This is a genomic window from Paenibacillus sp. NPDC058898, from assembly GCF_049316025.1.
GTDB lineage: Bacteria > Bacillota > Bacilli > Paenibacillales > Paenibacillaceae > Paenibacillus_AQ.
On record NZ_JBMOSM010000005.1, the window covers coordinates 115,343 to 546,316 of the forward strand.

At 50.1% G+C, this 430,974-nt stretch carries 378 protein-coding genes, 1 pseudogene, 3 riboswitches and 1 other annotated feature; of the genes and pseudogenes, 115 read left to right on the plus strand and 264 right to left on the minus strand.

Annotation, left to right across the window (positions count from 1 at the left end):
• Window positions 1–131: 131 nt before the first annotated feature.
• From ACOZB4_RS15430 to spoIIR, 46 genes and pseudogenes are all read right to left on the minus strand, one after another.
• Window positions 132–2,012: pseudogene (locus ACOZB4_RS15430) on the minus strand (helicase-related protein).
• A 431-nt stretch (window positions 2,013–2,443) separates the two neighbouring features.
• The gene (locus ACOZB4_RS15435; RefSeq protein WP_339268481.1) at window positions 2,444–2,866 is read right to left on the minus strand and encodes a hypothetical protein; all 423 of its coding nucleotides are present in this window, start codon (window positions 2,864–2,866) and stop codon (window positions 2,444–2,446) included.
• A gap of 290 nt (window positions 2,867–3,156) precedes the next feature.
• A complete protein-coding gene (locus tag ACOZB4_RS15440) occupies window positions 3,157–3,879 on the minus strand; it encodes a response regulator (protein WP_076324006.1) in 723 nt (240 codons plus the stop codon).
• A 4-nt stretch (window positions 3,880–3,883) separates the two neighbouring features.
• Window positions 3,884–5,038 (minus strand): sensor histidine kinase, encoded by a 1,155-nt coding sequence (locus ACOZB4_RS15445; protein ID WP_076324005.1) that lies wholly within the window; start codon window positions 5,036–5,038, stop codon window positions 3,884–3,886.
• Window positions 5,039–5,083: 45 nt separating this feature from the next.
• Window positions 5,084–7,786: a stalk domain-containing protein gene (locus ACOZB4_RS15450; protein WP_379409609.1), complete on the minus strand. Its 2,703-nt coding sequence runs from the start codon at window positions 7,784–7,786 to the stop codon at window positions 5,084–5,086.
• Window positions 7,787–8,235: 449 nt separating this feature from the next.
• Window positions 8,236–9,441 carry a methionine adenosyltransferase gene (gene metK, locus ACOZB4_RS15455; RefSeq protein ID WP_098749208.1) on the minus strand — a complete coding sequence of 402 codons (1,206 nt, stop codon included), beginning with the start codon at window positions 9,439–9,441 and terminating at the stop codon, window positions 8,236–8,238.
• A gap of 226 nt (window positions 9,442–9,667) precedes the next feature.
• Complete coding sequence (locus tag ACOZB4_RS15460) at window positions 9,668–9,955, minus strand: small, acid-soluble spore protein, alpha/beta type (RefSeq protein ID WP_379409613.1); 288 nt, start codon at window positions 9,953–9,955, stop codon at window positions 9,668–9,670.
• A 184-nt stretch (window positions 9,956–10,139) separates the two neighbouring features.
• Window positions 10,140–10,649, minus strand: a complete 510-nt coding sequence (locus ACOZB4_RS15465) for a hypothetical protein (protein ID WP_379410281.1) — start codon at window positions 10,647–10,649, stop codon at window positions 10,140–10,142.
• Window positions 10,650–10,829: 180 nt separating this feature from the next.
• Window positions 10,830–14,348, minus strand: a complete 3,519-nt coding sequence (locus ACOZB4_RS15470) for an S-layer protein (protein WP_379409615.1) — start codon at window positions 14,346–14,348, stop codon at window positions 10,830–10,832.
• Window positions 14,349–14,715: 367 nt separating this feature from the next.
• Window positions 14,716–15,060 (minus strand): hypothetical protein, encoded by a 345-nt coding sequence (locus tag ACOZB4_RS15475; RefSeq protein WP_071219815.1) that lies wholly within the window; start codon window positions 15,058–15,060, stop codon window positions 14,716–14,718.
• A 249-nt stretch (window positions 15,061–15,309) separates the two neighbouring features.
• Window positions 15,310–18,948 carry an S-layer homology domain-containing protein gene (locus ACOZB4_RS15480; RefSeq protein WP_379409619.1) on the minus strand — a complete coding sequence of 1,213 codons (3,639 nt, stop codon included), beginning with the start codon at window positions 18,946–18,948 and terminating at the stop codon, window positions 15,310–15,312.
• A gap of 217 nt (window positions 18,949–19,165) precedes the next feature.
• A complete protein-coding gene (locus tag ACOZB4_RS15485; RefSeq protein ID WP_213647029.1) occupies window positions 19,166–20,290 on the minus strand; it encodes a glycosyltransferase family 4 protein in 1,125 nt (374 codons plus the stop codon).
• A 113-nt stretch (window positions 20,291–20,403) separates the two neighbouring features.
• The gene (locus ACOZB4_RS15490) at window positions 20,404–21,162 is read right to left on the minus strand and encodes a WecB/TagA/CpsF family glycosyltransferase (RefSeq protein ID WP_379409624.1); all 759 of its coding nucleotides are present in this window, start codon (window positions 21,160–21,162) and stop codon (window positions 20,404–20,406) included.
• Window positions 21,163–21,167: 5 nt separating this feature from the next.
• A complete protein-coding gene (csaB, locus tag ACOZB4_RS15495; RefSeq protein ID WP_379410285.1) occupies window positions 21,168–22,412 on the minus strand; it encodes a polysaccharide pyruvyl transferase CsaB in 1,245 nt (414 codons plus the stop codon).
• On the minus strand, window positions 22,388–24,406 hold the full coding sequence (locus ACOZB4_RS15500) for a DUF5693 family protein (RefSeq protein ID WP_379409626.1): 2,019 nt from the start codon (window positions 24,404–24,406) through the stop codon (window positions 22,388–22,390). Before ACOZB4_RS15500 ends, csaB begins: the two co-directional genes overlap by 25 nt.
• Window positions 24,407–24,525: 119 nt before the next feature.
• A complete protein-coding gene (locus ACOZB4_RS15505; protein ID WP_379409629.1) occupies window positions 24,526–26,244 on the minus strand; it encodes a phospho-sugar mutase in 1,719 nt (572 codons plus the stop codon).
• A gap of 45 nt (window positions 26,245–26,289) precedes the next feature.
• On the minus strand, window positions 26,290–26,721 hold the full coding sequence (gene fabZ, locus ACOZB4_RS15510; protein ID WP_098749219.1) for a 3-hydroxyacyl-ACP dehydratase FabZ: 432 nt from the start codon (window positions 26,719–26,721) through the stop codon (window positions 26,290–26,292).
• A 505-nt stretch (window positions 26,722–27,226) separates the two neighbouring features.
• Complete coding sequence (locus ACOZB4_RS15515; protein WP_379409633.1) at window positions 27,227–27,427, minus strand: DNA-directed RNA polymerase subunit beta; 201 nt, start codon at window positions 27,425–27,427, stop codon at window positions 27,227–27,229.
• A 9-nt stretch (window positions 27,428–27,436) separates the two neighbouring features.
• The gene (locus ACOZB4_RS15520; protein WP_379409636.1) at window positions 27,437–28,261 is read right to left on the minus strand and encodes a flagellar hook-basal body protein; all 825 of its coding nucleotides are present in this window, start codon (window positions 28,259–28,261) and stop codon (window positions 27,437–27,439) included.
• Between the two features lie 65 nt (window positions 28,262–28,326).
• On the minus strand, window positions 28,327–29,208 hold the full coding sequence (locus ACOZB4_RS15525; RefSeq protein WP_076323990.1) for a flagellar hook-basal body protein: 882 nt from the start codon (window positions 29,206–29,208) through the stop codon (window positions 28,327–28,329).
• 19 nt (window positions 29,209–29,227) lie between these two features.
• On the minus strand, window positions 29,228–29,470 hold the full coding sequence (locus tag ACOZB4_RS15530; protein WP_379409640.1) for a hypothetical protein: 243 nt from the start codon (window positions 29,468–29,470) through the stop codon (window positions 29,228–29,230).
• Between the two features lie 27 nt (window positions 29,471–29,497).
• Complete coding sequence (locus ACOZB4_RS15535; RefSeq protein WP_076324088.1) at window positions 29,498–30,496, minus strand: rod shape-determining protein; 999 nt, start codon at window positions 30,494–30,496, stop codon at window positions 29,498–29,500.
• 196 nt (window positions 30,497–30,692) lie between these two features.
• On the minus strand, window positions 30,693–30,977 hold the full coding sequence (gene spoIIID / locus ACOZB4_RS15540; RefSeq protein WP_009594246.1) for a sporulation transcriptional regulator SpoIIID: 285 nt from the start codon (window positions 30,975–30,977) through the stop codon (window positions 30,693–30,695).
• 261 nt (window positions 30,978–31,238) lie between these two features.
• Entirely contained in the window at window positions 31,239–31,979 is a 741-nt protein-coding gene (locus tag ACOZB4_RS15545; RefSeq protein WP_379409644.1) for a peptidoglycan DD-metalloendopeptidase family protein, read from the minus strand.
• A 204-nt stretch (window positions 31,980–32,183) separates the two neighbouring features.
• Window positions 32,184–33,416 carry a stage II sporulation protein D gene (gene spoIID / locus ACOZB4_RS15550; RefSeq protein WP_379409647.1) on the minus strand — a complete coding sequence of 411 codons (1,233 nt, stop codon included), beginning with the start codon at window positions 33,414–33,416 and terminating at the stop codon, window positions 32,184–32,186.
• A gap of 706 nt (window positions 33,417–34,122) precedes the next feature.
• On the minus strand, window positions 34,123–35,469 hold the full coding sequence (gene murA, locus ACOZB4_RS15555) for a UDP-N-acetylglucosamine 1-carboxyvinyltransferase (RefSeq protein ID WP_379410290.1): 1,347 nt from the start codon (window positions 35,467–35,469) through the stop codon (window positions 34,123–34,125).
• Window positions 35,470–35,966: 497 nt separating this feature from the next.
• Complete coding sequence (locus ACOZB4_RS15560; RefSeq protein WP_076323985.1) at window positions 35,967–36,221, minus strand: DUF1146 family protein; 255 nt, start codon at window positions 36,219–36,221, stop codon at window positions 35,967–35,969.
• A 662-nt stretch (window positions 36,222–36,883) separates the two neighbouring features.
• Window positions 36,884–37,288, minus strand: coding sequence for a F0F1 ATP synthase subunit epsilon (locus ACOZB4_RS15565; RefSeq protein WP_076323984.1), 405 nt, complete (start codon window positions 37,286–37,288; stop codon window positions 36,884–36,886).
• A gap of 99 nt (window positions 37,289–37,387) precedes the next feature.
• Complete coding sequence (gene atpD, locus ACOZB4_RS15570; RefSeq protein WP_076323983.1) at window positions 37,388–38,788, minus strand: F0F1 ATP synthase subunit beta; 1,401 nt, start codon at window positions 38,786–38,788, stop codon at window positions 37,388–37,390.
• Between the two features lie 119 nt (window positions 38,789–38,907).
• Window positions 38,908–39,768, minus strand: coding sequence for an ATP synthase F1 subunit gamma (gene atpG / locus ACOZB4_RS15575; protein ID WP_076323982.1), 861 nt, complete (start codon window positions 39,766–39,768; stop codon window positions 38,908–38,910).
• 186 nt (window positions 39,769–39,954) lie between these two features.
• Window positions 39,955–41,469, minus strand: a complete 1,515-nt coding sequence (gene atpA, locus ACOZB4_RS15580) for a F0F1 ATP synthase subunit alpha (RefSeq protein WP_076323981.1) — start codon at window positions 41,467–41,469, stop codon at window positions 39,955–39,957.
• Window positions 41,470–41,487: 18 nt separating this feature from the next.
• A complete protein-coding gene (locus tag ACOZB4_RS15585; protein WP_076323980.1) occupies window positions 41,488–42,033 on the minus strand; it encodes a F0F1 ATP synthase subunit delta in 546 nt (181 codons plus the stop codon).
• Entirely contained in the window at window positions 42,030–42,518 is a 489-nt protein-coding gene (gene atpF / locus ACOZB4_RS15590; RefSeq protein WP_076323979.1) for a F0F1 ATP synthase subunit B, read from the minus strand. Before atpF ends, ACOZB4_RS15585 begins: the two co-directional genes overlap by 4 nt.
• A gap of 95 nt (window positions 42,519–42,613) precedes the next feature.
• A complete protein-coding gene (gene atpE, locus ACOZB4_RS15595) occupies window positions 42,614–42,826 on the minus strand; it encodes a F0F1 ATP synthase subunit C (protein WP_007128780.1) in 213 nt (70 codons plus the stop codon).
• A gap of 106 nt (window positions 42,827–42,932) precedes the next feature.
• Window positions 42,933–43,694: a F0F1 ATP synthase subunit A gene (atpB, locus tag ACOZB4_RS15600; RefSeq protein WP_098749232.1), complete on the minus strand. Its 762-nt coding sequence runs from the start codon at window positions 43,692–43,694 to the stop codon at window positions 42,933–42,935.
• Window positions 43,695–43,729: 35 nt separating this feature from the next.
• Window positions 43,730–44,107, minus strand: a complete 378-nt coding sequence (locus ACOZB4_RS15605; protein ID WP_076323977.1) for an ATP synthase subunit I — start codon at window positions 44,105–44,107, stop codon at window positions 43,730–43,732.
• A complete protein-coding gene (locus ACOZB4_RS15610; RefSeq protein WP_076323976.1) occupies window positions 44,104–44,334 on the minus strand; it encodes an AtpZ/AtpI family protein in 231 nt (76 codons plus the stop codon). Before ACOZB4_RS15610 ends, ACOZB4_RS15605 begins: the two co-directional genes overlap by 4 nt.
• Before the next feature lie 175 nt (window positions 44,335–44,509).
• Window positions 44,510–45,667, minus strand: a complete 1,158-nt coding sequence (gene wecB, locus ACOZB4_RS15615; protein ID WP_076323975.1) for a non-hydrolyzing UDP-N-acetylglucosamine 2-epimerase — start codon at window positions 45,665–45,667, stop codon at window positions 44,510–44,512.
• A gap of 59 nt (window positions 45,668–45,726) precedes the next feature.
• Window positions 45,727–46,356 (minus strand): uracil phosphoribosyltransferase, encoded by a 630-nt coding sequence (gene upp, locus ACOZB4_RS15620; protein ID WP_076323974.1) that lies wholly within the window; start codon window positions 46,354–46,356, stop codon window positions 45,727–45,729.
• A gap of 344 nt (window positions 46,357–46,700) precedes the next feature.
• Entirely contained in the window at window positions 46,701–47,951 is a 1,251-nt protein-coding gene (gene glyA / locus ACOZB4_RS15625; protein ID WP_076323973.1) for a serine hydroxymethyltransferase, read from the minus strand.
• A gap of 90 nt (window positions 47,952–48,041) precedes the next feature.
• Window positions 48,042–48,626: a TIGR01440 family protein gene (locus ACOZB4_RS15630; RefSeq protein ID WP_379409670.1), complete on the minus strand. Its 585-nt coding sequence runs from the start codon at window positions 48,624–48,626 to the stop codon at window positions 48,042–48,044.
• A gap of 85 nt (window positions 48,627–48,711) precedes the next feature.
• A complete protein-coding gene (gene rpiB / locus ACOZB4_RS15635; RefSeq protein WP_339268509.1) occupies window positions 48,712–49,176 on the minus strand; it encodes a ribose 5-phosphate isomerase B in 465 nt (154 codons plus the stop codon).
• A gap of 114 nt (window positions 49,177–49,290) precedes the next feature.
• Window positions 49,291–49,372: riboswitch (ZMP/ZTP riboswitch) on the minus strand.
• 90 nt (window positions 49,373–49,462) lie between these two features.
• Complete coding sequence (locus ACOZB4_RS15640; protein ID WP_379409675.1) at window positions 49,463–50,050, minus strand: low molecular weight protein arginine phosphatase; 588 nt, start codon at window positions 50,048–50,050, stop codon at window positions 49,463–49,465.
• Window positions 50,051–50,104: 54 nt separating this feature from the next.
• Window positions 50,105–50,668: a manganese efflux pump MntP family protein gene (locus ACOZB4_RS15645; RefSeq protein ID WP_379410293.1), complete on the minus strand. Its 564-nt coding sequence runs from the start codon at window positions 50,666–50,668 to the stop codon at window positions 50,105–50,107.
• A gap of 81 nt (window positions 50,669–50,749) precedes the next feature.
• Window positions 50,750–51,895 (minus strand): L-threonylcarbamoyladenylate synthase, encoded by a 1,146-nt coding sequence (locus ACOZB4_RS15650; RefSeq protein ID WP_379409683.1) that lies wholly within the window; start codon window positions 51,893–51,895, stop codon window positions 50,750–50,752.
• A gap of 219 nt (window positions 51,896–52,114) precedes the next feature.
• The gene (spoIIR, locus tag ACOZB4_RS15655; protein WP_379409687.1) at window positions 52,115–52,810 is read right to left on the minus strand and encodes a stage II sporulation protein R; all 696 of its coding nucleotides are present in this window, start codon (window positions 52,808–52,810) and stop codon (window positions 52,115–52,117) included.
• Between the two features lie 270 nt (window positions 52,811–53,080).
• Here spoIIR and ACOZB4_RS15660 point away from each other — a divergent pair, with 270 nt between their 5' ends.
• A complete protein-coding gene (locus tag ACOZB4_RS15660) occupies window positions 53,081–53,608 on the plus strand; it encodes a hypothetical protein (RefSeq protein ID WP_379409689.1) in 528 nt (175 codons plus the stop codon).
• Window positions 53,609–53,731: 123 nt separating this feature from the next.
• Here the strand turns inward: ACOZB4_RS15660 and ACOZB4_RS15665 are convergent, their stop codons facing one another.
• The 5 genes from ACOZB4_RS15665 to fni form a co-directional block, all read right to left on the minus strand.
• On the minus strand, window positions 53,732–54,892 hold the full coding sequence (locus ACOZB4_RS15665; RefSeq protein WP_379410296.1) for an FtsW/RodA/SpoVE family cell cycle protein: 1,161 nt from the start codon (window positions 54,890–54,892) through the stop codon (window positions 53,732–53,734).
• A gap of 142 nt (window positions 54,893–55,034) precedes the next feature.
• On the minus strand, window positions 55,035–55,925 hold the full coding sequence (prmC, locus tag ACOZB4_RS15670; protein ID WP_379409693.1) for a peptide chain release factor N(5)-glutamine methyltransferase: 891 nt from the start codon (window positions 55,923–55,925) through the stop codon (window positions 55,035–55,037).
• 4 nt (window positions 55,926–55,929) lie between these two features.
• Complete coding sequence (gene prfA, locus ACOZB4_RS15675; protein ID WP_076323964.1) at window positions 55,930–56,997, minus strand: peptide chain release factor 1; 1,068 nt, start codon at window positions 56,995–56,997, stop codon at window positions 55,930–55,932.
• A 296-nt stretch (window positions 56,998–57,293) separates the two neighbouring features.
• Complete coding sequence (ychF, locus tag ACOZB4_RS15680; RefSeq protein ID WP_076323963.1) at window positions 57,294–58,394, minus strand: redox-regulated ATPase YchF; 1,101 nt, start codon at window positions 58,392–58,394, stop codon at window positions 57,294–57,296.
• Window positions 58,395–58,578: 184 nt separating this feature from the next.
• Window positions 58,579–59,694 carry a type 2 isopentenyl-diphosphate Delta-isomerase gene (gene fni, locus ACOZB4_RS15685; protein WP_379409702.1) on the minus strand — a complete coding sequence of 372 codons (1,116 nt, stop codon included), beginning with the start codon at window positions 59,692–59,694 and terminating at the stop codon, window positions 58,579–58,581.
• Window positions 59,695–59,998: 304 nt separating this feature from the next.
• Here fni and ACOZB4_RS15690 point away from each other — a divergent pair, with 304 nt between their 5' ends.
• A complete protein-coding gene (locus ACOZB4_RS15690) occupies window positions 59,999–61,540 on the plus strand; it encodes a phospholipase D family protein (RefSeq protein ID WP_379409705.1) in 1,542 nt (513 codons plus the stop codon).
• A 72-nt stretch (window positions 61,541–61,612) separates the two neighbouring features.
• Here the strand turns inward: ACOZB4_RS15690 and cls are convergent, their stop codons facing one another.
• Window positions 61,613–63,115 carry a cardiolipin synthase gene (gene cls / locus ACOZB4_RS15695; RefSeq protein ID WP_339268520.1) on the minus strand — a complete coding sequence of 501 codons (1,503 nt, stop codon included), beginning with the start codon at window positions 63,113–63,115 and terminating at the stop codon, window positions 61,613–61,615.
• Window positions 63,116–63,317: 202 nt separating this feature from the next.
• Between cls and ACOZB4_RS15700 the strand changes: the two genes are divergently transcribed.
• The 5 genes from ACOZB4_RS15700 to ACOZB4_RS15720 all read left to right on the plus strand — a co-directional run bounded on the left by ACOZB4_RS15700 (window position 63,318) and on the right by ACOZB4_RS15720 (window position 69,017).
• Entirely contained in the window at window positions 63,318–63,914 is a 597-nt protein-coding gene (locus ACOZB4_RS15700; protein ID WP_379409710.1) for a TetR/AcrR family transcriptional regulator, read from the plus strand.
• Between the two features lie 95 nt (window positions 63,915–64,009).
• Window positions 64,010–64,351, plus strand: a complete 342-nt coding sequence (locus ACOZB4_RS15705) for a DMT family transporter (RefSeq protein ID WP_379409713.1) — start codon at window positions 64,010–64,012, stop codon at window positions 64,349–64,351.
• A complete protein-coding gene (locus tag ACOZB4_RS15710; RefSeq protein WP_076323958.1) occupies window positions 64,351–64,665 on the plus strand; it encodes a DMT family transporter in 315 nt (104 codons plus the stop codon). The genes ACOZB4_RS15705 and ACOZB4_RS15710 overlap by 1 nt, the downstream gene beginning before the upstream one ends.
• A gap of 151 nt (window positions 64,666–64,816) precedes the next feature.
• Window positions 64,817–65,755: a TetR/AcrR family transcriptional regulator gene (locus ACOZB4_RS15715; protein ID WP_379409718.1), complete on the plus strand. Its 939-nt coding sequence runs from the start codon at window positions 64,817–64,819 to the stop codon at window positions 65,753–65,755.
• A gap of 46 nt (window positions 65,756–65,801) precedes the next feature.
• The gene (locus ACOZB4_RS15720) at window positions 65,802–69,017 is read left to right on the plus strand and encodes an efflux RND transporter permease subunit (RefSeq protein WP_379409722.1); all 3,216 of its coding nucleotides are present in this window, start codon (window positions 65,802–65,804) and stop codon (window positions 69,015–69,017) included.
• Window positions 69,018–69,108: 91 nt separating this feature from the next.
• Here the strand turns inward: ACOZB4_RS15720 and ACOZB4_RS15725 are convergent, their stop codons facing one another.
• Window positions 69,109–69,786, minus strand: coding sequence for a TorD/DmsD family molecular chaperone (locus tag ACOZB4_RS15725; protein WP_076323955.1), 678 nt, complete (start codon window positions 69,784–69,786; stop codon window positions 69,109–69,111).
• 341 nt (window positions 69,787–70,127) lie between these two features.
• On the opposite strand from ACOZB4_RS15725, the gene moaA reads away from it, so the two are divergent.
• Window positions 70,128–71,132, plus strand: a complete 1,005-nt coding sequence (gene moaA / locus ACOZB4_RS15730; RefSeq protein WP_379409727.1) for a GTP 3',8-cyclase MoaA — start codon at window positions 70,128–70,130, stop codon at window positions 71,130–71,132.
• 161 nt (window positions 71,133–71,293) lie between these two features.
• On the opposite strand, the gene mobA is transcribed toward moaA, so the two are convergent.
• Window positions 71,294–71,950 (minus strand): molybdenum cofactor guanylyltransferase, encoded by a 657-nt coding sequence (gene mobA, locus ACOZB4_RS15735; RefSeq protein ID WP_379409729.1) that lies wholly within the window; start codon window positions 71,948–71,950, stop codon window positions 71,294–71,296.
• A gap of 140 nt (window positions 71,951–72,090) precedes the next feature.
• Between mobA and ACOZB4_RS15740 the strand changes: the two genes are divergently transcribed.
• Window positions 72,091–73,374, plus strand: a complete 1,284-nt coding sequence (locus ACOZB4_RS15740; protein ID WP_379409732.1) for an MFS transporter — start codon at window positions 72,091–72,093, stop codon at window positions 73,372–73,374.
• 167 nt (window positions 73,375–73,541) lie between these two features.
• Here ACOZB4_RS15740 and ACOZB4_RS15745 read toward each other — a convergent pair whose 3' ends face one another.
• Together ACOZB4_RS15745 and ACOZB4_RS15750 are read right to left on the minus strand one after the other, a co-directional pair.
• The gene (locus ACOZB4_RS15745) at window positions 73,542–75,260 is read right to left on the minus strand and encodes a glutamine--tRNA ligase/YqeY domain fusion protein (protein ID WP_076323952.1); all 1,719 of its coding nucleotides are present in this window, start codon (window positions 75,258–75,260) and stop codon (window positions 73,542–73,544) included.
• Window positions 75,257–75,424 (minus strand): hypothetical protein, encoded by a 168-nt coding sequence (locus ACOZB4_RS15750; protein WP_379409737.1) that lies wholly within the window; start codon window positions 75,422–75,424, stop codon window positions 75,257–75,259. The genes ACOZB4_RS15745 and ACOZB4_RS15750 overlap by 4 nt, the downstream gene beginning before the upstream one ends.
• 113 nt (window positions 75,425–75,537) lie before the next feature.
• On the opposite strand from ACOZB4_RS15750, the gene ACOZB4_RS15755 reads away from it, so the two are divergent.
• Window positions 75,538–75,792 carry a DUF2164 domain-containing protein gene (locus ACOZB4_RS15755; RefSeq protein ID WP_076323951.1) on the plus strand — a complete coding sequence of 85 codons (255 nt, stop codon included), beginning with the start codon at window positions 75,538–75,540 and terminating at the stop codon, window positions 75,790–75,792.
• 41 nt (window positions 75,793–75,833) lie between these two features.
• Window positions 75,834–76,382: a GNAT family N-acetyltransferase gene (locus ACOZB4_RS15760; RefSeq protein WP_076323950.1), complete on the plus strand. Its 549-nt coding sequence runs from the start codon at window positions 75,834–75,836 to the stop codon at window positions 76,380–76,382.
• A gap of 108 nt (window positions 76,383–76,490) precedes the next feature.
• Here the strand turns inward: ACOZB4_RS15760 and ACOZB4_RS15765 are convergent, their stop codons facing one another.
• The 16 genes from ACOZB4_RS15765 to ACOZB4_RS15840 all read right to left on the minus strand — a co-directional run bounded on the left by ACOZB4_RS15765 (window position 76,491) and on the right by ACOZB4_RS15840 (window position 100,344).
• A complete protein-coding gene (locus ACOZB4_RS15765) occupies window positions 76,491–77,150 on the minus strand; it encodes an MOSC domain-containing protein (RefSeq protein ID WP_379409744.1) in 660 nt (219 codons plus the stop codon).
• A gap of 223 nt (window positions 77,151–77,373) precedes the next feature.
• The gene (locus ACOZB4_RS15770; protein ID WP_379409748.1) at window positions 77,374–77,871 is read right to left on the minus strand and encodes a GNAT family N-acetyltransferase; all 498 of its coding nucleotides are present in this window, start codon (window positions 77,869–77,871) and stop codon (window positions 77,374–77,376) included.
• Window positions 77,872–77,954: 83 nt separating this feature from the next.
• Window positions 77,955–81,332 carry a GH36-type glycosyl hydrolase domain-containing protein gene (locus tag ACOZB4_RS15775; RefSeq protein WP_379409758.1) on the minus strand — a complete coding sequence of 1,126 codons (3,378 nt, stop codon included), beginning with the start codon at window positions 81,330–81,332 and terminating at the stop codon, window positions 77,955–77,957.
• A 40-nt stretch (window positions 81,333–81,372) separates the two neighbouring features.
• Window positions 81,373–83,538: a beta-glucosidase BglX gene (gene bglX, locus ACOZB4_RS15780; RefSeq protein ID WP_379409761.1), complete on the minus strand. Its 2,166-nt coding sequence runs from the start codon at window positions 83,536–83,538 to the stop codon at window positions 81,373–81,375.
• 202 nt (window positions 83,539–83,740) lie between these two features.
• Window positions 83,741–84,502, minus strand: coding sequence for an alpha/beta hydrolase (locus tag ACOZB4_RS15785; RefSeq protein WP_379409764.1), 762 nt, complete (start codon window positions 84,500–84,502; stop codon window positions 83,741–83,743).
• A 24-nt stretch (window positions 84,503–84,526) separates the two neighbouring features.
• On the minus strand, window positions 84,527–85,528 hold the full coding sequence (locus tag ACOZB4_RS15790; protein WP_076323945.1) for a LacI family DNA-binding transcriptional regulator: 1,002 nt from the start codon (window positions 85,526–85,528) through the stop codon (window positions 84,527–84,529).
• Between the two features lie 41 nt (window positions 85,529–85,569).
• Window positions 85,570–86,388: a carbohydrate ABC transporter permease gene (locus ACOZB4_RS15795; RefSeq protein WP_379409770.1), complete on the minus strand. Its 819-nt coding sequence runs from the start codon at window positions 86,386–86,388 to the stop codon at window positions 85,570–85,572.
• Between the two features lie 50 nt (window positions 86,389–86,438).
• Window positions 86,439–87,344, minus strand: a complete 906-nt coding sequence (locus ACOZB4_RS15800) for a carbohydrate ABC transporter permease (RefSeq protein WP_379409776.1) — start codon at window positions 87,342–87,344, stop codon at window positions 86,439–86,441.
• 109 nt (window positions 87,345–87,453) lie between these two features.
• Window positions 87,454–88,707 carry a sugar ABC transporter substrate-binding protein gene (locus ACOZB4_RS15805; RefSeq protein ID WP_076323942.1) on the minus strand — a complete coding sequence of 418 codons (1,254 nt, stop codon included), beginning with the start codon at window positions 88,705–88,707 and terminating at the stop codon, window positions 87,454–87,456.
• A 448-nt stretch (window positions 88,708–89,155) separates the two neighbouring features.
• Window positions 89,156–90,409, minus strand: a complete 1,254-nt coding sequence (locus ACOZB4_RS15810; protein ID WP_379409783.1) for an MFS transporter — start codon at window positions 90,407–90,409, stop codon at window positions 89,156–89,158.
• 295 nt (window positions 90,410–90,704) lie between these two features.
• Complete coding sequence (locus ACOZB4_RS15815) at window positions 90,705–92,537, minus strand: cache domain-containing sensor histidine kinase (RefSeq protein WP_379409787.1); 1,833 nt, start codon at window positions 92,535–92,537, stop codon at window positions 90,705–90,707.
• Window positions 92,534–94,117: a response regulator gene (locus ACOZB4_RS15820; protein WP_379409789.1), complete on the minus strand. Its 1,584-nt coding sequence runs from the start codon at window positions 94,115–94,117 to the stop codon at window positions 92,534–92,536. Before ACOZB4_RS15820 ends, ACOZB4_RS15815 begins: the two co-directional genes overlap by 4 nt.
• A 164-nt stretch (window positions 94,118–94,281) precedes the next feature.
• Window positions 94,282–95,964 carry an extracellular solute-binding protein gene (locus tag ACOZB4_RS15825; RefSeq protein WP_213647061.1) on the minus strand — a complete coding sequence of 561 codons (1,683 nt, stop codon included), beginning with the start codon at window positions 95,962–95,964 and terminating at the stop codon, window positions 94,282–94,284.
• Window positions 95,965–96,031: 67 nt separating this feature from the next.
• On the minus strand, window positions 96,032–96,931 hold the full coding sequence (locus ACOZB4_RS15830; RefSeq protein ID WP_076323937.1) for a carbohydrate ABC transporter permease: 900 nt from the start codon (window positions 96,929–96,931) through the stop codon (window positions 96,032–96,034).
• Window positions 96,932–96,958: 27 nt separating this feature from the next.
• Entirely contained in the window at window positions 96,959–97,936 is a 978-nt protein-coding gene (locus ACOZB4_RS15835) for an ABC transporter permease (protein WP_379409798.1), read from the minus strand.
• Between the two features lie 320 nt (window positions 97,937–98,256).
• Window positions 98,257–100,344 (minus strand): molybdopterin-containing oxidoreductase family protein, encoded by a 2,088-nt coding sequence (locus tag ACOZB4_RS15840; RefSeq protein ID WP_379409800.1) that lies wholly within the window; start codon window positions 100,342–100,344, stop codon window positions 98,257–98,259.
• Window positions 100,345–100,827: 483 nt separating this feature from the next.
• A riboswitch (cyclic di-AMP (ydaO/yuaA leader) is annotated at window positions 100,828–101,023 on the plus strand.
• Between the two features lie 162 nt (window positions 101,024–101,185).
• On the opposite strand from ACOZB4_RS15840, the gene ACOZB4_RS15845 reads away from it, so the two are divergent.
• Entirely contained in the window at window positions 101,186–103,012 is a 1,827-nt protein-coding gene (locus ACOZB4_RS15845; protein ID WP_379409806.1) for an APC family permease, read from the plus strand.
• Window positions 103,013–103,157: 145 nt separating this feature from the next.
• On the opposite strand, the gene ACOZB4_RS15850 is transcribed toward ACOZB4_RS15845, so the two are convergent.
• The 6 genes from ACOZB4_RS15850 to ACOZB4_RS15875 form a co-directional block, all read right to left on the minus strand.
• Window positions 103,158–104,030: a formate/nitrite transporter family protein gene (locus ACOZB4_RS15850; RefSeq protein WP_379409829.1), complete on the minus strand. Its 873-nt coding sequence runs from the start codon at window positions 104,028–104,030 to the stop codon at window positions 103,158–103,160.
• 333 nt (window positions 104,031–104,363) lie between these two features.
• The gene (locus ACOZB4_RS15855) at window positions 104,364–105,611 is read right to left on the minus strand and encodes an MFS transporter (protein ID WP_379409832.1); all 1,248 of its coding nucleotides are present in this window, start codon (window positions 105,609–105,611) and stop codon (window positions 104,364–104,366) included.
• Window positions 105,612–105,716: 105 nt separating this feature from the next.
• A complete protein-coding gene (locus ACOZB4_RS15860) occupies window positions 105,717–106,310 on the minus strand; it encodes a TetR/AcrR family transcriptional regulator (RefSeq protein WP_379409838.1) in 594 nt (197 codons plus the stop codon).
• A gap of 246 nt (window positions 106,311–106,556) precedes the next feature.
• The gene (locus ACOZB4_RS15865) at window positions 106,557–107,153 is read right to left on the minus strand and encodes a DUF4352 domain-containing protein (RefSeq protein ID WP_379409840.1); all 597 of its coding nucleotides are present in this window, start codon (window positions 107,151–107,153) and stop codon (window positions 106,557–106,559) included.
• A 138-nt stretch (window positions 107,154–107,291) separates the two neighbouring features.
• Complete coding sequence (locus ACOZB4_RS15870; protein ID WP_379409854.1) at window positions 107,292–108,653, minus strand: FAD-dependent oxidoreductase; 1,362 nt, start codon at window positions 108,651–108,653, stop codon at window positions 107,292–107,294.
• A 542-nt stretch (window positions 108,654–109,195) separates the two neighbouring features.
• The gene (locus ACOZB4_RS15875) at window positions 109,196–109,675 is read right to left on the minus strand and encodes a glutathione peroxidase (RefSeq protein ID WP_076323929.1); all 480 of its coding nucleotides are present in this window, start codon (window positions 109,673–109,675) and stop codon (window positions 109,196–109,198) included.
• 290 nt (window positions 109,676–109,965) lie between these two features.
• On the opposite strand from ACOZB4_RS15875, the gene ACOZB4_RS15880 reads away from it, so the two are divergent.
• The gene (locus tag ACOZB4_RS15880) at window positions 109,966–110,502 is read left to right on the plus strand and encodes a hypothetical protein (RefSeq protein WP_083659735.1); all 537 of its coding nucleotides are present in this window, start codon (window positions 109,966–109,968) and stop codon (window positions 110,500–110,502) included.
• A gap of 25 nt (window positions 110,503–110,527) precedes the next feature.
• Here the strand turns inward: ACOZB4_RS15880 and ACOZB4_RS15885 are convergent, their stop codons facing one another.
• The 3 genes from ACOZB4_RS15885 to ACOZB4_RS15895 all read right to left on the minus strand — a co-directional run bounded on the left by ACOZB4_RS15885 (window position 110,528) and on the right by ACOZB4_RS15895 (window position 114,581).
• The gene (locus tag ACOZB4_RS15885) at window positions 110,528–111,781 is read right to left on the minus strand and encodes a hypothetical protein (protein WP_379409867.1); all 1,254 of its coding nucleotides are present in this window, start codon (window positions 111,779–111,781) and stop codon (window positions 110,528–110,530) included.
• A gap of 722 nt (window positions 111,782–112,503) precedes the next feature.
• Window positions 112,504–112,854 (minus strand): DUF3243 domain-containing protein, encoded by a 351-nt coding sequence (locus tag ACOZB4_RS15890; protein ID WP_076323927.1) that lies wholly within the window; start codon window positions 112,852–112,854, stop codon window positions 112,504–112,506.
• 95 nt (window positions 112,855–112,949) lie between these two features.
• Window positions 112,950–114,581, minus strand: coding sequence for a DEAD/DEAH box helicase (locus ACOZB4_RS15895; RefSeq protein WP_379409880.1), 1,632 nt, complete (start codon window positions 114,579–114,581; stop codon window positions 112,950–112,952).
• A 195-nt stretch (window positions 114,582–114,776) separates the two neighbouring features.
• Here ACOZB4_RS15895 and ACOZB4_RS15900 point away from each other — a divergent pair, with 195 nt between their 5' ends.
• On the plus strand, window positions 114,777–115,346 hold the full coding sequence (locus tag ACOZB4_RS15900) for a hypothetical protein (protein ID WP_379409883.1): 570 nt from the start codon (window positions 114,777–114,779) through the stop codon (window positions 115,344–115,346).
• Here the strand turns inward: ACOZB4_RS15900 and ACOZB4_RS15905 are convergent.
• The 12 genes from ACOZB4_RS15905 to ACOZB4_RS15960 form a co-directional block, all read right to left on the minus strand.
• Window positions 115,343–117,013: an ABC1 kinase family protein gene (locus ACOZB4_RS15905; protein WP_379409886.1), complete on the minus strand. Its 1,671-nt coding sequence runs from the start codon at window positions 117,011–117,013 to the stop codon at window positions 115,343–115,345. The genes ACOZB4_RS15900 and ACOZB4_RS15905 overlap by 4 nt on opposite strands.
• Window positions 117,014–117,331: a phasin family protein gene (locus ACOZB4_RS15910; protein ID WP_076323924.1), complete on the minus strand. Its 318-nt coding sequence runs from the start codon at window positions 117,329–117,331 to the stop codon at window positions 117,014–117,016.
• 275 nt (window positions 117,332–117,606) lie between these two features.
• Window positions 117,607–118,245, minus strand: coding sequence for a PepSY domain-containing protein (locus tag ACOZB4_RS15915; RefSeq protein ID WP_422759568.1), 639 nt, complete (start codon window positions 118,243–118,245; stop codon window positions 117,607–117,609).
• A 131-nt stretch (window positions 118,246–118,376) separates the two neighbouring features.
• A complete protein-coding gene (locus ACOZB4_RS15920; RefSeq protein ID WP_379409894.1) occupies window positions 118,377–119,015 on the minus strand; it encodes a PepSY domain-containing protein in 639 nt (212 codons plus the stop codon).
• Between the two features lie 88 nt (window positions 119,016–119,103).
• The gene (locus ACOZB4_RS15925; RefSeq protein ID WP_379409897.1) at window positions 119,104–120,456 is read right to left on the minus strand and encodes a sensor histidine kinase; all 1,353 of its coding nucleotides are present in this window, start codon (window positions 120,454–120,456) and stop codon (window positions 119,104–119,106) included.
• On the minus strand, window positions 120,453–121,151 hold the full coding sequence (locus tag ACOZB4_RS15930; protein WP_379409901.1) for a response regulator transcription factor: 699 nt from the start codon (window positions 121,149–121,151) through the stop codon (window positions 120,453–120,455). Before ACOZB4_RS15930 ends, ACOZB4_RS15925 begins: the two co-directional genes overlap by 4 nt.
• Before the next feature lie 36 nt (window positions 121,152–121,187).
• Window positions 121,188–121,826 (minus strand): ThuA domain-containing protein, encoded by a 639-nt coding sequence (locus ACOZB4_RS15935; RefSeq protein ID WP_076323920.1) that lies wholly within the window; start codon window positions 121,824–121,826, stop codon window positions 121,188–121,190.
• Between the two features lie 109 nt (window positions 121,827–121,935).
• On the minus strand, window positions 121,936–122,751 hold the full coding sequence (locus tag ACOZB4_RS15940) for a uroporphyrinogen-III synthase (protein ID WP_379409907.1): 816 nt from the start codon (window positions 122,749–122,751) through the stop codon (window positions 121,936–121,938).
• Window positions 122,752–122,981: 230 nt separating this feature from the next.
• The gene (locus tag ACOZB4_RS15945) at window positions 122,982–124,964 is read right to left on the minus strand and encodes a methyl-accepting chemotaxis protein (protein ID WP_379409910.1); all 1,983 of its coding nucleotides are present in this window, start codon (window positions 124,962–124,964) and stop codon (window positions 122,982–122,984) included.
• Window positions 124,965–125,215: 251 nt separating this feature from the next.
• Entirely contained in the window at window positions 125,216–126,676 is a 1,461-nt protein-coding gene (locus ACOZB4_RS15950; RefSeq protein ID WP_379409912.1) for a catalase, read from the minus strand.
• 190 nt (window positions 126,677–126,866) lie between these two features.
• A complete protein-coding gene (locus tag ACOZB4_RS15955) occupies window positions 126,867–127,691 on the minus strand; it encodes a winged helix family transcriptional regulator (RefSeq protein WP_339268592.1) in 825 nt (274 codons plus the stop codon).
• On the minus strand, window positions 127,667–128,062 hold the full coding sequence (locus ACOZB4_RS15960; protein ID WP_076323915.1) for a Fur family transcriptional regulator: 396 nt from the start codon (window positions 128,060–128,062) through the stop codon (window positions 127,667–127,669). Before ACOZB4_RS15960 ends, ACOZB4_RS15955 begins: the two co-directional genes overlap by 25 nt.
• Before the next feature lie 204 nt (window positions 128,063–128,266).
• On the opposite strand from ACOZB4_RS15960, the gene ACOZB4_RS15965 reads away from it, so the two are divergent.
• The 4 genes from ACOZB4_RS15965 (at window position 128,267) to ACOZB4_RS15980 (ending at window position 132,408) form a co-directional block, all read left to right on the plus strand.
• On the plus strand, window positions 128,267–129,274 hold the full coding sequence (locus tag ACOZB4_RS15965; protein ID WP_379409925.1) for a D-alanyl-D-alanine carboxypeptidase family protein: 1,008 nt from the start codon (window positions 128,267–128,269) through the stop codon (window positions 129,272–129,274).
• Between the two features lie 122 nt (window positions 129,275–129,396).
• The gene (locus tag ACOZB4_RS15970; RefSeq protein ID WP_379409928.1) at window positions 129,397–130,092 is read left to right on the plus strand and encodes a response regulator transcription factor; all 696 of its coding nucleotides are present in this window, start codon (window positions 129,397–129,399) and stop codon (window positions 130,090–130,092) included.
• Window positions 130,085–131,182 (plus strand): sensor histidine kinase, encoded by a 1,098-nt coding sequence (locus ACOZB4_RS15975; protein WP_379409931.1) that lies wholly within the window; start codon window positions 130,085–130,087, stop codon window positions 131,180–131,182. The genes ACOZB4_RS15970 and ACOZB4_RS15975 overlap by 8 nt, the downstream gene beginning before the upstream one ends.
• A 113-nt stretch (window positions 131,183–131,295) precedes the next feature.
• Window positions 131,296–132,408: a GGDEF domain-containing protein gene (locus ACOZB4_RS15980; protein WP_379409933.1), complete on the plus strand. Its 1,113-nt coding sequence runs from the start codon at window positions 131,296–131,298 to the stop codon at window positions 132,406–132,408.
• Here ACOZB4_RS15980 and ACOZB4_RS15985 read toward each other — a convergent pair.
• The 4 genes from ACOZB4_RS15985 to ACOZB4_RS16000 all read right to left on the minus strand — a co-directional run bounded on the left by ACOZB4_RS15985 (window position 132,405) and on the right by ACOZB4_RS16000 (window position 137,005).
• Window positions 132,405–133,355 (minus strand): aldo/keto reductase family protein, encoded by a 951-nt coding sequence (locus tag ACOZB4_RS15985; protein ID WP_379409936.1) that lies wholly within the window; start codon window positions 133,353–133,355, stop codon window positions 132,405–132,407. The genes ACOZB4_RS15980 and ACOZB4_RS15985 overlap by 4 nt on opposite strands.
• A gap of 80 nt (window positions 133,356–133,435) precedes the next feature.
• On the minus strand, window positions 133,436–134,545 hold the full coding sequence (locus tag ACOZB4_RS15990) for a Ger(x)C family spore germination protein (RefSeq protein ID WP_379409940.1): 1,110 nt from the start codon (window positions 134,543–134,545) through the stop codon (window positions 133,436–133,438).
• The gene (locus ACOZB4_RS15995; protein WP_379409943.1) at window positions 134,542–135,651 is read right to left on the minus strand and encodes a GerAB/ArcD/ProY family transporter; all 1,110 of its coding nucleotides are present in this window, start codon (window positions 135,649–135,651) and stop codon (window positions 134,542–134,544) included. The genes ACOZB4_RS15990 and ACOZB4_RS15995 overlap by 4 nt, the downstream gene beginning before the upstream one ends.
• Window positions 135,644–137,005: a spore germination protein gene (locus ACOZB4_RS16000; protein WP_379409947.1), complete on the minus strand. Its 1,362-nt coding sequence runs from the start codon at window positions 137,003–137,005 to the stop codon at window positions 135,644–135,646. Before ACOZB4_RS16000 ends, ACOZB4_RS15995 begins: the two co-directional genes overlap by 8 nt.
• Window positions 137,006–137,213: 208 nt before the next feature.
• Here ACOZB4_RS16000 and ACOZB4_RS16005 point away from each other — a divergent pair, with 208 nt between their 5' ends.
• Both ACOZB4_RS16005 and ACOZB4_RS16010 read left to right on the plus strand, forming a co-directional pair.
• Window positions 137,214–138,767, plus strand: a complete 1,554-nt coding sequence (locus ACOZB4_RS16005; protein ID WP_379409950.1) for an FAD-dependent oxidoreductase — start codon at window positions 137,214–137,216, stop codon at window positions 138,765–138,767.
• A gap of 167 nt (window positions 138,768–138,934) precedes the next feature.
• Window positions 138,935–139,123: a hypothetical protein gene (locus tag ACOZB4_RS16010; protein ID WP_379409953.1), complete on the plus strand. Its 189-nt coding sequence runs from the start codon at window positions 138,935–138,937 to the stop codon at window positions 139,121–139,123.
• Between the two features lie 119 nt (window positions 139,124–139,242).
• On the opposite strand, the gene ACOZB4_RS16015 is transcribed toward ACOZB4_RS16010, so the two are convergent.
• The 10 genes from ACOZB4_RS16015 to cidR all read right to left on the minus strand — a co-directional run bounded on the left by ACOZB4_RS16015 (window position 139,243) and on the right by cidR (window position 152,923).
• Window positions 139,243–139,695, minus strand: coding sequence for a hypothetical protein (locus ACOZB4_RS16015; RefSeq protein ID WP_076323904.1), 453 nt, complete (start codon window positions 139,693–139,695; stop codon window positions 139,243–139,245).
• Window positions 139,696–139,878: 183 nt separating this feature from the next.
• Window positions 139,879–141,753, minus strand: a complete 1,875-nt coding sequence (locus tag ACOZB4_RS16020; protein ID WP_379409959.1) for an ABC transporter ATP-binding protein — start codon at window positions 141,751–141,753, stop codon at window positions 139,879–139,881.
• Window positions 141,750–143,477: an ABC transporter ATP-binding protein gene (locus tag ACOZB4_RS16025; protein WP_379409963.1), complete on the minus strand. Its 1,728-nt coding sequence runs from the start codon at window positions 143,475–143,477 to the stop codon at window positions 141,750–141,752. The genes ACOZB4_RS16020 and ACOZB4_RS16025 overlap by 4 nt, the downstream gene beginning before the upstream one ends.
• 11 nt (window positions 143,478–143,488) lie before the next feature.
• Entirely contained in the window at window positions 143,489–144,049 is a 561-nt protein-coding gene (locus tag ACOZB4_RS16030; RefSeq protein WP_379409980.1) for a MarR family winged helix-turn-helix transcriptional regulator, read from the minus strand.
• A gap of 122 nt (window positions 144,050–144,171) precedes the next feature.
• Window positions 144,172–145,284, minus strand: coding sequence for a ribosome small subunit-dependent GTPase A (rsgA, locus tag ACOZB4_RS16035; protein WP_379409991.1), 1,113 nt, complete (start codon window positions 145,282–145,284; stop codon window positions 144,172–144,174).
• 405 nt (window positions 145,285–145,689) lie between these two features.
• Window positions 145,690–147,978, minus strand: a complete 2,289-nt coding sequence (locus ACOZB4_RS16040) for an ATP-dependent DNA helicase (protein WP_379410004.1) — start codon at window positions 147,976–147,978, stop codon at window positions 145,690–145,692.
• Between the two features lie 147 nt (window positions 147,979–148,125).
• Window positions 148,126–148,920, minus strand: coding sequence for a delta-lactam-biosynthetic de-N-acetylase (gene pdaA / locus ACOZB4_RS16045; protein WP_379410020.1), 795 nt, complete (start codon window positions 148,918–148,920; stop codon window positions 148,126–148,128).
• A 142-nt stretch (window positions 148,921–149,062) separates the two neighbouring features.
• Window positions 149,063–150,106 (minus strand): oxidoreductase, encoded by a 1,044-nt coding sequence (locus ACOZB4_RS16050; protein WP_379410022.1) that lies wholly within the window; start codon window positions 150,104–150,106, stop codon window positions 149,063–149,065.
• Between the two features lie 195 nt (window positions 150,107–150,301).
• Entirely contained in the window at window positions 150,302–151,924 is a 1,623-nt protein-coding gene (locus ACOZB4_RS16055) for a catalase (protein ID WP_379410024.1), read from the minus strand.
• Window positions 151,925–152,032: 108 nt separating this feature from the next.
• Window positions 152,033–152,923, minus strand: a complete 891-nt coding sequence (cidR, locus tag ACOZB4_RS16060; protein WP_339268625.1) for a cidABC operon transcriptional activator CidR — start codon at window positions 152,921–152,923, stop codon at window positions 152,033–152,035.
• Between the two features lie 126 nt (window positions 152,924–153,049).
• On the opposite strand from cidR, the gene ACOZB4_RS16065 reads away from it, so the two are divergent.
• The 7 genes from ACOZB4_RS16065 to ACOZB4_RS16095 all read left to right on the plus strand — a co-directional run bounded on the left by ACOZB4_RS16065 (window position 153,050) and on the right by ACOZB4_RS16095 (window position 160,702).
• Window positions 153,050–153,421, plus strand: a complete 372-nt coding sequence (locus ACOZB4_RS16065) for a CidA/LrgA family protein (RefSeq protein WP_076323894.1) — start codon at window positions 153,050–153,052, stop codon at window positions 153,419–153,421.
• A complete protein-coding gene (locus ACOZB4_RS16070) occupies window positions 153,418–154,107 on the plus strand; it encodes a CidB/LrgB family autolysis modulator (RefSeq protein ID WP_076323893.1) in 690 nt (229 codons plus the stop codon). Before ACOZB4_RS16065 ends, ACOZB4_RS16070 begins: the two co-directional genes overlap by 4 nt.
• 270 nt (window positions 154,108–154,377) lie before the next feature.
• Window positions 154,378–156,237 (plus strand): LTA synthase family protein, encoded by a 1,860-nt coding sequence (locus tag ACOZB4_RS16075; RefSeq protein WP_379410048.1) that lies wholly within the window; start codon window positions 154,378–154,380, stop codon window positions 156,235–156,237.
• A gap of 294 nt (window positions 156,238–156,531) precedes the next feature.
• A complete protein-coding gene (locus ACOZB4_RS16080; RefSeq protein ID WP_076323891.1) occupies window positions 156,532–156,867 on the plus strand; it encodes a hypothetical protein in 336 nt (111 codons plus the stop codon).
• 56 nt (window positions 156,868–156,923) lie between these two features.
• Window positions 156,924–158,276, plus strand: coding sequence for a hemolysin family protein (locus ACOZB4_RS16085; RefSeq protein ID WP_339268629.1), 1,353 nt, complete (start codon window positions 156,924–156,926; stop codon window positions 158,274–158,276).
• A 150-nt stretch (window positions 158,277–158,426) separates the two neighbouring features.
• Complete coding sequence (locus tag ACOZB4_RS16090; protein WP_379410062.1) at window positions 158,427–160,016, plus strand: PTS sugar transporter; 1,590 nt, start codon at window positions 158,427–158,429, stop codon at window positions 160,014–160,016.
• 137 nt (window positions 160,017–160,153) lie between these two features.
• Window positions 160,154–160,702, plus strand: a complete 549-nt coding sequence (locus ACOZB4_RS16095; RefSeq protein ID WP_339268632.1) for a hypothetical protein — start codon at window positions 160,154–160,156, stop codon at window positions 160,700–160,702.
• A 110-nt stretch (window positions 160,703–160,812) separates the two neighbouring features.
• Here ACOZB4_RS16095 and ACOZB4_RS16100 read toward each other — a convergent pair whose 3' ends face one another.
• The 13 genes from ACOZB4_RS16100 to ACOZB4_RS16160 all read right to left on the minus strand — a co-directional run bounded on the left by ACOZB4_RS16100 (window position 160,813) and on the right by ACOZB4_RS16160 (window position 178,897).
• Window positions 160,813–161,847, minus strand: a complete 1,035-nt coding sequence (locus ACOZB4_RS16100) for a hypothetical protein (RefSeq protein WP_379410069.1) — start codon at window positions 161,845–161,847, stop codon at window positions 160,813–160,815.
• Window positions 161,848–162,016: 169 nt separating this feature from the next.
• Window positions 162,017–163,405 (minus strand): class II fumarate hydratase, encoded by a 1,389-nt coding sequence (gene fumC, locus ACOZB4_RS16105; RefSeq protein WP_076323886.1) that lies wholly within the window; start codon window positions 163,403–163,405, stop codon window positions 162,017–162,019.
• A gap of 240 nt (window positions 163,406–163,645) precedes the next feature.
• Complete coding sequence (locus ACOZB4_RS16110) at window positions 163,646–164,656, minus strand: DUF2332 domain-containing protein (RefSeq protein WP_379410299.1); 1,011 nt, start codon at window positions 164,654–164,656, stop codon at window positions 163,646–163,648.
• 247 nt (window positions 164,657–164,903) lie between these two features.
• Window positions 164,904–166,700, minus strand: coding sequence for a thiol reductant ABC exporter subunit CydC (gene cydC, locus ACOZB4_RS16115; RefSeq protein ID WP_379410091.1), 1,797 nt, complete (start codon window positions 166,698–166,700; stop codon window positions 164,904–164,906).
• A complete protein-coding gene (gene cydD, locus ACOZB4_RS16120; RefSeq protein WP_379410104.1) occupies window positions 166,697–168,463 on the minus strand; it encodes a thiol reductant ABC exporter subunit CydD in 1,767 nt (588 codons plus the stop codon). Before cydD ends, cydC begins: the two co-directional genes overlap by 4 nt.
• The gene (gene cydB, locus ACOZB4_RS16125) at window positions 168,463–169,479 is read right to left on the minus strand and encodes a cytochrome d ubiquinol oxidase subunit II (protein ID WP_379410109.1); all 1,017 of its coding nucleotides are present in this window, start codon (window positions 169,477–169,479) and stop codon (window positions 168,463–168,465) included. The genes cydD and cydB overlap by 1 nt, the downstream gene beginning before the upstream one ends.
• Window positions 169,466–170,869 carry a cytochrome ubiquinol oxidase subunit I gene (locus ACOZB4_RS16130; RefSeq protein WP_379410113.1) on the minus strand — a complete coding sequence of 468 codons (1,404 nt, stop codon included), beginning with the start codon at window positions 170,867–170,869 and terminating at the stop codon, window positions 169,466–169,468. The genes cydB and ACOZB4_RS16130 overlap by 14 nt, the downstream gene beginning before the upstream one ends.
• A 288-nt stretch (window positions 170,870–171,157) precedes the next feature.
• Complete coding sequence (gene ade, locus ACOZB4_RS16135; RefSeq protein ID WP_379410118.1) at window positions 171,158–172,960, minus strand: adenine deaminase; 1,803 nt, start codon at window positions 172,958–172,960, stop codon at window positions 171,158–171,160.
• A 483-nt stretch (window positions 172,961–173,443) separates the two neighbouring features.
• A riboswitch (purine riboswitch) is annotated at window positions 173,444–173,545 on the minus strand.
• Window positions 173,546–173,652: 107 nt separating this feature from the next.
• Complete coding sequence (locus tag ACOZB4_RS16140) at window positions 173,653–174,231, minus strand: NAD(P)H-dependent oxidoreductase (protein ID WP_379410131.1); 579 nt, start codon at window positions 174,229–174,231, stop codon at window positions 173,653–173,655.
• Between the two features lie 60 nt (window positions 174,232–174,291).
• On the minus strand, window positions 174,292–174,882 hold the full coding sequence (locus tag ACOZB4_RS16145; RefSeq protein WP_379410139.1) for a TetR/AcrR family transcriptional regulator: 591 nt from the start codon (window positions 174,880–174,882) through the stop codon (window positions 174,292–174,294).
• A 159-nt stretch (window positions 174,883–175,041) separates the two neighbouring features.
• Window positions 175,042–176,286 (minus strand): MFS transporter, encoded by a 1,245-nt coding sequence (locus ACOZB4_RS16150; RefSeq protein ID WP_379410144.1) that lies wholly within the window; start codon window positions 176,284–176,286, stop codon window positions 175,042–175,044.
• Between the two features lie 122 nt (window positions 176,287–176,408).
• Window positions 176,409–178,181, minus strand: a complete 1,773-nt coding sequence (locus ACOZB4_RS16155; RefSeq protein WP_379410148.1) for a sensor histidine kinase — start codon at window positions 178,179–178,181, stop codon at window positions 176,409–176,411.
• Window positions 178,178–178,897 carry a response regulator transcription factor gene (locus ACOZB4_RS16160; protein ID WP_098749325.1) on the minus strand — a complete coding sequence of 240 codons (720 nt, stop codon included), beginning with the start codon at window positions 178,895–178,897 and terminating at the stop codon, window positions 178,178–178,180. The genes ACOZB4_RS16155 and ACOZB4_RS16160 overlap by 4 nt, the downstream gene beginning before the upstream one ends.
• 140 nt (window positions 178,898–179,037) lie before the next feature.
• On the opposite strand from ACOZB4_RS16160, the gene ACOZB4_RS16165 reads away from it, so the two are divergent.
• Window positions 179,038–180,267 carry a DUF418 domain-containing protein gene (locus ACOZB4_RS16165; RefSeq protein WP_379410162.1) on the plus strand — a complete coding sequence of 410 codons (1,230 nt, stop codon included), beginning with the start codon at window positions 179,038–179,040 and terminating at the stop codon, window positions 180,265–180,267.
• A gap of 140 nt (window positions 180,268–180,407) precedes the next feature.
• Entirely contained in the window at window positions 180,408–180,713 is a 306-nt protein-coding gene (locus ACOZB4_RS16170) for an antibiotic biosynthesis monooxygenase (protein ID WP_379410178.1), read from the plus strand.
• A 211-nt stretch (window positions 180,714–180,924) separates the two neighbouring features.
• Here ACOZB4_RS16170 and ACOZB4_RS16175 read toward each other — a convergent pair whose 3' ends face one another.
• Window positions 180,925–181,395 carry a hypothetical protein gene (locus tag ACOZB4_RS16175; protein ID WP_379410181.1) on the minus strand — a complete coding sequence of 157 codons (471 nt, stop codon included), beginning with the start codon at window positions 181,393–181,395 and terminating at the stop codon, window positions 180,925–180,927.
• A 130-nt stretch (window positions 181,396–181,525) separates the two neighbouring features.
• Here ACOZB4_RS16175 and ACOZB4_RS16180 point away from each other — a divergent pair, with 130 nt between their 5' ends.
• Window positions 181,526–181,657 (plus strand): DUF4023 domain-containing protein, encoded by a 132-nt coding sequence (locus ACOZB4_RS16180; RefSeq protein WP_379410184.1) that lies wholly within the window; start codon window positions 181,526–181,528, stop codon window positions 181,655–181,657.
• A gap of 90 nt (window positions 181,658–181,747) precedes the next feature.
• Here the strand turns inward: ACOZB4_RS16180 and ACOZB4_RS16185 are convergent, their stop codons facing one another.
• From ACOZB4_RS16185 to ACOZB4_RS16205, 5 genes are all read right to left on the minus strand, one after another.
• The gene (locus tag ACOZB4_RS16185) at window positions 181,748–182,089 is read right to left on the minus strand and encodes a DUF1801 domain-containing protein (RefSeq protein ID WP_379410197.1); all 342 of its coding nucleotides are present in this window, start codon (window positions 182,087–182,089) and stop codon (window positions 181,748–181,750) included.
• 41 nt (window positions 182,090–182,130) lie between these two features.
• On the minus strand, window positions 182,131–182,529 hold the full coding sequence (locus ACOZB4_RS16190; protein WP_213647115.1) for a VOC family protein: 399 nt from the start codon (window positions 182,527–182,529) through the stop codon (window positions 182,131–182,133).
• A 122-nt stretch (window positions 182,530–182,651) separates the two neighbouring features.
• A complete protein-coding gene (locus ACOZB4_RS16195) occupies window positions 182,652–183,914 on the minus strand; it encodes an RNA polymerase sigma factor (RefSeq protein WP_379410229.1) in 1,263 nt (420 codons plus the stop codon).
• On the minus strand, window positions 183,914–184,345 hold the full coding sequence (locus ACOZB4_RS16200) for a YciI family protein (RefSeq protein WP_076323869.1): 432 nt from the start codon (window positions 184,343–184,345) through the stop codon (window positions 183,914–183,916). The genes ACOZB4_RS16195 and ACOZB4_RS16200 overlap by 1 nt, the downstream gene beginning before the upstream one ends.
• A gap of 248 nt (window positions 184,346–184,593) precedes the next feature.
• Entirely contained in the window at window positions 184,594–185,151 is a 558-nt protein-coding gene (locus ACOZB4_RS16205; protein ID WP_379410241.1) for a CGNR zinc finger domain-containing protein, read from the minus strand.
• A 191-nt stretch (window positions 185,152–185,342) separates the two neighbouring features.
• On the opposite strand from ACOZB4_RS16205, the gene ACOZB4_RS16210 reads away from it, so the two are divergent.
• Window positions 185,343–186,512 carry an epoxide hydrolase family protein gene (locus tag ACOZB4_RS16210; RefSeq protein ID WP_098749332.1) on the plus strand — a complete coding sequence of 390 codons (1,170 nt, stop codon included), beginning with the start codon at window positions 185,343–185,345 and terminating at the stop codon, window positions 186,510–186,512.
• 82 nt (window positions 186,513–186,594) lie between these two features.
• A complete protein-coding gene (locus ACOZB4_RS16215; protein ID WP_098749333.1) occupies window positions 186,595–187,149 on the plus strand; it encodes a DNA topology modulation protein FlaR in 555 nt (184 codons plus the stop codon).
• Between the two features lie 17 nt (window positions 187,150–187,166).
• Here the strand turns inward: ACOZB4_RS16215 and cysK are convergent, their stop codons facing one another.
• Entirely contained in the window at window positions 187,167–188,081 is a 915-nt protein-coding gene (gene cysK / locus ACOZB4_RS16220; protein ID WP_379410256.1) for a cysteine synthase A, read from the minus strand.
• A 475-nt stretch (window positions 188,082–188,556) separates the two neighbouring features.
• Here cysK and ACOZB4_RS16225 point away from each other — a divergent pair, with 475 nt between their 5' ends.
• From ACOZB4_RS16225 to ACOZB4_RS16245, 5 genes are all read left to right on the plus strand, one after another.
• Window positions 188,557–189,414, plus strand: coding sequence for a lipoate--protein ligase family protein (locus ACOZB4_RS16225; RefSeq protein WP_379410259.1), 858 nt, complete (start codon window positions 188,557–188,559; stop codon window positions 189,412–189,414).
• A gap of 176 nt (window positions 189,415–189,590) precedes the next feature.
• Window positions 189,591–191,216: a PhoX family protein gene (locus tag ACOZB4_RS16230; RefSeq protein WP_379410302.1), complete on the plus strand. Its 1,626-nt coding sequence runs from the start codon at window positions 189,591–189,593 to the stop codon at window positions 191,214–191,216.
• 24 nt (window positions 191,217–191,240) lie between these two features.
• Entirely contained in the window at window positions 191,241–191,462 is a 222-nt protein-coding gene (gene tatA, locus ACOZB4_RS16235) for a twin-arginine translocase TatA/TatE family subunit (RefSeq protein WP_015737862.1), read from the plus strand.
• On the plus strand, window positions 191,419–192,192 hold the full coding sequence (gene tatC / locus ACOZB4_RS16240; RefSeq protein WP_076323863.1) for a twin-arginine translocase subunit TatC: 774 nt from the start codon (window positions 191,419–191,421) through the stop codon (window positions 192,190–192,192). Before tatA ends, tatC begins: the two co-directional genes overlap by 44 nt.
• A gap of 564 nt (window positions 192,193–192,756) precedes the next feature.
• Complete coding sequence (locus ACOZB4_RS16245) at window positions 192,757–195,057, plus strand: helix-turn-helix domain-containing protein (RefSeq protein ID WP_379410264.1); 2,301 nt, start codon at window positions 192,757–192,759, stop codon at window positions 195,055–195,057.
• A gap of 147 nt (window positions 195,058–195,204) precedes the next feature.
• On the opposite strand, the gene ACOZB4_RS16250 is transcribed toward ACOZB4_RS16245, so the two are convergent.
• The 8 genes from ACOZB4_RS16250 to ACOZB4_RS16285 form a co-directional block, all read right to left on the minus strand.
• Window positions 195,205–196,251: a glycoside hydrolase family 18 protein gene (locus ACOZB4_RS16250; RefSeq protein ID WP_379410267.1), complete on the minus strand. Its 1,047-nt coding sequence runs from the start codon at window positions 196,249–196,251 to the stop codon at window positions 195,205–195,207.
• The gene (locus ACOZB4_RS16255) at window positions 196,251–198,890 is read right to left on the minus strand and encodes a transglutaminase domain-containing protein (protein WP_379410271.1); all 2,640 of its coding nucleotides are present in this window, start codon (window positions 198,888–198,890) and stop codon (window positions 196,251–196,253) included. Before ACOZB4_RS16255 ends, ACOZB4_RS16250 begins: the two co-directional genes overlap by 1 nt.
• An 8-nt stretch (window positions 198,891–198,898) precedes the next feature.
• Complete coding sequence (locus ACOZB4_RS16260; RefSeq protein ID WP_379410276.1) at window positions 198,899–199,921, minus strand: sugar-binding protein; 1,023 nt, start codon at window positions 199,919–199,921, stop codon at window positions 198,899–198,901.
• Between the two features lie 63 nt (window positions 199,922–199,984).
• Window positions 199,985–201,271: an alpha-L-fucosidase gene (locus ACOZB4_RS16265; protein ID WP_379410278.1), complete on the minus strand. Its 1,287-nt coding sequence runs from the start codon at window positions 201,269–201,271 to the stop codon at window positions 199,985–199,987.
• A gap of 435 nt (window positions 201,272–201,706) precedes the next feature.
• A complete protein-coding gene (locus tag ACOZB4_RS16270) occupies window positions 201,707–203,092 on the minus strand; it encodes an alpha-L-fucosidase (protein ID WP_379414607.1) in 1,386 nt (461 codons plus the stop codon).
• A gap of 146 nt (window positions 203,093–203,238) precedes the next feature.
• Window positions 203,239–204,849, minus strand: coding sequence for an extracellular solute-binding protein (locus tag ACOZB4_RS16275; RefSeq protein WP_379414608.1), 1,611 nt, complete (start codon window positions 204,847–204,849; stop codon window positions 203,239–203,241).
• 43 nt (window positions 204,850–204,892) lie between these two features.
• On the minus strand, window positions 204,893–205,801 hold the full coding sequence (locus ACOZB4_RS16280; protein ID WP_098749345.1) for a carbohydrate ABC transporter permease: 909 nt from the start codon (window positions 205,799–205,801) through the stop codon (window positions 204,893–204,895).
• A 15-nt stretch (window positions 205,802–205,816) separates the two neighbouring features.
• Entirely contained in the window at window positions 205,817–206,788 is a 972-nt protein-coding gene (locus ACOZB4_RS16285; protein WP_076323853.1) for an ABC transporter permease, read from the minus strand.
• A gap of 422 nt (window positions 206,789–207,210) precedes the next feature.
• Between ACOZB4_RS16285 and ACOZB4_RS16290 the strand changes: the two genes are divergently transcribed.
• Window positions 207,211–208,245: a glycoside hydrolase family 18 protein gene (locus ACOZB4_RS16290; RefSeq protein ID WP_379414609.1), complete on the plus strand. Its 1,035-nt coding sequence runs from the start codon at window positions 207,211–207,213 to the stop codon at window positions 208,243–208,245.
• Window positions 208,246–208,704: 459 nt separating this feature from the next.
• On the opposite strand, the gene ACOZB4_RS16295 is transcribed toward ACOZB4_RS16290, so the two are convergent.
• Window positions 208,705–208,923 (minus strand): DUF378 domain-containing protein, encoded by a 219-nt coding sequence (locus ACOZB4_RS16295; protein WP_339268677.1) that lies wholly within the window; start codon window positions 208,921–208,923, stop codon window positions 208,705–208,707.
• 167 nt (window positions 208,924–209,090) lie between these two features.
• Window positions 209,091–209,987, minus strand: coding sequence for a LysR family transcriptional regulator (locus ACOZB4_RS16300; RefSeq protein WP_379414610.1), 897 nt, complete (start codon window positions 209,985–209,987; stop codon window positions 209,091–209,093).
• Between the two features lie 159 nt (window positions 209,988–210,146).
• Here ACOZB4_RS16300 and ACOZB4_RS16305 point away from each other — a divergent pair, with 159 nt between their 5' ends.
• Window positions 210,147–211,190: a YeiH family protein gene (locus ACOZB4_RS16305; protein WP_215161362.1), complete on the plus strand. Its 1,044-nt coding sequence runs from the start codon at window positions 210,147–210,149 to the stop codon at window positions 211,188–211,190.
• A 506-nt stretch (window positions 211,191–211,696) separates the two neighbouring features.
• Window positions 211,697–213,166 carry an alpha-amylase gene (locus ACOZB4_RS16310; RefSeq protein WP_379414611.1) on the plus strand — a complete coding sequence of 490 codons (1,470 nt, stop codon included), beginning with the start codon at window positions 211,697–211,699 and terminating at the stop codon, window positions 213,164–213,166.
• A gap of 124 nt (window positions 213,167–213,290) precedes the next feature.
• On the opposite strand, the gene ACOZB4_RS16315 is transcribed toward ACOZB4_RS16310, so the two are convergent.
• Entirely contained in the window at window positions 213,291–214,190 is a 900-nt protein-coding gene (locus ACOZB4_RS16315; protein ID WP_339268685.1) for an ABC transporter permease subunit, read from the minus strand.
• A gap of 18 nt (window positions 214,191–214,208) precedes the next feature.
• Window positions 214,209–215,117, minus strand: coding sequence for an ABC transporter permease subunit (locus ACOZB4_RS16320; RefSeq protein ID WP_379414612.1), 909 nt, complete (start codon window positions 215,115–215,117; stop codon window positions 214,209–214,211).
• Between the two features lie 262 nt (window positions 215,118–215,379).
• On the opposite strand from ACOZB4_RS16320, the gene ACOZB4_RS16325 reads away from it, so the two are divergent.
• A complete protein-coding gene (locus ACOZB4_RS16325) occupies window positions 215,380–215,856 on the plus strand; it encodes a glutathione peroxidase (RefSeq protein WP_339268689.1) in 477 nt (158 codons plus the stop codon).
• A 182-nt stretch (window positions 215,857–216,038) separates the two neighbouring features.
• Here the strand turns inward: ACOZB4_RS16325 and ACOZB4_RS16330 are convergent, their stop codons facing one another.
• Window positions 216,039–218,012 carry a glycoside hydrolase family 127 protein gene (locus ACOZB4_RS16330; protein ID WP_379414613.1) on the minus strand — a complete coding sequence of 658 codons (1,974 nt, stop codon included), beginning with the start codon at window positions 218,010–218,012 and terminating at the stop codon, window positions 216,039–216,041.
• A gap of 137 nt (window positions 218,013–218,149) precedes the next feature.
• On the opposite strand from ACOZB4_RS16330, the gene ACOZB4_RS16335 reads away from it, so the two are divergent.
• Window positions 218,150–218,974 carry a helix-turn-helix domain-containing protein gene (locus ACOZB4_RS16335; RefSeq protein ID WP_379414614.1) on the plus strand — a complete coding sequence of 275 codons (825 nt, stop codon included), beginning with the start codon at window positions 218,150–218,152 and terminating at the stop codon, window positions 218,972–218,974.
• A gap of 172 nt (window positions 218,975–219,146) precedes the next feature.
• On the opposite strand, the gene ACOZB4_RS16340 is transcribed toward ACOZB4_RS16335, so the two are convergent.
• The 4 genes from ACOZB4_RS16340 to ACOZB4_RS16355 form a co-directional block, all read right to left on the minus strand.
• Window positions 219,147–219,548 (minus strand): VOC family protein, encoded by a 402-nt coding sequence (locus tag ACOZB4_RS16340; RefSeq protein WP_076323841.1) that lies wholly within the window; start codon window positions 219,546–219,548, stop codon window positions 219,147–219,149.
• 28 nt (window positions 219,549–219,576) lie between these two features.
• Window positions 219,577–220,074 (minus strand): SRPBCC family protein, encoded by a 498-nt coding sequence (locus ACOZB4_RS16345; RefSeq protein ID WP_379414615.1) that lies wholly within the window; start codon window positions 220,072–220,074, stop codon window positions 219,577–219,579.
• Between the two features lie 87 nt (window positions 220,075–220,161).
• Window positions 220,162–220,506 carry an ArsR/SmtB family transcription factor gene (locus ACOZB4_RS16350; protein ID WP_098749621.1) on the minus strand — a complete coding sequence of 115 codons (345 nt, stop codon included), beginning with the start codon at window positions 220,504–220,506 and terminating at the stop codon, window positions 220,162–220,164.
• Window positions 220,507–220,662: 156 nt separating this feature from the next.
• Window positions 220,663–221,403 carry an HAD family hydrolase gene (locus ACOZB4_RS16355; RefSeq protein ID WP_379414616.1) on the minus strand — a complete coding sequence of 247 codons (741 nt, stop codon included), beginning with the start codon at window positions 221,401–221,403 and terminating at the stop codon, window positions 220,663–220,665.
• A gap of 205 nt (window positions 221,404–221,608) precedes the next feature.
• On the opposite strand from ACOZB4_RS16355, the gene ACOZB4_RS16360 reads away from it, so the two are divergent.
• Complete coding sequence (locus ACOZB4_RS16360; RefSeq protein WP_379414657.1) at window positions 221,609–222,493, plus strand: class I SAM-dependent methyltransferase; 885 nt, start codon at window positions 221,609–221,611, stop codon at window positions 222,491–222,493.
• Between the two features lie 104 nt (window positions 222,494–222,597).
• Here ACOZB4_RS16360 and ACOZB4_RS16365 read toward each other — a convergent pair whose 3' ends face one another.
• The 3 genes from ACOZB4_RS16365 to ACOZB4_RS16375 form a co-directional block, all read right to left on the minus strand.
• Window positions 222,598–223,419, minus strand: coding sequence for a carbohydrate ABC transporter permease (locus tag ACOZB4_RS16365; RefSeq protein ID WP_098749358.1), 822 nt, complete (start codon window positions 223,417–223,419; stop codon window positions 222,598–222,600).
• Window positions 223,416–224,327, minus strand: coding sequence for a carbohydrate ABC transporter permease (locus ACOZB4_RS16370; protein WP_076324074.1), 912 nt, complete (start codon window positions 224,325–224,327; stop codon window positions 223,416–223,418). The genes ACOZB4_RS16365 and ACOZB4_RS16370 overlap by 4 nt, the downstream gene beginning before the upstream one ends.
• An 89-nt stretch (window positions 224,328–224,416) precedes the next feature.
• On the minus strand, window positions 224,417–225,721 hold the full coding sequence (locus ACOZB4_RS16375) for an ABC transporter substrate-binding protein (RefSeq protein ID WP_213647137.1): 1,305 nt from the start codon (window positions 225,719–225,721) through the stop codon (window positions 224,417–224,419).
• Window positions 225,722–225,915: 194 nt separating this feature from the next.
• Here ACOZB4_RS16375 and ACOZB4_RS16380 point away from each other — a divergent pair, with 194 nt between their 5' ends.
• Window positions 225,916–227,661, plus strand: a complete 1,746-nt coding sequence (locus ACOZB4_RS16380) for a cache domain-containing sensor histidine kinase (protein WP_379414617.1) — start codon at window positions 225,916–225,918, stop codon at window positions 227,659–227,661.
• Window positions 227,658–229,166: a response regulator gene (locus tag ACOZB4_RS16385; RefSeq protein ID WP_379414618.1), complete on the plus strand. Its 1,509-nt coding sequence runs from the start codon at window positions 227,658–227,660 to the stop codon at window positions 229,164–229,166. The genes ACOZB4_RS16380 and ACOZB4_RS16385 overlap by 4 nt, the downstream gene beginning before the upstream one ends.
• Window positions 229,167–229,346: 180 nt before the next feature.
• Here the strand turns inward: ACOZB4_RS16385 and ACOZB4_RS16390 are convergent, their stop codons facing one another.
• The 8 genes from ACOZB4_RS16390 to ACOZB4_RS16425 form a co-directional block, all read right to left on the minus strand.
• A complete protein-coding gene (locus ACOZB4_RS16390; protein WP_379414619.1) occupies window positions 229,347–230,885 on the minus strand; it encodes a solute symporter family protein in 1,539 nt (512 codons plus the stop codon).
• 140 nt (window positions 230,886–231,025) lie between these two features.
• Window positions 231,026–232,537, minus strand: a complete 1,512-nt coding sequence (locus tag ACOZB4_RS16395; protein ID WP_422759570.1) for a solute symporter family protein — start codon at window positions 232,535–232,537, stop codon at window positions 231,026–231,028.
• 6 nt (window positions 232,538–232,543) lie between these two features.
• The gene (locus tag ACOZB4_RS16400; protein WP_071218738.1) at window positions 232,544–232,843 is read right to left on the minus strand and encodes a DUF485 domain-containing protein; all 300 of its coding nucleotides are present in this window, start codon (window positions 232,841–232,843) and stop codon (window positions 232,544–232,546) included.
• Window positions 232,844–233,030: 187 nt separating this feature from the next.
• Window positions 233,031–233,828, minus strand: a complete 798-nt coding sequence (locus tag ACOZB4_RS16405; RefSeq protein WP_379414621.1) for a LytR/AlgR family response regulator transcription factor — start codon at window positions 233,826–233,828, stop codon at window positions 233,031–233,033.
• Complete coding sequence (locus ACOZB4_RS16410; RefSeq protein ID WP_379414622.1) at window positions 233,815–235,581, minus strand: LytS/YhcK type 5TM receptor domain-containing protein; 1,767 nt, start codon at window positions 235,579–235,581, stop codon at window positions 233,815–233,817. Before ACOZB4_RS16410 ends, ACOZB4_RS16405 begins: the two co-directional genes overlap by 14 nt.
• A gap of 318 nt (window positions 235,582–235,899) precedes the next feature.
• The gene (locus ACOZB4_RS16415; protein ID WP_076323830.1) at window positions 235,900–236,379 is read right to left on the minus strand and encodes a threonine/serine exporter family protein; all 480 of its coding nucleotides are present in this window, start codon (window positions 236,377–236,379) and stop codon (window positions 235,900–235,902) included.
• Between the two features lie 23 nt (window positions 236,380–236,402).
• The gene (locus ACOZB4_RS16420) at window positions 236,403–237,158 is read right to left on the minus strand and encodes a threonine/serine exporter family protein (RefSeq protein WP_379414623.1); all 756 of its coding nucleotides are present in this window, start codon (window positions 237,156–237,158) and stop codon (window positions 236,403–236,405) included.
• A gap of 198 nt (window positions 237,159–237,356) precedes the next feature.
• Window positions 237,357–238,340 (minus strand): aldo/keto reductase, encoded by a 984-nt coding sequence (locus tag ACOZB4_RS16425; RefSeq protein WP_379414624.1) that lies wholly within the window; start codon window positions 238,338–238,340, stop codon window positions 237,357–237,359.
• Window positions 238,341–238,560: 220 nt separating this feature from the next.
• Here ACOZB4_RS16425 and ACOZB4_RS16430 point away from each other — a divergent pair, with 220 nt between their 5' ends.
• Both ACOZB4_RS16430 and ACOZB4_RS16435 read left to right on the plus strand, forming a co-directional pair.
• On the plus strand, window positions 238,561–239,085 hold the full coding sequence (locus ACOZB4_RS16430) for a PadR family transcriptional regulator (RefSeq protein ID WP_379414625.1): 525 nt from the start codon (window positions 238,561–238,563) through the stop codon (window positions 239,083–239,085).
• Between the two features lie 59 nt (window positions 239,086–239,144).
• Complete coding sequence (locus ACOZB4_RS16435) at window positions 239,145–239,321, plus strand: hypothetical protein (protein WP_422759572.1); 177 nt, start codon at window positions 239,145–239,147, stop codon at window positions 239,319–239,321.
• Between the two features lie 54 nt (window positions 239,322–239,375).
• Here the strand turns inward: ACOZB4_RS16435 and ACOZB4_RS16440 are convergent, their stop codons facing one another.
• Entirely contained in the window at window positions 239,376–239,516 is a 141-nt protein-coding gene (locus ACOZB4_RS16440; protein WP_379414627.1) for a hypothetical protein, read from the minus strand.
• A gap of 285 nt (window positions 239,517–239,801) precedes the next feature.
• Between ACOZB4_RS16440 and serS the strand changes: the two genes are divergently transcribed.
• A complete protein-coding gene (serS, locus tag ACOZB4_RS16445; protein ID WP_379414628.1) occupies window positions 239,802–241,103 on the plus strand; it encodes a serine--tRNA ligase in 1,302 nt (433 codons plus the stop codon).
• A 383-nt stretch (window positions 241,104–241,486) separates the two neighbouring features.
• Window positions 241,487–242,524, plus strand: coding sequence for an LLM class flavin-dependent oxidoreductase (locus ACOZB4_RS16450; protein ID WP_379414629.1), 1,038 nt, complete (start codon window positions 241,487–241,489; stop codon window positions 242,522–242,524).
• A gap of 68 nt (window positions 242,525–242,592) precedes the next feature.
• Here the strand turns inward: ACOZB4_RS16450 and ACOZB4_RS16455 are convergent, their stop codons facing one another.
• The 8 genes from ACOZB4_RS16455 to ACOZB4_RS16490 all read right to left on the minus strand — a co-directional run bounded on the left by ACOZB4_RS16455 (window position 242,593) and on the right by ACOZB4_RS16490 (window position 249,217).
• Window positions 242,593–243,351: an SDR family NAD(P)-dependent oxidoreductase gene (locus tag ACOZB4_RS16455; protein ID WP_379414630.1), complete on the minus strand. Its 759-nt coding sequence runs from the start codon at window positions 243,349–243,351 to the stop codon at window positions 242,593–242,595.
• Between the two features lie 104 nt (window positions 243,352–243,455).
• Window positions 243,456–244,208 (minus strand): SDR family NAD(P)-dependent oxidoreductase, encoded by a 753-nt coding sequence (locus ACOZB4_RS16460; protein ID WP_379414631.1) that lies wholly within the window; start codon window positions 244,206–244,208, stop codon window positions 243,456–243,458.
• Between the two features lie 19 nt (window positions 244,209–244,227).
• Complete coding sequence (locus tag ACOZB4_RS16465) at window positions 244,228–244,659, minus strand: MarR family winged helix-turn-helix transcriptional regulator (RefSeq protein WP_076323821.1); 432 nt, start codon at window positions 244,657–244,659, stop codon at window positions 244,228–244,230.
• Window positions 244,660–244,912: 253 nt separating this feature from the next.
• Window positions 244,913–245,173 carry a hypothetical protein gene (locus ACOZB4_RS16470; RefSeq protein WP_379414633.1) on the minus strand — a complete coding sequence of 87 codons (261 nt, stop codon included), beginning with the start codon at window positions 245,171–245,173 and terminating at the stop codon, window positions 244,913–244,915.
• 31 nt (window positions 245,174–245,204) lie between these two features.
• Complete coding sequence (locus ACOZB4_RS16475; RefSeq protein ID WP_379414634.1) at window positions 245,205–245,846, minus strand: nitrite reductase; 642 nt, start codon at window positions 245,844–245,846, stop codon at window positions 245,205–245,207.
• An 87-nt stretch (window positions 245,847–245,933) separates the two neighbouring features.
• A complete protein-coding gene (locus ACOZB4_RS16480; RefSeq protein WP_379414635.1) occupies window positions 245,934–248,366 on the minus strand; it encodes a heavy metal translocating P-type ATPase in 2,433 nt (810 codons plus the stop codon).
• Between the two features lie 36 nt (window positions 248,367–248,402).
• Window positions 248,403–248,603 (minus strand): cation transporter, encoded by a 201-nt coding sequence (locus tag ACOZB4_RS16485; RefSeq protein WP_071218723.1) that lies wholly within the window; start codon window positions 248,601–248,603, stop codon window positions 248,403–248,405.
• A gap of 290 nt (window positions 248,604–248,893) precedes the next feature.
• A complete protein-coding gene (locus ACOZB4_RS16490; protein ID WP_339291946.1) occupies window positions 248,894–249,217 on the minus strand; it encodes a metal-sensitive transcriptional regulator in 324 nt (107 codons plus the stop codon).
• 210 nt (window positions 249,218–249,427) lie between these two features.
• Here ACOZB4_RS16490 and ACOZB4_RS16495 point away from each other — a divergent pair, with 210 nt between their 5' ends.
• Entirely contained in the window at window positions 249,428–250,126 is a 699-nt protein-coding gene (locus ACOZB4_RS16495; protein WP_339268730.1) for a response regulator transcription factor, read from the plus strand.
• Window positions 250,119–251,225, plus strand: coding sequence for a HAMP domain-containing sensor histidine kinase (locus ACOZB4_RS16500; RefSeq protein ID WP_379414636.1), 1,107 nt, complete (start codon window positions 250,119–250,121; stop codon window positions 251,223–251,225). Before ACOZB4_RS16495 ends, ACOZB4_RS16500 begins: the two co-directional genes overlap by 8 nt.
• Here ACOZB4_RS16500 and ACOZB4_RS16505 read toward each other — a convergent pair.
• The 9 genes from ACOZB4_RS16505 to uxaC form a co-directional block, all read right to left on the minus strand.
• Window positions 251,222–251,365, minus strand: coding sequence for a hypothetical protein (locus tag ACOZB4_RS16505; protein ID WP_379414637.1), 144 nt, complete (start codon window positions 251,363–251,365; stop codon window positions 251,222–251,224). The two genes, ACOZB4_RS16500 and ACOZB4_RS16505, sit on opposite strands and share 4 nt — an antisense overlap.
• 42 nt (window positions 251,366–251,407) lie before the next feature.
• The gene (locus ACOZB4_RS16510) at window positions 251,408–253,510 is read right to left on the minus strand and encodes an alpha-glucuronidase family glycosyl hydrolase (protein WP_379414638.1); all 2,103 of its coding nucleotides are present in this window, start codon (window positions 253,508–253,510) and stop codon (window positions 251,408–251,410) included.
• A gap of 191 nt (window positions 253,511–253,701) precedes the next feature.
• A complete protein-coding gene (locus tag ACOZB4_RS16515; protein ID WP_379414639.1) occupies window positions 253,702–254,718 on the minus strand; it encodes an endo-1,4-beta-xylanase in 1,017 nt (338 codons plus the stop codon).
• A 163-nt stretch (window positions 254,719–254,881) separates the two neighbouring features.
• Window positions 254,882–255,817: a carbohydrate ABC transporter permease gene (locus ACOZB4_RS16520; protein ID WP_379414640.1), complete on the minus strand. Its 936-nt coding sequence runs from the start codon at window positions 255,815–255,817 to the stop codon at window positions 254,882–254,884.
• A gap of 52 nt (window positions 255,818–255,869) precedes the next feature.
• Complete coding sequence (locus tag ACOZB4_RS16525; RefSeq protein ID WP_256720668.1) at window positions 255,870–256,733, minus strand: ABC transporter permease; 864 nt, start codon at window positions 256,731–256,733, stop codon at window positions 255,870–255,872.
• Between the two features lie 284 nt (window positions 256,734–257,017).
• On the minus strand, window positions 257,018–258,703 hold the full coding sequence (locus ACOZB4_RS16530; protein ID WP_379414641.1) for an ABC transporter substrate-binding protein: 1,686 nt from the start codon (window positions 258,701–258,703) through the stop codon (window positions 257,018–257,020).
• Window positions 258,704–258,938: 235 nt separating this feature from the next.
• Window positions 258,939–260,681 (minus strand): sensor histidine kinase, encoded by a 1,743-nt coding sequence (locus ACOZB4_RS16535; protein WP_379414642.1) that lies wholly within the window; start codon window positions 260,679–260,681, stop codon window positions 258,939–258,941.
• The gene (locus tag ACOZB4_RS16540; protein ID WP_379414643.1) at window positions 260,678–262,288 is read right to left on the minus strand and encodes a response regulator; all 1,611 of its coding nucleotides are present in this window, start codon (window positions 262,286–262,288) and stop codon (window positions 260,678–260,680) included. Before ACOZB4_RS16540 ends, ACOZB4_RS16535 begins: the two co-directional genes overlap by 4 nt.
• Before the next feature lie 114 nt (window positions 262,289–262,402).
• A complete protein-coding gene (gene uxaC, locus ACOZB4_RS16545) occupies window positions 262,403–263,806 on the minus strand; it encodes a glucuronate isomerase (protein WP_379414644.1) in 1,404 nt (467 codons plus the stop codon).
• Between the two features lie 86 nt (window positions 263,807–263,892).
• Here uxaC and ACOZB4_RS16550 point away from each other — a divergent pair, with 86 nt between their 5' ends.
• From ACOZB4_RS16550 to ACOZB4_RS16560, 3 genes are all read left to right on the plus strand, one after another.
• Window positions 263,893–264,570, plus strand: coding sequence for a GntR family transcriptional regulator (locus ACOZB4_RS16550; RefSeq protein WP_379414645.1), 678 nt, complete (start codon window positions 263,893–263,895; stop codon window positions 264,568–264,570).
• 123 nt (window positions 264,571–264,693) lie between these two features.
• The gene (gene uxuA / locus ACOZB4_RS16555) at window positions 264,694–265,791 is read left to right on the plus strand and encodes a mannonate dehydratase (protein ID WP_215161290.1); all 1,098 of its coding nucleotides are present in this window, start codon (window positions 264,694–264,696) and stop codon (window positions 265,789–265,791) included.
• Window positions 265,788–266,723, plus strand: a complete 936-nt coding sequence (locus tag ACOZB4_RS16560; RefSeq protein WP_379414646.1) for an SDR family oxidoreductase — start codon at window positions 265,788–265,790, stop codon at window positions 266,721–266,723. The genes uxuA and ACOZB4_RS16560 overlap by 4 nt, the downstream gene beginning before the upstream one ends.
• Window positions 266,724–266,802: 79 nt before the next feature.
• Here the strand turns inward: ACOZB4_RS16560 and sigJ are convergent, their stop codons facing one another.
• The 6 genes from sigJ to ACOZB4_RS16590 all read right to left on the minus strand — a co-directional run bounded on the left by sigJ (window position 266,803) and on the right by ACOZB4_RS16590 (window position 273,819).
• Entirely contained in the window at window positions 266,803–267,675 is an 873-nt protein-coding gene (gene sigJ, locus ACOZB4_RS16565; protein ID WP_422759574.1) for an RNA polymerase sigma factor SigJ, read from the minus strand.
• Window positions 267,653–268,954, minus strand: coding sequence for a phytoene desaturase family protein (locus ACOZB4_RS16570; RefSeq protein ID WP_379414648.1), 1,302 nt, complete (start codon window positions 268,952–268,954; stop codon window positions 267,653–267,655). Before ACOZB4_RS16570 ends, sigJ begins: the two co-directional genes overlap by 23 nt.
• A gap of 190 nt (window positions 268,955–269,144) precedes the next feature.
• The gene (locus tag ACOZB4_RS16575) at window positions 269,145–270,461 is read right to left on the minus strand and encodes a 6-phospho-beta-glucosidase (protein ID WP_213647163.1); all 1,317 of its coding nucleotides are present in this window, start codon (window positions 270,459–270,461) and stop codon (window positions 269,145–269,147) included.
• 66 nt (window positions 270,462–270,527) lie between these two features.
• Window positions 270,528–271,511, minus strand: a complete 984-nt coding sequence (locus tag ACOZB4_RS16580; protein WP_379414649.1) for an N-acetylglucosamine kinase — start codon at window positions 271,509–271,511, stop codon at window positions 270,528–270,530.
• 109 nt (window positions 271,512–271,620) lie between these two features.
• The gene (locus tag ACOZB4_RS16585) at window positions 271,621–272,517 is read right to left on the minus strand and encodes an AraC family transcriptional regulator (RefSeq protein ID WP_339268760.1); all 897 of its coding nucleotides are present in this window, start codon (window positions 272,515–272,517) and stop codon (window positions 271,621–271,623) included.
• Window positions 272,518–272,742: 225 nt separating this feature from the next.
• Window positions 272,743–273,819 carry a branched-chain amino acid aminotransferase gene (locus ACOZB4_RS16590; protein WP_379414650.1) on the minus strand — a complete coding sequence of 359 codons (1,077 nt, stop codon included), beginning with the start codon at window positions 273,817–273,819 and terminating at the stop codon, window positions 272,743–272,745.
• A 122-nt stretch (window positions 273,820–273,941) separates the two neighbouring features.
• Here ACOZB4_RS16590 and ACOZB4_RS16595 point away from each other — a divergent pair, with 122 nt between their 5' ends.
• Window positions 273,942–274,832 carry a LysR family transcriptional regulator gene (locus tag ACOZB4_RS16595; protein WP_076323798.1) on the plus strand — a complete coding sequence of 297 codons (891 nt, stop codon included), beginning with the start codon at window positions 273,942–273,944 and terminating at the stop codon, window positions 274,830–274,832.
• Between the two features lie 61 nt (window positions 274,833–274,893).
• Here the strand turns inward: ACOZB4_RS16595 and ACOZB4_RS16600 are convergent, their stop codons facing one another.
• The 7 genes from ACOZB4_RS16600 to ACOZB4_RS16630 all read right to left on the minus strand — a co-directional run bounded on the left by ACOZB4_RS16600 (window position 274,894) and on the right by ACOZB4_RS16630 (window position 281,709).
• Window positions 274,894–275,712, minus strand: a complete 819-nt coding sequence (locus tag ACOZB4_RS16600; protein ID WP_379414651.1) for a GNAT family N-acetyltransferase — start codon at window positions 275,710–275,712, stop codon at window positions 274,894–274,896.
• Between the two features lie 379 nt (window positions 275,713–276,091).
• Window positions 276,092–276,628 (minus strand): GNAT family N-acetyltransferase, encoded by a 537-nt coding sequence (locus ACOZB4_RS16605; RefSeq protein WP_076323796.1) that lies wholly within the window; start codon window positions 276,626–276,628, stop codon window positions 276,092–276,094.
• 317 nt (window positions 276,629–276,945) lie between these two features.
• On the minus strand, window positions 276,946–277,887 hold the full coding sequence (gene mphI, locus ACOZB4_RS16610) for a macrolide 2'-phosphotransferase MphI (protein WP_379414652.1): 942 nt from the start codon (window positions 277,885–277,887) through the stop codon (window positions 276,946–276,948).
• Between the two features lie 510 nt (window positions 277,888–278,397).
• Window positions 278,398–278,688 carry a DUF6509 family protein gene (locus tag ACOZB4_RS16615; RefSeq protein WP_100541128.1) on the minus strand — a complete coding sequence of 97 codons (291 nt, stop codon included), beginning with the start codon at window positions 278,686–278,688 and terminating at the stop codon, window positions 278,398–278,400.
• Between the two features lie 102 nt (window positions 278,689–278,790).
• Complete coding sequence (locus tag ACOZB4_RS16620) at window positions 278,791–279,261, minus strand: DUF3052 domain-containing protein (protein ID WP_379414653.1); 471 nt, start codon at window positions 279,259–279,261, stop codon at window positions 278,791–278,793.
• Between the two features lie 148 nt (window positions 279,262–279,409).
• Window positions 279,410–280,471 carry a 23S rRNA (adenine(2503)-C(2))-methyltransferase RlmN gene (rlmN, locus tag ACOZB4_RS16625; protein WP_379414654.1) on the minus strand — a complete coding sequence of 354 codons (1,062 nt, stop codon included), beginning with the start codon at window positions 280,469–280,471 and terminating at the stop codon, window positions 279,410–279,412.
• A gap of 278 nt (window positions 280,472–280,749) precedes the next feature.
• Window positions 280,750–281,709 carry a metallophosphoesterase family protein gene (locus ACOZB4_RS16630; RefSeq protein ID WP_379414658.1) on the minus strand — a complete coding sequence of 320 codons (960 nt, stop codon included), beginning with the start codon at window positions 281,707–281,709 and terminating at the stop codon, window positions 280,750–280,752.
• A 191-nt stretch (window positions 281,710–281,900) separates the two neighbouring features.
• On the opposite strand from ACOZB4_RS16630, the gene ACOZB4_RS16635 reads away from it, so the two are divergent.
• From ACOZB4_RS16635 to ACOZB4_RS16645, 3 genes are all read left to right on the plus strand, one after another.
• Window positions 281,901–282,674 (plus strand): DeoR/GlpR family DNA-binding transcription regulator, encoded by a 774-nt coding sequence (locus tag ACOZB4_RS16635; RefSeq protein ID WP_339268776.1) that lies wholly within the window; start codon window positions 281,901–281,903, stop codon window positions 282,672–282,674.
• A complete protein-coding gene (locus ACOZB4_RS16640; RefSeq protein WP_379414655.1) occupies window positions 282,674–283,525 on the plus strand; it encodes an SMR family transporter in 852 nt (283 codons plus the stop codon). Before ACOZB4_RS16635 ends, ACOZB4_RS16640 begins: the two co-directional genes overlap by 1 nt.
• Window positions 283,526–283,629: 104 nt before the next feature.
• On the plus strand, window positions 283,630–284,433 hold the full coding sequence (locus ACOZB4_RS16645; RefSeq protein ID WP_379414656.1) for an alkaline phosphatase family protein: 804 nt from the start codon (window positions 283,630–283,632) through the stop codon (window positions 284,431–284,433).
• A gap of 83 nt (window positions 284,434–284,516) precedes the next feature.
• Here ACOZB4_RS16645 and ACOZB4_RS16650 read toward each other — a convergent pair whose 3' ends face one another.
• The 4 genes from ACOZB4_RS16650 to ACOZB4_RS16665 form a co-directional block, all read right to left on the minus strand.
• Window positions 284,517–285,047, minus strand: a complete 531-nt coding sequence (locus tag ACOZB4_RS16650; protein ID WP_076323786.1) for a cysteine hydrolase family protein — start codon at window positions 285,045–285,047, stop codon at window positions 284,517–284,519.
• 200 nt (window positions 285,048–285,247) lie between these two features.
• Window positions 285,248–286,201 carry an L-lactate dehydrogenase gene (locus ACOZB4_RS16655; RefSeq protein WP_379413316.1) on the minus strand — a complete coding sequence of 318 codons (954 nt, stop codon included), beginning with the start codon at window positions 286,199–286,201 and terminating at the stop codon, window positions 285,248–285,250.
• An 8-nt stretch (window positions 286,202–286,209) separates the two neighbouring features.
• Complete coding sequence (locus ACOZB4_RS16660; RefSeq protein ID WP_379413313.1) at window positions 286,210–287,754, minus strand: L-lactate permease; 1,545 nt, start codon at window positions 287,752–287,754, stop codon at window positions 286,210–286,212.
• A gap of 231 nt (window positions 287,755–287,985) precedes the next feature.
• Window positions 287,986–288,465 carry a MarR family winged helix-turn-helix transcriptional regulator gene (locus ACOZB4_RS16665; RefSeq protein ID WP_379413311.1) on the minus strand — a complete coding sequence of 160 codons (480 nt, stop codon included), beginning with the start codon at window positions 288,463–288,465 and terminating at the stop codon, window positions 287,986–287,988.
• Window positions 288,466–288,820: 355 nt separating this feature from the next.
• Here ACOZB4_RS16665 and ACOZB4_RS16670 point away from each other — a divergent pair, with 355 nt between their 5' ends.
• Window positions 288,821–289,915, plus strand: a complete 1,095-nt coding sequence (locus ACOZB4_RS16670) for a GntR family transcriptional regulator (protein WP_379413307.1) — start codon at window positions 288,821–288,823, stop codon at window positions 289,913–289,915.
• A 34-nt stretch (window positions 289,916–289,949) separates the two neighbouring features.
• Window positions 289,950–292,142, plus strand: coding sequence for a GH92 family glycosyl hydrolase (locus ACOZB4_RS16675; protein ID WP_379413305.1), 2,193 nt, complete (start codon window positions 289,950–289,952; stop codon window positions 292,140–292,142).
• Between the two features lie 165 nt (window positions 292,143–292,307).
• Here ACOZB4_RS16675 and ACOZB4_RS16680 read toward each other — a convergent pair whose 3' ends face one another.
• Window positions 292,308–293,723, minus strand: coding sequence for a hypothetical protein (locus ACOZB4_RS16680; protein ID WP_379413302.1), 1,416 nt, complete (start codon window positions 293,721–293,723; stop codon window positions 292,308–292,310).
• A 189-nt stretch (window positions 293,724–293,912) separates the two neighbouring features.
• Between ACOZB4_RS16680 and ACOZB4_RS16685 the strand changes: the two genes are divergently transcribed.
• The 6 genes from ACOZB4_RS16685 (at window position 293,913) to ACOZB4_RS16710 (ending at window position 300,164) form a co-directional block, all read left to right on the plus strand.
• Window positions 293,913–294,455 (plus strand): hypothetical protein, encoded by a 543-nt coding sequence (locus ACOZB4_RS16685; protein ID WP_379413300.1) that lies wholly within the window; start codon window positions 293,913–293,915, stop codon window positions 294,453–294,455.
• Window positions 294,456–294,499: 44 nt separating this feature from the next.
• Window positions 294,500–295,201: a response regulator transcription factor gene (locus ACOZB4_RS16690; RefSeq protein WP_379413345.1), complete on the plus strand. Its 702-nt coding sequence runs from the start codon at window positions 294,500–294,502 to the stop codon at window positions 295,199–295,201.
• Window positions 295,198–296,208, plus strand: a complete 1,011-nt coding sequence (locus ACOZB4_RS16695) for a sensor histidine kinase (protein ID WP_379413298.1) — start codon at window positions 295,198–295,200, stop codon at window positions 296,206–296,208. Before ACOZB4_RS16690 ends, ACOZB4_RS16695 begins: the two co-directional genes overlap by 4 nt.
• Window positions 296,209–296,396: 188 nt before the next feature.
• The gene (locus ACOZB4_RS16700) at window positions 296,397–297,167 is read left to right on the plus strand and encodes an ABC transporter ATP-binding protein (RefSeq protein WP_076323776.1); all 771 of its coding nucleotides are present in this window, start codon (window positions 296,397–296,399) and stop codon (window positions 297,165–297,167) included.
• The gene (locus ACOZB4_RS16705) at window positions 297,142–299,073 is read left to right on the plus strand and encodes an FtsX-like permease family protein (RefSeq protein WP_379413294.1); all 1,932 of its coding nucleotides are present in this window, start codon (window positions 297,142–297,144) and stop codon (window positions 299,071–299,073) included. Before ACOZB4_RS16700 ends, ACOZB4_RS16705 begins: the two co-directional genes overlap by 26 nt.
• Window positions 299,070–300,164 (plus strand): DUF418 domain-containing protein, encoded by a 1,095-nt coding sequence (locus ACOZB4_RS16710; protein WP_379413292.1) that lies wholly within the window; start codon window positions 299,070–299,072, stop codon window positions 300,162–300,164. Before ACOZB4_RS16705 ends, ACOZB4_RS16710 begins: the two co-directional genes overlap by 4 nt.
• A 69-nt stretch (window positions 300,165–300,233) precedes the next feature.
• On the opposite strand, the gene ACOZB4_RS16715 is transcribed toward ACOZB4_RS16710, so the two are convergent.
• Window positions 300,234–301,586 (minus strand): PLP-dependent aminotransferase family protein, encoded by a 1,353-nt coding sequence (locus ACOZB4_RS16715; RefSeq protein WP_379413289.1) that lies wholly within the window; start codon window positions 301,584–301,586, stop codon window positions 300,234–300,236.
• 130 nt (window positions 301,587–301,716) lie between these two features.
• Between ACOZB4_RS16715 and ACOZB4_RS16720 the strand changes: the two genes are divergently transcribed.
• Complete coding sequence (locus ACOZB4_RS16720; RefSeq protein WP_076323772.1) at window positions 301,717–302,958, plus strand: MFS transporter; 1,242 nt, start codon at window positions 301,717–301,719, stop codon at window positions 302,956–302,958.
• 25 nt (window positions 302,959–302,983) lie between these two features.
• Complete coding sequence (locus tag ACOZB4_RS16725; RefSeq protein ID WP_379413285.1) at window positions 302,984–303,589, plus strand: DJ-1/PfpI family protein; 606 nt, start codon at window positions 302,984–302,986, stop codon at window positions 303,587–303,589.
• A gap of 80 nt (window positions 303,590–303,669) precedes the next feature.
• Here ACOZB4_RS16725 and ACOZB4_RS16730 read toward each other — a convergent pair whose 3' ends face one another.
• From ACOZB4_RS16730 to ACOZB4_RS16740, 3 genes are read right to left on the minus strand one after another with little or no spacing between them, the layout of a single operon-like run.
• Window positions 303,670–304,476 carry a phosphotransferase family protein gene (locus tag ACOZB4_RS16730; RefSeq protein ID WP_076323770.1) on the minus strand — a complete coding sequence of 269 codons (807 nt, stop codon included), beginning with the start codon at window positions 304,474–304,476 and terminating at the stop codon, window positions 303,670–303,672.
• A 22-nt stretch (window positions 304,477–304,498) separates the two neighbouring features.
• The gene (locus ACOZB4_RS16735; RefSeq protein WP_379413280.1) at window positions 304,499–304,813 is read right to left on the minus strand and encodes a DUF4440 domain-containing protein; all 315 of its coding nucleotides are present in this window, start codon (window positions 304,811–304,813) and stop codon (window positions 304,499–304,501) included.
• Window positions 304,814–304,816: 3 nt separating this feature from the next.
• Window positions 304,817–304,954, minus strand: a complete 138-nt coding sequence (locus ACOZB4_RS16740; RefSeq protein ID WP_379413278.1) for a hypothetical protein — start codon at window positions 304,952–304,954, stop codon at window positions 304,817–304,819.
• Between the two features lie 47 nt (window positions 304,955–305,001).
• Here ACOZB4_RS16740 and ACOZB4_RS16745 point away from each other — a divergent pair, with 47 nt between their 5' ends.
• The 4 genes from ACOZB4_RS16745 (at window position 305,002) to ACOZB4_RS16760 (ending at window position 306,964) form a co-directional block, all read left to right on the plus strand.
• Window positions 305,002–305,166, plus strand: a complete 165-nt coding sequence (locus ACOZB4_RS16745) for a hypothetical protein (RefSeq protein ID WP_422759576.1) — start codon at window positions 305,002–305,004, stop codon at window positions 305,164–305,166.
• A gap of 17 nt (window positions 305,167–305,183) precedes the next feature.
• Window positions 305,184–305,333, plus strand: coding sequence for a MerR family DNA-binding transcriptional regulator (locus tag ACOZB4_RS16750; protein WP_379413276.1), 150 nt, complete (start codon window positions 305,184–305,186; stop codon window positions 305,331–305,333).
• Between the two features lie 33 nt (window positions 305,334–305,366).
• On the plus strand, window positions 305,367–306,005 hold the full coding sequence (locus ACOZB4_RS16755; RefSeq protein ID WP_379413274.1) for a MerR family transcriptional regulator: 639 nt from the start codon (window positions 305,367–305,369) through the stop codon (window positions 306,003–306,005).
• A gap of 194 nt (window positions 306,006–306,199) precedes the next feature.
• Window positions 306,200–306,964 (plus strand): SDR family oxidoreductase, encoded by a 765-nt coding sequence (locus ACOZB4_RS16760; RefSeq protein ID WP_379413272.1) that lies wholly within the window; start codon window positions 306,200–306,202, stop codon window positions 306,962–306,964.
• A 230-nt stretch (window positions 306,965–307,194) separates the two neighbouring features.
• Here ACOZB4_RS16760 and ACOZB4_RS16765 read toward each other — a convergent pair whose 3' ends face one another.
• Window positions 307,195–308,778 (minus strand): sigma-70 family RNA polymerase sigma factor, encoded by a 1,584-nt coding sequence (locus ACOZB4_RS16765; protein ID WP_379413269.1) that lies wholly within the window; start codon window positions 308,776–308,778, stop codon window positions 307,195–307,197.
• 81 nt (window positions 308,779–308,859) lie between these two features.
• A complete protein-coding gene (locus tag ACOZB4_RS16770; RefSeq protein ID WP_379413342.1) occupies window positions 308,860–309,816 on the minus strand; it encodes a hypothetical protein in 957 nt (318 codons plus the stop codon).
• Between the two features lie 121 nt (window positions 309,817–309,937).
• Window positions 309,938–310,214: a binding site (T-box leader), on the plus strand.
• A gap of 51 nt (window positions 310,215–310,265) precedes the next feature.
• Here ACOZB4_RS16770 and trpS point away from each other — a divergent pair.
• A complete protein-coding gene (gene trpS / locus ACOZB4_RS16775; protein WP_379413266.1) occupies window positions 310,266–311,249 on the plus strand; it encodes a tryptophan--tRNA ligase in 984 nt (327 codons plus the stop codon).
• 210 nt (window positions 311,250–311,459) lie between these two features.
• On the opposite strand, the gene ACOZB4_RS16780 is transcribed toward trpS, so the two are convergent.
• The 9 genes from ACOZB4_RS16780 to ACOZB4_RS16820 form a co-directional block, all read right to left on the minus strand.
• Window positions 311,460–312,941, minus strand: a complete 1,482-nt coding sequence (locus ACOZB4_RS16780; RefSeq protein WP_379413263.1) for a cellulase family glycosylhydrolase — start codon at window positions 312,939–312,941, stop codon at window positions 311,460–311,462.
• Between the two features lie 12 nt (window positions 312,942–312,953).
• Window positions 312,954–313,778, minus strand: a complete 825-nt coding sequence (locus ACOZB4_RS16785) for a MerR family transcriptional regulator (protein WP_379413259.1) — start codon at window positions 313,776–313,778, stop codon at window positions 312,954–312,956.
• Window positions 313,775–315,184 carry an MFS transporter gene (locus ACOZB4_RS16790; RefSeq protein ID WP_379413257.1) on the minus strand — a complete coding sequence of 470 codons (1,410 nt, stop codon included), beginning with the start codon at window positions 315,182–315,184 and terminating at the stop codon, window positions 313,775–313,777. Before ACOZB4_RS16790 ends, ACOZB4_RS16785 begins: the two co-directional genes overlap by 4 nt.
• 231 nt (window positions 315,185–315,415) lie before the next feature.
• A complete protein-coding gene (locus tag ACOZB4_RS16795; protein ID WP_379413254.1) occupies window positions 315,416–316,567 on the minus strand; it encodes an ABC transporter permease in 1,152 nt (383 codons plus the stop codon).
• On the minus strand, window positions 316,567–317,685 hold the full coding sequence (locus ACOZB4_RS16800; protein WP_379413250.1) for an ABC transporter permease: 1,119 nt from the start codon (window positions 317,683–317,685) through the stop codon (window positions 316,567–316,569). The genes ACOZB4_RS16795 and ACOZB4_RS16800 overlap by 1 nt, the downstream gene beginning before the upstream one ends.
• A 28-nt stretch (window positions 317,686–317,713) precedes the next feature.
• A complete protein-coding gene (locus ACOZB4_RS16805) occupies window positions 317,714–318,649 on the minus strand; it encodes an ABC transporter ATP-binding protein (RefSeq protein ID WP_379413339.1) in 936 nt (311 codons plus the stop codon).
• A gap of 213 nt (window positions 318,650–318,862) precedes the next feature.
• Window positions 318,863–319,987: a sensor histidine kinase gene (locus ACOZB4_RS16810; RefSeq protein WP_379413247.1), complete on the minus strand. Its 1,125-nt coding sequence runs from the start codon at window positions 319,985–319,987 to the stop codon at window positions 318,863–318,865.
• Window positions 319,984–320,628 carry a response regulator transcription factor gene (locus tag ACOZB4_RS16815; RefSeq protein WP_339291991.1) on the minus strand — a complete coding sequence of 215 codons (645 nt, stop codon included), beginning with the start codon at window positions 320,626–320,628 and terminating at the stop codon, window positions 319,984–319,986. Before ACOZB4_RS16815 ends, ACOZB4_RS16810 begins: the two co-directional genes overlap by 4 nt.
• A gap of 267 nt (window positions 320,629–320,895) precedes the next feature.
• On the minus strand, window positions 320,896–321,945 hold the full coding sequence (locus tag ACOZB4_RS16820) for an NAD(P)/FAD-dependent oxidoreductase (RefSeq protein WP_379413242.1): 1,050 nt from the start codon (window positions 321,943–321,945) through the stop codon (window positions 320,896–320,898).
• Window positions 321,946–322,269: 324 nt separating this feature from the next.
• On the opposite strand from ACOZB4_RS16820, the gene ACOZB4_RS16825 reads away from it, so the two are divergent.
• From ACOZB4_RS16825 to ACOZB4_RS16845, 5 genes are all read left to right on the plus strand, one after another.
• Window positions 322,270–323,142 (plus strand): ABC transporter ATP-binding protein, encoded by an 873-nt coding sequence (locus ACOZB4_RS16825; RefSeq protein WP_379413335.1) that lies wholly within the window; start codon window positions 322,270–322,272, stop codon window positions 323,140–323,142.
• A complete protein-coding gene (locus tag ACOZB4_RS16830) occupies window positions 323,066–324,043 on the plus strand; it encodes an iron-hydroxamate ABC transporter substrate-binding protein (protein WP_379413240.1) in 978 nt (325 codons plus the stop codon). The genes ACOZB4_RS16825 and ACOZB4_RS16830 overlap by 77 nt, the downstream gene beginning before the upstream one ends.
• 68 nt (window positions 324,044–324,111) lie before the next feature.
• Window positions 324,112–325,122: a FecCD family ABC transporter permease gene (locus ACOZB4_RS16835; RefSeq protein ID WP_379413237.1), complete on the plus strand. Its 1,011-nt coding sequence runs from the start codon at window positions 324,112–324,114 to the stop codon at window positions 325,120–325,122.
• Window positions 325,119–326,129, plus strand: coding sequence for a FecCD family ABC transporter permease (locus tag ACOZB4_RS16840; protein ID WP_379413235.1), 1,011 nt, complete (start codon window positions 325,119–325,121; stop codon window positions 326,127–326,129). Before ACOZB4_RS16835 ends, ACOZB4_RS16840 begins: the two co-directional genes overlap by 4 nt.
• A gap of 162 nt (window positions 326,130–326,291) precedes the next feature.
• Window positions 326,292–326,774: a hypothetical protein gene (locus ACOZB4_RS16845; protein WP_379413232.1), complete on the plus strand. Its 483-nt coding sequence runs from the start codon at window positions 326,292–326,294 to the stop codon at window positions 326,772–326,774.
• A 74-nt stretch (window positions 326,775–326,848) separates the two neighbouring features.
• Here ACOZB4_RS16845 and ACOZB4_RS16850 read toward each other — a convergent pair whose 3' ends face one another.
• Window positions 326,849–328,399 carry a BCCT family transporter gene (locus ACOZB4_RS16850; protein ID WP_379413230.1) on the minus strand — a complete coding sequence of 517 codons (1,551 nt, stop codon included), beginning with the start codon at window positions 328,397–328,399 and terminating at the stop codon, window positions 326,849–326,851.
• Between the two features lie 129 nt (window positions 328,400–328,528).
• Window positions 328,529–328,867 (minus strand): winged helix-turn-helix transcriptional regulator, encoded by a 339-nt coding sequence (locus ACOZB4_RS16855; RefSeq protein ID WP_379413228.1) that lies wholly within the window; start codon window positions 328,865–328,867, stop codon window positions 328,529–328,531.
• A 127-nt stretch (window positions 328,868–328,994) separates the two neighbouring features.
• On the opposite strand from ACOZB4_RS16855, the gene ACOZB4_RS16860 reads away from it, so the two are divergent.
• The gene (locus tag ACOZB4_RS16860) at window positions 328,995–329,399 is read left to right on the plus strand and encodes a YybH family protein (RefSeq protein WP_379413223.1); all 405 of its coding nucleotides are present in this window, start codon (window positions 328,995–328,997) and stop codon (window positions 329,397–329,399) included.
• 89 nt (window positions 329,400–329,488) lie between these two features.
• On the opposite strand, the gene ACOZB4_RS16865 is transcribed toward ACOZB4_RS16860, so the two are convergent.
• The 5 genes from ACOZB4_RS16865 to ACOZB4_RS16885 form a co-directional block, all read right to left on the minus strand.
• A complete protein-coding gene (locus tag ACOZB4_RS16865; RefSeq protein WP_379413221.1) occupies window positions 329,489–330,466 on the minus strand; it encodes a ring-cleaving dioxygenase in 978 nt (325 codons plus the stop codon).
• A gap of 234 nt (window positions 330,467–330,700) precedes the next feature.
• Window positions 330,701–331,219 (minus strand): peptide deformylase, encoded by a 519-nt coding sequence (def, locus tag ACOZB4_RS16870; RefSeq protein WP_379413218.1) that lies wholly within the window; start codon window positions 331,217–331,219, stop codon window positions 330,701–330,703.
• A 4-nt stretch (window positions 331,220–331,223) separates the two neighbouring features.
• Complete coding sequence (locus ACOZB4_RS16875) at window positions 331,224–331,466, minus strand: helix-turn-helix domain-containing protein (RefSeq protein ID WP_071220536.1); 243 nt, start codon at window positions 331,464–331,466, stop codon at window positions 331,224–331,226.
• Between the two features lie 118 nt (window positions 331,467–331,584).
• Window positions 331,585–332,538 carry a DMT family transporter gene (locus tag ACOZB4_RS16880; protein WP_379413213.1) on the minus strand — a complete coding sequence of 318 codons (954 nt, stop codon included), beginning with the start codon at window positions 332,536–332,538 and terminating at the stop codon, window positions 331,585–331,587.
• 263 nt (window positions 332,539–332,801) lie between these two features.
• The gene (locus ACOZB4_RS16885; protein ID WP_379413210.1) at window positions 332,802–334,313 is read right to left on the minus strand and encodes a copper amine oxidase N-terminal domain-containing protein; all 1,512 of its coding nucleotides are present in this window, start codon (window positions 334,311–334,313) and stop codon (window positions 332,802–332,804) included.
• Window positions 334,314–334,571: 258 nt separating this feature from the next.
• Here ACOZB4_RS16885 and ACOZB4_RS16890 point away from each other — a divergent pair, with 258 nt between their 5' ends.
• The 4 genes from ACOZB4_RS16890 to ACOZB4_RS16905 all read left to right on the plus strand — a co-directional run bounded on the left by ACOZB4_RS16890 (window position 334,572) and on the right by ACOZB4_RS16905 (window position 339,056).
• Complete coding sequence (locus ACOZB4_RS16890) at window positions 334,572–335,261, plus strand: response regulator transcription factor (RefSeq protein ID WP_379413208.1); 690 nt, start codon at window positions 334,572–334,574, stop codon at window positions 335,259–335,261.
• Window positions 335,258–336,262 (plus strand): sensor histidine kinase, encoded by a 1,005-nt coding sequence (locus ACOZB4_RS16895; RefSeq protein WP_379413205.1) that lies wholly within the window; start codon window positions 335,258–335,260, stop codon window positions 336,260–336,262. The genes ACOZB4_RS16890 and ACOZB4_RS16895 overlap by 4 nt, the downstream gene beginning before the upstream one ends.
• A 99-nt stretch (window positions 336,263–336,361) precedes the next feature.
• Window positions 336,362–337,123 carry an ABC transporter ATP-binding protein gene (locus ACOZB4_RS16900; RefSeq protein WP_009591195.1) on the plus strand — a complete coding sequence of 254 codons (762 nt, stop codon included), beginning with the start codon at window positions 336,362–336,364 and terminating at the stop codon, window positions 337,121–337,123.
• Window positions 337,113–339,056: an FtsX-like permease family protein gene (locus ACOZB4_RS16905; RefSeq protein ID WP_379413200.1), complete on the plus strand. Its 1,944-nt coding sequence runs from the start codon at window positions 337,113–337,115 to the stop codon at window positions 339,054–339,056. The genes ACOZB4_RS16900 and ACOZB4_RS16905 overlap by 11 nt, the downstream gene beginning before the upstream one ends.
• 147 nt (window positions 339,057–339,203) lie before the next feature.
• Here the strand turns inward: ACOZB4_RS16905 and ACOZB4_RS16910 are convergent, their stop codons facing one another.
• From ACOZB4_RS16910 to ACOZB4_RS16935, 6 genes are all read right to left on the minus strand, one after another.
• Window positions 339,204–339,689 carry a DinB family protein gene (locus ACOZB4_RS16910; RefSeq protein WP_379413197.1) on the minus strand — a complete coding sequence of 162 codons (486 nt, stop codon included), beginning with the start codon at window positions 339,687–339,689 and terminating at the stop codon, window positions 339,204–339,206.
• Window positions 339,690–339,907: 218 nt separating this feature from the next.
• A complete protein-coding gene (locus ACOZB4_RS16915) occupies window positions 339,908–340,999 on the minus strand; it encodes an MFS transporter (RefSeq protein WP_379413194.1) in 1,092 nt (363 codons plus the stop codon).
• Between the two features lie 134 nt (window positions 341,000–341,133).
• A complete protein-coding gene (locus ACOZB4_RS16920) occupies window positions 341,134–341,562 on the minus strand; it encodes a MarR family winged helix-turn-helix transcriptional regulator (protein ID WP_379413191.1) in 429 nt (142 codons plus the stop codon).
• A 271-nt stretch (window positions 341,563–341,833) separates the two neighbouring features.
• Window positions 341,834–343,168, minus strand: a complete 1,335-nt coding sequence (locus ACOZB4_RS16925) for a D-arabinono-1,4-lactone oxidase (protein WP_379413188.1) — start codon at window positions 343,166–343,168, stop codon at window positions 341,834–341,836.
• Window positions 343,165–344,352 (minus strand): amino acid deaminase/aldolase, encoded by a 1,188-nt coding sequence (locus ACOZB4_RS16930; protein WP_379413185.1) that lies wholly within the window; start codon window positions 344,350–344,352, stop codon window positions 343,165–343,167. The genes ACOZB4_RS16925 and ACOZB4_RS16930 overlap by 4 nt, the downstream gene beginning before the upstream one ends.
• A gap of 219 nt (window positions 344,353–344,571) precedes the next feature.
• On the minus strand, window positions 344,572–345,345 hold the full coding sequence (locus ACOZB4_RS16935) for an HAD-IIB family hydrolase (RefSeq protein ID WP_379413183.1): 774 nt from the start codon (window positions 345,343–345,345) through the stop codon (window positions 344,572–344,574).
• A 102-nt stretch (window positions 345,346–345,447) separates the two neighbouring features.
• Here ACOZB4_RS16935 and ACOZB4_RS16940 point away from each other — a divergent pair, with 102 nt between their 5' ends.
• Window positions 345,448–346,146 carry a Crp/Fnr family transcriptional regulator gene (locus ACOZB4_RS16940; protein WP_379413180.1) on the plus strand — a complete coding sequence of 233 codons (699 nt, stop codon included), beginning with the start codon at window positions 345,448–345,450 and terminating at the stop codon, window positions 346,144–346,146.
• Here the strand turns inward: ACOZB4_RS16940 and ACOZB4_RS16945 are convergent.
• From ACOZB4_RS16945 to ACOZB4_RS16965, 5 genes are all read right to left on the minus strand, one after another.
• Window positions 346,123–346,479, minus strand: coding sequence for a hypothetical protein (locus ACOZB4_RS16945; protein ID WP_379413176.1), 357 nt, complete (start codon window positions 346,477–346,479; stop codon window positions 346,123–346,125). The genes ACOZB4_RS16940 and ACOZB4_RS16945 overlap by 24 nt on opposite strands.
• A gap of 96 nt (window positions 346,480–346,575) precedes the next feature.
• Window positions 346,576–347,637: an LLM class flavin-dependent oxidoreductase gene (locus ACOZB4_RS16950; protein ID WP_379413332.1), complete on the minus strand. Its 1,062-nt coding sequence runs from the start codon at window positions 347,635–347,637 to the stop codon at window positions 346,576–346,578.
• 262 nt (window positions 347,638–347,899) lie between these two features.
• Window positions 347,900–348,409: an SRPBCC domain-containing protein gene (locus ACOZB4_RS16955; RefSeq protein ID WP_379413173.1), complete on the minus strand. Its 510-nt coding sequence runs from the start codon at window positions 348,407–348,409 to the stop codon at window positions 347,900–347,902.
• A gap of 13 nt (window positions 348,410–348,422) precedes the next feature.
• Complete coding sequence (locus tag ACOZB4_RS16960; protein WP_379413171.1) at window positions 348,423–348,770, minus strand: ArsR/SmtB family transcription factor; 348 nt, start codon at window positions 348,768–348,770, stop codon at window positions 348,423–348,425.
• Between the two features lie 272 nt (window positions 348,771–349,042).
• A complete protein-coding gene (locus tag ACOZB4_RS16965) occupies window positions 349,043–349,399 on the minus strand; it encodes a nucleotide excision repair endonuclease (protein ID WP_379413168.1) in 357 nt (118 codons plus the stop codon).
• Between the two features lie 154 nt (window positions 349,400–349,553).
• Here ACOZB4_RS16965 and ACOZB4_RS16970 point away from each other — a divergent pair, with 154 nt between their 5' ends.
• The 3 genes from ACOZB4_RS16970 to ACOZB4_RS16980 all read left to right on the plus strand — a co-directional run bounded on the left by ACOZB4_RS16970 (window position 349,554) and on the right by ACOZB4_RS16980 (window position 351,725).
• Entirely contained in the window at window positions 349,554–349,865 is a 312-nt protein-coding gene (locus ACOZB4_RS16970) for a hypothetical protein (protein ID WP_339292012.1), read from the plus strand.
• Between the two features lie 78 nt (window positions 349,866–349,943).
• The gene (locus tag ACOZB4_RS16975) at window positions 349,944–350,234 is read left to right on the plus strand and encodes a transporter (RefSeq protein WP_379413164.1); all 291 of its coding nucleotides are present in this window, start codon (window positions 349,944–349,946) and stop codon (window positions 350,232–350,234) included.
• A gap of 285 nt (window positions 350,235–350,519) precedes the next feature.
• A complete protein-coding gene (locus ACOZB4_RS16980) occupies window positions 350,520–351,725 on the plus strand; it encodes an MFS transporter (protein ID WP_379413162.1) in 1,206 nt (401 codons plus the stop codon).
• A 121-nt stretch (window positions 351,726–351,846) separates the two neighbouring features.
• Here the strand turns inward: ACOZB4_RS16980 and greA are convergent, their stop codons facing one another.
• The gene (greA, locus tag ACOZB4_RS16985; protein WP_076323724.1) at window positions 351,847–352,323 is read right to left on the minus strand and encodes a transcription elongation factor GreA; all 477 of its coding nucleotides are present in this window, start codon (window positions 352,321–352,323) and stop codon (window positions 351,847–351,849) included.
• Between the two features lie 84 nt (window positions 352,324–352,407).
• On the opposite strand from greA, the gene ACOZB4_RS16990 reads away from it, so the two are divergent.
• On the plus strand, window positions 352,408–352,611 hold the full coding sequence (locus ACOZB4_RS16990) for a hypothetical protein (protein ID WP_379413157.1): 204 nt from the start codon (window positions 352,408–352,410) through the stop codon (window positions 352,609–352,611).
• Window positions 352,612–352,745: 134 nt separating this feature from the next.
• Here ACOZB4_RS16990 and ACOZB4_RS16995 read toward each other — a convergent pair whose 3' ends face one another.
• From ACOZB4_RS16995 to ACOZB4_RS17015, 5 genes are all read right to left on the minus strand, one after another.
• Entirely contained in the window at window positions 352,746–353,915 is a 1,170-nt protein-coding gene (locus ACOZB4_RS16995) for a mannitol-1-phosphate 5-dehydrogenase (protein WP_379413155.1), read from the minus strand.
• Window positions 353,912–354,352: a PTS sugar transporter subunit IIA gene (locus tag ACOZB4_RS17000; RefSeq protein ID WP_071220559.1), complete on the minus strand. Its 441-nt coding sequence runs from the start codon at window positions 354,350–354,352 to the stop codon at window positions 353,912–353,914. Before ACOZB4_RS17000 ends, ACOZB4_RS16995 begins: the two co-directional genes overlap by 4 nt.
• Window positions 354,353–354,368: 16 nt before the next feature.
• The gene (locus tag ACOZB4_RS17005) at window positions 354,369–356,438 is read right to left on the minus strand and encodes a BglG family transcription antiterminator (RefSeq protein ID WP_379413328.1); all 2,070 of its coding nucleotides are present in this window, start codon (window positions 356,436–356,438) and stop codon (window positions 354,369–354,371) included.
• 74 nt (window positions 356,439–356,512) lie between these two features.
• The gene (locus tag ACOZB4_RS17010) at window positions 356,513–357,946 is read right to left on the minus strand and encodes a PTS mannitol transporter subunit IICB (protein WP_379413150.1); all 1,434 of its coding nucleotides are present in this window, start codon (window positions 357,944–357,946) and stop codon (window positions 356,513–356,515) included.
• A 363-nt stretch (window positions 357,947–358,309) separates the two neighbouring features.
• Complete coding sequence (locus tag ACOZB4_RS17015; protein WP_076323719.1) at window positions 358,310–358,999, minus strand: FHA domain-containing protein; 690 nt, start codon at window positions 358,997–358,999, stop codon at window positions 358,310–358,312.
• A 203-nt stretch (window positions 359,000–359,202) separates the two neighbouring features.
• On the opposite strand from ACOZB4_RS17015, the gene ACOZB4_RS17020 reads away from it, so the two are divergent.
• The 4 genes from ACOZB4_RS17020 to ACOZB4_RS17035 all read left to right on the plus strand — a co-directional run bounded on the left by ACOZB4_RS17020 (window position 359,203) and on the right by ACOZB4_RS17035 (window position 363,859).
• Entirely contained in the window at window positions 359,203–360,189 is a 987-nt protein-coding gene (locus tag ACOZB4_RS17020; protein ID WP_379413146.1) for a glycerophosphodiester phosphodiesterase family protein, read from the plus strand.
• 225 nt (window positions 360,190–360,414) lie between these two features.
• Window positions 360,415–361,155 (plus strand): hypothetical protein, encoded by a 741-nt coding sequence (locus ACOZB4_RS17025; RefSeq protein WP_076323717.1) that lies wholly within the window; start codon window positions 360,415–360,417, stop codon window positions 361,153–361,155.
• Window positions 361,156–361,194: 39 nt separating this feature from the next.
• On the plus strand, window positions 361,195–362,472 hold the full coding sequence (locus tag ACOZB4_RS17030; protein WP_379413143.1) for a polysaccharide deacetylase family protein: 1,278 nt from the start codon (window positions 361,195–361,197) through the stop codon (window positions 362,470–362,472).
• Window positions 362,473–362,746: 274 nt separating this feature from the next.
• Window positions 362,747–363,859 (plus strand): glycosyl hydrolase family 8, encoded by a 1,113-nt coding sequence (locus ACOZB4_RS17035; RefSeq protein WP_379413140.1) that lies wholly within the window; start codon window positions 362,747–362,749, stop codon window positions 363,857–363,859.
• Window positions 363,860–363,889: 30 nt separating this feature from the next.
• On the opposite strand, the gene ACOZB4_RS17040 is transcribed toward ACOZB4_RS17035, so the two are convergent.
• The 3 genes from ACOZB4_RS17040 to ACOZB4_RS17050 all read right to left on the minus strand — a co-directional run bounded on the left by ACOZB4_RS17040 (window position 363,890) and on the right by ACOZB4_RS17050 (window position 365,850).
• A complete protein-coding gene (locus ACOZB4_RS17040; RefSeq protein WP_379413138.1) occupies window positions 363,890–364,603 on the minus strand; it encodes a sulfite exporter TauE/SafE family protein in 714 nt (237 codons plus the stop codon).
• Window positions 364,604–364,826: 223 nt separating this feature from the next.
• Window positions 364,827–365,168 (minus strand): zinc ribbon domain-containing protein YjdM, encoded by a 342-nt coding sequence (locus ACOZB4_RS17045; protein WP_379413135.1) that lies wholly within the window; start codon window positions 365,166–365,168, stop codon window positions 364,827–364,829.
• 88 nt (window positions 365,169–365,256) lie between these two features.
• Window positions 365,257–365,850 (minus strand): TetR/AcrR family transcriptional regulator, encoded by a 594-nt coding sequence (locus ACOZB4_RS17050; RefSeq protein ID WP_379413132.1) that lies wholly within the window; start codon window positions 365,848–365,850, stop codon window positions 365,257–365,259.
• Window positions 365,851–366,012: 162 nt separating this feature from the next.
• Here ACOZB4_RS17050 and ACOZB4_RS17055 point away from each other — a divergent pair, with 162 nt between their 5' ends.
• A complete protein-coding gene (locus ACOZB4_RS17055) occupies window positions 366,013–366,900 on the plus strand; it encodes an ABC transporter ATP-binding protein (protein WP_339268905.1) in 888 nt (295 codons plus the stop codon).
• Window positions 366,897–367,706, plus strand: coding sequence for an ABC transporter permease subunit (locus ACOZB4_RS17060; RefSeq protein ID WP_379413128.1), 810 nt, complete (start codon window positions 366,897–366,899; stop codon window positions 367,704–367,706). Before ACOZB4_RS17055 ends, ACOZB4_RS17060 begins: the two co-directional genes overlap by 4 nt.
• A gap of 112 nt (window positions 367,707–367,818) precedes the next feature.
• Here ACOZB4_RS17060 and ACOZB4_RS17065 read toward each other — a convergent pair whose 3' ends face one another.
• The 6 genes from ACOZB4_RS17065 to ACOZB4_RS17090 all read right to left on the minus strand — a co-directional run bounded on the left by ACOZB4_RS17065 (window position 367,819) and on the right by ACOZB4_RS17090 (window position 372,184).
• Window positions 367,819–368,319: a cupin domain-containing protein gene (locus tag ACOZB4_RS17065; protein WP_083397623.1), complete on the minus strand. Its 501-nt coding sequence runs from the start codon at window positions 368,317–368,319 to the stop codon at window positions 367,819–367,821.
• A 103-nt stretch (window positions 368,320–368,422) separates the two neighbouring features.
• Window positions 368,423–368,929 (minus strand): EVE domain-containing protein, encoded by a 507-nt coding sequence (locus ACOZB4_RS17070; protein ID WP_379413325.1) that lies wholly within the window; start codon window positions 368,927–368,929, stop codon window positions 368,423–368,425.
• Window positions 368,929–369,471: a DinB family protein gene (locus ACOZB4_RS17075; RefSeq protein WP_379413124.1), complete on the minus strand. Its 543-nt coding sequence runs from the start codon at window positions 369,469–369,471 to the stop codon at window positions 368,929–368,931. Before ACOZB4_RS17075 ends, ACOZB4_RS17070 begins: the two co-directional genes overlap by 1 nt.
• Before the next feature lie 63 nt (window positions 369,472–369,534).
• Window positions 369,535–370,482 carry a helix-turn-helix transcriptional regulator gene (locus tag ACOZB4_RS17080; RefSeq protein WP_379413120.1) on the minus strand — a complete coding sequence of 316 codons (948 nt, stop codon included), beginning with the start codon at window positions 370,480–370,482 and terminating at the stop codon, window positions 369,535–369,537.
• Window positions 370,483–370,562: 80 nt separating this feature from the next.
• Complete coding sequence (locus tag ACOZB4_RS17085; RefSeq protein WP_379413118.1) at window positions 370,563–371,312, minus strand: class I SAM-dependent methyltransferase; 750 nt, start codon at window positions 371,310–371,312, stop codon at window positions 370,563–370,565.
• 335 nt (window positions 371,313–371,647) lie between these two features.
• Window positions 371,648–372,184, minus strand: a complete 537-nt coding sequence (locus ACOZB4_RS17090; RefSeq protein WP_339268913.1) for a hypothetical protein — start codon at window positions 372,182–372,184, stop codon at window positions 371,648–371,650.
• 106 nt (window positions 372,185–372,290) lie between these two features.
• Between ACOZB4_RS17090 and ACOZB4_RS17095 the strand changes: the two genes are divergently transcribed.
• From ACOZB4_RS17095 to ACOZB4_RS17110, 4 genes are all read left to right on the plus strand, one after another.
• Window positions 372,291–373,205: a phosphatidate cytidylyltransferase gene (locus ACOZB4_RS17095; protein ID WP_379413112.1), complete on the plus strand. Its 915-nt coding sequence runs from the start codon at window positions 372,291–372,293 to the stop codon at window positions 373,203–373,205.
• Window positions 373,206–373,618: 413 nt separating this feature from the next.
• Window positions 373,619–374,971 carry a glycosyltransferase family 2 protein gene (locus tag ACOZB4_RS17100; RefSeq protein WP_379413109.1) on the plus strand — a complete coding sequence of 451 codons (1,353 nt, stop codon included), beginning with the start codon at window positions 373,619–373,621 and terminating at the stop codon, window positions 374,969–374,971.
• 30 nt (window positions 374,972–375,001) lie between these two features.
• Window positions 375,002–376,093, plus strand: coding sequence for an acyltransferase (locus ACOZB4_RS17105; protein WP_076323702.1), 1,092 nt, complete (start codon window positions 375,002–375,004; stop codon window positions 376,091–376,093).
• Window positions 376,094–376,099: 6 nt separating this feature from the next.
• The gene (locus ACOZB4_RS17110) at window positions 376,100–377,263 is read left to right on the plus strand and encodes a glycoside hydrolase family 18 protein (protein ID WP_379413104.1); all 1,164 of its coding nucleotides are present in this window, start codon (window positions 376,100–376,102) and stop codon (window positions 377,261–377,263) included.
• A gap of 138 nt (window positions 377,264–377,401) precedes the next feature.
• Here the strand turns inward: ACOZB4_RS17110 and ACOZB4_RS17115 are convergent, their stop codons facing one another.
• Together ACOZB4_RS17115 and ACOZB4_RS17120 are read right to left on the minus strand one after the other, a co-directional pair.
• Window positions 377,402–378,709: a VanZ family protein gene (locus tag ACOZB4_RS17115; protein ID WP_379413102.1), complete on the minus strand. Its 1,308-nt coding sequence runs from the start codon at window positions 378,707–378,709 to the stop codon at window positions 377,402–377,404.
• A gap of 137 nt (window positions 378,710–378,846) precedes the next feature.
• Complete coding sequence (locus ACOZB4_RS17120) at window positions 378,847–379,710, minus strand: LysR family transcriptional regulator (RefSeq protein ID WP_379413099.1); 864 nt, start codon at window positions 379,708–379,710, stop codon at window positions 378,847–378,849.
• A 153-nt stretch (window positions 379,711–379,863) separates the two neighbouring features.
• On the opposite strand from ACOZB4_RS17120, the gene ACOZB4_RS17125 reads away from it, so the two are divergent.
• From ACOZB4_RS17125 to ACOZB4_RS17135, 3 genes are all read left to right on the plus strand, one after another.
• A complete protein-coding gene (locus ACOZB4_RS17125) occupies window positions 379,864–380,853 on the plus strand; it encodes a DMT family transporter (protein WP_083659728.1) in 990 nt (329 codons plus the stop codon).
• A 342-nt stretch (window positions 380,854–381,195) separates the two neighbouring features.
• Window positions 381,196–381,591, plus strand: coding sequence for a MerR family transcriptional regulator (locus ACOZB4_RS17130; RefSeq protein WP_379413096.1), 396 nt, complete (start codon window positions 381,196–381,198; stop codon window positions 381,589–381,591).
• 17 nt (window positions 381,592–381,608) lie between these two features.
• Complete coding sequence (locus ACOZB4_RS17135) at window positions 381,609–382,457, plus strand: SDR family NAD(P)-dependent oxidoreductase (RefSeq protein ID WP_379413093.1); 849 nt, start codon at window positions 381,609–381,611, stop codon at window positions 382,455–382,457.
• 50 nt (window positions 382,458–382,507) lie between these two features.
• On the opposite strand, the gene ACOZB4_RS17140 is transcribed toward ACOZB4_RS17135, so the two are convergent.
• From ACOZB4_RS17140 to ACOZB4_RS17155, 4 genes are all read right to left on the minus strand, one after another.
• A complete protein-coding gene (locus tag ACOZB4_RS17140; protein WP_422759579.1) occupies window positions 382,508–383,497 on the minus strand; it encodes a phosphotransferase family protein in 990 nt (329 codons plus the stop codon).
• Window positions 383,498–383,750: 253 nt separating this feature from the next.
• Complete coding sequence (locus ACOZB4_RS17145; protein WP_379413087.1) at window positions 383,751–385,229, minus strand: protein adenylyltransferase SelO; 1,479 nt, start codon at window positions 385,227–385,229, stop codon at window positions 383,751–383,753.
• Between the two features lie 400 nt (window positions 385,230–385,629).
• Window positions 385,630–386,370 (minus strand): Bax inhibitor-1/YccA family protein, encoded by a 741-nt coding sequence (locus tag ACOZB4_RS17150; RefSeq protein ID WP_379413084.1) that lies wholly within the window; start codon window positions 386,368–386,370, stop codon window positions 385,630–385,632.
• Window positions 386,371–386,489: 119 nt separating this feature from the next.
• A complete protein-coding gene (locus tag ACOZB4_RS17155; protein WP_379413081.1) occupies window positions 386,490–386,852 on the minus strand; it encodes a hypothetical protein in 363 nt (120 codons plus the stop codon).
• A 160-nt stretch (window positions 386,853–387,012) separates the two neighbouring features.
• Here ACOZB4_RS17155 and ACOZB4_RS17160 point away from each other — a divergent pair, with 160 nt between their 5' ends.
• On the plus strand, window positions 387,013–387,366 hold the full coding sequence (locus ACOZB4_RS17160) for a helix-turn-helix domain-containing protein (RefSeq protein ID WP_379413079.1): 354 nt from the start codon (window positions 387,013–387,015) through the stop codon (window positions 387,364–387,366).
• Between the two features lie 76 nt (window positions 387,367–387,442).
• Here ACOZB4_RS17160 and ACOZB4_RS17165 read toward each other — a convergent pair whose 3' ends face one another.
• The gene (locus ACOZB4_RS17165) at window positions 387,443–388,315 is read right to left on the minus strand and encodes an SMI1/KNR4 family protein (protein WP_379413076.1); all 873 of its coding nucleotides are present in this window, start codon (window positions 388,313–388,315) and stop codon (window positions 387,443–387,445) included.
• A gap of 202 nt (window positions 388,316–388,517) precedes the next feature.
• Entirely contained in the window at window positions 388,518–388,871 is a 354-nt protein-coding gene (locus ACOZB4_RS17170; RefSeq protein WP_127592702.1) for a helix-turn-helix domain-containing protein, read from the minus strand.
• A gap of 338 nt (window positions 388,872–389,209) precedes the next feature.
• On the opposite strand from ACOZB4_RS17170, the gene ACOZB4_RS17175 reads away from it, so the two are divergent.
• From ACOZB4_RS17175 to ACOZB4_RS17185, 3 genes are all read left to right on the plus strand, one after another.
• Window positions 389,210–389,644 carry a VOC family protein gene (locus tag ACOZB4_RS17175; protein ID WP_379413322.1) on the plus strand — a complete coding sequence of 145 codons (435 nt, stop codon included), beginning with the start codon at window positions 389,210–389,212 and terminating at the stop codon, window positions 389,642–389,644.
• Window positions 389,645–389,916: 272 nt separating this feature from the next.
• Entirely contained in the window at window positions 389,917–391,362 is a 1,446-nt protein-coding gene (locus ACOZB4_RS17180) for a DEAD/DEAH box helicase (protein WP_379413072.1), read from the plus strand.
• A 111-nt stretch (window positions 391,363–391,473) separates the two neighbouring features.
• Complete coding sequence (locus tag ACOZB4_RS17185; protein ID WP_379413068.1) at window positions 391,474–391,761, plus strand: hypothetical protein; 288 nt, start codon at window positions 391,474–391,476, stop codon at window positions 391,759–391,761.
• An 8-nt stretch (window positions 391,762–391,769) separates the two neighbouring features.
• Here ACOZB4_RS17185 and ACOZB4_RS17190 read toward each other — a convergent pair whose 3' ends face one another.
• Complete coding sequence (locus ACOZB4_RS17190; protein ID WP_379413066.1) at window positions 391,770–392,849, minus strand: ankyrin repeat domain-containing protein; 1,080 nt, start codon at window positions 392,847–392,849, stop codon at window positions 391,770–391,772.
• 73 nt (window positions 392,850–392,922) lie between these two features.
• On the opposite strand from ACOZB4_RS17190, the gene ACOZB4_RS17195 reads away from it, so the two are divergent.
• Window positions 392,923–393,165: a hypothetical protein gene (locus ACOZB4_RS17195; protein ID WP_379413063.1), complete on the plus strand. Its 243-nt coding sequence runs from the start codon at window positions 392,923–392,925 to the stop codon at window positions 393,163–393,165.
• A 46-nt stretch (window positions 393,166–393,211) separates the two neighbouring features.
• Here ACOZB4_RS17195 and ACOZB4_RS17200 read toward each other — a convergent pair whose 3' ends face one another.
• Window positions 393,212–393,778 carry a hypothetical protein gene (locus ACOZB4_RS17200; RefSeq protein ID WP_379413060.1) on the minus strand — a complete coding sequence of 189 codons (567 nt, stop codon included), beginning with the start codon at window positions 393,776–393,778 and terminating at the stop codon, window positions 393,212–393,214.
• Between the two features lie 105 nt (window positions 393,779–393,883).
• Window positions 393,884–394,621, minus strand: coding sequence for a hypothetical protein (locus ACOZB4_RS17205; protein ID WP_379413058.1), 738 nt, complete (start codon window positions 394,619–394,621; stop codon window positions 393,884–393,886).
• Window positions 394,622–394,866: 245 nt separating this feature from the next.
• On the opposite strand from ACOZB4_RS17205, the gene ACOZB4_RS17210 reads away from it, so the two are divergent.
• From ACOZB4_RS17210 to ACOZB4_RS17235, 6 genes are all read left to right on the plus strand, one after another.
• Window positions 394,867–396,003 (plus strand): DUF418 domain-containing protein, encoded by a 1,137-nt coding sequence (locus ACOZB4_RS17210; protein ID WP_379413055.1) that lies wholly within the window; start codon window positions 394,867–394,869, stop codon window positions 396,001–396,003.
• A gap of 19 nt (window positions 396,004–396,022) precedes the next feature.
• Window positions 396,023–397,144, plus strand: a complete 1,122-nt coding sequence (locus tag ACOZB4_RS17215; RefSeq protein ID WP_379413052.1) for a sensor histidine kinase — start codon at window positions 396,023–396,025, stop codon at window positions 397,142–397,144.
• On the plus strand, window positions 397,141–397,746 hold the full coding sequence (locus ACOZB4_RS17220) for a response regulator transcription factor (protein WP_379413047.1): 606 nt from the start codon (window positions 397,141–397,143) through the stop codon (window positions 397,744–397,746). Before ACOZB4_RS17215 ends, ACOZB4_RS17220 begins: the two co-directional genes overlap by 4 nt.
• A 51-nt stretch (window positions 397,747–397,797) precedes the next feature.
• Entirely contained in the window at window positions 397,798–398,343 is a 546-nt protein-coding gene (locus ACOZB4_RS17225) for a hypothetical protein (protein WP_379413045.1), read from the plus strand.
• A gap of 158 nt (window positions 398,344–398,501) precedes the next feature.
• Complete coding sequence (locus ACOZB4_RS17230) at window positions 398,502–400,007, plus strand: alpha/beta hydrolase family protein (RefSeq protein ID WP_379413043.1); 1,506 nt, start codon at window positions 398,502–398,504, stop codon at window positions 400,005–400,007.
• 270 nt (window positions 400,008–400,277) lie between these two features.
• Entirely contained in the window at window positions 400,278–403,715 is a 3,438-nt protein-coding gene (locus tag ACOZB4_RS17235; protein ID WP_379413040.1) for an S-layer homology domain-containing protein, read from the plus strand.
• A gap of 139 nt (window positions 403,716–403,854) precedes the next feature.
• Here the strand turns inward: ACOZB4_RS17235 and ACOZB4_RS17240 are convergent, their stop codons facing one another.
• The 8 genes from ACOZB4_RS17240 to ACOZB4_RS17275 form a co-directional block, all read right to left on the minus strand.
• Entirely contained in the window at window positions 403,855–404,469 is a 615-nt protein-coding gene (locus ACOZB4_RS17240; RefSeq protein WP_379413038.1) for a hypothetical protein, read from the minus strand.
• A gap of 195 nt (window positions 404,470–404,664) precedes the next feature.
• The gene (locus ACOZB4_RS17245; RefSeq protein ID WP_379413319.1) at window positions 404,665–407,778 is read right to left on the minus strand and encodes a hybrid sensor histidine kinase/response regulator; all 3,114 of its coding nucleotides are present in this window, start codon (window positions 407,776–407,778) and stop codon (window positions 404,665–404,667) included.
• Window positions 407,779–408,167: 389 nt separating this feature from the next.
• Window positions 408,168–410,948 (minus strand): endo-beta-N-acetylglucosaminidase, encoded by a 2,781-nt coding sequence (locus ACOZB4_RS17250; protein WP_379413036.1) that lies wholly within the window; start codon window positions 410,946–410,948, stop codon window positions 408,168–408,170.
• 94 nt (window positions 410,949–411,042) lie between these two features.
• The gene (locus tag ACOZB4_RS17255) at window positions 411,043–412,563 is read right to left on the minus strand and encodes an ABC transporter substrate-binding protein (protein ID WP_339268983.1); all 1,521 of its coding nucleotides are present in this window, start codon (window positions 412,561–412,563) and stop codon (window positions 411,043–411,045) included.
• Between the two features lie 128 nt (window positions 412,564–412,691).
• On the minus strand, window positions 412,692–413,639 hold the full coding sequence (locus ACOZB4_RS17260; protein ID WP_076323682.1) for a carbohydrate ABC transporter permease: 948 nt from the start codon (window positions 413,637–413,639) through the stop codon (window positions 412,692–412,694).
• A 21-nt stretch (window positions 413,640–413,660) separates the two neighbouring features.
• A complete protein-coding gene (locus ACOZB4_RS17265; RefSeq protein ID WP_076323681.1) occupies window positions 413,661–414,590 on the minus strand; it encodes an ABC transporter permease in 930 nt (309 codons plus the stop codon).
• Window positions 414,591–414,840: 250 nt separating this feature from the next.
• Complete coding sequence (locus tag ACOZB4_RS17270; RefSeq protein WP_379413029.1) at window positions 414,841–416,391, minus strand: response regulator; 1,551 nt, start codon at window positions 416,389–416,391, stop codon at window positions 414,841–414,843.
• On the minus strand, window positions 416,388–418,250 hold the full coding sequence (locus ACOZB4_RS17275; protein WP_379413026.1) for a sensor histidine kinase: 1,863 nt from the start codon (window positions 418,248–418,250) through the stop codon (window positions 416,388–416,390). Before ACOZB4_RS17275 ends, ACOZB4_RS17270 begins: the two co-directional genes overlap by 4 nt.
• Before the next feature lie 356 nt (window positions 418,251–418,606).
• Between ACOZB4_RS17275 and ACOZB4_RS17280 the strand changes: the two genes are divergently transcribed.
• On the plus strand, window positions 418,607–419,680 hold the full coding sequence (locus ACOZB4_RS17280; RefSeq protein WP_379413024.1) for a hypothetical protein: 1,074 nt from the start codon (window positions 418,607–418,609) through the stop codon (window positions 419,678–419,680).
• Between the two features lie 233 nt (window positions 419,681–419,913).
• Window positions 419,914–422,547, plus strand: a complete 2,634-nt coding sequence (locus ACOZB4_RS17285) for a family 16 glycosylhydrolase (protein WP_379413022.1) — start codon at window positions 419,914–419,916, stop codon at window positions 422,545–422,547.
• 411 nt (window positions 422,548–422,958) lie between these two features.
• On the opposite strand, the gene ACOZB4_RS17290 is transcribed toward ACOZB4_RS17285, so the two are convergent.
• Both ACOZB4_RS17290 and ACOZB4_RS17295 read right to left on the minus strand, forming a co-directional pair.
• Window positions 422,959–424,701, minus strand: coding sequence for a S8 family serine peptidase (locus tag ACOZB4_RS17290; protein ID WP_379413019.1), 1,743 nt, complete (start codon window positions 424,699–424,701; stop codon window positions 422,959–422,961).
• Window positions 424,702–425,203: 502 nt separating this feature from the next.
• Window positions 425,204–425,980, minus strand: a complete 777-nt coding sequence (locus ACOZB4_RS17295) for an AAC(3) family N-acetyltransferase (RefSeq protein WP_379413017.1) — start codon at window positions 425,978–425,980, stop codon at window positions 425,204–425,206.
• A gap of 195 nt (window positions 425,981–426,175) precedes the next feature.
• Between ACOZB4_RS17295 and ACOZB4_RS17300 the strand changes: the two genes are divergently transcribed.
• A complete protein-coding gene (locus ACOZB4_RS17300) occupies window positions 426,176–427,177 on the plus strand; it encodes a phosphotransferase (protein ID WP_379413014.1) in 1,002 nt (333 codons plus the stop codon).
• Window positions 427,178–427,263: 86 nt separating this feature from the next.
• Here ACOZB4_RS17300 and ACOZB4_RS17305 read toward each other — a convergent pair whose 3' ends face one another.
• From ACOZB4_RS17305 to ACOZB4_RS17320, 4 genes are read right to left on the minus strand one after another with little or no spacing between them, the layout of a single operon-like run.
• A complete protein-coding gene (locus ACOZB4_RS17305; protein ID WP_379413012.1) occupies window positions 427,264–428,565 on the minus strand; it encodes a glycosyltransferase family 2 protein in 1,302 nt (433 codons plus the stop codon).
• Window positions 428,558–428,701: a hypothetical protein gene (locus tag ACOZB4_RS17310; RefSeq protein WP_179090659.1), complete on the minus strand. Its 144-nt coding sequence runs from the start codon at window positions 428,699–428,701 to the stop codon at window positions 428,558–428,560. The genes ACOZB4_RS17305 and ACOZB4_RS17310 overlap by 8 nt, the downstream gene beginning before the upstream one ends.
• Before the next feature lie 42 nt (window positions 428,702–428,743).
• Window positions 428,744–429,619 carry a GGDEF domain-containing protein gene (locus tag ACOZB4_RS17315; RefSeq protein ID WP_379413008.1) on the minus strand — a complete coding sequence of 292 codons (876 nt, stop codon included), beginning with the start codon at window positions 429,617–429,619 and terminating at the stop codon, window positions 428,744–428,746.
• Window positions 429,609–430,712, minus strand: coding sequence for a glycosyl hydrolase (locus ACOZB4_RS17320; RefSeq protein WP_379413006.1), 1,104 nt, complete (start codon window positions 430,710–430,712; stop codon window positions 429,609–429,611). Before ACOZB4_RS17320 ends, ACOZB4_RS17315 begins: the two co-directional genes overlap by 11 nt.
• Between the last annotated feature and the right edge of the window lie 262 nt (window positions 430,713–430,974).

Consider the following 430,974-nt stretch of genomic DNA (forward strand, 5'->3'; position numbering starts at 1 on the left):
AGCAAACGATGCATATGCCCGAGCAGATGACTAAAGACGTTTGATATCAAATACGATCCTTCCTTTCTAAGAGAGGTAAAATAAAAAGAATGATGAACATCACTGGGAATCCCCTAGTCATTCGATAATTCCTAAACTGACCGTAAATACCCGCCTTTACGTGCGATTCGGTTCATCGCCTTGATTTGCCGGACTGCCGAGCTTTGGCTCCGAGTCCATTGGGACGCAGCAAATACCACCCGTCCTGCCGGATCATCCTTGGATCGGCCCGCGCGGCCGGCCATTTGAACCAATGCAGCTTCGTCAAAAAGCTCACTGTCCGCATCTAAAATAAACACGTCACTCTTCGGAACCGTTACCCCGCGTTCAAGAATGGTCGTTGTCACAAGTAAGCGAATCTCACGGTTACGAAAGGACATCACTTTGCTTGCCCGTTCCGGATCGATGGATGAAGTTCCTTCAATCGGCATATTGGCAATAGCCTTGCGAAGCAGCTCCAGCATCGGATCAATATGCTTAATGCGGGAAACGAACAGGAACACTTGAGCACCACGGGAAAGAGATGTACTCAGACTACGAACCAAGGGTGGGGGAAGCTTTTTTTCCTGTAGACAGCGGTTCACCGTCATGATTTTCAGCTTTTGTGGCACGGGTAACGGATGACCGTGGAAGCGTGCGGGGACTTTGGCATGCGGCAATCGTCCTGCAGCTGCCTCACGCTGTAAAGGCGTTGGTGGAGTGGCTGACAGATAAATATACTTCCCCCCTGATTTGCAAGCTCCTTTGGCCGCGTGATCCAGCATCGGATCATTATGATAAGGGAACGCATCAATCTCATCGATCACGACCAGGTCAAAAGCTCCCCTGAAGCGCAGCAGTTGATGCGTCGTTGCCAGAGTGATACTCCCTTGCTTCCATCTGTCCGGACTTCCCCCGTATAACGTGACCACCGTCTGTTCCGGAAAAGCCTTGGATAAACGTGGCGCCAGCTCCAGCACCACGTCCCGTCTTGGCGCAGCAACCAGCACGTGCCCACCCGCTTCCAGAATAGACTGCAGCAGCGGAAAGATCATTTCAGTCTTTCCGGCGCCGGTCACCGCCCAAATGAGAAACCGGGCGGGCCCCGCGGAGCCCCCTGCGGGCGGCTCCGCCAAAAACCGCAGCGCAGCGCCAGCGGCGGCGCTTTGCGCTGCGCTAAGCCCCCACCGGCCCAAGGCCGCGGTGGGGGAACCCCCGGCCGTGCCCCGCACGGCCGACCCTGCTGCGCCATGCAGCAGCAGGGCACAGGCGCGGCTGCGCCCCATCGCGAGGCAGGCCTCGCAATAGGCGCAAGCCGCCGAGCCGCACGCGGCGCATGCCGTGCGGCTTCGGGCCTCGCTGCCGCATCGCCGGCAGCGGAGGGCCACGACCCGGCGGCGCAGTCAGCCGGGCGCACCCAGCGGGGCGGGCTGTGCCAGCCCCGCTTCCAAACGCAGGCGGCCCAGCAGGACGCCGAGTTGGGCCGCGGAGCGCCAGTCGCTGGTGTCCCCGGCGACCTCCGCCAACAAAGCCTCGACCTCGCCGGCAAGCAAGGCTCGTCCTGCCATGCACTGAATCAACAGCTCCGCATGCTGCATCAACAAAACCCAATCCTCAGCCACGTTCCTCATTTCGATAAAGGAATTTACATACGATCCGTCCAACTGCTGAATCTCCGTAAACAAAACACTCCATTGCGATCTGTTTCCTTCAGGCTCCTGTAGTAAGAACGAACTTAAGCTCTGGTACAAATATTTCTTCCATTCCGACTTCCCCCATTGATCCATGTCTTGGTTGGATCGAAATCTCTCTTGAATGACAACGGCCCACCCTAATGGAACTTGTGTTGATAACAGCACCAATGAGCGTACGCTGGCTTTCTCATCCGTCCATCGTTTCACTCCATACCACCATTGAAAATCCACCCGCATATCCAGCGAGAGACAACACTCCCATTTATCTGATGTTCGAATGGCATATACGACAATCTTCATCACATCAACTCCAATATCGAGACATATAAGCTGGTAAAAGGCCAAGTGCTGGTACGTTATTAAGAAGCACATGTTTCAAGATTTCATATCTACGGCTTACCAGTTCCATGCTGAGACCATTACATTATGAAATAGATCCTACTCACGATGCCCTATGTCGAAATCTGTCCCCCCCTTAGCTGCCCCTTATTCCTACTTCTCCTAGTCGGGTACAAGTATCGCTACGAGGGACAGAGAATCACATGGAAACAAAATCGAGTTGAATGCAGGAGATTCAGCTATAGACGAAGCAAGAACAAACACGTTTTGATATTGGATAGGCTCTTCTCCCCAGAAACGCAAAAAACACACCCTTCGCTTACGCTAGGAGTGTGCTTCACGCCTTTAACAATATGAATACCAACCTGGTAACCAAAACAACTTGCTGATGTTTAACCCTGTACATATGGAATCCGAACAGCCTCCATCGGGTTTCTTAGATCGATCCGTATCACTTCTTCTTCATTCGGACCGGCACCCATTTCCCGTGATGCCGAGTCATCGGACTTCCAAGTCCCATATACCAGTTCAATTCCGGACAAATGAGTCAATCTCTGGACAATCTTCAGCGTATCATCGTACGACTGATCATCAAGGACGGTGACACGCACGCGCGTCCCGCTCAGCAGGGCATACCATGAAAGGGCTCTCAAATACCATTCCACCTGCCGCTCATGGTTGGACGTGATCAGCACATAATGCCTGCGCCGCCCCGTGCCTTCACCGGCTCTTCTAAGATGACGGGCATGCACGATATGAATCAGAGCAACAGCAATCCCGTACACCGCGAGTATCCACAGCAATTGGGCAACCATGAGACTCACCTCCTTCTCTTATCAACAATATATGCTGGTCAGGAGGGTACGGTGACAGCTATGTAATCAGAGCCCACACAGAACTTAATGGGAACGGCTCAAACACCATAAGAACAACATCTTTTGGTGCGAACCTTCACGGAAGACAGACCGCCTTTTGAAGGATGTCTTCTTGTGATTATCGAATTTGTTCAGCTTCGCTGAAAACCTATAAATCATCATAACAAAAAGGAACCGCCCTTGGCAGTTCCCTCCCTATGTAAGACGCGTCCGTGCATTCGGATCGGCGATTACAACGTCACCCAGCCATATTTGATCGAGTTGATAACCGCTTGTGTACGGTCGTCCACTTCCATCTTCTGCAAAATGCTGCTGACGTGGTTTTTTACAGTTTTTTCACTAATGAACAGGTATTCCCCTATCATCTTGTTGCTCTTGCCTTCGGCCATTAGTCTAAGCACTTCCGCTTCGCGCCTTGTCAATGGGTTATTCTCGCCTGCCACAAACTTGACTCCAGCCTCACGCGAACCGCCCTCAGCCATAGCACCTGCTTCGTTTACATAAGTCATTCGGCGGAGCTGTTGAATGAGCTTACCCGTAACTTTCGGATGGATAAATGCATATCCCTCATGTACCGAACGAATTGCATTAATCAGTGACTCGGCTTCCATATCCTTCAGGAGGTAACCGTTTGCTCCCTTACGGAGCGTTTCAAAAACATAACTTTCATCGTCATGAATCGACAGAATGATAACTTTGATCTCAGGAAACATTTCACGCAGTTTCTCAGTTGCTTGAACGCCATTTTCGGTGGGCATGTTGATATCCATCAGCACGATATCCGGCTTCACTTCGTTACAGAACTCAAGCACTTGAATTCCATCGCCGCATTCTCCGATAACGTCAATGTCGTCCTCCATATTCAGTATACGCTTCAGACCCTCCCTAAACAGCTGGTGGTCATCCGCTAATAATACTTTAATAATCGCGTTCTCTTTCTCCAAATGTTCCATCCGATTACTCCTTTCTCTTTTCTACGTTCGTCGGGATATGAATCACGATCTTCGTTCCTTGATTCTCAGCTGAATCGATCTCCATTCTCCCTTCGAGCAGCTCAACCCTCTCCCGCATGCCAATTAACCCAAAGTGGTCCTTGCTTTTCTGCTCCAGCAAATCGACATTGAATCCCAGGCCATTGTCCTGTACAACGATTTTGACCAATTGCGCCTGGTACGTGATTTCAACAAGCACATAAGTCGGGTAAGCATGTTTTGCAGCATTCGAAAGTGCTTCCTGCACCAACCGGTAGATGGCCGCCTCCATCGCAGAAGAGAGACGATGCTCTTTTCCCCGTGTCTCGAAGATCGTGCGGATTTTCGATTTCTCTTCATAATCATGCACGTATTTACGCAATGTGGGGATTAATCCTAGATCATCGAGTGCCATTGGACGCAGATTGAAAATGACTTTTCGCATTTCCTCCAAGCTCGATCGAACCTGGCCCTTCAAATCTACTATTTCGTCCTGCACCATCTTAAATTCCTGCTTTGCGAGCATTCTTTCTACAATTTCCGTCCTAAGAACCAGATTCGCCAGCAATTGTGCAGGTCCATCATGAATCTCCCTGGATATGCGCTTCCGTTCTTCTTCCTGCGCCAAAATAATTTTGAGCCCAATGACCTGTCTGTTTTTGGCAGATTCGATGATTCGGGATACCTGACCCAGCTCTCCGGACAAGTATTCCAATACCACGCCCATCTGAGATCCGATCGATTCTGCACGCTCCACGGAGTTCTCGACATTACGAACCCGCTTCTGCAGCTCATCTCGTCTTGCCTTCAGATACATTTCCTTCTCCCGGTAGATCATGAGGTCAAGCTGTAGCTGGGTTGCTTTCTCATATGCCTGCTTGATGTCCTCTTCCTTGTACCGGACAAAATCCCGGCTGACCTCGGTCAGCCGGATCCGGGAACGGCGGTAGTTCAGCTCCAACTGATCTACCTTCTCTAAGGTTTCCGTCGTTTCTTTTAATGTCCGCTGCAGTTCATGATTGAGAGACGTGAGCTCTTGCCGCGACGCCTCCAATATTTCGAACATTTGGTATTTGCTGTCCTCCATCACTTTGATGGCATTTTTTATGACACGGTCGATGGCATCGGCTTGATAATCCACGCACTCTACTCCATTTCTAACGTTTCATATACATATCATACCATATCACGATTCGATCGTAACGGTCTTCGTGTTCTTGTCCCATTTTACTTTAAGGCCTAATTGCTCGGAAACGAGACGAAGAGGGACCAAAGTCCTACCACCTTGAACCATGGGTGCTACAGCCGCCGAACTGCGCTTACCGTTTAGAATAAATTCCTTCTTGCCGACCGTTAATTCCATGAACATGCCGCCCCTTAGGACACCTACCCGTTGAGCGGATTGGTTCCAGGTTGCTTGCCCGCCGAACGCGTCGAGCACGTGTTTAATCGGAACGTAGGTCGTTCCATTTTTCAGAATTGGCGCCGAATCGATTGCCACTTTCGAACCATTCAGCATAAGCGATTTTTGCCCAATTGTCATGACCGCTTTGCCGGTTGGAAGTCCTTCATTCCCTGATAGAGACGGCATTGTGAAGCGGATATCGTCAAAAGATACAGCTCCTGTCAATGCACGCTCGTCCTGGCCTTCTTCCACGTTAACCACATACAACCGCTTCATCTGTGCCGGGAATGCAATGTTGTATCCGCTAAGATCGAGGCTCAGTGTCTTCCAACCGCTCCAATCAATTGCTTTTGCCATGTCGACGTATACGGTTTTTCCATTATTGTCTTGGAGTTCAGCGCGCAGCCAGTTCAGGCTGTTATCTCCCTCCACATCAATGGTCATGGCCGTAGCCTGTGCAGGAATCACTTTGCCAGTTGTGCCATTCAACTCGGCGTAAGCGTACATTTTTTGCCCTAATCCGCCTGTCATATCATAGGTCAAGTTCAAGACTTTGGACGATGCCTTTGCTCCGCTGCCATTTTTGATCGCTGCAGTCCCGGTAACTGTCGGCACATTGGTCGTGAACTTCACCGGGTAATTCACATTCTCGAAGTTCTCCCACGTGCTTTCGCCCGCTGCCGACAAAATAACGACCGTGCTAAAGCCGTCATAGCGTGCGATGGCATAACCGACTTTTGTATTGCTGTTCACGGAGGATACGGTCAGGCGGCCGTCTTTGACGCTGCCTTTAAATCCGATAAACTCCCATTTCAGCGCGCTGCTTGGAACCTCCAAGCTCTGGCCGTTGCTTGTTACGGCCGTCACCGGCACGGAAACACTCGTTCCAGCCTGCAGCGGTGCGCTTGATACGCCTGTAGTCAACGCAACAAGATCATCAGCGCCCAGCACCTTGACTTGCATCGTAGCTTTCGTGCTGCCGCTTACTGCTGTCAGTGTCGATGTACCCGGCTTCGTCGCTTTAATGCTTTGTCCGTTGACCGCTAGATTGCCGTTGCTGGACTTCCAAGTTGGTTTAATCGAACCTGCTTCAATTGGATTATAGTAGGTATCATAGCCTTTTAGTTCATACGTGCCCATTTGACCGATCAGGAGCGTGTTGCTGCCACTTACTTTTAAGCCCTTCAAGCTGCCCTGAGGTGCTGTGGAGAACACGCCAAGTGAGTTAACAATGCTGCGCTGCGTGGTGCCGTATTCCGTGTTAAAGGTCAACTGGGTATTCATCTCAGCTAGTGGACGGTTTACCATCGTTGTCGATCCGCCGCCGTCGAGGTTCATCCCCTTCCATACGCCAACCTTTGTCATGAAATCCTGAAGCTGCTGCAGCGTCATGCCTTTACTGTTATCGTTGCTCTCCGTAGCAATCAGGTAGGCGTATCGTCCGTCTTTGGAGTAACCTACGGCTGTACGTGCCCTGCTCCCTCCAATCGAATTCACGTTTCGAGAGAATGATGTTGCCTTGCCGTTATCCACCAGAATCGTATGGCCGCCAATCATCATTTGGAGTGTAGACGGGTCCAGTTCTTTACCTGATTTTTTGGACACCAGAGCATAATTCGCTTCCAGCTTTTGACCGACAGCCAGATTTTTTTTCACGAACTCTGCCGCAGCCCCATGGGTTCGCAAAATGTAGCTTCCCTCCGGTATCGCTGTTGGCAATCCTGCCATTACTGAAATATCGGTTATGACCCCATCCGTTACCATAACCTCCGTTGGCGTTGTCGAGCTGTTCTTAGGACGCTCAACAGCCTTCCATGCGCTTGTGTAGATATAAGCTGTATTGGCATGGCTATACGTTGATCCGGTGCCTTCTGGCGCATAGGATGTTTTGTTCATACCCGCGAGCGGGAATGAGGCTCCATTCTCAGCTGTAATACTCCCCGAGAATGCAAACTCATCCAGAATTGGCGTTCCATTGTTCGTTACTCCAAAAGCATACATGCCTTTCAGATCCGAAGGTGTTGACATCAACAGACCATTCGATACTTGAGCACCCATCGGAGCCCCTTCGCTGCCGGTATTAAAAAAGTCACCGTTAATAGCAGCTACCGCGCCGTTCTCCTTAGCCATTCCGCCCGTGCTTTGTCTCGTTGTAAATTTATTCCCTTGGCCTGTCATGACATCCAGCTTCACATATTTGTTGTTCAGATCCACCCGAACGACATTCGCCAGCGATTTTGCGCCTGTACTGTTGATATACTGATACTTCATCAAAACCGCACCGGAAGTAATGATTTCCTCGCCAAGCTTCTTAGCCGATGTTGATGCCGCATAAGCTACCGAGGATGTTGATATATTCCCTATCACTGGTATTCCGCTGCTCAACACAGGACCCACCCAGATGACTCCTGCCAATGTAATAATCAACCATTTCTTGCCTACACCTGATGTTGTAGACTTCAGTGTTTTCCCCTGACTAACCATGTAATCGTAACTCTCCCATCTATCGTTCAACACGGATGCCGAACATATAAAGTCTCTAATTAATAGACTTCATTTTTGCGGAAAAGTTACGAATTTGTTATAAAAAAACACTTTTGCGTATCGTACAACAAGTCTTGTAAAATTTATAGCGGGATTTTTTAGGAGTCTATGTAAATCAATCCTATGTTACTATATTTTCATGTAAAAGTAACTAGTTTGTCATAAAATTTATTCCTCGTTTTCCATTTATTCATTAAAAAAAGCTGATAACCATAGTGGGTATCAACTTTTTAATTATTTCATTTTTGTCATATTTTCATATCCAACTGAATTGAATCTCTGCTCACTATGAGAATTAAGAAGCAGAAAAAAGGCATGTGCCGATTTTTCTCAGAGGAAAAATCAGCACCTGCCTAAACTTTATATCTGGAACATATCTTAAGATTACCTTAGTTTACACCAGCTTGTTCTTTCAGTGCTTCCGCTTTGTCTACGCGTTCCCAAGGCAAATCCAGATCTGTACGTCCAAAGTGTCCGTAAGCAGCGGTTTGCTTGTAGATCGGACGACGAAGATCCAGCATGCGGATGATTCCAGCCGGACGCAGGTCGAAGTTGTTACGCACAAGCTCAACCAGCTTCTCTTCGCTCACTTTACCAGTTCCGTAAGTATCAACACTAATCGACACTGGGTTAGCGACACCGATAGCGTAAGCCAATTGAATTTCACACTTGTCCGCAAGTCCTGCGGCAACCAGGTTTTTAGCCACGTAGCGAGCCGCGTAAGCAGCGGAACGGTCAACCTTTGTAGGATCCTTACCGGAAAATGCACCGCCACCATGACGAGCGTAGCCGCCATAGGTGTCCACGATAATTTTGCGGCCTGTCAGGCCAGCATCTCCTTGAGGACCGCCGATAACAAAACGTCCGGTAGGGTTAATGAAATATTTAGTTTCTGCGTCCAGCAATTCAGCTGGCACGACAGGAAGAATGACTTGTTCTTTAATATCTTTCTGGATTTGCTCCAGCGTTGCTTCTTCGGCATGTTGAGTCGATACCACGATCGTATCCACACGGACCGGTGTATTCCCGTCATACTCAACCGTTACCTGGGTTTTACCGTCCGGACGCAGGTAGTCCAGCGTACCGTCTTTACGAACCTCGGACAAACGACGAGCGATACGGTGAGACAATGCAATCGGAAGAGGCATCAATTCTGGCGTCTCGTTGGTTGCAAAACCAAACATCAGACCTTGGTCACCAGCACCGATGTTCTCGGTTTCCTTGTCCATTTGGGAAGGATCACGATTCTCCAGTGCAGCGTTTACCCCCTGTGCAATATCGGCAGATTGCTCATTCAGCGATGTTAACACCGCGCATGTATTGTAATCAAAACCGTATTTTGCACGGGTATACCCGATTTCCTTCACAGTATTGCGTACAATGGATGGAATATCCACGTATTCAGATTTAGTGCTAATTTCACCAATGACCAAAACAAGACCAGTCGCAACGGAAACTTCACAAGCTACGCGTGCGTTCGGATCGTTAGCCAAAAAAGCATCGAGTACCGCATCAGAAATCTGGTCACAGATTTTATCCGGATGTCCTTCAGTTACGGACTCAGATGTAAATAAACGTCGCCCTGTTAAAGACATGAGATCAACCTCCCATATGAATAGTATGTGATATATCAAAAGGTCCTACACAAAAAATGAACCTTTTCCGACAGGAAAAGGTTTGAAATGTACAATCCTCAACATGCATATTAACTTATTTGTTACTAGGTGTCAATCCAGTAAGTAAGCTGCTTTCCAAGGATTTTCTTGGGTTTTTCAATCAGATGTTAGTCAAGGATAAGTTCCGCTTTTAACTGAAAAACAACTACAATTTACCGAAGAGACTTTGTTCAGCGTTTCGAACCAAACGTTTAGTGATCTCTCCACCAACGGATCCGTTCTCACGGGATGTTAAATGTCCCCATCCAGGACGACGGCTGGAGGATCCACCTCCGATGGTTCCTAACTCGGAACCAAATTCCGTATCGGCTCCATTGGAACCGCTACCATACCCCACGGGTAATCCAAACTCTGCTGCAATTTCGTATTTCATTTGCTTCAGCATTTCACGACTCTCCGGTACCACTTGACGATTACGACTGCTGCGTGCCATGAAAATACACCTCCTGTATTGGTTTTTACAGAAGTATTATTTGTTGATTTCTAAGCACTCACACGTATAAAACGTTGTCACAACTGGCAATAATTATAAGAGGATTATACCGGAATAAAGTTGCCATACCTCTAAGCAGGTTGGAGCAAGTATTAACAGGAGTCAAACGTATCCTAGTGGATTCCTACTTAACGGTGTACCCGCCGCGTACCATGACAATCAAATTGCTTGTCTGTCCTTCTTTTACCTGGATACCCCGACCTTCACGCGGGAAAGAAAGCAGATGGTTCTTAGGCGCAGTTTCTCCATTTAACAGGTCTTTACCATCGGTAAGGTCTGCAACGCCGCTAGAAACCTCTGTGTAGATCACAGCATTACCTGAACGAACGATAAATTCTGTTCCTGCATCGGCAAGCAGAATCTTTCCTGGTTTCAACGCTACGTTCTTAACTTCGTCGGTACCTTGTGATGGCTGAGTTGGATTTGTAGGATTTGTTGGGTTCGTAGACCCTCCACCACCGCCATTCAGCGCTTGCTGAATTTGTTGGTCAACGTAGCTTTTAGTGACGACCGGGTCGTCAGTGGTACCTGGGGCGGTGCCAGCGCCGGTTGCTGTATTACTGTATACTGCGCCGATCCATATGCCGGCGCCAATGGTAAGTGCAGCCAAGGATACTTTTATGTATGACTTCATCATTTATGGCTCCTCCTCTGGAATCTTCTACTATCTATTAATACTATAGAAATTTAATAGGAAGAGCAAGCTGATGCAGCGGATAGATTATCTCCGTAACGTGAGATAACAATACAAAAACACACCGGAGAACATTTAGTTCTCCGGTGTGAGTTGGTTAGTTATTTAAAGTAGTCCGAATTATTTTTGAAGAACAAGTCCGTGAATGGATACTTCTTTACCATTGAAAAGGACTTTACCGGAATACTCTGTTCCATAAACTTGAGCTTTGCCAGTTTGAACAGTAATTACTTTACCGTCCACTGTAGCAGGATATTCTGCATTGCCAACTTTAATCTTACCATCGACAACCTTAACATTCGATTGGCTCAGAGTAATAGTCAGTTTGCCTTGCTCTGCTACTGCACCATTATCAAATGTGAAGGTTTCAGGACCAGCTGGGATGTTTCCAACGTTTTGGCCTACTTTAGCTGTGTAGAACAAATCAGTCTTGGTGCTAACAGCTTCAGCAATATCTTTAACTACTGCTTTGCTGTTAACTGTGATATTACCAGCAGCATCAATTTCAACCAATTCAACTTGATCTGCTACTTTACTTACGGTAATTGACTTATTGTTGTCAGCAGGACCTTCAGTTTTAGAAACAAAACTCAAGCCGAATTTCTCTACTGTTTGAGCAGACACTGCATCTTTAGCAGCATATACATCAGTAGTTACCACTTGAACAGAATCAACGATTGTAGTTGGTGCTTCAACACGATACTTATCAGATTCTCCAACATAAACCCGTGGGTTAGAATCTTTCAAGTACAGGTAGTTAGCTCCCTTCCGCACTTGGAACTCAACAGGTTTGTCTGCAGCAGCCGGATCATTAATAGTAACTTTCAGTTGAGTGTCATTAATACGCTCTACTTTGATGTCGTTTCTGTTAATTTCTGGTGTATTTTTTCCTCCAAGGTTATAAATGATGAAATCATTTTTAACTTGGTCAATGTTTGCATCGCCGTTAACAGAAGCAACCGCTTTTGAGAACGTTACAACAAACGAATTGGTTTCATTTCTGCGTGTTTGAACATCAGTCACTCTTGGAGATGCAACGTTGTTGACTGGAATATCAACATTTGCAGACAATTGAAGTCTGTTGCCGGAATAAGTTTGAATGGAGTTGTTTGCAAACACTGTGATATTTTGTCCATCTACATTATCACTTGTTTTCAAAGTCACAACATTCTCATCAATGGTTACATTGGATGGATACTTACCATTTACCAAGAAGTCACTTATAGTTGCCGATGCAATTACATGGTTGAAGATAACTTCAAATGTTTTTGCATCCTTTTGTTTAGCTTCGAGCAGACTCAGTGTCGCTCCACTTTCTTCCAGCTGACGGCTATCCAGGGATACATACTGACCAGTTTTCGATTTCAGACCGGTAGTCCAGATGCCTTGAACCGAAGCGTTTTTGCCAAATACTACACGCGTTCCATCAATATATTCTGGGAACGTAAGCACTACAGATTTGGAATTGTTCACTGGATCAACGTTCACTTCGCTTGGCAGAGCGATGTTTTGAACTCCAACAGAACCATTCTTTTGGAATGCAATGTAGTAGTTGCCTTTGCTTTGCAGAGTAGCCAGATCCATTTCTCTACCGAAGTTCAAAGTGAGCTTACGGTTCGAGTTATTGTAGTCAATAGTTGAGATTTTAGGGTTCGTAGTATCACTAGCTACAAATGTACCTTTGTACTCCACCATTGTGTTACCCAGAGCAGTAAGGTCTTTAATATCCTTAATTGTCAGGTCATAAGTTCCGTAAGAAAGTGGTGTAAAGAAGTTCACATAGAATACTTTGTTAGTCGAATCAGCAGCAGCAACATCTTTCACAGGAATTGTGTCGCTACCTTTTTTAACAGTGTAGTATTTAACATCATCCGCTTTGACAGCTTTGTCAAAACGAACAGTCAATGTGTTAGCTCTGTCAGAACCATAGTAAGCTTCGATTACTTTTGGTTGAGTCAAATCAACACTTGCTGTGATTTTGTGTTCTTTAACAGCGTTTGCGTTGCCGGAATAGTCTTTAACCTCGATGAAGAGATTTGTTTCGTATCCTGGCAGACGGTTCCCTGTAAAGTCAATCTCATATACGTTACTGGAAATTTGGGTTGGTTTACCCGTTTTCTTGCTGTCACCAGACTTCCAGTAGAAGCTGTCGTTAGTTACTGTATCCGGATCGATTTCTTCATCAAAGGTTACTGTCACTTTCTCCAGTGTTGCAGAGATATCAGTTACTTTTGGTCCTTCAGTGTCTACTGCTACTGTGAATTCTTTAGTATCAGCAGGTGATTTCAGACCAGCGTAGTCTTCGATCAAAGAAGTTGTCAATTTGTGAGCACCTACAGAGATGTTGCCAGTGTAGTCTTTCAAAATCACTTCTCTTTGGTCTGGGCCAAGCTTCACACTGCCGACAAATCCTTTGTCGTCCAGTTGGAAGTTGCTGCTTGAAGGCGCAACGATTGGCTCAGAGAAAGTAACTTTAATTACTTTCGTGCCCAGTGATTTAACTTCAGTTACAGTAGGCAACGTGTTGTCGGAAGAAGTAAAGGATACTTCGCCTTGTGGCAGAACGGAACCGTTCTCGCCTTTCACGTTCTTAACAACTACTTTGTAAGTTGTTCCTTGCGTGAATTTGCTGGATTCGTTCAGCAACAGACGAGCTGTTTTGCCATCTTCCAACAAAGTAATGGATTTGATTCCTTTGGAGTTGCTGTCCACAACATAGTTGTTTTTGTCAGTAGCAGTCACTTTATCTACTTTACCGTCAAATGCAACTTCAACCTCTTTCAAGTTGGTTGATTTAGCCGATTCAACTTTAGTTGCAGATGTTACAACCCAAGTCACGTTTTCAGTGTACTCGTAGTTGTTATGTTTGAACTTCACTTCAGTAGCTGTGTTAGCTTTCAGTGGAGTTTCCAGTTCAACTTTCACTTCTTCGTTGTTAGCAAGTTTGAAAGTTACAACTTTACCACTCTCAGTTACATCATAAGAAACCACTTTTGGTTTTTGTTGGGACAGGTAGATTGTGTAAGCAACTTCAACCAATTGGGAACGGGAAGCGTTAGCTTTAGGGTTTGTTTTAGCATCTACCAAACCAGCGTTGATTGCTGCTTGAACATAACCTTTAGCCCAGTCAGAAGCATTGTTGTTCGTTTCTGTTGGAACATCAAGCTTTTGAGCAATAACGAGAACCTTCGCCATTTCTTGAACGGTGATTTTACCGTTGAAGTCGAAGATCATTTTCGTTGTGTTTTTACCTTCCATGATGCCTGCAGCGTATACTGCTTCTACATAAGGAGCTGGCCATTTGTCAGCTTTGTAGTTTTTGTCTTTGAAAGACGCTTTGCCTTGGATTGGCTCAAGACCCATGATGCCTACCAAAACTTTCGCGAACTCAGCGCGAGTCATTTCTTTGTCAAGACCAGCAGTTCCATCTGGATAGCCAGTGAAGATACCTTTTTCTTTCAATACATCAAATTTCTGTTGTGTGTTAAGCGCATCGTCACCGAATGCAACAGAAGCAAACATCGAGAATGCCATTGCTGTAGACAGTGCTACGGATAAAATTTTCTTCATAACCTTTTTTTCTCCTCCTTGAATCATCACTTGATTGTTTTCTTTAATTTGGTAGCTCTTATCACTCATTGTCCTGCACCTCCTTTCCCGAGTTGAGCATAAATCATAAATGATGTCTGTGACGATATCACAGAATCTTGTTAACGAGAGAACACTACAAACTAGAATAGATTCCTAATCCTACCTAGGTATTATACAACGAGTCCAATACTCCGTAAAGAACATTTTTCTAATTAATAGACAATCTTCTTGCATCGGATAATCTTGGGTTCCTCATTGCGTTCTACATTATAAACGTTTGATTTCTCAAAAAGTTGCGGTCGTTGCAAAGTTTTTTTAAAAATATTTTCGAAATCATGCTTAATTCGCATAACATTGAGTCAATTACATAATACGACAACAAAAAAGACGCCCTCTGGGCGCCCCTTGTAGAATCCTAGCGAATCTTCATAGCAAGCTGAATAATTCGTGCACGCATCTCTGGATTGCTATGCAGCGTTTCGTACATCAGATCAATTTCCGCTTTATTCGTACGATATGTTTTGTCATGTTTTATTGTTGTATGAGACCACTGGATCAAGGCATTCTCTGCCGCTGTCATTTCGTTAAATGAATCATGAAAGCCTGTCTCAACAACGAGTCCCTCCATGACTTCCTGAGTTATCTCATCATGAGCGGCACGAGCCAGCTCAATCTTCTTCTCCATCACTTTGGCTTTTTCCTCGAACTTGGTCTTCGCCTTCATGTAGTCGAGCTGCGCTTTTGATAATATCGGCTTCATAAATTCATCTTCACCCTCTAAAAATAGTATGTGCTTCCGCTATTGTAGCGTATTCTACATGAAATTACAAAACATTAGATATTGGTAAACGGTTTCTTGGCCCATCATACCATCCTTAAGATCTTGTTAATTATGTTATATATAACCTTATTCACATAATTTGCACATAAGAAAACGAGAGCACTGCCATCAGAAATCAGGCCTCTGCTCTCGTTCCTTTTGTCCTACAGTTTCTTCTTATTATATAACCTACATCATTTTAAGTTTGTTCATCATGCGTTTCACGATCGTCGCCGTATCTGCACGATTCAGCACAGCATCCGGGTTGAAGTTATAAGTCGGTTTCTTCTCGCCTTCTTTCAAGCTGTTGGCAACACCCGTGATGATGCCCGCCTTACTTACTGCAAGAATGGCTGGATAAGAGTAATTCGATTTGATTTTGCCGACATCTTCGAACTGCTTCTGAAGTGCTGCTTTATCTTTTTCAATCTCACCCATCTTCAGGTTGAGCGCACGTGCAATCATGTTGGCCGCTTCTTCACGAGTCAGTTCCATATTAGGAGCAAAGCTTCGTGGCGCAATGCCGCGAATGATTCCTTTTCTGGCAGCTGTCTCAATATAACGGTAATCCCACTGCATGCTGTTGACAACACTTTCCTGATAAATGTCATCAAAAGTGAGCTTGTTCTTATCGGTATCATAATCCAACGGAATGTCCAGCAGCTTCACGATAATAGTAGCTAATTCACCGCGAGTCATTGGATCATACACGCCGAATGCATCCGTCTTGGACGCCTTCATGTATCCTCTGGCCAGCATCAATTCAATATCGTTACGGGCCGTCTTATGCGAGATCGCATCGGAGTAGCTATAACGCAAGGATTTAACTGCGTAATAACCAAATCCCTTAAATGGAGCCGTAACAGTTTTCTTCTTGGCATCTACTTTTCCGCCGATGTTGATCCAAGTACCTTGCGACGGGTTATACCACCAAATGCCCAAGTTGCTGGAAGCCGAGTTCACCAGTGCAGAATCATATTTCAAGGTAATTGTACCTTTTTGGGACAACTCCATCCAGTTCTGCGGAATCAAGCGTTGATGGAATTCATTTCCTTTTGCGTACGGATGCGATGCTGCTTTTACATTAAAATCCTCTACGTTGCTGCTGTATGCATTAAGCGAACCCGCATCCAGCCAGTACAGAGGTGATGAATAGCCGTAATGGGCTGCCGGAGTGAAACGGAACGCATTGTTATTATCCCCTGGAATGAGGGACAGACGTCCATCCATTTCTACACCGTTCTCGATTTCACCAATTCGATTGTAAGCTTTAACGGTCCGCCCATCGATTTGGTTGGCAATACCAAACAGGATGTCATGCTCACCAAGCAGATTGATCGTAGGCACTTCTGCATTCGGACTTGATTTTGCCTGTTGAAGCACCGTCCCTTTCGGCAAGGACAGAGACAAATCACCCTTAAATACTTTAACCTTACCTGACTTCGAAATATTTGTTTTAAACTGAGATCCTTCTGTTGCATCATCGGTGTACGTTACAACGAATTGCCCGCTTGTCTTTTTGGTACCTTGCTCGATCGTGAACTTAATCGTATTTTTACCGTTTTTCAGGTTCTTGACCTCAAGACGGAAAATGTCGCTGATTTCGGATTTCACCATTGGCGTTTTGCCAATCAGAATGGAATTAGCTCCTTCAGCCTTGATGCTTACCTCTACAAAGTTCTGTTTCAATACTCCTTCGTTAGGGAGCCTAGGAGAAAGAACTTCATAAGGTGCACGCTCACGAGTAATTTCAATGGTATCTGTGGTTGTAACCGACTGATAACGCGAACCGATGCTGATTGCCTGCAATCCAACCTCTGGAAGCGCGAGTTCTTTAAATACAACGCGGGCAGAGCTGGAGTTTGATCCATTGACAATGGAATAGTACAGGCTGTGATCCGCTTGATTAATGGCATCCAATTGCGTCTTCAGTGCCCCGCCAGAAAGTGTCCAGGTTCCTGTGTTGTCTTTGGTAAAGACTGCAAAGATGGTTGGCGTAGGATGGCTTAGGTTCACCGTGATCTCATCGGTGTATTCCACTTCAAAGCGAAGCCCCAGAGCCTTTTCGTATGTGTTATAAGCATTCTCAGCCGTTTCTCTGAACAATCCATCTGGATCCGATTCTGTTCCGGAACCAACCGGGAAAGGAATCATGTTCTTGATAACCGAACGGGTGTCGCTAAAATACAGCAGTGTAAGCTTTGTCGAGATTTTCCCACTCTTGTCAGCGACCACCAAAGTATTTGGGCCTGGAATCAGCTGCAGGAACGCCGGATCTGTAAAGCTGAACTCACCATTTCCGTTCACTGTCAAATCGCGAGTGTTACCATTCAAGGAAATCGTAAGTCCTGATGTTCCCGTGTAGTTCACAATCCGACCCGTTACTTGATTGAAATCTGTACTATTCTTAAAGACCTGATTGTTATACAAATGATAAATATCAATATAAGTGGAGGACAGGAACGTTACCGGGATCACCTTGGTATCGGAGACGCCCGATCCATTGCTGACCTTGATGATCAGGTTTTGTTGTCCTGAAGGCAGATTCGTGATTTTAAAAACCGTGTGGCCATTATAGGTAAGTTTCTGGGCAATCGTGCCGCCGCCCTTGCTGGATTCAATCTCGACATTGCCTGCGTTCACTTGTTCCACCATTAAGTAGATCGGCAATTCGTTAAGGACGGTATTGTTACCGCTTGGAAAAATGGACTGGGAGGTAGCTGTTACCGTTCCGCCACTCTCAGTTACACCGTATAGCTGATACACCTGCTTGATTGTAGGTGCATTGACATCACGATAAGTAAAGGGATTTTTCACATCGAAACCAGTGGCATTGTCCTTAGTGTAAACAAAGTACTCCCCGCTCTGTGTGATGCTAACTGAGCCAGTGGATGTAAAAGGATACATCAAGCTGTTTCCCAGGAGGCTTGCTGGACCTACGGTTGCATTTGAGCTCATCATTGGCACCGTGGATCCTGTCGGAAATACGGATACATCAAGAGTTGGCGGTACCGCAGGCGTACCAGCCGGAGGAGCATCCATGATAACATAACCGGAGATGACGCCGTTAACCGTACCGGTTACAACGGCTTGCCCATCGATCTTGGTGTTACCAATTTGCAGTTGATTGACCGTCAAGGAGCCTGTCGGATGATATACGACCTGTCTATTAATGGTCTGTGTTTTCGATTCCGAGTTAACGACGATCACCAGATCGTTAACACCCTTCTGCAATTGGATCCCTGCGGAGTAATACGTATCGCCACCGCCCGGATACATGGCCATCCCGTTAACGGTCACGCCTTTGGAGCCATTGGTCGCTTTTACCGAGATGCTAACGGTCTGCGTAGTAACGACAACCGGCTTGGAAGCATTCTCTTCCAGGACACGTCCATCACTTAGCGCTACTTCGTACACAGCCGGTACGTCGGAAAATTTCACATAAGCCGTCGCACTCATCTGCTGGCCTTGCGTACTCATACCGGATACGATGATTTTGTTCACGCCCTGATTCAACTGCACATTCAGGAACTCGAACGTATTCGCTGCTTCGTCCAGAATCGGCTTAACACCTGTTCCGCCTGTGGTTGTGTCATCGAAGCGTTTAATCTCATACGAGATGGTATTCGGGTTAATGCCGTTATAGGTACCCGAAACCGAAATAGAATTCCGGTTCTCCGGTGTTGGAGAATTCGGATCCGTACTTAGATTTGAAAAGTGAAAATACAAGGCTCCATTTGCTGCTGAAGCCGGTAATGCAGGAATTAGGGAAAAGAACATAGCAATGGCCAATAACAGGCTTGCTATTGTACGGAAATTTTTCTTCAACGGTTGTGCCTCCTTGATCATTCGGACGTTGGCGTCCGTTTTGGGTGTTACGTCGTTCACTGGGTCCCCTCGCTTTCACTGACAGATTGGTTCTATCGCATAGTTCATATATCGGAAACGAGTGTCCTATTATTTAGCAAAAATCACAAAAAAGCCTCACCCTTTTTGGGTGAGGCTGGCATGTCCGATCCGGACGCATCATGAAAAAGAATAAGTTCTACTTGGAGCGACTTTCGGGATTTGCCTTCATTCGCATACGGTTGATCAATCCAAGAATCGGCCGTTTGGTCTTGCCGACCAGTCCGATAATTTCAGCACCGATCTGCATGAAACACATCATAACGCAGATAACGACGAAGGTTACCCAGTTTGCTTCATACATGGCAGCCGAAGATTGAATGACAGCCAGTACGCCGAAAAATGCGGCAATTACATAAATGATCAACACCGTCTGACGGTGACTGAATCCTAGCTCGCGCAGACAGTGGTGCAAATGTCCTTTGTCTGGAGCGAAGATCGGTTTCTTCTGGATTTTACGACGGATGATAGCGAAAAACGTATCAGACAACGGAACACCGATAATAATCAGCGGCGTAATGAAGGATACAATGGCAATCTGTTTGAATCCAAGCAGGGATAGCATGGCCAAACAAAATCCAAGGAATAATGAGCCCGTATCCCCCATGAAAATCTTGGCCGGATGAAAGTTGAAGAATAGAAACCCGATAATGCTGCCGAGAAGCAGCAGACAGAGCAAGGCAACAGTGGTATTGCCCATCAGGACCGCCATGACCAGAATCGTACCGATCGCAATGCCCGATACACCGGCTGCAAGTCCATCCAGTCCGTCAATGAGATTAATCGCGTTGGTTACGCCGACAATCCAGAAGATTGTCAGTGGAATCGATACCCAGCTCTCCAGCATAGAGTACCGGTCCTGGAACGGTATATTTACAAAGTCCACGGTAATATTAAATCCGAATACAACTACGCAAGCAGCTGCAATTTGAGCCAAAAACTTCACTTTGGCCGAAAGTTCAAATCGATCATCCAAGGCTCCGATCAATACGATCATGGAACCGCCGATTAGAAATGCCTTCATAAAGTTGGCATCGCGAGGGGACAGGCTATCTGGAAGAAAAGGAAGAACTGCAATCAGTCCAATAATAAAAGCCAGATAGATGCCGAGTCCCCCGAGTCGGGGCATGATCCGGGTATGAACCTTGCGGGCATTAGGAACGTCAACGGCACCAATCTTAACGGCAAACTTCTTCACAAGCGGCGTTAAGAGCAGAGCGAGCGTCAGCGATATGATAAACCCGATGATGTATATCATTAACATGTAATCATTCGACCCCCAATATTGTCTACCGGTTGAATTATACTCCCTTCGGGTCCGAAAACCAATACCAATTTCCGGTGAATTCCCGGATTTTACCCACAGAAATGAGCCATTTAGCTCGTTTTCGTTACTTTTTCTTTCTCGCGCAGCACTTTCACTACGAATTTCGGCAGCGCAAGCATTCTTTTGTAACGTGTAGGCTCCTTCAGAAGACGGTAAAACCATTCGAGACGCAGCTTTTGGAATACCTTCGGTGCCCGCTTCAGTTTGCCGGAGATAATATCAAACGATCCTCCGACCCCCATAACAACCGGAACTTGAAGCGCTTGTTTATGCTGGGCAATCCAAGGCTCTTGGTTGTCCGCACCACGGGCAACAAACAAAATATCCGGTGAAGCTGCCCGAATCTGTTCAATGACGGCAGCATCTTCATCTGGTCCAAAAAAACCGTCCCGATAGCCGCATATAATGGCAGCCGGATATTGCATTTGTAACCTTTCGGCCGCTTCCTGAATCACTTCGGCGGTGGTTCCCAGCAGAAAGAACTTCCATCTATAGGTTTCCCCGACCTTCAACAATTCATGTAACAGCTCGAAGCCGGTCACGCGCCCCTCCAGCGGTTCGCCCCCTACACTGGCAGCCCAAACAATCCCCGTGCCATCCGGAACGATGATTTCAGCACTTTGCATCATCTGTTTATATTCCGGATGGTTGACGGCGGTCATCACCATGATCGGATTCGCCGTGATCACATGGTGGGGCTGCCTCGACTGTACTGCTTCGGTCAGGTATTTCACCGTATCTTTCATACTGAGTTTAGAAAAAGGAATCTCGAACACCGATACGGTAGCAAATGGATAGGTCTGTTTCATGTTTATCATCCTCTATGGCGTAAATATTGGGCAATGTGGCCTGCAGGCAGAGCAGCCTGTTGTTTCAATACGGTAATCTGCTCGCCGTGCTCCGCCTTCCATGCCGCTGCATCGTCCAGCAGCCTCAGCATCTGATCCTTTAACGTATCCGCGTCAAGGGACTCGCTGCTTCCCACAGGCTCGCTGCCCAGCCGCTTCAAAAAGTGGTTGATCTTCGGATCATAAGAAATTCCGAGCAGCGGCACGCTCTGATTCGCGGCATAGATCAGGCTATGCAGGCGCATGCCCAATATCATATCACAACGGCTAACCTCTCGCAGCATGTCCTGCGGCTGCTTCTCATCACGATAGAAACTGATTTTCGAACCATTCTTGGAAATATCGCCAATGCCGCTAGCAATAAACTGCGAAGCCTCATGATCATCCGGCTGATGAAAAGGGAGAAAACGAAGATGGACCGGACGTTGTGCAGCTAATCCCTTTAAACCTTCCGCAACAGCCTTCAGCTCTTTGCGTTCCGGGTGCCAATATCGAACCGAAATACCGATAACCGGCAGAGAACCTTCCCCTCCCGTCTCGCGATTTGATAACGAGGGCTTCGCTAAAGATTCACGATGTTCCTCTATAGATTCTTCTATAGAAGAAACTGATGCAGCACCGTTCTCTTCCAGAGTCGACCCCGGGTTGGAATCACGCTGAACACCCTCGCCCTCTGGCAGCGGCAAGCCCATCACCGGATCGGGCACAACGTGAATGGCTTCCCCTGATATTCCCATAGACTGAAGCAGTTCACCTGACTGCATGTCACGCACCGAAATGTAGGTGCATTTGCGGAAGATCGAGCGAATCATCGGATAAAACAACTTACGGTTGACCGGACCTACGCCCTGGGCATAAATAAACGTCGGTTTACCAAGCCACTGCGCGATCTTGAGGACGCCCAGGTAATACGGGATCGTTTTCGGACTGGTAGCATCCTGCAGCAGACTTCCTCCGCCGCTGATCAAGCCGTCACTTTCCTTGATTGCCTGTCGAACTTCACCCAGCTTCATCCGGTGTACAGACTTCACCCCATAAACCGCTGAGGTCCATTCCGGGTCAATGGAAAGTACAACGGGATTGATATCAACCCCCGCCGCCTTTCCTTCCTGCTCCAATGCGGTCAGGATGGATTTCAGGACCGCTTCGTCACCGCTATTTTTGAATCCGTAGTATCCGGAAATAACTATTGTCTTAGAAGTGGAGACCATCGTTTCCAGATCCTTTCTGCCACTTGCCATACCAATATCGCGATCAATCCGATAATTAAGCCGAGTCCAAGACCCAGTACAACGCGAATGGCCGAAATATAGAGTGGCGTGTGAATATGCGTAAATGTACCGACCATCGACAACTGCCCCATCACACCGATAATGAGCAGGTAAACGGCGTGACGGTATTTAAATGACAGGAAGACGCCAAGCACCATCATTGGATGGGCCAGCAAGAACTCCTTGTTACGCGGACGTACGCCAAACGTATTTTCCAGGAATGTACGGAATGTCATTTCGATCGAGGACACATTGCCTGCATTACCTGTACGTGTGAGATAGTACCAACCAACGATAGCTACAATACCGGCTGCGATGACCCATGTTAGTGAGATCGGTGTTTTAAGCAATTTCAGGATTGAGTTATAAGTCGATCCACCGCGGTACAGTACTACGTAGATTGCAATGAGCCCAATCGGTGCCGCAGCCAGCAAGTTCACGCCGCGGAACTGGTCCAGAACGAGCATATAGGTCACATTATTCAATAACGCTACAACGATCGGTACAGCTGCGAGTGACAAGATCGTAGTCTTTACCAATAATACGATCGAATGGGTCACTCTTCTGCCAGAACTCATGTCCGGTATGCTCTGCTGCGTTTCATTGACTTTGCGAATGGCCAGAATGACGGCAACCGTTGGAGCACTGATTGCAGCTAATAGAGCTAAGGCCTGTTCAAGTAATGTCGGTTTCAGAACATACAATCCCGCACTCCCCACAAGCCCGATCAGGAAAGCGGCAATCGTAAGGAATGGAATGTAATAGGAAATCATGAGCGCAATCAGAGCTACAGCTCCGGCGACAGCTCCAAGCTTGAAGTAACGCTGCAAGGAAGAGTCGGTTACCTTAAACGGCTCTGCTGGACCCATGGTGAAACCATTGTCCTCTATCTGCTTAATGGCCTGACCCGAACCTGTCAAACTGTCAATCAGATTATCCAGCGGGTGGGTAACAGACGCTTTGGTCATATCCCGGCTTGGCTCTGCGTTTAAATAGAACATTCGAATGTTACGGTCTTTGGAAGCCAGAGCAAAACGGTCTCCAATAACCTCAGGCTCCAGATTAGCATCCCGCTCACTTAAGGAATAAATACGGGTTACATTGTAATCTGTTAAATAGGCTAGCTTCGTAAATCCTTTTTGCGGACGCTTGATATTCTCAATCGCCACGAGGCCGATACCATGTTGGTTCAAAAGTTCACCAAAGGAATCCAAGCTTTTCATGTCGGCATTATCGTTGAAGCCTTTGGCGGAATCGCCTTCAAACAAAATTCGTTTTACGCCGTTTTCCGCGAAGTAGGCCATCAGCTTCTCCATATAGGCCTGGTCATACGGAAGACTGTCCGACAGACGCGGCACAATGTTAAAGCCCTTCTCTCGCAGCATGCCAATGGTAATCGGGTCTGGAGACAACGGTTTGATGACCGCATTGGATCGCGGAGTTTCCAACACCAATCCATCCACTCCACGCTCGAACTGCCAAGATCTTACCGGAATGCCCAACCTTGTGTAGGCTTCTTCGATAATGGGTTTAATTAAAGTCGCGCTTTCCTCGTTCAGGAACGAAACGTACGTAAAATTCTCGTTCGGCGAGACCGTCGTACCTGTCAGATCGGCGACCTGCTGCCCGTCATATACCGATATTCGCCGCGATTTCACCAGCTCGTCCAGCGTGCTTTCATATAGCGCCATACTGATTACGCCAGCGTCTTTCAGGCGATCCAGCTGCTCGGATACAAAATCCTGCGGCTTAGATTGATATACCGCGACATCCAACAAATCCCGATAATCAAACACCAACTCGACGTTCTTTGATGTTGATTCTGTTTGCAGTCGGTCATAACCTACCGGCAGGGCCGCTGCAACGCCAAGAACAACCAGAATCCACAGCCACTTGCGGGCTGCTGTGTTCCAGCGTTTCCAATTCTGAACCACGAAAGTACCTCCTCATCGAACCTATGGAAATTTACGATGGAGGGCAACAGTCCTCTTGGGCCTTGCAGCAACCATCGTAAATTCCCTTCGTTCTCTTCTCTCATTAAATGTATCTATGTTTAAGCGTCTACCCGGGCCATGACTTGATCCGAGAGCGATTGAATTTTGCGCTTCGCATCGGCGAGGGATTCGCCGCGCACGGCAAAATACACTTTGATCTTCGGCTCGGTACCGGAAGGTCTCAGGCAGAACCAAGATCCGTCTTCAAGCAAATACTTCAACACATTTTCCTTTGGCAATCCGTCCAGGCCTTCCGCATAATCAAGCACCTGCTTAACCGACACGTCTCCGACTTCCCCAGGTGGATTGTCGCGCCAATCAGACATCTTCGCTTGAATCTGGGCGACGCCATCCTTACCCTTGAGCGTCCGGGATTCCAGTGCCTCGAGGAAATAACCGAATTGCTCATACAGCTCCTGCAGCACATCGTACAAGGTCTTGCCTTGTGCTTTATAATAGGCGGCTGCTTCGCATATCAGCATCGAGGCCAATACCGCATCCTTGTCGCGGGCATAATTGCCAGCCAAATAGCCGTAACTCTCCTCATAACCAAACAGATACGTATGACTGCCGGACTCCTCGAACTGGGTCATTTTCTCACCAATGTATTTGAAGCCCGTCAATGTATTCAAGACGGTGGCACCATAATGCTCGGCAATCGCCGCTCCCATCTCACTCGTTACGATCGTCTTGATAACCGCACCATTATTAGGCAGCTTACCCGCTTCCTTCAATTGACCCAGCAAATAGTGGATCATAATTGCGCCGGATTGATTGCCTGTCAGCACGACGTATTCGCCCTGGCTATTCTTCACGACAGCCCCCATGCGATCCGCATCCGGATCCGTCCCGATCAAAATGTCAGCTCCGACTTCCTCGCCAAGCTTCATCGCCAGTGTGAAAGCTTCCCGCTCCTCAGGATTTGGAGATTTAACGGTGGAGAAGTTTCCATCCGACTCGGCTTGCTCCGGAACAACATGAATATGCTTAAAGCCGATGCTTTTAAGCACACGCTCTACGGGTGCTTGCCCTGTTCCATGGAGCGGCGTAAATACGATTTTGAAATCCTCGCCAAGCTTGGATGCGATAAGTTCCCGATTCACGCTGACATTCGTCACCGTATCCACAAAAGCCTGGTCCTCCGCTTCGCCCAGCCAAACCAGCAGACCTTGAGCCTCTGCATCAGCCTGAGACAGCCTCTTGACCGCGGAGAAGGAATCGACCTCCTGTATCCGGGCAATCACGTTCTCTGCTTCGTGCGGTACCAACTGGCCGCCTTCACGGTTGTACACCTTATAACCATTGTATTCCGGCGGATTATGGCTTGCCGTGATAACAATCCCTCCGGTAGCACCCAAGTGACGCACGCTGAATGACAATTGCGGCGTTGAACGCAAGGAAGGATACAGCTTCGCTACAATCCCGTTTCCGGCCAGAACCAAAGCAGCCTCTAACGCGAATTCCGGTGAGAAATGCCGGGAATCATGGGCAATGACAACAGAAGGCTTTCCCTCCGCTGTGCCATGAGCCTCCAAAATATATTGGGCAAAGCCTTGTGTTGCGCGACCTACCGTATATTTATTAATCCGGTTGCTGCCTGCACCAATGACGCCGCGCAGACCACCCGTTCCAAATTCCAGATCACGATAAAACCGTTCCTCCAGCTCTTTGGTATCGTGCTCGAGTGAACGCAGTTCCTGTTTCGTCTCCTCATCTACATAAGGATCATTCAGCCAACGTTGCAGCGTATCGATTGTTCTCTGACTCATCTCTGACATGAAAAAAAGTCTCCCTTCCTCATCCAAACAAGAATAGTCTGAAAATTACTCCTTATCCGCGAGAGCAAACATAATCTCTCCCTCGGCAACTACACGTCCATCCACCGTCGCGGTTGCTTTTCCTTTACCAATCATGCCCTTCAAGCGAGTGATCTCGACTTCCAGCCGCAGCGTATCTCCCGGTACTACTTGCCCACGGAAACGGAAACCGTCAATGCCCGCCAAGAAGCCAAGCTTTCCCCGGTTGCTCTCTACATTGAGAATCGCGACAGCGCCGACTTGCGCCAAAGCTTCTACAATCAGGACTCCCGGCATAACAGCATATTCAGGGAAATGCCCGACAAAAAAAGGTTCATTGATCGTCACGTTCTTAATGCCAACCGCTCGTTTGCCGTCCTCAATCTCCACAATCTTATCGACTAGCAAAAATGGGGGGCGATGGGGAATAATTTCTTGAATCTGTTTGATGTTTAACATAGTATTAAAATCCTCCTTATGTACGTACCCGCCAAGGCATAGCGTTTGAAAAGGGGTGTTCGTTCCATTTGCTGCCGCTGTGCCGCTTTCTCAAGCCGCGGGAGGTATTATTTACGGTTGTATCATGCTTTCTCTTGAGGTTTTCTTAACGAATTTCAGATCATATGCATAAAAAGAAGGATCTGCGGAAAAAATGATGGATATCCTTCACCGCTGCAGAAGTGAAGGTTTTAGATAAGGGGCTTTCTCCAATCGGACACTTTGTGTACGAGGAGAGGGCCCTTTTATAAGTTTTTTGGGGTCCCCGCAAAGTATTTGGAATAAGCATCGCAGCATAGGCTCCACTTTGTGGGGTTATTTTATATACATCCGTCCATTGTCATGAAATGACAAAGTTAATACGCAAGTCCCATCCCATTATACCGTTTAACCCCAAAAAAAGAAAACTCCCTTAAAGGGAGTTTGGCATCTAATCTCAAGACATGGTGTTCACCCTGACCTCTCGTCACGGTGCGAAAATCAAATCAAAAACATGCTTCCATGTGCCCCATTCAAACACTTCACTGAGCTCCTGATCGCCGAGGACAACATATCCGAAGACCATGCCTCCGAATAATGCCAATACGAGCAATACAGGAATCATGATACGGACAGCGATTTTCCATCCGGATGTCTTGGAACGTTTATTGGTGTTTGCTTCACTCATGATGCCCACCTACCCTCGCATTGTGTTGGCAAGGTTCATCATGGTATCGCTTGAACTAAGCGCACGTGCTGTCAGCTGGTAGGCCCGCTGAACTTCCATCATCTTGGTCATCTCGTCGGTCAAATTGACATTCGATTGTTCCATAAATCCGGACAGTACCTTCGATTTAAGAGGCTCGCCTGGAGCCGCCGGTGTCAAATCGAACACATCGCCTTCCGCCAAACCGTTTCCTACGACAAACAGGTTATCGCCGACAGCGACCAAACCTTCCGGACGCTCAAGCTCGACCAGCTTCAAGGTTGCATAAGGAGCCGTACGACCTGTGGGGGTCTCCACGATAATCTGCCCTTTCTCGTTAATGGCAACTTTCCCTTTGGCTGGAAGCGAGATTGGCTTATTGTTCACGTCAAGTACAGGATAGCCTTGTGAATTGACCAGCAGCAGGTTGTTAGGGTTACGGGCATCCGGAGATACATGGAATCCGCCTTCGCGGGTATATCCAATCGCGCCATCTCCCTGAACGGCAAACATGGCTTGTCCATCAATCATCAGATCAAACGGACTTCCGGTTTCCTTCATGGCTCCCTGCTCCATGTTCTGCACAACGGAAGATAGTCTCATGCCATACCCGAGTGTATAGCCAAGCGGTGTCGCACGGCCTGTCCGGTCGAAATCCTTGTGATGCCGCTGAACCTGTGTCAGCACATCTTCAAAGGAAGCCTCCTTTTTTTTATAACCAGCGGTATTGACGTTTGCTATATTGTCCGCAATGACATCTAACCGCTGCTGAAGGGCATTCATCGACACCATGGCGCTAATCATCGAGTTGTTCATCACTTACCTCCCGTGGGCTCACATTTTCATACAGCAGCGTGCTGCCTGCTTACTTACAGACAAGCTTAGACTCGGCCGATCTCATTGACCGCCTTCTCCAGCGTTCTGTCGTAATACTGAACAATTTTTTGGTTCGTTTCATACGCGCGCAGCGCAGCTGTCAATTCTACCATCGATTGCGTTGGATCCACGTTGGACCCCTCAATAAATCCCTGACGGATGACTCCGTTATCACCGCGTGCCATAAAACGCACTTCCCCGTCCGGATCGGCCATACGGAACACGCCGTGACCTTCACGAATCAGTCCATGAGGCTCGCTCACGATGCTGACTCCGAGAATGATGCCTGTCCCATTGCCTTCTGCGTCCATGATTTCTCCTTGCTCATTCACTGTAAAGTTACTCGCCGAGCCTGTCAATACAATCGGTCTGTTATTGTTATCCAGAACCTGATAGCCACCATCGCTCAAGAGGCTGCCATTCGGGCTAACCCGGAAGCTGCCGTTACGGGTGTAACGGATATCTCCGCTCTCATTCTGAACAGTGAAAAAACCTTCCGGCCGGTAAATCACCTCGCCGTTCTCATCCACGTATCTGCCGGAAGCATCAAACGGATAAGCTTGGCCTGTTGCCGGATTCTGTACCGTAAAAGAGGAAACCAGCGCAAAGTCTGTTGTCTTGCCCGTTTCCCGGAGCGCGCCTTCGGTATAAAGCGATATGCTCTCCTCAGCGTAAACACCAGTGTTGAACTTGCCCAGCTTCCGTCCCGCATTCGCCGAATCATTGCCGCCGATCATGGAGACAAGCACTTCGGGGAATGAACGCTGTACGCTGTTCGTTGCCTTGTAACCTGTCGTGTTGACGTTGGCAATATTCTGCGTCACCGTATTATGTCGCTGCTCCTGGGTCATCATCCCTGAAGCTGCTGTATATAGACCTCTTAACAATGAAGGCACTTCCCTTCCATTAACGAATCATAACAACCTTAGCAATATAACGACCGCTGCGCTGACGGATTGTACTTCCAATCGCTGTTGTTTTTGGATTTCTTGTAGCCATGTTGGATAAGGTTGAAATCCAAAAACAAAGGCGACCGCTTCGCTTTTCCACTACAATTCCGTCCTCTCCGCTGCTGTTCAGCGTGTATGTAATGCGGAGCAGATCGCTAATTTCATCGTGGTGATTATACCGATTCAAATCCATGCTCATGTTGTTCCTATCATCTATATCGGAAGGTTAGAACTTTTTCTTTACGACCTTGTCCAAATTATCCAGCATAATTCCCGTTCCCTTAACCACACAGTGCATCGGATCCTCCGCAACAAGCACCGGTACCCGCAGCTCGTCGGTCAACAGCTCGTCCAAACCATGAAGCAGTGCGCCACCGCCGGTCAATATGACGCCGCGATCGATAATGTCCGCCGACAGCTCCGGCGGCGTCCGCTCCAATACGGATTTGGCTGCGAGTACGATCGATGACACCGGATCCCACAGAGCTTCCTGCACTTCGGCTGAGGACACCGTTACGGTAAACGGAAGTCCCGATACCATATCGCGTCCGCGAATATCCATCTCAGCTTGTCTACCGCCTGGACGAACTGTTCCGATTGCCATCTTCAAATCTTCTGCCGTCCGTTCCCCGATCAGTAATTTATATTTTTGCTTCACGTACTTTATAATCGCCTCGTCGAACTTGTCCCCTGCCATTTTAATCGAAGAAGCGGTGACGACATCGCCCATGGACAGGACGGCCACATCCGTGGTGCCGCCCCCGATGTCCACAACCATGTTACCGCTCGGTTGGAAAATATCCATCCCTGCGCCAATTGCCGCTGCCTTCGGTTCTTCTTCCAGGAACACATCCCTTGCGCCGCTGCGCTCAGCCGCTTCCCGGATCGCCTTCTGCTCTACCGAAGTAATGTTCGTCGGAGCACAGATGAGGATTCGGGGCCGGCTGTGCCAACTGCGCGCGCCCACGCGATCAATAAAGTACTTCAGCATTGCTTCCGTTATTTCGAAGTCGGCGATGACCCCGTCCCTCAGCGGGCGGATCGCAATAATGTTGCCGGGAGTGCGCCCGATCATGCGCCGTGCTTCCTCACCGACGGCAAGGACTCGTTTGGCGTCGGTCTCAATAGTGACAACGGAAGGTTCGTCTAACACTACCCCCTTCCCCTTTACGTGAATGAGCACGTTCGCCGTTCCGAGATCGATTCCAATATCCTTGCTCAACATCATGAAAAGCCCCCAAAGTGTTATTTTATGGTAAAAGAGTCTGTTCTCTGTACCGAACCATCCTTCGACATAATCTAGCAAGCGATGATGATCTTCGGCAAAACAGGTCCCATATTTCGATCCTATACCAGCTTTTAACATATCATACTTTAGGGGAGGGATTCAACGCCAATCTAGCGACCAAAGCCCTAAAAAATCAGGATTTCGCCGTGGCCACCGGTTCACGGTTGCTGCCGGTTTTTTTGTACTTGATCTTGGTAGCTTCTCCGCCTCTCAAATGGCGGATGGATTTGTGGTATTCGAGAATGTGCTTCACCTGATCCGCCAGGTCCGGGTTGATCTCCGGCAGACGTTCGGTTAAGTCCTTATGCACCGTGCTCTTCGACACGCCAAATTCTTTGGCTATAGTTCGAACCGTATGCCTCGTTTCCACGATACAGCGTCCGATCTTAATGGTCCGCTCTTTGATGTAATCGTGCACGCTCCCGCCTCCCTACTGTGTGGATAGTTTGGTACATTATATGAGGGGCATGACGGGATATTCGCGGTTTCAAGGGCTGACAAGCTTACTTGGACTCATTTATTTTCTGGACATGCCCGTGATGGACAAGTCTAAAATGTCCACAAAACAAGGCGCAGCAAGGGTTGGACTTGCCGTCCAAACCCGCAACAAAAAAGACAGGATCACAAGATCCTGCCCTCTTCAAGTGCGCGGTGGGCGCATGGCTACAAAGAAATGAAATTATTTTTGCGGAAGCACGCTCACAGGGTTGACCAGTTTCCCGCCCTCGTACACTTCGAAGTGCACATGGTTGCCGAGATCCTTCTCAAGCTCACTGCGTCCTGCAGTCGCGATGGAATCGCCCTGCTTCACTTCAGCGCCTTCCTTCACTTTCACTTCGCTCAAGCTTTGGTACACGGTTTTCGTATCACCCGACGTAATTTCCACGACGTTGCCGTTAACTGGATGATTCTCGACCCGGGTCACTTTACCTGTCAGTGCGGCACGAACTTCAAACATCGTGTCATCTGCAGCGGCCAAGTCGATTCCCAGATTCGGCGTGAAGGTGTCATTGTATTGCACCATCGCCTCTTGATGCGTTTCCGGGTTCGTCTCATCAAAGTAAGGCTTGACGATGCTGACTGCCACGTCATCGGCTACCGGCCAGATCATTGATTGCGCATTGGCTGTCACTTCTACAGCTTCTCCATCATTGCCTTCCGTTGCAGCAGGTTTCTCTGAACCTTGTACCGATCCCGATACACTTGTTTCTTCCCCTTGTGGCTTCAGCGTTTTTTGGCTGGCGTCCTGGTAGACCCACACGAGGGTTAGTATAATTGCCGCTGCTGCTAAGTATGCTGCCGGGAACACCCACCGTTTGGATAATGCTTTCTTCCACGAAGATGACGGTACCGCCGAATCTCCCTGCACAGTTTTAGGAGTTTCTTCGTGGGGTTTACTATTTTTGTTCTGTTCATTCATTTGCAATCACCTCAGTAACCATTGTTACCGGGGTCAACTCTTTTATACGTTATCTCACTATTATTTTTTTGAGAGGTTGTTCCAAAAGTCGTCTTTTGATCACGGAGTGAATCAAGGGGCAACTCGGCATCGAATCTTGAATTCAGCCGGTCCTTCCAATGCTCACGTACCTAAAACGTACGCTCCGCTTCTCAGTCCCTAGCTTTATTCAACCTTCTCGGTGCTGAAAAACCGATTTTTTGAACTTGTATTAAAAGAGAGAAGATTTGAAGTTTTGTCAAAAGAAATATTCGTATAATAGTGCTCCAGAATCTCTTTCGCTTCATATCCTTCGCGGGCCATGCCCTCTGCTCCGTATTGGCTCATGCCCACGCCGTGGCCATTGCCGTAGGTCGTTATCTCCATCTCGCCGTCTTTCATATGAAGGGTGAATTGGCTGGACCGAAGCCCCAGCTTCTCTCTCACCTCGCGACCGGTGAACTTCTTGCCGCCAACCCGTACGCTCTCAATTCGATGACCTTGCGTATACGAGAGTACTTTCAAAAAAGAAGCCCCCCCATCCCCGCCTGTCGATACCGGTACGGCTCCATCCGTCAGGCCGAGCTTTCCTATGAATTCCGAACGGGGCATCGTGATTGTTGTCTTGTACTTCGGTGAAATCTGTTTATCCCATGGACTCTCCACACTTCGCAGATAGGGAATCTCGTTCTTCCAATAATCCTCTGAATTTTCGGTATACCCGTTACTGGTAGAGAAAAAAGAAGCCGTAATCGGTTGACCCTCATACGTCATCACCACTCCTGCGGTTTCCTTCACCGCTTGCTGGAGCTTCGCCAGCTCTGCTTCCTTCCCCAGCCGCTGCCATTCCTTCGTAAGTTCGTCTTGGGCAATATAAGCCTGGTGACTGACCGTGTCGGTCACCACGGCCTTGCCGTCCGGCACGCCGCTGCGGTCCCCGGACGCAAGCCGCTGCACGATATAGGTCCGTGCCGCGATGGCCTGGGCCTTGAGTGCCTCAAGCTGGAACTCGGCCGGCATCTCGGCTGCCAGGACGCCGACGAGATATTGTTCCAGCGGCAGTTCCTCCACGGTATCCGTCTTGGTTACATAGACGGATACCGTGGGCTCTTCCGCCGCCTGCGGCTCGGCGGAAGGCAGCGGCGCCGGCCCGGGCGGCAGCGGCTCTTGTGCGTTGTTGCCGGGGGCAACCACCAGCAGAGGCAGCGCCAGCGCCAAGGCCAGCAGCACCGCCACGGCCCAGACGGCGGGGTGCACCCGCACCCGCCGCCTTCCGGTGGCCGGGCGCCGCGCGGCAAAGCCGCTGCGCCCCCAGCGCGCAGGCCGCACACGGAACGTGCGGCCGCCGCGCGGCACGCGGCCCGTTGCCGCCTGCGCGAAGCGCTGCGGCTCGGCCGCGGGATGCGGGCCCTGCGGCATCGCCGCTGGCCCGCCGGGGGCTGGCGCGGCGCCATGCGCAGGCGCGCCAGCGGGGCGGCCGGGCGGCGGCGTATGGGCCGCCCGCGGGCTGTGGCCGGACTCGCCGAAGGCGTCCGGCGCTCTCCCCGGGCCGCGGTGCCCGAGCGGCCCTTCCTCTATATCCTTTTTATCCTGTTTCGATTCATAACTATGTTTTTCAGTTGATCCGGCTTTCTTCTCAAGTTCACCGGGAAAATCCCACTTCAATACGGGAGCAGCCGATCCTTCGGATGGCACCTGGTATGATTGAGGATTCTCTTCTTTCAGAACATCTTTTGGATCGATCGCTCGTTTTTTTCCTGCCGTGCTCAGATTTACCCGAACCTTCGAATCTTTCATTGCATTTCCCTCCTGTGCCTTTTCCCCTGGAATATACCTCTGGCTTATGCTCCATCAGGCTCTACTTATACTTATGAGATACGGGCATTTGATAGAACTATTCTAAGAGAAAGGAAAAAGTCACATGGATGAAGAAACGCTGACACTGACTGCAAGCAAGCTAGCAAAGAGAGAGTCTCCTACTCATCCGGTATCAACGTAAGAGAATCAATGATAGCCGGAATTATGTTTACATACAAAAAAGAAGGAGCTTCGCCCTTATCGGCAAAGCCCCTTCTTCTACACTCTATTGTGGTCTATCCTGGATCATCAAGGTCAATCTTGATTGTTACACCCAGGTAGGTTGAACTTTGAAAACTTTTGCGTCTTCTGTTTCACTTGCCACTTTTTTCGAAACCTTCTCCGAGCTCTGGTCCTCCGTCGAAATACGCCAGATATCCGCGCCAAGTCCAGACAGCTTCTCCGCTAAATGAACATAGCCGCGATCGATATGCTGTACGCCGCCAACTTCGGTAGTCCCCTCCGATACAAGCCCGGCTAATATCAAGGCAGCCCCTGCACGCAGATCCGTTGCCGTTACTTTGGCACCTTTAAGCTTAGCGCCGCCCGTAACGATGGCAGAACGTCCTTCAACTTTGATCTCCGCATTCATCAGCTGAAATTCGTCCACATGCATAAAGCGGTTTTCAAATACCGTTTCCGTAACAACACTTGTACCTTCGGAAACCAGCAAAAGCGCCATCATCTGGGACTGCATATCGGTTGGGAACCCAGGATAAGGCAAGGTTTTCACATCAACCGACTTTAATGGTTTGTCAGCGATAACGCGAATTCCATTCTCGTCCGGTTCAATGGTAATCCCCATCTCTTCCATCTTGGAAATAACCGGTCCAAGGTGGTCTGCAATGGCTCCTTCGACATACACATCACCGCCCGTGATTGCAGCCGCAGCCATAAAGGTGCCTGCTTCAATTCGGTCAGGAATTACGTTATGCTTAACGCCATGCATCTTCTCAACGCCCTCGATACGAATCACACCCGTGCCCGCACCGCGAACTTTGGCGCCCATTGCATTCAGGTAATTCGCTAAATCGACAATTTCCGGCTCTTTCGCCGCATTTTCGATTACCGTAATCCCTTCAGCCAATGTAGCAGCCATCATAATATTTTCAGTAGCACCCACGCTGGCTACGTCCAAATAGACCTTCGCCCCACGCAATCTGCCATTGCTTTTAGCTTCAATATATCCTTGTCCGAGGCTAATCTCAGCCCCGAGAGCTTCAAATCCTTTTAGGTGTTGATCAATGGGTCTTGTGCCGATAGCACACCCCCCGGGAAGCGAAATCCGGGTTCGTCCACAACGTGCCAATAAAGGTCCCATGACCAGAAAAGACGCCCGCATCTTCCGCACCCATTCATAAGGCGCTTCATATGTCGTTATGTGCTCTGCATTTACACGTATCACTTCATCCTGATATGTAATGCCCGCACCAAGCGACTCCAAAACTTTACTGATTGTAATTACATCGTCAAGAGGAGGCGCGTCAATAATAACACTTTCCCCAACTTCCCCTAGTAGAGAGGCAGCGATGATCGGAAGAACTGAATTTTTTGCTCCGCTGACTTTGACGCTTCCGGTCAGTCTTTTGCCACCGCGGACGATAAATTTGCTCATCATGGTTTCCCTCCGCGTCCATAATTTTCCTGATTGCGTGTGTTAGTGATTAGTTGTTGCTGATTCCCTAACTTTCATCTTAACATTAGTGATTTCCGCTAAACAAGCGATTTTCGAACTATTTATGACATCTGTTTCGGTGTCTACATCAGGTATCAGAAATCCATGATGCCGCCTTATGAAGCATCTGTTATCCGCAGTATGGACCTTCGAAAGGTACCATGACCGACCAGCACTTGTCAATGCATAACAATTACCGGGTGAACTCTATAGTCCGGAAGTCATACCGTCCGCCCGATCAAATTCTTATTTTAAGTGTTAACATAATAAAATGCGTTTATTCGACATCTTCTCCCCTAGCAACCTAACAGAGATATAACCATTCATGCCGCAATTAAAACAGACAAGTAAAATATTGGCAAGCCCATAACCTCGTGCAACAAATGTTTCATTACTAACTGCAGCACCTTGTGTTATGTATGACGCTCATTTCCGTTCTAAAACATATATCGGATCATTTGACTCCATGTAATATAGTCAATTAGGAATTCAGCCACGAATCGTCCAAGCACCACTGCCAGCAGCAAATGCAACAGCTTTCCCTGCGGCCCTTTTGGATGACGGACAACCAAATCCAGCTTTACTTGTTGTAATGCCCACCAAGCCAGTGCGATACAGATCAGCGAAACGACAATAGACAAGAATCCGTTAACACCAACAGCACTGATTGAATTAGATAAATCCTGGTTCATACTCCCTCCTCCTTCATAAATTATCCTGCCCTGTTCAGGACCGACTCTTCTATAATACTTGGCTGGAGCCTAAGAATCCAGCACTTTCTATACGACATTTCCTCGGAAATAATAAAGTTTCTCGACAACCTCCCAAAACGATCATTTATACGCTATTAGGAGAAGTTAGAATTCCCATTAATTTCACTTCAAAAAACATCCAACAGCCAATCATATAGTGTAGTTTTATATCTCGAACTTCTATTTATACCGATGGTTTAACAAAAAAATACCCATCTATGAAATTAATGATATTCACAGACCCGTGTATAGCCGAGATGACGTTATCACGAAAGAAGAATATTTATGTATCAAAACAATCCATGTCTCAGGTCCTTTCTAAGAGTAATTGATGGCTATGGACCCATTTACGTCATCCACCAAATTGTATATGCAATGGCTCCATGAGCCAACTAGATCCCACCAGATATGCGGTTCAGACAATGAGATAACCATAAAAGATTACCTCTCTCTCCCTTTCATGCTAGGTTATACCTGCAATCTATGAATGCTCAACACCTTAAACGAGCACTTTTATAACCAGTATCATTGGCTACTAATAGAAATAGAACACAAAAAGACAGCTTGGCTGAAAATTGCAGCAAGCTGTCTTCATTACCTTATCAGTTCCGCGTCACTTTAATCCGGTTCATCGCTCTTTGCAGAGCCATTTCCGCGCGACGATGGTCAACTTCATCTTGTCTTCCCTTCGCATGCAGACGGGTCTCAGCTCTTTCCTTCGCGGCTTCCGCACGCTCCAGATCGATTTCTTCCGCTTTCTCTGCGCTTTCCGCCAGGATGACAATCTTATCTTTACGGACTTCGACGAAACCGCCTTGTACCGCAAACGGGGTTCTCTGGTTGCCAATCTTCACATAAACTGGCGCTATCTGAAGCGGCGTAACGAAGGAAATATGACCTGGCAAAATGCCCAGCTCTCCCTCGACCCCACGCACCGTAACACTGTTCACCTGCTCAGAGTAGACCAGGCGGTCCGGCGTTACGATTTCCAACAAAATGGTGCTCACTTCCATCCCTCCTCACCGTTTTCCGCAGAAAACTCGCGCAGCAGACCTCACAGTCTCGCAAGAAGCACTGTTCCGGTCTGCCGATCACGGAGCGTCAGCTTACAATGTTTTTGCTTTTTCAACTGCCTCTTCAATCGTACCTACGAACAGGAAAGCCGCTTCCGGAAGGTGGTCGTGCTTGCCTTCCAAGATCTCTTTAAAGCTGCGTACGGTTTCTTTAACCGGTACATATTTACCCGGGATGCCGTTAAACTGCTCGGCAACGTGGAAAGCTTGGGAAAGGAAACGTTGAACACGACGAGCACGTCCAACAATCGCTTTATCTTCCTCGCTCAGCTCATCCATACCGAGAATCGCGATGATATCTTGAAGCTCGTTATAGCGAGCCAAAATTTTCTTAACGCCTTGAGCAACATTATAGTGCTCTTCGCCCACGATTTCCGGAGCCAAGATACGGGAACTGGATGCAAGCGGATCTACCGCAGGATAGATACCCATCTCGGAAATTTTACGCTCCAGGTTTGTCGTTGCATCCAAGTGAGCAAACGTTGTAGCCGGAGCCGGATCCGTATAGTCATCCGCAGGTACATAGATAGCCTGGATGGATGTAACGGAACCTTTTTTGGTAGAGGTAATCCGCTCCTGCAAGCGTCCCATTTCGGATGCCAGCGTTGGCTGGTAACCTACCGCGGAAGGCATACGACCCAGGAGGGCGGATACTTCGGAACCCGCTTGAGTAAAGCGGAAGATGTTATCGATAAAGAGAAGTACGTCTTTACCTTCTTGATCACGGAAATATTCCGCCATCGTCAAACCAGTCAATGCTACGCGAAGACGGGCACCCGGAGGCTCGTTCATTTGACCGAATACCATCGCGGTTTTGTTGATAACACCGGAATCACTCATCTCGTGGTAAAGGTCATTACCTTCACGAGTACGCTCACCTACGCCGGCAAATACGGAAATACCGCCGTGTTCTTGGGCGATGTTGTTGATCAATTCCTGGATGGCAACGGTTTTACCTACGCCGGCACCACCAAAGAGACCGATCTTACCGCCTTTTTGGTATGGAGCAAGCAAGTCGATGACTTTAATTCCCGTTTCAAGCATTTCTGCTTGCGTGGAAAGCTCATCATAAGCAGGAGCCTCACGGTGGATCGGGTTATTAATTTCGGATACTACGGCACCTGCATTATCGATCGGCTCACCCAATACGTTAAATACACGGCCAAGTGTAGCGGAACCTACAGGAACCGTAATCGGTCTGCCCAAATCCACGGCTTCGATACCGCGAACGAGACCATCCGTGGATGACATCGCGATACAACGAACCAGATTATCACCCAAATGATTGGATACTTCCAAAGTCAAATCAACCGAGCGGCCGCCTTCCAGCGTTGCTTCAATCTTGACAGCATTAAAAATCTCGGGAAGATGACCGCGCTCAAATTCAATGTCAACTACAGCACCTGTAATGCTGACAACGCGTCCTTTTTTCATTGATTCGTTTTCCCTCCTACCCGCTCACCTCTAGCGGTGAACGATGATCGTAAAAGCGGCTTATTCATGACATGGCCGCATATCCGTTAAATACTAAGTTAAGAATTCGGAGCCGTGCATTATTGCTGAGCGTTTGCTCCGCCCACAATCTCGGAAATTTCCTGCGTAATGGCAGCCTGACGAGCACGGTTGTAAGTAAGGTTCAACTCGTTGATCATCTTGCTTGCATTCTTCGTCGCAGCTCCCATAGCAGTCATCTTCGCACCCAACTCACTTGCCTTCGCATTCAGCATCGCACTGAAAATCAATGTTTCCGCATATTTCGGAAGCAGAACCTCAAGCACGCCTTCAGGAGACGGTTCATACTCATAACCCGTCAGGTTCTCGGCGCTACCAATGTTCTCCATCGGCAGAAGCTTAGAGATCTCCTGAAGCTGAGTCAAAGCATTCACGAATTGGTTATAGCACACGTATAACTCATCAATCTGACCCAGCTCATATTGATGAACCGCCGCGTTAGCGATGGCCTTAATATCTGCGTAGGTCGGACTATCGGATAAATCGGTGAGCTCCTCAACAACCGGAAGTCCACGACGGCGGAAATAATCCCGCCCTTTACGTCCGATCACAAACAGGCAATACTCGTCCTTGGACTGATGGCGTTCTGCGATAAAGTTCGATACTTTTCGCAAAATGTTGGAGTTCGATGCACCAGCAAGACCGCGGTCTGAAGTGATCACCAGATAACCGGTTTTCTTCACTTCACGCTTTTCCAGCATCGGATGGCTGATTCCCTTGGTTCCAGCAGCAATGCTGCCAACCACTTCTTTCAGCTTCTCAGAGTATGGAAGCGCGGAGGTTGCTTTCTCTTGAGCTCTTCTCAGCTTCGCGGCAGCAACCATTTCCATCGCCTTGGTGATCTGCCTTGTGTTCTGAACACTCTTGATCTGCCGCTTAATATCACGTAATCCTCTTGCCATGTTTTCACCACCTTAAAGCTTTGGCGAAGCCAAAGCTAACTTCGTACGCGTAGACTAAGCTTTGGCTAGGACCAAAGCCGTACCTTTTGTAAAAATCACTTTGGTCACAGCCAAAGCTACATTCCATATGATGAAAGAGGATGCCGGGCTTACCCCGGCTCCCCTCCTATTGCTTACCTGAGGAGCTTAAACCGAAGCGGCAAAGCCCTTCTTAAATTGATCGATTGCCGCTTTCAATGCGTTTTCGTTGTCGGACGTCAGATCCTTCGTATCCGTAATGGATTGAAGAATTTCCGGTTTATTGCTTTCAATAAACGTAAGGAACTCGCTCTCGAAACGACGCACGTCAGCAACCTCGATATCATCGATATATCCTTTAACTGCTGCGTACAAGCTAACCACCTGTTGTTCAACGGACAACGGCTGGTTTACACCCTGCTTCAGGATTTCCATCAATCTTGCACCACGGTTCAAACGAGCCAAGGTTGATTTGTCCAGATCAGATCCGAACTGGGAGAACGCCTGGAGCTCACGATATTGCGCAAGATCCAGCTTCATGCCGCCCGCAACCTTTTTCATCGCTTTGATCTGCGCGGAACCACCGACACGGGATACCGAAATACCGACGTTAATCGCTGGACGTTGACCGGAGTAGAACAACTCAGACTCCAGGAAGATCTGTCCATCCGTAATCGAAATTACGTTGGTTGGAATGTAAGCAGATACGTCAGAAGCCTGTGTTTCAATAAATGGCAGTGCGGTTAATGAACCACCACCAAGCTCATCGTTGAGCTTCGCTGCACGTTCCAGCAAACGGGAGTGCAAGTAGAAAACGTCACCCGGATAAGCTTCCCGACCCGGAGGACGACGGAGGAGCAAGGACAACTCACGATATGCTGCCGCTTGTTTCGACAAGTCATCATAAATGATGAGTGCATGCTCGCCCTTGTACATGAAGTACTCACCCATAGCGCAGCCTGCGTATGGAGCGATGTACTGCAATGGAGCAGGCTCAGAAGCCGAAGCCGTAACAACAATCGTGTACTCCAGTGCGCCATGACGGCGAAGTGTTTCAACAACCTGTGCTACAGTGGATTGCTTTTGGCCAATGGCTACATAGATACATTTAACGCCGCTGCCCTTTTGGTTCAGAATGGTATCGATCGCAACGGTGGTTTTACCCGTTTGGCGGTCACCGATGATCAGCTCGCGCTGTCCGCGGCCGATAGGTACCATCGCGTCGATCGCTTTAATACCTGTCTGCATAGGCTCATGAACGGATTTACGTTCGATAACGCCTGGTGCGCTGCTCTCAACCGGACGATAAGCTGTCGCTTCGATCGGGCCTTTGCCGTCAAGCGGTTGACCCAGCGGATTGACAACGCGTCCCAGCAGAGCTTCACCTACAGGAACCTCCATGATACGTCCTGTACGCTTAACCTGATCGCCTTCCTTGATTTCGGAGTAAGGTCCCAGGATAACGACACCGACATTGCTCTCCTCAAGGTTCAGCGCCAGACCGAACACGCCGTTCTGGAACTCCAAAAGTTCCCCGGACATCGCGTTCTCCAGGCCGTACACGCGAGCAATACCGTCACTTACTTGAATTACCGTACCTACTTCAGAGACAGTGATATCGGATTTATATTCTTCAATTTGACTTTTGATTAAAGTACTGATTTCTTCAGGTCTGATACTCAACGTTTTCACCCCTATCTACTATGCTCGTCTATTAAAAGACTTTTCAAGACGTTCCAGCTTCCCGGCAAGGCTTCCGTCATAAAGCTTGTCGCCAATGGCAACTTTCAGGCCGCCGAGCAAACTCTCGTCCACAACATTGGTTACCCGGATATTCTGATGGGCTAACTGTCCGAATTCCGAAGCTACCTGTTCTTTTTCCTGATCGCTAAGCGGGTAGGTGGAGTACACAGTGGCGTCCGCCAATCCTAAGCTCGCACCTTGTATCTTCACATAACTGTTCAGCAGTTCAGCGAACATTTCTGTACGCCCTCTGTCGAGAAGCAATTCGATCGTGTTCAATACAGGCTGCGATACCTTCCCTGCCAACGCCTGGCTGATTACGTTCATCTTCACGGACTGGGGAACATTCGGCGTGGAGATGAATTTCTGGATGTCGGCATCGCCTTCGATGGCTTGCACAACAGCGCGTAATTCCTCTTCCACTTCCAGACCCTTCTGCTGCTGAGCCGCCACTTCGAACAGCGCCCGCGCATACCGCTTGGCTGCTACTGTATTTTGGCTCATGGTCTGCCTCCTACCTCTTTAAGGTATTGATCCACCAGTTCTTCTTGAGCTTTGTCATTCTTCACTTCCCGTTCAATCAGCTTGGTAGCGATTTTCACGGAAACACTGCCGATTTCATTGCGAAGCTCTTCGACAGCTTTCTTCTTCTCATTGTCGATATCACGAACAGCCTCGGATTTCAGGCGAACCGCCTCTTCCTTAGCTTGCTCCATAATTTGCTCTGCTTGTTTGTTGCTAGTTTGTCTGGAACGCTCGATGATTTCGTGAGCATCTTGACGCGCTTGCTCCAGTGCCTTCTTCTGCTCTTCTACATAAGCAGTTGCCTGCTGACGGGTCTGTGCTGCTTCGTTCATCTGGCTCATTACCAGTTCACGACGCTGCTCCATGATGCCGAACAATTTGCTGAACGCAAACTTTTGAAGCAAAAGGTAAAGAATAATAAACGCGATAATAGTGATTACCATATTTTCCCATAGAATATTCATTGAGGTCACTCCTTTCCATCAACACGAAGTGCGGTGCCTAACAAAACGAAGGCGCGGATGGCATCGGCCCTCCCCGCCAAACCGTTGTATTGTTATTAAGAGAACATGATCAAGAACGCGATAACAGTAGCTGCCAAAGGAATAACCTCTACGATACCAACACCGATAAACATCGTTGTTTGCAATTGACCACGTGCTTCTGGTTGACGAGCGATAGACTCAACTGTTCTGCTTACGATCATACCGTTACCCAAACCTGCGCCAAGAGCGCCCAGACCTACTGCAATAGCTGCTGCCAAAAATTCCATTGTTAAATATCCTCCTTAAAATTGTTTCAAAATTGAAATTTGGTGAAACTATAGAAAATATCTCTTTCGAAAAACACCGCTGTTACGGCGGATTCGTCCGAGTTGATCAATGCTCTTCGTGAATCGTTGTTTGCGAGATGTATACCATGGTCAAAATCGTAAAGATAAACGCCTGCAATGCACCAATGAAGATACTGAAACCTTGCCATGCGGCCATAAACGGAATGCCCCAGAAGCCCGTTTTCAGAATCACCGTGATCAGTACCTCGCCGGCAAAAATGTTGGCATAAAGCCGGATTGCCAGAGCGATAGGTTTTGCCAGGTTCTCAATGATATTGAGTGGCAAGAAGATCGGGAACGGTTCGATGTAATGCTTCAGGTAATGCTTGCGATTCTGCTTCAAGCCCAGGTAGTTCATGAGCACGAACACAACGATCGCAAGACCGGCCGTAACGGAAATATCCGCTGTTGGCGACTTCCACCACAATACGTGGGCGTAGTGGCCATGTTCAAGTCCGAGCGTAGCCAGGATTGGCTGGCCAAAGACTTCGAAGTCCTCCGGCAAGTCGGTGATAATTGAGAACGGCAGGCCCAGCAAGTTGGCTACAAAGATGAACAGGATCAGAGTAAGCCCCAATGATATGTAAGCTTTCCCTTTCTTCAGATCCATCGCACTCGCTACGACGCCTTGCACAAATTCCACTACCCATTCCATGAAGTTTTGCAGTTTGGAAGGGTTTTCGACGGATAGATTACGTACAGCCAGTCGACATAATACGAACACCACCAAGCAGGTGACGAACAGCATAAGTACCGCTGAAAGATCAATATTCAATCCGCCAAGTTTGATAATCGGTGAATCATGCATAAAATTGTTTTCACCCCTTTCCAAGTTAGCGCTGATCAATGATTGTTTCTCAAACTGAACACAATGCTGACAGGAATGGTCAACAATTGGGGTATGAACAGACCGGCAATTGCACCGCCGAGTGATACCTGCTCGAGTTTAGCGGCGAAGATAACAATCAGAAATCCGATACACAATCTCGTAATAAAGCCGAAGTTGTACTTTTTCGGTTCCGGATCGACAGCCAATTGCGCCAGCTGCTGCACTTTCATGGAGAGGAAGCGTACATTAAACAATCCCGCCGCCATGCCCATGATCAACCCCATAAAAATCGGGCGAAATTCCGGATAGAGAGCCCATCCGAGAAACAAGGCAGACAATAAGAGTAATGATACTCTAAATACAGCGTTCACAATGGAAGTCAAATCATTCACGCCTGCGCCCCCAAAAACTTTTTAATGAGAAGAGCGATATTCAAAATCCCTACAAAGAGCCCCGAAAGCGTACCAATGGCAAGCCACACTCTGGGCCCGTCCAAATGATTCATGAGCCATCGCCCGGTAAAAAAACCGATGAGAATGTAAGCGGCAAGCAAACCGCCAGCCCCGCTAATGTATAGCGCTATCAACCAAGGGTTATCTTGACTTTTCGGATTTTTCATATGAACCTCTAATCCCAACTCATTTTACTGAATATTACAAGAGTTTGTCAATGAATCGATTTGATGGATTTACCGTGTAAAATCGGCGTTTTGAGCAGTCTAAATTGCACAAAACGCCGCGGTAACCGTACAGTTCAACTGTATGCTGTCTCCTTGCCCATCAGAATACGGTAAACTATACCTTTGTGAACATTCTGTGAAATTCTTCAGGACGCTCTTTTCGGATGCCGAAATGGTGCAGAATCGCATTGACAATTCGCTGTGAAGCTTGTCCATCACCATACGGATTAGCCGCTTTGCTCATCTTGTCGTAGAGCTCCTGATCAGTCAGAAGAACCTTAATCCGTTCATACACATTCTCCTCCTGGGTGCCTACCAGCTCCAGGGTACCGGCCTCAATGCCCTCCGGACGTTCGGTCGTATCCCGAAGCACCAGGGTCGGCACGCCGAATGACGGAGCTTCCTCTTGCATGCCGCCGGAATCCGTAATAATGAAATGCGTATGGGTGTAGATATTGTTCATATCCACAACATCCAGCGGATCAATCAGCTTGATGCGCGGGTGATCTCCCAGAATGCGATGAGCCGGCTCTTTAACGGCAGGGCTCGGATGTACAGGATATACGATGGCGATATCCTCAAATTCATCGGCAATGCGCTTTACCGCTTCAAATATTTGACGATGCGGCTCCCCTTGGGATTCACGGCGATGTGCCGTCATCAGGATCAAGCGTTTGCCCTTCGCCCAGTCCAGAACCGGATGGGTATAACCTTCACGCACCGTGTACTGGAACACGTCCGTAGCCGTGTTACCCGTAACATAAATGCGGGATTCCGGCTTGTTCTCCTTGCGGAGATTCTCGGCGGACCAGTTCGTCGGCGCAAAGTGAAGATCAGCAAGCACACCGGTCAACTGACGGTTCATCTCCTCCGGATAAGGATTCAGCTTGTTCCATGTCCGCAGACCCGCCTCTACATGGCCAACCTGAATCTGCTGCAGAAAGGCTGCATAGCTGGCCAGGAACGTTGTCAGCGTATCGCCGTGCACCAGCACGATATCAGGTTTAGCCTCACGAAGAACAGGCTCAAGACCCTCCAGAACGCGCACGGTGATCTCGTTGAGCGTCTGACGGTCCTTCATGACATCCAAATCATAGTCGGGAACAATCTTGAACACATCCAGCACCTGATCCAGCATTTGCCGATGCTGCGCAGTAACACAAACGACCGATTCAATATGCTCGGGGTGACGTTGAAGCTCCAGAATAAGCGGCGCCATCTTGATTGCTTCGGGGCGGACCCCAAATATCGTCATCACTTTCACTTTTGACATGTTTGAAATACCCCTCTTTGCTTGTTTTCAAATATTCAAGACGTACGAATGACTGGCACTTATTTCGTGCCGTACAGCCGATCCCCTGCATCCCCAAGGCCCGGTACGATGTAGCCATGGTCGTTAAGGCCCTCATCGAGAGCAGCAACATAAATATCCACGTCCGGATGGGCATCATGGACAGCCTTCACACCTTCCGGTGCAGCCACGAGGTTCATCATCTTGATCTGGGTACAGCCGCGTTTCTTCAGCACGTCGATAGCAGCGATGGCGGATCCGCCCGTCGCGAGCATCGGATCAATGACGATCAATTCCCGTTCCGTAACGTCCGTTGGAAGCTTCGTATAATATTCAACAGGCTGAAGCGTTTCGGGGTCACGGAACAATCCGACATGCCCTACCTTTGCTGCAGGAAGCAGCTTGACAACTCCATCCAGCATGCCTAGACCGGCGCGCAGGATCGGAATCAAGCCGAGCATGCGGCCGGAAATGACTTTGCCTTGGGTTTCAGCTACCGGCGTCTGCACGGATATGGATTCAAGAGAAACCTCCCGCGTAATTTCATAAGCCATCAAAGTCGCGACTTCGTCTACCAATTCGCGAAAGTCTTTTGTGTTAGTCCGCATATCGCGGATAAATGTAAGTTTGTGTTGAATCAACGGGTGATCACAAATCACCAATTTTCCCATGTCTGGTCCCTCCGGTTTGAGTACAAATGTTATTTCAATATGGGCGTAAAATATTTGTGAGCTCCATAAATCCTGTCTATTATATCATTCCCTCTAGTCAATTGACACCTGCACGGGTCATGTTTTATTCCATGAGTTTTTGACCTTATAACTAAACCGGATCTCCTTCTGCCCTGAACCTAGGTTTTCCATTCTCGCCTATATTGATGCTAACCGCGAAGCTACCTGACTGGGAAAATGAGAGCATAGCAATCTGGCCAGAATGTTTATAGCTCCTAAAAGGACCCCACCTGCATCAGGCGGGGTCCTCTTATAATAGGCCTCTTACGCGGAGGAAACTGTGATTAATATTTCATTTCAGCATAGAGAGGGTATTGATCTGTAAGCTCAGCCACCAAACGACCTGCGTTTTCAAGCGTTGCCTCGTCTTTCGGCTGCTTCAATGTCATCGCAATAATTTTCGCGATTTTCACCATCGCCTGCTCATCCATACCGCGGGAAGTAACCGCAGGGGTACCGATACGGATACCGCTCGTTACGAACGGGCTGGTTGGATCAAACGGGATGGCATTCTTGTTCACGGTAATCCCGATGGAGTCCAGAACTTTCTCCGCGTCTTTACCGGTGATGTCCAGATTGCGGGTATCCACCAGCATCAGGTGGTTATCGGTTCCCCCGGATACGATATTCAAGCCTTCCTCGATCAGAGTATCTGCCAGCACTTTCGCGTTCTTCACGACATTCTCTGCATACGTCTTGAAGGACGGATCCAATGCTTCGCCAAGCGCAACGGCCTTGGAAGCAATAACATGCATGAGCGGGCCGCCTTGGGAGCCGGGGAATACCGCTTTATCGATCGCTTGCGCCCAAGCTTTTTTGCACAGAATCATACCGCCGCGAGGTCCGCGAAGCGTCTTATGCGTCGTTGTCGTTACAAAATGGGCATGCGGAACCGGATTCGGATGAAGACCTGCCGCAACAAGACCGGCAATATGAGCCATATCAACCATGAACAATGCGCCAACGTCGTTCGCGATGGCAGCAAGCCGTTCAAAATCAATGATGCGAGGATAGGCACTTGCACCCGCTACGATCAGACGAGGGCGATGCTTGAATGCCGCTTTGCGAACTTCGTCGTAATCGATCAGGAACGTATCTTCTTGCACGCCGTAGGCAACAAAGTTGTACAGAAGTCCGGAAGCGTTAACCGGGCTGCCGTGAGTCAAATGGCCGCCATGGGCCAGGTTCATGCCGAGCACGGTATCTCCAGGCTTCAGGGCTGCCAAATATACCGCCATGTTCGCTTGGGCACCGGAGTGCGGCTGAACGTTGGCATGCTCGGCTCCAAACAGTTCTTTGGCACGGTCACGGGCGATATCTTCCACGATATCCACACGCTCACAGCCACCGTAATAGCGTTTGCCAGGGTAGCCTTCCGCATATTTATTCGTCAGCACCGTCCCCATTGCTTCCATAACCGCTTCGCTAACAATATTCTCAGAGGCAATCAGCTCAATGTTGCTGCGCTGACGCTTTAGCTCCAAATCCATCGCTTCCAATACAGCCGGGTCACTCTTCCGCAAATGTTCCATCATGTTCATATCCTCCCATAATCAATCGTTATTTTTTCTTGCAAAGTCAATACTACAAGTTCTCATAATTAAAAAAGCGAGTTCTCATTTGAATCAATCGCATAGTGTGGAATCATCCCTCTGCTCGAGCCGGTACACCGCGCGTTCTCCGCCAATCAGCTTCGGACGGGTATAAGCCGCGGTTACGCGCGCCTTGCCGATATAACGCTCGGTCGGTCTGAACGGAACCGCTACTCGCCGCAAATGCATGCCGATCAGCGTCTCGCCGATATCAACTCCCGCATGTGCTTCAATCGATTCCGCAAGACAAGGCTCCTTCATGCTGCGGTAAGCCGCGGAGGCCATCGACCCTCCCGCTCCCGGAATGGGAACAGCCGCCACTTCCGTCAAACCCAGCCGCTCGAGCAGCTCGCGTTCCATGACAAGCGCACGGTTCAGATGCTCACAGCATTGATAAGCCACCGCGAAACCGAATTCCGCTTGGACCTCGGCAATGCCCTGAAGGAGCTGCTGCGCCGTTTCAAGAGCGCCGCCTGTGCCGATCCGGCGTCCGACCACTTCACTGGTGCTGGATCCGATGACCAGCACTTTACTAGGTCCTAACACGGCCGCTTCGGCCAGTTCGCGGACCATACGCGCTGTCTGTTCGTTCAAGGAAACCTTGGAGATATCCGTCATGTCACAGTCCTCCCGATGATTTTTTTCACAGAAGATGCTTCAATCCCATATCACGATAGCCGCAGCCGTAAATTTACGCGTTCACTTATCGCGACTCATTCTTCAGGTAACGCTCCTCGATGGCCTTGATCTTGTTCACACGGCCGATATGGCGCTCGCCATGACTGAAATCCGTTGTCAGCCATGCGCTGACGATTTCAGCAGCAAGTCCGGGACCGACAACACGCTCACCCAACGCAATCACGTTGCTGTCGTTATGCTCGCGCGTCGCTTTGGCCGAGAACACATCATGTGTCAGCGCGCAGCGAATGCCCGGCACCTTGTTGGCTGCAATGCTCATGCCGATCCCCGTACCGCAGATCAGAATGCCGCGATCCGCTTCACCCGAGACTACCTTCTCGCACACAGGAAGGGCATAATCGGGATAATCCACGGAATCGGAACAGCCGCAGCCCAGATCCTCCACCTCGTGTCCAAGACCCCGAATGACTTCCACGATCTCCTCTTTCAGACGAATGCCGGCATGATCCGTACCCAATGCAATTTTCATCTATGAAAAACCCCCTCGTATGTTCGCTTTTGCGTTTTAGCTTGTTTCATTATAACCCAAATCGGGCGCAAAAGACGAAAAAAGAGCAGTCGGCGCACGTATGGTGCTCCAAATGCTCTTTGCCCAGGCGACCGGCCGTATATTCCGATGCTCCATCGTGGTTTCATCCACTTCGTCGCCAGTTACACCGGATCATTGTTTTTCAACTTCATCTTAAAGCAATACCATGTGAAAGGCAAGTGGCTTTTTAGCCCAATGCTAGGCTTCATATCGTTCAAAGCAAGACTTAGTTATGCCGATCCTTCTCCAGCTTGTCCAGGAGACGGAACAACGCCGTCCGAATCTCTGCAGCCGTCGCTTCATATTCCTCCCGCGAGCCTCCAAAAGGATCGGAGATATCGAAGCTCGGAATGCGCTGGCGCAGCTCGATCAGACGCTCCCGGTCACGGTCGCTGACGTCGCGGCCCAGCGATCTGGCCAGCTCAAGCGCCGCATACAGACTATCCTGCTCCCGCAGATCATCCAGCACCCGCCTGTCATCCTCAACAAACTCTTTCAGCGTATGCATCTTGTCTGCGGCGTGCGGGAACTGCCTTATAGCATACTGCTTATGCGACTGGGTCAACGTCAGGATCAAGTCTGACCACTCCACCAGATTCGCAGTCAACGGTTTGGACACCAAGCGTTCCTGGATATCCTGGTCTCGTAGTATGGACTCCGCATGATGGGACACCGGCATTCCATCCACGGCCGAGACACCGGCGGACTTCGTTTCCAGCGGGATGCCCCGTTGTTTGGCAAGCTTGCGCAGCATGCCTTCAGCCATTGGACTGCGGCAGGTATTTCCTGTGCAGACAAACAGTATATTTTTCACGGTCCCGTTCCTCCCGTTAGTAGGTTCTTTGGGGTTATTGTAACAAATATAACGTCAAAAGATAAACATGACACCAAATATAACCAAAATGAGCCCACCCAGCATTTCACCGTACTCCCCCAGTCTATTGCTTACCTGACGGCCAAGCAGCAAACCGAGAATGGACAGCAAACCGCCCACGATCCCGAAGGAGATCACGATCAACAGTACATCATCCACAAACATCCCGAGTGAAACGCCTACCGAGAAGGAATCGATGCTGACGCTAAGCGAAAACAGCAGCATGCCTAAAAATGCGGTAGGATGTATTCGCTGTCCTTCTCCACCCCGCCAGGCGTTATACATCATATGTCCGCCTAACAGAAGCAGCAGCCCGCCGGCCGCAAGCCCTGTGACGTGACCCAGTAACATGCCTACATAGCGGCCGGCAAATAAGCCCAGCAGCGGCATCAGCATGTGAAACAACGCGATCATGAAGCTGATGCCCAGCATATGGCCTAAGCGCATGCCGCTTCTCATTCCGACTCCGATTCCAAGCGAAAATGCGTCTAGACCGAGTGCAACCGCCATCAGCAGAATCGCCGCAAGCTGTCCCGATTGGACAGACGCCTCCAGCATGCCCATTCCCCCAAGTCCCATGGTCTTGTACAACATATGCGGACAAGGGGTAAATGATGCCAAAAGCGTTCACTCGGCGGGTCAATTCACATCGATGATGTGGTGTCCCGCGGCCTTCAACAGCCGGTTCATGACGGCTGCCCCGAGGCCTTGCTCCGGGCACGCTTCGGCCAGAATGAAGGTCGCGCCTTCGTCATCGAATCGGCGCAGGCCGGCGTACAGCCGGCGGGCCGCTTCCTCCGGCGCGGCCAGGCTGCCGAGCGAGACGGCAACGTCCGCGTGGTAGTGACCGATGTGCTCGTCGAATGACAGCACGCCGGTCACCTCCCCGCGCCGGCCGGCCGCCTCAAGCTCGGCCGCGATGCGTGCCGACACCGCGTCGGCACGCGGGCCCTGCACCACGCACATCGCACCCTTCGGTGCGTAGTGCGTGTACTTCATGCCCGGCGAGCGCGGCGCCGGGCTCCCCGCCTCCCCGGCGGCGCGATGCAGCGCCGGGTCCATGCGCACGCTTGCCGCAACTGCGGCAAGCTGCTCCGCCGTGACGCCGCCCGGGCGAAGCACCGTGACGGCCCCGTCTTCGCCGACTTGCACGACCGTCGACTCGACGCCCACCCCGGCCGGGCCGCCGTCGAGGACGCCGTCGATCGCCCCCGCCAGATCCTCCAGGACATGGCTGGCCAGCGTCGGGCTTGGCCGACCGGAACGGTTCGCGCTCGGCGCAGCCAGCGGACGCCCGGCGGCGCTGATCAAAGCCAGCGCCACATTGTGATCCGGCATCCGTACGGCAACGGTATCGAGACCTGCCGTCACGCGAGGGGAAACAGCACCCGGTTTAACGGGCAGTACCAGCGATAGCGGCCCAGGCCAGAACCTTGCCATCAGCGCCCGTTCCGTCTCATTTACATGAAGGACCAAACCGTCAAGCTGAGCTAGCTCCGAAATATGCACAATCAACGGATTGTCCGACGGCCGGCCTTTCGCGGCAAAGACGCGCTCGACCGCTTCTGTATTGCCGGCGTCCGCGCCAAGCCCGTAGACCGTTTCCGTCGGAAAGGCCACCGTTCCGCCGAGCTCAAGCACCTGCCCCGCTTCCCCAAGCGCTTGCTTTGCCTCATTCTCCAAACTTAAGCTCTCCCTAGAGAGCGAGTTCGAGACGTGCCACACTTGGGTTGATTTTGCACCAACCTGGCGGAAGCCGTTATCCCGCTGCTGGTTAGGTTCCATGCCGTTCCCGTTCTGTTCCATTCCTATCCCAAACTTTCTGTATATGAAATATATAAACTCCAGTGCGAGTTTTACCTATGTCCCAAAAATAAAAAGCGCTTTTCGTTCTTCAGTCCCGTGCCGGTTCTCATTCAAACCAGTCGCGCCAAAGAGAAAGCACTCTTCTACTTCAAAGTTTATCATACCCGATCAGGATTGAAAATCAACTCGCTCATAATCTTAGAACAAGCTTACCACCCAGTTCCAAATGCCACGAAACATATCCCACAAGAAGAAGCGGACCTCCGGTTCGCTATCGCCTGCGTTCTTCGGAGCTTCCTCTTGGGAAGTTTCGCCAGCCTCAGCAGAAACCGTTTGGATACCTGTGTCAAGAGGCTGCGCCGCCGCATCCCCGCTGCCGCCATCGATGAAACAAAGCGGCGGGAACAGGACACACCACCAGTTCTGCCCTTGACCTTCTCCTAAAGAAATACGCAGCGCATCGTAATCGCCGGCCGGATACACCGTGCCCCCGTATAACTTCGTCGGGAACGGCACGACGCCAAGCTCTACGGTGTAACTGTACGTAATCCCTCTTTTCTTCAGCTCTTCACCCACCAATTGGCGGATTTCCGGAAGATGCTGCCGGGTTAATGCTTTGGCGTCTTCCAGGCTTTGCGGGTTCTCCAGCTGCAGGACCCAAAGCTGCATCTGCTCAACGACCGCGTCACGAATCTCTCTTTTGACGAGCTGATCGGACGGGGTATCTGAATTCGCGAGAATGCGAAGCCGTATCGATTCTTGAGGGATCGGACCTCCAACAACGGAAGCATCAATCTGCTGTCCTTCCCAAGCCATGATGACCATAAACATGCAGGATAAGAGCACAACCATTTTTTTCACGATAATACGGAGGGTTTCACTATAATTTGTCATCTCGGACAACCGCCTCTCTATGAACGAAACTCTATGATGCTATCAGTATGTCCGGTATTGAGAGATTCAAACGTAGATAACATTAATTTTCAATTTTGAACTTATACACGCAATAAATAATAGCATTATAAACAATATATAGAATTAAGATATAAAATTTGACAACAGTAATATTAGTTGTTACTATTTTTATATAAAGTAAATATGTTCCAAATAAGGAGGATAGTTCTTTATAATTAAAAATAAATTAGAAGAAAGAGGTAGATTTGTATGAATACAAAAAAAATTATAGTTGCTACTATGATGGCTCTTTCAGTGACGTCCATCTCTACTACTTTTGCCGCTGAGGTTGAGTTAGTTAACCCCCAGAATACTCCTGTATCAACAGAAACTACTATAAGTCAATCTATTACTGATATTGTTCCTTACGGAACTAGTGCCCCAACTTCCCACTGGAATTTGGGCAACGGCCCTTATGATGCACAGTTCTCTTCTTTGTATAATATTTTATATACTAATTACTATTTTACTCCTAATTCAAATGGCGAATTGTTTATGAGAGGACGCATTTGGGAAGAAACGGGTAATCCAAGTGGTAGCTACAAATACAAAATTATATGTTTTGACGCTTCGACCAAAAAAGCTGTTACTGAAACAAGTGGAACAACCAACGGAAACGGTTCAGATGTAAATATCCGTTTCTATAACCTCGACAAATCTAAGAATTACTACTTTGGGTATCAAAACCTTGATGGTTCCTGGTCAACTCTTGGGGGCTATACAACAATTTCACGATAGTAAAGAAATCGTTTAACTTACATCAACTAAATTAAACAAAGACCCGAAAACAGGACTAAGTAAACTGTTTTCGGGTCTTTTTATTTGTAATATATTGTTAGCTTATATAACTCGCTTTCACCTTTATTTAGCTTTTTTAGTCTCTGGTAATTCTTCATCAATTTCTTGTCCATGTAGCCTCACACTCATGGCAACTCCAAGACTTGCCATATTGATTATAAGCGAGGTTCCCCCATAGCTGATAAATGGCAAAGTTATCCCTGTCAATGGCATTAATCCAATAAACATACCAATGTTCTCAAATATCTGATACATAAACATGGAGATAATACCAACTAGCAAGAACGGCCCTGCCCTATCTTTACATTCAAGAGCGATAAGAATCATTCTGTGAATTAGAACAAAATATAGCAAAAGTAGTATAGAAGAGCCGATAAAACCGTACTCCTCAGCTATCTGGGCAAAGATAGAGTCTGAATAGGCGTAAGGTACAAACCCCTTCTGGACATAACCACCTTCCATAAAGCCCATTCCCTTCATCCCGCCAGAGGCTATCGCAAGCTTCGCATTACGTGTATGATAACTAGAATCGGAAGGTGCACTATCAGGTAGAAGCCATGAATCAATTCGCCCTATCCAGTGGGGCTTTAATAAGTTCGCTTCAATAATTTCATCGTGAAAATGGATATACGCTTGTGTACTACCGAAAATTATACCGCCCATAAGAGTCAAACCGATCAGAGCATGAGTGTATTTAATGTTACCAATCCAAAGAAGACCAACCAAAATCACAAAATAACTGAGAGCATTACCGAGGTCATTCTGAAGCATAACAAGCGTAAACGGTAAAAACGCAAGCATCCCAACCGGGACAACATCCTTCCAAAAGGAAAGAAGAGGTTTATTTTTCTTGCGATAAAGTACATAGGACAGAAAAATAATAAGAACCAACTTAAATAACTCCGCAGGCTGAATGCTTAATGAACCAATATAAATCCATCCCTGAGCACCGTTAATATCTTTCCCAATAAATATTACCAATATGAGGGTCACCAGTCCGCCTAGATAAATATACCATGCATATTTAATAAGAAGACGATAGTCTATTAAACTTATCCCTACAAAAGCAACGAAACCTACGATATAGTATCTAATCATCATAAAATGTGAACCATCTAGCTTGGTCTCTTTTGTCACACTGTAAATAGATGTAATGCTGATTATCATCAACATTAACAAAACAAATACAATCAGATAGTCCATTTTTTTTAATTTTCTCAATATATCAACTAACATATTCTTCCCCCTGCATAGGAGCCTTCTTCCCTATTTGCCTGTTCTCAGGTAATATAACGATCTAAACGGAACAAAAGTTTATTTTGCTCAGCCCATCATCTATTTTAAAAGAAATCCACCCAGAACACAATTAACGGAAAATTCCCAGAACATGCCTGTCAATCCCCGCCAAATCCGGCACCGTGACGATTTCCTTCCAGTGCCCTGCACTCCGCAGAAGCTCTGCCACATCCTCGGCTTGGCCCATACCCAGCTCAAAGGCGATCAGCCGCGGCGGCGCTGACAGCAAGGGCAGCTGCGCCATCATGATCCGGTACGGATTCAATCCGTCCGGCCCGCCATCCAGTGCCGTTCGCGGCTCATAATCGCGGACTTCGGGCTGAAGTCCCTCAATATCCTCCGCCGGAATGTACGGCGGGTTGGAGACAAGGATGTCCGGGGCCATGCCGGCGAATGGCTCCAACAGGTTCCCCTGCCGAAACTCGACACAGGCGTTCAGCTGCTTCGCATTACGAGCAGCTACCTCCAGCGCATCCGGCGAAATATCGCTCGCCAGCAAACCCCATGCCGGCTCCTGCAATGCCAACGTAATGGCAATGGCCCCGCTACCCGTGCCGATATCAATGGCCTGTAGCCTTTCATACGATCGCGGAGTAAGCTCCCGTCCATACTTCAGCACCGCTTCCACGAGCAGCTCCGTTTCCGGACGCGGAATGAGAACCGCCGGCGTAACTTCAAACGGCCTGCCGTAAAATTCCTGTTCGCCGATAATATACTGCGCAGGAACGCCTTGGGCTTTGCGATTGATCGCTTCTTCCAGGGCGTAGCGGCGGTCCGCCGGAAACGGATCCGCGAGTGCCATATAATATGAGGTTCCCGACAATCCCAGCACATGCTCCAGCAGCAGCTGCGCATTCCGCTGCGGTTCCATTACCCGCAAGCCGTCTAAAAAAGAAGAAGCCTCCACAAAGGCTTCTCTTATGCTGCGCTGCGGCGTCAATTCAAATATCGTCCGCTTCAAAGCGTTATACTCCTTTTTCCATCAGTTCAGCCTGTTCCGCAAGGGTCAGCGCCGAAACGATCTCTTCAATCTCCCCGTTCATCACTTGATCCAGCTTGTGAACGGTAAGTCCGATCCGGTGATCGGTTACACGGCTTTGCGGGAAGTTGTACGTACGGATCCGCTCACTGCGGTCGCCTGTACCTACTTTGCTCTTCCGCTCACCGGCATACTTCGCTTCTTCCTCTTGGCGCATCATATCAAAGATACGGGCACGAAGCACCTGCAGCGCCTTATCCTTATTGGAGTTCTGCGATTTGCCATCTTGGCACGTAGCCACAATCCCCGTCGGGATATGTGTTACGCGTACCGCCGACTTGGTGGTGTTAACGGACTGACCGCCTGCACCACTGGAGCAGAAGGTATCCACGCGGATATCCTTGTCATGGATTTCGATATCCACTTCTTCCGCCTCTGGCATGACCGCCACCGTAGAGGTGGATGTATGGATACGACCTCCGGATTCCGTAGCCGGAATACGCTGCACACGGTGCGCGCCGCTCTCAAATTTCATTTTGCTGTAGGCGCCGCGACCATTAATCATGAAGATGACTTCCTTGAAGCCACCCAGATCGTTCGTGTTGACGTCCATCAGTTCAACCTTCCAGCCCTGGGTATCCGCATAACGGGTATACATCCGGTACAGGTCGGAAGCAAACAGTGCCGCCTCGTCGCCGCCGGCTGCGCCACGAATCTCGATGATGACGTTCTTATCATCATTCGGGTCCTTCGGCAGCAGCAAGATCCGAATCTTCTCCGCCAGCTCGCGCTCACGCTGGGTAAGCTCTTCGATCTCCATTTTCACCATTTCGCGCATGTCGTCATCCAACTTTTCGCCCTGCATGGTTTTGGCAGCTTCGAGCTCTTCAATTACATTTTTATATTCAACATAAGCCTCATAAGCAGGCTGTAAATCGGATTGTTCTTTGGAATAATCCCTGAGCTTCTTGGAGTCATTAGCGACATCGGGGTCGCACAACAGCTCACTTAACTTCTCGTAACGGTCCGCAAGGGATTGTAATCGGTCCAACAAAGGAATTCACCTCTCTAAGATATATTCCTGAAGATATGCCTTTTTGCACTCCATTTCGCATCAACAATGAAGTGTAAACGACTTTTTATTTTACCATGAAACGACGTATTTGACTAGCAGGCAGTTGACCGGAAAGAAAGGATCTCTCCCTTCGTGTTTGGCTCCCATTCAGAGGGGGATCCACCTGTCGCAGGGAAAGTCCAGCACTCCTCAGCTCATCACTATGATATCTTCAAAAAAACCACGGTCCCATGCACAAAGTGACATGGAGCCATGGCCTTTGAATACTTCAATTCCTACACATTGAAACGGAAGTGCATAACATCGCCGTCATTCACAACGTACTCTTTGCCTTCCAGGCGAAGCTGTCCGCGTTCCTTCGCGCCGTTCATCGATCCGGCCGCAACCAGATCATCGTAAGCTACGACCTCAGCACGGATAAAGCCGCGTTCGAAGTCGGTATGAATCACGCCAGCCGCTTGCGGAGCCTTCGTTCCTTTGCGGATCGTCCAGGCACGTACTTCCTGCACGCCTGCCGTAAAGTAGGTGTACAATCCCAGAAGACTGTAAGCCGCCTTGATCAGACGGTTCAAACCGGATTCCTCCAGCCCCAGCTCCTCAAGGAACATCGCTTTGTCCTCGCCCTCAAGCTCGGCAATCTCGGCTTCAACCTTCGCGCTGATCGGAACCACGAGTGCGTTCTCCGCAGCCGCGAAATCACGAACCTGCTGCACGAAAGGATTGCTGTCAGCTTCCGTAACGCCGTCTTCGCTCAGGTTAGCCGCGTACAGCACCGGCTTCAATGTCAGCAGGTGCAAATCACGAACAATCAGCTTCTCATCGTCGCTCAGTTCCACGCTGCGTGCCGGTTGATCGTTGTAAAGGGCTTCCTTCAGGCGCTCCAGCAGTTCTACTTCCTGAGCATACTGCTTATTGCCGCCCTTCATGTTCTTCTTCGCGCGATCGATCCGCTTCTCCACGCTGTCGAGATCCGCTAGGATCAGCTCCAGATTAATCGTCTGGATATCGCTGACCGGGTTCACTTTACCGTCAACGTGGGTAATGTTCTCGTCCTCAAAGCAGCGAACAACATGAACGATGGCATCCACTTCACGAATATGGGCAAGAAACTTGTTCCCAAGACCTTCCCCTTTGCTCGCCCCGCGAACCAAGCCCGCGATGTCCACGAATTCAAAAGCGGTCGGTACCGTTTTGTTCGGCTGAACCAGTTCGGTCAGTTTGTTGAGGCGCTCATCCGGCACTTCCACGACACCGACGTTAGGATCAATCGTACAGAACGGATAGTTGGCCGATTCGGCGCCCGCTTGCGTGATCGCATTAAATAATGTTGATTTGCCGACGTTTGGCAAACCGACGATTCCTGCTTTTAAAGCCATTTATGTGACAACTCCTTATTAGGTTTACTTCTTTATTTATAAGTATTACACAGCTTTGGTTCTTATCGCCGAAGCTACGAATCGCCAGCTAAACAATCTTATTAATTATAGCAGATACCCGATAGACTTCAACACGAATATACTGCCATCGTTGAATGTGATCCGGGCCCATCGCTCCGGCCATTTATGCACGAATCAGCCGGTTGGTAGACTTCAGCGCATCGATATTCCCTGCGCCGATTCCGAACATCGCCGTCCGCAGCTCCAACTCCACCTGGGCAAGCCGCTGATCCAGCGCTTCCACGGATTCGACTGCCGAGCCCAGGAGTCCACGCCCGTAGCCTGCCAGATCGGCGCCAAGCGAGAGCGCTTTAGCCGCATCAACGCCGCTCTGCAGCCCACCGCTGCCAATAAGCGCACAGGTTGGCGCAGCTTCGCGCACCTCCACGATACATTCCGCGGTAGGATTGCCCCAACCGGCGAAAGCCTCAGCCGCAGCGCGGCGAACCGGATCCGGGCTGCGAAATTTTTCAACCTGACTCCATGAAGTACCGCCCGCACCTGCCACGTCGATAAAGGCCGCCCCGATATTCAGCAGGCTCCGCGCCGTTTCACCATCGATTCCCCAGCCAACTTCTTTAATGCCAACCGGTACCGAAAGCGTACGGCACAGATCCTCAATTCGCCCAAGCAAACAGCCAAACCGGGTATTCCCTTCCGGCTGAAACACCTCTTGAAGTCCGTTTAAATGGAGAACCAGCATGTCCGCACCCGCGATATCCACCGCCCGCTGACAATCGTTAAGGCCAAAGCCATAGTTCAGCTGCACCGCTCCAAGGTTAGCGATAACCGGCACGCTCGGCGCACTCTCCCGGACACGGAAAGTAGAAGCAAGCTCTTCCTTCTCCACCGCGGCCCGAACGGAGCCTACCCCAAGTGCCCAGCCGCGCCGCTGCGCTGCTTCAGCTAAACGTCTGTTGATCTCTCCGGTAGCCTTGCTTCCGCCAGTCATGGAGCTGATTAGAAATGGTGTGCGTACGGAAAAATCAAGAAATGTTGTGTCCAGCTTAATATCTTCAAAGTCAATTTCCGGCAGTGCGGAGTGACGGAAGCGGTAACGTTCAAAACCGGTGGTTACTCCCACAGAGCCTACTTCCTCATTCAAGCATAAGCGTACATGCTCTATTTTCCGCTCGCCCGTGGGCACTTCCGGCATCAGCCTGCCCTCAAGTTTTTCCGATCCTCTGCCTGAAATGGTTTCAGCAGGTTTATCCGCAGTTTCTTTATATTCTGAATTCATCCCGTGCCTCCTTATCCACTTCACTCATCCCTTAAATAACTATATATAAGCATATCATTGGCACCACAGATTGTCTCAGCTCTGCATGATACGTACCTCTACAAGCTAAAATATAAACTCGGTGTTCACCCATTCTTACGCATGTATTGAAACTAACAAACCTCTCGACTATCATTCTACCCTGAGATCTTAGGAACAACCCGAAATCGAATACGATCCGAACTGCAGAAAATGGAGTGCGTCAGGACAGGTCATTCATGTTAATTAACGTTATACAACAGTAGCGATAGGAGGATGGGCTATCTTGGGTTTCCGCCAATTATTTCATACGCGCACTTCAGAAAATCAAAATACACCTCGTGAAGGAACAAAGCTTATACCAGGGAAACCTTCCAAAGGCTTCTGCATACGAAACACGATTTTAATTGGCCTGGCCCTTCTCATTCTCTGGCTTATCGGCGTGATGATTTATCAGACGCATAAGCCGCTGCCGAAGGGGATCTCTTATGAAAGCCCACTCTACCAGAGCGACGTTAAAATGTGGATCGACCTGACCTATCCCGGACCGGACGGTCAACCGATACATGATCGCGAAATCGGACCACGCATCGGTCAAATTATCGATGAATCCCGGAAGTTCCTGGTGATCGATATGTTTCTGTTCAATGGCTACACCCATAAAGGTCAGATATTCCCTGAAGTCAGCGAAGAACTCACTCATCTTCTGGTTGCCCATAAGAAGAAATATCCCGACATGGATATCTTCTTTATTTCCGATGAAGTCAATACCGGATATGGCTCCTATTCGCTGCCGGAATTCGAGGCCATGAAAGCAGCCGGGATTCATGTAATTATAACCGATGTCAACCGGCTTCGAGATTCCACGCCCATCTATTCCGCTGTATGGCGAACGTTCTTCCAGTGGTTTGGCCAGTCGGGCAGAGGGACACTCCCCAATCTGATGGCAAGCGAAGCACCCGATATTACGATCCGCTCCTATCTGAAGCTGCTGAATGTGAAGGCCAATCACCGTAAAATCGTCATCAGCGAGAACACTGCGCTGGTCACTTCGGCCAACATCCATGACGCCAGCGCGTTCCATTCGAACATTGCCTTCGAAACGAGTGGGGACATCATCGGGGATATGCTTGCAGCCGAACAAGCCGCCGTTAACCTTACAAGCCGAATCAAACTGCCGGAATATGAGCCAGACTCCAAGCCACACATGCAACCTTCTGGTCAAGCAAACGATGTTGATGTTCGTTATTTGACGGAAGGGAAAATTTATAAATATGTTCTGAAGGCCATTGAGCAATCACAGCCCGGGGACACGCTCTGGATGGGGATGTTCTATCTGGCCGACAGCAAAGTCATGGACCAGCTTCTTAAGGCCTCGGGCCGCGGCGTTGATATCCGCCTCATCCTGGATCCGAACCAGAATGCCTTCGGCCGGGACAAGATCGGCATCCCTAACCGTCCGGCTGCCGCTGAGCTCATCCAAAAATCCAAAGGCAACATCTCTGTTCGCTGGTACAACACCGGTACAGAGCAGTATCATACCAAGCTCATGTACATTGCCAAACCGACAGGCAAGTCTGTGATTACCGGTGGGTCAACCAACTTCACCCAGCGGAATCTGGCTGATCTCAATTTGGAAAACAACTTGTGGATAGACGCACCTAAGGATCACCCGCTTACCCGGGATCTGGACCGTTACTTTCATCGAATATGGTTCAACGAAGGCGCAGCCTTTAGTCTCGAAGTCGAGGCTTACCAAGGAAAAACGACATGGATGAAGGACATCCTGTTCAAACTGCAAAAATGGCTCGGTTTCACTACCTTTTAGAATTCTTTCAATATGATGTATGTATGCACATGAAGTGCCCGTATGTACCACGAGTTCCCCACCTCCACCGCATTACAGCAGAGGTGACATTAGCCGGGCGGCCGACTCCAGCAGCCGGGTCATGATTCTTTTTTTACGGGTATGATTGCGGTCGTACAGGATAGCGGATTCCTGGTCCTGCTCGAAGTCGGATACCAGCCTGCCTACGCTTTCCGTATGAACGAGTAAAGCATTAACCTCAAAATTAAGGTGGAAGCTCCGCATGTCCATGTTAGCCGTACCAATGGTTGCAACCTCGCCGTCAACGATTAGCAGCTTCGAGTGCATAAACCCTTTTTCATATTCATACACCCTTACCCCGGCATCCAGCAGAGCCGGAAAATAGGAATGAGAAGCCAGGAAGGGAAGCCATTTGTCCGGTTTTGACGGAAACAGAATCCGTACATCAAGACCGGACAAGGCAGCAACCCTGAGCGCGGTGAATATGTCTTCATCCGGTATAAAATATGGCGTAGCCAGCCATACCGACTTACGAGCCGACACAATCATGGAGAAGAAGATGTTCTTCAGGGCTCTTCGCTCATTGTCCGGTCCGCTTGCAATAATCTGGACGGCACCGGCACGGTTCTCCAGCAAGTCCGGTGAATAATAGATGGGTTCACTCGGCTGCTCACCTGTCATGTACTGCCAATCCTGGAGAAAGATAACTTGGAGCGTTCTGACAGCCTCTCCGCGAACAAGCATGTGGGTATCGCGCCAGAAACCGAATGCCTTGCTGCGGCTTAAATACTCATCCCCTACATTCAATCCGCCAACGAATCCGACACTCCCGTCAATAACAACGATTTTGCGATGATTGCGGTAATTCACGCGGCTCGTGAAAAATATCGTTTTGGGACTGCCGAATACGGCGACCTGTACACCAGCATCTCGCATCTCTTGCAAAAAGGAAGGCGGCAGCTGCAAACTGCCAACGGCGTCCACCATAAACCGAACGGCCACCCCCTCTTTTGCCTTCCGTATCAAAATTTCCTGGATCTGCGTTCCGATCGCATCCGGACGGTAAATGTAATATTCCATATGAATGTGATGCGCCGCTTGTTCCAGCTCCGCAATCAAGGCCGCAAAAGTCTCTTCCCCGTCGGTCAGCACCTTGGTATCGCTCGAGAAGGAAATCGGCGTGCGTGCAAGGCGGGTAGACAGTTGAAGGAGCTGCTGCACTTCGGGCTTAAAGCAGGAGATGTCTGGGGTGTTCTTCCGGAGCACTTCACTGGTATATACCAGCACGTCCTTCCGCGCCTTTTTATCGTATTTTCTCCGCTTGAAATAGTTCTGTCCGAACAAAAAATAAAAAACAAGCCCTACGATAGGGACAAGCGCCAAGAGCAGAATCCAGGCCAACGTGCTGGTGGGATGACGATTCTCCATAAAAATCATGAATCCGATGGATACTACGGTTAGCGTAGAGAATATCCCGATAATGGTCCCCGTCGTCTTCCCGAAATAATCCATGCCAAAATAATAAAACGCGAACAAAAGCGCGGTAATCAGTACAGCCTCTATTCCCTTTCTCATATCGTTTACCCCTTGTTCTTCATCGTTTCTGTCTCTATGTATGTACGATGCTGGTCACACCATATTCTACATGATCTCCCCCAGGAACTAAAGACTGTTCTCCTTCCAGCCGACAAGGCCTGATGCCCAAAAATAAAATATTGACAATGCAAACGCCATTTGTTAAAAATGTAACTAACGATCGTTAGTTAGGGGGAGTCTTATGAGTGCCGTCGACATTAAACAATCCGCCCTTGCCCAATTTGCCAAAAACGGTTACGAAGGGGCATCGCTAAAACATATTGCTGACGACTGCGGAATCAAAAAACCATCGATTTATGCCCATTTTTCCAGCAAAAAAGATTTGTTTCTGCAGGTGCTTCAGGACGTATTCCAGCGCCAAGAGGACTTAATGGTAGGCTATTTTCTCGACCATGCGGATTGGCCGCTGGAGCAGCAGCTGCACGGATTTCTTGAAAGCCGTCTCCAAGCTTATCGTATGGATGATGAAGTCCGGTTCTTCTTGCGGATGGCCTTCTTCCCGCCAAGCACGCTGTACGACGAAGTGATGGGGATGGTATATCCATTGCTGGACCAGCAGGAGGAGAACCTGTCCAAACTGCTTGCCGCAGGCTGCCCGGTTCACGGACGCATTATTCGTTATCCGCGTAAAGCCGCCATTGCCTACATGACCTTGCTGGACGGAATTCATCTGGAAACCGTATACGGCGGAGAAGAACGGGCCCTAAGACGGCTTGTGGCCGCTTGGCCCGTGTATTGGTTAGGGGTAACGAAACAGCGATATAACCACGAGAGTTAATGTCTCCTATTCTACGCATGCTAAAGGGGCTTAAGGAGAATAAGAATCGGTAAGTGAGGGGTTACTGTTATTTTCATAAAGGAGTGACAATCATAATGAATCGCAACTGGCTTTATGTACTGCTTGCTGGATTGGTTGAAATCATATGGGTGATGGGTTTGAAGCATTCCTCTAACACATGGGAATGGCTTGGAACCGTGGCCGCCATTACAGCGAGCTTTTATCTTATTATCGAGGCGGCCAAACGGCTGCCGGTCGGAACGGTATATGCCGTCTTCACGGGAATCGGCACAGCCGGAACAGTGGCTTCCGAAATGCTGTTCTTCGGAGAACCGTTTAAAGTGCTCAAGGTGCTTCTGATCTGCGTGCTGCTGGCAGGTGTGGTCGGACTTAAACTGATTACCAGCGATCATGCAGAAACGGAGGTGAGCAAGTAATGGCCTGGGTTGCTCTTGTATTTGCCGGATTATTTGAAATCGGCGGCGTTATCGGTATCAAAGGCGTGTCGGAACGTAAGGGATGGCGCTATGTACTGATTTTGGCATTATCTTTTGCCGCCAGTTTCTCCCTCCTCTCCTACGCCATGACCGTACTGCCTATGGGTACCGCTTATGCCATCTGGACGGGAATCGGAACGGCGGGCGGCGCGATCACCGGGATGTTCCTGTTCGGGGAACCCAAGGAGTGGCGGCGGGTGCTGTTTATTGCCATGATTCTGTGTTCGGCTGTCGGTCTGAAATTGATCAGTTAAATAATTTCAACAAATTTCATAGGTTTTCAGAACCCATGAAAAGGGACGACCGTAGTAAAGTTGAAACGGTCGTTCTTTTTCATATATAATAATTCTTGACCTCATGGTCAATCCAAGAACCGTAAAGTTCTCAAGCGAGGTGAGCTATTGATTGGCTGATAAAACGGCAGAAAAACGACAGCAAATACTCATCACTGCGATGCAGCTGTTTTCCGTGAAGGGCTCTTCGGTTACCTCCATGCAGGAAATCGCCGAAGTATGCGGGATGTCGAAAGGCAGCCTCTATCTTCATTTCAAATCCAAAGAGGAACTGGAAAAGAGCATTTACGAGCTTATCGCAAGCCGCATTAAAGATGAGATTCTCCGGGTCGACCACGATCCGCTGCTTGCACCTAAGGAGCAGCTGCGCAAGCAGACGGAAGTGCTTCTGGTCCATTTTCTGGAGATCCGGGAATTTCTCCTGAAGCAATTCCATGATCAGATGCCGCCGGGGAAACTGCCTTTTGACAAGGGAAACATGCGGCAGGAAATGCTCGCTGCATTGCAGTGGTTTAACAATAAGCTTAAAACCATTTATGGACCGGACGTAGAGCCGTATACGATGGAGATCGGCATGTTTATGGGCAGTATGCTCGGTTCTTATATCCGTTTCCTGTTCATGCCGGGATTTCATTTGAATGCAGGAATCATCGCTGATCATCAGATCCAGCTGCTGGATGATATTGTAGCCAGTATTCTGCGCAGACGGCCCGAACCCCTGATCCCGATGGAGGCGATTGGGCAATTGGGTCAATTATGCCAAACCGACATGCGCACGCAGCGTCACCCTCTCATTGTTATTAAGACGATGAAAAATGAGCTTAAGAGGATCCCGGTGGAGCCGGATGTCCGGGAAGATGCGATGGAGTCGCTCAATATTATGGAGAAGGAGCTGCTTGCCCTTCAGCCCAGCCGGGCCGTTCTGAAAGGAATGCTTGCCAACTTGGAGGGGATCGAGGACCTTGAAGCATTGTTTACGGAGCTCAAGAGCACCATTGTGACTGTACTCGAAAGCTATCTTACACCCGGTGGAATGATGAAGGGGAATTAGTCCAAGTTACAGACATAGAGTTTTGGAGAGGAGAGAGAATCGCCTAATGAAAGGAATTATCAATTTCTCGCTGCGCAACAAGTTTGCGATCTGGCTGCTGACCATCATCGTCAGCTTCGGAGGATTATACAGCGGACTGACGATGAAGCAAGAAACCATTCCGGATATTAACGTCCCGTTCTTAAGTGTTACCGCGATCTATCCGGGTGCAGCTCCTGAAGGTGTTGTGGAGGATGTTACCAAACCGCTCGAGACGAGACTCCGCAATATTGACGGCGTCAAAACCGTAACCTCCACTTCCATGGAGAATGCAGCCAATGTCATGGTTGAGTTTGATTATGGTAGTGATCTGGACAACGCTACGGCTGCTGTTCGTGAAGCCATTAACGAGGTAAAGCTGCCTGATGACGCCCAGAAACCTACCATATCCAAATTCAGCATGAGCTCCATGCCGGTTGTCTCCCTAAGTATTGCGAACAAAGACAATATGGCATTGGATGAATTGACACGCATCACAGAAAACGACATCGTTCCGGAGCTGGAGGATTTGGACGGAGTTGCTTCCATCCAGGTAGCCGGACAATTCGTGAACGAGGTACAGCTAAAGTTTAATCAGGACAAATTGAACGAGCTTGGCCTGACGGAGGATACCGTCAAAGGAATCGTGCAGGGTTCAGCGCTGTACGTTCCGCTCGGCATGTTCGAAATGGAAAAATCGCAGAAGGCCGTTGCTATTGATGGCGGCATCATCGGCATTGACGATCTGAAGAATATCGCTATTCCGGTTATTCCGGGTGGCGGCGGTGCAGATGCATCTGCCGGAGCTGGTGCTCCGAATGCCGGGACAGGTCAACAACCATCGCAGCAGCCTTCCGGTAATACAGCTGGGGCAGGCCAACAAGGCGCTCCTGGAACCGGTGCGGCTGCTGGCGGACCAAGCGGTGCTCCTGCCGTTCCGACCGGCATTCCAACAGTGAAACTCAGCGAGATTGCCAAGATTGAAGTTATCGGAACCTCGGAATCCATCTCCCGCACCAACGGGAAGGAATCGATCGGTATCCAAATCGTGAAAGCCAACGACGCCAATACGGTTGATGTTGTCAATCAGGTGAAAGACAAGGCCGAAGAATTGAGAGGTCTTTATCCTGGCATGGATCTGACAATCATGCTGGACCAAGGCAAGCCGATTGAAGATTCTGTTCATACGATGCTTTCCAAGGCATTATTCGGCGCACTGTTCGCCGTTCTGATCATTATGATCTTTCTGCGCAACATCCGTTCGACGATTATATCGATCATTTCGATCCCATTGTCCTTGCTGATTGCGGTTCTGTGCCTGAGACAAATGGATATCACCTTGAATATGATGTCGCTCGGTGCCATGACCGTTGCTATCGGCCGGGTTGTCGATGATTCGATCGTCGTTATCGAGAATATCTACCGGCGCATGTCCCTCTCGACCGAGAAGCTGACAGGCCGAGAGCTCATTAGTGCCGCTACACGTGAAATGTTTGTACCGATCATGTCTTCCACCATCGTAACCATCGCGGTATTCCTGCCGCTTACCCTGGTCAGCGGTATGGTCGGAGAGCTGTTCATGCCATTTGCATTGACGATGGTCTTTGCACTGCTCGCTTCCCTGGTCGTGGCGGTCACACTCGTACCCGCTATGGCGCACAGCCTGTTCCGCAAAGGCTTAAAGAACAAACAGGATCATGCAGAGAAACCGGGCGCAATGGCCCGCGGGTATCGTTCCATTCTGAAATGGACGCTAAATCACAAAGCCATCACATTCCTGGCAGCCATCGTGTTATTGGCAGGAAGCTTGTTCCTGACGAAGTACCTTGGAGTTAGCTTTATTCCTGAACAGGAAGACAAATATGCCATGGTCACTTATTCTCCTGAACCTGGCGTCATGCTGGAGGATGTAGAGGAACGCGCATTAAAAGCGGAGAAATTGATCCTCGATCAGCCTGGAGTTCAAACGATGCAGTACTCCATCGGCGGAAGCAACCCGCTTGGTATGGGATCAGCCAATTCCGGATTGTTCTATATTATGTATGACCCGGACACAAAAAACTTTGAAGATGTCAAAAAAGCGCTTGTCGAGGATCTTGCCAAGGAAGTACCGGATGGCACTTGGTCCAATATGGACATGGCGGCCGGCGGCTTTGGCGGCAGCCAGTTAACGGTTAACGTCTTTGGCGACTCTCTGGAGCAGATCAAGCCGGTGGCTGATCAAATCGCAGAACTCGCAAACAAGGATACTGCTACCTTCGACAATGCAAAGACCAGCTTGTCCGAAGCGTTCGAGCAGTATACGCTGGTTGCCGACCAAGAGAAGCTTAGCTCCCTTGGCCTGACAGCCGGACAATTGGCAATGAAGCTGTCTCCGGTACGGGAACGTCCAGTCTTGACCGAAGTCAAAATTGAGGACAAGACCTACAATGTTTACATTGAGACGGACAGCAAAACCTATAAGAGTATAAAGGAAATCGAGAACGAAACCGTCACCTCCCCACTCGGTATCGAAGTACCGATCAAGGATGTGGCCAAGGTGGAAAAAGGAACGACTCCAGACTCCATTATGCGCATCGACGGGAAAATGGTTGTGACCGTCACAGCCGACATCCTGTCCAGCGATGTAGGATCGGCCTCCACCAACCTGGAGACTGAAGTGAATAAGCTTGAGCTTCCAGACGGCGTATCCGTCCAATTCGGAGGCGTCACCGAGCAAATCAACGAAACCTTCGGACAGCTTGGACTCGCCATGCTGGCAGCCATCGCGATTGTATACTTTGTGCTTGTGGTTACATTCGGTGGCGGTCTCGCACCGTTCGCCATCCTGTTCTCGCTGCCGTTCATTGTCATCGGAGCCATTATCGGCTTGCTCGTCACAGGCGAGACACTGAATGTGTCTGCACTCATGGGCGTACTCATGCTGATCGGTATCGTCGTGACCAATGCGATTGTATTGATCGACCGCGTAATCCATATGGAGCGCGAAGGAATGAGCACACGCGAAGCCCTGCTTGAAGCCGGCGCTACCCGTCTTCGTCCAATCCTGATGACGGCACTCGCAACGATCGGCGCTCTTCTGCCTCTCGTATTCGGTTGGGAGAGCAGTGCAGGCATCATCTCGAAAGGTCTCGGCATTACGGTTATCGGCGGTCTGATCAGTTCGACGCTGCTCACGCTCGTGGTGGTACCTATCGTGTACGAGTTCCTGATGAAGTTCAGCAAGAAAAGAATCGAAGATTAAGTAGAACAGCAAAGCCCCGGTTTCCTATAATAGGAGATCGGGGCTTTTTTTGATGACTATGATGTTGACGACTATGATGTTGTCTTGCTCGCTAATGTACCAGCACAGCCTCCCTGGAATGCTTCCACGTCTTCAGCATGCTCAGATCCTGTGCGAGGAATTCCTCCAGCAGACTGAATAACGACTGATAAAGCGGACTTTCCGTGGATCCTTTCAGATCCTTGCAGAGGGACGGCACCCATGACAACAGATGCTCCTCCAGAAACTTCTCTTGAACCTCCATCAATTGCAGCATGCTATGTTCACAATACGTATTGTTCAGCATACGGTCATGAAGCAGTGTCATAAATTCCAGTTCAATGGCTATATGATCGTCCGCTTCCCCGTGCAGTTTATTAAAGGCAATACCGACGGATGCATAACAATCGGCTAAATCCTGAGCGCATCCATCCTTCGTATAATGAGACTCTGCTGCCTGACGCTGTTTGGACTGCTGAAGCAATCGGCGGTATTCCGCCCCTTCATATTCGCAAATCCGAACCAATTCCTCAGGTGAGCGTCCACATAAATATGTCATCAGTTCCGTACCAGCCTTCGAACACTCCGCAGCTTTGCTAATTCCACTTCCGCGGCTCCATTCCGCAATCATAGACAAGCTGGGCCAATTGCCCAAAAAATCAATCAGCAGCTCGTAGACCGTCCCCCGGTTTTCAAGCCATCTGTGACAGACGTCAGGCACCTCCAAAGTTTGAACAGGTGATATCGCCATATCGAACCTCCTATTGGTAACCTTTCTTGTTGGATGTGATATCCTTGACAGTATATCTTAGATGAACGCCTAATGAAAGCAGCTAGAAGTGATTTCCGAAAATTTCGGAAAAATCAGGAAACTTTCGGAAATCTAGAATGTCACTACTCGCTTTCAAGGGGAGAAAGCTTTTGTTCACAGCTTCAATATAATGGATCCCGAAAGCGTTTACTGTGATTCTTCTCACAAAAGAATGGCCATTTTGCCGCTGCTTGTCCTGCCGTCATGACCCAAACGGCGCATTGACTCCCGTTCGGGGAATGGCTACAATGTGACCATGCATGCTATAAAGGGGGATTTCCATGATCGAACCGCTTAAAGATTCTTTCGGTCGGGTCCATGATTATATTCGCATCTCGGTGACGGATCGATGCAATCTTCGTTGTGTCTATTGTATGCCGGAAGAAGGAATGGAATTCCAGCCTCATGATCAGATTATGAGCTATGAAGAGATCGCAGCGATCGTGCGCGTCCTTGCCCCTATGGGCGTCTCCAAAGTACGCCTTACCGGCGGGGAACCGCTGGTGCGCAAGGATCTGGAATCCTTGGTCCATATGATTGCTTCCATTGAAGGAATTCAAGATATATCGCTTACCACCAACGGGATCATGCTCCCATCCAAAGCTCGTCTGCTTAAGGAAGCGGGACTCACTCGTATCAACATCAGCCTGGATTCGCTTCATGAGGAGCGTTACGCGCGCATTACGCGCGGCGGACGGGTGCATAAAGTGCTGGAAGGCATTGAAGCCGCTTATGAAGCCGGCCTGGATCCGATCAAACTGAACATGGTGTTAATGAAGGGCTTCAACGAAGACGAAATTCGCGACTTTATCGCTCTAACGCTCGATCGTCCCCTCCATGTCCGCTTTATTGAATATATGCCGATCGGCCAAGCATCCGATGCCTGGCGAGATTCGTATCTGCCGCTGAGCCGGGTATCCGAAGTATGCCAGGAGGCGGGGTGGACCATTCAAGAAGAGCAGGGACCATCCGGCAATGGGCCTTCACGCAACATGAAAGTGGTTGGAGCTACAGGAACCTTCGGTCTGATCCATCCGGTCAGCGATCATTTCTGCGATTCCTGCAACCGCCTCAGGCTGACGGCGGACGGCCACATCAAGGCTTGTCTATACTGGTCCGACGAATTTAACGTGCGCCGTGTCGTCGATGATCCTTCCGCGGTGGCGAACCTGTTCCGCAAAGCGCTGGGCGATAAACCGCTGAATCATGAAATGGCGCTCGCGCTCGAGAAAAAGGCACAAAACCATACTCCCACCGTCCGGCGCATGTCGCAGATCGGCGGATAAACCCGTCTGCTGCGCGTATACTGCCGATGGCAGATTTATTATCGCTAGCCCGCAGTTATATATTAAAATTCCCCGCCAAGCATTTAGTTGGCGGGGTTATTTTTTTAGGATGAGTACCGGTTTCAACGGGCTTTGCACCTTGATGCCGCTATAAAACTCTACTATCCATCCTCAGACAAGTCGGAATTCAGCAGGCCGCCTGCTGCCTCATATTCCCCAGGTGTGTTCATATTAAATAAAATCCTGCGCGGATCAAGGCCCGTCATTGCCTCTAATTGCTCCTCGTGCACAAAGACGGCATTCAGCTCCTGCACCCAGTCCACCATGCGCAGTTGTCCCTTGATCAACCTGTGCTCAAGGCCTTCTACGGTTTCTTTGCGATAAGCCGCCAGCAGCGGATGCATCCTACCCTCTACCACGGGGATTACAGCGTCGGCTGCGTACTGCTTGTTCGCCAGATCCAGCAGTCCCCGAAGGAAACGCTCATGGATATAAGGCATGTCACACGCAGCAACCATATTCCATGTGCTTTGGGATGACTTGAGCGCTGCATGAAGTCCCGCCATCGGTCCTTGCCCGACATAGAGATCGGGAATGCACTCCAATTCAAGAAATTGATAAGCGGCCGGGACATTCGTGGATAGGATTACCCGTCCGCTAACTTTGTCAAGCACCTGGACCGTTCGCTCGATTAAACTCATTCCCTCCATAGGCAACAGCGCCTTGTTTCTCCCCATTCTCCGGGAGGCTCCACCTGCAAGCACGATACCCGTCACCTGATCCGGCGAAAGGCCAACATCTAGGGAGTGATCGCTCATATGTTCTTCCCGCCTTTCTTACACGTTGTAAAAAAGTTGATTCAGTTTACAGATTAATAACCAGAATAATGGAAAATCATTTAAAAGATGGTTTGTATCCCTTTTCAATGCATGATACATTGAAAGGAAAGCGGCTTCCTATGTCGCCGCGATTTTGGATTGTATTCGGTTTGAAAGGAATGACCTACTTGCGGAATATGGACAATGCTCAACCTTCGCTGACATCGCTCAAGCTGTTCAACTTCTTCATTTACGGAACCATGGTCATCTTCACCGGTTTTTTCCAGTTATATTTGCAAGACATCGGCATGAGCAAAATCGAAATCGGCAGCCTGATGGCAATCGCGCCATTTGTGTCCATCTTCGCAAATCCGTTCTGGGGATTCTGGGGTGACCGGGCGGCCAACATCAAACGCGTGCTGCTGATCATGATGACCGGTACGCTGCTGCTGGTCCAGCTTGTATTTCAGGCGAATACCTATGCAATGATATACATGACGATGATTTTCTTTTATTTCTTCCAGACTCCGATGTTCTCGCAGACAAATTCGCTGATTCTAACCTATATTGAGGGGACGCAGCAAAAATTCGGCTCGTTCCGGCTATGGGGATCGCTGGGATGGGCGCTGACGGCAATTGCTGCAGGACCTGTCATCGACCGGCTCGGATCGGGACGCATCTCTATCGTGTTCTCGGTCATGCTCCTGGTGGCAGCGTTGTTCATGTTCACACTGCCCTCCATCCAGAAAACAACTACCTCGGCATCGGTTAACCTTAAAGGACTCAGCAGGCTGTTCCTGAATCCCTATTTTGTCTGGTTCATTCTGTTAGGCATCATGGTATCCATCCCGAACACAGCCAATAACACCTTTATGTCCCTATACATTCTGGAGCTTGGCGGTACCAAGCAGATGGTGGGCCTTGCCATCTTCTTCTCGTCGATATTTGAAGTGGTGATCTTCATTCTGTTTGACCGCTTCCTGAAACGGAAAATCAATGTCCTGGTCGGCTGCCTGACGATTGTCAGCCTGCTCTTCGCCCTCCGCTGGCTGCTGATGGCGGAAGCCAACAGCGCGCTGGAGGTGGCCTTCATCCAGCTGCTGCACTGCATAACCTTCGGCGGCTATTTCTATGTTGGCGTTCAGCTGACGATGCTATTTGTGCCCACGCCGTATCGCGCTTCCGGACAAGCGCTCTATACCTTGAGCTGGAGCGGCATATCCGGTGTCATCGGCGGTCTCGCCGGCGGCTGGATGTTCCAGAACTTCGGGGCGCAGATCATGTACCGGACCGGTACGATGCTTGCCATTGTGGGTGCTATCGGCTTTGGCTGGATGTGGTACAACCTTCGCAAGCACGGGTACCAGCCGCTGCATCCGGACGATCCCGAAGGCGACGAGATCGAGGAGTATGCTGCGAGTTAGAACGTGGTCCGTATGAGAAGTCGTTCAAATGACAAGATGGTATCACCGTAAATATAACAAGACTCGAATGAATCCTGTAACGGAATCTTCGAGTCTTGTTTACGTTATAGGGAGGCACGGGAGACTCTTCTCCCCTTCAATGCCTCCATTTCTATTTGCAATCTTGATTAGCTCTTCGGAAGCTGGAACGAGCTCTTCAGGGAGACTACGCGGTTAAATACCGGACGCCCTGGCTGCGAATACTTCGAGTCGACGTTGAAATATCCGTGGCGGAAGAACTGGAACTTGTCCTGCGGTGCAGCATCCTTCATATTCGGTTCCACGAATCCTTGCACGATTTGCAGCGAGTTCGGATTGATGTCGTCCAGGAAGGACTTCTCGGCAGCTGCTTCTTCCGCTTCGCCTGCAACCTCTGGTACCAATTCGGCTTCTTCCTCTTCGTCCTTGAACAGTGGTTCGAACAGGCGGAATTCGGCAGGTACGGCCTGCGTGGCCTCCACCCAGTGAATCGTTCCCTTCACCTTGCGTCCGGTAAAGCCGCTACCGCTCTTCGTCTCCGGATCATACGTGCAGTGGATCTCGACGACCTTGCCGTTCTCGTCTTTGATCACATCATTGCACTTAATGAAATACGCATGCTTCAAACGCACCTCATTGCCAGGGAACAAGCGGAAATATTTGCTCGGCGGATCTTCCATGAAATCCTCTTGTTCGATATAGATCTCGCGCGAGAACGGAATCTGGCGGACGCCCATCTCCGGATTCTCCGTATTGTTCTCGGCATCCAGCCACTCCGTCTGGCCTTCAGGATAGTTCGTAATGACCACCTTCAGCGGGTCCAGCACAGCCATCGTGCGCGGCGCCTTCAGCTTCAGGTCCTCACGGATAAAGTGTTCCATCACTTGGCGGTCCACCGTGCCGTACGCCTTCGAAATTCCCGTCTCAAACACGAAGTTGCGAATGGCTTCAGGCGTGTATCCCAGACGGCGAAGTCCGGAGATCGTCGGCATGCGCGGATCATCCCAGCCGTCCACCACATTCTCGTCTACGAGCTGCTTCAGTTTCCGTTTGCTCGTAACCGTCTGCGCCACGTTCAGACGCCCGAATTCGTACTGATGCGGTGTGCTGTCCATCTCGCATTCCGCCACAACCCAATCATAGAAGGGGCGCTGATCTTCAAACTCAAGAGAACACAGGGAATGCGTAACCCCTTCAATGGCATCCTCCAGCGGATGGGCAAAAGCGTACATCGGATAGATGCACCACTTGTCGCCTGTATTATGATGATGCGCGTGGGAGATACGGTAGATGACCGGATCCCGCAAATTGATGTTCGGCGAAGCCATATCGATCTTGGCGCGCAGCACGCGCTCGCCGTTGGCAAATTCCCCTTTGCGCATCCGCTCGAACAGATCCAGATTTTCTTCCACGCTGCGATCCCGGTACGGGCTATTTTGCCCAGGCTCGGTCAGGGTTCCGCGCTTTTCGCGAATTTGGTCAGCGGATTGGTCATCCACGTAAGCTTTCCCTTTCTTAATCAGCAGCACTGCGCGATTGTACATCTCTTCAAAATAATCGGACGCATACCGAAGCTCTTCCCAATCGAATCCGAGCCACTTCACGTCCTCCTTGATGGAGTTAACATACTCAATGTCTTCCTTCACCGGGTTCGTATCATCGAACCGCAAATGCGTCCGTCCGCCGAATTCATCGGCCAGCGTGAAATTGATCCATATGGCCTTGGCATGTCCAATATGCAAGTAGCCGTTCGGCTCCGGCGGAAAGCGGGTAACGATTTCCTTGACTTTACCGGACTTCAGGTCTTCGGTAATAACATTTTTTATGAAATTGGAGGGGGTGCCCCGATGGTTCTCCACGTTGATCAACCTTTCGTCCTGTAATTTCTGTCTATCTCCTGTATAAACGTGTTTCCCTTAAATATACCTGTAATGCCGTGATTGTTCAAGGAATTCGGCACTTCCGTGCCGCAAGTTGCCGACTTGGGATCAGGATTCCAGCGAGCAGCCTGCTCCCAGCATCTAACCTGCATACAGAGGATCCTCCCACAGCCGAAAATGCCGGTGAGAATCGTTTTGACGGGGGCTTTTCAATAGGGTAGCATGGAGAGAAAAACAACGATGGAAGGAGGCCTGCAATCATCTTATGAAACCTAGCAAATTCCCCAAAGAACAACGCGAACAGCTGGTTGAACGGGTTCAGGAATACTTTGAAACGGAGCGCGGCGAAACCCTCGGCCATCTGGCTGCGGAAGGGATTCTTGATTTTTTCATGGAGACCTTAGGGCCGCATCTATACAATCAAGCGCTAAGCGACTGCAGAACGGTGGTCAATCAGCGTATGATTTCCCTTGAAGAAGATATTTACGCATTAGAGCAAAAAGTGAAGCGGACTCGTTAAAGCTACATACACTTCACGATGGAGAACAAAGGAGATACCGTATGTTTGGATACACATTAGATGACCATGTTGAATTACGCCCCCTTGCCATAGAGCATGCACGGGCGATGTTCGAGATTACCGACCGGTCTCGGGACCGTCTCCGCAAGTGGCTCCCATGGGTGGATGCCGTCACCGAGGTCAACGATACCGTCAATTATATCAAAGGCGCCATGAAGCAAGCGGCTGAGAATGGCGGCTTCTCGGCCGGCATCTGGGTCCGCGAGGAGCTGGCGGGCACCATCTCGTTCCATGAGATTGATTGGAGCAACCGCTCCGTCAGCATCGGATACTGGCTGGATCAGCATTTTACGGGGCAAGGCCTGATGACAAGCGCATGCCGGGCGTTCACGGATCACGCGCTGATGCGCATGGGCCTGAACCGAGTGGAGATCCGCTGTGCAACGGCGAACCATCGCAGCCGGGCCATTCCGGAACGGCTGGGATTTGTGCTGGAGGGAGTCATAAGGGAAGCCGAGAAGCTGCCTCAAGGGTATGTCAACCATGCGGTCTACGGCATGATTCAGAGCGAATGGAAGCGGATGAGGTAACCCTTAATCCGAAATAAAACCGGCTTGTATCCTACGATAAGGACACAAGCCGGTTTTTGCTGTCTATGTGTTCAAGGCAAGGGCCTGGCTTGGCTGGGAGCACACGTCTCACTCCTGGTTGTCCCGCAGGGTCTCCAGCCATTTGCCGAATTGCTCCTTCAGGCTGGCTGACAGCACATCGATCTCCAGCATGCGGGACAACCCGTGTTCATCCTTCCGTCCATCCTTCATCATCTGGAGCACGTCCAGCACCGTTATGCCGGAAGCATGAGACTCAAGCTGAGCGACCACGGAATCGGCGCGGACATTCCCTTCCTCCAGGACCCGAAAGTAAAACCCGCTGTAGCCCGCATTCAATACTCTTGCCGGCATATCTTTAACGCCATGCTTTTGCGACAGCTTAAAGCATGGATACCGGGGCTGGCTGACCTGCACCACCGCGTTGCCTATCCGGTATACATCCCCAATGCAGACCCGATCCTCCAGCATCCCCCGCAGCGTCAGGTTTTCGCCAAATGCAGCATACTCCATCTGTTTGCCCAAAGAGCGTTCCCAATAAGGATAATGCTCAGAGGGGTACGCACACACCGCCTTATCCACGCCGCCGTGATTGACGAGATCGGCCTGGCCATCCCCTTCGAAATTCAATGTACTTAGGAACAAGGGGCCTTCCGCAGGCTGCTTATAAATCCCCGTAGACAGGTCCTTTCCCAGGTAATCAACCGTTACAGGCTTTCCCACATTCAGCGATACAATGCCCATGGTCATGGAAAATAACCTCCGCCTTCTTTTCTTTTCATCTACTATATGCAATAGCCTGTGCCCTTGTCCAGAAGCCATTTAAGCGGCGGGCCAAATAACATAAGGCCAACCAGAAATCCCTGATTGACCTTAACATACGAAACAGCCCGGCAAGCTGCCGGACTGTTCAAACCTATAACTCCATCTCTCTGCTGCCCGTTAACCGGCCTAGAGGGATATCATGATGTGATCATGATAAGAAGCAACACATTAAGATATCATCGACGTAACGTCCATCCACGTAGAACTCCTGAGTCAGTCTGCCCTCTTCCTGAAACCCGCAGTTCCTGTAAAAAGAGAGTGCGCCCGGATTGCTGGACAGCACCCGCAGCCTCAGCTTCGAAATGCCTTCCACGCGCGCCATATCCTTCACGGCATCGATCAGCCGCTGTCCGATGCCCTGCCGTTGATAAGCAGGGTGAACCGCTATGTTCAGCTCCAGTACATGACGATTACTGTGAAGACTTGTGGGCGACCGGAATCCGATGTAACCGCACAGTTCTTCCTCATGCAGCGCCACGAGCTGTGTGCCTGGCGGACAATGCAGAAGATAATGTTCTCTTGAGGTCCACTCCAATGGGGCAGGGGCCGTGTTGCGATCCCATACCAGTTCGTCGAGTTCCATGAGTGCAGCAGCATCTTTCATCTCGGAGAACCGGATGGTCAATGTCTCTTGCCGGGTCTTCATCGCCATCCCTCGCTTTGATAACCATTCCCTCTATTATATCAGACCAGTTAGCCTTCTTGCAGACGAGTTTCACGGGTCAAGATTTATTGTTCATGAATAGAGGCGTAAATATCCACGACACAGCCGGTGTCGCCCTCTCCGGCCAATCGTTTGAAATCCGCACCTGCAATACGAACGCCGCCTGTACGGTATCGGTTCCGGATGGCATCCGCTACCACATCCTGCCCGTTAATCGTGATACGGGTCCGCTCGGCGCGATCCACGTGATAAATGAACGTTACCGCCTTCCCCGCATAATTGAATTGGAACTCCAGGCCATCCAGCGTCTTCGGCAGGACCGGATCAATCACCAGGTCTCCTCCCGCTTCGCGAATGCCAAGCGCATTGGAAATCAGCTGGTTCATGTAGATCCCCGGGCCGCTGGAATAAATCCGCCATCCGCCTTTGACAGGCACGCGTCCGCTCCGCAGCGCATCAAACGATTCCTGCGCTTCATAGCGCGTGTTGAACTTCCCGTCCGAGCTGCTGAAATACGCATTGCTCTGACGCAGCTCCGCATTTGGCACAACCTCTGTAATGCCGATCGGGTTAATACACTCAAGCCCGCTCCAAACCTCACTGCTCTTGCCGAGCTTGGCCATCGCCTCTACATAACGGATGTGCGCATGCACATATTGAAGACCAACCTCCCGGCCAAAATTCGCCGCCTGCTCCGCCCGCTTAAAGTGCGTGCTAACGCCCCCGGCATATACGGCTGGACGGTTCATCAATCTCACGCCGTCCGGACAGAACAGCTGCTCACGGATGATCTCATAATGGCTTGCTGCCTGCTCCGGCGTCAGCAGCTCGCTAATCATGCTGCGCGTCATCGGAAGAAGGCGGTACTGGATTCCCGTTTCCTGATCGGACGGATGCAGCAGGAATTTGCTCTGCTCTTTGCTCTCCATATAGACAAAACCGGGAATCACTTCAGAATTCAGAATATACGTATTGAAATCCTGCTGGATTCCTTCCGCGAGGTCCCCTATCGCATCGGACATCGCTTGGTCCACACGCTCCATAACGCGGGAGAACTGGTTCAAGGTCTGATAGGTCAAAGCTACCGTCCAACTGCTGACCATGAACTGCTTCAGCTGCGCGTTCGCCGGCTGAAGCGTATCATCCCAGTCCCCGTCTCCATAAGAAGACAGATAAGTGTCATGAAGGAAATGATTTTGAATATAGGCCATTTGCTTCTTCACATGCTCAAGCACGGTGTACGTCTGCTCCGTAAAATCGAAGCTGTGCTTTCTGGTGTAAGGAACAACCGAATCCAATATGTCGTAATCATGTGTGACGGCCAAGTAATCGCCCAGCACCTTAAGCGGCCATACGATAATATCGCCGTGGCTCTCTTCCTGCTGAATATGGGCATATTGATCAAACATGAACCACTGCGGCCAATTTCCGTCATCCTCATACTGGTGGGAATACACCTCTAGCAGGATATCGCGTACCTGCTCATATTTATGCGTAGCCATGAAATATTCAACAGGCCCTTGGCACACATCGCGCGTTCCCCACGCAGCGCCGCCGTATTGTTCCAGACCGTGCGGTACCGAATAGTGAACGAGCATGTTATGCGTATACCACCAGGCGAGCGCATTCACCTTGAACAAGCCATCTTCCTGTCCATTCTGCAGACTCAGATGGAACCCGTTCATGACGGACGCATAGAATGAGCGGTAGCTTGCAATCTCTTCATCAGCTTCCCGCGCCGCAAGAGGAACGTTCGCTGCATCAAGGCTGCCTTGTACGGTCATGGTCCATTCCGCACTCTCGCCAAGCTCAAGCACTGTTAAGGAAGCACTGCCAGACGCGGTGTTGCTTGCCAGACAAGTTTCATCCTTAACCTGCATATCGGCTCCCGTCACGCCAAGACGATAATGCAAATCTGTGTACACAGAAGCACTGAGTGAAGACGAATCGGCACGGAACGTCAGATTACCGTCTTCCTGAACCATATGATAAGGCACTTCGTATTCGTTGACATCCATCGTGATCTGCATAGTGACCAGATAACGATAAGCCCTTCTGCTCTCGGAACGGACTTGAAGCGTAACCTCCGATGCCGCAGCAGACGTGAAGTTGGTGATGATCAGCATGTCGCTTTCGGTCTTATAGTACCACCGCACATAGTTAAAGCCGATCTCGAACACGGATGGCATCGTCAGAAGACGATACTCGCCGTCCATTTCCACATAAATCCGCTGACCGGATGTCTTAGGCACGTTCAGTGCATTCCGCGCATGACTCATCATTTTGTTGAAGTTCGTGTTCCCCGTCACCAGCTGGGAATTAAACACACCATACATGTAAGAGGTTGTCGTAATGACAGGACTGCCCAGCTTCACATTGTTGCCGCTCATCAAGATATGGCCATGTGGACGCTCTACGCGAAGCTCCTTCTCCTTCATGACGATATGTTCATAAGTATCCGTGAAGAACGAGAGCAGTTCTTCCCCGTCACGCTCCTCTTGGCGGCGTACAGGGTACAAATTGTTCAGCTCGTCTTCCGTCAGCGGCAATGTGCGCAGAGGCTCCCCGAAACGCTCGGATCGCTCGATCCGAGGCAGCGGATTGCCCGTCTCCGTCAAGCGGGACGCTTCAACCTGCTGCCATGCAGCCTGAAGCTCATCCTGGAATTCCAGTGTCGTGACTGCATCCGGATGATTCTCTTTAAACAAGCCGTAAAATACGAACCGGGTTGTGCCACTAAGCGGTACGCGAGGGGACTGCAGGGCCGTATAGGCAAACTCGTATTGATATACCTCATTCGGCAGGCTCTCCTTGGATAAAGCCTCCGCCTGATTCGTCTCTTTATAGGAAAGGCCAAAAAACTGAAAGCCATCCGTTGCATACCCGACCGCAGAAGTCAGCGCTCCCTGTTGGAGATAGGGGAATACGCCTCCCTGCGGCTGATTTTGACGGGAGCACACGACATACCCCAGACCTTCCTGCTCGAATACAGCATGGTCGATGTATTGGGACAAATATGCTTCATTGGTTCGAACGGCGCCCGGATGGGCGATGCCGATATCCTGTCCATACACGACGTCGGCTAGAATTCCTTCCCCCTGGAGCTGAATGTCCCAGAACCACGCGCCGGTATCCGTTGGGGTAAACAGAACCTTATAATCTACTCCCTTGACGCTGCCTTCCCACATCATCCGGTTATCCGCATGAGTGACCACGCTGTTGGAGTGTACTCCGAGCATAGGAACGGCCTCAATACCGCTTTCAGTATGGATTCTCAGAAACAAATTATTGAGGGCGCCATCAATCGAATTGGAGAGCAGCTGATTAATCATCGTCGTGCCGTAAGTGGCTTGATAAAGATCACCGCTAGGCAAAAAGGAAAACGTCAATTCTCCTGCCTGGAGTACAACTTTTGCATCGTGCATTACTTGATTGGCTGTCACAAGTTTCACTTCCTATTCTGCATAAATGATGTTAGTCGTGTTATTTCCGAAGCTGAAAACGTCTTGTCTCCGTATCCCTGCTGTTCTTTCCGACCATGACGTCGAACTCACCCGCATCGCTGGTAAAGGACAGATCCGAATGATGATACCGCAGCTGTTCTTCGGTCAGCGTAAAGGTGATTTCCTGGCGTTCGCCCGGCTGCAGCAGCACCTTGCGGAAGGCTTTCAGCTCCTTGACGGGTCTAACGACCTCACCGGATCGGTCCCGGACGTACAGCTGGACAACTTCTTCACCGGCCATATCGCCGGCATTCGTTACCGAAACCGTAACTTCAAGAGGTTGATCCGGGGACATTTCTTCCGCCGACAAGTTCATGCTCCCATAGAGGAAATCCGTATAACTGAGGCCGAATCCAAACGGAAGCAGCGGCTCATTTGGAATGTCCAAATATTGCGATACATAGCGTACCTGCGCATCGGGCGCATCCTTCGGACGGCCGGTATTAAAATGGTTATAGTATACCGGCACCTGCCCAACGGAATAAGGGAACGACATGCTGAGCCGGCCGGAAGGATTCGCTTCGCCCATAAGCAGGGCAGCTACGGCCGCTCCGCCTTCACTTCCCGGGAACCAGGCTTCCAGTACGGCATCGACCTCATCCAGCACGCCGTGCAGATCCAGCGGACGACCGTTGAACAATACGGCAACCATCGGCTTCTCCAGCGTTTTCAAATGCCGAATCAGCTCGAGCTGCGGCTCCGGCAGAGTTATGAACGCACGGCTGCCGGCTTCGCCACTCATCTCGGAATCCTCGCCCAGCGCAAGCACGATCACGTCGGCTTCCTTCGCCGCCATCATCGCCTCATCCAGCTGCTGCCCGGTCATGACGTTCACGTTACAGCCCTCGGCTACCGTGAGGGCACCGGAAGATAGCTTGGAGCGCAGTCCCTGTTCCAGGGTCACCGCATCTTCCTTCGAGCCCGTCCAGGACCATGGCCCAAGAATATCGCCGCTGGCACCGAACGGGCCGATCAAAGCCACACGCTGCTCACCGCGCAGCGGCAGCAAGGAATCGTTCTTCAGGAGCACGCAGGATTTAGCCGCAGCCTCCCGGGCCGCCTGACGGTGCACTTCGCAGAACACAATCTCCCGTTCCGCCTGCGGATCGGCTCCCCGCACAGGGCGCTCGAACAGACCGAGACGCTTTTTCAATGACAGAATACGCAGCACCGCTTCATCGATCAGACTCTCGTCTACCAGGCCTTCGCGTACCATGTCCGGTAAGTGATGAACATAGCTGGAAGTCATCATCTCGATGTCCACGCCCGCTTCGATCGCTCTTAACGCGGCCTCTGCCTCGTCCTCCGCTACCCCGTGAGGAATCAGCTCTTTGACCGCACCCCAGTCGGAGATCAGCACGCCGTCAAAACCCCATTCGCGGCGCAGCACATCGCGCATCAACCGTTTATTGCCCGTAGCCGGCATGCCATCCACGGTATTAAAGGCGGTCATGACCATCTCAACACCCTCATCCAGCGCAGCCTTGTACGCAGGCAGGTAATATTCCCGCAGTTGACGCTCGGACATGTCCACCGTGTTGTAATCGCGGCCGCCTTCGCCTGCTCCATATGCGGCAAAGTGCTTCACGCAAGCGGCCAGCCGATTGAGATCGCCGCTCAGATCATCCCCTTGGAAACCTCTGACAAAGGCTCTGGCAAATTCACTGTTTAAATAAGGGTCTTCACCAGTCGACTCCATCACGCGTCCCCAGCGGGGATCGCGCACCAGGTCTACCATCGGCGCAAATGTCACATGCAGGCCGGATACCGACGCTTCACGGGCGGCGATTTCCGCACTCCGCTCCGCTAGGCTAGGGTCCCAAGAGCTCCCCATGGCAAGCGGCACCGGGAAGATTGTTTTAAAGCCGTGCACGATATCGGCCATGATGAGCAGCGGAATTTTCAATCGATTCTTGCGCAAATGCGCTTCTTGGACAGCTATCACTTCCTCCGCACCCGCCAAACCCAGCACGGAGCCGGCATTGCTTACGATCTCATCGGTGATACCAAGCGACTCCATCGGTCCTGTAATCTGCCCTGATTCTTGAGCGCCTTCGAAAAAAGGGACGGCCAGTTGTATAAGCTGCGCAATTTTTTCCTCCAGCGTCATCTGCTCTACCAGAGAAAGTAGTTGTTGGTCTGCCATTTCCCATCCTCCTTTGTTGTTGCCGTTCACTTCATAGTTAATTCGAAACGTTTTGATTTCTCCCGAAGCGGTCCATGTTTTCCTAAAAATCATATATTTTATAAGCATTTTTACTTAAAAATTAACTTTCTAAAAAACTAGGGAATCAGCGCTCATCTGCGCATATAATCGAAACGTTTCTATACATGCGGACGAAAAAAAATCAGGGCAGGGGCAGCCAATCCAGCACACGCTGAATTTTACGGTCCCAATATCCCCATTCATGACCACCGGGTTCTTCCTCATAGGTGATGTGAAGCCCCAGGCTGTCCGCATATTGTCTAAAGGTTTGGTTATCGTTGTACAAAAAGTCTTCGGTCCCACAACACTGATACAACAACGGTTTATCGCCTGTATATGCCGCGAATTCCGTGGCCAAAAACAACAAATCGTCCCGGCTCCCCCGTAATCTATCGACACGGCCAAAGAGGGTTCGAATTTCTTGCTCCTGAAAGCCCAGCCCTGCAGCACGACTGACAAGATCCAGCCCACCCGACAGGCTTGCGCCCGCCGCATATCGATCCGGATAACTCATGGCCAGCTTGAACGCTCCGTAACCCCCCATCGAAATTCCGGCGACAAAGGTATCTTCCCTTCGTCCGGACACCGGAAAAAACGATGGAACGAGCTCTGGAAGCTCCTCGCTCAGGAAGGTAAAGTAAGGCAAGCCGTTTGCCATGTCCATATAATAGCTTCGTCCGACGCCCGGCATCACGAGCGCGATGCCTTTATTCTCGGCGTATCGTTCGATGGACGATCTGCGCATCCATTCGGTCTGATCCGCTCCTCGGCCGTGAAGCAAATAAAGCACCGGCAGTTTCGAAGAAGAACCGTACGGCATCAAAGCGGCTTGCGGTATAAAAACCTCGATGCCGGTAGACAGTTTCAGTGTTTCGGAATAAAAATCACACGTGATCCATGCCAAGTTCCTCATCTCCAATCCGGTCTATTAATTCTCTACTTTGCTCTTCCCTGCAGATGCCCGTTCCATCATTTCAGTCGTCAGCATATAAGACTGCTTCACGGATTCGCCGCCCAATATCTGAAACAGCAAATGGGCTGCAAGCGATCCCGCCTCGCTCTTGGGCTGCTTGATGGTGGTTAGAGGCGGATTCACGTATTCAGCTAATTGAATATCGTCATATCCGATGACGGATACATCATCAGGCACCGATATGCCACTCTCCTCAAAAGCCTTCAATCCTCCGATGGCCATCTCGTCGTTGCCGTAGAATATGGCCGACGGGAGCGACCCCTGCATGATCATCATCTTGGTCGCATTGTAACCACCCTCGCGCACGAAGTTGCCACTGAGACGCCATTTCGACTGTTCCTCCAGCCCCGCCTCGGCAAGTGCCCGTAAATACCCTTGATAACGCAAATGATTATCGTACGAATCCGATGAACCGCTGATGTACGCCACATGCCGATGACCGTTCTCAAGCAGATAACGGGTAGCCGTATACCCTCCTTGCTCTCCATCAACCAGCACATTCACCAGGTATTCACTGCATAATGGACGATCCATCACGACGATCGGAAATTGGGGACCGGAGGTCTCGATCAGAACTTCATCCCGAATATTAGGTGCAAGTATGATGGCACCATCCGCCCTTTTCTCTCTCAAAAATTTAACCGCCGTTGAATCTCTGCCCCCTATCGAGCTGCAGGCGATCAGATCATATCCATTGGTTAAAGCGACTTCCTGCACACTTCGGATCAGCTCGGAATAATAAGGGCCGGATAGATCCGTCAGAATAAGAGCGATTGTCTTGGTGCGGCTCCGCTTTAAATCCATGGCAAATCCGTTCTTCCGATAATTCAACTGCCTTGCTGCATCGAGCACCTTTGATCTTGTCTTGGAACTCACTCTGCTGTCGCCGCTTAACGCGTATGAAGCCGTTGACAAGGCGACTCCAGCGAGCTTTGCCACATCCTTTATCGTTGCCATTTCCTTACGCCCCTTCTACTACTTAAGAAACTCTATCTATTTTATTTCATGCCAGAGATCGTATATCCTTCAATAATATGTTTTTGGAAGAAAGAAAATACGATAATAATCGGAACAACCATAAATGCAGCGCCTGCCATCTGGAGGCCGAAATCAGATCCATGCTGTCCTTTCAGAAGCTGCAGACCCACCGAAAGCGTATAAAGCTTTTGATCGTTTGCCATAATGAGAGGCCACAAGAAGCTGTTCCAGGCGCCAATGAACGCTAAGATTCCCTGTACAGCAAATACGGGCTTCGTGATCGGAACAATCAACTGGAAGAAAATCCGCAGCTCTCCCGCTCCATCCAGCCTTGATGCTTCAATCAAATCCGACGGGATTGTGGACATAAACTGACGGAAGAGGAAAATACCGAATGCTCCGACCAGGCCAGGCAGCACAATACCCGCCATCGTGTTAGTCAATCCCATGGCATTAATCAGCAGGTAGACTGGAATCATAGTAACCTGTCCCGGAATCATCATCGTTGCCAGCACGAGATAGAAAAGCTTCTTATTGCCAGGGAACTCGTATTTAGCGAATGCATATCCTGCAAGCGCATTGAGGAACAGACCGACAAAAGACCAGAATACAATGATAAGCGTATTTTTCAGGTATACAATAAAGTCCAGCTTCGTAAATAAATCCACATAATTTTTAACCGTAAATTCTTTCGGTAATAACGTTGGCGGAACCGCCGTAAATTCATTTTCCGGCTTGAATGAGGACGTGATCATCCAGATAAATGGAATCATCATCAGCAGTCCCCCTGCAATGAGCAGCACCGTCATGATTGTTTTCTCAATTCTTTTAGCTGCCATACCCTGAGCCTCCTTCAGTTACGATAAGGAACATCGCTTGAACCTGAACCTTAATATTCGACATCTTTTCTCTTGACTGCGAATTGTACGACCGTTACAGCGATAATGATAATGAAGAGCACAAACGATCCTGCAGCCGCATAACCAAAATTGCTAAGCTGGAAGCCATTGTTATAAATAAAGAGAGCCATCGACATCGTTGAATTGAGCGGGCCGCCCTTGGTCATAACCAGCGGCTCTTCGAAGAACTGAATCCAGCCGATCAATGTCGTTATGGTGACAAAGAAGGTCGCAAAGCTAAGCAGCGGTACTGTAACATATAGAAGCTTCTTCCATTTGCTCGCTCCATCAATTTCCGCAGCTTCATAATAGGAGCGTGGAATGCCCTGCAGCGCAGCCAGGAAAATGATCATGTTGAGTCCGATGGATTTCCATACGGCCAGCAGAATCAGCGATAGCTTGGCTAGTGCCGGATCTGTCAGCCACTGCTGAGCCGGAACTCCGAACCAGGACAATATATGGTTAAAGAGGCCGTAATGGCTGTTATACAAGTAACCCCAAACAACCGCGACCGCCACAATATTCGTAATGGAAGGCATATAATACACGACGCGGAATGTTTTAAACAACAATCCCGTGCCGTAGTTAAGCAGCAATGCAGCGCCCATGGCAAGCATTACGACAAGCGGAACTCCGATAATAACATAGAACATGGTGTTAAACATGGATTTCAGAAAGACCGGATCTTTAAATACATTCATAAAATTATCGAAGCCAACGCCTTCAATGTTTGAATAATTAGCGAGACCAGCAAGGTCAATATCTGTGAAGCTGATGACAAGCGCAATGATGATCGGAATGATTGAGAACGTCAGAAGCAGCACCAGTGCGGGCGCAATAAACATATAAGGATACTTATATTGGTTAAAGCGCTTGATAAAGTTCTGCAATGTCATTCACCTCCTGCAAGTGTGGGTTTCTCAATGAAAGAATAACGCCCTTTGGAAGCAGTCAGGCTTGTTTCATCCTTCGAAGAAACAAGCCGGGCTGCGTGAAGACGCACTCTTATTTTTTGTTTAGAATTTCAGTAGCTTTCTGATTCAGAAGATCCATTTCTGCTTTGATGTCAGCTCCGCCAAGGGTAATTTTCTCAAAAGCGGCAATGGCTTCTTGGGAGACAGCATCCCACTCCTTAATGAACGGAACAGGTTTAGCGCTTTCGAGCTGTTTACCAAAGGTAGCAAAAATCGGATCTTCAAAGCGTTGGTCTTCCCATGCACTCTTAACAGCAGGCAGGTTTTTGGCCACATCATAATTGGTCAGCTGTGATTCTTTTTCACTCATGAAGGAGATGAATTTAACGGCTTCATCTGCATTTTCGGTTGTATTGAATACCGACATGTTCGCTCCGCCTAGGAACGATGCATTGTTTTCTTTAGCTGGAAGTGTTGTCGTAGCCCATTTACCTTCAATTTCAGGCGCTTTGTCTTTAACGCCTTGAATCATCCAAGGACCACTGATAAACATCGGGAATTGTCCGTCTTTAAATGCGGCAAACAGATCCAAATCACTGGTAAGCGGCGTCATACCCGTGTCGTAGAAGCTCTTTAGGTATTCCATGGCTCCCATGAATTCCGGCTCGTTAAAATGAGGTGCCCGGTTCGCATCGATCATATCGCTTCCATTCTGCCAAGCAAACATGGACAGATAGTTCATATCTTTCGCATCAATGGTGATTGCGTAATTGCCGTCCCCTCTAGCTGCCAGTTTCTTACCGGCATCCTTCATTTCATCCCAAGTCTTAGGACCTTCCGGATAGCCTACCTCAGCCAGAATGTCCGTACGGTAGAACAGTACGCGCGTTTCCACATACCATGGGATACTGACAACCTTGTCATCATAACTCATGGTTTGCACAGCACCGTCAAAATAGTTTTCTTGCTTCAAGTTTGGATACTGCTCCAGATAAGGCGTCAGATCGAGCAAAGCTCCAGCCTGAGCAAATTCCGGAATCCAGGTTGTTCCCATTTGCACAACGTCAGGGCCGCTTTTGGATGCAACGGCTGTTAGCAGCTTATCATGCGCGCTGCCCCAAGGAATCAATTGAACGCTTACTTTAACGCCTGGGTTCTTCTCTTCATATGCCTTAATCAGAGTTTCATCTGTTGTGTCACCCATCAACCAAACTTTCAGCTCTTTCTTGCCCTCGCCGCCTTTGCTACCTCCGTCTGCTTTCTCAGACCCGCCCGAGCATCCGGCTAATACGACGGAGAACATCAGCAATGCTGCCAACGTCCACAATATTGATTTTTTTCTCATTCTACATTCACCCCGTTTTTAATGTTTACCACCATGCGAAACGTAATACAAAATCCAATTGAAAGCACTTACTTCGAAACGTTTCGATTTTATTCGAAAAAATAAAGACGCCGGATAAAGGTTATTTCTATAATCCTACTGTCTCTTCATTCCCCCTATAAAGCACCTTTTCATGGTTATCATTGGGATAATCATGCTCTTGCGTATTCATAATAAATAGATTGCTTGCTTGATAACTTCAAAAAACGCATTTCCTTTTGAAACGTTTCGACAAGTTCATTATAGCTCCCCCTGAGAGCGATTTCAATATCCTTTTTATTTTTTTTGTAAGGCGTTTCTTTGACAAGTGGTGTAAGCCTTGAACCGTAGACAAAAAAGCAGCAAGCTCCGAAGTAGGCCTGCTGCTAAATCCTATATCTTGCAATTATTTCAACTTTTAAAACCTGGGCTAGGCGTTAAGGTGACCTGCATTCTTGTCATGACCGTCATGATGCAGCGGGATGCCCTTACTAAGCCGGCCATGTACCGCAAATGACAGGATTGACAGCACGGCAACACCTGCTGCCAACCATGCCACCGGCGTCAGCCCGCCGCCGTCATACATCGTTCCCATCGCATAAGGCCCAATCACCCGGCCTGCAGCACCCATGCCGCCTGTCACGCCGATATAGAACGGTGCGGCTTGTCCTGCACGCTCCGAGATAAAAGCCGGAATCGCAGGCGAAATCAGCATTTCACCCAATGTAGCCAGCACCATCGCGAAGATCATGCCCGGATAACTGTGCACCGTCACGATAACGACATAAGCTGCCAGATAGAACAACGCGCTTGCCGTCATCTGACTGCTCTCCGTACGGGCCGCCCAGCGCTTGATGGCATTCGTGAGCGGCTGTGCGGCAAAAATCAGGATCCCGTTCAGCGTCCATAAATAGCCGTAAGCTGTCTTGGACATTCCCTCCGAGATGATGAATGGAGACACCCCTGTATTCCAGATGGAATTCCCGAACCACAAGAACAGGGAACCCATTCCCATAAAGAGATAGATTCGGGTGTTCCCGAGCAATGCCCAAGCCCCGGGACCCGCTGGCAGCGGACTCTTAGGCTGCGGATGATGGGCCCCTTGCGATACGTCCGTTCCACCCAGCTTCGTCAGGTAGGACAGGAAGAAAATCGCAAATCCTAAGGATGTGACCCCGTTTAAGACAAAGCTTAAATGATAGGAAATCTCAGCCAGGAAACCGCTCATGGCCGTTCCCAAGGCTACGCCTATATTATTCGCGACATAAATGACATTAAACAATTCTCCCCGCCGATCGGCAAACCGAAAGCCGATAAATGCCTGAATAGCCGGCATCGACACCGCGTTACAGAATCCGATGAAACCCATCATAGCGATGAACAAGCCCCATAATCCATTAATGAACGGAAGGGTGAACAACCCGAGGGCATTCAGCAGCAGCGAGCCCACAATGAGCTTTTTCACCCCGACCCGGTGGTACAGCGCGCCGCCAAGGAGTTGACCGACGATTCCCCCCATGGACTGAATCAGAATGACAAAGCCTGCATCCTTCATGCTGCGTCCCAGTTCATCAAAGACATACATCGTTGTCAGCGGCCACATCAAGGACCCGCCTGCAGAGGCAACGAGACTTGCAACAAGAAAACCTTTTACTTCCCTAGGGTACTGCTCCAACCATTTCATGTTTATTATCTCCCAGCAGCCTCGCAGCAGTATAATTACGTATTTAACCTAAAAAAAAGCCCATGCGGGCTTTTATAATTCTTCTTGAAGAAAGAGGCGAACGCCATCTTTATGATGCTCCTATAATCCTGTAAGAATGAACATTGCTTGTCATTTCTTATCGCCCAAATCCTAGTATCGCTTGAGAGATCCATTTTTAGCAAGCACACTCATTGACGCTTTACCATAACAGCGAACAGGACGCTAAATAGCGGATCCCCAATTCTCAAATAACCCCTTGATTCACACCCCCCATCTATCCCGACGCCTTCTTATCAGGGTTTGAATTTCTTGATCTTGCAGGAATGCGTATTTGAACCGAAGTGCCGATTCCAACTTTGCTGAAGATGGACACGCCATATTCGCTCCCGTAATGCAGCTTCACTCGCTGGTCAATGTTTCGAATCCCGCAGCCCATATGGCTGTTATCCCGGGGATCGAATATTTCATCGATTCTCCCCTGCTTCATGCCAAGGCCGTCATCGATGATCCGGTACAGGATATCATCGCCTTCCTTCTTAACTGAAACACGAATATGAATTCGATCTCCACTCCAAGCATGCTTCAGTACATTCTCAATGAAGGGCTGCAAAATCAGTTTAATAGTCTCGTAAGGCCATATATTCGTATCGATATCAAAAGTGACTTCCATACGCTGACCATATTTTACCTTTTGAATATCCAAATACGCATTGGCCTGCTCAATCTCTAATGCTATGGGTATCAATATTCTTCCTGAATTTAATGTGAGTCGATAAAATTGGGCCAACTGCACAACCATATTCTGAAGCTTCTCCGTCTCGCCAAATTTCGCAAGTTGGTTAATGGATGATAGCGTATTGTATAAGAAGTGAGGATTGATCTGCGATTGTAGCATTTCAAGCTCGGCTTCCTTCTTTTGAAGTTGGGTTAAATACACTTCTTTTATTAACGCTTCGATATCCTCCCCCATCGCATTCAAGGCATTCGCAATTTGAGGGAACTCCCCTTTGCCCCGATAAGTGATCCGTTTATGCAGATCCCCTTCCCGAAATGCATTGAGTACCCCTACAATCTTCAGGATTCGCTTAGAGAAAGACTGGGAAATAACATACCCCGTGTATGTAAACAACACTACGCAGATGATGCAAATCGCAATCAAAACGGTTCGTACCCTCTTCGCTTCCTGTTCAATAATGTTCAGCGGAACCTGGGCAACAATCTTCCAATTCTTCTGCGGCAAATCTTCTTCGATGATCAAATAATTCTTCATATCGTTTGCTGCCAAAGCAGCATACTGCTCTGCCTTGATGCGGGTTGTGTTATGTTCAACGAATGGGCCGGAAGTAAACACCACATTCCCGTAGGGATCCAGTACCGATAACATACTTCCTTCGCCAAGCTTCGTGTAATCCACACTATCGAACAGTTGCGACAAGCGAACACTGAAGCGCATGATTCCCATTTCTTTAATCTCGAGTGGATTATTCATATCCACCAAACGTCGAATCATCGAGATCCGCCCATCCCGTTCATCCTCTCCTACCTGCCTCCATATCATCGTTGAATTATATTTCTCTTCCGGTAGTGTAAAATACCAAAACTCACTGGAAATTCGAGTCATATGGTAAATATCATACGTTTGTTCGTTGAAATCTTGATTTTTCTCGTTGTCCCAATTTTTATATCTCTCGTACACCGTTTGATTATGAAAATAGACAGATAGCCTTAAATTAAGACCTATCGCCCTTGCAGCGCTCTCCAGCTTCGGAAGAATGATATTGCTCATGCGGATATGATTATCCGTGCCCGATAAATTCCTGCGGACGCTCTGAATCAATGTAGGATCATCGTACAATGTCGCCGATGTTTGAACGATATCGTCCACTTTATAGGCTACGTTATCTCGAATCTGCTTGAGCGTCCCCTGGATATTAACCCGGGTTTGTTTGCGCATCGTCTCATCATACATAGAATGTAAAATATAAAAGTTCACGAAAACCAACAGCAATATAAATATTGTAAAGGTCAACATGAGCTTGTAGCCGATAGGTATATATCCCAACTTCTTGCCATTTGTTCTGGATGATAGAATCCAGTGATTGTTCATCCCAATTCTCTCTTTCGATATTCCATCGGTGTCATTGCGAATTTTTCTTTAAATTGGCGGCTGAAATAAGGAAGATAGCGGTATCCTACCTGATTGGCGACCTCGTATATTTTGATACCGGGCTCCTTCAGCAATTCGCACGCTTTTTCCATGCGCATCTGCACAAGTAGCTCATTAAACGTATTTCCTGACTTTTCTTTAATTAGAAATCCGATATGACTAGGCGAAAAAGAAAAATGTTGTGCGATATCCTTTATCGTTATATTCTCGCTCATACGTTCCCGCATGGTTTGGATTACACTTCGGATAAACTTGCTATCCTTCGAATTGGATTTCTCGTACAATCTTTCAGAAATTTCGAATATATGCTGTATAAACCAGGAGCGAATATCGCTAACGGTTTCCAATTGCATCAGAATATCCAGATGATGAATTTCCATGCCCAGCAGCTCAAACAAATCTTCGTTTCTACTGCTTAAATATTGCTCGAGCTTCCAAATAATATAATTTGACATATTATGTACGGTAAATCGTGAGCGCAGACTTCCAATGGAACCGAATAATTTCTCCAGCTCATCACAAATCTGAACGAGCTCATATTTCTCCATCGCATTCAGGAGAACAGTCATACGCTCATCTAGAATCTTGGCGTCGATCATTCCCGGCTCGGCACTGACGTCTTCGTACTTAATCACGCTTCCCTTGCCTAAAAACATTTTGCCTTCCACAGCTTCAACCGCTTGCCGGTATGAAATCTGGAGTTGGTTCAAGGTATGGACAGGTTCGCCCAGCCCTGTCGTGATCGAGATTGTCAAATGCTGCCGAAGCTTATCTATCAATGCGTCTACCGTTTGAATGACATCGGAATCCTCAAGCAATATCGCTACCCGTTGAGTTGACAGCTTGCAATATAGCAGCTTGCCCATTTCCGCGATAGCCTCCTGAATTTGCTGCAAGAATATCCTCGCCATTTCCCTTTGTGAAGAAAGACTACCCGCTTGGCGCCATGATACGTTATCGAGCTCCATAACAGCGATGCGGATTGGCCACTTCAACTGGTCGAATTCATATGAAAAGCTCATCATTGTCAACGATTCTTCTGACTCTTCTGATTCTTCCCGTTCAAGCAAACGTATGAGAAAATCACTTTTGACAATGGGAATCATCTCATGGTATGCCATCTCTACTTCGCGATGCTTCAACTCATCATCAAGATCCCGTTTCACTTTGAGCAATGACGAGATCAGTTCTTTGTCGTTCATTGGCTTCAGCACATAGCTATAAGCTTTCAGAGACAACGCTTCCTGAACATAACTAAATTCCTGATATCCACTGACAAATATAATTCGTATATTCGGTTTATGTTCTAATGCAATACGTGCAAGCTCAAGACCGGACATATAGGGCATGTTAACGTCGCTGACTAGAATATCAATGTCCTTATTCTTAATGATCTCACATGCCGATAATGCATTATTAATACCATCTACTACTTCCATGCCCAGATCAACCCAGGGAATGAACCTTTTCATACCTTCCAAATCTAGTTCCTCATCATCTACGAGCAGCACCTTGTACATGGTAATCCCCCTAGCCAATTGTAAAAATTTGCCTTATTTTCATATCATACTATACATAATGAACTAACGGATACAAAACAAGGGTAATCGATACTAAAACAGAATCATCCCACAGAGTCCGAGGGACTCATTGGGATGATTCATTACGATTGTTCGATTAAAGATTATTTATTCTGTTTCTCAAGATTTGCCTGCCACTTAGCTGTACGGTAATCAAGAAGCTGCTGGTAACCCAGATCCATCAAACTCTTGTTTCCTTGATCAAGAATTTGATCTACTTCTTCATCACTCTTCGCCATAACGGAGTTAGCATAAATTTCGAGGAACAATTCATCCACAGATTTGGCAATAATATCTTCATCTGAGTTTGGAGGAGCATCAAGACCAACAAATTCAGTAACGTTTAATTGTGTCGGCCAAGTAACCGTTTGTTGGTAACGCACTTCCCACTGCTGTTCTTCAGCAGGAAGGGTCGACATATACTTCCACTTAGCAGGGTCAATATAACTCGTATTACCTACGAGCTGCCACGGGCTATTCTCAGCTGAGATTTTTGTTACTTCTTCTCTATCATAATTTTCTGTGAAATTTGGTTGACCATTCTCATCGAATCCCTTCCAGTTCTTACCTTCTGGACCGAAGAATTGAACGTTCATACCTTCTGGACCTGTCATCCAGTCAAGGAATGCGAAGATTGCCTCTGGATCTTCGGCTGCTGTAGTAATATGTGCAGCGTTCCATCCAAAGCTCGTGTAAGTACCTGCAGTAATCTTGTTCTTATCCAATCCTGGCTTATGAATAGGCCAAATCATGAAATAACCGCCATTTGGATCGTCCTTCGTTAATTCAATCTGTGCTTTTGCTGCGATATCTGTCGGGCTTGAACCTGCAAATACAGCCACTCGACCCGTCATTACTTTCTCTTTAACCATATCCTCGGTTTGGCTAAATGCATCTTGAGAAATAAGTTTCTCTCTGTAGAGCTTAGCGATATATTTCTGAGCTTCACGGAATGTTGGATCTGTAAGTAACGGAGTCAGTTTTCCATCCTTTGGAACAGCAAGCAAGTTTGCTTTTAAGTTCGAATAGCTTAATTGCTCTCCAAATGCCGTATATAATACCCCAAGTCCTTGTCTATCCTGCGCCCGGTGCGGTTCGAATGGAACAATTGTATCACCATACTTGTCTTTAACCATCTTCAAGTAGTTATACAAATCGTCAGTTGTTTCAAGTGGTGGCTGACCTAACTCATCATAAATTTTCTTGTTAACAACATAACCTGCAGTACCATAAGGATTAGATGAGTACCAATTAGGGAATCTGTAAATCTTTCCATCGTCAGCACGAAGCAGATCCAGATCGCCCATCCATGTTTTCAGGTTAGGATATTTATCTAACCAAGGATCGAATGCAACGAGCTTACCTTCTTTTTGAAGGCTTAAAATCATTGGTTCGTCACGGTCTGTCCAGATCAAATCAGGGAGATCGTCAGATGCAATCATTGCACTCAGCTTTTGCTTATGTGCTCCATTAGCCGCAATTACATCGATTTTCACTTGCTTCTCTTCACTTAAATACTTACCAAGCGGAACGCTTTCCCACTTAGGGAAGTCTGTTCCTTCATAGTGAGCATAAGCTGAAAACTGAAGCGGCTTCTCGCCAAGTACCCACTTGCCTTCATCACTGCCTTCTGCTGGCGGGTCCGTTTTCTCGCCGCTATCGCCGTTAGCTGCAGGCGGTGCTGCTGGAGCTGGCTCAGCTGATTTGCCGCCGCATCCTGCCAGAGCTGTGACCAGTACGAAAATCAAAGATACCATCAACAGCAAAGACTTTCTTGTCTTTCTCATGTACTAAACCCCTCTCAATCTAAAAATATATATGTTCAAAGCTGTTCGCCTTAAACCGTTCTTAAAACTACTCTTTCAGCGAGCCTACAAGAACACCTTTAACAAAGTACTTTTGCACAAAAGGATATACAAGAACGATTGGCAGTGTCACTACAATCATCATCGCCATTGTGAGTGATTTGGAGGTGATCTGTTTTGACCGTTCCATTAACATAACAGAAGCGCTATCAAGTACTGAGTTTGAATTCGTTACAATATTGGCATTCAGCGTCTGCCGCAATATCGTCTGTATTGGAAGCAAATTATCACTAGTAATGTAAATACTAGGATAGAACCAATCATTCCAGTGACCTACGGCTGTGAACAATGATAGGGTTGCAATTACCGGACCGGACAGCGGAAGTATAATCCGGAAGAACATTCCCCAGTTGCTGCAGCCATCAATACTAGCAGACTCTTCCAAACCAACAGGGAGACCTTTAAAGAAGGTTCGGAATATAATCATGTTCCACACGCTAATTAAGGTTGGAATAATAAACACCCAGAAAGAGTTCATCATACCAAGCGAACGGATCAGGAGATAAGACGGAATCAATCCTCCAGAAAAATACATCGTAAATACCAAGAACACCATATAAAAGTTCCGACCGATCAAATAGGTACGAGTCATTCCGAATGCCAAAAGGGCGGTCATAAATATTGACGTTGCGGTTCCGACTATGGTCCGGCTAACGGATATAAAGAATCCATTAGCCAATCGGTCATCATCTAATATAATTTTGTAATTCTCCAGTGTGAATTCCCGAGGCCAGAAGGTAATCCCGCCTTTAGCGGTGTCTACACCCTGGTTAAAGGATACGGCCACAGCATTCCAGAATGGATAAAGCGCTGAAAAGGCCAATAAAGTAAGAAATGTATAGATCAAGACAAGCACGATCTTGTCACCAGTGCTAATTCTTTTTAGCATGCTGTACCTCCTGATTGCTACTGATTATTACCATAGACTGTTACCGGATCTTCGGGCCGCATAGTTAGCGATCGTAAGCAGGATGACAGCGATGACCGATTTGAAGAGTCCGATGGCAATCCCGTAAGAATAGCGATTTCCTCCTAGGCCGACGCGATAAACATAGGTATCTACAACGTCGGCTACCGGCCTTAATACAGGGTTAGAGGCCAACAGCAAGATATCCTCGAATCCTGCATCGAGCAGTCTACCGATTGCAAGTATCATAAAGATGATAACGACTGGCATAATCGAAGGAACCGTAATTAGATAGATCTGCTTTGTCTTGCTAGCCCCGTCGATGTCTGCAGCTTCATACAGAGCCGGATCAATACTGGCTATGGCGGCGAGATATACAATCGAGTTAAAACCAATCTCTTTCCATACGTTAGCCGAAATCAGAATTGTCCAGAAATATTGTTTTAGAGAAAGGAAGTTGATCGGTTCATCAATGGCCCCCACACTCTGCAGCAGCATATTAACACTACCATTCTCTGTGGAGAGCATTGCAATTACAAATCCCGCGACAATAACCCAGGACAAGAAGTGAGGCAAGTAGGTAATAGTCTGGATAAATCTTTTGAAAAACATATGTCGAACTTCATTCAACATCAGTGCGAGAATAATCGGTGCCGGAAAACCAATAAAGAATTTAAGTAAACTGATTACAATCGTATTCCGAATAATCCTCTCAAACTCTGGGGCATTAAAAAAAGCCTCAAAATGTTTAAAGCCCACCCATGGATTTTCAAAAATCCGTGAACCAGTAAAAATGCTGTAATCCATAAATCCGGTGATTACACCGTACATCGGCAGGTAGGCAAAAATGAAAATCAGAATAACTCCTGGAATAACCATCAGCTGAACATCCCATTGCTTCATTAAGCGCCTAAATAAGCTATTATTATGGACCTTTGGCTGCCGGGAAATGGGTGATGGTTGCTGTTCTGTAGTAGCTTGCGGCATATTTATCCTCCTGTTACAAATTGATGTAAATACATGCCGGTTCTCTGAAATCTGCGACTTCGAAACCGCTTGCAATTGACTTAGTACCATTCTACCCATGGAAATATATTGAAGCTATATAATAAAAGCCCGATTTTTTATACTTCTACCTGAATGTTTCATCCGTTCCAGCCAATTAAAATAACCGTCTATCGACGTACTTTCTCAGTAAACAGACCTTATTTGGCAGAGGTATTTCTTGCGCGACAAGGATGCTAACCCTTGAAAAAAAGACTGCCTTCAGGTCATATAGACCTTCAAGACAGTCTTTGTATTCATCTTTAAGCACCGATTATTGTAGTCCTGACCTCTACCACCGTTGAGAAGAAGGTAGCTCCTTCGCCCATATCCGACAACCTGTCGGGTGTAAGGGCATTGGCGCGCTGCTTCCTGCCTTCGCCTTCCCACCACAAGCCTTGGCTGACTACGGTGCCCGGCAGCATTTTATCCGTCACCTTGGCTCGGACTTCGTAGGTTCCACGGTCGTTGTACACCGTAACCATGTCTCCGTCCACTATACCGCGTTCCTCTGCATCCGCCGGATGAATCTGCAGGGCAGGCTCCTTCTCCAACTTCTGATGCTTCTCCACATTCGCAAAGGTCGAATTCAGGAAGTTGTGGTTCGGCGGCGAAATGAACATAAGCGGGTATCTGTTCCCGCGGCCGCGCCTTACACCGTCATATCCTTCCTTCAAGGGCACGTAAGTCGGAAGAGGCGGAAGACCTGCTTCCTCCAACTTCGCGGAGTAAAGCTCGATCCGGCCCGAAGGCGTCGGCAAACGATCCAGATATGTTTCAAGCGGCGTCATGTCAAGCTTCACATAGCGGTGTTCCTTTAGCTTGTCCAGCGTGACGCCGTTCAGATAAGGGTTGTCCGGGAAGTCGAGCGCTCTTGCCATCATCTCCTCTTCGGTCTCATGGAAGGCCGGGTCGGTGAACCCCATGGCCCGGCCCAGCAAGGAGAACAGCTCCACGTTGCTCTTGCTCTCCCCGAGCGCCGGAATGACCGGCTCCTGCAGCTGGATATACTGATGCCAGTAGGATGCGAACAGGTCCGTATTCTCAAATGAGGAGGTTGCCGGAAGCACGATGTCCGCATACTTGGCTGTATCCGTCATGAACAAATCGTGTACGACGGTAAACAGATCCTCCCTTGCAAACCCTTCGCGCACCCGCCCGCTGTCAGGAGCGACAACCAGCGGGTTGCTGCAATAGACAAAGACCGACTTAATCGGCTGTTCGGTCATGGCAAGCACCTCGCCGATCCGGTTCATGTTAATGGTCCTGGCATCCGGATTCGGCCGGAGATCCGGACGCTCCAGTGCATCGCTGTCCATGCTGTTGTAGCCACCATTCGACTTGGCAGCCCCTCCGCCCCGCTTCAGCCATTGTCCGGTCAAGGCCGGAAGCGCCGCAATGCTGCGCACCGTCAAGCCGCCATTGTCGTGATGCTGAAGACCGTTACCAATATGAATATAAGAAGTACCGGCCCGGCCATACAGCTCGGCCAGCTTCTCGATATCCTCTACCGGAATGCCGGTAATGGAGGATACATGCTCCGGCGTATAGTCTTTGACATGCTCACGCAAGGCTTCATGCCCGAGCGTATACTGCCGGAGGAATTCCTCATTCACCATGCCATCTCGGAACATGATGTGCATGAGGCCGACCGCCAGTGCCGCATCCGTGCCCGGAAACAGCGGAATGAACCAATCCGACCATTGCCCGGTCTGGTTCTTATGAACATCAATCACAATGACCTTGGCACCGGCCTTGCGTGCTTTCTCTGCCAGCACTACTTGGTGCATATTGGTGCTGACGATATTACCGCCCCAGACAATGATGACATCGGCATGAACGGTTTCCTCCGGGACGGTGCCTCCATTAAACCCCATTACGGATTTCCAGCCCGCAGTGCCTGCGGAATTACAGATCGACTGCTTCAGGCGGCTGGCGCCCAGCCTGTTGAAGAATCTCCGATCCATACCGTCCACGCTCAATATCCCCATATTGCCGTAAAAGCTGTATGGTAGAATGCTCTCGGAGCCATATTCCTTGATCAGCTTCTTGTAGCGCCCGGTAATCTCCTGAATCGCTTCATCCCAGCTGATCCGCTCGAAAGCCCCCTCACCCTTGGGCCCTACCCTCCGCAGCGGATAAAGCACGCGCTCGGGATGATACACCCGATGTGCCATATTGCGGACTTTATTACAGATGGCTCCCTGCGTCATCGGATGATCCGGATTGCCGGTAACCTTCACGATTTTTCCATTCTCTTTATGCAGCAGCAGACCGCAAGTATCGGGACAATCCAACGGACATACCGCCGGAAACACACCATTCTCCTGATGAATCATCGCTTGAGTCATTTCGTCCATTCCCCCTTGTACACGCTGAATCATATCCCCTTATCTTAAAAGAAAATCAGGGCTCCAGTAAAGTCTTACATTTTTTTCTGAGCGGGTGTTTCACTCTACTTCCTTCCGGGTATATTCCTATCAAGAGCAACGAAGAGGAACCCAGACCCTTTCTCTTCCTTGCCAAATCATGGACCACTCCCAAAAAATTCGCCATGCCCATGTCTCCTCCCCCGAGACCGGCATGGCGAATTTGTTTGTATCCAGCGTCTATCGCATCATATCTGGGCTACTTGCCACTTACGCATCATAGAAAGTCATGCTTTCTGTAGCAAACATGCAAAAAACAAAGCCTCTCAAAGCTACATATTTATGTAAGCGCTTATCTGTCATTTTTTATATATAATTCTGCTTTATTCTTCGTTGGAGGGTGTTTTACAAAAGATTTGAGCAGGCGTAATATACTATTCAGCTTCGAAATCATTCTTCATATTCACATGACATTCGCTTAATTTCCAATTGGGAAAGCGGGGGAACCACACGTATGGATGGATACCTATAGGATCTGTCAACCATACTATGGGGTGAATCCTGATGCAGCGCGTACTTACGCCGCGACTATTATCAGGTAGGGCGACTCTCACCGCCCGAATCCGACAGCTAACCTCGTCAGCGTTGATGGAGAGGGTTGTGAACTTGTGATCAAACACAGGGTTCTAACCTGTGTTTTTTGTTTGCCAAAAATCAATATTGGAATGGAGATAGCCCATATGTCCAGCACATGAGGCACACCGATTGAACTCACTTCAAGCAGCTCCCATCATGTACCTATTCTTAATCGGCGGTGAAAAACATGTTCTCTTCTATCAAACGATTCCTCATCGGAAGACCCCTTAAATCAGCGGAATTGGGCGAGCAAAAGCTGAACAAAACCAAAGCGCTGGCCATCCTTTCATCCGACGCCTTGTCGTCCGTGGCCTATGGACCTGAACAAATTCTGATCGTCTTGATGACCGTTGGCGCGGCTGCCTATTGGTATTCCATACCGATTGCCGTCGGGGTCCTCATCTTATTGCTGGCACTTATCCTATCATATAGACAAATTATTTTCTCATATCCGCATGGCGGCGGAGCCTACGTGGTTTCCAAACAGAATTTAGGCATGTATCCAGGATTGGTCGCTGGCGGCTCCCTGCTGGTCGACTACATCCTGACGGTTGCGGTCAGCGTATCGGCGGGGACGGACGCGATCACGTCGGCTTTTCCGGAACTGCATGCCTACAATCTGCCCATCTCCATCGTGTTCGTTCTATGTTTGACCGTACTCAATTTAAGAGGGGTTACGGAGTCGGCCACCATATTGGCTTATCCGGTTTACTTGTTTGTACTGGCGCTGTTTATCCTGATTGGCGTCGGAATATTCAACATAGCTACAGGCCATGCATCACCAGAGCTTCATACGCCGATCGGCACGCCTGTCGCCGGTCTCAGCTTGTTCCTGCTCCTGCGGGCATTTGCCTCGGGCAGCTCTGCCCTGACCGGCGTTGAAGCCATTTCTAACGCCATCCCGAATTTCAAGGATCCCGCTCCGAATAATGCGGCCAAAACCTTGGTCGCGATGGGATCCTTGCTGGCAATGTTATTTTCGGGCATCGTATTCCTGGCCTATTACTATGGGGTTAGCCCCAGCGAGCAAGTCACTGTCGTTTCCCAGATTGCCGAGCATACCTTTGGACGAAACGTTTTTTATTACTTTATCCAAGGAACAACGGCTCTCATTCTGATCCTGGCCGCCAACACGGGATATTCCGCCTTCCCGCTGCTTGCCGTTAATCTGGCGAAGGATAAATTTATTCCCCGAATGTTCACCGTCCGGGGGGACCGTCTGGGATATTCAAACGGGATTATCATGCTTGGGTTCTTCTCCATTCTGTTGCTGCTGACTTTCGAAGGCAAAACCGAGCATCTGATTCCTCTGTATGCCGTCGGCGTGTTTATCCCTTTTACCCTCTCCCAAACAGGGATGATGGTGAAGTGGATTCGCGAAAAGCCTGAAGGATGGATCGTCAAGCTGATCATTAATACCACCGGCGCATGCATTAGCTTTATCGTGACGATGATCTTCTTTTTCACGAAATTCGCCCAAGTGTGGACCGTCTTGATTTTCCTGCCGCTGATCATTTGGATCTTCACACGAATCCACAAACATTATGAGGCCGTAGCAGACCAGCTGCGAATTACGACCTGTGAGCCGGTTAAGCCGATTGAGGGAAATGTTATTATTCTGCCTGTGGCGGGAATCACGCATGTGGTGGAGAACTCGCTGAATTATGCCAAATCACTGGGAGCAGGACAAATTATCGCGGTGTACGTGCCGTTCGAGCGGGAGGACGAGGCGGCCTTCCAGGAAAAATGGAAGAAGTGGCAGCCGGACATCCGGCTGGTGACGCTGCACTCGCCTTATCGGAGCATCATTCAGCCGCTGACCAAATTCATCGATACCGTGCAGCGGAAGGCCAGCGAATCCCACTACCAGGTTACCGTTGTCATACCGCAGTTCATCCCCAAGAAGGGCTGGCATAACTTCCTGCACAATCAGTCCAGCTTGCTCATTCGCGCACATTTACTTTATCGGAGAGATGTGATTATCACCACAGTACCTTACCATTTAAAAAAATAGCGGGCTTGTTCCGCTGCGACTTATACAAGGAATCCACTCCGCCAACAACGTTAAAAAAGCTGCGATCATCCGATCCCTATTCTTAAGGGAGCGGTCAATCGCAGCTTTTTCCCCTCCGCCTAGACGCTTACCAGGCTTCGGGATATTAAGAAACATTCTGCGCAGAATGAACCTGTTGAGCAGTGCCGGTAGTTGGCGCAGACGGCAGTGCGGCGTCTTGTTCGCCGCGAAGCATGACCTCAACCTTATCATCCTTCTTCAAATATACGGTCCCGTAGGCAGCTCCCACAAACAACGCGCCTCCGACGAAATTGCCAAGCCATACCGGAATGAAGTTCATCAGATACTCGCCCCAGCTGTAATATCCTTCAAATATCGCTGCCGGAATGAGGAACATATTGGCCACCACGTGCTGAAAGCCAATGGCTACAAACGCCATCGTCGGAAACCAGATCCCGAGAATTTTGCCACTCATCTGATCCGATCCGTAGGACAGCCACACGGCGAGCGCCACGAGCCAGTTGCACCCAATGCCCGACAAGAAGGCCTGCAGGAAGCTGTCGTCGATCTTATGACCTGCCATGTCCACCAGCTTCTCCAGATAAACGCCGCTGCCTGTCAGACCCGTCACATGACCAAAGAAATAAGCGACGAACAACGCCCCTGCCATATTGCTTACCGTGACAAGAGCTAAATTTCGTACCATTTCTTTCGTGGAAATCCGCTTCTTGAATCTGGCCAGGGACACGGCCATCATGTTGCCTGTCAGAAGCTCTCCGCCCGCTAGCAATACAAGAATCAGTCCGACAGGGAATATCGCCGCGCCTATAAAACCGGCAATGCCTCCCCAAGCCTCCGATGCTCCGGCAATTACGCGAATATCCAGCAAAAAGCCGAGCGCAATAAAAGCACCCGCCAAAAATCCTAATATCATCACGTTCATGGCGGAGTTATGTGCTTTTTTCACCCCGTTCTCCAAGGTGATCTCCGCAATGCGATCAGGTTTGTAATAGGCCATGGCCGCTCCCCCATTTCTCCCGCATTCCGTCCTGAAATCTCTCGGATGCAGCGTCTGATGTTTCTGTTACAGTTACCCATATTGTACCGCAGCCTCCATAGCAAGAACGTGAATTATATCACGATCGTGTGCGACAGAGGGGACAAGACAGCCTCTGTCCTGGCTGCTCTTGATTTGCCCTGACTCATTCGCTCGATCCGAGCTGAGCGGTACATGTAAAATAGCGGTGTCGGAGAGGATCCGACACCGCTTGGTTGATGCAATTACCAACCATCATGTTCTAACCCGGCAAGCCTATGCCTTTATACCACCATCATGTTCGAAACCAGCAGCCTATGCCTCGGCGGCAGTCTCTACCCTAACAGGTGTTTCCTTTTCCTGAACCGGAACGTTCGAGATCGGAAGCTTCATGCTAATGAAGGACGACAGCAGGAAGAGCGCACCTGCCGTGAAATACACGACCACAATGGAGGTCGCCGACATATACCATCCCGTAAACCCCGAGCCGATAAGCAGCATGCCGGTAAAAATCGGCGTCATCACGCCATTAAGCCGACCAATGAATTTCTCTTCCACCTGCTGCATCATCACGGCCATCAATACCGTCTGCGCCATCGCCATCAGCACCCCGGTTACGAAGCGCATCGTGCCTGTCAGGATCGGCCATTGGGACAGCACCTCGACAAAGGTCGAGAATCCAAGAAAGGCAAGCCCGGCGAACAGCAAGTAGTTGCCTTTTACTCTCCCCGCAATCACCGCGGCCAGCACGCCGCCAATCAACATGCCAAGACCCTCTAGCGCGGTGAACCACTGAACGCTGGACATTGCCAGCTGTAGACGCTCCGTGATGACAAAAATATCGAGCGGCTGAACAAGTCCGCTGCCGAGCGCCAATAAAACGTAGACCACCAACAGCACCTTCAGCAGCCGACTGGAACCGATGTAAGTGAAGCCTGCCTTCAAGTCCTTCATAAAAGAACCGGTCGATTCTGAATTTTTAGATGGTTCATCCACACTGGAAGGGAGAAACGCCAGCACGATCCCCGAAGCGCCGAATAGAACCAACAAGCTGATTAAAGAAGCCTGCAATCCAAAAGCTTGATAGATCGTCGTGCCGACCATCGGTCCCAAAATGATGAACAGCGACATCGAGGTCTGGGACAAAGCCGTGGCCGCGGGCACATGCTCATCCGGTAAGCAGCGCTTGATGATCTTCATGGACGAAGGCTGCGAGAATTGGGATACAACGGCCGAGACCAGGGTCACCGCAAACACGGCCTGCCAATATCCCGCATACACAACAAACAGGATAAGCAGTATGGATAAAAAGCTTAAAATGTCTCCCCAGATCATCGTTCGCTTGGGACGCCAACGGTCAGCCAGCACGCCGCCAATCATAGAGATCACAAAGATGGGCGCGTATTCAATCACGGTAAGCAGCGATACGGCGACCGGGTCATGGTTGCTCTTCTCCATAATAAAGAACAACAGCGCCATGTTGCGGATCCAGATCCCGATATTTTGCATAAAATCCGAAACCATCAGCAGCACAAACGCGTGGTTGCCAAACAAATGCCTCATATTCCATCCCCCAGTAAAACCGACTATTCGGTTTAATAATATGTGCGAAAACGCCCACCCTGCGTTCAAACCGACAGAAGCGTTTCCGATAAATCTTCCAATACATTACGAACCTTGACTCGATAACACACCGTTTAAAAAGTAAGTTACTCCCTTATGGTACAGCAGTCTCAATTCCTTCTGAGAACGTTCATAGTACGAAATCGACATTCCATCCAGAAGTGCGCCAAAAATGACGGATATCTCCTCGACATCTTCTGCCGGTATCCGTCCCTCATCCGCTCCCTCCGCCAAAATCTCGCGGTAGAGCGTACGCGGTCCTTGCAGAATCGCCAGCATCTCACCCACAATCGTCTTATTCTCCGGCTGATTGATATAGAACTCCTCCGCGATCTTGGTAAGCGGATTCTGGAAGTCATCGACCATATGATCGGCAATGCCGTACAGCTTCTCCTCGAAGCTGGCGTAACGGACTTTTTTATCGTTCCACGCCTCCATCCATTCCTGATTCTGCTTAGCCAGCAGCTTGACGAACAAATCTTCCTTGCTCTCAAAGTGATAGTAGATACTTCCCTTACTGGCACCCGTATACTTGACCAGTTCATCCATGGATGTTGCCGCATACCCGCGCTGGATGAACAGCTCCTTCGCTTTATCCAGAATCATGTCCCGCTTTCGCTGCGCTTTTTCTGAAGACATCGGTGTAAGCACTCCTTGCTTGGAAATAATAGTCCGCAATCAGTAAGCAGAAATCTGTTTCCTATAATCAAAATGAATTTAAAATCAATAAACGCCATTCCAAATAAAAAACCGACTGTACGGTTTAATCATACTGAAAACATTCCCCCATGTAAAGCGACGGCTTGACAATGACATAGAAAAAAGGACATTGCCTAAGCAAAATCCTCTCATCACTCGTACATCCCGAAACAAATATAATATTTTTTATTCCACTGCCCAAATGGCTCTTCCTTCTTTCATCGGATCGCCATAACTCAGCTGCAGCCCCGTAACCCCCTGTTTCACTTCGTACGGAATTTCTCCTGTCAGTTCACCGCCTGGGGCAATGGTGCCGTCCAGCATCTTCACATCATCCGTAATGGGAACCGTATAGTTAAGATCGCTCGAATCCGTCAGGGAAAAAGATAACGCGGAAGAGATGACCAGCGGCGCCTGGCCATTGTTCTTCACGGTAATGTCAACCACTTTAAACGTATGACCCGGCTGGGGCTTTAAGTACTCGTCCCCTTCGGATTCGCGTACGCTGTTCAGCGTAATGACCGTGCCGTGATAATCCACCGTATCGCCCACCGCGGCAGATTCGCCGATCGGCTTCACCTCTGCGTTGTTGGACGGTTGGTCCTCCTCTTGGGTTGGTTCTGCAGGCGGCTGCTCTTCAGATGTGTCCGTCTGACCTGTCCCCTCGCTATCCACAACAGCCGGCGGAGTTTCTGCGGGAGGATCAGCCTGATCATTGGAACAAGCAGCCGTCAGCAGCATGGAGAACAACACAGCCGAAGCCAGCATTACTTTTTTATTCATACTTTATCCTACCTCCTGAAAGTCGATATCTACATGTCCGGATATTTTCCAATTCGCTGTCAAAATCCATATTCCTTCAAAAACACGAAAAAGACCCCCAAATTAGGGAGTCTTCTTCGTGAATGGATTACGAATGGCTTACGAATGCACCGGTGTTTTCGTCTCGATCGCCGGCAATGCCTGCAATCCAGCCGTGTTAAGGAAATTCCACGGTTTGTTGTAATGCGGCTGGAAGAAGAAGTCGATGAAGGCCAATTGATCAATCGTCATCCGATTCTGTATGCATACCGACAGCGTGTTAATGGATTGCGTCATATCCACTTTGGAAATGACCTGTGCACCAAGCATCCGGCGGCTGTCTTGCTCATATACCACCTTCAGCGTAACCTCTTCGAAGGTAGGCATGAATTCCGGACGGTAATGATCCGTAATGGTGACCGTCTCCACTTTCAAGCCTTCGTCCTTGGCGGCTCCTTCGGTCAATCCCGTCGAGGCAATGTTGTGTTCGTATATTTTCAATCCCGACGTACCTTGCGTTCCCATATATGGGGTTGTCGGCTGCACAAGATTGCGTGCAACGAGTGTTCCCATGCGGACAGCGTTGGTTGCCAGCGGAATGTACATCATTTTACCCGTCGGGTTGTAGAGCACGGAGCAGCAATCGCCTGCTGCATATACATCCTGCTTGCTGCTTTGCATATATTGATCCACGACGATGGCACCGTTTTTCAGCATATCCACTTGCCCCTTCAGCAGCTCTGTATTTGGACGGAAGCCGATGCAGAGGATCACCAGATCCGTGTCGATCTCACCTTTATCGGTGATGACCTTGTTCACCTTGCCATTCTCGCCTTGGAAAGAAGTCACGGTCTGACCGAGAGCCATCTCAATCCCTTTTTCACGGAAGGATTCCTCGATCTTGCCGCTAAATTCAGGGTCCAGATATTTGTTTAGAATGCGGTCGGCACTATCAATCAGCGTAACCTGCTTGCCGTTCTGCTGGAAGGCTTCAACAAGCTCCACGCCGATATAACCGGCTCCGACAACCGTAATGTGTTTCGCTTCCTGCGCTTTTTCAATGATCGCATTGGAATGATTGTAGTTTTTGCAGAGCAGAATATTATTGAGATCGATGCCTTCAAGTTTCGGCACGATAGGCCATGATCCGGTTGTAATAATCAATTTGTCATAGGTATCATCAAAAATTTCTTCTGTAACCAGGTTCCGAACTTTCAAGCTTTTCTTATCCGTATCCACCGAGATAATCTCATGCTTCATCTTGGTTTCAACACCCAGCTCGTCGAGCTTCTGAGGTGAAGAGTAGAACAAACCGTCAGGGTCTTTTACAATGCCTCCAACGTAAAGCGCGATGCCGCAAGACAGGAATGAGATGTTATCATTGCGTTCATAAACGGTGATCTGGGCTTCTGGGTAAAGTTTGGCGGTATTCACGATGGCGGCCGTTCCTGCATGGGTACAACCGATAACTGCTACTTTCATGGTTTTTCCTCCTCCAAGTATGAAGCTTTATATTTGATTAAGATGAGCTCTTTTGCCTGGATTCATGCTTGGTAACGCTTGTTGAGCATGAATGTGGTGACTGGACATATTATTTGTGAATGTTTTCACTTCATGCTCTTATTATAATGTGATTAATTTCACAGTTCAATAGGCAATCGCGTTATTCACACATTGTTCATAATTTCACTTAGTTATAATGATAAAAGAAGTTGACCTAAACAGTATGATGACCCCAGCGCCAATGCCCTAGGTTAAACCAAGAATACGGGTTCGGTATCAGGGTAAGCTATAAGTGCCCGCCTCATGAAGTTGATTCAAGAATCATCTATCCTATACGTGCTGCCTTGAAGGATCTTGCTTCTCCTGATCTAACGGAATGATACTGACGCTCAGTGTTTTCTATGATACTGTCAATTAATCCGGTTAACCGAAGTGGTGTCCAAGAAAAACAGGACTGTTCTCCTCAGAGGGAAATCCCCCCAAAGAAAACAGCCCTGTTATGTAATCGTTACTTCCTGCTACTAACCAAGCAGAGATTCAATGGCACTCTTCATCGATTCCGGCGTATCCCTCGGTTCGAACCGCTGAACCACCTTACCCTCGCGGTCTACCAGAAACTTGGTGAAATTCCAAGCGATCTCTCCGCCTTCATTCGGTCCTGGTTGCTCGGATTTCAAATATTGAAATAACGGATGCGTTTCTTCCCCATTGACGTCAATCTTCGCAAAGATTGGGAAATTCACACCATAATTCAATTGACAGAACGATTCGGCCTCTTCACTTGTACCCGGTTCCTGTCCGCCAAACTGATTGCACGGGAAGCCAAGAACCTGCAGCCCTTGCTGGCTGTATTGGTCATACAGCTGCTGAAGCTCTCCGTATTGCGGCGTAAGTCCGCACTGGCTTGCCGTATTTGCAATAATCAGAACCTTGCCTGAATACTGATCGAGCGAGACTTCCTGACCTTTGGTATTGGTTGCATGATATTCATAAACTGACATCTTCGAATCTCCTCCCGGCTTGTTTTGAATCGATGGCATGCTTTTCAAGCGTAACAGCCTAGCCAATCTCCCTCCATCATATCGAATAAATGGCCCTAAACCAAATTTCAGTTCCAAGACCTCTACCCCGTCGCCCGCAAATCCATTATGATGAATGTATAACCTCTTTAAACAAGATTTACATAGACTAATAACAGCTGTTTAATCAGCAAGTAAGCAGGGTAATGATTCAAGGTTTGGAAAAATATTGCACGATTCCGTATTTCAACAACAGTAAGCGAGGAAAAGAAATGAAACTGTATCCCGAAATGTTTATATCCCCATGGCATCTCATTGTCATTGTCCTGGCCCTGATTGCCTTCATCGGCTTAATCAAAGGGGGGTATGACCGGAAGACCGTGCTGCGCAGCACTGGGCTATCGACGCTGGCCTTTTATTTTATACTGACGATCCCCATTGGCCTGATCACCCAGGAATCCCTTTACAAAGAAGAAACGATGCTGACCGATTTGGATCAGAATTTTGAGGACAAGAAGATTAGTTCCGAGCTGCAAAGCTTTAAAGACTACATCTTGGTCCACGCTGGAGCCTATAAAAATGAGGATGATGCGGACATTGTGATCTATGCCGGCAACTACCACGAGAGCCAAACATTTCGTGGTCACATTACCTTGTTCGTATATGATCAGAACGATGAGGAAGTTTTCACCGAGATGTACAAGAACGTAACCCTTGCCCCCGGCGAGAAGAAGAAGCTCGACACCACCTTTACCAGCCAGCCTATGGAAACCTACAGGTACCGATACGAAACGCACCCTCAAATGTGAAGGGCGCGTTTTTCTCGCTTTTGTATTAAGTTGACAGATGGTCTCCGGACTGGATCCCCACCTTATCTTTATCAGGAAGAGGCTGATACGGCCCCGGCATCGGCGGCAGATTCTTTGCATCCCTTCCTTTGCGGATATACCGGATACCCAAATAGAAAAGACCGACCACAGGCAGTGACAGCATAGCTATAGCAAGGAGCATGCTGGACATTTGGTACGAGGGATCTGTTTCGATCTCGGAAAAGTCCAAGAACATAAACGATATAAAGGTAACCAATGAGAACATGATGATCTGGAGCCAGCGCATCCATTTCACCAGGAAGAAGAACAGGATCGCGGAGAGTGCAACAAGCAGAATAGGGTATAGCCGCTGTTCCGGGTCCGCGTTCCCCAGCTCTGCCTGACGCGTCAGCCAAAAACCGATGGCGAACTGAACCGGAAAAATCAGCCACGCAAGCAAACCGGTTCCACGGAAAGCCGATCTTCGCTTTTGCAGCGCCTCTTCGTATTCGAGGAGCTTCATCTCGTATTCCAGCTGATTAAGCTCCTCCTCTGTCAATTCCCGGTCTTCCTCCTCGTTCTCCTGCACCAGACGGTCCAGGTAAGGCCGGAATTGCCGCTCCATATTGCCATCAAATTCGGAACGCTCTAAATCCTCATCCTCGCGAAGCAAAGACGCAACCGATTCATCCCCCAGATCTTGAATGATGATGGACGTCAGATATAAGGGAACGTCCCTTCTGCAAATAACCTCCAGCCAACGATTCGCCTCCATCGGATCCGTGAATGGAATGGCAACCGCCCGTTCCGTCTGACCTTCTCCCGCGACGAGGTACATAATGGGCATTAACTCCGCACTAGGCACGGATTCGGTCATTTTGCTTTTCTTATAAGCATAGCTGAATTGAAAGATGTATCGCCCATAGTATATTTCCTTGATGTCACCGATCCTAAGGCTCCCCTTCAGGGAGTCTTTCGTTTCCGGGTCCCATCTCTCGTACTCAATATGATCTTCGAATAACAAGTACTCGTCCAGATGCGTATTGTTCCAGATATGCCCTTTCAGGCTTCTGGACAGACGAATCATCATGAAGATACCGGCGGGTATAGCCGCCAGACTCATCCAGGTCCAGACATTGGTCCAGAGGTACAGTAACATCAAAGGACCCAGTATCAGGGCCAGGCCAAGCAGTATGCCCAGCACGTGCATTTCAAATGTAATCACCCAATAAAAAGGCTGCATTTTGGGCTTTCTCTGCTCATGAATCACCAGAGACATTCAAGCAACTCCCCCTCATATTCTTCGTTGTTTCTAAAGCTCACATGAAATGAAGACATTGTAGATCATATAGGCAGCAGTTCGCACGATGTACCAAATAGTTTGTTAGGCCGACGGTAGAGCGTGCGCCGGCAGTGCGACAGAAGAGCGGTAATTGTAAGTCTTGCCGAGCGATGGAGCTGCGTCCTGCGTTCACTTAAAGTCTAGCGGACTCAGGAGACTTTATTTCGTAGAAAATGGGGTTTTTAGCGAAACAAACGGACAGGAGATCCGTTATTCATCTAAAAAGATGATATTTTGGCTGTTTCCACGCTAAATAACGGCTGTGGTGTCCGTAATTACGATAAATTGACCTCATAACAGGGAAATAACGTATCTGATGTCCGTTAGCCTCAGCGTTCGGCGGGGTTCTGGCCATCGTTACTGCGATTTCGTTGCACTTAGTTGCACCTGGGTTTTTTCGTTGCACTTAGATACCTCTTCGTTGCACCTGGTTTTTTTTCGTTGCACCTAGATACCATACCTCTTCGTTGCACCTCACCCGGATACCGAAGCCAGGGGGCGGACAAGCAGCTCTAGCTTGCATGCATCATATTATGTATAGAAATTAATATACATCCCTACATCCCTACATCCCTATAAGTATGTTAATTACTACTCTTGAACCCAAAAATCCTTCCACGGCAAGTTGGCCGGGAAGGATCTCCATCTCATACTTTGCCTTATGGAGCCGTACGTTTCTGAGCCAGCTTCACAAGCAGATGAGCCAGTTGATGCTGCTCCGCTTGGGTTCCAACCTTCCATAACTCCTGAAGTAGCTTCTCTTCGGAATTCCGGGGCTCCTCATTTGCAGCCAGATAGCCAGCTACCTTCTCTGCTGCCTGCGCCAGCTGCTCTTCATTCAACCCAATACTCTCGGCAAGCTGAATTCGCTTGTTCAAATAGGATTGGAAGGCATCAAAATCGGCCAGGATCCTCTCCTTCTCCCCATCATCAATCCGGTCCATCGCGTCACTGACCTTACTCACATCCAGTTCACCGTTCTTGTTCACTACATGATTATGTTCAGACATGGTAACGCCTCCTTGTCATTGACTGGGTAACGCTCTCTACTTAAACGGGATTTTCTGGCTTGAAACAGATGCCTTCCAAAAATCTCCTGTACCTGCTAGCGGCTGCGGCCACCGCGCCGTCCACCACTCTGGCCTCTTGCACCGCGGCCTTCGGAAGATCGTGTACCGCCTTGTCCACCGCGATTGCCTTGATTTCCCCGACCCTCGGTTCTGGACTGTCCACGGCTGCTGCTGCCACGTGTTCCGGCCTGTGACTGTCCACGGCCTTCGCCTGCACGCCCGCCGTCACGACTGCCGCTGCTGCGACCTCCAGCCGACGATGGTCCGCGTCCCTCGCCTGGACGACCGTCGCGGCTTCCAGCCCGTCCGGAGCCACGCTCATCTCTGCGTGACGATCCGGCTCTTCCTCTACCCGGCTCGCTACCGCGGCTCCGCCTGGAACCCGTACCGCGATCTGCCCGGCTTCTGCCTTGACCACGTTCTTGATCAGATTCAAGCGAAGAGATGTTTCTTGCTTTTCCCGGTCTGCCCGTATCCCTGCCTGAGCCGCCGGTGCTTTCCCGAAGGCCTCCTGCACTGGAATCATAGCGCACGCGCTTCAAGCGAAGGGAGATCCCTTCCTCGATGCGCTGTAGATCGTTAAGATCCTTACCGGCAGCAAACGTGATAGCCATCCCGTTCCCCCCAGCCCGTCCGGTCCGTCCGATACGATGGATGTAACTATCAACATCATGAGGCATATCGTAGTTATAGACATGAGTCACGCCCTCAACGTCAAGCCCCCTTGCGGCAACGTCCGTTGCTACCAGCAGCTGGAGTTTGGCATCCCGGAATCGCTTCATCACCGCTTCCCGTTTCGCCTGTGACAGGTCCCCATGAAGCTCGTCCGATTGATACCCATGGGCCAGCAGCGCCTCATTCAATATAGTAGCTCTGCGCTTCGTCCGGCAGAAGATAATCGCGAGAAAAGGGTTATGCTCCTCGAGCATGGCACGCAGCGCATCCTGCTTGGAGCGGTCCGTACACTCGACCACAACCTGCTGGATCTGCTCCAGCGGGATCGGGGAAGCCCCCTTAATGACGATATCGACAGGTTCCTTCATATAGCTGCCGGCAAGCTGCTTCACGCCGGCAGGCATCGTGGCCGAGAAGAGCATCGTCTGGCGCCGATACGGGAGTGCATGGATCAGTGTCTCGACCTCATCCAGAAAACCCATGTGCAGCATCTGGTCGGCTTCGTCCAGCACCAGCTGCTTCACGCCGCCCAGCTCAAGCGTGCCCCGACGTAAATGATCCAGCAATCGGCCCGGTGTTCCGATGATCAAATGTCGTCCGCCTTCGAGCTTTCGGAGTTGCTTCTCCACGTCCTGACCACCATAGACCGCCAGGATTTTGATCCCGTCCGGCTCGCCGGCTGTCAGCTTCTTGGCTTCTTCCGTAATCTGCAATGCCAATTCCCGTGTCGGCGCAATAATGAGCGCCTGCGGGTACGCCCGCTTGGGATCGATATGCTGCAGAATCGGCAGCATGAAAGCCAGCGTTTTGCCAGTGCCAGTCTTCGCCCGGGCGATAACGTCCTTTCCTTGCAGCAGCGGCGGGATACTCTCTTGCTGTACCGGAGTCGGCACCGCAATTCCCTGCTCCTTCAGTTTCCGTACTCTTTGTTCGTCAATGCCCAGCTGTTGAAAGTTCGGCAAACGTTCCACCTCATTTAAATTATTTAGCATCTGCTTGCGTCAGGTCGATTGGATATAGCAAACAAACATACTTACATATAAGTCCCAACAAAATGCCGATCGAATTCGTTCTAAGTAGACCGGAACGTTTTCGTTGTATTTCTTTTCAACTGACAAAAGACCCTGACTTTGGTAATGTCAATGATATAGATATCCAGTTTGCACCAGCGAGGAGGTGTCCCCGATATGCATACCCTACAGATCATCCTGTCAGCACTCATCCTGATGGTCCTGTTCGGCCTTATCAATCTGATGATGAATTATATTTCACGACGCGACGGGGAGCCTGTCGTCCCCTTCCGGAAGAAGCTGTGGCTTATCCCGCTGTTGTCTGCCTTTATCATTATACCGTTAGAACTCTTCGCGTTGTTATATGCCCGGTGGTTCCCCATGTCGGAGCCATCGGGGCCAGGTGAAATCCTGGCTTACGACGGTCAGGGCGTATGGCTCAGCTTCTCGCTTACCATCCTGATTGGATTCCTGATCTTCGAAGGCATCCTTCATCCTTTGATCATCACCCTGCTAAGGCTGCTGCTTCGCAAGGATACCTCCATCTATATTAAACAGGCGGTTACAGTCGTGACCGACACGGTTCTGCTGTACATAGCGTCCCTGATCGTGCCTGGCATTCCTGTCGACGGTTGGCTGCAAGCGTTTCTCATTGCCGTATTCTTTCACCTCATAGAGTGGATCCTCATCGGAGTCCAAACTTGGGTGCAGCAGCGCAAGCGGGCAAGAACGGAGTCTGCCGGTTAGAACCTGCCGGATTTGAAAATGGCATACAGCAGCCATGCAACCATGAGCAAGGCTACAATGAATCCAACTTCAATCACGGGGAAATTCCACAGCATCATCGGCTCCCGGCTCAGCGATGAACCAATAATCAGACCCACCATGATGATGCTGAAAGCCAGAAGCACAATGCTGAAGGAGAGCCGATTACTGACCTGATCCAGCTTGCGCATCAGGGTTTGCAGTTCCGGAACACTGATCTCTACCCGCAGCTTCCCCTTGCTGATCAGAGACGACAGCTGCCTGGCCTGTCCGGGCAGCTCAAGCAAACTCTCGGCAAGTCCGCTCACCCCATCCAGCACCTTCCTGCCGATCCGGCGGGTATTATACCGCTTCTTCAATAGCTTTCGGCCAAAAGGCTCCGCCATGTCGATAATGCTCAGGTTCGGGTCCAGCATCTCGATGACGCCTTCCAGCGTCAGCAATGACTTGCCAAGCAGCGTCAAATCGGGCGGCAGCATAATCCCGTGCCGCTGGGCAACGGCAAACAGATCCGTCAACGCCTTGCCGATCCGCACTTGTGCGAACGGCACATCATAATACTCTCCCCGCAGCCGGTCCATATCCGACCGGAGCGAATCCATATCGCAATCGTCCGGGATCAATCCCATTTTGGAAATCGCCCGGATCATCCCTTCCGAATTCCGCCGCATCAAGGCAATAATGAGTCCGGACAGATGGTCCTTCATATCTTCGCTGAGGTGACCCACCAGCCCAAAATCCAGAAAGACCAGCTTGCCGTCCTCCCTGACAAGCAAATTCCCCGGATGAGGGTCGGCATGAAAAAATCCCTCAATAAAGATCTGCTGCAGCATGCCATCGATCAAATGTTCAGCGATCGCCTTCAGATCATGTCCCTTGTCCACGATCTCCTGCCTCCGGCTTAACGTGAGGCCATCGACATACTCCATCATCAGCACTTTGGAAGACGTATACTCCCAATAAATCCGCGGAATGCGGATGAATTCGTGCTCCGACATCTGGGAGGCTATCTTCTCTGCGTTTCGGGCTTCATGGCTGTAATCCAGCTCTGCCATCATCGCTCTGGCAAATTCGTCAACAATCCGGTCCACACGGTACTGCTTCACCCATTCCCAGTGGCGCTCGGCAATCGAGATTAAATCCCGCAATATCTCCAAGTCACGCCCGATCATTCGCGCTACCCCGGGCCGCTGAACCTTAATCGCTACATGCTCTCCGGACTTCAGCTTCCCCGCATGGACCTGCCCAATCGAGGCCGCGGCCAGCGGTTTGTCTTCAAACTCACTCAACACTTCATCGATCGGCATACCCCACTCTTGCTCAATCAGCTCCCGTGCGCTCGCGGAAGAAAAAGGAGGCACCCGCTCCTGCAGCTTCACCAATTCCTGGATAATATGGTCTGGCAGCAGATCCGATCTTGTACTCGCCAACTGTCCGAGCTTTACGAAGGCGGGGCCAAGATCCTCAAGCACTCGCCGTATGCGTTCCCCGAGCGTAATCGTCTCCGGCTGTTCCCTTGAACTCCAGCGAACAGGCAGCGACAGAACATGAAACAGTCCCATCTCTTCCACCATATAGCCAAAGCCATGACGCATGAGCGCCATGGCGATTTCCCGGTAACGTCCGGCATGTCGGATTCGGACCGCCATCTATTCCTGCCGCGATCCTTCCAGTTCTACAACCTTCTTCTCCAGAGTAGCAATGCGCTGTTCCAGGCTGGCGACATCACTCTCTTTGGGAACATCCAGATCGGACAATACACGCTGCACCTGTTCATAAATATAGGTCTTGATCTGCGACTGCTCCTCTTCGCCGCGTTCGACGAGACGATTTACAAGCGCTTTGGACTCCGCAGGAGCAAGCTCCCCGCGTTTGACCAGATCATCCACGATTTTCTCAACTTTTTCCTTGCTGACCACGGTAAGGCCCAATCCTAACGAGATTGCTTTCTTAAAAAGATCACTCACGGTATATCCCTCCCGGTCGTTGTCTGGTTCCATTATAACCTTTAACGCTGGTAAAAACATCTATCCTTGGACTTGCTTTCATAAGTATAGAGAAGCTGCCTTATCAATTTCCCCTGAATTCACATGAAATATGAGGGCAATCCGCATTCGGATAACAAGAACTTGCATTCCAGCCATGCTTATTATGTAAAATACAATGGAAAAAGCGAACAGGCTGGAAGAAAATGATCCGCCTGTTCGCTTATAAATGCTATCCCATATAGATAGAGAATGACTTAGTCGTCATCCCCATCATGATCGTCGTGATGACCATGATCCCAATCGTGATGGTCATCATGGGCATCGTCGTCGTCATGGTCGTCGTATTTCTCATACTCTGCCTTGATCACTTTACCGCTGACCGCATGGACTTCTACGTCGGATGATCCGTTTGCTGTCTTCACTTCGACATCATACACCCATCTGCCGTCATCTTGGTCCAGATCCACTTCCACAGCCGTCCCGCCCTTAACGTGTTTAACGGCGATAGCGGATGCCTTGCCGGCACCGATCAGATTGCCTGGAAGGTTGTCAAGATCATCATCGTCATCCCGGTCCACTCTTACGCCAAGGGATTTGCCGGTATAGGCATCAATCCATACATCCACATCCCGGTTATTCTGCTGGATCTCCACATCGTACACCAGTTTGCCCTTTTTCCGGTCTATATCCATGCTCTCCACTTTGCCATTGGCAGCAGCCAGTGCCAATTGTTCTGCTTTCTCCATTCCGATTAGCTGCTGCTTCGCTGCTGCCTGAGTTCCCACTGCAGTCGTCTGTCCGGATCCTGCCGCCTGTACAGCGTTATAGCCGTAAACTCCACTTGCCGCGATGGCTATGGACAGTGCGCCTGCCCACCATATTTTCTTCTTCATCATCTTACGCCTCCTCATGATTCTCTCCTGTTGATCTCTACAAACCCAATATACTCTCTCAACATGAGAGCTTTCAGAGAGAAAGATTAGAAAACGATGAGAAAACACGGACAAGACCTCTCGTCTATTCATCAATCGTCCTCATCATCCCAAGTCACCGTCATGATCTTGCCGGTAATCGCATGGACTTGAATGGTCGCTTCACGTCCGTCTTCCCGCTCGATCTCCACCAGGTAGTAACGACTGCTCTTGTTCTCGCGATATTCCACGTCTTCCACCGTTCCCGGTACCTTCTCTAAAGAAAGCTTGATCGCATATTCTTTGGTAATCATCGTTGCAGGCGGTTCCGAAGTGCCGCTTCCATTTCCACTTTCCCCGCCCGTCGTTCCCCCTGTTGCTTCCTTGTCACCGTGATCCGCTGGCTCGGAAGGAGGAGTATCTGGATCCGGCTCCGTGGGCTCAACCGGTTCGGTGGGCGGCTGCGATGCCCTCTCATTCAGCTGCTGGATGGACACGATGTCGCCCTGGCGGGAATCCACCGTCATTTCATACGTTCCGGTAGCCGACTGTAGCTCCAATCGATACACCCCGCCATCCAGCGTGGTCTTCGTTATTTCGCCGCCAGGATATTGGGAGAGCACCTCCTCCACCACTTCATCCGTTGACATGGCGGAAGTTGAAGGGCTAAAAGGACTCCATACCGCATTCACAATAATCAAAACCGCTACCAGCATCACGACACCCAGCAGCAGACTGACTTTTTTACGCATCGAATCACCTCGGATACAATCTGTCTTTACCGTCAGTATAGCGCAGCATGGTTAGAATACGATGAGAAAAAGGGAAGTGGGCAGCCTTTTATTTCGTTGCTTGAAGCCGAATCGTGGCGGTTGTACCCACACCTGGCAGGCTATCTAGCTCTATCGAAGCCGAGATGGCCTCTGCGATATCCTTTGCCAAGGAAAGACCAAGGCCGGCGCCCCCACCCCGGCGGGTACGAGCCTCGTCCACCCGGTAGAAACGGTCGAAGACGTGCTCCAGCTCATCTTTGGCAATGCCGATTCCGCGGTCGATGACCCGGATATAAACTTCCGCTGGCTTCCTGCCAACCTGGATGACGATATGCTCATCGCTGTATTTGCGCGCATTATCCAGTAGAATGAACAAGAGCTGCTTCAGCCTGCGGCTGTCCGTCCAGCCCAGAACCCCGCCATCGGCTTCAACCTCCACCGTGCGGTTATAGGCATCGCGAAATGCGCGCGCGGAAGACTCCGATAATGTCACCAGATCCACCTGCTCCATTTCGACCTGCCATTGATCCTGATTGCGGGCAAGCAGCAGCAGCTGCTCCGTCAGCTCCTTCATCCGGATCGCTTCCGAATGGATCGCTTCAACGGATTCCATGAATAGCTCGGGCCGGTCCAGACCTCGCCGCTTCAACAAACTGGCGTAACTCTCGATGATGGTAAGCGGTGTCTTTAACTCATGGGAAGCATTGGACACGAATTGCTCCTGCCTTGCATGATTGCTCTCCAGCAGCGTAATCATATCGTTGAATGCAGCCCCCATCTCCACCAATTCATCCTTCGACTTCTCCTTCAGCTCGATTCGCCGAAACCGCCCGCTTTGCCGGATCTCCCGCATCGTTTGGATCAAAGCCGTAATCGGCTGCACGATTAAACGCCCCAATATCCGCGTCGAGATGATGACCGGAACTAAGGCAATTGCGGTTACGGCGACCAGCACGATTCGCAGCACTTGGAGCGTCTCCATCGTAGCGGCAAGACTGCGGGCGACCTGGATATTGACCACGACCCCGTCTCTCCAGATGAGGGGCAGGGAAACCATCGTGTACCGGATATTTTCATACTCGACAACCTTCATCTGCCTCTTCGTATCGTAAGGCAGCTTGAGCTCATCCATATCCTCCCCGGAGGAAGTCACCCAAGTAGATGGATACCGTTCATTGGGTCCGAGCAATTGGATCTTCCCGTCCAGCGGCACATAGCTCCGAAGCAATTCGCCCACCGGAATCGTATCCGCAGCCTTGGCCATTTCCCTCGATATTCTGGAGTCCTCGGCTTCCGCTTGCTCCAGCTGGCTGTCCACCGTCATTTTGCTGAACACATAGTATACGGATAAGTTCATGACAATCAGAATGGCCGCCATCAGCACCGATGAATAGAGGTGGATTTTACTGCTCAGCTTCATGGGGTCTCTTTCAACACATAGCCGACACCGCGGACGGTGTGAATGAGCTCGGATGTGCTGTCATGATCGATTTTCTTGCGGACATAACGTATATATACATCGACGACGTTGGTGTCGCCGTAATAATCGTATCCCCATACGGCAGTGAGAATCTGCTCGCGGTTCAGCACCTGCCGTTTGTTCTTCAGTAAGTATACGAGCAAGTCAAATTCACGCGGCGTCAGACCGATCCTTCTGCCATCGCGAATGACTTCCCGTGTACCTTCGTTCAATTTCAAATCCGCCGCTGTAAGCCACTCTCCTGCCACCTGCTCTTCCGGCTCCTGCTTGCCTTGGAGCCGCAGCGCAGCACGAATCCGCGCCAGCAGCTCTTCGATCTGAAACGGCTTCGTAATATAATCATTGGCTCCAAGATCAAGCCCCGATACTTTATCCTCCACGGAACTTTTGGCTGTCAGCAGCAGTACGGCTGTGTGGGAATCATGGGCACGAATCCGCCGCAGCAGCTCAATCCCGCTCAAACCGGGGAGCATAACGTCCAGCAGAATTAAATCGACGTCCTGACTTCGGTATGCCTCCAGCGCATCCAGCCCGTTATCTGCCTTGGTGACCTGATATCCTTCACTCTCCAGCTCGATTTCAAGCAAACGGGATATTTTCGCTTCGTCCTCAACAATTAGTATCTTCCCGCTCAAGCGCGTCCCTCCTACCGATCGTATCGAAATGGCTTCTTAACCCGGAACGCGTGCAGCCCACTTGGCCGCTTGCGTAATCATTAAACGCAGCTGAGGTTGGAGAAAGGACGGCTCGTGATGACCCGGCATCAAGAAGACAACGCGTCCGATGCCATACGTATGGCACCAGGCAGCAGGCCACTGCTTGCCTTCAAATTCATAATGCAGCAGCACGGTTTTTTCCGTAAACGGACTGAATATGAATCGATAAGGCTCCTCGTCCAGCACAAAAGGCTCCACGCCTTCCGTAATATCATGATCGGTCTCCCCCGGAACGAAGTACAGCTTCTCCATGGGCGGGTGTCCGTCAAAACGGGCCCCGATCAGCTGCGCCAGCTCATAACGATTGGCCAGCGTAACGCCGTTATGAATCACAAGCAAGCCGCCGCCTCCACTTACATAGGACAGCAGACCTGCGGTCTGCCGGGGCGAAACGCGCTCGTCCCATAGGTCGCTGTAGGCGATGCAGAGCTCGTAAGGGTAGAGATTGCTTTCATGCAGCATTTTATGATTTTCCGTGCACTGCACGGTGAACATGTCGTTCAGTAGGTGTGTCATTTGTTTATCGATGCCTTGCAGCGGATGAAACTTCGGGTGGGTATAGCTGCCAAGCAGCAATGCTTTTCTCTTATCCATCGGTCATCCTCCTATTTACTACTCAATATTTCACATGATCCTTAGGAACATGCATGAAGAAGCTGGCATGGACTGAATCTCCCCAACTTCATTACGTTATATCATGACATTATTCTTGGTTTTGAGCAAAGTAGCGGCCAAGCGCCACCATCATGCTGCCCATTCGCTCTTCCTCGGGAACCACCATGCGTTCAATGCCTTCCTCACGAAGCCCCTGGGCCGTAACCTTGCCGACAGCCGCTGCCACGACCGGTCCGCGGAACGCCTCTAGCACAGCCTCCAGCTTGCCATGGGCACGTGCATAATCCGCAAGAAAACGAAACTGGGGCGCGCTTGTAAAAGCAACCGCGTGAACCTTGCCGCCCACGATTTCGTCAACGAGTTGCGAAACATCCTCCTCCAGCGGCGGAATGTGCTTATAAGGCAGGATCTGCTCTACTGCCGCCTCACGACTTTCCAGCCAATCCACCAGCTTCGGAGCAGACTCGCCATGCAGTTGAAGAATGACACGCTTGTCCGATAGGTCATGCGGCTCCAAAGACCGGATCAGCCCCAACGTACTGCCGTCATCATCTCTGACGACCGGTGCCAGCCCGCGCTTTTTCAGCGCATTGGCCGTTTTGTACCCTCTTGCCGCAATCGAGGTGCTCTGCAGCGTTTCATTCAATGTATCCAAAAGGCCCATCTGTTCTGCTGTATCATAAATGGCCTCCAGGCCGATTCCCGTCGTAAATATCGCCCACGGTGCAGGCGCCTTGAGCCAAGCTTCGATCGAACGGCGCAGTACTTCATCATCCAAAAATACGGTTCCCTGGGCCGGACGAAGCAGCGCGGTGCCACCCATCTTCTCCACCAGCTTGGCCATGTCTGCTGCCTTGCGCGGGCCAGCTAAAGCGACGATCCGATCTTTCATATGCTGTGCCATGTTATATGCCCCACTCTCATCATTTTCTAGCTTGTGCATCCGTCAGTCTTACAGCTTAAGCAGTTGACTCCAGTATAAAGGCCCCGCTCCTAGAGATAAAGCCACTTTGGTCTTATTCTTTCATAAAGCCCCCCTTTCCTGCCACAAACAAAAAAGCAGCAAAGGAATATAAGCTCCTTTACTGCTTCAACACGAAATATTCGGGGCATATTACAGCGCCCTTGAATCTCTTAAATCTTAAAGCGTTTCACCATCTCCTGCAGTTCTTCAGCTAAACGGCTTAAATCCGCAGCAGATGCGCTGACCTCTTCCATGGAAGCAAGCTGTTCCTGAGAGGCTGCCGATATGGTCTGGGTCTGGCTTGACGTTTGCTCCGACACCCCACGGATATCTTCAACGGACTTTTTCGTGGAAGCTGTATCTTGAGCCAATTCCTTAGCCGATTTCGAAGTGGTTCTTACCTGGCCGGACACCGTGTTCACTGCCTTTTTGATACGGGAGAAGGAGCGTCCGGTCAGATCCGCTGCGTCAACGCCGTCCGATACCTTCTGCCTGGCGGCTTCCGTCATTTCCATGGTTCGTTCCACTTCTGCCAGTATTCCTGTAATCAGCCCCGATATGTAATCCGCTGAGCTTTCCGACCTTTGAGCAAGCTTACGGATTTCCGCGGCTACAACCGCAAATCCTTTGCCCTGCTCCCCGGCTCTCGCAGCTTCGATAGAGGCGTTCAGCGATAATAAACTCGTCTCCTTGGCAATGTCGGTAATGGCGGAAGCGATACCGCCGATCTCCTCGGTCCGCTCAGACAGCTGATGGATAACCCCATTCAGATCATTCATCGCATGATCAATATCCTGCATCGTCGCTGCTGCGGTAATCACCGTCTGGTTCCCTTCTTGGGCCAATTCCTCCGTCTGGTTCATGGCTGCAGTAACCTTCTCCAACACATCCGCAATGTCATCAGCATGCCGGGATACTTGAAGAATACCCTTCAGAATCTCCTCCGCGGCGTTCAACTGACGTTCACTGCCGGCGGCAACCTCCTGAATGGAAGACGTAACATGCTCGACGGCGCTTGTATTTTGCAGGGCGCTTGCGGACAATTGCTCTGAAGATGCGGAAACATTCTCCGTCATGGCTTTGACTCCGTGAACCATGTCCCTGAGACTATCCACCATCTGCTGAAAGTGATCGGCCAACTCGCCAATCTCGTCACGCTTGAAACCATGCATGCGAAGCGTCAGATCCCCCTCGCTAATGACTTCCGTCGCTTGGCGCATACGGCGGATCGGTTTGATCACAGAGCTTACATTCCAAGTCACCATGATTAAGGCGGCTAGCAGCGAAACGCTCATAACCACAATCATCGTTTGGCGGATGCCATTAACGGAGTCGTCAACCTCCTTAACAAACATGGTCCCGGCAATTTTCCATCCGGTTCGTTCATTCGTAATGTAGTTCAATTGTTGCTCGATGCCGTCATGATCATAGTGAAAATGACCGGTTGGCTGCTCATACATCTTGGAGACCCAAGCTTCCTTAGCCAACGCGTCCGTCCCTGCGTCATAATCGGGGTGAAACAGATATTTGTGATTTTGATCCAGCACCATCGTATAGCCTTCTTTACCTACCTGCACTTGGACCAGACTCCGGATGCTATGAAGGTTGAGGTCAATGCCCACGACACCTTTGCCGTCAGGCAGCATCTGAGCTAGCGTTACTACAATCAAGGAGCCCGTGTTCGAAGTATAGGGGGCTGTAATAATCGGTTGGCCCGATGCATTCATTGCCTGCTGGAACCATTCCGTTTGTCTAGGATCATAGCCCGGCGGCAGCTTTTCCCCTGATGCCTTGATAATGCCAGCCTGTGCCGTACCGATAAATACGTCCACCGTCTCCGGATGAAGTCCCAGGTACTGATTCAGTGCATTGATAGTTGAACCCGCTTTCGCTTCGAGTTCCTTGTCGATTTCAGTGGACTTCATCGTTGTGCTTAAATAATTCAGGTCATCGAACTTGGATTGCAGCGTGTGATTAATGATCTCATTCGCCGTCTCGACGCTCAGCGATGCACTGCGCAGAATTTCTTCCTCGACAGTTCCCTTGGCGTCACGGTAAGTGATAATACCGATAGCGCAGCTGGGCACAAGAAGCACGAGCAGAAATGTGAGAATCAGGTTTCTTCTAATACGATTAGCTCTTTTTTTCTTCATGGGTTTCTTTCCTTTCTAAACTGCAGTGAATCTCACCTGTCTTCTATAAAAAAATACTCCTTTCAACTTATCGGCATCTCTAAGACCATTCATTATGTAGTATATATAGGTAATTATTTCCACTAAAAGAGGGGTACCCATGTTATACGGGTACCCCTCTTGGCGGCGGTCAAAGACCACCTCTATATAAAGGCCATCCATCCTGCACAGCGAAAAACAAAGATGGCTGGCTCTTATAAGTTCAAACTACGTTACTTCGGCTGATTGGAAGGTATGAAGCCGCTCAGGTCTACGCCAAGTCCGGCAGCGAGTCTTGCACCATATTCGGCGTCCGCACGGTAGAAATTGCATACGGCACGGAGCTGGATATCAGATTTGACCTGACTGAGGTCATCAACCAGATTGCGGATCAAATGATCCTTCTCCTGTTCCGTAAACGAACGGTACAATTCTCCGGCTTGGGTGAAATCATCTGTTTTTTCAATACGCTGGCGAACGACATGCCCGATGAGCGGTGCTTCGCTTTCATTTACAGTAGGGTCTTCCACAGGACCTGTTGTATAGCTGTTCGGCTCATAGTTTACCGGCGACGGATCTTGATTCACGTTCATCAAGCCATCACGTTGATGATTACGCACAGGAGCATACGGGCAGTTAATCGGGATCTGCAAATAATTTGCACCCAGTCGATGACGCTGCGTATCCGGGTAAGAGAATAGCCGGCCTTGCAGCAGTTTATCCTCCGACGGCTCGATGCCAGGCACCAATGCACTTGGGGAGAAAGCGACCTGCTCAACTTCGGCGAAGAAGTTCTGCGGGTTGCGATTCAAGGTCATGGTGCCGACCGTTACGAACGGGAAGCGATCCTCCGGCCAGGTCTTTGTAGCATCCAGCGGATCAAAGGACAATTCATCCATCTCTTCCGGGGACATCAGCTGTACCTGCAGGCGCCATTTCGGGAAATTCCCGTTTGCAATGTGCTCATGAAGATCACGGGTGGCGTGATTGAAGTCCTTGCCCTGCACTTCGACCACTTCGTCTGCATTCAGCGTTTTCACGCCTTGCACGGATTCCCATTTGTATTTAATGTAAGTCACTTTGCCTTCGCTATTCACCCACTTGAAGGCGTGGACACTGAAGCCATCCATTTCGCGATAGCTCGCTGGTGTGCCATGATCCGAGAACACCCAGGTCATCATTTGCGTGGATTCCGGGGACAGCGTCATGAAGTCCCAGTAGCGGCCGGGTTCCTGGATGTTGGTCTCCGGCGAAGGTTTCAAAGAATGCACCATATCAGGGAATTTGATCGCGTCGCGAATAAAGAAGACCGGAATATGATTCCCTACAATGTCATAGTTGCCTTCCTCAGTATAGAACTTCACGGCAAATCCGCGCGGGTCGCGTGCCGTTTCGGGTGACCCTGTTCCATGAATAACCGTGGAGAAGCGAACGAACACAGGAGTTTCCTGACCAATTTCCTGCAGAAATGCCGCTTTTGTATAAGGCTTCATGTCACTCTCCACAACAAATGTGCCGTGTGCTCCTGCCCCGCGGGCATGAACGACGCGCTCCGGAATTCGTTCACGGTCGAAGTGGGCGATTTTTTCGATCAGATGATAATCCTCAAGCAGCGTCGGTCCGCGGCGTCCGGCCGTTTTGGAGTTTTGGTTATCTCCGACTGGAGCCCCTTGATTGGTTGTCATTCTATCCATATATGAACCCTCCATCATTTCTATAATTGATTTTAGACTGAATCTAAATTTATGAATTGATTGTATCACTGGAGAATCCATTGGATCATGATTGTCGCATGAGTGTTATATGACCCTTCTATGATCGTTATATGAAGGTCGGATGAATTCATTTTGAGTACCGCAAAATGAACAAAAAAAGGGAGGGGGATTAGTCCGCCAGGCGGTATCCCACTCCTCTAACCGTTGCAATATAGCGCGGGGCTCCCGCGTTGTCGCTCAGCTTTTTACGCAAGCTTTTGATGTGGACGTCAACCACATTGCTGCCGCCCATAAAATCCGTATCCCAAATTTTGCACATCAGGTCCTCACGCGTGCAGACGGCTCCTTCGCTGTCCAGCAGGAGCATCAGCAAATGATACTCTGTCTTGGTCAAATGGATCGGAGTGCTGCCCCGGTGAATGGTCATTTTATCCCGATCAATGGATAAGTCTTTATAGATGAGGCCGCGCATGACCTCTTCTCCACCCGACAATCCGGCAGCAGGAGAGAATAATCGAATGGTTCGCTGCACCTGATACATCATCGTATCTTTGGAACGGGCAGGCCATACCATAAGCTCTTCGTTTAACAAACTTGAACCTGCTTTGCTCATTAACTCTTCCCCTACTAGGTATAGAATCGGAATAGAGGAATGTTCGGGCAGCAGGAGTTCCTTCTCCTTGTTGAATGCCGCCATATTCCGGCAGCCCGTCATATCGGCAATAATCAGTCCTGTATTCAATGCCGACTGAAGACGCGGTTCCCATTTGCGGAACATCATCACCTCGAAGCAGTTCTCGGTCAAGGTAATAAACATTTCATTCACCCGTCCGGGAGACCGGCTTAATAACGCGGCCCGCAGGGTTGTGGGACAAGCATCCCCTATCGCCATCGCAATCGGCGTCGTCGGACGAACATACAGATTGCCGGACTGGAAATCAGGAAATGAATAGACTGTTCCCAGTTCCGTCATTTCTTCCGTTTGGTTTGACATTCTGGACACACCCCCCCGAATACGACGTGAGCATGATGGATGACGTAATTGGTTTCACCGGCTACCGTAGCAGCCCAATCCTCTGGCACCTCCGTCATGACCTCGTCCACTTTACCGCATACTTCACAAATAATATGTTGATGATCGTCCATACGGGCATCGTACCGGCTCGCGCTCTCGCCCAGCTTCAATTCACGGATCAGCTGCTTATCCGTCAAATAACGCAGGGAATTATAAACCGTTCCGTACGCTAAATTATATCCTTTCTCCACCAGCCGGTTCATGATATCCGCAGCAGTCGGATGATCATGCGATTCCCGAAGGACATCGTACACCGCTTGGCGTTGCGTCGTCAGATTTAAAGATTTCAAGGTATTCACCCTTTTAATTTATTTTTAGATCAAGTATAAATCCTATTCTCTTCAAGGTCAACATCCCGTGCCAGAATTTCCGCTGGTAATCTTTAAGATTTCTTTAGATTCAATTAAAAATTCCTTTAGCTTGTGTGGTTAGAATTAGAACATACATAAAACGATGAAACATATATAGCCCGCCAAAGGAGGCGATCGATCGCCATGGAATCCATAGCCAAGCATCCCCGTCATGTACCGTCATCCCCTGAACGATCCCGGTTGCAAGCCGGCACGATTCGGCATAAACCTGCGAAGCCCCGCAAGGGACGCACAAGATTAAGCTTGCTCCTGCTATTGTTTAGCGTCATTCTGATGGCCGTGTTCATAGCGCGGGTGTTTATTCCTCCTCCCATCAAAGCCAGTTCGGCCATCTTGATTCATGCAGATACCGGCCGTGTGCTCTATGCTATGCATGCCGATCTTCCCCTTCCTCCCGCGAGCATGTCCAAGATGATGACCGAACTGCTGGTGCTGGATGCTGTTCGTTCCGGGCAGCATGCTTGGGACGAGAATGTACAGGTCAGCCGATATGCCGCAGAGGTGCCCGGTTCAGGCATCGGCATGCATGAAGGCGAACGTTATACGTTGAAGCAGCTGTTCGAAGCGCTCATCATCCATTCGGCCAATGATGCGGCCGTAGCTATTGCGGAGCATCTCGGCGGGTCGGAGTCCCGATTCGTGGAGAGCATGAATGCCCGGGCGAAACAAATCGGCCTCTCTGATCGCACCGTCTTTGCCAATGCATCCGGTTTGCCTGCCGCTGACCTCACTCCCTTTGCCGAAGCGGCCACCGAACGCGATACCGTCATGACGGCCAGGGATTCGGCCATGCTGGCCCGATGGCTGCTTAACAAACATCCGGATTTGCTCGAGGTAACCAGCCAGCGCGATTTGCCTGTTCCGCAGAAGAAGCTGTCCCTGCATACCACCAATCTCATGCTCCCTGGGGAGGCACATTCATACGAAGGTAATGACGGATTTAAGACCGGATATACCCGGTCTGCCGGTTATTGCTTTACCGGAACGGCGTCTCGTGGTGGAAACCGGCTGATTTCCGTCGTGATGGGAACCGGGGATGCCGATCAACGCTTTACGGAAACCCGGAAGCTGATGGATTACGGATTCGAACGGCAAGGCATTCTTTCGAATCTCCTATCCGCTCTTTTTTAATAGTTGTCATAGAAGAACTCACGATTTTGAAGGCCAAGCTGCACTCTATAGGGTCAATTTAGGGTACACTGTTCGTAAGGAATCATTGTTTCCAATAGGCGGATTTACTGGAGGATATTTTAATGAGAAGTATATTAATCGTAGATGATGATAAAGAAATTTCCGGGCTGATCTCCATCTACCTGGAGAATGAGGGTTACCGCGTGATCCAGACCCATGACGGGGAGGAAGCGCTTCTGGCCATGACCAGCAATAACGGGGGGGTGGATCTCGTGATTCTGGATGTCATGATGCCTAAGCTGAACGGGATTGATACCTGCCGCAGAATCCGGGAAACCTCGTCCATACCCATCCTGATGCTGAGCGCCAAGAGTGAGGACATGGATAAAATACTGGGGCTGATGACCGGCGCGGATGACTATATGATCAAACCGTTCAATCCGCTGGAGCTGACGACTCGCGTCAAAACACTGCTGCGGCGCTCCACTCTGTACAATGCGGAACTGCATCGGGAGGACAGCGAGCGGATCGAAATTGATGGGCTCGACATTAACCGGAGTACGCATGAAGTAACGGCCAACGGCAAAGCGATCTCTCTGACGGCGAGAGAATTCGAGATTCTGTATTTGCTTGCCCGCCAACCGGGGAGAATCTTTAGCGCCGAGGATATCTTCCAGCAGGTCTGGAAGGAGAAATATTACGTATCCAATAATACGGTCATGGTGCACATCAGCAACCTGCGGGACAAGCTCGAGAGGGAGCTGGGTTATAAGCTCATTCAAACGGTATGGGGCGTCGGGTACAAAATCCATGCGTAAGCTGCAGTGGAAGATCATTACACTGTTCTTTGCCAGCGGAGCCCTGACCTTGGCCATACTGTTCATCGCGCAGCAGATCTTCCGATTGATCGGCCGGGAATACTGGAAGGAGCCCTGGGTAAACACCCTTTTCAGAGTTGATCGTACGTTGGAGGATTTCTTCGGTTTCCCCATCATCCCGACGATCATCGGCATCGTGCTATTTATCTGCATGGTATTGCTGCTGAGTCAGAGCACCATTCGTCAAATCAACCACTTAATGGAGGGTACACAGCGTTTGGCGAAGGGCGAATTGGATGAAGAGATTATCGTTAACTCGAATGACGAACTGGGCCAGATGGCAACGCACATCAATCAAATGGCCAAGCAGCTCAAGCTATCGCTGGAAGAGGAACGAATGGCGGTCCAATCCAAGAACGAGCTAATCAGCAACGTATCGCATGATCTGCGCACCCCCCTCACCTCCATCATCGGGTACTTGCGGCTGGTCAATGAAGACCATTACAAGGATGAAGTCGAGCTCCGGTATTATACCGATATCGCGTATGATAAGTCGCTGCGCCTGGGCGGACTCGTGAACGATTTGTTTGAATATACACGAATGGGGTACTCCCCGATGAACCGTGTTGACATTAATTTGGTGGAGCTGCTCGCACAATTGGCCGTGGACTTTTCACTAACCGGGCAGCAGGAAGGCGTACAGGTCAACTTCACGCCTAAAACTGAGAAAATCATGATCTCCTCGGATGGGGATAAACTGATGCGCACCTTCGAGAATCTGCTGTCCAATGCGGTACGGCACGGACGGGAAGCCGGGGTGGTGGATTTGAAGGTATCAAGTGATTCGAAGTTTGCCGTCGTACAGGTCATCAATTACGGCCCCCCGATCCCTCAATATGCGATCCCCTATCTGTTCGAGCGGTTCTACCGGGCGGACGAATCGCGCACCGATCAAACCGGCGGCTCCGGACTTGGCTTGGCTATCGTAAAGACCATCGTGGATGCCCATCACGGCACGATTCAGGTGACCAGTAATACGGAACGGACGATGTTTGAAGTTCTCCTACCTTTGGAGACTCCTGAAAATTAACAAAATAAAACATTTAATATTCGACATACAATTCCATTTTCCGATAAAATAGGGGGTGAATGTCTTCATCGCCTTGCCGCCCTTGTGCAAGGTACATGAAAGGAATGATCCCCATGACTAATATACTATTTACCAACTTTTGTATATTTGTGACTTTCTTATACTTGTCCGGACTGCTGTCCAAAAAATATGTAGCAGGCGTTGTGACACCGTCCATCAGCGTTAAGATCAACGCTGGACTGCTCTTTGGCATTTACGGGATCATCTTGATGTACTATTCTTTCCCGATTGACCCCCGGTTTTTCGCGGATTTGCGGCATTTGGCCATTGTAGTGATCGCCAGCTACTTGGGTTGGCTGCCATCCCTGATTGCCGGCGTGCTCATTGCGCTCGGGCGATTGATTCTGTTCGGCATGTCCGCTTCCTCTGCCATTGCGGGAGCCGGCATGCTACTGATCGGCATCATATGCGGGACGGTATCTCGTATCCATTGGAATCGTTTAAACAAAATGCTGCTCATGAGCGTATCGAGCATGCTGGTGCTCCTAGGCATTATGTGGATGAATATCCAGGACCACCATAAGGTATATACTGTCTTCACACAGCACCTTATCATATCCGTCCTCGCCACGGTGGTCATCTACATGTTGACGGAGTATATCAACACGTCCAATCAACTATTTCTGCAGATGAAGAAAAATGCGGAAACGGATTACCTGACCAGTCTTCACAATTTGCGCCAGTTCGAGCAGCTGTTGTCGGAACGTTTTCTCGAAGCCCAGCATTTCAGCGAACGGCTGGGTGTTCTTGTCGTGGACATTGATCATTTCAAAAAAATAAACGACACCTACGGCCATGCGGCCGGAGATGCCGTTTTGCAGCAGCTCAGCAAAGTGCTGAGGGAGCATTCCCGTTCTTTTGATGAAGTGTCCCGCAACGGCGGGGAAGAATTCTCGGTGCTGGTCCCGGAAGCGACCATTGATGAGACGGCCGCTATTGCAGAACGAATCCGGGCCGCCGTAGCGGATCATATCTTTGTCCTGGAGAACGGAACCAAGATCCAGATCACCGTGTCGATTGGGGCTGCCGTACATCCCGATACGATCCGGTCGAAAAATGCCAAGGAGCTGCTCCAGCAAGCAGACCGCGAGCTGTACCGCGCCAAGGACAGCGGACGCAACCGCGTATGTTCCGCTCCCGAAATCCATGATCTGATTCTTTCTTAATTCGAATCCGCCTTCAGTATTTCTTCAATGGCAGTCAGCGTATCTGAAGAGAGCTTAATACCGGAAGCCTCCACATTCTCTTCCACCTGCTCCGGACGGCTGGCCCCCACCAGTGCACTAGCTACGTTGTTCTGACGCAGAATCCAGGCCAAGGCCAATTGGCCGACGGTCATACCCAGCTCGCTTGCAACGACTCCCAGGGCCTGCACCTTCTGAATGCGGTCTTCACTCATTTTAAGCGGGTCGGCTCCAATCTTCGATGCGCGGCTGTTCTCCGGCACGGCTTGCTTGGAGGCGTACTTGCCCGTCAGCAGCCCTTGCGCAAGAGGAGAATAGACCACTTGACCAATGCCCTTCTTCTCGCCTAACGGGATGATCTCTTCCTCGATCTTGCGCTCGAACATGTTGTACAGCGGCTGATTCACCACGATGCGATCCAGCAAATAGCGGTCCGCCACGGCCAATGCCGCTTCCATCTGGGCAGCGGTCCACATACTGACTCCTACATAGAGCACCTTGCCTTGCCGGACAAGGTCATCCAGCGCCCGCAGCGTTTCCTCTATCGGTGTTTCTTCATGATAACGATGGCAGTAATAGATGTCGACATAATCGGTACCCAGCCGCTTCAGACTCGCATCGCACTGCTCTCTAATATGTTTGCGGGAAAGCCCCTGATCATTGGGTCCGTCCCCCATCTTGCCGAATACCTTCGTGGCCAGGACATAGGATTCCCTTGGGAATGCTCTCAAGGTTTCCCCGACAACCACTTCAGCCGCTCCCTGGGCATACACATTCGCTGTATCAAAAAAATTAACGCCGAGTCCATATGCGGTCTGAATCGACTTCACCGCATTCTCCCGTTCCACATATCCCCCGTACGTCAGCCAGCTCCCGAGACTGATATCGCTAACCTTCAGTCCGCTTCCGCCCAGTCTTCTAAATTCCATATGTGAAACCTCCTTCATACAAGATAGATGCTTATTCTTTATTGTAACATCTTCCTGTACGATAGACAGATGTGCCCTGTCTAACGTTTATAACCGGTCGACTTTATTTTCACCATGACCGATACATTAAACTTGGCATGGGGATACATGGCGTCCCATTCCTCCATCTCCGTCTTATTGTTCCAGTGCGTCCCTCCATACCGAAGGCCGAAACCCAGCGGGTCCAGGCCCGTTTTCTGAATTTTCTCCAGCAAGTTTTTCACCGCTTGGGATAGTTCCTTGCTAAACTGCTCTTCGATCTTATGCAGACCCTTCTGATTCAGTTGTGTTGGATCCTCTTTCTCTTCCAAAATCGCCGTTATCCGAATATTGAAATCAATCGTTTCTTCCCCTGGTTTATCCGTTACGATCTTGTATCTTGCTCGGGTTCTATCCGTGTTGATTTCAAGCAATTTGCCGTCCATTTTCGTCCCGAAATTCGTGCTTAAATTACGACGATCCAACAGGTTAAACAGCCTGGTTTCATCCGGCGTCAGAATCACCTTCACCTTGTCCTTATCCATCAAGGCTACTCTCTCGATATTCAGGATCTTGTCAGTGGTAGTTTCCACAACGGGCATGACCGGATCTTCCCCTTCCTCTAACATTCGGCGGGACAAATCGAAGGAGTATGTCCTAGTAATGAAGGGAGATTCCGTCCCATCCTCGCTGAGCGCCAGAAATATTGCGTTCCCGGCAATCCGCTCCGTTGGAGGATCCGTCTTTAATACGGCTTCTGCCGAAGGAATGGCGACGGCTGGATACATTAAGAGCTGCATATCCCGCCTCCGAACGGTCCAGTCCTGGATTTTGCTGATATTTTTTCGAGCATAGGCTTCGCCGTACATGACCCCCTTGCAATGACCAAAGTCAAGTTCCTTATCCACTTTGGATTTGACCTCCCTGATCGCTTCCGCAATACTTGTTGATTCTTGTGTAATAAGGAAAGACTTCTTATCCCCAATCTTAGGGTCTCCTGAAGGAATCGCCATTTTGAAGGTAAATCGGTTCATATCGGGGTTTTTCTCAGAGACGTCAATACCAATGGACACGACAAAAAGTCTGAGATCGATATCCCTAAAATCACATCCCGACACAAATAAAAAAGAGCAGCACATGAGCCAGACCAGCCATCGTTTCAGGTCTTTCATGCCTTCTTCCTCCTTTTCCTCCATACCGCATAGAATAATAGGGCAATGAGCAGGAATTCCCCAGCGAACCGGACGTCCAAAAAGACAATCGCCATATCATTTAATATGTATTGATTAACGATAAACGACGTGCCGAAGATAATCAGGGAAAAGAGGAGAAGCACCCACCATTCGAATTTCCTCCTTTTAGACATCGCTTCCCCCTTATCGACCTTTAATCCGAAACCTCCCAGAATCAACTCCTTGCCCACATGCCAATGAACGATGGAATTCACGAGGGAGAGGCACATATACACCACGTAGAAGACATAAATCATCCGTTCTATGATGAAATAACGAATCCGAAGCGAGTCCACCGTCGAGAAGGCAGGATACACGTGTCCTCCGGCGCCCGCGGCTCCCAATATGCCGATGGATGCAAAGATCGATACCAGAAGGGTAAGAATACTAACCACCACAATCGCCCAAATATGCCGCACTCTGAATCGGTGAAAGATCCGATTAAATACCACCATGTTCACGTAGCCCGTAAATATATAGGTAGCCGCGGCCACCGTCTCGTAATTGGGCATGTTCCATGCATAGGTAATGATCTGCCTTACGGCATCCCAACTGAAATATGGATTGCTGAAGATACGCCATGACATATAAGCGATGATGGGTACGGTAATGTACAGAATCATCTCCAGGGCATAAATAATGGACTCGGTATCCAGCCTGGCACTTAGTGCCACAACCACCAGAAATCCCATCAGAACGATATAGGGTGATACATCCGGACTGATGTATCGGGAGGTAATATCAACGAAACTGACCAAGGTAATGACGCTGGAGAAATACCACCCGAGTCCGTATAAAACAAGCAGGATGCCGGATATCCACTTGGGCATAACTGAATGGAAAATCTCCGGCAGCCCTTGTCCCGGAAATTTCTGAATCAGCTTCACGAAGGTAAACAGCAGCAGAGTGCCAATCGGAATGGACACGAGGATCGACATCAGCGCGCCGTCAAAGCGATCCGTAATCAAGACGCGGGGGACATAATTAATCAGGTTGATGGTTGCATTGAGCAGGAAGAGGTAATAAAAATATTTATTTCTAACCACTTCGCTGATCTCCTTTCTTGTTCCAATCCATCGCAAACATCTTCAAGTAGGGTTTGCCAAAGGACCTGAGGCTCGTAAGGTACATGATCATGGCCACGATGCCCAGAACGATGCCAACCAAGCCGAAGAAGGTGGCCAGGACAATGAATAAATACTTCGTGACACGTATGCCGAAGCTCATCATACTAATCGGGATCACGAAATTCGTTATCGCGACGGCGGAAACCAAGATGATCATGATGTTACTGACCAGTCCCGCTTCCGTAGCAGCAGTCCCCAGAATGAGACCCCCTACCGTGGTTGCGGTTTGACCAATCGCTTTTGGCAGCCGGACACTCGCCTCTGTCAGAAATTCCATCGCCAGCAGCATGAAGATCACTTCGAAGAAAGACGGGTATGGCACCGTAGCCCGACTTCCTGCAATAAGCAGCGTAACCTGCATCCTCAATATTTCCGGATTGTAAGAGGTGAAGGCCACGTAAAAACTTGGTATCAGCACGGTGACAAACAATGCGATATACCGGATGACCTTGAGAAACCAGCCCACCGGAGGAAGCTGTATTTTGTCATCCATTGCCGTAAAGAAATCATTGAATATAGCCGGCAGTAAAATGGCATATCCCGTGGAATCCATCAACACAGCGATCTTTCCTTGAGATATATTTAATACGGTCCGGTCAGGGCGTTCGGTCAGCATGAGCGTCGGATACAGACGGAATTTAGGATTCATCGTATGTCTCTCGATTTCAGAGGCCGATTGCACAATATCCGCCTTGATCTCGGACAATCGCTTTCTAAGCTCCTGTAATACCGTTTCTTCCACTTTGCATGCATCATACATAATGATGATTCGAGTCTGCGATATTTTGCCAAGGGTCATGAATTCCGTCTTCAAATTTGTGGTTTGGTAACGGTGGCGAATTAGATTCAGGTTCACCTCGATATTTTCCGTAAACGAATCATCAGGGCCTTGAATGACGTTCTCCGTACTGGCGGGTTGGATGAAGCTTGCATTAACCAATACGGCGTCAAACAGGAGCACGCTGTCCCGAATGAATATGGCTACGCAGCCCCTTAATATATTACGGAGCAATTCCTGTTTATCCTTCGGCTCCACACTTGAGGGAAAGGATCGGATGAATTGGTCGTATAACTCCAAGGAATTCAGCTCATAGAAACGGTTGATCAAATTATCGTTAATCATGATAGGGTCGCACATGCTCTTAAGATAAATCAATAACGCATGCTCACCTTCATTCTTCAGCTCACGCTGCTCGATATCCCCGACATTACGAAGATGTTCTTGCAGACATTGCCTGGCTTCCTCCGCATTTAGATATTGTTCGCTGGTCATGATACCACCCCTCATTCACTAAATTCCGGTTCTCCCGCTGTTCTTTAGGTTCTGCACAAATGTCCCAAATTATTTACAATCATCCAGAAAAACTTAGGAAGACTGTGAATCGAAATCGCCTAGTTTCTAATCATTCCCATGTGGTAATAATGAAGACAAGAGTCGGAGTTTAAGGGCAACGCCCATAGAAACTGAGGAGGAATCGTGAATGAACCCATCCAATTCATCGCATCAAGAACTGTCGCAATTTCCGGAGTCGCTGTGGATAGCGACAACCGAACTGCCCACTTTCCCGCGCTTAGCCGAAGATATTAAGGCGGATGTTGCCATCATTGGAGCCGGCATAACCGGCATTACAACCGCTTATCTGCTTGCCAAGGCAGGCAAGGATGTCGTGCTGATCGAAGCAGGGCAAATCCTGAACGGAACCACCGGTCATACAACAGCTAAGGTTACGGCACAGCATGGGCTGATCTATCATGAATTTATGAATCATTTTGGGGAGGAGAAGACAAGACTCTATTACGAAGGAAATCGGGAAGCGATTGAATTCATCAGGAATATTATTGGCGGAGACGAAGGGAAATTCGGGCTGAAGCTGGAGGATGCCTATATCTACGCTCAACAGGAGGACAAGTATCTCTCGAAGCTGGAGGATGAAATCAAAGCCTATGAAAAGCTCGGCATTCCGGGAGAATGGCAGGATAGCCTTCCTCTGCCTATGCCGATTCGGGGAGCCATTAAGATGCCCGGGCAATATCGATTCCACCCACTGCAATATCTTAAGCATCTGACCGAACAATTCCTGATGCTCGGAGGGCGGATCTATGAGAATACGACCATGGATGAAAAGGCCGAAACCGATGGACCGCTCACGCTGCTGACCAAACGGGGTGGTCACCGAATTACTTGCAATCACGCAGTGTCCGCATCTCATTTTCCGTTCGTTGACGGGAAAGGATTATTCTTCACGCGGCTGCATGTGGGACGCTCCTATGCCATTGCTGTCAAACCCGAAACCGCTTATCCGGGCGGGATGTATTTAAGCGTGGATCAACCGACCCGTTCCCTGCGGTCCGCTTCTTATGGCGGTGAGGATTTGGTTATCGTCGGAGGCGAGAATCATCCGACGGGCCGCAGCATCTGCACCCATCAGCATTACGAAAACCTGGAGCTGTTTGCAGGAAAGCTGCTGGGCGCTTCCGCGATTCCTTATCGCTGGTCGGCCCAGGATCTGATTACTCTGGACAACATGCCTTACATCGGGCCGATCACATCGAATCAGGACCGGATCTTTGTCGCGACAGGCTTCCGGAAATGGGGCATGACAACAGGAACATTGGCCGCGAATATCATCTGTGATCAAATCTTGGAGAAGGATAACCGTTACGCCGACGTCTTCAACCCGTCCCGCTTCATCGCAGATCCAAGCATCAAAACATTTGTTGCACAAAATGCTATGGTTGCGAAAGATTTCGTTTCCGGCAAGTTCGAAATGTCCCATGCTGATATTACCGAGCTGAAGGCAGGCGAAGGCGCCATCGTCCGCCATAACGGTCAGCGCGCCGGGGCTTACAAGGATGATAAGGGGAATCTCCATCTCGTGGATACGACATGTACCCATCTCGGCTGCGAAGTGGAATGGAATGAGGGCGAACGCTCATGGGATTGCCCTTGTCACGGATCACGCTACCGTTATAATGGCGAAGTGATTGAAGGGCCGGCCATTGAGCCGTTGAAGCAGTTGGACCCGGAGAGTTAAGCGGACGCTGCGCTCCCTCAAGGACTCTAACCTAAAAGAAGTGAAGCCCATGCGAGCTTCACTTCTTTTTTATAACAGGGGACTATACACCGGAGCGGCCTAAATTCAACCAAAAATAACATATTTCTGGTATAATAAGCTCACAAATCGTTACGGGAGGGACAGCTATGGTTCTGGGCCCTGAATATTTGGATCGAATTAAAGAGGTCGTCTCGGAGAGAAAGGCAAAGGAGAAACTGCGCGGTATCCGGCAGCAAAGCCTGCTTAGTCATTTTTTAATGACCCTTGCTGCTGCAGGTGCCTTCATTATGGTGGCAGCCATCTTTGGTTTTATCTTGTATAACATACGATATTAGAAGCCCTTCCCCATGCTTCCAAGGTGGTAAGTCTCTGAAGTTTATACTTTCTTGCAAGTCCAAAAAGGCACCCTGACGGGTGCCTGTGTCATGTTATGGCCTGGATTAATCTAGTAAACCTAAGCAATTTCTGGTGCCGGCTCCTCGCGGTAGGCCTCAAGCGATCGGTCCACGATGACCTGTATGAAATCCGGATCCATATCCTGAATCCATGGCATGGCGTTATTCCAAGCATTTTCCTCGATTTGAAGCGCGATCTGATTCTGCTCCCATTCATCCACCGTTCGATCCATCCGGTCACAGAGTTCTGTCAGCATCAGGTCCATCGAATGGCCCAGCTCATGTGCGAATACCACCGCAAAATAGGCATGAAACAGCTCAAGTGTCCCAAACAGCTCCAGACACTGCTGGCGTATGACTTCGGTATACATCGTCACGCTGTGCGAATTCATAACATATTTCCCGCCGATTAACCGGCCCCCTGGGAAATACGCCTCCATCTCCACGGTGACACTGCTGCCCGACCGACGTAGAAGCTCTTGCGTAATTCGGTTCAGTTCGGACTTATTCAATTATGATCATGGCTCCCTTTAAAGATATAAACATAAACATCATTATAAAAGAACCATATGAAATTGCAATAACAAATATGCCTGCTAGCTTACTCTAAACCTACCAAAAACCTTTAATTAAGCCAAAAAAAGAAGACCCACTCGCACTCCAATGGGTCTTCTTATGATGGTATCCTCGCCTCGCTATCCAGCCTCATGCTGGTCGCTGAATTGACTGTTATACAGGTCCGCATAGAAGCCGCCTTGAGACAGCAGCTCTTCATGGGTTCCTTGCTCGATAATGCTGCCCTTGTTCATGACCAGAATCAGATCCGCATCCCGGATCGTGGACAGCCGATGCGCAATGACAAAGCTGGTTCGGTCCTTCATCAGCTCATTCATCGCTTTCTGGATATAGAGCTCTGTCCGCGTATCCACGCTGCTGGTGGCCTCGTCGAGGATCAGAATCGATGGATTGGCCAGAATGGCACGCGCAATGGTAAGAAGCTGCTTCTGCCCTTGCGATATGTTGGAGGCCTCCTCGTTCAGAACGGTATCGTAGCCGTCCGGCAGTGTCCGGATGAAGTGATCCGCGTGAGCCGCTTCCGCCGCTCGGATGATCTCTTGTTCCGTAGCGCCTTCGCGTCCATATCCGATATTGTCCCGGATCGTCCCGTTAAAGAGCCATGTATCCTGCAGCACCATTCCGAACAGGCTGCGGAGTTCACCGCGTCGAAGAGCCGTAATACCTGTGCCGTCTATCGTAATCTTGCCCTTATTCAGCTCATAGAACCGCATCAGCAGATTAATAAGCGTAGTCTTGCCTGCACCGGTCGGACCGACGATGGCGACCGTTTGCCCGTGCCTTACGTCCACATTCATATCCTCGATCAGTAGCTGGTCTGCTTTATAGCCGAAACTCACGTTCTCGAAAGACACGTCGCCAAGTGGCTGCTTGAGTGCTGCCGGAGCTGTATGCTCTGACACTTCTTCTTCCTCATCCAGCACTTCAAATACGCGCTCTGCCGATGCTATGGTAGATTGAATGACGTTCGCGATATTCGCAAGCTGGGTGATCGGCTGCGTGAATTGGCGTGAATATTGGATGAATGCTTGAATATCCCCGATCTCAATCGCTCTGCGGGTAACGAGCACGCCGCCGACAACACTGACGATCACATAACCGATATTGCCGACAAAACCCATCAGCGGCATGATGGTACCCGATATAAACTGGGCTCTCCACCCGGCATCATAGAGCTTGTCGTTGACCTCATCAAATTGTTCCATGGATTGTCGTTCCCGGCCAAAGGCCTTCACCACTTTATGACCTGTGTACATTTCTTCCACATGCCCGTTCAGCTCACCCAAATGCTTCTGCTGAGCCACAAAATGCTTCTGCGAGCGTTTGGCAACCACAATTGTAACCACCACACTAAGCGGTAGGGTCAGAATAACTACTAATGTCAACAGCGGGCTGATCGTGAGCATCATCACGATGACGCCAACCAGCGTGACTATCGAGGTAATCATCTGCGTCAAGCTCTGCTGAAGCGTACTGCTGATATTGTCCATATCGTTGGTCACCCGGCTCAGCGTTTCCCCATGTGTCCGAGCGTCGAAATATTTAAGCGGCAAACGACCGAGTTTGTTGTAAACATCCTTACGCAAATCATACACGGTCCGCTGGGCCACGCCAGCCATAACATATTGCTGGATGTAAGCAAACAGTGAGCTTAAGAGATACAAGCCTGCAAGCCAGAGCATGATCGTCCGAATCGCGTCAAAATCGATCCCGGCCCCCGGCACGCCTTGCATCTTAGCCATGAAGCCTTTGAACAGGATCGTGGTTGCATCCCCCAATATTTTCGGGCTCACGATGCTGAATATCGTACTGAGAATAGCTGCAATCAAGACGATCATCAGCTTGCCGGTATGCGGTTTGAGATATCGCGTTAACCGGCGAAAAGTGCCTTTGAAATCCTTGGCTTTCTCCCCCGCCATTCCAGGTCCGTGTGGGCCGCCGCCAAAGGGACCGCCCGGTCCCCGAGGATGTCCTCCCCGTTTCTTCTCACTCATGCGATCTCCTCCTCTGACAGCTGCGAGGTAACGATTTCGCGGTACACATCGCTGGAAGCCATAAGCTCCTCATGCGTGCCGATTCCGGCTATGCGTCCCTCATCCAGCACAATAATACGGTCAGCGTCCATGACGGTGCTTACCCGCTGAGCAACAATCAGGACGGTAGCTTCCGTCGTTTCCTCGCGGAGCGCTGCGCGAAGATTGGCATCCGTCTTGAAATCCAGCGCCGAGAAGCTGTCGTCAAACACATAAATCTCGGGTCTCCGAACCAGCGCCCTTGCAATCGAGAGCCGCTGCTTCTGACCTCCGGATACGTTGCTGCCGCCTTGCGAAATCTCGGCATCGTACCCGCCTTCCATGGATGAGATGAAATCGGCCGCCTGAGCAACCTTCGCAGCATGCCGGATTTCCTCGTCCGTCGCATCTTCTTTACCATAGCGGATATTCTCCGCGATAGTTCCGGTGAAGAGCAGCGCCTTCTGCGGCACGAATCCGATCCGGTTCCGCAGGTTCTCCTGCATCATGTCCCGGATATCCGTACCATTAACGAGAATCCGTCCCGAGCTCACGTCATAGAAACGAGGGATTAAGCTGATCAGCGTCGATTTACCCGAACCGGTTCCGCCGATAATGGCGGTGATTTCACCCGGCCCGGCATGGAAGGAAATATCGGATATGGCGGGTTCCTCTGCACCCGGATAATAGAAGGTCACATCCTGGAATTCAATCGATCCATGCTGCACGCCGGTATTTCGCGGCTGCTTCGGATCATGGATCTCCGGCATCATGTTCAATACCTCATTGATCCGGACCGCCGATGCCTGTGCACGCGGAATCATGACAAACATGACGGATAACATGATGAGAGAGAACATGATCATCATCGCGTATTGGAGAAATGCCATAAGGTCACCGACCTTCATGTGGCCACTATCGATTCGCAGCCCCCCGAACCAAACAATCGCCAGCGTTGCAAAGTTCATGACCAGCATCATGACAGGCATCATCGCACCCATGATTTTATTCACTTTGATGGAGGTGGCTGTCAAATCCTCATTCGCATCATTAAAACGGACGGTTTCATGATTCATCCGGTTAAATGAACGAATGACCCGGATTCCGGTCAGATTCTCCCTTAGCACGCGGCTCAGTGTATCGATCTTCACCTGGATCGCTTTAAAGAGCGGAATCCCCTTTTTGGCGATGAGGAAAATAGCCAGGGCCAGAATCGGCAGGACGATCAGAAGTACCGTGGTCAATCCCGGGTCTCTCGATACGGCCATTATAATGCCCCCGATACACATCATCGGCGCAAGCGCCATCATGCGAAGGATCATGATCGTAACCTGCTGCACCTGCGTAATGTCGTTCGTTGTACGGGTAATCAGGGATGCCGTACCGATCTTGTCAAATTCCTGCAGCGTGAAATTCTCGACATGGGAGAAGACGCGTCCCCGAACAATTTTCCCGAATCCCGTAGCTGATTTGGATGCCAAATAACTCGCGGCAATGGAGCACAACATGCCCCCAGCTGCTACCAGGAGCATAAAGCCGCCCACACGCCAAATGTAAGGCACATCTCCCTTCACGATGCCGATATCCACGATGTCCGCCATCAAGGTTGGCAGGTAAAGATCAGACAGACACTGGAAAAATGTGAACAGCAGGACAAAAATGACCGCTGTCCGGTACGGTTTCAAATAGTGAAACAGTTTTAACAAATTCCCCACCCCTACTCATTGTCTGAAGTCGTTTCGTTCGTTTTGTGCTTTTGCTCGTGAAATTGATACACCTTCGTTAACAGCTCCGTCAGTTTGACGCTGTCCTCTTCTCCTAGAAATTCCACCAGCTCGTTAAAGTTGTTTCTGACGTTCTGATAGGTTGCCTGGACAACGCGATTCCCTTCCTCCGTAAGCTGCACACGCACCGCACGTCGATCCTGTACATCCATCACCCGCTCCACCAGACCTTTGCTCTCCAGAGCGTTAATAAATTGAGTGATCGTTGGTGACGTAACATTCATCATGCTGCTGATTTCGGACACTTTCATGCCAGGACCGTCAGGCACGATATGATGTTTAAGTCCCATCAGAACGCGAATCTCGCCGGGCGTATAGCCGGAAATCAAGTGCCGATCCCATTCCTGCTTATGGAACATGCGAATGCTGTACAAGAGCCTGCCGGCTACGCTATCTTCTCGCCGGCCAGCCTTCATGCACAGCCCTTCCCGCGAATCTTTTTCCTCTTTCCCGTTGTTCTCTTTAGGTAAATCTGGATGTATATTCTCTTCCATGGTCCACCTCTTTTCTGCAACTACTCAAGCAAATAGATAGTCTGCCAATTTATTTGGTTTCCTAACTATATACCCGAAGAAGACCGAAGTCAAATCGACTCCGGACCTCTCAATAACATCCATTATTCGTCATCGTACAAAAGCTGCTGGTAGTTCCCTTTGCGGTCTCTCTCGCTCTTCCGCGAGGACTTGCCTGAGCTCTTATTCTGGCGGCGGGTGCTGACCCTCTCCTTACTGGCAATATAGGCGAGCTCCCGCTCCGTCTTCTTGTAGTTCGCATATCGTTTCGCATCCAGCGTTCCGGCCTGCAGCGCTTCCTGAACCGCACAGCCGGCCTCCGTCTCATGGCGGCAATCCTGGAACCGACACTGCTGCACCAGCGCCGAAACATCCGCAAAGGTTGCCTCGAACCCTTCTTCCGAATCCCACAGCTGCAGCTCCCGCATGCCTGGCGTATCTACCATAATCGCGCCTCCCGGCAGCACGAAAAGCTCCCGGTGCGTCGTGGTATGCCGTCCCCTTGCGTCCTCCTCGCGTATCCCCTGAACCCGCTGCAGCTCCTGGCCAGACAGCCAGTTCAGGAGGGTGGATTTACCGGCCCCCGAGGTACCCGTAATGGCAATCGTCTTCCCCTGTATCAGATAAGGCTGCAGCTGCTTCTTTCCTTGATCCATCAAGGAGCTCACCGCATGAACCGGCACGCCCGGTGCAACAGCCTCTACCTGTGCGACATAATCTTCCGGCGATTCACACAGATCCGCCTTGGTAAGCAGCACAACCGGTGTGGCCCCGCTCTCCCAGACCGCAATCAGGTAGCGTTCAATCCGGCGAACACTAAAATCCTTGTTGAGTGCGTTAATGATAAACACGGTATCCATGTTCGCGGCAATGATCTGCTCATCCGGCACGTTTCCTGCTTCCTTGCGCGTCACAGCAGATTGGCGGGGGAGCAGCTTATGAATGACGGCACGAGATTCCCCTTGCAGCGGTTCCACCATGACCCAATCGCCAACAGCGGGAAAATCGCTTTTGCTGGCTGCCTCGTATTCGTATTTGCCCGTAACAATCGCGGACTGCTCTCCCTCTTGCGTGATAATGCGGTATTGCTTCGAGAATTGGGCTGTGATACGTGCCGGTGCCAGCGCTTTATCCTGCTGCGGGATCTGCTCAGCCAGCAAAGCCCAATGTTCATTCCATCCATATACTTGTAGCGTAGTCATGTCTTGTTTAGTCAAATTCGTGATATCCCCTTATCGTTATTGGATTGGTTGTTTTCAAACACAAAAAAAACCGCAGATTTGTATCCGCGGCTGATCTGAATCTATGCAAGAAGAAGGCATCAACCCCCATACAGCCTACAGTCAAGCCGTTAAAGGTCATACCAAGCCCTTAAATAGACACAAAAAACCCGCAGGATACCAAGCACGGTCTCCTGCGGGTTCTTGAGTATAGAGTAAAAGACAAGTATGTTTACATGCCTTATACCCCTATACCATTAGAATTTCCCGTCCAAAGAGACCAACGTCAATGCGACCCATCCACTATGCATCATAACCATTTGACATCAGCCTCCTTCAGCTAAATTAATATATCCGTATTATAGGGGTCATATTTCCAGGTGTCAACATCTCATGCAAAAACTAGATTCGCCTGTAGTGCCTCCACTCCTCAGGCAGCAGCATCCCGTACTGGCGATTCAAAAAGCGGTCATCCACCAGCGTCAGTGTCCCGCTGTCCTGCTCTGAGCGGATCAAGCGTCCTCCGGCCTGCAGCACTTTGTTCATGCCCGGGTACACGTAGGCATAGTCGTATCCCCGCTTGCCGGTACGATCGAAATAATCCTTGATGATATCATTCTCGAATGATAGCTGCGGCAATCCTACGCCGATGACCACGACACTCGACAGCCGTTCTCCCTTCAAATCAATGCCCTCGGAGAAAATACCGCCCATTACGGCAAAGCCGATCAGCGGATCCTCCGCATCCGCCTGGAAGGCATCCAGGAATGCCTCCCGCTCCTCCTCACTCATCCCATGCCCCTGAAGCAAGGTACGCGCTCCCGGGTTCATTCTGGCAAACGCCTCATGGATATCCTGCATGTAGGGATAGGACGGCAGGAAGATCAGGGTATTCACCGGCTTTTCCTGAACCAGCGCACTCAGCATCCGGACGATGGCTTCGCTATTTCGCTCCCGATCCTTGAAGCGCGTCGATAACGGCAAAATTCGAACATCCAATTGCTCGGAAGAGAAGGGAGAGGGAATCGAGAGGCTGTAGTCCTCTCCCTCTGCTCCCAGCATATCGCGGTAATACCCGAGCGGCATGAGGGTTGCCGAGAAAAATACGCTGGAGCGGTAGTTTTTTCCTGCTTGCTGGAGCAAATAAGAGGGGTCCAGACAAAACAGCTTGAGAAACACCTCGCTCTGACTCATCTCCGCATACGTGACAAAGCGGTCGTCATACAGCTTGGAGATGCGCAGATACCCCTGCACGGCAAAATAGCACTCCAGGAGCGCATCCGCCTCATCCCCGCTCTTGCCAGTCATCAGTTCGGCCTCTGCCTGAAGCGAAAAATCCTCCAGCAGCTCCACCATCATCTCCGGCTGCTGGGACCCGACAATCCGCTCTTCCTCCCTACTAACCTTGCGCAGCACTTTAAATCGGTTATTCACCCGCTTCGCGGCGTTGTAAAGCGCGGGATTGCTCTCTTTGTAAGCTCGTTGCAGTTCCAGAAAAGCCGATTTATTCAGCTCGGCTGAGAACATTCCCCGCGCCCGGTCTACCAGATTGTGTGCCTCATCAATGAGCAGCACACTGCGCTTCTTCACGTCCTCCGGCATCCGCTTGAAGGATACACGCGGGTCAAACACATAGTTGTAATCGCAGATGACGGCATCAGCTGCATACGCGGCATCCAGCGAGAACTCAAACGGACACACCGTATGCTTCCGGGCGTACTCTTCAATAACGGGCCTCGTGATCAACGTTTCATTCGAGAGCAAATCCAGTATGGCGCCATTAATCCGGTCATAGTAGCCCTCCGAGAACACACAGCCCATCTGCCCGCAGCCCTCAGCTTCACGGAAACAAATCTTGTCCTTCGCCGTCAGCGTGACCGTGTGCATGCAGAGTCCTTGACGCTCCATGCGCGCCATCGCTTCCTCCGCGGTCGTTCGGGTGATCGTCTTGGCTGTCAGATAAAAAATCCGCGACAACAGGCCTTCACCGATCGCTTTAACCGAAGGAAACAGCGTGGATATCGTTTTCCCTATGCCCGTTGGCGCTTTGGCAAACAATTTCCGTCCTTCCCCGATGCTCTTATAAACAGCCCCGGCCAACTTTCGCTGTCCCTCGCGATAGGCGGGAAACGGAAACTTCAATTCGCGGATGCTTCGATCCCTCCGCTCGCCATGCTCCCGCAGCAGGTTGGCATAAGGCGCATAAGCCGCCACGACCTCCAATACGAAGGATTCCAACTGTGCACAGCTCCATTCCTGTACGAACTGCTTACGCTCTCCACTCGGGACTTGGAAGTAGGTTAATCGCACTGCCATCTTCGGAATCTCATGCTGCTTCGCGTACATATAGGCATACATTTGGGCCTGCGCCCAATGAACCGGGTACGTGTGCTCCGTAATCTCGCCTAAATCGCCGGAGGTCGACTTAATCTCGTCAATCATCATCCGCTCTTCCTCTTGAATCAGACCGTCGCAGCGGCCTTCCACCACAAACAGAAAATCCTCGTAAGGAATCTCCACTTCAAGCTGAACTTCCTTCTGATCGTTCTCACCATAGTCGCGCTGTACCTGTTGATGCGCACGGGTCCCCTCGGTAAGGGATGTCGCCGTGCGAAAACCCGAGGTAATGCTGCCGCTGCGAAAGACATATTCCACCAGCGGCCTGACGGATATTTGGATAGTATGAGGCATGATGGTCTCCTTCGTTCATGTTCTATGAAGGGTATTATACCAAACATTCGTTCCTGAAAGCGAAGCATCCATCTTCATTCGCCAACAAAAAGCGTGCAGACGGCATCCTGACAGGATAGCGTTCTGCACGCTGTATGCAACAAATATTTACGGGGCTTTCTTCTGCATCTGATCCAAACTCTTGAACTCGTACCCCCGGTTCCTGGCTTCGTCAATGATCCGCCCAAGCGCCTCGGTGTTGTCCTTGGAGATCGAGTGCAGCAGAATCACAGCGCCCGGGTGGAGCTGTGCGGTTACCTTATCATAAGCATACTGCGCACCGCGCTGGGACTTCACGTCCCAATCCATATACGCGAGCGACCAGAAGACATTGGTATAACCCAGCTGCTTGCTGGTCGCCAGCGACCGCTCATCGAAAATGCCGCGCGGTGTACGCAAATATTTCATATCCGGCTGGCCGGTTATGCGCATAACCTCCTTCTTCACCCGCTCCAGTTCCTCGGTCAGCTTCTCTGCCGAGATCGTGGTCACATCCGGATGGTTCCAGGAATGGTTGCCGATAATGTGTCCCTCAGCCGTCATCCGCTTCAGCAGACCTTCCTGTGTCTTTACGTAATGTCCGGTCACGAAAAAGGTGGCAGGCACCTTTTTCTCTTTGAGCGTATCCAGGATACGGGAGGTATATCCGTTCTCGTATCCGTTATCAAACGTAAGATAAAGCTCCTTCTGCTCGGCATCGCCCATGAAGATCGCGCCGTATTTTTGCAGAAGCTCCTTAAAACCCTCCTCATTGATGGAAGGCAGCTGGCCATTGACGCTTTTTTTGAATCCAAAATGAAACGGACCGCTTCCTACTGCCAAAGCCGCTCCCGATATGGACAGCATCACCGCCAAACTCATCAGAAGCGCAAAGGCCGGCCGAAGGATATCGCGTTTCTTCATATCCGTTCTCTCCTTCTTTGTTGTGATATGGATTGATTCCCCTCATGAAAGACGTACAAGGGTTGCATCACCTAATATCCCACAAATCGGAGCAAACTATGTGCTAGCCAAAGAGGACCCTGTCACCGGATATAGCAGAGTTTCACGTGATCTTGATCAATCGGCCTTTCTGATGACTTTGCAGTGCATACTCAATCATACGGATGACATTACGGGCTTCTTCAGGCTGAACGGGTAACGGGCCATCCTTAAGAATCGCTTCAGCCAAACCCTGATAAAAGGCCTGATAACGTCCCGGCAGCGTCTCAATCTCACCCTGAACCGCCAGTCCGCTCAGCTCAGTAGCAAGCTCCCCGTACTGGTCTGGCTGGTCTTCACCCCAGCCCGCATCCCCCGGGTGCATTCCCTGCTTCAGCTGGCCTTCCTGAGGGTCTGTTCCATATTTCAGGAAGCTTCCTTTATCCCCGTGCAGCTCGAATTTCGGGCCGGCTTGCCGGACCAGCGAGCCGGAATGCAGAATAACGCGAAACGTTTTGTAACCCAGCACCAGATGAAAATAATCATGGGTTTTGGACCCGTTGCGCTCCGTTCTCAAATCCGCCCACAGCGTCTCCGGTAGACCGAACAGGAACAGTGCCTGATCAAGCAGATGCGAACCCAAATCGTACAGGATGCCGGACCCGGGAATCCCCTGTTCCCTCCACCGCTCCGATTGCACTTCCGGACGGTAACGGCTAAACTGCGACTGATAAATGGATAGCTTCCCGAGCGCTCCCGTCTCCAGCAGGTTGCGGACAGTCAGAAAGTCATTGTCCCAGCGGCGGTTGTGATATACCGTCAGAAGAACTCCCTTCTGTTTGGCCAGATCAATCAACTGGTCCGCTTCTGCGGATGTTACGGTAAACGGCTTCTCGACGACCACATGCTTACCGGCCTCGATGGCTAACCGGGTATATTCGTAATGCGTTGCATTCGGACTCGTAATGATGACAACATCAATACCCGGATTAGACAAAAGCTCATCCACACTATCGACAACCGCTGTATCAGGCAAATCCTTGTAAACCTTGTCCGGATCTGATGACACAACCGTGTGGACTATGTAATCCGGCACGCTTCTCAGGATAGGTGCATGAAACACCGACCCGGACAGGCCGTAGCCGATGATTCCCGCTTGTATTGCCATAAAGCACGCCTCCTCTTCCCATGGTTCTATGTTGATTCGATATGTATCGCTTTGATTCCTTGCAACATCTTAACATTCCGCAAATATTTTACAACCTCAAATAATACAGCCGCCTGCACATTTATCACTGTGCAGGCGGCTGCTCAATTGCCATTGCAAAAGATAACCTGAAGACCTCTTCCGGCTTAGCAGATTTTAGTAAGGATCCGCCTCATGGCCCATGCGGTTAGCATCCTCAACCGCCTGCTCCCGGTCGGGCTCGTTCGAGCCCTTTCTGGCCTGCTCGAGTCCTTCTCGTACGCGGCGTCCATATTCCTCATCCGCATTCGTAAAATATTCCACCATCTTGTCTTGAATCCGGATATCACATTGGATGAGCGCACCCACCAGATTGCTAATCAAGTCGTTTCGCTCCCAATCCTCAAAGGCTCTGTACGTATCCCCGGCCTGCTTGAAGTCCAGCATACGGTCCAGCTTCTGCCGGACGAGGTTGGCATCATAATGGGGCTGATGAGGCTTCGCCGTCTGCGAGGCTTCCACCAGACCATCGGTCATGGAAGGCTCGTAATCCACATGCGGGCTTTGCCCTGGTGCCTTATCCACGTAATAAGACATCTGCCCGCCGCGCTGGTTGGTAGCGACCCGCTTCTTCGGCGCATTGATCGGCAGCTGCAGATAGTTGGTGCCCACCCGATGCCGCTGGGTATCCGAGTAAGAAAATGTGCGACCTTGGAGCATCTTGTCGTCCGAGAAATCGAGTCCATCCACCAGCACGCCCGTGCCAAAGGCCGCTTGCTCCACTTCGTTATAGTAGTTCTCCGGATTGCGGTCCAGCACCATTTTGCCCACCTTCAGGAACGGAAATTGATCTGCCGGCCACAGCTTGGTTGCATCAAGCGGATCGAATTCCAGCTCCGGATGCTCATCATCGCTCATAATCTGAACGCATAGCTCCCATTCCGGATAATCCCCGCGTTCAATGGCCTCATATAAATCCTGTGTTGCGTGGCTGTCATTCATGGCCTGGATCTTTTTTGCTTCTTCCTGCGTGAGATTCTTAATGCCTTGCTTGAGCGGCTCCCAATGGTATTTGATCAGCACACTATGGCCATCTGCATTGACCCATTTGTATGTATTCACACCTGAGCCCTGCATTTGGCGGTAGTTAGCCGGAATACCCCATGGGGAGAAGACAAACGTGATCATATGCGTCGCTTCCGGGGAACGGGATACAAAGTCGAACATGCCGACTGGACCCGGAACGTTGGATACTGGATCCGGCTTGAACGCATGAACCATGTCCGGAAACTTGAGCGGATCGCGGATAAAAAATATTTTCAGGTTATTGCCAACCAAATCCCAGTTGCCCTCTTCGGTGTAGAATTTCACGGCAAACCCGCGCGGATCCCGAAGCGTTTCAGGTGAGCCGGAACCATGAATAACGGTTGAGAACCGGACAAACACCGGTGTACGCTTGCCTTCAACCTGAAACAGCTTGGCCCGAGTATACTTCGAAACAGGCTCATCGCCTACTTTCCCGTATGCTTCGAAGTAACCGTGAGCTCCAGCACCCCGTGCATGCACGACGCGCTCCGGAATGCGTTCCCGGTCAAAGTGCGTGATCTTCTCCAGATAATGATAATTTTCCAGGGTCATCGGACCCCGATTCCCTACCGTTCTCACATTCTGATTATCCGAAATAGGATGTCCCTGACGATTAGTTAGCGTATCCTCCCGCTCCGTCTCGCCGCGGTTCTGGGCAAAGCCTTCCCGACCTGGGTTCGTTCCATTATTACCATCATGTTCCTGGCCACTCACGAATGTCATTCCTCCTTGGATATAAGGCTTGTAAAATGGTTCTCTTATTATGGATATTATGTCCAAGGCGTGAAAATGTATGAAATGCCCCTTAATTTTGAAACAAACTTAATCCTGCTCACCCAATAGGGCGCGGGTAAAGCTGATCCATTCCCTGACGGCAAAGGACAGATACCGGTCCTTCCTCCAGATCATTCCGAGCTGCCAGGGAATGGACGGGTTGTCCAGCGGCAGTATCGTCACGCGCGAGGAATCGATTTCCTTACAGATTGTCTCCGGGAGCAGAGCGATGCCCAAATTGGCGGCCACCATGCCACTGATGAGGTCCCACTGCGAGCTTTCATAGACCACCCTTGGCTCGAAGCCCGCGCTGACGCATTCGCGGATGATCCGGTCATGCAGCGTAAAGTCCTCTCGAAACAATACAAATGCCTCGTCGGCTAGCTCGTTCAGGTGTACATGATCTCTGCCTGCCAGCCGATGGGACGGATGGACCAGCAGATTCAGCTTCTCTTTCACAAAGGAATAATAGTGAAATACATCTTCATTGACAGGCAGCACCGCGACTCCGATATCGGTCTGACCGCTTTCCACATCCGCTTCGACCTTCTTGGCGCCATCCTCAATCAGCTGAATGGTAATCTTCGGATAGTCCCGGTGGAACTGCCCGATCACCTCAGGGAAAAAGCTTGAGCCTACCATAGGTGGAAGCCCGATCCGGAGATGGCCGCGCTTCAGGTTCATGAGATCCTCCAGTTCGGCCGATACCCGCTGAAAGGAATCCACCATCTGCTGCGCCTGCTGATACATGATATGACCCGCATCCGTCAGCTCAATCCGCTTGCCCTGCCGGTAGAACAAGGTTACGCCCCACTCGTCCTCCATGTTGCGAATCGTTTTGCTAATCGTTGGCTGCGTAATATACAGCTTCTCGGCGGCTTTGGTGAAGCTTTGGTTCCTCGCTACCTCAAGAAAATACTCCAGGTGCCGTATGTCCATCCGATATTCCCTCCGGTTTCTTCTATGTATAGATAAATGGAATGCATCTCATTCGATATATGCATTTTACCTATGAAAATTATCGTTGTAAAATTTCATTAACAATGAAAATAAAGGAGTCCGGTCATGATCAACATGTTGAAAGGAACACTCCAAGTGGCCGGTTTCATGCTTCTTTCCTTAGGGATGGATCAACTGGCCGCTTGGCTGAATATAGGGATTCCGGGCAGCATTCTCGGAATCGTTGTGTTGTTTATACTTCTCGAAACCAAAGTCCTCCGCCTGGAGTGGATTGAGCTTGGCGCCAATTGGCTGCTCGCCGAATTGCTGCTGTTCTTCATCCCTGCAGCGGTCGGCATTATGAAATATTTCCCGATGCTGGAGGCCGAAGGACTCCAAATTCTGGCCGTGGTTTTGTTCAGCACCGTCATTGTGATGGTCAGCTCTGGACTGACTGCCGGCTTCATCTCATCCAGAAAGGAGCGTAAAACACCATGAACATCCTGCTGACCGTCATTCTCGGCTTATTATTGACGATCGGAATTTATGGGGGGACCAAAAGACTGTATCGCCGCCTGCCAAAGGTCTATTTATCGCCGCTCCTGATCACCCCGGTACTGATTGTTGTGATATTGACACAAACAGGGGTATCCTATGAATCATACAATGAAGGAGCGCAGTGGATCAGCAAGCTGCTTGGACCGGCTACAATCGCTTTTGCCGTGCCTTTGTACAAAAACTTCCAGACTCTTAAAAAGCATGCGGCCGAAATTATGCTCAGCGTGCTGACCGGATCGGTACTGGCCATGTTATCCTCTGCAGTTCTTGCTAAATGGATGCACCTGAACAGCTCGCTGGCCACCAGTCTCGTCCCGCGCTCCATAACAACGCCCATTGCCATGAACGTCTCCGAGGTCATCGGGGGCGTGCCGAACATGACCGCCGTCTTCGTTATTATGACCGGGATTCTAGGCTCCATGATCGGACCGGCGGTCATGCGGATTTTCCGGATTCGGGGCGATATTGCACGCGGTGTGCTGTTTGGGACCAGCGCCCATGGAACCGGCACCTCCAAGGCATTCGAATTCAGCTCCCTTTCGGGAACGATCTCCAGCATTTCGATGATCGTCGCTGCTCTCTTCACCCTCGGAACCGCACCGCTGATCATGTCTTTTCTTTATTAATATTTGCTAAGCCCCTGACAAAACCGGTGATGGCCGGTTTTTTCGTTGTCTTTTTTGTGTTGTTATAAGAAGCTTATGGACTTACTTTAACTCTTTGACAACCTCCTCCGAAGAGGTCATAATTAGTTCTGTTCATTCCTTTTGTAAAATAAATGGTATACAGAATGTATATCAACAGTAAGAATAACGTCTATCGATTCTTAAATAACGAGTGGCCGCTGGAGTTTTCGAAAATAGGGTTATGGCGGCATTGAAAGGAAGGCGATACAGGTGTTCTCCTCCTCGCGGTTTCGGTTAACGATTACGAAGCCTTTTATATTTTTCTCTGTCATTATGATGCTCAAAAGCTACCTGGCCTGGATGGTCATTTTTGATGATGTTATGCCATGGAAACCGCTCATTACGGAAATCCCTTTTATTTGGCTTGTGTTCAGCTTAATCGAATGGTTCGCTTCCAAGCGAAAGCTCGCTGCCTATATGAGTGTTAACTTATTGCTAACCGCCATATTCTTTGCGGCCATTATGTATTATAAATATTACGGTGTTATTGTTACTTATCACGCGCTGGAGCAGGTCAACCAGGTAACCGCGGTAAGCAATAGCGTATTCTCCTTGATGGACCCTTACTATCTGTTGATCTTTACGGATATCATCGGTATGTTTTTTCTATTATGGCGCAGTGATCGCGTTAAAAAATGGAAGATTCGGCATGCCAAGAAAGAAAAGCGCAAAATCATTCCTATTGTTTTTGTCGTCTCTTTAATGCTGTGCCTATTCCAGATTATGCCGAACCGCGCAAGCATGAACGAAATCGTGAAGGCGCAGGAGATGGGCATTCTTAATTATGAGGCTTATACGATTTTCCAACAGGAGAACAAAGAGCTCGTGGATGCCAAGGCCATCACGCAGGATAGAGTTAACGAATTGAAGGGTGTCAGGGCGTCTGATCAGGAAGCTGTGCTCTCGGGCGCAGCCAAAGGGAAGAACTTGATCATCATTCAGATGGAGTCCTTCCAGAATTTCCTGCTCGGTTTGAACATTGATGGCAAGGAAATTACGCCAAACTTGAACAAACTCGCTAAAGAGAGCTTATATTTCCCGAACTTCTACCAGAATGTCGGTCAAGGAAATACCTCGGATGCCGAGTTTGTGGTGAATACGTCCTTCTACATTCCGCCGCGGGGAGCGGCAACGCAGCATTATGCGGACAGGGTTCTACCCAGCCTGCCGAGGTTGCTGCAAGGGGAAGGTTATGATACAGCCACTTTCCACACCAATGTGGTGGAATTCTGGAACCGCGGAGAGCTGTACAAGGCCCTCGGGTTCAACCGTTATTACGATAAAGCGTTCTTCGGTGATGAAGATAAACTGTTCTTCGGTGCCTCGGATGATGCCCTGTACTCCAAAACATCGGCCGAGCTGAAGAAGATGGACGATGCCGATAAACCGTTCTATACCCAAGTCATCTCCATGTCGGCTCACCATCCGTTCACGATTCCCGAAGATAAATATCGGATGACGCTGCCGGAGCGATATGAAGGCACCTTTGTCGGCGACTACATCCGCTCGCAGAATTACGCCGATGATGCGCTGGGTAAGTTCATTGAGCAGCTGAAGAAAGACGGCGTGTGGGATAACAGCCTGGTTGTTCTCTACGGCGACCACCTTGGACTTCCTATATATTCCTTGGACAACAAGGATAAAGAACTGATGCATGAAATTTACGGCCGTGATTATAACTCCGCAGATATGATCAATATCCCGCTTATGATCCATGGAGAAGGCCTTAAGCCGGAAGTGAAGGAGCAAATCGGCGGGCAGATCGACCTCCTGCCGACGGTGGCCAACCTGCTCGGCGTATCGATGGACAATCAGCTTCATTTCGGTCAGGATCTGTTAAACAACACTGATAATAACTTGCTGCCGGAACGATACTACCTTCCTTCCGGTACATTTATCAACAATACGACCCTATACATTCCGGGAATCGGCTTCGAGGATGGAACCAAGCATCCGCTTTCGAACTCGGACGAGAAGAAGACCCAAGCTACCAAAGAAGAATTCGAACGCTCGCTGCAGTTGCTCCATCTGTCGGACAGCTATATCAGACAGCTGCCATACCATAAATAGTTCGTTGCTTAATAGGACAACTCTTTCGAATAATCGGAGGGTTGTCCTTTTTTGCTTGGCAGAGAATGCCGGAAATCCTTGATATATAAGGGTTAATACAGCCGAAAGCAACGGTTATTTGACATAGTGGCTTACTTTTTCTTATTATTAATAGCAATATACCTTGTTTTGAACACTGCATTCGTGGTGAAATTACGTACAACAACTTAAATGACTCATACTCATACGCTGACCATTAAGCCATATATTTTTCATGAACAAATCGATTATGAATTGTAGGAGTGACGATCCGACTTGGACCCCATACGAAGGACAAACAGAATTATATGTTCAACACTTGGCCTTCTTCTGATTGCTTCCGTTACGCATGTTCCCCTGGTGGACATCACCGATTCCGCTGCCGCTACGCAGGGATTGGAAGCGTCTGAAGGAACTCTTCCATCGCCAACGCCGGTACTCAAGAGTCCGGAACCTGTTCGGTTGATGCTGGAGTCAAAACGCCATGTGTATCTGCTTTCCTTGCATAACGTTACATCCCGTACCACGGATACCGATATGTTTCTGCTCCTCAAGCACATGATGCTAGACCCTTTAAAATTCCGGTCGAATTATGTTGACAGCCATGCATAGTAAGTGATGGTTATTAAAAAACTAATTCGGATCAGATAAAAAAGGATGTGTTTTGTTTGGATGACAGTATAGGCTTAAATTTATTCTTAGTCGCTGTGCTTATCGCAGCTACCGCTTTTTTCGTTATGACGGAATTTGCTATCATAAGACTTCGTCCCAGCCGAGTAGACCAATTGGTAATGGAAGGGCGTAAAGGCGCGCTTGCCGTCAAAAAGGTAACTTCGAATCTGGATGGATACCTATCTGCGTGTCAGCTGGGAATTACCATCACGGCACTCGGTCTTGGTTGGCTCGGGGAACCGACCATCGAGAAAATTCTTCACCCGGTGTTTGATAGCTTTTCCATTCCTGCTGCTATCGCATCGCTAATCTCATTTTTGCTTGCATTTATTATCATGACTTATATTCACGTCGTTATCGGTGAACTTGCGCCGAAGACGATTGCTATTAATAAAGCGGAAGCCGTGTCGTTCATCTGTGCGACACCTATTATCTGGTTTAACCGGATCATGTACCCGTTCATCTGGCTCTTGAACGGCTCCGCCAACAAGATCGTTCGTCTGTTCGGCATGCACCCCGCCAGTGAGCACGAAGAAGCTCACTCGGAAGAAGAACTCCGCATGATTCTGAGCGACAGCTATGAGAGCGGAAAGATCAACCAAGCCGAATATGGTTATGTAAGCCGGATTTTTGCTTTTGATGATATGCTTGCTAAGGAGATTATGGTACCTCGTACCGATATGATCTGCCTGTATGTGGATAAGCCGCTTGCCGCCAATCTGCAAATCATCAAGCGCGAGCAGTACACCCGTTTTCCGGTTGTACGCGGTGACAAGGACCAGATCGTCGGTATGGTGAACACCAAGCAGTTCTTCCTGGAGTTCGATGACAATTCCAACATCGACTTGACCAAGCTGATTCATCCGGCCATGACAGTATCCGAAGCGATTCCGATCAAGAAGCTGCTGCGGAAAATGCAGCAGGAAGGCACGCATATGGCCATCCTGATCGATGAATATGGCGGCACTTCCGGGATGATCACCATTGAAGATATTCTGGAGGAGATCGTCGGCGAGATCCGCGACGAATTTGACGAGGATGAAGAACGCGAGCTGACTCAGCCTGAGCCGAACCGTATCATTGCGGATGGCAAGGTATCCATTAACCGCATCAACGACCTGCTTCACACCGATTTGAGCACCGATGACCTGGATACGATCGGCGGCTGGCTGTACGGACATAACTCCGAGCTTGCCAAAGGTGATACATGGAGTTACAGTGACTTGACGTTTACCGTCATTGAGAAGAAGACTCACCGCTACACGAAGCTGCAAATCGTTAAAGAAACGGCCGAATCAGCAGCGGAAGAAGCAGCTGCCGTCGCGGCTGCAAGCGAAAACAACGAATAGATAATAGATAGCCAAGCCGCCATGCAGCCATTACCGGGTTATGCATGGCGGTTTTTTATATGCGGGAATGATATTTTAGCACTTTAACAAGTTATAACTCTGCTGTAATATAGAATAATCTAATTCCATACATATAGGGGGCAGCAAGCCATGAATCGTCAAATCGCTATTATCGGAAGCAGCGGCGGCAATCTGTACAATCTCGGCGGCAAAGACCCGCTCAAGCTGCTGGATGAAATATTGATGCAGCTTGAGAGCGCAGGCCTATCCTGTGGGGCACTGCAGTTTATTGCTGCCCAGGTCTCCATGGATGCAGCCAAGGATACAACGCCTGCCACTCTTTACAGCTGGAGCATCTCTCAAGGGGAGCCGGTCGTTATCGCCGAGGGTACGCTACAGCAGGTCAATCAAGCGGCTGAACGTCTGGACCTAGAGATTGCAGAGCAGATTGAACTCGGCGAAATCGACGGCATCATCGTTATGAGTGCCGACCCTGAGGGCAGCAACCGGCACGCCATTGAGGCTGCTGCCAAGTTCCGTCTTCCAGTGACCGGTACCGGCGGAACTTCCATGGCCATCATACAAACCAAAGGCGCGCATGTCATCGCCGCCTCGGGTACAACCGGGACCACCAACCGAACCCGTGCGGTCACCTTCGTCACTTCCCTCAGCAAGCATTGGCGGCTTACGTACCGGCCGGTCATCGGAAATGCAACCGCGAACCTTCACGGGACTTCCGGGAGCTCGTCGCCATGGCGGCGCATCAATATTCGCGGCATTATGATGGCATCCCTCCCCGGTTTCATCGGCATGGCCCTGATCCTCGCGGTCAGTAAGATCCCGGGGTTATCCTCGCTGACCGAGGTGTTTGATCTATTGATTAAGGCGCTGCCGGTCATCGTCGCTGTCATTGCAGCCAAACAGGTATCCGAACTGGACGAGGTATCCATCGTGGCAGGCATCGTGGCAGGTGTCCTTTCCGTCGAAGGGGGCATTATCGGAGGCATCATTGGCGGAATTGGCGCAGGTATCATCGTCCATTACATATTCCGTCAATGCGTGGAATGGCGTTTCCCTGCAACCACGGTCAACATTGTAGCAGGCGGCATATCGGGTCTGATTGCCGGGTTGCTGGTTTACTTCCTCATTGCGCCGATTGCGCTGAGTGCAGGGCAAGGCATCCGCTTCCTGATCGAAACCCTTGTCTCCTGGAGCCCGGCCATAGCCGGGTTGATTGCAGGCCTGCTGATCTGGCCGGCGATCATTGGCGGCGTCTATCATGCGGCCATCCTGCCGATAGTACTGCTGGAGATGGAGACGACAAGCAACAGCTTCCTCGGCGCGGTCGATATGGTCGGTCTGGTGATGGTGTCCGCAGGAATCACGCTGGCCAACATTATCGCCCCACGGGATAAGGGAGAAGCTGCCGTAGCGGCTCCCGGGTTTGCCATCAATATGGGTTTTGGCACTTTCGTTGAAGCTGCCTATCCCTTCATGTTTTCGAACAAACTTGTGTTTGCTGGGGCAATTGCTTCCGCAGGTCTTGGCGGCATGCTCGTCGGTTTATTCGGCGTTCGGGGAACTGCCTACGTGCCTTCCTTCATCGGTCCCATCACATCAAATAACACCGTTGGCTTCCTGATCTCCATGGCAGCAAGCATGCTCTGCTCTTTCCTTATTACGTTCTTCGTAAACAAACTATCCGGTTATCGGGATGCGAAGAACACTATGAGTATGTAGTGAGTTTGTAGTACATGGTCAATTAAAATATGCAGGATTTTAGCTAACCATTTAGTCTCAAAAAGAGTTTATATAATAGATAGGTTCCTAGTTAGATGCTATACACAATCGAAAAACGGAAGGAGGTTATCAAAATCGTGAAATTCAGAAGCCTATCGCTGTTTGCGCTGACAAGTGTCCTGCTAGCCGCTTCGCTAATCTGGAACAGCGAACAAGCAGCCGCTAACGATGCGGAAGACTACTCCGTGATGGCGGGAGGCACGCCCATAACGGACGTTCTTGTTCACAAAGGCAAAGCGTACGTTCCGCTCAAGTCCTTAGCCGATGCAATGGGGTATGAGATTTCCTATACGCTGAAGCAGGAGTTGGACAACTTTCATCAATATGACTTAAAGGCTGCGAACAGTCCCGCGGTATCGATATGGGGCAACGACAAGTGGGGATATACGATCGTTCGGCGGGCAACGCAAGAGATGAGTGTAAACGATATCGACATTTACAAGCCAGCCAAGCTATGTCCTGAAGAATCGGACCATTGCAAGCTCGATGAACGTAAGTACGAAGGACCCCTCTTCATAAAGAAAACCCTCTACGTACCTGTCCGAGACATGGCCACAGCCTTGAATCTGAAGCTGACCGTGACGCAAACCCAGAAAGGGCGCAGCATTCATCTGTCCAAGCGCTAAAGCTCCCATTCATCTGCTCCCCTAACGAATACTACTTAAAAAAAGCCAGGCAGAGTCACAAACTCTGCCTGGCTTTTAATCGAATAGAGGCAATCCAGCCTTCAAATTCTTCATTCCAGTTCTCTGATCTCTATGTCATCCGCGGACGTGATTTTCGAAATATCAAACTCTCTGAAACTATGGGTGCTCTCTTTCCCATTCATATCAAAATCCTGCTCGATCTTTTTCACACGGTCCGGCGTCTTCAAATCCGCCCCATAATATTCAATGTGAAGGTCCGTCTCCCCCTGTACCGTAACCGATGGCAGCCGCCGAATCAGCTCCAGCACTCGTTCCTTCTCTTGCGCCTGATTGTTTGCCGTCAAATCCGCGAACACGATTAAACTGATATTCTGGCTGACATTTCCGTCTGCATTTGCGAGTTGGTTATAATCACGCTCAACCGTGTCTAAATCCGAGTTGACATAAGCATCCGCAAACGCCTGGTCCGGATAAAGCTCAGCCAGCAGAGGTTTCAACTGGTCTCTCAGTTGCTGCCCCCAAAGCAAATTCAAATATGTATCATCCGATATGACTGGAGGGCTGGCATCATTGCTGCTAATCGTGAATTCCAGTTCAGGGGACTGTACTGGATGGGCTCTCAGGTTGTATGTGCCGATGGCCCAGGTATAGTTCACGTCCGTTACTTTAAAGGGTTCGTTGTACTTCTGTTCCAAATAGGACTCTGTCGCTTCCTGGACCTCTCGTTTCTCGGCGGCCGTCTTCATAAACGGAGCAGATCCCCAAGTATACCCCGCGTGTATGGACCCGGCGAACAGGGCAAGTCCGATCACCGTCCGCACGACGATTTTCCACGGAGAGGAGAGTTGGCGCCTCCGCTTCTCGTCGAACATCGGTTTCTTGGGTGATCGGTAGTTGAAGTAAATAACCGGTATAATCAGACCTATAATATGAATCCCAATGGCGATCGGACCCAGAATCAGGCCCAAAAATCCTAATGTCATGAAAAAAATAAACAAAGCCGCTCCCTGAAGCGCTATAAGCAGCGTTCCGCCTATAATCATGCCCGGCGTCCCGATATAAAACATCCCGAGTCCAGTGCAGATCAGAGAGAGCAGCGTGGCAATCCATTGATGTTTCTTCAAGTTATCATCCGTCCTTCATGCAAATGGTTTGTGAATCATGGTCAGATTCTGACACACCCTATTATAACCGCTGTGGAGCTTGGAAAAAACCAAAACCCATTTCACCGTGGTGAAATGGGCTGAAGGTTCAACCGAGGTCTGTTTTCCGATCAAGCTCTAAACATTGACCCTACTCCTTCGGATGGATCATTTCTTCCGGACGAACGATCCGGTCAAAATCCTCTCCGGTGAGCAAACCGCTTGCCAGAGCCGCTTCACGAAGTGTTGTCCCTTCTTTATGCGCTTTTTTCGCGATGGCCGCGGCATTCTCATATCCGATATGCGGGTTCAGCGCCGTCACCAGCATCAGCGACCGCTCCATGTTCGCACGGAGAACGTCAAGGTTGGCTTCGATGCCGACCGCGCAATTCTGGTCGAACGAATCCATGGCATCCGACAGCAGGCGTACGGACTGCAGGAAGTTATAGATGATGACCGGTTTGAAAACGTTTAGCTCAAAATTTCCCTGGCTTGCTGCAAAACCGATCGTTGCATCGTTGCCCATCACTTGGCAGACTACCATCGTCAGTGCCTCGCTCTGGGTTGGGTTCACTTTCCCCGGCATGATGGAGCTTCCCGGTTCGTTAGCAGGGATCGAGATCTCGCCAATCCCGGAACGGGGACCGCTTGCCAGCCAGCGAACGTCGTTGGCGATTTTCATCAGATCAGCAGCCAGCGCCTTTAGCGCCCCATGGGCAAATACAATCTCGTCATGGCTGGTCAGCGAATGGAACTTGTTGCTAGCGGACGTGTAGCTTTTTCCGATCTGCATGCTGATTTCGGCAGCCGTCATTTCTCCGAATTTCGGATGCGCGTTAATGCCGGTCCCGACGGCAGTACCGCCAATAGCCAGCTCACGCAGCGGTTCTACGGCGGAAGCTAACATCAATTCACACTTCTCCAGCATCCGATGCCAGCCGCTGATTTCCTGTCCGAGGGTCAGCGGCGTTGCATCCTGAAGATGCGTGCGGCCGATTTTGATCAGGTCCTTATATTCATCGCTTTTCTTCTCCAGCGTTTTCTTTAAGCGGCGCAGTGCCGGCAGCACATGATCTTCAACAGCCACGACCGCGGCCATGTGCATCGCTGTCGGAAACGTATCGTTAGAGCTTTGGGATTTGTTAACGTCATCGTTGGGATGAACGCGCAGGGCGCTGTCTTTTTGCTCAAGCAGTTGATTCGCACGGTTCGCAATGACTTCGTTCACGTTCATATTGGACTGTGTGCCGCTGCCGGTCTGCCAAACCACCAGCGGAAAGTGCTCATCCCACTTGCCGGCCACAATCTCGTCGGCGGCGGTCGTAATCGCATCCACTTTGTCTGCATCCAGCTTACCGAGCTTGCCATTCACAATGGCCGCGCTTTTCTTCAATATCGCAAATGCCCGAATGATTTCCTTCGGCATCGTTTCGGTTCCAATCCGGAAATTCTCGGAACTGCGCTGTGTCTGTGCTGCCCATAGCTTATCCGCAGGCACTTTAACCTCACCCAGGGTATCCTTCTCAATACGATAATCCATCCCAACTTCCTCCTTTGGCTTCCTTGAATTTAAGCGCTTAATATTCCATCTCCCCTATTATGACATAGACTTGCCCAAGAAAAAAACAGACGGGATGACAGCTGTGACTTCCTGGCTTAAAGCGCCGGCTCGGCTGCCTTCTTGGCTCGCTTACTCACCGTCACCTCATATGAAACAACGCGGTTGTCGAACGATTCGCTGCCGCTTCTTCAATCACACGCTAACGGTAATATTCCCGCCTTACAACAGCCACTCAAACCAGCGCGCATGCCCATCCGTCCGTGCCACCGTAAACTGGCTCGGCACACCTCCGAGAATATAATCGGCATGGAGATGCTCATCCTCCATATTGTTGTAGACATGCACGATATCGCGGACGCTTCCGATTTCATTTAAGTGATGCAGCAGTTTTTGCTTGGACGCCTCCGGAATCTGATTAGCCACATGCGTATGAAATACGCAAATGAGTGCCTCCTCCGGGATGCCCCCTACGATTTCGGGAAGCAGCGCGGTCCCATCCCCTTCCCGGAACTGTATCTCGGTCTGCTGCTTCAAAACCTCCGCCGCATGCTCCAGCATGGATACCCTGTCGTGATTACCCGGCCAGATTAAAGACCGCAGCCACAACAAATGCTCCGGGTTTCGCACGTCATTCACATGCAGATCGATCCCCATCCGATAGACGACCGGGGGACTGGAAGCCAGCAGGAACGGCGTGCGGCTCCCCCTGATCTCCGATGTGATACGAACCTTTGACCCCGCAAGGCCGTAACTCTCCGCGTCCCCATAGGTATAGCTGTATTGATCCCACAGCAGCTGCAATCCGGCACTAGTTCCAAGCTCCACCAAGGCAAGCGGCTTACGGACCTTGTCATAGATCGAGCAGAACACCGGATACAAATACGCACAGCGGCGGACTTCGTTCGTTTGTACTCGTTTACTCTCCAGTATCCCGATAATGTCTGCTTGATGCTTCAGCACAAATGAACGAAAATGGGGATAACAAGAGCTCATTTCCTTCGGATGTTCCACAAGGCCGGGGTAATACACCCTCAGCTCTGGTCCCTCACCCTGGAGCAGCAAATATTGAACTGCCCCAAACAGCATATTGGGTACAGGTTGGCCTGCAGGAACAAAGGTTGCGACTTGCAGCACCTCTTCATCATCGGCTATATGGCGCGACAAATACTCATAGAACACACTGGAGCCCGGACATTCCCGCTCAGCAAAATGACGAAACACGTTGACCATCCGTTTATGAGCCACCTTACATCACACCCCTAAAATTGTAATTAACCTTTATCTTGCTTAAGGCTAATGTTACATCTTTCCAAGATGCGCGTGGATTTGGATCTTTTATCAGGCTCATTAAGAAAAATAAGATGGAGACAAAAAAAAGAACCGATCCTAAATGAACTGCACCCCAATCGTTAGGTCATGTCTAACAATTAGGGGCATTTCAAAAGGGCGGTTCTTCTACTAAGGATGCTGTTGTTGTCTAGACTGCCGGACGATCTAATAGATACAAGTTCCGATACCGCGGATAGCGCTCCATCAGCTCATCGTGGGTACCCCGCATAACGATTTGGCCGTCTTCCATGAATAGGATCTCATCCATGCGCTCAACGCCCACCAGATGATGCGTTACCCAGATCAGCGTCCGGTCCTGTAGACTGGCGAACATAGTGGATAACAGTTCCCGCTCGGTTTTGGGATCCAGCCCGACCGTCGGTTCATCTAGAATGACAACAGGCGTCTTCTGCAGCAGGATTCGGGCCAAAGCCACGCGCTGGCGCTCTCCCCCGGAGAAACGCTGTCCGGCTTCCTGCATACGGGTGCGGAGACCCTCCGGAAGGGAGGCCACCAACGGTTCTAGCCGTGCCAAAGCAGCCGCGTCCCGTATTTCCGCTTCCGTAGCATCCGGCTGTCCGAGCCGGATGTTGTTTGCTAGCGTCGTATCGAACAAGTGCGGACTCTGATTCAATACCGAAATAACAGAAGATATCTCATCGCCAAACCGCGCAGCATCCACTCCGCCTAGGGTAAGACTTCCCCCCGAAGGTGCCAGCACGCCCTGAATCAGCTGCAGCAGGGTGGATTTACCGGCACCGGAACGCCCTATAATGGCTACCTTGGCCCCAGGAGGAATATCCAGGGATACATCCGTTAATGTAGACCCTTCCCTATTCGCACCGGATCGTTCCAGCCCGGATTCGCCGCCTGCTGCCTGATCATAACGGAAGCTGACGCCATCCGCCTTCACATGGACACCGCTGCTTATGACGGATTGGATCTCTCCCTTATTCAGCTGTTGCTCCCGGTTCTGCTCCCCTTCAGATGTTTCTGCGCTTTCTATCGCCTGAAGTCTCGCGACCGATTGGCCGTACTGCGGAATCCGCTCCACGGCTTCGGATACCGGCAGGAATGCGTCCATTAACGGGAATACAACCAGAACCAAAGCCGCGATCAGCGTAACATCGATCGAGCCGTCCGCATACTGTCGTCCTGACCAATACACCATTGATACCACCGTCACGGCAACCACGCATTGACCGATAAAAGCCCGAAGACGCGACCAGCGCTTAAGGGAGCGGTCGGTCCGGTCGACCTCGGCTTCATCCGCCTCATAACCGGTCAGGAACTCCGTCTGCCGGCCGCTGACATACCATTCATGAATACCCAGTACCGCGTCGGTTAGCTTCTGGTAGAGGTTGCTGCGGGCCTGCTTCATCTCCCGGTTCTTCCGTTTGGTGAGCAGCAGGGAAACCAGCGGCAGCACCAGAATCAGCACCGCTACATATAACGCGAGCAGAAGGGCAAATGCCGGGTCAAACAGGCCGACAGCCAGAATAACCCCGGCGTATAACACAAGCGCTACAATCGATGGAAAAACCGTTCGAATATAGACGTCCTGCAAATACTCGATATCATCAGAGAGCACGCCCAGCAGATCCCCGGTGCGGTACCGGGAGGACAAACGAAGGGCTTGCGGTTCCAGAATGCGGTACAGCCGCAGACGCATCTGGGATAGGATGCGAAGAATCGTGTCATGTCCCACCAGGCGCTCCACGTAATGGATGACCGCGCGTCCGATGCCGAAGGTCCGAACCCCTACGGTCGGCACGTATACCATCAGGATGTTTTCCGGTCGCAGGGCGGACTTGGAGATCAAATACCCGGATGTGAACATCAGCATCCCGGCGAACAGGATCGTGAGCAAGCCAAGCATCACAATCAGCAAAAAGCGCCAGAAGTTTGCCGTTACGTAAGGCCGAAACCACGATTCCTGCTTCATTGTACTCCCTCCATCTGCGATGTAATTAATCCATAATAGACACCTTGCCGAGCGATAAGCTCCTCATGGGTTCCCGTCTCCACCACCCGCCCCTGATGCAGAACGAGGATGTAATCCATATCCTGCATCCAGTGCAGTCTGTGCGTCGCGAGGAATACCCACTTATCTTGAAAAAGAGACAGCATCGTCTCCTTCAGCTCGTATTCCGTCTCGATATCCAAATGGGCCGTCGGCTCATCCAGCAGCAGAACCCGCCGGCCGCCGAGCAGCGCTCTGGCTAAGGCTACACGCTGGGCCTGGCCACCGCTTAAAGTGCGTCCACCGCCGCCGATCATCTCCGCAAGTCCGCCCGGCAAGCTCTTCACCAGATCCGATAGACCCGCAGCTTCGACCGCGGCTTCGACTTGCGCTGTTGATGCCTCCGGTGCATAGAAGCGCACATTATCCGCCAAGGTAGCACCGAATAAATATGGCTGCTGCGGCATATAGGTGACCTCGGTCCGCCATGCCTGCCGGTTCCTGTCCTCCAGCTTCACGCCGTTCAGCTCCATCACGCCGGACGTTGGTGCCAAGAATCCCCCTAATAGCTCGATGAGCGTGGATTTGCCGGCCCCGCTCTCCCCGACGATGCCGATCTTGCGCTGACCCGGTATCCGGAAGCTGACATTCTCCAAGGAAGCCGGCCCCAACTCTTCGTGCCTGAGGCCGATACCGGACAGCTCCAGCACGCTGTGATTATCCCACTGGAATTGCGGCTGCGGCGAATTGGGCTCAGACAAATTATCTTTAATTTTAAATGTTATATCGCAAGAACGCCCTTTCCGGGCCTCCTGAATCATGGATTGCATCGCTTCCCCTGCCTGCTTACCGTCCAGCGTGGCATGAAAGTCCGCCCCGACCATGCGCACCGGCAGGAAATACTCCGGTGCCAGGATCAGGATAAGCAGCGCGGGCAGCAGCTCCAGGCTGCCGTTAATGAGGCGTAAGCCTAAGTTTACCGCAACAGATGCCACGGACAGCATCGTAAAGAAATCCAGCGCGAAGGACGACAGAAACGCCACACGCAGCGTCCGCATAGTAGCTGCTCGATATCCCTCGCTGACTTGCTGTATGCTCTCGCTGTGCTTGCGGCTCTGTCCCAGAAACTTCAGGGTAGTCAGACCTCTCAGCGAATCTACAAAATGATTAGACAGCATCCGGTAAGAATCCAGCTGCCGCTCGGTCTGCTTTCTCGCGGCAAGCCCCACGAGGATGAGAAATACGATCAGGATCGGCATGGTCACCAGCAGAATAATGCCCGAAATCCGGTCCGTCATGAACACGTACAGCCATACCAGAGCCGGGGTAATGCTCGCCCCCATCATGCGCGGTATGGTCAGCTCCGCATATTTGCGGAACTTGCCGATGCCCTCCAGCACAAGCGTAACCACATTGCCTGTTCCTTCCGACCGGACAAAGGACGGCCCCTTCCGAAACAGCTCATCCAGCAGCTGCTTCCTCAGGCTCGTGCCCGTCTCCTCGGCAAAGCGCTGTGCGATTCCTTGCTGCACGGCTGAGATGCCGTGGCGTGCCAGAAATGCAAGCAGGAACAAGGCAATGGTCTCCCCCTGCTCCTGCAGCGTTGATCCGGCAAACAAGGCGGATATGGCTTCCGCCAGCCACTTGGCTTGCAGGAGGATGGCCATGCTCTGTGCCAGGGTACATACGGCGACAAGGAAGAATACCGTCTTGGCGCCTTTGTATCCCAGCAGATCTTTTCCCATCAGTACTCCAGATGCTCCTTCTCATGTACCCGTTTGTGGAAAACGAAGTAACTCCAAATTTGATAGCCCAATACGAATGGCAGCAGCGTTACCGCCACAATCGTCATAATCTTGAGAGAATACGGTCCGGAGGCCGCATTATAAATAGTCAGGTCAAATGCCGAATTGATGGAACTGACCATCACGCGCGGGAACAAGCCCACGAACACGGACGTTACCAGCAGAGCGATAACCGCCCCGGTCATCCCGAAAGCCCAGCCGTCCCGCTTGATGTTCATGAAATATCCGCCCAGTAAGAATGCGAGCAGAGCCAGCACCAGCAGCACGGTTAACACCACGCCACGCTTCTCGAAGACATCGGTCATGAAATACGTCATCACCCCGAATGCCACGAACAGGGCTGCTACGGGAAGCAGGAGTCTCCGGGCCATACGGCGTGCCCGTTCCTGAAGATCCCCCATCGTGCGCAGTGTTGTGAACATTAAGCCATGCAGCAGGCAGAGCATCACCATCGTCAGCCCGCCAACCACAGTATAGCCATTCACAACATCAAACAATCCGGCATGCAGCTGCATCTCTTCGTTAATCGGGAGCCCCTGAATCAGACAGGCAAAAACAACGCCAAGCAGGAATGGCGGAAGCACGCTGCCGGTGAAGATTGCACCGTCCCACACCCGTTTCCAGCGAACATCGCCAACTTTGCCGCGGAATTCAAAGGCCACCCCGCGTCCGATCAAGGCCAGCAGAAGAAAGACAAGCGGAATGTAGAAGCCGCTGAACAGCGTAGCATACCAGTTCGGGAAGGCGGCGAACATCGCGCCGCCCGCCGTCAGCAACCAGACCTCGTTGGCATCCCAGAATGGGCCGATCGAGTTGATCAGCACCCGGCGCTGGGTATCATTTTTGGCCAGCAGCTGCGTGGACATCCCGACCCCGAAGTCGAAGCCCTCCAAGAAGAAGAACCCGATAAACAATACGGCAACGAGCACAAACCACAGTTCGTTAAGAGACAGCATTGTAGCCCTCCTTATTAAACGGATCGCTTGCGTGGTGGTCATCTTCCTCCGCCGCATACGGTCCTTTCTTAATGACTTTAATAAATAGATACGCCATGACGGCCGCCAGCACCGCATAAATGGCGGTAAACATGATCAGCGAGAATAGAATCGAGCCTGCGCTGACGTTCGGTGAAACACTGTTCTCCGTGGTGATCAGTCCGAATACCGTCCACGGCTGCCGCCCGATCTCCGTCATAATCCACCCCGACGTGTTGGCAATGAACGGAAGTGAAATACCGAACAGCATCAGTCTGAGGAACCATTTACCGGCCTTCTCGACCTTTTTGCGCATCATGAGCCATGCTCCGTACAACCCCAGCAGAATCATGATGCTGCCTGCGGCCACCATAATCCGGAAGCTCCAGAACGTGGTGCGCACAGGAGGGATATAATCTCCAGGTCCATACTGCTGTTCGTATTGCGCCTGCAGCTCCTTCATCCCGATGACTTCACCGGAAAACTTGCTATAGGACAAAAAGCTGAGCAAATACGGGATTTTAAACTCCATCGTGTTCTCCTGCTTATCCGGATCGATGGCTGCAATGACCGTCCAAGGCGCAGGATCGTCACTCGTTTCCCATAGGCTCTCCGCAGCAGCCATCTTCATCGGCTGCGTATCCACCAGATACTGTGCTTGCTGGTGACCGAACACCGCAACCAGAATGGAGGTGATGAGACCAATCACGATGGCGATATGGAATGATTTCTTAAAGAAATCCAAATCTTGCTTCTTCATTAACTTGTAGGCACTCACACCCGCTACAAGGAACGCCCCGGTTGCCAGTGCCCCGAAGATTGTATGCGGGAACTCTACCAACAGCTGACCGTTCGTAATCAGTGCGAAGAAATCATTCATCTCCGCTCGCCCGTTGTTCATCTCGAACCCAACGGGACGCTGCATGAACGAATTCGCTGCCAGAATCCAAAAGGCGGACATCAGGGTGCCGAAGGACACCAGCCAGATACTGAGCAGATGGACCTTCTTCGATAACCGGTCCCAACCGAATATCCATAGTCCGATAAACGTCGACTCGAGGAAAAACGCCAGCAGCGCTTCGATGGCAAGTGGTGCGCCAAACACGTCCCCGACAAACCGCGAGTAATCCGACCAGTTCATACCGAACTGGAATTCCTGCAGAATCCCTGTCACAACCCCGACCGCAAAGTTAATCAGGAACAGCTTTCCCCAGAACTTGGCCATTTTCTTGTAGACTTCCTGGCCTTTGACAACATACATCGTCTCCATGATGGCAATCAGAAACGCCAATCCGATGGACAACGGTACGAAAATAAAGTGAAAAATGGTTGTCGATGCGAATTGAATTCGCGCCAGCATAACCGGATCCATATTAAGATACCCCTTTCTTTAGCTCACGTGATCACTTCAAATTTGATTCTTTTTGTATTGTCGCAGACCACGCCCTAAAGGATTGTGATAAACATCACAATATCAGGGCTGAAACCGGGGCAAAAAGTTATAAATTTGTGACGAAAATCACTAAGTAGGCGGTGGAATATGTGAGGATTATCAATTGGAACATGGCTTGCGGCATCCACTCACAGGCCAAGCCCGGTATTTACGCACCAAAAAAGCAGGTTCGCCCTCAGGCCAACCTGCTTCGGTGTATCTGCAATCTTATTGAACCGCGCCAATCTCGGTCTCGATGAGCTTGAATTCCGTTACGTCTGCGATCCCGCGGTTGGTAATGCGGATTTCCGGAATCACCGGCAGCGCAATCAGCGAGAAGGTCATAAACGGCGCATGGATATAGCATCCGAGCTCCTTCCAAGCTTCCTCCAAGGCAGCGACTTCTTCCGCTACGATCTCAACCGGACGGTCCGCCAGCAAACCGGCAATCGGCATCGCCACCTTCGCCAGCACCTTTCCATCCCGTACCACGATCATGCCGCCTCCGCACGCTGCCAGCTCATTTGCCGCGAGTGCCATATCCTCGGCATTCGAGCCCATCACAAGCAAATTGTGGCTGTCGTGCGCAACGGTAGACGCAACCGCGCCGGACTTGAGTCCGAAGCCGCTCGCAAAACCGAGCGAGATTTGTCCCGTCGTGCCGTGGCGCTCAATGCATGCCAGCTGAACCACGTCCTGATCCAGGTCTGGCTGGATCACCGCTTGCCGCACGGAGAGCACCGCCGTCATCTTGGCGGTACGGGCGCTGTTCTCGATGACGCGGACCACGTTCACTTCTGTACGTGCGGCATCGAATTTGCTGCGCAGCAGGAAGTCATCCGCGGTAAGCGAACGCTGCAGCCGGACCGAGTTAAACGCTTTTTCCGGATATTGATATACCGGGAATGCCTTCACGAGTCGACCGTTCTCTGCAACCACTTCGCCATCCGTGATCACGACGGAAGGTACCATGCTCAACAGATCATCAATCAGCAAAATATCCGCCGTTTTACCAGGTGAAATGCTGCCAAGCTCATTGTCCATGCCGAAATAACGAGCCACGTTGATCGTTCCCAGCTGGATCGCCGTAACCGGGTCCACGCCCTCTTCCATAGCGCGGCGGACTACATGGTTCATGTGTCCGAGTCTCAGCAGCGTCTGCGGATATACATCATCCGTAACCAGAGATATATTGTCTGTTCGCACCTTATCTTCCGTTATAACCTTAACAACTTCCTTCACATCCTGCCAAGCCGAACCCTCACGGATCATCAGGTGCATACCGAGGCGAACCTTCTCCAAGGCCTGCTCTCTGGTTACCGTTTCATGGTCGGAGCTTACGCCGGTTGCCATATATGCCTGCAGCATCCGGACATCCTCTGCCGGAAAATGTCCTGTCACCGTCTTGCCCGCACGCAGCGTGGCTTCGATCTCCCCGCTCATGGTCGGATCGCCATACACGACGCCCGGGAAATTCATCACTTCGCCAAGCCCGGCAACACCGGGCCATGTCAGCCCTTCCTCAATGTCGGCTACGCCCAGCTGCGCCCCAGCATCCTCCAGATCAAAGGTCGACGGTACACACGAAGGAACGGTGGTGAACACCTTCATCGGCAGCTGCTGCCCTTCCTCATGCATCCAGCGCACACCTTCCATGCCGAATACGTTGGCAATCTCATGGGGATCCATATAAACCCCAGTCGTTCCACTAACGATAGCCGCCTTGGCAAACTCGGTCACGGTGAGCATCGTGCTCTCCACATGCATATGACCGTCGAGCAGGCCTGGCGAGATATAGCAGCCATTCGCTTCGATGACCCGAGTCCCTTCCCCGATCGTATGATCCGCGTTGCCGATATAAGCGATGCGTCCGGATGCCATGGCCACGTCCACCTGCTCCTGAAGCTCGCCTGTAAACACATTCACCAGCGTGCCGTTCTTGATGACCAGATCGGCAGGCTCCTGTCCTAAGGCAACCTTTCCCAGCTTCCGGCTAACCTCGTATCGTTTCTGTCTCTTGCTTGAACTCATGATGATTGCACGCTCCCCTTTTTTCTTTAGATATCAGAAAGTATAAACTTCGAAGCTCGTGACTTCCTGATATCGCAATAAAAACTTCATCTAATTGCGGTCTATCATCTGTGAAAGTGCGTCGATAGACGTTTTTCTTCTAGATATCAGAACGTATAAACTTCGAAGCTCGTGACTTCCTGATATCGCAATAAAAACTTCATCTAATTGCGGTCTGTCACCTGTGAAAGTGCGTCGATAGACGTTTTTCTTATCATGAACGGTAAAAACACAAAATCGATCCGCTGTATAACACGCAAACACCCCGGGCAGCGTATCTGCCCGGGGTGCCTGTACTATATCCATAGAGGAAGAGAAATCCCGTGCTTCAGCAATGTATGCTATCTAGTCTGCACATCACCTCATCCGTTAAAACCTGCCGGATTCCAATCAAGATGATCCTCCTGCCCGGCTTCAATCATTACGAAGCTGGGCTTTGGGTGGTGGGATTCTCAACCTTCATGTAGTCAAGTCATTTACGGTAACCTGGTAGAAACGCCTGGGCCCTATTCCCCGGCATATACATCAAGATTTGATTTTGATTAAACTTACCCTTCGATTCTCTTTTCGTTTCATTTGTTGTATGAATTATAATCCTCCTGCCCGAGAAGTCAAGCCATTGGAAGGAACTGTTTATCTTACGCCCTGCCAGCTCAAGCCAATTTCCGACCCATTCTCTGTACACGCTCAAGCCATTGCTTTCTTGCCACTTCAGGCATTTTGCGAAGCTGCGTAATGTTCGTGGCACGAACCGTGCCCACGCCGCAGAACTTCAGAATGGAATGCTTCATCATTTGATGTCCCGGCTGACCGAGATAGAAGCGGTAGTAGATATATGGCGAATCCATCGTGACGATCAAACGGGCCGTTTTCCCTTTGAGCAGCTGCTCCGGCAAAGGCGAGTTCCGGCGGTACTTAAACGCAAAGCCCGGCAGAAAAACCCGGTCGATGAACCCTTTGAGCAGCGCCGGCATGCCGCCCCACCAATTCGGATACACAAACACCAGGTGATCCGCCCAAGAGATCAGTTCTTGGGCTTTTTGCAGATCCGGCTCCAGCGGTTGGTTACCCTTATAACCACCGGACAGATTCAGGTCAAACTCCAGCTCCGCAAGCACCAGCTCCCGCACCTCCGCCCCGGATTCGGCCGCCCCCCTTGCATAGACCTCTGCCAGCTGACTGCCATAACTGTTCTCAATGGGATTGCCTTGAATAATTAAAACCTTTTTCATATGTTTCTTCCCCCTCATAATTTGGTTAACAAACACTAACCTGATGGCAAAAAGAAAAGGTCACGCCGGACCTTTTCCCAAACCTGTTAATGCCAATAGATGCGCCGTCACTTCAGGTGCCAGCGGCGACAACGGTTCCTTCAGCTCTCCTTGCATCGTTGAGATTGCAAGCTGGCTGAATGCACCAATGATCAACACAGCGGTTAATCGCGTGTTCTGCGGCGGAATATCCCTCTGCAACACCGCTTGCTCAAGCAGCTCATGCAAGGCGTCCAGCGGCTGACGTCCCCTGCTCTTGAGCACCTCCGTAAACAGCTCGTGATGCTGGGACAAGAGCAGCAAGCCGTATTTATCCTCGTCGTACGCCGCCAATACCCGGATGACGAGCGCCGACAGTCTCTCTGCAAACAGGCCGGGCCGGGAAGCATAATCATCCACCAGACGCGTATAACTACTGCAGTATTCCTCGAACGCTTCCGCAGCCACGGCATCCTTATTCGTAAAATGCTTATAGATCGCTGCATCCGTTACACCCGCCGCTGCGCCGATCTCCTTCACCGATACGCCATCCACGCCCTTCTCGGCGAAAAGCTTCATGGCAGCCTGCAAAATATCCTTCTTCTTGCTATCGTAATGAGGTTTCTTTTTCATGCTCATATCATAAGTGAACACTAACCAAATTGCAATAACCAACGCAAAAAAAGAGGCCCCCCTTGCCTGGAGTGCCTCTTCATTCATATTTTTACGCTTCCCATAGCTTAAAGCGCGCGCTCAACCTTTTTAGCCATGGGCTCAATCTCCATGCCCAAGCTAAACTCCGGCTTCAACGGGGGCTGCCTTTGCCTTTTTGCCGTACAGCATCATAAGCGGGATGCTGATCACAAATGCGCCGGCAACAAGCAAGAACGGAATTCTCGGGTCGATGCCATATGCCCAGCCGCCAATGATGCCGGAAGGCGAAATGACAATAAGGATGAGCACCTGGAGCAGCGCGAATATTTTGGCGCGGTTCTCATCGTCTATCGCATTGGCCACCGCCGTCTCCAGATACGGATATGTCATCATCGTACCGATGGCGGCAATGACAGTGCTCAAACTCAGCACCAGCAGATCCCCTTGCGGCGCAAACACCAGTATGACATTGGACAATACCGATATTACGAATCCCCATACCATCGTCCGGTGCACATGCTGCTCCCCGATTCGGGGCATGATCCACCGCATGAATATTAGCATAATGACAGAGGAGAATGCCGGAAAAACCGAGATCAGGCCGCTGCCCAAATGCAAATATTCCACCATGAAGATGGAGACGTAGGTCGTCTTCACCGTCATCTGAAAATTGAACAATATATAAACGCCGAAGATCATCAGCAGCAGCGGATTTCCGAGCGTACTCTTCATCACCAAGGCATAGTCGGACATCCCTTCCCGCAGACTCATCGCCTTCGTTTCTTTCATCTTACGGTATCCGATATCCGTCTCCCTTGTCGCATAGTGGCGCCCAATGAACTGGATTGTCATCAGGATACAGGCCAGCACGAACATAATGCGCACCCCGGGCACAAGCGTGAAATGATACACCAGCAGTCCGCCGATCGGTGCAAACAAGCCGCCCACGACGCTAATCAGCTGCAGCAGCGTAAAGACATAGGTTCGCTCCTTCGGTGCGGTATCCTCCACCAGCAGACAGTAAAAGGCGGTATGCGGCACCTTCTGAAAGCCGTTGATCACGGCCGCGATCACAAAAAACCAGAAGTTCTGTGAAATGGCCCAGAGCAGCGTGGCCACGGTCCAGCTTAGTACGTCGAAGTATAGCAGCGCCTTTTTTCTGCCTAAACGGTCTGTTAAATACCCGCTGAGAAACGAAGAAAGCACCTGCACAAGCAACCCGATGGAGGTAATCCAGCCGATTCCCGTCTCGGTTACCCCAAGTTGGTACATGTAGATGGAGGTGTACGTCGTGAACATGCTGTAAGGGATGAGAAACAGCGGCTCATAGACGAGACAGCCCCGCGCATTGCCAGTCAATTGCCGAAACGAAGTTGAACCCATGATATCCTCCGGACCTAATGTAATCGTTGCTTAGCCATTATAGCGCAACCGAGCCGGCAGCAGGATAGGAATGTTGAAGGATTTTTAGAGTTCATTCCGGACATGGGAATCCAGGAAAAACGTCAGCCCTTATCGTGTTCAGCAGCCCCCTTACCTTCTTGTACGGCAGTCTCAGGCAATTGAACGGTGATGGTGGTTCCTCGGCCCACTTCAGACCATACATTTACCCGGCCCCGGTGCGCTTCGACAATCGCCTTCGAGATGCTCATCCCGAGCCCCGATCCATCCTTACTCTCCTCAGTGTTCGTTCCCCGGTAATAACGCTCGAACAGATTGCAGCGAGTCTCTTCGTCCATCCCTACACCTTGATCCGCTACCACGATCGCCGCACCGGCCGGGAGTCTCTCCACACGCACCTCAATGTTTACGCCCTCCGGATTATGCTTCACGGCATTCGTGATCAGATTATCCATCAATCGCTGCAGCCATTTGGCATTGCCGTCAACCAGCAGCGCCCCTTCCCCGCCGATATAATTGAAATTCGCATCCAGGGTGGCATCGTTGACGTATTTCAGCACGCAGCGGCGCACCAGCTCGTTCAGATCAAGCGTGGTCAGCTCCTGCGGCCGGATTTCGTTCCTCAAACGGAAGACGAGCGAGAAATCATCGATAAGCTCCAACATGTAGTGGCCCTTCTCACGGATCACGGTTCCCATCTCCCGCAGCTCTTCCTGGTTCCAATCCTGGGGAGCGCTCTCCAGCATATAGCCGTAACCCTGGATGGAAGACAACGGAGTACGCAAATCATGCGATATCCCGGACATCCATTCTTCCCGATTACGGTCGAGTCGCTCCCGCTCTCTCTCGGCCTCGGCAAGCTGCTCCGCCATCTTGTAAAAAGAATGAATCACTTCCTTGTACAGCTTGAAGCGCGTACGCAGCTTTCCGTTCTTGCGGAATACCCGCTTCCGGTCCTTCGGTGTCAGCACTTCCTCGTAGGCTCCGCTCCCCATCCGCTCAAACCACCCGGTAAACAGCAGCAGTGGCCGGCTGTACCGGTATCCATGCCATATCGCCACCCCAAGCGACAACGCAAGCACGCAGACCATCGTCCATAGCGCCACGCGGATCAGCTCATTCATCATCGGCCTTTTCTCCAGCGCCTCGTCCTGCGGCGTATGATATACCCAGGTGTTGCCGCTGGCCGTATCGCGGTATACCGCAATATGCGTTGAATACGTGCCCGGCTGCTCCTGCATCGTAATGATCTCCAGCGGGTGGTAGCTTACCTTATTGTCTGCATTTGTTCCAATCGCTTGGACAACGCGGCCCTCCCGGTCAATGACATGCAAATAACCGCCTAGACCAGCTAATTCGCGTCCGAGCCCCGCTTCATCCTCCGGCCTCACCCTGCCGCCGTCCTGATAACGGGCATACCATTCCCGAAGATGGTCCGAACCCTCATCGATACGTCCGATCAGATACAGCAGCGGTTCTTCATAGGTCAGATCCATCTGCCAATACATCGTATACTCGCCGAGACGACGCTCCTCCTTGATCTCGAGCAGGGTGCTTACCGAGTACTCCGACGGAACATCCGGAGCCGTATTGGTGGAATGAATCACGTTTCCCTCCATATCCACCACTTGCAGCCACATATCCTTCTCTTGAAGCAGGAGCTTCCACTGTTCCTCCAGCAGCACCTCGCCATTCTCTGTCACCGTCTCCGTCACGATGCCGTCCAAGACACCTGTCGGAAAATTGCGCTGAATCTCTTCATCACCGATATGTTTGATCAGGAAGAATAAGAGCACGATCAGGAAGCAAAACATAAACGCCGAGAACGCGATCAATTGGTACGTAAAATGAAAGGCAAGCCGTCTGCGCAGTCTCATCGGATTTTCTCCTTAACCAGCTTGTAGCCGAGCCCCCGAACCGTCAGCAAATATTGCGGGTTGCTCGGGTCCTCCTCGATGCGCTCGCGGATGCGGCGGATATGCACCATGACGGTGTTGTCCTCGCCCATGCCGTCGATGCCCCACACGGCTTCGTACAGCTGGGATTTGGAAAATACGACCCCCGGATGCTTGCAAAAATAAAGCAGCAGCTGAAAGACCTGGGCCGGACAAGGCACAGGCTCTCCAAGGACCGTAAGCTCCCCGGCGGATTCATCGACCTTAAACCGGCCGAAATCCCATGCACGCTGGATCACCGGCTGCTCAGACGACACGGTCGTCCCGATGCCTCCACGGCGCAGACGCGCCTTGATTCTTGCGGCAATCTCCAACGGATTAAAGGGCTTGGTGACATAATCGTCTCCGCCCATCGCAAAACCGGTCAACACATCCAGATCCGATGCTTTGGCCGTCAGAAACAGGATGTGCGGACTGCCATAGGAACGGATCTGCGGACAGAGATCAAATCCCGTGCCGTCCGGCAGCATGACATCCAGCAGCACGATATCCGCTCCGTGTGCAGCAATTTCGCTAAGCGCCTCCTTACAGCTGGAAGCTGTGAATATGCGGTTAAAGCCTTCCTTACGCAGCACCATCTGCAGCATTTTCACAATGGAAGGTTCGTCATCTACAATTAAAATTCGTGTTTGATCCATTTTATCTCACCCGAGATTTATGCTAGCACAACAACCTTAACAGGAGTTAAACAAATGCTGGAAGAGTTAAGAAAAAGTTAGGATGCCGTTTCCGAGTTATTTCATTTCGAGCTTTATACTTGGTGTCAGAGGTGATTAACATGAATTCAAATAAACGTTCTACGGCCGTGGATGCGATTCGCGGCTTGAGCTTGCTCGGCATCCTGATGGCCAATATGCTTATTTTTCAATACGGCATGTTCGGCAAAGACGAGCTACATTTCTTCCAGCCATCTACACTGGATCTGATTAGCCATGACTTGCTGAAAGTATTCGTAGAGGGCAGCTTCATGCCGATCTTTACGTTCCTGTTCGGTTACAGCATGATTAAAATGCGGGAAAGCCTGATCGGCAAAGGACTCAAATATGGCCGCAGCTTCTTCCGCAGGTCCGTGCTGCTGATCATTCTCGGCTGGCTGCATTCCACATTCATCTGGGAAGGCGATATTCTGTTGTTTTACGGAGCGATCGGGCTTTTCCTGTTACTATTTGTGAAACGGAAGGCCAAAACGATCTTGATTTGGGGCATCCTCTTCCTAACGCTGTTTGCCATCTTCGGATATGGCTCCATGGAGCCTGCGACAGGTGAAACAGAGCGCATGGAGAATTATGTGAAACAATCTATTGAGGTCTACGGCAACGGCACGTTCAGCGAGATCGTAAACTTTCGTTCAACTGAGGAAATGCCCATCGACCTTCCGGACTGGTTGATGCTGCTGGTCATTCTGATTGCCCCACTGATGAGCGCGCCGATGTTCCTATTTGGTATGGTCGCAGCCAAGCGCGGGCGCTTCCTTCATCCTTCCAAGGAGATCAAGCTGCATCTAAGATGGTCCCTGCTCGTTCCGGTCGGGCTTGGTCTAAAGACCGCCGGGGTTATGCTCGGGTCAACCGACAACTGGAGCGGCGTCTTCGCGATGATTGGCGGACCTTTGCTCGCGCTGGGCTATATCCATCTGTTCGCCTCCCTATACGCCTTCTCGTCTAAACAATCGGTTATCATCCGGGCGTTTGAAGCGGTTGGACGGATGTCGCTAACCAACTATCTGACGCAAAGCGTTGTATGCGTATTGATATTCTACGGATTCGGGCTGGGCATGTTCGGCAAGCTCGGCGTGCTGCAAGGAGCGCTGCTGGCGATCCTGATCTATGCTGTACTGGCAACGGGCAGCCTGCTCTGGTTGAAACGATTCCACGGCGGCCCAATTGAACGGCTGCTGCGCATCGGCACCTACTGGTCGTGGAGCGGCAGGGCGAAACCCAAAGCCATGACGCCAGCTGCCGCCATCCCTACCGCAGAGTTTCCGGCAGAAGGTCCTCCAGCGACCTGAGTATTCCATGCTTTTTTCGGCATAAAGCACAGTTCCTCCCAAGATGAAATCAGAATGCTCGTTCATGTATAATGGACATACATGCAAGGGGCTAGACATTACTGGAATGTATCCGGTCATCACCGAAGGAGGAATCAAGCATGCTGGTTGTTACAAACTCGATTAAGGTTAAACCGGGCTTCGGACAAGAAATTGCGCAGCGATTCGCTGAAGCGAAGGGCGTGCAGGACATTGAGGGATTCGTGCGGATGGAAGTATGGCACGAAGCCAAAGAAGGCGCAGAGGCTGAGGAACTGAAGGTCTCTACGGTATGGGAAGACGAGGAGGCATTCAAACGCTGGACTTCCAGCGAATCATTCCGGCAATCCCACGGTCAGGGCCGCAACGAGAATATTTTGGACGCTTCCTTGAATAAATATGAGCTGTTGATCAGTCATACGAAGTAGACATATACACATCCTCACATGGTGAGGCATCGAAAACCGATCACTGTATGAAAAAGAATCCGGTTCCGATAGTCGTGCCTTTGTGCGGGTCCCCATCATAAATACCCAGCCTGGGCGCTTGCCTTGTGGCTGGGTATTTTTTTACCGTTATATGACAAATAGCTTTCATGTACTCCGTTAACAATACCTACGGAACCAAAAGAAACATACATCAAGGCTGCTGGTCGTTTATCGTATACCCCGGCAGCAATTCAGGGTTGTGAGAGCGTCCCAGCTCTACCATGTACGTGTTCAGTTCGTTCAGTTCCGGACCCGCCAGTATGTACGATTGTCCATCCACCTCAAACTCGCTCGCCACGCGAATCTCCTGCTCACCTTGCACGACATCGATAAAAAACAGAAACCCCGGTTCGTTGCTACCTGCGATCCGCTTGGCTTGAAGGGTATCCACCCGCTTCATTATCGGTTCTATATCCTGCTCCTGGTCCAGCACCATCCGCGTGCCATCCCCGTAGACAACTTGAATGGCCCTCACCTTAGCAGCGTCCAGCTTCATCAGTTTCTTGACGGAATACAGGCTGTGATCTTCGGCTCCGGCATCCTCGCCAAATCCGCTGCAACCGACTATACCCAGAGCAACGAAAATTCCCCACACCATTGTGAACACGAGCTTTCTGGACACCCGTTCATCCCCCCAAACGAAAATCTCACAACATCCATTCCAAAATCATCAAATAGGATAACGACGAAATGGTTATATTAAGCACGATCAGGCAAAAGCCACACATTCTGAACAAAGGAGTTTACATCACATGGAAAGCACACATGATTTTGTGAAAAAAATGAACGAGAATGCGGAGAAAGCCCGCCACAACAAAGAGAATCACGGCAAAGGAACGCCTAGTGACAAACTGCCAGGCAAACAACACAGCACCAACAAATAAAACGAACTTACCGCGATCCGGGCGGGTCGCGGCTATTTTATCCGGGTGTTCGGGCCTAAAGGGTCCCCGTCTACCCTATTACATATGAATTTACAGACCTTCAGATGCCTGCTTCACCAAGGATGCCAGTGCATCATAATCAACCTGCTGCCCGGCCGATATTTTGATGGTCTTTCGTTCAGGCGGTCCTTCAAACAACGCTTCAGGCCAATCCAGGCCATCCGCATTGAAAATGGTAAAGCTCACGGCGCTCTTCGCGACGCTGATTACCGCCGCATATTTTCCATTCTTCAGAAAATGGGGCTTTTTATATTGAAGCCGTTCCGAAACGTCCGGGATCGTACTGTGCACGAGCTCCCGAAGTCGCTCGCTGACCTCCACCTTCCAGGTATCACTGATGGCTACAATGTAATCCGTTACTTCTTGATTCATCTTATTGGCTCCCTCTTTATCATAGTATAGTATTTTTCAACTTAGCCCTGATGAACCATCTGCCAGGTCATGCCGTACCGGTCCACCACTTCACCGTAGTAGGCTCCCCAAGGCTGCAGGGCAAACGGATATTTCTCGGTACCTCCATGGCTAAGATGGCGATAGGCGGCGCGGGCGTCTTCCTCGTTATCGAACGTGATAGCCAGACCCATGCTCGTGCTCTTGCCGGTTTCCTGAAAAGCATCGGTGAGGATGAGCTTATTGCCGCCAGCCAGCGTTAACGACATGTGCATAATCTTATCCTGATGAGCTTCCGGTATGCCCGGCATGTCCTTGAAGGTAGTCAACAAACCGATCTCTCCACCCAGCGCTTGCATGTAAAAATCCGCCTGAGCTCTTGCATCCTCCGAAATAATAAAAGGTACCATTTGTGCTTGCATGTTCATCTTCCTCTCAGTTCATTTTTTAGTTTTATATCTAAATGACGAACGAGATTTTATGTAATCGACACATCTTCATATTTCTTAAAAATTTTTAAAAAAAAATGTTTCTTCAGCTTGTTTTAGGACTCCGCTGGCAGGCATTCTGCCGCACGGTCAAGCAGTAGGGCCCGCTCCCTCAGGTTATCCGTCAGCGATGCGGCCAGCTTGAACTCGGCGCAGGCTTCGTCCAGGCGTCCCAGCTTAAAGAGCAGGTCTCCCCTTACGCTCGGGAGGAGATGGTATCCCTTCAAGACGGGCTCGCAACGTAAAATGTCCACGATCTCAAGCCCGATCTCCGGACCGAAAGCCATGGAGAGGGCCACGGCCCGGTTCAATTCCACGATGGGTGAAGGAGAAACCTGGGCCAATGCCTCATACAGCGCCGAGATTCGAATCCAGTCGGTCTCTGCGGCACTCGGTGCTCCGGCATGACACGCGGAGATGGCTGCTTGAATAGCGTAAGGCCCGGTCATGCCACCCAACCGCTCGATCCGATCCAGAGCGGTAAAACCGCGCCGAATCAATAAATAATCCCACAAGGCCCGATTCTGATCCATGAGCAGGACAGGCTCCCCCTCCGCGTTGACCCGGGACTTGAACCTAGAGGATTGAAATTCCATTAACGCAACCAAACCATGCACCTCGGCCTCCGTCGGCGCGATCTCTGCCAGCACCCGCCCAATTCGAAGCGCTTCCTGACACAGCAGCGGGCGAATCCACTGGCTGCCGGATGAAGCTGCATACCCCTCATTAAACATGAGGTAGATAACCTCAAGAACCGATGACAATCGCGGTTTAAGCTCGGCTCCCTGAGGAATCTCGAATGCCACCCGGGTTGCCGACAGCGTCCGTTTGGCACGAACGATTCGCTGCGCGATCGTCGGTTCAGGCACAAGATAGGCGTGGGCAATCTCCGCCGTCGTTAATCCGCCAAGCAAGCGCAGCGTCAAAGCCACCCGCGCCTCAGGGGAAAGAACCGGATGACAGGTCATGAAGATCAGCCGCAGAAGATCGTCGTTCACTTCCCCTGGCTCCGGTACCTCCATATCCAAATCCAACCGGGAGTCCATTTCACGTCCCAACAGCTCATACTTCTGATCGCGTACCTTATTCCGGCGCAGCAGGTCCAGCGCTTTACGCTTCGCAGCGGTCATTAGCCATCCACCGGGATTATCCGGTATGCCATCTATCGGCCAGCGTTCCAGCGCAGCGATAAGCGCATCCTGAGCAAGATCCTCGGCGATACCGACGTCACGAACCATTCGAGTCAGGTAGGCAATGATTTTGGAGGATTCGATTCTCCAGATGGCATCGATCGTACGATGGGTATCTGCCGCTGACATTACGGATTCTGCCTTTGGATGTGTTCACGCATTTCGTATTGTTTAGCCTGCGCTTCCGGGTCCTGCGTTAAGTCAGTCGGTTCAAACACCTGACGGAGCTCGATCTGGCCCGCACCGAAACCGTGTGGATCCGGCATGCGTTTAGCCCACTCGATCGCCTCTTCCCTCGTCTTCACTTCGATCAAGGTATACCCCGCGATCAGTTCCTTCGCTTCCGTAAAGGGACCATCGGTAATTTTCGGCTTGCCCCCGGGCTCCGGATAAGATATCCGGATAGCGCCCGAACTTGGATGGAGCCCATCGGCGGCAAGCAGCACGCCCGCTCTGGCCAGCTCCATGTTGTACCTCATCATGGCATCCAACTGCTCTGCGCTTGGCAATACGCCTGCCTCGGAATCCTCGGTTGCCCTTACAATCATCATAAATCTCATTCTTATTCCCTCCTGGTTCTCGAGACTATCTTGAATTTTCGTTCTATGCTTAATCAACGAATAGAAAATGCTCTAATCGACAAAGACTTCAACATTTATAAAAAAATAATAGGTTACAATCATTTCGTTACTGAATCGTTTATTCCTGTTGGAATGATTCGGCTCCATAAAAAAAAGACCAACCAAGGCAAACGCTTGATGGGTCTTTGGAGTTGGACCTGATTCAAACCTGGTCCCATGGTTGCGGTTCATCCCATGGACTTACTTCGCTCCCGATATGTTTTATTCTTCGCCCGATTGCCGCAGGCTTTCATCGAGCACCATTTTCCCGTTCCCGGCCTCGAGCGGTCAACGAATACCCACTGACAATCGTCGGCCGTACACACTCTCAATCTGCCCCACATATTCTTTTCACGAAGCCGAAATACCAGAATCAACAGCCGGGCCATCCCACCTCTTCCCTGTGTATCCACTGGCTCCATGGCGTCTGCGGTCTCACCAAAGCGATAAAAGAACCGGAACCGTCCGGCTACACGGTTTAACGCTTGGAAGCCAGCTTCCTGATGATCATGTATATTATTCGGAATAGCTGCTCTTAAGCCGCCCCGCAGCTCGCGGGCCAAAGCCAGATCCTCTTCAGATACGGTGTCCTGTTCCAGAATAAAGCCGTTTTTTAACAGCCACATGCGCAGATCCTCCGTGGCCCGAAGCAGCTCCACACCCGGATCCCCATCATATCTCATGCGTTTATCATGGGTGTTGATAAAATCCGCGAGGATTTCGAGTTGATCAAATTCATGTCCCACAACAAACAAACCTCCTATTGATTTCTCCAAAACAAACCAGTAAAGTATATTTATCGGTTAGCTAACCAGTTATATATATTTAACGGTCACTTGCAACAATGTAAAGAATGCCCTATGTCTATTTACCTATCTACCGCAAGTTTGTTGTTATCAGTATACCAGACTCCCATTCTTTCCAAGAGGTGAAACAAATGAAGATCCAACCGTTTTCTTTTCAAATCGAGCCCGCTGCCATCGATGATTTATATCGGCGCCTGGACATGACCCGATGGCCTGACGAAATCCCCGGCGGACAATGGGATTATGGAATTCCCCTTGATTTCATGAAGGATATGGCCGCCTACTGGAGGCATGAGTTCGATTGGGAAGACTTCCAGCGCTCCATTCATGCCTTTCCGAATTATGTCGCTGATATCGATGGAGTCGACATTCACTTCATACATATTAAGGGCAGCGGCGAGCACCCCATCCCGCTCCTCATTGCTCACGGTTGGCCCAGCTCCTTCTATGAAATGCTGGAACTTATCCCTTACCTTACCAATCCTGAGCAATTTGGCGGCCATGAGGAAACTTCCTTCGACGTTGTCATCCCATCGATCCCGGGTCATGGATTCTCAGGTATAGAACTGCGACCGGGCTTTGAAGATCGCCAAGCGGGGGAACTGCTTATGAAACTCATGACAGAGCTCGGTTACGAACGATTCGGTGCACACGGCTATGATATCGGAGCCAGCATTCTGGGGCTCATGTGTCTCGACCATCCCGACCGTTTCATCGGCTATCACACCACATCGCCAGGGAATCCCAGTCCCTATGTGGATTCGAACTCAACGCTTTCAGCCGAGGAGGCCGAGTTCCTCGACTATCAGAAGCAATGGGGACGCGAGGAGGGCGCTTACGCCCATATTCTGGGCACACGGCCGCAGACGGCAGCCTATGGATTGCATGATTCACCCGTGGCGCTGGCCGCGTTCATTCTGGAAAAATGGCACTACTGGACATCTCCCGAGGATGGCGATGTGTTGCAGCATTTCAACAAGGCGCAGCTCATGGCCAACGTGTCCATCTACTGGCTGACCCAGAGCATCAACGCCTCGAACCGCTATTATTATGAAGGCAAGCATACGAGGTGGCCGGGGCCCAAAGAAAGTTCACCTGTACCGCATGGTGTCACCTTAAGCGCTCAGCGGAACGAGCGTCCGCCCCGATCATATGTAGAACGGATCTTCCCGAATGTGATCCACTGGAAGGATCTAAATGCGGGCGGGCACTTCATTGCAGCAGAACAACCGGCCTGGATTGCTGAGCAAATCATGGCTTTCTTCAAGTTGCTCCGCGATTCGCCGCAGGATGTTGTGTAATTTTACGAATAATAGGACAGGAGATCACCGCATCGGTACCGAAATAAGTAGCTACCATTTCTCATGAATGCGGTGATCTCCTATGGTAACTAACATTCCGAACCGGATCCATATTATCGGCTCCGTCGGAAGCGGAAAAACGACACTCGCCAGGACGCTGTCCGCCCAGTTCCGCATTCCTTATTACGAGCTCGACAATGTGGTGTGGGAGCGAGCCGAGCCGGATGATATTCGGAGGAGCGAAGCGGACCGGGATGCGATGTTAATAAGCATCATCAACACGAAATGCTGGATCATCGAAGGCGCTCACCTTAAATGGGTCAGCCCCAGCTTCCGCCGTGCAGATCTTATCATATTCCTGAACCCGTCCTACTCCACAATAACCTACCGGATCATTACAAGGTTCATCAAGCAGCGACTGCGACTTGAACAGGCGCATTATACCCCCAGCTGGGACATGTTCAAAAAGATGTTCGAATGGAGCGCCGCGTTTCAGCGGGAAGGCAGATATCAGATTCAGGATACGCTCGAAGATTATCCCGGCAAAGTGATCGTCGTGAAGAGTCATCGACAACTCATGCAGCAGCTTAAGCAGTGGATACCCTCCATAGAACACCAAGAAAGGACCTCCGGTTAACCGGAGGTCCTTCTCACTTAGAAAATATCCATGCTCAAATACCGCTCTCCCGTATCCGGAGCAATGCAGACAACCCGCTTCCCTTCCCCCAGCCGCTTCGCTACGTGAAGAGCAGCGAATACCGATGCGCCGGAGGATGGCCCCACCAGAATTCCTTCCCTGCGAGCCAAATCCCGCACCGTTTGCAACGCATCCTCGTCGGCGATCTGGATGATCTCATCATATACGCTCGTATTCAGAATCTTCGGTACAAAACCCGGGCTTGTGCCCACTAGCTTGTGCGGTCCAGGCTGTCCGCCGGAGAGCACAGGCGAGCCCTTCGGCTCGACTACAGCGATGTGCAGATTCGGCAGGGACTTCCTCAGCTCTTCCCCGGTACCGGTTACGGTGCCGCCCGTTCCCGCCGTTGCCACGAAGGAATCCAGCCGCCCTTCCATCTGCCCCAAAATTTCCGGCGCTGTCGTCAACCTGTGAATGTCTGGGTTGGCCGCATTCTCAAACTGCTGCGGAATGAAGCTGCCGGGAATCTGCTCCCTTAGCTCAAGCGCTTTGGCAATGGAGCCCGGCATGCGTTCGCTGCTCGGTGTCAGCACGACCTCCGCGCCGTACGCCTTCAATATATTTATCCGTTCCCTGGACATGTTGTCCGGCATAATCAGGATAGCGCGGTAACCCTTGGCGGCTGCTATCATCGCCAGGCCAATGCCCGTGTTCCCGCTCGTTGGCTCAATAATGGTACCGCCTGGTTGGAGTAATCCTTGTTCCTCTGCGGTATGAATCAGATTGTACGCCGCACGATCCTTCACGCTGCCGGAAGGATTGAATCTCTCAAGCTTTACATAGACATCAGCAGACCCTTCAGGCACTAGCCGCTGAAGTTTCACCATTGGCGTCTGACCGATCATATCAACTACACTATTATAAATCTCCATGATGTTGATGCTCTCCTTTATATAGGAAGTGAAATCATTCTCCACTAAACCAAATTACTCACAAAGACAATAAACTTACTCGGATTATAACAAAAACATGGATCGACGTACATTCATAGATGACAGACCGCAGTTAGAAGAAGTTTTTCTTGCGATATCAGGAGGTCACGAGCCTCGAAGTTTATACTTTCTGATATCTAAACAAAAATGTCGATCAACGTACATCCACAAAAGACGGACCGCAGTTAGAAGAAGTTTTTCTTTGCGATATCAGGAAGTCACGAGCCTCGAAGTTTATACTTTCTGATATCTAAACAAAAACGTTGAAAGTCCCCGACTCATAAGGCGAGGCTCGCCGCTTCAGTATGAATTTATGGTATGCTGTTCAAAGAAAATAACGATCGGGCTCCCCTCGGAAGACAAACCCTTCCATGGTCTATGCACGATCCACGTATAAGAGGAGGCGCAAGAAAGCGTGAATATTCCGCTGTCACTACCTGAAGATCAACCCGTCCTGCTGCTCGACCGGACCCATGATTTATCGCATCAGGACGTGCTGTACCATTTTGCGCTGGACGAGCTCCTATGCAGGCTGACCGGAGATGGCGGGCCGGCCGTCTGCCATCTGTGGCGGCATCCGCGCGCTTTTGTCATGGGCGTGCGCGACAGCCGCCTCCCCCATGCACCGCAAGGGGTAGCCATGCTTCGTTCCCTCGGCTATGACACCGCCGTCCGCCATTCGGGCGGTGCTGCGGTTCCCTTAGACGCTGGCGTGGTGAACCTGTCCCTCATCCTCCCCTTTTCCTCTACGGGACCGGCGCCTGACTTTCATCAGGACTTTGAGATCATGGTGGAGCTGATCCGGGAGGCCCTCCGCGGCACCGGACAGAACGTAGATACCGGCGAAATTGCTGGCGCCTTCTGTCCCGGAACGTTCGATCTAAGCATAGGTGGCCTTAAATTTTGCGGCATTGCCCAGCGGCGGCAGCGTAAAGCCTTCATTATCCAGGCTTTTATCATCGCCGAAGGTTCAGGCAGCGAGCGCGCCCGGCTGGTCCGTTCCTTCTATGATATTGCCGCTGCGGGTGCAGACCCCAAGCAATATCCTCTAGTAGAGGCTAACAGCACCGCCAGTCTTGAAGAGCTTACGAACAGCGGTACCGGTCAAAACCCCGTCCACCCGTTTATCGTTGCTGTAAAAGAGGTCATCCGCAGCTGGCAGTCAGGCAAGGAGCTGACAGAAGCCGCTTCCAGGTTTACGATGCCAGGCACTGAGGAAATTCGTGTCATGGCCGAACAGATGCGTCAGCGCTACAAGGGCAACTCCATATGATTATGCATATCCTCCGCAAGTCCAGCCATGTACAGGGGCGCCGCTAGACGCCCCCTCCAATATTACTTTATTTTTACAATCCCACCATTCACCGATGATATTCCCTTAACACTTCCCCTATAAACTTGTCCTGATAGCAATTTATACATTAGGGGTGGATAAGCTTGAGTAAAACGATGGATCGCAAAACGTTTCTGTCTTATCTGGGTACTGGCGCAACCGCATTGGCTGCCGCTTCCGCAGGCTTAGGTGTATTGGAAGGGAAGGCTTCGGCCATGTCCGGAACCGCAAATCATCTGTTCGGATTCAAAACGAATCGGGTCAGCGGTTACTTCGAACCAATCGAACCAACCAAAGCAGACCAGCTCGTCCTGCCTAAAAACTTTAAATATGATGTCATTGCGGCTTTTGATGACGTGATCAATCCGGCTGGCGAAAAATTCGGCTCCGGCTGTGATTACAACGCATTTTTCCCGCTTAAGGGCTCCAATGTCCGCGGCCTTCTGGTCAACAATCATGAATACTCCACCATCTTCTCCATCGGTCCTGTAAAGGATGGGAAGATGACGGCGGATCAAATCCATAAAAACCTGTATTACCAAGGTATGTCTGTTATCGAAGTATACCGTGATGAGAAGGGTGTATGGAAAATGGACACCACCTCCACCCATGCCCGCCGCATCAACGGCTTCAGCAAATTCGATATCACCGGTCCGGCCAAAGGCATCCCTGCCCTGAATGGCGCAACGACAGCTACCGGCACGTTTGCCAACTGCTCCGGCGGGGTGACGCTTTGGAACACGGTCTTATCTTGCGAGGAGAACTTCGAGGACACCGCGGCAGTCTCTAACCTGCCGGATACGCATTACGGCTGGGTTGTTGAGGTCGATCCGTTCGATAAATCCTTCCTGAAGAAGCATACCGCCCTCGGCAGATTTAATCATGAGAATACCGCGATGGGCCTTGCCGCAGACGGCCGGATCGTTGTCTATATGGGCGACGACAAGAAGGATGCCTGCGTCTATAAATTCATTAGCAAAAGCAAATATGATAAAAGCAAAGGCCGCGCTAACTCCGCGCTTCTGGAAGACGGAACCCTGTACGTGGCCAACCTGAAGTCGGGCAAATGGCAGCCGGTCACCCTGGAGGCCGTAACCAAGGCCGCCGCAGAGGATAAAGAGGCCCAAGCCAAATTCAAGTCCCAAGGCGATGTTGTCACTTACTGCCAGGAAGCTGCGCGTCTTGTCGGCGGAACACCAACGGACCGTCCGGAGGATATCGAAATCTCGCCGTTCGATAACACCGTGTTTATCTGCCATACGAACAACGATAATCACGGCAACATCCATGGTCATATAACGCGCATTTTTGAAGCGGGTAACGATCTGGCAGCCATGGAGTTTGACTTTGAAATTTTTGCTGCGGGAGGACGCCAATCCGGATTCAGCTCGCCGGACAACCTGGCTTTCGACTCGAACGGCGATCTGTGGGTCGTGACGGATATCTCCAGCAGCAGCCAGAACAAAGGCGTTCACAAACCCTTTATGAACAACGGACTGTTTGTGATTCCAACAAGCGGGCCGGATCAAGGGGTCGCGCTGCAATTCGCCTCCGGTCCGGTGGAATCCGAGCTTACAGGTCCTTTCTTCACACCCGATGAGCAGACGCTCTTCCTATCCGTTCAACACCCGGGCGAGAATACGGAGGACCTCAGCAAACCAACCAGCACATGGCCTCACCGCTCCGGTGAAAACATGGCGCGTTGCGCCGTCGTGGCCATTAGCGGCTTCAAACTGGAGTAATACCAATCGAAAGGAGCGAGGGTCATGCCGTTTGGCAACATCGGAATCGGTGGTTTAATTCTTATTTTGATTATCGCACTCATCATATTCGGTCCATCCAAGCTTCCTGAGCTCGGTCGCGCTTTCGGGCGGACCTTAAGCGAATTCAAGGGCGCAACCCGTGGCTTGATGAACGGAGACGACGAGAATGGAAAAAAAGACGATGCTCCGCAAACTGCTGCAGCGGTCGATAAGCAGCACAGCTAATCCGAACGACCAGAGCGCGATCGAGCATCTGGAAGAAATGCGGAAGCGCCTGATCCGCACCCTGATTGCGTTTCTCGTCGCAATGGTGGCTGCCTTCATCTACGTCGAGAAGATCTACCACTGGCTGGTACGAGGCATGGACAAACAGCTCGTTCTGCTCGGTCCTTCCGAAGTCATGTGGGTATATATGATCATTGCAGGCGTTGTGGCCGTCACCGTCACGCTTCCCATTGCCGCCTATCAAATATGGCGGTTCGTGCAGCCGGCGCTGCCGGATGGGACTCATCGCTCGGCCGTGCTGCTCATCCCCGTGATTAGCGTGTTATTCATTGCCGGCATTTGCTTCGGATACTTCGTGCTGTTCCCGATGGTGCTGCAGTTCATGCAGCGTATGGCCGAAGGCGCATTCCAAACGATGTATACCGCGCAAAAATACTTCACGTTCATGATCCATATGACCGTTCCTTTCGGATTCCTGTTCGAAATGCCCGCCATCGTCGTTTTTCTGACGAAGCTCGGCATCGTGAATCCGCATCGGCTGGCCAAGATGCGCAAATCAGCCTACTTTCTGCTATGTATCGTGGCCGTCACCATCACGCCACCGGATATCATGTCCGATTTGATTGTGATCGTTCCGCTGTTCCTGCTGTACGAAATCAGCGTATCGATCTCCAGATTCATCTATCGCAAGCAGCTGCAGCTCTCTCAAGTGGAGGGCAGCGCAACCTAATACACGTCCGATTCCCCCGAAGTAGGACGGAACCTTGAAAAACCCGTGACTGACAACCTAAGCAAGCAGGTTGTTCTGGCTGCGGGTTCTCTTTTGCATTCTACACGTTAGATAATGTGACACTTATAATGATGAATCTAGTAAAAATGGATTGACACTTTGGATATATTGTTTTAGTTTTACTTTATAATAAAGAAATCGTCTTAATATATTACGATGATCATGTATTTTCATGTAATGTATCCGAGATCATCTTCCATATTGAGTATAATTTGTCATATATATGTTATGAATAATTACATAATCTAATCATCTACCGAAATCCCTTAGCTTCATCCTTTGCCTCTCCTATTCATATCCATCCAGGAGCTCGTTACATAAATCCCTGTTCTGAGACTTTTGGCATGATTCCACTGATTTTTAGAAATGATCCATTGATTTATTAGTCGAGTTCTCCTAGTATTTTTAGTAGGAACATCTAACGGTTTGGCATGAGGGCCATTACTTCGCCGTTATTTATGATAGCGCTACCAGTAGCTGTAAGAAAAACGGGAGGTTGCAGATATGAAATGGAATCACTTCAAGTCCAAGCTTCTGCTTAAATACACACTGTCCTACATCTCCATTTTTCTGATACCTCTTGTTATATTAACCATCATTATTTATCACAATGCCGTGAATACGCTCCGTTCCGAGATCGAGCAGACCAATGTCAATCAATTGACCCAGGCTAAAACCGTCATCGATGAGCGCATGAAAGAACTGCAGGACATCGCTTTTCGCATCGCCTACGATGAGCAGTTGACCCGTTATTGGACTCACCATCCTTACTACAGCCGTGAATCCATCGGGGCCTTGGTCAAATACAAAGCCACCAGCTCCATTATTGATGAACTGTTCCTGTTCTTCCGCGGAGATAACAGCATTTATTCGTCACAGGGCTTTGAGAATCTGAACGTCTTCACCGACCGCTACAAATTCAACAGCTGGAATGCAACGGAGATGGTCCGTGATTTAAACTCTGTCCCGATTCCGACCATGCGCCCGGCGGAGCAAGTGGTTCAGGGGACCAAAATCCAAAATTCCATGCTGGCATACCTTGTGCCAATCGCACCTAACAATACGCCCGCCCACGGCACCGTCATGTACCTGATCCATGAGTCCAATCTGACCGGATTGATCGAATCCATCCTCAGCGACTACCATGGGATGACATATATATTCGATAATTACGGGCAAGTGCTGGCCGCCAATCACCAAGGCGAAACCATTACCGAGCAGGAAGTCCACGCCCTGTTCGCGCTTGAGCCTGGAACGCACAGCCTTTCCTTGAACCAAGAGCCGCATTCGGTTGTATCCGTCAAATCCGATGCGGGCTGGACTTATGTCACCGCGATGCCAAGCAACCAATTTTTCAGCCGTATCGTTCATATTCGTACCTTCGTGATTCTGGTATTCTCCTTCGTCGTAGTGATGGGCACCATTCTTGCCATTATGCTGGCTCGCAGGCAATACCATCCGATTTCAGACTTGATGGAGTTCATCCGCTTGAAGAATGACCCGGAAACGTCCACATCCAGCAACGAGCTGGAATGGATCAAGAAAACGCTGCACGACTACAGCCAGCGCGTCGATCTTCAAGAGCCTTATGCGCGGAATCATATTCTGCTCATGCTGCTAAAGCATGGCCATACCGGTGAATTCCCCTCCGAATTCACCGAGAAGCTGGGCATCCGCTTCAGCCAATCTCATTATTTTGTCGTGACCATGGGCTGGGAGTCGCACGCCCTGCCCATTGGCGACAATCCGGAGCGGCGGCCCATCATGCAGTTAATGAACGATGTGGAGCTGCCGGCGTTTTCCGCCTATGCCTATGGAGTGGAGCTGCCACAGCCTGATCAGCTAGCCCTCATTGTCGGATTTGATGCTGAAACCGGGCATGAAGCGAGCCTTAACGCCCGTATGGAGCCGATCGCCCTGGCCCTGCAATCGATGGCGGGAGAGCACACGGGTGTCTCTCCTGCGATCGGGGTAGGCAACCGCTACAGCTATCCGGAGCAGCTGAATCAATCCTTCATTGAAGCATCAACCGCTTTGGAGGCTTCCATGCTGCACGGACAGGGCAGCAGCACCTTCTTTAACGCTCTTTCCGGTTCCGGCGCACAGGATTCATCCTTCTGGGTCCCTAAGGATGTGCTGCTGAAGCTGGTTCAAAGCTTGAAACAGGGCAGTTATGATGTAGCGGTTCAGATGGTATCCACCGCATTGAATAACCTGAAGACGGAAATGCCGTCCGTACCGCTGCTGCGCTGTATCTGCTTCGATATTCTGAATACGATGCTGAAGACCGCGTCCGAGCTTGGCATCCATCATGTGGTCAATCAGCTTCCACGGGTCACCTCTTATGACTCGCTGGAGGATTTGGAGAAGAAGCTGGCAGGCCTTGCCGCGGAAATCTGCGCCCATGTCGAGGCGAAGAGCGAGACCGAAGAGAGCTCCCTGATGGACGAAATCGTTGCCTTTATCGATGCCAATTTTACGGACTATGACCTCAGCCTGGGCACGATCTCGTCTAAATTCTCCATCTCTTCATCATATTTTAGCCGCTCCTTCAAGGAGAAGATCGGGATGAACTTTACCCAATACATCTGGCAGAAACGAATGGATGAGGTGATCCGGCTGCTGCTGCACACAACCGATCCATTAAAGGATATCATCACCCGGGTCGGTTACCTGGACACGCCGAACTTCATCCGCAAATTCAAGAAAGAGACGGGGTACACGCCCGGTCAATACCGCAAAATGCACAGCAGCAACGGCGCTGCTGATTCGCCGGATGAGGATGACGAAGAGTACACCGGATAACGAATTCGGATGATGGCGAAGAATAGTGAGTCGGTAGCGGTTTTGCCGCAAAATAGAAACCTCCCCTGAACCGTACCGTTCAGGGGAGGTTTTCGTATGTTTTAAACTCATCCGAGTTATCAGATCCACCGCGACCGCCAGCTGTTCCTATTTCCCGGCCGAGATGCTTTGAAGTCCTTGATGCATAGCGCCCAGCAGGCGATGGGTCGGGTCGCATCCATATTCCCAGAACATGATCCCGGCCAAGCCTTGTTCTTTCACATAATTGCATTTGCACTGAATCGATTCCTCATCGTCATAAGAAATCAAGCAGGAGCCGTTAAAAAGGTACGGCGCACAGGCTTCCTCGTCCCAATAACGAATGTAGCCGTTCTTGTTGATGTACTCCGCAGCCAGCTCGGCAAAGGCCGGACCATAGCCGCCTGTGCTGCCAGCCATTTGGTGAAGGCCATGGTTTCGATCCGGCACCTCGTTCCATACACGGGAGTAAAATGCGGCACCGATGACTATCTTCTCCTTCGGGACGCCGGCGCGAACGAACAGGTTCACGGAAGCATCCGTGCTGATTCGGAACAGATCTCCGGTTGACGTGTACAGATTCGTATGATGTCCGGTCAGGACCTGAAACCCGCCTCGCATATCATAGGTCATCAACTGGACAAAATCCAGGTACTGCTGTACCTCGGCCATCTCCGTGCCGTCTACATAGTATTGGTCAGCCCCTGCCGCAATCGTGAGCAGGTAATGCCGGCCATCCCGGGAGCCCTTAGCATCCAGCGCCTCCCGGATCGTCTTCAGCAGCAGGGTGAAATTCCGTTTATCATCCGGACTCGACCCTATGTCGGCTTCACCGTAACATGGATACTCCCAGTCCAGATCGATACCGTCAAAAGGATATTCCTCCAGCACCCGTATGGCGGATGTGGCCATGCGGTTCCTTCCGCCCTCGGTAGAAGCGGCTTCGGAAAAACCACCAGCACTCCAGCCGCCAACGGACAGCAGCACCGTAAGATCCGGGTGGTCCCGTTTGATGTTCCGGACAACCTCGCCATTCTTCAGATGCTCGGTCGTGATTTCATCGTTCTTGACATGGCCGAAAGCCACGTTCAAATGCGTCAACTTCGATAGATCCTCATGCGTCATGTCGGGAAGAACCGAATCGACGGCGTAACCCGCCACAATATACTTCGTCATTACTCTTCACTCCGATCCCTTCTAGGTTGTAATATCGCGGTTGCAATCTGCAGGGCTTCCTTCCCGGTGCCGATCTTGTATCCAGAAGCCGCATAACGGATTTGATCCTGACGGTCCAGGACGAACAGATGGGGATAACCGGCTTCATGGGCTGCAGGATTCGGGATGAAACCCGACAAGGAAGCGTAACTGGAATCCCGTACAAACATGGTGCGGGCCGGCAGCTTCGGATAGCTTGCCGGATCAAAGGAAGCCGTCCATTCCGCATCCCCGATCACCAGCACAATCGGTAAGTCCAGCTTATCCAGCGGCTCGGCCAGCTCGCTGAGCTCGCGGAGCAGATGCTTGGTCGGCTCCCGCTCCGGTTCGATCCAGGCAGCGATAGCGCCCTCGGTTCCCAGAAGATCCTTAAGATCCGCTCCCGTTCCGTCTAATCGGGTAAGCGTACTGCCCGGCGCCAGTTTGCCCAGCACCGGAATGTCGACCGCCGTCTCACGATAGGTCAGCGCCACGCGCGTGGTGTCTCCGGCACGAACGGTAAAGTACGTGAAGCGCACTCTTACCGTTCCGTCCTTCAGCCGGATGCCCGACGTTAGACGGTACGAACCCGGCTCAACCTCATACGGCTCGTCGTAAACATCGGTACAGCCATAAGGATACAGCAGCGTTTTGTACACGCCGTCTTCCAGGCGGGCGAAGGTAAAGTTCTCGGCATAGGATGCGGCCGGCGTATCCTGCGAGCCTTTCGGATCCCTGAGGAGCTGCAGCATCCCCCAGCTTGAGCTCTCCTGATTCCGGGGGGAGTCCAGAGGGAAGGCTGCATCTTCCCAACTTCCATCACGTAAGTACTGCGGCTTCTGCTCGCTCGGATGCAGTCGGGCGGGAATCCCCAGACTACGGCATACAGCCACAAACAGAATGTCCAGCGACTGCTCGTCTCCCTTCATGAGACTGTACGTGCCTGCCGGATTTCCCTTACCCTTCAGGTTGGGAAGGTCCTCAGCATAGGCATAACCCTGCTCCAAATGCCCGGCAAGCGTAGAAGGATCCTTCCTGAATGCCGCAGTCTCCTCCGCCGTAAAGGCATCAACGAATACACGGCGATACGGGACCAGCATTTCATAAGAAACCCGCGGACACAGGATGTACTTCACGAAGGTATCCTCATCCCACTGTCCACGCTGTGAGAGGGCACCCATCAGATGATCATCCAGCGTTTGCCGGAAGGTATCAATCAAATCCTTTTCGTTCAGCGATTCCAGCAGCCGCAGCGGCCACTCGCCGTAATCGCCGGAATGCTCCTCCAGGAACGCTGCGATTTCCTTGCTGTTGCCTCTGGCTTTTCGAAGGACGTCCCACACCCGCTCCGGAGGCAGTCCTAATGACTGGGCCAGTGCAGTTGCCTCTTCTTCGCTCAGGAATGTACCCTCATATTCGGTCCGGACCTTCGTCCCTTCCTCCAGACGGTAGTTATGAGCCTGGGTCTTCTCCTCGGATAACGCCGTCGCGGCGTCCCCTTCTCCTTCCGGTGGAGGAACCATATCGAAATCCACGATCCCTGACGGCTGTTCGGATGAATCAAGCACAAGTTCGATATGTCCGCCGTCCTCGGCCTTGAACAGGACTTCACTCCACTTGTCGCCGCTGACCGCACGAACCAAGAGGTCGCCATAACCGGTCTTAAAGGAAGCCTTCCCTTGCTCATCGGTCTTGATTTCGGCAATCGGATAAAATTCAGCCATATTATACAGCTCAAATCGAATGCTTGCGCCGGATACAGGCACTCCCTGCTTATCCTTCACGCTCACGTAAAGGGTGCGAGCCGGTGCATAGTTCTCCAGCAAATTAATCTCCGTAAACCCCTTTTCGCATAGGGTAATATCCTCCGGACCGGGGTAATCGGCAAAAATTCGCGTATTGATCAGCATCGCCCTGCGTGCCGGCGGACTGAACCAGCCTTGATTCAAGCGGGCTTCCGGTTCGCATGCCCCGATGTAATACCACTGGCCGTCCGCCCATGCTTCCACCCAGGCATGGTTGCTGTCGCAATGAGCCCAGCGCGGCGTATAGACCTGACGCGCGGGGATGCCGATGCTACGAAGCGCGGCCACCGCCAGCGTGGACTCCTCGCCACAGCGTCCGCGTGCGTTCCGGATCATCGTCAGCGGCGAAATGGTTCGCAGATCGCTGCCGATGTAGGTCGCCTTCTCATGGCACCAATAATTGGTTTCCAGAATGGCATCCGCCATCGATAACTTCGCCGTCCGTTCGGCCAATTCGTTGTAGAGAATACCGCGGTAATCCTCAATATTCTCCGTATTAACCCGGTAAGGAAGCACAAAATGCAGGAACAGATGATCCGGCACGCGCTCGCCCCAAGGCACGCGCTTACGGATGTCCAGGGCTTGGCGCACATGATTCAAGAACAATTCTCCATCATAGTCGGCCATGTCGTTCACCGGCATGTAAGCAAACAAATATTTCAGGGCCCAAATCTCTTCATCGGTCAGTTCCTGCTCCAAAACATGAAACAGCTTATCTTTGCGCGCTTCCGCAAAGATGATCTTCTCCTGAAACTTTTGCTCGATCCGCTCCCGTGTCTGCGAATCCAGCGAGAACACCGCGGTTTGGCTGGTCATCCTAGCGTTCACTCCCTCCATAGCTTTCCGTCTTCCCGAATGCAGATTAGAGCCGTTCCGTCTGATGAAGGCGCGCTAATCTGGAACAGGCTGCGAGTCGTTTCAATCACAGGCTGGATGCTCCATGCATCCTCGCCCATGAGCTGCTTCATGTCCTGCGTAAATTCACCATGGGCTTCATAGTAATTACGCTGCCGGTAATAGAGTCTGCGCAGCTCCCATTTGATCCGCTCGTCTTCCGGAAGCGTAAACGACTGTTGCTCCTCGCCACCCGCGAACACAACGTAACCCCACAGCTCCGGGTAATGCATATTGATGATGCCCATAGGCGACCATACCCAATTGTCCTCCGGATAAGGCTTGCCTGTCTCCGGATTCAGCACCTTACGGTACTCGCCGTCTTGTACCTCGGTCTGCCATTCCACGCGCGAGAAGTTGACGCGCCAGAACTCACCTGGCGCAGGGCGGCGGCCACCTTCGGCACATTCCTTGAGACTGGTCCAAGGAATCGCCACCTCCACGCTCCATTTCCGGTTGTCGGCGCCAGGACGGTTCAGCTCCCCATCGATAAATACCGCCGTCTTAAGACCGCTGATATCCCAGCCGTTGACTGGAGGTCCGCCATCCCGGTACGGTTTCACGAGCAGCAAGTCCCACACCGTGTTCAAGGCATTAATTTCGAATTCATAATATTGATGGCTGTCTCCGTCCGGATCAATGAATATTTCAAAGTCATTATCATAGAAAATAACCGAATCGCGTTCAAGCAATGTCGCCCATATCTGATCCTCGATCAGCTCGGCGGCAAAATAAAAATAATCGTCGTCCCACAGCATTTTGACCCGGGTCCGTTTCCCCGGCTTTGGACGAAGCTCCCCTTCGATATCAACGAAATCGTCGGTCCACTCCGCCACATCCCAGAATGCCTTATCCACGCGGCCATCCAGCACGAGCGGCTGCCCCGCACGCTTGCATAAATAATGCTTAGGAGCATACTCAATCCTCGGCTCCGGCACTCCACTTCTGTTCATGTCATTCTCTCCGCTTCATGAGGGAGGCTAAGCACTTATCTAGCGCGTCCCTCCCCGTGATGGTTAGTTATGCGTGACAACAGCTCCCGAGCCGCCGTACATCTCCAGCTCCTCGTCAAACTCCAGCTTAAGAACCGTCACCTGCTCATGCGCGTCTTCAGGAGTCATCTTGATCCACGTCGTCCCCGGGATGTTGAACCAAGGCACGCCCCCATGAATCTCGTGGGTAAGCTCCTTGCCCGAATGCAGCACAGTAATCTTCTTGATCGGGTTGCACAGCCCCTTAATGCACACATTCTCTTTCGGAGCGTCATAGACAAACAGGTACAGTGTCTTTCTGTCCTCGGAAATCGTGCTTCCCCCCAGATAATAGCGGGTCATAATGCCTTCACCCGTTCCGAATACAGCCTCCTCATGGGTCCGGATCCATGCTCCCAGCCCAAGCAGGATGTCCTCCTGCCTTTGATCGATGGTGCCGTCTTCGCGCGGACCGATATCCAGCAGCATATTACCGCCCATCGAGATGCAGTCGCAGAACATCCGAATGATCTGGTTCAAGGATTTGTATTTATGATCGGTCGGCACGTAGCCCCATGAGCTGTTGATCGTTGTGCAGAATTCCCACGGTCCCTCCGGTCTCGTGATCGGAATGCCCTGCTCCGGCGTTTTATAATCACCATGGCCTTGCAGCCGTGAGTTGATGATGATATCTGGATTGAAGGATTGCAGGTAATGCTTGAACTCCGGCAGATTCCACTGCTCGGCACTTCGCTCCCAATCGCCATCGAACCACAGCAGATCCACTTTCCCGTAATTCGTCAGGATCTCCCGCAGCTGGTTGTTATTAAACTCCAGAAATTTCTGCCATTTCTCCTCATCCTGAACACCGTCCACGGGACTGGTGTGCGGGTTGACGCTGCTGAGATCCTCCGGCACCTTGCCTCCTTCGAACACGCTCGGATAATCCGGATGCGACCAATCAATCAGAGAGAAGTACATGCCTAGGTGAATCCCCTTCTCCCTGATCGCTTCGGCATACTCCCGCACGATGTCTCGATTGGCCGGTGTCCGCTTGACCACGTTGAGATCGCTGTACTGCGTATCCCACAGCGCAACACCATCATGGTGCTTTGTTGTCAGCACGGCATACCGGGCACCGGATTTCTCGATCAAATCCGCCCATTTCTCCGCATTGAATTTCGATGCCGTAAAACCGTCCAGCTGCTTCATGTACTCGTCGTAAGTGATCCTCCCATTGTAGAAGGACCAGGATTCCGAGACTCCGTCTACGGCATAAATGCCATAGTGAATGAAGATGCCCAGCTTGGCTTCTTCGAACCATTTCTGCATATCTGTCCCCACCTCTTCTTGAAGTCCTTGTAAGTGAAAAATACGTTTATGAGGTTGTTCAAAAAGTCCGCTTTTGATAAGAAAACCTCTATCGAGGCCACTTCAAGGATGAGCGACCGCGATGTATAGGTAGGTTTTCTTGCGATATAGAATTTCATCAGTTCCACTGATAACTCATAAATTCTATATCTAACACGAAGCGAATCAGGAAGCAACTCGGCATCGAATCTTGAATTCAGCCGGGCCTAAGTAGAAGCTTCCGAAGCATGTTTCCTGCGGAAACATTTCAGGTGCTCACGTACCCAAAACGTACGCTCCGCTCCTGACGTCCCTAGCTTTATCCAACTGAAGCGTTTTGAAAAAACGCACACCGGAAGCATAAGCTTCGATGCTGAAAATCGACCTTTTTGAACACTCACTTTAATAACCCGCCTCTTAACGAAACCGCAATACATGCGCGATCGGCGCCAGCCCCTGACGCTCCTGATCCGGAAGTCGGACCGCGACGCCATCGTCCGTGCGGCGATAATCCAGCGCCTCCTGACCCCCGACCAGATCTATGCGGCTGAACGCCGTCTGAATCGGAATGTGCAGCTCCTCAGGAACGGCTTCTTGCTCATTTCGATACAGATAGATGGCGTAGGTCGTATCGTCTTTTTGGGTAAACTGGACGGCCCCGGAGGAATACGGCTCGCAGATACGCGTGCCATAGATCGCCTCTCCATAGACTTTCAGCCATGCCCCCATGCCCTTCATTCGTGAAATAGCCGTCTCGGGCAGCCTACCGTCCGGCTGCGGACCCACATTGAGCGCCAGATTCCCTCCTTTGGCCACGATCTCGACAAGCAGGTGAATGAGCTGACGCACCGTTTTATAACGATCCTCGTAGCGGAAAGAGAAGGATGTTCCCATCGTGATACAGCTCTCCCAAGGCACATGCAGGGCACGTTCAGGGAGGGTCTGCTCCGGCGTAATCAGATTCTCATAAGGCCCGCCGACCGTGCGGTCCGCCGAGAGGAGCCATGGCTGAATCTCACGCGCCTTCTCTACCACTTCACCCAGTCGGATATTCTGGTCCCGGTAATCGTTCACCCAGCCTGCATCCAGCCACAGCACATCAATGCGGCCGTAACGGGTCATCAGCTCCATGATCTGCTCATGGGTAAACTGGACAAACTGTTCCCACAGCCACGGGTATTTCTTCGGGTCATAGCTAGGACCGCGTGACATAAAGCTTCCAGCCTCCATTCCCGGCGCCCAGTAGTATGGCGTATGCCAGTCGGCCTTCGAGAAATAAGCGGAGATGCCGAGCCCTTTGGCACGAAATGCCTCGAACAGCTCCTTCGTGATATCGGCGTGTTTATGCATATGGAACGGACATTCCGGACCCGTGACACGGTAGTCGGTCGTATGCGTGTCCCACATGCAGAACCCGTCATGATGCTTGGTTGTAAAGTTCAAATACTTGAAGCCGTTATCGGCTGCCAGGTCAGCCCACAGATCAGGCTGAAAGCGAAGCGGGTTGAAGGTCTTGTTCAGATCAAAATACTGCCGCTTAAGCTCCTCCGCATCGATATCCCAGTCAATGCCGTCACGTGACCAATCTGCGTCTTTATCGCTCAGTGCCCATGATTCGACAAGACCCAACTGGGAATACGGTCCCCAATGCATCATTAGGCCCAGCTTCTGGTCCTTAAACCATTCCAGGCGCTCCAAAAGCAGCGGATCCTCCGGCTTGACCCATTTATCCTCACTGCTGAAATTGTGCACGCCCTGCTCCACTACCGCTTGCTCTTCCTCTACCAGCTTGTTCTCCGACATGGTGTACCTCCAATAGTCATTTGTTGATAACGATATCTTTGAAGACCGCTTGGACAGGCTTGCCTGCCCCTTAAAAACAATAGCCAACCCCCGGTCATGAATCGACCGGGATACGTTGGCTCTTTGTTTTTCATCTATGCATCTGATTATTGCTCGGCGTTCCAGCGATCATATGCGCCTTGGTAAAGCTCTACGAGACGGTCGCTGCCCATTTTCTTGACTTGAGCGACGTATTTATCCCAATTCTCAAGCGGCTCTTGGCCTGTTACGAATTTCGCTTCCATCTGCTTCACGTACGTTTCCAAATCGGACAACAGCGCAGTTGCCTCGCTCTGCTCTTCATTCGTCAAATAGACGTTAGGGAATGGCGATTTGCCGATTGGCACCAGCTTCTCTTGATTCTGTTGATCGATCCACTCATCAAATTCGGTACGAAGACCTTTCGCAACTTCCGGATCATTGACGCCAGGTGTCAAAATACCGTAGTTCGGCGTGATTTTACCGCGATACTCCTCACGATCTCCGCCGCCTGGAACCGGGAGCCATTCTTTCACGCGGTTTGCCTCATCCTTGAATTTCCACAACGTGCCTTCAGGCCCTTGGTTAAACAACGTGGCGCCTTCATAGCTGTACAGATAATCGATCCAGCGCATGGTTGCTTCCGGAGACGGGTTGCTGCTCGAAATGGCGAATGTGCCTCTTGCCGACATACCAGGGTGCATGCCGTATACAGGAGAATCGGCGATTTCACTCTTCACCGGCGTCATGAGCGGATGCTCGCTGCTAGGTTCACCACCGAGCGTGAAGTACGCATGGTAGTCGTTAAACAGAGCCAGCTGATTGTTTTCTCCCTTGGCTTTTTTCTGATCGCCTGTTTGCGAGAAGGTTTCATGATCCAGCAGTTCTTCCTTCCACAGACGGTTCATGAACGTCAGATAGCCTTTGTAGCCTTCTTCCTGGTAAGGATAGTGCACTTTTCCGTCCTTGTCGGAATAAATCCCTTCGTTGTACATTCCCCAGAAGCCGAAGAAGTACATGCGCAGGTCATCCAGCTTGACCGAAGTCAGCGGAATCTCGTCTTTCTTTCCATTTCCGTTAGGATCTTCTTCTTTAACGCGTTTCAAGAATGTATATAGTTCCTCTGTTGTCTTAGGTTCGGACACGTTGAGCGCTTTTAAGAACTTGCCGTTATACCACATCGGGCCTCTGTACCATACGGCGGCCTTGTCGACGAATGGCAAGGCATAGATATGTCCATCCGGTGTCGTAAAGGACTTGCGAACATCCGGGTTCTCATCAAATATCTTTTTGATGTTCGGTGCATAGCCCTCGTCAATGTACTTCTCCAGCGGAATGAGGATTCCTTGGGTACCATAGGTCACCTGCTCAGCCGGCTTCAGGTCGGCCGCGTAAAACATATCGGGCAAATCACCGCTGGCGAACACCAGATTCTTTTTCGTTTCAAAGCTGTCAATCGGAGAAAGCTGATATTCCAGCTTGATGCCTGACAATTTCTCCATCTCTTGTAGTACGGGCATCGTATTCCAATCGGCTACACCGGCATCCTGTGACATGACCGTCAGCGTGATCGGCTCATCCACAATCGGGAAACCTTCCTTTTTTACCCCTTCCGTACTGGCCGTCCCGGACGGTGCTGTAGCAGCGCCATCTCCTTTGGGTGAACCACAGGCTGCAAGCATTGTTGCTGAGAGGGTGAGGCAGAGTAAAATAGATGATGCCTTACGAAGCTTTTTCATGACAACAACTCCCCTTTTTTGGTGTGGATTGTATGGTTTAAGATCAGCCCTTCACGGAACCAATCATAACACCCTGCACAAAATAACGTTGGAGGAACGGGTAAACCGCAATAACCGGAAGTGTCGCAACGATGATGACCGCATATTTGACCAGTGCGGCAATTTCCGCTTTGGAATTCATCGCTGCCGCGGATGAGGCGTCAATCGCTCCGCCGCCCTGTGCCGCCATCTCCTGAAGAACCAGGATTTGACGCAGGAAGAGCTGAAGCGGGTACTTCGCGGCATCATTCAGATAAATCATGGCACTGAAATAACTGTTCCAATGTCCGACGCCGTAGAAAAGTGCCATGACGGCAATAATCGGCATCGAGAGCGGCAATACGATTTTGATGAATAACCGGAAGTTCGTACAGCCGTCGATATGGGCCGCTTCCTGAAGCTCCTTCGGTATGGTCGATTGGAAGAACGTCCGGGACACGATAATGTTCCAGATGGACGCAGCTCCAGGCAGAATAAGAGCCCACATGCTGTTGACCATGCCAAGATCTTTAACGAGCAGGTAACTCGGAATCAGTCCCCCGCCGAAAAACATCGTAACCAGAAACACCGCCATAAAAAATCCTCTGCCCACAAAATCAGAACGGCTGAGCGCATAGGCTGCAGGCAGCGTGACAATCAGATTCACGATCGTACCGATCACTGTATAAATAATCGTGTTCTTGTAGCCAATCCAAATGTTGGCGTTCTCAAACACCCGGGCATATCCATCAAAAGTTATCCCTTTCGGAATCAACCACATTTCACCTGAGCTTACGTACTTCGGATCACTGATGGAGGCGCTGACAATGTACAGCAGCGGGTACAGTACGATGACAAGCGCAATCGTCAGATAGATGTAGTTGCATAGCAGGAATAATTTATCCCCTTTGCTTTCCCTTACCGTGGATGACATATGTTATTCCCCCTTCTACCACAGACTGTTTTCGCTGGTGCGACGAGCGATTTGGTTCACCGCAATCAGCAGAATCGCATTAATGACCGAATTGAACAATCCGACGGCGGTAGAGAAGCTGTACTGTGCGTCAACCAGACCGGAACGATAAACAAAAGTCGAGATGACATCGGAAGAGCTCATATTCAGCGGGTTCTGCAGCAGCAGGATTTTCTCGAATCCGACGCCCAAAATGCTGCCCATATTCAGGATCAACAGGATGGTAATCGTTGGTATAATCGCCGGGATGTTGATGTGCAGAATCCGTTTGAACCGGCTTGCTCCGTCCACGACAGCTGCTTCATGCAGCTGAGGATCGACACCCGATAAGGCTGCGAGATATATAATGGTACCCCAGCCTGCACTCTGCCAGACGCCGGACAGCACATACACCGTCTTGAACCATGCAGGGTCCGTCAGGAATTGAGGCGCCTGAAAGCCAAGCATTTCCACAAAGTTAACAATCATGCCGGACGAAGGCGACAAGAAGGTAATGATCATACCGGACATGACAACGACCGAAATAAAATGCGGTGCATATGTGACGGTCTGTACGGTACGTTTAAAGAACGAATCCTTCACTTCATTGAAGGCCAGTGCCAGAATGATGGGCAGCGGAAACCCGATAGCCAGCTCATACAAGCTGATGCTCAAGGTATTCCAGAGCAAATCCCAGAAGTAATAAGAGTTAAAGAAGCGTTCGAAGTGGTCGAATCCGACCCACGGGCTTCCCGTTATTCCCAACGTCGGGATGAAGTTTTTGAAGGCGATTTGGATCCCGTACATCGGGCCATAATGGAAAATGACAAAATACAGAAATGCCGGAGCTATAAACAAATACAACTCCCAGTTTCGAATCATCCTCCTCCATAATGTATTTTTCTTACGATTCGGCATCGTGTTAACCGATAAGCTTTGCGACAGGGCGGATTGACCATCTTGCTGCATAGGTTGCCCCCTCCTTTTCTAATGAAAATCCGGCCATTTTTTTCGGAAAAGCACCCCTGTTTAATGTAAAAGAAAGAGCCTTCCTGACCACTCCTTAGCGTGCGGATTTTCGCCCGCTTCAGAAATGTTAACGCTTACATACCAAGTGTATGGACCGCGGCACTATCCGTAAATATGTCATTTTCAATGGTCTAATGAAAACGGCTTCAAGCATTGGTATGACGGGCTTTTTACGTCCCTCCCACGCTTTTCATTGTCGTTTTCGGGCAAGAAAACATGTGGTTTTTGACCCCTTCCCCTCCGGTAAATTGTCATTCTGGCCAATGGGATGAGCCTTGACAGATGTCATATCTGACCGTAAGTTGGAAAAATAAACCGTAAAAGCAAAACTGACATATTCTAAAAGAAATGAGGTATTACGCATGTTGCCATCCTCCTGGATTTTAGCCGGCTACGCAGGGCGCAAGGTTTTATCCAAGATCACTTCCGAAGATGCCAAGCGGCTCACTCACTTGAATATCGCTTTCGCCCATATCCAACAAGACAAGATTACGTATACCGATACGAACACCATCTATGAGATCCAACGTCTGAAAGCCGTCAATCCCCAGTTAACCGTTCTGCTGTCCGTTGGCGGTTGGGGCTCCGACGGATTCTCGGAAGCTGCAGCCACACCCGAAGGAAGACAAACCGTGTGCGAATCAGCGATCAAGCTGCTGCAAGAGTTTCCATTCGACGGCATTGACCTGGACTGGGAGTATCCATGCTACTCGATAGCCGGAACGAAGGCATCGCCAAGTGACAAGGAGAACTTCACACTGCTGCTGAAGGAGCTCCGGGAAACACTGGATCAGTACGGGCGGGGCAAGAAGCACTATCTGCTCACGATCGCGGCCGGAGCCGATCAATATTATATCGATGGCACCGAGATCCATAACATCCACCCCTATCTCGACTTCATTCAGCTGATGACGTACGACATGCGCGGCGGATTCCAGACGATGACGGGCCATCACACCAACCTGTACACCTCCACCGGCGATCTGTTCCGAATCAGTGTCGATGCTTCCGTCCGCCTGTTCACCCTAGCCGGTGTGCCGCGCGAAAAAATCGTGATCGGCGCCGCATTCTACTCCAGGAAGTGGACGGATGTGCCGGATGTCAACAACGGTTACCTCCAGGTAGCTCCATCTTCTGGTGGTTACGGTCCGACCTATACCCAGCTCGCAGCCGAGTATTTTAACAATCCTTCATATAAGCGGTACTGGGACGATGAAGCCAAAACACCCTATTTATTCGACGGCAGCAGCTTCATCACTTACGATGATGCCGAATCCCTGACCCATAAATGCAAATATATACAAGATCAAGGCTTGGCTGGTATTATGTTCTGGGAATACAGCTGTGATGCGACACACAACCTGCTGGATGCAATGTACAAAGCATTCCACTCCTAAAGGAAGCAGAAACTTGCCTGAGCCTAACAGCCTCACTCCCCCTCAGCGTGTCTTTATTTCGCTATTCGTTCCGGACTCTTTCCTTATGGTGGAGGAGTCCTTTTTCACTGCTTACGCAAAAAAAGAGGCTGATGACAGATGAAATGTAATGTTTCCTTCCATACTGTTAACTTCCGATTATTTCGCTGCAATGGCTTGGCTTTATTCTAGGAGTTCCTTCCGAACTCCGTAAATATGTCGTTTTTATCTTTAACTATAGAGCATACAAAGCCTCATAAACACTGGAAATTTCATACTGTATATGTTGATCTTGCACCTTACATGAGGTTTACAATTCATTGACCATCTTAGAATTTGCACACAAAAAAAGCCATTCCTGAACACGGAACGGCTTTTTTCATCTAGGAGAGAATCGATATCTCTCTTTATTTATGTCATTTATATGTCATTAAATGTAACTCATCTAGCTGTCTTTCGGTCGTCATTCGTAACATCACCAAAGAAGCGGATCGAGTACAATGCACACAGACCGACAATCGTATAGATAATACGGGACCCTGCGGAGCTCTGTCCTCCAAATAATGCAGCTACCAGGTCGTATTGAAACAGGCCGACCAAAAGCCAGTTAATGCCCCCAATAATCAATAACAGCAAAGCAATTGTATTAAATGTTCTCATCGCTTAACACCCCCTTGCGTCCGATTTTCACATCATTCGTTACATGGTTTGTTATTCTAAGGATTTTAGTATCTATTTTTAACCATTTACGGCGTTTGTAATCATGCCCGAACAAAAAAACATCCCCTAAAACCGGGATGTTCTTGCACCGAGATCGTTCTCTTCCTTTAGACTCCCTTGGGGAAACCGCGTTTATGATGCAGAAGCTCGAGAAATACCTCAACCGCCTTGGTATGATAAGGTGTCTTCTGTGTAATCCATGAGAACTGCCGGGCCACCGGCTTGCCGTTCGGTAGCAGCATATGCAGCGTTCCGAGCTGAACCTCCTTGCGCACCGCCCATCGCGACAGCAGCGTGACGCCAAGGCCTGCCTCCACGGATTCCTTGATCAGCTGGGTGCTTCCAAACTCCACGATATGCTGAGGGTGAATATGATACCGTGAGAACATCCGCTCCGTTGCCGCGCGGGTGCCTGATCCAGCTTCTCTGACAATCCAGGTCTCATCCGCAAGTTCGGAGAGCGATAGCTCTTGCAGATGGTCATACCGCCCAACACGGGGAACCATCACCACCATCTCATCCTCGGCAAAGGCCTCGATATGCAGCTTATCATCCTGATAATCCCCCTCCACGATGCCGATATCCGCCTCATGGCGCAGTATCATCTCCGCCACCTCCGTGGTGTTCCCGATCATAATCGATGGGCGGATCAAGGGATAATGTTCCCTCATATAAGCGATCAAGTGCGGCAGCATGTATTCCCCAAAGGTGTAGCTGGAGCCAATGGACAAATTGCCGCTTGCCCGATGCATCAAATCGTCCACAAGCGTGTTCATACGTGTGTACAGACCCAGAATGTCCTTCGCATGATGGTACACGATCTCTCCGGCTTTCGTCAGCCGGACATATTTATTGGTTCTTTCCAGCAGCTTGGTGCCAACAGACCGCTCGAGCGCTTGGATATATTGGCTTACCGCGGGCTGTGTCATCAGCAGTTCCTCGGCCGCACGGGTGAAATTCCCCTTCTCTACCACCGTAACGAATACCTTCAATGTTGGATCCACGCTTTTGGCCTCCTTCGTTTGCAATATCCACGAATGGTTATGAGTTATATTATCATAACTTATCACTTATGATGATCATCATAATGATTTATTTTTCTTATCCAGTGGAATGAGATACGATGGGTTCAGACCAACCGAACGAATCGGAGGTTACATCTTATGACAGAGCCAGCTTATTCCAAATCACAAGAACACGTCCATCGCCTGGTTCGATGGACACAGCATACGCTGCCCGCAGCCGCAGGCGGCATTGCCTTTACCTTTGTCATCGCCCTCATCGGTTACGCATTAGCAAGCGTGCCAGGCCTTGGCTACCTTGGCCAGCTCGCATGGGCGATTCTCATCGCCGCGATATACCGGCAGTTGCGCGGTTACCCGGAGAGACTTCGCATTGGAATCCAATTCACGGCCAAGCGGCTGCTGCGTGTAGCGATCATACTATATGGCTTAAAGCTGAATATCGGCATCGTGTTCCAGCAAGGCCTTGGTTTAATGATGAGGGATGTCATCAGCGTTGTATTTGCCATTGCGCTTACCCTGCTGATTGCCAAATGGCTGAAGGCCGATATGTCCCTGTCCCTCCTGCTCGGCATTGGAACCGGCGTATGCGGTGCGGCGGCCATTGCTGCCGTGTCCCCGATTCTCAAGGCGAAGGAGAAGGACACCGCGCTTGGAGCAGGGCTTATCGCCTTTCTTGGAACCATCGTTGCTATCGGATATACCCTTGTCCAGCCGCTGCTTCCTTTAACAGACACTCAATACGGCGTGTGGTCTGGCGTAAGTCTTCATGAAATCGCCCATGTGGCACTGGCAGCTGCTCCGGCAGGTGAGGACGCCCTTGCGATTAGTCTGCTTGCCAAGCTGGGACGCGTATTTTTGCTTGTACCACTCAGTATCGCACTCATGGTCTGGATGAAGCGCACCGGGCGTTTACAGAGTCAAACACGGATGGAGTTTCCCTGGTTCCTGCTGGGCTTCATGGCAGCGAGTGTACTGGGGAGCTGGGAATTTACCGGACAACCGATCATTCCCCTGCCAATCAAGGATTGGATCTCTCAGGCAGCCTCCTTCATTCTTGCCATGGCCATGGTGGGACTTGGCCTGAATGTCCACTTGAAGGATATACGCGGTGCCTGGCGGCCGCTGCTGGCCATGTCCATCACCACCGTGCTGCTGATCCTGCTTACTTATGCCATGGCATAAGTAAGCGGAAGGCAGCCAGTGTGTAAGGAACGAACACCATCCCTAGCGTTGAACTTTTGCGCAGGGGATGGTGTTTTTTTCGTACATGATCAGCCTGGGGGGCGTGTGTTGCCGCCGGTTTCGGGATCTTCCTCCCCTCGCTTCCTTATTACCGGAGCTTATCCAGGCGGCATGAAGGTATTCGCTTTGATTTGCCTCTTCACACATTAGATGGATCTTCTAAGGCTATCAATCACTCCTTGATGAACACCCTCATGCCAAAGACTCCCTATGAACAAGTCTCCCAATGTGTAGAGCTTACGATCCTCCCCCAAATCAAAAACCCGCGACGCAGATTCTCCAAGTCTCCCAAGAAACCCCCGTCTTTTTCTTTCCATTTTAGGGTAAAACTAAATGTAGGCGGTCCGCCCATTCCAGGTGGAAGGTTTAGCTCCCCTGCTTTCTTGGGTATTTGAGCTTAGTATGCAGTATTCATGCAGAGCTATCATGATAGAGGAGATGGATGTATGCAACGAAATCATACGATTATGCAATTCTTCGAATGGCATGTTGCTGCCGATGGCTCGCACTGGAACCGACTCAAGAACGCAGCCCCGGAGCTGAGCAAGGCAGGGATCGATGCGGTATGGATTCCTCCGGTGACGAAGGCATCGTCCGCTGAGGACAATGGTTATGGCGTATACGACCTGTATGATCTGGGAGAGTTCGACCAGAAGGGAACGGTTCGCACGAAGTATGGAACCAAACAGGAATTGATCGAGGCCATTGCGGCCTGCCACAAGAACGGAATTGCCGTCTATGTGGATCTGGTCATGAACCATAAGGCGGGCGCAGATGAAACCGAGCGGTTTCGGGTTGTGCAGGTCGACGAGATGGATCGGACCAAAGATATATCCAAGCCATTCGAGATTGAAGGCTGGACCAAATTCACCTTCCCTGGCCGAGGGGATCAATACTCCTCGTTTCAATGGAATTTCACGCATTTTAACGGTACCGATTATGACGATATCAGCAAACGTTCAGGCATTTACCGGATCGTCGGCGAGAATAAGTCATGGAGCGATAACGTTGACAATGAATTCGGCAATTACGACTACCTGATGTTTGCCAACATTGATTACAGTCATCCGGATGTACGCCAGGAAATGGTGGCATGGGGCAAGTGGCTGGTGGATACGCTGCAATGCAGTGGTTTCCGGCTGGATGCGATCAAACATATTAACCATGACTTCATTAAAGAATTTGCCACCGCCATGAAGAAAAAGCGTGGAGATGATTTTTACATCGTGGGCGAGTTCTGGAATCCCGAGCTTCAAGACTGCCGAAACTTTCTGGATACGGTGGATTACAGGATCGATCTGTTTGACGTGTCTCTTCACTATAAACTCCAAGCGGCCTCCAAAGCCGGCCGTTCCTTTGACCTGCGGACGATCTTTGACGATACGCTTGTGCAATCGCACCCGATGAATGCTGTCACGTTTGTGGACAACCACGACTCACAGCCTCAGGAATCGCTGGAATCCTGGGTGGAGGATTGGTTCAAGCAGAGCGCTTATGCGTTAATCCTGCTGCGAAAGGACGGTTATCCTTCCGTCTTCTATGGCGATTATTACGGAATCGGCGGCGAGAAGCCCATTCCCGGCAAAAGGGAAGCGATTGACCCGCTGCTCTATGCCAGAGCGAATCGGGCGTATGGCGAGCAGGATGATTATTTTGACCATCCGAATACGATAGGCTGGGTTCGCCGCGGCATCCAGGAAATCGAGTTCTCCGGCTGCGCGGTGGTCATTGCCAATGGCGAAGCCGGGGATAAGCGGATGTTTGTCGGCGAGCATCGAGCCGGAGAGGTATGGGTGGATCTGACCCGCACCCGGAAGGATCGCATAACGATCGGCAAGGATGGTTTCGCTTCTTTTCCGGTGAACGGCGGCAGTGTATCTGTCTGGGCTCATCCGGATATTCCCGTAAAAGGGTAAGCAGCAGCATTTGAACAAAAAAAAGACCGGAAGGATGGGTTTCGCCAGCACTCCTAATGTGTAGGAAAACACCTGGCGCAAGTCCTCATCCTTCCGGTTTTTCGCGTTAACGGCTACGTACCGATCAGCCTTTAACCTGATAACGACGGCGCAGGCCCTCGCCTAACAGGTTGAACGTGATGATTAGCAGCATCATCGCAAATGCGGGATAGACAACGAATTGGAACTTTCCTAACCATATATCCGCTCGATTCTTGGACAGAATCGTCGCCCAGTTATACCCGGTCTCCACAAATTCCATGACATAATAATTAACTTCCTTCCACTCATGACCAAGAAAGATGTTCACGATCGCAAGTTGGCCAAGCAGCAGCATGACCTTTCCCATATCCAAACAGAAGTTGACGATCACCTCGGGGAACATGACCGGAATATAATAATTCTTGGTCAATGTCCTCGTGCGAAGTCCTAAGGCGGTTCCGGCCTCCATGTAAGGCTCGCTTGCCATTTTGTGGGCCTGCTGCTGTATCGTTATCGCAACACGTCCGGCTTCAACGCTGGCCAGAATCAGTATGGCCCAGCCCATCCGCTGCTGGGAGAAGAGAAAGAACGGAAGCGCAAGCAGCAGGGCCGAGGCGAAGACCGGCGGCAAATAGGAGCACAACTGGTTCCAGAAGGTAATGAACCGGTGGGTGAAGCCTTTTTTCTTACGAGCGATCAATCCCAAGGGCACACCTATCGCATATCGAACAGCCGTAATCCCCAGCACAAGCAGGATCGTATCCTTAGCGGTCACAACGAGCTTGCTCAGGTTATCGACCCCCTTCTTATCCGATCCCAGCCAGTTCTTCGAAGAAGGTTTAAAGGGCGGAAGCGTCAGCTTCTGCTTCCCGTCCTTCATCACCCATCTGGAGGTTTCCTGTTTCAACTCTTTATCGATAAAGGGCATATACGGCCCCGCCAGCATAACAAAAACAAAGAAGGCCAGCAGCGTGCCGCCAATCCATAAAGGGACATTCTTCAAGTCGACTCACCTCATTTCTTATCGTGGATCAAAGTATTTGCGTGCTGATTGACTGATCCATTGAACGATCATGAACAGCACCATGAAAGAAAACGTGATATAAATAATGACCCCCGGCTCATAATTGGACCCGGTGCCGCTGAACGTGTTGAAGTCCAGCGCCTGAAACAGTCTCCATGCCGCTCCCGGATAGTTGCGGTAATATTCCACGACGAGCAGGTTGGACAATATGAAGACGAGCAGGCCCGGAAGATGGGTCAGGATGGTCGCGATGCCGTTGCGCAGCATATGTTTGTATACGACCTTCCGGTCACTAAGCCCCTTGGCTTTAGCCAGCAGTATGTATAACTTTCCCTCCTGTGCAAGCAGAGAAGCCGAAGTGATTCGAGCAATGAAGAAAATCGGGTAAATCGACACGAGCAGCGAAGGCAGCACGAAAGCCTCCCAGCCATCAACCGCAAAATAGCGGATAGCTGGAACATACTTAATGAGCACCCACTGGGCGATCAGCATCAGAAAAAAATCCGGAATGGATTGGAACAGCCATGTGGTCCAGTGTCCCAGCACATTGAATTTGGTCTTGGACAATTTGTAGTCAAGGACTCCCTTCAGAATGCCGAACACGAATCCAATGATTAAAGCGGATACAATAACGAGCAGGCTTTTACCGACGGCTCCAAAAGCGGCGGCTTCCGAAGACTGGCCGGTATACTGCGATTCCCCCAGCGTCCCGTTCTGAACGGCATTTGCAAAATAATCGCGAATATACGTAACATACTCACCCAGATCAAAGGAATAATTCGTCACCCACAAATTGCTGTCCAGCGACAGATTCAAATCCCTCGGAACCAGGACAATGAGGACGATGAACATAAAAGCGAGCAGGCTGGTTACCGTCGTTTTGAGCATTTGTGTTTTTAATCTCATAAAGTCCTCCCACACATAGTTTCAGCAGTACCTCTTGTTTCATCTGCTTAAATACTTATTCTACTACTACCATATATCTCCTAAATTAGTCCAGATGAAAATACAAAATTTTACTCTCTATATTTCCGCATCATGTATTGCATTCCAGCTTTTGTCATGCATATAACCATATCTGCCGCTCCCGGTTCTATCAAATTGCAATCCATGGCGAAAGAATATACTCTGATTGTATATACATCTCATTGGAGGAGGTTCTACGGCGATGTCCATCTATGAATATGAAGTAAAAACGATACGCGGCGAGTCCCAAACGCTCAAATCTTATGAAGGCGACGTCATGCTCATTGTCAATACAGCGACCAAATGCGGCTTTGCCCCTCAATTCGACGGTCTGGAGAAGCTGCACCAAACTTACCGCGACCAAGGATTGGCCGTTCTCGGTTTCCCCAGCAGTCAGTTCATGAATCAAGAGCTGGAGGAAGACTCCGCGATCGAGGAGGCCTGCAAGCTCAATCATGGCGTCACCTTCCCGTTATTCTCCAAGATTGATGTGAATGGCACGAACGCTCATCCACTCTACCGGCATCTGACGAGCGAAGCTCCCGGCGCATTGGGCATTAAAGCGATTAAATGGAACTTCACCAAGTTCCTTGTGGACCGCAGCGGCAGGGTGGTCAAGCGCTTTGCACCAACCGATACTCCGGAGAAAATTGAAGAGGATATCAAGAAGCTGTTATAAAAGCAAGGAAACACACATCCCCATATCCATTTCGGCTTAAAAAAGGGCTTGCCCGAGGTCCATCGACCTTGGGCAAGCCCTTCACGTCATGCGGTCTGGCATCGTCAATGCTTTACCATTGCATCCTTTGTATGCTGGCTGTTCTGTCAGCTCCCTATTCGGGAGAGCCGACTGTACGATCTTTATACCGTGTGCGGCAGCTCGCGCACCCAAACGGCCATTTCATTCTCGCCACGGTTGCCCCATAAATAGTAAGGAATGGCCTTTAATGCCGCAGGAAGCCTCTTTTTCGGAGAGGAACGATACAGTTCATCGCCCCAATCATCAGACTCCTCAAGCCATCCATCCCCTTCAATGACAACGGCTCCGCCGAGAAGATCCGGATCGAATCGGGAATGAAGCTTCGGATCGCCTGCGAGCGACAGTGAGGATACCGGCGCTCCATGATCGACGCTTTCCAGGCAGTATACTAGCGGCCCGCGCTGAATCGCGGCCTTGCCGGCATTCCCCCTTATATTGGGATTAGCTCTTACTTGATGGATCTCCATCGAGAATGCCAGTTCCACCGTGTCCCCCGGTGCCCACACTCTCTTCACGTAGGCATAGCCATCTTCGGTAATATCCTCCACGACCATCTCTTGCCCGTTCACCCGCATAACGGCTTTGCCCTGCGACCAGTCCGGAATGCGGAGAGCGACGGTCCACTCGGCTGCCTGCTCAGGTTGAATCGTAAGCATAACATTCCCGTCCCACGGCAGCGCGCTGGTCTGGGTTACCTTCACAGGCACGTCCCCGAACCGGACCTCAGCTTCGCCGCCGATGTACAGATGGGTATACAGCGTGTCGTCATTCATCGTATACACGTATTCACCCAGCGACGACAGCAATCTCGCCACGTTCGGCGGGCAACAAGCGCAGGCGAACCATCCCGGCCGAACCGGCTTCACATGGAATTTGCCCGGATTATGGCGGCAGGCCGTAGGCCATACCTCAAGCGGATTCACATAGAAGAAATGCCGCCCGTCCTGTGCCATGCTGCCAATAACCGTGTTGAACAGCGCGCGCTCCATCACGTCCGCATACTCCGATTTGGGTGACAGCTGCAGCATGCGTTGGGCAAAAAAGATCAACCCAATGGATGCGCAGGTCTCCGAGTATACGGTATCGTTCGGCAGGTCATAGTCCGTGGTAAACGCCTCGCCGTGATGGGTGGAACCGATTCCCCCGGTAATGTACATCTGTTTACGGACCATGTTATGCCACAGATTAACGCAAGCTTCAAGCAGAGCGGGGTCTTTCGTTCTGGCGGCTAAATCCGCCATCGCCGTATACATGTAAACGGCACGGACCGAATGCCCGACCGCCTCCTTCTGTTCCCTGACCGGCAGGTGGCTCTGATGATAAGCCAAATGCGGCGGATGCAGTAAAGAGGGGTAGAACGACTTCTTCCCTCGCTGTTCCCACTCCTGAAGGAAGAAGTGGGGTTCTGTCCCGCGCTCATCTATGAAATACTGACTCAGACTCAAATATCTCGGTTCTTGGGTTACCTCGTACAATTTGACCAGTGCCAGCTCAATCTCCTGATGGCCGTCGAACCCATGGATTTTGCCATCCTCGGGTCCAAAAACAGTATCGATATAATCCGCCAAGCGGCACACCACATCCAGCAGCTTTCGCTTGCCCGTCGCCCGGTAATGCGCAACTCCGGCTTCAATCATATGGCCGGCGCAGTACAGCTCATGACAATCCGTCAGATTGGTCCAGCGCTTCTCTGGCTCCTTCACCGTAAAGTGCGTATTCAGATAGCCATCCGGCTGCTGCGCAGCGGCCACAAGATCGATCAGCTCATCCACCTGCTCCTCCAGCTTCAGATCCGGATGAATGGCAAGCGAATAAGCCGCAGCCTCAAGCCATTTGGCGACATCACTGTCCTGAAACACCATGCCGCCAAATTCACCCTCGTCCCTGCCGGCAGCAATTCGAAAATTGGACACGCCATAACTCGGTTCCACACCCGGAATTCGATCATGGAGAGCTTCATATTGGTATGGGATCACCACTTCCCTTACCAGTTCTATGTAACGGGACCAGAAAGGATCCGTCAGTTTCACTTGCTTAAGGGGGACGGCGGCTGAACGCGAAGTAAGAGTAATCATCTTGGATATACACTCCTTTTGGAATTCATAAGATAAAGCCTCGACACTTCCCATTCTACGTTCTATGATAGGATGAAAACGATAACAGAATTGACCTAATTTCTTATACGATTTCACACTTCCCTGGAGGTGTTACCATGACGGAACGGAGTGTTCTTTCCTTTCCTTCGCCGCCGCTCCCCTACTTCCTTGAATCAGGAAAAACACATTATATGCCGGGCGAGTCGCATCCCAACCGGAGAAACCTTGGCGTTTTCGATCTCATCCTGGTTCAACGCGGCTGCTTGTTCCTGGGCGAGGAGGATATGCAGTGGGCGCTTGGCCCAGGGGACTCCGTTGTATTATTGCCGGATGCGTACCATTACGCCGTGCAGGGGTGCCAAGAGGAAACCTCCTTTTATTGGCTGCATTTTCAGTCCGCGGCATCAAGCGCAGCCGACGATGATTCGATCTCACACAATATAAAGCTGCCGAGGCATGGCCCTATCCCTTATCCGGAGCAAGCCTATCAACTGTTCGATTCCCTGCACCTGCTGGCAACGGAACCGAGGTCCACGGCATTTTGGCGGGAACAAACGCTGTTTATCGAGCTGCTGGAGCTGCTGGACCCGTCAAGATCGGATCAGGAGCAATCGCGGGTACGCAAAATAGCGGAGCAGGTAGAGTCCTATATCAAAATGCATTACCGTGAGCCCATCAGCAACGCACGTTTATCGTCCGACCTGCATTTCCACTACAATTACCTGACGCGCTGCATGAAAGAATCGCACGGCGTGACGCCAACGGAATACCTGCTGCAATACCGCCTGGACCAGGCGAAGCAGCTGCTGTTAACCACCCAGTGGTCGATGGCGCGGATTGCGGAGCATGTGGGGTTTCAATACCCGCCTTATTTCTCCCGCCGCTTCTCCGCACGTTTCGGCCTATCGCCTCTGCAATTCCGAAAGCAGTATACGGAGTAAGAAGCGAAGATGGGGCCAGCTTCGAGACACCCTACACTCTGCCATTCGGTTGGCAATGGAAATCGGCGGGGCCTTGATCGCAGAGCAACGAGCTGGCGATGCATTATCAGCAGCAAAAAGAGACGGACCCCTCTAGGGCCAGTCTCTAATGAATCGATTACGTAACGTAACGTTACGCTTCGTTCGGCAGATTAAGCTGCCATGATACGCCGAACTTGTCCGCGATCCAGCCGAATTTTTGGCTAAATCCATAGTTGTCCAGCGGCATCATCGCACCTCCGCCATCAATTAATGCCCCGTACACCTTCTCGATCTCCGCTTCCGACTCGCAAGTCAGATAGATGGAGAAGGAAGGCGTGAACGTAAAATCATGCTTCACATTGCTGTCGATGCACATGAACGTTTGCCCCTTCAACGAGAAGGCGGCATGCATAACGCTTCCCTCGGTTCCCGGCTGATTGGGGCCATAACGGGCAATGCTGGTTATTTCGGAATCCTCAATAATGGAAACGTAATGGTTCATGGCTTCTTCGGCATTACCTTGGAACATCAAAAACGGGGTAACACTCTTCATGGACAATACACTCTCCTTGTTCATCTGATTAGGATGGGTAGTTAATATTTCCTGTCTCGAGCAGCTGCTTCAAGCCCTCAAACATATAACCCCATCCATGTTCGGTTTGGGTATGATACTCCGTGAGCGCCTTCTCGATATCCGCTGCGGTCCAATCTTCCTCGTGAGGAACAACAATCTCTTGCGTGAATGTCATATCACATCCTGTGTCCACGGCTTTGAACTCAACCGTTATTTGGTCCACGGTTTCGCTGAACTGGGGCATCCTGAAGGTAAGCACCAGCTTGTGCGGCCGGTCGATTACAAGATACTCCCCAATGGCCCGGTACTCCTTGCCTTCCCGAACGTCAACAATCTCCCAGGTTCCGCCCACGCGAGGATCATTACGGGCGATCTTGTTCGTCGTTTCCATCGTAAACAACCATTTGCGCATCATGTCGGGGTTTAACCAGGCATCAAACACTCGTTCCGGCGCTACCTCAAACAAGCGTTTCATGACCAGTGTAGTTGTAGAGGCTTTCTCCAATGTAAATCATCCTTCTCTTATTAAAGTGGTATTCCGTCTGTTCCCCCTAGTTCTCATCGTTGTCCAGGATGTTCAGCCGTATTCCTGTTAATGCTCCTCCTTCTTCGCTTTGTTCAGCTCACGTTCCAATGCATCAAATTGCCGGGTCCAGAATCGTTCGTAAAATTGCAGCCATTCCATCGCCCTGGACATGACGCCCGGATTGAGACGACAGGTATGTGTCCGTCCCTGAATGGATCGATCCAGCAGGCCGGAGCGCTCCAGCACCTTAATATGCTTGGAGGCTGCCGCAAGCGACATGTCAAACGGCTCGGCCAGCTCGGATACGGTCCGCTCCTGCGCCGCGATCATACGCACCATCTCTCTTCGGGTCGGGTCAGCCAGTGCGTGGAAGATGTGATCCAGTTGTTCTTCGTTATTTTGTTCAACCATGTGGTTAACTATAGTAGATAAATCCCGCAAAGTCAACCAATTGGTTGAATATAGGGCAACAAAAAAAGCCAAGCCCTCCACTTAAAGGGTCTGGCTACGATAATTCTTTTACTCGATCCTGCCCCGGCAGCACTTTACGCTCGCCACAGCATTTTTTTATCCGATAACCTCATCAAGGAGCCCCTCCAGCTCGCCATAACTCGTCACGGTATGCTGCGGTTGATGCTCCGATTCCGGCCCAACGCTCCGGTGATTGAACCAAATCACATGCCAGCCCGCAGCCAGGGCGCCAACCACATCATTGCGCCACGAATCCCCGATGTAATAGGAGCCCTCCGGCACCGTTCCGGTCAGCCGATTCACATGGTGGAAGATCCGCGGATCGGGCTTGTCCCAGCCCACGGCTCCGGATACGAACAGACGCTCCTCCGGTATGAGGTCACCCAGCCGCATAGCCGCGATTTTGTTCATCTGGTGTTCCGCCGGCCCGTTGGTGATCAACCCAACGACATGCCCGCCATCCGCCAATTTCTTAAGCAGCTCCCGGGCGCCTTCAAACATCGTGATGTTATACTGCCTGTCCAGGTATGTCTGCTGTACCGCTTCGGCCTCCTCAAGGGTCAGCTGTATGCCGAATTCGGCCAACGCGTATTGAAAACGACGCCTGCGCATATCCTCAACCGCTTCCCCATAAGCTGCCGTGCCAGCTCCTCCGAGCTCTACGGACAGCTTATCGCTGTAATAGCGCATCCGGTGATAGGCGGCTTCATAAGGAAACGCACCATCAGGCCGGGCAACCTCCTGAACGGCATCGCGAAAAGGCGCCAGATGGTCATACAATGTATCATCCACATCGAAGAAGATCCCCTTCGGTGATATTGGTGTCTTCATACGCATCCCTCTTCCTCATTCGATCTCTCTATTGTACCCGCATCGGCACTCCCTGGGTCAAGCCTATCTGTTAATAAGTTCCTTTCCTATGATATGATGGCAGTAAAGCGGCAGAAAACGGCAATGGGAGCCTTCGTCCGTACTCTCGGAAGCCAGGAAAGCGCCAATTGCAATGCCCGATTCATGTACCCGGATAAGGAGATGACTAATGATGACCAAGAATATGACCGACGTGTGGAGTAAGGATTTCGTTCCCGAGGGCAACCGTGCCAGCAACGTGGATCGTTTCACCGGCTTTGAGGATACCTATGATCAGCATCGCCCCGAAGCACCCCAGGAGGTTGTCGCCTTGCTGACAGGATATTTGGAGCGCGAGCCCTCTCTTGTTGTCGACTTGGGATGCGGGACGGGGCTGTCCTTGTTTGCATGGAGAGACGCAGCGGACCAAGTCATCGGTGTCGAGCCGAATGACGATATGCGGAGCAAGGCCATGGCCAAACTGCAATCGCTGCAGCAAGAGGCTGACGCCAGCCACGATGTGCAGCTTGCCGACATCAAGTTCGTCTCCGGCTATTCGAACCAATTGGCGCTTCCGGATCAGTCTGCGGACATCATCACCTGCTCCCAATCCTTTCACTGGATGGACCCGGCCAGTACGTTGAAGGAGGTTTCCCGCGTACTGCGTGAGGAAGGGATATTCGCAGTATATGATTGCGATTGGCCGCCGAGCCTGACCTGGAAGGTCGAGCAATCCTACCATGAGCTCATCGAATGGGCAGAGGACATCATCGACCGCCATGTGGAGGCACAGGAAAAGGCCTATAAAGGGAATAAGAACGAGCATCTGAAGCATATCCGGGAGAGCGGAGTGTTCCGGTTCTCCAAAGAGATCGTATTCCATCATATGGAGCCGTTCACCGCCGAACGATATACCGGCCTTGCCGTCAGTCAAGGCGGTATCCAGACCGTGCTCAAGCTGAAACAAACCGAATTGAACGATAAAATCGCACAGTTCCATGCGCTGGTCGAGGAGCACTTCCAGGGGCGGACACTTCCCGTGATGCTCAGCTACCGCATGCGGCTCGGCATTAAATAAAGAGAGACGAAAGGGACAGCCCAAGGTTATCGACCCTTGAGCTGTCCCTTTAACCGTTAACCATGCCAGGAGTATAGAAGAATCGTGCATTTCCCACCACCCGCTCAACCCTTCACGGCACCTGCCGAAATTCCATCAACGAAATATTTCTGCAAGAAGATATATACCAGAATGCTTGGAATGGCAGCCAGCAGCGAGCCTGACGCAATCCAGCCGATCTGCGCGCTGTTCTCTCCGAAGAAGCTGGATAACGCAACCGTGATCGTTCTCGAATCCGGCTCCTGCAGGAAAAAGAGCGAGAACTGGTAGTCATTCCAGATCGAGTTCGCATTCATGATGAGAATCGTAGCCGTTACAGGCTTCAGCAGCGGGAAAATGATCCGGAAGAACAGCCCGGTCCGCGTTGCCCCGTCGATCATGGCGGCCTCATCGAGTTCCCGCGGAATCGTTCCGATAAAGCTGGTATAGAGGAAAATCGCCATCGACAGCTGAAACGTCACATGCAGCAGCACGATCCCCAGATACGTATTCATAAATCCGATATCCACGAACAGTTTATACAGCGGCACCAGAATCGTAAGCGGAGGAACGATCAGCGCGCTGACAAATATACCATAGACCCATTTATTGAGCTTCGACTGATAGCGCGCCAGAGGAAAAGCGGCAAGCGAGCCAAAAGCCAGTATGAGCACGACTGATAATATCGTGATGACACCGGTATTGAGAAAGGCCTGGCCCAGCCGGGCATTCTGCCAGGCGCTTACGAAGTTGTCGGTAAACCAGTACCCCGGAAATAGCCACTTCGAGCTCATGTCCCGCATATCCTTGAAAGAAACGGTCAGCAGAATGTAAAAAGGGATGATGTGCACCAACGCCACGGCAAAACCGATGATCGTATAAATCCACGTACGCTTTCGATGCTTCATTGGGACAGCTCCTTTCGACGTAAGAAGTACAGAGCTGTCAGACTGATGACGGTAATGAGCAGAAACATCAGGTTGCCGAGCGCAGCCGCGAGCCCCGCATCCTGACGGGCAAAATAAAGCTCATACATCATGGTGGAGAGGGAAGCCGAGGCATACCCCGGTCCGCCGTTCGTCAGCGCTTTAATGACATCAAACAGCTTTAATCCCCCAATCAGATTCAGGATGATGCTGGTGGTGAGGGCCGGTGCAAGCAGCGGAAACGTAATCCGGAAGAACCGGTTTTTTGCCGTGGCTCCGTCGATTTCAGCCGCTTCGTAATAATCCTTCGGAATGCCCTGCAGCCCCGAGAGAAAGATCATCATCGCGATCCCAAGGTACTGATAGGTGTTAACGACCATAATGATCCACACGTTAATGTTCGGCTCGGCGAGCAGATTGACCGGTGATCCGGTAAACAGCATGAGGATGTCATTGATGGCCCCGCCATTATACTGGAGCAGGAAATACCATATATAACCCATGATGATCGGGCTGACAATCGCAGGAATATAGACGATAACTCTGACGAAGGTCCGGCCTTTGCCGTACTTGTTCAACAACAGCGCATACACGAGGCCCAATATATTCTGAAAAAGCGTACTGCCGACGCCGTAAATAAGCGTGTTCAGAATAACGGTGTGGATTCGGCTATCCGTCAGCATTCTATGGTAGTTATCAAGTCCAATGTAATTCATCGCCTGAGAGAACCCGTTCCAATCGGTGAAGGAAATGAGCAATCCGCGGAAAAAAGGATAAAAAATAAATACGATAAACAGCAGCAATGCGGGAACGTACATCCAGTTCAGCATAAAATTCGAATGGGTAAACCGTTTGGTGCCCCGGACCGGAGCGGCTTCACTTCTAGCCATGCCTGTCTTCACTCTCGCTCACACTCCTCTTTGCCAAGTGATAAGGCGCGCATAAGCGCAGCTTGCCTGCACTTCGCGCGCCTTCATGTTTATTCCTTGGACAACCGTTCCACCTCAACCTTCATGGTCTCGCTGAACTGCTCCGGCGTCACCCGGCCGGCCAGGAGCTCGGTGCCCGTCTTGCAGAGCACGTCCCACATGCCGTTCGGCAGGTAGACACGATCAAAATAAGGGAAGACGCGAATATCGGCGTATTGTTCATAGTAAGTGGTCAGTTCATGGTCCGTCTGCACATCCTTGAGCCCGGGAGGGTTCTTCGACACGTTGGAGAGCTTGGCCATATTCTCCGGCTTGGCAAAATACTGTAGCAGCTTCTTGGCTTCATCCGGATGCTTGGAATCCTTCCACAGCGCAAGCGTATTGCGCTCCCCACCGGCGAATGTCGGCGTATCGCCTTCGATCATGGAAGGCACCGGCATAATACCGATATTTATGTTCGGATCAATTTTATGGACGTCATCCATGAATGCAGGCCCTACCAGCACGAACGTTGCTTTGCCTGCGGCAAAGGCTGCCGGAAGGTCACTGCGCTTCGCCGTCAGAACGTCTTCGTTCATAAGGCCCCGTTCCTTCAGATCGACCAAGCTTTGAGCCAGCGGCGTGAAGCCGGACCAGTCGAACGTCCCGTTCAAGAGAGCCTCGGCTTGATTATTCGGGGCCGTAATGAGAAGCGGGCTCGCAAAATTGTCCAGGTACTGCCCGATCATCGAATCGTCGATGCCCGAGAGATAGAAGGGTCTCGTCTTGCCTCCACTTTCTTCCTTGATCTTTTCGCCGGCCGCAATTAACTCCTCGAACGTGCTTGGCACCTCGATCCCGTATTCCTTCAGCATATCGGCATTGTACAGGAGTCCGTCCTTCGCTTCGGTCAGTACCAGCGCGTATAACTTGCCATCCTCATCCGTCACCACGTCACGAATCGTGTCGGTGAGATTGGCGGCCCACGGTTCATCCCTCAGATCCGCCAAGTACTCCCCATAACGGAGTTTGGCCCAGCCATGCGTATCAAAAATGTCAGGCAGGTCGTTGGCGGCCATTTTGACCTTCATGGTGTTCTCATAGCCCGTGCTGTCAAACTGGAGGTTGACGCTGATGTCGGGATTCTCCTTGGTGAAGCCGTCCACGATCCCGCGATACACCTCGGTAAGCGACTCATCGGCGACGTTGACCATCATCGACAGCGTGACTTTCGCTTCACCGGAGCCAATTTTGCCGGAGCCGCTGCCGCCGTTGTTCGTGCCTGCGCCTGTTTCTATTGCGTCCGGCCGCGAGGAGCACGCCGTGATCAAGCACAGCAAGGCGACGGCCATGATCCAACATGCACGTTTTTTCATCAATACCCACCTCATTCGAAAATGTATAGTGTAACAATCCTTGCATCATTAAGGTTAGCATACATAATAGCGCTTACATATGATCCAAAACTACGATGTAAGCGCTATTTTATCTGTATTGTCGCCCCGTCCAGGTTCCAGTACAATAGAACCAACATGCTTATTCGAGACTTAGCGAAATGGAGGCTGCTCCCGTGAAGAACCGCACCTTGTCCATGCGCTCCAAGCTTATCATCCTCTTTTCCGTGACCATACTGGTCCCTGTCCTTATCATCGCTTACGTGATGCCTTCCTATTATACAAAGCTGATTACGTCGGAAACGGAGAAGCTGACCGAGTCGTCCCTTGTCGGGCTGACCAGCAACATCCAATATTATCTGGATGAGCTCGAACGGGTGACATCCATCCCCTATAACTACGACGAAGTCATGTATGCCCTGAAACTCAGATCCTCCGGCCTGTACCCGAAATCGGATCAATATACCCAATATAAAGCGGATTACGCCCTGTACAACACACTGCCAACCGTGCTCGAAAATATGCACAAGGAGATTCTAGGTACCCTGCTGCTGCCATTCGACGGCTCCGTATTCTACAAAGATAGCCGCTCCACCCTCTACACCGCCCGTACCGATTACGACTACACGGGCCAGGATTGGTACATCGATGCGGTCAAGGCAGGCGGTAAAGCCACCTTCGTGAAAGTCCATGATCAGGATTATGTGAAGATGGACGGTCTCCAATCGGTCTTCTCCGTCGCCAGGCTCATTCGCGACATGGATACACGCAAACCGATTGCGGTCATCATGTCGGATGCCGATACCGTCGTCATCGACCGCATTGTGCGCCAATTGATTACAAACGACTCGGTCGTTGTCATCACGGACAAGAATGGGCAGCTGGTCTATGCAAGCCAACAAATTCCCGAGGAAACCTTGCGCCAGCTCTCGGCAAGCGAGGTCAGATATCATAATCAGACGTACGTTAAAGTGTCGAAGACGATTGAATCCAGCTCGTGGATGGTGACCTCCCTGATCCCTCAAAGCCGATTTACGGAGAAGGTGCAGTGGATGCATAACGTCGGCATGATCTTTGCCGGCGGCGGTATGATCCTTACGCTGTTTCTGTTTCTTGCCTACTCCCGCAAGCTGCTCACTCCGTTTAGGGAGATGATCGGCGTGATGCGTCACGTGCAGCGCGGCGATATGTCCAAGCGGGTCGACATCCACGGCAAGGACGAGGTCGCGGAGCTGGGCGGCGCGCTGAACCGCATGATCGTCAGGCTGGACGAGATGGTCATCAGCGAATATCGTGCCAAACTCAAGCAGCAGGACGCGGAAATGCAGGCTCTGCAGGCACAGATCAACCCCCATTTCCTGTACAACACGTTGAATGGGTTTATCGGCCTGAACCGCAAAGGCGAGCAGCAGAAGCTCGACCGGGCCATCCGCTCGCTCAGCGGGCTGCTGCGCGACATCCTGTCGGCCGATATGTCGATCACGCTGGAAGCGGAATTCAACATTATCCGCAAATATGCGGAGCTGCAGTCCATGCGCTTTGGAGACCGGCTGAACTTCTCCTTCTCGCTGGAGCCCTCGCTGGCTTCGCTGCGAATTCCCAAGCTGCTGCTGCAGCCGCTGGTCGAGAACTCCGTTGTGCATGGCGCCGAGCCATGCGCCCACCCGTGCCATGTCGAGATCAACGCCTACACGCGGATTGCAGACGGGAGGGCCCATGCCGTCATCCTTATCAAGGATAACGGCACCGGATTTGACCCTAAGAAGCTTGAACACAGCGATCGCGTCGGACTCCGCAATGCACAGGAACGGCTTGCGCTCATTCGAGACGGTCAGGCTTCACTTCATATCCAAAGTCAACCTGACCAGGGAACAACCATTACGATCACGATGGAACTGGAAGAGGAGGGGATTGCGCAATGAAGATTATCGTAGCGGATGATGAAATGCTGGCAAGAGAGACGCTGATCCTGATTCTGGAGGACATTCGGCCAGGTCTGGACGTGACGGAGGCCAAGAACGGCCTGGAGCTGGTACAGCAGGCGTCAGAGCTGAGGCCCGACATCATATTCGTCGATATCCGGATGCCTGGCAAGAGCGGACTTGAAGCGATGGAAGAGGCACTCCCTCATACCCCCCATGCACAGTGGATCATCATGACCGGTTTTGCGGAATTTGACTATGCCCGTCAAGCCCTGAAGTTGGGTGCTCTGGATTACCTCCTGAAACCAATCGAGCCCTCCGATGTGGAACGAATCGTGCAGCGTGCAGCCGCCCGGATCGGGCAGGACGCGAAATCGCTCAGCCGCGAGTTTGAATCGGTGGTCACATCGCTATGGCATAACCCGATCATGCAGACCGGACCGGAACGCAAGACAACTGAACGGGAAGGCCAATGGACGGGCATGCTGCTCTATGAAACGCGGCCCGTCGATGGCAATGATGCTCGACCCGAACAAACCGGACTTCTGCCGCAAGCTGCACGCCAGGTCATCGCCGACCACAACTCCAAGGAGCTGCTTCTGGCCCTGATCGGACTGGAGCGAGGCGAATATGCACTGATTGGAAAAGCGCTCACTTCCCCAGCGGAAGCAAACTTGCGACGCTTACCCAAGCTGCTTCACGACATGGTGAACAGCCGTTCTCCTGAACATTCCCGGAGCCGTCCGGCAGCCGTGCTGGAATCGGGAACCTATGATTCGTTCGAACCGCTGCGGAATGAAATGCTGGAGATGCGTTCCCTTTCCTACCTGCGTAGCGTCGCAGACGATGGGAAGCCCCTGCTTCTCGCCGATATGCGGCGGCTGGCAAAAGATCCGGTGACTGCCCGGTTTGGCACAACTGCGGTCCAGCTCGTTAGAGCATATGCCGAGGGGGATTATACCGCCTTTATGACCTGCGGTGATAAACTTAGGATGCTGTGGGCCGATGAACGGGAAGCCGCGCGTAAACTTCAATCCAGACTGCTGGCTTTTCTGGCAGGCAGCCTGGCCAAGGAAACGCCGACACCGATGTTTGAGGGGTTTGATCCATGGTTAGAACAGCTTTATGAAGAAACAGGGACCCGGCTGCTCCGCAAAAAATCGGAGGGTGACCCCACAGCCAAAGAATGGTTTGAAGAGGTCGTCCTTTATTTGGAGGCGCACTTTTGCGGTGATATTACCGTTTCCGCCGTGGCCGAGCGGTTCGAGGTTTCACCGAACCACCTCAGCACCCTTTTTCATAAACGAATGGGGGTAACCTTTAGCCAATACGTAACCCGGCTGCGGATGATGAAAGCGAAGGAACTCCTGTCTATCCCCGGTATGAAGGTCAATGAGGCAGCAGAGCAAGTCGGATATTACAGCACCCGGCATTTTACGAATCTGTTCAGGGAATATGTCGGCTGTTATCCCTCTGAGTTTGGCAAGCTGCTGAAACCTAAATGATAAAGCTTCGCTATTTTCTCCACATCAACCCGCACAACAATCCGAACAGATCCAGCATATGGCGCGGGTTTTTGCCTGTCAGCTGCTTGATCCGGTTTAAGCGGTAGTCAGGGGACAATTACACCATCCTGCTTCACTGTTATCCCCTGCCTCTCCTTCATCATTTGTATGTATGCTCTGTCATCCCGGCTCGCGGGTACGAATCTCATTAGGGGCCACATGGGCAATGGCCTGCATCGTCTCGAATTGGCCGCTTGAGCCGACTTTACCGGATAGCAGAGTACCGAGGATGCCGCCCGCGAAACCAATCGGAATGGACACGATGCCCGGATGCTTGAGCGGGAAGATCGCTTCCGCCCGGATCCAGCCGGCCCCAGGATCCATCACGTTAGGCCCCACGGCCATGAACAGCAAGGAGGATACCAATCCGGCCGCAATGCTCGACATGGCCCCATACGTATTAAATCTCCGCCAAAATAACGTGAACAGCAGCACCGGCAGATTAGCCGAGGCCGCTACCGCGAACGCAAACGAAACGAGGAATGCCACGTTCAGCTTCTGCGCGCCGAGGGCGAGCACAATCGAAGCGGTGCCAACCACGATGGCCGAAAGCTTAGCCACTCTCATCTGCTGTGCCTCGGTCGCCCGTCCTCTGCGGAAAATGCTGCTGTAGACGTCATGAGCAAATGCGGAAGATGCCGTCAGCACAAGCCCCGAGATCACGGCCAATATGGTTGCGAAGGCAACAGCCGATACAAAGGCCATTAAGAATTCGCCACCCAATGCGCTTGCGAGCAGCGGCGCCGCCAGCTCAACCCGCTCTGACAAAACGGACCAATCGACGAAGGCAGCCGCCCCAAAACCAAGAAATATGGTCATGGCATAAAAGATGCCGATCGTAAACGTTGCCATTTTTACCGAAGAACGGACCGTACGCGGGTCTCTTACCGTGTAGAAACGCGCAATAATATGCGGAAGTCCCGCTGTCCCTAACACCAGCGCCATATTAAACGACAGCATGTCCAGCGGATGGTCGAACATATTACCCGCCATCAGAAACCGCTCCTGCAATGGGGTCGCCCGCTTCATGGATTCGAATAAGCCGAGCAGATCCCAATCGAACCTTGCCAGTACGATAAGACTCACGATAAAAGTGCTGCTGACCAGCAAAATAGACTTGACGATCTGCACCCAGGAAGTCGCGAGCATGCCGCCGAACGTGACGTAGACGGTCATTAAGCCTCCGACCAGCACGATGGCTAGCGACGTTTCCAGCCCGAACAGCAAATGGACGAGCCACCCGGCACCAACGAGCTGGGCAATCATGTAGAAGACGGTGATCATCATGTTGTTGACGGCGATACATCCGCGCAGCCGTTTCTCGCTGAACCGAACCGCCACCGCATCCGCCATCGTGTACCTGCCCAGGTTATGAAGCGGTTCGGCTATGATGTACTGCACGATCACATAGGAGGCGAGGAAGCCGATCGAATAGAAAAAGCCGTCGAAGCCGTACACAGCAATAGAGCCCGCGATGCCAAGAAAGGACGCCGCGCTCATATAGTCACCGGAAATGGCCAAGCCGTTTTGCAGCCCGCTCAGGCGATTGCCCGCTGCATAGAAATCATTCGTGCTTGTTGTCCGCTTGGCGGCATAATACGTGATCATTAACGTGCCGACCACAATCGCCAGAAAAAAAACGATGCCGGATATGTTCATTTGCATGCCTCCTTCCGCTTCAGCCTCAAAGTCCTGTCCTGTCACTCCTTTATTTTACGATAAAATGACAAAAAAAGGGCGATCCCCTGTGCTGCTAAGCAGCTGGATACACCCTTTTTGGTCAATGAATTAAATCCGGATTACGCGCCCGTATTGGCCTTGACCAGCACTTCGGCATACTTCGCTTCATCCTTGGAAGAGGATAACAGCGTCCCGATATAAGCTGCCACAAAGCCTAGCGGAATGGAGATAATGCCCGGGTTGCTCATCGGGAAGATCGGATCGCCAATCAAAATCGCTTTGCCGGCCGGATCCCATATATTCGGACTAAGCGCCACAAGAATCACCGTGCTGATCAATCCTGTCAGCATCCCGGTAACCGCGCCTGTCGTATTAAACCTCTTCCAGAACACCGTGAACAGGATGACCGGCAAATTCGCGCTGGCCGCAACGGCGAAGGCGAGCGAGACAAGGAATGCCACGTTCATCTTCTGGGCGAACAATGCGAGCAGAATGGAGACAATGGATACGCCAATCGATGCGTACCGTGCCATCTTCAGCTGCTCCTTCTCCGACGATTCGCCGCGGCGCACGATTTGGCCGTAGAAATCATGGGCGAAGGCCGATGCGGCGGACAGCACAAGCCCCGTCACCACCGCGAGGATCGTCGCGAACGCAACCGCCGAGATGAGCGCGAAGAGGAAGTCGCCACCAATCGCTTTGGCCAGGAGCGGTGCAGCCATGTTGCCGGCTTTATCGACCGCGGTAATATCCGCCGCGCCTACGAAAGCGGCAGCCCCGAAACCGAGAAAGATCGTCATGACATAGAAGATGCCGATAATCCAGGTAGCGTATACCACGGAGCTGCGTGCCGTCTTAGCATCCTTAACGGTAAAGAAACGGGTCAAAATATGCGGCAGACCTGCCGTGCCCAGTACTAGGGCAAGGTTGAGCGACAGCGTCTCCAACGGGATTTTGTATTTATTCCCCGGGTTCAGGAATGCCTCCTGCAGCGGGGTAGCCGACTTCATATGGTGGAACATCTGGGTGAGGCTGAAATCGAATTTGGCGAATACGATCAGCGAGATGATGAACGTGCCGGCCATGAGCAGTATAGCTTTCGAGATTTGAACCCAGCTCGTGGCGTGCATGCCGCCGAAGACAACATAGATGGTCATAAGCACGCCGACAATCAGCACGGACGTAACATAGTCCAGTCCCAGCAAAAGCTTAATCAGCGCGCCTGCTCCAACCAGTTGTGCGATCATGTAGAAGATGGAGATGGAAATCGTGTTCAGCGCTGCAACGCCGCGCACTTTCTTGTCGGAGAAACGAGCGGCAATCATATCCGCCACCGTATACTTCCCGAGATTCCGAAGCGGCTCGGCAACAAGGTACAGCACCACCAGGTAAGCCACGAGAAAACCGATGCTATAGAAGAAGCCGTCAAAGCCAACTAACGCGATCGAGCCTGCGATGCCAAGGAAGGAGGCAGCAGACATATAGTCGCCGGCAATGGCTGTTCCATTCTGCCAGCCCTTGAGCCCTCCGCCTGCCGTATAGAAGTCGCTGGTGTTGGTTGTTTTCTTGGCAGCGTAATACGTTATGATCAGCGTGAGAAATACAATTCCGCAAAACAACGCGATAGCCATAGTCGATTACGCCCCCATATCCTTTTTAATATCGTCTACCATACGGTCAAACTGGGCCGCCTTGCGGGAGTACAGGATGCACAAGACCCATGTCATGATGAACTGCGCGAATGCAAATACCCATGCCCACGTGATCGGGCCAATCGCCGGGTGGTTCAACACGTCGGTGTACGAAGTAAGAATCGGCAGTGCAAAGTAAAACAGAAGAAAAAAGACGGTCATCGGAATAATGAACCGTTTCTTGCGGGAGAGCAGCGTTTTGAATTTTTCAGAATGCCATACTTCGGTATAGCTTTTTTCTTCCATTGCCTTTCCCTCCATTAACGATCAAGGATTCTATTGCGTCTCCCATATATGAAAGCGCTTTATAATGATTATATACAGGAGGATTGTCTGCGACCACAGCTCCTGCGCGAAACGTCCGATAGGGTGCGCGAAAAGGCGGATATGCCGCCTCAACCGGGAGACAACCACCGTCCTCACGCGCTTCTCCCTACGCCTCTCTAAGCAACCGGAACAAATCCCGGGCGGCTTCCCGCGACAAGGGAATCATCGTCCGCTGCTCATCGTTTAGCACAATATTGTAAGCGCCGTTCTGCCAAGGGGACAGCTCCGCAATCCGGTTCACGTTAACCAGGTAACTGCGATGAGGACGAAAGAACGAGTAACCCGCCAGCTTCTCCTCCAGCTCCTGCAGCGTGCTTTTGCTCGTAATCCGCTGGCCTTCCGCCGTCCATATGCGGATGACCCGCTCCTCGCGCACCGCGTACAGTATCGCCTCGGGATCGACAAGCACATGCTTGTCCCCATCATCGAATAGCAGCTTGCCACGCATACTGCGGGCAGCAGCCTCAGTGGATGGATACGGAGCTATCTGGGGGGCGACATCATAAGCTTCCTGCTTTGGGGAGACTTGCCCTTCATGAACCCTGCTGCGAATTCGCTGCAGGGTTTCCTTTAATCGCATATGGCTGTAAGGCTTCAGCAGATAATCAATCGCATTCAGACCAAACGCCTCGACAGCATACTCGTCATAGGCTGTCGTAAAGACAATCAAGGGCGAGATCGGGGAGGCCTTCAGCATCCGCGCAGCCTGCAATCCTTCCAGCTCCGGCATATGAACGTCGAGAAAGACGACATCCGGCTGCCGTAAGGGAACCAGCTCGAGCAGTTCCCGGCCGTTCGTGGCATAAGGAAGCAGCTCGATATCAGGCTCCTGTTCCAACAGGTAAGCCAGCTCCTCCCTTGCCAATCGTTCGTCTTCCGCTATCATCGTTTTAATTCGCTTCACGGTACCGGCTCCCTTCCGATAGACTGCAGGGGATGCTGAAGGATATGCTGCATCCGCCCTCTGCAAGATTCTCTACGATGAGTCTGGCTTCCTTGCCAAACATGCTGATTAAACGCTGGTTGATATTGTAAATGCCGTTCCCCGTACCCTCGCTGCCGATGATCGGTTGTTCGCCGAGGCTGTCCAGCACCTCAGGGGAGATACCTGCCCCGTTGTCCCGCAGCTGTACAACCGCCATATCGCCCGCCCGCTTTAGGGTCAACTGGATGATGCCCCCGCTCGCTTTATCGCGCAAGCCGTGCTTAATGCTGTTCTCCACCAGCATTTGCAGTGTTGCAGGCGGAATCATAAGCTCGCCTAGCACCGGATCCAGCTGGCATTCAAACGTGAACTGATCCTCAAACCGGATTTGAATAATGTCCAAATAGGCATTCAACAGCTCCATTTCCTCACGAATGGTCGTTCTGCGGGAGGCCATGACCTTGACGTTCAAGCGCATGAACGCCCCCAGCTGCATCGTGGCATGTCTTGCCAGCAGCGGATCACTCCGGATCAACGAATGGATCGCATTGAGCGTATTGAACATAAAATGCGGATTGATCTGCGCCTGCAGAAGCTTAAGCTCCGCCTCTTTCATTAAATGGCTCATCTTCTCGTGGGCCGTGGCCCCGAGCTGGTAAGAAATCAGCTGTCCAAGCCCTTGAGCCATGACCAGTTCAACGCGCCGAATATCCTGCGGTCGCTTGAAATAGAAATGAATGACACCTACAATCTCGTGACCCTCGATCATCGGGACAAGAATGGCGGCGCCGAGCGCCGAATGACGGGGCTGAATATCTTCCGCATTCTCTATGATCCGAAGCTCGCCGGTCGCAATGACATTCTTGGTCAAGTCGGATGTGATCTCTTCTCCGGGATCAATGGTACGGCTGGCGGCACCGGCATGGGCCAGGAACCGCTCCGTATCCGTAATGGCGACTGCCGTTGTTTTCAGCTCGCGCAGCAGCAAGGTGGCCACGGCCTGTGCCGTACGGTACGTCAAGCCCTGCTTCAGATGCGGCAGCGCCGCTTCCGCGATATGGAATGCCTTCTCCGTCTCGTAAGCGGCTGCCCGCTCTTCCTCGGTGAGCGCAACCCGCAGCATCGTCGTGAAGATCGCAATGGAAATGCTGTTGGTCAGCACCATCGGCAGACCGATCAGGTTGACCAGCTCAACCGCGCGGTCCGGCTCATCTGAACAGATCAAAATAACCCCCATGTGCAGGATCGGGGCGAACATCCCCACGAATAACGCTTTTGCCGGCGAGATAACCCGCTCCTGCGAGAAGAATCGGGCCACGCCCCCGGCCAGGGCACCCGTAAGCGGTACGGCGATAGCTCCTGCCAGCCCCGTGTAGCCCCCGATATACAGCAGATGGGCTCCCGCCAAAAGCCCGCCCCCGATGCCAACGCGGGGCCCACCGATCAGCCCGCCAATGACAACGCCGACCAGAGCGGAATGGGCCAGGGCCTGCTCCTCCGTCAGCTGCATCAGCCAGAAGGAGGAGCTCGACTCGCCATTCTCCACCACAACGCCTGCATACACCCCGAGGATACCGAAGAGGCCAAACAGACAGGAATAGATGAACATTCGCGTGCCAGACATCTCTTTGCGGTCCAGCAATTGGCGGAACAACGGAATTCTCGTCAGTATAAACGTCAGGATGAGCAGCATGCCCATCCGTTCGAACAGATGCAGCGTCAACTCCTGCATGGACATCCCTCTTCTTTGGTAGACTAGGAATCTTCAACTGTCGTCAGTAGACGGTATCAATAGATAGGATAGATGTGAATGCGGTTTCATTTCATGCAGTAAAGATTATATAGTACAGCGAGGATTTGGACAATAAAAAGGAATAACATGAAACTTATGTAAAAATATTCACGCAGGGGGTATACCCTTCAGTGCACTCAAAAAAACCATATCCCCCGCAGTTAAGCGAAAGATACGGCCAGTAAGCAGCTGCAAGGCCAAAATATCCGAACTTGTTCCTCGTCCTGATCTGTTAGGTCTCTTTGGAATCGCGAGAGCTTACGAGCCGGTCGAATTGGGTTTTCCAGCTCTTCTCCGGGATATCGACCACTTCCGAATGATCTGATTGGTCACCTCCGATAGCAGCAAACCCAGCGCGATGGCGCCTGAAATCATGAAGGCCTGCGCTCCCAGCTGAACAGCCTGATCAAATTGATTCTGGGCGACATGCCGAAGGGCATTGTAGGCGACTCCGCCCGGTACGAGCGGAATAATCCCCGACACGCTGAACACGATAATGGGCGTCTTGTATTTTTTGGCGAAAAAATGGCTGATGATCGTCACGCAAAAAGCCGCAAACACGGTGGCCGTCACCGGCTCAACCATCATGTTCTGCAGCATAATGTAGAGCAGCCAGCCCACCATGCCGGCAAACCCGCACTGCAGCAGTGCTTTTTTGGGTACGTTGAATATGATCCCGAAGGCCGCCGAAGCAACAAAACTCGTGATGAGCTGCTGTATATAAAAGGTTGCCACCATCTTCACCTCCACTCACACATCTCTTAGAATGACAACGTAAACGCAATTCCCGCTCCGATGGCAAAGGACGTAACAAAAGCCTCCGCGCCTTTGGACAAGCCGGATATCAGATGCCCCGCCATTAAATCGCGGATGGCATTCGTGATCAGCAAGCCCGGTACCAGCGGCATCACGGAACTGATAATGATCGTATCCAGCTGATGGCCGAATCCGTATTTGACCATCCATACGGAGGTTATGCCGATGACCAGCGCTCCCGAGAATTCGGCGAAGAATCGCACCGGTATGACCCGATGCATGAATAGAAAGCAGGAGAAGCCAAGACCGCCCGAAATGGCCGCCGGTACGAAATCCGGCCAGACGCCGCGAAACATAATGAGGAAGCAGCCGCTTGCGATCGCTGACAGGAGAATCAGCAGCCATGTCGGATATATCGCCTGCTCATGTTCGATTTTCTCAAGCGCCCTATGAGCCTCTTCAATCGTCAGCTCACCGAGGCTTATGCTCCGAGACACGCTGTTGACCTGATCGATCTTATCGAGATTGGTTGTCCGATCCGAAATACGAATAAGCCGCGTAATATGCTGAGGCTCCTCCACCGAGAAGATAATCCCGGTCGGAGTCATATAGCAGTGGCTGTTCTCCACGCCGAAAGCCGCGGCGATCCGCATCATCGTATCCTCGACCCGATAGGTCTCGGCACCGCTTTGTAACATGATTTTTCCTGCTAACAAGCAGACCTTGATGATGTCATGCTCCCGCTTCAACAAGTCATTCAAAACGACAATCCTCCTGCTGAACACATTCCGATTCAGAATCTTTGCCTATATTATAGTATCATTACCATGATTAAGCATAGGATATGCTTTAAAGCAGCACTGCAGCAGCTGCAATCGTTCTGAACAAAGTCATCCTCCTACACAAAAAGCCCCCCGAATGATCGGGAGGCTTCTTACTATTTATCCTCGGAATGCAGCCTAATAGGCACCGCGGATGTGCTCCGCTACCCGCTCCTGATAGAAGCGGGCCAGGCGTACCTTTTCCTCCATGGTGAATGAGGGCACTTCCAGCGTGCCCAGATTATCTTCAATCTGACGGACGCTGCGGAAGCCGGGAATGACAGCGCTGACCTCGGGGCAGTCCAGGATCCAGCGCATGGATGCACGAGCCATGTCGCCTCGGCCCTCGGCAATCCAAGCGAGCTCTCTGGCGAGCTCAACTCCTTTTTCGAACCGGAGGCCGGCAAAGGTCTCACCCACGTTAAACTGCTCCCCGTTCGCATTGAAATTCCTGTGATCCCCTTCGCTGAATGTGGTGTTCTCCGTAAATTTCCCGGTTAACAGACCGCTGGCAAGCGGCAAGCGCACCAATATGCCGACGCCCGACGCTTTGGCTTTCGGGTGCAGCTGGGTCAGTGGTTTTTGACGGAACAGATTGAAGATAACCTGCAGGGACCTTACGCCAGGTACCCCCAGGCAAAACAGTCCTTCCTCCACCGTCTCCACGCTGACGCCATAATGCCGGATTTTCCCTTCCGCCTGCAGCTTGTCCAGCACTTCGAACACCCTTCCGTCCTTCAACACATCGAAGGGAGGGCAGTGAACCTGATAGAGATCAATCCGCTCCCGCTGGAGCCGCTTCAGGCTATTCTCGCAATAAAGGCGGATGGAGTCCTCCGAATAGGTCTGAAGATCATGAATGTCTCCTGCACGGCAAAACTTGGTGGCGATATGCACCGAATCTTCCTTGCCCTTGGTTGCGCGTGCGAGCAAATCCTCCGCATGCCCATCTCCATATACGTCGGCCGTATCGAAAAAGTTCACACCTTCGCCGATGGCCCGATCCAATCCCCTCAAGGCTTCCTCATCATTGGTCTCCCCCCATGAACCTCCGATCGCCCAAGTGCCGAAGCTGACCTCGCTAATGTGAAGCTCCGTATTTCCCAATTGTCTGTAGTTCATCGACCATATAGCCTCCTCACCCAACTGCCATACTAGTTCACACTAATAGACTAAACGTTAAATCGCTTTCATTCAATCCATATATGACATTTACCTATTTTCCGCAAGTTGTTGACAAATCATTCCATCATACTTATAATTACAATCATTAGATATCCAACGTTGGATATCCAGTTTTGAAATTATTCTTCACCTATACATCCTAAGGAAGTGACCCAACATGACCAACCTCATCCTGCTCTCATTCCTGCGCCAGCGCCCGATGCACGGCTATGAAATTCAGCAGCTTATTCAGGCCAGCCGCATGGACCTATGGACGAATATACTATCCGGCTCCATCTATTATGCACTTAACAAGATGGAAAGCGACGGTCTGATTGCAGCCACCGCTGAAGAGCGGACCGGTGCGAGACTTCGCAAAATTTACAGTATTACGGATGAAGGCGAGAAGTTATTCCAGAAGATGATCCGCGAAACCTTGACGCTTCCTCCCCATACCGTCAAATCCAACTTCTCTCTTGGATTGGTCTGGATCGAGAACATTCCCAAGCAGGAAGCGGTGGAATTGCTGCAGCAAAACCTCAAGCAAGTGGAAGAATCGCTGGCACAATGGCGTTCAGGTAAAGAAATCAAGGGACAGTACGGCTTATCGAAGATCGCTCTTGCTACCTTCGATAATGCGATCTCAAGCCTGGAACAAGACATCGCCTTTCTCAACAAGATCATAACACTCGTTCAAGAATAAGCCTCAGCATCAGCTGCGGCTTTCATTTCCGGTCAATATCCAACGTTGGATATATAATATTGGTTAATAAGGAACGTGAATACGAGATGATGTTACCTGCTCTCATTCAAGCGAAAGGTTTAAGAAAAACCTATGGTCAGCGAACGGTCGTACATGATGTGGCTCTAGATATACGAGAAGGTGAAGTGCTTGCGATCATCGGGCCGAACGGCATGTCCATTGCCGTTTCTCCGTAAGGCGATATCTCTGGCATCTGGATGCCCCTCATGATTCTTGCGGGCTCACGGTCCTTATCCTCGGCGCAGCCGCATGGACCTTCCGCTGGGATGCGGAGCAGCCTGCCGGATGGAAGCGGGCAGCTGCGAAGAAAGCGGCGTCGATGTAACAGCGTACAAAAATCCAATGAGCCCCTTGTATAAAAGACACCTCATGCGGTATACTGAACAACAATATTAACATCAGGCCGATGAAGAGCTTCCAACTCCGAGGCGTTCTCGTCAAGGGGATCTGATCCTATAATCGATCAGACATCTCCCTAAGTTAACCGGACCCGCCCGTTACCGCGGAATCAAAGTGGATTGAACACGGACCAACCTGTTTCGTGATTAGGTTACGGTTCAATCAATTTGGGTGGCACCGCGAGCGCATAAGCGTCCCTCGTCCCATATGGACTAGGACGCTTTTTTATTTTTTTCAGAAGAAGGAGCGCGGTGATTATGCTAGATATGAAATGGATCAGAGAGAGCACAGAAAATCAGGAAGAACTGCAGCGAGTGGCTGACCAGAAAGGCATCGCCCTGTCGGTTGCCGAACTTGTCCGGCTGGATGACCAGCGCCGGACACTGCTGCTGGCCGTGGAGAGATTGCGGCAGCAGCGCAATGCCATCTCGCAGGAGATCAGCACGCTCGTGCGACAAGGTAAACAGGAAGAAGCCGAGCGGACGAAACAACAGGTCAAGGACATCAACGATCAGTTGGGCAAGCAGGAAGCGTTATACCGGGAGGTTGACGACGCCTACAACAAGCTGCTCATCCTTGTACCGAATATCGTTTCGCCGGATACGCCAGTCGGAGCTTCGGATGAGGACAATGTAGAGATCAGACGGGTTGGCGAGCCCCCCGTGTTTGATTATGAATACAGGGATCATGTCACGCTCGGCGAGCTGCACCGGATGATCGACATTCCCCGCGGCGTCAAAACCGCCGGCACACGCAGCTACTACCTGACCGGCATCGGCGCCATGCTGCATCGGGCCGTCCAGCAGCTTGCAGTGGATATGCTGGTCGCCAAGGGTTTTACCCTTATGGACGTACCGTTAACCGTTAGGACCGAGGCCATGGAGAACACAGCCTTCTTCCCGCTTGGTCAAGATCAGGCTTTTCAAATTATGGAGCAGGATAAGTGGCTCGTCGGTACGTCGGAAGTGCCGTTGGTATCGTTCTATAGCGGTGAAATCGTCGATGTGACGCAGCCGATTCGCCTGGCAGCAGCATCGCTGTGCTTCCGGAGCGAGGTCGGCTCGGGCGGCCGGGACGTCCAGGGCCTGTATCGGGTGCATCAGTTCGCGAAGGTGGAACAGGTCGTTCTTTGCGAGGCCAGCGGGGAAGCCTCGGAGCAGCTTCTGCAAGAGATCACAGCCAATGCCGAGGAGCTGCTACAGAAGCTCGAACTGCCTTACCGTGTCGTTGCCGTCTGTACCGGGGATATGTCGCAGAAAACGTACAAGCAATACGACATCGAGACATGGATGCCAAGCCGCGGGGCTTATGGGGAGACTCACTCGTCGTCGAATCTGCTCGACTTTCAGGCGCGTCGCTCGAACATCCGCTATCGGGACGCAGAAGGCAAGCTGCGCTACTGCCACACCCTGAACAACACAGCCGTCGCTTCGCCGCGAATTCTCATCCCGCTGCTGGAGAACCATCAGCAGGCCGACGGTTCGATCCTCATTCCAAAGGCGCTCAGACCTTACATGAACGGGATGGAGCGGATTGAGCCTCCAAGTGAAACAAAATGAACAAAACCAACATAATCTGAACATTCCACAGCGCAGCCGTCAAGGCTGCGTTGTTTTGCTATTATTACCTTCTTAACAAAAAGCTTGCCAAAGCTCCGTCATAAATACACCGAATGGGATTCACCGATAATTAGATCAGAATAAAGGCATATATTATATGGAGCAGTTATATAACACAAGAAAAGGTTCCTCTTTATGCGGTCTGGCTTCTGTGAAGGTTCTTCGAAGTACATTTTTCTTATGGATTAAGTAGGTATATAATGTTCGTTATATAGGGATATCAACTATCGATAATAGATTTCATATTTTCCAACATCCAGACGGATGTCTTCTCCCTATATAAAAACTTACCGTGCCGCGCACGAATAAGGAGGTCAACCCATATGACAGAACCCCATCTTGATCATACAGCGCCCAAAACGCTTCGCGATATCCCTATTTCCATCCTGGATCTCGCCCCGATTACAGTGGGCAGCACAGCTGCACAGTCGCTGCGGAATACACTCGATCTGGCCCAGCATGCCGAAAAGTGGGGGTATCACCGCTACTGGCTTGCCGAACACCACAATATGCCGGGGATCGCCAGCTCGGCCACTTCGGTCGTCATTGGCCATGTCGCCGGGGGCACGAGCAAGATCCGCGTCGGATCCGGCGGCATTATGCTGCCGAACCACGCTCCCCTGGTTATAGCCGAACAGTTCGGGACCCTCGAATCGTTGTATCCCGGCCGGATTGATCTCGGTCTTGGCCGTGCGCCGGGATCGGATCAGCTCACATCCCGGGCACTCCGCCGCGGTCCGGGCAGCGACGGGCAGGATTTCCCGGATCGCCTCGGCGAGCTGCGGAATTACTTCCAGCCCACCTCAGGCTCGTCCATGCGTATTCGGGCGATTCCCGGTGAAGGCCTGCATGTACCGATCTGGCTGCTCGGCTCCAGCGGTTTCAGTGTGCAGCTGGCAGGCCAGCTGGGGCTTCCGTTCTCTTTTGCAAGCCACTTTGCTCCGGATTATCTGATGGCCGCGCTCGATCTGTACCGTACCAGCTTCCACCCTTCATCCGAGCTGAGCAAGCCGTATGCCATGATCGGCGTGAACGTAATCTGTGCCGACACGGACGAGGAAGCGCAGCATCTTGCTACCTCGCCGTACCAGCAGTTCCTGAACATCATCCGCGGCCGTACCGGCCAGCTGAGCCCGCCGGTGGACAGCATGGATGATCTGTGGAACCTGCAGGAGCAGGCTATCGTGAAGCGCCAGCTCAGCTTCTCCGCCATCGGCAGCCCTGCAACCGTACGTGCGCAGTTGGAGGAGTTCCAGCAGTCGACGAACGCAGACGAGATTATTGTCGCAGCCGCCATCTACGATCATGAGGCACGCCTGCGTTCATATGAGCTGCTGGCGGATGTCGTCGGTATCAAATAAATGCTATACCAAAAAGACCAGCCAAACCCGGTATTCCGGTGCTTGACTGGTCTTTTTTTCTTTATATATTAGAGCGTCAATCCGCCATCAATTGTAACCAGCGAGCCTGTCATGTAGCTGGAGTCCGGGGAAGCCAGGAAGGCAACCACGTTCGCGATTTCATCCGCCTCAGCCGGACGTCCCATCCGCATGTTGCCCACTTCCTCAGGCACGTAGCCGCCTTCCATGAAGGACTTGGCCACCGCTGCCGTAAGCGGCGTCTGAACGCCGCCCGGACAAATCGCGTTCACGCGAATGCCCTGCTTCACGTATTCCAGCGCTGCTCCCTTCGTCAAGCCTACCACCGCATGTTTGCTTGCCGAATAAGCGGCTGCACTGTGCTCGCTGCGGATACCCGCCGTGGAAGCGGTATTAACGATATGTCCGCTGCCCTGCTCTTTCATGACTTTCAACACATATTTCATGCCAAGGAAAGCGCCCTTGACGTTCACAGACATTTGACGGTCAAATTCATTCTCGTCGATGTCGTCCAGCATCGAGAACTTCTGCATGATGCCTGCATTGTTGAAGAAGAAATCGATTCGGCCGTAAGCTTCAACCGCCTTGTTCACATAGTTCTGAACATCCTCGGTTTTTGTTACATCCGCTTGCACGAAGATTCCCTCTCCGCCCTGTTCCTTGATCAAACGCAGCGTTTCTTCGCCGGCTTCCTTGTTGAAGTCAACGAGCACTACCGTTGCACCGTTCTCTGCCAATTTCAAGCTGCTGGCTCTGCCGATCCCGCTGGCTGCGCCTGTAATGACAGCGATCTGTTTGTTATCGGACATGAAATAACACTCCCCTTGATGATAAGATAAATTAGGTCTGACCGAGTAGTATCACGAACATTTCTGCCGTCTACAGCCTATAGACAAGCCAATGGAAGAATGACTTACTTCGCAAAATATCCGCCATCAATCGGCAGCTCAACGCCTGTAATATAAGAAGACTCATCCGAAGCAAGGAACAATACGCCGCGAGCGATATCTTCCGCTTTGCCCAAGCGTGGAAGCGGAGTCTGGGATTGGAACCATTGCATCATTTGCTCATCCTTGAACAAGTCCACGGTCATTGGCGTTTCAATGTAGCCAGGGTGAACCGAATTACAGCGGATGTTATGCTTCGCAAAGTCAACGGCTGTGGCTTTAGTCAGCATGCGCACCGCGCCTTTGCTTGCCGTGTAGGGACCAGCGCCGCTGCCGCCTGTCAGGCCGGCAATGGAGGAGATGTTGACGATGGAACCGCCCCCGGCTTCGATCATGTGCGGAATGACATATTTCTGACCGAGGAATATGCTCGTAACGTTAATCGACATCGTCTTCTCCCAGCCTTCCACCGTCAAATCCATGAACGGCGTTGCATTGGAGACACCGGCATTGTTGACCAGAATGTCGATTTTGCCGAATTTTTGAACCGTCTCGTCTACAACACGAACCCAATCTTCCTCAGAAGCTACGTTATGCTTGAATCCGATCGCTTTGCCGCCAAGCGCTTCAATCTCGGCTACGACGTCTTTGATCTTGTCTTCCTGAAGGTCCGTAATCGCAACCTTAGCTCCCTCTTGCGCAAACAAAAGAGCGTCAGCTTTACCCATACCACCTGCTGCACCCGTAATGATTGCTACTTTATTGTCTAATCTCCCCATGAGAATACCTCCTGATATATTAGTCGTTAGTTTGGCTATCTTCATTGGACTGCCCGATCTTAAGCTGCAGATGTTCAATCATCTTCTCATATGAAGCGATCAACACATCCATCTCCTGATCCGAGAAATCCGACCATAAGCCTTCATTCAAATCACGGTACTTCGCAATCATCCGGGCTTCAACTTCACGGCCCTGCTCCGTAATCTTAAGATAGACCTGACGTCTGTCCTCGATTGACGCCACCCGTTCAATATAACCCTTGCTGACCAGCTTGTTGCTCAAGTTGGTCACAGCCGACAGCGTAACATTCAAGGCATTGGCAAAATACGAGCTGGTCTGCTGCCCCTCATACGCCAAAGTCTGAAGCACGTAGTACTGGGGGCCGGTCAAATCATTGTCCAGAATCTTGGCATAGTTCGCCACAAGCGTCATCATCTGACGAGCCACCATGTTAGATAATTGTTCCCTCTTATCCAGTTTCATCACCTCGATGCACAACGAAGTACTTACAAATATATTACAAATTTAAATAGTTAAAAGCTTTTAACAATCTAAATTGTATACCCTTTCATATCGCTCGTCAACCACGATAAAATGCCCAATCTGGTTGTTATTCCCATCGTCGCAAGTAGAGAAGACGAAATGCGCCCAAAGTGAATCTCGCTTGATCGAACCAAGCAAGGATTTTAGTGGATATCGCGTTCTAATCTATAGAAAAAAAGAGCACCCTCAGGTGCTCTTGAGAGTAAATCCATCCTCGTTTCGGCATATCCGTTACGAGAAATAGCCGGTATTCATAGTAGGCGCGAGCCGCGCTTTCTCTGCCATTCCCAGTGGCGAAGAGTGAGATCACCGCTTCAGTAAATCCGCCATTCCGATCCGACGAGACAAGGGCAGCTAATTGATGAAGTCGCACGAAATAGGAGATCCCTAATACGCGGCGTCCGCTAACAAAAAAAGGCACCACCCTAAGGTGATGCCTTCCAAGCCTTTTGTTACCCTGCCGTATCCATCCGCGCATTCAGCGTGAGTTGACGCAGCTGATCGAGTGTCATGCGATCTACGAAGCGCGAGAACTTCTCTTTCTTCTTGCCGTTCTCCTGATAGACGACGATCAGCTTCAGGATGATCGGGGCCAGCTGCTCCGGCGCTAAATCCTTATGCAGCGGCTTTGCCAGAGCAACCTTCAACCCTTTCGGCTCTCCACCTACATAGATATCATAGGTATTTCTCATCTTAATAACGGCAATATCCTTCAGCAGCGGTTCACTGGTGCCGAGCGCGCAGCCGGCGTAACCGATCTTTAGCGGATTAGGTACAGGATGATCGGCGATCGCTTCATCCAGCATCTTCGCAACATCCAGTCCCGAATCCTCCGCCCCCCGGCAGAAGTTGCAGGTGATCAGGCTCTTGGAGACAAAACCGGCAGGATGAACCTGAAGTCCGGCGGCTTCCAGCTTAGCCTTTGCTTCTTCCACCCGCTCTGCGTCCATCTCCACGTAGAGCTGTTTAAAGGTAGTCATCTCGATGCGGGCATCCTCACCCACGATGGAGCCCAATACGGACAGCTGATCCGGGCGGAACAGCGTTCCGCCCACTTCAAAGCCGGGTGTCACTGCGAATTTTTGCGTTGCCAATGTCTACACCCCCATCAAGTCGCCCTAATAATCATATCTTTGCTAGGTTGCTTCATACACTATATATGAACGGTCAGTCTGCTTTCGTTATACCTTCATTCGCTGCAGGCGAAGGGCATTCAGCACGACCGATACAGAGCTCAGTGCCATGGCGGCCCCGGCCACCCAAGGTGCCAAAAGCCCGATGGCGGCAATCGGAATGCCAAGCGAGTTATAGCCCAGCGCCCAGAACAGGTTCTGACGGATGTTGCTCATCGTCTTGCGGCTCATGTAGATGGCATCCGGAATGCTGTTCAGGTCGCCCTTCATCAGCGTCACGTCAGCAGCTTCCATCGCCACATCCGTACCTGTTCCGATAGCCATTCCAATGTCAGCAACCGCAAGTGCCGGCGCATCGTTAATGCCGTCGCCAACCATGGCGACCTTCTTACCTTGCTGCTGGAGCTTCTTCACTTCATCTGCCTTGCCTTCGGGCAGCACCTCAGCACGCACATGGTCGATGCCAACCTGCTTCGCGATGGCCTGTGCCGTGCGTTCATTGTCACCGGTAATCATGATGACCTCGATGCCCATTTCTTTCAATCTCGCTACAGCAGCACGGGACGTCTCCTTGATCGTATCCGCCACAGCCACAAGACCCGCATATTGGCCGTCTACCGCTGTCAGCATGGCAGTCTTACCCTCGGTTTCAAGCTCTGACATTCTGCCGAGGATCGAATCAATCGGTACGTTATGCTGTGCCATCAGCTTGCGTGTGCCTACCAGCACCTCATGCCCTTCCACGCTGGCACGGATGCCGTAACCTGGAATGGCTTCAAAATGCTCGGCAGCCGGAAGCTGCGTACCTTTTTCCTCAATCCCGGCCACAATCGCTTCAGCAAGCGGATGCTCGGAGCTCTTCTCAGCAGATCCGACCAGACGAAGGAACAGCTCTTGTTCCAAGTTATTCACTTCCACATCGGTCAACTCGGGTTTACCTTTCGTGACTGTTCCTGTTTTATCCAGAATAATCGTATTGATTTTATGGGTAGACTCCAGATGCTCCCCGCCCTTGAACAGGACGCCCAGTTCTGCAGCACGGCCCGAACCCGCCATGATCGAGGTCGGTGTAGCCAGACCCAGCGCACACGGACAAGCAATAACCAGAATCGCAATAGCAATTTCTAACGATTGCGCGAAATTACCAGGCGCTATCCAGAAGTACCATACGAGGAAGGCAACAATCGCTATGCCAACCACGATCGGAACGAAGATGCCGGAGATGACATCAGCGACCCGCTGAATCGGAGCTTTGGAGCCTTGTGCTTCCTCAACCACCTTGATAATTTGGGCTAGAGCGGTCTCTTTACCCACTTTCGTCGCTTCAAGCGTCAAGCGCCCGTTCTTGTTTATGGTAGCGCCGATAACAGCATCGCCCGCTTTTTTCTCAACCGGAATGCTCTCACCTGTCAGCATCGACTCATCTACTGCCGACGTGCCTTCAACTACTTTACCGTCCACCGGGATTTTCTCACCCGGCTTTACTAATACAAGATCACCCACCAGGACCTGTTCCACCGGGATGGTCATCTCCTGACCGTCACGAACGACCAGCGCCGTTTTGGCTTGAAGACCCATCAGGGTTTTAATGGCCTCCGAGGTACGGCCTTTGGCCAGGGATTCGAACAGTTTCCCCATAATGACCAGCGTGATCAGCACCGCACTCGTTTCATAGTACATTTCGGGCCCATGGTGTGCATTTGCTCCGGCAGCGGCCCAATCGATCGTTAAATACAGACTGTAGAAATAGGCTGCCGAGGTACCGAGTGCGACCAGAACGTCCATATTGGCGCTTTTGTTGCGAAGAGCCTTATAGGCTCCCACGTAGAACTGTTTTCCGATAAAAAACTGTACCGGCGTTGCCAGGATCAGCTGGAACCAAGGGTTCATGAACAGATCAGGCATCCAGATCCAGGAGGTGAAGGAGAAATGACTCACCATGGCCCAGAGCAGCGGCAGCGACAGTATCGCCGACAGGAGTAGCTTCCGCTTTTGCTTGGTGATGGCCTCCTTGCGGTGACCTTCCTGATCAAGCGTCTCCTGTTTGGAAACCGCCTGATACCCGAGCTTCTCCACACGCTGTTGAATATCGCTAAGGCTTACCTCTGCGGGATTGAATTCCACCCGGGCCGTCTCCAGTGCAAAATTGACGTTGGCCTGATTAACACCTGGCATCTTGCTTACCACTTTCTCGATTTTCGAAGCACAAGCGGCGCAGTACATGCCAATCAGCTGCAGGTCCACTGTTTCCTTTGCTGTTCCGTAACCCAGCTTTTCAATTTTCTCTTCCATCTGCTGGACGGTAACCACATTCGGATCAAATGTAACCGACGCTTTTTCCAGCGCAAAATTCACATTCGCTTCCTGGACGCCTTCCATTTTGTTTAGGCCCTTCTCAATCCGATTCGCACAGGCGGCACATGTCATACCCGTTAACTGCAGCGACGTTTTCTTCTGTTCCAATGTTGTTCCTGCTCCCATCTTCTCCTCACCCCTCTTCATCCTCGTGCCGTTTGGTTAAACTACGTTATATCCTTGTTCCTCGATAATTTCTTTGATTTTATCCAAATTGACTTTGCCTGCGTCATATTTGACGGAGACCGTGCCTGCCTTCAAATCCACATGACCCTCGATGTTCTCATTCTTTAAAGCTCCCTCAATGGAATTCACGCAATGCATGCAAGACATACCTTCTACTTTTATTGTTACCTGTTCCATGTTCAATCTCTCCTTTGGGTTATGAATTTATTTTGAGCAGCCCTTCTAAAAGCGTGCCCGGAATAAGTTTTGAACTGGTTGTTCTCGTTTCTTGATGTTAGTATACCCCCCTACCCTATATATAGTCAATGGGTTTTCTCATTTTTTTTGAAAAATTATGTCCTCGCTATGAATTAACCGCATAACCATGCGCTATTCTTCACCCTGAATAAACACTTACTGCCACCTTTAGAAGGTGGCAGCTCCATGGACACTCATCATAACCAGACCGTCTCCAGCCAGGAATTCCATTATTTCATTAACTTGTTCATGGTTGTTAACAGCTCGGTAATAACATCGTCGTCACCTTCCTGCAGGCGTTCCACCACACAGCTCTTCATATGATGCTCAAGCAGCAATTTGCTGACGCCGTTCAAGGCCGACTGGATCGAGGAGATCTGGTTTAATACATCATCACAGTACGTATCCTTCTCAATTAAGCCCTTTACACCGCGAATCTGTCCTTCAATCCGGTTCAACCGGCTGACGAGATTGCTTTTCGTTTTATCGGAATGATGGCTCTTCCGTTCACTGGTTACTGCGCATGCATCATGTACATGTTTCTCGACTGTCATACCCATTCCCCCCTTGATCACATTACTTCATCTTATTCTAACCCTATTCTCAGTATATCATATAGCCCCCCACCCTATAAAGCCCAGCTTATGGAATATATAACCCGACTATATCCGGATTTACATCGGGATCGATTCATTTATTGAGATTTTAGAACGATTCATATAACATGGTCAAAAGGTAATCATCATTTTACGGGAGTGAATAAAATGAGCCGTATCACCATACTGATCGCGGATGACGAATCCGAGATTGCGGATCTGATTGAGTTGCATTTAAAAAAAGAAGGTTACCACTGCATTAAAGCGCGCAATGGCCAGGATGCCATTCATGCGGTTCAAACGTATCCGATTGATCTGGCCATCTTGGATATTATGATGCCCAAGCTCGACGGCTATGAGGTAACCCGGCAAATTCGCGAAAAGTTTTTACTGCCTATTATTTTTCTCAGTGCCAAAATCTCGGACCTTGATAAGATCGAGGGGTTGGTGCGAGGGGCGGATGATTATATGACCAAGCCGTTCAACCCCATGGAATTAGTAGCTCGCGTGAACGCTCATCTCAGGCGTACCAAGCAGTTGAGTCAGTCAGCAGCGGAAGTGAATAAACCTATCGTGGAGATCGGGGGCGCCGTCATTTATCCGGATCAGCGAGTGGTCGAGCTCTACGGTAAGCCCATTGAATTGACGCCAAAAGAATTTGATATCTTGTATCTGCTCGCCAGGCATCCCAAAAAAGTCCATAGTGCCGAACATATATTTCAGCAGGTATGGGGCGAAGACTACTATGAAGGCAGAAACACGGTGATGGTACATATTCGTACGCTGCGGAAAAAGCTCGGGGAAGATACCAACAAGCATAAACTGATCAAGACGGTATGGGGAGTAGGTTATACCATCCATGTCTAACATGATATTTAGCTTTCGGACTAAAATGATTCTGCTGCTCATGGCTAGTATGCTTGCATCCGGCGGTATTACCTTTGGGATCTATAAAGCTCTCCAACTGTACTATCGTTCTGAAGTTTTGTTTGAGAATCCGTTAACTCGAATTCGATATTTCATGAGGTACGAAATTGGAGATGTGAACTCGTTTTTAATTATTTTTGTACCGCTTGCCATCATGTTTTTCTTCTTGTTCACCAAGCCTTATGCTAAATACTTCAAAGAAATCTCCAAGGGGATCCATCAGCTCGCAGCCGGCAATTTCATTGATCGGGTCCATATTACGTCCAAAGATGAGTTCGGTACGATTGGGCGAGATATTAATTTAGCCATGGATAACCTGCGGGAAGCCGTAGAACGGGGCGACTCTGCTGAGAGCAGCAAGGATCAGCTGGTTCTAAACCTGGCCCATGACTTGCGTACACCGCTGACCTCCGTTATCGGGTATCTGGATTTCATTATTAAAGACAATCAGCTGACTCCGGAGCAGTCCAGGCACTATGCCCATATCGCTTACACCAAGTCTCAACACTTGGAGAAACTTATCGATGAGTTATTTGAAATCACCCGAATGAACTACGGCAAGGTCCAGCTTGAGAAGAACATGATCGATCTCGATGAGCTGCTTAACCAACTGAACGAGGAATTATATCCTATATTTGAAAAAAACGGCCTTACCTCCAGAATGAACATTGCGGAGCAGCTGATTATAGGCGGAGATGGAGATTTACTGGCGCGCGTATTTGAGAATCTCCTCACCAATGCGATCCGGTATGGGAATGATGGCCAATTCATAGACATTCAGGCATATGTGGATGCCGATGAGGTTGTCGTTCAAATCATCAACTATGGGGATTGTATTGAACCTGAGGAGCTTCCGCATATCTTCGATATGTTTTACACCGGCGATCGGGCACGAAGCCATCAAACGGGAAGCACGGGGCTCGGACTCTTCATTACCAAAAACATCGTGGAGCAGCATGGTGGAACCATTTCCGCACAGAGCAGCATGATCCGTACAATCTTCGAGGTGCGTTTGCCCAAGGGCGATTCATTTATTTAAGAAAAATGCTCTTGGCCCGTGCCAAGCACTTCTTCAGCATCCGCACGATTCATGCCGTAGTAAAAATACATGCTCATAGAAAGGTTAGGCATTCGAAAAGTATCCAGCCATGAAAAAAGGATGCCCATCAGATCCAACATCTGATGGGGCATCCTAATTTCCACGTCCAGTTATAAATGATCTTAATAAATCGTCCGCCCCTGCTCATCCGGCACGCCGGATTTACGGAGGAAATATGTGTTGATTACATCCCGCCAATGCTTCGCATGCTCGGCTTGATCAGTCAGCCGGTCCGTCACCTGAGCGAAACGCTCCGGATCGACCATTCCTTCCAGCGAGGTCCATGCCTCAAGCAATCCAGCCGCTGCTTGCGCCCCGTCAAAATGCGCATCATAGATATGCTGAATCACCGATTTACCGGATTTCAACACATGGGAATACGGCACATGATGGAAGAACAGCAGCAGCTCGTCAGGGCAATCCGTCAGCGAATCATATCGAACCCTATTCGGCTGGAAGTACTGTGCGGTATAGCCTGTGCCCGACGCCACCGTGCGGTCGACGCCCATTCCGTCCCGGTCCGCGAAATGGTACGTACCCCACCTTGAATATTCATAGCCGTCCACATCCGGACCGTAATGCGTATGCGGCGTAATCATCCAGCCCACCCCGAGCGGAGAGGTGTAGCTTTCATAGATCGGCCACGATTGCATCAGTATGTCGCATACCGTGTTGACCACCATGTCGTCATTGCCGAAGGTTAGTCTCGTCCATTCTTCCGCGATCCCCTCTGAGGACAATTCCGGATCCCAGATCAGGCGTCCGAAGCCATACAGATTCGCCTGCGCCAAGGTGTGACCCGTCCAGTTCTCATCATTTCCAATGTTGGAAACGGCAGCGATTCCGCTGTATTTCATGCCGTGCAGGGAACCATTCACGATCTTCTTCACCTCGGACCCCGCCCCATTCGCATAGGTATCGAAATCCAGCACCTCTTTCCATTGCGGCACCAGATAGCATACGTGACGCTGCTGTCCGGTATATTCCTGGGCGGCCTGGAACTCGAGCACTTGATTGGTCTCTTTCAAACTGCCAAACAGCGGCGATACCGGTTCCCGCACTTGAAAGTCCATGGGCCCGTTCTTAATCTGCAGCAGCACATTGTCCTTAAACCTGCCGTCCAGCGGGGTAAAATGATCATAGGCCGCCCGTGCGCGGTCTGTGAAGCGGTCGCGCCAATCCTGCATGCAGTTGTAGACGAAGCAGCGCCAGATGACGAGCCCGCCATGCGGCTCCAAGGCTTCAGCCAGCATATTGGCGCCATCGGCATGGTCCCTGCCATAGGCAAACGGGCCGGGGCGATGCTCCGAATCCGCCTTCACCAGGAAGCCGCCAAAGTCCGGAATATGATCGTAAATCTCATTCGCCGTGTCCTTCCACCATTGCTGAACCTCTTCGTTCAGCGGATCGGAGGTCGATACGCCGCCGATATGCAGCGGAGCCGCAAAGTTAATGCTCAAGTACAATGTAATCCCATATTCCCGGAAGATATCCGCGATCTTCGCAATCGTCGGCAAATATTCCGCGGTAATGAATTTCGTCTCGATCTCGTGCACATTGACGTTATTAATGGAGATGGCATTCATACCCACGGAAGCCAACAGACGAGCGTAATCTCTCACGCGATCCAGATTTTCGGCAAACCGTCCGTTTTCGTAAAAAATCGAGTTCCCCGAGTACCCGCGTTCCACAGAGCCGTCGGCATTATCCCATTGATTGATCATCCGCAGTCCGTTCGCTGGCTGCTCGGTCACGTTCAGTCCAGTTAACGGTTGGTCAGAGGCCAGCAATCTCAATAAATGAAACATCCCATATAATACGCCTTTACCGGATCCACCGATCAATACCAACTTCTCCTGCTGCCCTTGGATTGAATGCTCCAGCTGAAAACCTTCTGCGCCTAGCTGGGCTGCCATCCGGCCCCTATCTCGACCTGATCTGTCCCCGCCTGAGCCGACCCCATCCATTTCTCCCATGTCTGCTTCAGCTGCCGCAAGAATGCATACCTCGAGATAAGATGAAGCCGGGGCCTCGACCGTGATGACCGGTACAATCCCCAGCATGGATTGGCACGCACGCTTCAGTTCCTCAATGGCAGTGTTCGCAACCCGCGACTGCTGCAGGTCCGCTACAATCGTGCCGAGCAGTCTGCTGTATCCGGAGGCAAGCTCCCGGTCCTTGATGGGCGCATACTGCAGCCACGCTTTATATAAAGTGCTGTTCAATGTAAACTCCCCCTTTTTGTCCAAAGTCAACGTTTCTCCCCAGCATCTCACTGTTTTCAACGCCTGCTTCCTTAAGCTCGAACATGCAGACGCCGGCCACAAGGACCGGCATCATGACAAACTGATGGCGTCTTCAGCCGCCTGTATTATCGCTATTGTTATATAAAATGATAGCTTAAGCCCTAGTATCCTTACACCTTAATCGTATGCTCCACCAACCGGTGAAACGCCGGTTTCGGCTGATGCCGCTCATCGAACAGGAAGGGCCAATTCTTCCGTCCCTGTACCGGGAAATCGTCCAGCCAAGTGTAATCGTCGGCTGCGCCCCAGAAGGTGACGGACGTAATATGTTCCCTGTACTCCTTCAGAATGCCGAACATTGCCTCGTACCGCTTGGCTTGAGCCTCCAGAAGCTCTTCTGGCGCTTCGGTCAGATCCTTCCGCTTGTCGTCAAACCGGAACATCGACACATCGAGCTCCGTGAGCTGAAGCTGCAGGCCGAGCGATGCATACTTCTCGATCGCGGCGCGGATATCGTCAAGACCCGGATCGTACAGATTCCAGTGTGCCTGCAATCCTATGCCATGGATCGGCGTTCCTTGATCCAGCAGCGACTTGACCAGTGTATGGATTTTGTCCCGCTTGTTCGGATGGGACTCATTGTAATCGTTATAGAATAACAGCGCGGACGAGTCGGCTTCATGAGCATACTCAAATGCCTTGGAGATAAACTCCGGACCGGCAATGTCCAGCCACTTGGATGGACGAAGCAGCTCGGCGCCTTCATCGGCAATGACCTCGTTGACGACGTCCCAGGCGTAAATATCATCCTTGTACCGCTTTACGACCGTATCGGTATGCGATTTCAACCGTTCAAAAAGCGTGGCTTTATCCACCAAATCCCCGTTTTTGTCTACGAACAGCCAGTCGGTTGTTTGGTTATGCCACACCAGCGTATGGCCGCGCATCTTCATCCCATGCTTGCGGGCGAAGGTGACGAGTTGGTCCGCATCCTTGAACGTATATCTATCCTCCGCCGGATGCACGCTGACAAACTTCATTTCATTTTCCGCTGTGATGCTGTTGAAATGATAGGATAGCAATTCCTCTTGCGTTTCGATCGTCCGCGGGCTCACGGCCGCTCCAATGAGAAAGTCATTCGCGAACCATTCCTTAAGCCTCGGTTCATTTCGCTGCGTGTTGGACACATCCAGTCCCTCCTTAAATTATAGATAATAGCAAGATTGATGGTTATGATCGTGATGCCACAGGCATCGGTTGGTCGACAGCCATCCATTCATGCCCCGAACCACGCACCGTGCGCATAGGGAGTAGTTCGCACGATGTACTTAAATTAGCGGCTCCCGGAGCTCAGCCTTTCACGCCGCCCAGAGTCATCCCTTGTACGAAGTATTTTTGCAGGAACGGATATACCAGAATGATCGGCACGCTGGCCACAATGGTCATCGTTGCCCGAATGGAGGTCGGCGTAACCTGATTCGCACCGCTCTCGGAGCTTGCAAACTGGCTTGCGTAATCGTTGCCCGAATTCAGCGATGAGTTCGAATTCTGGAGTATTTTCATCAGTTCATACTGCAGGGTGCTAAGCTCACTGTATGAAGAGTTGTACAAGAATACGTCAAACCAGGAATTCCACTGGGATACCGCCGTAAACAGCGATACCGTAGCAAGCACGGGCACGCATAGCGGAAGCACGATTTTCATGAAAGTCGTTAATTCGCCGGCGCCGTCGATCCGGGCCGATTCCAGAATTCCCTCTGGTAGTCCTTCAATAAAGGAACGGATGACGATCACGTTAAACACGCCGATCAGGCCTGGAATGATGTACACCGAGAAGGTGCCCAGCATGCCCAATTCGCGAATCAGCAGGAAGTTCGGAATCAAACCGCCGCTGAAATACATCGTTAAGATGAAAGCAATCGATACGAATTTACGCAGCACATATTCCGGACGGCTGATCGTATAGGCGACCATGGCACAGCAGAATACCGAGGTAATCGTTCCGATCACCGTACGCAGAACCGAGATGAAGGTAGCGTGAAATATCGTTGCTTCGTTAAATACATATTTATAATTCTCCCACGTGAAATCCCGCGGCCATAAATAAATGCCGCCTTTCACCGAATCCGTCGCATTGTTGAAGGATACCGCGAGCGTATTGATGAACGGGTATAACGTGATAATCATGAGACAGATCATAAACACCATGTTAAAGGTATCGAATAACCGGTCCGCAGGAGACTTGAACCGGGCATGAGCTCGTGGTGAATCTGACATCTTCGCCATATGAATCCTCCTGTACGTTTTCTGATAGAGAACGGTCCTCGCAAGCTTTCGCTTAGAACAATCGATCTTCGCCCAGTCTCTTCGCGATATGGTTGGCCGTGAACAAGAGTATGAAGCTGACGACCGTCTTGAACATACCGGCTGCAATCGAGAGCGAGAAGTTGCCCATCTGAATACCGTATTTCAGCACGAAAATATCCAGGTTCTCGGAATAATCCACGTTCATGCCATTGCCAAGCAAATATTGCGGTTCAAAACCGGATTCGAGCAGGTTGCCGATATTCATAATCAACAGGATGATGAATACTGGTTTCAGTCCCGGCAAGGTGATGTTCCAGATCCGTTGAAAGCGTCCGGCGCCATCGATTTCCGCCGCCTCGTACTGCGAGGGATCGATCATCGTCATGGCAGCCAAATATATAATGGTGTTCCAGCCGACATTCTTCCATACTTCCGAAACACCGAGTATTCCCCAGAAATATTCCCCTTCCCCAAGCCATAGGATCGGTTCCTTAATCATCCCGAACCACATGAGGAGTTCATTGATAATCCCGCCGTCTGCGGACAGGGCCGTCGAAATAATGCTCGCAGCCACAACCCAAGAGATGAAATGGGGCAAATAACTGATCGTCTGCACGACTCGTTTGAACATCAAATTACGCAGCTCATTGAGCAGAATCGCTAACACAATTGCCGTCACAAAACCTAAGACGAGGTTGATAAAACTCATGGCAAGCGTGTTGCGCATGACCCGGAGGAAGTGTTCGTCCTGAAACAGGAAGGTAAAATGCTGCAAGCCTACCCATTGCTGATCGAAAATCTTCTTGGCCGGTTTAAAATCCTGAAACGCGATTGTCCAGCCCCATAAAGGCATGTACTTAAAGACAAACAACCATATCAAAAAAGGAATCGACATGAAGACCAGCGCCTTCTGTTGCAGCAGCTTCTGGAAAAAGCCTTTTTCGCCTGTTGGCGGTTTATTGTTTAATTCAGTATCGTTTTTCCGTTGTTTATTGAAGAAACCTTTCGATACCGCCGGCGTTTCACGTAGCGCCGTAGTCTCTGCAGGTCCAATCGGGTTCGCCTTATCCACGGTTTCTTCTCCTTCCTATCCAGCCTATCAATTATGCTGTTATAGAAGAGGAGGGACGGATACAACCATTTTGTGTGGTCCGCCCTTGTTCGCCTCTCCTTCATCTATTATTGTCCTTGGGCATTTGCGATTTTCTTGGCTACTTCCTCGGTGATCAGATCCTCGTATCCCTTCACGTCCAGCTTGCCGAACTCGCCCACGTATTCGTTCCAGATGCCGTCAAACTCCGCAGGGCTGGCAAGAACCAGTTTTGGGAAGTATTTACGCTGCAAATCGCTTTTCTTCTGCGTGAAGATTTGGGCCGGTGAACCCTGGTCAATCGGAATGCTCCAAGCCGGGTACCATGGACGGTCGTCCGGTGCGGCAAACAATTGCGAGAAGGAATCGATGTCGTATGCTTCCAGCAATTTCTTGTCAGGTTCGGAGTAGGACATTTTGGCAACCTCAGGCTGGCGTCCTGCACCCACGGAATTACCGTCAGGAAGCGTAGAACCGTTGCCGTAACGAGGCCAGTTGTATTCAAAGTACTTGAAGCCGAACGACTCGCGGAAGGCTTCCGTATTGGTCTGTGCAATCTGCTCTTCCGTACGATAGAAGCGTCCATTCTCATCGACGGAATACGTCTCGTCCTTAATGCCCCAGTTCGACAGAATCTGGTTCTCGTCCGTAAGCAGGTTGTTGAAATACTTCACAATGCGCTCGGGATCCTTCGCGCTGACGGAGATCCCTACACCGCGGTTGTTAACAAAGGATGGTGGATCCAGATATTGATCCTTGGTATTCTCATCGTATACAATCGGCAACGCCATATATTCGAGATCGTCGTCACCCGATTTATTGGCTGTTTCGCGCAGGTTGTTCATCGCTTGGCCTACCTGCCATCTATAGTCGAAGAAGCCGAGAACCTTACCGGAAGTCAGTTTGGCAAGGTATTGATCATAGTTGTCCACGAAAGAGGATTTATCGAACAGGCCTTCCGCATTCAGCTTGTTCAGCTCCTGCAGGTAAAGCTTCGTAATGTCATCGTCCGCGTAATCGTTCGCTACATGGGTTTCCATGTCAATGATGATCCCGCCATCGTTCGGATAGCCGGCCAAGTGCATTGGGGCATTGGTCAAGGCAAAAAATTTATCCTGCGTCGTCAGTGCCAGATATCCGGTCAAGCCTTCCTCCGGATGTTTCTTCACGTAGTCTCGAATCAGGCCCAGGTACTCGTCGAACGTCTTGATCTTCGGATAACCCGCTTCCTTCAGGACGCGGCGTTGAATCCAGAATGCTCCTTGCTCGATATTGGGAGCCGACGTGTACTCGCCTACAACCGCGCTTAGCGGCAGGAAGTAAATGTTGCCGTCCTCGGCCTTCATGAGGTTGTAATACGGCTCGTACACGCGCTTGATGTTGGGGCCGTACTTATCGATCAGGTCATTGAGCGGAATGAAGGCGCCAGCCCCGACCAGCTTGTCGATCGAGCTCCCCGGTACAATCACATCGGGATAATCGTTACTGGCAATGAAGGTTCCCACCTTGGTGTTCTCGTCCCCTACCAGATGTTCCATTTTAAAATTCACGCCGGTTTGGTCCTCAAAAATTTTACCGATGGTGGTCTCGTTCGTATTTTTGTCTTTACCTGCTGCTGAGTTAAAGTAGGTGAAGGTGACCTTCTCTTCTTTCTTCTCGCCATCCCCGCCGGCTGCCGGTGTGTCATCCGCTGCCTCTTTACCGCCGCCGCAAGCTGCCAGAAGCGATACCATCATAACCACGGTCAGACAGCTCAGCCAAAATTTCTTGTTCATGCTCTTGACCTACCCCTTTCGGTCTCGTTTATTTGTAAGCACTTTCATTATAAGAGAGCCCTGGAGCGATTTTCACCCGTCAATCTTTAGGTGATACTTAGAAAACTATAGAACCGTATCTTATGTCGTGAAAAATGGCAGATCGGTAGCCTTCTCAACTGCACCCCTACCGATTAACGAACAAATCCTGCTTATAGTCACTCCGAACCGGAGTGCCAAGCAGGATTTGCCGACGTTATGTTTCGATGGGGATAGACAGCCTTACCCGGGTACCTTGTCCAAGCGAGCTGTCGATTTCAAACTGGAACCGGCTTCCGTAATACAGCTTCAGCCGGTAGATCACGTTCTGAATGCCGATCCGCTCGCCCATCTCGTCCTCCGTATCCAGGTAGCGATAGATGCGTTCTACTTGCTCTGCGGACATGCCCGCCCCGTTATCCTGAATGTTGCAGATAAGAATTTGTCCCTCGCGTGCAATATGAACCTCAATGCGCCCCCCGTGCTTGAGCGGCTCAATGCCATGAATGCTGGCATTCTCCACAAAAGTAACGATGGCCATCTTCGGTATTTGCAGGTGTCCCTCTTCGGCTGGCGCATGGACCGAATAATCGATTTTGTCGCCAAACCGGTATTTCTGGATCTCAAGGAAACAATGGATAAACTCAACTTCTTCCTTGAGCGTCACCATGTCTTTTTTCCAAACTAAAGAATTGCGGAAGATCTTGGCCATATTATGAATGATTTTTGCCGTCTCATCCTCATCCTTCATCAGGCTGCGCATGCGGATGGTCTCCAGGGCGTTAAAGAGAAAGTGCGGATTAATCTGGCTCTGAAGGGCGTTCAATTGCGCGTGCCGCCGCTGCAGCTCCAAATTCTTCTTCTGGATATCCGCCACATACACATCGTTAATCAAGCTCTTGAGCTGCAGGGTCATCCGGTTGAATTCACCCGTCAGCTGACCAATCTCGTCACGTGCCTCAGCCTCTTGGATCGTGTCGTAATGCTGGTTCTTGACCTTCTTCATATGCTTGAGTATCCGTACCAGACGTACGTTCAGAGAACGGCTAATCCAGACAATCACGAGGGTCGGGAGCAGAAAATTCAGGCAGGTCAGCACAATGACGAACCGCAGGGACTGATGCACGTCGCGCAGCACCACATCCTCCGGCGTCACGGCCATGATCGTCCAAGAGTTCAGATTGTTGGTCGTGAACGTATCGGTATGAAACTCCAGAAAGTTATCGCCATGCACGATGCCGCTGTACGGTACGGAACCCTGTATGACATCGACTTGCGGATCCGTGGTGTATTCAATATTTCCGGCGCTGCTCAGCAGGTACACTTTGCCCTGTACATTCAGATTGCTCATGATCTGCCGGATCGAGGGCATCCGCATATCGATCTTGAGATACTTGGCATGGTCATCCTGGGAGCTAAAATAATTCATGCTCCGGATGATGCTGAAGCTGTCCAATTGACCGTTCTTGCCCGTACGCATCACGATCGGCTGGGTTACGTTCTTGCCCGCGATCGCCTTGTACCAAGCTTCTTCCTTCACCTGGTCATCGATATAATTAATGCCCCCGGAATACAGCAAGGTTGGATTATCCACATAAACCGTAATCTCGCTCACCGAATTGTACACTGCACTGCCTGAATTCAAAATGCGGCGGAGATAGGTATCATAGGCCTCGATATAATCAGCCGGATGATCGTATACCGTCTCCACGATCTCGTTCAATTGAATGTCCGTGTAGAAGACGGAGGATATCTCCAGCGCGTCCTCGACTTCACGACGGAACTCATTCTTCATCTGCTCAAGCGCCACCGTTATATCCTGGATCCGCTGCTCCCTCACGCTGCCGGATGTCACGTTGTAGAAGATGAGATTGGTGACCAGGATGGGCAAAAATACGGCCAGAAAATACATTAGCAGCATCTTGTCCCGCAGACGGACGTTATTGAGGCTTGGTTTCATCGATCCGTCCCTTCGGACGCAGCCTCCTTCATCAAGCGGCTCCGGTACTCGCTTGGCGTCATTCGCTCCAACTTCTCGAATTGTGTAACGAAATAGTCCGGGTTGCCGAAGCCAACCCGTTCCGCCACCTCATAGATGCGCAGATCCGTCTGGCGCAGCAATCGCTTCGCTTCGTTCACGCGCAGCTGCAGCAGGAAATCATTAAAGTACATGCCATATGCTTTTTTGAAGAGCTGTCCCAGATAAACAGGGTTCATATAGAACTTCCCTGCGATGCCCTTCAGGCTGATATTCTCATGATAATGGGTTTCGATATACGCCTTAATCTTCTGAATTCCGCCCTTGTGCTGCTCCTTGCGAAGACGAGCAATATAGTTTGCGCTCTCAATCGCAAAATCCGTAAACAGCCGCATCAGCCCCTGAAGCGACAGGTTACGGTCATGCCACTCGGTCATCGGTTCTAGGCTGGATATTTGATTCTGATCCCCATCCATACTGCTAAGCACCCGGACCACGCCTAGCACGCATTGGTTGATTGCCGTCTTCACCGCTTCGGGAGCGTACAGCTTCTTCCGAAAGGATTCGAACAGCAAACGAATCGTCACTTCCAGCTTCTCGAAGTGCAGCTCCTCGATCTGCTCCAGAAGCTGCTGGTAAAGCCCCTCTTCCAGCCCGATGTAGTGAAGGGCATGCTGGGAGGCCTCCTCATGGATCACAATGCCACTCTCATCATAAATGTACTTGTACAGGAGTGATTCTTTGGCTGTTTCGTAAGCCTTCTGAATGTGGGACAGTTGCATAACCGGTTGACCAAAGTAAACAAAGACTCGTTCGTCGCCCGAGTCGGCAAGCGATTGCTGAATGCGTCTGGCAAATCCCCGCTGACACCCTTGGAACGAGTGCAGGATGCTGCCCGGGACGATGATGCCGATTCGACTGCGGTGCTCATGCAGGTAGAAGGGCTGTTCTCCACTCGAGATCGCTAGGAGAGCCGCTTCCACCCTGTCCTTGAATTCTGCTCTGCCACCGTCATTGTCGTTCGCCCTCGAAGCCAGCGGGTGGTCATTCAGCTCGACAAAGACGTAGAACAGATGACCCTCCGGCTGGAGCTCAAGGCGTTGCTCCCATTCCTGCAGCAGCGCCTCATCGGCTTCCCCTATAATGAGTGATTCCATCAAGGCTCCTGACATCAGCCTCTCTTCTCTCATGCGGGCCTCGCGGTGTAACTCCAGCCGTTCGCTGAGCCGAACCAGCGCATGGCTGAACTCCGTCTCGTCAATCGGTTTCAGAATGAAATCATGCACACCATAGCGGACAGCCTGCTGTGCATAGTTGAAATCATCGTATCCGCTTACAATAATGAAATACGGCTTCACGATGTCCTTCATGACGACATGCCTGATCAGCTCGAGTCCATCCAACACCGGCATGCGGATATCGGTGATGACCACATCCGGCTGTAGCCGTTCAATCAGTTCCAGCGCATCTTCCCCGTTGTCCGCCTCATCCATAATTTGGAAGCCGCAGGCTTCCCAATCAATCAGCTTCAGAAGCCCTTTGCGCGTAAAAACCTCGTCATCCACCAATATCGCCCGGTTCCATTGCACGGTATGTCCCCCCCTCACCTGTTCATGCACATCTTCCTGTTACATATCTTCTATCCGACTAACAGCAAACGCTTTCATATAGTAAGTCCATTGTTCATGCTCCGCACGGAATTGTCAATGGATTTGAAAATAGCGCTCAGCATTGCGGTAGCAAATATCCTGGATAATGGCACCGATATATTCATAATCGGCGGGCAATTCCCCTTCCCTGATCCAGTCCCCGAACAGGCGGCACAGCACTCTGCGGAAATATTCATGCCTCGGGAACGACATAAAGCTCCTGGAATCGGTCAGCATGCCCACAAAGGTGCTGATCAGCCCCATGGAAGACAACGCGGTGAGCTGCTTCAGCATCCCTTCCTTCTGATCGTGGAACCACCAAGCGGAACCAAGCTGAAGCTTGCCCTCAACGCCAGCCGACTGGAAATTCCCGATCGTGGTGGCAATCATTTCGTAATGAGAAGAATATAGGCTGTACACAATGGTTTTTGGCAGCTGATCGTTCCTATCGAGCCTGCTCAGAAATCGGTTCAGGCTTTCCGCCAGATGGAAATCAAGAATCGAGTCATACCCGCTGTCCTTGCCGATCTTCGCGAACATGCGCGCATTATTGTTCCGAATCGCCCCAATGTGCAGCTGCATGGTCCAGCCCTTGGCGTGATACATTTCCCCAAGCTTGAGCAGGGTGTAGGTGCGATATTTCCGTTCCTCAAGCGGTGTGATGCTGCCCCCACTAATCGCTTTGCTGTAAATGTCCGCAACCTCTTGTTCATCGACTTGTTCACAAGGAAACGCGCCGAAGCCGTGATCCGACAGGCGGCAGCCATGATCGTGGAAATATTGAATCCGTTCTTGCAGTGCATCCAGCAACCCTTGATAAGTATCCACAGCTAAACTGGCCGTCGTTCCTATAGTCTCGACATAGGAAGTGAAGTCGGGGTGCGTGAGATCCAGGACCCGATCCGGACGGAATGCAGGGGCAACGACGGTGGACAGCTCCCCATGATTGCGAATGGAGCGATGAAACTCCAACGAATCGACGGGATCATCTGTCGTGCAGGCCACTTTGACCTTGAATTTCTCCAGAATTCCGCCTGCCCGCAAGGCAGGGGCCTTCAACTGCTCATTGCAAGCTCCCCAGATCTCCTTGGCATTATCCGCAGTCAACCGCTCTTGAATCCCGAAATAGCGGGTCAGTTCCAGATGGGTCCAGTGATAGAGCGGATTGCCCACCAATCGCGGAACACATTCCGCCCAAGCCATAAACTTCGCTTCGGCGCTTGCGCTGCCGGTAATCAACTCTTCGTCGACGCCGAGCCAGCGCATCGCCCTCCACTTGTAATGATCCCCATCCAGCCATAGCTCCGTCAGGTTATCAAACTGCCGGTTGATGGCAATATCCTTCGGACTTAAATGGTTGTGGTAATCGAATATCGGCATCCCTTCCGCATAATCATAAAAGAGTTTCTTCGCGCTGTTGCTGTTTAGGAGCAGATTTTCCGTGTCCAAACGGCTCATGTGATCGCCTCCGATTCTTATTTCGATTTTCAGTTCCATACTACCATACAAGTATGGTAGTATGGAATACATTAGGAGGTGATGCAGTGGTAGAATCTTTGCGATTACAGCCAGGATCGGCCGGAAATATCGTGTACTCCCGGCTTAAACAGCAGATTGTCAGTCTAGAGCTGCCGCCGGGAACGGCTCTATCCGAGAAGGAGGTTTCCCTTTCCTTCGAGGTCAGCCGGACGCCAGTTCGGGAAAGCTTTGTCCGTTTGGCCCAGGAGGACCTTGTGGTTGTGCTTCCCCAGCGCGGTACACGTGTTTCGCTCATCGATTCGGAGCTGGTCGAGGAAGCGCGTTTCATGCGCGAACAGCTGGAGAAAGCCGTGGTCCGGCTTGCCTGCGAAAGCTTTCCCGAGGATAAACTCGCCGAGCTGGAGCAAAATCTGTCCGAGCAAAGCGAGAGCATCGAGAAGCATGACGGCAAGCACATGTTTGAGTTGGATGAGGCCTTTCACCGTATTTTGTTCGAAGGCTGCCGTAAGGTCGGCACATGGAACGTGCTGCAGCAGATGAACGCTCATCTAAACCGGAGCCGGATGTTATGGCTGTCCGCCGATCCGAATTGGACCAACCTGTACGAGCAGCATCGGGAGATCACGGACGCGATTGCACGCCATGACGCCGATCATGCCGAACGAGAAATGCAGGCGCATCTGAGCCTGATCATCTCCAATCTGGCCGTGCTGAAAGAGAAACATCCCGATTATTTTAAATAAGCCTATGCTAGTGGATAGACTTTGACCGACTCGCAGGCTTCCATCTTGGCAGTGCACTCGTAATTTGCAAAATTCCCAGCAGCTTTGCGTTAACTCCTTAAACTTGTAAAGGCGGTGAAGAAAATGCGCATGGTATTCAGGTGGTTTGGTGAGGGCAACGATACGGTCTCGCTGGATCAGATTAGACAAATCCCCGGCGTGGAGGGCATCGTATGGGCACTTCACGATATTCCTGTCGGCGAGGAATGGCCGATGGAGCGGATTGAAGAAGTCGTAGGCCAAGCGAAAGCGTACGGCCTTCATATTGACGTCGTGGAAAGCGTGAATGTGCATGAGGATATCAAGCTTGGGCTCCCCTCAAGGGATCAGTACATAGCCAACTACATCCGGACGATTGAGAAATTGGGCCAGGTCGGCGTCAAAGTCATCTGCTACAATTTCATGCCGGTATTTGACTGGGCTAGAACCGATCTTCATAAGCAGTCTGCCGATGGATCGACGGCTCTCTTCTTTGAGAAAGCCAAAATCCACGGCACTGATCCGATGGAGCTGGTTCAGACGATCAACCGAAACAGCACGCTTACGATGCCTGGCTGGGAGCCGGAACGTTTGGCCCATCTAACCTCCCTGTTCGAAGCATACCGCGGCGTTACCGAGGACGATCTGTGGCGCAACCTTGAATATTTCTTAAGCGCCGTCATCCCGGCTGCCGAGAAGAACGGTATTCGAATGGCCATTCACCCGGATGATCCGCCTTGGCCGATCTTCGGTCTGCCGCGGGTCATTACCAGCCAGGACAATCTGCGGAGATTCCTCAAGCTATATGATAGCCCGGCGAACAGCTTGACCCTGTGCAGTGGATCGCTCGGCGCCAATCCGGACAATGACATCGTCTCCATGATCCATGAGTTCCACGACCGGATTCCTTTCGCACACATCCGGAATGTGCGCGTCTATGAGAATGGCGATTTCATCGAAACGTCCCACCGCACCGAAGACGGTACCGTCGATATTTCCGGCATCGTGCAGGCTTATCATGATAACGGTTTCACTGGATATGTAAGGCCCGATCACGGGCGGCATATTTGGGGTGAGCAGTGCCGTCCGGGTTACGGTCTATATGACCGCGCCTTGGGCATTATGTATCTCTGGGGGTTGTGGGACGCTTACAGCCGGGAGCGCGCAGGCAGCGCAGCTCAGCTGAAGGAGGCCGTTCAATGAGTGAGGTAAATAAGCATACAACAGATACCTCTGAATCCAGATCAAGCGGCGTTTCCTATGCATCCACGCCGCAAGGGACGCCAGCCCTTCCTATCCATCCATCATTAAACGGGAAGACGGTTGTCATTACGGGCGGCTCCGGGGTGCTGTGCCGAGCAATGGCTCTGGAGCTGGGTCGGCAAGGCGCCAAGGTCTCCGTCTTGAATCGTACGGCCGAGAAAGGGCAGCAGGTAGCGGACGAAATTACGGCTGCCGGCGGTACAGCGATTGCCGTTCCCTGCGATGTAACGGACGTGGAAAGCGTCCGGCAAGCCGAGAAGGCTGTGCGCGAGTCTTTCGGACCCTGCGATATCCTTATTAACGGAGCCGGCGGCAACCGGAAAGACGCGAATACAACCAACGAGATACTCCGTCCGGAGGATGTGGGGCAGCCGGATCTGACAACCTTCTTCGGGTTAAGTGTGCCTGGCTTCCGCAGCGTATTCGATTTGAACTTCATCGGCACGCTCATACCGACGCAAATTTTTGCGGAAGGGATGCTGGGGCGTCCCGGGGCCGTCGTGCTGAATATCTCGTCCATGAGCGCACCGAGCCCGATGACCAAGGTTCCGGCGTATAGCGCAGCCAAAGCGGCCATTAACAACTTTACGCAGTGGCTGTCCGTTCATCTCGCGGAATCCGGCATTCGCGTGAACGCGATTGCGCCAGGCTTCTTCCTGACCGAGCAGAACCGCAATCTGCTGACCCATAGTGACGGTTCATTAACCGAGCGCTCTCATAAAATCATCTCCCATACCCCCATGAGACGGTTTGGCGTGCCGGAGGATCTGCTCGGCACCCTGCTCTGGCTTGTGGATGATCAGACCTCCGGGTTCGTCACCGGAACGGTGATTCCCGTAGACGGCGGCTTCATGGCTTATTCCGGGGTATAACGGATTATTTCCTTAACCTGATACAGCAGCAGGGCCGGTTTAAGATCCTATGATCTTAAAACCGGCCCTGTTTTTTATATCACGGCAACTGTATATGCCTGAGTTTATCTGGATTTGCCACGGTATATATCGCTTCGATCCGATTGTTTTTAAAAGCAAAAGAATAAATAAATTGGACTCCGTTATCCAACTGGATCCGCATTCCCGGCAGACCATTGACGGTAAGATAAGAGTATACATATTTCCCTTCATACATTTTAAGCAGGTTCAAATGCAATTGGATCACTTTATGGACTCCAACCACAGGAATTTGCGCCGCTCTGACTTTACCGCCGCCATCCGAGTAGAACACAACATTCTCGTTTAACAGCAACAGCAGCTTATTCGTGTTCCCCTGTAAAAGGGAGTCTACAAATTCCTTGATTTGCTCCTCCGCCACCGAGATCGATGGACTCTGATCAGGAACAAAATGAATGCTGCCCTTAGCACGGCGGAAGATTTGACGACAATTGATGCTGCTTTTTCCCAGAATTTCAGCTATTTCATCATAGGAATAATGGAAAATCTCACGAAGAAGGAACACGGCTCTTTCCTCCGCGTTGAGCTGCTGAAGGAGCAGCAGGTACGCTGTAGAGATGGACTCTTGCTGCTCTACGATATGAGATGGGTCCGTCTCTGACGCCATATTCTCGATCAGGGGTTCTGGCAGCCAAGGGCCGACGTACAGTTCACGTTTTTTGGCAGAAGAGCGCAGCAGATCCAAACAACGATTCGTTACGATTTTGTACAGAAACGCTCTCTCATTGCGAATATCCTCCGGGTGGGGCAATTGGTTATAACTGATGAAAGCCTCCTGCACGATATCTTCCGCATCCATCACACTTCCCAGCATTCGGTAAGCTAACGAGAAAAGAGCGGATCGATAGGTTTTATACAATGACTCTGTGCTCATCATTCGGGATCCTTGCCTCACTTTCAAGCGAGAGTATATGCTGTACAGCCCGTTTGGCGCTTGCGGTTGCAGCATCAACCAAGAGTTCGCCATGCGCTGCCCATTCTCCCGCTACATATAACCCGATGATTTCCGGGACCGCTGGACCCGGGTTCTCTTGGCGGTTCACATGCATAAAATCGTGGCAGACCGTGATGTTAGGAAGGTATTGTTTCTCAACGAGCTCGTTGCGCCAACCCGGCTGCACCAAGTCTAAGGTTTCTTCTAATTCCTGCAAATCCCTTCTTGCATCCTTCTCCTTGCCCTGATACTTCAGCAAGGTTATGACTTGTGCGCCATCTTCACTGAGGTAAGCCGCTCGGGATTGATTCGAGAGAAAGACGGTTTGATCGAGGCCGTACACAAACTGCTGCTTCGGTTCCGGAAGACGACGCAGGGCTACATCCAAGCAAGCCGCTGTCACTTCGACCGCCTGCTCCTTCCAAGTATGAAGGGCAGTTTCTTCTGCATGAGGCACCAGTTCGTGAGCAACAGCTGGCGGTGTGGTAAGAATAATATGGTTTGCTTCTATTTTCATGCCATCCCCGCATAGGACATGCCGTACCCTTCCCTCGTGATGATCAACTGAAATCACTTTATTCTTCGTTACGATTTGAACTCCCTGCTCGAGAGCCTTTTGTTTTAATTCATCGACCATGGCTCCCCAGCCCCGATCCAGATACAGCACCCCCTTCAGCGCGTGCTTAAGCTGCTGCAGTACGGGACCGGCGGCCTGCAGGTCAGGGGCTACCACATAACTCGCTGTACGCAATAGCGAATAAAATAAATTTCGTACCATGGGATCCTGCACGTTACCTTCAATCCATTCGCGCAAACTCATGTTGTCGTACAGCTGCGTATCCAGTTTTCCTAATTTCGCAAGCCAGGCACCGAGCTCCATCTTGCCCTTCCAGGTTAATAGTGGGGTAGTGAATAGGGATTTCACACCCATGGGTAACGGACTTAGTTTCCCTTTCCATATCCCGTACCCGTCAATCGAAGGTTGACCTCCCCGCAATTGAAGCCCTAATTCGCGAAAGGTTGAAAGGGCATCTCCATGGTATAAGGCATGCCCGCCCAGATTGAAATAGGCTCCCTTCTTCTTATGGGTCATGGCTCGACCACCTAAACGTTCCTGCTTCTCAACAAGTATCGTTTGCTTCCCGGCTCTTGCCGCATAGATTGCGGCTGTTAAACCGGCTACGCCTCCACCTACAACAGCTACGTCATATTTTAGCATCCGTCATCATCCCTTTCGGTTTTATACGGGTATGACGGGCGAGGATACCCAGATGTGACAGGAATGAAGATCTAATCCGAAAATTTATATCATCCATGATTTCGGAACTCCTACCATAAAACCCCTCTTCAATACGAAGAGGGGTTTTATGGCTCTATATCATAACCGCACGTTTGAGATTCATTTCGGTTTACTGCACGGTCTCCGGCTTAAAAAAAGCAGGCAAGTACTTTTTGTTCGCCTCCAGCATTTCACCCAGCAGCTGCTTCGCTACACTTACGGAAGGCACCAGCGGATGGTGAACCAGCGCTTGCAGCGCAATTCCGCGATCACCGGTAATGGCCGCTTCAATCGTCAATTGTTCATACACTTTCACCGCATGCATCAGTCCTTTAACATGGGAAGGAACGTTCTGCGGTGTAAGTGGAATCGGCCCTTGGCCCGTTACCACGCAGTTGATCTCGATGCTGGCATCCGCAGGTAGGAAGTCATAGATATTGCCGTTTGCGACATTCAATGTCTGGATATCATGGCGGTCATTGTAGATGGACGTCATCAGGTTAACTGCCGCTTCGGAGTAATAAGCGCCGCCCCGCTGCTCCAACTGCTTCGGTTTCACGGCCAAATTCTCATCCTTGTAGAGCTCAAACAGCTCCTGCTCTACCCGGCTGACAACATCCGCTCGGGTTCCGTCCTTCTCCAGCGATGCCTTCATATCCGCGAACATGGTATCGGTCATGTAGAAATATTTAAGATAATATGTCGGAATCGCTCCAAGCGAACGGATAAAGTCTGCATCCCATCCGAAGGTCGGCACGTTCTTCGCCGTATACGATTTGCCGCCGTCCAGCAGCTCCGGCATCTTCTCTTCCCCGTTAACGATAGCCGACGTCACCCAGTGAAGATGGTTGATCCCGACAAACTCGGCCAGAACGTCCTTCTCCGACACGCCGTACTCGGCCGCCAGGAACTTCTGAAAGTTAATTGGCGAATTGCACAGACCAACGGATTTCACCTTACTGTGCTTTGCAACCGCCTCGGTAACAATGCCCGCCGGATTCGTGAAGTTCAGCATCCATGCATTCGGTGCCAGCTCCTCGATATCACGGCAAATGTCCAGAATCACCGGAACCGTACGCAGCGCCTTCAGCATGCCGCCAGGACCCGTCGTCTCCTGACCGATAACGCCGTGCATAATCGGAATATGCTCATCCTGTTTACGTGCCGCAAGCAAGCCGACACGCATCTGGGTCGTCACAAAATCGGCACCTGCAATCGCTTGTCTGCGATCCAGTGTCAGGTGAACCTCTATCGGCAGGCCGGACTCTTTTACCATGCGTTTCGCTAAATTGCCTACAATCTCCAGCTTATGCTTGCCCTCTTCAATATCAACGAACCATAATTCGCGAATCGGCATTTGCTCATAATTGCGAATGAAACCTTCAACAATTTCCGGGGTATAGGAGGAACCTCCCCCGATGACCGCTATCTTCAATCCTGCTGCCACATTAATCGCCTCCAAGGTATGATATCAATCCGTATTTATCAGGTTCTATTCAAAACGATAAACTGATCAGGCTGTGGTTACCTGCTCAAACGTAAATGCTTTTAGTTTGGCCTCCGCCTGTGCATCAATGGCATGACCGTCGGCATCCATCGCGCAGAGAAGCGCGCCGGAAACCGGATCGGATGTCAGTCTTACACAGCTCGCATGTGGTGCCTGGACCGCAACAATCCGTTCGATCGCATCCGTCAGGATCGAGCTGTTCGGCCTGTTCAGCACACTGCCGATATAAACAATGTCAAAGGCTTCATCTGTCATGTCCAGCCGCCGGATCAGCGTACATACCGCATTAGCCAGCTCTTCGCCTTCATTCTCAAGAATTCGGGTTGCCACCTCGTCACCTGCTTCAGCTGCCTGGAACAGCGTCTTCACCAGGCTTGGCGGAACCTTTGTCTTACCGTAGAGGACATCCTCATACATCGGTTCTACGGACGTGTATCCCATCTGCTCCAGTACGAGCGATGTTAATAAGGTTGCCGGGCCTCGCTCATCCCAGGCCCGAATGACTGCCCGGAAAGCCAGCGTGGCAAATCCGAAACCGCCCGCGTATCCATCTCCATACAAGAAGCCGAATCCGCCATACTGCAGCTCTTCTCCCGCACGGTTGCGGGCCGCGCTGTTGAAGCCTGTACCGCAGATCAATGCGGCGCCATACGGACGGCTCGTTCCAGCCCTCATCCCGATAATGGTATCGCATGCGATATCGTGCTTAGGATAACCGAGAGCCCCGATCATCGGACGCAGGATCTCGTAATCGGCTTCCCGATCTGCTCCGGCCAAGCCAAAATAAGCATAACTGATATTTTCTTTGGCAACTCCAGCCTCTTGAAGAGCCGCATTACAGGCTTCCTCAATGTTACGGGCCGCATGTTCACGGTGAATCTGGTGATTGCCGTTCCCAGACGCTCCCTTGCCAAGAATGTTCCCTTGCTCATCGCAGATCACGGCGTGTGTCTTACTACCGCCGGCATCTACACCCAGATACAAACTCATGCACTTCACTCCTACCCGCCATACAGCGGCGTCATGTGGTGGTATATATTTAAGATACCGCTTCCACTGACATCCATCTACTGTTATACGATCAAGGAGTGATACTATCTTACTGTTTCTTGGTTTTTGTAGTGGAAGGGATCACGGGACTGCCTGCATAAGCACGCTCCCGAATTTCGCTTGGCGATGCACCGACATGCTGCTTGAACAGACGATTGAAATTAGACAGATTCCGAAACCCGCAGGATTCCGCAATCTCGATAATCTTCTGGTCCGTCGTCTCTAGCAAGTGCACGGCATGCGTCAAGCGCAGCTGAATCAGATAATGGTGCGGTGAAGTGCCGACCGCCTGCTGGAACAGAGCGCTGAACCGGGAAGGGCTCAAATGCGTTAAATCCGACAGCTCCTGCAGCGTCCAGCTGTAGTCCAGATCAAGCTCCATCGTACGCAGGACTTCTTTTAACGCATGCATTCCCCTGCCCTTGATCGGCCTGTTCGCTTGAATCGGAGTCGACAGATGGCGGTTCGCCAAACTTAGGAAACGAATGAGATCCGAACGGATCAGGCTCATATAAGCGGTACCTCGGGATTGATACTCTTCCATCATGCGCCCCAGCAGGTGAGCCAATTCATCGTGTACGGGGGACTGCCTGTCCATGTTTCCGAGCGAACGGAAAGGAGCCATCAGATCCGGATCGAACTTGAGGTCGATGGATAGCAGCGAAGGCTCGAACATAATGACATCCATCACCAGGTTCTCGGTCTCATACGCCCGGTGAAGATCATTGCTGTTGATGAAAATAATATCTCCCTGCTGAAACGGGAGTTTCATCCCGTTGATCAGAATAAATCCGGTCCCGCTTTGAATATAATTGAGCTCCAAAGCATGATGCCAATGCAGGCGCTGGGCTCCGGCAAATATGCCGTGCGTGGTCGACGCGGTAAAAGGAAAGGCCGCGTTCGTAAAATCTATGGCATCAGGAACGACACTCTGCGGACGATTCACTAAAAAAGCACCTCCATGCGTTCGTACGTCAACGTGTCAACAATTTACCCTCATCGTAACATGACGCTTATCATAAGAAAAACGTTTATCGACGTATCTTCTCAGAAGACAAACCGCATATAACGAAGAGCCCGAAGGCCAATTAAGAGTTGGATCACAGAGAGCAGTGATGAACAAAAAAGGACCTTGCCTCAGTATGCCTGCGGCAGGGTCCTTATAGGTTCATTAAGATAACGTAAGCTCAACCGTCCAGCCGAACGGGTCCTCAACCGTTCCGAGCTGGATGCCTGTGATGGCATCATATACGCGTTTAGAGAGTTCGCCCGTTGCTCCCTCACCAATCTTCAATTGCTGATCCTGCCATTCCAGGGATCCAATCGGTGAAATTACCGCTGCCGTACCGGTACCAAAAGCCTCGGTCAACAAGCCGCTGCGGTGGGCCTCCACGATTTCATCAATGGAGATGGCCCGTTCTTCTACCGGGATATTCCAATGCTGAAGCAGTTGGATAACCGAGTTCCGGGTAACGCCATCCAGGATGCTGCCATTCAGCGCCGGGGTTACGACCGTATCGCCCAGCTTGAAGAACACGTTCATGCTGCCGACTTCCTCGATATATTTGCGATGTACGCCATCGAGCCACAGCACCTGTGAGTATCCCTTAAGCGTTGCTTCATCCTGCGCCTTCAAACCTGCCGCGTAGTTGCCAGCCGTCTTGGCATTGCCCACGCCGCCGGCTACGGCACGCACGTATTTCGGCTCCACATAAATGCTGACCGGATTGATGCCTTCCGCATAATACGAACCGACCACCGACAGGATAATCATGAACTTGTATTGCAGTGATGGCGCTACGCCAAGCACGGGCTCGGTTGCGATCACAAACGGACGGATATAGAGCGATGTGCCCGGCTCTGAAGGAATCCAGTCGCGGTCCACGAGCACCAGCTGCTTGAGCGCTTCCATAACAAGTTCCTCGTCCAATGCCGGAATGCTCAGGCGCTGGTTGGACAGGTTCAGCCGCTGAATATTTTTGCTCGGGCGGAACATGAGAATTCGCTCATCTTCCGTCAAGTAAGCCTTCAGGCCTTCAAATACGGTCTGCCCGTAGTGAAATACCTTGGCGGCAGGGTCCAGTTCGATCGACTGATACGGAACGACGCGCGGATCGTGCCAGCCTTGACTAGCATCATAATCGAGAATAAACATGTGGTCCGTAAATACCGTGCCGAAAGCCTGTTTGTAGTGGCTCGGCTTTGTCTTCGGGGTGGTCGTTAACTCCACGGGTATCGCGTAAGTCATGTGCACACATCTCCTTATTTTGTAAACGTTATTAGTTGAATCATATCAATCAATACCCTATATTAAAAATATCTGATTTATAGGGATACCATACCTTAAAGGTATGGAGAGGGGGTATGAAGATGGACATTCGACAGCTACGATATTTCCTGACGATTGCGCAGGAAGGACAGATCACGCGTGCAGCAAAACAGCTCAATATGGAGCAGCCTCCATTAAGCCGTCAGCTGAAACTGATGGAGGAAGAGCTCGGCGTTCTGCTGTTTGAACGCAGCGGCAAGCAGCTTCAGCTCACACACGCAGGCGAGCTGCTGCAGAACCGAGCCGCATCCCTGCTGAACCAGTTCAATGAAACCCTAACCGAGGTGAAGGAGATCCACGCTGGAATCCGCGGCATGCTCTCCATCGGCGCCGTCGTCTCCTGTATTTCGCTCTTGCCCCAGCGCATCCAGATCTTCCGGCAGCAATATCCCGAGGTCACCTTCAAGATTCGGGAAGGCGATCACTCCCTGCTGGCGGATCAACTCGACAAGCGTAATATTGAGCTGGCAGTGACCCGGCTCCCTTTCGAATCCAGCTTCGGGCCTGAGCGTTATGCCGTTCGGCCTCTGCCCTCCGACCCGTTCGTCGCGGTCCTTCCAAGCAGCTGGGAAAGTGTATCCTCCCATTCGGAAATCTCGATGCGCGAGCTGGCGGAATATCCGTTCTTGTCCTTAAAAACCGATCAGACGATCGGGATGCATGAGCGGGTCATCCAAGAATTTAAGCGCGGCGAACTTGAACCGCATGTCATTTGCGAATGCTCCAGCGTTGCCATTATCGTTGCTCTGGTAGCTGAAGGCATCGGTGCCACCATTTTACCCGAGTCAGTGATGTCCTCATTTGCGATTCCCAACATCCGGACACTGTCCATTACGAGCGCTGATTTCCAGTCCGACGTGGGCATTGTCTGGCTGAGGGATCATGTACTATCCAATCGGGCCCGGCATTTCTTAGCTACCTTTATAGAATAACATTTGTTGATGCCCCTCGTCTTCCCCGGCTTTGTCCAAGCCGTGCCACTGTATGGATTCACTATTCATTGTTAACAAACTTGAAGTCGCGAATCGTTCCGCACCGGATAAACCCGATATTTTGGTACAATCGATTGGAGTCCGGGTTGACCTGATCGGCATACAGCATGGGTACCAAACCGTCCTGCAGCAGACGAAGTCCAAGGTCTGCAACCAGGGCGCTGGCATACCCTTTTTTCCGTTCAGCCCTCGGCGTGTATACTGCGTTTATGCGACCGTGCCTTGGCGAACGGTGTGCAAGATTAGCCATCGAGACCGCTTTGTCGCCAGCTATCCATAAATACAACCCGCCCTGCCGAATGAGTCGCTGCGCTGTCTCGACTTGGCTTGCCGCATTCGCGCGGACCCCATAAGCATCCTCCGAAAATCCAACCAGAAACCGGGCCACCTGCTGCGTATCTTCTTCAGCGGCCTGCCTGATCGCGCCCTCGACAAAATGAGGAGGCTCCACAGCGGGGGCATGATAAGACTCCATCGTCATATGATGACGGTAGGTCCCTTGACGCTCCTCTGCATAACAACGTGCAAACTGCTCTGCCACACCCGGCTCCCCGGTCACCCCAGGCAGGGTCACCGCTTCAAGCTCGCTTACCAGCTCTTGGAGCAGGTGCTGCCGCTTATCCCCGGAAACCTCCCGGGAAATCCATAACCACGCGTTCCCCCGGGGAGACTGCGCAAAGATCATCCGTCCATCCGGCGATTTCAGCCCCATGTTCTGCGGTGACCCAGCAAGGAGATGAATCAGATTGTATGACACCTCATCCTGAATAAAATCTTCCTGGTACAGCACCTCGTCCTGAGGCATCAATTTCGCAAGCATACGCACACTCCTCTCTTTTCCATGGTCTAAAGGAACACAAAAAAGCCCCGTCCCTTGTAGGGACGGAGCCTTGTCTCCGCGTTACCACCCTGATTCGCACCGGTCAAGCCGGTACGCACTCTCGTCATCATCCATCAATGATGCCCCATGGTAACGGCAGGGAATACCGGATACGCCTCAAGTTATAAACGATCGGCGGATCTGCTCCGAGGTGATGGCCATACATCGCCGCTGACTGCTTCGCACCACCCAGCAGTTCTCTGATTCAGCTTCCACTTGCGACCCTGGCGTCCTCATCCTAGCATTTTCGAAAAATTTAACTCAGTTTACTCCCAGCAGCATCCAGCTGTCAAGCCCGATTCCACATATGAAGAAATGCTTATTTGTTATTAAAACGGAAGACCAGCATATCCCCTTTTTCCGGATGGACGCCTTCATGTTCCGTATATCTTCCGCCCGTGTACGTGTTCAACGTCTTGCGCCAAAAAATCTGGGTACTCATATTGCGCTCGGTCGGATTCGTTTGTAGCTCCCATGCACCTTGGAACTGATCGAACACAAGCTCAGCCGCTCGTTGGGCTACACCTTGTCTTCGAAAAGTCCGAAGCACAAAAAAATCATTCAAGTAGTACTGAATATTCGGCGATGGAATGTACGGGGTGGTCGCCACTAGGGCCAACCCTGCCGCGATACCATCTACAGAGATCAGATAAGGAAAAAGAACCGATGGCTGCTCCCACCACATATCGAGCTGCTTGCTCTGTTCGCTTAAGGTCGGCACATCCTCTTTTTCAAATACACCGAACCGGTTAGGACGGACCCCCCATATCTCAGCAATGTCATGCAAGTACAGTGGATAGATGTTATGCAGAATAAATGACTGTTCCTTCGGGCATAAACGTACCTCAATATTCACGGTCAATCCCCTCCCTAAATGAATGATGTATGTAAGTTTAGTATGTCTAGGATAACATATTTACTCTTACAAGAGGTTTACAGGTATGTAAATTGCGTTACGAATGTAGTAAAAATCTGTTAACCTTACTTCTTATTTCACCATGATTTCATTATATGTCCTACGGCTCATCCAAAATAATGTTGAATTCTGTTAATTTATATCATGCAAAAAGCCAACCGAATGTATGCATCGGTTGGCTTGTAGTTTTCTCGAGAGCTGTATTCAATGGGTTTGCCGTCTCACCAAACAGCATAAAATTCCTGGCCGACAATCTCCTAGTTCGAGGAGGCTTCCTCCGTCAATCCTAGGGCATTCCGAGCCATCGTCATATACTCTTCCTGACCCGTCAGGAGAGCGAACTGGGCAATCAGCACGGGATAGGCGGCATGCTGCTCTACAATATGATCAAACATGCGCGGCCACACCTTCCCTCCGGCTTGTTTATACCGGTCCAACAGGACGCGGAGATTATGCTCGCCATAAATAGCGTAGTATAACACGAAGTCTTTGGCGGGACTTGCTACCTCCGACTCCGTCCAATCCAAGAGCCCGGTAACCTGCACGCGCTCATTAATCAGGATATGCGGGGGATGAAGATCGCCATGGATGAGGGCAGAATGCGTTGGCCAATAGGAATCCTCTTCCAGCCATTTCTGCCATCTCTCCCACAGCGCATCGGAGACGCCCAAACGGCTCTTGATGTCTTCCATATTTCGCGCCGTCTCTTCACGAACCTCCTGGGGACTCTTCACCCGCAGACCTGCTGCTCGCGCCGCATCATGATCGATGCCATGCAAGGAAACCAGCGTCTCAGCCAATGAGCGGACAAATCCGTCACCCGGATTCTCATGATCCATATTCCATGCATAGCCTTCGGAGCTGACGGAAGCGGCAGGCTCCCCACTAAGCAGCGGGTAGGCGATGAGCTCCGGCGTATAAATCCGCCAATCTGGTACATCAACCGGAAGATAGGATGGGATCAGCTTCAGGACCCGGGCTTCGTTATCAGCCCTTTCCAGCACATCCGATCGTCTCGGTTTACGCAGAATCCACCGTGCTCCGGTCCCTGCTTCCTCTGCGAATCCAACAAGGAAATCCATGCCGGATTCATTCATTTCAATTCCCTCCGGATTCAAATTCACCCCGTGTTTTCCGGCTATCTCCAGCATCTCTTGTATAACTTGTGTATACTCATCATTGTGTTTTGCTATTGTCATAAGGAATCAATCCCCTTCCATATTTCATTGCATCCTAGCCGTCATAACAACAAAAAAAGCACAGGCATCGAGCTGCCTGTGCTGGGTAACCGGAACGGGTTCTATAGCTGTCCACCGTTCCTGGAATGCCTAGTCTAAATACACATCCAAATAAAACAGGAAGGTGAAAACACCGTTATCCCACAAATGAATAGACGTGTATTTCTATAGACATATCATAAAAATGGGTTACGTAAAAAAGACGGACCCATCCCGATTACCCTGCATCTGTGCAGGTCTCTTTAGCGCTATTTCATTAGCCGCGAAAAGATCTCAATCGGGAATAATCCAACATACGTAACCCTCCGTTCATCATAAGTTGTATTTAACTTTACCAAAACCATCAATAGTCTGCAAGACATGTTACGGCAATATTTCCACTTTCCATGGAAGAAGCTGCAATCCGTAATGATTCAGCACAGCATGACCAAGTCAACCCGCAAGTGCTTGTTTCTCATCTTCCGGCTCTATTTACGCTTCCTGCAAATGCTCTTTGCAAAAAGTCATGAGTTCTTCCTCTTCCTCGGGCTCCATATCGAAGTCCAGGTACTGGTCCGTTGTCCGCTCATAGAAGTCGTACTTTACAATGCGCGAACGCTCCTCATCATCCAGGTAAATCACTCTCAAATAGACGCCATGCTCCGAATAAAGCTCATCGTCCTCCGGCACGTCCAAATCACATACAAACTCAAAGCGTTTGCCTGTCAGGATTCCAAAGGGATCCTTCACCAATTCAACGCTGTATTCTTTGATTGTCAGCATATTCCCATCCTTTCTATCACTCTATTCATTATACACAACAGCGCATTTTTGGGCCGGGCAGCCAATATCAATATACCCGAGCTACCGTATGCAAGCCGACCTTCATTTATCGTCCTCTTGACCCGTCCGTTCTTTCCCCTTCGCGGTTGCTGCAAACGATCTGGTCATGGACTTGATCAACTCCACTTTACGGTAGCGCATGGCCGACCAATCCTCATCGATAGCGATTTGCCGAACGGGCTCATAGCCTTCGTCAGCAAGAATGCCCGTAATGCTCTCCCGGCTGCAATCGGAGTTCTTGTAGGTCTTGGATGATTTCTTGGGATAACACAGCCACAGCAGGCCGTTGTCAGTCACGGAGCTAGCTGCGATCTTGGCTAACCGCTGCAACTCCTCATTGCTTGTCCCGAAGGCCTGCACGAAATCGTAAGGTACTTGCTGAGGCTCCTTATGGACTTCCCCTTGCAGGGAATTGATGACCTCATGATAAGCCTGTGGCGCGTTTAGCATCAGAACCGGCTGGCCGAGGTCTTTGAATTGCAGCTTTTTGACGGTTGGATGTGTCTCCAGCATGTTTAAGTTTCATTCCTCTCGATTCGAATGTAATATAAAGCACTTCGGACACCTTATTAAGAAGAGCATACCCTATGAGTGGGTACGCCCTTTCAACTGGCCAATCCATATGGCGGAAAAATCCACCTGAGATTGCACGTTATTCTTGTTACTGCGCTTTCTTAATCTGCTTGCTTCGCAGCTGCCCGCAGGCCGCATCGATGTCGGTTCCATGCTCCAGGCGAACGCTGCAGCTAATGCCCTGTTTTTTTAAGGTATCATAAAAAGAGGTGATCGATTCTTTCGTGCTGCGCTGATACTGGCTGTGCTCATCTACCGGGTTGTACGGAATGAGGTTCACATTCGCCAGATTGCGTCGCTTGCCAACAAGCTCTGCCAGCTCGAGCGCATGCTCAGGCTGATCGTTTACATCCTTCAACAGAATGTACTCCAGCGTGATGCGACGATTCGTTTTTTCCAGATAATAATCAATCGCTCCCATCAGCTTCTCGATCGGAATCGCCTTGTTAATCTTCATAATGCGGGTCCGGATCTCGTCATTCGGCGCATGCAGGGAGATGGCCAGATTTACGCCCAGATCGCTGTCCGCGAACTCGATGATTTTGTTAGCCAGTCCGCTGGTCGATACCGTAATATGACGGGGACCGATGGCAAGCCCCTTATGATCCTTGATCACGCGAATGAAATCCGACATGTTCTCATAATTATCAAACGGCTCCCCGATCCCCATCACTACGAGGTGGCTGACCCGCTCGCTTTTGCCTTTTTGATCCAAGTGAAGCTGAACCTGCATGACCTGTTCCACAATTTCCGCTGCGGATAAATCCCGGCTTTTCTTCAGCAAACCGCTGGCGCAGAAGCTGCAGCCGATGTTGCAGCCGACCTGGGTGGTCACACAGACCGATAAACCGAATTTATGCCGCATCAATACAGTCTCAATCAGGTTGCCGTCCACCAGCTTGAACAGGAACTTAACCGTTCCGTCCAGAGATTCCTGCTTGGTATGCTCCTCCAAGGTCAGAATCGTATAATGCTCCGCGAGCAGCTGCAAGCACTCCGGATGCACATCCGTCATATCGGAAAAAGCGGTGACCCGCTTCCGATACAGCCACTCCCATACCTGTGTTGCCCGAAACTTTTTATGTCCACGCTCGCCAAGCCAAGCTGTCAACTGATCTAATGTTAATCCATAAATGGATGGTTTGTTCATTGATTGGTCCTCTTTCTATTCATAGTCCACTCCTTATTGTCCCAAAATTCCGAAGCGAACACAAGGGGAGTTATAGGCAATTCACGCTTCTTGTACGTAAATAGGATTGAAATATCCAACAAATACCTATAACGCAAACCAAACACACCTCCCATGAAACCATCCGGATTATTTCCGTACATTTCATAAGAGGTGTGTTTTTACTATTGGTGCGTGTTCAAAAAGGTCGATTTTCAGCACCGAAGCTTATGCTTTTTTGAACAACCTCTATTGTCGTATTAGAGGGGCGTCCCGGGTTCATGCTTCTCCTGTTCCCGTATTTGCGAGCCGTCGCTCAGCGTAATCCAAGTGTCGAACTGCCGCTGTCCTTCATGCAGGCAAATAACCCTCGCACCACGGAGCATGCCTTCCCGGCCATATGTACCATAACCGGTAGCTCTGCCGTAACAGAGACGGATGCCGTGCAATTCCCCCCAGTAATCATTGATATGATCATGTCCGGCAAACGTGCCCATCACATCGCCCCGCTCCAGCATGGCCGCGAACAGACCGGTATTCACTTCGGGACAGCACACTCTCTCGAACTTGCTCCCGTAGCACGTTTTCCGCTCCCAGACTTCATGATACTCCGGTAGAGGGATATGGAAAAAAGCCAATGCGGGCAGCGGATTTCCTTGATGCTTGGCGCTGTAAGCCAAGGACGCCATCTCATACCAGCGGATCTGATCGCGCCGAATCCAATCGTACCCCGGAACAGCAGGATGTTCAGACTCTCTCCCTGAATCGAAGAAATACAGAACGGCCGCCGTGTCTTTCCCATGACTGTCGTACAACGGAATCGTATAATTACCAACGCCGTGAACTTCTGGCGAGCCATGCTCTGCACAGTTGTAGGTGTGCTGCAGAGCTTCATTCATAAGTTCTTCACGCGTGACATCCCCCTCCGTATCATGATTCCCGAATACAAAAGCCCAGCGGATTCCGCGTGACTCCACCGTCTTGACAACATCCTTGAAGGCCTGCACCGGATCCTGGCACTTTCTCCAGCCGGGATCGGCTTCGCCCGAATAAATGAGATCGCCCGTAAATACCACCAAATCCGGCTGCTCCAGGTCCAGTACCGTTTCCATGCAGCGCCGGCTCATCTGATCCTCCGACTCCCCATTCTTCCAATGAATATCTGTGAACTGCACAATCTTAAAGGTATGATCGTCTCCGAATCGAAGAGTTGGCTTCAACATAACCGTCTCCTTTACATGGCATGTGGTTTTTTTAATGAATTCTTGTGGTTTTATGTGTATATTAGTGGAGGTAACGACGAAAAGTCAATGATTTTTCGTTGACAATCTCGTTTTACCAGCCTAATATAAGATCGAATCCACATCTTCGGTCAACATCAGTCATATACAATATTGAGGTGAATGAATTTATGTCTGTAACCTATGAGGAACGCAGGGGGAAGATCTTAAATCAATTGGAGCTTGAGGGCAAGGTGAAAGTCCACGCCCTTGCGGAGCAGCTGGAGGTATCCGCAGAAACGATCCGAAGGGATTTGGATCGGTTAGAGAAGGAAGGCCAGCTGCGCAAAGTTTACGGCGGCGCCGTCAAATCCCGTTCCGGGCATATTGAGCCTTCCTTCACGAGTCGTTCCCAGACATGCGCAGAGGAAAAGGCTGCGATTGGTAGACTCGCAGCTTCCCTAATTAAGGAAGGGGAGACCGTTCTGCTCGATAACGGAACAACCACGATTGAAGTCATGCGTTATCTTAAGGACCGGTCTGATGTCACGGTCATCACCCACTCGCTGCCAGTCCTGAATCTGGCGATGGAGATTTTCCAGGGAAAGATTATTTATATCGGCGGGGATATGGACCGGACTAAACAGGCGGCAACAGGTCCTCTGACCGAAATGCTGCTGGAACAGTTCAAGGTCAATAAAGCGTTTATCTCGGCCGGCGGCATCTCATTAACCGATGGCATTACCGATTATGATCTGGATGAAGCCTACATATCACGAAAAATGCTGGAGCGTTCCGAGGAAGGCATCGTCCTTGCCGATCATACGAAACTCGGGGTAACCACGTTCTCGAAGCTCGCCAAACTGGAGGACATCTCCATGGTTATCACGGATCCAGGCTGTTCACAGGAATGGGTGGATAACCTGTCCGCTCGCAGCATTGAAGTCCTTATCGGACATTTCTGATGGAACTGCTATCACTGCTGCTGGTGCTGTCTTCCGGTTTAACCCATGCCCTTTGGAATCTGTTCACGAAGCGAAGCATTCATAAATCGGTGTTTCTGTGGTGCATCCATTCTGTCACCTTAATCCTCCTGATGCCTTCTTTTCTCATGGAGATGTCAGGGCTGAAGCTGGAACCGCACATTTACGGACTTATGCTTCTGTCCATGACCATTCAAGGCTTCTATATCACGCTGCTCTCCAAAGCCTATACTCATGGCGATATGTCCCAGGTATACCCGTTTATGCGAGGGCTTGGCGCTATGCTGACTTCGCTGTGCAGCCTCGTGTTGTTCCATGAGCATCTAAGCGCAGCGGGTTATATGGGCCTGAGTATCATCATCTTTTCGCTGTTTGCTTTATCGGGTTTGAGATTTAAAGGCCCTTCCAGCCTGAACCCCAAAGCCTTAAGCTATTCTTGCCTGGTCGGGCTTTGCATTTCAGGATATACCCTGACCGACAAGGCCGTTCTGGATGCGGGGGTCTCCCCTATCGCGCTAATCCAGTTATCCAATATCAGTTATTTCATCGCTCTGATCGTTCCCGTGATGCTGTCAAGAGGGATAAAACAGGAATGGTCGGTGAACTGGCGCACGATCCTGCTGGGCTCCATCCTGGCACCGGGATCTTACCTGCTGTTCCTGTTCGCCATGCGGCTCACCCCGCTTGCGCACATCGCGCCGGTCCGTGAAATGAGCACGGTATTTGGCACCATACTCGGCATCATCGTTCTGCGTGAGCAGCAAGGCTGGCGGCGAATCATTACGTCCGTGCTCATCACGCTAGGTATCGTGACCATTGCCTTATGGGGGTAGCAATCGTCATCGCAAGTCAGCAATCCTTTACACATTTTGCATAATGTCTTATTCAACTTCAATGCTTAAAGATCAAATTGTTCTTACCGAGGAGGAGTTTATCGATGGCTAAACGTGTCGTTATTCTTGGAATTGATGGGGCAGGCAGGTTCGTTCAAGAAGCGGACGCACCGCATCTTCACGCCCTGCTGCAAGCAGGAGCATACTCGTACGATGCTCAGACCGTATTTCCCAGCATCAGTGCTGAGTGTTGGGGCTCGCTGTTATATGGCGTAGGACCGGACCAACACGGTCTTGATAATGACCGGGCAATTCACCAGCAAATTCCGGAGAGTTTCCCCTATGCTTCACTATTCAAGCTCGCCCGCCAGCAATGGCCGGAAGCTCCTCTGTCTGCATTCAGCTGCTGGGAACCGATCAATACAGGAATCATTGAGAATACGATCAACGTTCATATGGAATCCAAACCGGACCCCGAGCTGACGGAAGCCATCGTCGATTATATTCATCAGAAGCCCAATTTCAAACTGATGTTCATTCAGTTGGATCACCCCGACGGTGCGGGCCACAAGTACGGATTCGGTACCGATAAGCAGCTGGAGCAGATTGCCGTTACGGATAAGTACGTAGACATGATTGTCAAGGCACTGGATGATCAGCAGCTGCTGGAAGACACCTGGATCATCACGGTCACGGATCACGGCGGCGGAGGCGCTCATCCTAATGACCACGGCAGTGATCACCCGATGGATATGACCATCACCTGGGGGATTACGGGTCCGGGCATTAAACCCGGCCTTCTCGATGCACCGATCAGCATCATGGACACGGCCGCCGTCATCGGTCATGTGCTGGGGCTGCACGCACCGGATTGCTGGGAAGGAAAGGTACCTGAAGGAATATTCTAATCCGGAAATTCGAGTTAGGGGGAAGCACGTTCCAATTGATGAATCACTTTCTCTTACCTATTCAATATGAAAAAAGCCAACGATTACACGCCGGCTTCTGTCGTTAAGACGATCTCTTCTGTTGTTTTTAGGTCCGCAAACCATTTCAGGGTAGCGTTCACATGATCTATGATCTGCTGCGCGGTTAACACCGAATTGTTCCAGGTGCTGTGAGCATCTGATACCAGCGTGACATCATAGCCCAAACTGAATGCTCTCCTGCATGTGGTATCTACACATAACTCACTCTGCATACCCGCAAGAATGACATGTTGGACACCCTTTCGTTTCAGTTCTTCCTCAAGCGTCGTGTTATAGAATGAATCCGGTCTGGTCTTCTGAATGATCGTATCCGACATCGCAGGCGCAATCTCAGGGTTAACCTTCCACGCCTCCGACCCTGCCTTCAAACTTTCGTCATTATGTTGTATGTAAAAGACAGGAATGCCGCCGCTTCTAGCTATTGCGATCAGCTGCTTGAGATTGTGGAGCAATCGATCTCCTTCAAACACCGGATCATTCACTTGAAACATCTCATTCTGCACATCAATGACCAATAGCGCACTCTTCTTCAACTATAACACCCTCCTGTACGATCCATTTACTCCTCGGCTTTATTATAGAACGAACGTTCCTGCTATGTATATGAGCATTTTGCAGTAACCTGAGTCCTTTGTACACAAGGAGTTCCAAGCATAAAAAAGGACTTCACCCTAACTTAGAATAGAGGAAGTCACCGTGAAGCAGGACGGGGCCATCGTGAATACAGAAATGCTCATTTATTAAGTCCATGGATAGTTTCTCTCATAACAGCTGCTGATTTTTCAAGCATCTGTCTTTCGGTTTCATTCAAATCAATTTCAATAACTTCCTTAATTCCAGTACGATTTACCACAGCAGGTGTACTTAAATACAAATCGCTTTGCCCATATTGTCCTTCCATCAAACATGACACCGGAAGAATACTATTTTCATCTGCGAATATTGCTTTAGTGATCCGTACCAAACACATACCAATGCCATAATAGGTAGCACCTTTTCGATCAATGATGTGGTACGCGGCATCTCGTGTATTTTCGAAAATACTCCGTAATGCAGCTTTATCTCCTGAGTTGTTACGTCTAGCCAATACTTTCTCTAAACCTTCAATCCCAATAGCTGCTTGAGACCAAACCGGAACTTCGCTATCTCCATGCTCCCCAATAATTGCAGCATGAACATTACGCGGATCGACTCCAAGATATTCACCCAACATGAAACGAAAGCGAGCACTATCTAAAGTCGTTCCTGATCCGATTACGCGCTCTTTTGATAAACCACTTTCTTTCCAAGCAACATAGGTCATAATATCAACAGGGTTACTTGCAACTAAGATGATACCATTAAATCCGCTCGCCATAATATCTCTGGTAATACTTCGAATAATCTTCGCATTCTTACCAACCAACTCAAGACGTGTTTCATTTTTGTCCTTTTGGGGAGCACCTGCGGTAATAACCACGAGATCGGCTATCTCGCAGGCGGCATACGTACCAGAAGTTACACGAGTAGTGGTTGAAGCAAAGGCCATACCGTGTTGTAAATCCATTGCTTCACCTTCTGCTCGCTTTTCATTAATGTCAATTAGTGTTAATTCTTCAACAACGCCTTGATTGATCAAGGCGTAGGCATAACTACAGCCTACCGCTCCTGTACCCACTAATACCACTCGGCTAATTTTGTTCTTCATAAATCCTCCTAGTATAGTAATAGGTTTATTATCCCAATGGTAACAAGGAATATTAGACTTATTTTGAGTGTAAATTTAAACAATAGATTTTCCTGTCCACTTAAACCTACTGATGCTGCCGCTACGGCTATCGATTGTGGGCTGATCATTTTAGCCATGTCGCCACCAATCACGTTGGCTGCAACCATTGACCCGGGATCAATTCCGATTTGGCTAGACGTTACGGCTTGAAGTGGTGCAAATAATGACCCACTGTTGACCACGGATCCAGTTAGGAATACACCGATCCAACCCAACACTGGAGAGAATAATGGAAATAACCCTCCAGTCGAAGCGAATGCTAACCCTAACGTAGACGACATTCCGGAATAATTACAAATATAAGCAAAGGCTAAAACACTGCATATCGTTATGATTGGGAATAGCAGTTCTTTAAAAGTATCTTTTATTGAACTTTTTACTGTTGACCATTTAATACAGTAAATCAAAATAGTCAACAATCCTGCTAGTACGATCGCGGTAACGGTTGAAGATAACAGATCCACGTTGAAAATCGCCGCATACGGACTAGGTTCGGTTGTTATTGGTGGATGCTTGATAATTTCGTTATGAACACCTTGGATTGGTATCTTTAACATGAGATCGTCAAATGTGACTTGTGAAAACAAAATTACAAATACGGTGAGCATGATGAATGGTAGCCATGCGACTGTAACTTGTCTAAAATCACTTTTGTATTTGGTTTTTTCACGCCACAAAGTAAATATCGTGAGAGCGATCAAACTCAAACTTGCAGCCAAAATATCAACGAGAACTGCACCAATCGTATTGAGTACTGCAAATTGTACTAAGGCGAAGGCTCCTCCACAAACAACGATCGATAACCAAGTCTCACGAATGCCTTTTATTCCATCAACCAGAAATACAACTAAGAATGCAACAATGAAGCTGACAATCGGAATAATATAAGATGTATAGCTTGCCACATCTAATGGAGATAAATCGGTCAATTCGGCCGGAGTAGTTACTGGTATGCCCATTGCACCGTATGACCCTCCCGCAATATTAGCAACTAAGCATATACCGGCGGCATTGATTGGTTTGAAACCCAATCCAACAAGGATTATCGCTGTTATTGCGACCGGGGCTCCAAACCCGGCAGCACCTTCTAAAAATGCCCCAAAGCAATAGGCAATCAGTAACACTTGGATGCGTTTGTCCGGAGTTATTGAGGTTATACTTTCTTTGATGATTTCAAATTTTCCGGTTTTAACCGTTAACTTATAAAGAAATATTGCAGCTAATACAATTGCTGCCACTGGCCAAACTCCTGTTAATGCCCCGTATATTCCAGTTCCCAATACTTTAGAAAAAGGCATTCCGTAAGCAACCATTGCAGTCAACGCCGCAATAACAACACTCAAAACTCCTGCTATGTAGCCTTTAACTTTGAATACTGACAAAACGATAACAAAAAATAATATGGGTATTGTAGCAACAATTGCCGATAACCAGATATTATTTAATGGGTCATAATGTTGGTTCCATTCCACTAAACACACCTCACCATATAAAAGCCGTACCCAAAGATTGAGTACGGCATTAGTATGATGGAGTCATATAGTTTTTATTCATCGGATGTCTACGGTCGTAGGCCTCCTGTAAAACTCTAAAAATTTACGTCCACCCACGCAAACAAAGGAATCCCTCTCTTAGGACTCCTTTTCCCTCTTCTTCAGCTCCCCATCGTAAAGCCGATAAAAAGCAGCCAAGGCAACTTTTAGCTACTCCTCCTCGACGATAACCCCCCGGGTTGCCGACTTTTTCTTTACATTATACTGATGAAGTTTCCTCATGGTCTTGTAAAGCTGCTGCAACTCCTGTTCATCCAGAATGTCGAACATAGAAGTTTGGAAATCTGACAGCAGCGGGATAATCTCTTCTAGCAGGGCCTGTCCCTTATCCGTTAGCGAGATATACTTTACCTTCCAATCCTGCTTGCGGACAATCAGGCCCAGCTTCTCCAGTCGTTTCACCATATGCGAAACACCGCCGCCGCTAATGGAAAGATATTCGGCCAGCTCCTGCTGTGATAAAGGTTGGTGTGCAAAGACCTGAATCAAAACGTCGAATTGGGCAACCGTGATGCAAAACGGCTGTAAGAACTCATTCGAGAGGTGGTTGCCAATCTGTTGAAAACGGGTAATCCGAATCCAAGACAGCATGGCTAATCGGTTCTCCTGATGAAATCCCAATTGTTTCATTGACTCCTACACCTCCCCTCCCTTAATCACAGTCAATTTATCACTCAAGTGAAAAACTGTCAATTCAACGCCCGCCGCCCCTTGAATATTTGATATATCAATTAGTAGTAATATTCGTTTATTATATATACCAATTAATTCTCTCCAATTTATCGGTGCTGAGAGCGCCTAATCTTGAAATATAAACGCGGAAACGATATTATGGACATAGAATCTTTGAACTACATGCACAATGAGCAGTGTATTCATTTTGTACATTCAAACATAACAACTGTAACTTTTTATCAAAAGTATCAATTAGACTTTGACATAAACGCCATAAAATGATATATCAAATTCAGGGAGGAGATCCGCTTTGGAACAAATTCCACTATACCAACATATCGTAAATGCGCTAACAGCCCAGATTGAATCCGGGGAGCTCCAGGCTGGAGATCAGCTACCGACCGAAGCTGAGATTTCGAAAGAATACAACGTCAGCCGGATCACCTCGAAGAGGGCGCTGACCGAGCTGGAGAATGCCAAGCTGATCTACCGGATCCAAGGTAAGGGAAGTTTCGTGAGCACAGACAGGGCCCCACACAGGCCCCTGGGCAAGACGAACAAGGAGATTCTGCTGATTCTACCTTTCACTCATAACCCGGGGCTTGGAGATTATGAAAAAGGCATCAACGAATTTCTCGCAACGACCGACTATACCCTGAACATTCAGTCCAATACGATTGTCGGACAGCGGAAGCTGCTGGAGGCCGCGCTACAAAGTGCCAATTCGGGATTGATTCTCTACCCGATAAGCAGCATCTCGGATCTTGGCATTCTGTATCAGTATCACCTGGCAAAGTACCCGCTTGTGACGATGGATAAATGCATTGAAGGGATTCCATTCCAGTCCGTTGTCTCCGACAACTTCGGCGGCGGATACCTGGCCTCCAAACATCTGATCGAGAATAATCATAAGAAAATCGCCTTTATCTCCTCCTTGAAGGTAGAGAACTCTTCCTCGATCCGAGAGCGGTATTTCGGTTATTTGAAGGCTCTGTATGATTACAGCCTGATCGATTACAGCGTCAGTGACTTGACCGACCGGTACTTGACCCACGACAACGACAACGGCAGAGAATACTATATTCAGTTTATCCAATCCGTTGTGACACAGGGAATTACGGGGATTGTTGCCGAGAATGACCTGATTGCGATCGAGATCATTCAGATTGCCAAAGAGCTGGGTCTGTCGGTACCGGATGATTTCTCCATCGTGGGCTTTGACAACATTCATCTCGCAAGCTTCGTTGAACCCAAGCTGACCACCATATCCCAGGACTTTGGACAGATGGGATATCAAGCTGCACAAAGCCTTATCACCCTGATCGAGAATTCCCTGGATCAACCGAATGAGAATGTCGTAGTTCCCGTTCGTCTCATTGAACGTCAGACCGTAAAGAAGCTGTAACACGCCTATTTCTAAAATCAAAGGAGACTTTTACATGCTAAACTATATCGATACAAGGCAAGGCACCAACAATCAGTACACTTATTCCAACGGGAATGCGCTCCCTTATACGGGTGTACCTTTCGGTATGAACCACTTTGTTGTCCAAACCAAAAATGAAGGAAGCTGGTTCTTCAACCCCAATGACCGCGTCTTCCAAGGCATTCGCCTGACGCACCAGCCAAGTCCATGGATGGGCGACTTCGCCCACTTCCTGATAACGCCGATTGCGGACGACAAAATCAGAGGGTCCGTCTTCACCTGTCAAAGTTCCTACCGGCCCGAAGAAGCGATATTCAAGCCCCACTATCTCAAAGTGAAGCAGCAGCGTTATAACATCACCACGGAGCTGGTTCCCAGCACCTACGGTGCGGCAATGCGCATGAAATACAATTCCGGGCAGCAGGCAGGCTTTGTCCTAAACGTTAATAACATAAGCGAATTCCGACTGGATGCAGCCCAGCGCAGACTAACGGGCTATGTCAGCAACTTCGCAGGCTGTCACGATGACGGGTTCCGTATGTACGTAGCCATGAGCTTTAACAAGGACATAGATCTCGCAACAACAGGTTATTACAACGAGGAAGGCCAGTTCTTCCCTGAGATTGCTTTTGGCGGTGTCGACCAGCATGCCGTCATTCGTTTCAAAGACTGTGAAAGGGACGTGCTGGAGGTTAAACTGGCAACGTCGTTTATTAGCCTGGAGCAAGCAGAGCTTAACCTTGCGCGCGAGCTGAACACATCCCTGGATGAGCGGAAGGAATTGGCTGCGCAAGCTTGGAATCATTACCTGAACAAAATCCGGGTCACTCACCCGAACGAAGAATATATGCGGACCTTCTATACTTGTCTTTACCGCATGTTCCTGTTCCCGCAGAAGTTCTATGAGCTGGATGCCAACATGGAGCCGGTATATTACGATACAACGGCCCGATCCGTCAAGAAAGGGATTCTCTATACCAACAACGGCTTCTGGGATACTTACAGAACTGTATATCCGCTCTATTCCATCATCGCACCGAAAGAATATGAAGAAATGCTGGAAGGTTTCCTGAATTCCTACCGCGAAACCGGCTTCCTGCCGAAATGGCTGTCTCCGGATGAGCGCGGACTGATGCCAGGTACGCTTATTGATGCCGTCATTGCGGATGCCGCGGCTAAAGGATTGGCTCCGCACCTGATGCCGGAGCTGCTGGAAGCCATGCTGACTGCCGCTACCACGCAGAGCGGAAAGGACTGTTATGGACGTCAGGGAACGATGGACTACATACAGTACGGTTACGTGCCAAACACCTATCACGAGAGCGTGAACCACACGCTGGATTACGCATACAGCGACTACTGCATCAGCCGCGTGGCCGATGTCTTGGGCCGATCAGATGTAGCGGATCAATATAGACAGAGCGCGCTCAACTACAAGAATATCTTCGATACGGAAACTGGGTTCATGCGGGCAAAGGATCCGAACGGCCAGTTCCGACCGGATTTCAGTGATACGAGCTGGGGGCTCGATTATGCCGAAGGAAGCGCCTGGCAGACCAGCTTTGCAGTGTTCCAGGATTTCCAGGGTTTGATTGAGGAATACGGTTCGAAGGAACGATTTTTCGACAAAATAACCGAATTGTGTAACAAAGCACCGGACTTCGACGTGCGGGGCTACGGCTTTGAAATTCATGAGATGAGTGAGATGGCTGCCATCGACTATGGCCAGCTGGCCATTTCCAACCAGCCAAGCTTCCATATTCCTTATCTGTTCAACTATGTAGGGCAGCCGGCTTCTTCCCAGGTTGTCATTAAGCAGCTGATGTCGAACCTGTTCAACAGCGGCTTTAACGGCTTCCCGGGTGATGAAGACAATGGAAGCATGTCCGGATGGTATGTATTCAGCTCCATGGGCTTCTACCCGGTATGTCCAGGCAGCAATGAATACGTCCTCGGTATCCCGTTATTCGACAGCGTGAGCATTGAGCTGCCAAACGGTAAGCAGATGTTGATTCATACCGACAACAATAATCCGCAGTCCAATTTCGTTGCGAACGTTCAATTAGAGGGACAAGATTATACCAAACTGTACATTACGCATGAGGATATACTGGCAGGCAAGTCCCTTGATTTCCGTCTCGGACTGGCTCCAAGCTATCGTTCTTACAGCCCTGATGAGTTGCCGTTCTCGATATCGAAGAAGTAACTGTTACAACTATGCTCATATAAGAAAGGGGCATCCCCATTTAGGTTAGCAGCCTGGGGATGCCCCTTATGTATGAGGTATACATGGATATGACCAACTTCGGTTCCTCCATAGATGAAAATAGCGCTGACGTATACGGTCAGCGCTATTTATGTTTGCCATGGCTTACACCAGAAACATCGCCACGCCGGTAGTCACGGTCAGACCTAGCAGCACCGGCTTCAAATTTCGTCTGGCAAGCTCGAACGGGCTGACTCCGCAGATGGCTGCAGCCGGGATCAACGCCCAGGGAATGAGCGTACCGCCACCTACCCAGATTGCGGCAACCTGCCCAAGCGCCGTCAGGGTAGCCGCGCCCGAGCCAATGGCCGTAGCGAACAGCTGCGCGATCGAGCCGGCAAGCGATATACCCGAGAAGCCCGAACCGTCAAGCCCTGTAATCGCGCCGGTGATCGTCAATGTTACCGAACCCACCGCACCGTTCAGCGGCACCGCATTCGCGAGGGCAACCCCCAGATCGTTCACGATCCCATGAGATGCTTCCGGAAGCACTTTACCGAACAATTCGGTAAATGCTGCATCCCCCAGATAGAAGAACGCCGCAATAGGAATGACGGGACCGAATACTTTGAATCCAAACATGAATCCCTCGATCAAATACGAGGTGACCTTCTCTAATCCCCGGTTGCGGTGAGCCAGCAAGGCAATGACACTGAGGATAAGGACGGCTGTGCCGCCGACCAAGGCCGTTGCATCTCCGCCCTGCAGCTTTAGGATGAACATGGTGACAACGTCTGCCGCGAACAACAGCAGAATGATGATAGCCAACCATTTTTTCATAACCGGCGATATCGCCGAAACAGCATCATCCTCTTCGGTACGCGTGGTAAGCGCGTCTCCCGTGCTTTTAATGGTTACCAGTCCATCTCTCCAGCTGCCGTTCCGCTGATCTCTGCCCATCATCCAGAATGCCGTTACGGTTGTCACAAGTCCCATAACGAACACGAGCGGCACACTGGCAGCCATAACGCTGGATACAGGCAATCCGGCTGCATCCGCGGTTAATTTAGGCGCACCCTGGATAATATAATCTCCCGATAGCGCAATGCCGTGACCGAACAGATTCATCGCCACCGCCGCACCGAGGGCCGGCAAACCCACACGGATGGCCACAGGCAGCAGGACCGCACCAATTAACGCAACTGCCGGTGACGGCCAGAAGAAGAAGGACGTGACCATCATAATGATTCCGATGCCCCAGTAAGCCATCGCGGGAGTACGTAGAAACCGGGTTAGCGGGGCCACCATCGTCTCGTTGATCCCCGTCTTGATGAGGACTCGGCTCATCGCCACAATGATGGATATAATCATGATGGCGCCCATCAGCTCTTTGGTCGCATAGATGAATGAATGAAAAACGCCGGAGACCGAGCCGCTTAGCGTTTCCGTAGCCAGAAGGCCAAGCGCAAATATTCCGGTAATACAAATCAGCGACGTATCGCGCCGCCGAATCAACAGCGTCATGATCAAGACGATAAACGCCAGGTACACCCAGTGAATCGCGGTTAAATGAATCCCCATATGAAGTCACGCCCTTTCTCAGGCAGCAGGTTTGATGTGACTACATCTTATGCATGGGCCTGGGCAAAGGTTAATTCGGGATCGTGCCATGATTCACAACTTGATTGGGCATCTCATATACTTGGTATGTTATGACCTATTTCATCTAGATTATGGTAAAATAATCAAAACATAAAAGAGGTGTTCAGCATGCCAAATCGGGAACAACGCTTCATCGCTATAGCCGCGATCATTCAGGTGATCATCGTTGTAATCTTGGGGTATAACCGTGTTCGGGATTCTATCCGATTTACCAATGAGACATTTGATCCTTCGTTCTTGTCTCAAGGGGCCTACATTCTATTATCTCTCGTTATATTTCTCCTGTTCATTGCCGCTTCGTTAGGGGCATGGGCACAAAAGACATGGGGATGGTCGGCAACAGTGGGACTATATGTTACATTCATATTTTCCATCTTCATGTCAACAGGTGTTGCCATGCGAGTGTCCGACATTGATATCAACGCGCAATTCTTTTGGAAACCCATACTCTTGATTATCATCTCCATTGCTGCGCTATGGTTTTGGTTTCGAGCGGCCATCCGCAGCAGATTCCATCTACAGCTGAAATCAGCGATACTGCTTACTTTGGTTGCCAGCATCGGGTTCATTCTCCTCGCAGTTCTCATAGATTACCTCCAATTCAGAATCATGGACCACTGGATTTCCAACGTCATCTCCAATTCGGTATAGTAGTACATGATGTAGTTTGGAGTTAAAAGGAGTTGGAAGGATCAGTGTATACCATCCTGATTGTGGAAGACGATGAACGCATCGCGGATAAATTAAGATCGGCTATTTCCAAATATGATTTTAACGTACGGATCACCGAAGACTTCAGCCGCGTCATGGACATTTTTACGGATACAAAGCCGGACCTGGTTCTGCTGGACGTCAACCTGCCGAAATACGACGGTTTCTATTGGTGCAGGCAAATCCGTACCCAATCGCACTGCCCGATCATCTTCATCTCGGCGCGCGACAGCGGCATGGATCAGATTATGGCACTGGAAAACGGGGCGGATGATTATATAACGAAGCCGTTTGACATGGAGCTTGTTCTGGCGAAGATCCGCAGCCACCTGCGCCGTGCAGTCGGTGCCTATGCCTCCGGTCAGGAGGATGAGCATACCGTCGAAAGCGCCGGTCTCATCATCTATCCGGAGCGATTCGTCGTGACTTATGGAGACGAGTCAGCTGAGCTTACCCAGAAGGAAGCCGCCCTGCTGACGATGCTGATGGAAAAAGACGGCCGTGTGGTCAGCCGCGAGCGACTGTTGGACCTGATGTGGGAAGATCAGCATTTCATTGATGACAATACGTTAAATGTTTATATTACAAGGGTTCGCCGCAAGCTTCGTGAGCTGGGCGCCGGAGATCTTATCGAAACAGTCCGGGGAGCAGGCTACCGGTTCATGACAGGCAGGGAGCCTCAATGAGACTCTTCCTGCGGGAGCATCTCCCGCTCATATTGTTTTTTACCGTTCAAATGCTGCTCATCCCCCTGCTGTACTGGCTTACCGGTGAAGGCAGACCTTTTACTGTCGTGCTATATGGGGTGCTGTTGAGCAGTGTCGTGCTGCTCCTCTATCTTGCATACCGGTATCTTTCCCATCGCACGATGTATCAAGAGCTTTCTTCCGAGGAGCTTTCGGAGAAGGAATTCTTAAGCCCTCCCCTGGGTGAAGCGCCTCTGCCGGAAGCGATACACGAGCGGATCGGCCATTATGAACGCTTATACCGCGAACAGCTGCATCGACATCAGAGTCAAACCGACCAGCATCTGGCTTTCGTCAACCGCTGGGTACATCAGATGAAGACCCCGCTGTCGGTGATTCAGCTAACGCTCGATGAAGTCGAAGAAGCACCCGCCGAACATATTCGGGAAGAGCTTGAGCGCATTCGCAAAGGCCTCGAAATGGTGCTGTATACCGCACGCCTGGACCGGTTCGAGCAGGATTTCGCGGTAGAAGCCATCGGCCTTCGTGCCGCGGTAAACGAATCCGTGGTCGAGAACCGGAAGCTGTTCATTCGTAAGGGGATTACGCCGGCGTTCCAAATCGATGATCAGATCTCCGTCTATACGGATGCCAAGTGGTTTCGATTTATGCTGGGTCAGATTCTGACGAACGCTGTGAACTACTCCGGCAGCCCCGGCAAGAAGATTCAATTAACCGCAGAAGAAGTGGGGAAACACATCAAACTTCATATACGCGATGAGGGTATCGGCATTGCGCCCGAGGACATCAATCGGGTGTTCCATCCCTACTTCACCGGAGAGCGCGGTCGGCAATATCATGAATCCACCGGTATGGGCCTGTATCTTGTCCGTGAAATTGCCCATAAGCTGAATCACACCGTCCAACTGGAATCCACGCTGGGTGAAGGAACCACCGTTACCTTGACGCTGCAGAAAGCAGTAAAAGAAGACACATCTCATTCTTAGGTGTGTCTTCTTTGCATTGGACAGAGGCTAATTTCATATCGATCATCTCAGAATACGAACAAAAAATACGAACTTAACCTTATGGGAGATGTAAGCTCCGTTTCACCTAAATCCATAGCAGGGTCAGGTCAGTATACGATAGAGTTAGGTTACACTAATGAGGTATACAGAAAGGAGCTTCTGGGTTTATGGATATTCTTGAAGTAAAAGCATTAAACAAAGTATATGCGGGCAAAGTGGCGACACAAGCTCTTACCGATATTCATCTCACCATCCAAGAAGGGGAATTCGTCGGCATCATGGGCCCTTCTGGCAGCGGCAAAACCACCCTGCTGAACATGGTGTCCACCATCGATCGTCCAAGCTCGGGCGAGGTCAAGATTGGGGGCAAAAATCCTTATACTATGAAAAAAAGCGAACTTGCCCACTTCCGTCGCAGACAGCTCGGCTTTGTGTTTCAAGATTTCAATCTGCTTGATACGTTAACGGTTGCCGAGAATATCGTGCTTCCGCTTACGCTGGACCGTCGTCCGCTCAAGGACATGGAGTCGCTGCTGCAGCAAACCGCTTCACGGCTTGGCATCCGCGAAATTCTGAATAAACGCGTGTACGAAATTTCGGGAGGGCAACGACAGCGCACCGCGATTGCCAGGGCTATCATCGGCGCACCTCTGTTATTGCTTGCGGATGAGCCTACAGGAGCGCTCGATTCCAACTCCTCACGCATCGTGATGGAGTCGTTAGCTGAGATTAACGAGCGGGATCGTACCACATTGATGCTGGTTACGCATGATCCTTTGGCCGCAAGCTACTGCAACCGCATCGTCTTTATTAAAGACGGCAAGCTTGCCGCCGAAATTCACCGCGGAGAGAACCGGCAGGCCTTTTTCCAAAAAATCATCGATACGCTATCGTTCTGGGGAGGGAATACAAGTGAGCTTTCCTCAATTCGCGTTTAACAACGTCCGGCGTAACGCGCGTCAGTATTTCGCTTACCTGCTTAGCAGCTCGTTCATGGTCATGATTTTCTTTACGTATGCGGTATTCATCTATCATCCGGCTATCGAGAATTCGCCTATGGGTACCATGACACGTACGGGAATGACGATTGCCACGGTCATCGTCTACGTGTTTGCGTTCTTATTCGTGCTATATTCGATCAGCGTCTTCCTGAAGTCGCGGAACCGGGAGTTCGGCATTCTTACGATCCTCGGAGCCGAAGCCAAACAAATCAATTGGCTGATCTTCCTGGAGAACATTCTGATTGGTGCCATTGCCATCGTAACGGGCATCGCCAGCGGAATGCTGTTATCCAAGGTATTCCTGCTCATCAGCACCAAAGTAATTGATATGGACGAGCTGCCGTTCTATTGGCCGGTCAAAGCGATGCTGCTGACCGCCGGTGCGTTCGCCGCGCTGTTTCTCGTCATTTCGCTCTTTACCTTGTTATTTATCCGGAAGAATCAAGTCCTGGAGCTTCTCAAAGGCACCAGCAAACCAAAAACCGAACCGAAAACCAATCTGTTCCTGGCCCTCTTGGGCGTGGTGCTGCTTACCATCGGTTTTACCGTCCTTCGCGTCAAAGAGTTAGACCCTACGGGACTGATGATCGCCGCGGTAACCGGAATTATCGGCACGTATTTCTTCTACTCCCAGCTATCGGTGTGGGTTGTCCGGATGCTGCAGAGAAGCCGCACGACCACATGGAAAGGGACGAACCTTCTGTGGATTTCCGAAATGAGTTACAAGATCAAAGACAATGCCCGCATGCTATTTTTGGTCACGGTCGTGGTGGCCCTGGCTTCCATGAGCACCGGTTTCGTGCTAGCTATGCAGCAATCGGTCAAATCGGTATATTTGGATAACCCTTATGCGCTAAGTTACAGCTACTACGGCAATACCGACGATAAGAAAGTGCAGGAAGAATTGGCTCTGATTGAACAGCGGCTTCAGTCTGAAGGGTTGGCTTACAAACAGGCGGATGTTGAGACTATCTACTATAGCATGTCACCGGAGGTGGAGAACTCCTTATCCATCATACCGCAATCCCAATACAACCTTTTAGCTGCCATGATGAATGCGGAGCCGTCCGGGACATTCGGCGAGAATGAAGCCTTATTGGCGGAAACCCCGATTGCAGCGAAGAAGAGCAAGGGAACGCTAACGGAATTGGATATCGAATTATCCGGTCAGCCCTATTCGTTCAACCTGGATAACCGCACAGACCAGATTGCGGCTGTCGTATATAGCGGCAGGCTGCTGGTCGTCACGGACAACATGTTCGAGGAGCTGCGGGACGAGCAAAAGGCTAACAAATTCGGAGTAAATCGAATGAGGCAATATATTCTCCCAGCTTCTGAGGGGCTTCCCGAGAAGAATGATACCGAAACCAAGCTCGGCCTTGAGCTGTCAGAATGGAACCGGGATGTCTTTAGTGAAGGGTATATTCAATCTAGGGCGGAGAATTATTACACCAACAAGCAAGGGTTTGCATTATTCAGCTTTATCGGCGTGTTTGTTGCCTTGATTTTCTCAATCTCCTCGGCAAGTTTCTTGTATTTCAAACTGCATACGGAGCTTTCAGCTGACAAAGCGATGTATCGTTCCCTGTCCAAGATCGGACTCAGCGCGCGGGAGATGAACATCTCCGCAACGATTCAGATTGCCGTACTATTCTTTATCCCCATCCTGGTTGCAGCCCTGCAATCCCTGGTTGTGCTCGGCCCGATTCTCGGATATCTGGATGTTCCGTACGTAAGTGGTCCTGTATTGGTTGCCTCGTCAGCATTCCTGGCCGCCCAAGCGATCTATTTCCTGATCGCCAGAGCCCGTTATATTAAATCTGTGAATGGAATGATGGTGTGAATACGCATATAGAACAAAAAGACACAGTGACTCAGCATCAGCCTGCTACCGGAAAGGGGCGGTTACATTTTTTAGACCAGTTCAGGGGGTTTGCCCTGCTTGGTCTGCCGTTTGTTAACGTATTGGCACTCTGGCTCATCGCCACGCCGGAAACCTCAGCGGATTTTTGGCTGCAGCGAGGGCTTAACTTTTTCGTAGAAGCCCGATTCTACACCATCTTCACGTTCTTGTTCGGACTTGGGTTCTACATGTTTCTATCCCGAAGCGCTTCATCGGGAGGTAAGCCAAGACTTCGGCTGTATATTCGCCGGTTAGCGATTCTGGTGCTGATCGGGTTCATACATCAGCAGTATCAATCGGGGGAGGCCTTGTTCCATTATGCGATTGTCGGACTGCTTGCGGTTCCACTCTATTGGGCGCCGCGGAGGATTAATCTTGGCATTGGATTGGCGGGGTTTACATTTGCGGCAATCATGGGAGGCAAGCTGCTGACCATCCCGTTCCTGATCCTGTTAGGACTGGCCGCAGGCCAATATCGATTAATGGACACCATCAGCAAGGGATTACGATTAAGCACATTACGTTGGGTTTGGATGCTGTCATTACTCGGAACCGTCATCGTTACCGGTATCATGTGGTGGGCAGCACCTTCCGAGCCGATGTCACCGTTTCTATTCAAGGTAGAAGGCGAATCTCCATCACCGACCATGGAAGCGGCCTTCACTCTGGCACATATCGGGATAGCGACGGGCCCTCTCGTGTCCGTATTTTATCTAAGCTCACTCTTAATGCTTCAGCGTACCCGTATAGGTGCGAAGATGCTGTATCCGTTGCAAGCATATGGGCGAATGGCGCTTACCAACTACATTGGACAGACCGTCTTTCTGGTAGGGATTCAGCGTTTGATCCTAGACGCCTCGCCCACCACGTATGTTGTATCGACACTCGTTTCCCTAGGGATTGTGGCCTTCCAGATCATAGCCAGCAATCTGTGGATGCGTTGGTTCCAATTCGGACCTCTCGAATGGTTGTGGCGATGTGGTACCTATGGGTCCATCGTGCCGATTCGCAAAAAAACAGGAGCCCTATAGGTTCCTGTTTTTTTGGGGTTTGTTATTGCCGAGTGGCCAGATAAACTCCCCATATCAGTGTCCCTCCCGCTATCTCATCCTCCGCTCCAGGCGCCTGATCTCCTGCTCGATGACCGTCAATCCCGCCTCAATCCGGGGTTTCTCCACCCCGATTATACATAACCGAATCCGGTCATTTTGCTGATTCTCCAGCAGCAGATGCAAATCCACGTTCGTAACCGAAACCCCTCTTTGCATCAGGCGCTCCTGCAGTACAGATGCCTTTACGTATTTCGGGAGGCGGAGGGTGATGAACACGCCGGAGGAAGGGCAAGTATAGGAAATGCCGCTGCCGAAGACACGGGCACACACCTCGGTGGCATATCGCATCTTCTCCCGGTAATGTGCCCGAATTCTGGCGGCATGGCGCCTGTACATTCCACTCTTGATATAAATTTCAAGGGCGCCTTGAGAGAGAATCGGAGATGAAACGTCCGCAGCGTTCTTATACGCTATGAACAAATCCAGCAAGAGCTCGGGAAGAATAACGGCACCCATTCGAATGCCCGGCAGAATCGTTTTCGAGAAGCTTTTGACATAGATGACATGGTTTGACTGATCCAGTGCGTACAAGGGGTCTGCCTTCGCATCCTCCTCCAGGTCCGCCAGATAATCGTCTTCCACGATATAGACATCATACTTCCGGGCAAGCTCTGCGATACGCAGCTTCTGCTCCAGCGAATACGAGGTGCCTAGCGGGTTAAGGAATCTCGGTACCGTATAGAAGAATTTGATCTGTCCACTGCGAAAATGAGACTCCAACACCTCCATGTCGATACCCCGCTCATCCCGCTGAATTCCGATCACCGGACAGCCTGCAACGCCGGCTGCCGCCAAGAAACCGAAATACGTCGGCTGTTCTACCAGCACCGCCTGCCCCTTACCCGGAAAAGGCATGCGCGTCAGGATCGAGAAGGCTTGCTGCGCTCCAGTGACCACAGCGATGTGATCGGGTTTCGCAAAGATCTGCTGCTCATAGAAGTACCTGCTCAGCTCGTTCCTTAAAGAGAAGATCCCCTGCGGATCGGTGTAACCGAACAGCTCCTCCTTATACACGGAAATCGCCTTCCGTAAGCAGTGCTCCATCTCCTGGAACGGCAAAAAATCGCCCCGGGGTGTCGTTGAGGCGAAATCAATCGGCTCGCTTTCCATTCGCGCCGAGGTGCGGTTCTTCCCTTCTACAAGGTAGTATCCGCTCTTGGCTACCGGGTAGATGACATCATCGCGCTCCAAGGTCTGATATGCACGAACGACCGTGTTGGGACTACAGGAGAACATTTTGGCCACGGCCCGGACCGAAGGCAGCTTATGGCCTGACCGGATATGCCCCCCTTCCACTTCCCGGATCATATACGCAACAATTTGCTCGTGCTTCGTGTCCATCCCACTCATCCCCCTGTATTGATACAGTTGATCTAAATTGTCCTGTTCATTTTCTGCTCCATGATTAGAATTAGCTTATTCCATGACATAGCGGAAGTAAAGACATAGGAAAGGAGCTGACGGGTCAGCGATGAAAAAAGATCGGGGTTATGCGTGGATCATCCTACTGTATCTATGGACACTTGGTTTTGCAGCGGCAATCAGCCGGTTTGTTATGTCTTATTACCAGCACGAAATGGCACGGGATTTGGACGTGGACCTGACCTTTATTAGCTTCACATGGTCCTTCAACATTGCCGTCGCCGCTATCTGTTCTCCCCTCGGCGGATGGTTAACCGATAAATACGGCCCCAAAAAAATGATGCTCCTGAACGCCCTGTTTGGTGTACTGTCCATGCTGACCGTGCTTACGCTTCATCATCCGGCGGGATTTTTCATAGGACTCGGACTGCTCTCCGGCCTCTCCGGCATGGCCGCGAGTACAGGATATGTCGTGGTTACAAGCTGGTTCAGCCGGCATAAGGCGAAAGCGCTCATGATCATGACCAGCGCAAGCTCCCTCGGACTGGCCATACTGACGCCTCTATTTGTCAGCAATCGGGATTGGCTTGACTGGACAACGGCATTCACCATCACCTTGTGGATTACGCTCATTTCCATACCGCTCACTTTCCTTATCATGAAGGAACGCCAACCGGGTCAGCACAGAGAGAAACCCGCTGTTTCGGATTCACCCCCATCAACGGGACGGCTGCCGTTCCTCTCGATCGCCAGGGAGATGGTAACCAACCGGACGGTACTCCTGGTGGTCTTTGCCTTGTTCACTTGCGGCTTCAGCATGGGAACGGTTGAAATGCACCTGATGGCCATCCACCGGCATGATCATGTCGGCTCGGTAATGTTCACATCCTCACTGAGCATTCTCGGTCTGCTTGAGTTGGCAGGCGGGCTGCTGTTTGCCTTGCTCCTGGATCGGATGTCCAGAAGTTTGGCACTGTCCTTCCTGTATGCATTCCGAATTCTGGCCTTTACGATGCTGTTTCTGCACTTCAGCATTTCTCCGATCGTCTTCTCGGTCATCTTCGGAGCCAGTTATTTAGGGGCCATCCCCGGTGGCATATTGGTGGCTAGCGAAGCTATGGGCAATCGCTCCGTTGGATTGCAGACAGGAACGCTGCTTATTTTCCATCAAGCGGGAGCTGTTCTCGGTTCTTTTTCCGGCGGATTCCTGTTTGACCTCACGAACAGCTACCAATGGTTGATCGGCCTCAACCTGATGTTCAGCGCCTTGTCGGCTATGGGCTACTATCATCTTCATCGTACGTCGAATCGAAGACGTTCCGTCCCGGGTCAGTCGTCGGCCGAGGCTTAATAAACCCTATAGGCAGGTGTTCTTAATGAAAATGGCTTTTATTCTGTTCCATGGGATGACGTCCCTGGACCTTATCGGCTTCACCGAAGTGATGACAAGGCTCTCCCGCATCCGTCCCGACTCGGAAATCTCCTGGGATTACTGCTCGATGAGCCAGCAAATTACGGATGATCGCGGACTGGAGTATGTCATATCCAAGTTAAGACCGAATCTGTCGAAATATGACCTGGTCTTCGTGCCTGGCGGCTTTACTACGCGGGAGCTCAGATTCGACCCCGATGTACTGGCTTGGCTGCGGACAGCCCGGGAAGCACAATATCTCGCATCCGTGTGCACCGGATCGCTGCTGCTTGGCGCGGCCGGGTTGCTGGAGGGCAAGCGGGCTACCTCCAATGGTTCGGCTTACGAGCTTTTGGCACCCTACTGCAAGGAGGTCGTTCATGCACGCATTGTACAGGATGACCGCCTCTTTACGGGCAGCGGGGTTTCTTCATCCATCGATCTTGGCCTGTACGTGCTGGAGAGGTTAACCGATGCAGCCACCGCGGAACGTGTGAAATCGGATATGAGCTACCCGTATTACCAGACGGGAAACTCATCCTCGGTCTATCATGCCAAGACAAGCGTATAAATTCCGAAAAAGGCTCCCCGAAATGGGCCCACTTTCCCTATTCCGAGGAGCCTGGCGGGTTCATAGAAGCCTAATCTCCATTAAGCATAAACACGCAGCCGATCATCAATTAGACCCAGCAGCCATGCTCTTTCTCCAGGGACATCCTCTCTCAGCCTGGCTGCCGCTACCGGCAGCATCCAGCGGTCGATCTCCTCCATCTTTGCATGAGATAATCGACGATATTCATTCAGGTATATTTTATTCCACAGGATTCGGGCCATCCGAAGCGGAATCACCATAAGGCTCGACTGTTCGAGCGGATGAAAAGGAGATTGAAACATCAGGGATGTCCTGGCAATGTCGCATAGAGGGTCACCAATCGTGGCGTTATTCCAATCGATCGCCCGGTATCCGCTCTCCGCCACGATCACATTGTCCGGGTGGAAGTCGCCATGACAGATGGAGTCCCCCTCAGGAAAAGAGTCCAGTACCTTGCATATGGCCTGCGCCTTTCCCTGCAGGATGCCGCTTGCATCAAGAATTGCATGCTCCAGCCTTTCTTTTTGCGGCGGCAGCAAGGTTGTCGTGCAGCCATGCATCGCATGTTGGAGCCGTGCCATCTCACGGGCGCACTTCATGAGCTTGCGCGGTGACGATTGAACCTGATGCAGCATCGACGGTCCTGTCACCCGTTCATACACCAGCCCCGTTCGTCCCTCGATATCCACCATGTCAAAGACGGCAGGGGCAGGCACGCCCGCTTCCGCAACGATGCGGCCCATCTCCGCCTCATATGTCACCCATTCCGGGGGGTACCCTTCATAATACAGCTTTAAAGCCTGAGACTCTCCCCATTCATACACCTCTGCGCTCCTGCCTCTTCCAATCTGTGTACCCTTCTTCAAAGCATTTCCTCCGCTTCCTACGTCAGCTGGATTTTGATTTCGAACGCAATATCAACCGCTGAATCCAGCCTGGCTTCTGAATCCGGCAGTTGTGAAATGCGGATATCTTCCATTCCCCGTTCTGTTTGATGAGCACGTTGGTATTAATCGAGAATCGGCTGGTGGGCGGCTTCTTATGAAATCTTAGCTGTACCGCTCCTGTTGCGTGGGCTATCGCAAGCTCCGGGGTCAGGAAACGCAGTTCCGTTGGGGTGGGTCCCGCCACCAGCTTGGAATCTCGCAGAACCCCGTTCCACAGCTCCTGATGAACCTCATCAATCGCCCTGCGCCCCTTCAAGTACTATCCGTTAAATGTCACGTAGTCCGCTTCTTCTGTAAAGCATTCCGCATAAGCTCGGCCGCTACCTTCTCCCCATGCCTTGGACAGCGAAGCCAATAATGTTTGGATCGCCTGGCGATCCTCCTGGATACCGATCATCAGCCCTATCTCCTTTCTTGCTCTTAAGCGGGATCGCTGAATCTTCTTTGAACCCATTGTATGATAATCCGGCCGGTTTTGAATTCCCACTCCAGGATGAAAACCGACTCGGTCTTGGGACCGAGTTGTTCCTTCAGAACCGGCGAGCTAAGTTCTTTACGTACGCAGTAGCGCGAGATATGATATCGTTATCCACGCAGACCGAATCGTAAAGGAGGTTGCCATCGGCATGATGAAGATCAGCGCTTTTGCCAAGGTCAGCGGCATTTCCATCAAGACATTGCGATATTATGATGAGCTGGGCCTATTGAAGCCGGCCCATGTTGATGAACAAAGCGGATACCGTTACTATTCCGAGGAGCAGCTTCTGACCGTCTAGCGAATTGTCGCTTACAAGGAACAGGGGTTTACCTTGGAACAGCTCAAGCCTTTTTTTGAAGAGGATCTAGAAACCGATGTCGTAAAGAATAAACTTGCGGATAAAATGACGGAGCTTCAGCATGCGATGCAGACCCTCCAGCAGCAGCTGGAGGGAGTGAACAGCAGGATGTCGCGCTTGGAACCATCCGAAGCCGGTGATCCGGCAGGCCCCATCCGTATCCGGGAAGTCCCATCCCAGCTCGCCGCTTCCATTCGCGACCAAGTCCCCCGCAGCCAGCTATGTCTCTTGCTTGATGAGATTACGAAATACGCTATCTTATATGGAGAAGAGGAAGCTAGCCAACTAACCATCCTTTGGCATAATCACGACAGCGAGAATGCCGACATCGAAGTCGCAGTCCCCATAACTAGGGATATACCTGCTAATGGTCGGGTGCGTGTAGACTTCCTACCGCAGTTGCAATCTGCCGCATCTCTTGTCCATCGTTGTGATCCGTACGGCTATAGCTGTCTCGCCTTACCCGAGCTCAAGGCATGGATTTCGTCCCAAGGCTTCGTTCAATCGGACCGGGAGCCGATCCGCGAGATCTATCTCACCTCGGATAAAGATATCTACGGCAATAAGCGTCCTGCGGAATTACTTATCCCCTTACAAGGTAACATGGAGTAACCCTTCCTTTGCACTAATAGGCTACCGAAAACGAACCTCGACCCAGCCTCCATCCGTACTTACAGCAGCAGTAATCTGGCATGGCTCTTATGTTCATGAAAAAACTCTAGAAAAATTCTAAACCACCCTCTTGACTCTCCCCTTAACAGTAGAGTGTACAGTAACGTTAAATCGAACAAGAGGAGTGGGGTTTCATGAAACGATTGGAAGGCAAAATTGCATTGGTTACAGGGGGAAGCCGAGGAATCGGCAAAGGAATCGCGCTTCGGCTGGCGGAAGAAGGGGCGCTGGTCGCTGTTCATTACGGAACTCGCCGAAATGCGGCGGATGAGGTTGTTCAGACTATTCAAAAACAGGGTGGGCGAGCTATCGCCCTGGGTGCCAAACTGGAATCGGTAGCCGGAGCAACAAGGCTTATTCATTCATTGGAGGAGGAACTTCTTCGCATAACGGAGGACAACCGTTTCGATATTCTGGTGAATAACGCAGGCATCGGAACCTCCCAGACCTTTGAAGAGACGACCGAGGAAAGCTTCGATGAGCTGCTTGCCGTCAATGTAAAAGCACCGTTCTTCCTGGTCCAACAGGCGCTGCCGCTCCTGCGTGACGGCGGACGCGTCGTCAACATCTCCTCCGGTGTTACGCGTATCGCCTATCCGCATATTATGGCTTACAACATAACCAAGGGAGCCATCAATACGTTCACCTTGCATCTCGCGAAGCTGCTTGGTCCACGCGGGATCACGGTGAATGCGGTTCTTCCGGGCATCGTGGATACGGATGTGAATGCTGCATGGCTGTATACACCGGAAGGGCAGTTGCATGCCGCGGAGATGTCCGCGCTTGGCCGAATCGGCCAGCCGTCCGATATTGCAGATGTCGTCGCGTTTCTCGCATCCAGCGACGGACGCTGGGTAACAGGACAAATGGTTGACGCAACCGGCGGTTCACATCTGTAACTATAATAACAACGTCTATCGACGCACTCTCAAAGAAGACAGACCGCGTTTAGCGGTAGTTTTTCTTGCGATATCAGGCAGCAGACCCTCCGAAGTTTATACTTCCTGATATCTTAAAAAGAGCTATCCTTGCTTGGCATTAACGCCAAGCAAGGATAGCTCTTATGCCATATTCTGCTGGTAATCGGATCCGCCAATCTACTCAAGATCGCTTTTTCCTGTACCTGTTGTTAATCAGATTCGCCCATCCGCACAATCGACTTCCGCTCCGGGTTCCAGCGCCATGACGGAGCCTTCCCCCGCACAAGCAGACCTCCTACCCATTTATCGGTCGTTCCGGTGTAGGGGGCATAGTCGGACTTCCCGGCTAATACCTCCCGCCCCAGACTCGTCACTTGCAGCACCCGATCTTGGAAATGGGGTACAGCTAGTTTGAAGTCGGGAAAAGGTGCTGTACCATCGATAACGAGCAAGGAATCCGGTCCCTCTGTCAGCTTCGCCAGGTAATACCAGAACTCCAGATCTCCCATTCCCAGTGTATGGAGCTGGTCACCTACCTTTCGGAATAACTCATGAGGCTTATGGATTCCGCCCGCTACAGCCTCTAACGTGGTCTGCTCAATGATCCCAAGTCCATTGTTCACGGTGGGCAGCCGTGCCAGATGGGCTGCGAATGCAGCCCTAGCAAAAGGCAGTGCCGAGGAATCAACCTCCAACATGCGCTGATGTTTCTCCGGCAGATCCGAAGTATAGGCTTCCCACAACATACTGCCCAGCATGAGCTCTTGTTCTCCAATCGTGTGCCATGTGCCCGATAAAGTCTCGAGCTGCTCCGTGCTGAGCTGTCCCAACCCACGAAAAAGCTCGATGCCCGGGTATGCGCCAATGCACAGCAGACTCAGCTTCGTATTTCCCAGTGACTGCTCCTTAAACCAATGCAGCAAATAAGACAGCATCGTCTGGTCAAACAGATCATGCTCAAACCAGAGCACGATTTCATCATATTGCTGAAAATCCTGAAGCTTCCTCTCCTGCGCCTCGCAGGTCCCGATATATTCCTTCTGCGGAATCCCCAGCGTTTGCTCCAGATACTGAGCTCTTGTTCTCCGATGATTCGGCACGTCCATCTTCGTGAAGACCGGACCAAAAGAATAAAGCTCTCGCCACACCAGAATGTCCCCTTGAATGTTCCCTTGCTTCAGCTTATCTCCTACCGAATCCCCATTAACGATATGCAGCATACGCCTGCCTCCCTCATATAGATCGGTGAACACCGATACAAAGTCGGCTACGTGCAGCGTGTTCTTCAGCTTCCGCCGGGCATCAAAGAGTCGCTTCTTCAAAGCCGGCAGGGATATATCCAAATATTGCGAGATCTCCCGCAGGCTGTAGCCTTGAAAATAATAGAGCTGGACCGCAATCCGCATGCCGGGTGGCAAATCTGCGATCGTGGCATGCAGCTGACCGATCAGCTCTCTCTTTTCCACAACCGACTCCAAGCTTCGTTGATCTCCTACCGGCAATTCCATCTCATGCAGCGGTAACGTCTGAAATTGCTTGCGGCGCAAGTCCCTGTAACACTGCCGCTCAACGATCACTTTGAACCATCCGGGAAAACGCCGGGGATCCTGCAGCTTATGCAGATTCGCAAAGGCCTCCGTAAATGCCTCCTGCACGGCATCTTCCGCTAAATGGGGATCCTGCAATTTATCGTAGGCCACGGCCAGCGCCATGCCAGTAAAATGCCGGACCAAGTTTTCCTGAGCCACCGCACTGCCCCGCCGGGCTTCCTCAATCCACTGGAACACGCTCACCTAACCTCCCTTCTCGGTGTCTCTCTATCACTAAGTGCCGATTAGTATAAAAAAGGTTACCCCTCTTCAGGAAATTATCGTCTACACCGGATGGATGATATATCGGAAATTCTCCATTGCCTTCGCCGGCGCTTCCGAAACACGGTTCCAATGATGATAGAAACTAAATGGGAATTTAAAGAGATGGCCGAAGTCCCAGTCGGTCGCAGCCCCGTCGATACCCGCCCAGTACTCCGACTGATGCGGCAAATAAGACGATCTTGCAGCCTCCACAAGTGGCAGCCGATCCACCGGAGATACGATTCGGATCGGCTCTGCAGGGTCCAGCTGGTTGCTGGTACGGAGCACCTTCACGATTTTGAGTAAACCCGGCAAGCCTCTATGGAAATAAGCGTGGTGGCCAAGATCGTACAATATGTTTAAGGCATGTGAGAAGGTCAGCATATGCCCCATCAAATCATGATGGGCTTCCGCTCTGTAGATCACCGAATAAGAGGCCAGTTCGTTCAAAATAAATGCCGAGAGCTGATCGCCGTCCGTTATTTCAGATATCCCGTCAAGTTCATCCAGGGTCAACCGTTTGACCTCGGCTGCAGAATATCCGATCCAGGACCTTCCCGGAATCGTCTTCACGAAAGAGGAGACTAATTCCGCAATATCGGTTGCTTCATGGCAGAGACCGCCTCCAAGCTCGTGGAGTGCAGCCAGACTTATTGCGGCATAGATCACATTGTGCCCGACCCAGTGCAAACCATCAATCGTATCGTCAAGGGCCGCAAGAATCAGTGATTCGGCGCTTTCCACGCTCACGCTTTCCTCTGTCACCGTTCCCGGCTGCAAATACTTGCCGAGCATCCTCCGGTTCTCCGCTGCCACAGCCTCTTCGACCTTCCCGGTCAAATGGTTTGCTTTTATAAAAAAATAACCCGCGATCGCGGCCGCTCCGTAATGGGCTTGCCAAATATCCCCCGTTTGCCGTCTACTCTGCGACAGTATGGATAATCCGTCTCCGAGAATCGCCGTATCATTATCCCTCATCATGAATCCTCCCCATACCCTCTTGACATTCACCTAACACCTGTGTAATGATTCTCATCATATTCATCTTGCTCTCTTCTTATCCGAAGAGCAGCTGCTGATGAACTTAAGAACAACATACCACACGGCTATGAGAAGAAATAGTAGCTTATCTCTCGAGGTCCAAGCGAACCGGCGAATGGTGCGAGGCCCGGTACCCCGGAATAAGTGAATGGATCTTCTCGCTTCAACCCGAACCTCCGATCTGTGCCGGAGCAGTAGGCCTTGACGGCTCTCCACCGTTATTTTGGGAGATATGACAGGAATAATGGTGCATTTTCCCCATTTCCACGTCATGCTTAAGAGCGACCGTACAGTCGAATTTGGGTGGTACCGCGAAGTTACACTTCGTCCCATAGAGGGATGAGGTGTTTTTGTGTTGTTCGCAAACAATCAGGGAGGTGTCTTTTATGAAACGATTATTGTCAGGAATTAAGCCGAGTGGAGATTTGAATATTGGCGGATACGGGGGTGCTCTCCGTCAGTATGTGAAGCTGCAGCATGAGTATGAGTCCTATTTCTTCGTGCCGGATCTGCATGCGGTCACGGTCTATCAGGATCCCAAGGAGCTGCACCAGCGCACACGAGACATAGCCGCTCTATACATTGCGTCAGGCATTGACCCCGATAAAGCGACGATCTTTCTGCAATCCCAGGTCCCTGCGCATGTGGAGCTCGGGTGGTTGCTGGAGACGCAGGCGCATTTCGGGGAATTAAAGCGGATGACCCAATTCAAGGAGAAATCGGACGGAAAAGATACCGTAAGCTCTGCGTTGTTCACGTATCCGGTCCTGATGGCTGCCGATGTGCTGCTCTACCAGGCAACGCATGTGCCTGTCGGTGACGACCAGAAGCAGCATTTGGAACTGACCCGTGACGTAGCCGAGCGCTTCAATAACCGGTATAGACACACATTTACGCTTCCCGAGCCGATCATTCAGGATATTGGCTCCCGCATCATGGGCCTTGACGATCCGTCCAAAAAGATGAGCAAGAGCAATCCGAATAAAAATAGCTGCGTCCACATGATGGATACGCCGGAGGATATCCGCAAGAAATTCTCCAAAGCCGTTACCGACTCCGATGGCCAGGTCCGGCATGACTGGGAGCAGAAACCGGCGGTCAGCAATCTGATCGAGATTTACTCCGTATTCTCCGAGGAAGCCATCTCCGTCATCGAGAAACGGTATGAGGGCCAAGGATACGGCACGTTCAAGAAGGAATTGGCCGAGGTGGTCATCGAAAAACTTCAGCCGATCCAGGAGAAGTTCCATCAAATCGTGAATTCCTCCGAGCTTGATCACATTATGATGGACGGAGCGAAGCGGGCTTCCGAAACCGCAGGCCCAACACTGCTTGCCGCCAAGAAAGCGATGGGATTGGTCACGTTCTGAAAGAACCGAGAGGGCGTCCCCTTGATGATTGTTTCCTTATCGGGAATCAGAACAAGGGACGCCCTGCTTATTTTGTTGGCATGCCTTTTTACATTGTACACAAGTATCTACGCCGCTTTAGTCTGTCCCGCCTCGCTTTAACCCCATGGTTCTTCTTATTCTCGCCTTATTTATTGAAATGCCTGCTATGTCGTTCCAGCCCCCTTGACATCATCTCCCTATCGTAACCGTAATCTTGTTTCCTTGATCAGGAACAGTGATCGCCAAGATGCCACTCTTCGAATCCAGGAAAGGGCGCAACTCGAGTTGATAGGCGTCCGTACCGGCAACCGCCACGTCGCTCCTGGATATCGATTCCAGATAGGGATGGTAAATCAACGTCTCTCCAACGGATGAAACGAAATCTATACTTAAACTGCCGTTATCCTGATCATAACGGTATGCTGAGAGCACGCCGGCTGTCGCTTGCGGATACGCGCGATTCAACGCTTTGACATATGGGGCTTCCTTGAAGCCGTCACACCAACACCAGTATGTATTGCTCCAAAGATACCGCTCAAATATCGCAATGATCTGCTTGGAAAGCTGAAAGGTTGCCGGATGTTGGGAGAAGGCCCCCCATTCCCCGACCAGGACCGGCACGTTCAATCGTTCCTGCACCTTGCGATGGGTAGCAAAAATCAGCTGGACGCGATCCTGATTGTAAATGTCATAATGCTCCGTATCGACCACCAGATCATAGCCGTGCGGTGCAAACACCTGATGGTGTAAGGTTTGACCAGCTGGATCCTGCACTAGCTGCAAGCCGGACTCGATCCCCATGTTCGAGAAATAGCTCGTTTCCAGCATCAAAAATCCGTCCGGGGAAACGGAGCGAATGGCTGCCGCTGTCTTGTTGAAAAAGGGTGCGAGAACTTCCCGTTCGAAGATTTGCGAGACTTCTCTGGCGCTGTCGACGAGTATGCGGTACGTATCCATCTCCGCCATCCCGGCAAGAACCTCTAGCCTCTTTTCCTCGTCAAACCAGAGTCCGGCAAGCTGTTCCATGTTCGGGTCGGCTATTCCCATCACATGCCCCGCATATGAGGCAATGATGGTGCCAAGCACCTCCTGTCCGCTTGTTCCGGGGTACGGCTCGTTCATCATGTCATAACCGATGATATTCGGACAATCAGCCATAAACTGTGCCGCATGCTTCCACATCGCTGCATAGTGATCCTGCAGGCCGATCCCGTCGGAAGCGGACGTATTCCGCCAGAAGTGATCCAGAGCGCGGTTCACAGCCGGACTTTCCAGGTAGGCGTCACTCCAAATATGTCCGGTAACATGAGGAAGATCATCGGAGATGGTGGCCCATGCGGGAGCACCGTCGCCGTAGAGCAAGCTGTACAAATCCTGATGCATATCCAAAAAAACATAGAGATCATTCTGCTCAGCCCATACAACTTGCTGCTTGATTCTGCTCAAATACGCATCGTCGTAGACCCCAGGCTCCGGCTCGACGCCATCCCATATTAGACCTAGACGGACAACGTTAAATCCTTGTTCGCGGAACCAGGCGAACAGAGCTGCATCACAGGGCTCAACATATCCTTTTGCCTTGTCCTTGCATACGAGATTGATGCCGTTCAGGATCACTTGAGCGCCGTCTTCATTCAAGAATCGTTGTCCGTCGATCACTAATTTTTTCATGTCCGCTTCCCCCTATCGTTCTTCTACCGGAATGTAAATTTCAATGTAATGATTGTCGTACTGGTTATAGAGATTGACTTCGAGAGAATGACCCGCGATCTTTAGTCCGCGATTGCGAATGAAAGCTTTCATCTGATCGTAGTGATCGTCCATCTTGGCATAGTCGTCCCTGCCGATAACCACGCATTTTCTGGCACAGTAGCGAGGCTCAAGTTTCTGAAAGACGGAAGAGTCACCCTCCATCGGGAAGGTGGACAGAATGCCATTGTACAGGTAATTGTGATAACGGCCTGCGTTAAGGTTATCTTGCAACACAATCGATATGGTATGGCAGAATGCAAGCCATTCCCTGGCATGGATTCTTCGTACCTGTTGCTGCACTTTGCTCCCGAGTCCATGATCTCCGCTCTCCATGATGGAATCGGTAAGGAGCACCCAGCACGGGTGGCTTAGTACAAGCTCAATGACCTCCGTGTTATCGAACCGTTGAAGCTGAACATCCAACGCTTCCAGCTTGTGAGACAAATGTTTCAAATAAGTCCGCTGGCGATCGATGTCTTGCCGCTTGTCGGAGAGCAGCCTGCGAATAGCGTTTAGGCTGTTGTCCCGAAGCATCTCTTGGATTCGCTCGATCGACACATCCATTGCCCGCAGCATTCGAATCGTGATGAGTGAATCGAACTGCTCAAGATCATAATAGCGGTACTTGTTCGCGTCCCGACTGCGGGAATGTAGCAGTCCGATCTTATCGTAATAACGCAAGGTATCGATCGGGATATCCAGAATTTTGGACACTTCGCCAATCGTAAAATTCAAATTTAACGCCGATTCCTTCACATCTTCCCCCCTCTTCTGGCGTTATTGCTGAACGCGGAGATGTCATCCTCTTTTTTCTTATCAAAAGGGTACAACGCCAGCGGAATTAATCCGAGGAGAAAAGCGGCCAGCGGAATCAAGCCGGTTGCTACCCGAATGCCGAGTATGGCGGACTCGGACTGTTCCGCCGCAAGTCCGTCATATCCGTATGCCCCGATGACATTAATGAAGATAACCGTTTGCAGGCTAGAGAAGGCGACCGTGAATAACGAGAACAATCCGTTAAACAGCCCGGTTTTCCGCACGCCGGTCGTGCGCTCATTCTCGTCGATGAGCAGCGCCGGGGCCGGAGATATTGCCGTTCGAAGATAGTTCACAGCAAAGACGATCAGAACGTAGGATGCCGCCGCGGTCCATATGCCGTCAGCAAGAAAGATCCCCCCGTATCCGAGCACCACAAAGATGGTCCCCAGGTATACACTCTTCTTCGTTCCGTTTTTCTTGACGATAGATCCCATGACCGGCAAGAATAGGAGCGCGATCACATGCGTACTCACATCGATGACGGTAGCTTCGATACCCGTTGACTGCACGACGCTGTCCATGTAGTAGAGAAACGGCGTAAAGTAGAAGAACACGAGGCCGGTGACGATGGTAAATATAATAAAGGTGAGGAAAGGCCTTGATTTGATGATCTGCCAGGCTTCTTTGTAAACCTCTTTTGTATCGATATGCTGCTTATCCAGTGATTCGTACATTTGCGCATCTTCTCTCAGTCCCCTCAGGGCCCAAGTGAAGAATATCGCTTCTGCCACGATTACGGCAGAGAAGATCGGGATGATAACCTCCTGTTTTCCGTCCCCAACGAGCAGCAGCGTCGGAATCAAGGTGATCAGAAATGACATCGCTTGGGATAAGTAGTTCTGGATCACACCAACATCGATGCGTTCCTCCTTGGTTGGAGCTGCGATCAGCATAAACGATTGATAGGCTATACTGTAAGCGGTTGCAGCTGTGTCGTAAATAAATAACAACCCGGTATACAGCAGAAAGATCAACCACTGATCCCATGCCGGATTAGACAGCATCATGAGGAAGGAGGAAACGATCATGAACGGCACCGTCACTCTCATGATATAGACGTATTTCCCACGCTGCACGCGATGCCTCATTCTGTCGATCCATACGCCAAGCACCGGGTCGTTAATCGCGTTCCAGATGTTATAGATAATGTACACCCAAGCGACATACTTCGGACTGAGACCGATGATATCCGTGTAATACTTCAAGAACACATTGTGGATGAGCACTCCTCCGACTGACAGGATCGGACCAGGAAGGGCCAGACGCCATTTCTCCCCTAGAGTCAGTCCGGTAGCAGTGAAGCGAAAGGCTTGCCGCAAGGCACTTCGCGCTTTACTCAACATTTACCATCCCCCGATCGTTCAACGTTTCAACCAGATCCTGTATCCTGAACTCATTGTAAACCATGGAGTAACTCCAGATGAAATAGCTTTGTTCATTTTTTTCCAATAGATTTTTTGCCGGAAGAACGGGTTTTAGACTAATGAAAAAAGGAGCTGTGCTGGTTAAGCAAGCCCCTGATCGCTTATAGTCGGCGATCCTATGTGCAGTATAAGGTGACCCCACCATTAAATTTAAATATAGCTCTGTGTATCTCTATTTCTCCCAAACTTGTAGGTAGCAATCAGCGATAAGGCCAAGGCAAAAGCCAGCAGAATCGCCACATTTAGCATGATGTCATTCAGCTTGCTTCCTTGCTGAAGCTTGCCAAACGTATCGAGCAGCCAATACTGCGGCAGGAAATCGGCGATTCGCTGAATCGCTTCCGGCATCACGGAAAGCGGGAATACGCACCCTGCCAGCAGCGAAGTCGGCATGATCACCATCGTCTGGATTCCGTTAGCCATCATGGTGCTGTCAGAGAACGCGACAATGACCTGCGATAAACTGACCGCGACCAGAGCGAACAGCGACAGAATCAGGAACATCTGCCATAACGGAATGCCTGGCTCGATGTGAAAGAATCGGGTCATAACAAACAAGGTGGCGGCAATCTGGATCATCATCAGAACGATGTTCACGATAGCATTCGAGAAGACGTAACTGCGGGCAGTAATAGGCGACGATAAGAGTCTATAGTACGTACGGTTCTCACGATCCCGGATTGTCAATGCCGATAGATTCACGGCAGAGAATAACATGAACACAACCAAGTAACCGATCGTCCGGTTGGTCATATCATGATTGGCCGATTGATCCGCAACCGTAGTCGTGGACAATTGAAACGTTGAACTCCGATAACCGCTGAATAATTCGTTAAACGCAGCGGCATCGCCATCCGCTATAACCCCCATGGATGAAATATTCTGGACGTACGCGTTCAGATACGATTTGACATAACCGGTAACCTGAGCTCCCTTAATCGATTCGATCCGGACCGGCTCGGGTGTCCCCTGAATTACGCCTTTCGCAAACCCCTCGGGGAAGATCAGCACCGCATCCAGCTCACCCGACACAACCAAGTCATCCGCTTCCGATTCCCTAATGACCGATGCCTCGGTATGCTCCAATTGAGCAACAAAATCGATCGTATCTTGCGTGACTTTCTGTTCGATATCGTGATTCACGATGCCAATGGTAACGGAAGTCTCTCCGGCACCCTTGTAGATTAAGGTGGACAGCAGAATGCCGACCATGGGAAGCGCAATAACGAGCAGCAGGTTTTTATAATCCTTCAACGAGATCAATACCGTCTTACGAATGAGCCAGAGCATATCCTTCAACATTACAGTCCCTCCCTTCTTCGCATCGAAATCATGGCTACGGCCAGCAGCAGGATGGAAAATCCAATATTCAGCATCATCGCATGCATTGCTGCTGACCCGCTGCCTGAATAAATGAGCTGCAGCAGAGCTTCATTGGACCAATGCAAGGGAGAATACGTTGCAGCCTCCCTCATGAATCCCGTTGTGCTTGCAACCGGCGTATAACCTCCGCCAAAGAACGCAGCCAGTTGAATAATGACCATGATGACAGCTCCGGCTGCATTTCCCTTCAGCACATAACTGATGCCGAGCCCGAGGCTGAGCGCAAACAGGATCTCGGTGAACAAAACCAGGAACACCATGATGGGGTTCTCACCCCAATAGGCATTGAACATATACTTGCTGATCAGCACAACGATGATGACAAATACGGCATTGATCGCGAGTGTGCCCAATATTTTACCGGCAAAAATTTCGGCTTTCGTCACCGGTGAGGCCAATAGGCGCTGCGCGGTATTTCGCTTTCGCTCACTATCGATTAATCCGCCTGCCGTCAAGGCGCTATACAGAATGATCATCGTAGTCACCGCAATCGCAAAATAATCAAGTGAACCCGGCTGCCTCGCTCCCTGAATAGAAGACTCAACCACATAGCTCTCTCCATCATTAACAAGCAGCTTGTTCTCATATTCCGGATCGATTTTCGCTGCTGCGCCTGACAGCCGGTACTGGTCGGTGAATGCAGACAACATCCCCTGCACAATCCCGTTCTCTATGCTGTTGCGGCTGTTACCCTCGTAGTTGATACCATTACCGTCTATTTCCACGTAACCGGTGTACCGGTTGTTTCTCACTTCCTGCTGTCCGTTCATGCCTTCCTTGGCCTGCTCAAAGAGCATGCCCGATGAACGCTGTGCCTCCTGCGTGAATGCCTGCCATTGCTCCGTAAGCGCGGGTTCCGTTCCGCTGTCATGGTATAACACCCGGATGTCTCCAATCGCAGTACTGCCGTTAAAAGCGCTCGACAGCGCCGTCCCTAGGATCAAAATGAGCAGCACGGGCGTTGCCAGCATAAATACCAGCATCCGTACCTCCCGGACGATCTTCATCTCCTTCAGTGCGATTCTCAGTACGTTCATATCCTTCCACCCCCTCTTCCCTGGTCTGTTAATCCCGGAGGCTCCTGCCGGTCAGCGTCAGGAACACCGTTTCCAAATTCGGCTCGGAGGCTTGAATGGAACGAATCTCGATGCCTTGCGCCGTGAATTGTTGAATGATTTTATTCAAGTTATTGACCTCTGCATCGGAGCTGATGTGCACGATATTTTCCTTCACTTCAACCGCTTTGACGCCTGCAATGTCCTCCAACTTGCTCACTTCAAGATGGGTGGCCGATTGTACTTCAATTCCGATATCCTTCTGGTCCGTGATGATGGCCTTCAGCTGTGCCTTCGTGCCCTCCGCTATGATCTTGCCGTGGTCGATAATGGCAATCCGGGTGCAGAGCTCCTCCACTTCCTCCATATAATGGCTCGTGTACAGGATCGTGCTGCCCATCTCGTTCAGCTTCCTGACCGAATTCAGGATATAATTCCTCGATTGAGGATCGATGCCGACGGTCGGCTCATCCATGATGATCAGCTTTGGTCTGTGAGCAATGGCGCAGGCGATATTCAGTCGTCTCTTCATGCCCCCGGAGAAACTCTTCGGGTATATCTTATGTTTGTCGCTGAGTCCGACGAAGGCGAGGGCCTCCTCTGCCCTGCTCTTCAACTCCGATCCTCTCAATCCATACAATCCGGCAAAAAAATGAACATTCTCATAGGCGGTCAGATCCTCATAAATCGCAACCTCTTGCGGAACCATACCGATCTGCTGCTTCGCGAACTTTCGATGCTTCACCAGATTCTTGCCCAGGATATGAACCTCTCCCTTGGTCATGGGCATGAGCGACGATATGATATTGATGGTTGTGCTCTTGCCAGCTCCATTTGCGCCCAGGAAGCCGAAGATCTCGCCTTCCCGTATGTTCAACGACAACTGATCTACCGCTATGAAATCCCCAAACTTTTTCGTGAGCCCTTTGATCTCCAGCACGTTCATACGCGTTTCGCCTCCATATTCCATCCACGCATCAACCGGTGGACTTGATCTGTATGTATCGTACGAAAAAAGGATGCCCTTGCGATAGTGCACAAGTTCATCCTTACCCATGAGAATCTTCATGTTGTTGAGGACCCAAATCTTCACCCTTCGGGGGAAAGGAAGTCCCCTATGACCAATCTCCTTAATTCACCAAATCAAACTTACCGGGTGTTAGCTATAAGGAATCAAAGTGGTCACCGAGAAGCCGGTGGAGCCATCCACGATCACGGTTCCATTCACGACCGCGGCGCGCTCCTCCATGCCTACGATCCCAAGACCCTTGATGACCTTCTGCATACCCTTGCCATTGTCGCTGACCTTGGCCTTGATCATGGTGCCCAGAACCTCAATATGTAACGAGACTGCCGTTGCTTTGGCATACTTCATCGTGTTGGTTAACGCTTCCTGGGTGTTATCCTGAATGATTTTCCACTGCAGCGGCGTGATCCGGTCCACGTTGCCCTCATGCGTCAATACGGTCTTGATTGGATGCTGAGCCGAGAACTCCTCCAGAAATAAACGCATCCGGTTGATGCCGAGCTGTTCCGTAGGCGGCTTCACATTCTTTAGGACCAGCCTGATACTCTCAATGCCTTCTTTGGAGATCGATATGGCATTCTGGAGCAGCTCGGCGGACTTGTGCGGATTCGTTGTCATCAAGCGCTTGGCCGCTTCCATCTGAATCAATGCCCCCGTCATGGAATGCCCGATCTTATCATGAATCTCCTGCGACAGCCGATTTCGCTCTTCCAGCTTGAACATATATTCAAACTGCCGGATGTACTCATTATTCTCGCTCAACCGCTGGGTCAACCGATCCAGTTCAAGGTGCATATGCTCACTCTGCTCCTGGTAGGATGCGACTCGGCTTACAAAAGTTCTTAGCATCGTAAGATAGATATAGGATAGAACGGATATAAAAACATACGTAATGACAAGCTCGTGAGGCACCATAAGCGCTGGAAGCAATAGGAGGATCAGGATCATCCAGCTCCTGCGAAGGTATAAAAACAGCAGTTCATACAGATTCGCGGGAAGCAGCAGGAACAACAGCGGATGGATGTAGAATGAGGAAGCCCCGACAATAAGAATAGCCAATACCATGAGGCACGGCTGTGCATTCCGGCTCTTGAAAATATAGACGGATACGTTCACGGACAGGTAGAGAAGAATGACAAGGATATACCACGGCGTTATCGCAAGATCAGAGACATAAGACTGGCCGATCACATACAGGAACAGAATCGTTTGAAAGCCGATGACCCACAATTCGGCATAATTTCGACGTTCGCTCACTTATTCACTTCCCCCGTCAAATAAAAAATCGCGATCTGGGTTCGATGCTCAAGACCTGTCTTGCTGAGAACCGAAGTGATGTGATTGGCAATCGTGCCTTCGGAAATAAACAGCTTCTTCGAGATTTCCTTGTTGGCCAGCCCTTTGGCGATGAGCGCCATAATATCCAGTTCCCGTTCGGTGAATAGACTCCGGTCGAACTTGGCACCGGTGTCTTCCTTGTCCGGCTTCAGCCCGGATTTGATTTTATCCAGCACGACGTCCTGCAGCACATGATGGCCGTGGTACACGGTTTTGATCGCATCGCGAATCCTTTCCGGGTCGTTATTCTTCAGCAGATAACCCTTGGCGCCGTTCAGGATCGCGTCGGTAATATATTCATCGTCGTCGAAGGTCGTCAAGATCAGCGTCCTGGTTTTGGTGCGCTCCGTAAGCTGTTTCGTGGCCTCAACCCCGTTCAGATTCGGCATCCGGACGTCCATCAGTGCCACATCCACTTCATGCGCTTCGCAATAGGCGACCGCTTCCTGGCCGTCTTCAACCGTCGCTACCACGTCGAACTCATCAAACGTAGCCAGAATGATTTTCATGCCTTCCCTGATAAAAGAGTTATCGTCCGCTATGATCACTTTAATCTTCAACTTACGCTCACACTCCCTTATTCAGGATTATACAGGCTGCCATCTTGAAGAACGATAGTATTTTATTCACCTGAATAAAGGTTGATCGTCACGATGCTAAACACTTTTGCCATGATCACCCGACCGATATAGACCAACCTGCTTAAGCAAAGTAAAAAAGCAGTGCGGGTACACACCCCACACTGCCCATTCGCCAGCCTATTCTATTAAGAAGCGGTCATCGACTTTCTTTTGTCGGAAAGGCTCCCCTTCTTCAGCACCGAGGCTCTAATTGATCAATTGCTTCACTAATTCGCGATTGCGCTCTTTGAACATCTCGTTATGCGAAGAGACCATCGCGTACTTTTTGGCATCCGGTTCAATGAACTGCTTCGCGCTGTTCACCGCGTTCGCGGCATCCTGGAACGCGCCTGCAATCAGGTGCAGCTTCCCGTCAAAATGCAGGATGTCGCCGGCAGCATACAGTCCCGGTATGGAAGAATTGCAGCTTGCGTTGCCCGCGATATAGTAATCATCCACCCGATGAATATCGAGCTTGCTGTTCTCCAGCAGCGACATATCCCGTTCATAGCCATGGTTAATAATAACTTCATCTACCGCCAGATAGGAAACTTCTCCCGTCGCATTGTTGGTCAATTCTACCCGTTCAATCACCTCATGATTATCTGAAGCAATGAGCTTCGTAATCGATGTATTGAGATGGCAAGTGGCCCTGCTGTTCATCAGCTGCTCGACCTGCGCTTCATGGCCTGACAATTCGTCCTTGCGGTAGGCCAGGTACACCTTCTTCGCTACAGGCTCCAGCTCGTTCGCCCAATCCACGGCCGAGTTTCCTCCGCCGGACACAATCACCGTTTTGCCCTTGAAGTGCTGCAGGGACTTCACCGTATAGTTCAGGTTCGACACCTCAAACCGCTCGGCTCCTTCAATCTCCAGCTTCTGCGGATTCAGGATGCCTCCTCCGACCGCCACAATAACCGTTTTGGACAAATGCACGCCGGAATTCGCCGTATGTAATTCGAACAGCCCTTCCTCATTGCGGGCGATCGATTCAACCTTCTCGTTTAACAGCACTTCGGGATTAAACGTCAAGCCTTGCTGGACCATCTGTTCGATCAGCTTCGCACCCGGAACGGGTGTCAGCCCGCCGATATCCCATATCATTTTTTCCGGATAGACGTGAACCTTCCCGCCAAGCATGGGTTGATATTCTATAATCTTGGTCTTCATGCCGCGCAGTCCACTATAAAAAGCAGAATATAATCCTGCTGGTCCTCCACCAATAACCGTTACATCAAATATCTCTTTCCCACTCATGCATTTCACTCCCGGTCTATAGATTAAAAGGCTGTTTGTGATCACCTTGTAACGTAAATGATTATCATTATCAATTAGTATACGTTGCCTTTCTTCGTTTTACAATCAAACATTTAGAAAAAATTCATATTGTCACAATTTCGCCTATATATAGGCATGTAACACGCTACCAATCTATATATGGATATTATTCGGATGAAACATGAATATTATTTAAAATTTCCATTAAGATATTTATTGACAACGACCCGGCCCCCCATTATATTTATGAATGAAATTGAGAATCATTATCGTTTGATAGCTAACTACTCTGGAGGTGAAATGATGATTCGCCTAAGTACAGATCGAATAAGCGTCGGTTACGGCGAGAATCTGATATTGAATCGTCTTAATGTAGATATTCCCGATAAAAGAATCACAACCATTATTGGGCCTAACGGCTGCGGCAAATCCACTCTTTTGAAGGCTGTTACCCGCATCATTCCTTACCAGTCCGGTGCTGCCATTCTGGATGGAGAAGAAATCGCCAAGATGAACACCAAGCTGCTGGCGAAAAAGCTGGCCATTCTGCCCCAAACTCCGGAAGGACCCGGCGGTTTGACGGTTGGCGAGCTTGTCTCCTATGGCCGATATCCTCATCAACGCGGTTTTGGCCGCTTGACCAAGCAGGATATGGAAGTGATTGACTGGGCGCTGGAGGTTACCGGAACCCAGGATTACAAATATCGCTCGGTGGATGCTCTGTCCGGCGGACAAAGGCAGCGGGTGTGGATTGCGATGGCACTTGCTCAGGAGACCGAAATGATCTTCCTCGACGAACCAACCACGTACCTGGACATGGCGCATCAGCTTGAGATCCTGGAATTGCTGGAGAAGCTTAATATCGAGCAGGAACGTACCATTGTTATGGTTCTGCATGATTTAAACCAAGCTGCCAGATTCGCTGATTACATTATCGCGATGAAGGATGGGGATATCATTCAGGCCGGAGATCCGGAAGCCGTCATTTCGCACGACGTATTAAAAAAAGTATTCCATATCGACGCAGAGATCGGCCGCGATCCGCGCACGGCAAAACCGATCTGTATCACATACAATCTATTAAAAGGGGAAAAAGAGGATGTACTCAAAACGCAGCAAAACGACAACTTCGAAGAAACTACTCATCCCGTTTATCGCACTGCTGTTCATTCTTAGCGCTTGCGGCACCAAGCCAGCAGAAACGAGCGGCAGCAATACAGAAACGACAGAAACACCGAAAACCGAACAAACCGAAACCAACTCCGGAACCATTACATATGAGTCCGAGAACGGACCCGTTGAGGTGCCTGCCAATCCGCAGCGCGTGGTTGTGCTGTCCTCCTACGTAGGCGACCTGCTTGCGCTCGGCGTCAACATGGTGGGCGTTGATTCCTGGTCCAAAGCCAATCCCGCATTTGCGGACAAAATCAAGGATGCCGAAGAAGTTACGGATGAAAGCCTGGAGAAAATCATCGAGCTGGATCCCGATCTCATCATCGGCCTGTCCAATATCAAGAACGTCGATAAGCTGAAAGAGATTGCCCCAACCGTGACCTTTACCTACGGAAAAGTCGATTATTTGACGCAGCATCTTGAAATCGGCAAGCTTGTGAACAAAGAAAAAGAAGCCCAGGCCTGGATAGACGATTTCAAACAACGGGCGCAAAAAGCCGGCGAGGACATCCGTGCCAAAATCGGAGAAGACGCCACCGTATCCGTTATCGAGAGCTTTAATAAGCAGCTTTATGTATACGGCGATAACTGGGGCCGCGGTACTGAAATCCTGTATCAGGAAATGAAGCTGAAAATGCCGGAAAAAGTGAAGGAAATGGCATTGAAGGACGGCTATTATGCCCTTTCAACGGAAGTGCTGCCGGAGTATGCCGGCGACTATGTCATTCTGAGCAAATTTGCCGATGCCGATACGTCCTTCCAGCAAACCGAGACGTATAAGCAAATCCCGGCGGTGAAGAATGGCCGCGTATTCGAAGCAGACGGAAACCGGATTTATTTTAATGATCCAACCACGCTGGAGTACCAGCTGGAGTTCATTACGGAACACTTTTTGGGCAACTAGCATTAGGCTGCCGTTGCACAAACTTATTTTGATTGATTATTCCAACTTTATGATGAAAAGATGATTCCATGACAATGTCTACGAAACGGTCCATTCCTTTTTCCATCAAATTGATTGCGGGCATCATCGTATTTATAAGCATGTTTGTCATTGCGATGGTGTTCGGTGCAGCTGAAACCAGCATCAAGGATGTATGGTTTGCCCTTACCACCTCGATGGAAGGCGAGAAATTATCCCTCCTTCGCGAAATTCGCCTGCCCCGTGAGGTTGCCGCTATTTTGGTCGGAGCCGCCCTCGCGGTCTCCGGTGCCATCATGCAGGGTATTACCCGCAATCCGCTGGCGGATCCCGGCCTGCTCGGCCTCACCAGCGGGGCGAATGCGGCGCTTGCCTTCACGCTGGCTTTCCTGCCAGACGCCAATTATTTTGGCATTATGGTGGCTTGCTTCATCGGAGCAGCGATCGGTGCCGTGATGGTCTTTGGCATTGAAGCCATGCGAAAGAGCGGCTTCTCCCCTCTTCAGATGGTGCTGGCAGGTTCAGCCGTATCCGCATTCCTGTATGCCATCGCCGAAGGAATCGGCATTTATTTTAAAATATCCAAGGATGTGTCCATGTGGACGGCAGGCGGCGTGATCGGCACATCATGGGGACAGCTGCAGACGATATTCCCGTTTATTCTCCTTGGAATTATGATTGCCATCGTGCTATCGAGGCAGCTGACCATTCTTAGCCTCAGTGAAGAAGTCGCCGTCGGTTTGGGACAGAACATTGCTGGGGTCAAAGGCATCCTGTTTGTCGTGATTGTCCTCCTGGCAGGCACCTCTGTGGCCTTGGTGGGGAATTTGGCCTTCCTCGGCCTGATGATTCCCCATATCGTCCGCGGGATGGTCGGAACCGACTACCGCCATGTCATCCCGATGTCTGCCCTGGTGGGAGCTATCTTCATGCTGTTTGCCGACACAGTCGGACGAACGCTGCATGCTCCTTACGAAACACCCGTAGCCGCTCTGATCGCCATCATGGGATTGCCCTTCTTCCTGTTTATCGTACGCAAAGGAGGGCGGGGAATGTCATGATTCATCCATCGTTATTAAGAAAACAACGCATTACGTTTCTGGTCTTGTTGATCCTTACAGTGGTTACTGTCCTCGTTGGTCTGGGTCTCGGTTATTCGTCCGTTAGCTATGACCGGATTATTCCAACCTTGCTGGGACAAGGCAGCTTCAAAGAGAAATTCATTATCTTCGATGTACGCCTGCCGCGCATGCTCATTACTTTGCTGGCCGGAATGGCGCTGGCCTTATCGGGTGCCATTCTGCAGAGCATCACCCGAAATGATCTCGCGGATCCCGGAATTATCGGCATTAACTCCGGGGCCGGGGTCGGCGTAGCCGTATTCTTCCTGTTCTTCCCGATCGAAGCCGGCTCCTTTATTTACATGCTGCCCTTGGCGGCATTTATTGGAGCTGTGCTAACGGCCGTGGGCATCTACCTCTTCTCTTTCCGAAAAGGCGAAGGCCTGCAGCCCGTTAAATTGGTGCTTACCGGTGTCGGGTTCTCCATGGCACTCTCGGGCGTCATGATTGTGCTCACATCATCTGCCGAGCGGACTAAGGTCGATTTTATCGCCAAGTGGCTGGCTGGAGGGATATGGGGCACCGATTGGCCCTTCATTGTGGCGCTGCTGCCCTGGCTGATCATCCTGATTCCGTTCACCCTGTACAAAGCGCAGCGTATGAATCTGCTGGGATTAAGCGATCCCGTGGGCATCGGCGTCGGTGTATCCATTGAGAAGGAGCGCATCGTGCTGCTTCTGGCCGCCGTAGCGCTCGCAGCGTCCGCGGTGTCGGTCACAGGCGGCATCACGTTCATCGGACTCATGGGCCCTCATATTGCCAAAGCGCTGGTTGGCCCGCGGAATCAGTTGTACATTCCGATTGCCATATTGATCGGGGGCTGGCTGCTGCTGCTCGCAGACACGATCGGACGGAATATCGTGGATCCTGATGGCATCGCCGCGGGCATTATGGTCGCTATTATCGGCGCGCCGTATTTTGTATATTTGCTGCTGAAGAAAAAATAACCGTTATTCTCTTTTCAAATGAACACCTAATAGCCCCTATTGCACTCTTTCAGAGGTGTAATAAGGGCTATTTTGTATGCGGTGAATCGCTTCATTCATACATAGAGTTCATAAATAAGGTAATATAAGGATAATGATCTCGGTAAACAAAAAGGAGGTATTATGGCAAAATCAAAGGAAGCGGTCGATTCAGCTGCAAAGCGACGGATGCCAACATTTCCTCTATGGATCATCGTGACGATCAGTTCACTATGCATGTTCTGGATATTTGACCTCTTGATCAACCTCGGGCTGCCTCGACAGGATGCAGGCTGGATCAACATCGCCATCGTTGGAATGTACCTCACAGGTTATTTTGTCGGTGAGCTGTATGTCTATCTGGATCGAACGTATGTAGATAGAAAGCAATCCTGTACCCCGGGTGACGACTTGAAGTCCGGATCCTTCAAGAAACGAATCCTCCTTCAGTTCCCCATATACCTCTTTGTGATCCTGAACATCCTATGTTTCAATTGGATTTACGGCCTTTTCAGATCCCTTGTACTGCCATCGTGGTATGCCTATTACCTGCACATGTCCTTCCTGTGCTTGTACTGGTTCGGCTATGGTTCCCGTCTTTTCCGAGCTTATCTCCTCACAAAATAAAGAAGGCACCCCATGGATGCCCTCTTTATCGCGCAAGGGATAAAACACCTCGTTCCTCCGCCAAACGTTTGCCTTCACTTCTTCCCCCGGTTGGCCGCCTCTTCCAGACGGCGGAACCGCTTCAGATCAGCCTTCCGAATCGGAATCGGCTCACGCCGCAGCAGCTTCACCACGGCAATGATCAACAACAGCAGCAGCACCGTGAACGGCAATGCCGCAATCAATGAAGCCGTCTGCAAGGCTTCCAGCCCTCCCGCATACAGCAGCACACCGGCTATCGCTGCCATGAGCGTGCCCCACACGATTTTTGCAATGTGAGGAGGGTTCAGGCTGCCATAGGTAGTCATGCTGGATAAGATGTAGGTTGCTGAGTCCGCTGATGTCACCAGGAACGTCAGAATGAGTAAAATCGCCAGCACATTCATGACCATGGAGAGAGGTAATTGGTTAAAGAGCTGAAACAGGGCCGATGTCACATCCGCATTAACGGCTGCGGCAATCCCGGTGCTCTCGTGCAGATCAAACCAGATCGCCGTCCCGCCGAATACCGCGATCCACAGACAAGCAATGACCGGCGGCACGACCATCACGCCCACAATGAATTCACGAATCGTTCTTCCCTTGGACACCCTCGCCACGAAAGCTCCGACATACGGGGACCATGCAATCGCCCAAGCCCAGTAAAAGATCGTCCATTCCCGTACCCACGTGCCCTCAGCGTAGGGTTGAAGCCGCAGGCTGTACGATACGAAATTCGTAATATAATCGCCCAGCGCCAATGTAAAGGTCTCCAAGATGAACACGGTGGGACCACTAACAAACACAAACAATAAAAAAATGAGCGCCAACGCGAGGTTCAGGTTGCTTAGGTATTTGATCCCTTTATCCAATCCCGTTGTGGACGAGATCATATAAGCGACAAAAATAAGCCCCAACATCATTAACTGCAACCCGACACCATTGTTCACTCCCGTAATCGTGTTCAAACCCCCGCTCATCTGCAGAACGCCAAGTCCAATGGAAGTCGCGATGCCCATGACCGTTGCAATCACCGCTAGGATATCAATCGTATTCTTCACGCCACGCTTAGAGCCGGTGACAGGCTCCAGCGCTGTAGATACCAGCCCATCCTTCTGCTTACGGTACTGAAGAAACGCGATCACAAGTCCGACAAGAGCAAACACGGACCATTGGCTAACCCCCCAATGAAAAAAAGAATAGCCCATAGCCACACGTGCCGCGTCTACACCTTGTGCTTCAACACCGCCGAAGGGTGTCTTAAAAAAATGGCTCATGGGTTCAGCCACACCCCAAAACACCAGCCCTACACCAAATCCCGCAGAGAACAGCATTCCGATCCAGGTGAAGAACGGATACTCGGGCTTCTCCTTATCTCCACCAAGACGAATCGTGCCGTATTTACTGGTTGCCACCCAGATCAGAAATATAATAATTACAAAGATCGAGAGCAGATAGAACCAGCCGAACGTATTCGTCGTAAATCTGTACAAATACCCCGCCACTTCCCCGAAAGCTCCAGGCATAGCAGCCCCGAGAATAGCAAGAATGGCAATGATGACGGCCGAAACCGTAAACACAATGTTCTTGAATAAACTCCCTTTCATATGCTCCACCTCAGGCTATTAAGTCATCCATTCCTATACAGTATTTGTATTTAAACCAGAATTGATGTACTTAATCGGTGAATGTGTGCATCAAAGGATATTTCTTCTGATTGAGGCTATCTTGAAGTGCTATTCGTTAGGGACCTCTTGAGAATCGATATACAGTTGACCCAAAATAACCATCTGCTCAAGCAACACTTCAAATTTCCGGCCAAATTCCGTTACCGAGTACTCCACCTTGGGAGGCACCTCTTGATACACCGTCCGTTTCACGATGCCGCTCTCCTCTAACTCCCGCAATTGCACGGTAAGCACATGCCTTGATACTTCAGGTATTCTCCGATGCAGCTCACCAAAACGCAGGGTTTCCTGAAACAGTTCATACAGTACTCGGGGCTTCCACTTCCCACTAATCATATGCAAGCCCACTTCAGCCGGGCACCCATACTGCTCATCCTGATATGGCATATGTATTGCTGAACCCCCTTGGTCATTGGTCATAAATAGATGACTATGTCATAAAATTGTGCGTACTTATCACAGCTTTCATTTTCAGATAGGCTATTGCTATCATCATACAGAAAGAGGAGATTCAATGAAACCATCCATTCCCGCAAGCCGAGTCTGGAAGCCCGAGGATATGAATGCTGCATTTGCTGACGCGTATAATTCAGGGGACATCGACCAGATGCTGGCATTGTATGAACCGAACAGTATTCATGTCCACAGCAATGGAAGCTTGGAGATCGGAGTCCATTCCTTCCGCCATACGATGGAGGAACTGCTGCTGCTTCAAGGCAAGATGGTCTCCACCAACCTATACTGCATCCCCTTTGAAAATATCGCGTTGATGCGTGCCCATTTTACCTTGCATACCGTGGACTCGGATGGCCGCCCCCTTGTGCTGCAAGGTTATACCTCCGAGATCGTGAGACAGCAACCTGACGGAAGCTGGCTGTACATCGTGGACCATCCGTTTGGTTCGGATGAAGTGGAATGAATAGTAAGATCCATTATTTCAGTGATACAAAAAAAAGCAATCCGGCTTTGTTATAAACAAGCCGGATTGCTTCCTTAAGATTCATTACATTATTCCTTTACGAATTCCTTCGTGCTGCGCACCGTATCGATTGGACGAACCATACCCTCGATCTGTTCGCGCTTTGGCTCCAGGAATGGAGGCAGGGACAACTTCTCGCCCAGCGTTTCATATGGCTCGTCACCCATGAAGCCTGGACCGTCGGTTGCGAACTCAAACAGAATCTGCGGTGCAACACGCGCGTACAGGGATTGGAAGAAATAGCGGTCAACAAAGCCCGATGTATGGAACTGGAAATCATCCAGACGCTTGATCCAATGTTCCAGCACTGAGCGGTCCTCTACCCGGAAGGCCGCATGGTGTACGGTGCCGAAGCCTTGCTGAGCTCTTGGAAGCACGGCGTTGTACTCAACAACCACTTGAGCGCCATTGCCGCCTTCACCAACCTCAAACAGATGAAGCGAACCTTCCTTGCCGATTTCCTTGAATTCGAGCACTTTCTCCATCATTTCCTTGAAATAATCGAAGTTGGACACCCGTACAAACACCGGGCCGAGTCCTGTAATCGCATGCTCCAGCGGAATTGGTCCCTTCTGCCAAGGAGTTCCTGAAACCACACCCTTGTTGTTCTCATCAGAGATGAGCTGATACTGCTGATCGTCAAAATCAACAAAGGCGAGTGTCTTTTTGCCAAATAACTCTTGAATACCTTGATGCTTCACATCCATTCGGTCAAATCGCTTGACCCAATATTCGAGCGCTGCATCGTTAGGGACACGGAACGAGGTTTTGTAAATCTCGTCTGTACCATGTCTGCCCTGCGGGATCCCCGGAAAATCGAAGAAGGTCATATCTGTGCCGGCACTGCCCTTGTCATCTGCAAAGAACAGGTGGTATGTCTGAATATCGTCCTGATTAACCGTCTTCTTCACGAGCCGCATGCCGAGCACATAGGTGAAGAACTCGTAGTTCTTCTCGGCACTGCTCGTAATGGCTGTTACATGGTGAATTCCTTTTAATCCGTTCATGATTAAATTCCTCCATCTCTTATATTTAGAAAGTGTTGGCGCAACCTTCATAAATTATTATTTTGATTTAAAATATCTCTAATTTAAGATAATAATATCACGAGAATTCTGTTCCGTCAACCTTCTACATTCAAAATCTTATTTTAGCCGTGCATGATATAAAAAAACGGCCGGATATAAGAACATCCAGCCGTTCTATTTCTTTCCTCATAAGAGAGAGACTCTCCATGTCCGTTATGCGCCTGTATTGGATAACCCAATGACAGGAAACAGCTCGATGCGTTGATGGGTCTCCTCGTGATACAACCATCCATCCCGAACATGGTCCACAAACAATATGCCGTTCAGGTGATCAATCTCATGCTGCATACATCTGGCCAGATAATCTTCGCCATCCAGAATTACCGTCTCGCCTTGGCGATTCAATGTCTTTACCTTAACTTTATTGGCTCTCTTCACATATCCGTAATACCCTGGATAAGAGAGACACGCTTCGGGGCCCAGCTGTTCCCCGTCCATCTCTACGATTTCTGGATTAATCAGCTCGATCAATCCTTCTCCGCAGTCCATGACAATAAGTCTTCGTAATATACCGATTTGTGGTGCGGCAAGACCAGCGCGCCCTTCGCTGTCATACAGCGTCTCAACCATATCATCCAGAATCTTCAATGCTCTGGCATTTACGGTATCGACTGGCCGGGCGATCTTTCGCAAGATCGGATCACCGAATGGCACAATAGCTTTAACCGTCATTCACTTAAGCCCCCTTAGTTCTAGAAGGAGGTGTATGCACCCATAAGTCACCTGGAGTACACTCTAAGGTTGTGCAAAGGGCATCTAACGTCTCTGCCTTCATCTGCCTGGGCTGGTTCGTCAGCAAGGCACTAATGGAAGCAGCTGACAGGCTGTAATTCGCCTTCTCTTTCATCAGCCGCGCCAAAGCCGCTCCCGACCATATCCCTCTCTCCGCCATCACATTACGTAGCATCCATTCGAGCAAAGGGTCCCCCTCCCGTTCCATTCAAATATTAGCTCACACCTTATTTTATTAGGTGCTACCTAATATCTCAAGCCTTTTTTAGGGATCTAACCGAAGGAGTTCTCAACTACAAACTTAATTAAGCATGTTTGGATTCGTTCCGCCTACGCGGTTTCCTCTTAGAACTCGCAGACCTCCCTGCAATGCTGGTCCCGATCACGCCGATAATGACGAGCGCTGCCCCGATAACATGATAATAAGCCAGCTCTTCATTCAAGAAGGCGACACCTCCAAAGATCGTGACCACGGTGGCCAGATTGTTAAAGATGCCCATCCGGGATGCCTCCATCTGGGACAATGCATAATTTGACAGCAGCGATGTTCCAAGGGAGGACAAAACGCCAAGATACAGAACGGCCCATACGAAGGATGGATGCAGAAACGGGTCAAAATAATGTACGAGCGTCCCCTGCGCAGCATGTTGAGCGACCGACATCAGATTAAACAGCACGAATCCGATCATCGACATGATGAACGTTATATCCAGTACTGACTGCTTCTGCGTCAACTTGCGTGCCATCACGCTGTATATCGCGTTGGAAAGCGCCGACAGCAGAATGAGTACAATCCCGAGCGTACTTGATGTCTCGAAGGAAACGCCCTTCAGCACGAATATAGAGATGATCCCTGACACTGACAACACGGTAAATAGCTTTTGTGCCCAGCTGGAGCGTTCCTTCAAAAACAGTGACGCCAAGAGCAACGTAAAGATCGGTACGGTAGCGTGGATGATCCCGGCCTCGGCTGAAGAGGTGTAGACCAAACCGAAGGTTTGCAGCGTAAAGAACAGGAATGGATAGAATATGGCCAGCGGCACGATGGTCAGCAGCCGTTTCAAATCCAGCTTGACCTTTCTACGGGCGATGAGGAGTGCAAGCGATGCGGCAATGAACGAAATAGTGAACCGGTGGGCCAATGTGTCCAGCGGGTTAGAGACGATCAGCGCCAGCTTCACAAACATAAACGAAAAACCAATGATGATCGTATATCCTAACGCAGCGGCATAAGCACGGCTTGTATTCGGTGTATTCATAATAAGTATTCTCCTTCATCTTCTCTATTTGAGTCCAACCAGAGGAGGTTGGTACATTTGCTACTTATCTTACGGTAGGAAGGGCTTCCTGACGATTTGAAATAACGCCAACTGTACCGGTACAGTTGGCGCGATGAAGGAAGCAATGACAAAAAGGCTGTTTCCTATCATCCCAAGATGATAGGAAACAGCCCCGCTAAACTTTAGCTTATATAAGTTTCATAACAGGTATAGGCCTGCCCCGTTATCAATAACAATCGGCATCAATTACGTTCAACCTTAATCCAGCCGTCGCCCTCCTGATGTAACGTTGCGCCGAGCGATTCGGCCATAAACCGAAGCGGAACATAGGTAGAACCATCGCTATGCACGAATGGAGCTTCCTGCAGCGTCACGTTTTCACCGCCGACGCTGGCTGTTTTGGAGCCTACGGTCAATACGATTTCTTCCCCTGTCAGATCATTGATGACTGTAATTTTCTTCGAGCCTTTGGTCCACTTCACTTCGGCATCCAACTGGTCTGCCAGGTAACGAAGCGGAACGAAGCTCTGATTGTTCTTCTTGATTACACCATATCCATAATCATCGCTTGAGGGGCTGAGGAACATCGATTTTTGCGTGATCTTCAGATCATCCTTCAACACGTTATACATGAGGGAATCCTTCTCAAAGTTCCGCAGCACTTGGCCTGGCGTCACCGTCCCGTTCAGGACGTCGAGCACGCCTCTGGTCGTGTCTACCTGATTGGCTTTGACCGCGCCACCGATGTTCCATACTTCACTCTCGGAATAAACCTTAAAGGACTTCAGCGGCAGTTCCTCAGAAGCCGGAAGTGCGATGTTAAGTTCCAACGCACTCTTTCGTGTATTCAGCTGCTCATCGAAGAAATAATCCAGCTTGAGTGTTGTATCCTTGCCGAAGACCGTTTCGGATCCAGGAACCTCCTCTAATAACTGTTTCTTCTGTTCATCGTAATTTACCATCAGCTCGCTCAAACCGCCATGAACCATTTCGTAAAGCGAAGCGACGGCTTCTTCCTTGGACTCTTGCGGCAGGAGCTCCACATCTTCGCCGTAGGTCTCACCAATGCTGGTCATCATCGGATAAATAGCATCATAAGCGTCGCCTATCAACTGCTTCAAACCGGCTTCGTCCTTAAGCAAGCTCTCTGCGAAGGGTTTGAACATATTCAGAATTTCCTCACCCGTCAGCTCCATATGAAGATGCGTCAGGTTCAAGCTTTCCCCGTTCACCTTCTCCTGAGCGGACTTCACCGCGATTGTCGATGGATTCGGGAAATGCTTCAGCACAAGCCCTGCCGCCTTCTTCACGACATCTTGAATCGCCTGCTCATACTGACTGGTATCCGGTAATCCGGGAACGGTCGTATCCATTGATAGATAGAACGGCTGCTTGGCGCCTTCCAATTGAATCGCCATTCCTTTGGAATCCATGGATATATGAAGCGGAATCTTCTTGTCCGAATATTGGACACTGCCCTGAATGGACACCGTTTTGCTATCCTGCACGATGGCATGGTCCATATTCAAGGATAACGAATTAATGAGATCAATCGCTTGTTTATCTTCAGTCGATAGGGCCTTGTCTGATGGCACCACCTCGAATCGAATACTTGCCTTGGATTCGCTGGATTTAACATCGAGACTGGTAAGCAACGCCTTGTTGATATCCAGTCCCCCGACAGCCTGACATCCTGTCATAACCACCAGCACAGCTGCAACGAGTACAGTCAACCATTTGAACTTCTTATACATAACGATAGTTTTCCCCTCCCAAGTCATAGGCTCATTTCTATTATGGGAAGTGAGGAAATGTTTGTAAATAGGTATTTAAGCCTCGTCATATGTGCACACGCAAAAATGGCTGCCCACAAGATGGCACATATCGACAATTTGCTATACACTGGGAATGAAATATGGATCGTAAAGTGCAAGTTCAACAGTCAACTTTTTTATCACCGGGAAGGTTTGCAAAGGGGCTTTTGAACAACCTTATAAAGCGTGGTGAATCTCTTGTTTAAAATTATGTTAATCGAAGACGACGTGACCCTATTCCATGAAGTGCAGGAGCGCCTTTCGCAATGGTCGTATGATGTTTATGGCGTCCACGATTTCAACGCCGTACTTCATGAATTTACAGCGGTTCAGCCCGACCTGGTCATTATCGACATCCAGCTGCCGAAGTTTGACGGGTTCCATTGGTGCCGAATGATTCGGTCCCACTCGAACGTGCCGATTATCTTCTTATCTTCCCGCGATCACCCGACCGACATGGTGATGTCCATGCAGCTTGGAGCGGACGATTTCATTCAGAAGCCGTTCCACTTTGATGTCCTGATTGCCAAAATCCAGGCCACTCTGCGCCGGGTATACAATTACAACACCGAACGGGCCGAGCTGAGAACATGGCGCGGAGCCACCATCGAATTCGGTAAAAATACCATTAGCAGCCCCCAGGGCACCGCGGAACTGACAAAGAATGAAATGTTCATTCTGAAAATCCTCATGGAGCGGAAGAATCAAATCGTCAGCCGGGAGGATCTGATCAAGAGCTTATGGGACAACGAGCATTTTGTCAGCGATAATACCTTAACGGTCAACGTCAATCGGCTGCGCAAGAAGCTGGAGCCCCTCGGTCTTGACCCTTACATCGAAACCAAGGTGGGACAAGGTTATATCGCCACGGAAGAGGCCCATGCATGATGATGGCCTATATCCGGGAACGACTAAGCTGGATTCTGTTCTTCCTGTTTCTGCAGCTGCTGTTTCTGTTCATAGCCGCCGTGGACTCCCAGATCCCGTTCTTGCCCATCCTTTATATCGTGTTTCTGTCGACGCTGTTCTTCATGGTGTTTCTGTTTGTGAGGTACACTCGGGAAACCAAGTTCTACAAAAGCCTCCAGGCGTGGGATGACACCTATGATTTAGCAGCCATCAGCGAGCCGGAGCACCCCTTTGAGGCGATTGCCATGGACATCCTCTCCCTCCAGACCGAGCGCTTCAAGAAGGAATCCTCCATGCGTTTAATGGAGATGCAAGGGGAGAGGGACGAGCTGTTATCCTGGATTCACGAGGTGAAAACGCCGCTCACCACCATGCAGCTGATGATCGAGCGCATGGAAGACGAGACGTTAAAAGCTCAGCTCCAGTATGAGTGGCTCCGCATCCACCTGCTGCTTGACCAGCAGCTGCACCAAAAGCGCATCCCCTTTATCCAGAATGATCTGCTGATCGAGGTATCCGCGCTTGAGCCGATCATCTTCCAGGAAATACGTGCGCTCAAGTCCTGGTGCATGCAGAAAGGCATCGGATTTGACGTTTCCCTTGAGGTAACGGAAGTGCTCAGCGATGCCAAGTGGCTGGGCTTTATCATCCGCCAGCTACTGACCAACGCGGTCAAATACAGCAGCGCTTCGGACATCATCATCGAGAGCAATCTTACGGATGATCATGTCAGGCTTACCATCCAGGATTCCGGACGCGGCATTGATCCGAAGGACATGCCGCGGATTTTCGACAAAGGCTTCACCTCAACCACCTCGCATCAGGACAGTGCGGCAACAGGCATGGGGCTCTATCTGACGCAAAAAGTAACCGACGCCCTGTTGATCCGCATTCAGGTGGAATCGAAGCCGGGCATCGGCACCACCTTCACCTTGATCTTTCCGAAACGGAATGATTTTGTGAGCATGACCGGCATGTGACAACAATGTCACATGCTTTTGCGCTTTGTTCGGCGAATCGAAGGAAAAGGCGCTCCGACTCCTTTATGATAAGGACAGATAACGAAGGAGTGAGTGAAATTGGCAATTCTTGAAGCAAACCAAATTCATAAAAGCTACGGCAACAAATTCAATAAACAGGAAGTGCTGAAGGGCATCGATATCCGCGTGGATAAAGGCGAGTTCGTCAGCATCATGGGTGCATCGGGCTCAGGGAAAACCACGCTGCTGAACGTGCTCTCCTCGATCGATAAAGTAAGCCTCGGCAGCATCAAAATCGAGGGTAAAGAGTTTACGGGCCTCAAGGAGAAGGAGCTGGCGGAGTTCCGGAAGCACCATCTGGGATTTATTTTTCAGGAGTACAACCTGCTGGATACCTTGACCGTCAAAGAAAACGTACTGCTGCCGCTCTCCATTAAGAAGGTATCCAAAAAGGAAGCCGATCAGAAGTTCCAAAGAATCGCGACCGAGCTTGGCATCTACGAACTTAAGGATAAATATCCGAACCAAATCTCTGGGGGACAGAAGCAGCGGACCTCTGCCGCCCGGGCGTTCATCCACGATCCGAGCATTATTTTTGCCGATGAGCCGACAGGGGCGCTGGACTCGAAGTCCGCTTCCGATCTGTTGAACAAGCTAAGCGAATTAAATCAGAAGATCGACTCCACGATCATCATGGTTACCCATGATCCCGTGGCTGCCAGCTATTGCACCCGGGTCGTCTTCATTAAGGATGGTCAGATCTATACCCAGCTGAACAAAGGTGAGCAGTCCCGGCAGGCCTTCTTCAATGACATCATCAAAACTCAGGGCGTGCTAGGCGGTGTTCAGAATGAACATTAATTATCTGATCTACCGGAATTTGAAGAAGAATATCAAGAACTATTATCTATATGTATTTGCGCTCATCTTCAGCGTGGGTCTGTATTTCGCGTTTGTCACGCTGCAATATGATCCGGCGATGGATGAAGCGAAAGGCTCTGTGAAGGGAGCAGCTGCGCTTGGCGCGGCCTCTGTGCTGTTAGTAGCCATCGTAGCGATATTCCTGCTGTATGCCAACACGATTTTCATAAAACGGCGCAGCAAGGAAATCGGGCTGTTTCAGCTCATTGGATTAACCAAGGGCAAGATATTCCGGATCCTTAGCGCGGAGAATCTGATTCTGTATTTCGGCTCGATGGTCATCGGCATTTTTGCCGGATTTGCGGGTTCGCGCTTGATCTTAATGATTCTGTTCAAGATCACCGGCGTTGATACCAAGGCGGCTCTAACCTTCTCCACCGAAGCTATGATCCAGACCGTGATTGTGTTTGCCGTCATATACGTGTTGATCATGATCATGAATTATACGTTCATCAAAAGACAGAGCATTCTGTCCCTCTTCCACGCGGTATCCACAACCGAAAACCGGGTGAAGAAGATGTCCTTCTTGGAAATGCTGTTCGGTCTGTTTGGAATCGGGCTCATCGTGCTCGGTTACTATGTATCCACCAAGCTGTTCAGCGGGGATTTCACCACCATGAACGAACTGTTCATGGCCATGATCCTGATCTTGGGATCGGTTATCATCGGGACCTATCTATTCTATAAAGGGTCGGTCAGCTTTCTATTCAATGCCATCCGTAAGAGCAAGGGCGGTTACTTGTCCCTGAACGATGTGTTGTCCCTCTCCTCCATCATGTTCCGCATGAAATCGAATGCGCTGCTGCTGACCATCATTACAACCGTATCTGCACTCGCGATCGGACTATTGTCACTCAGCTATATCTCATACTATTCGGCGGAGAAATCGGCCGAGCAGAGCGTGCCCAATCATTTTGCGGTGGCGGACGAGAAGGATCTCACGGCTTTTATTCAGGCGCTATCCGATGAGAATATCGAGTTTAAGCAGACCAACCGCGATGTCATTCAAGTGAATGCGGACCTATCCGACATTATAGGGAACAGTCTGGAGGTATCTGGACAAGTAGAACCCACGATCATCTCGGTAATCAGTGATGCCAGCGTGAAGGGCAAGGATGTTTCCCCCGGGGAGGCGCTGATCTCAGGATACAGTGACGCAATCCAGCAATTTATGGCGATTCAAACCACAGGGGAAATTGAACTCATAAGCCCTAAACAAAACTTTAAGCAAAAGCTGATCGGCATGGACAAAGAAGCCTACGTATCCTTTTATTTTGCAAACGGTGGACTGCCAACGGCGATTGTGGACCAGACCGTATTTGATAAGTTGGATCAGGACCTGGATCCGAAGATCCAGAAGAAGACCAATGTCTATCACGGCATCGATATTGTGGATCCGAGCGCTATTGACCAAGCAAATCAGATCTTTAAGAGCCTCGGTGTTAGTGAGGAAAAAGGGAACTTCTCTCGGACGGAACTAGTCTTCAACCAGAAGAGCAATATGGGCTTGATGATGTTCATCGTAGGATTCCTGGGACTTACCTTCCTGATTACTTCAGGATGCATCCTGTACTTTAAGCAGATGGATGAAGGGGAAGAGGAGAAGCCGAATTATACCATTCTTCGGAAACTGGGATTCACTCAAGGGAACCTGCTTACGGGGATTCAGATCAAGCAGCTGTTCAACTTCGGTATACCGCTGGTCGTCGGATTGTCCCACAGTTACTTTGCCGTTAAATCCGGCTGGTTCTTCTTCGGAACCGAGTTGTGGCTGCCTATGGTCATGGTTATGCTGTTATATACGGCGCTGTATTCCATATTCGGGTTGTTATCCGTAATGTTCTATAAACGGGTAATTAAAGAAGCGTTGTAAATGAGGTGCATGGTTGGGCCCAGGAATGATTCGGGTTCCATCCATGCATTATTTCTTTTTTTTAGTAGGGAGATCTTTAGAGACCCGGGAGAAAGCAACTTCGAAACATTCCAATCGTGGATACCTTAAGGTGTGAAAAACCGCGGATTACCATTCCAACGCTCTGCAGCTCTTCTGCAGCTTCCGAATATACACAATCTGACCGATATGATAGGCATTGTGCATGGTGGCATTGCTTATGATCTCCCACCACTTGGCCGGCTCCGGAAATCCGTTCACTTCCTGCTCAAGCTTGGTCTCGGACAGCAGTTCCTGCCACTGTAATAAGACCGCTATCAATCGGTCTCTCAACTCTGCAAAGGTTGCGTGATCCGGAATGATGAAGCTTAAATGATTGTCTCCAATAGAGGGCACGGCATCTATCCGCGATTCACGGTACCTGGACTGCCACGTTTCATTCCAATACAGCAGATGCTGTATGATCTCAACAATGCTGTGACTATCGTTGGCAGGTGTCCAGAACGCTTCATCCTCGGTCAAATGTTCCACAGATTGCTGGAACGGGATATGCCAGCTGGGATCATTCGCATTCGCTAACAGTTGATTCATTAGAACATCATTTGCATGCGCCATGGGTCATTCACTCCTTCATGCGCCCGGTAATGAGCAGCATCACAAATCATGACTAATTTTACTATAGGATGAAGTCCTGTGATTCGCAGAAAATGATTAAAATTATTCTTTCTCGGCGAGTCATGTCAGCAGAAGGAGTCTACCTTACATGGAACAAGTCCAAATATTTGTTCATGACTACACAAAAAAAACTGCCCCAAAGGCAGTCTTTCATCGGTTTAAATCTTTGATGAATGCACGACAGCATGTCCGTCGTTCCCTTCTCTTTCCTTTTTCCCAACTAAGAAGTGATACAGCACAATACCCGCAGCGAGCAGGACTGCCATCGCAATGTACATGCCCCGGAAGCCGACAAGCGGTGTCAGGAAACCAAGTATAAAGGGCCCGAACCCGATGCCCACGTCCACAAATATATAAAAGGTCGACGTCGCAAGTCCAATCCGGTGAGCCGGAGAACGCTTGATGGCAAGGGCCTGGGAGCTGGACTGCGTCGTACCGTAGCCCAGACCGACAAATACGGCCGAGAGCAGCAAGGTCAGACCGTGGTGGGCTTGACTGAGCAGCACCATGCCGATCGCAAATGAAAGTATCGCAGGATACATCACCACGTTGGCCCCTCTTTGGTCAAACCACCGGCCCGTGAACGGTCTCGACAGAATGACCACAATAGCGTAGACAATAAAGAAATAACTGGCTATTTCGGTCAAACTGATCTGTCCGGCAAAGATCATGAGGTACGTTAAAACGCTGGAATATCCGAAACCCATGACGAAGCTAACCAGTGAAATCGGTAATGCTTTCGGTTCAATAAAATTGGATAGTTTCAATCCTTGCAGATCCTTCTTTTGCTCAGCGGTCAGCACCAGCTTCGGTATGTTCATAAAGAATGCGGACAGCAAAGAGAGAACACCCAGTACCGCGCACAGCGTGAAGTTGGCCATCATCGTAGCATGTTCGTTAATCATCAGACCAATAAAAGGGCCAATGGCCGATGCGATAATGATACTCACGCCATAATAACCCGTACCTTCACCCCTTCTGGAGTTCGGAATCAGGCTGGCTGCAATCGTGCCGGTTGCCGTTGAAGCGAGTGCGAAGGCTATGCCGTGGAAGAACCGGACAATGAGCAGCACGCTCAGGCTGTTCACGATGAAATATAACCCGATAAGAACGCTGAAGGCGATCAGACCGGTAAAAAGAAGTTTTTTGCGCCCGACCCTCTCAATGATGCTGCCTCCGATCAACCGTCCAATCAAAGCGCCTACGACAAAAATGCTGGAAGCCAAGCCAGCCATTCCTGGTTGATGCATGAAATTCATTCTTCGCATATGAGGACATAATGACCACTAATAAATAAAAACATAAAAAGAGCAGGAAATTGACGCCAAACACAATCAAAAAATCCTTGCTCCACAATCGATCTCGCGAGTCTGCTTGCTCCAAGTTAATCACCTTTTCTAATAATGTTGTCTCTGACCGTCTCCATCACACGAATAACCGTGGCCTGTTCCTCAGCAGAGACACCTTCCATAATCTCCTGTTCATATTGGTCGAACACCTTACGGACTTGCTGGACAACGCCAACTCCCGTCTTAGATAGCTGAATGCGCTTCTCCCGTTTATCACGCACCGGAATTTGCTCCACGTAGTCGAGCTTAATCAGCGCGTTCACGGTTCGGGTTACCGTGGGCTTCTCCACGTACAGCATTTTGGATAGCTCCACCAAGGTCATCGACTCATAAACATCCAGATAGTACATAATGGACCACTGGGCATAATACAGGTTATAGTCTTCAAGCTTACGGTTCAGCTCATTGACGAAAGGGCGATGCAGCGTAAAGTATTTATGGAAAAAATGTCTGTGGGTGTCCATTTGATACCTCCATCCAAAATGGTTACCTTGGGTAACTATTTATTGATTATAAAGAAGATCCTTTGCATTGTCCATCCCAATTGATTTCCAATTACAAACGCTAGCCGCTTTCCAATCAGCATAACGACGCTTATTCTCCCTGTTTTGAAATGATCTATTCGCTTCTTGCCCCTTCCGTGAGCGAACATCGGGCAACAAAAAAACGCCCTTGGGCGATGGAAGATAAGACAGCCATCTAAGGGCGTTTTTATTTGAGATGTTTAATCGTGGTCTAGCCAATATCACTGATCGAATCGGAGATGGGCCCAGATACATCGAACAGCCTGCCCATATAATCACTCAGCAGGATGCCATCCGGGTCCAGTTCTTCCCGAACCGCTTGGAACGCTTCCCACATCGGATACAGTTCCTTCAATTGAGCAGCCTCGAGACTGTGCATTTTCCCCCAATGCGGCCGGCCGCCATACCGGAGGAAAATGCGCTCCATCGCATGGAAGTAATCTTCATACGGCATGCCTTTATACATATGAATCGCAATATAAGCGGAATCCCGGCCATAAGCGGGGCTTAACCATATATCATCGCCCTTGGCATAGCGGCATTCCACAGGGAAATGCACATGATACTTACTACGGGACAGCTCTGCCCGCATGTCTTCAATAACCGCATTCATCGACTCTACCGGAATGTTATACTCCATCTCGTTGAAACGAACGAGCCGCTGGGTCGCAAACAGACGATGGCTGTAATTCACTTTACGACCCAGAGGAACCTGTGACGCCGAGAAACGGCTGACATACGGACTTGCCTTCGGCACCTTCCGGCACAGCTCCGAGATTAGACCGAAAAGGGTATTCTCCACCAACACTTCACTGATATAATCCCTGATCCGATGTTCCTTCACTTCTTGATCCGTCTTATTCATCAGCTTGATCTGGCACGGCTCCGCATAAGGGAACCAATAAAATTCGAAATGGCGGTTCTCTTCCGCTAATCGAGCCTGCTGCTTCAAGCATTCTTCGAGAGTTACTCTCCGGCTTTCATATTCTATTTTGTATGCCGGCTCAAGCCTCAACGTCACTTGCACGATAATACCGAGTGTACCCAAAGAAACCTGCAGCGCCTTGAACCCATCGGGGTGCGACTCCCTACTGCACTCCAGCACCTCGCCTGTGCCAGTGACCACCATAAGTCCGACAACCTGCGTGGATATATTCCCGAATTCCCGGCCCGTACCGTGCGTCCCCGTACTAATGGCCCCCGCAATGGATTGCACATCAATATCGCCGAGGTTCTCCTGTGCCAGCCCATGCTGGAACAGCAGCTCGCCGAGCAGCTTCAGCTTCGTCCCCGCCCACACGGTAGCTGTCCTGGCTTCTGCGTCGACATGGACCAGTCCCTGCATGGCGTCCAAGCAGACCAGGCAGTCCTCGGATGCAGCAATGGGAGTAAAAGAATGTCCTGAGCCGACCACTCGCAGCCGTCTGCCCTCCTGCCGGCACATCTGGACCATCTTCACCACTTCCGAAATGGACGCAGGATACAGTACCGTTCTTGGATTCGCTCGTACCGTCCCCGACCAATTGGACCATTGGACCTGCTTCATAGAAAACACTCCCCCATTCCACGGTAGGTGGCATATTCACCCACGATACGGCCTTGCGAGACCGCATACAGCACTTTGAACCGTTCGCATAGCTCGCCAGCCTTTGCATGACGGAAGAACACCGGATCTCCCAGGCCTAGCTTCACATGGGCAGGCAAGCGCAGCGGCGTTTGCACCTCACCGGCACCCTCCAGCGAGAACAGCTCCAGCCCTTCAGGCAAATAGGGCTTCGCCAGCTTATCCTTATCCGCTGCTCCCGATGCTGTGTATCCCCCGCCCATACAAGTCACGATCCCTGCCTTCGGTATGCGCACCACCTCTATGGCATAAGCTACTGCCGGCTTATAACGGAATGACGCAAAATGGTCGAACAGCCCCGGCGCATAGAAGCCCGATCCGGCGGTGATCTCGGTTACCCACGCTTCCTTCCGGGAGCTGTCCAAACTTCCGGTTCCCCCTGCATTGACGAAGCGGAGCCGGATATCCATGGCATTAAGCCGCTCCACGACTTCCCCCCTTCGCTTGGCGGCCTCAACGATGGAGCCGCTCTTCAGCCACCGGACCATCGTATTCTTTATATGCTTGCCCGATGCGTCATCCCCGACGCCTGCCACCTGCGCCTCATAACCCATGATGCCGTCCAAGCGAAGCCAAGGGGAGTGGATAATCCGTTCTACAATGGGATACATGCCCTCCCACGAATGGACGGGCGATCGCCACACACCGAAGTGGAGGCCGGGATAATGTACCGACATATCCAAATCAATGCATAGCGGCATCACGGTACTCTGTTGTTTGGCGAACTGTTCGATGTGCTCGACATGCTCCACACTGTCCACCATTAAGGTAATCGAGCGGCCTTCGCTAACCAGATTCACGATGGACCGAACCGCTTCCGACTGCCACTGAGGATAGCCAAGCAGCAAATCATCGAAGCCTTGTTCTGCTAGAAATACGGCTTCCGCAGCGGTATAACACATGATCCCTTGGAACATGGGATCCGAATCCAGGATACGATGCAGCACATCCACGGAGCGGATCGACTTGCTGGCCAGCCGTACCTTCTTGCCTCCTGCAGCCCGCGCAATCGCTCGTGCATTGTCATCCAGCATGTCCAGATCCACCAAGGCGAACGGCCTCGGGACTTCCGCGAATATCTCTTTATAGTACTCGTATGTCGACATCCCTCTATCAACACCTTCCCGATTCCCCTCACGCCTATGCCACATGATATTCTCGAAGCCTGCGGATTATCCTTCTGCACACACCCATCCACACAATAAAAAAAGCCCAGCCGGTGGTTGGCTGAACAAATTTATCGTATAGGAAATATAGTGCGTCTTACGTTTCTTGAACCGTGAAGTATGTTGAAACTCTATATATCCCGAAGGAACCTATCGGGCCTACACACTTGTCGCAGCATATTGACGCCCAAGCGCCTGCAGCCGTTCCGCAATCGCATGCTCGATATCGCGATCCAGCGGCAGTTGTTCCGAGGCGTAGGGTGCCAACAGCGGATGATCACCAATCATTACCGCGTGCAGCGCATGCTGGAACATCGTGATATCATTGGCATCGTTGCCAAAGGCAACATACTCGCCCTCCTTCACGCCCAGCTGCTGAAGCCCGCTCCATTTATGTATCCCCTTAGGGCTGATATCCAGCACATTTTCCCCACCATGCACGTGAACAACGACATCCAGCTGTCTCAGCCTCTCCTCCACTTCCGCCATATCGTCCAAGGTCAGCATCAATATTTTCACAACCGAAGTCAGCTCCTGGAGCGCCACGTTCTTAGCCAGCTTGTGCGGATCCAAATTTAGCAGAATCGGATGATCCACAGGACCGGTATAGGCATAGTCCCATTCTCCATCAATCAAATAGCTCACGTTATACGTTGTTAACAGCTGAAGAAGGCTCGGAAGCACCTCGCTGTCAAAGCCTGCCGTGGAGATCCGCTTTCCCCCTGCCGCCACCATCGAACCGTTGCCTCCGATCATCGGGTAGTGATGAACACGCTCATGAAGGACGGGAAGCAAGTCGCGAATCGGCCGGGCGGAAGCAAAAATAACCCCATGCCCTTGCGCCACCAGCTCCTCCAATGCCTTCAACAACTCGTTCGAAACCGGCTGCCCTTTAAAACAGATCGTTCCGTCCAGATCAAATACAAATTTCATGCCCTTGCCCTCCTGTATCTTCTCATTGCTCTTATCATAGCAGTTGATCGTATAATGAGAAGGACATTTGTCCAGAAGAGAAAGGAGCAACCATAAAGACCCATGAAACTACTTCATGATGCACCCTTGCTGAGAGCCAAGCTGGAGCAATTTCAATTCGAGAGCATGCTGGATCTGAGCAAGCCTGTGCCTTTTACATTGCAGCAATACGAGCCTGGCGAGATCATTCTGCATGAAGGCTTCACCATGAATTCCCTTTTGTTCCTCGTACAAGGAAAGATCAAGGTGACCTCCAGCATCGAAACCGGTAAATCGCTTCTTCTGCGCTTTGGCCATCCTTTTTCCATCATCGGGGATATTGAATTGATTCGAAGCGTCCCGGTCCAATCCCAGATTGAAGCCGTTAACGAGTGCCTGTTCATCGGGCTGTCCTTTGACTATATTAAGCAACATGAAATGACGAACGCTCGCTTTACATCCACCTTGCTGGATCACCTGAGCTATAAGCTTCAGACCTGCACGACCGCTTCCCGCGTCAATCTGTTGGCATCGGTGGAGAACCGGTTTGCCAGCTATCTCATGTCCACCCTGTCGCCGGGGGCCAATCCTTCCTTTGGGATGGAGCTGAAGACCGACCATATCGGGGAGATTGCCAGCTTGCTTGGCACCACGCACCGACATTTGAACCGGGTGATGTTTGCCTTCGCCCAAAAGGGGGTCCTGGAGCGGAACGGACAGACCATCCGTATTCTGGACTGGAACGCCATAGAGGTGGCATCAAATGGGATTCGCTATGAGTAAATCGCCCGACTGAAACTTTTTTCTCAAGTTCTTGTAACACAGGAAAGCCCCAGCCCCGGCCCACATCACGGCATACAGCAGAGCATACAGGATGAGGGAAGCTCTAACCCATCGAATCATGCCGATTAGCCACGATAACGGGAGCACGATCACCGGATATAGGATCGAGGATAAGAAGATCGGGATGATCACCAACACCAGACCCATATTACGAAGGCCATAATATTCCGTCGTTGCAATCTTATACCCTTCGATATACTCCAAGCCTACGATCGCACCGGTAAACATCCATATAAATACGAACCACAGCAGAAAATATCTGGCAACCCGCAAGATGTACACCACCTTGTCCGTTTATGTCATAAACGGTATGGTCCGAAAAAAGGTTACGTTTAATTCCATTTCATCTCAATAAAAAATGCTGTCAGCTTACTCCGCAGGTTCACCAGCCGCTTCCCAGCGGTCGATTTCCTTGCGCACCCGAGGGGCGACTTCGGTTCCCAGCAGTTCAATGGCACGCATGACTTCATCATGAGGCATCGTTCCCACCGGCACGTGCAGCATGAAGCGGGTAATGCCCACATGCTTGCGCAGGTGAATGATTTTTTGGGCGACCGTCTCCGGGTCCCCCACATAGAGCGCACCTTCGAAGCTCCGAGCCGCATCGAATCTTGCGCGGTCATAGTATCCCCAGCCCCGCTCCCGTCCCAATACATTCATGCTGGCTTGGGTGGATGGGAAGAACTTGTCCGCTGCCATCTCCGTATCCTCCGCAATAAATCCATGGGAATGCGAGCCGATCGGCAGCTTCGATACATCATGTCCCGCATGCGCAGCGGCTTCTTTATACAGCTTAACCAGCGGCGCGAACTGCAGGGGACTTCCGCCGATAATCGCCAGTACCAGCGGTAAACCGAGCAGGCCTGCCCGCACGACCGATTCCGAATTGCCTCCGCTGCCAATCCACACCGGCAGCGGATTCTGAACCGGGCGCGGGTAGACGCCTAAGTTATGAATCGCCGGGCGATGCCCGCCCTGCCAGGTTACTTTTTCCGACTCGCGGATTTTGAGCAGCAGCTCCAGCTTCTCCTCGAACAGCTCATCATAATGGCTCAGATCATAGCCGAATAACGGGAAGGATTCGATGAACGAACCTCTGCCTGCCATAATCTCGGCACGGCCGTTCGAGATGGCATCCAAGGTGGCGAAATCCTGAAACACCCGCACCGGATCAGCGGAGGACAGCACCGTCACCGCACTGGTCAGCCGAATCCACTTCGTCTGCGACGCAGCCGCAGCGAGCACAACCGCAGGCGAAGATGCCGCATAATCCTTACGGTGATGCTCGCCTACCCCATACACATCCAATCCCACCTGATCAGCCAGTACGATTTCCTCAACAACCTCGCGCAGCCGCTGTGCATGGCTCATCACTTCGCCTGTTGTCACATCCGGCCAAGTCTCTACGAACGAGCTAACTCCAATCTCCATCATGATTTCCTCCTATTATGCTTTGCCGTGGGGCAGAACCGTAGGCAAAGATTATCGTTGCTTCCCGCCTAAGAGCATTCAACATCGTTATCTATCATTCAATTATCTTTATATTGAACTTTTAGCTCGGATTTTTCAAGTTACAAGTTAACTGATAATGTGGATTCTGTGGATTCGATGCATAATGAATTCAAAAATGGCCGGGATCCATGCGGATTCCAGCCATTTCATTTTACCTTTTAACCCTGTATTTGAGCTTGGCTTATTGCTTTGTTGCCAAGTATTCCTCCAGGCGATCCCAGGTTTGGGTAATGCCTTCTTCCATTCCCATGTCCAGCACGGTTTTGAGAGCCTCCGGAGATTCGTACACTGCCCGGCTGATCAGCTTGGTCTTTCCATCCTGCTCTTCGAATGACATTGTAACCGTTGTTGCGGGCATTCCCTCCGCAATATTGCCTTCTGCATCCGAGAAATAGTCGATGTAGACAATTTTCTCAGGCTCCTCAATTTCTTGGTAGACCGATTCGCCCCAGGATTCCATGCCGTAGAAATCCCCCTGTTTCTTATCCAAACACTTCATGCAGTAATGCCATGAGCCGCCCGGACGGAAATCCATCTTGGATACGGTAACCTCCCATCCGCGAGGTCCCCACCACTGCTTCAGATGCTCTCCATCCGTAAATACCTTGAATACCAGCTCCCTAGGTGCATTAAACACACGTTCCAATACAAGTACTTGCCCTTCAACCCGCGTAATCATTTGGTTTGTCATTATCAATTCCTCCTCATATTAGGTGTTTATCCTGTTTCTTACCTGTTCCTTCCGATTGCAGTTTCTCTAAGTAGTTATCCAAGTTGTCGAAGCGCTCGTTCCATATGCTTCGGTAATTATGGAGCCAATGGTCCAGTTCTACAAACGGTTCCGACCGCAGCATGTAGTTCCGACGGTTCGCCTCCGCCCTTACTTCCACCAGCCCGGCATCCAGCAGCACCTTCAGATGCTTAGACGCTTGTGGCTGCCGAATGTCAAGACGTTCAGCGATTTCCCCTACCGTTAAAGGCCCTTTCAGCAGGAGATCCACAATACGAAAACGGCTCGGTTCGGCTAAAGCGTTAAATGTGGTTAGTTCCATCTTGTTGGGATGACTGGTACAGACCCGCTGCTGTAGCGTTTACGGTGATTGTCTGTTCTCTCTGTCCACGTCACCATCATCACCTCTTTTTTTTACTGATTAAATGGTGTGCCGTACTTCCTGATCATAATATACCACGATAGGAATATTCCTGTAAAGGAATATTAAAACAAAATTTTTGATTTCCTTTATCACAACACAAAAAAGCAATAAACGCGGGGCTTTACTCGGGCCACGTCTATTGCTTCTTGTCACTTTATCCTTCGTATTCCTTACTTAAAGAACACCTTGTCTACATTATATTTGGCCTTGAATTCATTAATGATATAGGTTTCATAGATCTCTCTATGAACGGCTTCTTCAATGATACAGACCTCGATTCGTGTAACCTCATCCCGATGCTCCTTGATTGGAGAGACGCTATCTTCAAAATGCTTCTTGATCCGCGGTCTTAACTTTCTTGCTTTGCCAACAAACAGGAGTTCCTCCTTGCTGTTGTAGAACATGAAAATCCCGCCCCGATCTCTTGGAATCAGGTGAAAATCTGTAAATCCGTAAATGTGGCTCAATTCCGGAGCTGCCTGCTTGGTAATGGTAACGTCCACCTTGGGAATGGTTATATTGATCACGACTAACGCTCACTTCCTCAACTCATATATTGATCTAAATCGTATCACTAATCTGCTTATTTGCCCATGCGGGAAATTCAAAAGCACCCCTCTCTAGGCATCCGCATAGGATGGAAACTAGGTATGACTAATAACGATGGGGGTCTTTTACAATATGAGCATTCAATATCCCGGACACCAGGAACAAACCTTGTATCAAGCTGAACCCAACATGAGGCACAACATCAAATCGGTTCGCGATCATATTCACCATCTATGTAAGCAGCATGCGAATCAGCTGGTTCGCGTCGAAACGCTCGACGGTGATGTTTTTGAAGGGACCATCATGCATTGCGAAAAAGGGATTCTGTACTTGAGCATGCCCGGATACGGAAACCAGCGCGGCTTCGGCCCCAGTTATTATAACAATGTAATTCTGCCACTTGTCCTCTTCGAATTGCTTGTCATCACCTTGCTTTACATCTAGAAGAAGGGCTTACATTGTTATTCGGCAGCCTCCCGCGTACTTCCCAACCTAATAACCCGATTAAGGAGTGAATCCATTATGGCATTTATGCCGCCGCAAGGACCACAGGGACCGATGCAAGGGCCCACTTCCCCGCCTCCAACATCTGTCCCCCAACAGCCTATGGCCAGTACCTTCGCAGTTGATCCTGGAGCGATTAGGGGCTGTTTGTTCAGAAATACCTATATTTGGCCGACACGTGGACCCGGCTTCTGGTTTTACCCGACTTTTGTTGGCCGCACCTCGGTTGCTGGCTTCCGCTGGACGGGATGGATGTGGGTATATTCAGGGCTCGACTTAAGAAGTATCGAGTCGTTCACTTGTTTCTAAAACCCTTATATTCAAAGTATGGATCAGCAGGCTCGATAAATGGCCTCGATGATCCGCCCGCTCATCAAGAGAGTGCCCCTGCGGTACTCTCGAGTTCTTGCATACTGGACAAGCTTTCCTTAGTAGGGGCTTCCCTATTCAGGGTATCCATTTTCCCCAAAAAATAAAGTTCTTGATTATCCTCCGACAACATTAAATAATATGTAACAGTCCCTCTTTAAAACCGATAATGATGATTGGGATTATATCTTTAACAAACACAGTAGAAAGGTTGACTTGAACACCATGGATATATCGCAACACGCCACTGGGAAAAAAGGCGCCAAAGAGCCATTTCCCATCTCTATACTGTCTCTCACCGTTGGTGCTTTTGCTATTGGCATGACGGAGTTCGTCATCATGGGAATACTCCCTAATGTCGCGGATGATCTGAATGTCAGCATTGCATCGGCCGGGCAGCTGATTACGATGTACGCCCTCGGGGTAGCCGTAGGGGCACCTATTCTAACCGTTCTAACCCACCAAATTCCACAAAAAAAGCTGCTTCTGCTGCTCATGGGCCTGTTTATTCTGGGTAACGGCATTTCGGTCTTCGCTCCGAGCTATGCCGTTTTGATGGGTGCCCGGATGCTGACCGCGCTAACGCACGGTACTTTCTTCGGTGTGGGAGCCGTCATCGCTTCGAACCTGGTGCGACCGGACAAGCGTGCTGGGGCGGTGTCCATCATGATGGCCGGATTAACGATAGCCAATATCATCGGGGTTCCGATTGGCACCTTCATCGGCCAGACGATGGGCTGGCGTGCTTCATTCGCCGCGATTGCCGTTATGGGGGTGTTGGCATTGATCGGCATCCTGATCTTCATTCCGAATCTACGGCAGGAACAAGCTTCAAGCATCGTTCAGCAAATCACAGCACTCATTAGACCACAACTCCTTCTCTTCCTGCTGATCGGGGCGCTTGGCAACGCTGGCCTGTTCACCGTCTTCACTTATATTGCACCGCTGCTGATTGAGATCACCGGCTTTGCGGAACCAAGCGTCACCTGGATTCTGATCCTGTTCGGTATCGGCGTAACCGTCGGTAATATCGTGGGAGGAAGGCTGGCCGACTGGAAGCTGCTGCCCTCCATTCTGGGCGTTTACTTTGCGACGGCCGTCATTCTTACCATCCTCACCGTGACCATCCATAACCCGGTCACAGCCGTGCTGACCATCGTGCTGTGGGGAGCTGCCTCTTTCGCCGTTATGCCGGGCATGCAGGTGCGCGTGATGAGTCTGGCCCAATCCGCTCCAGCGCTAGCCTCCACGGCAACCCACTCTGCGGGCAATCTCGGAAACGCAGCGGGGGCCTTTATTGGAGGGGTGGTCATTACGCATCTAAGCTTAACCGCCCTGCCTTGGGTGGGCGCTGGACTGGTGGGACTTGCCTTCATTCTGGGCGCAGCCTGCTATATGTATGAGCGCAAGGCCGTAACGGCTAATGCTTAATCTGCTCCATTAGGTATGTAACTCTAGCCTGCCATACGGGGTTGAATCATTAGAAAAGGCGTAACCGGACATCGTGCTTCCGGTTACGCCTTCTATTTATATATTCGTTGATCCCCTGCGATTACAGAGCTTTGATCTCCAGCAGCTCATACTTGACGATACCCATCGGCGCTTCCACGTTGACTTGATCGCCAACCGCTTTACCCATCAGTGCTTTGCCAAGCGGACTTTCGTAGGAGACTTTATTGTTCAATACGTCGGCTTCTGCCGGTCCTACGACCTGATATTCAAGCTTCTCTGCAAACTCGATGTCGTTCAGGACGACATTCGAACCAACATTCACCGTTTTCGAGCTTACATGCTTGGCGTCGACAATCCGGGCGTTGTTGAGTGTTTTTTCCAGGATGATGATGCGCGTTTCCATAAACGCTTGGTCGTTCTTGGCTGAGTGGTACTCGCTGTTCTCCTTCAAGTCACCATAGCTGATCGCGAGCTTGATCCGTTCCGCTAACTCTTTGCGTTTTACATACTTGAGGTCATCAAGTTCTTCCTGGAGTTTATCATAGCCCTCCTGGGTCAAGATCAGTTCTTCTGCCATGTTCATCACATCCACTTTTTAATTTCTTACTTCTAGTGTACTCTTTATTTCGAAAATAAGCGAAAACTTTCTGAAAATCGATGGATGGAATATTTGGGATTTAATGACAATTATAGCGTTGCCGCTACCCAGATTGAACCACTTGGACAGCTATACATGAACGATTATTTTGAACAAATCAGGATCGTTATATACCCCGAGATAAATCAAGCCGAAAAGAAAATCTACATCGCTGCCCCGGCAACCACCCTAGAGGAAGCGAACCATATTCTGAAGAACACCGAATAAAAGAGCCCGATCTCCTGCTTATGCATATAGCCCCTGATTTCTCCGCAAGGAGAACCAGGGGCTATATAAGATGATGGGATGCCATGGCCTATCGGGACGTACATCCGCCTGCTATTGGGTTCACTTCCAATACCTTACGAACTCGCTTCGACATCAGCCTTCAATGCTTCATACTGCTCCATCAGCTCGCCCATAATCGGATGCTCACCGGCAATGCCGGTATATTGGGAGGCCGTGTCGCTTGCACCGATATCCCGGACCGATGCTTGCAGCTCCACACTTTCCGGATCTTCCGGAACATCGAACAACAGTGCCGCTGCCATGGATTTCGCCAAGCTCTTATACGCAAGCCCGCTTTCGAATGCCAGCATGGCTGGCGACACCAGGCGGTCGCCCGGGGACAGCTTCCGAATCGGCGAGCGGCCTACGCGGGACACCTCATCGGTCAGCGCCGGATTGCGGAACCGCTCCAGGATGGTATCGATATAGGCTCCATGCTCGGTAGGATTGAAGCCGTGTTTATGCACAAGTGCAGCTCCCGTCTCCTCGAGCACAGCGCGGACATGACTCGCTACCTCTTCATCCTTCATGGCGTCCTGGATGGTCTCGTAGCCTTTCAGAAAGCCTACATATGCAGCCGAGCAGTGTCCGGTATTCACCGTAAACAACTTGCGTTCAATATACGGCTCCAGGCGATCCACATAGTGAATGCCTTCCACAGGGACATAGTCCTTAAACATCTGCGAGCGGTCCACCGCCCACTCATAGAACGGCTCCACCACAACCTTCAGACGGTCCTCATGCTGCTGCAGCGGCACAATCCGGTCTACGGCCGCATCCGGGAAAGCAACCCGCTGGTCGGCCTTCTGCTTCGTCTCGTCATCAAGCTTCCCGTAGACATGCTCTTTCAGCTGCGTGCTGCCACCGATGGCATTCTCGCATGCAATAATATGAAGCGGTGCAGCAGACTCCGCTTGCAGCCGAAGCTTCAGCCCCTCGGCAATGGTGCCGGCGATGAACTTCAGAATATTCACGCCTACCGCTGTTGTCACGAGATCCGCTTCCGCTACTGCACGTGCGGCAGCTTCAGGCTCCGAGGCGCTGTTGAGTGCCGTGATGCCTTTAACGATGGTGGTCTCCTGTCCTTCGCTGGCCAAGGTTACGGGATACTCCCCGCGTGCTTTCAGCTCCGATACCAACTCTTCGTTCACGTCGATAAAACAAACCTCATAACCGGCTTGTGACAGCAAGAGCCCTATAAAACCGCGTCCGATGTTGCCTGCTCCGAAATGGACTGCTTTCATGCGCCCATTCCTCCTTCGAAGATCGCCAGAATCTCCTCTTCGCTGGAAGCGTTCATTACCTTCTCAATGCTCTCGTCATCCGTAAAGATCATGGCCACATTCGTCAGAATCTCCATGTGGTCACCACCGGCAGCTGCGATACCAATGACTATAAACGCTGGCTCATCTCCTCCGAAATCTACGCCTTCCGGGAAGCGGACGATGGACAATCCCGTGGAAATCACCATGCCTTTGGCCTCTTTGGTGCCATGGGGAATCGCGAGCCCTCCGCCCATATAAGTGGATGCAATCTCTTCGCGTTCCAGCATTTTATCCACGTAATCCTCGGAAACATGGCCTGCCTGCACAAGCAGATTCCCCGCCATGCGGATGGCTTCGCTCTTGCTATCAGCCTTTGCGTTCAGTACGACTTTATCTTTGGACAGTATGTTACTCATGTTGGTCTCCCTCTTTCTATGGTCTGTAATTGAAAAAATGCTGAAGCTCTTCCGCCAAATAGGAGCGGATTTCTTCCTCGCTGCCCCGCTCCATCAGCTCGATCAGCTCGGAGTGAAGCAGCATGGCGCTGATTTCACTGAGCACCTCCAAGCTCTCCTTCGGAAGCTGCTTCGGCGCCAGCATCAGCAGTATGACACCCGCCTCCGCCCCGTCCTCCAGCGGCGCTGCGTGCGCCAGCCGGAACAAGGTTAGAGACGGCCAGGTAATATAGCGGCTGCGCGTATGGAATAAGGCCAGCGTCGTATCCGGAATGAGCTGGGTGCCCATCCGTTCCCGCTCAAGCAAACGCTCCTTCACCTTCTCCGCATCACGGACAGCCCCGTGCTCAACCACCTTAGCCAAAGCTTCGTTCAATGTGCCCTGCATATCATCCTGCCGATTATCCAGGTGGTACACATGAAAGCCATCCAAAAGCGATACAATCTCGTTCATCAGGGCAGCCTGCATGCGCAGACGCTCGAATGATGCGACCTTACGCTCTTCCTCGATTCGCTTATCGGCAGCCATGCCTGCGGCCGGTTTCAAGGATGTGCTCTGGATGAATTGCAGTAATGCCTCTTTATCATCCGCCGTGAGCAGCGGACTTAATCTCACATACCGATCCTTCGACAGCGGAAGATCAATGGTCGATATGATGAGATCATATTGCTCCTTCGGTATCCGGGCCGCTTCATACCACGAGACGTTGCCGAGCACCTCAATCTGCGGCATCTCCTTACTCAGTCGTGTCCCGAGAAGCCTCGAGGAGCTAAGGCCGCTGGAACATACCAGAATGGCTTTCAGATGATGTCCCAGTTGGTTCAGCCGTTCGCTGGATGCACCGAAATGCATAACCAGAAACCCGATTTCTTCATCCGGGACGGTTATGTCCAGCTTCATTTCATCGACCGAACGACGGACGATTCCGAACAGTTCCTCATAATCCTTCCGAATCGGGCTCAGCAAGGGATTCCGGATCCGGGTCCCTTCCCGAATCCGTTTCATGGCAGCCCCGATATGCTCCACCAGACCTGCCCGCAGAGTCCGATCTTCCTGGAACGGAATGCCGGTGCGCCGCTGAACCCTTTCGATCAGACGCTGGGCGATCTCCATCATCTCCACATCCGTGTGAGCCAGTTCGCTGACCTCGGACATGTCCTTCGCTGATTCGAATAAGTGAGCTATATATTTCATTTCAGGATCGTGAAAATCAATCTTTAAGGTTTGGCCTAGGCGACTCGCGAAATCCTTTGCCTCCTCCACTGACGCTGAGGATTTACCATATCCCGTCATATCCGCTGTCTCTATGCTCCGCCCCTGCTTGATCCTGTTTACGGAAACCGATAACGCTATAAGCATCGCGGTATATGCACCTTCGCTAAGACTCTCCGTCCAATCCCAGTTCATATCCCATAAACATTTCTCTACATCCAGCAGCACCGGTTTATCAATCATGGAGAGTAGACGGGCGGTCACCGGCTCGCTTTGATCACGATATCCATCCCCGACAAGATCGGAATAATCCAGATATTCCTCAACAAGGCGACAAATCGCCGATCGCCTTACGCCTTCCGAGCCTTCAATCTCGATACCATAGCCTCTGCGGCGAATTAGGTTAAGGTTAAACCGCTTCATTAATGGCTCCAGCTCATCCAGGTCATTACTGATGGTCGGTACGGTTACCTTTAAACTATGGGCCAAAGCAAACAGTTTGATGGGCTCATTCTCCTCAAGCAGGGCGCATAGCATGAGGATTTTGCGCTCTTCAACGGAATAATCAGCCGGCTTTCCTGCAAGCAGGCGCTTCCGCAGCTGAGCCATCTCCTCAGGCGTCTCCTCTTCCAGCCGGATACCCGTTCCCGACTTTTTATGAAGCAGAACGCCCGTACCCTGCAGTTCCTTCTCAATCTCCTCCATTTCCCGGTGAACCGTCCTGACGCTGACCCCGACCTCAGCGGCTATTTCTGCAGCCGTCATGCCCTCGTTCCTGCTCATCAGGAGCAGAAGGATTTGTCGCTGGCGGGCAGTGATGTGTCCCAGACGCATGGCCCCCTTCTTCATGAAATGAAAGACAACGCCGGCATTACTACGCCAGCGTGTCATATGGTTTTAGGCTTATGTTAGTCTTTGAGTCGTTCCACCAGCTCATCATATCTCGGACTCTTCAAGAAGTTGTCGATGGAGATATGCTCCGCATTCGGATTCTTCGCGATGGCCCGCTCGGTGAGTGTCTTCTGGGTAATGACGATATCCGCGTCATCCGGTATTTCACTTACCGCCGAGTTCACAACCGTAATGTCGACGCCCGCTTGCTGTAGTTTCTTTCTTAATACCGAGGCGCCCATTGCGCTGGAGCCCATACCGGCATCGCAAGCAAACACGATTTTGTTCACATTCTCTTTGTCTAGATTAGCTACAGCCGCTGAAGCTGGGGCGACTTGGTCATTCATGCCGCCGGTTTTCATTTCCTTCATCTTGGCCGATGCTTCTTCAAGATTCGGCTCTTCTTCAGTCTGTTTGCCTGTTTTGAGCAGTAATGCCGCTACAGCAAAGGAGACCACCGTTGCAACAATAACACCGGCTAGGACCGCAATCAGACCACCTTTAGGCGCCATGGCGAAGTAAGCAATTATGCTGCCCGGCGACGCAGGGCCCACCAATCCGGCTCCAAGAATCTGGAAGGTGAAGGTGCCGGCAACACCACCTGCAATAGCAGCCAGGATCAGAACCGGCTTCATCAGAATATATGGGAAATAGATCTCATGAATACCGCCCAGGAAATGAATCACGACCGCGCCCGGTGCGGAAGATTTGGCAGAACCGCGACCGAAGAACCAATAGGCGAGAAGTATACCTAGCCCGGGACCGGGATTCGATTCCAGCATATACAGAACGGATTGACCGATACGTGCCGCTTCCTCTGTAGCGATCGGACTGAATATTCCATGGTTGATCGCATTGTTGAGGAACAACACCTTCGCCGGCTCAATGATAATGTTGACGAGCGGCAGCAGGTTGGCATTGACCAGTACGTCAACACCTGCTGACAGCGCTTTGGTAATGCCCTGTACAAGCGGCCCAATTCCAGTGTATGCCACCAATGTCAGCGCGCCGCCGATGATGCCGAGCGAGAAGTTGTTCACCAGCATTTCAAACCCGGATTTGATTTTGCCGTCAACCAGCTTGTCGAACTGCTTCAGTACCCAAGCTGCAATAGGACCGATAATCATGGCGCCGAGGAACATTGGAATATCTGCCCCGACAATGACGCCGACCGTAGCAACCGCACCGATAACCGCACCACGCTTGCCGTGGATCATCTGTCCGCCCGTATAACCGATTAAGAGCGGGAGCAGGTACGTGATCATCGGGCCAACCAGCGCTCCTAGCTTCTCATTCGGGAACCAGCCGGTCGGGATGAACAGAGCCGTAATCAGACCCCAGGCAATAAACGCGCCGATATTCGGCATCACCATGCCGCTAAGGAGACGGCCAAGCTTCTGAACCATTACGCGAATGCCTTTGGAAGCGTTTGTATTTGTCTCGTTGGACATCGTATAGAACCTCCTAGTCATATTTGAACATAAATCTGAAATTTGTTGTGTCGCTTTCATCTGACATCTCTATGTTAAGTCAGCCCGGCAAAAGGCTCAATGAAAGGAAAAGCGGGTTTCGTCAAGAATATTGTTGACAACTTTTAAATGGATCATGTCATAATTTTGAAAATGCAGTCCTGACGTGGTTTCTTTCGTAGAGCAAGCCTGCCCGCAGCGAAGTAGTAAAGCGCTTTCAATAAAGCGCGGTGTGTATCCTCGTATACAGCATCCGCTATTCTATGCTCATCCCTTTCTGATTGTCGATTCGCTATCTTAACAAAACAAGCCCTCCCGGGTCCGGAAGTGCTTGTTCATTCATTCTTATTCTTCCTGTGTCTGCAAAATATAACCTTTTCCCCGGATGCTTTCAATGTCCAGAATGCCTCGGGTCTTCTTGCGCACCCGGTAGATCAGCGCATTCAGCTCCTCGGAGCTCACATCGGGCACTTCATCCGTTCCATAGCTCCGCTCGGGCCAAATGTATACCTTGAGCTGATCTTTGGACACGAACTGGCCTTGGTGGTTGACTAGCAGCTCCATGCATTTGTACTCTTTTTCCGAAAAAGCACACACATCCTCGCCATATACCAGCTCCTGCTTGAAAGGATTCAGCCTAAGTCCGCCTGAAGCCTCGACCGCTGCCAGCTGTTTGATAAGCGGTGTAATGTCCATCGTCTCATCCATGCTGAGGATGGAGAAGGACAACACGATCAGATCTCCAGCGAGTACTATGGTATCTCCGTGCTGAAGGGAAATTTCGTCATGGGGAGCCAGCCGTTCCTGATTGACGAAAGTTCCATGTTTGCTGTTCAAATCCTTAATGCTGAATTTCCCGTTTCGATACAGCAGCGCTGCATGCTGCCGGGACACAAAAATGTTATCAAACGCGATATCCGGATCAAAATGCTGGCCCTTGCGGCCAAGCACCGTTATGGGTTTGGTCAAAGCTATAACGTCTCCACGCTCATAGGGGTTCCCCCGCTCCACCATCAAAAAGGAGGATTTATCCATCATGCTCCCTCCCGTTCTTATTATGCTGCTCATTGTGTTTATCAGTTCGCTATTATGCAATTGTTATGGTCCAGCTATTGAGTATGCGCCCAAAATCACTAAGATGTATGAAAGAAGGATTAATAAATAGAGAACTTAGACAGAGATAGAGATAAATATAAATCTACTACTGCATATTGTATACGATTTTGGGGGATTGGATCATGCGAAAACTAAAAAGATGGAAGAACATCATACTGTTTGTTCTCGTGTTGTTTGTGTTTCTGTTTGTAAATAATACATCCCTGTTCACCAAAGACCGTGACGTAGAGCCGCTGCTGCTGGCGCATCGGGGGCTTGGCCAGACCTTCTCGATGGAAGGCATTCAAGCCGATACTTGCACCGCTTCCCGCATCTATGTGCCGGAGCATGCTTACCTTGAGAACACCATTCCGTCCATGAAAGCCGCATTCGAAGCAGGCGCCGATATCGTGGAACTGGATATCAAACCAACCAAGGATGGCCAGTTCGCCGTGTTCCATGATTGGACCCTGGAATGCCGTACTAACGTGGAGGGCTCGGTCAAGGATTATACCATGGAGCAGCTAAAAAACATAGACATCGGGTATGGCTATACGGCCGATCAGGGAGCGACTTATCCTTTTCGGGGAAAGGGCGTCGGGCTGATTCCGTCGTTAGCCGAGGTACTAGAGGCATTCCCTGACGGTTCATTCCTGATCCATATCAAAAGCACCGACACTGAAGAGGGGAAACTCCTGGCAGAGTACTTGTCCGGACTGCCGGTGAAGCGTCTCAGCCAGCTGACCGTTTACGGAGACGATGAGCCGATCCGGGCATTAAAATCGCAGCTCCCATCCCTGCGCGTCATGTCAAGGGGTACGCTGAAGAGCTGTCTCGTATCCTACGCCGGAGCCGGCTGGAGCGGCTACCTTCCATCGGTTTGCCGCAACACCCAGCTTCATATACCGGAAAAATACGCCCGTTACTTGTGGGGATGGCCGGATAAATTCCTGAACCGAATGGACAGCATAAATACGCGCGTCATCCTCGTCGCCGGGGACGGCGGATGGTCGGAGGGCTTTGACTCCGTAGCGGATTTGGAACGACTGCCAGAGGACTACAGCGGAGGGATTTGGACGAATCGGGTCGACGTGATCGCCCCGGAACTGACCTTGAAGAAGAATGAGTGAGTTGAAGCATCATGTTCGTTCAATTCATGAATATGCGTGAGTTGCAAACCCGCATAAACCGGAAAATTAGCCCACTAAAAAGCCCCTGCCCCATCGCGGGGGCTTTTTTTTATTTTCACGGGTGTAGGGCAAAGTTTTTGGGACGATTTTACCGATTACTATTAATAGGGGTCTTTTAGCCTAATTTCATAACTAGAATCATTGAAATATATAGGAGTTGATATTTTGGCCAGGGAAACAGAGAAAAAAGGAATGGCGTGGTTTAAGAGTGCCCGCTCAAATCAAAACCAGCCCGAGAAGAACATTGCCGAACAAGAGGATCTTGACGTAACGGCAGAAGAAGTGGCAGCTTACTCCGCGGAGCCTGAACTGCCCGCTGCAGAAGGAAACAAACAGCTATTCTCCAAGGATAACCAGGACAAGATCGGCCTCGATGTCATTGTTTCGATCGAGAACATGCTGAAGGAACGGCAGCTGCTGACCTATAAGAATAGGGGCCTGGAAGATCAGCTCTTTACCGCCAACGAAACGATTAACCGGTATAAGCATGAGCAGATTAAGAGAGATCAGCTGGTTCAGGAGAAGAACAAGGAAATCCGCGAACTCGAGAACGTGCTGACCAATAAACAGATGACTTACGACCAGCTGCTCGAGGATTACAAGGAATACCAGCTAACATCGAACCTGGCGTACGAGAAGCTCTCCAACCAGTTGGAAACCGAAACCGCCAAGTACAACAAGCTCTATGAGGAGTCTAACAATACGCAATATCAGAGCATGCTCAAGATCAACTCGCTTGAAGAGAAGGTTCGTGAGCTGGAGATTGCCAATCAGAAGTACGCAGAGCAATACCAAAATATCCTGGATGATAAAGCCAAACTGATGCAGACCATCAATGATTTTACCGAGAAGATGTCCTTCTCCTTCTCACCGAAAACCACGGCTTCCAATACACCATCGGAATAATCATACCCGCATAAACAGCTAGAGAAAGGGGGGGCCATCATGTCACAATCCTATGGGAAAATCATAGAACTGCTGGCGATCGAGAGGGATACCGAAGCATTCGGTCTACGAATCAAGCTATCCCTTATAGAGTCTGCGGAGCTAATATGGTTAACCGATAACGAGACCATAGCGAATATAGCAACCGTGGCAGAGTTCGACGGGGTTCATAAATACCGACTATCCTTACATACCGCATGGGATGCTAACAAACAGCAATACATAGGTTCCATTACGCGTACATATCGTGATCATAGTGAGCGCTTTTCATTTGCCTGCTCCGTTCCTTTCAGGAACGAATTAGAGTCCATAAAGAAGATCCGACTTGTAGATGACTTGCATACGCTGCCCTTCTTGTCCACACATCGATCCGAAACGGATCAGTCCGAGGAGATGCAAGCCGAACAGGACATCAAGACCTATCATTTCGCGAGGAAACGGCGCCATCTTCCGCTTAAGCTGGTAAGCGCAATCATGATGAGCTTGGTTTTTGTTGTATTATTAAGTTCATTTAATTACTCGTATCCCGGTTACATTCGGCCACACCCTGCAGCAACGGCCACGGCGGAAGCAGAGACCGTCATCCAATTGTTTGCCGAGAACCGGAGCGCACTCATTGGGAAAACCGTGGCAGTCTCAGCGGAGGAAGCAGCGGAGAGCAAACCGGAGGATATCAAACCCTCTGCCTCCGTTCCACAGCTGGAGCTGGAAGAGTTCATCTCGTTCGGCCTGCCCAAAGGCTATGTAGCCCTTACATTCGATGATGGGCCATCCAAGCACTCCATCGATATTATGAACGTCTTGCAAAAACACGAGGTTGGCGGAACGTTCTTCTTTGTTGGCACCAATGTGAAAAAACATCCCGACTATGTCAGGGCCATCCATGCGAACGGATACTCCGTCGGCAGTCATTCCATGACCCATAGCCAGCTGACAAGCCTTACCTATGAACAGCAGCAGGCAGAGCTGACCCGCGTGGCCGACCTTATCGAGCCTATTACAGACGAGAAGCTGGTACTCTTCCGTCCACCCTACGGTGCCTTTGACGATCGGACCGAGGCGTTAAGCCAACAGCAAGGTAGTAAAATGGTGCTCTGGAACCGGGATCCCGAGGATTGGCTGACCCGCGACGAGGATAAAATCCTCGATTATGTCCAGCATATCGAAGCTTCCGGCTCCATTATACTCCTGCATGAATCTCAAGCAGTAGTGGACGCCTTGCCGAAGATTATTAAGCACCTGCAGGATCAGGGGCTCACTATCGTCAGTTTGAACTAGCCAGACTATGGCTTTAAGAAAGACGACGTCTATCGACGTGCTTTCTCAGTAGACAGACCGCATTTAGCGGAAGTTTTTCTGGTGAGATAAAGATGGTGAGTCTCTGAAGTTTAAGAAAAGGCCGTCCCCGTTGTTCTGTAACTTCAGACATCGGGGTGCGGCCTTTTTTATGGATAAATGAACGATGGATCCGAGAAGCTATCTTTATTCGTCTCCGGGACTTCTTAAAGGCTTTAGGAACGCAAGCGTAGAATAGTATGTTCGAGGTGAACCTATGACAACCTGGATTTCCACTCGCAAGAAAACCATTCTTGCTATCATCGTCGCTCTTGCTCTAACCGGCATTGTCTTCATAGCCTACGCTATCATCCAAAGCAAGGAGAACCCCGACGTGACAGCAGCTTTCATTGAAGAGCATATGATTAACGACAATGGTACCATCGCTACCTATCTCAAGCCAACTTCCTCCGAGCACCCGGACATCGTTGCCGGAAGAGAGGCGTTATCCGAGTCACTTGGGCTTTGGATGCAGTACGCCGTTTTATCTGATGATCGATCACGGTTCGACGATAGCGTCCAGCTTCTCACCACCTATTTTCTCCATCAGGAGCAGGAGCCCTATATCCGGTGGAAGCTCAGGCCGGACGGTGAATCCGAGGTAACGACCAATGCGCTGGGCGATGATCTTCGAATTCTCGATGCCCTGCTGAAGGCGTTCAAGCGCTGGGGCGACGAAAAATACCTTCAATTGGCGAAGGAGATCGGCTCCACATTGCAAGCCTCGGCTCAAACCCAAGGATATTTCGTGGATTATCATGATTTTGAACGTAATGAATCGGCAGCCGTGTTAAGTCTGGTCTACGCGGACATTTCGGCACTGCGCGAAATGCAGAATAACGGAATCCTGTCCCGCCAGGAGTATGAACAGTATCAGGATCTGCTCTCCCAAATGCCTTCAGACGGCGTCTTCTATCCCAAAACGTATCAGATCAGTTCCGGTCAATATAAGTACGATGCATCGGTCAATCTGATCGACCAACTGATCGTTGGTATCCATCTGGCGGAGATGGATCAGCCGCCGAAGGAGCTCATACAATTCCTGAAGGGAGAATTCCAGCAGAATCAGCAGCTGGTGGGCCGCTACAACCGGAAGACACGAAAGCCCGACGCGACATATGAGTCGCCTGGTGTCTACGGCCTGGCTATTATCCTGGCGCTAAAAACGAATGACCTCCCTTGGGCCCGGCAGCTGCATGATCGAATGATCCAATTCCGAGGCCAAGATCCTGCTTATCCGGGAGGGTATGTGTTTGATGGGAATACACATGCTTTTGATAATCTGTTTCCTCTGCTCGCGGAGACGCTGTTAGAATCAACTGGGAAGTAATCCTCGTCGCTGGGACCTCTAGCTTCTTTTTTACAGGCTCTCGATGAGCATATACACGCCCGTAAAGATCAAAATGATATAGGTGAATATCTGGAATACGCGCTGGTTAATGACGCTGAATAGACGCTGTCCGATCAACAGCCCGACAAATACCAAGGGAAGTGCAATTCCACTCGACATCCAGACCGTCTTGCTCGTTCCCGCCACGATGACCTGAATGATCAAACTCAGGGAATAGATGAACAAATAGAAGGCGAGGGTCGTCCCTCTGAGCTTTGCCTTCTGCGTGTCGGTCCCCGAGAAATACAACAACAGGGGCGGACCCGGCATTCCAATGCTGGTCGTTAGAGAGCCTGCTAGCCCCCCTACCGTAAGATCCCTGCCCTGGCTCTGGCGGATTCTGAATTTTAGCATCAGCATGACAGTTAGTGCCAATATGATCAGACTAACACCTAACTTAAGATAACGAATATCGATAAGCGAAAAAATAACGATGCCGATAGGGAGACCTGCCGCACTTCCGATCACCAATCGCTTGAGGATGCCATAGTCGATATCCTTGCGTATCCTCGCAATCAGAGCAACCGAGATGACAAGCGATAGAATCAAATTAATCTGAATGGCCTCGTTAGGCTGGAATAAGAGCAGCAGAAACGGCGTAGCCAGGATAGAGAACCCAAATCCGGTGCTGGTCTGTAGGATGGACGCTACAAAAATAATGACGACAAACAGTATAATATCCACGCTGCACCTGCTTTCATCACGTATTGCGGGAAGTTCCTATTCGAAGCAACTCCATCCTACCATTGTAACATATTGGAATTATGGAGAAGGGTCAGTTGGAGCCATTAATTTGTGCATGTTGCCCACCAGATGCTATACGGCGTGCCATGGTTAAATGAGAGAAACCCTCCACTAATGGAGGGTTTTGTTACCGTGTATCCACGATGAAATGGGATAACACATCTTATATCTTTTTAACAAATTCCGATTTCAATTTCATTGCGCCGAATCCGTCGATTTTGCAATCGATATCATGATCGCCATCGACCAAGCGTATATTTTTCACTTTCGTGCCTATTTTCAATACAGAGGAGCTGCCTTTTACTTTAAGATCTTTGATTACCGTTACGGAATCGCCGTCGACCAAAACATTGCCGTTCGCGTCTTTAATGATCTTCGTATCTTCATCATGCTCCGCTTCGGACTCCAGGGTCCATTCATGAGCGCATTCCGGACAGATCAAGAGGTTCCCATCCTCATATGTATATTCAGAATTACATTTCGGGCAATTCGGCAAAGTAGACATCGTTTCGTATTCTCCATTCGTTTTATATTAACTATACCCTATATTAGAAACCTATGCTGGCCAATACCAATACTTTTGTTACTGAGGATTAAGCCTTTCCGCAGACACCGTAGAAGAACATATGAACGATTCCCTCCAGGAAGCCGTCCATATCATCACTTTGCTGGGCCATCGCCAGAATCGATTCATATTGATTCATGAATAGCTGGATAAAAGCCAGGACGTGTTCCGTCGATACCTCCGGTGAAATTTCGCCGCTGTCCTTACCCTCCTCAATAATCTGGATGGTGAGCGGAATAGCTTTGTTCCTGTACTGCTCCTCCATATAACGGGCCAATTCTTCGTCATCGATTAACAACTCTTTAATCAATCCGGGCGGGAAATCATTGTAGGACTCCTTCTCCAGAAAAATAATGTGTTCGATCTTCTCCTTCAAGGAATGACCTTCGCTCATATATTCCTCGAAATCCCGGATCGCCTTATCAAAATAGTTGCGAAAAACCTCACGCAGCAGCTCCTCCTTGCTGCCAAAGTAATTATAAATCGTCACCTGCGATACCTTGGCTGCCTTGGATATATCGGCAATCCGAATCCGCTTCAGCTCCGAGGTTCGCACCAGTTCCAAGGTCGTTCTCATAATCTTCTCTTTGATCAGATTCGCTCTTTTCTCAAAACCGTTCATATCCCTTCATCCTTACTCCTAAGATTAGTTATGTAATTAGTGAAATTTAAACATAAATTAATTTCATAAAATCATTGACGATACCACAAGCCAGGTATATTATAACATATGAAATATCCGATCTATAATATTTCATTTCTTCAATTTTCCGGAGGTGGCGGTATGTTAACCGTTCAACATTTGACGAAGACATTTTCCAACGGGAGGGGCATCTTCGATGTATCTTTTTCGGTGGATCCGGGTGAGGTTTTTGGTTTTTTAGGGCCGAATGGCGCCGGAAAATCAACGACGATCCGGCACATCATGGGTTTTATGAAGCCGGATCAGGGACACGTAAAGGTAAATGGGCTGGATACCTGGAGGGAACAAGGGAAGTTTCAATCGGATGTAGGGTATCTGCCAGGAGAAATTTCCTTTATCGAAGGGATGACTGGAAAGGCCTTTCTGGATTTCATGGCCGACATGCAGGGAATTCATGACTTGTCCAAGCGGGATCGATTAATCGATCGTCTACAATTCGATGTTCAGACCCCGATTCGTAAAATGTCCAAAGGAATGAAGCAAAAGGTTGGGATCGTCGCTGCCTTCATGCATGATCCCAAAGTCATTATTCTGGATGAGCCCACTTCGGGACTCGATCCACTGATGCAGAAGGTGTTTATTGAGATCGTTCTGGAGGAGAAAGCCCGCGGTACGACATTCTTGATGTCATCTCACAGCTTTCAGGAAATCGAGAGAACCTGTGACCGAGCCGCCATTATCAAGGACGGGATCATCATTGCCGTCAAGGACATCCACGAACTGCAATCCATGCAGCGGAAGCTGTTCGAGGTTAACTTCGTGCATCCAAGCGATGCCGAGGCCTTCCGGAGCTCGGGGCTGCTTATCGAATCTTATGAAGGCAATCGGGTGAGAGTAGCCGTCCAGGGCAATTACGATCAGTTTATCCAAGAGACGGGGAAATACCCCGTGCGGAGTATCGATGTCTTCACCCAGAACCTCGAGGATATCTTCATGAATTATTATGATCGGAAGGGGATATCGAAATGAATGTCACCTTATACAAACAGATGATGAAAGTAAATATGAAAAGCTTGATGAACTACGCGTTTGGTTCTGCTTTCTATATCCTCCTGATGTTCTGGTTATATCCCAGCATCGCCAAGAACACAAAAGCCATTGATGATTTAGTTGCATCGATGCCGGAGGGCGTCGGAAAAGCCTTCGGGCTTAATGGTTTCGGTACAGCAGAAGCTTTCATCTCCGGGGAATATTACGGATTAATTCTGGTTCTCATCCTGGCTATCGTCTGCGTGCAGCTGACGACCCAGCTTATGGCCAAATTGGTCGATCAGGGCTCGATGGCCTATCTGCTATCCGCCCCGACAACAAGAGGGAAAGTGGCGCTCACGCAAGCGATGGTTACGACAAGCGGGCTCTTCCTTATCTTAGCTGTTACGACGTTGGCTGGATTCGCCGGAAGCGCTTGGCTGCTGGGGGATTCCTACGAATTCGATACCGCCCGATTCATCCAGATGAACGTAGCGGCTTTCCTGCTCTTTTTTGCCATCTCCAGCGTCTGTTTTCTCGTGTCCTCGCTGTGTAATGATGAGAAGAAGGCACGAAGCATTTCCGGGTTGATTACGTTTGGGTTCTTCAGTCTGGATTTGATCAGTAAATTCAGCGAGAAAATCGAATGGCTGCGCAACCTTACCCTCTTCTCTCTCTATCGGCCCGGTGAAATTGTTAATGGGACTGGGGAATTCATGACAACCTCCCTAGTGCTGGCCGCCATCGGTCTGATCGCATTTGGTCTGGCCGTCGTGTTATTTCGAAAACGAGATTTGCCGCTGTAATCAAGCATCTACCGATTTACCCCATATTTGTTATTTGCAACTCAAGAGGCTCCACCATCTGTTGTAGCAGACGGGGAGCCTCCTGAGTTGCTTCTAACGGCTAATCTTTATGTTATTTCACCCATTTATGCAGAAGTGGTCCTTCCTCTCCAAAAACAGGGTCCATATCCGGGACGGGCACGCTTCGGATTTCGTTGATCGCCTGCGCCCGATCCGTCGGGTTCCGCTCCCTCATATTTGGCGTATTCCCTTCGGGATAGGCACCAATCACTTCAAAATCAGGGGTGCTGGTGAGCTTCATATGTGCAGTGCCCGCCGGCAAAACAATCACATCACCGGTGGCAAGCTCTAGCCGTTCTCCTGCATCGCCGCCCACAAGAACGGTCGCGCTTCCAGACCGTACACCCAGGACCTCATGTGTGTTGCTGTGATAATGATGGTAATCGTATACGCCGCCTGCCCAGCTTCCGCTCCAGTGATGCCGGTTGAAGGCAGCCTCCAAGCCGCTCGGGTCATCTGCGAATACTCCATTGTATACAATGACCGGCAGATCGGGATTATTCGGAACCTCTCCATCATCCTTCACGAAAAATGATCGGACATGTACTTCCACGATCATCCGCTCCTTTCAACTCATTGATGCACTCGTAGTACCAGTACCCGGGACGAGCCGTTTTCAAACCGAGTTGTCCAAAAATAAATGTTATGGAGAACGGTCAAAGCGAGTTAACCGTTCTTTGTGGTATCATGTCCGAGCCGCCCAGCATGGCCTCCGCAACCATCAGGAAATCCTCTCGTTTGATCTCCAAATGCCCATAACGAAAGGCATAGCCCCAATTTCGCTTCCCTCGCGTAAAGCTAAGCTGGTCCAATAGACAGGCTATTTTGACTTCCTGACCGGGAATATACCGGATATCCCGGCGCAAGGGGACGAATGATGCCGTCATTTGATACTCGTAAACTCGATCATTCACAACCTGGCCCATGGCTGTAAAAGCTTGGAGTGCCTCCCCAGACCTCAATTCGGTGCGCGGGGAATAATAGATCAGCCAATCTCCTTCGCGCATACGCCGCAGTGGAGCCGATTTACCATGACATAGTTGGGCGAATCCCCCTTCCATCCCCAATTTCACATGCGATTCGGATACCACTCCAATCCAATAACGGGTCCGCTCTTCTAATTGCTCCAACACATCCTGGTAGTCCACGACCTGACGTTCCATCATACACGCTGCTGCTCCAAGGCTTGTTTCAACCGGTCTAGCTGCCGGACATGATGCCGATAATGCATCTCGATGAGCAAAAACCACTCTTGGGCATGCAATCCTCCGAAACTCGGATGAGGGACGGTATGCTGCAGGGATGCCTCTCCAAGCATTGGCTCGGTTTGTCTCATTCGTTGGACGACAGTATCCAAACCTTGAATCAACTGCTCTTTCGTTGCAGGCTGCTCCGGGGTGTATTGGGGAGACGGCGGAACCTGAATACGGATGGGAGGGAAACTGCCCTGTCCGAATATTGCCATACCTACTTCCTTTTTTCCCGCTGAAGAGACTGCTGCATCCTCAATCGGGTTTAAACATAACTCAATATTTCGCAGATGCATGGATAACGCGGATTGAATCAAGTGCTGATACATTTGCCCGATCGACCACTCGTCCTCTGCTTGTCTGTACTTTAATTCCTCCATGCTGAAACCATCCAACTCCTGTAGATACACCTGCACCGTCTCTTCAAACCGCGGCAATGCTTCCGTTGTATTCATATCTACCACTCCCATGAATCGTCTTTGTACCGAATATACAAAAACGCTACTGACAACGTCATGTCAGTAGCGTTTTAACATCTTTTCCGCCTCGTCGCGGATCCGGTCACGGAGGGATTCCGGCTCAAGGACAACGACGTTCGATCCCCAGCCGAGCACCCACTGCATAATCTCCTCCGGCCGGCGAACGCGGAAGCTCATAAGCAACCCGTCCTCGCATTCTTCCAATGTCTCCATGTAATAATTACCTGATTCCTTAACTCGATCCGCAATATCGGGACTTGCCAGAACCCGCACCCGCAGGTTACGGTCATCCGGAGGTCGATAGTCCTCCAAGTTAAAATCCGGCGGCATCTCAAAACGTTCGTCAAGGACCGTCAGATCCTTCATGCGGGACAGCCGAAAATGACGAATGCCTTGCCGGAGGTCACACCGGGCAACTAATGTCCATGAACCTTGAAGAAATGCCAGTCCGTAAGGAGCTGCAGAGCGAAAGCTCTTTCTGTCGCCTTGGGAGTCGGGCATCTTCTTCATATAATGGAATTCTATCTTACGCCCTTCCAGTATGGCTCGGCGAACCACTTCAACATAGTCCTTTTCTTCTTCTGAAGTTGTCTTGTTACCGGGAGTAATCAGCCGCATGGTCTTCCGAACACGCGAAGCATCGGCGCGGACAGGCTCCGGCAGAATAGACTCTATCTTTTTGCGGGAAGCCTGAGCCTTCAAACCATATCCTTCGTCAAAGCGTTGTTCGATGAAATCCGTTCCAATGAGCAGCGCCACGGCTTCCTCCGCCGTGAACATGACCGGTGGCAGAAAATACCCCGCCATTAACGAATACCCTTGCCCGGGAGCTCCCATCACGGGTACGCCCGCTTCGCTAAGGGCCTGAATATCCCGGTAGATGGTCCGGACGCTCGTCTCGAATATGGATGCCAAATCTTCGGCCCGCACAACCTTTCGCTGCTGCAGCTCAAGCACGATAGCCAGCATCCGGTCTGTCTTGTTCATGCTGCTGTACCTCCCGTTCCATTATTAAAGCCGGTGCTCTATTATTCTGCAAACAGCGAAACCAGTCAAGAAGGTCCGGCCTAAACCTCTCCCCAGTACACCTTCGTCTCATAATCAAAAAACACGCAGCCAGCCTGCTCATTCCGTTCATATATCGTCCGCAGTTCGTTCATCATCGGCTCGTAGTTCGGATGGCCCGGCAGCGGAGCGTAAGAGGACGAGTGCAAACGGCCGCATAATCCCTCATAATCAAACGTCTGCCGATTGAAGAATTTCGCCTCCTTCATGTCCCCCGCCTGGAAAAAAGAAGCCAGCGTTTCGTGCGCAATATTCTTCTGATCCACTACTTTATAATCGGTGCCATAGGTAAGGAGCAGCTGCTCATACGCTTCCAGAAACGGCGTTCCCTGCGTGAGCCTGGAATTCCAGATCAGGGCAACCTTCCCGCCCGGTCTCAGGATCCGCCGGAATTCCGATTGGGCGGCATCACGGTCAAACCAATGAAAAGCCTGGGCGCTCACGATATGATCCACGGATTGATCAGGCAGTCCCGTCACTTCGGCTGAACCCGTAACCATTCGATAGCCGGGCTCGCCTCCAAGGTCCGACTCGGCAGCTTCCCGCATCGCCTGATTGGGTTCCACGGCAGTTACGCGGCTCCCCCGCTTCAGCAGCAGCTTCGTGAAGATCCCCGTCCCGGCCCCAATGTCGGCAATCTCTCCGTCCAATCCTACCGTATCATACAAATAATCCATGACCTCTTGCGGATAACTCGGGCGATACTTCGTGTACGAATCGACGCGATTCGAAAACCGTTCCTTGCTGTTCATCCTAACCACGCTCCCATCAAGATATAAGCGAAATCCAGACAACGACGATTGTAGTTTCATTAGATGAAACTTAATTTCATTTTCCAACTCCATTTTATAGCAACACTCGCTAATTAGCCAGCATTTATTGCCTCACACCTAACCAGATCGGCGGGTGCCTCATTTTGAGCACTTACAATACAGAAAACCCCGCATTCGCCTGGACAGGTGAACCGAGGTTATTTGGGATTCAATTAGAACGGACTGCCTGTCGAGCTGAGTCGTGATTGTCGTCGCCGCCACCTGCAAAATATGTTACAGCAAACAGGCTGCCGAAACCTGACGTGAAGTTGTACCTAGGGCTCATACTCGCTCAGCTTCCCCTCATAGATCAGCTGCAGGCGCTCGCTTTGGCGAAAATCGTCCGGCGTCACCAAGGCGGGCAGCTTATCCCATAGCCTGACTCCGGACCGCTGCAGAATCTCTGCCACGAATTGCGAACAAAAGTAGGAATTGCTGAATTCGATCGGTTCCTTTAGCGCGATGCCCAGGACGCCCAATATATTATAAAAATACTTTTTGTCCTTTCGGATAAAAGCCTGCAGGACCCGCTTCATTTTCGCGATGTCGCGTTCCGACACCTGAAGCTCATAGATGACGCACGTCGTGTTGGGATATTTGCTGAACGTTCCCGTCTTCAAATCCTCCTTCACGAATCCGCCGTTCAGAGGATTGTTCGGATTCTTCCTCCCGAAGCTATATAACTCCGACAACTCCCGGTTAAAGGATATCGAAGCGTGGTTGTAAGGTGCTCTCGTGTAGCCCTGAATGACTTTCGTAAAGAGCGTGCCGGTATTGGTAAGCAGTATAAAGACCGAGCGATCATCTACCATTTACGAAATTTCCCCTTATCCGTATTGAATTATTCCTTCATAATAACATATGATTCCTTTAGTAGAACAAGAATGATACCCGTGACAAGTTGGTGATGATAGGCATATGGACAGCTCGCTTTTAACCTTAATCCTGATATTCTCCGTCTTATCGGTCATCCAGCTCCTCTATTACGTGATGAGCAAGACGCAGCCGAATATCGACTATACCGAAGTCGGATTTCGCATCAAAACCTGGTGGGGCATGCTGGTCATCTTCTGCTTGGCGACGCTTCTGAATCCCGTGGTTTCCCTGCTATCCCTCATGGTGCTAACCTTCTTTACACTCAAAGAATATTTCTCGATGATCAAGACACGAAAAGCCGATCGTCGTTTATTTCTGTGGGCGTATTTAACCATACCCGTTCAATTCTATTGGATCTATATCGAGTGGTACGGGATGTTTATCGTGTTTATTCCGATCTATGTATTCCTGGTGCTGCCGCTTCCGCGGCTGATCAACAAAGGCACTGTCGGATTTATGCGCAGCGTCAGCTCAACCCAATGGGGCCTGATGCTTATGGTGTTCGGTCTCAGCCATCTGGCCTATTTCCAGTTTGCCACGCCCCAGTATGGAGCAGGGCTCGTGCTGTTTCTCGTCGTTTTAACGCAGCTGAACGATGTGGTGCACACGCTCGCCTCCCTCTATTTTGGCAGACGAAGAATTGTGCCTACCTCCAACCCAAATCTGACTTGGGAAGGCTTTGCCTGCGCGTTTATCGTAACCACTGCAAGCTCCTATCTCATCTATCCCTATCTGACGCCGCTCAGCCCGACATTTGGCCTTCTGTCCGGCATGCTCATCAGCCTCGGCGGCTTCTTCGGCAGCTTGACGGTTTCGGTGCTGAAGCGCGATTTGTTAATCGGAGATGACGGACGGTTTGATGCCTTGAAGAAAAGCTATCTGAGCCGCGTCGACAGCCTGACTTATACCTCACCGATCTTTTTTCATTTCATCCGTTACTTTTATGACTTTATGTAGTACCTCAGATAACCACAGGTATACAAGCCATAACCATGCGAGCTTAGGCTCAACTTGGTTATGGCTTTTGTCAGGTATAGATTTCCGTGCTTAATCACTTTAGCCCCCTAAAATATAGAAAGTTGAACCAAAACAGAGACTGCTCTCGAAAAGCATCTATGTATTCGTTTTCTTGCTCCATAGAGCGGTTTTACATTTAGGAGCCAATTACGATAGTTTATTACATAGGGTGTCATATGGGTTTATATGGAATGAAAGGTTTTAAATGGAGATGATATTATCCCTTTATACCTGGATTTTGTCCCTTGACATTGCTTGCTATAGAAAAAGCGCATACCTAATCCGAGTCCCATAGAGTAGGCGCACCATACTGGTCTTCACAAAGAGAGACAGAGAAGAGAGGAGTGAGGAGTTTGCAGTACTTTTTTTATGGACTAGCCAGCGTATTCCTTGTGTTTCAAACCCTGTATACGTTCATCCCGCTGCTATGCAGCAAGGTGAAGAAGCTGAATCCTGGTCTCGTCGAAAAATCAATCTCTGTGCTCGTCCCCGCTTACAATGAGGAGCTGACGATTCGGAATTGCATCGATGCCATGGCCGGCTTGCATTACAGCAACTATGAAATCATGATCATCAACGATGGCTCCAAGGATAGGACGTTATCCGCGCTTGACGAACTCCTGGATTTGGAGCCGGATGGCAGGATGGCAGACAGTAAACTGACTTATAAGCCAATAAAAGGATTCTATCGCTCGCATCGATACCGCCATATTTACGTTATCGATAAGGTGAATGGCGGAAAAGCGGACTCGCTGAATGCAGGCATCGATTATGCCGCCTCTGATATCGTCATCACCCTGGATGCGGACAGCATGCTGGAAGCCGACTCGCTCAAGTACGTGAATCAATACTTTCACGATGACGAGATCATTGCGCTGGGCGGTACCGTCAAAATTGTACAGGGTGCCGTGCGGGATAAGAACGGTGCCATCATTGAGAAGTTTCGCGGAAAAGGGCTCATCAAGAGCCAGATCATCAATTATACGCACGGCTTCTACGTCCGCAAACTCACGCAATCGTATTTTAATTCGATCGTAGTGATTTCAGGCGCTTTTGGTGCCTTCTATAAAGACGTTCTCGTTCATGTTAACGGCTTCCGCAGCACGGTGGGGGAGGATATCGACATTACGCTGAAAATCCACGAGTACATCAAAGCCAATCAATTGAAGAAAAAACTCGTCTACGCCCCTGAAGCGGTATGCTACACCGAATGCCCGGAGAATCTTCCCAACTTCTATAAGCAGCGCATTCGCTGGCAGAAGGCGTTTATTGACTGCATTCTCATCTATTGGTCCAGACTGTCCCGGAAATTCAGCGTCAGCGTGAGCCTGTTCTTTGCGATAGATGGGTTTATGCTGGGGACGCTCTCGGCGTTTACGACGATATTTTATCTGGGGCAGACGCTGATCGTTGGCGGGAACATCCTGCATGCGATCATCTTCCTGCTGATGAGCGTGCTGCTGAATGCCGCGCAGATCATCATCGCCCTGTACTTATGCCGCAAATATGGCAGTACGTATACGTTCTCCGATTATGTGAAGATGTTCTTGTTCAGCCAAGCGGAGCTGTTAACCTATCGAAATTTGCTGCTGTACATTAACATTGCGGGGACATTCAAATATTTTGACAATGATGAGGGCTGGGGCTTCGTGGAGCGTAAAGGCGTGGCCGCCATCAGCCAGAACATTGCCGCAGGATCGAATTAACTTATGGTGAAGGAGGCTGCCTGAAACAGCATGAGTCCCAATAAAAGAATTATCTATGTCGATATTCTAAGAATTCTATCCATTGTTGCCGTCATTATTCTGCATTACACAGCGGAGGTGCTGACCAGCACCAATGATTTCAATTCCTCCTCCTGGTGGATCAGCAACGGGTTCAACTCCATATCCCGCTTCGCCGTACCGGTCTTCTTCATGATCAGCGGAGCGATGATCCTGCGCACGAAGATTACATCCTACCGGGAGTTCTATACCAAGCGCGTCGTACCGCTGCTCATTCCCCTTCTGACCTGGTCGCTTATCTATGGCTTGTACAATCAATACTATCTGATGCGAAGCAAGCTGAATGCCTATGAGTTCGTTGTTGACTTCGGGTATCGGCTGCTGACCGACCGGAATTATGTGCATCTGTGGTTCCTGTACGCCATTATAGCCATCTATATGACGGTGCCGCTGATGAGCAAATTCATCAAATCCTGCAGTGAGAAGGATCTGCGGTATTATCTGCTCCTCTGGTTCATCGTCAGTATTGCCTATCGCTTCATCTCGGATGCCGTATTCCGTGCAACGGATCAATACATCAACATTCCGATCATGAACATCCCGTTCTTCATGGGCTTTCTCGGCTATTTTATCCTGGGGTACTATCTATTCCATTTTGAACTACCGCTCAAGGCAAAAAACATACTATACAATCTGGGCATCATCTCATTCTTTATCACGCCGGTAGCCACCTATTTTGTCTCGCTGCGCAGCGGTGTCCTGGATGAGATGTTCTACGGCAACTATTCCGTCACTACCTTCTTCATGGCTGTCGGGTTGTTTATCTTCTTTAAGGAGAAGGAGGCCAAGATCAGCGATCAAGTGAACCATAAAATCCAGAAATTGATCAGCTCGGTCTCCCGGGCCAGCTTTAGCATCTATCTGATTCACCTGCTGGTCGAAATGATGTTATCCGGCCGAACCGAGGTCGAGGCCACGTTTCTGGAGGCCTCCCTCAGTCTGATCGTGAATATCTCCATCATCTTCGCCATCAGCTACATCACCGTCAAGGTGCTGAACCTAAGCAAAACGGCAACCTACATTCTATTCGGCGGGCGGGGTTAAAGGACGATGAGAATCACGATATATACGAAAATATTCATTGTGGTGCTGCTTGCGGGCATGGGTCTCTATTTCTATCAGATCCTCGCTGCGGAAGAGCGGAAAATCACGGCGGTATACGTGGAGGCCTGGCAGGATTACCGAAACATCAAGCTATCGGAGAAAGGCGTGGACATCGCGTTCATCGCTTTTGCCAAGATCAAAGGAACGGATCTCTATTTCCATGAAGACAGCACGACCAACAACCAGATCAAAGAAAACATCAAGCAGTTGAAGGCGGCCAATCCGAAGACCCAAATGGTGCTGGCCGTAGGTGGTTACGGTGCAGATGGCTTCTCCGACGCTTCGCTGGACGGCAACCGGTACCTCTTCACCGAGAGCATCATCAACCTGGTCAAGGAACTGGATTTAGACGGCGTGGATATCGACTGGGAGTATCCGGCGTTCCATGCCTGGAACACGCAGAAGGCCCGCCCGGAAGATACGAAGAATTTCACCAGCCTGATGAAGGAACTACGGGAGAAGCTGTACAGGCTGCCTCACAAGAACAAGAACTATCTGCTGACGTTCGCCTCTGGAACCCAGGACTGGTATTTCCAAAATGTCGAGGTCAAAAAAGTGGAGAAATACGTGGATTACATCAACGTCATGTCCTATGACCTGACAGGCAAGTGGTCTGACACCACAGGCTTTAACTCCAATCTGTATGTGGACAGCCAAGGGAAATCCAAACACTCCATTGATGGAATTATTTCGATGTATCTGGACCATGATATCGACAGCAAGAAACTGCTGCTCGGCGTGCCCGCTTATTCGTACGGCTGGAAAAACGTGAAAAAGGCCAAGAATGTTAAAGACGGCCTCTTCGCTCCTGGGACGCCAATCGACATCGACAAGGTGAACCTCAATTATAAGCAGATCGAGAAAGCCTACCTGAACAAAAATGGCTTCAAGCGTTATTACGACAACAAAGCCAAAGCCGCCTACCTCTATAACGGCAATACCTTCATCAGTTACGAGGATAAAGAAGCCTTGAAGGAGAAGGTGGCGTACATCCAGAGTAAGGATCTTGGAGGCGCGATGGTCTGGCAGTACTCCCAGGACGCGGAGGACGGCATCGTGAAGTATCTGACGGAGCATTTGAATGAGAGGCAGCAAGCCGCCAAACGATAATATAAGGCATACAGTACCTTTTCTCAAAAAAAGCCGATGATCCTCGCAGTCGAGTGCGGGTCATCGGCTTTTTATATTCTGTCATCCCCTGCGTGTGCTTGTTGCGGCCGATTCATCAGTATTCTATATTTTCGTTTATTACATTTCACCAGTGATTCTTACAGCCTCTATGTGACTATAACGATTAAAATAAAGATCTTTGTCCTTTTTGATCCATCTGATCACGATATGACAGAAGAGAAAGAACCATAACAGAGCTGTAAGAAAAACCACTCCAATTACAAATAAGTTGGCTAGAAGATCTTCACCCATTTGATTAGAAAATATCTTCGATAATGCTGAGAGCAATAAAGGCATGTAAACAATGATGTAGCGTCGGCTCAAGCTTCCTAACCAGTTCCCCTTTTCCGGAAGTAATCTCATGCGAACGATCTTAGAACCCACCGTATGTCCTTTCCAAATCACAGGGATAACTACCATAACCACAAAGAAAACAATGGCAAAGATGATCTCCTCAACAAGTACTCCTGGTTTCTTCAGCAACCCGAATATAAAGCTGGTTATCACTCTGGCAATAATAATATTTAGAAGAACCTCCATGAGTTGGGCACCAAAAGTTGCTTTTCTCTGATTGTTAAAGAAGTGGCTTTGCTCACTAAGGGTTTCCCTCGATGGAATTAACACCAAAAACATGGGAGCGAGTATAAAGCCTAGTACAGTCCCCACCGTATTTGTCATCAAGTCATCTACATCAAATATACGATAGGGGCATTCAAAAAAGCCAAACAAAGCGGTTCGTTGGGTTATTTCAAAGAAAAGCGAAACACTAAATCCAATAAGAGCAGCATGAAACCATTTAGCTTTCCCCTTAAAAAAGTACCTCAGAAAGACACCTAAAGGAAACAAAAGCAAAACATTAAAAAACATTTGATAAAAGGCCCGCGTCGTTATCAAGTCGATATAACTTGAAGGCACCGCCCAATGAAATCCGCTTTCACGTTGAATATCCCGTATAAATTGAAAAGGACGATTTTGAATAAAAATCGCGCCGGGATCAATCGAAGCACAATTATTCCGAGCACTGGGTATTGGAAAAATCACTAAGAAGAATGCACTTAATCCATAAAAGATAAAGCTTAAGATAAGCAATGTTCTCCAAAAGCTAAAGTACCCATGTTTACGGTACTGATAAACGGCCCATGGAAGCGTCAAAATGAAAGCTAATAAAAAACAAATGGCTATCGCAACGAAAATAGGCAATACATATGCTTGCATTTCATTCTCCCTTTCTAATAAACAAGCCGAGGAATATAATAACAGGAAATTTGAATGAATTTCAATCACTATATTCTTCCCAAATAATGATCCGTCATCCCAGTAAAACAATAATAAACTGTCTCTTTCTGCTCTGTGATAGATGAAAAAAGCCCATGGGTTGAAATCCATGGGCTTCCTAAATTCTTTATTTCCATATACACCCGGCTCTCCCTCCTAGTGTTGCAGAGTGGGGGCGGGTCCTATTTTCGCATTGCGGGTCCGATCAAGGGCTAAGAGTCCCGCTTTAATGGGCCTCTGGCAACCGTTCATGTTCCAGTCCTGGTTCGAGCAACAATTTCATCCATAAAGCATTGTAATGTGCTCGTTACATATGAATCTTTTCGCCGAATAAAAATAGTTGTGATTTCATGGTAAGGTTCAGGTATGCTATGGCAGAATACCGTTCCATTCTCAACCAGATTGGAAATAGATGACTCCGGGATAATCGTGATTCCTATTCCTGCAGCTACACTGCCTATAATCGTCCCGAACGTTCCAAACTCCATGATCTGTTTGGGAATAATCCCCTCGGCCTTCATCCAGCTTTCCAGTCTATCGCGATACCCGCAGCCTTTATTGTACAGCAATAGAGGCCTTTTCGTTATTTCCTCCAGGGAAAAGGTTTTCTCTTTAGTTACAAGTACCAGCTTTTCTTGAATAACCTCAACCTGTTCGATTAATGGATGCCTGATAGGTCCTGTCACAAAGGCTCCATCCAGCTTCATATCAATCACCTGTTGTAACAGAAGATCGGTAACCCCGGCTTTTAATGATAATTCAACATTGGGGTACTTACGATGATAAGCCGATAAAATATATGGAAGAAACATCACCGTCTCCACAATCCCAATTTCCAGAACACCAGAGGGATTCGATGTATCTTGAAACGTACGTTTCAGTTCTTCCACTCCGGACAAGATCTCCCTCGATTGTTCTAACAACCGCTTTCCTTCCGTGTTTAAGATCATCCCTCGCTTATGCCGATAGAACAATGGCGTCCGAAGCTCTTTCTCAAGCAGCTTAATTCTGGCTGTCACATTGGATTGAACGTAGTTTAGCTCCAATGCGGCTTTACTGACACTTCCATACGTAGCAACAGCCTGAAAAATTTTCAAATCATTAAACTCCAATCTAACCCCCCCTGCTCTCTGGTACGTATTCACACCTGCGAAGTATCATTATAAATGATCATAAACTTTATTTTCAATCATTTTACTAAAACCTTTCGCCCTCCTATGATGAGTTATACACAAACAAAGAGTTGGCAGGGAGAGAGACATTACATGCTAAAGAAACAAATCGTCATCGGGTCCATGCTATGCCTGATCGCAAGTATGTCATGGGGGGCTATGTTTCCCGTTGCACACATCGCGCTGCAGCAAATTGATCCATTCTATTTTTCGTTTATCCGTTATTTCGTCGTTGCCGTCATCCTCAGCGTGTTGCTGTGGATGAAAGAGGGGAGAGCCTCCTTTCGTCTGGAGGGAAGAGGCAAGACATTATTGTTCTTGGGAACGATGGCATTTACGGTCTACAATATGTGCATTTTCCTTGGACAGCAGCTCATGGGTGAGGCAGGTGCTGTCGCAGCCTCTATTATGGAGTCACTCATGCCGATGATATCCATTATGATCTTGTGGATCACCTCCAAAAAAACGCCGAATAAATACATGCTTAGAAGTGTAGCTATCGCGTTTGTCGGTGCTGTACTTGTGATCACCAACGGGAAACTTACCTTTTTCAAAATGGCTGGACAACATCTTGTTCCTTTATTTCTGATTTTTGTTGGGGTATTGGGATGGGTGGTGTATTCGATGGGGGGAAGCCGATTCAAGAATTGGTCGATCCTGCGTTATTCTACGCTAACCTGCTTGCTAGGAAGCGCTGTGTCCTTCGTTATCGTTACGCTTGGGTCCGTCTTTGATTTGATTCCTGTTCCAACATGGAACACGATTCTCTCGGTTAAATATGAAATGTCTTTCATGATTTTATTGCCCGGGCTAGCAGCCTTGCTCTGCTGGAATCAAGGGATCAAATGGTTATCACCGCTTAACGGCATATTATTTATTAATTTTGTTCCCATTACCACATTCGTTATTATGGCTCTTCAAGGCTACCAAATCAGTAATTATGAATTTTATGGAACGCTGCTCATTATCTTTGCCCTTGTACGAAACAATGCGTACCAGAGGAAAACCATACGTGTTAATGATAACAGAGCTTATTCTGTTGCCCATGAGCCTAAAGATGAGATCATGGAGACTGCCCGGTGAGATATCGGACAGCTCAGGCACTATAGCATATTCAGCCTGTTCCGGGGAATGCGCAATCCGCACCAGAATCTCAACGACTTCCTTGATATCAAAATTCATAATCCCTCAGCTCCCTTTCCATCCATTCCATATGAATATCCAGTCGGCTATTCGCTGTGAAATTTTGGATTCTCCCACTGGCATAGCATCATTTCTTCTGGCAGCATGGGAGTCTCCCTTCCGAAGTGATAAAGCATTCCGGTAATTGATTGCCACTCAAAAAATCGATATTGACTTGGTGTTAACACCAAGTTGTACGATATTATGGCAACGGATTCCCTGTTGCAGAAAAGAGGTGAACTTATGGGAGACACATTCTCCATCAAACAAGTGTCTGAACGAACCGGATTGACCGAGGATGCCATTCGCTATTACGAGAAAATCGGGCTCCTCCCCTCTCCCAAAAGGAAAGATAACGGCCATCGTGTCTATCACATAGAGGATGCCGAAATTATGGAGTTGATCACGTGCCTGAAGAAGACCGGCATGTCGCTAGTGGATATGAAAGCCTATGTGCATCTTCCCTTTAAGGAAAATATTCAATCCGTTCCGGAACTTAACGCCATGCTCCAGAGTTACCGTCTGAAAATTACCGATCAGATTTCGGACCTGCAGCGCATTCTGCAGTTCATCGACGACAAGTTGAACTATAATCAGTCCCTGCTTAATCCCGATAGGGCAACCAGCGAAGAATCTTAAGTATAGGAGATATACACATGACACCTAAAAGAAATAATAGTGTCGCCTTGATCACGGGCGCAAGCTCCGGCATTGGCTTGGAGCTAACCAAGCGATTGTTATCCGAAGGCTGGCGGGTCCTCGCTTTGATCCGTTCTGCTTTTCCATCCGACGATTCCCTTGTACAAGAGGGCCTTAGATCACAGCAGCTGAGAGTATACACGGCCGATTTATCGGATTTCACGGATCTCCAAGCCTCGCTGGATCAGATCAAGAAACACGAGGATCATATCGACCTGCTGTTTAATAACGCAGGTGTCTCCTTCGGCGAACTATCCTATTCCAAACAAGGGCGCGAGATGCATTTTGAAGTAAACTCTGTGGTGCCATATGTCATCTTGATGGAAATGAAAGAGCTTCTAGAGAAGGGCAGCCTCAAGACGGTAATCAATACATCCTCCAATGCTTTGTTGTATCTCAAACAGTTCGATTACCGTACATTGGCTGCCCCTACCGTGTTCAAGAAGCTGGTTGGGCCTTATGCCGCGAGTAAATTAGCCCTATCGTTGTGGACTCAGGAGATCGCCCCTTCCATGCAGGCAGATGGCATTACGATCCGAAGCGTCTGTCCGGGAGGGAATAAAACAACCATGACCAAAAACGCCGGGATGCCAAAATATATGATCCCGATCCGTAACCTGTTCTTCTCCCCTCCCAGTGAAGGAGCTTCACGTCTGTATGAAGCAGCGCTAGGTCAATCCCGACAATCGACGGGGGTCTTTCTCAACAAGGGTAAAGCAACGCCTTTGAAATTCTCGAGCCAAGGTTCAGAGCTGCTTAGCACGATAGACCTAATCTATAAGCAGGAGTTTGCAGCCATATCTTAAACCCATGCAGCAGAGTTAATAATGTTTTCAGCCCATCTCATGAAGGCCTGTTATCGGGTTTGCTGCCATTCCTCCATGAATCGCAGGGTGTTGCGTGCGTGATAATCGGCTAAATTTCGAGCAAACGCCTGATCCGGGAATCCACGGTGAAGCAGCTTCAGGCCGCCCGAGGTTAATGAGATATAGTGATGCAGACGGTAAAATAACATCCGATTCGGATCAAGCCCATCATGTCGCAAATACCGGTAATGCTCCCCGAATCGAAGCTCAAGAAATGTATGCTCATGCTCGATGTCGAAGAATTGCGCACCTTCAATATCAATCAGATAGGGCTCTAAACGGTCTGTAACCAGGACATGATCAGGTCCCAGCTCACCGTGGATAAAGCCATATCGCTTGCGGGAATCTATCCTGGATTCCAGCTCATGCAATACAGCGAGCAGCCTGTCGTGATTCTTCCGGATACTCTCGTTATGCAGGACGATGTGGGAAAGCTGTTCCTTCGCATTTTTCAACTGCACATGATGGCATCGTTCCCGTTGATTCCCGCTTTGATCGGGTTTTCCATAGTGCTGTCTGTGGTTTGCATGCATGCGTTCGATCATGTGACCCAACCGTTCGAAGACCTCATCCTGAACCCGTTGATCCGGGTGCTGAAAGTAAGCTTCCGCCTTCTGCCCTTCTATATATTCAACAAGAGCATAGTCAAACGGGTAACTGTCCTGTTCCGTGTGAAGATCATATAGAGCAGGCGTAGAAATACCATGATCCCTTAACCATCGGTTATTGCTTTCGAACGAATGGCCCCCAAAGGACCGTTCCTGCACACTCTCGTTTGCTATTTCTTCCTGAAAATAATTCTTCGTCAAATCCCACACATACAGCACGCATGGGAATCCATTTTGACATTGGATCTTATAGACAACCTTTTGCGCCCCGCCATGCATCTTCGTTACATCCGCCACCACATAACCGGTACCCAAAACCTTCCCGACATACTCCTGTACATCTGTTTCATCGAGGTGACAAGTCCAAGTCATGAAACCACGCTCCATTTCATTTGTTTTTGCCGGCTCCCCCACTCTATGGCATTTCCGGGCAAAAATATAGACTGTTTCTTTCGGTTCTGCTATGATGTTGAATAAGGTCTCGAAAAAAATAGCCATACGATTTATAGCCCTTGGATACCGGTCCAGGGGCTTTTTTGATGCATCTCGACTCATGAATGATGAAAGGCCAAGCAAGGTAATTCTTGCTTGGCCTCATTGAGGTTCTCGGAGCATTCCCGTACCCTTACGTCCCGCAAAAGGTTCGGTATGGACGGGACAGCTCGGGAACGATAGCATATTCCGTCTGTTCCGGGGAATGTGCGTATGGATTGGACAGCGCATGGAGCAGCTGCTCCATCACACTATAGTCCCCTTCCAGCTCCGCTGCTTCCAGCGCTTCCTCCACCCGATGGTTCCGGGGAATGACCGCCGGATTGCTGCTGCGCATTAAGTGATGGGATTGTTCCTTCGATTCCTGCTGGCTGCCAAGTCTCGCCTGCCAGCGCTCATACCAGGAAGCCAATTCCGGCGTGCCGTTTAGAGGTGTATCCTCCAGCTTGTCAAACGTTAACGCACGGAAGGTATTGGTATAATCCGCCTGGTGATTTTTCATCATCTTGAGCAGGTCTTCGATCAGAGACTCGTCTTCCTCCTCTTCGTGGAAGATCCCTAGCTTGGCTCTCATGCCTGCAAGCCACTGCTCGTGATACAGATCGGTAAAGGTTCCGATCGCACCCTCGGCCAGCTTGACGGCCTGCTCCTCTTCTTCATGCAGCAGAGGCAGCAGGGATTCGGCCAATCTTGCGAGATTCCAAGCCGCAATATACGGCTGGTTGCCATAAGCATAGCGGCCTTGAGAATCGATGGAGCTGAATACCGTATTCGGGTCAAAGGTATCCATGAAGGCACAAGGGCCATAATCAATCGTTTCGCCGCTGAGGGTCATATTATCGGTATTCATCACACCATGGATAAAACCAACGAGCTGCCACTTGGCGATTAGAGCGGCCTGACGCTTGATGACCTCCTGAAGCAAGACCAGATAACGGTTGGCGCCGTCACTAAAGTCAGCCTCCGGGTAATGCCGCTGCAGAGTATAGTCCGCCAGAATCCGCAAATCCTCGGTTGTGCCCGCTCCCCTTACATATTGAAACGTCCCCACTCTCACATGACTCGCGGCCACGCGGGTCAGAATCGCACCTGGCAGCTCCCTCTCCCGAGTGACCGGCTGACCGGTGGATATCACCGCCAGGCTGCGGGTGGTCGGAATCCCCAACGCATGCATGGCCTCGCTGATGATATATTCGCGCAGCATCGGACCCAGAGCCGCCCGACCATCGCCTCCACGGGAGTACGGCGTCCGGCCCGAGCCCTTAAGTTGAATATCCATACGCTCACCTTGCGGCGTGATTTGTTCACCCAACAGGATCGCACGGCCGTCGCCCAGCATCGTAAAATACCCGAATTGGTGCCCGGCATAAGCCTGTGCGAGTGGTGATGCCCCCTCAGGTATCTCGTTGCCCGCGAGCATCGCTGTACCCTCCGGGCTCTTCAGTCCCCCGGCGTTTAAACCCAAGGATGCCGCCAACGGCTCATTAAGGATTACCAACTCCGGTGAGCGCACAGGGGTGGGATCTTGTTTGGTAAAAAAGGACTCCGGCAGCTTGGCATAACTATTGTCAAAATTCCATCCTATATCAATCATGGCTTTCTTATGGGTCATGGGATCTCCTTCTTCAAGCAGTATGATGATGACAGTATCTACTTATTATTTAAACACAAGTCGCTCTTTGTAGGGTTTACTGAAGGAAATTTATTATTCTGCTGGTTCAAGGCCATATCCATTCCATAAGAAAAACGTCTATCGACGTACTCTCTCAGTAGACAGACCGCGTTTAGCAGAGGTTTTTCTTGCGAGATAAGGATGCTAAGCCTCGGATGTTTATACTTTCTTATCTCTTAAGAAAAACGTCTATCGACGTACTCTCAAAGAAGAAAGACCGCGTTTAGCGGTAGTTTTTCTTGCGATATCAGGCAGCAGCTCCTCCGAAGTTTAAACTTCTGATATCTTAAAAAAATCGCTGTCGAGAATGCCTCGACAGCGATGTTGACCAATCCAGATATTAATCCCGATTCGCCAGCTTCGCCAGCAACCGGATTATTTCGATATACAACCATACGAGCGTAACCAACAAACCGAAAGAGCCGTACCATTCCATATATTTGGGCGCACCTTGCTGTGCTCCCTCTTCGATAAAGTTAAAATCGAGTATGAAATTCAGAGCAGCAATGATGATGATGACAACCGAAATTCCGATGCCGATCGGAGTGCTGTCATGCAGGTAAGGCACCGCCACACCGAACATGCCCAGAACGAAGCTAAACAGGTATACAAGCGCAACGCCGATGGTTGCTGCAATGATCCCCTTTTTGAAGCCTGCGGTTGCCCGGATCAGACCTGTTTTATAAGCGAGCAGCATACCGAGGAATATGCACATCGTCAGTAAAGCCGCTTGCAAAGTGATTCCATAGTACAGATTTTCGTAATACGCGGATAATGCACCGAGGAAGAATCCTTCCACAATCGCATAGATAGGTGCCAAGTAAGGTGCTGCCTTTGGCACAAAGCTGATGATCAGCGCCAGAACAAAGCCGCCTATGGCTCCCCCGATCATGAACGGGAATACATCATACCCATTAAAATACATAACCCATGAAATGACCGCCGCCCCGATCAGCAGCGCGAGCAGCATGAACGATTTGTTCACCGTTCCGCCAATCGTCATCGTTTCCTGGCCGTTATAATACCCACTTCTCTCAAATGTTTCTTCGTTTAGTGTCGGATTCCCACTGCGCCCTATCAATTAAATGCCTCCCTAACTTTCTTTTTTGTATCCATTTTAGCACAGGTTGGAATATTTTGGGATGCAAAAAATATTGCATCACGGATGATTTGGAATTGGGTCCAACTCATTGGGGAACTCTATTGATGAAACCGATAAAATCCATAGATCTGAAAATCATGAAGATCTTCTTCTGCAATCCAGACCATAAGTCTTTTTTGTGCTGCACATCGAACTTCCTTTTTGTTCCCGCAAACATCCATGAATGCAAAGATGGCTTCGTCCACCAGATAATTTACTTTAACAATAAACAAATTGACGTGAAGGCTCCCAACGATGTTATTCATCAGACGATAAATCTCCTCACGAAGCCTTTTATTGACCTCCTCAGCTTCACGCTGAATAGCTGTAAGCAATACATAATCGATTACTAAGCGCTCCCCGTAGAAGTATGCCTGATTCTCATCATCCAAAGATTCTAATAAAACATTCAGATATTGCATTCTTTGTGCACCTTATCCTTTAGCTAAAGTTAAAGTTGGAGACACTTGGATGTATAACTTCATTTTAGTGTATATAAGCACTATTTACAATTAAATATCGAATATTATATTCTGTTTGTTCCCATACTACTTCTTTAATCTGGAATAGAGGTGGTTAAAGATGCTCCTGAAAATGATAGGTGAACGAATCAAGCTGCTTAGAAAAAAACAGGGAATGACACAGGAGGAATTAGCAGAGAAGGCTGGGATTAACGCCTCTTACATAGGAACGGTAGAACGCGGGGAACGAAATATATCCATTGAAACACTGGAAAAGATCATCGAGGGACTGGGAGTATCGTCAGCAGCTATGTTCCAGTTCCACGAGACAGAGAGTCTGGATACCGCAAGTGAGAAGGCAGAGGTCCTAGAATCCATCAGCTCGCTGATTTATTCTCGTACATTGGCTGAAAGTAAGCTGCTCTTTCGTGTACTTAAAGACATCGTAGATACTATGGATCATCGGGAGAACTAATATTACCCCCATCTTACATATACAAAGAAAAAGCATCCCCCACTCAGGAGATGCTTTATTCATTTTATACTTAATGTTATTTTTCCAAGCCGCCAATGAAAGCCTCAAAGTTCGAAGCAAGTCGGGTTATTTTGTAATCATTGGCCTTGTCCACATGGATAACCTCGGGCTCCCCGTCATTACCGGATGAACGGTAATCCAGCATTACAACCTCGGACTGGGAAGGACAATCGCAAATGACCACGCCAATCTCAGGGTATCCGCCATTCTCGATCATAAAACGGCTGCCCAAGCTTCCGCACAATGATTTTTTCTTCTCTCGTCCAATGCCCAAAACACCTGTGATTTCAATATAATCCTGCGCTCCATCCCCGATAGGGAACTTTCGGTTCCGGGGAATCCCGCCATTATGTAATTTCATTGCTTGAATATAAGATGCGGGAAGCTTGAAGACCAGCGCTTCCTCCACGGATTCAATCAATTCATCCGTAGGCGGAGCCGATACGTATTGGTCTGCCTCAAGGGCACTATCATCCCAGAAATTCAGCACATCAGGGTCCGTATAAGACACCGCAGTGGACTCCTTAACAGGTTTCGGAGCGGTCTTGTTCCGAATCCACTCCAGAAACTCTAACGTATCCTCATCGCCGGGATCCAGATGATCGGCCACTTCAAATGCTTTCCGGGCATCTTCATACCGATCCAAGTAATAATAAGCGAGCCCTATGCGGTAATGCCACAAAGGATCATCCTTACCCTCTTCTTGAATAGATAGGAATTGCTCAACCGCCTCTTCATAACGTTCAAGATTATTCAACGCTCTGCCCAAATGGCTGATCAGCTCATAATCCCGCTCATCCTCAGGGATCTCCATAATCGCATCTACGATTTCTTCGAACTCATCCTCTTCGTGCCACTCTTCCAGCTGCTCCAAAAGCTCCTCACTCATCGTTCATGCCTCCCACTCTAATCATCCTTTCTGAAATTATACCATTCCAGCTTGGCCCTCTCCAGCATGGAAGACTGGAGCACTTGCAATACAGATAAACTTAATGATGTTTACGAATTTGTTCAAAGGCAGTGTTACGGGAAGAGTACGCATTATAATAGTTCAGCCCACATTAACCGCCAGCATGGAGTCGACAAATAATCTATGTAGATGCGTTACCTCTTAAAATTTCCCTCAGCACATTTTTAGCCAAACGCAGCTTCTCATCATTGGCTTCATGAAGTAATCCAACAATATCTTGAATATCGCTCTCCGTAGAGGTAACCAAAAACTCTTCATCCACATATGCAAATAGCTGAATCAAACTGACATCAAGAGCCCCAGCAATCTTATACAAATTTAATAACGATACATTCTTTTCACCACGTTCAATCTGTCCTATATATGAAAAATGAAATCCACCCTTCTCACCAAGTGCTTCTTGCGACAAGCCCTTCTCCTTGCGTAGAGCACGTATCCGGGTTCCTACAAGCTTTAATATTTCCTTATCTATCACGGCATTCACCTCTTCATGTCAAAAGTGTAGACAAGTTTCATCGAGGCAAACACCAAACAATAAATATTATTGTTTAAATTGATATCCATAGATATTAAAATGTATATAACACTCCCCAGTTTAGAGGTCGTGAAGGAAGAAGATATGGATCGGCTGATAAAAAGAACAGAAGAGGTTTTAAGGGAATTATGTAGGAGAATGTGATACGGTTCCTTATCTGCATCCCGAATAATCCTTCTGCCCAGAAAAAACCAAAACACTGACATAAAGCCGTCAGTCATCGCAGCTCATAATAGCTATAAAACCAACCATAACGGGTTATAGGAGGAAAATAAATGATGAGCACACACCCAACATTGCGAGGATTTGCGACCATTAGTTACTGGGCGGATGATATGGACGCGGCAAAGGGTTGGTATTCGGATCTGCTGGGTATAACACCTTATTTCGAACGTTCGGGGCCCGATGGTCAACTGGCCTATGCTGAATTTCGGATTGGAGACTACCAGCACGAGTTGGGTCTCATCGATCGCCGTTTTGCCCCTGCGCAACCAACGTCCGGCCCCGGCGGAGCGATCATGTATTGGCATGTCGATGATATAGAAGCCACCCTCAGCCAATTAAAATCCATGGGTGCTGTAGAGTACGAACCTCTCGTACACCGGGGAGAAGGATTCATCACGGCATCCGTCACGGATCCATTCGGCAACGTGCTGGGAATTATGTACAATGCTCATTATTTAGAGATAGTGAATTCAAGAAGCCGGGGGTGACCCAAAAACATGGCAATCGATAAAATGTTATACGTGCAAACTTGGCAAGATTGGCGGAAGTGGTTAAGCGATCACCCGATATGAAGACCGAATCTTTTATACGTTGTGTATTCATCAACCGATTTACGGTTATAGTTATCTAAGGGCTTTTTCGTTCATGAATGTACCGATCCATATCATTGGATTCAGATTATAATGGATGAGTATATGATAGATGTACGGTGGAAGTCTGTATATATAGATATTCGAATATAACGTAGAAGAGGTTAAAGATGAGTGAGAAGCATTTTACAGATTATCCTTTAAGTGAAGAGATTGTGAGAGCACTCCATAGTTTGGGCTATGAGACACCAACAGAGGTTCAGACAAAAGTCATTCCTGTTGTGCTTAAGAAGAAAGATCTTGTTGTTAAATCGCAAACCGGCAGCGGCAAAACAGCTGCCTATGGAATTCCGCTCTGCGAGCTAGTGGATTGGAACGAGAATAAGCCGCAGGCATTAATCTTAGCGCCAACCCGCGAACTTGCGTTACAAGTCAACGAAGACATTACGAATATTGGGCGCTTTAAGCGGATCAAGGCGACCCCTCTTTTTGGGAAACATCCTTTCCATATACAAAAAGCCGAGTTAAAACAAAGAACGCATATCGTTGTTGGTACACCTGGGCGTGTACTGGACCATATTGAACGCGGCACGCTATCGCTAGAGCGGATGGCCTATCTCGTTATTGATGAAGCCGATGAGATGCTGAATATGGGCTTTATTGAGCAAGTTCAGTCGATCATTCAAGCCCTGCCTCGTGACAGGGTTACCCTGTTATTCTCCGCTACGTTTCCTGAGGATGTGGCCAATTTGGCCCACAAATATATGAACCAGCCTGCCCACATTGAGATTCAAGCCAGTGGTATAACAACTGCCACGATAGAACACGCGCTCATTCAGGTGATGGAGACGAACAAGCTCGCCCTTCTTCAAGATCTGCTCATTGTTGAGAGTCCGGATAGCTGTATAGTGTTCTGCCGTACGCAGGAGCATGTAGATAAACTATTCAGATCATTGGCTGAACTCGGTTATCCATGTGATCGTATTCACGGTGGAATGGAACAGGAAGAGCGTTTCGAGGTCATGCATGCATTCAGAAGAGGACAATTCCGTTACTTGATAGCGACGGATGTAGCCGCCAGAGGTATCGACATCACGAATATCACCCATGTTATTAATTACGATATCCCGCTTGAGAAGGAAAGTTATGTTCACCGTACGGGGCGTACAGGACGCGCAGGCAAGACGGGAAAAGCGATTACCTTCGTTACACCGAGGGACGACAGGAGATTAGCCGACATTGAAACGTATATTGGGTTTCCTATACCAGTAGTGAAAGCTCCCTCCGAACAGGAAGTGGATCGCCATAGAGAAGATTTTGAACAGAAACTAAAGTTTAAACCTGAACCGACAAAAGATAAGCGTGAGCAATTAAACAAGCAAATTATGAAGCTTAACTTCAATGGCGGCAAGAAGAAAAAGCTAAGAGCCGTAGACTTTGTTGGAACGATTGCTAAGCTTGACGGGGTAACTGCAGACGATATAGGGATTATTACGATCCTCGATTTTGTGACCGATGTTGAGATTCTGAACGGCAAAGGACCGCTTGTTCTTGAAATGATGCAAAACACGACGGTCAAAGGCAAACTGTTAAAGGTGCGCCAAGGGAATAAATAAAATTTGAATTTGACAAAACAAGGGTGATCTTCGCAATGTGCTGAGGTCACCCTTCTGTATTGAAGAAATCAAACTTTCCACGATTGAGGTTTGAAAGCGAGGTGTAGGCTATTGCCCGTTATTACTGTCATTTTGGTGGCGATTCTCACAGGTGGTATGTCCGCTCAAGCGAAGATCAACTCGATCCAGCAAACGAATGTGCAGGTCGATAATCAACCAGAAGTGTTGCTGGATCTAAGCGTCACGAAACCGAATGGCGAGACCATTCATACGGTAGTAAGAACCGTCATCCCGATCGTGAATATACCTGCCTTTCAAAAAGGCAACATCATCGAAGTAAAGCATATGACGATAGACAACGAGTTAAAATTTGAGGTTGTAGGTGCCTATGTTCCTTGAGATTGAGATTACAACTCTCCCTCAAGAAAACGGATGAGGTACGTTTCAGGCTGCGCGAAGAACTCAGTAAAGCTGCATAAATCGGCGTACGTCTGATGCTCGACATCGTAGCAACCGATCTGGCCTTTTTTCTTCGGATTCCACAAAAGCAGCAGATCGGAGTAATTATCGATATTGGCTGACAGACGCAGCAGCTTTTGCCGACCGACTTTCATCTCGATCGTATCGGTCAGGGTGAAGAAATCGATATACCCGATTTCATATTCATTCTGCGACAGCTTAAGCCGCAGCTGGTCTCCTGTCAGAAAGCTGACGAGTTCATCGGTCAATTTATATTTTTTCAGCGCATACTTCTTGTTCTCTAAACTATGAAACTCAGCTGGCTCCAGCGATTTTAAGTAGTCCGCCAGGGCGGTATCCTTATTGCTCACAGCAATCGTATATGGTCGTTCACCATCCTTTTCCGCTATCGTCACGTCCGCGTCTCGCTCAATCAAATATTTGACCATGCCTTGATTCCCCATCCGAGCGGCGACGGTTAGCGGGGTCGCTCGATAAGGATAGACCATATCGGGCTGATTATAATTGATGTCCGCCCCATGATCGAGTAGATAATCGAGGGTCTTATAGTCATGGTCCGACACGGCTTGGCGCAGTACAGGGCTGCCATGCAGCTTGATATCCAACCCCAGCTCATGAATGAGCGGGATGTTTTTTTTGTTGCCGTAATAGGCCTGTGCATATGCACCTGACCCGGTTTGATTGAGTTTATCCAGCTCGGCGCCTTGCGCAGCGATATACCGAACGATATCTTCCTTACCATAGCGAACAGCCTTTAAAAAAGCTGGATTATGATGGACATTCAGGTTAACGCCCTGCTCGACCAGCAGCTCCACAACATCCATTCGCTGAGATATCAGCGCCAGATCAAGCGGACTTAACGTCGTATATCTGCTCAGTACGATACCTTCCTCTATATTCCAACCAGCGGCGATTGCTTCCTGCAAAGCCGGAATGTTTCCTTTGTAGATGTGCATGGCTATTTCCGGCAGCTCTTCGAATTTACCGATATCTTTCAGAACGATCATCTATTTTCCTCCCTGCGAAAATCCTGTGTACGTATGTTCCTTCCTTAATTCAATAAATTGGAATGAATTCGATGTGATCCATCGCCTGCGGCACGACTTTGAGCCGCTCCGTCGAACCGATGATTTCATCGCCTATGTCTCAGCGGCGGACAGCGTCGGGGGAGATTCCCTGACGACCAGTCAGCTGCTTCGACGATGTGTCAGCGAACTCGGCGAAACGGCTGTCCCTTATATCCGGCAGCATTTGAATGACAAGCTCAAAGAGGATACGTGGCTGATCCTGGAGACGGTACTTCGAGATTTGGGACAGCTCTAGCTTGCCGCTTGATCAGTTCCTACCGCATGAACAGCTCCTTAGGCGCTTACAAAGGATATGGCGGGGCTTTTCCTGCTGCGATGTTATCGGGATGCACGTCTGTAGGTTCATGGCCATTCATGCGGAGATACATATATTCCACTTCTTCTAGCGATATTTGCAGCGTTCGGCTGATATCATAGAGGTCGATGTCTTGCGATAGAAGCTCCCGTGCCTGATGGATTTTTCCATTTAGCCAACCGTTTTCGAGCATCCATACCTTCATCCGGTCCAGCAGCAGATTCTGGTTTGCCGCATCTGCATGCTTTTTATATTTAGCAACGGATTCTGACAGATAGTCGTAGAGATAAATACCCAGTGCCTCGCGCTGCTCGTGTTTGGACATTCGTTGATACTGCTCAAAGCTTAGGCTGATATCCAAATCAAGCGTATTATCCCTACTATCAAAACGACTGGATGTTTTCCGGCCATAACTTTCCGGTAAAACGCGAAATACAACAAAGATATCGAATGGAAACTTCCAGGCGGCAGCTATTTCCTCTAACGGCAGCAGCTCGTCCCTCAATTGACCTACGCACGTTCCGTGTGTATCCAGCGTAAAAGCTAGCTTCATCCAACGTCCCCCTCTAGAAGATCTTATAAAACATAGCCCTGCTTAAATTTATCTTGTACTAGAATGCAGTTTCCCTCTTGATGAGCACCGATAATAATCTATGTGTTATGAAATCCTTTCGCACCCTTTCGACAAGAGCCATGCCTCCATAACGTCAAATGCCTGCCCTGCATCCTGTTCATAGAAGACGGCTACCTCTTGCTGATAAGCATAATTGAATCGTACATATCCGCCCAGTTCTCGGTAGAACAAAAGGCCAACATAGGGCGTTTCAATAGACAGATCGGAAGGAAAGGCCGCTTGACACATTCCCGCCAGCTCAGGCAATGACAGCCCATCCTGCCCTGGAGGCAAACGTAAGAAGAGATGGCTCCGCGTACCTGTCCACGGATCATAATAAACGGCTTCCTCTTGGCTACTCCCATACACCTGACGATATATTTCGTCCAGCACTTCCGCGTATAGGCCTTCATCGTCCTGTTCCCGTGCCTGCAGCGAAATCGCCTTTATACGCTCCTCATGCCGGGGCAACCACAGCAGATCGCCCGCCTGGGGATGCACGGCCAAAAAATCACCGTCCACCGTTGTGCCTATTGCGATACACTCTGCAATCTGCTGCTCGGTAATCGGGCTGTCTTCATCGTGCTCCCATAACCCGTACTCGGCAAAAGGCTGAAGTACCTCCGTATCCGGTAACTGGACATTCATCCACCCTCGGTAAGTCCCTTCGCCGAATCGCTGTAAAAACCGCAGGTAGCCCGGCGGATAAACAGCGGCCTCCTGCCTGGCAAGCTCCTGATTTTGGCCATCCGATAAAAGCTTGGGCTCAGATACGATGTACATGATCACTCCTCCTATTTTTGAGTAGATTCACTTCCGTCTACGAACCTCAATTGGCAATACTCTTAACCATTATTCCACAATTTTCAAGTGGTGACGATAGCCCCATCGTCGCTTGCCCAATTCCCTTCTTCCAAATGTTATGACACGTGTCATACGGATCTCTTTACAGGTGTGAATGTTGCATCAAACGGATCGCATCTACAATAAAAACACGAGAGAATCAACAAGGAGAGAGGGAATCGGAGATGGAACAACGAAAAGACAGAATCCGCCTGCTGGACATTTTGCGGGGCTTTGCGATTCTGGGAACGCTTGGGACGAATATTTGGATCTTCGCACATGCGGGGGACCTCAACTACATTACAACATTTGATCATTCCGGTTGGTGGGGAATGAATGACTTACTTCGAATGATCGTCTTATTCCTGGTGAATGGAAAGCTGCTCGGACTGCTGACAATCATGTTTGGTGTCGGCTTGGAAATGAAGTATCGGCAGGCTAAGCGCAAGGGAAAGCCGTGGCCGGGTGTTTATTTATGGGCCGTCCTGTTTTTGGTCCTCGAAGGCCTGCTGCATTTTATATTGGTCATGGAGTATGACATCTTAATGAGCTATGGAGTTACCGCAATCATTGCAGCCTTCATCGTAAAGGGTGGCGACCGGCTCATCGCCCGCACGATGAACGTGATCGGCAGCGTCTTCGCCATTGCAATTCTGGCCCTCGCGGGACTGATGCTGGCAAGCGGCGCAAGCGTATCGCTGGGCAGTTTTGGCGATGTCGTTGCTCTTTATCAAGAAGGCACTTGGGTGGAGCAAGTTCAATATCGGCTGGCGAACTTCATTCCGCTGCGAATGGAGGCCATCCTCGTGATTCCGACCAATGTGTTTCTGTTCCTGCTGGGGGTTCGCTTCATGCGGGCAGGGGTATTCTCCCCGGATGAGAACGGCAAAAAGCTGCGGAGTACACTATTTAAGCTTGGGATATATGTCGGTGTGCCGCTCAACTTGCTCATTTTTATCCCCGGCGGCGCTTTCGATCTACCGGTGCGCTATTTATTCGCCCCGCTGATGTCCATGGGGTATATAGCAATCATGGCGAGAATGATACAATATACGAAATGGGAATGGCTATGGCGCCGTCTGGAGAACGTCGGAAAAATGTCGCTAAGCTGCTATGTGCTCCAGAACATCCTCGCATCCGCTGTTTTTTACGGCTGGGGGTTGGGGCTTGCCGGCAAGCTGAATTCAGCGGCCATTATCGCCATCTGGCTGGTAATCTCCGCGTTTCTGTTGGGCATGTCGTCCCTATGGCTCCGCGGCTTCAAGCTGGGACCCATGGAGACCATCCGCAAACAGGCGGTAGGTTTCTTCGAATCAAGATAGCCAAAGTTGGGGGCTTGATATGTTCTATAAGTTGTACCCGAGGGATCAGATCAAAAGTTATTTGCTCATCGATATCGTACTGACCGTATTCTTATGCTACCGGGTGTTTCGTTCGGATACGGCGCTGGGACTGTGGGGCAGCCTTTTGCTGCTCCTGCTGTTCCTTGTTGCGTTCTATGTCGCGCTGTGGCGCCGGGGCGGCTGGCTACTGGCTGCCGTGCTGACGGGCCTGTTCGCGGTAGGCGTACTCGGGGTGTACACGGGGCCGAGCACCATGCTGTTCGGGATCATTTTTGCCGACTTGCTGGGCCGGTCCAAGTCCAAGGTGCATATCGCCATCGGCTGTGCAGCCATTGCCCTATCATTCCTGCTCGTGTTCGTTTTCCGAAAGGAACCGCTGCTCGAAACGTCCAATGCCATTTACCTTCCGGTCATGATCATTCAGTCGGTATATCCGATCGTCATCTACATTAAGGAGAAAGCGAAAAGCCTGCAGGGGGAGCTGGATGAAGCCAACGAGCAGATCGCAAAGTATATCCAGCAGGAGGAGCGACAGCGAATCGCTAGGGATCTCCACGATACCTTGGGACAGACCCTCATGATGATCAAAATGAAGAGCGAGCTGGCGAAGAAATGGGTGGATAAGGATGCTGCCCAAGCCAAGCGAGAGCTAAGCGAGATTCTGGATACCACCCGAACGGCCCTGAAGCAAGTGAGGGAGCTGGTATCCGATATGAAGTTCATCTCTCTGGCAAGCGAGCTGGAGCATGCGGCCAAGCTGCTGCATACGGCGGGAATTTCGCTGAGTATCGAGAATCCGGAGAAGCCCCCGCTGTTATCCAGCGTGGAGGAAACGATGCTTGCGCTCTGCGTCCGAGAAGCCATGACCAATATTATCAAGCATAGTCGCGCCAAGCGGTGCACGATCATGCTGGAAACGAAGGACCATGCCTTCGGCATCCATATTGCGGATGATGGCGTGGGGCTGACGGGGAACGGCGACGGAAACGGCATCCCGTCGATCATGGAGCGGATGAAGACGCTAGGCGGCTCTTTCGCCATCGCCCCGTCGCCTGAGGGAGGCACCAGGGTATCCTTGAATCTCCCGCTTCGCCGGCATGAAAAGGAGGACGCTTCATGATTCGAATCGTTATTGCGGAAGATCAGAAAATGCTTCGCGGTGCATTCGCCTCACTGCTTAATTTCGAAGATGACATCGAGGTGGTGGCCGAGGTGCCTGACGGGCAGCAAGCCTGGGACGCGATCCAGCAGCATCAGCCGGACGTGTGCCTGCTCGATATCGAGATGCCTCATATCAGCGGCCTGGAATTGGCCGAGTCCATACGTCAAGCAGGTCTGCCCTGCAAAATCATGATCGTTACGACCTTCGCGCGCCCGGGTTATTTGCAAAAAGCGATGGATTCGCAGGTGGAGGGCTATCTGTTAAAGGACGAGCCGATCGATTTCTTGGTCGCAGCCATCCGGCGGGTCATGAAGGGCGAGCGGGTTGTGAGCACTGATCTGGCGGCCGCACTATTCATGAAGGAAGAGAACCCGCTCAGCGAACGGGAAATCGAAATGCTTCGCTTAACCAAGGAAGGCATGACCACCGGCGAGATCAGCAAAGCCCTGTTCCTGACGAGAGGAACTGTTCGCAACTACCTCTCCTCAGCCATACAGAAGCTTGCGGCCGAATCCCGGCAGCAGGCCGTGGCAATCGCCGAGGATAAAGGGTGGCTGTAAACATCCTCGGACACAGCGCACCTTGTTTATGACTTTAAGGAGGAGATCGAAATGAAAGCTTTGGCCCAAACGACAACCAGCATTCCATGGCAGCGGTTGACGACCGCCTATGGAAGAGGAACGGACATTCCGCGGCTCATGGAAACCGGGCAGTTTGAGGAATTGGCCAACCTGATCGAGCATCAAGGGACCCTGTGGCAGACAACGCCGTGGGCCCTGCTTATACTCCTGCGCGAGCTTGCCAAGCGGACACCAGAGCAGGTCACCTCGGAGGAAGTTGAGCTGTACATGGCCGTAGCCTCTGCCATAACCGTGGAGTATATGGATTCGCAGCATACGCTGGAGACGATGGACAAACTGCTGGATGAAAAGTACTTATGGCCGAAGAACGAGGAAGAAGATGAATCGCGATGGGAGGAGGAGACGCCGCCTGGCTATGAGTCAGAGGCCTTTATCAGCTATTATTACTTCAGTTATGCGCTGTTAAGGGAGGCGATCCCTCTTTTCACCGCGGTGATGAATGATAACGATAAGCTAGCTCCTGCGATTGCGGAGCTACTGCTTCTGCTTGAAGCCGAAGAGCTTTTTGAAAAATAATGAAAGCATAAAAATAACCTTTGCTAACTTCTATGTCAGCAAAGGTTATTTTTAGTTCACGCACCCCATATTTAAACCATTTTTAAACAGATCTGGCCGTTCGTTTTAACCTTGATCCGTTACGATAAAAGAAAATGGAGCAACAAGGGAGAGAACGTATGCGAGTATTGGAAATGTTGTTGGTCACATCTTGCGTTTTGGTGCTGATGGTCTCACTGTTCCGTAACACAATCAACCGGAAGATAGGGACTATAGCCGGCATCGCTTGCGGTTCACTGTTGGCCGCTCAACTGCTGTTTGAAGGCTATAGGTGGCAGATGATCCCAGTCTATATCGTCGCCGCATTGCTTGTCGCCCTCCTCTTATTTAGGCGCAGTAAGATCACGAAACCGCTGCGTTTCATGATATTAGCCCTATCTATTGTTTTGCTGGGTGGATCGGTTGCCTTATCGGTATTGCTGCCGGTCTTTCATTTACCGAAGCCTTCAGGCGAGTTCAGTGTGGGAACGGAAACGTTCCATTTTATCGATACCGACCGGGAAGAAACGTTTACCGAGCAGAAGGGCGACAAACGGGAACTTATCGTTCAGGTATGGTACCCTGCCGCGGCGTCTGGTCGAAGCGGAGAGAAGAATACGGTGTTCCCTAAAGATAGAGGGCTGTTCCATACCTATATGCAAGCTTATTCCGGATATCTGGGCCTTCCCGCTCCCGCCCTCGACTACTGGAAATACAGCCGGGCCAATTCATCTATCCATACCGATTTACATCCGGCGATTAATCCGTATCCAGTGGTACTGCTGTCACACGGCATGGGGGTCGGCAGAATTTTGCATACGTCGCAGGCTGAACATCTTGCCAGCCACGGTTATATCGTATTCGCCATCGATCACACTTATAGTACCGTTGTGACCGCTTTTCCAGATAAACGTGTGACCGGTTTCCTTACGGAACAGTCTCAGGATCGGTTATTTGAGGACAGCCGGGCCATTTTACATGTATGGAACGAGGATATCACCTTCGTCGTGAATCAGTTGGAGAAGCTGCATTCCGGTGCCGTCGCCAGCAAATTCAAGGGAATGCTGGATATGGACAACATCGGCATGATGGGTCATTCCTTCGGTGGGGCAGCAGCTTTTGAAGCCGTTTATTCCAACCCGCGAATCAAAGCCGGCGTGAATATGGACGGTACATTGTTCATAACGGAGAACCGGGATGCCATGAAAAAACCGTTTATGTTCATGAAATCGGATGAGTTTACGAATATAAACGAGAAGCAGGCGAAGAACCGCAAAACCCCAGCCACGGATGCCGAGCTCAAGGAGCTCCGGTTAACACGTGAACAATTCGACAACATTCTGGCGAATCGGGAATTGGAGCTGAAACTGATGGACCGCCTATCGCAACAAGGACAAGGACGGACCATTTATATCGAAGGAACGGGACATTATAACTTCACTGATCTTCAGTTGTACTCTCCGCTCATCGGACTAACCGGCATGACAAGAAGCATTAATGGAACAAGGGGTGCAGAAATCGTCAATCGCTATCTTTTGGAGTTTTTTAACCAGCATTTACGCGGAACCGAGAGTAAGCTTCTGGCCGGTCCCACTAAGGACTATCCGGAAGTGAAATATCCGAACTTGGTTTATCAAGGAGAATAAATGGAAAGAGAAACGTCCTTCGAATAACGGAGGGCGTTTCTTTATGGGTTTAGCTTTTAACAGCCGCCTTCCCCTCCCATCATTCGTCCGAATCTCCATTTATGTGAGCAATTCATGCAAAATACAACAGCCAATGTAGAGTTCTTGTAGAGATTTGCGTGATACAATTCCATCAAATTGAACCCTACCATATTGAGGAGAAATAACAACCGAGTAAAGACTATTAATTCCTTTAATAGGTTAGAGATCAGAACAGAGAGGATGGGAAATTTGATCAAGCTTTTCAAGAAAAAACAGGCAGCGTTATTCCTGAGCAGTATCCTGGTCATTGGTGGTTTACCAGCAGGATTAGCTCCAAATGTAGTGAGTGCTGCTGAACCACAGGAGGCTTTAATCACCACATCTAACGGTAACACCAGTTATGATCTGATTGACGGGACAACCACTCCCCCGGTTATTGTAGACTCAGGAGTTACCGTTCAAGAGTCCGTCTACACGGAAAACTTGAATGCTGCTACGGTGGTTATTGAAAATTTCGTAGCTGGGGATACATTGAAGGTTACTTTAGCAAGCGGAATCACAGGAACTTATAATCCTGCTAATGGTATCCTGACATTAAAGGGTGCAGCTTCAGTTGAAGACTATAAAAAGGTATTGTCTAGCGTTACCTTTTCGACAACCTCCAGCGTGACAACAGCAAGAACGATTCAGTTTACGCTCGGTGATGCTCTTCCTTATGAAGCTAACGGACATTTTTATAAATATGTTGATAAAGGCATAGGCAACCCAATTACTTGGGATGCTGCAAAGGCCGAAGCCGAGGGCAGTGAATATTTTGGACGGAAAGGGTATTTGGTTACTATAACCAATGATCAAGAAAATACCTTTGTAAAGGAAAAAACATTAGGTATCGGTTGGCTTGGTGCAAAAGATATTGAGCGGGATGCTAGCACACCTAAAAAAAATGGTGACTGGCGCTGGGTAACGGGGCCGGAAGGCTTGGAGGATGGCGGACAAGGCACGAAATTCTATCAAGGTTATACAGGCAGCGGAAAAGACCTTTTGTATACCAACTGGGATGCTGGCGAGCCAAATGACCATAGTGGAACAGAATTCGTCGCCCATATTTTTGGACCCGGAAATAAAGCTGGTAAATGGAACGATTACTCTCCAATCAATCCTTCAGTAACTGGATACATTGTAGAGTACGGCGGCATGCCAGACGACAACAATGTTGTTATCAGTGCCGAGAAGACCCTCTCTTTTGTGAATGTTACCGAGCTTACAAAAGCAAAAGCGGTAGCCGATCAATTAAAAGAAGAGGACTATGCTGAGGCCGAATGGCTTGAATTTAAAAAGGCTTTGGAAGCTGCCAATACGGTGCTTGAAAATCGCAGTAAAACCCAAGGCGAGGTAGACGCAGCCCTGGAAGCGCTGAAAGATGCGCAAGAGCAGCTGAAGCCCCGGGTTACAATCACGGAACCGAGCGGCGATACGGTATATGTAGCCAAGCCTGAGTTTGAGGGCAAAGCTGCCATAGGTGCAACCGTCACCGCAGCTATTTATGATAAAGCCGGCAACCTTATCGGTACTCCTCAGGTAAAAGTGAATCCGGATGGTACATGGAGTTTTGCACCTGATCAAGAGCTGCCTGATGGCGACTATGTGGTTGAAGTGACTGCTGAAAAGGACGGCAAGACAAGCACGGAAAAGAAACATGTGACAGTAGATACCACAAAACCGAATGTACAAATCACTGAGCCAAGCGGTGAAAAAGTCAACGTGGCCAAACCGGAATTTAAAGGTGTAGCTGACAAGGATGCAAAGGTCATCGTTGAATTGACAGATGAGAGCGGCAATGTAGTTGAGAGCCGCGAAGTGGAAGTAGACAGCAATGGAAATTGGAGCTTCACTCCGTCCGCTGATTTAACGGACGGTAAATACACAGTCAATGTAACGGCAGAGAAAAACGGCAAAGTGTCCACGGACACCAAGAAGGTTACGGTAGACGCAACAGACGAATCACAGCTATCGGGTCTTGAGCTAAAGCGTGGGGATGGAACACCGATTGCGATCTCTCCGGCTTTTAACGGGGGAGTAACCAATTATCAGGCTTCCGTGACCCATGATGTATACAATACAACCGTAACGCTGGCGACTTATGATCCGAACGCCACAATCGAAATCTCGCTTAATGGCGGAGCATGGCAAGGAATTCCTAACGGCTCTGCAAGTGATGAATTGCCGTTAGCATTTGGCACCAATACGATTGTTGTGAAGGTAACGGATTCCCAGGGAAATGTGACGGAATATACGCTGACCATCACCAGAGGGTCCAATGATAATAATAACGGAGGCAATAACGGAGGAAACAGTGGGGGTAATAATGGAGGCAACAGCGGAGGCAGCACATCGCCTTCTACGCCGCCTGCGATTACTCCACCCCCAGCGGACCCTGGTGTGAATACGTCCGTGAACGGTAACGACGGTGGGTTTGCCACAGGGAAGACAACCACATCTGAAGGTAACAAGCAAACTTCTGTACAGGTAAACAGAGATAAGCTCGGAGACATATTATCGAATGGAACAGGTCAGAAGCTGTCCATTCAATCTCCGAATGATGGAGATATGCAGGTTGATGGTTTAACGGCTGCGGACATTCGTTTGTTAGCTGATAAGGGAGCAAGCCTTGACATCGGGAATCCGTTAGCTATCTATCCGGTCCCTAGTAAGCAATTGGACTTGAATGCAGTGTCCGGGCAGCTGGGCAATGCGGCACTGAACGATATCGCCGTTCATATCGACATTAAACGGTCCTCCGAGACTTTGAAAAACAATGCCAAGAACAAAGCAACATCGGCAGGCTACCAGCTGCTGGTTGATCCGGTCGACCTGGAAATGACGTTTAGCCGAAATGGTAAAACCGTAAAATCCGGGCAATTGAACGGATACGCTCCTAAATATATCGCTCTGCCGGAAGGCATCGACCCGAATCGAATTACGACAGGCGTTGTGGTCAATCCGGATGGCTCGGTATATCATCTGCCAACTGTAGTTACTAAGATCGGGAATCGTTACTACGCGCAGATTCATGATTTGCGCAGCAGTGGTTCGTACTCGGTTATCTGGAATCCGCAGGATTTCGATGATGTGAGAACGCACTGGGCTCAAACGGAAGTGAACAACATCTCTGCTCGCCTTGACTTGAAAGGTAACGGTGGCAATACGTTCGCTCCAAATCGAAATGTGACCCGGGCTGAATTTGCGGAGATTGTGGTATTGGGTCTTGGACTGATGCGTCAGGAAGAGCCAAAAACAACATTTGACGACGTTACGGCAACCGCCTGGTACCGCAATGCGATCTCGATTGCCAGTGAATTCGGCATCGTACTCGGTTATAACGACGGCGCGTTCCGTGGTAACCAGACGATTACAAGAGAAGAAGGAATGGCGATGATCGCCCGTGGTTATCAATTGATCAAGCCAGGACATGCAATTAGCGAAACAGAAATTAGCAGACTGCTCGCAGGCTATGAAGATGCATCCCAAGTAGCAAGATGGGCCCGACCATCCGTAGCAACCTTGCTGTCAGCAGATATTGCCCAAGGAAGCGGAGATAAGGGATTGACTCCGAAATCCACGATGACGCGGGCTGAAACGGTAGCCCTGATGCAGCGTCTGCTGCAAGTTACCAATCTAATCGATTAAGTCAGTCCATATGTATGAGTAGATGACCCGCAAGAGGCACTTTGGAAAAAGTGATCCCTTGCGGGTCATTTTTTTTGTTCGATGATCAGACATCTGCATTATCTCCCAGACTGGATGCAATCCTGAATGTTTGGGTGGCCTATTTGTTATTCATAACAAGCTCATATTTCTTAAAAATCCAAGATTGACTCATGTCATTCATCGCATCTTGACTTATGCGAACAGATGGCTTTTGCTCTTCCATCGCATCTTTCGAATGTACCGAGAAACGAAGCGGCTTTGTCATTTTTTTCGTGTATTTTGCTATTTCATCAAAAAAATCATAAGTTAACGGCTGATGTCCCCGAATATCCTCATAAATATAATACTTCCCTTGTTCATCCTCTACATTGATTTGAACGCCTTTAGGAAGGGTGAGCATAACATACGGTAATACATCTTCTGCCCACTGACCAAGATAGGGAAATTGGACACCTTCATTTCTGACAAAGAATCCGGAGTTTTCATTACCCATAACAAAAGAAATAGAATAGACAAAGAAAGGGTGGTAATCGGGCTTTTCTGAAGCTGTAAAATACTGATAATAGGTTCTATACGCCTCATACACCTGATTTAGATCATCTTGGGTCCTGGCATAATTCGTATGATGGAATTGTGCTCGGTGTTGCTCAAAGAATGTCAAAACATTTTTAAATTCTTTCGGCGTTATAAAGAATTTCACTTTATAAAATCCGCTGTTTTTCAATCTATCCATTCATCTCACCGCCAAATATTTAGACTCATTAATAATTCTGATACCTATTCCACATATACCGCACTTTTTCCTGGATTCTCTATAACATTCATTTACGTCGTAGTAATGACACCGTACATCGGCGCACAAACCCCGGTAAGAAAAAAAGCCGCAGCTTCCATGCTTCGGCTTTTCATCGTTTAGAATAAATGACATTTACTTCGTTTCGCTGCGAACGAAAAAAGTTACCTTAGTTCCTTTATCCAACGTGCTTTTGATATGAAGTCCTGTGCCGAAGTGCCGCTTTAAGCGCTGATGCGTATTGATCAGGCCGACTCCTGAGCTACGGTCTGCCCTTCTTTCCAATATCCGTTGCAATTGAACTTCGTCCATTCCGATCCCATTGTCTTGAACCGTTATCTCTGTAAGCGTGTCATGGACAGAAATTCGAATATGTAGTTCCCCTCCGCGAGTGCGCTTCATAATGCCATGTCTTATCGCATTTTCAACTAAAGGCTGGATCGAAAGAAAAGGGACTTTTAACTCTTCGCAGTCATCTACCTCCCAAACGACCTGCAGCCGCTCATCAAACCGGACCTTTTCGATGTATAGATACGAACGCACTAGACTTAATTCCTCTTTGATCGAAACAAGTCCATCCGTATCTTGGAACCTAAATTTATACCTCAAAAAATTGCTGAACTCATCAAGCAAATGACGCATCTTATCTAAATTAATGTCACTTAAAGCGGTTACGGCGCTTAATGCATTGAATAAGAAATGAGGTTGGATTTGTGCTTGCAGCCATGCCGCCTCCAATCGCAATTGTTCCCGTACCGTTTGTTTAATCGTCGTTAGCGCTTCGATCCGCGATCTGATTTCTAATGCTTCCACCGGCTTTGTCACATAATCGTTTGCTCCTGCGACAAAACCGCTTTGGATATCCTTCGGCTGGCTTCTTGCGGTAAGGAGCAGCACTGGGAGCTCGGTAAGTGTATACCGCTCTCGAATTCTTCGTGTCAGCTCATAACCCGACATCTGCGGCATCATAATATCGGAGATGACCAGATCCCATTCCTTCGTGTCCAGCATAGCCAATGCTTCTTTACCGCTCGTTGCCATCGTTACATCATAATCGTCAGGCGGGAGTATGGCTTCTAGCACTTGCAGATTAACAGGATCATCATCCACAATTAATAAGAGCGGACGATCACGATTCATTGCAATAAAGGTTGTTTGTTTTTCCACTGGCGGAATGTCCTTTGTTTCCAGAACAATTGAGGCTGTTTCCTGAGTCGACACTGCCTGTAATGTTATGGGTTCAAATGAGTCGGAAACATCTTCTTCCTCCTCTGTATTCAAACCCGCTAGCTTTAACGAAAATGTAAATTTCGAGCCTTCTCCTAAAACAGAGGACACCTCTAACGTACCTTGATGAAGCTCAATAAGCTGCTTGCTTATACTTAAGCCTAACCCAAAGCCACCTTCAATCATGGTCTCACTCGCGCTGGCTTGCTCGTACGGAAGGAATAAGCGTTTCAGCATGTCCTCATCCATGCCGATCCCGGTATCAGCAATAACAACATACGCTCTTCCTTCCTCTGCCAAAGCCTGAATCGAAATGCCCCCTTCATTCGTATACTTCACGGCATTATGAAGTAAATTGAAAACGATTTGAATCACCCGGTTCTCATCCGCTATGACGGGAGGAAAATCCTCAGGAATCTGATTTACAATATCGACAGACTTCGTCTCTGCGTTAAATTGCAGCATATCAATGACTCCCGTTATGATCGGCTGAATTGATATGACTTTTTCCTGTAAACGTGGATTGCCTTCCCGCAGACTCATCACATCGATCAAATCATTTAATATAAGTGTTAGCCGACGTCCTACAGATAGTACCGTTTCAAGCTCCTTGACACTTCGATCCTGTAACAGATGTCCTTCCCTGTTCAAAACGGACTGTGACATGTTAAGGATGCTATGCAGCGGATTTTTAAATTCATGAGACGTGTTCGCCAAAAATTGATCTTTATGATCATGCATTCTTTGCAATGTTGCGGCAAGCTCTTTGGTGTTCGCATGCATGATAAAGTAGCCCTTAAACCATTCAGAGGCTAAACAACCCATCGCAATAATCATATCGAACGGATAGTAGACAAGACTCAAACCGCTATCCAGCAAGATTAACGACCAAAGAGAATGGTTCATCAACGCAAGAAAAGAGAAAAGCAGTAAAAGATTGCTCTTTAAACCTTTGATTACTTTTTTAAACATTGTAATCAACGTGATAACTGCAGCAATACCAACTAATAGATAATAAACCGGAAAGAGCATAATCACTTGAGATGGATCTAAGAACAAAGTGATGCCGGCAGTCCCTAGATTCATTACTTTATAGACAGGGTACATCCTACGCCAATATGGAAGCTCGCGATGATTCGTACACTGGAGCAAAGCATAGGCTGCAATAACGAAAGCAATATTAGCCAGCCTAAAATCCCAATTAATCCCAATGTAAAATAATTGATGGAACAACTTCTCATCCGTACTAAAGACACTCGTGATCGTTACACATAATGCAAGCAAACTGAAATAAAGCAGCTTCTTTTCCTTATTTCCTAGTAAATACAAAATAAGTGCATAGACAGCATGCATAATAAATATAATCGCTGCCAAAAACTGCATAGAAACGGAAGCTTTCATCTCTTTGGCAATGGCTTCTTCTGAACCAAATTTAATGGATCGGACAATACCCCCGCTTCGACTATCCACATAATTTGCCGCCTGAATGACGAGTTCGATTACACCGTTTTCGTCTGCTGTAAAGGTTGTAGAATAAGGTAGGTCCTTCGAAATATATTCATCCTTTGTTGTCGCCACCTGTCCAGATTTAGTAAGCAATCGACCGTTTACATATAATTCTGATGCAGTGCGTACGCTGGGTACACGAATACTATAATTAAGGTTCTTTTCCGGATCCACCAAAATACGCAGGCGATAGGATGCATAACCATATGGAGTCGGCTCTTCGCTATGCAAAGCTTCATTCCATCCTCCCGGAACCGAAATCAGTTTTGGCTCGATCTCGGCTGACACACGCTGCCGACGACCACCATCCAGCAACCATTGTGAGGGATAAAACTCCCATTCCCCATCAAGTAAGAGAACGCCGCCATCTTCTGCATTCCAATGACGTAAATCCAATTGCCCATTCGGAATGGACACCTGCTTTTGATGAGGTAACAATTCCATCCACACCATGCGCAAGCTCGATAGAATGACTAACAATAACCCAATTAACAAGATCATATGACTCTTTTTCATTTGGTATTTTGGTGAGTCGTTTGCCAAGAAGTATTCCTCTCCTAATCCATTCTAATATAGGCACTGCTCCATCATTTACGGTTCCAAATAGATATGAAAGAACAACCATTGACGACTTCAATGCCATCAATGGTTGTTTGCGTTGCTACATTATATATCGACCAAGATGGTTAATCTCAGCAGCCTTGCAATCAGTGCTCTTACGGCCCGCGTCAATTGCGCAACATCCAAATCGTGTCCTACATCAGGTTAACAACCCTATCTATACAAAATCTATACACGCTGGACTAGGGCCTTAACGGCGATTCTATGAAAGGAGCCAAACTGTATAGACAACTAAAAAAGAGCGTTCCCCCACTCAAGGGAAACGCTCTTTCTCGTAATCCGAATTATTTCAAGCCTAGTACCTCAAAATCATAAATCCGTGCCGCCGTATCCCCGCCTTGTGTTGCCTTCTCTACTTGAAGACGCACATACTGTGCGGAGGTAAGTTCGATGGCATGGCTGCTGACCGCTTTCGTATTGTCTTTGACCGATACCGCATCCTTCCATTCCTTGCCGTCCGAGCTTACCTGAATGGAGAATGCCCGCGTATTGAACGCGGCCGGTTCGCCTCCGGCTTCCGCATGCTTGATCACAAATTCGCTGATCTTATGCTCGGCTCCCAAGTCCACCTTCATTGAGTGAGGCCCGTCTCCGACAGCACACCATTTGGTAGCCGTATTACCGTCCACCGCAAATTGAGGTGCTTCCTTCTCATTCACGAAGCTGGATGCTGACGTTTTCTTTCCAAGGGCAAGGTTGCCAACGCCATTCTCCGCTTCCCGTGTAACCGTGATGAGCTTCTTCCGAACCAAGTCCTCGCCAACGCTATTCTTAGCAGTTAGCGTCACTTCGTACGTTCCTTCCTCCGGATATGTCACTTTAGGATTCTGCTCCGTGCTGGACGCTGGCTGTCCACCTGGGAAGCTCCAGCTCCAGGACTCCGTTACTTCCGAGGAAATATCCGTGAATTGCACCGTTTCTCCTGGTGCGATCAGCGTTTTATCCGCTTTGAAGGCTGCAACAGGCTTCGGATATTCCGGCCAGTCAAAGCTTATCGACGATGCTTTTCCTTGTTCATAATGACGGTTCACCGGAATCACGACCATCTTGGTTGCCTGCTCTTTCAGCAGCCGCTTCATTTCCGGTACGTAATACACGGTATTCCCCGTCATGCCCATCAACTCGTACTTGCCGTCCGGATGAACCCGGTACACCTGGTAGTACATCACGTCCTCAGCCTGTTTCGGTGCCTTCCAAGACAACCGCGCATCCCCATATATTCCGTCCCGGAAGTCGTTCTCGATCACCTGAAGATCGGTCACCTGGTGCGGTTTCTTCGCCTTATCATTCACCTGCGTAACGGCCAGTTTGCCGATATTGGCCCGATAATCCGCTATGTCCGCGGCAGATTCGAATTGAAGCGAGATTCCCACGATCGTGCGGTCTTTATACTTGTTCAGCTTGACGCTTCCCTGCTTCCAATCCTGATCCGCGCCCGTGGCGGTCAACTTGCCAGGCTCGAAAAATTCATACTTATCCGGCGCATCGGAGAATGCCAAACCGATCTTTACCTTGGCGTCCTTCGCATTGTCTGCATAGACAAGCGATACTTCCGTCGTCGCTTCTACCGGGATATTCGCCTTATACAGCTTGACATGGGTAGAGGAGTCTTTGCTTACGGCACCCGCCACCTGAAGCGAGCTGCCTCCGTAGTAGGATTTGCTAAAATCAAATCCAGGCTTGAGGGCTTCACCTTTGCCGCTTAGTTCCGTGATCCAGCGCCAGGTCGGCAAAATATCCTGCAGGCTCCGGTTGCTCCAGTCGCTGCTTCGCATCACTTTGCCGTCCACCGCAAACATATGCCCGTTGCCCGTATTGAAATGGGTGATAAATTCGGAATCGGTGAGCACGGTTTTGGCAATCACATCATTCGCAATCCCTCTCCAGGCGAGCGGATCGGTCCCTTCAGGCTGCGAGGTATTAGCTGGATTCATTCCAGGTCCCGCCCAGAAAATCTGCTCCTTTTTCATGTACTCCTCATGGGTTTCAGAGCTGTTGAACGCCCAATCGGGACGGTAAATGCCAAGGGAGGTTGTAGCTTTCTTGCCTTCCGGGAACACAACCGGCCAATTGAATTTGCCCTCGTAGCCGTTCGCCTCCACATCGATGCCAGCATATAGATCATACGGGCTGCGACCAAGCTCCGCCGCTTTAGCCGGGGAATTTAAGAACGGTGTGATGTAATCGTATTTGCCGTTCTTCTCATCCTTGTACTGCCAGCGGAAATCGATAAACATATTGTCGGAAACCCGCTGATTTCCCGCCTGGAAGAACATCTCGTTCTTATCCGTCAAGGCCCCCTGCCACTTCACCGGTCCCTCCTTGATCATGGAATCGTACCAGATCACTTCCATGCCAGGCGCTTTTTTCTGCTGAAGATACGTTAAAAATTCAGCCATCTTGGCGGCATCCTCTGGCGTTCCTCCCTGAGTTTCCTGATTGATAAACCAGCCGTCAAATCCGTAATACGTTGCAACCTCAATCAGTTTGTCTGCCACAGGGAAGGATCCGTCCTCCCGCTGCTTTAACAGATCATGCAGCCATTGGATCTTGCCTCCATGCTCGGTTTGCGGTAAGAAAACGGTTCCAAAAACAGGTACGCCATTCTTGTGAGCCGCATCGATCACATCGGCGCTTGGCGGAACGATCAATCCTTCGCCTGCCGAGCCGCCCCACATCACCAGCTTGTCGATATACTGCCAGTTACTGAACGTATAGGTATGGAACTTCTCCGAGCCTTGGGAAGGAGCTCCGCTTGTGCTTGGATACATGGAAGCAATCGATAAAACCTTCACTTCCTCCTTGGCATTGCGGTTTACCTTATTGCCCTGGATACGCTGATCTTCCAGCTTCACCGTTCCGCGGTTAAAAAGCGCATCCTTATCCTTAGACGGCGACCATTCCAGCAGCGTGTTCGGATACCAGTATGACGAGTGAGGCTGTGCTGCTTCGGCTTCTCCAGCAAAACCCGTCAGGGACGCGGCCAGCACTGCCGTGCTCATCCATACCGTCATTCTGCGTTTCCACTGGGCTTTCGTTAAGTAATCCGGTTTGATTCGTTTCAATGGAACAACCTCCTATGTTTATGATTTCTAGATATGACAGAGAGAAACGGCCGTGATGATCAGCCGTTTCTACCCCTCATACACTTTTTATGGATTACTTGTTTTGAGCTTTCCACTCATCAAACTGCTTTTGAGCTTCAGCGATAACTTTGTCAATTCCGGCATCCTGGAACTTTTGTTTTGCTTTTGGCAAGTATTCTTCAGGATCGATGGAGCCGGTATACAGTGCAGGAATAAATTCCTTCGCTACGTTCGTGATAGCCGCAACTTCCGTTTTTACAGGAGCCGTATCAAAGTTAAAGCCGAACGTAGGAGCTACTACAGCGGAGCTGTTAAATTTCTCGAATGCTTCCCACTTGTCCTTAGGCTCACCTTCATGAAGGTACGTCAGGAACATATTGCCGAGCGCAAATCCAGGCATAGCATAACTCTCTTGCATAGCAGGCATATCCTCGATGTACGGCTCTTCAAGCTTCTTGTAGTGCGTTCCTTCCAAACCGTATTGAATCATATTCCGGAGTTTCACATCTGTGTTAAGCAGGTTCAAGAACATCATCGCCCGCTCCGGATTTTTGGAGTAAGAAGAAATCGCCATCATTGAGCCTGCTGCGGAGCTGGTGTAAATGACAGGATCATGCATCGGTCTCGTCACAATGTCATATTTCGCGTTTCTGGACCAGCCGAGCTCTGCGTATGGCTGGGTAATCTCGCGGTCCACGAGCCATTTGCCGGTTTTGATGTTATCAATGCCATCCAGCGTCGCTACGTCCTCGCGCACATAACCCGCTTTATAGTATTTGCGCATCGTGGTCAGAGCCGATTTCAGTTCAGGTGAATCCAACAGGTTCACAAATTTAAAGTCTTTGGTGTCAAGGTACATACCGATCGGAATTTCATCACCAAGCGGGAAATCAACCGGCAAGTACGGCTTAAAGCCTTTCGGTACAGCAAGCGGTGTAATATCTGCAGGCTCGCTCTCTTTAATCGTTTTCAGAAGCGGCTCGAGATCCTCAAGCGTCGTTACATTGGAAATGTCCAGGTTGTACTTATCCAGATACTTCTTATTGAAGCGCCATACAAACTGTTGTGCCAATTCCTTGTTGGCCGGGATGCCATAGTTCACGCCGTTGACCTTCGTTCCTTCCAAGAAACGAGGATCCAGCGTTTCCTTAATGCCTTTTCCATATTGATCAAGCAGGTCATTCAGCGGCTTAAACGCGCCCTTGGCTGCATTTGGGAGATAATCGAACGCCCATGAGCTAGTGAAGGCGATATCGTAATTCTCGCCGGAGCTTGTAATAACCTGCATCCGCTGGCTGTAATCGCCCCAGTCGATCATACTAATCTCGATCGTTGCATTGATTTTTTCCGTCAGATATTTATTGATCTCCTCTTGAACCACGGGAAGATCCTTCTGGTTCGGCCCGATCATGTACATTTTCAGTTTGACCGGATCCAGCTTGGATACATCGACTGTACCGTCGCTTTGAACGGCTGCCCCTTCCTTCGAGGGTTCGCTCGACTTAGTGCCTTCCTTGCTGCCACAAGCCGACAATACGACCGTCAGCAGAAGCACAAGAGCAAGGGACAGTATAGAAACCTTTTTCTTAAACATGTGTTTTTCCCCCTGTATCACTTAATGGTTAACGCTATATTGACACCGCTTACACACATGAGACATCAAAGCCGGATTTCTCCGGCAGTGTGCGATGCGGGTACAACCTTATGAAATTATGCTTGAAATTATCCTTTAACCGAGCCTACGGTCAGGCCCTGGACAAAATATCGTTGGAAGAACGGATACGCCATAACAATCGGCAGTGTCGCCAATACGACCATCGCCATCCTCACCGTCTCTGTCGGCAGGCCAGCTGCTGCATCGAATGAACCGATATTTTGCGCATTCTGCGTCAGAAAGTCCATGTTCTTCTCGATCTTCATGAGCATGAACTGCAGCGGAGGCGTTGCCTGCGGATTGTTATAATACAGCAAGGCATTAAACCAGTCGTTCCAGTACCCTAAAGAGCTGAACAAACCAATTGTGGCAATCCCCGGTAGCGAGACCGGCATCACGATTCGGATAAAGGTCAGAAATTCGCCGGCGCCATCGATTTTGGCGGACTCAATAATTTCATCCGGAATCGTCGTTTGGAAAAAGGTCCTCATGACAATGATGGAGAACGCACTCAAGGATAAAGGAAATATCAACGCCCAGATTGTGTTTTGCAGATGCAGAAACTGGGTCATCACGATATAACCAGGTACCATACCACCTGAGAACAGCATGGTAAAGAATGCAAGGAAGCTGAAAAAGCCTCTAAATTCAAAGTTTCGACGGGACAATGCATAGGCATAAGTCGTAACCAAAGCCAGACTTACCAGCGTCCCTAGTACCGTGACCAGGAGCGTTAAGCTGAATGAGGATAGCAATTCGCCTCCCGTTTCGAAAATATATTCATACGCTGCCGTACTGAACTGACTCGGCAGCAGCCTGAAACCTTCCAAGACCAGGGTCTGTTCATCCGTCAAGGAAATAATAATAACAAATAGAAACGGAAAGATACAGGAGAACGAGAAAATGCCGATCACGATATTGAAAATCGTATTCCACAATGGGGAGATGGCGTTGTAGTCTCTCTTCTTTGAACGCTTTGCCGGCGGATTCGCGGTTTGCGTGGATAGCTGCGGCATTATAGGTACACCTCCCTCGGATTAGAAGATCGCATGATCTTTTTCAATTTTACGGACGATATAGTTAGCGACCAGAATCAGAATCAATCCTACAAGTGATTGGTACAAGCCCGCCGCCGTACTCATTCCGATATCTCCCATATTGATGAGTCCACGGTAAACGAAGGTATCGATAACATTCGTGACCGGATACAAGGCGCCCGAATCCTTCGGAAGCTGATAGAACAATCCGAAATCGGAACGGAAGATGCCCCCGATTGCCAATATGGTCAGTATGATCATCAGCGGTTTCAACAGCGGAATCGTTATGTATCGCACCTGCTTCCACTTGGTGGCTCCGTCGATGACAGCCGCTTCATAATAAGACTTGTCGATCCCTGTAATAGCGGCCAGGTAAATCACGCTGTTGTAGCCCACGCCTTTCCAGATGCCGACAAAAACGAGAATGAAGGGCCAATACTTCGCTTCCGAATACCAACTGACCGGATCTCCACCGAAATAGGTAATGATTTGATTCAGCGTCCCTTTGTCCACACTCAGGAAGGTGAACGCAAAATAACTGATAATAACCCACGACAAAAAATGCGGCAAAAACATGCCGGTTTGATATACCTTGGCCGTCCGCTTGTTGACAAGCTCGCTTAGCATGATCGCAAAGCCCACTGCAAAGACCAGACCCAGGATGATAAAAGCCAGGTTGTATAGGATTGTATTCCTCGTAATGATATAGGCATCATTGGTTGTAAACAGATACTCGAAGTTTTTGAACCCTACCCATTCGCTGTTGAACACGCTGGCGAAAAAGCCGTCCGGACTTATACGGAAGTCCTTAAAAGCGAGAACGGTGCCGAACATAGGCAAGTAAGCAAAGATAAGAAACCAGATGGTTCCGGGCAGTATCATCAGCAGCATAAACCGGTTGCGTATTACCTTTTTGATGAACCCCGACATGAGCACTCCTCCTCTTCCCTGTTAAATACAAGTGATGCGACTGTTGTAGAAGATCCCCCATGATCTTTGTCGATGCGGCTATTCTATCACTCGCCCTTTAACTACTATCATTGTGCCAAGTAAGCGCTATCGCGCTCAAGTTGAAAAATACTAGAACGGGATGGATAAATTAAAGAATCCCCCAAAAACAGCAAAGAACAGGCCAAAAGGTTATCCACCCTGAGCCTGTCGCTAATGGTTTACTGTTCATTTAGATCCGATACATGGACCTCATTTCGGTTGGAGATACGCCCGTATATTTTTTGAACTGCCTGTAAAAGTACGAGCTGTCCGTATAACCTACGCTGAACGCAATATCCGCCGTCTTCTGATCCGTATGTAAGAGGAGCTGCGTTGCTTTCTCGATGCGGTACTGATTCAAATAATCCGAGAAGCTTGCGCCGACCTCCTGTTGAAAAAGCTGCCCCAAATAATTTGGATGCATCTGCAGCCGCTGACTGAGCGTCTTCAGAGAAAGTTCTTCCGGATAATGATGCTGCACCTGTTCCACAAGAAACGAGACATGCAGGCTATAGCCTTGATCCGCTTCTTGCAGGCGCGCGAGACTGCGCTCGACGATACGCCATACATGATTTCGGAGACCCTGGAGCGTATTAATCCGGTGCATTGGGGTAAATATCTCGCTGTAATCGGGGTTTTTCTCCATATCCTTCGCCGCGATCATCAGTTGGACTGCCGCATTCAAGCAGGTTCCCCGGGGTACCGTCTGCTCCCCACTGCCATCGCCGAGAACGGACTCGATATAAGCCTGCAAGGAGGGAACGTCTCCTTCGATCAGCAGCTTTGCGAACGTGTCGGGACGAGCGGACGGCGAAGAAGCCTGAACGGTCTCCGGTTCCGCAGGCGGACTGTAAAGGGTCATGTCATCTCCGGCAATCAGGCAGGCGTTGAAATGGCCCTTCGCTTTCCTGTAGCTCTCCTGAATATCTTTGAAATCATTGAGTCCCGCATTCCCTTCGGAGCACCACATGCGCAAGCCAGTCAGCTCTCGCAGCTTAGCCATGGCATTTCTCATGCCCTCCCGTGCTGCATCTCTCCGTTCATTCATCGCGACCGACATCACGACGATGTCGTCATCCGCATCGGGGAAGCAAATTACCTCATGATCTCCCCCAAGCTCTTCCGAAAAAGCCCGGCAATATTCATCGGCTAGGCTGGTTAAGCGATAAAGCTGGGATACCGGGCGTTCGTCGGAGATGAGCCGCAAAACATAAACCTGGTAAGACACATAATTCAGCGGAATGCCGAGAAGTTCGGCTCTTTGTTTTAATTCCGAGCTTTTAATTTCGCCGTTGACCCATCGCTGCAAAATATTGCTTCGAAGGATCTTCCAATCCTCCTCGGAGCGAAACCGTTTCAACTCCTCGCGCTCCCAATCGCCGCGGATATGCTTAATGGTGGCTTCCAGCTCCTCGATGTTGATCGGCTTCAAAATGTAATTCTGAATGCCGAGCGTGATCCCCACCTTCACATATTCAAATTCTTCGTACCCGCTCAGCACAATAAATTTGGTGCGGGGATGCATTTCTTTAACCTTCTTGATAAGCTCGAGCCCGTTCATTCTTGGCATCATAATATCCGTGATCAGCAAATCCACCGGCTCTTCCCTCAACCGCTCAAGCGCTTGTAACCCATCGTTGGCCGAACCTGTTACGTGCAGGTCGTAATTCTGCCAAGCCACAATGGTGGCCAAGCCCTGAGCAATCAAAGGCTCGTCATCAACAAAAAATACCTTCCTCATGTCGTCTCCCCCTTGCGAAGCATCGGTATTTCCATGCGAACTTCGGTTCCCTGTCCTTCCGTGCTGTTTATGGTCACTCCGTAATCATGTCCGTAGTTCAGCACGATTCGTTCATGCACGTTCATCAGCCCGATCGAACGGTAACCCTTGTCGGGAGGCTGGAGGACCTTGTCCAGCGTGCCGCGGATTTGGGTCAGCTTTTCCTCCGGTATGCCCGTTCCATTGTCCGATACGATGATCACGACCCGGTCCCCTGCCCCCTGAGCTCGGACAGAAATTTTATTGTTGTCTTCCAGCGGACGAAATCCGTGAACGATATAGTTCTCCACGATCGGCTGGACCAGCAGCTTGATAATGCTGACATTTTGGATCTCCGGATCCACCTCGATTTCCGTCTCCAGCCGTCCGTCATAGCGAATGCGGAACAAGTCGAGATAAACGGAACACATGTCCATTTCCTCTTCAACGGTAACCACCGTGCTTTTTTTAACCATGTTCTTGAACATGACCGACAAGCTGTATATCATTTGACCCACTTCCTTCGCCCCCACGAAATACGCCTTCATGCGAATGGATTCGAGCGTATTGTATAGAAAATGGGGGTTGATCTGGGATTGCAGGGCAACCAACTCCGCGTTTTTTTGCTTGATTTCCGAGGTATACATTTTATCGATATATTGCTCCAAACGGTCGCCCATGTCATTAAACCGGCGGGAAATCTGCTGAAGCTCGTCTTCGCCGGACATCTGAATGCGCGTCGACAGATCGCCTTCGCCGATCCGGTTCATCGAGCGGATAATCCGCTGGACTTTTTTGGAGAACTTGCGAACGATCGTAAACGTAATCGCAAAACTGGCCGCCATAAACACAAGGGTAACCAGGATCAGTCCGGTTCTTAAACTCTCCGTGCTCTCTTCGATCAGGGATTGCGACACAATTCCCACCACCGACAGGCCCGCATTGCCGACATTTAATATGTTTACTTTGGAGGGTTCATCCAGCTCCACCCAGTCCCCGGCTTTTTCCTGCTCCAGGTGGTAGGGATAGGTTTGGCCGTAGTACTCATCCTCCGAATCGTAAATCACGGTTCCCTGTGCGTTCAACACTAGAATTCGGCCTTTTACTGAAGCACGGCTCTCCAGCCAGGATGAAATTTGCCGGGCGTCGAACTCCACATTCATCATTCCCACCCGATTCAGCGTCCACGGGTCCTTCAGCTCTCTCGAATAGGAATACGATCTTGGACTGGAACCTCCGGACGAACCCGAGTACTCGTTTTGAGGCATGGTATCCCAGCTGTGCTGCTCCCGGCGGGCGAACCAAGTCTCCCACTTGTTCTTGGAACCCGCTTCATTGTTCAACTGCTGGTTGGTCCGGCTGATATGCATGTAAAAATTGTTCGGATAACTGTAGATTGACACACTTCTGGCGCTTGATTCCTGCTCCAGATAATTTTTCAGCAAGGTATTGAAAGACCGTAAACGCTGCTCCCCTGTCCTTGTGTACAAATCCAGCCGGTATTTCAGGTAACTCTCATATTCATGGTTCAAAAAATAGATCAGCTCATCGCTCAGCGTGGCATCTCCGTAAATCTGCTGAAATATATTCTGTATCCCCTCATACTGCCGACTCAAATAAATATTCAGAACATGCGCGGATTTTAGATTCGCATCGGTCTGTTCACGGAGTATGCGCTGCGTCTGGTATTGATAAACCAGAGTTGCCGCAATCGCGAACAGCACGATCATGACGGTTGAATACAGCACAACGATTTTGTTGAACATTTTTCGCTTTAGATGATTTAAATAGAATTGGCGCAGTTTGAAAATATGAAACACACCCTGTTCTATAATGGTCACTTCGGCACCCAGTGTACACCCTTTCCGTAAACCCGGCAATTGAAATTTGCATCGTTATGAAGCTCAAAGAAATAAATCGCGCCCTTTCCGAAGCCCTCCAATCCTGAACTCCGTTCATGCAACCGGACGGTGCATCATCGTTTTCCTAGCGCGGCATGACGGACGGTGCAGGAAATGAGAAACGAAATCCGTTCGTCCTGACCGAACGCATAAACGGAAATACTAAACTACGATTTGGAATGGAACGGAATGGGACAAGTCAGCACAATACATATATGATATCGACGAGCAGAGGAATGCCCTTCTATATGTTGAATATGTATATGGACCTAAATTATAAACCGAGGATATGAAGGATGAAACTTCAATTACTATATCATGAATATCTGAATCTAAAATTCAATAGAGGATTGCCGTCCGTTCCGTTGGACGGCTTTGAATATGAACTTCTTGAGGAAGATGGCGCTGAATTATTCTTTGTCGAACGTAAAGATGAGGCCTTTGTTGAATGGACGTACGAATTACAGCCCCGAGATCCCCATTATGTTGCGAGCCCGGACTGGAAGCCTGTGCTCTCGGCATTTTTTAACCATCTGGACGTCTATGACGAACTCGTGCTCTATTACCTGTTATTTACGATCAACAAGACGACATCCATCGTAAGGACCAATCCATTCCTTGCCATGAATGATTTTATGAAGAACTACTGCTTTTTTCAGTTGGCTCAGTTGACGGATGCCTCCCGGTTGAACGAGGAGCAGAGGCAGCAATTAAGGGACTTCTTTTTCTTTTTCTACCTGTATGCTCACCCGGTTAATGAGGAGACGCTCTACGCCTTTTCATTCAACGGGCAAGATTTGATTCATACGAAAACCAATATCCGTATGGAGCATTATTTTACTGTATATCACGATTACTATAGCGAGAATCTTGACAAGCATAGAGACCAACTGTTCATCGCTCCTCATGAAATTCATGCCTGCAAGGATCTCACACTGGTGCTATTAAGGTCCATTGAGGGTAAATCGCCCAAGCTAATCATGCCTTCCGAAGAGGGTTTAGACGTACTATTACAGCTGATCAATAACGTTGATGATTTGATTCATATGAACGCCGAGAATAAAACAACGTTATTCGGTATTATGAAAGACTTTCTCTCGGACAATCGCCTGAACCCCTATAGACAGCATTGTTTCCGTATGCTGCTCCAGAATTACGTTTGTTATATCCTTTATTTTAAGTTTGATGAAATTGATGATCTGGTCGATTACTTTAAAGGCACTCCGGTATGGTGCGAAGCGATCATCAATTACATTTTTACTGATGCCATCTTTATTCAGAAGATGATGAGGCAGAACCAGATCGATATAACCAAGTATCCGAACGTGATCGAATTCTTCAATGAGGAAGCCCGAAGGATTTACCTGTAAGCCAATGTATGGCCATCCCGCAAGGAATGGCCATAATGCGCCGTCTTCATCCCAGCTGGATCTTGATGACCGTTGCGCTCATTCATATAAACCCGAAATAATGGGGCCCAACCAAAAAAATGGTACCTATCCTTCTGATTATGAAATTCGATAGAATTAAGATGTCTCCATTGTAAGCGTTTTCCTTTATTCGCATATGCTGGGGAATTCATTTATCTTAAGGGAGGGTATTTATGAAGCGATCACAAACTTCGGAAAAGCGGTATAGGCAAAGGGTATTGAGCTTATTTTTGGCGGTCGTGATGCTGGCTAGCATCGGCCTATTGCCGACTTCGAAGGTTCAGGCTGCTGAGACTGCTGGAACCACCATAACCTCGATGTCTTACTTTTCAGCTGCAGACGGGCCTGTCATCACCAAATCAGGAGTTGGCCAGGCAAGCTACGGTTTTGTCATGCCGATATTCAACGGAGGCTCTGCCACCTGGAATGATGTTGCCCAGGACCTGGGAGTAAAGGTGAAAGTAAATGGCAGCTGGGTCGATATCGACAGTGTCGGCAGCTTTGTCTATAACCAGAACTGGGGGCACTGGAACGACGGCGGCTTTACCGGCTATTGGTTCACGCTCTCCACAACGACCGAAATTCAGCTGTACTCCAAAGCCAATGAGGTCAAGCTTGAATATTCACTAGTCTTTCAAAACATCAACAAAACAACCATCACCGCGATGACCCCGACCCAAGGACCGCAAATTACAGCAGGGTTTACGGGCGGTGCCGGCTTTACCTACCCTATTTTCAACAATGATCCGGCCATAACCTATGCGGCCGTAGCAGATGATTTGAAAGTGTATGTGAAGCCTGTAAACAGCAGCCAATGGATCGATATCGACAACAATGCAGCCAGCGGCTGGATCTATGATCAAAATTTTGGCCAATTCACTGACGGAGGCGGCGGCTACTGGTTTAATGTAACGGAATCGATTAACGTCAAATTAGAATCAAAGACCTCTTCGGCTAACATCGTCTATACCATCTCCTTTAATGAGCCCGTAAGAAACTCTTATGTCCTTACGCCTTATGAAGGAACGACCTTTACAGCCGATGCGAGCGGCGCTATCGGCATCCCGCTGCCTAAGATTGATGGGGGTGCGCCAATCGGCACGGAGCTTGGCAATTTCGTATACCAGATTAACATCAACGGGCAATGGGTGGATCTGGATAACTCAAGTCAGAGTGGATTCGTTTACTCCGCTAATGGCTACAATAACATGTCCGCTGCCAACCAGTGGGGATATTGGGCGGACCATATCTATGGCCTGTGGTTCCAGCCGATCCAGGTGGATATGCAGATCCGTATCGGCTATCCACTAAATGGACAGGCAGGTGGAAGTGTGGGCAGCAATTTCGTCAATTATACCCTGATTGGCAACCCAGATGCTCCTCGTCCGGATGTAACCGATCAGGAGGATATTCCGATCGGAACGCCAAATGACTCAGCCATCGAGGGCATGAATCTCATCTGGCAGGATGAATTTAACGGAACCGCGCTCGATCAGAGCAAATGGAATTATGAAACAGGTTATTATCTCAATGACGATCCCAATACATGGGGTTGGGGCAATTCGGAGCTGCAGCATTATACCGATCGTGCACAAAATGTTTTTGTACAGGACGGAAAACTTAATATCAAGGCTTTGAACGAGCCAAAATCCTTCCCGCAGGATCCAAGTCGGTATGCACAATACTCCTCTGGCAAGATTAACACCAAAGATCATTTTTCCCTCAAGTACGGCCGAGTGGACTTCCGGGCAAAGCTGCCTACAGGCAACGGCATCTGGCCTGCGCTCTGGATGCTTCCCCAGGATAATGTGTATGGAACATGGGCATCATCCGGTGAAATCGATGTGATGGAGGCAAAAGGACGCTTGCCAGGCTCAACGAGCGGCGCCGTACACTTTGGGGGACAATGGCCGACGAACCGGTATCTTTCCGGTGAATATCACTTCCCTGAAGGGCAAACCTTTGCCAATGACTATCATGTTTATTCCGTAGTCTGGGAAGAGGACAACATTAAATGGTATGTGGATGGCAAGTTCTTCTTTAAAGTGACCCGGGATCAATGGTATTCCGCAGCGGCGCCGAACAATCCAAATGCGCCTTTCGATCAGCCGTTCTACCTCATTATGAATCTAGCGATCGGCGGGACCTTTGATGGGGGCCGGACCCCGGATCCGTCCGATATCCCTGCAACGATGCAGGTAGACTATGTGCGTGTGTATAAAGAAGGGGAAGGCGGCGGCCAGAATCCAGGAAACGTGCCAGTTACCGGCGTAACAGTCAGTCCGACCACGACACAGGTCGAAGTCGGGCAGCGTGTTCAGTTAAATGCCAGCTTGGCACCGTCCAATGCAACGAATAAGCAAGTCACATGGTCCGTTGCCAGCGGCGGCATCGCATCCGTGAGTCCAAGCGGTCTCGTGACCGGACTCGCTCAGGGTACAACAACCGTCACGGCGAAGACCGCTGACGGCAATAAAGCAGCCAACGCCACGATCACCGTTGTACCGGCATCATCCACCGTGATCGTCATCGGCGATGAGGTGAAGGGCCTGAAGAAGATCGGCGATGACTTGCTGTTCTATGTCAATGGCGCAACCTTTGCCGATTTACATTATAAGATCAATAATGGCGGGCAGTTAAACGTAGCCATGACTCCAACGGGGAACGGTAACTATACCTACCCTGTCAACAACCTGAAGCATGGGGATACCGTCGAGTACTTCTTTACCTATAACCCGGGGCAAGGAGCACTGGACACCCCTTGGAAGACGTATGTTCATGGGGTCACGCAAGGAACACCAGAGTAAACCGGGTAAGCCCGGACGATCATGTAAGTGGTTGAAATACCGATGCCTGCTCCGGGTTGCAAGAGTGCAATGTGAAATAAATCAGGGCAAACAGAAGGCCGTCGACATCATCGACGGCCTTGCTTCAGTGGATCAGCTATCGTTGATTCTCCTTTAGCTGAATCAATGGTCTTAATATTTTTTGCATGTCGCTTCAATATTACGACTGTACACTCGCTGCTTTACTCGCCTGTCTGGAATGCAAGATTTTCATGGCGTATCTTGCTATAGGCTGTGCGACCAACATTTCAATCCAGAACGCTACGCCAAAGTTCCGAGGCCAGGTATGGAGGAAATTTTTAAATAAAGCGCCTTGCAGACGGATCTGCGAAGGCGCTTCTGAACATTTACTCGGATCGATATTAAACTATATTATTTCTTCAACCATAATGCCGGTACGTTCGTTGGCTCCCAGCCCACCATCGAGGTATGTGCTTGAAGGCACTGATATGCTGCCCCGCCGTAAGTCACTTCGTCCCCGATCTTATATGATACACCCGGGGCCCAAGCCGACGGCTGTGACGAATCGGAATCCGTAGTTACCGTTACAGCATTGCTTGCTGCAGACCGATTACCTGCGGCGTCTGTCGCTTTAACTGTGAACGTATAGGTTGTATTGGGTGTCAAGCCGGTGATCGTTACCGAAGTATTCGTGACGGTGACCGCTAACGAGCTTCCTTGGTATACTTCATAAGCTGTTACGCCTACATTGTCAGTAGAAGCACCCCAGCTAAGCGATACGCTTGTGCCAGTTTTACCTGTGGTCGTTACATTGCTAGGTGCGCTCGGGGCTTGCGTATCGCTACCACCGCCACCTGCCGCTAGCACAGCAGCGTGGGCATCAACAATGCCATACCCATACTGATTCGTGCTTCCGGCAGGCTGCGCCGTATTCCTGAGAATATCTCTGGCCGCAGCAGGAGTAAGACTCGGATTAACCGATCTCATTAATCCTAGTACGCCTGCCACATGAGGGGTTGCCATCGAGGTGCCGGACATGGTTGTATATTGACCGTTTGGATATGTGCTGTATATGTTCGATCCCGGAGCCATCACATCAAGACCCGTTCCATAATTCGAGAAGCTCGAACGCGTTCTGCTTGATGTAACGGAACCCACCGCAATTGAGCCGCTGTAAGCTGCCGGATAAGAGATGCTTGGAAGTCCATCATTACCGGTAGCTGCCACTACGATTGTGCCAAGGCCAACCGCTGTTTGGATCGCCTCATCCATCCCGCGATCATAGCCGCCGCCGCCCAGCGACATGTTGATGACATCAGCTCTAATATTCGCGGCGTGAAGAATACCTTGTTGAATGCCATACATCGAACCTGAGCCGCTGTCGCTAAGCACTTTAACCGGAACCAAAGTCGCGTTCTGCATGACGCCTGACACCGATCCATAGCTGGCGATCGTTCCCGCAACATGCGTGCCGTGCCCATGACGATCGATTGTGGTACTGTCTACAAAGCTCCGACCCAGGCTGGTGTTCACCAGATTACTCAAGCTCGCATGGTTGCTGTCAATTCCCGTGTCAAGCACGCCAATTCGAACTGAGCTAGATCCGGTCGTAATCCCCCAGGCTTGCTGAACCCTAATCATGTCATAATGCCAACGCTGATTGTTGTGAATCGCTTGAACTGAAACATCTTCCAGAGCTGCGGTTTCAAGCGCGTACACTTTGCGATTTTCAGAGATATACCGAACTTCGAGACCGAGGTCATCCAACGTTGTCTGCAATGCTTCTTTGGCGGAATCGATGGACTTGTAGTCATTTACAGAGTACTCGACCAAATAGACCAATCCCATTTGTTCTATTGCCGCAGCCCTGACATCGGTATCTAGCTGCTGCACCGAGAAGGTGCCCATATCCTGTCCGAACAGTGAATCGGCAATAGTAAAACCGCTCTTCGTAAGGAAACCCGATTTCATCAATGTATGATCTGCGCTTTGAATCGAATTTACATCGGGCGGTTCCGCAATCGACACGACGAGTTGACCTTCAATATAATCCGTTGAGTGACCCTGAACGGAGCTTCCAAACGATACCCCTGTAAAGAGGCCTGCCACTAAAAAAATGGCGACTAAAATCGAAATTGCATACTTCCTCATCATTAAAATCCCCTCCAAGGAACAAATATGAGCCAGTCGTCTGGTTTCTTGCTTACGACATGATGAGTAGGAGTTTGTCATGATGCTAGGAAAGTGCATTTGAAAAAATGCAAATGTATCACAGCTCCTTTTTTCGGCTATTTTTCTTGATTTCCTCGTTTTCCTTGATCCCCCCTTCTTAACATCATAAATATGGGGAGGGCGCTGAATAAATCACCCTTTTTTACCAATTAATGCTTTTACATCTTTTTTTGGCAAATATAATAATTATTCAAGGAAATTCCCATTTCATCTTGCCCGTAATGCCTTGACCTAACTGCGTGTCGTTGATCGTTGGTCTACAACTTGCCTGTGTGATGTATGGAGTCAGGAGGACGGGCCTATCGTCGAAAAAAAAGCGAAAGGAGCTAGCAGTTACCAGCCCATTTCGCCTTTTGCACTTATGTATGAAATGCTTATACCCTACACTTTACCCATTCTCACCCAATCCCTGCGGTCTTTTCGATCAATCGTGGTTGACTGAATGATACAAGGGAAGATTATCCGAGAACAAATCCGAATTGTCCTTAAGCATTTCAGTTATGATGTTCGCCACCTTAGCGGCATCACAGACCCTTACAACGGCATCGCCAAGTCGCCCTTTATGCATGGCACCTTGGCCTTCAAGCACCTCATCGACTTTCCAAAAATGCTCTGACCACGACAACCCGCAATGTCTGCGGGAAGGTACAGGAATTTCTGTTCCGTCAGGTAACACCGTGTACAGCATCTCGTGGTCATCCGTTAGCCTGCCCGGTATGTCCACCCACTCTTCGACTCCATGAATAAAGGTGTTGCGCTTTAAATCGACCCCAACTAACAAGATGGTCGCCCTTCGGTCGAGCAGCTTCCCCCAGGCAGAACCTCTAGCGCATGGCGTATCGAAACGATGATCGTCATTTGTAAACACTATAGAATCCTGGCCTAATGCCGCCACCGAATGAGTAGGGTGCAGCGAACGCACCACACCAGGCCGTTTGCGAAAAAGTTCAGGCAATATCCCGACACAGGAAGATGACTGATCTACGTAAAATTTCGGATTATCTGCATTGATGTAAGACCACGTATGAGTGGGTAACACCAGCAGCCCATCTTTCATATAGGCTGTCAACGCATCAAGAACTGTGTCCGCACCACCCTCGACCGGTCCCATACTCTTCATCGAAGAATGGACCAACAACGTCCCTTTGCTGTCAATACCCAGCTGCTCTAATTGCTTCATTAAGCTTTCCATCGTGTGCATGTTCCTTCCCCTCCTCCGGCCCATTATATCAAAACTTGCTTTACTTATGGTAAGGTTCACCGCGCTGTCTGTATCGGCAAGTTTTTAATTGCCTTCATGGCGTTAGACCATACACACTTCCCCCTCAATGAATAACCTAGCGAATAGATCTACTCTCGATCTTCTTTCTCCCATCTTGAATGAATCGAGGTTGCCATGGTAAATTCCTATACTAAAACCCAAATCCGCAAAATTACCCGCCGCTTTGGCCTGATCCCGTTGAGTTCAGACTCGATTGGGTCCCTTTACCGAAAAAACGCTGTCATCCAGGTACAAACGGAAAGTGGAACCTATGCTCTAAAGCCTTTTTTTCGAAGTTTGCTCCTCCGCTCGAATACAATTCAGCAAATAAAAACAACTGCAGACTATATGCAACTCTTGATAAATAGCGGCTTTAGCTATATGCCTAAATGGCTAACGAGCAATTCCGGAACGTTATGGACTTTAAACCAAGGAAGACCCTTTTATATGTCCCCATGGATAAAAGGAAGGAAATTAGAAAAACAAGAAGATTTTGAAGAACTTGGCCGGGCCCTTGCCACCCTGCATCAAATATCCAGTCATTTCCCTCACGCTAAAGGGCCTTTCACTTTTAAACAAATCCAACTATGGCAAAGCCAAGACCGCCTCTTTCGTAGGCGAATGGCAAAAGCAATACAAACGAATGAACCGAACCGCAAATGGTACAAAAAATACGGAAAATCCTGTAACCGACTTTCGGAGCGGGCCTGGACCGACTTAAGGAGTCCGGAGATTGTAGACCTCTTGGAGAAGGAACGGGCCCGTACCGCGTTGATACACAACGATATTACTTCGCCTAATGTCATTATTTCTGATGAGGGCCAGCTTTTCATCATCGATTGGGACCACATGAAGGTTGGCTCCCTCTATGTTGATGTAGCAAAGTCCCTTATGAATACGACTCAATATAATCCAGATTTCAATCTATCGTTGTTAAAAGGGTATGAAGAAATCTATCCTTTAGACAGGATCGAGCGCAAATTGATTTCTTCCTTATATGGATTGCCTCAGGAAGCTTGGCACGCCACTCGATTCCCTAATCACCCGAGAAGCCGTAAAATGTTAGACATTATGGAACAAACATGGCTTCTCCGATTGAAAGCAATGGATTTATTAGCTGAATGGACAAATCAATAAAGGGAAGTGAGGATTAGGACGTCCAATAGCACTGACTCGATCCCACGGTACCTTCGTCGATGCTCTACCCCACTCGAATAATTCTCTTATCCAAATCGCTGCGTTTTGTACCACTTGGCTTTTCTCCCCGTCATTTTGTCTACGACGAAAGAATAGAGCGCGCGCAGGGAAATCAGCAGAAATAGCTGGGCATACGTGAAATACGATAGGCAGGACAGAATAAAGTTTTGGATCGTGCTTTGCCCGACATCGGTTGCCAGCGCCAGATTGATCTGCAGCACAAATAGGTAATACATCAATCCCCAGGCAGCCATCAGATAGACGTATACATCATCGGCAAACTGGAACGGGGACACCATATCCGGATTGAACAGGGCAATCACCCAGTAGGCCAAGTTGACGACGATGATGATATCCGACACGATAATGGAAAGCAGAAACCAGAAATAACTCGCCGCGTAGTACAGCACTTGCAGCTTAATCCGCCAGCTTGACCGATTGAACAAATGATGGATGTTCTCAATCACCACAGAAAAATTCCCTTTAGCCCATCTTTCCCGCTGCTTCAAGTACACGCTGAGCTGCTCCGGTTCCTGCTGATAAGCTTCCGCCTGGGGAGCCAGGGCGATCAACTGCCCCCTGGTCATAATCTCGAACGAGATGGCCGTATCCTCTGTAATGGCCTCCGTATCCCAGCCGCCGATCTCGCGCATCAGATCCGTTTTCACAATAAAATTCGTCCCTGGAATCGTCCCCAGCTTGAACAGCTCCCACAATCCGGTATGATAGATTCGCTGCGCGGTGACCAGTTCGAGATTAATGCATTTGGAGAGGAAATTCTGCCCGCGGTTTCTGGCCTTGTTCCGTCCAAATACCGCTCCATAGGTTTCAGGGTCTTCCATCGCTTTTTCAATCAAAAAGTACAATGCATTCCGCTCCGGTGCCGCATCCGCATCAAAAATACAAATCCACTCGTTCTTGGCATACTCCAGCGCATCATTAAGCGCACCCGATTTGCCACCCGTTCCTGTACGTTCAAAAATCATAAAATCCCGGTCGCGATACGCTTCCTCGCTCTTCAAAGCCTTCAATTTTCCGGCCGTATCATCACTGCAGTTATCCGCAATGACAATGAGCTGCACCTTATCCTTCGGGTAATTCAGCCGCAAAATATTCTCCGCCGTTGCCGCGATAACCAATTCTTCATTGTGCGCCGGCACCATGACGGTTACCTTGGGGAAAAGCTCCATCTCATCCACATCGGGAATGTTCCATTCCCTGCGGCTCTGCCTGAAAATAAAACGAACCGCTCCTCCCATAATGAGGATCGACTCGAACACGGCAGCCCAAATGCTAATAATACAAAATATTAATAATAAGTCAGCCACGGATCTTCCTCCGGTCGTATTTTCGCTGTACACGAACTCGAAGGGCCATCGTTGCAATAAACAGACCCAGCGCCGCAAGGGTAAACATCAGGCTGACGATTTTGCATAGCGGGACAAACCATTCCGTATAAGACATCTCTTCCTCCTTCTGCCGCTAACTAAATAAATTGGCAATGATTTATATATATTCTCCGATCAAATCGGTCTCCGTATTGCGTTCGAGGGCGGCAATGACCGCATCCGCATCTTCATATTTACTGAACTGCTCCTTAGCAAACACCAGCGCTCCTGCACGGATCACCAGCTTCAGCTCCCCGCCTTTCCGGTCCTGAAACGGCATGTCCATCAGCGCGTGCTTGATCCGATCCGTCAATGCCTTTAAATACTCCTGGTTCGTCATGGGGAGCAGCAAGATAAAACGCCCCTCGTCAAGGCCGAACTTGTAATCCTCGTACCGAATATGATTCCGTATCCCTTCCGATAAGGAAGCGAGCAGCCGAGCATAGCCTTGGGAACCAAGGGATTCTCGCACCATCGGCAGAAATTCAATTTTAAACATGGCCAGGCAAAAGGTATACGCATCCGCATAACGATTGGCCAGATTCGACTGCTTGACCAGCGTTTCCTTAAAGGCTTCTTTATTGCCTAGCGAGGTAGCCCAATCCACTTCCGGATTCTTTCGCTGCAGCTCCTCAAGCCGCTCCATCAGCCGCTTGTTGCGAATCAGCCCGGCTTTGATAAATGTGGCCACGGCCACATTGACTGGCAGCAGCCAGAGCCAGGAGATGGACAGCACATCGACCTCGGCATACGTCGTAAGCCATACAAAATAAGCAACGATATAAACAAAAATACAAACAACCGAGACCCCGGGAGGGACCAAGAAACCTAGCAGCAGAGCCGCAAGGCATCCGATGCTGAATCCCAGTTCAAGCAGCGTAAATGATGAGTCTCTAAAAACATTAATATAGACCAACAACTCCTGCAGGACCGCTATACCGATCAGCAGTACGTACCCCCAGACCATGCGCTGGATCAATCTTTTATTTTCCATGTCCACCTCGATCAAAAGCATATTCCCCTAATAAAGGAAGCAAGTTATCAAAAACATGCGTATTTTTTCCGAATACATATCCTCCGGGATAACGAGCATCTTTTCCCTTGAGAGTCTGCATGCGTTTGTACAGCTTTTCTGCAAATGGCCTGTCATCCCTGTGAATAGCATACATAATCGCAAGCCCATACACCGAAGAAGACTCGTAATTCACCACGGCCGTTCGATCAGCGCGTCGATACTGTCCGGCTATCTTCCCCGTCCGCTTAAACTCTTGTTTCAGAAATTTCAGTAGCGGCTCTTGGCCCCTTTCCGTTTCCCCGGCATGCAAAGCGACTAACAGTTGATCAATTAAATTCGCAGTTGCATCATATGTATACTCCCCGGTCACTACATTAAAGGACTTAGGGTAGAACACACCGTCATCCGGCATTTCCTGCAGAAGGGAATGATATCGATTGTACGTTTCCACATCCAGTAACCCTTCTTCCAGGAGCACTTTTAGTGCCGGGAGATCCACATAGGCAAGACTCAGCGTGTCAGGCAATTCCTGACTGGAGAAATCGTAGAAATCCACCAGGTACCCGTTTTTCTGTGACCGGCTTAACAAGGTTTCCGCGAGATCCCTGGCCGTCGTCTTCCATTCGGAGTGGCCCTTCCATATCCGGGCACCCTCAAGCAGAGCCCCGATAATCCGCAAATCGTCGCCAAGCGCGTTCGTGCTAACGTCCACCCCTCCCTCGGGATTTAGTTTCCACGCAATATAATGGCCATCCGCTATAAAATAACGGGTTAATAGGTCATAACTCTTCTCAAATGCGACAAGGTCACGACTTTCCAGCGCCGCCTGCATCCAAAACCCGAGGGACTCGGAGAGTGCCTCTCGTCCTGCTGCCAATTCAGGATGGATCGACTCTGCTCCCTGTAAATAGGTAGCCAGTGTGCCATTCGGGTTGGTCATATTCATCGTAATAAAACGTTTTGTTGAAATGTCCCCCTTGGCATGGATCAAACATCCCCCGATTCCCAAGGCAGTGCTCAACAATATAGCAAGCACTATCCACAAGACTTTACGTCCGCTTCGCCATTCCAAGCCGCCCAACCTCCATTCACTAAGGAGTAACACCCTTATACCAAAAGGCATCTGCACCAGAGGGGTCTCACCCCCTTGCGAATTGTATCATTCCATTCTGTACAAAAACTGTACAGGTTAGGAATTTGTTAGATAAGCACTAAAAAAACCGAGCCTCTGGGCTCGGTCAGGCTGTCGAGAAAGTCTCGACAGCTATTTTTATATCGAGATATTTCAACACGACACCGCGTTAATGTTGTATAATTATAGTAATAAATGAGAT

What these genes read in the sequence shown, in the direction of transcription:
- ACOZB4_RS15435 (WP_339268481.1), bottom strand. Translation starts at nt 2,866, where the DNA reads ATGGTTGCCCAATTGCTGTGGATACTCGCGGTGTACGGGATTGCTGTT.
- ACOZB4_RS15440 (WP_076324006.1), bottom strand. Translation starts at nt 3,879, where the DNA reads ATGGAACATTTGGAGAAAGAGAACGCGATTATTAAAGTATTATTAGCG.
- ACOZB4_RS15450 (WP_379409609.1), bottom strand. Translation starts at nt 7,786, where the DNA reads ATGGTTAGTCAGGGGAAAACACTGAAGTCTACAACATCAGGTGTAGGC.
- metK (WP_098749208.1), bottom strand. Translation starts at nt 9,441, where the DNA reads ATGTCTTTAACAGGGCGACGTTTATTTACATCTGAGTCCGTAACTGAA.
- ACOZB4_RS15460 (WP_379409613.1), bottom strand. Translation starts at nt 9,955, where the DNA reads ATGGCACGCAGCAGTCGTAATCGTCAAGTGGTACCGGAGAGTCGTGAA.
- ACOZB4_RS15465 (WP_379410281.1), bottom strand. Translation starts at nt 10,649, where the DNA reads ATGAAGTCATACATAAAAGTATCCTTGGCTGCACTTACCATTGGCGCC.
- ACOZB4_RS15470 (WP_379409615.1), bottom strand. Translation starts at nt 14,348, where the DNA reads ATGAGTGATAAGAGCTACCAAATTAAAGAAAACAATCAAGTGATGATT.
- ACOZB4_RS15475 (WP_071219815.1), bottom strand. Translation starts at nt 15,060, where the DNA reads ATGAAGCCGATATTATCAAAAGCGCAGCTCGACTACATGAAGGCGAAG.
- ACOZB4_RS15485 (WP_213647029.1), bottom strand. Translation starts at nt 20,290, where the DNA reads ATGTTAATGATATACATCATCGGGTTTATCATATCGCTGACGCTCGCT.
- ACOZB4_RS15490 (WP_379409624.1), bottom strand. Translation starts at nt 21,162, where the DNA reads ATGAAACAGACCTATCCATTTGCTACCGTATCGGTGTTCGAGATTCCT.
- csaB (WP_379410285.1), bottom strand. Translation starts at nt 22,412, where the DNA reads ATGGTCTCCACTTCTAAGACAATAGTTATTTCCGGATACTACGGATTC.
- ACOZB4_RS15505 (WP_379409629.1), bottom strand. Translation starts at nt 26,244, where the DNA reads ATGTCAGAGATGAGTCAGAGAACAATCGATACGCTGCAACGTTGGCTG.
- fabZ (WP_098749219.1), bottom strand. Translation starts at nt 26,721, where the DNA reads ATGTTAAACATCAAACAGATTCAAGAAATTATTCCCCATCGCCCCCCA.
- ACOZB4_RS15515 (WP_379409633.1), bottom strand. Translation starts at nt 27,427, where the DNA reads ATGAGTGAAGCAAACACCAATAAACGTTCCAAGACATCCGGATGGAAA.
- ACOZB4_RS15520 (WP_379409636.1), bottom strand. Translation starts at nt 28,261, where the DNA reads ATGAACAACTCGATGATTAGCGCCATGGTGTCGATGAATGCCCTTCAG.
- ACOZB4_RS15530 (WP_379409640.1), bottom strand. Translation starts at nt 29,470, where the DNA reads ATGAGCATGGATTTGAATCGGTATAATCACCACGATGAAATTAGCGAT.
- ACOZB4_RS15535 (WP_076324088.1), bottom strand. Translation starts at nt 30,496, where the DNA reads ATGTTGAGCAAGGATATTGGAATCGATCTCGGAACGGCGAACGTGCTC.
- ACOZB4_RS15545 (WP_379409644.1), bottom strand. Translation starts at nt 31,979, where the DNA reads ATGAATGAACAGAACAAAAATAGTAAACCCCACGAAGAAACTCCTAAA.
- spoIID (WP_379409647.1), bottom strand. Translation starts at nt 33,416, where the DNA reads ATGCCGCAGGGCCCGCATCCCGCGGCCGAGCCGCAGCGCTTCGCGCAG.
- murA (WP_379410290.1), bottom strand. Translation starts at nt 35,469, where the DNA reads ATGAGCAAATTTATCGTCCGCGGTGGCAAAAGACTGACCGGAAGCGTC.
- ACOZB4_RS15560 (WP_076323985.1), bottom strand. Translation starts at nt 36,221, where the DNA reads ATGAACCAGGATTTATCTAATTCAATCAGTGCTGTTGGTGTTAACGGA.
- atpD (WP_076323983.1), bottom strand. Translation starts at nt 38,788, where the DNA reads ATGAAAAAAGGACGCGTTGTCAGCATTACAGGTGCTGTAGTTGACATT.
- atpG (WP_076323982.1), bottom strand. Translation starts at nt 39,768, where the DNA reads ATGGCAAGAGGATTACGTGATATTAAGCGGCAGATCAAGAGTGTTCAG.
- ACOZB4_RS15585 (WP_076323980.1), bottom strand. Translation starts at nt 42,033, where the DNA reads ATGAGCCAAAATACAGTAGCAGCCAAGCGGTATGCGCGGGCGCTGTTC.
- atpF (WP_076323979.1), bottom strand. Translation starts at nt 42,518, where the DNA reads ATGAATATTCTATGGGAAAATATGGTAATCACTATTATCGCGTTTATT.
- atpE (WP_007128780.1), bottom strand. Translation starts at nt 42,826, where the DNA reads ATGGAATTTTTGGCAGCAGCTATTGCAGTAGGTCTGGGCGCTCTTGGC.
- atpB (WP_098749232.1), bottom strand. Translation starts at nt 43,694, where the DNA reads ATGCATGATTCACCGATTATCAAACTTGGCGGATTGAATATTGATCTT.
- ACOZB4_RS15610 (WP_076323976.1), bottom strand. Translation starts at nt 44,334, where the DNA reads ATGAAAAATCCGAAAAGTCAAGATAACCCTTGGTTGATAGCGCTATAC.
- wecB (WP_076323975.1), bottom strand. Translation starts at nt 45,667, where the DNA reads ATGTCAAAAGTGAAAGTGATGACGATATTTGGGGTCCGCCCCGAAGCA.
- upp (WP_076323974.1), bottom strand. Translation starts at nt 46,356, where the DNA reads ATGGGAAAATTGGTGATTTGTGATCACCCGTTGATTCAACACAAACTT.
- glyA (WP_076323973.1), bottom strand. Translation starts at nt 47,951, where the DNA reads ATGATGGAACATTTGCGGAAGAGTGACCCGGCTGTATTGGAAGCGATG.
- ACOZB4_RS15630 (WP_379409670.1), bottom strand. Translation starts at nt 48,626, where the DNA reads ATGACGGATATCTCCAAGGTTTCCTTGAACGAACAGACAGCGCGTATG.
- rpiB (WP_339268509.1), bottom strand. Translation starts at nt 49,176, where the DNA reads ATGAAAATTGCATTGGGTACGGATCATGCCGGCATTCGTCTGAAAGAG.
- ACOZB4_RS15645 (WP_379410293.1), bottom strand. Translation starts at nt 50,668, where the DNA reads ATGCTGGAGGCGTCTGTCCAATCGGGACAGCTTGCGGCGATTCTGCTG.
- ACOZB4_RS15650 (WP_379409683.1), bottom strand. Translation starts at nt 51,895, where the DNA reads ATGGAACCTAACCAGCAGCGGGATAACGGCTTCCGCCAGGTTGGTGCA.
- spoIIR (WP_379409687.1), bottom strand. Translation starts at nt 52,810, where the DNA reads ATGACAAATTATAGTGAAACCCTCCGTATTATCGTGAAAAAAATGGTT.
- ACOZB4_RS15660 (WP_379409689.1), top strand. Translation starts at nt 53,081, where the DNA reads ATGAATACAAAAAAAATTATAGTTGCTACTATGATGGCTCTTTCAGTG.
- ychF (WP_076323963.1), bottom strand. Translation starts at nt 58,394, where the DNA reads ATGGCTTTAAAAGCAGGAATCGTCGGTTTGCCAAACGTCGGCAAATCA.
- fni (WP_379409702.1), bottom strand. Translation starts at nt 59,694, where the DNA reads ATGAATTCAGAATATAAAGAAACTGCGGATAAACCTGCTGAAACCATT.
- cls (WP_339268520.1), bottom strand. Translation starts at nt 63,115, where the DNA reads ATGAGAAAGGGAATAGAGGCTGTACTGATTACCGCGCTTTTGTTCGCG.
- ACOZB4_RS15700 (WP_379409710.1), top strand. Translation starts at nt 63,318, where the DNA reads ATGAGTGCCGTCGACATTAAACAATCCGCCCTTGCCCAATTTGCCAAA.
- ACOZB4_RS15705 (WP_379409713.1), top strand. Translation starts at nt 64,010, where the DNA reads ATGAATCGCAACTGGCTTTATGTACTGCTTGCTGGATTGGTTGAAATC.
- ACOZB4_RS15710 (WP_076323958.1), top strand. Translation starts at nt 64,351, where the DNA reads ATGGCCTGGGTTGCTCTTGTATTTGCCGGATTATTTGAAATCGGCGGC.
- ACOZB4_RS15720 (WP_379409722.1), top strand. Translation starts at nt 65,802, where the DNA reads ATGAAAGGAATTATCAATTTCTCGCTGCGCAACAAGTTTGCGATCTGG.
- ACOZB4_RS15725 (WP_076323955.1), bottom strand. Translation starts at nt 69,786, where the DNA reads ATGGCGATATCACCTGTTCAAACTTTGGAGGTGCCTGACGTCTGTCAC.
- moaA (WP_379409727.1), top strand. Translation starts at nt 70,128, where the DNA reads ATGATCGAACCGCTTAAAGATTCTTTCGGTCGGGTCCATGATTATATT.
- mobA (WP_379409729.1), bottom strand. Translation starts at nt 71,950, where the DNA reads ATGAGCGATCACTCCCTAGATGTTGGCCTTTCGCCGGATCAGGTGACG.
- ACOZB4_RS15740 (WP_379409732.1), top strand. Translation starts at nt 72,091, where the DNA reads ATGTCGCCGCGATTTTGGATTGTATTCGGTTTGAAAGGAATGACCTAC.
- ACOZB4_RS15750 (WP_379409737.1), bottom strand. Translation starts at nt 75,424, where the DNA reads ATGCAGGTTAGATGCTGGGAGCAGGCTGCTCGCTGGAATCCTGATCCC.
- ACOZB4_RS15755 (WP_076323951.1), top strand. Translation starts at nt 75,538, where the DNA reads ATGAAACCTAGCAAATTCCCCAAAGAACAACGCGAACAGCTGGTTGAA.
- ACOZB4_RS15760 (WP_076323950.1), top strand. Translation starts at nt 75,834, where the DNA reads ATGTTTGGATACACATTAGATGACCATGTTGAATTACGCCCCCTTGCC.
- ACOZB4_RS15765 (WP_379409744.1), bottom strand. Translation starts at nt 77,150, where the DNA reads ATGACCATGGGCATTGTATCGCTGAATGTGGGAAAGCCTGTAACGGTT.
- ACOZB4_RS15770 (WP_379409748.1), bottom strand. Translation starts at nt 77,871, where the DNA reads ATGAAGACCCGGCAAGAGACATTGACCATCCGGTTCTCCGAGATGAAA.
- bglX (WP_379409761.1), bottom strand. Translation starts at nt 83,538, where the DNA reads ATGGCAGACCAACAACTACTTTCTCTGGTAGAGCAGATGACGCTGGAG.
- ACOZB4_RS15790 (WP_076323945.1), bottom strand. Translation starts at nt 85,528, where the DNA reads ATGGCAACGATAAAGGATGTGGCAAAGCTCGCTGGAGTCGCCTTGTCA.
- ACOZB4_RS15795 (WP_379409770.1), bottom strand. Translation starts at nt 86,388, where the DNA reads ATGGCAGCTAAAAGAATTGAGAAAACAATCATGACGGTGCTGCTCATT.
- ACOZB4_RS15800 (WP_379409776.1), bottom strand. Translation starts at nt 87,344, where the DNA reads ATGACATTGCAGAACTTTATCAAGCGCTTTAACCAATATAAGTATCCT.
- ACOZB4_RS15805 (WP_076323942.1), bottom strand. Translation starts at nt 88,707, where the DNA reads ATGAGAAAAAAATCAATATTGTGGACGTTGGCAGCATTGCTGATGTTC.
- ACOZB4_RS15810 (WP_379409783.1), bottom strand. Translation starts at nt 90,409, where the DNA reads ATGAAATGGTTGGAGCAGTACCCTAGGGAAGTAAAAGGTTTTCTTGTT.
- ACOZB4_RS15815 (WP_379409787.1), bottom strand. Translation starts at nt 92,537, where the DNA reads ATGAACAATCACTGGATTCTATCATCCAGAACAAATGGCAAGAAGTTG.
- ACOZB4_RS15820 (WP_379409789.1), bottom strand. Translation starts at nt 94,117, where the DNA reads ATGTACAAGGTGCTGCTCGTAGATGATGAGGAACTAGATTTGGAAGGT.
- ACOZB4_RS15825 (WP_213647061.1), bottom strand. Translation starts at nt 95,964, where the DNA reads ATGAGAAAGACAAGAAAGTCTTTGCTGTTGATGGTATCTTTGATTTTC.
- ACOZB4_RS15830 (WP_076323937.1), bottom strand. Translation starts at nt 96,931, where the DNA reads ATGCTAAAAAGAATTAGCACTGGTGACAAGATCGTGCTTGTCTTGATC.
- ACOZB4_RS15835 (WP_379409798.1), bottom strand. Translation starts at nt 97,936, where the DNA reads ATGCCGCAAGCTACTACAGAACAGCAACCATCACCCATTTCCCGGCAG.
- ACOZB4_RS15840 (WP_379409800.1), bottom strand. Translation starts at nt 100,344, where the DNA reads ATGACTCAAGCGATGATTCATCAGGAGAATGGTGTGTTTCCGGCGGTA.
- ACOZB4_RS15845 (WP_379409806.1), top strand. Translation starts at nt 101,186, where the DNA reads ATGTTCTCTTCTATCAAACGATTCCTCATCGGAAGACCCCTTAAATCA.
- ACOZB4_RS15850 (WP_379409829.1), bottom strand. Translation starts at nt 104,030, where the DNA reads ATGGCCTATTACAAACCTGATCGCATTGCGGAGATCACCTTGGAGAAC.
- ACOZB4_RS15855 (WP_379409832.1), bottom strand. Translation starts at nt 105,611, where the DNA reads ATGAGGCATTTGTTTGGCAACCACGCGTTTGTGCTGCTGATGGTTTCG.
- ACOZB4_RS15860 (WP_379409838.1), bottom strand. Translation starts at nt 106,310, where the DNA reads ATGTCTTCAGAAAAAGCGCAGCGAAAGCGGGACATGATTCTGGATAAA.
- ACOZB4_RS15865 (WP_379409840.1), bottom strand. Translation starts at nt 107,153, where the DNA reads ATGAATAAAAAAGTAATGCTGGCTTCGGCTGTGTTGTTCTCCATGCTG.
- ACOZB4_RS15870 (WP_379409854.1), bottom strand. Translation starts at nt 108,653, where the DNA reads ATGAAAGTAGCAGTTATCGGTTGTACCCATGCAGGAACGGCCGCCATC.
- ACOZB4_RS15875 (WP_076323929.1), bottom strand. Translation starts at nt 109,675, where the DNA reads ATGTCAGTTTATGAATATCATGCAACCAATACCAAAGGTCAGGAAGTC.
- ACOZB4_RS15880 (WP_083659735.1), top strand. Translation starts at nt 109,966, where the DNA reads ATGAAACTGTATCCCGAAATGTTTATATCCCCATGGCATCTCATTGTC.
- ACOZB4_RS15885 (WP_379409867.1), bottom strand. Translation starts at nt 111,781, where the DNA reads ATGTCTCTGGTGATTCATGAGCAGAGAAAGCCCAAAATGCAGCCTTTT.
- ACOZB4_RS15890 (WP_076323927.1), bottom strand. Translation starts at nt 112,854, where the DNA reads ATGTCTGAACATAATCATGTAGTGAACAAGAACGGTGAACTGGATGTG.
- ACOZB4_RS15895 (WP_379409880.1), bottom strand. Translation starts at nt 114,581, where the DNA reads ATGCTAAATAATTTAAATGAGGTGGAACGTTTGCCGAACTTTCAACAG.
- ACOZB4_RS15900 (WP_379409883.1), top strand. Translation starts at nt 114,777, where the DNA reads ATGCATACCCTACAGATCATCCTGTCAGCACTCATCCTGATGGTCCTG.
- ACOZB4_RS15905 (WP_379409886.1), bottom strand. Translation starts at nt 117,013, where the DNA reads ATGGCGGTCCGAATCCGACATGCCGGACGTTACCGGGAAATCGCCATG.
- ACOZB4_RS15915 (WP_422759568.1), bottom strand. Translation starts at nt 118,245, where the DNA reads ATGAAGAAGAAAATATGGTGGGCAGGCGCACTGTCCATAGCCATCGCG.
- ACOZB4_RS15920 (WP_379409894.1), bottom strand. Translation starts at nt 119,015, where the DNA reads ATGCGTAAAAAAGTCAGTCTGCTGCTGGGTGTCGTGATGCTGGTAGCG.
- ACOZB4_RS15925 (WP_379409897.1), bottom strand. Translation starts at nt 120,456, where the DNA reads ATGAAGCTGAGCAGTAAAATCCACCTCTATTCATCGGTGCTGATGGCG.
- ACOZB4_RS15935 (WP_076323920.1), bottom strand. Translation starts at nt 121,826, where the DNA reads ATGGATAAGAGAAAAGCATTGCTGCTTGGCAGCTATACCCACCCGAAG.
- ACOZB4_RS15940 (WP_379409907.1), bottom strand. Translation starts at nt 122,751, where the DNA reads ATGGCACAGCATATGAAAGATCGGATCGTCGCTTTAGCTGGCCCGCGC.
- ACOZB4_RS15945 (WP_379409910.1), bottom strand. Translation starts at nt 124,964, where the DNA reads ATGAAGAAAAAAAGAGCTAATCGTATTAGAAGAAACCTGATTCTCACA.
- ACOZB4_RS15950 (WP_379409912.1), bottom strand. Translation starts at nt 126,676, where the DNA reads ATGGATAGAATGACAACCAATCAAGGGGCTCCAGTCGGAGATAACCAA.
- ACOZB4_RS15955 (WP_339268592.1), bottom strand. Translation starts at nt 127,691, where the DNA reads ATGTCAAACCAAACGGAAGAAATGACGGAACTGGGAACAGTCTATTCA.
- ACOZB4_RS15965 (WP_379409925.1), top strand. Translation starts at nt 128,267, where the DNA reads ATGGAATCCATAGCCAAGCATCCCCGTCATGTACCGTCATCCCCTGAA.
- ACOZB4_RS15970 (WP_379409928.1), top strand. Translation starts at nt 129,397, where the DNA reads ATGAGAAGTATATTAATCGTAGATGATGATAAAGAAATTTCCGGGCTG.
- ACOZB4_RS15975 (WP_379409931.1), top strand. Translation starts at nt 130,085, where the DNA reads ATGCGTAAGCTGCAGTGGAAGATCATTACACTGTTCTTTGCCAGCGGA.
- ACOZB4_RS15980 (WP_379409933.1), top strand. Translation starts at nt 131,296, where the DNA reads ATGACTAATATACTATTTACCAACTTTTGTATATTTGTGACTTTCTTA.
- ACOZB4_RS15985 (WP_379409936.1), bottom strand. Translation starts at nt 133,355, where the DNA reads ATGGAATTTAGAAGACTGGGCGGAAGCGGACTGAAGGTTAGCGATATC.
- ACOZB4_RS15990 (WP_379409940.1), bottom strand. Translation starts at nt 134,545, where the DNA reads ATGAAAGACCTGAAACGATGGCTGGTCTGGCTCATGTGCTGCTCTTTT.
- ACOZB4_RS16000 (WP_379409947.1), bottom strand. Translation starts at nt 137,005, where the DNA reads ATGACCAGCGAACAATATCTAAATGCGGAGGAAGCCAGGCAATGTCTG.
- ACOZB4_RS16005 (WP_379409950.1), top strand. Translation starts at nt 137,214, where the DNA reads ATGAACCCATCCAATTCATCGCATCAAGAACTGTCGCAATTTCCGGAG.
- ACOZB4_RS16010 (WP_379409953.1), top strand. Translation starts at nt 138,935, where the DNA reads ATGGTTCTGGGCCCTGAATATTTGGATCGAATTAAAGAGGTCGTCTCG.
- ACOZB4_RS16020 (WP_379409959.1), bottom strand. Translation starts at nt 141,753, where the DNA reads ATGAGTGAGAAGAAACGGGGAGGACATCCTCGGGGACCGGGCGGTCCC.
- ACOZB4_RS16030 (WP_379409980.1), bottom strand. Translation starts at nt 144,049, where the DNA reads ATGGAAGAGAATATACATCCAGATTTACCTAAAGAGAACAACGGGAAA.
- ACOZB4_RS16040 (WP_379410004.1), bottom strand. Translation starts at nt 147,978, where the DNA reads ATGCCTCATACTATCCAAATATCCGTCAGGCCGCTGGTGGAATATGTC.
- pdaA (WP_379410020.1), bottom strand. Translation starts at nt 148,920, where the DNA reads ATGAAGAAACGCGATATCCTTCGGCCGGCCTTTGCGCTTCTGATGAGT.
- ACOZB4_RS16050 (WP_379410022.1), bottom strand. Translation starts at nt 150,106, where the DNA reads ATGGCAATACAAGCGGGAATCATCGGCTACGGCCTGTCCGGGTCGGTG.
- cidR (WP_339268625.1), bottom strand. Translation starts at nt 152,923, where the DNA reads ATGGACATACGGCACCTGGAGTATTTTCTTGAGGTAGCGAGGAACCAA.
- ACOZB4_RS16065 (WP_076323894.1), top strand. Translation starts at nt 153,050, where the DNA reads ATGATCAACATGTTGAAAGGAACACTCCAAGTGGCCGGTTTCATGCTT.
- ACOZB4_RS16070 (WP_076323893.1), top strand. Translation starts at nt 153,418, where the DNA reads ATGAACATCCTGCTGACCGTCATTCTCGGCTTATTATTGACGATCGGA.
- ACOZB4_RS16090 (WP_379410062.1), top strand. Translation starts at nt 158,427, where the DNA reads ATGAATCGTCAAATCGCTATTATCGGAAGCAGCGGCGGCAATCTGTAC.
- fumC (WP_076323886.1), bottom strand. Translation starts at nt 163,405, where the DNA reads ATGGATTATCGTATTGAGAAGGATACCCTGGGTGAGGTTAAAGTGCCT.
- ACOZB4_RS16110 (WP_379410299.1), bottom strand. Translation starts at nt 164,656, where the DNA reads ATGGTCAACGTGTTTCGTCATTTTGCTGAGCGGGAATGTCCGGGCTCC.
- cydC (WP_379410091.1), bottom strand. Translation starts at nt 166,700, where the DNA reads ATGAAGCAGGAATCGTGGTTTCGGCCTTACGTAACGGCAAACTTCTGG.
- cydD (WP_379410104.1), bottom strand. Translation starts at nt 168,463, where the DNA reads ATGGGAAAAGATCTGCTGGGATACAAAGGCGCCAAGACGGTATTCTTC.
- cydB (WP_379410109.1), bottom strand. Translation starts at nt 169,479, where the DNA reads ATGCTGTCTCTTAACGAACTGTGGTTTGTGCTCGTTGCCGTATTGTTT.
- ACOZB4_RS16130 (WP_379410113.1), bottom strand. Translation starts at nt 170,869, where the DNA reads ATGGATCCGGTTATGCTGGCGCGAATTCAATTCGCATCGACAACCATT.
- ade (WP_379410118.1), bottom strand. Translation starts at nt 172,960, where the DNA reads ATGAGTTCAAGCAAGAGACAGAAACGATACGAGGTTAGCCGGAAGCTG.
- ACOZB4_RS16140 (WP_379410131.1), bottom strand. Translation starts at nt 174,231, where the DNA reads ATGAAAAAGGTTTTAATTATTCAAGGCAATCCCATTGAGAACAGTTAT.
- ACOZB4_RS16145 (WP_379410139.1), bottom strand. Translation starts at nt 174,882, where the DNA reads ATGAAAAAGAAACCTCATTACGATAGCAAGAAGAAGGATATTTTGCAG.
- ACOZB4_RS16150 (WP_379410144.1), bottom strand. Translation starts at nt 176,286, where the DNA reads ATGGGTTCAACTTCGTTTCGGCAATTGACTGGCAATGCGCGGGGCTGT.
- ACOZB4_RS16155 (WP_379410148.1), bottom strand. Translation starts at nt 178,181, where the DNA reads ATGAGACTGCGCAGACGGCTTGCCTTTCATTTTACGTACCAATTGATC.
- ACOZB4_RS16160 (WP_098749325.1), bottom strand. Translation starts at nt 178,897, where the DNA reads ATGGATCAAACACGAATTTTAATTGTAGATGACGAACCTTCCATTGTG.
- ACOZB4_RS16165 (WP_379410162.1), top strand. Translation starts at nt 179,038, where the DNA reads ATGAATTCAAATAAACGTTCTACGGCCGTGGATGCGATTCGCGGCTTG.
- ACOZB4_RS16170 (WP_379410178.1), top strand. Translation starts at nt 180,408, where the DNA reads ATGCTGGTTGTTACAAACTCGATTAAGGTTAAACCGGGCTTCGGACAA.
- ACOZB4_RS16180 (WP_379410184.1), top strand. Translation starts at nt 181,526, where the DNA reads ATGGAAAGCACACATGATTTTGTGAAAAAAATGAACGAGAATGCGGAG.
- ACOZB4_RS16185 (WP_379410197.1), bottom strand. Translation starts at nt 182,089, where the DNA reads ATGAATCAAGAAGTAACGGATTACATTGTAGCCATCAGTGATACCTGG.
- ACOZB4_RS16190 (WP_213647115.1), bottom strand. Translation starts at nt 182,529, where the DNA reads ATGCAAGCACAAATGGTACCTTTTATTATTTCGGAGGATGCAAGAGCT.
- ACOZB4_RS16195 (WP_379410229.1), bottom strand. Translation starts at nt 183,914, where the DNA reads ATGTCAGCGGCAGATACCCATCGTACGATCGATGCCATCTGGAGAATC.
- ACOZB4_RS16200 (WP_076323869.1), bottom strand. Translation starts at nt 184,345, where the DNA reads ATGAGATTTATGATGATTGTAAGGGCAACCGAGGATTCCGAGGCAGGC.
- ACOZB4_RS16210 (WP_098749332.1), top strand. Translation starts at nt 185,343, where the DNA reads ATGAAGATCCAACCGTTTTCTTTTCAAATCGAGCCCGCTGCCATCGAT.
- ACOZB4_RS16215 (WP_098749333.1), top strand. Translation starts at nt 186,595, where the DNA reads ATGGTAACTAACATTCCGAACCGGATCCATATTATCGGCTCCGTCGGA.
- cysK (WP_379410256.1), bottom strand. Translation starts at nt 188,081, where the DNA reads ATGGAGATTTATAATAGTGTAGTTGATATGATCGGTCAGACGCCAATG.
- ACOZB4_RS16230 (WP_379410302.1), top strand. Translation starts at nt 189,591, where the DNA reads ATGGATCGCAAAACGTTTCTGTCTTATCTGGGTACTGGCGCAACCGCA.
- tatA (WP_015737862.1), top strand. Translation starts at nt 191,241, where the DNA reads ATGCCGTTTGGCAACATCGGAATCGGTGGTTTAATTCTTATTTTGATT.
- tatC (WP_076323863.1), top strand. Translation starts at nt 191,419, where the DNA reads ATGCTCCGCAAACTGCTGCAGCGGTCGATAAGCAGCACAGCTAATCCG.
- ACOZB4_RS16245 (WP_379410264.1), top strand. Translation starts at nt 192,757, where the DNA reads ATGAAATGGAATCACTTCAAGTCCAAGCTTCTGCTTAAATACACACTG.
- ACOZB4_RS16250 (WP_379410267.1), bottom strand. Translation starts at nt 196,251, where the DNA reads ATGACGAAGTATATTGTGGCGGGTTACGCCGTCGATTCGGTTCTTCCC.
- ACOZB4_RS16255 (WP_379410271.1), bottom strand. Translation starts at nt 198,890, where the DNA reads ATGACCAGCCAAACCGCGGTGTTCTCGCTGGATTCGCAGACACGGGAG.
- ACOZB4_RS16260 (WP_379410276.1), bottom strand. Translation starts at nt 199,921, where the DNA reads ATGAACAGAAGTGGAGTGCCGGAGCCGAGGATTGAGTATGCTCCTAAG.
- ACOZB4_RS16265 (WP_379410278.1), bottom strand. Translation starts at nt 201,271, where the DNA reads ATGCAGAAATGGTTCGAAGAAGCCAAGCTGGGCATCTTCATTCACTAT.
- ACOZB4_RS16270 (WP_379414607.1), bottom strand. Translation starts at nt 203,092, where the DNA reads ATGTCGGAGAACAAGCTGGTAGAGGAAGAGCAAGCGGTAGTGGAGCAG.
- ACOZB4_RS16275 (WP_379414608.1), bottom strand. Translation starts at nt 204,849, where the DNA reads ATGAAAAAGCTTCGTAAGGCATCATCTATTTTACTCTGCCTCACCCTC.
- ACOZB4_RS16280 (WP_098749345.1), bottom strand. Translation starts at nt 205,801, where the DNA reads ATGTCATCCACGGTAAGGGAAAGCAAAGGGGATAAATTATTCCTGCTA.
- ACOZB4_RS16285 (WP_076323853.1), bottom strand. Translation starts at nt 206,788, where the DNA reads ATGCAGCAAGATGGTCAATCCGCCCTGTCGCAAAGCTTATCGGTTAAC.
- ACOZB4_RS16290 (WP_379414609.1), top strand. Translation starts at nt 207,211, where the DNA reads ATGTTGCCATCCTCCTGGATTTTAGCCGGCTACGCAGGGCGCAAGGTT.
- ACOZB4_RS16295 (WP_339268677.1), bottom strand. Translation starts at nt 208,923, where the DNA reads ATGAGAACATTTAATACAATTGCTTTGCTGTTATTGATTATTGGGGGC.
- ACOZB4_RS16305 (WP_215161362.1), top strand. Translation starts at nt 210,147, where the DNA reads ATGACAGAGCCAGCTTATTCCAAATCACAAGAACACGTCCATCGCCTG.
- ACOZB4_RS16310 (WP_379414611.1), top strand. Translation starts at nt 211,697, where the DNA reads ATGCAACGAAATCATACGATTATGCAATTCTTCGAATGGCATGTTGCT.
- ACOZB4_RS16320 (WP_379414612.1), bottom strand. Translation starts at nt 215,117, where the DNA reads ATGAGATTAAAAACACAAATGCTCAAAACGACGGTAACCAGCCTGCTC.
- ACOZB4_RS16325 (WP_339268689.1), top strand. Translation starts at nt 215,380, where the DNA reads ATGTCCATCTATGAATATGAAGTAAAAACGATACGCGGCGAGTCCCAA.
- ACOZB4_RS16330 (WP_379414613.1), bottom strand. Translation starts at nt 218,012, where the DNA reads ATGATTACTCTTACTTCGCGTTCAGCCGCCGTCCCCCTTAAGCAAGTG.
- ACOZB4_RS16335 (WP_379414614.1), top strand. Translation starts at nt 218,150, where the DNA reads ATGACGGAACGGAGTGTTCTTTCCTTTCCTTCGCCGCCGCTCCCCTAC.
- ACOZB4_RS16340 (WP_076323841.1), bottom strand. Translation starts at nt 219,548, where the DNA reads ATGAAGAGTGTTACCCCGTTTTTGATGTTCCAAGGTAATGCCGAAGAA.
- ACOZB4_RS16350 (WP_098749621.1), bottom strand. Translation starts at nt 220,506, where the DNA reads ATGGTTGAACAAAATAACGAAGAACAACTGGATCACATCTTCCACGCA.
- ACOZB4_RS16355 (WP_379414616.1), bottom strand. Translation starts at nt 221,403, where the DNA reads ATGCGTATGAAGACACCAATATCACCGAAGGGGATCTTCTTCGATGTG.
- ACOZB4_RS16360 (WP_379414657.1), top strand. Translation starts at nt 221,609, where the DNA reads ATGACCAAGAATATGACCGACGTGTGGAGTAAGGATTTCGTTCCCGAG.
- ACOZB4_RS16365 (WP_098749358.1), bottom strand. Translation starts at nt 223,419, where the DNA reads ATGAAGCATCGAAAGCGTACGTGGATTTATACGATCATCGGTTTTGCC.
- ACOZB4_RS16370 (WP_076324074.1), bottom strand. Translation starts at nt 224,327, where the DNA reads ATGGCTAGAAGTGAAGCCGCTCCGGTCCGGGGCACCAAACGGTTTACC.
- ACOZB4_RS16375 (WP_213647137.1), bottom strand. Translation starts at nt 225,721, where the DNA reads ATGAAAAAACGTGCATGTTGGATCATGGCCGTCGCCTTGCTGTGCTTG.
- ACOZB4_RS16385 (WP_379414618.1), top strand. Translation starts at nt 227,658, where the DNA reads ATGAAGATTATCGTAGCGGATGATGAAATGCTGGCAAGAGAGACGCTG.
- ACOZB4_RS16390 (WP_379414619.1), bottom strand. Translation starts at nt 230,885, where the DNA reads ATGAACATATCCGGCATCGTTTTTTTTCTGGCGATTGTGGTCGGCACG.
- ACOZB4_RS16395 (WP_422759570.1), bottom strand. Translation starts at nt 232,537, where the DNA reads ATGGCTATCGCGTTGTTTTGCGGAATTGTATTTCTCACGCTGATCATA.
- ACOZB4_RS16400 (WP_071218738.1), bottom strand. Translation starts at nt 232,843, where the DNA reads ATGGAAGAAAAAAGCTATACCGAAGTATGGCATTCTGAAAAATTCAAA.
- ACOZB4_RS16410 (WP_379414622.1), bottom strand. Translation starts at nt 235,581, where the DNA reads ATGCAGGAGTTGACGCTGCATCTGTTCGAACGGATGGGCATGCTGCTC.
- ACOZB4_RS16415 (WP_076323830.1), bottom strand. Translation starts at nt 236,379, where the DNA reads ATGGTGGCAACCTTTTATATACAGCAGCTCATCACGAGTTTTGTTGCT.
- ACOZB4_RS16425 (WP_379414624.1), bottom strand. Translation starts at nt 238,340, where the DNA reads ATGAACTACAGACAATTGGGAAATACGGAGCTTCACATTAGCGAGGTC.
- ACOZB4_RS16430 (WP_379414625.1), top strand. Translation starts at nt 238,561, where the DNA reads ATGACCAACCTCATCCTGCTCTCATTCCTGCGCCAGCGCCCGATGCAC.
- ACOZB4_RS16440 (WP_379414627.1), bottom strand. Translation starts at nt 239,516, where the DNA reads ATGAGGTGTCTTTTATACAAGGGGCTCATTGGATTTTTGTACGCTGTT.
- serS (WP_379414628.1), top strand. Translation starts at nt 239,802, where the DNA reads ATGCTAGATATGAAATGGATCAGAGAGAGCACAGAAAATCAGGAAGAA.
- ACOZB4_RS16450 (WP_379414629.1), top strand. Translation starts at nt 241,487, where the DNA reads ATGACAGAACCCCATCTTGATCATACAGCGCCCAAAACGCTTCGCGAT.
- ACOZB4_RS16455 (WP_379414630.1), bottom strand. Translation starts at nt 243,351, where the DNA reads ATGTCCGATAACAAACAGATCGCTGTCATTACAGGCGCAGCCAGCGGG.
- ACOZB4_RS16460 (WP_379414631.1), bottom strand. Translation starts at nt 244,208, where the DNA reads ATGGGGAGATTAGACAATAAAGTAGCAATCATTACGGGTGCAGCAGGT.
- ACOZB4_RS16465 (WP_076323821.1), bottom strand. Translation starts at nt 244,659, where the DNA reads ATGGTGGCTCGTCAGATGATGACGCTTGTGGCGAACTATGCCAAGATT.
- ACOZB4_RS16480 (WP_379414635.1), bottom strand. Translation starts at nt 248,366, where the DNA reads ATGGGAGCAGGAACAACATTGGAACAGAAGAAAACGTCGCTGCAGTTA.
- ACOZB4_RS16485 (WP_071218723.1), bottom strand. Translation starts at nt 248,603, where the DNA reads ATGGAACAGGTAACAATAAAAGTAGAAGGTATGTCTTGCATGCATTGC.
- ACOZB4_RS16490 (WP_339291946.1), bottom strand. Translation starts at nt 249,217, where the DNA reads ATGACAGTCGAGAAACATGTACATGATGCATGCGCAGTAACCAGTGAA.
- ACOZB4_RS16495 (WP_339268730.1), top strand. Translation starts at nt 249,428, where the DNA reads ATGAGCCGTATCACCATACTGATCGCGGATGACGAATCCGAGATTGCG.
- ACOZB4_RS16500 (WP_379414636.1), top strand. Translation starts at nt 250,119, where the DNA reads ATGTCTAACATGATATTTAGCTTTCGGACTAAAATGATTCTGCTGCTC.
- ACOZB4_RS16505 (WP_379414637.1), bottom strand. Translation starts at nt 251,365, where the DNA reads ATGTTGGATCTGATGGGCATCCTTTTTTCATGGCTGGATACTTTTCGA.
- ACOZB4_RS16520 (WP_379414640.1), bottom strand. Translation starts at nt 255,817, where the DNA reads ATGGCGAAGATGTCAGATTCACCACGAGCTCATGCCCGGTTCAAGTCT.
- ACOZB4_RS16525 (WP_256720668.1), bottom strand. Translation starts at nt 256,733, where the DNA reads ATGTCGATTCCTTTTTTGATATGGTTGTTTGTCTTTAAGTACATGCCT.
- ACOZB4_RS16530 (WP_379414641.1), bottom strand. Translation starts at nt 258,703, where the DNA reads ATGAACAAGAAATTTTGGCTGAGCTGTCTGACCGTGGTTATGATGGTA.
- ACOZB4_RS16535 (WP_379414642.1), bottom strand. Translation starts at nt 260,681, where the DNA reads ATGAAACCAAGCCTCAATAACGTCCGTCTGCGGGACAAGATGCTGCTA.
- uxaC (WP_379414644.1), bottom strand. Translation starts at nt 263,806, where the DNA reads ATGAGCCGTTTGGACACGGAAAATCTGCTCCTAAACAGCAACAGCGCG.
- uxuA (WP_215161290.1), top strand. Translation starts at nt 264,694, where the DNA reads ATGCGCATGGTATTCAGGTGGTTTGGTGAGGGCAACGATACGGTCTCG.
- ACOZB4_RS16560 (WP_379414646.1), top strand. Translation starts at nt 265,788, where the DNA reads ATGAGTGAGGTAAATAAGCATACAACAGATACCTCTGAATCCAGATCA.
- sigJ (WP_422759574.1), bottom strand. Translation starts at nt 267,675, where the DNA reads ATGAGCACAGAGTCATTGTATAAAACCTATCGATCCGCTCTTTTCTCG.
- ACOZB4_RS16570 (WP_379414648.1), bottom strand. Translation starts at nt 268,954, where the DNA reads ATGCTAAAATATGACGTAGCTGTTGTAGGTGGAGGCGTAGCCGGTTTA.
- ACOZB4_RS16580 (WP_379414649.1), bottom strand. Translation starts at nt 271,511, where the DNA reads ATGAGTTTGTATCTGGGTGTAGATGCCGGCGGTAGTAAGACACACGCC.
- ACOZB4_RS16590 (WP_379414650.1), bottom strand. Translation starts at nt 273,819, where the DNA reads ATGACTTACGCGATACCCGTGGAGTTAACGACCACCCCGAAGACAAAG.
- ACOZB4_RS16595 (WP_076323798.1), top strand. Translation starts at nt 273,942, where the DNA reads ATGGACATTCGACAGCTACGATATTTCCTGACGATTGCGCAGGAAGGA.
- ACOZB4_RS16600 (WP_379414651.1), bottom strand. Translation starts at nt 275,712, where the DNA reads ATGCTTGCGAAATTGATGCCTCAGGACGAGGTGCTGTACCAGGAAGAT.
- mphI (WP_379414652.1), bottom strand. Translation starts at nt 277,887, where the DNA reads ATGACAATAGCAAAACACAATGATGAGTATACACAAGTTATACAAGAG.
- ACOZB4_RS16615 (WP_100541128.1), bottom strand. Translation starts at nt 278,688, where the DNA reads ATGCTGACAATCAAAGAATACAGCGTTGAATTGGTGAAGGATCCCTTT.
- ACOZB4_RS16620 (WP_379414653.1), bottom strand. Translation starts at nt 279,261, where the DNA reads ATGCTGGAGACACATCCAACCGTCAAAAAGCTGCAATTCAAAGACCTC.
- rlmN (WP_379414654.1), bottom strand. Translation starts at nt 280,471, where the DNA reads ATGAACAAACCATCCATTTATGGATTAACATTAGATCAGTTGACAGCT.
- ACOZB4_RS16635 (WP_339268776.1), top strand. Translation starts at nt 281,901, where the DNA reads ATGTCTGTAACCTATGAGGAACGCAGGGGGAAGATCTTAAATCAATTG.
- ACOZB4_RS16640 (WP_379414655.1), top strand. Translation starts at nt 282,674, where the DNA reads ATGGAACTGCTATCACTGCTGCTGGTGCTGTCTTCCGGTTTAACCCAT.
- ACOZB4_RS16645 (WP_379414656.1), top strand. Translation starts at nt 283,630, where the DNA reads ATGGCTAAACGTGTCGTTATTCTTGGAATTGATGGGGCAGGCAGGTTC.
- ACOZB4_RS16655 (WP_379413316.1), bottom strand. Translation starts at nt 286,201, where the DNA reads ATGAAGAACAAAATTAGCCGAGTGGTATTAGTGGGTACAGGAGCGGTA.
- ACOZB4_RS16665 (WP_379413311.1), bottom strand. Translation starts at nt 288,465, where the DNA reads ATGAAACAATTGGGATTTCATCAGGAGAACCGATTAGCCATGCTGTCT.
- ACOZB4_RS16675 (WP_379413305.1), top strand. Translation starts at nt 289,950, where the DNA reads ATGCTAAACTATATCGATACAAGGCAAGGCACCAACAATCAGTACACT.
- ACOZB4_RS16680 (WP_379413302.1), bottom strand. Translation starts at nt 293,723, where the DNA reads ATGGGGATTCATTTAACCGCGATTCACTGGGTGTACCTGGCGTTTATC.
- ACOZB4_RS16685 (WP_379413300.1), top strand. Translation starts at nt 293,913, where the DNA reads ATGCCAAATCGGGAACAACGCTTCATCGCTATAGCCGCGATCATTCAG.
- ACOZB4_RS16695 (WP_379413298.1), top strand. Translation starts at nt 295,198, where the DNA reads ATGAGACTCTTCCTGCGGGAGCATCTCCCGCTCATATTGTTTTTTACC.
- ACOZB4_RS16700 (WP_076323776.1), top strand. Translation starts at nt 296,397, where the DNA reads ATGGATATTCTTGAAGTAAAAGCATTAAACAAAGTATATGCGGGCAAA.
- ACOZB4_RS16715 (WP_379413289.1), bottom strand. Translation starts at nt 301,586, where the DNA reads ATGGACACGAAGCACGAGCAAATTGTTGCGTATATGATCCGGGAAGTG.
- ACOZB4_RS16720 (WP_076323772.1), top strand. Translation starts at nt 301,717, where the DNA reads ATGAAAAAAGATCGGGGTTATGCGTGGATCATCCTACTGTATCTATGG.
- ACOZB4_RS16725 (WP_379413285.1), top strand. Translation starts at nt 302,984, where the DNA reads ATGAAAATGGCTTTTATTCTGTTCCATGGGATGACGTCCCTGGACCTT.
- ACOZB4_RS16740 (WP_379413278.1), bottom strand. Translation starts at nt 304,954, where the DNA reads ATGATCGGTATCCAGGAGGATCGCCAGGCGATCCAAACATTATTGGCT.
- ACOZB4_RS16750 (WP_379413276.1), top strand. Translation starts at nt 305,184, where the DNA reads ATGATGAAGATCAGCGCTTTTGCCAAGGTCAGCGGCATTTCCATCAAG.
- ACOZB4_RS16760 (WP_379413272.1), top strand. Translation starts at nt 306,200, where the DNA reads ATGAAACGATTGGAAGGCAAAATTGCATTGGTTACAGGGGGAAGCCGA.
- ACOZB4_RS16770 (WP_379413342.1), bottom strand. Translation starts at nt 309,816, where the DNA reads ATGAGGGATAATGATACGGCGATTCTCGGAGACGGATTATCCATACTG.
- trpS (WP_379413266.1), top strand. Translation starts at nt 310,266, where the DNA reads ATGAAACGATTATTGTCAGGAATTAAGCCGAGTGGAGATTTGAATATT.
- ACOZB4_RS16780 (WP_379413263.1), bottom strand. Translation starts at nt 312,941, where the DNA reads ATGAAAAAATTAGTGATCGACGGACAACGATTCTTGAATGAAGACGGC.
- ACOZB4_RS16790 (WP_379413257.1), bottom strand. Translation starts at nt 315,184, where the DNA reads ATGTTGAGTAAAGCGCGAAGTGCCTTGCGGCAAGCCTTTCGCTTCACT.
- ACOZB4_RS16795 (WP_379413254.1), bottom strand. Translation starts at nt 316,567, where the DNA reads ATGTTGAAGGATATGCTCTGGCTCATTCGTAAGACGGTATTGATCTCG.
- ACOZB4_RS16800 (WP_379413250.1), bottom strand. Translation starts at nt 317,685, where the DNA reads ATGAACGTACTGAGAATCGCACTGAAGGAGATGAAGATCGTCCGGGAG.
- ACOZB4_RS16805 (WP_379413339.1), bottom strand. Translation starts at nt 318,649, where the DNA reads ATGAACGTGCTGGAGATCAAAGGGCTCACGAAAAAGTTTGGGGATTTC.
- ACOZB4_RS16820 (WP_379413242.1), bottom strand. Translation starts at nt 321,945, where the DNA reads ATGAGTGGGAAAGAGATATTTGATGTAACGGTTATTGGTGGAGGACCA.
- ACOZB4_RS16825 (WP_379413335.1), top strand. Translation starts at nt 322,270, where the DNA reads ATGATTCGCCTAAGTACAGATCGAATAAGCGTCGGTTACGGCGAGAAT.
- ACOZB4_RS16830 (WP_379413240.1), top strand. Translation starts at nt 323,066, where the DNA reads ATGTACTCAAAACGCAGCAAAACGACAACTTCGAAGAAACTACTCATC.
- ACOZB4_RS16835 (WP_379413237.1), top strand. Translation starts at nt 324,112, where the DNA reads ATGACAATGTCTACGAAACGGTCCATTCCTTTTTCCATCAAATTGATT.
- ACOZB4_RS16840 (WP_379413235.1), top strand. Translation starts at nt 325,119, where the DNA reads ATGATTCATCCATCGTTATTAAGAAAACAACGCATTACGTTTCTGGTC.
- ACOZB4_RS16845 (WP_379413232.1), top strand. Translation starts at nt 326,292, where the DNA reads ATGGCAAAATCAAAGGAAGCGGTCGATTCAGCTGCAAAGCGACGGATG.
- ACOZB4_RS16850 (WP_379413230.1), bottom strand. Translation starts at nt 328,399, where the DNA reads ATGAAAGGGAGTTTATTCAAGAACATTGTGTTTACGGTTTCGGCCGTC.
- ACOZB4_RS16855 (WP_379413228.1), bottom strand. Translation starts at nt 328,867, where the DNA reads ATGCCATATCAGGATGAGCAGTATGGGTGCCCGGCTGAAGTGGGCTTG.
- ACOZB4_RS16860 (WP_379413223.1), top strand. Translation starts at nt 328,995, where the DNA reads ATGAAACCATCCATTCCCGCAAGCCGAGTCTGGAAGCCCGAGGATATG.
- ACOZB4_RS16865 (WP_379413221.1), bottom strand. Translation starts at nt 330,466, where the DNA reads ATGAACGGATTAAAAGGAATTCACCATGTAACAGCCATTACGAGCAGT.
- def (WP_379413218.1), bottom strand. Translation starts at nt 331,219, where the DNA reads ATGACGGTTAAAGCTATTGTGCCATTCGGTGATCCGATCTTGCGAAAG.
- ACOZB4_RS16880 (WP_379413213.1), bottom strand. Translation starts at nt 332,538, where the DNA reads ATGAATACACCGAATACAAGCCGTGCTTATGCCGCTGCGTTAGGATAT.
- ACOZB4_RS16885 (WP_379413210.1), bottom strand. Translation starts at nt 334,313, where the DNA reads ATGTATAAGAAGTTCAAATGGTTGACTGTACTCGTTGCAGCTGTGCTG.
- ACOZB4_RS16895 (WP_379413205.1), top strand. Translation starts at nt 335,258, where the DNA reads ATGATGATGGCCTATATCCGGGAACGACTAAGCTGGATTCTGTTCTTC.
- ACOZB4_RS16905 (WP_379413200.1), top strand. Translation starts at nt 337,113, where the DNA reads ATGAACATTAATTATCTGATCTACCGGAATTTGAAGAAGAATATCAAG.
- ACOZB4_RS16910 (WP_379413197.1), bottom strand. Translation starts at nt 339,689, where the DNA reads ATGGCGCATGCAAATGATGTTCTAATGAATCAACTGTTAGCGAATGCG.
- ACOZB4_RS16915 (WP_379413194.1), bottom strand. Translation starts at nt 340,999, where the DNA reads ATGCATCAACCAGGAATGGCTGGCTTGGCTTCCAGCATTTTTGTCGTA.
- ACOZB4_RS16920 (WP_379413191.1), bottom strand. Translation starts at nt 341,562, where the DNA reads ATGGACACCCACAGACATTTTTTCCATAAATACTTTACGCTGCATCGC.
- ACOZB4_RS16925 (WP_379413188.1), bottom strand. Translation starts at nt 343,168, where the DNA reads ATGAAGCAGGTCCAATGGTCCAATTGGTCGGGGACGGTACGAGCGAAT.
- ACOZB4_RS16930 (WP_379413185.1), bottom strand. Translation starts at nt 344,352, where the DNA reads ATGTCGACATACGAGTACTATAAAGAGATATTCGCGGAAGTCCCGAGG.
- ACOZB4_RS16935 (WP_379413183.1), bottom strand. Translation starts at nt 345,345, where the DNA reads ATGAAATTTGTATTTGATCTGGACGGAACGATCTGTTTTAAAGGGCAG.
- ACOZB4_RS16940 (WP_379413180.1), top strand. Translation starts at nt 345,448, where the DNA reads ATGAAACTACTTCATGATGCACCCTTGCTGAGAGCCAAGCTGGAGCAA.
- ACOZB4_RS16950 (WP_379413332.1), bottom strand. Translation starts at nt 347,637, where the DNA reads ATGGAGATTGGAGTTAGCTCGTTCGTAGAGACTTGGCCGGATGTGACA.
- ACOZB4_RS16955 (WP_379413173.1), bottom strand. Translation starts at nt 348,409, where the DNA reads ATGACAAACCAAATGATTACGCGGGTTGAAGGGCAAGTACTTGTATTG.
- ACOZB4_RS16960 (WP_379413171.1), bottom strand. Translation starts at nt 348,770, where the DNA reads ATGGAACTAACCACATTTAACGCTTTAGCCGAACCGAGCCGTTTTCGT.
- ACOZB4_RS16970 (WP_339292012.1), top strand. Translation starts at nt 349,554, where the DNA reads ATGAGCATTCAATATCCCGGACACCAGGAACAAACCTTGTATCAAGCT.
- ACOZB4_RS16975 (WP_379413164.1), top strand. Translation starts at nt 349,944, where the DNA reads ATGGCATTTATGCCGCCGCAAGGACCACAGGGACCGATGCAAGGGCCC.
- ACOZB4_RS16980 (WP_379413162.1), top strand. Translation starts at nt 350,520, where the DNA reads ATGGATATATCGCAACACGCCACTGGGAAAAAAGGCGCCAAAGAGCCA.
- greA (WP_076323724.1), bottom strand. Translation starts at nt 352,323, where the DNA reads ATGGCAGAAGAACTGATCTTGACCCAGGAGGGCTATGATAAACTCCAG.
- ACOZB4_RS16990 (WP_379413157.1), top strand. Translation starts at nt 352,408, where the DNA reads ATGGAATATTTGGGATTTAATGACAATTATAGCGTTGCCGCTACCCAG.
- ACOZB4_RS16995 (WP_379413155.1), bottom strand. Translation starts at nt 353,915, where the DNA reads ATGAAAGCAGTCCATTTCGGAGCAGGCAACATCGGACGCGGTTTTATA.
- ACOZB4_RS17000 (WP_071220559.1), bottom strand. Translation starts at nt 354,352, where the DNA reads ATGAGTAACATACTGTCCAAAGATAAAGTCGTACTGAACGCAAAGGCT.
- ACOZB4_RS17005 (WP_379413328.1), bottom strand. Translation starts at nt 356,438, where the DNA reads ATGCGTCTGGGACACATCACTGCCCGCCAGCGACAAATCCTTCTGCTC.
- ACOZB4_RS17010 (WP_379413150.1), bottom strand. Translation starts at nt 357,946, where the DNA reads ATGTCCAACGAGACAAATACAAACGCTTCCAAAGGCATTCGCGTAATG.
- ACOZB4_RS17015 (WP_076323719.1), bottom strand. Translation starts at nt 358,999, where the DNA reads ATGGATAAATCCTCCTTTTTGATGGTGGAGCGGGGGAACCCCTATGAG.
- ACOZB4_RS17020 (WP_379413146.1), top strand. Translation starts at nt 359,203, where the DNA reads ATGCGAAAACTAAAAAGATGGAAGAACATCATACTGTTTGTTCTCGTG.
- ACOZB4_RS17030 (WP_379413143.1), top strand. Translation starts at nt 361,195, where the DNA reads ATGTCACAATCCTATGGGAAAATCATAGAACTGCTGGCGATCGAGAGG.
- ACOZB4_RS17035 (WP_379413140.1), top strand. Translation starts at nt 362,747, where the DNA reads ATGACAACCTGGATTTCCACTCGCAAGAAAACCATTCTTGCTATCATC.
- ACOZB4_RS17045 (WP_379413135.1), bottom strand. Translation starts at nt 365,168, where the DNA reads ATGTCTACTTTGCCGAATTGCCCGAAATGTAATTCTGAATATACATAT.
- ACOZB4_RS17050 (WP_379413132.1), bottom strand. Translation starts at nt 365,850, where the DNA reads ATGAACGGTTTTGAGAAAAGAGCGAATCTGATCAAAGAGAAGATTATG.
- ACOZB4_RS17055 (WP_339268905.1), top strand. Translation starts at nt 366,013, where the DNA reads ATGTTAACCGTTCAACATTTGACGAAGACATTTTCCAACGGGAGGGGC.
- ACOZB4_RS17060 (WP_379413128.1), top strand. Translation starts at nt 366,897, where the DNA reads ATGAATGTCACCTTATACAAACAGATGATGAAAGTAAATATGAAAAGC.
- ACOZB4_RS17070 (WP_379413325.1), bottom strand. Translation starts at nt 368,929, where the DNA reads ATGGAACGTCAGGTCGTGGACTACCAGGATGTGTTGGAGCAATTAGAA.
- ACOZB4_RS17075 (WP_379413124.1), bottom strand. Translation starts at nt 369,471, where the DNA reads ATGAATACAACGGAAGCATTGCCGCGGTTTGAAGAGACGGTGCAGGTG.
- ACOZB4_RS17080 (WP_379413120.1), bottom strand. Translation starts at nt 370,482, where the DNA reads ATGAACAAGACAGACCGGATGCTGGCTATCGTGCTTGAGCTGCAGCAG.
- ACOZB4_RS17085 (WP_379413118.1), bottom strand. Translation starts at nt 371,312, where the DNA reads ATGAACAGCAAGGAACGGTTTTCGAATCGCGTCGATTCGTACACGAAG.
- ACOZB4_RS17090 (WP_339268913.1), bottom strand. Translation starts at nt 372,184, where the DNA reads ATGGTAGATGATCGCTCGGTCTTTATACTGCTTACCAATACCGGCACG.
- ACOZB4_RS17095 (WP_379413112.1), top strand. Translation starts at nt 372,291, where the DNA reads ATGGACAGCTCGCTTTTAACCTTAATCCTGATATTCTCCGTCTTATCG.
- ACOZB4_RS17105 (WP_076323702.1), top strand. Translation starts at nt 375,002, where the DNA reads ATGAGTCCCAATAAAAGAATTATCTATGTCGATATTCTAAGAATTCTA.
- ACOZB4_RS17110 (WP_379413104.1), top strand. Translation starts at nt 376,100, where the DNA reads ATGAGAATCACGATATATACGAAAATATTCATTGTGGTGCTGCTTGCG.
- ACOZB4_RS17115 (WP_379413102.1), bottom strand. Translation starts at nt 378,709, where the DNA reads ATGGATTTCAACCCATGGGCTTTTTTCATCTATCACAGAGCAGAAAGA.
- ACOZB4_RS17125 (WP_083659728.1), top strand. Translation starts at nt 379,864, where the DNA reads ATGCTAAAGAAACAAATCGTCATCGGGTCCATGCTATGCCTGATCGCA.
- ACOZB4_RS17130 (WP_379413096.1), top strand. Translation starts at nt 381,196, where the DNA reads ATGGGAGACACATTCTCCATCAAACAAGTGTCTGAACGAACCGGATTG.
- ACOZB4_RS17135 (WP_379413093.1), top strand. Translation starts at nt 381,609, where the DNA reads ATGACACCTAAAAGAAATAATAGTGTCGCCTTGATCACGGGCGCAAGC.
- ACOZB4_RS17140 (WP_422759579.1), bottom strand. Translation starts at nt 383,497, where the DNA reads ATGACTTGGACTTGTCACCTCGATGAAACAGATGTACAGGAGTATGTC.
- ACOZB4_RS17145 (WP_379413087.1), bottom strand. Translation starts at nt 385,229, where the DNA reads ATGACCCATAAGAAAGCCATGATTGATATAGGATGGAATTTTGACAAT.
- ACOZB4_RS17155 (WP_379413081.1), bottom strand. Translation starts at nt 386,852, where the DNA reads ATGCAATATCTGAATGTTTTATTAGAATCTTTGGATGATGAGAATCAG.
- ACOZB4_RS17160 (WP_379413079.1), top strand. Translation starts at nt 387,013, where the DNA reads ATGCTCCTGAAAATGATAGGTGAACGAATCAAGCTGCTTAGAAAAAAA.
- ACOZB4_RS17165 (WP_379413076.1), bottom strand. Translation starts at nt 388,315, where the DNA reads ATGAGTGAGGAGCTTTTGGAGCAGCTGGAAGAGTGGCACGAAGAGGAT.
- ACOZB4_RS17175 (WP_379413322.1), top strand. Translation starts at nt 389,210, where the DNA reads ATGAGCACACACCCAACATTGCGAGGATTTGCGACCATTAGTTACTGG.
- ACOZB4_RS17180 (WP_379413072.1), top strand. Translation starts at nt 389,917, where the DNA reads ATGAGTGAGAAGCATTTTACAGATTATCCTTTAAGTGAAGAGATTGTG.
- ACOZB4_RS17190 (WP_379413066.1), bottom strand. Translation starts at nt 392,849, where the DNA reads ATGATCGTTCTGAAAGATATCGGTAAATTCGAAGAGCTGCCGGAAATA.
- ACOZB4_RS17200 (WP_379413060.1), bottom strand. Translation starts at nt 393,778, where the DNA reads ATGAAGCTAGCTTTTACGCTGGATACACACGGAACGTGCGTAGGTCAA.
- ACOZB4_RS17205 (WP_379413058.1), bottom strand. Translation starts at nt 394,621, where the DNA reads ATGTACATCGTATCTGAGCCCAAGCTTTTATCGGATGGCCAAAATCAG.
- ACOZB4_RS17210 (WP_379413055.1), top strand. Translation starts at nt 394,867, where the DNA reads ATGGAACAACGAAAAGACAGAATCCGCCTGCTGGACATTTTGCGGGGC.
- ACOZB4_RS17215 (WP_379413052.1), top strand. Translation starts at nt 396,023, where the DNA reads ATGTTCTATAAGTTGTACCCGAGGGATCAGATCAAAAGTTATTTGCTC.
- ACOZB4_RS17220 (WP_379413047.1), top strand. Translation starts at nt 397,141, where the DNA reads ATGATTCGAATCGTTATTGCGGAAGATCAGAAAATGCTTCGCGGTGCA.
- ACOZB4_RS17225 (WP_379413045.1), top strand. Translation starts at nt 397,798, where the DNA reads ATGAAAGCTTTGGCCCAAACGACAACCAGCATTCCATGGCAGCGGTTG.
- ACOZB4_RS17230 (WP_379413043.1), top strand. Translation starts at nt 398,502, where the DNA reads ATGCGAGTATTGGAAATGTTGTTGGTCACATCTTGCGTTTTGGTGCTG.
- ACOZB4_RS17240 (WP_379413038.1), bottom strand. Translation starts at nt 404,469, where the DNA reads ATGGATAGATTGAAAAACAGCGGATTTTATAAAGTGAAATTCTTTATA.
- ACOZB4_RS17245 (WP_379413319.1), bottom strand. Translation starts at nt 407,778, where the DNA reads ATGAAAAAGAGTCATATGATCTTGTTAATTGGGTTATTGTTAGTCATT.
- ACOZB4_RS17255 (WP_339268983.1), bottom strand. Translation starts at nt 412,563, where the DNA reads ATGTTTAAGAAAAAGGTTTCTATACTGTCCCTTGCTCTTGTGCTTCTG.
- ACOZB4_RS17260 (WP_076323682.1), bottom strand. Translation starts at nt 413,639, where the DNA reads ATGCCGCAGCTATCCACGCAAACCGCGAATCCGCCGGCAAAGCGTTCA.
- ACOZB4_RS17265 (WP_076323681.1), bottom strand. Translation starts at nt 414,590, where the DNA reads ATGTCGGGGTTCATCAAAAAGGTAATACGCAACCGGTTTATGCTGCTG.
- ACOZB4_RS17270 (WP_379413029.1), bottom strand. Translation starts at nt 416,391, where the DNA reads ATGAGGAAGGTATTTTTTGTTGATGACGAGCCTTTGATTGCTCAGGGC.
- ACOZB4_RS17280 (WP_379413024.1), top strand. Translation starts at nt 418,607, where the DNA reads ATGAAACTTCAATTACTATATCATGAATATCTGAATCTAAAATTCAAT.
- ACOZB4_RS17285 (WP_379413022.1), top strand. Translation starts at nt 419,914, where the DNA reads ATGAAGCGATCACAAACTTCGGAAAAGCGGTATAGGCAAAGGGTATTG.
- ACOZB4_RS17290 (WP_379413019.1), bottom strand. Translation starts at nt 424,701, where the DNA reads ATGATGAGGAAGTATGCAATTTCGATTTTAGTCGCCATTTTTTTAGTG.
- ACOZB4_RS17295 (WP_379413017.1), bottom strand. Translation starts at nt 425,980, where the DNA reads ATGCACACGATGGAAAGCTTAATGAAGCAATTAGAGCAGCTGGGTATT.
- ACOZB4_RS17300 (WP_379413014.1), top strand. Translation starts at nt 426,176, where the DNA reads ATGGTAAATTCCTATACTAAAACCCAAATCCGCAAAATTACCCGCCGC.
- ACOZB4_RS17310 (WP_179090659.1), bottom strand. Translation starts at nt 428,701, where the DNA reads ATGTCTTATACGGAATGGTTTGTCCCGCTATGCAAAATCGTCAGCCTG.
- ACOZB4_RS17315 (WP_379413008.1), bottom strand. Translation starts at nt 429,619, where the DNA reads ATGGAAAATAAAAGATTGATCCAGCGCATGGTCTGGGGGTACGTACTG.